The organism is Citrobacter portucalensis, assembly GCF_023374935.1.
Taxonomy (GTDB): Bacteria; Pseudomonadota; Gammaproteobacteria; order Enterobacterales; family Enterobacteriaceae; genus Citrobacter; species Citrobacter portucalensis.
Genome location: NZ_CP092466.1, coordinates 519,044 through 980,416, shown reverse-complemented (window position 1 = coordinate 980,416; position 461,373 = coordinate 519,044). Strand labels below are relative to the sequence as shown.

Here is a 461,373-nt window from a genome sequence, read left to right as displayed (position 1 = left end):
TCAGCGCCGCATGGATCTTCGGCGTAGGTCAGAACATCGTTCAGCCCTTTACACAGGGAGATGGCTTCATCCAGCAGCCAGGCACCGTTGGGATCAACCGTAATACGCGCATCCGGGAAGCATTTTTTCAGCGCACGAGCGGTGTCGATTTCCTGCTCGCCAGGCAGTACACCACCTTTGAGTTTGAAATCTTTAAAGCCGTAGCGATCCTGCGAAGCCTGAGCCAGACGTACCACAGCCTCACTGTTCATCGCTTGCTGATGACGCAGGTGATACCACTCATGGTTTCCCGGCGTACTTTCCAGATACGGTAAATCGGTCTTTGTGCGATCGCCCACGTAGAACAGATAGCCGAGTACGGTGACCGCATCGCGCTGCTTGCCCGGCCCTAACAGTTCACAAACCGGCACGTTCAGCGCCTTACCCAGCAGGTCGAGCAATGCGGCTTCCAGCGCCGCTACCGCATTGACCCGTAGTTCAAAGGTCCAGGCGCCTTTGCCAAAGGTGTCAAAATCAGCGGCCTGATTGCCTTTATGCACCTGCTGCACCACCTTATTCAGGCGCGCCACTTCCTGGCCCAACACCTGCGGAATCGCATCCACCAGCGTCTGATAAATCACTTCGCCACCTGGCGCTTCACCGACACCGGTGTTTCCGGCATTATCGGTGAGCACCACAATATTACGAGTAAAGTATGCGTTATGCGCGCCGCCAATATTGAGCAGCATGCTGTCATGACCGGCCACCGGGATGACCTTCATATCGGTAATAACGGGACTCGATTGTGTTGTCATCATCATTGTCCTGCGACAGGTTTCAGTTCGATACGTTTAATATCGCCCACCAGCACCAGATAGCTCACCACCGCAATCAGCGCATGTACCCCGACGTAAATCAACGCGCCGTTAAACGAGCCGGTAGTCCCGACGATGTAGCCGATAGCAATTGGCGTGACGATGCCGGAGATGTTGCCAAACATGTTGAACAAACCGCCGCTCAGACCGCTGATCTCTTTAGGTGCGGTATCAGCCATCACTGCCCATCCCAGCGCACCGATACCTTTGCCGAAGAAGGCCAGCGCCATAAAGCCGATGATCATCCACTCCACATTGACGTAGTTACAGAACACCATCACCATCGACAGCAGCATACCGAGTACGATTGGCGTTTTACGGGCGATATTCAGCGAACCGGTACGGCGCATCAGCCAGTCGGAAATAATGCCGCCGAGCACGCCGCCGGCGAATCCGCAAATGGCCGGAACCGAAGCAACAAAGCCAGCTTTCAAAATCGACATACCGCGAGCCTGCACCAGATAAACCGGGAACCAGGTGATAAAGAAGTAGGTCAGCGCGTTAATGCAGTATTGGCCGATGTAAATCCCGATCATCATCCGTGAACCCAGCAGCTGTTTGATTTGCCCCCACTTCACGCTAAACGGCACTTTGGTTTTGGCTGCCGCCTGATCCATGTTGATCAGCGCCCCACCTTCGGCAATGTAATCCAGCTCTTTTTGGTTTACGCCCGGGTGCTGGTTCGGTTCATGAATCACCTTCAGCCAGACGAAGCTGATAACAATCCCAAGACCGCCCATAAAGAAGAACACGTGCGACCAACCCACTTCGTGGGTCAGCCAACCCATGATTGGCGCGAAGATAACGGTGGCAAAGTATTGCGCAGAGTTAAAGATAGCGACCGCCGTGCCCCTTTCCTGTGCCGGGAACCACGCCGCCACAATACGACTGTTGCCGGGGAAGGAGGGCGCTTCAGCTAAACCGACGAGGAAACGCAGGGTAAACAGCGCAACGATAATGCCGAAACCACTGAAGATATCGACAAAACCCTGCAGCAGGGTAAACATGGACCAAATAAAGATGGACCAGAAATAAACGCGTTTTGAACCAAAGCGGTCGAGCAACCAGCCGCCGGGGATCTGGCCGATAACATAGGCCCATGAGAAAGCGGAGAATACATACCCCATCCCTACCGCATCCAGACCAATGTCTTTGGCCATCTCCGAACCGGCGATGGATAAGGTGGCGCGATCGCCGTAGTTGAAGGATGTGACGATAAACAGCATCACCACTATCCAGTAGCGAGCGTTAGTGCGTTTTTCCGCGCTGCTCGCCGCCTGACTTAATGAACTCATTGTTGCACTCCTGAATCCTGGCTTTCGCCAGTTCATTCTGTACAGCACCTGTAGGGTGATCAGAATGAGAGGTTAGTGTGTGGCAGTGTTGGTACAGCTCAGGGCCGTTTTATTCTGACTCGCTGCCATTCCGGGAACTGACGGGAAAAGTATATGAAGGAGTGCCACTGACCCTCACCGTGCATGAACACAACATTAGGGAGGCAGTGAGAAGTTGTTTGGGGCATAAGCCCAAAGTAGTGGAAGTTAGTTCACGTAATTGGGGTTTTATTGCCGGGTAGCGGCTTCGCCTGGCCCGGCTTGCGGTTCAAAGGAGGGTTGCATGCCCGTACGAGCGAGGGAGTTATTTAAGCAAGGTTCCCCAGTTTTCTACCCAGGGATTGGATTCGCTTTCCGGTTCAGGATGCTCGCTGGCATCAATCAGCAGCATTTCTCCTACACGGTGGGCGCTTTGTTCCTGCAACAGCGCATCGAACTGCTTGCCGCCATTGCAGAAATTAACGTAGCTACTGTCGCCCAGCCCAATTACCCCGTAATGCAGATTTGGCTGGAAACCGAGATTATCTTTGATCCCCTGAAACAGCGGCACGATGCTATCCGGCAGATCGCCCTGCCCGGTCGTGGAAGTCACCACCAGTACATATTTATCCTGATATGCCTGCCAGTCGCTAAGCTCCGGATCTTCGAACACCGTAGCTTTATGACCCTGCGCCGTCAAAATAGCTTCGGCCTCTTCGGCAACCAGCAGCGCGTTTCCGTACATCGTGCCGACAAAAATTCCAATTTCCGCCATAACCGTAATCTCCTGGGACTTAAGAATCTATCTGCTCATCCTGACCTGACAGCCCGCTGAACTCAACCCTTTCATTCTCAGGGAGAAGTCCACGCCAGCCAAACTGTGATAACGCCTGCATCCAGACGTCATCCAGTCCGGCTCGAATAACCAGCGGTTCGCCGGTGAAAGGATGGGTCAGCGCAAGCTGGCTGGCATGCAGCATCAATCTCTGGCAACCGAAATGCTCTGCGGCGCTGCGGTTTTGCCGCAAATCACCGTGCTTGCTGTCGCCGATAATCGGATGGCGCAAGTGCGCCAGATGGCGTCTGAGCTGGTGCTTGCGACCGGTTTTAGGGTCCAGTTCCACCAGCCCGTAACGGGTAGTCGGATAACGCCCGGTCGCTACCGGCATTTCTACCGTTGCCAGGCCACGATAATGGGTGACAGCAGGCTGCGGGCCTTTATCATCACGGGCAAACTTATCGGCAATCTTATCCAGCTCTTCGACCAGCGGGTAATCCAGCACGGCATCATCCATCAGCCAGCCACGCACAATCGCATGATAGCGTTTCTGAATTTGATGATGTTCAAACTGCTGGGACAGCAAACGCCCGGCTTCGCTGGACAGTCCCATCAGCAGCACGCCGGAGGTTGGTCTGTCGAGACGATGGGCGGTAAATACGTGCTGACCAATTTGGTCGCGCACCGTTTGCATCACCACCACTTTCTCATCCCGGTCAAGCCAACTGCGGTGAACCAACCAGCCCGAAGGTTTATTGACGGCGACCAGCCATTCGTCCTGATAAAGAATTTCCAGCATCAGGCGTTATCACTTGTAAACAGCGCATCCAGCTCCTGCAATGCCGCCAGAAGAATGTCGCGTTGCGGGTGATCGGCTGCCAGCGCCATTTCGTAATACGGTGCGACGGCAAAAGCTTGCGGAAGCGGCTGCGCGTTATCAATCAACGTATGCATGCGGGGAATCAACACCCACTGCAGCCACTCGACCGGCTCCATGGTATCCATACAAAAAGGCTGCGTACTGGTAAACAGATGCTCTGCTGGCTCATCCATCCGCCAGTGATGATGTTCACGCAGTAGCGCTTCAAGTGCGTGTAACTGCTGGCGCACACGGTCATGAGTCGTCATGAAATTAACCTCAATGATGAAAAAATCTGGCGCGAAGAATAGCACTAGTGAAGGGAAATAAAAAAAGGGAGCACTGTAAAAACAGTGCTCCCGGTTCGTTTCGCAGCATTCCAGCTACTTTTAGTGCTCCCTGCTCATCCGTGACAACTTTTCCTGTGGTCTTGCGACCGTGTTCATCCTGAACTTTTGCATCCTGCTCACATCACCCCGATGTGAAAACTTCATCCTGAAGTATCCTGGCCATCCAGACCCGCCGAACATCCTGACCGGCTCTCATTCTCCATCCTGGAGGTGTCCTTTAACGCATCCAGCGTCTTCCTCTTTGCTTCGTCCTGAAGCCTGTCCTTGCAACACCGTCCTGGTGTGTCCTGGCGAAGAGCCATCATCCTGATGTTCTCTTCGTTGTGCGACTCCTTGTCGACAGATATAGAATCGCCTGTTTCGCTTTGTCTTACAAGATGCTTACAGGCTTATCCTTACGATTATTTTCGTATGAAAGTTGACAATAAAACACTAACCAATTGAATAATAATAAATTATTATTTTATCAATTCATTAAGTCTTTACTTATCACCTGGCAATGTCCTACAGGGCTTGTAAGAGATCTCTCACAAGATTCAGGGCAAACTGGATTACAGAACTGGCTTAAGTTGAGTGAGGAATTCCGCAAGTGAGGCCGCCAGCACCGTTCGTTTACGGGTTCCCAGCGTTTCTTTGCACACTTCACCGGACAGATTGCACACCGAAATGACGTCAAGCTCATTATCTTGTGTGGCAATAAAAAGCGTAGGTGATAGCTTGAGGCGCTTTTGCGTAACCAGATGACCAATCAGGTTTTCCTGAACGCGCCTGAAGTCATCTTCACTCCAGGTTTGCAGCAGCGTGAGCTTTTCATCCGCAAACTGCGCGTGCATATCACCAGCAAACTGGGTAGTGTAAAAAGCGTGAACGGCAGGTTGTACCACAATATCAAAGGCCCGTTCAACCGCATTGAGGTTATTTTCGCCGACACAAGGTTGAGGCTGCCAAAATACGGCATCGTCTGTGGAAGAAATGATGCACGGAGAAGGTACGCCATACAGCTCTTCGCTGAGCGGCCAACTGTTGTTTTTTTCATGCCATGCGTCGCAATAACGCGTCGTAAAGGCTATCAACGCCTGCGCTGTCAATTCGTCCACTGATTTCTCTCTTCACAAAAGCCAGGATACACTTGTCGCATAGTGTATCTGGTTTATGACGGTGAAACATGTCCTCTTATGAAAATCATCAGGCGCTTAACGGCCTGACACTCGGTAAATCAACGGATTACCGAGACAATTACGATGCAAGTCTGTTGCAGGGCGTTCCGCGCAGCCTGAATCGCGACCCGCTGGATTTAAAGGCCGATAACTTGCCCTTTCACGGTGCGGATATCTGGACGCTGTATGAACTGTCGTGGCTGAATGCCAACGGCTTACCGCAAGTCGCGGTCGGTCATGTGGAGCTGGATTACACCAGCGTAAATCTGATTGAGTCGAAAAGCTTTAAGCTGTACCTGAACAGTTTTAACCAGACGCGTTTTGATTCCTGGGACGCGGTACGCCAGACGCTGGAAAACGATCTGCGCGCCTGCGCTCAGGGCGATGTCAGCGTGGCGCTGTACCGCCTTGACGAACTGGAAGGGCAGCCGATAGCCCACTTTAATGGGACCTGTATCGACAATCAGGATATCGTCATCGACAACTATCAGTTCAGCACTGCGTATCTGGAAAATGCCGTGAGCGGTGAAAAGGCAGTCGAAGAGACGCTGGTCAGCCACCTGCTGAAATCCAACTGTCTGATCACCCACCAGCCCGACTGGGGCTCCATACAAATTCAGTATCGTGGACGGAAAATCGACAGAGAGAAGCTGCTGCGTTATCTGGTCTCCTTCCGCCACCATAATGAATTTCATGAGCAGTGCGTGGAACGTATTTTCAATGACATTCTGCGCTTCTGCCAGCCAGAGAAACTGAGCGTCTACGCACGCTACACGCGACGTGGTGGTCTGGACATTAACCCATGGCGCACCAACACCGATTTCACTCCGGCAACCGGTCGTCTGGTACGTCAGTAATCTTTTTTCTCAATTTTGCGTGCCGGATTCCGCGCGCAAGGTTGTGAAAGGTCATAAGCCAGGGCTATTGTAATCAATAGGGAATGACGTGTTGCGTCCCATAAGGAGTTTACTTGATTACACATATTAGCCCGCTTGGCTCAATGGATATGTTGTCGCAGCTGGAAGTCGATATGCTTAAACGCACGGCCAGCAGCGACCTGTATCAACTGTTTCGTAACTGTTCGCTTGCCGTTCTGAACTCCGGCAGTTTGACCGACAACAGTAAAGAACTGCTGTCCCGCTTTGAAAGTTTCGATATTAACGTACTGCGCCGCGAACGGGGCGTGAAGCTGGAACTGATCAACCCACCTGAAGATGCGTTTGTTGATGGACGCATTATTCGTGCGCTACAGGCTAACCTGTTTGCCGTACTGCGCGACATTCTGTTCGTCAATGGCCAGATCCATAACGCCGGTCGTTTTCAGCATCTGGATCTCGAAAGCTCGGTGCATATTACCAACCTCGTTTTCTCGATCCTGCGTAATGCCCGGGCGCTGCACGTCGGTGAAGCGCCGAACATGGTCGTCTGCTGGGGCGGTCACTCAATCAACGAAAATGAGTACCTGTATGCCCGTCGCGTCGGCACCCAACTGGGTCTGCGCGAACTGAACATCTGTACCGGCTGCGGTCCGGGGGCGATGGAAGCGCCAATGAAAGGCGCTGCGGTCGGCCACGCCCAGCAGCGATACAAAGACAGCCGCTTTATTGGCATGACCGAACCGTCAATCATCGCCGCTGAACCGCCTAACCCGCTGGTAAACGAACTGATCATCATGCCGGACATTGAAAAACGTCTGGAAGCGTTCGTGCGTATCGCCCACGGTATTATCATCTTCCCGGGTGGCGTAGGGACAGCAGAAGAGCTGCTGTATCTGCTGGGGATCCTGATGAATCCGGCCAACAAAGATCAAGTGCTGCCGCTGATCCTGACCGGACCAAAAGAGAGTGCGGATTACTTCCGCGTGTTGGACGAATTTATCGTGCACACGCTGGGGGAAGATGCGCGTCGCCACTATCGCATTATCATTGACGATGCGGCAGAAGTGGCGCGTCTGATGAAAAAAGCGATGCCGCTGGTGAAAGAAAACCGTCGCGACACAGGAGATGCTTACAGCTTTAACTGGTCGATTCGTATCGCACCTGATTTGCAGATGCCGTTCGAGCCGTCCCATGAAAACATGGCCAACCTGAAGCTGTACCCGGATCAACCCGTTGAAGTATTGGCCGCCGACCTGCGTCGTGCATTCTCGGGTATTGTGGCCGGTAACGTGAAGGAGGTCGGCATTCGCGCCATCGAAGAGTTTGGCCCGTACAAAATCCACGGTGACCGCGAAATGATGCGCCGCATGGACGATCTCCTGCAGGGCTTTGTTGCACAACATCGCATGAAGTTGCCAGGCTCCGCGTACATCCCTTGCTACGAGATCTGCGCCTGACCTTCAACACCCGCTAGCAGCGCTATAGCGGTGACAGTTTTGTCCATATCAAAGCCGGGTTTGGCGCATGCGCCTCCCGGCTTTTTTTAGTGATACCAGTCACATAGCTCAGACGATTATATAAATACCAATGATATGTCGTTAAATATAACGCGATACGCAAACGATTACCTTGAAAAACCAACCGTGATTTATCTTAGAAAATTATTATTAGTCGCCGAAATCATCTAAAAACAACAGTTTTTACAGCGCAACGCTCGTATCTTCGCGCCTTCGCTTTCATGAGATATGTCGTTAATGTTAGCCTTCGCGCCCGTAAATTCGCTTTGACTATTTTTTAACAGATTAATGGCCCAAATTTATCCACATAAAAGGTGGATTATTGCATTTGGGATCCCGATCACTGATACATTCATTACTAAAATGTATCTTTCCGCCCGCAAATTATTACGGCGAAAAATTATATAAAAAATCGCTCAACGAATTTCGATTTACAGTCGGGTACTTTCTCATTGGATTGACCCCAAACCCGACTTTTTAAGCTTCCTCCAGGAGAAATAGATGGAAAACACTCAAACCAGCACTATCGTTACGGGCCAGACCCGCAGCGCATGGCGCAAGACAGATACCATGTGGATGCTGGGCCTTTACGGCACGGCGATTGGCGCGGGTGTATTGTTCCTGCCGATTAACGCAGGCGTAGGCGGTATGATCCCGCTGATCATCATGGCGATCCTTGCCTTCCCAATGACTTTCTTTGCACACCGCGGCCTGACTCGCTTTGTGCTGTCCGGTAAAAATCCGGGTGAAGATATCACCGAAGTTGTAGAAGAACACTTTGGTGTTGGTGCAGGTAAACTGATTACCCTGCTCTACTTCTTCGCTATCTACCCGATTCTGTTGGTTTACAGCGTAGCAATCACCAACACGGTTGAAAGCTTCCTGACCCACCAGCTGGCGATTACGCCGCCGCCGCGCGCAATCCTGTCACTGATCCTGATTGTCGGCATGATGACCATCGTGCGCTTCGGTGAGCAGATGATCGTTAAGGCGATGAGCATCCTGGTATTCCCGTTCGTTGCGGCTCTGATGCTGCTGGCGCTGTACCTGATCCCTCAGTGGAGCGGTGCGATTCTGGAAACCATGTCATTTGACTCTGCGGCAACCACCGGCAACGGCCTGCTGTTGACCCTGTGGCTGGCAATTCCGGTAATGGTTTTCTCCTTCAACCACTCTCCGATCATCTCCTCCTTCGCCGTGGCGAAGCGTGAAGAGTACGGTGATGAAGCAGAGAAAAAATGCTCCAAGATTCTGGCATTCGCTCACATCATGATGGTACTGACCGTTATGTTCTTCGTCTTCAGCTGCGTGTTCAGCCTGACTCCGGCAGACCTGGCAGCAGCGAAAGAGCAGAACATCTCGATTCTGTCTTACCTGGCGAACCACTTTAACGCGCCGATTATTGCCTGGATGGCACCGATCATCGCGATTATCGCTATCACCAAATCCTTCCTGGGCCACTACCTGGGCGCACGTGAAGGCTTCAATGGTATGGTGATTAAGTCTCTGCGTGGCAAAGGCAAATCCATCGAAATCAACAAACTGAACAAAATCACTGCTCTGTTCATGCTGGTAACCACCTGGATTGTGGCGACGCTGAACCCAAGCATCCTCGGCATGATTGAGACCCTGGGTGGCCCAATCATCGCGATGATTCTGTTCCTGATGCCGATGTATGCCATTCAGAAAGTACCGGCAATGCGTAAGTACAGCGGCCATATCAGCAACGTCTTCGTTGTGATTATGGGCCTGATCGCTATCTCCGCTATTTTCTACTCTCTGTTCAGTTAATTCCCCTGCGCCGCTCCTCGGGGCGGCGCACCTCGATACACAATGGACGCCTCATGATTAGCGTATTCGATATTTTCAAAATCGGCATTGGCCCTTCCAGCTCCCACACTGTTGGCCCGATGAAAGCAGGCAAACAATTCACGGATGACCTGATTGCACGCGGAATTCTCACTGACGTAACCCGCGTAGTGGTTGATGTCTATGGCTCTTTATCTCTGACGGGGAAAGGTCACCATACCGACATCGCGATTATTATGGGCCTGGCGGGTAATCTGCCGGATACCGTAGACATTGATGCCATTCCGTCCTTTATCCAGGATGTGAATACTCATGGGCGTTTGCTGCTGGCAGACGGTCAACATGAGGTCGAGTTCCCGGTCGACAAGTGCATGAATTTCCATGCGGACAATCTATCCCTGCACGAAAACGGGATGCGCATTACCGCACTGGCGGGCGAAAAGGCCATTTACAGCCAGACTTACTATTCCATTGGCGGTGGGTTCATCGTTGATGAAGAACATTTTGGTTTACCGAACAACTCTCCGGTAAACGTGCCATATCCGTATAAATCCGCAGCTGATTTGCAACGTCATTGCCAGGAAACCGGCCTGTCGCTTTCCGGTCTGATGATGCAAAATGAACTGGCGCTGCACAGCAAAGAAGAGCTGGAACAGCATTTTGCTAACGTCTGGGAAGTGATGCGTAGCGGGATTGAACGCGGCATCACCACCGAAGGTGTATTGCCGGGCAAACTGCGCGTTCCGCGTCGTGCTGCTGCGCTGCGTCGCATGTTGGTCAGCAGTGACAAAACCACCACTGACCCGATGGCGGTTGTTGACTGGATCAACATGTTCGCGCTGGCCGTGAACGAAGAAAACGCAGCCGGTGGACGCGTGGTGACTGCACCAACCAACGGTGCATGCGGGATTGTTCCTGCCGTACTGGCGTATTACGACAAGTTTATCCGTGAAGTGAACGCTAACTCGCTGGCACGCTACATGCTGGTCGCGAGCGCCATTGGTTCACTGTACAAGATGAACGCCTCTATCTCTGGTGCCGAAGTCGGTTGTCAGGGTGAAGTTGGCGTCGCCTGCTCCATGGCAGCGGCTGGTCTGGCTGAACTGCTGGGTGGTAGCCCAATGCAGGTGTGCATCGCGGCAGAAATCGGTATGGAACACAACCTGGGTCTGACCTGCGACCCGGTTGCCGGCCAGGTTCAGGTACCGTGCATTGAGCGTAATGCCATTGCTTCGGTTAAAGCGGTGAACGCTGCACGTATGGCGCTGCGCCGTACCAGTGAACCACGCGTGTGCCTCGATAAAGTTATCGAGACCATGTACGAAACCGGTAAAGACATGAACGCCAAATACCGCGAAACCTCTCGTGGTGGTCTGGCGATGAAGATTGTCACCTGCGATTAATTCTCAGCACATTTTCGTATCTGTAGGCCGGATAAGGCGCTCGCCGCATCCGGCTTTTATTGCCTGATGGCGCTTCGCTTATCAGGCTTACGGATAGCGCTCTTTCGCAATGCTCGTCTCCACTCGTCGTGAATGTTACCCTACAGACTAATTTGTTAGGGAGAACACCGTGGCCGTCCACCTACTCATTGTTGATGCACTGAATCTCATCCGCCGTATTCACGCCGTACAGGGCTCCCCCTGCGTGGAGGCATGTCAGCACGCGCTCGATCAGCTGATTATGCACAGTCAGCCCACGCACGCCGTGGCGGTATTTGATGATGAAGCGCGTAACAGCGGCTGGCGTCACCAACGGTTACCTGACTACAAAGCCGGTCGCCCGCCGATGCCTGACGATTTACACCAGGAAATGCCCGCCTTACGCGCCGCTTTTGAACAGCGCGGCGTCTGCTGCTGGGTATCCAGCGGGAATGAAGCCGATGATTTAGCCGCCACTCTGGCGGTGAAAGTTAGCCAGGCGGGACACCAGGCGACTATCGTCTCAACCGATAAAGGCTACTGTCAGCTACTCTCCCCGACGCTGCGTATTCGTGATTATTTCCAGAAACGCTGGCTGGATGCGCCGTTTATCGAAAAAGAGTTCGGCGTACTGCCGCAACAGCTGCCTGATTACTGGGGACTGGCCGGGATCAGCAGTTCTAAAATACCGGGGGTTGCCGGTATTGGTCCTAAAAGTGCCACACAACTGCTGGCACAGTTTCCAACGCTGGAAGCGCTGTATGAACATCTGGATGACGTACCGGAGAAATGGCGTAAGAAACTCGAAGAACATCGGGAGATGGCGTTTTTGTGCCGCGATATCGCGCGGCTGCAAACAGACTTACATATCGACGGAAACTTACAACAGCTACGGCTGGCGCGGTAGCCTTATTTCCTGATGGCGCTGCGCTTATCCGGCCTACTTATTGTACAACCCTGTAGGCCAGATAAACGCCAGGTGATTACCAGGCGGTATGGTACAGCTCAACGATATCCCCAAGGCTCGCTTCACGCGGGTTTCCCCCGGTACAAACATCGTCAAATGCGGCTTGCGCCAGCGCAGGAATATCCTCTTTACGGACGCCAACATCGCGTAGATGCAGTGGGATACCTACATCGCGATTAAGGGCGAAGACGGCATCCACCGCCGCTTTGCGTGCCTCTGCCAGCGTCAGTCCTTCAACCTTAACCCCCATTACCCGGGCGATATCGCGGAATTTTTCCCCGGTGAATTCGGCGTTATAGTGCATCACGTGCGGCAGCAAAATGGCATTCGCGACGCCGTGCGGCGTGTTGTAGAACGCGCCTAACGGGTGTGCCATGCCATGCACTAATCCCAGACCTACGTTGGAGAAACCCATCCCGGCAACGTACTGGCCCAGAGCCATCGCTTCCCCCGCCTGGCTGTCGCCCGCAACGGAACCGCGTAATGACCCGGCAATAATTTCGATGGCTTTAATGTGCAGCGCATCGGTAAGCGCCCACGCAGCCCGCGTAATGTAGCCTTCAATGGCATGAGTCAGTGCATCTACGCCAGTAGCCGCTTTTAATGCAGCAGGCATGCCGTCCATCATGTCAGCATCAATGAACGCCACCTGCGGGATGTCATGTGGATCGACACAAACAAACTTACGCCGATTCTCTTCGTCAGTGATCACGTAGTTAATGGTCACTTCCGCCGCCGTTCCCGCTGTGGTTGGGATAGCCATAACTGGCACGCTCGGGAAGCGTGTCGGCGATAACCCTTCAAGGCTGCGTACATCCGCAAACTCCGGGTTATTGTTAATAATGCCAATCGCTTTACAGGTATCCTGCGGGGAGCCTCCACCAATGGCGACCAGATAGTCTGCGCCGCTTTGCTGAAAGACACTCAATCCTTCCTGCACTACCGCAATGGTTGGATTAGGAATAACGCCTGAATAGATTTCCCATGCCAGACCTGCAGCATCCATTCGGGAAGTCACCTTCTCAACAACGCCGCACTGCACCAGATTTTTATCAGTCACAATCAACGCTTTGCGATAACCACGACGAATAACTTCATCGGTTAATGCGCCAACAGCTCCCCGGCCAAACCATGCCGTTTCGTTCAGAATCATTCTGTTCGCCATCGTTTTATCTCCTATTCTTCAATACGCAATCCATATGTTTTGAATTTTTCCAGCACAATAGCGATAGCCTCATCGTCCAGTACCGGAACCGGATCGGTAATCGCCAGCGTGCTGAGATAAAGCTGCGCCAGCACTTCCACTTCATGCGCTAACCACAGGGCTTTTTCCAGATTTTCCTCGCAGGCGATCAGCCCATGATGCTGCAACAGCGTTGCTTTTCGGTTTTTCAGCGCTACCGCAACGTGCTCGGAAAGCTCACGCGTGCCAAATGTCGCATATGGCGCACAGGGAATTGAGTTACCGCCAGCCGCCGCAATCATGTAATGGATTGCCGGGATTGGCCGGTTGAGAATAGAAACAGCAGTACAATGCACAGCATGATTATGGACCACCGCCTGAGCATCGGGACGCGTCTGATAAGCGGCCATATGGAACCGCCACTCGCTGGAAGGTAATTTCCCTTCTTCGTGCTGCCCCTCAGCGTTGATGTACACAATGTGGGATTCGGTGAGTTTGTCATACGGAATACCCGTCGGGGTAATTAACATCCCGTCCTGGTAACGCACACTTACATTACCCGCAGTCCCCTGATTCAACCCCAGACGGGTCATTTCCAGGCAGGTATTGATAATCTGCCGTGCCAGCGTATTTCGTTCCATTACTTACCTCTCTCAGTGAGTCAAAATGCGACAACAGAACATTGCTAATACCTCGACGCTCTGTTGATTTAAGCGGGTATTTGCTAACTATCATCATGCTGAATAAAGAGAAGGGAATTTTTAGCACTGGATTTTGTGATGTTCATCAACTAATAACGCTGAATAAAAACATGCAGGCATAATATTACAATTGCAAAATGTCCGTTCTTAATAAAATCATTGTAAAACGGTCATTTGCGAATTAATTGTTACCATTGCCCGTTTTCCACTTAACTAATTAATTCGGGCATTATCCCTGTGGCTTTTTAATTTATTTTTCTCAAACGGTCATTGTTTTAAAGAAATTAAAGTGATGATAATCACATAAACCCACACCCTGAGCATAAATGTGACCACCATCATATTAATGGCCGGTTTTTATTTGAAAATGAATTCATGAGTTCATTCATGAAGGCCAATTTTATCTGGCAGGTTACCGGAACTCACCTGGATTAGCAGGTTGGTAAAAATCACCAATCGTACTCTTAAGCTGTTGAACATGCTTATGAACTGATGAGGATGCTATGGGAAACACATCAATACAAACACAAAGTTTTCATGCGGTAGAGCGGGGGCAGACAAAAAATTATGTCATTCCCTTCGCGTTACTCTGTTCACTGTTTTTTCTTTGGGCGGTTGCCAATAATCTTAATGACATTTTATTACCACAATTTCAGCAAGCTTTTACATTAACAAACTTTCAGGCTGGTCTGATTCAATCTGCTTTTTATTTTGGTTATTTCGTCATTCCAATCCCGGCCGGGATCTTGATGAAAAAACTAAGTTATAAAGCAGGCATTATTACCGGATTATTCTTATATGCCATCGGTGCAGCATTATTCTGGCCAGCGGCAGAGGTAATGAATTACACCTTATTCCTGATTGGCCTATTTATTATTGCGGCGGGCTTAGGTTGTCTGGAAACGGCTGCCAACCCCTTTGTAACCGTACTGGGCCCGGAAAGCGGCGGTCATTTCCGATTAAATCTCGCGCAAACTTTTAACTCATTTGGTGCCATTATTGCGGTTGTTTTTGGGCAAAGTCTTATTTTGTCTAATGTGCCACATCAATCTCAAGACGTACTCGATAAGATGGCGCCAGAACAGCTAAGCGCCTACAAGCACAGCCTGGTGTTATCGGTTCAAACCCCTTATATGATCATCGTCGCGGTCGTTTTGCTGGTCGCCCTGCTGATCATGTTTACCAAGTTTCCGACCCTGCAAAGTGACGATCACAGTGACAACGCTCAGAGTTCATTCTCCGCGTCTCTTTCCCGCCTGGTGCGCATTCGTCACTGGCGTTGGGCGGTACTGGCGCAGTTCTGCTACGTCGGTGCACAAACTGCCTGCTGGAGCTACCTGATTCGCTACGCAATCGAAGAGATCCCAGGCATGACGCCAGGTTTCGCCGCCAACTACCTGACCGGCACCATGGTGTGCTTCTTTATCGGTCGTTTCTCCGGCACCTGGCTTATCAGTCGCTTTGCGCCGCATAAAGTGCTGGCCGCATATGCCCTGCTTGCCATGATTCTGTGCCTGATTTCCGCTTTCACCGGTGGCCAGATCGGCCTGCTGGCCCTGACGTTGTGCAGCGCATTTATGTCGATTCAGTACCCAACCATTTTTTCTCTGGGGATCAAAAATCTGGGACAAGACACCAAATACGGCTCGTCTTTTATCGTCATGACCATCATTGGCGGCGGCATTGTGACCCCGGTGATGGGCTTTGTCAGCGATGCCGCTGGCAATATCCCGACCGCTGAACTGGTCCCGGCGCTTTGCTTCGCCATCATCTTTATTTTTGCCCGCTTCCGTTCACAAACGGCAGCCAACTGAATATTTATCCGAATAACGTGAGGAATCTGTGATGAAAAAAATCAGCTTACCAAAAATTGGTATTCGCCCGGTTATTGACGGACGTCGTATGGGTGTACGTGAGTCGCTCGAAGAGCAAACCATGAATATGGCTAAAGCTACCGCAGCGCTTATCACTGAAAAACTTCGTCATGCCTGCGGCGCACAAATTGAATGTGTGATTGCCGATACCTGTATCGCCGGCATGGCGGAATCCGCAGCCTGTGAAGAAAAATTCAGCAGCCAGAATGTTGGCGTGACGATTACCGTTACCCCATGTTGGTGCTACGGCAGTGAAACCATCGACATGGATCCGATGCGCCCGAAAGCGATCTGGGGCTTCAACGGCACGGAACGTCCGGGGGCGGTTTACCTGGCCGCCGCACTGGCAGCTCACAGCCAAAAAGGACTTCCGGCCTTCTCCATCTATGGTCATGACGTACAGGATGCAGACGACACATCTATCCCTGCCGATGTTGAAGAAAAACTGCTGCGCTTTGCCCGTGCCGGCTTAGCGGTCGCCAGTATGAAAGGGAAAAGCTACCTGTCTGTCGGTGGTGTATCAATGGGCATCGCCGGTTCTATCGTCGACCATAACTTCTTTGAATCCTGGCTGGGTATGAAGGTGCAGGCGGTTGATATGACCGAGCTGCGTCGTCGCATTGACCAGAAAATCTATGATGAAACCGAGCTGGAAATGGCGCTGGCGTGGGCGGACAAAAACTTCCGCTACGGCGAAGATCAGAACGCGCAGCAATATAAGCGTAACACTGAACAAAGCCGCGCAGTGCTGAAAGAAAGCCTGCTGATGGCTATGTGCATTCGCGACATGATGCAGGGTAACAAAAAGCTGGCAGACAAAGGTCTGGTCGAAGAATCCCTGGGCTATAACGCGATCGCCGCGGGCTTCCAGGGGCAACGTCACTGGACCGATCAATACCCAAATGGCGATACCGCCGAAGCGTTGCTCAACAGTTCCTTTGACTGGAATGGCGTTCGTGAACCGTTCGTTGTCGCAACCGAAAACGACAGCCTGAACGGCGTAGCGATGCTGTTCGGCCATCAACTCACCGGCACGGCCCAGGTCTTTGCCGATGTGCGCACCTACTGGTCGCCAGAGGCGGTTGAACGCGTGACGGGTAAACCGCTGACCGGCCTTGCTGAGCACGGCATCATTCACTTGATTAACTCCGGTTCTGCGGCACTGGACGGTTCCTGCAAACAGCGCGACAGCGAAGGTAAACCGACCATGAAACCACACTGGGAAATCTCGCAGAAAGAGGCGGATGAATGCCTGGCGGCAACCGAATGGTGCCCGGCTATTCACGAATACTTCCGCGGGGGCGGTTACTCATCTCGCTTCCTGACTGAAGGCGGTGTGCCGTTCACCATGAGCCGTATCAACATCATCAAAGGGTTGGGACCGGTGCTGCAAATCGCGGAAGGCTGGAGCGTGGAATTGCCGAAAGATATGCACGACCAGCTTGATGCGCGTACCAACTCCACATGGCCAACCACCTGGTTTGCTCCGCGCTTAACCGGCAAGGGCCCGTTCAGCGATGTCTATTCCGTCATGGCTAACTGGGGCGCTAACCACGGGGTGCTGACGATTGGTCACGTAGGTGCGGACTTTATCACTCTGGCTGCCATGCTGCGTATCCCTGTGTGCATGCACAACGTGGAAGACGAGAAAATTTATCGTCCTTCCTCCTGGGCCGCCCACGGTATGGATACGGAAGGTCAGGATTACCGCGCTTGTCAGAACTACGGTCCGCTGTATAAGCGTTAAACATCGAGCGATTGCCTGATGGCGGCGCGGCCTACGAAGCACACGGTTTTGTAGGCCGGATAAGGCGAAGCCACCATCAGGTAATAGGTAATCTCCCAGGAGCAATTATGAAACAAGAGGTTATTCTGGTTCTCGACTGTGGCGCGACCAACGTACGGGCCATTGCCGTTGACCGACAGGGGAAGATTGTCGCCCGCGCAGCGACCCCGAACGCCAGTGACATCGCCGCAGAAAACAGTGCCTGGCACCAATGGTCGCTGGAGGCCATTCTGCAACGCTTTGCCGACTGCTGTCAGCGGCTTTCCTCACAATTGGCCGCCTGCCAAATTCGCGGGATCGCCGTCACCACCTTCGGCGTGGACGGCGCGCTGGTGGATAAGAACGGCAAACAACTGTATCCGGTGATCAGCTGGAAATGCCCACGTACCGCAGCGGTAATGGAGAATATCCATCGCTACATGTCACCGCAGCAACTGCAGGAAATCTCCGGCGTTGGGGCGTTTAGCTTCAATACGCTGTACAAACTGGTGTGGCTGAAAGAGAACCACCCACAATTACTGGAACAGGCGCACGCCTGGCTGTTTATCTCGTCGCTTATCAACCAACGTTTAACCGGCGAGTTCACAACTGACATCACCATGGCAGGAACCAGCCAGATGCTGGATATCCAGCAACGTGATTTCAGCCAGGATATTTTGCAGGCAACAGGCATACCGCGTCGCCTGTTTCCGCGTCTGGTTGAAGCAGGCGAACAAATTGGGGTACTGCAACGCGAGGCCGCCAGCCAGCTCGGACTTCCAGAGGGTATTCCAGTCATCTCTGCCGGACACGACACACAGTTTGCGCTATTTGGCGCAGGAGCCCAACAGGATGAACCGGTACTCTCTTCCGGCACATGGGAAATTCTGATGGTGCGCAGTGCGCAGGTAAATACCTCCCTGCTCAGCCATTATGCGGGCTCCACCTGTGAGCTGGATAGTCAGCCAGGGCTTAACAATCCCGGTATGCAGTGGCTGGCTTCCGGCGTGCTTGAATGGGTTCGTAAGCTGTTGTGGACCGCCGACACGCCCTGGCAAACGTTGATTGATGAAGCTCGGGATATTCCCGCTGGTGCCGAAGGGGTGAAGATGCACTGCGACCTGCTGGCCTGTCAGAATGCGGGCTGGCAAGGGGTTACCCTCAATACGACTCGTGGGCACTTTTATCGCGCCGCGCTGGAAGGACTGACAGAACAGCTGCAGCGGAATCTGCAAACGCTGGAAAAAATCGGCTATTTCCAGGCCACTGAACTGCTATTAGTTGGCGGGGGCAGCCGCAACATCTTGTGGAACCAAATCAAAGCGAACGTTCTCGGGATCCCTGTCAAAGTGCTGGATGATGCCGAAACCACCGTGGCAGGCGCCGCAATGTTTGCCTGGTCAGGCATCGGGGAATTTACCTCCCCGGAGCAGGCGCGCGAACAGGTGCGCTATCAGTACCGTTACTTCTATCCGCAAACCGAATCCGAACTCACAGGAGTCGAGTAACATGCTTAAAACGATATCTCCCTTAATTTCCCCCGACTTACTGAAAGTGCTGGCCGAAATGGGACACGGCGATGAGATTATCTTTTCCGATGCCCACTTCCCGGCCAACAGCATGGGGCCACAGGTCATCCGCGCTGACGGTCTGCTGGTCAGCGATCTGCTGCGGGCGCTTATTCCGCTATTTGAACTGGACAGCTACGCCCCACCGCTGGTGATGATGGCTGCGGTTGAAGGCGACACTCTCGACCCTGACGTTGAGGCTCGCTATCGTCAGGCACTTTCATTACAGACCCCCTGCCCGGACATCACGCGTATTGACCGCTTTGCCTTTTACGAACGAGCACAAAAGGCGTTTGCGATCGTTATCACAGGAGAGCGGGCAAAGTACGGGAATATTCTTTTAAAAAAAGGGGTAACGCCGTAATCTCTGGTCAGAATGCCCGTCAGGTACGGGCATTCATCATTAGATGAGGATCAGAACATGAAAGCGGCGCGCCAGCAGGCAATCGTAGATCTGCTTACTAACCACAAAAGCCTGACAACCGAAGCCCTGGCTTTGCAGCTTAACGTCAGCAAAGAGACCATTCGCCGCGATCTCAGCGAGTTACAGACCCAGGGAAAAGTGTTACGCAATCACGGTCGGGCCAAAGTTATTCACCGGGAAAATCAGGACAGCGGTGACCCATTTCATATTCGACTCAAAAGCCACTATGCGCACAAAGCGGATATCGCCCGTGAAGCGTTGGCATGGATCGAAGAAGGTATGGTGATTGCCTTAGACGCCAGCTCTACCTGCTGGTATCTGGCGCGACAGTTACCGGACATCAACATTCACGTTTTTACCAACAGCCAGCCCATCTGCCAGGAATTGGCTAAACGTGAACACATTCAGCTTATCAGCTCCGGCGGTCGCCTTGAGCGCAAATACGGTTGCTACGTTAATCCCTCGCTTATCTCGCAGCTAAAACCACTCGAGATTGACCTGTTTATTTTTTCCTGCGAAGGGATCGACAGCGACGGTGCGCTCTGGGACTCAAATGCAACCAACGCAGACTTCAAATCCATTCTGCTTAAGCGTGCATCGCAGTCTTTATTACTGATCGATAAAAGTAAATTTAATCGTTCGGGAGAGGCCAGAATTGGGCATCTGGATGATGTGACGCATATTGTTTCAGATACACAGCTGATTGAAGCAATCCAGGCCGAATAGGGCGATTACGCCGCCATCCGGCCTGGGTTGTAGCCTTATCGCTCGTCGCGACGACCGCCGACAGCAGCCCACAGACGACGTACGTGAACGGTTACTTCTTCACGGTCATGATACAGCTGACGCGCCTGAATCTGGGCATTTACGCCATGTTCATCAAGCTGGGCCTGAATGTAAGCCAGGTTCTGTGATACCTCTTCGTAGCGTTTTTTCATCGGCAGCTTGAGGTTGAAGATCGTCTCACGACACCAGCCGTTGACCAGCCATTGTGCCATCAGCGCGGCAACCTTCGCCGGCTTCTCCACCATGTCACAGACCATCCACGAAATGTTATTGCGATTCGGACGGTACTTAAATCCGTCTTCACGTAGCCAGGTGACCTGCCCGGTATCCATCAGGCTTTGCGCCATCGGGCCGTTATCCACGGAATAAACCCACATGTTGCGTTTAACCAGCTGATAGGTCCATCCGCCCGGGCAGGCGCCTAAATCCACCGCATACATTCCGTTCGCCAGACGCTCATCCCATTCATCGGCAGGGATAAACACGTGCAGCGCTTCTTCCAGCTTGAGCGTTGAACGGCTCGGCGCATCGGCTGGAAACTTCAGACGCGGAATCCCCATGTAAAACGGTGAGTTATTGTCAGGCCAGGAATAGCCGGTATAACAACAGCCAGGGGCGATAAAGAAGACGTGAACCACCGGACGTTTTGGCGTTTCATACTTTGCCAGTACGCCTGCTTCGCGCAGCGCTGCACGCAACGGTACGGTAAATTTACGGCAAAATTTAACCAGCTCTTTGCTTTCATTGGTGTCGGCAACTTCTACTCGCAGATCGCCACCCTTTTCCACCACACCCTGCAACATGCCAACGATCGGTGTAATACGATCTTCCGGCGGTAAGTATTGCAGAAGCTCGCCCACCACAAACATTTGACGAGCAAAAATCAGCGAACTAAACGGCAGCTCTTTCACTAACTTTTCAGCATCGTCCTGCTGATAGCATTCGAAGATGACGTAACCCGCATTGTCTTTCACGCGGGCAAAACCGAAGATTTCCCGGCGTCCTGCTTTATCCGTAATTTCTGCGGCGCACTCTTTTTCAAAACCTGGGCGACACAACAATACAACCTTATTCATGGCTAACGCCCTTACGTTTCAATCGAATAGCGCCCACTAACATCAGCGCCCAGCCTACGAGGAAGCTGAAGCCGCCGACAGGGGTAACAAACGCCCACAGGCGTAAATGAGAGAGCGCGAGACAATACAGGCTGCCGCTAAACAGCACTGTACCTAATGCCAGAAACACGCTACTCCAGTAAAACCAAATACTAATGCGCCGTTGCATGGCGACGGCCAGGCCAAAGATAGCCAGCGTATGAAACGCCTGATACTCAAGGCCGGTCTGAATCCACCCCATTTCAACAACACCGAGGGTTTTGCTCAGAACATGTGCCCCAAAGGCGCCCAACGCCACAAAAATAAAGCCACTTACGGCGGCAAAAATCAGCATAAAACGGCTGGTCATTTGAATACCCTACGTAAATTATTGTTCATAACGAAAGCGGAATTTTTCTTGTTCCGTGGCCGCTTTCGCCAGAATCCACTGACGGAAGGCGGCTATTTTACCCAGTTCTGCCTGACTGTCATGACAAACCAGATAAAATGCGTTTTTGCTGACCAGAACATCGTTAAACGGACAGACCAGACGTCCGGCTTCAATTTCGGACTGCGCCATGACGTTGTTAGCCAGCGCGATCCCCTGTCCATGGATTGCAGCCTGTAGCACCATGGCGCTATGGCTGAAGATAGGTCCCTGCTGTACGTTGATATGATTCAGGCCAAGCTGGCGCGTATAGGCTTGCCAGTCTCGTCGCGACGCATCATGCAATAACGTGTGTTTTGCCAGGTCGTCCGGTGTCTTTAGCGGTTTATCACCGGTAAGCAACAGCGGAGAGCAGACCGGCAATAAATATTCTGCGTACAATTTTTCAACGCGCAGACCCGGCCAGTTGCCGCGTCCGTAGAAAATCGCCACATCAACATCATCAGCCAGTTTGTCTTCCTGACGGTCCACCGCCTGGATCCTGACATCGATTCCCGGATAAGCTGAGTTAAAGCTAGAGAGTCTGGGCACCAGCCATTGGATCGCAAAACTGGGCAATAAACTAACGGTAAGCGCACCTTTTGCACTGCGTGCCTGAAGTTTACGCGTCGCGTCGGTTAATTGCGAAAAAATCTCTTTAATGTCGAGAAAGTAGCTTTGACCTTCTTCCGTTAACAGCAAAGATCGATTGCGTCGACGAAACAGTTTTAGCCCCAAAAAATCCTCAAGTGACTTGATTTGGTGACTTACTGCGGCCTGCGTCACAAAAAGCTCTTCTGCTGCGCGAGTAAAGCTTAAATGACGCGCTGCAGCATCAAAAACACGTAACGCATTTAAGGGTGGTAATCGTTTTGACATGACTTTTAGGCTTTGATGTTAAATGAATTTAACAATTAGCTAACAGGCTGTAACCTATTAGTTTTTTTTATCTGAGCCATTATAAATTGTCCGTTGAGGTTCTACCAGCAAATACCTATAGTGGCGGCACTTCCTGAAGCCGGAACGAAAAGTTTTATCGGAATGCGTGTTCTGGTGGGCTTTTGGCTTACGGTTGTGATGTTGTGTTGTTGTGTTTGCAATTGGTCTGCGATTCAGACCATGGTAGCAAAGCTACCCTTTTTCACTTCCTGTACATTTACCCTGTCTGTCCATAGTGATTAATGTAGCACCGCCAAATTGCGGTGCTTTTTTTTGTCCACATTTCGTCGATGGCCGACCGGCTGTTATTGCTCCAGTTCTACCATCTCTTTCACGTCAGTACGGTTAATCTGCTGTTTGTTGCCGTTAGCGTCTTTATACGAAATCATCCCCGTCTCATTATCGGTCTGTGGTTTACCATCAGCTACGATTGAGCGGCCATCATTGGTGTGCATCACGTAATTCGAACCAGAACAGGCGCTCAGGGCAAAAGTCAGCATACAGGCAGAAATAATGGCGGCAGTCTTTTTCATCTTCTTCTCCTTAAAGCGATTTATGCTAGATAAAATGAATTCCATAACAGGCAAAAGTATTCGCCTAACACTATTTAGCATAAGACACTGAACGGGCTTTGCCAGGATATCCAGAGTATTCCGATGGTTAGCACAACCCTTGTATCAATGCCCTTTTTGCGCCACGATCGGTTTACTGAACTGAGGAATACCATGAACGCTTTTAACCCCGCGCACTTTCGCGCACAATTTCCCGCACTCAACGATGCTGGCGTTTATCTCGACAGCGCTGCTACGGCGCTGAAGCCGCAGGCGGTCATTGAGGCTACCCATCAGTTTTATAGCCTGAGTGCCGGGAACGTCCATCGCAGCCAGTTTGCTGAAGCCCAGCGCCTGACCGCACGCTATGAAGCCGCGCGGGAAAAAGTCGCACACCTGATTAATGCGTCGGATGACAAAACCATCGTCTGGACCCGCGGCACAACGGAAGCGATCAACATGGTTGCCCAAAGCTATGCGCGTCCACGCCTTCAACCGGGTGATGAGATTATCGTTAGCGCAGCGGAACATCACGCCAACCTCGTTCCCTGGCTGATGGTCGCGGAACAAACGGGGGCTAAGGTCGTCAAACTCCCACTCAACCTCCATTTATTGCCAGACGTTGAGCGCCTCACGCAGCTCATTACCCCGCGCAGCCGCATTCTGGCGCTCGGGCAAATGTCGAACGTCACCGGTGGCTGCCCGGATCTGGCCCGCGCCATTACGCTCGCCCATGCGGCTGGCATGGTGGTGATGGTTGATGGTGCCCAGGGGATTGTGCATTACCCTGCCGATGTACAGCAGTTGGATATTGATTTCTATGCGTTTTCAGGCCACAAGCTATATGGCCCCACCGGTATTGGCGTGCTGTACGGTAAGCCGGAACTGTTGGAAGCCATGTCTCCCTGGCTTGGGGGCGGTAAGATGATTAGCGAAGTCAGTTTTGACGGTTTCACCACTCAGCCCGCACCATGGAAGCTGGAAGCCGGTACGCCTAACGTTGCAGGCGTTATCGGGCTAAGCGCGGCGCTCGAATGGCTGGCGGACGTCGACGTTGCGCAGGCCGAAAACTGGAGCCGGGGTCTGGCGACGCTGGCAGAAGATGCCCTGGCGAAACGCCCTGGCTTTCGTTCCTTCCGCTGCCAGGACTCCAGTCTGTTAGCCTTTGATTTCGCGGGTGTTCATCACAGCGATATGGTCACTCTGCTGGCCGAATATGGCATTGCGCTGCGCGCGGGGCAACACTGCGCACAGCCGTTGCTGGCGGAGCTGGGCGTATCCGGAACACTACGCGCCTCATTTGCCCCTTATAATACCCAAAGCGATGTGGATGCGTTGGTCGCAGCCGTCGACCGCGCGCTGGAAATATTGGTGGATTAATGACAAGCCCTCTGTTCGCCGGACACCCGTTTGGCACAACCGTAACCGAAGAGACGTTACGCAATACCTTTATCCCGCTTACTCAGTGGGAAGATAAATATCGCCAGCTGATTCTGCTGGGTAAGCAGTTGCCGGCGCTCCCGGATGCGCTAAAGGCGCAGGTCAAAGAAATTGCGGGCTGCGAAAACCGCGTCTGGCTGGGGCATACTCTTCATGAGAATGGCACTCTGCATTTCTTCGGCGACAGCGAAGGTCGAATAGTACGTGGGCTGTTGGCGGTATTACTCACCGCGGTCGAAGGTAAAACGGCAGCCGAGTTACTGGCGCGTTCGCCGATGGCGTTATTTGACGAACTGGGTTTACGCGCGCAGCTCAGCGCCTCGCGTAGCCAGGGACTACATGCTCTGAACGAAGCGATTCTCGAGGCGGCCCAGAAAGCCGGATGACGACGCAGATACGTCTTATCCGGCCTACAACACTGCACGAACCGTAGGTCGGATAAGCGTAGCGACATCCGACACAATCAGGCCTGACGCGCGGCCTTCGCCATCATCTTCTTCAGCGCATGGGAGACAGCAACAAAGCCAAAGGTGGCTGTCACCATGGTGGCCGCGCCAAACCCGGACGCGCAATCCATACGCTTCGGCCCTTCCGCCGTCGCTTTCATCGCACATACCGAGCCATCCGCCTGCGGGTAAACCAGCGCTTCGGTCGAGAACACGCAGTCCACGCCCAGCTTGCCTTTGCTGTTTTTCACCACGCCAAAATCGCTTTTCAGCCGCTCACGTAGCTTGGCCGCCAGCGGATCCTGGATGGTTTTTGCCAAATCAACGACCTGAATCTGGGTAGGATCGATCTGTCCGCCCGCACCACCGGTGGTCACCAGCGGAATTTTGTTACGCCGACAGTACGCGATCAGTGCCGCTTTTGGGCGCACGCTATCAATCGCATCGATGACGTACGAAAATCCCGCATTAATATATTCAGCAACGTTATCTGGCGTAACAAAATCATCGACCACGTTCACCCGGCACTCCGGGTTAATCTGTCGGATACGCTCCGCCATCACTTCAGCTTTTGCCAGACCGACGTTATCACGCAGCGCATGGATCTGGCGGTTTGTATTGGTGACGCACACATCATCCATATCGATGAGTGTGATAGCGCCAATACCGGTTCGCGCCAGCGCTTCCGCCGCCCATGACCCTACTCCGCCAATCCCAACCACGCAAACGTGCGATTGGGCAAACAGCTGCAACGCATTTTCGCCATACAGACGTGCCGTACCGCCAAAACGTTGGCGCCAGACATCGCTAATAACCACAGACATAGAACCTCAAATTCATTAATACCGAGCAGTCTGACTGCCTGATGTCGGCTACGCCTTATCAGGCCTACTCAATAATGTAGGCTTGATAAGCGAAGCGCCATCCGGCAATTAACCGCTGAACACGTTACCCGCACCCGGCGCTGTTTTTAGTACCCATACGCGACCGTAGTGATTATACCACCCGGCACGGTGTCCGGCGTCAGCGCCAATACCCTGATAGATGTCGAAGTGTTGCCCTTTAATAGCCCCACCCACATCTAACGCCACCATCAGGCGCAGTTCGTACTGGCCGGTAAACTTGCCGTTATTGTCCAGTAACGGGACTTCCGCCAGTAACGTTGTGCCCGCAGGAATGATACTACGGTCAGAAGCTACGGACGCGCGGCCAATCAGCGGCACCGCGCTGGCCCCTTTCACCGGAGCAAAAGATTGCGGTTTAAAGAAGACAAACGATGGGTTCTGCTCCAGCAGCTCACGCACTTCGGCTTCGCTGTGCGTTTCACCCCAGTGGCGAATAGCCTGCATCGACATATCTTCTTTTTTCACTTCGCCACGGTCGATAAGCACTTTACCGATACTGCGATAGGCGTGGCCGTTTTTCCCGGCATAGCTAAAGAAGTTGAGCGGGCTGCCATCGCCAAAATCGATGTAACCACTGCCCTGAACATCCATAATGAAGTTATCCATCAGGGAGTTGCTGTATGCCAGAATATAATTGTCGCTTAGCGCGCCCGCGTAGATCTCGGCACGAGAGGGTAAGCGCCCACGTTTTGGTGGCATGCGATAGATAGGATACTGAAACTCGCCCTGGCGCGTATGGCGCGCCTGGATAACCGGTGTGTAGTAACCGGTAAACTGGACGTTACCGTAGTTGTCCGCCCCTTCCATTTGCCAGGCATCAATACCAAACTGGCGCATACTGCGCGTATCACCGCCCGCACGTAACCATTGCTGGATAGCGTTGTAGACGTCGCTCTGGTTGCCGTACAAACGTGGCGAAGCGCTGCGAATTTGATTAACCTGCTCGGCGAAATCACCGGCATTGATTGGCGCGCCAACCGCATCAGGCTGGTTCACCAGTGAGAAAGGCTGGGTAAATTTCCCGTCTTTATACTGCTGCCCACGATCGGTGGGTTTTGAGGAACACGCGGCGAGCATCGCGACTACAGCTCCCGCCAGAAGATATTTTGCCCAACGTCCTTTCATTGTTCTCGTCTTATGTTGCCTGAATGCGAGACGAAGATAACAAACCCCCGAACCTAATGAAATGCGTATACATACCCGAACGCAAATTTTGAGCAAAAAACAATCCAGAATGCGTTGTTTTTGTTCATTTTCACCCTAAAAACGTGATCAAGGTGAAAAAAGGGTTGCATGAAAATGCGAGCAGAGTATAGTGCGCATCCACGGACGCGGGGTGGAGCAGCCTGGTAGCTCGTCGGGCTCATAACCCGAAGGTCGTCAGTTCAAATCTGGCCCCCGCAACCAATTAAAATTTGATGTAAGATTTTTGCAAAGTAGTTCGAGTCACAGCAAGGCGGCGACGCAGTGAATCCTTACGAGCTTACTCCAGTAAGTGACTGAGGTGAACGAGGAAAGCCAGCGCTGATGTGGTTTGAAATACGAAGCAAAAAGACGGACGCGGGGTGGAGCAGCCTGGTAGCTCGTCGGGCTCATAACCCGAAGGTCGTCGGTTCAAATCCGGCCCCCGCAACCAATCAAATTTGATAAAATATAAGCAGTACGGTGACGCGGGGTGGAGCAGCCTGGTAGCTCGTCGGGCTCATAACCCGAAGGTCGTCGGTTCAAATCCGGCCCCCGCAACCAACACATTAAACACCTTAACGGGTGTTTTTTTGTTTCTGCCGCCCATAAAAAAAGCGCTTTTCAGCGCTTTTTTGTTATCCCCTTCTCGCCAGCGTCGCCCCATCGGCAAAGTAGGCTTTAATCCCTGCCAGAATCGACTCTGCAACTTCCTGCTGGAAGGTCGCCGTTTTGAGTTTGCGCTCTTCCTCAACGTTACTGATAAATGCCGTTTCGACCAGAATAGACGGGATATCCGGCGCTTTTAGTACCGCAAACCCGGCCTGTTCAACCTGGTTCTTGTGCAGATTGTTGATTTTGCCAAGCTTACTCAATACCGCTTTACCAAACTTCAGGCTGTCGGCGATGGTCAGCGACTGCACCATGTCGAACATGGTGTGGTCGACGTAGCGGTCACCGCTCTTACTGACACCACCAATGAGATCCGAGGCGTTCTGGGTCTGCGCCAGATATTTCGCGGCGGTACTTGTCGCACCTTTGGTCGAGAGCGCAAACACCGACGAACCGCTGGGTTGTCGACTGGTAAAGGCATCGGCGTGAATAGAGACAAACAGGTCAGCACGCTGCTTCTGCGCTTTCGCCACGCGGACTTTAAGCGGAATGAAGATATCTTCATTTCGTGTCATAAAGACCTTCATGTTGCCCTCTTTCTCTATGAGGGCTCGCAGGCGGCGGGCAATCTGCAGCACCACATCCTTTTCACGCGTCTTGTATTTCCCCACCGCACCGGAGTCTTCTCCGCCGTGGCCTGGATCCAGCATAATGACAATGGGACGATCGCGCCCCGCTTTACCCGGCTGCGGGCCACTTTGTGCAGGTGGCACCTGTTTATCCAGATCGCCCTTGTTGTAATCTTCCAGCAATGCCAGCAGCGGATCCTGAACGTCCTGGGCATTCGCGGGATAGAGATCCATTACCAGACGTTCTTTAAAGCCTGCCACCGGAGCCAGCGCAAAAAGTTGCGGCTTCACATTCTGTTTCAGCTCGAACACCATCCGCACGGTCTTAGGATCAAACTGGCCAACGCGCGCCGACTTAATATACGGATCGTCAGGACGAATCTGCGTCCCAATGCCCTTGAGCACCGAGTTCAAATTAACGTCTTCAATATCCACAACCACACGCTCAGGATTACTCAGGGCAAACTGTTTGTATTTCAGCAGACGGTTAGATTCTACCGTGACGCGAGTGTAGCTGGACGCAGGCCAGATACGTACGGCAACGACCTGACTCACGGCCGCCAGACCCACCTGGCTGACGCTCAAAAGCCACATAGCACCCGCACCTTTCAATAAACGGCGGCGACTGATTGCTGAATTGGATCCCGACATGCTTCTCCCGAGCAAAGAAATCTTTTTTAGAGGTAATACGTAAAACGTCCGAATTGACCGGAAACTTTAGCGAATGACGCATAATCTGTCATCTATAAAAGGGTAAACATTCTTTTTATATTCACGGCATTACTGAGAAAAATCTTCGGCATGGGTAAAAATTACGCTTGCGCACAGCGCAAAAACAGAATAAAAATACACAAATTACGAATAATCATGCAATGAGGGTGTGCCGTGGTGAAGGAGCGTAGAACCGAACTGGTACAGGGATTCCGCCATTCTGTTCCCTATATCAATACCCATCGGGGAAAAACGTTTGTCATTATGCTGGGCGGCGAAGCCATCGAGCATGAAAACTTTTCCAGTATCGTCAATGACATTGGTCTTCTTCATAGCCTCGGCATCCGCCTGGTCGTGGTCTATGGCGCACGACCGCAGATTGATGCCAATCTTGCGGCGCATCATCATGAGCCGGTGTACCACAAAAATACGCGCGTTACCGACGCTAAAACGCTGGAACTGGTCAAACAGGCTGCGGGTTTACTTCAGCTTGATATTACCGCCCGCCTGTCGATGAGCCTGAATAATACGCCATTGCAGGGTGCTCACATCAATGTGGTCAGCGGTAATTTTATTATCTCTCAGCCGCTGGGTGTTGATGACGGCGTAGATTACTGCCATAGCGGGCGTATTCGTCGTATTGATGAAGAGGCCATTCACCGCCAGTTAGACAGCGGCGCAATTGTGCTGATGGGCCCGGTTGCCGTTTCCGTCACCGGTGAGAGCTTTAACCTGACGTCAGAAGAGGTCGCCACGCAGTTGGCTATCAAACTGAAGGCCGAGAAAATGATCGGCTTTTGCTCCTCTCAGGGTGTCACCAACGATGACGGCGATATTATTTCCGAGCTGTTTCCTAACGAAGCTCAGGCTCGCGTTGAGTTGCAGGAAGAGAAAGGCGATTACAGCTCCGGCACGGTGCGCTTCCTGCGCGGGGCAGTGAAGGCCTGTCGCAGTGGCGTACGTCGCTGCCACCTGATCAGCTATCAGGAAGATGGCGCATTGCTGCAGGAACTGTTCTCCCGCGACGGGATCGGTACGCAGATCGTAATGGAAAGCGCCGAGCAGATCCGTCGCGCTACCATTAACGATATCGGCGGCATTCTGGAGCTTATCCGCCCGCTGGAACAACAAGGCATTCTGGTCCGCCGCTCCCGCGAACAACTGGAAATGGAGATCGACAAATTCACGATTATTCAGCGTGATAACCTGACCATCGCCTGCGCCGCTCTGTACCCTTTCCCGGAAGAGAGAATTGGCGAAATGGCGTGTGTGGCGGTACATCCGGACTACCGTAGCTCGTCACGCGGGGAAGTGTTGCTGGAACGGATCGCCGCGCAGGCCCGGCAAATGGGGTTGAGCAAGCTGTTTGTGTTAACCACACGCAGCATCCACTGGTTCCAGGAGCGCGGCTTCACGCCGGTGGATATCGACCTGCTGCCGGAAAGCAAGAAAGAGATGTACAACTATCAGCGGCGGTCAAAAGTACTGATGGCGGATTTGGCATAGGAGTGGTTGCCGGATGCGGCATAACTGCCTTATCCGACCTACATCGCTGGCACATCTTTTTTAGGCCGGATGGCGCTGACGCTTATCCGGCCTACATCTATATCATGCCGTCATTAAATAATGCTGACAGTCCGCTGCGACGTTCGGTGCGGGTGGCAATGGCGCGGCTTAATATCCGCTCATCGGCGTACAGCGACAGACGACGACGCGCACGGGTAACAGCGGTATAAACCAGCTCGCGGGTAACCACGGGTGAATGCTGGCTGGGTAAAATCAACGCCGCGTGGTCAAACTCAGATCCCTGCGATTTGTGCACCGTCATCGCCCAGGTGGTTTCATGTTCAGGCAAGCGGCTGGGCTGCACCGATTTGATAGAACCATCCGGCAGCGCAAACCACACCCTCAGGCCCTGTCCACGGTCGAGGGCAATGCCGATATCACCGTTAAATAATCCCAGCGAACTGTCATTGCGCGCGATCATCACCGGCCTTCCCTCATACCAGCGGCTATGGGTCAAACGATGAATTTTACGTTTCTGCGCCATCACCTGCTCAATGCGTTCATTCAAACCACTAACGCCAAACGGACCTTCCCGCAGGGCGCATAGCAGTTGATACTCATTGAAGGCCTGAATGACAGCCCCCGGCTCGGCCCCCCCGTGCAGCAAATCCAGGTAGTGCCCATATCCCGCCAGCGCCTCATCCAGCATCGCGGCATAATCCTCGCTGCTGTGTAGCGTGCTTTTTTCGATGTCGCTAAATCCCTGCTGGAACACCGTTTTTATCGCAGTTTTGTCGCCGCGATTAATTGCCGCAGCCAACTGACCGATTCCGGAATCGCTGCCGAAACGGTAGCTCTTTTGCAGCAGGCACAGACTGTCGCGCAACGCTGCTGCCTGAATTCCCGAACCGGCAGGAATAGCGCTCCCGGTCAGGCGACTGAGCTGGCGGGCGCGTTCCGGGGTAAACCCGTCACCAACGAAAGCACAGATATCCCCCAGCACGGCCCCCGCTTCGACGGAAGCGAGCTGGTCGCGATCGCCCAGAAAAATCACCCGTCCGTGTGGCGGCAGCGCATCGATAAGGCGCGACATCATCGGCAAATCAATCATCGAGGCTTCATCCACCACCAGCACATCCAAATGCAGCGGGTTTCCCGCATGATGACGCAGGCGCTGACTGCCAGGCTGAGCGCCTAATAATCGATGCAGCGTACTGGCATCATCGGGGATGCGTTTCTTTTGCTCATCGGTTAGCGGTAGCTCTCGTAACGCCGCGCCTAGTGAGGCGGTCAGGCGCGCAGCCGCTTTTCCCGTTGGCGCCGCCAGTCGAATACGACAGCGCTCACCGTCTGCCATTTGAATCAACGCCGCCAGCAGCCTTGCGACCGTTGTCGTTTTTCCCGTCCCCGGTCCGCCTGAGATCACCGATATCCGGCGGGTGAGCGCAACAGCAGCGGCTACTTTTTGCCAGTTAACCCCCTCCGATGGCGGAAACAGCGCCGCCAGCGTGTGGGTCAACCGTTGTTCATCCACTTCAATGGCGTGGTTCACTTCACTGAAAAAGCGGGCTACCGTACGTTCGTTGTGCCACATCCGGTTCAGATACAAGCGATCGCCGTACAGCACCAGCGGCGTGGGTTGCTCGCCACGGCTTACCGCACTGGAAGCCAGCAGACATTCCGCCCAGTCTTCTGGCTCACCCGTTTCAGCTAGCCAGGCGCTTAACAGAGGATGCGCGTCCTCGCTCAGAGATAACCGTGAAAGCGGTAAGCAGACGTGCCCTTCTCCCGCTTCACGACTGAGCAACGCCGCAGCCAGCGCAACGGCAGGGTTGTCACTTCCGGCAACCGCCAGCGCGAACTGAGCATCCAGAGGCCGGAGCTGTTTTTGCTCAACAGCCTCCAGAAATCGTTTCTGGATTGTCATAACATCGTCTCCTGCACCGCACCGGCAAACATCTCGTCCATCAACGCAATCAACTCTCCGTCAGGTCGGGTCGCGTAAATTCCCTGCTGCGGATTTTCACTGTCAACGCCGCGCAGGAAGAGATAGATAACGCCGCCAAAATGGCGTTCATAATCGTAATCAGCAATGCGATGGCGTAAGTAGCGATGCAGCGCGAGGGTATAAAGTTGGTATTGAAGGTCGTAGCGATGCGCCTGCATGGCAGAGGCCATTGCCTGCTGCGTATAGGCGGAGCTGTCTTCGCCCAACCAGTTCGATTTGTAATCGAGCAGGTAATAACGCCCCTGGTGGCGGAATACCAGGTCAATAAAGCCTTTCAGCATGCCGCGAACCTGCATAAAGTCCAACGCAGGGCACCCCGCCGATAGCGGATCGTATTGGCGAATTAACGCATCAAGCTGGTTGGCCATCAACGGCTGCGAAATCGGCAGATAAAACTCCATCTCCACCTGTTTTTCTCGCGCGGAAAGTTGGCTCAAACTCACGCCCGTCTCGTTGAGAGGCGCCTGCAAAATAGCGTCCAGCCATTCGGTCAAAACCGGCGTCCAGTGTGCGTCATAACCGCCCAACGCCAGTTGCTCCTCGACCCAATGCGGATCCACCGGTTGCGTAAAATCGAGATCTTCAAACAGGCCATGCAAGAACGTACCCGGCGAAGCGCCGCGCGGGAACTGATGCGGTGTAAGTCCTGACTCTTCAATAACCTCACCGACGCCTGCGGCATCGATATCCAGTCGCGGGATCAGATCCTGCGCGATACCCTGTCCACGCTGTTGCAGACCGGAATAACTGGTCACGCGCCAGCTATCGCCGGGCTTACGCTGCAGTATTTTCGCACTCAGTTCGCTGCTAACAGCCTGCGCAACCTGCCAGGGTTCACCGTCAGGCTGCGCGGGAGTCTGGCAAGCAATATCGTTGCTACAAAGCGCTTCAATCGCGCTACGCAGACCCACGGCATCCATCGGCTCACCTTTTTGCAACAGGCGACCAAGGGCGCTCTGATGCACATCGGTATCCCCTTTTTTATCGCTCCGACGTCGTACCAACGGCGCAACGCCAAGGCTGCAGTGCCATACCGAACGGGTTAGCGCGACATACAGCAAACGCAGGTCTTCCGCCAGACGTTCTGCTTCGGCTAGCTCAACGCTCTCCTCAGCATCGCTGAGATCCAGCACGGCTTCAAAAGAGCTACGATCGTGGTAGAAAGCCTGATCCTGAACGCGGAAATTGGTGATAAACGGCAGCCAGACCAGCGGATACTCCAGCCCTTTCGATTTATGGATGGTGACGATTTTGACCAGATGCTTGTCGCTTTCCAGCCTGAGCTGCTGGCTGGACGCGTTGCTGTCGGGTTCAAGAATATGCTGGGACAACCAGCGCACCAGCGCATGCTCGCTTTCCAGCTGCGAGCCCGCTTCCTGCAGCAGTTCGCTGATATGTAAAATGTCGGTCAGTCGACGTTCGCCTCCCGCCGTCGCCAGCAGGTTCTCTGCAATCTGGCGAGCCGTCATCAGCGCACGTAGCATCGGCATCACGCCGCGTTTATGCCAGATCTGACGATAGCCGTCGAATTCTTCAACCACCGTATCCCAGGCATTCTCGTCGGTATTTAACGCTTCAATATCCTGCGCATTCAACCCCATCATTGAGGTCGCCAGCGCGCTACGCAACGTGTTCTCACGTTCCGGCGTCATCACCGCCTGCAGCACCCATAGCAACTCCTGCGCTTCCAGCGTTTCAAATACGCTGTCACGGTTGGAGAGGTAGACAGAGGGAATGGCCAGTTGCGTCAGCGCATCACGGACCAGCGCCGCCTCCTGGCGGCTTCTCACTAGTACGCTGATATCTGACGCGCGTACCGGGCTGGATGCTTTGCCACTGACCAGTTGCGCTGCGCCAGAATGCCCGGCCTTAAGCCAGTCGCGAATTTGTGTGGCGCACACCTGGGCCATGTAGCTCTGATAATCGCCTACGCCGCAACTTTCTCCTTCCATCAGCCACATACTCATAGCTGGCTGCGTTTCGCCGTGCAAAACAAACCGTAACGCCTGGTTTTTTTCTGCGGATTTTACCGGGCTGAAAGGGATTTCGCGGAACATAAAGGCGTCGTCCATCTGGCTGAAAAGCGTATTCACGCTATTGACCATGCCGGGGGCCGAACGCCAGTTGGTATCGAGCGTATAGTGTGCGCTGACTTCGCTGCGCGCCTTCATATAGGTGAAGATATCCGCGCCGCGAAACGCGTAAATTGCCTGTTTCGGATCACCAATTAGCAGCAGTGCGGTATCCGGCTGATGCTGCCAGATCCGACGAAAAATACGGTACTGCTGTGGATCGGTATCCTGGAATTCATCGATCATGGCGACCGGAAAACGAGTACGAATAGCCGTCGCCAGCGCATCGCCGCTTTCACTGCGCAACGCCGCATCCAGACGGCTGAGCATATCGTCAAAACCCAGCTCGCCACGGCGACGTTTTTCCTCGGCAACTGCCGAGCGGATCTCCGCCAGCGCCCGGGTGATCACCAGATCGCGGAGAGTTAACGGTTCGCTAAGCAGTTCATCAATAGCGACAAACAGCGGGTGCTGAGGGGTTATCCCGCCCGCTTTGGTGCGCTCTTCCAGAAAACGCTGTGAGAATTTCTCCAGCGCGTCAGGAAGCTGGTAACTTTGTGTTTCTTCCTGCGCCCATGCGCTAATCTTTTCGATCCACTTGCCCTGATTACCGCGATTAAATTTACGCCGGTCAATTCCGGAGGCTTCCATCAGGCCATCCAGCTCATCAACAGAATCACACCATTGCTGCTTGATCTGATTAATGCGTGCGAGAATTTGTTCATGCCGGGAGGCCAGCGTTTCGTCATCAGACGGTGGCGCCTTGATAACCGGCGCTTCCCCCTGCAGATAGCGATCGATATCTCTCAGCAGCGCTTGCGGTCCTTTCCACGTTTCAAAAACCACCTGCGCAATGTCGCGGGGCAGCGGGTAGCAGTGCCGACGCCAGAAGTCCGCGCAGGCCTGATAGCGCAGCAGCGATTCATCTTCTATCAGCTGCTGTTCGAACAGCATGCCTGACTCAAAGGCATTAAGACTGAGCATACGCTGACAAAAGCCGTGGATGGTAAACACCGCCGCTTCATCCATCTGTCTTTCAGCCAATAGCAGCCACTGCGCGGCCTGTTTTTTATCGGCAATTTCATCTAACAAACGGGCATATAGCGGGTTGTCGGTGGTTTCACGCAGGCAGGCAATTCGCAGTTCATGAATATTGCTACGAATTCGACCGCGCAGCTCTTCGGTAGCCGCCTCGGTGAAGGTGACCACCAGCAGTTCTTCGACGGTCAGAGGACGAGGAAAGGCGGCAGAGCCGCCCAGTCCAAGCAGTAAACGTAAATAGAGGGCGGCGATGGTAAAGGTTTTACCGGTGCCCGCAGAGGCTTCAATCAGGCGCTCGCCCGTCAGGGGCAAGCGCAGTGGATCAAGGGACTCAGCGGCATCATTCATTCTTATCACTCATCAGGGGTAAGGTTTGCTGCAACGCGCTGACGGTCTGCCACACTTTCCAGCCTTCCGGGTGCACATATTCTGCTTTCCCATTCTGACTGCCGGAAACCTGTGACAATATCGCCATGCCTTGCGGCTCAACCACCGCCTGATGGAAGAAGTCGGCAAGTTTTTGCGGCGTCAGCAGTTTAATCTGAGCCACTATTTTATCACGTGAATCGAAGCGCATATTGCCGCGATCAAAATCTTTGCTTAACTGTGAGGCTTCTGCCCCCAACGTTTGCGGCGCCTGCAGCATTTGCGCAATAATCGCCTGCTGAATTTGCGCGAACTCTTCAGGTTTCATCGCCCGTAGCTTCGCTTCCGCCGTCGGGAAGAACGCTTTATAACGCTCCCAGAGGTAAGACGGCTGCTTATCACTGCTTTGCAGCAGGAACCCCATTCCCCACTGACGGCCAACACTCATCGGGAAAGCAAATACGGCGTAGCCTAGCTGTTCTTCAGTACGCAGCTGATTGTAGAACCACGGCTGAACAATCTGACCTAACATAGCGCTGTAGGCTGAACTGGCGTATTCATCGTATCCGGTTGGTACAAATACCGCGGCCAGCGCTGAATCCGTGCTGCTGCCTGCTTTTTCAAAGATGACGGACTGCTTCTTGTCCACAACCACATCTTTGTTGCGACACCACTGTGACCCGTTCGCACCAAGCTGTTTTTGGATATCCCGCGCCATGCTCGTTGTCTGAGCTTCGCTCATATTGCCAATGACCAGGAATTCAGGTCGCGCACCGGTTTTTAAAGCGTCGCGGTAGGTCATCACCTCTTTCAGGGTGATGGAAGGCAGCAGCTTACGGCGCTCGTCGCGGGAGAAGTACGGCACCTGAGAAAGCATCTGCACCGGCATAATAGCCTGATCGTAAGCTTTACCCTTTTCTGCGGAATCCATCATCTGGGCATACCAGGATTTCGCCTGTTCCAGCTGTTCGTCCGTTGAGGTATAGCTGAAATAGCCGCTCAGCAGCGCCTGAAAAAGCTGCGGCAAACGTTGGGTGTAGCCGTTGGCGTTAAGCATCAACCCATTGTTAGCGTTGGTAGAGAAACCAATTCCACCTACCGATGCCTGGTTACTTAACTGATCGAGCGCAATCCCTGCCAGGTAATCGTTCAGGGCGAATAAGACCTGGTTGCGGGCGCTGTCCATGGCTTTCGGGTTACGCAGGATCACGCTGACGTCAGCCTTCGGCTCGCTGGCAAAATACTGGCTCGGGGCATACACCACGCGTAAATCCGGCTCATCAACAATCAGCTCTGGGTGAGCGTATTTTTTATCCGTCTTAATCAGCGTGAAATCATCCGGAATGTAGGGGTTCAACTCCGGTAACGACAGCGCAATGCCCTGCGCTTTTTGCTGCCAGTCGGCAAAGGTTTTGTCGCTGATTTTATCCACCTGGTAAGGCGCATCGACAAAATAAGCGGTTTTATTATGTGGCTCTTTCGCGCTGATATACCAGATACGCGCATTCTGCGGCGTCATCATTGCCAGACGTTGCTCAACGGCTTTCGCATCGTACTGGTCAGCAATATTCACCGCATCCAGCGTATGCTCGACGGGAACGCGGATCATGGTATCAGCCAGCCATTCCACGTAGTCCATATCACGGGTGATGGAGGGATAACGGAAATCGAGATCCAGCACGTGCGCCAGCTCGTCAAAATAGCGTTTATCGACACCTTTCTCGCGTAACAAATTGAGGTAGCTAAAGATTGCCGCGACAACTTCATCGCGGTTCGCCAGCCCCTTGTCGGTTAACGTCGCGGAAATGGCTAATACGCCGCTGTTCCCGTTGACCACCGGATCGGAGTCTGCGCGAATACCTTCAACCAGGCCCTGCTTTTGCAGCCAGTCAGACAACGTGCCCGGGCTACGATTGCCAATCAGGTAGGTCACCAGTTCATCGGTTTTACTGCGGAACTGCGCGCTGTTGTTATCGATACGAAACTCGACGCGCAATACTTTACGCGGCATTGCCGGAACATAGTGGATGATGATGCCCTTTTGCGCATCAGTGACGACCGGGACGGTAATCTCAGGCTTTGCGATATTCCTGTTCGGTACGCGCCCAAAGGTGTCAGCCGCTATCCGCGCCAGCTCTGGCAGCGGTTTATTGCTATAAATCACCGCCTTCATCAGGTTCGCAGAGTAGTACTTTTCATGAAATTTTTGTAATGCTTGCAGCACCGGGTTGCCCGGTTTATCGCTTAATGTCTCAAGATTCCCGCCAGAGAAACGCGAACCAGGGTGCGCCGGGTTGATCGTCTCAGCGCTCACCTGCGCCATACGCATCCCGTCTCGGGTACGCGCCAGTGTCAGCTCGGAGTTAACCGCGTTACGCTCGCGGTCGGCATATTTTTTATCCAGCAATGGATCGGCAATAGCATCCGCCAGGCGATCCACCGCCCCCACCAGCGCGTCGTTTTCGACTTCAAGATAGAAGGCCGTACGATAAGGCGCAGTGCTGGCATTGTGGCTACCGCCGTGCATTTTCAGGAATTCAGCCAGGCTGTCCGGCTGTGGGTATTTTTTCGAGCCCATCAGACACATGTGTTCGAGATAGTGCGCCAGCCCCTGATGATCGTCCGGATCTTCCAACGAGCCCACGGGGACTACCAGTGCAGAAAGGGATTTCACGGCCTGAGGATCGGATACCAGCAGCACAACCATGCCGTTATCAAGGCGCACGGCCTGATACTGACGGGTGTCTTTATCGCTTTTACGGATGGTTTCAGCTAAAGGCTGCCAACCGGTATCTGCCTGACTTACGGGAACCCAAAGGGCGACGAACAACAGTAATGCGCTGAACCAGGTGCTGCGGGGCATTCACAAACCTCATCATTAACGAATTCACCTGTTCACTACAAACCACGCATAAATACATGATCTGAACAGGGCAAGACTATGTGCTGAACGAGCCAGCATCTTCTCTTTGTAAGAATCAGTCCGTGACAGAATGCGCATCATAGTGGAAGCCATCGAATTGCGCAATTTTTATACAATCATCATGACTGATTAAAGCGAAAAATCGGTAACAGGTAGCGCTGAGACTGTAAAACAATAGCCTCCAGCGTATCAGCATCCAGTTGACGCCAAAGACGCTGATACCAGATATCATCACCTTCGCCACGTACCATCATGTTGCCTTCATAGGCTTGCAGAAACTTACTACGCGCTTTTTGCAACGTTGCATCGTCATCTAACATGGCATCATTTGCGGCGTCATAACAGGTTTTTATCCATGCACCGCCGCTTTCGGGTAATACCAGCAATGGTGACGACATGCCTTCCCGATACCCCTCAATGAGTTGCGACAGGTACAGCAACGCCTGTTCTGCATCCAGCGGCGGAAAACGCCATTCTCCGTCTTTACGCAGGAACAATCGGCTCTCTCCCCTACCGCCACTGGCACAATAGACAAGATGTTCCAGCCAAAGTTGCACACCCTGCGCAATGCTTATCAAAGATGGGCGCCAGCGCAACAAACCGTCTTCTTGCACCTGCGGCAGCCAGCCGGTGATTTGCACGCCGTGACAGTTAAGATCGATTTCCATGCTCTGACAGGGCTGACGACAGGCGATAATGCGTTCAGCCAGCGACTGCATTTCCTGACGCTGCGTATCCCACAGAATTTCGCCAAACGGCCCATAGGGTAGCGCGCCCGCCGCACGAAAACGGCGGAACAGTCGTTCAGCATCGTTCTCTTCAACCAGCGTATTAAGCAATTGCTGATTAAGCTGGTAGCGGGTCAACCCTTCAAGAGTGAAAGGTTCCGTATCCGGGATCTCACTCTCTTCAGAGCGGAAGTTGACCCTTAAACGCATCTGGAAAAAGGCGCGTACCGGATGTGCCCAAAATCGCTGCAGCGTTTCCAGCGTTAGCGTTTCTGGCATTTCAAAGGGAAGAGGCTGCACAAAATCCGTGTGCGCTTTTCCTGACAGACTCGCCGCAGGCAGCCATTCCCGGGCATAGCTTTGCTGTTCGCCCGGCAAATAGTTTTGTGCATCAAAGGGCATACGGGTATGCAAACGGGTTATGTGCGCTTTTACCCTTGCCTCGCTTTGATCGCAGGTCAACGATTCATCGCCCGGCAGATAATGGCTTTGTCCAATGTAGTCCATCAGTTCTTGCACCAGCACCGACGGGAAGCGCTCGCTGTTATCCTGAATAGAGCGGCCAATGTAGCTGATGTAGAGCGTCTGCTGTGCCGAAATTAATGCTTCGAGGAACAGATAGTGGTCATCATCTCGACGACTGCGATCGCCCCGCATCGGTTTTTGGCTCATTAAATCAAAGCCCAGCGGCGCAAGTTGACGCGGATAAACCCCATCGTTCATACCCAGCAGGCACACCACTTTGAACGGAATGGAGCGCATCGGCATCAGCGTACAAATGTTAACGGGCCCCGCCAGGAAGCGTTGGCTGATGCGTTCCTGGTCAAGGCGCAGGGCTAGCTCATCACGCAACAGAGAGAGCGGTATAGCATCGCCGTACTCAGCCCCTAAACCTTCGGTAATAATGGCCTGCCACTGCTGTTCAATCAGCGTCATTGCCGCTTCGGTGTCCGCGTCCGGTAGGAAGAAATCATTAAGCATTTCCCGACAAACGGGTAGCCACTCTTCCAGCGGTCGTTCCTGCGCCAACCCTCTACGCCAGAGATTAAGCTGCATCAGCAACGAGGCCAGATGCCCTACCAGCTCGGCAATCAGGCCGCTGGACTCATCGTAAGGCAATACCGATTGCCACTCGCCCTGCGAGCTTTCCATCGCGTAGCCGAGCAGCATACGCGTTAAACCAAATTGCCATGTATGCTGACCTGTAGGTGGAAGTTCCAGTTCACGCACGTTATCGTCGTCAATTCCCCAACGAATCCCGGATTCATTGACCCATAAGCGAAGATAGCGCAACCCTTCTTCATCAATGTTGAAACGCGCCGCCAGCACGGGAACATCCAGTAACGCCAGGACATCCTCTGAGACAAAACGGCTATCCGGCAGCGACAGCAGGCTGATAAAGGCCTGTAAGACGGGATGAGACTGGCGTGCCCGACGGTCAGATATTGCATAAGGTAAGTAACGCTCGGCTGGCGCGCTACCAAAGACCGACTGAATGAATGGGCTGTAGCTGTCGATGTCCGCCACCATCACAATAATATCGCGCGGCGTCAGCGTTGGGTCCGCTTCCAGCATGGCCAACAGCCGGTCATGAAGAATTTCCACCTCGCGCTGTGGGCTATGGCAGACATGGAAAGTCACACTGGTGTCGTTCAGCTCAAGCCGGCGTTTATTGTCGCTACGGGAATATTCTTCCAGCGTAACGCCCGCCACGGCATTACTTTCAAGTTCCAGAATATCCGATTGAATATTATGCAAAAGGTTGTCAGGCGTAATATCGACAAACGCATCCAGTTCCTGACTGTTTTCCAGCTCCGAAAGCAAATAAATGTAATCACGCCCCAGCTTGCCCCACGAGGCCAGCATCGGGTTGCCCACATCCTGTTCGCCATCGCTGTTAAATAATCCTTCGGCTTTCTGGTTATCACGAAACAGCGGCAGATGCCGTTCTTCAAAGCTGTGCCGACGCTGACGAGCCATCAGCTTCGCCAGCCAGGCAGGATCTTTAATGTCGCCCCAATAGTAGCGACAAGGGTTGGTAAATAGCAGATGAATATCAATATGCTTACCCAACGCCTGCAAGGCCTGCAGGTAAACCGGCGGTAGCGCCGAAATTCCGCAAATAAAGACGCGAGAAGGCAGCCCCTGCGGACATTCAGACGCATTTTCCAGGGTCTGAATAAATCGTTGATATAAATTGGCACGATGCCAGCGCGGTTGGCCCAATTCCGCGGTGTATTCCACCAGCGCTTTCCACAACGGTGCCTGCCAGGCCTGAGACTCGCCAAGTCCCTCAACCTGTCGCCCCGCTTCCCACTGGGTCAACCAGTCAGGGCGGTAGACTAAATACTGATCGAAAAGGTCAGCCGCGCGCGAGGAAAGCTGAAAAAGCTTACGTTTATCAGTATCGTCCGTCAGATAGTGGCGTAGCAATGCGAAGTCATCGCTATCCAGCAATTGTGGCAACAGCGTCATCAACTTCCAGCTCATACTCTGTTTGCTGAACGCACTCTCTTTCGGGATATCCGGCAGCACGCGCACAAACATATCCCAGATAAAACTCGCGGGCAGCGGAAAGTCGATATTGGCGGCAATACTAAACTTCTGTGCAAGAGTCATTTGTAGCCACTGCGCCATACCGGTACTTTGAACCAGGATCATCTCAGGTTCAAAGGGGTCGTCCAGCCGCTCGCGCTCAACGATAAATTCCATTAACGCTTCCAGCACATCCAGACGGTTGGAGTGGTAGACCCTTAACATAGCGACTCCTGACTACTGACGATTCGGGCAATGCAGACGCGTCATCTGACCCTGCCTGCCGAGGGGTGAAGAAATTATAACGTTGATGCTGACACATCCAGCTCTCGTTGTCTGCATTCGGTTAACCTGCCAGTTCACAGGCGATGAAAACGGGTACAGCTGGGTTTGCTGCCAGGCGTGGCGCCAGAGTTGCTGATACTGGTTTCTGATGATAAAGCTGTTCATTAGCACCCGCTGGTATCCTGACAACGCGGTCACAATCATTATCATTAGTACCATTGCCAGCATCACTTCCGGCAGACTAAAGCCACGCTGTCTGTTCAGGGGATCTGGCATAACGTCTGCTCCTTTAGCGGACAAAAATCGCTCCAGCCACGCGCCGAGAATTCTATGTTGCCATCAATAACCACCCCCTGACGCCATAACGATATCCCTTCATAGTGGGCAATAAGCAGAACAAAATTATTGGTAAGCAGGCGCAGGCAAACCGCGGCATCCTGCGTGGGATCGCGCCGACACTGTACGGCGGGTTGTAAGCGCCAGGGCTGCGTACGCCCCCATTCCATCGCGGATTGCACTACCGCCTGACGCTGCAGCGCCTGACTTTGTGTGGCCACACGCGCAGCAAAACTGGCCTCCTGTCTGCTAACGCCTTGCAGCAGCAGACTACCGAGCACCAGCAGCAACAGGACCATTGCCAGAGAAGATACGCCTCGCTCACGGTTCACAGGTTGAATCCCGTAACGCTGTAGACCGCTTCAACAACTTTTTGTGGTTGGTCATTGCTCACTCCACGCAAACGCAGCGTAAGAAGCGGGGAATATCCGCTGAAATTCAGCCTTTCAACCTGGAATGCCTCAATCTGCATCGTGGCCGGATCGGTCATTTTCTCCCATCCTTTGCCAGTGCAGCCGGTGGCTCCACGCACGGTTTCCAACACCTTGTCCTGTAAACGAAACCCAATAGAATCAGCCTCTTTCACGGGACTGTTTTCCCAAACGCCATTGCTGTTGGCATCCCATCGGGCAATAACACAGTCTCCCTTAGCCGATATCACCAGTCCCTCTCCGACACAGTTTCCCCGGCAATACCCCGCCCGCTGAAGATGCTTCGCCACGGTGTAGACCCGCTGCCATATTTCATCTTCCAGTACTAACTGGCGCGTGTTACGCAGAATCTCTCGCTGTAGCGCCGGTAAAAATCGTGCTGAGCTAAGCAATAAAATACTGCTAATCGCCATGGCAATGAGCATCTCCAGCAGTGAAAATCCCCGTTCATTTACTGACATAATCTGGCCTCATCGCGCTCGCAAAGCCTGATTCGTCCCCAGCCAGACACCACCACGCGCCATTCCCCTGCCGTATTTTTCAGGCGTATATGTCCGGCCCATGCCGTATTGCGCAGTCCAAAAAAGGCCAGTGAAGGTGTTATCTCTGCCATTTCGACGTCGTCCCAGGGCGATGTAAAAACCAAAGACGAAGCGGGTCGACACGTGGTTTGCGAAGCCGCAGAGCTGACAAAACACCATGATGTGCCATCCCGAATCACGCTTATCACATGATCGCGGTTACGCCAGTTAGCATCTTCACGCAGTTGCAGCAGGTAGTCCCGCACCTGGCAGGCGGTCTGCCACAGCCGCTGTTGCTGCTGCCAGCGCTGCCAACCATACAGTCCAGATGCACCAAGCGCCGCGACAATCAGCATCGCAATCAGGGTTTCGAGAAGCGTGTAACCTTGTTGTTTTTTCATGTCGCCAGTATGGCGTGAGGAAAATGAATAACGAGCGGGAAATTCGGTTTCTACGGCGAGCTATGGGGAATATTTAGCACGTTACAGGCCGTTGCAATATTTCAGGAATCCACGCCGAAGAACGCGATTTGAGACAAAAAAAACCGACGCACATGGGCGTCGGTTGTGACAGCATGAAACAGGTTAGATAGCTACCGGTGCTTTAATACCCGGGTGCGGATCGTAGCCTTCAATTTCGAAGTCTTCGAAGCGATAGTCAAAGATTGATTCAGGCTTACGTTTGATAACCAGTTTCGGCAGCGCGCGCGGTTCACGGCTAAGCTGCAGATGCGTTTGATCCATATGGTTGCTGTACAGGTGCGTGTCGCCGCCGGTCCAGACAAAATCACCCACTTCCAGATCGCACTGCTGCGCCATCATGTGTACCAGCAAAGCGTAGCTGGCAATGTTAAACGGCAGGCCGAGGAACACATCGCACGAACGCTGATACAGCTGGCAGGAGAGCTTGCCATCCGCCACGTAGAACTGGAAGAACGCATGGCACGGTGCCAGCGCCATTTTATCCAGCTCACCGACGTTCCATGCGGAAACGATGATGCGGCGAGAGTCCGGATCATTTTTCAGCTGGTTTAGCACGGTGGTGATCTGGTCGATATGGCGACCATCTGGCGTAGGCCACGCGCGCCATTGTTTGCCGTAAACCGGGCCTAAATTACCGTTTTCATCCGCCCATTCGTCCCAGATTGAGACGTTGTTTTCATGCAGGTAGGCAACGTTAGTATCGCCCTGCAAGAACCACAGCAGCTCATGAATGATCGAGCGTAAATGGCAGCGTTTAGTCGTAACCAGCGGGAACCCTTCCTGCAGATTAAAACGCATCTGATGACCAAAAATGGAAAGCGTTCCGGTTCCGGTACGGTCGTTTTTCTGTGTGCCTTCATCCAGCACTTTTTGCATCAGTTCTAAATACTGTTTCATGGTTCCTCAGGAAACGTGTTGCTGTGGGCTGCGGCGGTACGCCCAAACCATCATAATAATGCCTGCGACAATCATCGGGATAGAGAGGATCTGCCCCATGCTGATGTACTGTACCCAGGTGCCGGTAAACTGCGCATCCGGCTGGCGGAAGAATTCAACAATAATACGAAACGCGCCATAACCAATCAGGAACAGACCGGATACCGAACCCATCGGGCGCGGTTTGCGAATGTACAAGTTCAGAATGATAAACAGCACAACGCCTTCCAACGCCATCTCATAAAGCTGTGAGGCGTGGCGTGGCAGCGAGCCGTAGGTATCAAAAATAGACTGCCATTGCGGGTTAGTTTGCAGCAGTAAAATATCTTCGGTACGGGAGCCCGGGAACAGCATGGCGTACTTGAAGTTCGGGTCAACGCGTCCCCACAGCTCACCGTTGATAAAGTTGCCCAGACGCCCTGCACCCAGGCCAAACGGAATCAGCGGGGCAATGAAATCAGAAACCTGGAAGAACGAACGCTTAGTGCGTTTGGCGAAGATAATCATCACCAGGATCACACCGATAAGTCCACCGTGGAAGGACATACCGCCGTCCCAGACGCGGAACAGATACAGGGGATTATCGAGGAATAACGGGAAGTTATAGAACAGTACGTAACCAATACGCCCACCGAGGAAAACCCCGAGGAAGCCCGCATACAGTAAGTTTTCTACTTCATTTTTGGTCCAGCCACTGCCCGGACGATTCGCGCGGCGCGTCGCCAGCCACATCGCGAAAATAAACCCCACCAAATACATTAAGCCGTACCAGTGAAGCGCGACGGGTCCGATTGAGAAAATGACCGGATCGAAATCCGGAAAATGCAGATAGCTACTGGTCATCTGTCACCACAAGTTCTTGTTATTTCGCTGAAGTCAGACAGCAATTGATAAGCGCGCCTGCATAATGCAGGCGCTCCAAAGGTGCGAATGATAGCACAAGGGGTTAGAAGCGGATGCCGGGAAGATGTAAAAGATCTGTATAGGTAATCTCTATCCCCCGTAATACCTGATAGCGCTACGCTTGTCAGACCTACAATCCCCCGCGAATCAAGCCCCCCATGCCACGACGCTCCATGAAGGCCGCTACCTGATGGCGTACTTCTGTTGCCATCTGTGCCTCCAGGCTGCGCTGCGCCAGCGTTTGCGCCTCATCAAAATCGATATGGCGCAGCAGATATTTTACGCGAGCGACAGAACGACCGTTCATCGACAAATGACGGAAACCGAGACCGATCAGAATAGCCACGCACATCGGGTCGCCCGCCATTTCACCACACAGGCGCAAATCGATACCGCTTCTTTCGGCTTCCTGCGCAATCATCGCCAGCGCACGCAACATCCCCGGATGCAGGCTGTCATAAATGCTGGCTACCCGTGTGTTGTTACGATCGACGGCCAGTATGTACTGGGTAAGGTCGTTGGTTCCAACCGAGATAAAGTCTATCCGGTTTGTCAGATGCGGCAGCATGAACACCATCGACGGAACTTCCAGCATGATGCCAATGCGCGGTTTCGGGATCTCGTAACCGATCATCTCCTCCACTTCGCGTCCGGCGCGTTCAATCAAACGTCGCGCTTCGTCCACTTCATCGATGCTGGTTACCATCGGCAGCAAAATGCTCAGGTTTCCGGTTGCCGCATTCGCACGCAGCATAGCGCGAACCTGGATCAAAAAGATCTCCGGCTGATCGAGCGTTATGCGGATCCCTCGCCAGCCAAGGCAGGGGTTCTCTTCACTGATCGGCATGTAGGGCAGCTGTTTATCGGCGCCGACATCCAGCGTACGCAGGGTCACCGGCTTGTCGTTAAACATTTGCAGCATACCCTGGTACTGCGCAACCTGTTCTTCTTCCGAAGGAAAACCGCTTTGCAGCATGAACGGAATTTCGGTGCGATACAGGCCAATGCCGTCGATTCGGCTACCCAGCTTTTCTTCATGTTCCGGGCTGAGGCCCGCATTGAGCATCACCTTCACGCGCTCGCCGCTTTTCAGCTGTGCTGGCTGGTTGACGTCGTCTTCCGCCAGGCGGCTCAGCTCAATTTCTTCACTGATAAGACGCTGGTATTCCTGGATCAATACCGGTTCCGGATCGACCAGCAGTTCACCGCGATAACCGTCCACCACCAGCGTACGGCGATGCAGCACCGACGGCTGGATATCGGCCCCCATAACGGTAGGGATACCCAGCGCACGCACCATAATTGCCGCATGAGAGTTGGCTGCGCCGTCCCGGACAACCACGCCAACTAACCGGTCCTGAGGAAGCTCCGCCAGCGTGGTCGCCGAAAGTTCGTCCGCCACCAGCACAAAGCGTTCCGGCCAGGCATTCGGCCCCTGGATAGAGTCATCAAGGTGGAACAGCAGGCGCTGGCCCAGCGCGCGTAAATCTCCGGCCCGCTCTTTGAGGTAGTTATCGCTCAGCGCGGCGAACTGTTCGGCAAACTTTTCGATGATCGTTTTAACCGCCCACTCGGCCACCGAACCGTTATCCACTTCCGCAAACAGCTCGCGGCGCAGACGGGTATCGGAAAGTAAGTGCGAGTAAAGATCAAAGATCGCCGCCGTTTCTTTCTGCGCCCCAGCGGTAAAACGCTTACTGTAGCGGCGGAATTCGTTCGCCGCCTCTTCCAGCGCACCGGTCAGTCGCTCGCGTTCAAGCACAGGATCCAGCGTTGAAGCCTGGTAGACCTGTTCCATCAACGGCAGCGTCGCATCCTGCCAACCTTCGGCTATTGCCACACCGGGAGCGGCTGGCAGCGCACGGATGCGCGTTTGACGGTACTGGCCGAACAGCGCGTTTAGCTGCGACTGCGAAAGTATGGCCGCCATTTGCGTGGCGAGCGTGACGAGGAAAGACTCTTCACTTTCATCGTACTGACGCAGTTCACGCTGCTGCACCACCAGCACACCTAAAAGCTGGCGACGCTGAATGATCGGTACGCCTAAGAATGCACGAAAACGCTCTTCTTTTACCGAAGGAATGTATTTAAAGCTGGGATGTTTTTGCGCATCGGCGAGGTTGATAGGTTCCGCCAGCCTGCCAACCAGGCCAACGATACCTTCATCAAACGCGAGTGCGACAGTGCGACCACGTGGTTTTTTTAGTCCCCGGGTCGCCATGAGGTAATAACAACGTCGATCGTGATCGGCCAGATAGACCGAGCAGACCTCTGTATCCATCGCAAGACAGATGTCGGTAACCAGTATATTCAGCGCTTCGTTCAGACGCGGAGCACTGGCCACCTTTTCGACTATTTCGCGCAGGCGGGTGAGCATAATTTGCGTAGCTTAACCTCTTTTACGTCTGTACGCAGGTGCGCTTTGTGGCTTAGGAGTGCTCTCCTGAAGCGCCATGACAACACTTGCGAATTCTTTCATCACCCTGCGATAGACATCGCGTTTAAATGACACCACCTGTCGAACCGGATACCAGTAACTCACCCAGCGCCAGCCGTCGAACTCAGGTGTACTGCTGGTTTGCATATTGATTTCAGCATCACTGCTGACCAATTGCAGAAGAAACCATTTTTGTTTCTGGCCGATACAAACCGGCTTTGTGTCCCAACGCACCAAACGTTTCGGTAACTTGTAACGCAACCAGTTACGAGTAGAAGCAAGGATCCGTACATCTTTACGACTGAGACCCACTTCCTCAAAGAGTTCCCGGTACATCGCCTGCTCTGCTGTCTCTCCTGCATTGATCCCACCTTGTGGGAATTGCCAGGAGTGCTGACCAAATCGCCGGGCCCACATGACCTGCCCCTGGCGGTTACAAATTACTATCCCTACATTCGGGCGGTAGCCATCGTCATCAATCACCGGACTACCTCAACATAAACCTTATATACAAACGATTGTTTCACACTCCTGAGGGGCGGTAAACCACTCTGTTAAGGGTGCGATATTCTAATAACAATTGAATAACTCACAGTTAAAGGCCGAGTTATAAACAGAAGAAGGGCAAGCAAGGCGATTTTATTCACCTTTTCTGTGGATATAGTTGTGAAGAAGTACGGAATTACTATGGGAAAACCCAGAACAGTCCGAATAAGACATTCGTCACGTATCAAAAATACTCTTATACATTCATAAAGTTAAAACCGATCAACGCAGATTAACACACAGAAATGTGATGTGCATCACGCATACGATCTTCACGCTGATGAAAGATCGACCAGCGTTGGTTTTACCCACAGATTATGCCAATAAGTTAGGCACAATTTGTGTGAAAATTCGATTTTCGTCGCACGTCAAGGCTGTAAATTGAAACAGTAGTGGGGGTTTTTCACAGTTATCCCATCTTTCTGTGGATAACATGGTGTAAGATCCTGTTCATTGTCAGTGACCAGAATTGGAAAACCCGCTTCGCTGTTGCGCAACTCCGCGAACGTGAATCTAAAAACCAATATAAATCATAGAATTGAATAAAGCATGTGGAAAAAGATAAACTCTGTCCACACGGTATAAAATCACTGCTCATTTTTTCACCTAAGGGTTAACCCGATGCCAGAACTCCGTCCGTTGCTTTCTCCCCCTGAATCTGAAGCCCAGTTGCTGAGCCAGGCACGGCAGCTTTCGGGCTACGCGTTAGGAGAATTAGCGGCAATGGCGGGAATCGTTACGCCGAAGGATCTTAAGCGCGATAAAGGCTGGATTGGCGTCCTGCTGGAAATCTGGCTCGGTGCCAGCGCGGGCAGTAAACCAGAGCAGGATTTTGCGGCGCTGGGCGTGGAGCTGAAAACGATCCCTGTGGACAGTCTTGGCAGACCGCTGGAAACCACCTTTGTGTGTGTGGCACCGTTAACCGGCAATACCGGCGTCACCTGGGAAACCAGCCATGTACGACACAAACTCAAACGTGTTCTGTGGATCCCGGTAGAAGGCGAACGCAGCATCCCTCTGGCTGAGCGCCGCGTCGGCTCTCCCCTGCTGTGGAGCCCGAATGAAGAAGAAGAGCAGCAATTACGGCTGGACTGGGAAGAACTAATGGACATGATTGTACTAGGCCACGTCGAACGCATCACCGCTCGCCATGGGGAAGTACTGCAACTGCGTCCTAAAGCCGCCAACGCCCGCGCGCTTACCGAGGCCATTGGCGCCAACGGCGAACCCATCCTGACCCTGCCACGCGGCTTTTACCTGAAAAAGAACTTCACCCGCGCATTGCTTGAGCGACATTTCTTGTTCCAGGCGCAATAGGCACCGTCCGGCCTTTCACCCGCCGCGTTACGGGCCTATAATTACCGCTTCTTTTTTTTGGCAGGACTTTGTTCGATGTTATTTGCATGGATAACCGATCCTAACGCCTGGCTTGCGCTCGGTACGCTGACGCTGCTGGAGATCGTTCTTGGGATCGACAATATTATTTTCCTTTCTCTGGTTGTAGCTAAACTCCCGACAGCGCAACGCAATCATGCCCGACGTATTGGGCTGGCGGCGGCGATGATCATGCGTCTGGCACTGCTGGCTTCTATCGCCTGGGTCACGCGGCTGACAAACCCGCTATTCGAGCTGTTTGGCGAGGCGATATCAGCACGCGACCTGATCCTTCTGCTGGGGGGATTGTTCCTGATCTGGAAAGCCAGCAAGGAGATCCACGAATCCATTGAAGGTGAGGAAGAGGGGTTAAAAACCCGCGTATCTTCTTTCCTGGGCGCGATTGTGCAGATCATGTTGTTAGACATTATCTTCAGTCTGGATTCCGTGATTACTGCGGTTGGCTTGTCCGATCATCTGTTTATTATGATGGCGGCGGTGGTGATTGCCGTAGGCGTGATGATGTTTGCCGCGCGCCCAATTGGCGAGTTTGTCGATCGCCACCCTTCGGTGAAAATGCTGGCGCTCTCGTTTCTGATTCTGGTCGGTTTTACGCTGATTCTGGAAAGTTTCGACGTCCACGTTCCGAAAGGATATATCTATTTCGCCATGTTCTTCTCTATCGCGGTAGAGACCCTGAACCTGTGGCGTAATAAAAAAAATCCGCTCTGATGAAATCCATCGCTCCCCGCAAGGGGAGCGAATGCCAGCCACACCTACCCCTTCTCACAGTTTAAGATTTTACTGCTTTCACCCTGCACAACTTCGCGTTATTACTAAACTATTGTCAGACGCAGGCCATGTGAGGATAAGCAGATGAAAAAATGGGCAGTTTTGATTTCCGCCGTAGGACTGGCTTTTGCCGTTTCCGGATGCAGCAGCGATTATGTAATGGCGACAAAAGATGGTCGAATGATCCTGACCGATGGAAAACCAGAAATTGACGATGATACCGGTCTGGTGAGCTATCACGACCAGCAGGGCAATGCGATGCAGATTAACCGCGATGATGTGTCTCAAATCATTGAACGCTGATGGTTGAGGTCAGCAGCGCGCTGGCCTTAACAATTTTACTTCCCTTTTTCTCTTCCCTCAGCCATTTTTATAATCCTTATGTCGTGATTATAAAAAGGAAACGGCTATGCAATATCACCGTATACCCCACAGCTCGCTGGAAGTCAGTACACTGGGGCTGGGCACAATGACGTTTGGTGAACAAAACAGCGAAGCCGACGCACATGCACAGCTCGATTATGCCGTAGCACAGGGCATTAATTTGATCGACGTTGCCGAGATGTATCCGGTACCGCCGCGTCCTGAAACCCAGGGTCTCACCGAAACCTACGTAGGTAACTGGCTCGCCAAACACGGCAGCCGCGAAAAGCTGATCGTTGCGTCTAAGGTCAGCGGACCATCACGTAACAACGACAGCGGCATTCGACCGAATCAGGCGCTGGACCGTAAAAATATCCGTGAAGCGCTGCACGACAGCCTGAAAAGACTGAAAACCGATTATCTGGATCTGTATCAGGTTCACTGGCCGCAGCGCCCGACCAACTGTTTTGGTAAGTTAGGCTACAGTTGGACAGACTCCGCGCCGGTCGTTTCCCTTCTCGATACGCTGGACGCGCTGGCCGAGTTTCAGCGCGCCGGGAAAATTCGCTACATCGGCGTTTCTAATGAAACCGCGTTTGGCGTGATGCGCTATCTGCACCTGGCGGACAAACACGATCTGCCACGCATCGCCACCATCCAGAACCCCTACAGCCTGCTGAACCGCAGCTTTGAGGTTGGACTGGCTGAAGTGAGCCAGTATGAAGGCGTTGAGCTGCTGGCTTACTCTTGCCTGGGCTTCGGTACGTTAACCGGGAAATACCTGAACGGCGCGAAACCTGCCGGTGCACGCAATACGTTGTTTAGCCGTTTCACGCGCTACAGCGGCGAGCAGACGCAGAAAGCCGTTGCGGCCTATGTGGATATCGCGAAACGCCATAATCTGGATCCTGCGCAAATGGCGCTGGCATTCGTGCGTCGTCAGCCGTTTGTCGCCAGCACTTTGCTGGGCGCCACGACGATGGAGCAGCTAAAAACCAACGTTGAAAGCCTGCATCTGGAGTTGAGCGAAGAAGTACTGGCAGAGATTGAAGCGGTGCATCAGGTGTATACCTATCCTGCACCGTAACAGTTAGCGCCTGATGGCGCTACGCTTATCAGGCCTACAAAGTGAGCATCCTGTAGGCCGGATAAGGCAACGCCGCCATCCGGCAACAGCATACAACAGACTATTGGCGGCGCTGCCAAATCCACAGCGCCGCAATCGCCAGCGCAAACAGCGCACCAAATCCAATACCAATCGCAACTGCCGGGATCCCCACTAGCACCGCCAGTGAGTAAACCCCCAGCATCAACAGCATCGCGCTGTTTTCACCCAGGTTTTGCACCGCTATCGCATTACCCGCGCCGACGCTTTTCTTACCCCGTTCCTGCAGCAACGCATTCAACGGCACCACAAAGAAGCCACCCGACACGCCGATAAGCATCAGCAATGCGTAGGCCGGAAGCAGCGAATGTTGAAGAGAGAAAATCAGCACCACGACGCCAATCAGGATCCCCGCAGGCATACAGCGCGACACGGTTTCCAGCGTTACCAGCTTCGCGGCCGCACCCGCACCGACCACAATCCCGATTGCTACCATGGCATTGAGGTAGGTCGGTGTGGCGTTATCGGTGATGCCGAGCGCCACCGGGACCCACAGCACCAGCAGAAAACGCAGCGTAACGCCCGCGCCCCAAAAAAGGCTGGTTCCCACCAGCGAGAAGCGTGTTTCACCGTTGCGCCACAGCGAGGAGGCGGCACAGAAGAAACTGCGCGTCATTTTCCCCAGATGCCAGGACTGGCCAGGACGAGCCGCGGCCAGTTTCGGGATATACAGGTTAGCCACCACGGCGCCAGCATAGGCCAGGGCACAGGCAGAAAGCGCGGCAATCACGTGCCAGTCGGCCAGAACGCCGCCGGCGACAGAACCGAGCAAAATCGCGGCAATGGTGGAGGCTTCCATCAGGCCGTTAGCCTTCACCAGTTTGTCGCCGGTAGTCAGTTCACCGAGAATGCCGTACTTGGCCGGTGAATACGCCGCCGCGCCGATTCCCACCAGCGTATACCCAAGAAACGGATTAATGCCGAAGCAAATACTCGCCGCACCCAGCAGTTTCAGAGCGTTCGCGAACATCATCACTCTGCCTTTGGCAAAGCTATCCGCCACCTGTCCCACAAAGGGGGCAAACAGAATGTAAGCGCCCACAAACACCATTTGCAGGATTGGCTGACTCCAGTCCGGATAGAATTGTTCTTTCAGCAACGCCAGCGTAGCAAACAGCAACGCGTTATCGCCAAACGCCGACAGGAACTGCGCGGCGATAACGGACATCATCCCTTTGGACCAGATTGAAGTGTTAGTGTGCACTGACTCACTCATGTTGTTTTTCCGGCTCATCGACCCAGCTTTTCAGCGTAACAAAATCCGGCTTACCGCTGCCGAGTAAGGGGAGTTGCTTCAGATGGCGAATATCACGCGGTACGGCGAGTTCAGGTACACCGTGCGCCCGCGCATACTGCTGTAGTTTTTCACGTGTCAGCTCGCTGTCGGTAGTGAACAGCACCAGCGCCTCACCTTTGCTGGCATCACTCTTGATCGCCGTGGCGTGCATTTTGTCTGAGGATACCGCCAGCGCCAGTTGCTCAACCATTTCCAGCGAAACCATCTCTCCGGCAATTTTAGCGAATCGCTTAGCGCGCCCCTGAATCTGTACAAAGCCGTTTTCATCAAAGCGCACGATGTCTCCGGTGTCATACCAGCCGCGCTCAATCTCACCTTGCGCATTTTCTGCTGTCGGCACTTCCAGCACGCCAGGTTTTTCGACGCGCAAATAGCCGCTCATAATATTAGGACCTTTCAGCTGTAAACGCCCACCGTCCTCAATTCCCGGAACAGCCAACAGTCGAGCATCCATACCAGGCAAGATGCGCCCTACCGTTCCCGATTTTGCCGCCATTGGTACGTTAATCGACACAACCGGCGCACATTCCGTCACGCCATAGCCTTCAAGAACGCGCAGGCCAAATTTCTCCTGCCACAGCTGCTTTGTGCTGTCCTGAAGTTTTTCCGCTCCCGCCACCACATAGCGCAGGCGGTGGAAATCGTACGGATGCGCAAAACGCGCGTAGTTGCCGAGGAACGTTGAAGTACCAAACAACACGGTGCAGTTCCGGTCGTATACCAGCTCTGGCACAATGCGGTAATGCAGCGGGCTGGGATAAAGAAACACTTCTGCGCCAGTCAGTAGCGGCGTGAATAATCCCACCGTCAGGCCAAAGGAGTGGAACAGCGGCAGCGCCGACATAAAACGGTCATCGGCGGTGAAATCGGCAATCGTTTTGATCTGCTCAACGTTCGCCAGAATGCTTTTATGACTGTGAACCACACCTTTCGGATGGCCTTCTGAACCAGAAGTAAAGAGGATCACCGCAGCGTCTTCCGGCTGCTGCTTCACCTGCGCCAGATGCGGTGCCAGCAGATGTGAGAAAATCCACAGCTTATCGCTAAAGGTCACATCAGCTTTTAAGTCTTCCAGATAAACCCAACGCACCTGGGTGAGCTGTTCCGGTAAATGCCAGAGTTTGCCTTTATCGAGAAACTGTCGGGATGTGAAGATCGTTTTAATTTCAGACGCAGTAATGGCACTGGTTAATCCTTTCACGCCCGCGGTGTAGTTCATCATGGCCGGAATGCGTCGGCGCGCAATGGCGCCAAAAATGACCGCTGCGCTGATCCCCGCGTTTGGCAGCATCAGGCCGATTTTTTCACCTTCGACGCTGTATTTTTCCAGAATACGGGCCACAAAGAGCGTCTTTGTCAGCAGCTTGCGGTAGCTGTCCGGGGTAAAGTTAACATCTTCAATGCAGTTTTTGCCTGCGCCAAAACGGTATTTCGCCGCCAGCAGCGACTCGTATAGCGTTTCACGCGGACGAACCGCCATGCGTGCTTCCATCATAATTTGATGCAGCATCTCTCCGGCAATTTTGCGGCGATCGCGAGCACGCGGAGCTTCCGGCATCGGCAGTTGTGTGGGCGGTAGGATGTGTAAGCGGATGCGCGGGAAGAATCGCTGTTTAACCAAACCTTTCAGGCGGCTAAAGCGGGAAAGCTCCGCGCCTTCAATGCGCACAGGAACCACCGTCGCCCCCGACTTAGCGGCAACAAACCCCGCGCCGTCATAAATTTTCATTAACGAGCCGGAGGTCGAAATACGTCCTTCCGGGAAAATAACCACCGGACGGCCCTGTTCGACCAGACGAACCAGATGTTTAATCGACATCGGTTTGGTTGGATCTAACGGTACGAAATCAATCAGCGGGGTTAGCCAGCGCATATACCATTGCTGGCTGATCGAGGTGTAAACAGCGAAGACGGGACGAATCGGTAAAAAGAGCGCCAACAGGATGCCGTCTATAAATGAGACATGGTTGGGAGTGATTAGAACGCGTTCTCCCTGTAGCGCGCTGACATCGCCCGTGACGCGAACGCGGAAAAGCACGCGAAACAGATTACGAAAAAAGCCAAATAGCATCTCAACTCCCTGTGCCATTAATTATATAAACATCAATGGTGGGAGAGTATACGAGTTGGGGAATTGGCGCGACAGGTAACTGGTAAATACAATCCGAAAAAAAACCTGCGCATCCGCGCAGGTTGGTGCAAGAGACAGGTACGAAGTGCGTACCGAATAATCTCACCAATCAATACCTCTGGGATCTTGATTGTGGTCGTCAGCAGCCAGATACGCCAGTGCGAAAACGCAAAGGAATGAACCCAAATGCAACGAGTTGTGTAAATTATCGGTTACTGTTACAGATAGGCTGAAGGTAAAAAAAAACCTGCGCATCTGCGCAGGCTGGTGTAATTCTAGTGATCAACCCGAAAGTTGATTTCACCTATCAATACCTCTGGGATCTCAACTCTAGCAATCTGCTCAGTTCTCTCACCAGCGAACAATCGCAACAGCACATCGCAAAGTGTAAGCAAAAATTAGCATTTTCTATTTTCTGTCTTACTTCGCTCGTGTGCGCTCACATTTGCGACGTTCTGACGGGCAATCTGCTTGAACAGCCAGCCATTTTCCGTAACACTGACGGAATGTAAGCGTTTACCCACAACAGGTACTATCATGGCGACCATAAAGGATGTAGCCCGACTAGCTGGTGTATCAGTCGCCACCGTTTCTCGAGTGATTAATGATTCTCCTAAAGCCAGCGAAGCATCGCGCCTGGCCGTAACGAGTGCAATGGAATCACTCAGCTACCACCCCAACGCCAATGCACGTGCGCTGGCACAACAATCCACTGAAACCATCGGTCTGGTGGTAGGTGATGTGTCCGATCCATTTTTTGGGGCAATGGTTAAAGCTGTCGAGCAGGTGGCGTATAACACCGGTAATTTTTTACTGATTGGTAACGGCTACCATAATGAACAGAAGGAACGACAGGCGATTGAACAGCTCATTCGCCACCGCTGCGCAGCCCTTGTTGTCCACGCGAAAATTATCCCGGATGCTGAGCTGGCATCACTCATGAAGCAAATCCCCGGCATGGTATTGATTAACCGAATTCTGCCGGGATTCGAACAACGCTGCGTTGCCCTTGATGACCGTTTCGGCGCCTGGCTCGCGACCCGACACCTCATTCAGCAGGGCCATACGCGCATTGGTTATCTGTGCTCCAATCACACGATTTCAGATGCGGAAGATCGTCTGCAAGGCTATTACGACGCGCTGGCAGAGAGCAATATTCCTGTCAGCGATCGACTAGTAACGTTTGGTGAACCAGATGAAAGCGGCGGTGAGCAGGCCATGACCGAGTTACTTGGCCGTGGCAAAAACTTCACTGCGGTAGCCTGCTACAACGACTCAATGGCGGCTGGTGCCATGGGCGTATTGAATGATAACGGCATTGATGTGCCGGGAGAAATCTCGCTGATTGGTTTTGATGATGTGCTGGTTTCCCGCTACGTGCGCCCGCGTCTGACCACGGTGCGCTACCCGATCGTGACGATGGCAACCCAGGCTGCCGAACTGGCGCTCGCGCTGGCGGAGAAGCGTCCCGTGCCTGAAATTACCCACGTTTTTAACCCAACTCTGGTGCGTCGCCATTCCGTTTCGACGCTGACAGAGCCGGGGAATTCATCGTCAAACGATTAACCAGGATAGCGTTATGACTACGATGTTGGACGTTTCACGACACGCAGGCGTCTCAAAAGCGACCGTTTCGCGCGTACTGAATGGCACGGGTCAGGTAAAAGAGAGCACGCGCCAGAAAGTGTTTAAGGCCATGCAGGCACTTGATTATCGGCCTAATTTTTTAGCGCGCTCTTTGGCAAACCGCACCAGCAACAGCATTGGTCTGGTAGTTTCCACATTTGATGGATTCTACTTTGGCCGCCTGCTGCAACAGGCTTCACGCCAGACGGAATCTCACGGCAAGCAGTTGATCGTCACCGACGGCCACGACACACCAGAGCGTGAGCAGGAAGCCGTGCAAATGCTGGCGGACAGGCAGTGCGACGCCATTATTCTCTATACCCGCTATATGAGTGAAAAGGCGATTATGTCGTTGATGAACAGCATTGCTATGCCCTTGCTGGTCATCAACCGTGATGTCAGCCAGGCCCGCGATCGCGCAATTTTCTTTGAACAGGAAGACGCGGCCTATCAGGCGGTCAATTATCTGATCGCCCAGGGCCATAGCGATATTGCTTGTATCACTGTGCCTGGCCATACGCCTACCGGTAAATCACGCCTGATGGGGTATCGTAAAGCGCTGGAAAAAAACGGTATTCCCTGGGATCCCGATAAGGTCAAATACGGCGACTCCACGATGACGCGAGGCTATGAGGCCTGCCGTGAACTGCTGGAGGAAGGGGTGAAATTTAGCGCCCTGTTCGCCTGTAACGATGACATGGCATTAGGCGCATCAAAAGCGTTACATCAGGCTGGGCTGAGGATCCCAACGGACGTCTCACTGTTTGGTTTTGATGATGCGCCCAGCGCCAAATGGCTGGAGCCGGGGCTGTCTACCGTTTATCTACCGATTGATACCATGATAACCACGGCAATCGACCAGGCTATCCGGCTGGCCAACGGCGAGAGCGTCGAGCCAATCCCACCGTTCACCGGCAAACTGGTACTACGTGACTCAGTAACGCTCGGGCCATACTTTAAGTAATCAAATGCCGGATGGCGGCGCAGTTAATCTTGTAGGCCGGATAAGCGTAGCGCCATCCGGCATTTCACAACGCTGTAATCAGATTAATTCCAACGCTAATAGCTCATCAATGGTCTGGCGACGGCGAATCAGTCGCGCCACGCCGTTATCGAACAAAACTTCCGGCAGCAGCGGACGGCTATTGTAGTTTGACGACATTGACGCGCCGTACGCCCCGGTATCATGCAGCACCAGATAATCGCCCGGCACCACCGCAGGCAACAGACGGGTTTCCACATTTCCGCCTTCCTGCTGGGTAAACACGTCACCAGATTCGCACAGCGGCCCGGCTACCACGGTTTCCCGTTGCGGTGTGTGCTCCAGAGAGCGACCATCTCCTGACAGCGCTGAGATATGGTGATAGCTACCGTACATGGCCGGGCGCATTAGATCGTTGAAGCCCGCATCGATCAGCACAAAGTGACGGCTACCCATTTCTTTTACGCTACGTACCTGCGCCACTAACACGCCAGCTTCCGCGACCAGAAAACGACCCGGCTCGATCTCAAGCGCGATCGGGTGACCCAGGTGTTTAGCAATCTGTTCACGCGCAGCGTTCCACAATCCAAAGTAGTGATCGGTATCGATAGCCTCTTCGCCTTCGCGATACGGGATTGATAAACCACCACCTGCGGAGATCGCCTCCAGATCCTGACCAAATTCAACCACCTGGCGCACCATCGCACCGCACACCTGCTCCAGATGCGCATAGTCCACGCCGGAGCCGATATGCATATGAATCCCCACCAGCTTCAGCTTATAGCGCTGAATCACCTCCAGCGCCGCGGGAAGATCGCTATACCAGATCCCGTGCTTGCTGTTTTCGCCGCCGGTATTGGTTTTCTGACTGTGCCCATGCCCAAAGCCAGGGTTTACGCGTAGCCACACGCGATGGCCCGGCGAGACCTGGCCCAGTTGTTCCAGCATATCCACCGACCCGGCATTTACCGGAATGCGCAATTCATGCACCCGCGCGAGCGTCGCTTCATCAATCATATCGGCGGTAAAGACGATTTCATCTTTCCCCGGTACAAAGCCTGCCGCCAGCGCACGTTCAATTTCGCCAAGCGAGACGGAATCAACCTTCACGCCCTGCTCGCGCATCAGGCGCAAAATATGAATATTCGAACATGCCTTTTGGGCGAAACGCACCACGTCAAACTGATTCAATTTGGCAATCTGCCCGCGGATAATCTGAGCATCATAGATCCACACCGGGCAGCCGAATTCGGCAGGCAGGCGCAGCAGGTTGTCGGCGGTCAGGTCAGTGTCAGTACTATTGAGTGGGCGTGGCATGGTGTGCTCCGGTATTGGCTTTTTTATGATTACGCCACAGCCCGAAAAGAATAAAAAATATCGTTTTATCGTGAGTCTATGCAAAAATGATATGGATTGATTCATTCGAGGATTGCCCATGCCCGCCGTTAACCTGCGACACATCGAAATTTTTCACGCCATCATGACGGCAGGTAATCTGACAGAAGCCGCGCGCATGCTACATACCTCGCAGCCCACCGTCAGCCGGGAACTGGCCCGATTCGAGAAAGTGCTGGGATTAACGCTGTTTGAACGTACGCGTGGCCGACTGCACCCAACCGTGCAAGGGTTACGTCTGTTTGAAGAGGTGCAACGTTCGTGGTATGGCCTGGACAGAATTGTGAGCGCCGCCGAAAGCCTGCGCGAGTTTCGCCAGGGCGAATTGTCGATTGTTTGCCTGCCGGTATTCTCACAGTCTTTTTTACCGCCGCTGCTGCAGCCATTCCTCGCACGCTATCCACAGGTCAATATTCAGATAGTGCCGCAGGAGTCACCGCTGCTGGAAGAGTGGCTGTCGGCGCAGCGCCACGATCTGGGGTTAACGGAAACGCTGCATACGCCTGCCGGAACGAAACGCACCGAATTGCTGGCGCTGGATGAAGTGTGCGTGCTGCCGCAGGGCCATCCGCTGACTAAGAAAGCGGTGTTAACGCCGCAGGATTTTCAGGGAGAAAACTACATCAGCCTGTCGCGCACCGACAGCTACCGTCAGCTACTGGATACCCTGTTTAATGAGCACCAGGTGAAGCGCCGCATGGTGATTGAAACCCATAGCGCTGCTTCAATTTGTGCAATGGTGCGGGCAGGCGTGGGGATCTCGGTGGTGAACCCACTGACCGCGCTGGATTACGCCAGCAGCGGAGTCGTTATCCGCCGCTTCAGTATTTCGGTACCCTTTACAGTCAGCCTGATTCACCCGCTTCATCGCCCCGCCTCGGCGCTGGTTGATGCTTTTACGGCGCATCTGCAGGCCCATCTACCGAGGCTTATTGACCCACTGGAGGCTATTTTGCATCCGCAGCCGAAAGCATAAACGCCACCGCATCTTGCGCATGGATTGCCGCAGTGTCGAAAACCGGTAGTGGGCTTAGCTCGGTGGGAACCAGCAGACCAATCTCGGTACAGCCAAAGATAACCCCTTGCGCCCCCTGTTTAGCCTGTTGGTCGATGACGCCCAGGTAATAATCGCGGGAAGCCTCGCTGAATTCACCGAGACACAGCTCATCGAAAATAATCTGGTTTATTTTCTGACGATCATCAGCTTCAGGGATCAGCGTGCTAATGCCGAATTCAGTCTGTAAACGCCCGCGGTAAAAATCCTGCTCCATGGTGTAACGCGTACCCAGTAGCGCCACGTTGTTCATCTGCTGCTTTTGTATCGCCCGCCCCGTCGCGTCGGCAATATGCAGAAACGGCACATCACAGGCGCTTTCAATCGCCTCAGCAACTTTGTGCATGGTGTTGGTACACAGCACAATTCCTTGCGCCCCGGCTTGCTGTAGCCCTGTGGCGGCCTGCGCGAGGATCTCACCGGCTCGCTGCCAGTCACCGCTTGACTGGCAGACTTCAATCTCGTGAAAATCCACGCTGTGCAACAGAATCTGCGCAGAATGCAGGCCGCCCAGACGCTGTTTTACGCCTTCATTAATGAGTCGATAATAAGGAATGGTAGATTCCCAGCTCATACCGCCTAACAGACCGATCGTTTTCATCATTTCCCCTGACTCGTTGTTGTCTCTCCAGTGAACCAAAGATGTGATCAACTTTCCACATCTGTTGGCGTGCATTTCTTTTTTTAATTTTCTGATATAGGTTTAATGAAACATTGTTTTAATTAATTACAGGAAGGTCGGATGTTTATTTTTCATAAAGAGACCACGCTTGACGATCTGGGCAATGGCGTTACCCGGCGTATTCTTGCTCATGACGGTAACATGATGGCGGTTGAGGTGAACTTCGAGCAAGGCGCAATCGGCCCGATGCACAATCATCCGCACGAACAGCTGACTTACGTGTTGTCCGGTGAGTTTGAATTTACCATCGGCGAAGAGAAACATATCGTTAGGGCGGGCGATACCCTGTATAAACAGCCCAACATTATGCATGGCTGCGTCTGCTTAAAACCGGGAACGCTGTTGGATACCTTTACCCCAATTCGCGAAGATTTTCTGCACGGGTAAGGTGCTAAATAAAAAAGCCGGGTCGCGTTAACGCTTTCCCGGCCTGTAAGAGACTCCACTCGCCGGCCGGACAAGGCTGAATCGCTATCCGGCATGCTTGTCTGACTTACACCCCAATATCTCTTAACTTCTCGCCCGCCATCAGCTTACGTTCGATATGCTCCAGCGTGACGTTTTTGGTTTCTGGAATCAGCCAGAACGTAATACCGATAAACACAACGTTCAGCGCGGTATAAAGCCAGAACGTACCGGCGGCGCCAATGCTGTCGAGCAGCGTCAGGAACGTTGCGCCAATGATCATGTTCGACACCCAGTTGGTGGTGGTGGAGCAGGTAATACCAAAATCACGGCATTTCAGCGGCTGAATTTCCGAACACAGGATCCACACCACCGGCGCGGCGCTCATCGCATAGCCTGCAATACACATCATCGTCATGCCAACTGACAGCCAGGATAGTCCACTGGAAGCCGTGCCGTTATCAAACTGCATCAGGCAATATCCGAGCACCAGCGTCCCGATGGCCATTACGCTGAAACCAATTTTCAGCGCCGGTTTACGTCCTGCTTTGTCGACCGTGAAGACGGCAATAAAGGTAGCGAACATAAACGTTAAGCCAACTACCAGCGTGGCAATCATCTGCTGCTCTGTGGTAGTAAAACCCGCCATTTTAAAAATGCGCGGCGCGTAGTACATGATGATGTTCATCCCGGTGAACTGCTGCATCGCCTGCAGTAACATTCCGAGGAAAACCGCGCGACGCACGTTACGGTTAATTTTAAACAGCGCCCACCCCCCCTGCTTTAGCTTCAGGCTTTCACGGATTTCGTTCAGCTCATCGCGGGCTTTCTCTGACGTATCGCGCAACATGCGCAGTACTTCTTCAGCTTCGATGTGGCGACCTTTCTCCGCCAGCCAGCGCGGGCTGTTGGGCAAGAAAACAACCAGAATAATCAGCAATACAGCCGGAAGCGCCAGCACGCCAAGCATAGCGCGCCAGTTACCGCTGTAGCTGAACGCGGTATCGGACAAAAAGGCCAGAACGATGCCCAGCGTCACCATCAGCTGATACATACTGATCATCTTGCCACGCACGTTTTCGCTGGCCATTTCGGAGAGATAGAGCGGTGCGGTGTAAGACGCGATCCCCACCGCAACGCCCAGCACCACGCGGGCAAAAATGAGCATTTCTACGCTGGAGGCAAACGCCGAGCCCAGAGATCCGACGACGAAAAGGATCGCGCCCGCCATCAGGCTGTATTTGCGCCCCAGGCGGAATGACAACCAACCGTTAAACAGCGCACCAATTGCCGCACCCAGCATCATGCTGCTTACCACCCACTCCTGCAGGCGGCTGGTCAACACAAAGTGATCGGTGATAAAAGGCAACGCGCCAGCAATCACGCCAATATCCAGGCCGAATAACAACCCTGCGACAGCCGCAGAGATAGAAACAAACATATTCATACGTCGCGTATCGCGCACTGGGCGCGGCGCTAAAGCAGCATCATTATTTATTGAGACCATTTTTTCCTGCCAGATACAGAGTAACCATGCCATTGAAAGTAAGGGATCCCTTGCAGGAAGCGTCAGGCGGGAAACGGCAAAAACATGGATTAAATAGCTACACCACATGGTTATGTGATGGATATTCCAATTTTAAAATTTACCGACAATCACTCAATTAAATTTAATTCATTGATATTAAAGAATATTAAAACAATAAATTTATACGTATGAAATTTAATATGGAATAATTTATAACCACAATATGGATTTAAATGATCCGAATATAAAAAAACCCTGCCAGAGGGCAGGGTTTAACGGTTCTGGAAAGCGAATTAACGTGCCAGCCAGCCGCCATCTACTGCAACGGTATAGCCGTTGATGTAGTCAGATGCGCTGGACGCCAGGAACACGACAGGCCCCATCAGATCGCTCGGCAGACCCCAACGACCCGCCGGGATACGATCGAGGATCTCTGCGCTACGTTGCTCATCAGCACGCAGCTGTTGAGTGTTATTCGTCGCCATGTAACCCGGTGCAATCGCGTTGACGTTGATGTTATGTTTTGCCCACTCGTTCGCCATCAGACGGGTAACACCCATTACGCCGCTTTTAGACGCGGTGTAAGACGGCACGCGGATCCCGCCCTGGAAGGAAAGCATAGAGGCGATATTGATAATTTTGCCGCCGTTACCCTGAGCGATAAAGTGCTTCGCCGCAGCCTGAGACATAAAGAACACGCTCTTAATGTTCAGGTTCATCACGTCATCCCAGTCTTTTTCGCTGAAGTCGATCGCATCGTCACGACGGATAAGACCCGCGTTGTTGACCAGAATATCGATATGGCCGAATTCTGCCACTGCGCGCTCCAGCAGTGCCGGAATACCATCGATTTGACGCAGATCGGCGGTCAGGCTTAAAAAACGGCGGCCCAGTGCGGTCACGCGTTCGATGGTTTCTGTCGGTTCAACAATATTGATACCGACGATATCGCAGCCCGCTTCAGCCAGGCCCAGCGCCATACCCTGACCCAAACCTGTGTCACAACCGGTCACAACGGCGACTTTACCTTCAAGAGAGAATGCATTCAAAATCATTGTAAATCCTTAATTTTTTATAATGCCCGCCGCAGCAGGCACGGCTGTCGCCCGCAACTAGCGCAGATCTTTTACTGCAACATGGTCCATATCATCAAAGACCTGGTTTTCGCCGACCATGCCCCAAATGAACGTATAAGCTTTTGTGCCGACACCGGAGTGAATAGACCAGCTTGGAGAAATCACCGCCTGCTCGTTGTGCATCACAATATGACGCGTTTCCTGAGGCTGACCCATCATGTGGAAGACGCAGGTGTCTTCTTCCATATTGAAATAGAAATAGACTTCCATACGACGTTCATGGGTATGACACGGCATGGTGTTCCACAGGTTACCCGGAGCCAGCTCAGTCAGACCCATGCTCAACTGGCAGGTTTCCAGAACATCCGGCACAAAGTATTTGTTGATGGTACGACGGTTACTGGTGAGGTCATCACCCAGCGTCACTGGCGCAACGTCTGCAGGCGTGACTTTCTTAGTTGGGTAAGTCGTGTGTGCCGGCGCGCAGTTGTAGTAAAACTTCGCTGGTTTCGCCGTATCAATACTGGCGAATACCACTTCTTTTGCCCCTTTTCCGACGTACAGCGCGTCGCGATGGCCAATTTCATAGCACTGGCCGTCAACGGTAATCGTGCCCGGGCCGCCGATATTGATCACACCCAGCTCACGACGTTCGAGGAAATAGGTTACGCCCAGCTGTTTGCCGACTTCGCCACCCACAGAGACGGTTTTGGCCACTGGCATAATGCCGCCAACAATGATGCGGTCGATGTGGCTGTAGACCATGGTGTATTTATCTGCGACAAACACTTCTTCGACCAAAAACTCATTACGCAGCCCCTGAGTGTCCAGGGTTTTCGCATGCGCACTATGGATGCTTTGTCTTACGTCCACATTTACCTCCAGTGATAAATTGACCGTGAATGCTTAAACGAATAGCAAAACGCTGTTCCGTTTTATCTTATGCGCTCATGATATCCCTCCCTGAATGTGTTTTCAATTATAACTAAAACGATGTTTCACTTTTTCCGCATCTTATTATCAAAAGTGTAAGTGCGATCACGCTAGCGCATATAAATCGCAAAAATGGTTTCAATAAAATCATTTAAAACAATTAGATAGATAAAAACACAAAAGAGTAGATCATTAGTGGCAGGGATAAGATATTGAAAATACAGCCAGGCTCATACGTCATTCACACACCTTTTCTAACAAAGTGCGCTATCAATCACATGAAATGAAACAACGTTTTGATATGTTGGCAGGGTTTAGAGTGTATGTTTCTGTAACTGGCCTTGCCCTCCTGCTGGAGGGCTTTTTTATAGAGGAAGAGATAACACGGCAGAAAACTGTTCGAGAAGAAAAATATATACCCTAAATAATTCGAGTTGCAGGAAGGCGGCGACGCAGCGAATTCCCCGGAGCGTATATAAGTACGTGACTGGGGTGAGCGAGTAAAGCCAACGCACATGCAGCTTGAAGTATGACGGGGATTAGTCTCGTTCGATAGCGAGCGCCACCCCCTGACCACCACCAATACACAGTGTTGCCAGGCCCTTGTGCGCCCGACGTTTCACCATTTCATGTACCAGCGAAACCAGAATACGACAGCCAGAAGCGCCAATCGGATGGCCGAGCGCAATGGCCCCGCCGTTCACATTCACCCGCCGTTCATCCCACTCCAGCATTTTCCCAACGGATAATGCCTGCGCGGCGAAGGCCTCATTAGCTTCGATAAGATCAACATCAACCAGTTGCCAGCCCACACGCTCAAGGCAGCGGCGTGTTGCATACACTGGCGCAATCCCCATGAGCGCAGGGTCGACTCCGACGCTGGCAAAGGCGCGAATACGGGCCAACACAGGTAAGTTAAGTTCCTGCGCCTTGGCCTCGCTCATCATCATCACCGCAGCGGCACCGTCGTTGATGGATGACGCGTTACCCGCCGTTACCGAACCGAGTCTGTCAAAGGTAGGATCCAGACGCGCCAGCCCCTCGGCGCTGGCATCGGTACGCGGTTGTTCGTCGGTATCCACCACGAACGATTGCCCGTTACGCTGTGTTACCACCGGCACGATTTCATCTTTAAAGCGTCCGGCATCAATTGCCATCCGCGCTTTGTGCTGCGAGTGCAGCGCGTAGGCATCCTGCAATTCGCGGCTGATTCCGTATTCTCGCGCCAGGTTTTCCGCGGTAACGCCCATGTGATAGTCGTTGAAGGCATCCCACAGACCGTCATGTACCAGGCTGTCGACCAGTTGGCTGTTCCCCAGCTGTGCGCCAGTGCGGCTATCGGTAAGGACATGCGGTGCACGGCTCATATTCTCTTGCCCGCCCGCAATCACAATGTCGGCTTCGCCACACTGGATAGCCTGGGTCGCCAGATGCAGCGCTTTCAGACCCGAGCCACAGACATCGTTAATGGTGATGGCGGAAACGGTGTTGGGTAGCCCACCATTGATGGCAGACTGACGCGCAGGGTTCTGCCCGGCACCTGCGGTAAGCACCTGTCCGAGGATCACTTCATCCACAGCGTGAACGTCCACGCCCGTGCGTTCCAGTAACGCCTTGACCACCATGCTGCCTAACTCAACGGCAGAGTGGCGTGCCAGCGTCCCCTGGAAGCAGCCAATCGGTGTCCTTAATGCCCCGACGATCACAACCTCTTTCATCACTACCTCAGCGCAAAATAACACCGCAATAGTAGATGATTGTTAAAAATAGTTATCAAGGTTGTTTAAAAACGGTGATTTTTATCACAAAGGAAATTCGTATCACTTATTGGTCATCTGAACGCCACTCTGCTGTAAATGGTCACGCAGCCAACTTCCTGCCACACCAGGCGGTGATTTCTTATTCCACAACAGATCGATAGAGATAGCCTTTGGCCAGCCAGGCATCTTTAATTGCACCAGTGGTTTTTCTGCCGCAAACTCCTCCACCAGCGCACAAGGGAGCGCGCACCAGCCGAATCCCTGCACCGCCATACTTAGCAATAACAGGTAGTTAGGAGCAGACCAGACGGGACCGCGCGCCACGTTGGTGCCGCTTTCCAGATAGGTATTCAAGCGCAGCTCGCGCCAGGTGTGTAGCTGCTCCCACTGCAGTTTTTCTTGGGCCGCGAGCGGATGCGACGCTGCAACGTATAATCCCATCCAGGTTTGCATCGGCAGACGCGTAACGCCCATGTCGGTCGGGTAATCCTCCCGCGCCTCGATCAACCCCACCTGAGCACGTCCTTTTTGCAGCAGATCGATCACGTCTTCATCTTCACCAATCAGGCATTCAAACTCGGTATGGGGAAACTTGCGATCAAACTGCACCATCAACTCTTCCAGCACATCCGGATGCAGCGTGTCAGACAGCACAAAGGTCAGACGCGCCTCAGTTTCACCCGACAGCGAGATCGCCGCCTCATCGAGACGTTCGCTGGCCGTCAGAATAGCCTGCACATAGCCCAACACCCGCTTACCTTCCTCGGTCAGCGTTGGCTGGCGGGATGAACGGTCAAACAGCGCAAAACCAAGATCGGCTTCCAGATGCGCAATGGCCGTACTGATAGTGGACTGGCTTTTACGCAACCGCCGGCCCGCCGCAGAAAATGAACCGCAGGAAACGGTCTCCACAAATGCCGTTAATGCTTCAGGAGAATAACGCATGAACTATCTACTTTATCGATGGATACTATCTTTTAGATATCACATAAAACGATAAAATTGCCACCATTCCGTTATCCGGGCATCAAAGAAGGTTTTAGGTTATGCAACACGATACTGTCCAACGCCGCTCGTTAGTTGAGCGTATTTTTCATGCCGTCTGCTTTGAAGGCATTGCCACCGCGATCCTCGCACCAACCACCGCATGGTTGATGCAGCGCTCGGTACTGGAAATGGGCGGACTGACCATTCTTCTCGCCACCACTGCGATGATCTGGAATATCATTTATAACGCCCTGTTTGACCGTTTGTGGCCGTCGCACCTGGTAAAACGTACGGCGAAAGTGCGAGCATTTCACGCCTTAGGTTTTGAGAGCGGTTTTATTGTGATCGGGCTGAGCATCGTGGCGTATGTGCTAAACGTCAGCCTGGTTCAGGCATTCACGCTGGAAATAGGTTTCTTCCTGTTCTTCCTGCCGTACACCATGTTCTATAACTGGGCTTATGACACGTTACGCGAGCGCGTTATGAAGCGCCGCCAGCAGCGCGTTACTGCCTGATAATTAAAATAATAGTCGGAATCTTCTCGGTTCCGACTATTGTCCCATTCACTCGCCCTCTTGTTCACACCTCCCCCAGCCCCTGCCATTTGTGGTAAATTGCGCTTCTTTTTGTTTATTTTATAGTTGATACGTTCAAATAATGTCGAAATTTTGGTCAAAAGAAGAGACTCTCTGGAGCTTCGCACTATATGGGACTGCCGTCGGCGCAGGAACCCTCTTCCTCCCCATACAGCTGGGTTCTGCAGGCGCGGTGGTATTGTTTATCACCGCACTCGTCGCCTGGCCTTTAACCTACTGGCCGCACAAGGCGCTGTGCCAGTTTATCCTGTCCTCAAAAACGTCGGCTGGTGAAGGGATCACTGGCGCAGTTACTCACTACTACGGCAAGAAGATTGGCAGCCTGATCACCACCCTCTATTTTATTGCCTTCTTTGTGGTGGTGCTGATTTACGCCGTAGCGATAACCAATTCACTCACTGAACAGCTGGCAAAACATATCACTATCGATCTGCGGATCCGCATGCTGGTCAGCTTTGGCGTGGTGCTGGTGCTGAACCTGATTTTTCTGATGGGCCGACAAGCCACTATTCGGGTCATGGGCTTTTTGGTGTTCCCGCTCATCGCGTACTTTTTGTTCCTTTCGCTCTACCTGACCGGAAGCTGGCAGCCAACGCTACTCACCGGCCAGATGTCTTTCGATCAGCACACGCTTCATCAGGTTTGGATATCTATTCCCGTGATGGTTTTCGCTTTTAGCCATACGCCAATTATCTCTACGTTCGCCATCGACAGACGAGAGAAATACGGCGAGCAGGCCATGGGTAAATGCAAAAAAATCATGAAGGTAGCCTACGTTATCATCTGCCTGAGCGTACTGTTTTTCGTCTTCAGCTGCTTGCTTTCGATTCCGACAAACTATATCGAAGACGCGAAAAATGAAGGCGTGACGATTCTTTCCGCGCTGTCGATGATGCCAAACGCACCGGCATGGCTGTCAATTTCCGGGATCATCGTTGCCGTTGTCGCGATGTCAAAATCGTTCCTCGGCACCTACTTTGGCGTGATTGAAGGGGCAACGGAGGTAGTAAAAACATCGTTGCATCAGGTGGGTGTGAAGAAAAGCCGGGCCTTTAACCGCGCTCTGTCCATCATGCTGGTCTCGGCTATCACGTTTATCATCTGCTGCATTAATCCTAATGCCATTTCAATGATTTACGCGATAAGCGGCCCGCTGATTGCCATGATTCTGTTTATCATGCCGACATTGTCTACCTATCTGATCCCGGCGCTGAAGCCGTACCGTTCAGTGGGTAATCTGATCACCCTGATTGTCGGTCTGCTGTGCGTATCTGTGATGTTTTTTGGCTAGAACGTGTTGTTTAACGGCTCATTCTCCTGAAAGTGGGTGCGATGTCGTTCAGTTAACGACTCAATTTCAGAAAGTTTCAACCTGTGTTGGCGGAAGTAATGACCATGCTATCTCAGAGAAGGGTTCCGTTCACCTCATGTTCATCGTTTCTCTGAAGCACCGATTCCTGTGAACGTGCAAGGGAGGCTCACCGCCGTCTCCCTTGCAACCCAGGCTCCCGGCGGGATTGTAAAGGGCGTGGCGAAGAACGCCCTTTACACGTTCACGGGTATCTGTGCTTCAGATAAATGACACTGCTGAGGTGAACGGAACCCTGAGCAAGAAGAACATGTTCACCCTGCATGCTTAACTGGACAGTATTGAACGTGGATGAGCCGTTAAACTGACTTATTTGATGTACGAATCCAGCACTTTCAGGACCACATCCAAATCCTCTTCGCGCTTAATTTCATCGCCCTGATGCACAATGTGCTCGGTCAGATGACCTTTAATCACTTCACGCATTAATCCGTTTACTGCCCCGCGGATCGCCGCTATTTGCTGCAATACTGCCGCGCATTCATGCGGTTCATCCAGCATGGTTTTCAACGCCGCTACCTGCCCCTGAATCTTGCTGGTTCGGGCTTTCAGCTTTTGTTTGTCGCGGATCGTATGTGACATAACTTTACCTTTTTAACGTCTGGCTGTAGGGACAATACCATCGACATTCTACTGGGGGGTAGTATTTGATACTGGGGGGGAGTAGAATCAGGCGAAATTAAACAACTAAGAATCATTCTCATGGGTGAGTTTTCTACGCTTCTTCAGCAAGGTAACGCCTGGTTTTTCATTCCCAGCGCGATTCTATTGGGTGTGTTACACGGCCTGGAGCCGGGGCATTCCAAGACGATGATGGCGGCCTTTATTATTGCCATTAAGGGGACCATCAAACAGGCGGTGATGCTGGGGCTGGCAGCAACGCTGTCGCATACCGCCGTGGTATGGCTGATTGCGCTCGGTGGGATGTATATCAGCAAAGCGTTTACTGCCCAGGCCGTTGAGCCATGGCTGCAGTTTGTCTCGGCGATTATTATTCTCGGGACCGCATTCTGGATGTTCTGGCGAACCTGGCAGGGAGAGCAGAACTGGCTGGCCCAGATGCATCACGACCACAATCACGAGCATCACCACCACCATGATCATGATGACCATCACCGCCATCATCATGACCACGATGACGATCATCATCATCATCACGAACACGAGCATAATCACGACCATGCCGCACTGGCAGGACTCACCGAAGGATCGAAAGAGTATCAGGATGCCCACGAACGGGCGCATGCCACCGATATTCAGCGCCGCTTTGCGGGCAAAGAGGTCACCAACGGCCAAATATTATTGTTCGGTCTGACCGGCGGGCTAATCCCGTGCCCAGCCGCCATTACGGTGCTGCTAATTTGCATCCAGCTCAAAGCCTTCACGCTGGGCGCGACCATGGTACTGTGCTTCAGCCTCGGGCTGGCGCTGACGCTGGTAACGGTGGGCGTGGGAGCGGCAATCAGCGTGCAGCAGGCGGCCAAACGCTGGAGCGGATTTAACACGATGGCCCGCAAAGCACCCTATTTTTCCAGTGTGCTCATTGCGATGGTCGGCTTATATATGGGGATTCACGGCTATATGGGGATCGTCGGTTAACGCTAAGAGAGCGCAGCAGCGCTTGCCGCTGCGCGAAAAACCAGACTAGCTTGCGACATTCCCCCACACCAGTTGCCCTTTATGGAAGGTCGCGGTGCGTGGGGAAATTCGCGCGACCGCTTCTGCCGAACAGGAGGCATCCACCAGCACAAAGCTGGCTTCATCCTGCGCTTTCGGCCAGACGCGCTCACCTTTATCGTTAAGCGGCAACACATCGCCGGTGGCGAGGAACAACGCCCGCGACAGGTTGAGTTCGTTGGGGCGAATATAGAGCTGCGCGTACAGATTTGCCTTTTCCAGCATGTCGCCCAGCCCGTACGGCGACCAGTGATCAATTACGCTGTCGGTTCCGGTAATCACTTCCACGCCTTTATCGCGCAACTGCTTGAGCGGCATGTGCAAGGTGCCGATCGGCACCGTCGAGGCAATGGTAATCTGCTGTGCCGCCATGCGGCTCGCCAGCGCATCCACCTGCTGTTCGTTCAGCGTTGCCAGCGCAAACGCGTGGCTGATGGTCAATTTGCCCTTTAATTGCGGCGTTTTCTCCACCGTTTCCACCATGTAATTCACCGCCGCCATGCCCGCCGGGCTGGTTTCATGCAAATGGATATCCACGCCTTTATCGTAATCCAGCGCAATCTGGAACATGGTGTCGAGAGATTTTTCCATCGCCCCATCGACGCTGGTTGGGTCCAGACCGCCGACGTAATGCGCTCCCGCCTGCATCGCTTCACGCATCAGCGGTTCAGATTTTGATAACAGCAGGCCATGCTGCGGAAATGCCACGATTTCACAGGCAAAACCCGACTGACGACGCGCCAGTACCGCCTGCAGGTTTTCGAGATTTTTCAGCCCGGAAACCGGTTCTATGTTGCAGTGGCTGCGGGCGATCGAGGTGCCTTTTGATTGCAGCAGATCGATCAGCTTTTCTGCGCGCTCCTGCGTATAAGGCTGGAGTTCAGGCAGCAGCTTTTGTTCCAGGCGGATCATATCCTGAATAGTGGTGCCAGCCGGACGGTTCAGCGAACGCCAGGGACCGCCGTAAAAGGTTTTATCCAGATGGATGTGCATGTCGCGCATGGCGGGCAGCATCAGCTTTCCACCCGCATCATAGTGGGGCAGCGTCGCATCCGGATGCTGCTTATTCTCGCGCAGCGCAACGATTTTTCCGTCCTGGATTTCAACGGTTTGCAGCGCGGTACGGGTGTGCACCACCACCGAGTTTTCGTAATCAAAGCCCGCTTCCAGCAGGACGTTATCCAGGTAATAGTGTTTATCGTTAATCGTCATTGTGCTCTTCGACCCGCAGGTGTTCCCGACAGGATTAGCAGCATACGCGACCGGAGCGACCGCGCCAAACAGCGCGGCAGCGGTCACCATTTTTCCGCTCTGGCTTAAAAATTCACGGCGGCTGTTACTTTCCTTCATTCACGTCTCCTCTCAGGAATGGACAATATGGGTGCCCGTTTCGCCGCGCAGTGCGGCAGGCAGGCATTCCGGCGTGGTGATGATCACTCGTTTACCGCCACGCTCCAGAAACGCCAGGCTGGCAACGATCTTGGGTAACATGCTGCCAGGCGGGAAATGTCCCTCCTGCATGTAACGGGTCATCGTTGCGACATCCACCGTATCCAGCGCCTGCTGGTTGGGTTTGCCAAAATGAATACAGACTTGCTCGACGCCGGTGGTGATCACCAAAATGTCGGCGCGGATCTCCTGCGCCAGTAGCGCCGTGGAGAGATCTTTATCAATCACCGCGTCCACGCTCTGGTAATCCCCTTGATCGCTACGCACCACCGGGATCCCGCCGCCGCCCGCGCCAATAACCACAAAGCCTTGCTGGGTCAGCGTTTTGATCGCCTCCGCCTCGACAATGCGCTTCGGTTGTGGAGAGGCGACTACCCGACGGTAGCCGCGCCCCGAATCCTCAACAAAGCGCCAGCCCGGATTGACCCGCTGCAGTTCATCACGCTGCACTTCGCTAAAGAACGCGCCAATGGGCTTGGTCGGATTAGCGAAGCCCGGATCGTTTTTGTCGACCTCCACCTGCGTGACCACCGTAACTGCCCTCTGCTCACCGCGCCGCGCCAGACGGTTATTCAGCGCCTGTTGGATCAGATAACCGATACCGCCCTGCGTATCGGCAACGCAGTTTGCCAGCGGGGTAAGCGGCAGCCCTTCACGCTCGTGCGCGATTTCCGCACGCCGCAGATCCAGCCCTACCTGTGGCCCGTTACCGTGCGTCAGCACAATGTTGTAGTCCGATGCCAGCATCTCCAGCACCGTATCCGCTACCGCTTTCACCGCTTCAGCCTGGTGTTCAATCGACTGGCTGGCGTTATCTTTGATAATGCTGTTGCCGCCAATGGCAACGACCACAAGTTCTTTCATAGTGTTATCTTCCGCTTGCAGGCAATTCAGGTCGTTTTCGTCGGTTCCTGCTCAGGCGCAGTCACCGCTTCACGGCTATCAAGAACATGCTTGAGGACAAACATGCCGCTCATCATCAGGTAGGCCACAACAAACATCATCGAGCTGCCTTCCGCAAAGCCAACCGCCGGAGAGTGGATCACGCCAAACAGCGATAACAGCGCGCCAAAGGCTGCGGCAATCGCGCCGCGCAGCGGCTTGTTCATAATGGCGAAGATAGCGACGCAGCCCCACAGCATGCTGGCCAACGGCGCGCCGCTTCCCAGATGCACCAGTCCGTCGTAATAGACACCTTTGCTGTGCAGCAAGTCGCTACCCAGTTTCCCCGCGGAAGTTCCGGCGGCACCCATCACGCTGTTGACGATGGTCAATGCCCAGTTGGCGATCCACGGGAACAGACAGATGAAGATAACGGGAACCTCGACTTTGGGCGTTTCTCGCACCACCTGGTTGGCGGTCACCACGCCGATAAACACCAGAATTGGCACTATCGCGGTCATCGGAATAATGGCGAGCATAAACGCGCCCAGCCCAAACAGCGGCACCAGGAACATGGTGATGCCTGAAGCGAGGGTATAGCCGATGCTGGCCCCCATCGCTTTCCAGCCCGCATGCCCAACATATACGGTCACCGGGAACGGGTTACCCAGCATGCAGCCGAGCATGGAGGCAAAGCCGTTCGCCATCATGACCTTACGGGTGTTGTACTCATCCCCCGCCGCGTGCGCACTTTCAATGTTCTCAAGGTCAAAAATGTAGTTCGCCAGGCCCAGAGGAACAGCAGAAGCCAGATACGGCAGTGCGTGCGGCAAACCTTGCAGGAAGCTGTCGACATGAATTTCCGGCGGGTTGAAGCCAAAGGAAGACATCGACGCTTTAATGGCTTCCTGGCTTTGTAAACCGGAGATCCACGCCAGGGCCGTACCGGCAATCAGCAGCAGTAAACCGGTAGGAATACGGGCAAAAATCGGCTTCTTACCGAACCAGTTAATGAAGATCAGCAACAGGACGATGAAAGAAACCGTCGGCGCTTCGAATGCCTGCAGCATCGGGTTCATCGCCAGCAGCAACAGCCCCAGGCCGGACAGACAAGAAAGCAGTACCGTACGCGGGATCATCTTGCGGATGGTCTCGCCCAGGAAGGAGCCACCGACCAGGATCAACGCTTCGACAAAGCACCACACCAGGGCTATCTGGATAGCGAAGTTGGCATCTTTGGTTTGCTGATAAACCGGCATCAGCACCAGGAAGGTCACGGTGAAGATTGACGGTGCACTCGGTCCGGACGGCAGCGCCGTTACGTCGTTACGCCCGGTGTGCTTTGCCATCTGCAGGCCAAACCAGGCGTAGCAGACGCTGGCCACCAGCACCGCCAGACCAAAGGCAGGCGCAATGCGACCATAGACAATTTCGGTAGGGATCCCGACGACAAAAATGAGTAGTCCCATCATTGTCAGCAGGTTAGTCAGGTTGTTGGTCATCAGCCCAAAGTAAGCCGCCCAGTCACCACGTTTCCATTCTAGTTTTATGCTGTTCATGGAATATCCTTAACAGGTTAAGCATCGTTTGCGATCGCGGAGATCGCCCAGCCCTGCAGGTAAGCAACGTTTTTCGCTTCGCTACTGTGGGGCTAACCGCGTTAGCCCCGGTTATTGTTATTGGCAGTAGCGGTCGCGCCAGTTGAGGATCGCCTTTTCAAAACAGGCGAACGGCGGGTGAACTATTCCGGCGCCGATCATGCCGATCCCCGCGTCTTTGTGCGCAATAGCGGTGTTGATCACCGGCAGAATGCCGGTGCTGCCTACGCGCGTAATATCAATAGCGGTCGGTACGCCCATAAAACCAAGCAGTGGAATGGTGACGTTGGGGTTTTCGCCGAGAGTGATTTCTCGCATCTGGCGAGAGAAATCAACGGCCTCTTCGACCGTACCGCCCACCAGCGCTACGATGGCCGGTGCCGTCGCCATCGCGAAACCGCCAATGCCGTAGGTTTCTGTTATCGCGCTATCGCCGATATCACGTCCGGAATCTTCCGGCTTGTAGCCCGCAAACATCGGCCCAATCACCTGCTGCGCCGGACCGGTAAACCACTGGCCCGGTAAGCCGCTAATGCGCAGACCGAACTCAACGCCGTTGCGCGCCATCGTCGTCACCACGGTGCTGTATTCAATACCGTGTGCAGCGTCCATTGCGGCTTTACACATCGCCATCCAGGTCGGTCCGGAGAAGTAATCACTACTAAGGACGAACTCGAACACCTCACGTTGCTGCTCAACCGGATAGCCGGTCTGAATAATCCACGGCGTCAGCGCCTGAATCAGCAGCGCCGTCCCGGCGTTGTTGCGGTTATGGCACTCATCACCCATGTGCAATGCCTGCGCCAGCATCAGGCGCAGATCGATTTCGCCCGCCAGCTTCATAGCATCGCGCAGCATCGGTCCCAGCACATCGCGCATCCAGTTCAAACGATCGATAACGCTCTGATCGTTCGCGCCCATACGCAGGATCTTCGCCATCTGCTCGCTCATATTGGTATATGCGCGGTTGCCATAGGTTTTGTTCTCGACGATGTGCATAAACATCGATGCCGACGTCACGCCCGCCATCGAGCCGACACAGTCATGCTCGTGGCACGGAGAGAAGATGATTTCACCCGAGGCGGCCAGTTCGGCGGCTTCATCCAGATCTTTCGCCAGCCCTTCAAAGACCAGCGCCCCGGTTACCGCCCCCTTCATTGCGCCGCACATTTTTTCCCAGCGGATTGGCGGCCCGGCGTGCAGGATGGTGTTACGGGTCATGCCCGGCACGACGTTGATCGCCTGGTCATAGCCAATCAGCACCGGATGCGACTGGATAATGCGTTCCAGCGCCTGCTGGTTAGCGGCCGCGATTTTGTCTGCCAACGGTGAATCGGCAATGTCATCCAGTGCCGCTACCACCTGCATGTTGCCCTGGCCCGGCGGCGTCCAGTCGAGCTGGGTCACCGGTACGTTCTGCTTTTTCAGGTCATCGCTGAACATTGCGATGCCAACGTTAATCACGTTCAGCGGCTGGTTAAACAGTGTCTGGCTCATCAGGCTTCCTCCCCTTTACAGATAAATTCACGCGCCAGCAATCCGGTGTTGGTGCTACTGCTCGCCCAGATAACCCCGGCGTCGGTCAGCATCTGACACTGTTTTTCCAGCGACGGCGTATCAAGATCGGTTCCCAGCACATAGCCGAGGATCTCAAGCGGACGACCGTCTGCGACGGCGATCGCTTTGGCTTCAACGATCGCATCGAGCATCACGCCAACCGGATCTTCATGCGATCCAAATCCAAGGACGAAGTCCATCACGATCACGCCAACTTCAGGATCGCGCGCTTCCTGTAACAGACGACTAATGCGGTTGGTGGGATCGATCATCGGGTGCGGTTTGCCATTGGTAAAATCGTCATCACCGAAATCGAGGAAGGTATGCGCCACGCTGCGGTTGAGATCTTTCAGGCGGAACGCCGGATCCGGATGAATGTTGCTGTAAACTTCGGCATGTTTTTCCATGGCAGCAAACATCGCCTCATCGCACAACGTGCCGCCGCAGAACAAGCCACGGATGTACTTTTGCTGTGGAGTCAGACGGGCGCGAACCTCTTCAATCAGCGGCCAGTTGAGCGGATGTAGATCCAGACTCTCTTTTTTCACGCCGGTCAGCAGTACCGCTTTCAACGCCGCCTCTTTAGTACCGCGGGCAAACTGTAGGCCTTTTTCATCCGCAGGCGCGGCTTCACGTCCGAGGAAACACACCACCACGGGCTTATGACAGGCGCGCGCACGTTCCAGCACCTTGCGCACCACCGCTGGCGCAGGCGGTTTGGAGATAAGTGCGATGATCTCAGTTTGCGGATCGGCCTCCAGCATGCCAATCGCGTCAAGCATCATCAGGCCGCCAATCTTTTCACTCAGATCGCGTCCACCTGTGCCAATCAACTGGGAAATTCCGCCGCCAAACTCGTGAATGCGTACGCTCAGCTCCTGGCTACCGGTACCGGAGGCACCAATAATTCCGATGTTGCCGCGACGCACCGCGTTGCCAAAACACAGCGCCGCGCCGTTAATGATGGCGGTTCCGCAATCTGGCCCCATCATCAACAGTCCTTTTTCATGCGCCAGCTGCTTAAGCGCCAGCTCGTCCTCAAGAGAGACGTTGTCAGAGAACAGCATCACATTGAGGTTATTTTGCAGCGCCTGGCGCGCTTCACGCGCGGCAAACAGGCCATTGACCGAGATCACCGCCAGATTGCTCTCAGGAACATGCTTCTTCGCGCTGGCAAGCGTGGCATAGCGCGATTCATGCTGGCCACCCTGCTCTTTATGCGTAAACAGATCGTCAATCGCCATCAGCGTCTGGTCGTTCGCCGCCTCGCTGGCGCCTTTAATGACAATCATCAGATCGCCACTTTTCGCCTCTTCCAGCTCAGGCGTCAGCAGGCCGAGATTCTTCAGCACACCCTTATTCATCTCTGTCGCCATAGCCACAAACGCCTGCTCAACGCCATCGAGCTTATTTGCGCGCGTGGAGATAGACATCAGTGAGACAGAATCAAAATACGTGTTCTTTTTAACAACTATCCTGATCGACATAATTCCCTCCGGACCTGTGGCTCAGGGCGCAGGCGTCCGCCATGCCATACAGCATGTCGCAGCCAGAACTTGAGCCGATATTTTTAATGTCAGTAATATATTGCGTAGAAACGGGTTGTTGCTCAGTAATAATATGTTGCAGCAGCCGCACGACGCTTTCCCGATAACGCTGATTAAATGCTTCCTCTAGCGTTATTTTGCTAAGTAGCGTTGTATTATTTCCTGCACGTTGCAATGCTGCTAAAAAATCATCTCGATATTTCCTCAGCGGATGTCCGGGAATAAATAAAATAGTGCTTAAGCCTACTAAATAATCATCCGATGAGGGCGTCAGCCCTATCCCCAAACCAATTAAATGGCTGACCGCCGTAGTAATATTTTCTCCTGTACGCAACGCCATCAGTAATGTTTGTCGGCGGTTGAGTAATTGACGGGTGATTTCCTGATAAAACGGATTGTCACCCCGGTACAGAAATAATGTGTCGTCGCTTCTTAGCTGTTGGCGGATAACCTCTTCCCAATACTGCCAGCCGACTGCGGCAAGGCTTGCTGCATCAGATGTCCACCGTGGTATTCGCCACAGCTGGCAACCGGCGGTTTCTATCCATTTATCATTGCCAACAACTATTCCCGACCCGCTAAAATTGACCCGCTCACCGGGGTGAAACAGGTCTTCACAATGCGTCAGCGCCAACCGACAGCTGTTAGGTGCGTTATCACAATCTTCACTCAGTAACGTCAGCAGCCGCTGCTGTTCGGGTATCAACAGGTTTACCGCGTGGGAAAAAACCTGTTCAACCCGTCCCGTTCCCCGGAAAGTGAGAAACGCGCTGTCTGCGGTTAGCGCCCGTACGCATCGCCGTGATGGCGTAGCGATAATGGCGCTCCTGTGTCAGGCTCCGGCCGCAATCAGCAGCTCGGCAATTTCGTGGTACCCTTTCTCTCGCGCCAGTTCCAGCGGGGTTTTACCGTATTTATCCGTCATGTGCGGGTTTGCGCCATGGTCGAGCAGCAGCTTAACGATCTCCTGCTGCTTCGCACCGCCGTCATTCAGCACAATGGCTTCCAGGAGCGGCGTCCAGCCAACAAAATTAGTATGGTTGACATTGATATCGGTACGCAGCAGCAGCTCACGCACGATCTCGACATGGCCTTTTTCGCTGGCTGGCGTAATACCGACGCCGCCAAAACGGCTCAGGCAATTGAGGTCGGGGTTAGCCGGTAATACCGTACGCAACAGCGTTAAATCATCCGTCAGGCAGCTAATCAGGAAGGGGTTAAAACAAGTTTGATCTTGTTTATTAATATCGGCCCCCTCAGCAATCAATAAAGAAACACAGTCATAATGTTTATTCAGGCTGGCAATAATAATGGCAGTACGCCCCTGGCGGTTAGTGGCATTAATATCCACATTTTTTGCCAGACAGGATTTTAATCCATCGGCATTGCCCTGTTCTGCCGCCAGCAGAAATTCAGTAATGAGTTCTTTCTCTGACATAATCGCTCTCCTGCAGTTTTTTAGACTTTTTAAATATTCAATAACCTGAGAATAGCAACAGAGTGCAGAGAATAACATCCGCTTAAATTTCATTCATCGTTAGCGCATCGATTATTGAATCAATTTTAACAATGAGAACAAAACGTGCTGTAGTGCAATCTTTCCCTTATAGCTGGGGCCCTTTTAGCCATTAATCAGTAGTCCGGGAAATCGGGCGGTATGCTGCACGGATAGCGGCCTGCAATTAAAATACAGAAGTGTGATTGCCTTCAAATCAAATGTAAAACTAGTGTTAAATTCTGTTCAAAACTGATTGCTCTGTATAAGGATTACAAATACATTCAACAATCATCGTGTTGCAGATGCGCATTGTCGCCGGAGGGGAGAAAGATGAATTCAATATTTACCGAGGAAAACCTACTGGCATTTACGATGGCTGCCCGCTATAGCAGTTTCAGCAAGGCGGCGGAGGAGCTTGGCTTAACCACATCGGCAATTAGTTACACCATCAAGCGCATGGAAATGGGTCTCGACGTGGTGCTGTTTACCCGCAGTACTCGTAGCATTGAGCTGACCGAGTCCGGGCGCTACCTGTTTCGCAAGGCGACCGACCTGCTCAATGATTTCCACGCCATCAAGCGCAGCATTGATACCATCGCTCAGGGAATTGAAGCCCGGGTACGCATCTGCATTAACCAGCTGTTGTATACCCCTCAACATACGGCGCGGCTGCTGCAAGTACTGAAGAAACAGTTTCCAACCTGCCAGATAACCGTCACCACCGAGGTGTATAACGGCGTCTGGGATTCCATCATCAACAACCTCGCCAATATTGCCATTGGCGCGCCCGATACGTTACTGGACGGCGGCGGAATTGATTACACCGAGATCGGCGCGATCCGTTGGTCGTTTGCGATTGCCCCGGATCATCCGCTGGCGTTTATGCCTGAACCCATTTCTGAGAGCCAGCTGCGTCTGTACCCGAACATCATGGTGGAAGACACCGCACACACCATCAACAAAAAGGTCGGCTGGCTGTTACACGGGCAGGAGTCGATTCTGGTTCCCGATTTTAATACCAAGTGCCAGTGCCAGATCCTGGGGGAGGGCATCGGTTTTCTGCCAGACTATATGGTGCGTGAGGCGATGGAAAAGTCGTTGCTGGTGACGCGGCAGATCCACAATCCGCGTCAGGATTCACGAATGCTGTTGGCAACCCAGCATTCGGCAACTGGTCGTGTCACTCAGTGGATTAAAAAAGAGTTTGGCCCACAAGGGATACTGACGGGGATTTATCAGGATTTGCTGCATCGGGCGTGATGCACCGGATGGCTGTTTACCTTCCGGTGCACATAAGATAATCAGGCGCGGATATCGTCGTACTCGCGAGTTTTATCAAATTCATGTTTAGCAAACGGGCACAGCGGAATAACTTTGCGGTTTTCGGCGCGCATCTTCTCTACCACCTTCGCCACCAGCAGTTTGCCGACACCCTGACCTTTCAGGCTGGGATCGACATCGGTATGTTCAATGATGCTCAGATGCTCGCCCGTCGGCACGAAAACAATCTCGGCAACCTGGTTGCCCTCAGCATCATTGACATAAAACTTGTTATGGCCTGCAAGAATTTCCATGCTTCCCTCACTCATTTTTGGCGATATTTCAGCGCACCGCTCGGACAGGTATCGATGACCTTGATGACCGTGGCAACATCCACCTCATCCGGAATGATCCACGGTTTACGTTTCAGGTTAAACAGCTTCGCGCTTCCCCGCACGCAATTGCCCGAATGCTGACATATCGCCGTGTTGAAGTAGACGTCAATCTTCTCGCCGGTATAGGCCCGGTAACCTGCATCCAATAGTTCCTTATCCACGACATTGCCTCGCTTTTTTTTATTGTCTGGGTCTAATCATAGACCTATGCGAGGCTGAAGGAAGCTGCTGAAAGCAGAAATATCATTCAGGCTTTTTCTGTATCGACGGCTGCGGCTCTGGCGGCAAATACTCCAGCATCGCAGGCGTCGGCGGTGGGAGGCGGTTATCGGCAATATCCCTGTCCACATCGATATGACTGATTTCGCCATTCTCATGATGGTGGACCGTCAACACCCTCGCCTTGTTCAGTTCCGTAACCAGCTCCCGGGTAATACGCAAACTTTCTGCCAGCTCATGATCCTCAAGCCCGGGTCTGCGACTGCGGCGTTCCACCCGAAAACGAAACTGGTTGTACTTCGCCCAGCCAATCAGCACCAGGCCGTTGACCAGGGCAACAAGGATATAAAACGTGACCGTATCCAGCGTGGTGAAAAAGGGCCGCACCCCCATATACGGTGAATGCGCCAGGGCTGTGATCAGCCCTTTATAGATCAAATAGATAAATCCAACCCAGGCGATGGCCGTCAACAACACATCGATGATGCGCGGCAGCAAACGCCGCTCCGTGAAGATCAGTGGCTGGTTCATGATTCGATCCTCCCAATACCGCGGTCAGGACTCACCCAACGCGCTCTGCCACGTTTGCGTTTGAGCATCACTTTCGGGAACGCGACCAGCGTGGTGAACAGGCTTAGCATCCAGTACACCACCGGGAACCAGATAATCCAGAACAACGAGGCGCCAATGCCTTTTTCATAGCGTCGTTCAATCATCAGGCTCACCGCAAACTGCAGCAAGCACACCACGCCGAGGATAAGCCCGGTAAAGGCTGGCGGGAAAAGATGCTGTACATACAGCGAGTCCGGCATCGGGATCATCAGTCCTAACAGGAACAGCACGATACTGATCGCATAGGCAAACGACCAGGCGGTAGAAAAACAGAACTCAAGAAACAGCGGCCACATGCGACGGAACTCCCACGACCACAGACGACGCATGTTAACGATAAACACCTCTGCACCACCCTGCGCCCAGCGCAAACGCTGCTTCCATAGCCCTTTTAATGTTTCAGGCATCAGGATCCAGCACAGCGCGCGCGGCTCAAAGAATACCGACCAGTGGCGCAATTGCAGCTTCCAGCTGATATCGATATCTTCGGTGATCATGTCCGGGCTCCAGTAACCGACCTCGGCCAACGCGCGACGACGAAACGCCGCAACTACGCCGGAAACGGTAAAGATCTGCCCATAGACTCGCTGAGTACGCTTAATTAAGCCGATAATGGAAGAGAACTCACCGACCTGCACACGACCGATTAACGTAGAGCGGGTTCGAATACGCGGGTTCCCCGTCACTGCACCAACGCGCGGGAACTGGATCAGCGGAGCCACAATATAGGCAACGGCATCACGATCCAGTAACGCATCGCCATCAATGCACACCAGGTAATCACTGCGCGCAGCGGCTGCACCGGTCTTGAGCGCCAGCGCTTTACCCTGGTTTTCAGCCAGATGAATCACCCGCAGGCTGGGGTATTCCACTGCCAGTTGTTCCAGCACATCGTGAGTGTCATCCGTCGAACCATCGTTAATGGCGATCACTTCGATATTCTTATATCGCTGTGCCAGTGCTGCCTCAATGGTTTCACGCGCGTTGATCCCTTCGTTAAAACAGGGGATCAGAATGGAAACCAGTGGATTCCCCTGCAGGGTCGGTGGTGGCGTGTCATCTCCCCATTTCCAGTGACGTTCACGGTAAAACCAGAAATAGACCCCGCCGCTTATCCACAAAGCAGACATGAACAATGGCCAGAAGAAGACGAAGTTCAACATCACTTCACCCGTAAAGATGACAGCCACGCCAAACGGCAGGCTGAACATCAGACAAAGTATCAGGAAAGCAATAATGCGATCGGTCATTTTTGCGGATACCAGTATGAGGAGAACGTCGAGCGAATCTCTGACATCTCAGGTTTGTCGCTGATGAAATCATCCGGGTAATAGCCGTAGTTACCTGCACCGCTTAATTTCAGCTGGCGCATCCATTCGGCTATTTGTTTTCCGCTGATTTCAGCCTGATCCCCGGATTTACGCCAGTCTCGTGCCTGCAGTTCAAACACGGTTTTATCCAGCGCCCCAGGGGTTTGTGCAACGGCATTCACCAGTCGGTCAAGCCATGCGTTGGCATCATTGGCCGGGATCTGTTCCATGAATGGCATCGCCATCGGCGCCGTCCAGTCATAGGTATTGAGGAAATCATTCAGGTTTTGTGCAAACCAGGCTTCACTTTCAGGCTCCAGTACCGGCATGGCGTATATATTGCGCGCAGTTTGCACCTGTGGACCGCGAATATTACGCACCGTCCGGGTCAGTTGTTTGGTGAAGTCAATCAGCATCTTACTTTTCAGGCGAGTCCAGCGCTCGAACGCCTGAGGATTATTACGTATTTGCTCGATACTGCCCGGAAGCCCTGCGGCACGGTAGGCGGCTAACGCCTCCGGTGACGCATCTTCAAAATCCGTCAGGAAAGCATCGTCATGGAACAAAATACCTTTGAAGCTGGCGTGCTTCGCCAGGTCTTCATAGATTTCAGTGATGCGTTTGCGCGCTTCGCTGTCCCAGGGCGAGAGACGAACATAGTTCTCATGATTGATAGCAGTGCGTCCCGTTTTCGGATCCCATGCGGTTACGCGTGGAATGGACGCGTCGAGATCGAAAGCCAGAACCGGCATCCAGGCATACACCGTCACACCGGCCCGCGTTTGTAACTGCCAGGAGATATAGTTAAACAGATCGGCACGCATCGGCAGCCAGCGGTTGGGGAAATAGACCTCACGAATATTCCCGTCGCCCTGCGGATCGGCGTACGCCTGCAGGAAGACATGGGAAATACGCATGTCATAAACGCGCTGGATCAGCTTATCGATATTTCGCTTCTGCTGAGCAGGGTCTTTGTCATACACGTAATCCAGATCGACATGCATCACGCGCATCGTCTGTGGTTCACGGACCTGAGCGACCTGACTGGCAAAGCGCTTAAGGGATGGGTTATCAGAGATCAGCACGCGCGGAATATCATCGAGAAACGCGGCATTCGCCAACCCTTCATTAAGCGTAAAGGCCATCTTATAGCCATGCTCTTTGGCCAGGTTTAACGTTGTACCGTTGGCTGCGCCGTAAGGCCATACCCACGCGCGCGGCGATTTGCCGGTCACCGCTTTGATCTTGTTAGTGATCAGAGAGATATCCGTGTTTATACGTCGCGTGTACTGTTCGTCCGTTTCGTAAGTGCCGGTTTTCTTATCATACAGGCGGTTCGCCACAGCGGGCTCTTTACTCCCCTGCGGGTTGGCCTCAGCGCCAAAGTGCGAGTTCCAGGTGTGCGCACCGACTTCCACCAACGGCGACTTGCCCATTTCTTCGACCATTTTCCAGGTGGCGAATTTATCTCGCGCGGTCATTAAGCCGCCAAAATCGACTTTTTTGTTGGCTGGCGCATCAACCCAACTGCCTACTGGCGCCCAGAGCGCAGGCCAGTTGTAGGCTTTTAGTAGCGGCCAGACGCGGGTATAAAAACTGCTATATCCATCGTCAAAGGTGAGCAGTACCGCTTTTTCCGGCAGTACAATTTTACCGTCATGGGCGTCCAGAATTTGCTGCACGCTGATCGGCTGATAGCCATTATCACGCAGCCAGGCCATTTGGTCGCTCAACGCGCTGGTACGCACAGAGAGGTAGCGCTGGTCGGCTGCACCATCCTCCACATCATGGTAGCCGAGCACCAGAAAGCTATTTTTCGGCCACGGATGATCCGCCGTCAGCGGCGTTCTCTCTGCGGGAGGAACATAGCGAGGCGTTGTATTGTGCGCGCTGCTGCACGCGGTAATCATCAACCAGCCAGCGATTAATGCGCTAAGCCACAGGCATCTTTTCAGCATGAACAATCCTTAAAACCTGACATTTAAATCGAAAGCGAGGGAGATATTCCGCTCACGTTTACCGTCATAGGGGCGTTTATCCCAAATCAGCATCACCCCGCCGTCTACGACGTTGTTCCATTTAAGCCGTTGGCCGTATCCCACCTGGACGATAGCGCCTGCATCTTCACCTTGCTGCCAGTAGCCACCTACGCCAGCCAGACCTTGCTGCGTCCAGACGGTATCATAGTGGCGGTAAAGAACCTGCTCTGCGCTCAGGCCTGGGACAACCGAAAAATCACTCTTCGGGTTGTAATACGGAACATTTTCTTTGGTGTTGGTGCTCCCGCCGATACCCGGTGTAAAGTCCAGCGTGAAGCGCGGCGTGGTCCACATGCGCTCTTTTCCGCTGAGTCCGTATTCGATGCGATCGTTACCGTCCGAGAAATGTGATGCGGCAAACGACAGTTGATATTCACGTCGTTCGTTTTGATACCAGCGAACAAACATATCGCCGCCGTTGGCATACACGCCACTACGCAGCGCGCGCAACGGGGTATTGCGAGAGAGGCGCTCGGCCGAACCACCAACGCGCCAGTTGTCATTGAAGTCATGCCAGCCGGATAGACGCCCGCCAATCTTCTGACCATCGCCATAATTTCGGCCAGACACTTCCATTTCCGCCCAGTAATCACGGGAAGTCCATTCTGCCCCCGCCGCCAGATCGCGGCTGATGCCCTTCCCTTCCTCAAATTCACCAGTAGCAAAGTTGAATCCGGTAAACAGTCGCCAGTTGTCATTAATCGGCGGACTGTAAATAGCCGTGTTGATGTTGAAGTCATTCTTACCGCTGACCGGGCTATCGGACGAGATCCCTTGCGTACCGCTAATGCGCACTTCCGACATTTTGTGGACATCACGAATACGCGCGAGGCGCAGCGTCGCTTCATCATCCGGGCTACGGGCAATAACGTCATCCGTCAGTTCATCTGCCTGTTTCCACTCCTGGAGATCCAGCGCAACGTAAGCCTGCTGACGTTCCAGCTCCAGGTTGCTTGGCTCAATGACTTCCGCCAGCTTAAGCTCTTTCTCCGCCGCATGCGGCAATCCACGCGCTTCAAGCACAGAGGCATAGGAAATGCGCAATCCCTGGTTACCAGAGCCTGTTCGTGCCAGATGCTCTGCGAGCTTTTCTGCCTCTGGCAGTTCATTGGCAGCGATATGATATTGCGTCAGTAGCGACTGTCCGAGCAGCCAGTTATCGTTAGGCTGCGGCGTTGGCGAGCCATAGATACGCCGCAGATACGGACTCTCTTTGATCAAATCATCGACTTGTTTTTTGGCAGCATCGAAGTTTTCATTATCAATGTGCGCGTAGAACAGATCTTGTTGATCCTCAGGACTGAGCGGCGTCACCGGGATAGGTCCATTCGGGTAGTAGATGCTCGCCAGCATCGCTTCGGTTTTTTCCGGCTGGCGTTCGCTTAACCATGCTGATGCCACCCAGCGTTTTGCATAGTTTGGTACTTCGCCGCTTGCAGAAAGGGATTCATACTCATCAATCACTTCGGCAGTACGCTTACGCACCAACAGGGCACCCATACGGTCAATTCTCGCCCGACGGACATCATTCTGCGCAGACGGCTCATCTTTCCAGGCCGCCAGCAACTGGTCATAACGGGCCAGCGCTTTATCGGCCACGATAAACCGTTCTTCTTCATTACGTGCGGACGTATAGGAGGAGCGTACCATTTCAGCCGCCGCATCAAGCTCAAGACGGCGCTTCACTGGATCAGCAGTGGGAACGACCTCCGCAATATTTAAAGCGGGTCCGGAAACGCGGTTCGCCGACAGCGCAGATAGCAGCGTGGATTTTGCATTTTTGTTGCCTGGATCAACATCATCCGCCTGGCTGGCAACCAACAGTGCATCCCAGTTTTTCCCCTGAGAATGATATACGTAGGCAAGCAGTGCGTCGGAGTCTGCGCCCGGATGCGCCTGCGCCCATTTATTCGCTTCAGTAAGGGCTTGTTGGTTGTAGCGCGCATCCGCCAACGTCATTATCCAGCCGGTGCGTACATCCACGTTATCAGGCTCTTCCTGTAAAACGCTTTCCCACACCGCCAATGAATCATTCCAGTTTTTCTGGTTACGGTACGCACGTGCAGCGGCGACTTTGCCGCGCGCAGGCACATCCATCTGCCCACGATACCGCTGCCAGATTTGAATGGTTGTTTTATCGTTGTTATCAACCCAACCAGAAACTTGCAGCCAGTCGGCAACCTGATTTGGCGTTAGCGCACTTTTCTTTCCCTGATCCTCAAGGTAGCGCAATAGTGGCGCACTATTCCCCCCCCGCGCTTCAATAACCAAAGCATCATAATCTGATACCGCAGCAGAGATTTGCATAGGGAAAAGAATGCTTGCCGTAAATAAACAGCTTACAGACTTAAAACGTTTAATGAAGTTGGCATGTCGACGCATACTGAACATATCTGCCCTTATATCTTACATCAGAGTAAAAATAAGCGTTTTCAATAATTTACGGTCAATCCCTGACAGTTGCCGACCATGTAAGATGCACTGCCGCTTATTTCGTAATAGGGTTATGAAGCAATTAATTCTTTCGTCTTATTGACTACCCGCACCGCGTCCTCTAATCGTTGGACAGGAGGCATAAACTCGGGAATTTTATCACTCCATGTAGTTCGTGGCTACGCAATAAGAAAAGTCTTAGGCAAAAAAGTATTTTAGACTAAATAATCCTAATACTCTTGGGATTGAATTCTGGATTTAAACAAAGTTTGCCCGGTGACATCATGTGACGATGCTTACTATTGCTGGTTAGCATAGCTACACCGCGCAACTGTTTGCATGGTAACTATTTTGAGAGGTGAATAGAGAAAAATCTGATAATAGGCTCTCTGCTAGCAACAAAATATAACTTAATTTTTAGGGCTCAAACAGGGCCAATGAAATGAAAATAAGGGTACAGGCGCAAGAAGAATTAGATACAGTAACAATGCGTTGAAATCAAACAACTTTATTTATCATTTTTCGAAACCTACCATAATTGGTATTTGGAAACTCAATCAAATACGTGCGTGAATAATTGTGTATTACTCTACCTGTTAATATATTTACCAACCTTGCGTACTATTGACAATATCAACCACAATCAATTATTTCCCCTTACAATATGCAAGCCTATTTGCATTACAAGCAACTGATAGAAGCATAATTTTTTGCACTTACCTTCCCCTCAGACTTTCAGGTAATCTGGGCAAAGACGCCAATGGGAGCCGGTCAATGAAAATCGTTAACGCAGAAGAAAAGCACATCCTCGCCATACGCGATATCTATGCACATCATGTTCTTCACGGTACCGGCAGCTTTGAAACCGACCCGCCGGATGCACACGAGATGCTTGCTCGTCTGGAAAAAATCCGCAGCCTCGGGCTGCCGTGGGTCGTCGCTCTGCAGGAAGATAAGGTCATCGGGTATTGCTACCTCACCCGCTACCGCGAGCGCTATGCCTACCGCTATACCCTTGAGGATTCGATTTATATTGCTCCAACGGCTCAGCGTCAGGGTTTAGGAAAAGCCTTACTGCGTCATGTGATTGGCTGGGCTGAAGCACAGGGTTATCGGCAACTGATTGCCATCGTCGGCGACAGCAATAATCAGGGATCGTTAAAAGTCCATCAGCAGGCCGGATTTACGCAAATCGGCACACTGAAAAACATTGGCTTCAAACATGGGCTATGGCTCGACACGGTATTGCTACAACGTAATCTGGGTGAAGGTAACGGCACGCTACCACCGGATTCCGGTGTCGCTATCTAACGTTTTTAAGGATTAACTACAGGGAGAGAATTTTTGGAGCGGGCGAAGGGAGCCGAGGACAACTAGCTAACCTCTTGTTTCTTAAAGACTGATGAATCCAGTGGTTACAGTGATGGTTACACATCGAGAGGCTGACGGTCAAGACTTGAAGCACGTAATATTCCCACAAAAGGAATAGAACACAGTCACTGACTACCCGGCCCTTTGGTCTGACTGAGGGTCGGGCTATGGGGTAAATCGTCAGGCTTATTATATTAGATGGTCTCTCACATTTTTCAGTCAAAAAACCATCAGTATCAGTCTTTGGGCCAGACCATCAGCACGACTACCAGAGCCAGCTTCAGCAGGAAGACCACGAGATAGACTTTGTATAGGTCCATTTGGCCCTCCTCCTAACAATTGAAATGTAATAACATAACATTAAATAAAGGCCAGACACCTAGTTAGGGTAGTCTGACCAATAGTGGTTATTGTTAGTTAGCTTGTCTTAGTAAAGCTCAGGCACTTGACCACAGGCAGAACAGCGGTAGCAATACCAGTCTTCATCTTAACAGCCGTAGCAGCCTCAGCGACCACGAATACCTTACCGAGAATCTCAAGGTCATGGGACTGGGAGTTGCCATCACGGGAAAGAACCACAGTGATATGTTCGCCATCGTGACGCAGACAGCCAAAGGACAGACAGGTGAAGTGCTTCGCCAACATGAATAGGCCACGGTCAGTCCCGTTATAGTAGGCGATGTCTGTCCCCAGCATGTCCTTTACTGCATCCTCACCGCCAAAGCCGTTCTTCATAGCCAGACGGGAGAGCGCGGACACGTGGGATTCATGGGCAAGGATGCCATAGCTGGACACCTCAGAGCCATAAGCGGACTCGGTGCTCTCAAACAAAGCGTCTACGATAGCCTCAGCCTTAGGCAGGAGACTCCCGGTCAGCTCCGGGTAATCTACCGTCTTCAGCAGCCTGGAGGTCAGTAATACATCGACCATTTTAGCATTGATTGTACGGACCACATTCTCGCAGATGTTCAGGGCGTCTTGCTGGAGCGTACCAACAGTGAAACCAGTAGAGGACTTAGCGTCCCACAGCTTAGCCTGATGGCTTACGAGGATAGCTTTTTCAATTGGTTCAACGGTAATCTCGCTACCAGCGGCAGCAGTGACTACAGCGGGAGCCTTACCGCCACGGACAGGAACGACCACAGAGCGGTCAGCCAGCGTGTGAGCAATGATAGGAGTCGGTAAGCTATTACGGGTCGGCAGCAGCTCTACCGGGAACGGGATGTTCTCCTGAGCGTCTTTAAGTACACCGTTCAGCATCGTTTTCACCAGCTTAGCCAGTTCAAGGGCATAAACCTGTGGGTCAGCGTTAGTCGGCAGACCTTCGTTAATCTGGAGGTTGTCGGTATCGGTGATACGAACAGGCTCAATGCCAAACTGGAAAGCGTCTTGAAGGACACCATTCAGCGAAGGCTTCGCGGCACCTGCACGAGACTGTGTGTAAACCTGCTCATTGTTAACCTGTACGGAAACGCCATTAGTAGTGGTTGTCATAGTCATGATAATTAATCTCCTAAATTAGTTTAAATAATGTGAGTCCTCAAAACTGAGGAGTCCCTAACATCGGGTCAGGGACTGTGTGTCTTATAAGCTGTCCATCCAGTTAGCGCCTGACTCAAGGTCAGCGACAATAGCGGCACGGGAGCGACCAGCGGAATGGGTAGCACTGCGGAGGCTCTCACCATAGGTCCGGCGTTCAGCTTTGACCTGTTCGCGGCGCTGTAGCTCTTTCTGCCACTCTGCATCGGTCATGTTCTCTTCACGCATACGCTCAGCCTGAAGCCGCTGCTCTTTAGCGATACGCTCAGCCTCAGCTCGTTTGTTCATCTGGCGGCGTTGGTAGGCGGTCATCAGGTCATTACTGAAGAAGTTGCCAATAGCTACACCAGCTTCAGCCAGAGCTTCCAGTAACTCCATAGACTCGCGGCTGGTAGACGGCAGGCCTGATAGGTAGCCCGGAATGAGGGTCTTGATAGCGAGGGACAGCGGATAGGACTGACCGTCCAGACTCACAGTATTCTCGTAGAGATTGATGTCGGTGACTGACAGTTTCCAGTCTTGGTTATTGAATAACATAGTAATTACTCCTCTTGAGAGTTGAGACTATCGGTCGACCACAGGCGTGTTTAGTCCTGCGGCGTCTCCCCGCATCGGTCATCTCAAAAGGTTTAAATTAGGGTGGTGAGTAGGCAAGCTACTAACGGTGTGCTGACGACAGCTAGCAAGCTAGCGACAGTTTCATAGCGACCAGTTGCGCTATCAGCTCGTCTCGTGATTGGTGCTGGCGGGTCTCATCTTTCGGGTCTAGACCAAGCTCTCTGAGGAGGACTTCAGTCCGGTAGCCACGGTAACGGAGAGTCATGCGGCCCTCAGGTGTGCGCGGGTCAATCATCTTAGAGTCCCTCCAGCTTGCCGGATTGGGCCTGCTTCAGGAGATGCTCTTGCTTCTGCTGGTCGGTGCCAGTGAAGGCAATAAGGATGCCTCGCAGTTTATCGACTATCGCAGGCTTACCGAAGACCTCCAATCCCTTAGCGTTGAAGCGAAAGTTATAACCACCTGCTGAGAACTTCTGGTCTGACGGCTTAATGATACGGAAGCAGTCGGAATACTTTGGATTTACAGACCACTCGTTACTGATTGGATTCTTACGAAAGAGACCACGATGCTGAAGAAGTGCGGTCATTAGCTTCTGAGCAGGTAGACCATAGGTTTTGCAGTAGTCACCCCAAGTCACGCCTCGACGGTTAGCAGACTGAATGGCTGCTCGCTTCTTCTGGTCTTCCAGTTGAAGGACTCGACGCTCTAACGTCTGAATATGGTCGTAACACTTGGCGCGGAGGTGAACGGAATAGCCAGCGACCAGAATAAAAGTATGCTTACGGTCGAGACGGTACATTACCCGGCTCTCGCCTTTAGCGTCCTTGTATACTTCCTCGCCAACCAGCTCAGTTTTGAGCGCGTTAAGCTCCTCAGCCATATTGCGAATATCGCGCAGGACATTTCGGTGCTCCTTGCCTGTCAGCTCCGCAATTTCAACTGAGGTCATGGACACAAGCTGGTCGAGGTTAATGATGCTGATTTCTTGTTGGGACATTTACGTGTACTCCTTTTGTTTGCACCCTGAAGTCGCACCCCACTGACCTACTCAAGCCCCCACGTAAAGGGAGACCAGCAGGCAACAGGACGCAAACAGAATGACTTGAGGTAATTGTGATGTGGTCTGCGATGACCAGTAGTGATAAAGGTGCAAGACAGCATGTCCGGCGTCCAGATGGTGAGCGGCGATAGACCCAAGTCATAATGAAGACACGAGAACGCTAACGGGCTGGGAGTCTGACACAGGCTGTCTTGCTAGCCTTGGTATGGAGAAAGACTTAATGTCGGGAGAGCTTCCGCATAACTTGACGCATCAAGACCAGAGGCGGAATGTATGGTCCCTATAGTGATAGCTAAGGGTCCATTCCCTATAGCGAGGGTATAAGATTTGCTAACTGATAAGGCCATAATCTGACCTCCAGTTAGACCCGAAGCATGGAGACCACATCATAGCGACCATAGTTTACTTCGGGCTGACAGGACTGGAGGCTGGACTTAAAGTTCTCTTTATTGGAATTGTGATAACACAATCCATAACAAGATAAACTCATGGTCTCCTCCAGCCTGCTGGTCAGGACTCAAAGTCCAACCTCAGACACCACCACTGGTCTAACCTCTTTGAGTTTCCGCCTGTCCACAATGGATGGCAGACCTCAGCAATGATGTCTTGGTTCTTCAATTACCCGCGCAGCGATTATCACAGAGCCAACTTAATGTCGGATGTGGTCTTCTGCTCCCCGCCTGTCAAAAGGGAAGATAACCTACGTTAAAGGAGAATGGTCTCAGGCCAAGGTGATTTAACACTAGGCATCTGCGGATGGTTTCCAATCGGTCCGCTACCGGAAGCCTGAGACTATATGAATGTGTGGGTCGGTGACTATTATTAAGCTGGGGACTTAGGGTCTCTCCCTATAGTGATAACTAAGGGTCCAGTCCCTATAGTGAGGGTATATTCAATCTGACCGACCAGTCTTACTCGTTAGCGGCCTGCTGCTGTTCCCTCGCCTTCTTATCCTGATTCTCAATACCTTGGCGTGGACCCTCAGGCATACTCTTGAACATATCATCAAGCTCTCTCGGTCTCGTGATTTGGTCATCGACAATAATGTTCAGTAGCTTAAATAGGGCATGGGCCAACTTCGGGTCATCATCAAGGTTAATCTCTCCCGGATGGACTGCCTGATTACCCACGATTCGGCAAATGTCTGCGGCCTGCTGGATACGGACAGGGAGTCCTTTCTTAACGAGGGACCGAATATCAGCATTGATGTTGTCACCCGGCTCTTTGAGATGGACCATTAATTTCTGAAGACATAAGCGTAGAAGTGCAGCAGCACCTTTAGGAGACAGATTAATGATGCTTCTGGCTTCCATGTAGTCGGACTTGCAGTCATCCGGCATGTCTGGATTCGGCATTTCGATGTTTGCTGAAGCTGGTATCATCATTGTTTCGTCGTACCAGTAAGCTTTCTTATCACACCGCTCACATTTAGAAAAAGCGAAAGGTGAATCGTAACACCCATTATTACCATATTTTAATCGCACCCAACGCTGCTGGGAATAAGCACCACAATATGGACAGTTAAACGCATTACTGCCGAACACCGCCGGATAATACTCAGCCATTTACTCCAGTCTCCTTATAAACACCCGCCATCACATTAACCAGTCTATCTACCTCGACCTCTTTCGCGTAACGGTCGTAAGTTATAGACCCTGAGCTATGACCCATAATCGCCTGAGCATACGCTAACTCGACCCCATGTTGTTTTAACTGGGTCGCAACTGTATGTCTAAACGAGTGAAACGCCAAGCCGCTACGGTCAGTGAGGACTTTAGGTAGCAACGTTCGGTTAAACCATTTGCTCACCTGCTCACCGTAGCCGTTCTTCATCAGCTTGAGGCCATCGAATACCATAGCATTATCACCCTCAGTCTTTCTACGGTCTTCTACGAGTGACATAAAGTCAGCCAATACAAAACCATAAGCACCATCGACCAGCGGGACACAGCGGTCACTATGGGCGTTCTTGATACTCTTACCCGGCAGGCTGCTATCGTCTTCGTTGATATGGATATACACGGTCCCGGCCTCAGTGGTCCTGACGTCTTTGACCTGAAGTTGGGCCACCTCGTTAAGTCTTGCACCTGTAATCGCAGCCAGAGCGGTGACGTAATAATGGTATGGCTTACCTGAGGTCTTCTGAGAGTACGCTTTAGCGGCGACCAGCAGTTGCCCTACCTGCTCAGGACTAAACGCATCACGAGCGTCGGAAGCTTTACGCTGCGGGACTTTCAGCTCAAGACCTTCAGTCAGGTTCTTAGCTATCAGGTCGTTGCGTACCGCCCACTTAAACACAGCAGCCATCTTGATAAGATATTTATTGTTGATGGTAACGACATCAAGACAGTCAGTCTTAGACTCTCGGTTCAGCAGGTCAGACAGCGGCATATCCTTAAAGCGTTGCTTGCGGTTCTTCGGTATCTGCTGGAGGACCTCACGGACCCTGAGCATATCTGAACGGGTCGCCTTGCTGACATCCTGAATATTCAGATAGTCGAATATCTCGATTAACGTAGAGTGAGACGCTCGGTTCTCGCTTAGGGTCGCTGGCTTCCAGTTCTGGGCGTTCTCCTGCTCGTACTGCTCAATGAGAGACGCGAGGGTCAGTGCTTTAGTTACTCGTTCCAGAGTCACGAGAGGTTCAGGGACTTCAGGTTCTGCCAATACAGATAGGGAGACGGACGGTCTTAGACTGCCAGTCTCAGGCTCAAGGTAAGACAACAGGCCAGAGCTATCGCCCTTGAGTCTATCCTGACACGCTTTAAGCACACCGATAACGTCATTGATATAGCGATGCTGGTCTACAGTCAGGCGCTCAGTCGCTACAGCTTCCCGAAGGTTGGACTTGATGTCATCGTACTGGTCAACGTAGAGCTGGTAGGATTCAGGGTCGTTCAGGTCATCACGGCTGACACTAAGTTCCCACTCGACAATAGTCTTTAGGTGCTCCCGTAGCTCCTCATAAGAGGCGTTAGGGTTGTCTGCATGGATTGCTTTAAGTGCTGACTTGATGTGCCGTGAGTGAGCCATAGCGGTGCGTCTATCCTTAGTCCGTAGTGATACTGACGCTAGTTTATAACGGTTGTGAGAAGGAAGCGAAGCGGTCAGGCGACCAGTGGTCTTCATCCTAAGACGGATGTAAAAGACACCGTTACGCTGATAAAGGTAGGTTCTTGAGTTGAGCATGTACTGAGACCTTAGGTCTGCTCACTACGTCAACAAAGTTAGTCACAGTGTTGGTTACAGTGAGTAAAACTATCGGAAGGCTTTAAGCCGTATCCCTTAGGATTCAGTAAGTTAGCAGACTTTAAGAATGGTCATGGAGCGGGCGAAGGGAATCGAACCCTCGTATAGAGCTTGGGAAGCTCTCGTTCTACCATTGAACTACGCCCGCATTGAAGTGCGTAAGGGATTATAAACCTTACGCTCTTCTTGGCAAGGGACTAACCGACTGACTGGCGATTAATTCACCGTCAGCATTTTGGCTTACTGCCCTGCGGCGGCAAATAACGCAGCGGATCGATAGCTGTCGCCCGGTAGCGGATTTGGAAATGCAGCCGCACCGTAGTCGCATCCGAGCTGCCCATCGTTGCGATTTTCTGCCCGGCCTTCACGTTTTGACCGTTGTTCACCAGCATGGTGTCATTATGCGCATACGCAGTGATGTAGTCCTCACTGTGCTTAATCATGATGAGATTACCATAGCCCCGTAGCTGATTACCGACGTAAACCACCTTCCCAGCGCCGGCGGCATAAATCGGTGTACCGCGCGCAGCCGAGATATCAATGCCCTTGTTGCCGCCGTCCGCGGTTGAATAAGGCAGGATCACCTTACCGCTGGCAGGCCACAGCCAGCAACGTTGCCCTACCGGAGGCCAGGAAGACTGCGGTACGGACGAAGACGGTCTGACCGCTGCCGTTTTGGTTGAGGATTTCTTGGTTGTTTTGCCAGAGTTAGAACTGGTTTTCGCGCCACCGCTGACCTTCAGTTTTTGCCCTACTTCAATGGTATAGGGCGGTGAAATATTATTCAGGCGGGCAATTTCTTTCACGCTGGTCCCGGTAGCGCGCGAAATACGGTATAGCGTATCCCCCCGCTTCACGGTATACACGGAGCCGGAATAACTTCCTGTATCAGACGACTTGCTCCCGGAACACCCTGCTAACAGCAGACCGACGCACAGCAACATCACGATACCCAGGCCATTTTTCTTCAGGCGTCCTGCACTCAAAACAATACCTCGCAACATTTTCAGACGCTTTATCATAGCAGCCAGAAACCGGATGCCAAATCATATCGCGCAACGAACCGTCGGCCCTGGCATTTCACACCCTCTGTTAATCAATCTGACTTAATTAAGCATATAATATGGATGCTTAAGATTGATGGTGGACGCTATGCGACAGGAACATGTCATTTTATTGAATGAGCAGGACCAACCCTGCGGAACGCTGGAAAAATATGCGGCGCATACCGCCACAACCCCCCTGCATTCCGCTTTCTCGTGCTGGATATTTAACGAGCTGGGCCAACTGCTGGTCACCCGCCGCTCGCTGCACAAAAAAGCCTGGCCTGGCGTCTGGACCAACTCTGTCTGTGGTCACCCGCAGTTGGGTGAAACCCACGAAGCCGCTATTGTCCGCCGGGCTCGCTTCGAACTGGGTGCAGACATCGACTCGCTCAGCCCCGTGTATGCTGACTTTCGTTATCGCGCTACAGACCCGAGTGGAATTGTGGAAAACGAAGTGTGCCCGGTTTATGCCGCACATATCGTGAGTCCGCTACAGCTAAACCCAGATGAAGTGATGGATTGCCAGTGGAGCAGTCTTGAGGATATCTTAAGCGGGATTGACGCGACGCCGTGGGCTTTTAGCCCGTGGATGGTAATGCAGGTTGCAGACAAAGAAGCGCGTGCGCTGTTGCGGAATTACTGCCAACAAATTATTGCCTGATGGCGCTACGCTTATCTGGCCTACATAACGAATCGTAGGCCGGATAAGGCGTCAGCCGCCATCCGGCATTTCACATCTTACTTAACCGGGCGCATCGCCGGGAACAGGATCACGTCGCGGATAGTGTGGCTGTTGGTGAACAGCATAACCATACGGTCGATACCAATGCCCAGACCCGCAGTCGGCGGCAGACCGTGTTCCAGAGCGGTAACGTAGTCTTCGTCATAGAACATTGCTTCGTCATCACCCGCATCTTTAGCGTTAACCTGATCCTGGAAACGCTGCGCCTGATCTTCCGCATCGTTCAGCTCGCTGAAACCGTTACCGATTTCACGTCCGCCGATGAAGAATTCGAAGCGGTCAGTGATTTCCGGGTTTTCGTCATTACGACGCGCCAGCGGAGAAACTTCTGCCGGGTACTCGGTAATGAAGGTCGGTTGAATCAGGTGCGCTTCCGCAACTTCTTCAAAGATCTCGGTCACGATACGGCCCAGACCCCAGCTCTTCTCAACTTTGATGCCGATAGATTCAGCAATCGCTTTTGCAGAGTCGAAGTTATCCAGATCGGCCATGTTGGTTTCCGGACGGTATTTCTGAATCGCTTCGCGCATGGTCAGTTTTTCGAACGGTTTACCGAAGTCGAAGACTTCTTCACCGTAAGGCACTTCAGTCGTTCCCAGAACGTTCTGCGCCAGCGTACGGAACAGCGATTCGGTCAGTTCGATCAGATCTTTGTAGTCCGCATAAGCCATGTAGAGTTCCATCATGGTGAACTCTGGGTTATGGCGAACAGAGATGCCTTCGTTACGGAAGTTACGGTTAATTTCGAACACGCGTTCGAAGCCGCCAACCACCAGACGCTTGAGGTACAGTTCCGGCGCAATACGCAGGTACATATCCAGATCCAGCGCGTTATGATGGGTGATGAACGGACGCGCAGCGGCACCGCCAGGGATCACCTGCATCATCGGGGTTTCCACTTCCATAAAGCCGCGACCCACCATGAACTGACGGATGCCAGCCATAATTTGTGAACGCACTTTAAAGGTATTGCGGGATTCATCGTTAGAGATGAGATCCAGGTAACGTTGACGATAGCGCGCTTCCTGATCCTGCAGACCGTGGAATTTGTCCGGCAGCGGGCGCAGCGCTTTGGTCAGCAGACGCAGTTCGGTGCAGTGAATAGACAACTCACCGGTCTTGGTCTTGAACAACTTACCTTTCGCGCCGAGGATATCGCCCAGATCCCATTTTTTGAACTGCTCGTTGTAGACGCCTTCCGGCAGGTCATCGCGAGCAACGTACAGCTGAATACGGCCGCCAACGTCCTGCAGCGTAACGAATGATGCTTTACCCATAATACGACGGGTCATCATACGGCCAGCAACGGATACCTCAATGTTCAGCGCTTCCAGCTCTTCGTTTTCTTTCGCGTCGAAGTCAGCATGCAGTTGGTCTGAGGTATGATCGCGACGGAAATCGTTCGGGAACGGGATCCCCTGCTCACGCAGGCTCGCCAGCTTCTCACGGCGCGTTTTCAGTTCATTGTTAAGGTCGGCTACCGCGTCAGCGCCCTGTACGTGTTGTTCAGACATGTTGGTTCCTCATAACCCTGCTTTCAAACTTGCTTCGATAAATTGATCCAGGCTGCCATCCAGCACCGCCTGCGTGTTACGGGTTTCAACCCCGGTACGCAGATCTTTGATGCGGGAGTCATCAAGGACATAAGAACGAATCTGGCTACCCCAGCCGATATCTGACTTGTTGTCTTCCATCGCCTGTTTCTCGGCATTCTTCTTCTGCATTTCCAGTTCATAAAGCTTCGCTTTCATCTGCTTCATGGCCTGGTCTTTGTTCTTGTGCTGGGAACGGTCGTTCTGACACTGCGTCACAATCCCAGTCGGGATGTGGGTAATACGCACCGCAGATTCCGTACGGTTAACGTGCTGACCACCCGCACCGGAGGCACGGTAAACGTCAATACGCAGATCCGCCGGGTTGATATCGATATCAATATCATCATCAACTTCCGGATAAACAAACGCAGAACTGAACGACGTATGGCGACGTCCGCCGGAGTCGAACGGACTCTTACGAACCAGACGGTGTACGCCGGTTTCAGTACGCAGCCAACCGTACGCATATTCGCCAGCAATTCTGATGGTTACGGATTTAATACCCGCCACTTCACCTTCAGACTCTTCAATAATTTCAGTCTTAAAGCCGCGCGCTTCAGCCCAACGCAGATACATGCGCATCAGCATGCTTGCCCAGTCCTGCGCTTCCGTACCGCCAGAACCTGCCTGAATATCGAGATAGCAATCTGCGCTGTCATATTCACCGGAGAACATACGACGGAATTCCAGCTGGGCCAGTTTATCTTCCAGCGTGTCGAGTTCTGCTACGGCTTCGTTAAAGGTTTCTTCGTCGTCGGCTTCTACAGCCAGTTCCAGCAGGCCGGAGACATCTTCCAGGCCCTGGCTCATCTGATCGAGCGTATCAACGATGGCTTCAAGAGAAGAACGCTCTTTACCCAGCGCCTGCGCGCGTTCGGGTTCGTTCCATACGTCCGGCTGTTCCAGCTCGGCGTTTACTTCTTCCAGACGCTCTTTCTTGGCATCATAGTCAAAGATACCCCCTAAGAACGTCAGAGCGCTCCGTGAGGTCCTGAATGCGGTTATTTACCGGATTAATTTCAAACATTGTCTGATTTCTTTTATTGGACTAGTCAAAATGCGGTGATAAGAGCGGGATTGTAACTAATCCACGCCCTTTTTTATAGCGATTAGTGACGCTAAAGTGGCCAGATATTGTCGATTATAATCTGCAAACTACGGTTGCCGCGAAACTCATTAATATCCAGTTTGTAGGCAAGCTGAACTTCGCGCACGCCGTTGTCCGGCCAGCAGGTGGTATCGATGTTAAACGCAATGCCGTCCAGCAGCGGACCGCCGCCAACTGGCTCCACCATCACCTTCAGATGACGCTCCCCCACCAAACGCTGCTGAAGGAGACGGAAATGTCCATCAAACAGCGGTTCCGGGAACATTTGCCCCCACGGCCCGGCATCACGCAGCATTTGTGCGACCTCCATGGTCATCTCCGCGGCGCTTAGCGGGCCATCTGACACCACTTCGCCCTGCAGCAAGGCGGGATCCAGCCACTCGGTAACCAGTTCGCCAAAACGCTGCTGGAAACGCTCAAACTGCGCCTCTTCAAGCGATAACCCCGCCGCCATGGCGTGACCGCCAAACTTGATGATCATGCCCGGATGAAGGGTGTCCAGGCGCTCCAGCGCATCACGCATGTGCAGCCCCTGAATCGAACGCCCGGAGCCTTTGAGAGTACCATCTCCTGCCGGGGCAAACGCTATCACCGGACGATGGAATCGCTCTTTAATGCGCGATGCCAGAATCCCCACAACGCCCTGATGCCACTCGGGATGATACATTGCCAGGCCGCCCGGAAGCGTATCGCTACTGCGTTCCAGCTTTTCACACAGGGTAAGCGCTTCGGCCTGCATACCCTGCTCAATTTCTTTGCGCGTCTGGTTGAGTGCGTCCAGCTCATTGGCCAGCACGCGCGCTTCACCAATGTTGTCGCACAGCAACAGCGCTACGCCAACGGACATATCGTCCAGACGCCCCGCCGCATTCAGCCGTGGCCCGAGGGCAAAACCTAAATCACTGGCTGCCAGCTTTAGGGGGTCGCGATTGGAAATCTCCAGCAGCGCTTTGATACCAGGGCGGCATTTTCCAGCACGGATACGGCTTAAGCCTTGCCACGTCAGAATGCGGTTATTGGCATCCAGCGGTACCACGTCCGCCACCGTGCCAAGCGCAACCAGATCGAGCAAATCCGCCAGGTTCGGCGGTGCAATGCCTCGCTCATCAAACCAGCCTTTGTCACGCAGGAAAGTGCGCAGCGCCAGCATCAGATAGAAGGCGACACCAACGCCTGCCAGCGATTTCGACGGGAACTCACAGTCGCGCAGGTTAGGATTGATGATCGCCTCTGCGCCCGGCAGCGTATCCCCTGGCAGGTGGTGATCGGTTACAACGACCGGGATCCCCAACGTTCTGGCATGTTCGACACCCGTGTGAGACGAGATGCCGTTGTCTACGGTAACAATCAGCTGAGCACCACGGGCATGGGCCTGATCAACGACTTCCGGGCTTAAACCATAACCGTCCTCAAAACGATTTGGCACCAGGTAGTCAACGTTACTGCAGCCCAACGCGCGCATCGCCAGGATGCTTAGCGCCGTGCTAGTCGCGCCATCGGCATCGAAATCGCCGACAACGATGATACGAGTTCCCGCACGAAAGGCGTTGTAGAGGATCTCAACCGCCTTTTCCACACCGTTTAAATGCTGCCACGGCAGCATTCCTTTGACGCTACGCTCAAGCTCCTGCGCGCTACGTACACCGCGACTGGCGTATAAACGACGCAACAATGGCGGCAAGTCATCAGGCAGCTCGGCTGTCTCGTCGGCTTCACGCCGACAAAGTTGTATCTGTTGTTTCACGCGAATTATTTACCGCTGGTCTGTTTTGCATGTGCGTCGAGGAATTCTTTCATCTCTTTCGGGCCCTGATAACCAGGTACGACATAGCCATTGCTCAGCACAATCGCCGGTGTACCGCTGACGCCAAACTGTACGCCCAGCGCATAGTGGTTAGCGATATCCACATCACAGGTCGCCGCTTTCACGCCCTTGCCTGCCATCGCATCATCAAAGGCTTTGTTTTTGTCCTTAGCACACCAGATAGACTTCATGTCCTGCTCAGCCTGGCTGTCCAGCCCCTGACGTGGGAAGGCCAGATAACGAACGGTGATCCCCAACGCATTGTAATCTTTCATCTCTTCATGCAGCTTGTGGCAGTAACCACAAGTTATGTCGGTGAAAACGGTAATGACGTGTTTTTCCTGCGGCGCTTTGTAGATGATCATCTCTTTTTCCAGCGCGTTCAGATGCTTCATCAGCAGTTGGTTGGTGACATTCACCGGACTTGCGCCGCTCACGTCGTACATCGGTCCCTGAATAATATGTTTACCGTCTTCAGTTACGTACAGCACGCCGCTATTGGTCAGTACGGTTTTCATGCCCGCAACCGGAGCAGGTTGAATCTCGGTGCTCTGCACACCCAGCTTTGCTAATGACTGACGAATTGCCGCGTCGTCTGCATGTACCATGCCGGAAAACGCCGTCGCCAGAAGGGTGAACATCATAAAACGTTTTTTCATAGCCTATCCTATCCTGTCAGCACTCACGCTCGCGGGTGATGCTGTTGATGTAGTTGCCGCAAGCGCTCCGTTGCGACATGAGTATAAATCTGCGTTGTCGAGAGATCGCTATGCCCCAGTAGCATCTGCACCACGCGCAGGTCTGCGCCATGGTTGAGCAAATGCGTGGCAAACGCGTGCCGCAGGACGTGCGGTGACAGCTTTTCGCTGTCGATTCCCGCCAACACAGCATAGTGTTTGATACGATGCCAGAAGGTCTGACGGGTCATCTGTTGCGCCCGCTGACTAGGAAACAGCACATCAATCGATACGCCGTTGAGCAACCATGGACGCCCATGCTCCAGGTAAGTTTCCAGCCAGTACACAGCCTCCTCACCCAACGGGACAAGGCGCTCTTTGTTACCTTTACCGATCACCCGTACCACACCCTGACGCAGGCTGACGTCACTCATCGTCAGTCCTACCAGTTCAGACACGCGCAGGCCTGTTGCATACAGCACTTCCAGCATGGCTTTGTCGCGTAGCTCCAGCGGTTGCTCAATAAGCGGCGCTTGTAGCAGCCGCTCAACCTGCGCTTCGCTGAGATCTTTAGGCAGGCGCTGCGGAAGTTTAGGTGATGCAAGCGAGGCGCTGGGGTCATCTTCGCGATATTTTTCGCGGTACAGATGCTGAAAAAAACGTCGCGTCGCACTGAGCAAACGTGCGGAACTGGTGGCTTTATACCCTCCATCCATCCGCTCAGCCAGCAAGGCTTGCAGATCATCACTTTGCGCGGTCGCAAGCGAAGCGCCGCGGTGATGTAACCACTCCACAAGCATGGTCAGATCGCGACGATACGCACTTAATGTGTTTTCCGCCAGATTTCGTTCCAGCCACAGGGCATCAAGAAACTGCTCGATGCGCGCCAGATCCTGTTCCACTCGCGCCCCTTTTTCCACTCTCATTTTTGATGCATTATGCCTCATTGTGCCGAGAATGCGGCGATTCTGTTACACTACCCGCAACGCTACAGCAGAATTGAGATGTTTACGTCATGAACATGGGTCTTTTTTACGGTTCCAGCACCTGCTACACCGAAATGGCAGCAGAAAAAATCCGCGATATCCTGGGTCCCGAACTGGTGACACTGCACAACCTCAAAGACGATTCTCCGACCCTAATGGAGCAATATGACGTGCTCATTTTGGGCATCCCAACCTGGGATTTCGGTGAAATTCAGGAGGACTGGGAAGCGGTCTGGGAGCAACTGGACGACCTCAACCTGGAGGGCAAGATTGTCGCGCTTTACGGTATGGGCGATCAGTTGGGATACGGCGAATGGTTCCTGGATGCGTTGGGTATGCTGCACGATAAACTGATCACCAAAGGTGTAAAGTTTGTCGGCTACTGGCCCACAGAAGGCTACGAATTCACCAGCGATAAACCCGTCATTGCTGATGGACAGCTGTTTGTTGGCCTGGCGCTGGATGAGACGAACCAGTACGATCTCAGCGATGAACGCATTCAGGCCTGGTGCGAGCAAATTCTTGGGGAAATGGCCGAGCACTGGTCCTGATAACCGATTTGCCGGATGACGGCGTAAATGCCTTATCCGGCCTGCATGACGCACCTAACTGTTGGCTTTCAAGCTGCGCGCCATCAGGCATGTGTCATGCGTTACCCTTGCTTCGCCTTTTGCAGCATCAACCGTCGTAAATCCCGCCACTCTGCATCATCCATACTGTCTGCTGCCAGCCACAAATGTTGACGTTTTCCGGCATCAGATCGCAAGCGTAGCATCATACCTGTTTTAACCATCCAGGGGGCGCTAACGATAGACCACTCTTGCCCTTGCCAGCGCAGACGGCCATCCATCAATAGCCGAATCTCACCCTGACAGGCGTTGATTCGACGCTGACTGCGAACGCTATCAAACACCACCAGAGAGAGCAAAACCAGCCATAATGGGGTGTAGCTCAATGGCCAGGGCATCAATAAAATAAACACCGCGACCAGCCCATGAATTAGCAGTGAAAGCCACTGCGCGCGCCATGATACGCGTAAATCAGATTGCCACTGGACCACGTTCCCGATTCCGTGTCTGGATAAGTCGCACCATCTGTTCCAGCTGCTCATCAGCTGGTTTCCCATGATTCATCAACCAGTTAAATAAATCTGGATCATCACATTCTAGCAGACGGATGAAGATACGTTTTTCTTCGTCACTTAAGCTGTCATATTCATGTTCAAAAAACGGCATGATCGAGATGTCCAGCTCGCGCATACCGCGGCGGCATGCCCAATGAATACGTGCTTTGTTGTTAATATCCATGTTCTTCTCCCTGTCTCGCGAAAACGAAGTATCCCGCTATTGTAACGTGTTTTTCCCGCTCTTTTTACGGGAATATCAGTAAACTGAAGCTCGCTCGCTAAATAAAACCTTATTAAGCCAAAGGATTCACCAATTTTGGATGTCTCCTCGCAAAGCACAATATATGGCACAAATAGCCTGTTTAAACCGCTTGCAATGGGCCATAGCTCTTTTACCATTAGTCATCATCACTGCGTTAAGCAAATCAGGACATTATTATGGCTTTTACATCTTTTCCTCCTCGCCAGCCTTTTGCGTCAACGCGTTTACCTCTGACGCTAATGACGCTCGATGACTGGGCGCTCGCCACCATCACAGGTGTCGACAGTGAGAAGTATATTCAGGGTCAGGTCACGGCGGATGTCAGCCAGATGACCGAGCATCAGCACCTGTTGGCTGCACATTGTGACGCCAAAGGTAAAATGTGGAGCAACCTGCGTCTGTTCCGCCAGGGTGACGGTTTTGCATGGCTTGAGCGCCGTAGCCTGCGTGATGCGCAGCTCACTGAGCTGAAAAAATACGCGGTCTTCTCGAAGGTGGCGATCGCCCCAGACGACGAGCGCGTCTTGCTGGGCGTAGCGGGATTCCAGGCACGTGCAGCGCTGGCCAATCTCTTTAGCGAATTACCGAACAGTGATAAGCAGGTCATTACCGAAGGTGCCTCCACGGTATTGTGGTTCGAACACCCTGCCGAACGTTTTCTGCTGATCGTTGATGCCACCACAGCAGAAACCTTGGTTGAAAAGCTGCGTGGCGAAGCTGAGTTAAATAACAGCCAGCAGTGGCTGGCGCTGGATATCGAAGCGGGTATCCCCGTTATTGATACAGCCAACAGTGCACAGTTTATTCCACAGGCTACCAATCTGCAGGCTCTGGGCGGGATCAGCTTTAAAAAAGGCTGCTACACCGGTCAGGAAATGGTGGCTCGTGCAAAATTTCGCGGAGCCAACAAACGCGCCATGTGGACTTTGGCGGGTGCCGCCGGTCGAGTACCGGAAGCTGGCGAAGACCTTGAATTAAAAATGGGCGAGAACTGGCGTCGTACTGGTACCGTACTTGCCGCAGTACAACTGGCCGATGGTCAGGTACTGGTGCAGGTTGTGATGAATAACGACATGGAGGCCGACAGCGTGTTCCGCGTTCGTGACGACGCAAAAACGCTGCGTATCGTACCGCTGCCATATTCGTTAGACGAAGAGTAATTGGTCGGCCTGATAAGCGCAGCGCCATTAGGCAATTCGGCACAGGCCGCCGGATTGCGGCATTGCCTCGTCCGGCCAACAAAATACAGCCCGGGCGAGGCGTTTACGCCGCCCCCGGGGTTGCACTGAATCTATGCGTGTTGCCCCACGTACAGATAGATCGCCAGGAAGTGGCAAACGCTGCCGCCCAGCACAAAACCGTGCCAGATCGCATGGTTATAAGGAATACGCTTACAGACGTAGAAAATTACGCCCAGCGAATACACCACACCGCCAACAGCCAGCAACGTCACGCCTCCCGCCGCCAACTTCACCGCCAGTTGATACACCACAATCAGCGAAAGCCAGCCCATTGTCAGGTAAGTCACCAGCGACAGAATTTTAAACCGGTGTGCGATGGTCAGTTTGAATAAAATACCGAGCAGCGCCAGGCTCCAGATAACAATCATCAACCCACGAGCCAGCGGCGAATCAAGCCCCACCAGCAGAAATGGCGTATAGGTCCCGGCAATCAGCAGATAAATCGCACAGTGGTCGAATTTTTTCAGCCAGACTTTCGCTCTCTGATGGGGGATCGCGTGATACAAGGTTGAGGCGAGGAACAGCAGGATCATGCTGCCGCCGTACAGGCTATAGCTGGTAATCGCCATAGCGCTGGCATTGGTATCCACTGCCTGAACCAGCAACAACACCAGTCCGACAATCCCAAACACCAGCCCGATACCGTGACTGATGCTGTTGGCTATTTCCTCTGCCAGCGAATATCCCTGCGCGATTAATGGCTTCTGAACCATAACTTACTCCCGAGAAACGAACCCTATCGTGATTGCTCCTCTAGCGTAACTGAGAATGGTTCCAGTGAACACCTGTTAGCTAAAATAATTACCAGATAAATATTTACCATTAAAAATCATGATGTTAGTTTTTAAATTTCAGCTAACATGCGTACCATTAAAATCAAAGGCATTTAAAATCAATCACATAAAATTGCGTCTGATCCGGGTAAATCTCGGCAATGACATGTTTAAGTTCTTCAAGCGTCATATTTTCCTGCTGGGCATGTTTATCCGTCAGCGTATCCAGCGTGACGGTTGAGGTGCCAACAACCTCAATCGTGCAGAAGTAACCGTCATCTTCGAAGCGCCCAACCCGTAAAATGTCCCCGGCTTTGAAGTGTGATTCAGACTCGTCACGGATAGTGATGGTCTTGCGTCCGGCCAGAATGTCATCCTGGAAACGCTGAAAAAAAGTGATGTCATTTGGCTGCATGTTATTATTCCCTGTAGATGAAGTCTGATGAGTGAGTTTTGCCATTGTGAGTATGTTCTCCCACGCTGCCATCGCCAGTCTCAACAATCTTGAGATGCTGGTCTACAACTATGTCATCAAAAACCGTGACAAAGTCATGTACATGACCATTCGCGAACTGGCCGATGCCGTGGGTGTTTCCACTACCACCGTACTGCGCTTTTGCCGCAAGCTTAAGTGTGAAGGTTACTCAGAATTTCGCGTGCGCTTCAAATTATATTTAGAGCAGAATGAACCGCAACAGGCTAATTTCGGTGCCAGCGAAATTATCAGCTTCTTTAAAGGCGTTAATAACGATGAGTTCGATAATCTGCTCGATCAGGCTGTTGATATTATATTATCTTCCGAGCGTATTATATTCGTTGGGGCGGGAACATCCGGAGCCTTAGCCAAATATGGCGCACGTTTTTTCTCAAACGTTGGAAAATTCAGTAATCACATTGATGACCCTTATTTCCCGGTAACGAATGACATGGCCAGAAACGCGCTGGCGATCGTGCTTTCCGTTTCCGGTGAAACAGAAGAGATCCTGCGTTTTGCCAGCCAGTTCAGCCTGCATAACTGTAAGGTCCTGTCTGTCACCAGTCATGAACATTCGCGGCTGGCCAAATTGGCTGACTTTAATCTCTCCTGGCACGTTCCACAGACGCGCATTGCCGGTGTATACGATATAACTACGCAGATCCCTGTTATTTATATTCTGGAATCACTCGGCCGCAAGTTGGCGAAAAGAATAGCGTAAAAAAACAATCTGTTTTTTGGATGTAACAAATCACATTAGCGCTATTTTGTTATATCGTGACATTTATCTTTCCTTTGTTAGACTCAAAATCAGATGGTATTAATTTGAGACTGAGCGCAGATGAAAAAACTTACCTTACCAAAAGATTTTTTATGGGGTGGCGCGGTTGCGGCGCACCAGGTTGAAGGCGGCTGGAACAAAGGTGGCAAAGGCCCCAGCATTTGCGATGTACTGACCGGAGGGGCACACGGCGTTCCGCGAGAAATCACTCAGGAAGTTGAGCCCGGTAAGTACTACCCCAACCACGAAGCCGTCGATTTTTACAGTCATTACAAAGAAGACATCAAGCTGTTTGCCGAGATGGGCTTCAAATGCTTCCGTACCTCAATCGCCTGGACCCGTATCTTCCCCAAAGGGGACGAAAGCCAGCCGAATGAAGAAGGGCTAAAGTTCTACGACGACATGTTCGATGAACTGCTGAAGTACAACATCGAACCGGTCATCACCCTTTCCCACTTTGAAATGCCGCTGCACCTTGTTCAACAGTACGGCAGCTGGACCAATCGTAAAGTCGTCGATTTCTTTGTCCGATTTGCTGAAGTCGTTTTTGAGCGCTACAAGCACAAGGTCAAATACTGGATGACCTTTAACGAGATCAACAACCAGCGCAACTGGCGCGCACCGCTGTTTGGTTATTGCTGCTCCGGCGTGGTGTATACCGAGCATGAAAACCCGGAAGAAACCATGTACCAGGTGCTGCATCACCAGTTCGTGGCCAGCGCTCTGGCAGTGAAAGCCGCACGTCGCATCAACCCGGAAATGAAAGTCGGTTGCATGCTGGCGATGGTGCCACTTTACCCGTTCTCCTGTAAGCCTGAAGATGTGATGTTCGCGCAGGAATCGATGCGTGAGCGCTACGTTTTCACCGACGTTCAACTGCGCGGCTACTATCCATCATATGTACTGAACGAGTGGGAACGCCGCGAATTCAACATCCGAATGGAAGCCGGAGATGAGCAAATCCTGCGTGAAGGCACCTGTGACTATCTCGGATTCAGTTACTACATGACCAACGCGGTAAAAGCGGAAGGCGGCAGCGGCGATGCCATTTCTGGTTTTGAGGGCAGCGTACCGAACCCGCACGTAAAAGCGTCCGACTGGGGCTGGCAGATTGATCCGGTCGGTCTGCGTTACGCCTTATGCGAACTGTATGAGCGCTATCAGAAACCGCTATTTATCGTAGAAAACGGATTTGGTGCCTACGACAAAGTGGAAGAAGACGGCAGCATCAACGACGACTATCGCATCGACTATTTGCGCGCCCACGTTGAAGAGATGATGAAAGCGGTAACGTATGATGGCGTAGACCTGATGGGCTACACTCCGTGGGGCTGCATCGACTGTGTCTCGTTCACCACCGGTCAGTACAGCAAGCGCTACGGCTTTATCTACGTGAACAAACACGACGACGGCACCGGCGATATGTCGCGTTCACGCAAGAAAAGTTTTAACTGGTACAAAGCGGTGATTGCCAGCAACGGCGAGAAACTTTGATTTTTTGCCGGATGGCGGCGTAAACGCCTTATCCAGCCTACAGATTAAATTCCCGTAGGCCGGATAAGCGTAGCGCCAACCGGCGATTAAACCCTACTTCCCGCCAGCCAGTTCCAGAAAACTGCCCGTTACGTACGACGCCTTCTCGCTCAGCAGCCAGGTAATCGCCTGCGCGACCTCCTCCGGTTGTCCGCCGCGCTGCATAGGCAACATCGATTTCACGCGATCGACCCTTCCCGGCTCGCCGCCTGATGCGTGCATTTCAGTGTAGATAAGACCAGGTCGCACGCAGTTTACGCGGATCCCTTGCGCCGCAACCTCCAGCGCAAGGCCGGTGGTGAGCGTGTCCACAGCGCCTTTTGAGGCCGCGTAATCAACATATTCGAATGGCGCACCAAGCCGCGATGCCGCCGAAGACACATTCACAATCGCCCCGCCTTGCCCTTCGTGTTTGAAAGACATGCGCTTTACCGCTTCCCGACAACACAAAAAATAGCCGGTAACATTGGTCGCCAGCACGCGGTTAATTCTTTCGGCGGTTAGGCTTTCCACCGTGCTCTGTTCAAACAAAATCCCGGCATTATTCACTAACGCAGACAGTGGTTCACCTTCGCGGTCAATGGATTCAAACATTGCCACAACCTGGCTTTCATCGCTGATATCAGCCCGTAGAGCAAACGCCTTTCCCCCGGCAGCGGCAATGGTATTCACAACCTCCGTTGCCGCACGGATATTGTGATGAAAGTTAACCGCAACCGTGTAACCCTCTTGCGCTAACTGCAGCGCGGTTGCCCGCCCGATGCCGCGACTGCCGCCAGTAACCAATGCGATTCCCATGGATACCTCCAGATATGAAAAAGCCGGGAGGCGTCTTCGCCTTACCCGGCCTACAAAAGCTTTACTGCGCGGAAAAGTTACTGATATTCGCTCATCGGCACGCAGGAGCAGAACAGGTTACGGTCACCGTAAACATCATCAAGGCGTTTCACGGTCGGCCAGTATTTGTTCGCCACACCAGCCGGGAAGACGGCGATTTCTCGGCTATAACCGTGATTCCACTCCGCGACCAGCTCGTTTTGCGTGTGCGGTGAGTTAACCAGCGGGTTATCTTCCAGTGACCATTCACCGGCTTTCACGCGATCGATTTCAGCGCGGATTGCCAGCATCGCATTGATAAAGCGATCAAGTTCCACTTTGCTTTCAGATTCAGTCGGTTCAACCATCAGGGTACCCGCGACCGGGAATGACATGGTCGGCGCATGGAAACCGTAATCGATCAGACGCTTGGCAATATCCAGTTCGCTGATGCCGGTCTCTTCTTTCAGTGGGCGAATGTCGAGAATACATTCATGCGCCACGCGACCGTCGCGACCGGTATACAGTACCGGATAAGCATCTTTCAGACGGCTGGCAATGTAGTTAGCGTTAAGGATAGCTACCTGGCTTGCCTGCTTCAGACCTTCTGCACCCATCATACGGATGTACATCCAGCTGATTGGCAGAATGGATGCGCTACCGAACGGCGCCGCTGAAACTGCGCCCTGACGGGTGAGCATTCCTTCAATCTGCACTACGCTGTGACCCGGTACAAACGGTGCCAGATGTGATTTGACGCCAATCGGTCCCATACCTGGGCCGCCGCCGCCGTGCGGAATGCAGAATGTTTTATGCAGGTTGAGGTGCGAGACATCTGCGCCGATAAAGCCCGGCGTGGTGATCCCAACCTGAGCGTTCATGTTCGCGCCATCAAGGTAAACCTGGCCGCCAAACTGGTGCACAACGTCGCACACTTCACGGATCGTTTCTTCATACACGCCGTGAGTAGACGGATAGGTCACCATGATGCAGGAGAGATTCGCAGCATGTTGTTCTGCTTTTGCTCGCAGATCGTCCAGGTCGATGTTGCCGTTCTTATCACACGCGACAACCACAACCTGCATCCCCGCCATCTGTGCAGATGCCGGATTGGTGCCGTGGGCAGAAGCCGGGATCAGACAGATATCGCGATGGCCTTCGTTACGGCTTTCGTGATAGTGACGAATCGCCAGCAGACCCGCATACTCGCCCTGCGCGCCGGAGTTCGGCTGCATGCAGACGGCGTCATAACCGGTCAGTTTTACCAGCCACTCGGAAAGCTGGCCGATCATCTGGTGATAACCTTCTGCCTGCTCTGGCGGGCAGAACGGGTGAAGTTCAGCGAATTCCGGCCAGGTGATAGGGATCATCTCGGCGGCAGCGTTCAGCTTCATGGTGCAAGAACCCAGCGGGATCATTGCCTGGTTCAGCGCCAGATCTTTGCGCTCCAGCGAGTGCATATAACGCATCATCTCAGTTTCGCTGTGATAGCGATTAAACACCGGATGGCTGAGGATCGCATCGTCACGCAGCATGCTGTCCTGAATGGAACGGCTGTCGAGCGCCACATCTTTATCCAGCGTATCGATATTCAAACCGTGGCTGTCGCCCAGCAGAACATTGAACAACTGCACCACGTTTTCACGGGTGGTGGTTTCATCGAGCGTAATACCTACCGCGTTATGGATATCGCTACGCAGGTTGATTTCTGCCGCTTCGGCACGCGCCAGAACAGCCGCTTTGTCGGCCACTTCAACACACAGAGTGTCGAAGTAGTGCGCATGGCGCAGCTTCAGCCCTTTCTGTTGCAGACCGGCCGCCAGAATATCAGTCAGGCGGTGGATGCGATTAGCGATACGTTTCAGGCCAACCGGACCATGATAAACGGCATACAGGCTGGCGATGTTGGCCAGCAGAACCTGCGAGGTACAAATGTTGGAGTTCGCTTTCTCACGGCGGATATGCTGCTCGCGAGTCTGCATCGCCATGCGCAGTGCGGTATTGCCCGCCGCATCTTTCGATACGCCGATAATACGGCCTGGCATGGAGCGTTTGAATTCGTCTTTAGCGGCGAAGAATGCCGCGTGTGGGCCGCCGTAACCCATCGGTACGCCGAAGCGTTGCGCAGAGCCGAAAACAATATCCGCGCCCTGTTTGCCCGGCGCAGTCAGCAGTACCAGCGCCATAAAGTCGGCAGCGACACTGACCACAACTTTACGGGATTTCAGCTCGGCAATCAGTTTGCTGTAGTCATGCACTTCACCGGTGGTGCCAACCTGCTGCAACAGCACGCCAAACACATCCTGGTGATCCAGTGCTTTCGCCGCGTCATCAACAATGACGTCAAAGCCAAAGGTTTCTGCACGGGTGCGAACCACGTCCAGCGTTTGCGGGTGAACATCAGCCGCCACAAAGAAACGGTTAGCATTTTTCAGTTTGCTAACACGTTTGGCCATCGCCATGGCTTCAGCAGCCGCAGTGGCTTCATCCAGCAGAGAAGCAGAAGCCATATCCAGGCCCGTCAGGTCCAGCGTGACCTGTTGGAAGTTCAGCAGAGCTTCCAGTCGTCCCTGGGATACTTCCGGCTGATACGGCGTATATGCGGTGTACCAACCTGGGTTTTCCAGCATGTTACGCAGAATAACCGGTGGCAACTGCACGGCGGTGTAGCCCATGCCAATGTAGGACGTGAAGCGCTTGTTACGCCCGGCGATGGCTTTTAATTCAGCCAGCGCAGCGTATTCGGTCGCCGCCTCGCCCACCTGTGGCGGGGTTGCGAGCTGAATGTCTTTCGGCACAATCTGGCCGATCAGCGCGTTTAACGACTCGGCGCCAACCGCATTCAGCATCTCTTGCTGCTGCGCGGCGTCCGGTCCGATGTGGCGTTCAATGAAAGCGCCGCTGTTTTCAAGCTGGCTTAACGTCTGTGTCATGGGCGATGGTTCCTGAAACGTGCAGTGAATCGTGATGGTCTCTAACTCAATTGCCCGGTGGCGCTGACGCTTACCGGGCCTACATAAAACCGTAGGCCGGATAAACGCAGTGCCATCCGGCACAATCTTATTCGTCTTCCAGTAATGCCTCGTACGCAGTGGCATCCAACAGCGATTCAATTTCGCTTTCATCGCTGGCTTTGATTTTGAAAATCCAGCCGCCCGCATACGGTTCGCTGTTGACCAGTTCCGGGGAGTCGCTGAGCGCATCGTTAACCGCAACAATCTCACCGCCTACTGGCGCATAGATATCGGATGCCGCTTTTACGGACTCCGCAACGGCGCAATCATCGCCCGCGCTGACGGTGGCGCCAACTTCTGGCAGGTCAACGAAAACCATGTCACCTAACAGCTCCTGAGCGTGTTCGGTGATACCAACGGTGTAAGAGCCGTCAGCTTCTTTGCGCAGCCATTCGTGTTCTTTGCTGTATTTCAGTTCTGCAGGTACGTTGCTCATCAATCAATCTCCAAAAAAGGATGAATTACGCGACGGCTTTGCCGTTACGCACAAAAACAGGTTTAGTCACTTTTACCGGCATTTCACGGTTACGGATCTGTACGATCGCAGTCTCACCGATACCCGCAGGCACGCGCGCCAACGCGATGCTGTAACCCAGGGTTGGGGAGAATGTGCCACTGGTGATAATGCCTTCATGCTGGTTGCCAGAAGCATCGGTGAAACGCACCGGCAGTTCATTACGCAGCACGCCCTTCTCAGTCATCACCAGCCCGACCAGCTGTTCGTGGCCTTTTTCGCGCTGCATTTCCAGTGCTTCACGACCAATAAAGTCGCGGTCGGCAGGTTCCCACACAATGGTCCAACCCATATTGGCTTCCAGCGGAGAAATCCCTTCGTCCATCTCCTGACCGTACAGGTTCATACCCGCTTCCAGACGCAGGGTGTCGCGCGCGCCGAGACCACAAGGTTTGACGCCTGCTTGTACCAGCGCACGCCAGAAATCAGCCGCTTTTTCATTCGGCATGGCGATTTCATAGCCTGCTTCGCCGGTATAACCGGTGGTTGCGATAAACAAATCACCCGCCTGAATGCCAAAGAACGGCTTCATACCTTCTACCGCATGGCGCTGTTCGTCAGTAAACAACGTGGCTGCTTTTTCCTGCGCGTTTGGCCCCTGCACCGCAATCAGCGACAGGTCGTCACGAACGGTGATGTCGATGGCGTAAGGTTCAGCGTGTTGGGTAATCCAGGATAGGTCTTTTTCGCGGGTGGCGGAGTTTACAACGAGGCGGAAGAAATCTTCAGTGAAGTAGTAGACAATCAGGTCATCTATCACGCCGCCCGAAGCGTTGAGCATCCCGGAGTAGAGGGCTTTACCCGTCTTCGTTAGCTTCGCGACGTCGTTTGCCAGCAGATAACGCAAGAACTCCCGGGTGCGGCTACCGCGCAGGTCGACGATGGTCATATGCGACACATCAAACATTCCGGCGTCGGTGCGAACAGCATGGTGTTCATCGAGCTGAGAACCGTAATGCAGTGGCATCATCCAGCCATGGAAATCGACCATGCGCGCGCCACATAGCGAGTGTTGTTCGTACAAAGGAGTCTGTTGAGCCATCTTTTCCTCGTTGAATAAGCGGGGCTACCAACTCTTTCGCGGTGAAATTTTCGCCACGAAACCCAGCACCGCAGCCGCTCCAGGGGCTACGACGCAAACGTTCTCTTTGTCCTGAACTTACCACCGAAACAGACGCTAAACCATAAGTCAAAATTAACCATCACATTAGCTTATGGCGAAAAACAGCCAGATCACCAACAGAATAAAACTCCATACATATAGCAATTAATCAGAACAACAAACAAATGTAAGCGTAAAATCACAGCACCAATCCACATTAAATGTGGAAAAAATGTCAAAAATGGCGTTATGAAAAAAACGCAATATTAGAAAAACTAATGCGAAAAAAGGCGTGGAATTAGATTATTTCAAATGAGAGAAGCACCCCGGCGCGAAGGCCGGGAGAGGAAAGTGTGACGGGTCTCAAACTCTTAAGATTGTCCTTACGGACACTAACGTAACCACTCGGGAAGATCGTTCAGTCCCATCGCCTGACGGATGAGTTGTGGTTTTACGCCCGGGAGGGTATCGGCCAGTTTCAGCCCAATATCGCGTAGCAGTTTTTTCGCCGGATTCTCGCCTGCAAACAGTTCACGGAAACCCTGCATCCCCGCCAGCATCAGCGCTGCACTGTGCTTACGGCTGCGCTCGTAGCGGCGTAAATAGAGATACTGCCCAATATCTTTACCCTGACGTTGTAGCCGCTTAAGTTCATCGATCAGCTCCGCCGCATCCATAAAGCCAAGGTTAACCCCCTGACCCGCCAGCGGGTGGATGGTATGCGCCGCATCCCCCACCAGCACCAGACGATGGGCCGCGAACTGGCGGGCATAACGTCCCGTCAGCGGAAACGCCTGACGTTCGCTTTCAAGGCTGCACAGCCCCAGACGATTATCAAAGGCGATATTCAGCGCCTGATTAAACTCGTCAACGCTTGCCTGCTGCATACGTTCTGCTTCCTGCGGCGAGAGCGACCAGACAATAGAACACAGGTGTGGATCGCTGAGTGGCAGGAATGCCAGGATCCCCTCGCCATGAAACGCCTGACGCGCAACCGCACCGTGAGCTTCCTGCGTACGGATAGTCGCCACCAGCGCATGATGACGGTAGTCCCAGAAGGTGAGCGGAATGTCCGCTTTATTGCGCAGCCAGGAATTAGCGCCATCGGCACCGACGACCAGACGCGCCGTCAGCATTGCGCCATCTTTGAGGCTTAGAAATGCTTCGTTCTCGCCCCAGGCCACCTGCTGTATTTCAGCTGGCGCCATCAGCGTAATATCCGCTGAACGCTGTGCCTTTTGCCACAGTGCATAATGGATTTCTGAGTTTTCAACGATGTGGCCCAAATGGCTGTAGCCCATGCTCTGGTCATCAAACGCAATACGTCCAAAGCTGTCTTTGTCCCAGACTTCCATGCCGTGGTAGCAGCAAGCGCGACGAGCAACAATGTCGGACCAGACGCCAAGACGGGTAAGCAGTTTTTCGCTGGCTGCATTAATGGCCGAAACGCGAAGCTGAGGAGGTGCATCCGCCGCCAACGGCTGCGGAACATGTTGTTCTAATACAGCAACGCGCAACCCACTGCCCTGCAGGCCGCAGGCAACCGCCAGCCCCACCATGCCGCCACCAACAATTGCTACATCAACACTTTGCACTGTTTATACCTCGAAACCTGTAATCCGTAGGCCTGATAAGCGCAGTGCCATCAGGCATTTTTGCGGGGACCCTTGCCGGATGTCGGCGTTGCCTTATCCGGCCTACAGGTCATATTTATCGTGCAACCCAACCCAGGGTCCGCTCCGCCAGCGCATCGCGCGCAGGGGTGAATAATTCCATCGCCATCAACCCGACATTGCGCCCAACAACCAGCGGGGCCCAGTGATTGGCAAACAAATACACTAAATTGTTGGTCACACCAATCGTCGTCTCGCGATCGCGCTCGCGGCGCTGCTGATAGCGTGCCAGCACCGCATAATCACCCACATCTTCCGCGCCGTTTTGCGCCTGCGTCAACGTCTCAGCAAGGCTCATTACATCGCGCAGGCCAAGGTTGAAACCTTGCCCGGCAATGGGGTGCAGCGTCTGGGCGGCGTTCCCTACCAGCACGGTACGATGGGTAATCGCTTTCAGCGCCGTAGTTAACGAAAGCGGATAAGCGCTGCGTTTACCAGCCTGGGTAATACGTCCCAGTCGCCAGCCAAAAGCGGTTTGCAGTTCACGGCAAAACTGTTCGTCGGACAAGGCCATGATCTCATCACGCTGCTCCAGCGGATGGCACCACACCAGCGAGCAGCGACCGTCAGACATTGGCAGCATTGCCAGCGGGCCATATTGCGTGAAGCGTTCAAACGCTCGCCCATCGTGCGGTACAGAGGTCGTGACGTTGGCAATCACCGCCAGTTGCTCATAAGGCTGTTGCAGCCAGTCAACACCGCAGGCAGTCGCCAGTGCGGAACGCGTGCCGTCAGCAGCCACCAGCAGGCGACCGGTAATCATCTCGCCATTCTCCAGCGTCACTTCAACGCGCTCCTGCGTGCGCGACACGCTGGCTACGCGGTCGGGGCAGTGCAATGTGACACCCGGTGCTTTGCGCAGCAGCGCAAACAGACGCAGCCCGGCGTCGTGCAGTTCTACCACCTGGCCCAGAGCCGGAATACGGTATTCCTGCGCATCCAGCGTCACAAATCCGGCATGGCCGCGATCGCTGACGTGAACCGTTTTAATGGCCGTTGCGCAATCGGCAATCGCCTGCCATACGCCAATTCTCGCCAGCTGTTGGCAGGTTCCTGCCGCCAGCGCGATCGCCCGGGCGTCAAACCCAGGATGGCGGTCAGTTTCAGGTTCGCTCGCTTCTATCAGATGAACCGGCAGAGTCCCATGGCTGAGCTGAGAAATGGCCAGCGCCAGCGTCGCGCCAACCATACCACCACCAACGATAATCACGCTCATTGCAGTCGCGCCGCAGCCATTAAGGCTTCAATATCATCGGCTTTCTTCACTACGCTGGCGGTCAGGTTTTCATTGCCGTCCTCGGTGATGAGGATGTCATCCTCAATACGAATGCCGATACCACGATAGGCCGGCGGTACATCGGCATCCGGCGCGATATACAGTCCCGGTTCGACGGTGAGTACCATTCCCGGCTCAAGAATACGTGAGCGGTCCTGACCATAAACGCCGACGTCGTGCACATCCAGCCCAAGCCAGTGACTTAGACCATGCATAAAGAATGGGCGGTGCGCATTTTCGGTAATCAACTGATCGACATCACCGTGCAGAATGCCAAGCTTCACCAGGCCCGTAATCATGATGCGCACCACTTCGCCAGTGACTTCCTGAATGGACGTTCCGGGACGATACAGACGCAGGCTGGTCTCTAAGGATTCCAGTACGATATCGTAGATTTCACGCTGTGCTGGGGTAAATTTACCGTTTACCGGGAAGGTTCGCGTAATGTCACCCGCATAGCCTTTGTATTCACAGCCAGCGTCAATCAGCACCAGATCGCCATCGCGCATTTCACTTTCATTTTCGGTGTAATGCAGAATACAGCCGTTTTCACCGCTGCCGACAATCGTGTTATAGGACGGATAACGCGCGCCATGACGGGTAAATTCATGGTGAATCTCCCCTTCTAACTGGTATTCAAACATTCCTGGACGGCATTTTTCCATCGCGCGGGTATGCGCCAGTGCGGTGATTTCTCCGGCACGACGCATGACCGCAATTTCTTCCGGTGATTTGAACAGGCGCATTTCATGCACCATCGGACGCCAGTCGATAATCGCGGCAGGCGCGTGCAGATTTTGTCTGGAGCCTTTGCGCAGTTTATCCAGCGCCGTGCACACAATCTCGTCTGCCCAGGCATACTCGCCCTGGGCGTGGTATACCGCGTCCAGACCATTGAGCAGCAAATACAGCTGTTGGTTGATTTCACTGAAGGCCAGCGCCCGGTCAACGCCAAGTTTTGCCGGGGCAGCATCCTGACCCAGACGGCGGCCAAACCAGATCTCCGCCGTCAGATCGCGAACCCGATTGAACAAAACGCTGTGGTTATGAGTGTCATCACTTTTAATCAGCACCAGCACGGCTTCAGGTTCGTTAAAACCGGTGAAGTACCAGAAATCACTGCTTTGGCGGTAAGGGTATTCACTGTCCGCACTACGCGTCGCTTCCGGTGCGGCAAAAATCAGCGCGGCGCTGCCGGGCTGCATTTGTGCCAGTAAAGCCTGGCGACGACGCTGGAATTCTTGCTGAGATATCTCGCTCATCACACTCTCCTTTGCGTTTCGTTCTTAGTGCAGAGTCGGTTTACGGACTTCCGGCGCGGTCGGCTGCTGACGCGTAAACGTGTCATGGCACAGCAAGGCGGCTACGCGCACATATTCGATGATCTCTTCGAGCGACATTTCCAGCTCTTCCTGATCTTCGTCTTCGTCATATCCCAATTGAGCGATATTGCGCAGGTCGTCAATCGCTTCCCCGGTTTCGCCGGTCACTTTGTCGAGCTTCGGCTGCGTGACGCCAAGGCCCAGTAAAAAGTGGTTTACCCACCCCGCCAGCGCATCGGCGCGATCGAAAACGCTGACGTCATCCCCTTCAGGCAGATAAAGCTGAAAAAGGAAGCCGTCGTCTTCGAGGGCATCGCTGGTGGCTGAGTGCATTTTCAGCAGCGCCTGAGCCAGCTCGTGACCAAAAGCCAGACCTTCGTTCGTCAGGTCGTGCAGCAGCGGCTGCCATGAGCTGTCGTTGTTTCCGCCGCAAATCATTCCGCTTATCAAGCCGTGCATTTCGGCCGGGGTTAATCCAGCCCCTTGTTGGTTCAAAAACTGGCTAACTTCGTTGTAACCAGGCATTTCGTTCTGTATAGACATAAGCATTCGTCATCAAAGGGAGGAATATTCATGATATGCTACCACTTTGGACCCTGGTGGACCAGAAAAGGGCTTGTATCTTGATACCAGGGTAGCTATAGTGTCGCCCCTTCGCGGACCCACGGTCTGGAGACGAAGGCAGCGCAGTCAATCAGCAGGAAGGTGGCATGTCTGCACAACCCGTCGATATCCAAATATTTGGCCGTTCACTGCGAGTGAATTGCCCGCCTGAACAAAGGGATGCGTTGAATCAGGCTGCGGACGATCTCAATCAGCGATTGCAAGATCTGAAAGTTCGCACTAGAGTCACAAATACTGAGCAGTTGGTTTTCATCGCCGCGTTGAACATCAGCTATGAATTAACTCAGGAAAAAGCGAAGACGCGTGAGTACGCGGCGAGCATGGAACAACGTATTCGGATGCTACAACAGACCATCGAACAGGCGTTGCTTGATCAGGGTCGCATAACCGAAAAAACGGGCCAAAACTTTGAATAACACTTTTCGGTTTACTGTGGTAGAGTGACCGTGAAGACAAAATTTCTCTGAGATGTTTGCAAGCGGGCCAGTCCCCTGAGCCGATATTTCATACCACAAGAATGTGGCGCTCCACGGTTGGTGAGCATGCTCGGCCCGTCCGAGAAGCCTTAAAACTGTGACGACGCATTCACCTTGAACCAAGGGTTCAAGGGTTACAGCCTGCGGCGGCATCTCGGAGATTCCCTTCTACCTGGCAACAGCCATGACATTACTTTCTGAACTCCCTTTATCTCGGCAAGAAATCCGTCAACTGATTCGGCAGCGTCGTCGCGCGCTTACTTCCGAACAGCAACGACAATACGGTCAGCAAGCCGCGACCCGAATGCTCAGTTATCCCCCTGTTGTACTCGCTCATACCGTGGCGGTATTCCTCTCGTTCGATGGCGAACTCGATACCCAGCCGCTAATAGATCAGCTGTGGCGGGCAGGCAAGCGCGTCTATCTTCCGGTTCTTCATCCCTTCAGCCCTGGCAACCTGCTGTTCCTGCACTATCATCCGCACAGCGACCTGGTAACCAATCGCTTAAAGATCCAGGAACCACGGCTTGATGTACGTGACGTATTGCCGCTCTCACAGCTGGATGTACTGATTACGCCGTTAGTGGCGTTTGATGAGGTCGGGCAACGCCTGGGTATGGGCGGTGGATTTTACGATCGGACGCTTCAAAACTGGCAGCAGCATAAGATCCAGCCCGTAGGCTACGCGCACGATTGTCAGCGAGTGGAAAAGCTGCCTGTCGAAGAATGGGATATCCCGCTGCCTGCGGTGGTGACGCCGTCCAAAATCTGGGAGTGGTAGCTTTTTTGCCAATTGCGGCAAGGCTCGAAAACAGAATGTATGCGTGACAGGAAGAGATTTTGAGGCCGGAAAATCAGAGGAAGGATGGGCAGGTCAACCGCCTGCCCATGTAGAGGAAATCAGTACAGCAGACGAGCGCGAATGGTTCCCGGAAGGGCTTTCATCGCCAGCAGCGCTTTCTCTGCCACATCTTCATCCGCTTCAATATCAATAACCACGTAACCTACCTGTGCGGAAGTCTGCAGATACTGCGCGGCAATGTTGACGCCCTGCTCGGCAAAAATCTGGTTCAGCGCAGTCAGTACGCCCGGACGGTTTTCGTGAATGTGCATCAGACGACGACCGCCGTGCAGCGGCAGCGAAACTTCCGGGAAGTTAACTGCAGACAGCGTAGAGCCGTTGTCGGAATACTTGGTCAGTTTCCCAGCCACTTCCAGACCGATGTTTTCCTGTGCTTCCAGCGTTGAACCACCAATGTGCGGCGTCAGGATCACGTTGTCGAAATCACACAGCGGCGAAGTGAAAGGATCGCTGTTGGTTGCCGGCTCGGTTGGGAATACGTCGATTGCTGCCCCTGCCAGGTGCTTGGTCGCTAACGCGTCGCACAGCGCAGGAATATCAACAACTGTGCCGCGTGCGGCGTTGATCAGCAGTGCGCCTGGTTTCATCAACGCAATCTCACGCGCACCCATCAGATTTTTGGTGGAGGCATTTTCCGGTACGTGCAAACTGACCACGTCGCTCATATTGAGCAGGTCGGAAAGATGCTGCACCTGCGTGGCGTTGCCGAGCGGGAGTTTATTTTCAATATCATAGAAATAGACGTGCATCCCCAGCGATTCCGCCAGAATGCCTAGCTGAGTACCAATGTGGCCATAGCCGATGATCCCCAGTTTTTTGCCACGCGCTTCAAACGAGCCGGTAGCCAGTTTATTCCACACGCCGCGGTGTGCTTTGGCGTTTGCTTCGGGTACGCCGCGTAGCAGGAGCAGCAGTTCGCCAATCACCAGTTCCGCAACGGAACGTGTGTTAGAGAATGGTGCGTTAAACACGGGGATACCGCGCTTTGCCGCAGCGCTGAGATCAACCTGGTTGGTGCCGATACAGAAGCAGCCAATCGCGACCAGTTTCTCTGCGGCGTCAATCACATCTTCAGTCAGATGGGTACGGGATCGCAGGCCAATGAAGTGGGCATCACGGATGGACTCTTTCAGTTGTTCAGTGTCCAGAGCGCCTTTATGAAACTCGATGTTGGTATAACCTGCTGCACGAAGGCTTTCGAGCGCTTTTTGATGCACGCCTTCAACCAGCAGAAATTTAATCTTATCTTTCTCCAGTGATACCTTTGCCATTTCCCCGACCCTGTCTTTTTTTGTTCAAACTGATGTGTTGTGTGTGGGATTTTCATCCGTCTCTTCAACATATCAAAAAATAATATTGCGGCAATATGAACGTTTGCGTCGCCGTGCTGAAGAAATGTCATTCAGAGAGAAATGTCAGAGGAAAATACTGGCGATAACTTTTTCTTTGGAGAGATCGGCAGGACAATATTATAAACGTGACACAAGTCACCAAATTTGCCCTGCCAAAATTTTTTTAACGGGAGAAGACACTCCCGTCAGATCATTTTACGATAGTTTTCACGCCGTCTGGTGTACCGATCAGCGCGACATCCGCACCACGGTTGGCAAACAGACCGACGGTTACCACGCCCGGAATCGCATTGATGGCGTTTTCCATCGCGATGGCATCGAGGATCTCCAGACCGTGTACATCAAGGATCACGTTACCATTGTCCGTCACTACGCCCTGACGGTATTCAGGACGACCGCCCAGCTTCACCAACTGGCGAGCCACAGCGCTGCGCGCCATTGGGATCACTTCAACCGGCAGTGGGAAGTTACCGAGAATATCGACTTCTTTGGACGCGTCGGCAATGCAGATAAATTTCTTCGCCACGGAAGCAATAATTTTTTCACGGGTCAACGCTGCGCCGCCGCCCTTGATCATCTGCATGTGGCCGTTGATTTCATCCGCGCCGTCAACGTATACGCCGAGGCTGTCCACTTCGTTAAGATCGAACACGTGGATACCGAGGCTTTTGAGTTTTTCGGTTGAAGCGTCCGAACTGGATACCGCACCTTCAATCTGACCTTTCATTGTGCCCAGCGCATCAATAAAGTGTGCGGCTGTTGAACCTGTACCTACGCCCACAATGGTACCGGGCTGTACATACTGAAGTGCCGCCCATCCTACTGCTTTTTTCAGTTCATCCTGCGTCATGATCGTTTCGCCTGTGGTGTGAATATGGTGGGAAAATTCACGCGCATTATAGAACATTGTGCAGAAAAATGTCCCCACACCCGCTCGCAAGCGGCGGATTTCGTCTTTACCCAACCTAAATTTGTGTCATAGTGCAGAACAAGCAAAATTTTCAGGAGTGCGTCAAAGCAATGAAACGTCCGGACTACAGAACACTACAAGCACTGGATGCGGTTATTCGTGAACGAGGATTTGAGCGCGCGGCGCAAAAGCTGTGCATCACGCAATCCGCGGTTTCACAGCGCATAAAACAGCTTGAGAATATGTTCGGACAACCGCTGCTGGTGCGTACCGTACCACCACGCCCAACCGAACAGGGGCAGAAACTACTGGCGCTTTTGCGTCAGGTTGAACTGCTGGAAGACGAGTGGCTGGGTGATGAACAAACCGGCTCGACGCCGCTGCTGCTCTCACTGGCGGTGAACGCCGACAGTCTGGCGACCTGGTTACTTCCTGCGCTGGCTCCGGTACTGGCAAATTCGCCGATTCGGCTGAACCTGCAGGTTGAGGATGAAACGCGCACTCAGGAGCGTCTGCGTCGTGGTGAGGTGGTCGGTGCGGTGAGTATTCAGCATCAGGCGCTGCCAAGCTGTCTGGTGGATAAACTCGGCGCGCTGGACTACCTGTTTGTTGGCTCTAAACCTTTCGCCGAGCGCTATTTCCCTAACGGCGTCACCCGCTCGGCCCTGCTGAAAGCCCCAGCGGTAGCGTTTGACCATCTTGATGATATGCACCAGGCGTTCCTGCAACAAAACTTCGACCTGCCACCGGGCAGCGTGCCGTGCCATATCGTTAACTCGTCTGAAGCCTTTGTTCAATTGGCGCGTCAGGGAACGACCTGCTGCATGATCCCCCACTTGCAGATTGAGAAAGAACTAGAAAGCGGCGAACTTATCGACTTAACACCGGGCCTGTTCCAGCGCCGGATGCTGTACTGGCACCGTTTTGCACCGGAAAGCCGCATGATGCGCAACGTCACCGATGCGCTGCTGGCCTATGGTCACAACGTACTGCGTCAGGATTAAACCGCTCATAACCTCTGAGTGCCGGATGGTGGCGTAACGCCCTATCCGGCCGACAAGCCTTTTACCCTCTTTTCATGCTATTCCCGCCACGTCTTTGAAATAAATCACAAAATCAAACACGCCACGCGGCAAAAAACGACGCCCTGTTGGCTATTTTTTGCTGGCGACAAGCCAAATGAAAAAGCTCACCGTATTCGCAAAGATTCAACTTATTGCGTAATACGGAGCAAAAAATGGCAAACGTGCAGGAGTGGCAAACACTCGCCAATAAAGAACTCAGTCGCCGGGAAAAAACCGTCGAGTCGCTGGAAAGACAGACGGCGGAAGGGATTGCCATCAAGCCGCTGTACACCGAAGAAGACCTCGATAATCTGGAAGTAACCGGTACTCTCCCCGGCCTGCCGCCGTATGTGCGCGGCCCGCGCGCCACCATGTATACCGCGCAGCCATGGACCATTCGTCAGTACGCCGGTTTCTCAACCGCCAAAGAGTCCAACGCCTTTTACCGCCGCAACCTCGCCGCCGGACAAAAAGGACTTTCCGTCGCCTTTGACCTTGCCACCCATCGTGGCTATGACTCTGACAACCCACGCGTGGCGGGTGACGTCGGTAAAGCAGGCGTGGCGATCGATACCGTCGAAGATATGAAGATACTGTTCGACCAGATCCCGCTGGATAAGATGTCAGTATCGATGACCATGAACGGCGCGGTTCTACCTGTGCTGGCGTTTTATATCGTCGCTGCAGAAGAACAAGGCGTAGCGCCGGAACAACTCACCGGGACCATTCAGAACGATATTCTGAAAGAGTACCTGTGCCGCAACACCTACATTTATCCCCCAAAACCGTCCATGCGCATTATCGCCGACATCATCGCCTGGTGCTCTGGCAACATGCCGCGCTTTAACACCATCAGCATCAGCGGCTATCACATGGGTGAAGCCGGAGCGAACTGCGTGCAGCAGGTAGCGTTTACGCTGGCAGACGGTATTGAATACATCAAAGCTGCACTCTCCGCCGGACTGAAAATTGATGACTTCGCCCCGCGCCTGTCGTTCTTCTTCGGTATCGGCATGGATCTGTTTATGAACGTCGCCATGCTGCGCGCGGCGCGCTATTTGTGGAGTGAAGCGGTCAGCAGCTTTGGCGCGACCAACCCGAAATCTCTCGCTCTGCGTACCCACTGCCAGACGTCCGGCTGGAGCCTGACCGAGCAGGACCCGTACAACAACGTGGTACGAACCACTATTGAAGCACTCGGCGCTACGCTTGGCGGCACCCAGTCGCTGCATACCAATGCTTTTGATGAAGCGCTCGGTCTGCCCACCGATTTCTCCGCCCGTATTGCGCGTAATACGCAGATCATCATTCAGGAAGAATCAGAGATCTGCCGCACCGTTGATCCGCTGGCCGGATCGTATTACGTCGAGTCACTCACCGATCAAATTGTGAAGCAGGCACGCACGATCATCAAACAGATTGATGAGGCAGGCGGCATGGCGAAAGCGATCGAAGCCGGACTCCCTAAACGGATGATCGAAGAAGCTTCCGCGCGTGAACAATCGCTGATCGACCAGGGTAAGCGCGTTATCGTCGGCGTCAATAAGTACAAACTGGATAAAGAAGACGAGACGTCGGTACTGGAGATCGACAACGTGAAGGTGCGCAACGAGCAGATTGCCTCGCTGCAGCATATCCGCACCACCCGCGACAACGATGCCGTCAAGACCGCGCTATCCGCGCTGACCCACGCCGCGCAGCATAATGAAAACCTGCTGGCCGCCGCCGTCAGCGCCGCTCGCGTTCGCGCCACGCTCGGTGAAATCTCCGACGCGCTGGAGGTCGCCTTTGACCGGTATCTGGTTCCCAGCCAGTGCGTCACCGGGGTGATTGCGCAAAGCTATCACCAGTCAGACAAATCCGCCGACGAGTTCGATGCCATTGTTGCGCAAACCGAACAGTTCCTCGCGGAAAATGGACGCCGCCCGCGTATTCTGATCGCCAAGATGGGTCAGGACGGCCACGATCGCGGCGCGAAGGTGATCGCCAGCGCCTATTCCGATCTCGGTTTTGATGTCGATCTCAGCCCGATGTTCTCCACTCCGGAAGAGATCGCCCGTCTGGCGGTAGAAAACGATGTGCATGTAATAGGCGCATCGTCACTGGCGGCGGGCCATAAAACGCTGATTCCTGAGTTGGTTACCGCACTCAAAAAATGGGGGCGTGAAGATATCTGCGTGGTAGCAGGAGGCGTTATTCCGCCACAGGATTACGCCTTCCTGCACGAACATGGCGTGGCAGCCATTTATGGTCCCGGCACGCCAATGCTCGACAGCGTCCGCGATGTGTTAACCCGTATCAGTCAGCATCATGATTAACGCCGCCACGCTTGAAGATACCGTCCGCCGTTTGCGACTCGGCGAACGGGCTACGCTCGCCCAGGCGATGACGCTGGTCGAAAGCAACCACCCGCGCCACCAGCCGTTGAGTACGCAATTGCTGGACGCGATTATGCCGTTCACCGGTAACGCCCTGCGTTTGGGGATCACCGGTACGCCGGGCGCGGGCAAAAGCACTTTCCTGGAAGCATTCGGCATGCTGCTTATCCGCCACGGATTACGGGTAGCGGTGATCGCCGTCGATCCCAGCAGCCCGGTCAGCGGCGGCAGCATTCTTGGCGATAAAACCCGCATGACGGAGCTGGCCCGCGCCGAATCTGCGTTTATTCGCCCGGTCCCTTCCTGCGGTCATTTAGGCGGTGCCAGCCAGCGTGCCCGCGAATTAATGCTGCTGTGCGAAGCGGCTGGCTTTGACGTGGTGATTGTAGAAACTGTCGGCGTTGGGCAGTCAGAAACCGAAGTCGCAGGCATGGTGGATTGCTTTATCTCACTGCAAATCGCTGGCGGTGGCGACGATTTACAGGGCATCAAAAAAGGCCTGATGGAAATGGCGGATCTGGTCGTCATCAATAAGGACGACGGTGATAACCATACCAGCGTTGCCATTGCCCGCCATATGTACGAGTCCGCCCTGCATATTCTGCGCCGCAAATATGACGAGTGGCAGCCGCGGGTTCTGACCTGTAGCGCCCTGGAAAAACGCGGTATCGAGGAGGTTTGGCAGGCGATAACCGACTTTAAAACGTGCCTGACCGCCAGCGGTCGACTGGAAAAAGTTCGCCAGCAGCAGGCGGTGGACTGGTTACACCAACAGGCTGAAGAAGAAGCCCTGCATCTGTTGTTTGCCCGCACTGATTTCGACCGCTATTTCCAGCAGACGCTTCAGGCCGTCAAAAACAATGATCTTTCGCCGCGCACCGGTCTGCGGCACATCAGCGAATTTATTCAGCATCATTACTTTCAATAAAGAGAACATTATGTCTTATCAATACGTCAACGTGGTCATCATCCAGAAAGTCGCGGTTATTGAGTTCAATTACGCCCGCAAGCTCAATGCCCTGAGTAAAGTGTTTATTGACGATCTGATGCAGGCGCTGAGCGATCTCAATCGTGCAGACATTCGCTGCATCATTCTGCGCGCTCCAAGCGGGGCCAAAGTGTTTTCTGCCGGGCATGATATTCATGAACTCCCGACCGGACGTCGCGATCCGCTCTCTTATGACGATCCGCTGCGTCAGATAACCCGTATGATCCAAAAATACCCGAAGCCGGTGATCTCCATGGTCGAAGGCAGCGTCTGGGGCGGCGCGTTTGAGATGATCATGAGTTCCGATCTGATCATTGCAGCCAGTACCTCCACTTTCTCGATGACCCCGGTCAACCTCGGTGTGCCGTATAACCTGGTGGGCATCCACAACCTGACCCGCGACGCTGGTTTTCACATCGTGAAAGAGCTGATTTTTACCGCTTCGCCCATCACCGCTCAACGCGCCATGGCGGTCGGGATCCTTAACCATGTCGTGCCCGTTGAGGAACTGGAAGATTTCACTCTGCAAATGGCGCACCACATCTCGGAAAAAGCGCCGCTGGCCATCGCCGTCATCAAAGAAGAACTGCGCGTGCTGGGTGAAGCGCACACCATGAATTCCGATGAGTTCGAGCGTATTCAGGGCATGCGCCGCGCGGTGTACGACAGCGAGGATTATCAGGAAGGGATGAACGCGTTTATGGAAAAACGTAAACCAAATTTTGTTGGCCATTAATCACGTCCGAGGAAGGAGACGGCCATGAAACGGATGAGCGCCGAACAGGCGGCAGAAATTATCCAGCACGATGATATGGTGGCGTTTAGCGGCTTTACCCCTGCGGGTTCACCCAAAGCGTTACCCAGCGCAATTGCCCAACGCGCCTGCGAACGGCATCAGAACGGGCAGCCTTTTCAGATCCGCCTGCTGACCGGAGCATCAATTGGCGCCGCCGCTGATGATGTTCTATCCGCGGCGGATGCCGTTTCCTGGCGGGCGCCTTATCAAACGTCATCGGGCCTGCGCGAGAAAATTAATCAGGGCCAGGTGAGGTTTGTCGATCTCCATTTGAGTGAAGTGGCGCAAATGGTTAATTACGGCTTTTTTGGCGAGATCGATGTTGCCGTCATTGAAGCCTCCGCCATTGCGCCAGATGGCCGGATTTGGCTTTCCAGCGGTATTGGTAATGCGCCGACCTGGCTGCTGCGGGCGAAAAAAGTGATCATTGAATTGAATCATTACCATAATCCGCGCGTGGCGGAGTTTGCCGACATCGTGATACCCGGTGCGCCGCCGCGGCGTAACAGCGTACCCATTTTTCATACCATGGATCGCGTAGGCAGTCAGTGCGTACAGATAGACCCCAAAAAGGTGGTTGCGGTGGTGGATACCGAGCTGCCCGATGCCGGAAATGCGGCGGATAAAACCAATCCGGTCAGCCAGCAAATTGCCGATAACGTCGTCACTTTCCTGCTGGCAGAAATGGCTCACAAACGTATTCCAGCTGAGTTTCTACCCTTACAAAGCGGCGTGGGCAATATCAACAACGCGGTAATGGCGCGACTGGGCGAGAACCCGGATATCCCGCCCTTTATGATGTATTCGGAGGTGTTGCAGGAGTCGGTGGTGCATCTGCTGGAAACGGGCAAGATAACAGGTGCCAGCGCCTCCAGCCTGACCATTTCAGCCCCGTCGCTACAAAAGATTTACGACAACATGGACTTCTTCGCCAGCCGGATTGTGCTGCGCCCGCAGGAGATCTCCAATAACCCGGAGATCATCCGTCGGCTGGGGGTTATTGCGCTCAACGTCGGTCTGGAGTTTGATATCTACGGCCATGCCAATTCCACGCACGTTGCGGGGGTGAACCTGATGAATGGCATCGGCGGCAGCGGGGATTTCGAGCGCAATGCCTACCTGTCTATCTTTATGGCGCCGTCGATTGCCAAAGGCGGGAAAATCTCCACCATCGTACCGATGTGCAGCCATGTCGACCACAGCGAACATAGCGTTAAAGTGATCGTGACCGAACAAGGGATTGCCGATCTGCGTGGGCTATCTCCGATGCAGCGGGCGCACACGATTATCGATAACTGTGCGCACCCTCTTTACCGGGATTATCTGCACCGCTATCTGGAGAAAGCACCCGGCGGACATATCCATCACGATCTCAGCCATGCGTTCGATCTGCATCGTAATCTTCTCGAAACAGGATCGATGCTCGGTTAACTTGCACCACCGTCACGATCTTCAGCAATATGCTGAAGCATCGTGGCGGTATAACGATGGTTTTTCAGCGAATAGAGAAACTCCTGCATATACATGGGGCTGCCGGGCGCATCGAAATACTTTAGCGTCGACGGGTTCACCAGCCGCCAGGCGAAGTGAGGAATCACCGTCAAAAACTGCCCGCGCTCTACCGCGCTGATCTTGGCCATAAAGCTGTACGGACGGTAGATAATCGTCGGGTTGATCCCACAGGGCCGCATGTATGCATCCAGCATCGCCTCAAAGTTGGCGCGATTCTGGAAGCGCATTTGCAGCCAGGGCAGCTCGCGCAGCAGATCCTGCGGCTGTTTTTCTTCGTAGCGCCGGGAAACGAGAAACCCCAGACGCAGCGGAGGCAGCTCGCTAATCGCCAGATTCTCCAGTTCCTGGACGCGGGGGGAAACGTGCTGCGGCGAGATAATAAAATCCAGTTTGCGATCGAACAGGTTATCAATCACCCCATTCTCGCTGAATTCAACGGCCTGAGCCGTCACGCCGTCATACTTGTCACCAAGGCTAATCAACTGGTCAAAAATAATCGTTGGGTAGGTATTGTCGATCCCGATGACGATTTCCCGCGAGCGGCGAGAGGCGTTATGGATTTCGTTATCAATGGCAGAAAGGCGCTGATAAACGGGAAACAGCTTCTGATACAGTTCCTGTCCGGCTTTATTCAGACTGATGTTGTTATCTTTGCGGGTAAACAGCGTATAGCCGATTTGATCCTCCAGTGCGGCAATGCTTTTACCGAAAGGCGATGCGGTCATATGTATTTTTTCTGCCGCTCTGGCAATGTTATTGGTTTGCGCCAGCAGAATGAAATTACGCATCTTTTTCGAGATAAAAATATCCATAGCGTCCCCTTAAAAATCGCTATGGCCTATCCTCATTACGGCGAAAAAAAAGACTGGATGTGGGGTCTCATTTTTACAGTTGCTCACAGAAAAAACCCGGCTGGAAAGCCGGGTCTGCAATGATTACTGGGTTTTGGCTGGCGTTGCTGCTGGCTGCCCCGCCGTCGGCTCAATCTGGAAGACCACATCAACCTGATCGTCAAACTGAATAACCGGCTGTTCGTAGGTTTCCTGAGCGGATGTCGCAGGCGCTGCATCTGCTTTCATCATCCGTACCATCGGGCTCGGTTGATAATTGGAAACGTGGTAACGCACGCTGTAAACGGGCCCCAATTTGCTGTTAAAGCCCGCAGCTAACTGCTCAGCCTGATGAATAGCATCATCAATTGCTGCTTTACGCGCTTTATCTTTGTAAGTATCCGGCTGGGCAACGCCAAGCGATACCGAACGGATCTCATTCAGACCGGCCTTCAGCGCACCATCAAGCAGCGCGTTGAGTTTGTCCAACTGACGCAGCGTGACCTCAACGGTACGTACCGCACGATAGCCTTTAAGGACGCTTTTACCATTCTGGTAGTCGTAGTCCGGCTGGGTGCGCAGGTTTGCCGCGCTAATATCTTTCTTCGCTATCTGGTTCTGTTCAAGGAAGGACAGATATTGCGCCACGCGCTCATCTGCCTGCTTCTTCGCTGAAGCCGCATCCTTTGCAGCAACGTTCACTTCAATCGCCAGAGTAGCGATGTCTGGTGTCGCATCCACGCTTGCCGTTCCGGAAGTCACGATGTGCGGTCCATTTGGCAACTCATTTGCCTGTACCGATAGTGCGCTGAATCCGACTAATGCCGCCAGGGCCATTATTTTGAACTTCACGGTCGTTCCTCCATGTTTCATTAATTACCCCGAAACTCAGGGCACATGCAGGCAAGCTTAGCCGATCTCGCTGCGTTGTCCATCAGACAACACTTAGTTGAACAACGCATGAACGTGCGCAACACCTTCTTTTGCCAACTGAAAAGCGATAAACCACATCACCAATCCTACCAGGGTATTGATGATCCGCTGTGCTTTAGCAGTGCGCAAACGCGGAGCGAGCCAGGCCGCCAGCAATGCCAGGCCGAAGAACCACAGGAACGAAGCGCTGACGGTACCCAGCGCAAACCAGCGCTTAGGCTCAACGTCCAGTTGGCCTCCCAGACTCCCCAGCACCACAAAGGTATCCAGGTAAACATGGGGGTTTAGCCATGTCACCGCCAGCATAGTAGCGATAATTTTCCAGCGGCCCTGCTTCATCACCTCGGCGCTGGCCAGTTCCAGGTTACTGCTCATCGCCGTTTTTAACGCCCCGAAACCGTACCAGAGTAAAAATGCCACCCCACCCCAGGTGACAAGCGCCATCAGCCATGGTGACTGCATCAGCAAGGCGCTACCGCCAAAGATCCCCGCGCAAATCAGCACTAAGTCGCTGATAGCGCAGAGTAAAGCAATCATGATGTGATACTGGCGACGAATGCCCTGATTCATCACGAAGGCGTTTTGCGGACCGAGCGGAAGTATCATAGCCGCACCAAGTGCAAGCCCTTGAAAATAATACGATAACACGTTAATCATCCCGAACTGTTTCTCTTAGGAGCAGACTATAGCGCGGGGAAAACATTAGCGGAAATGGATAATTTTAATCAGGGATAAGAAGAATTAATACCACGGGGGGGGGGGAAATGCCGGATGACGGCTGACGCCTTATCCGGCCTACAAAACCTGCGGGCCCGGTAAGCGATAGCGCCACCGGGCACGCGATTACTCTGCCGCGCTCTCTTTCACACGCTTGAAGTTCACATCCATCTGCGGGTACGGGAAGCTGATACCGTTGGCGTCAAACTCGCGTTTAATACGCTCCAGTACGTCCCAGTAGACGCTTTGCAGATCGCTACTGTTGCTCCAGACGCGTACCACAAAATTGATCGAGGAAGCGCCCAGCTCATTCAGGCGCACCGTCATTTCACGATCTTTAAGGATACGCTCGTCAGACTGAATGATATCGGTGAGGATTTTTTTCACCTGATCGATATCGGAATCGTAGGCCACGCCAATAATGAATTCGTTACGGCGAACCGGTTCGCGAGAGAAGTTAATGATGTTCCCGGCAATGATTTTACCGTTTGGGATCACCACAATTTTACCGTCTACGGTACGCATGGTGGTGGAGAAAATCTGCACGTTAAGTACGGTTCCCGCTACGCCGCCGAGGTCTACATACTCACCTGCGCGGAACGGACGGAACATCACCAGCAGCACGCCAGCGGCGAGGTTAGACAGCGAACCTTGCAGCGCCAGACCAACGGCTAAACCTGCGGCACCGAGAACGGCAATCACAGAAGCGGTTTGTACCCCTACGCGACCCAGAGCGGCAATCAGCGTGAACGCGATAATCCCGTAGCGCACCAGTGCGGAGAGGAAGTCAGCAACGGTTGCATCAATTTTACGTGCCACCATGAGGCGGTTAACGGTGTTTGATACGATGCGCGCCACAATCATACCGATAATGACAATGGCGATGGCCGCAACGATGTTGACGGCATAGCTTAACAGCAGCTCCTGATTGCGGACCAGCCAGGTGCCCGCACCATTTATGCTGTCGACAACATTCAAATCTTCCATTCAATATTCCTTTTTTGCTTACCCAAATGGGAAAAATAAAGCCGTCCCAACGGGACTGGCAATCTGACAAGGGTAAACAATAAACCTGGATTTTGCCAAACAGATCACAGAATTCTCTGCCAGCAGCATATTGAAATGGCAATAAAAAAGGCCCGCATTTGCGGGCCTCATGTCACGTAGAACGGCGTAAATTACAGAACGTCAACCGCGTTCAGTTCTTTGAAAGCCTGTTCCAGACGGGTGATCATGGTTGCCTGACCAGCACGCAGCCATACGCGCGGATCGTAGTATTTCTTGTTCGGCTGATCTTCGCCTTTCGGGTTGCCCAACTGGCCCTGCAGGTAAGCTTCATTCGCTTTGTAGTAGTTCAGAACGCCTTCCCAGGTAGCCCATTGGGTATCGGTGTCGATGTTCATTTTCACTACGCCGTAGCTTACGGAGTCTTTGATTTCCTGAGCAGTAGAACCGGAACCGCCGTGGAAGACGAAGTTCAGGCTGTTGTGCGGCAGGTTATGTTTCTTAGAAACATAGTCCTGAGAGTCGCGCAGGATGGTCGGGGTCAGAACAACGTTACCCGGCTTGTAAACGCCGTGTACGTTACCGAAGGAAGCTGCGATGGTGAAACGCGGGCTGATTTTGCTCAGCTCGGTGTATGCGTAATCAACGTCTTCCGGCTGGGTGTACAGTGCAGAAGCGTCCATGTGGCTGTTGTCCACGCCGTCTTCTTCGCCACCGGTGCAACCCAGTTCGATTTCCAGGGTCATGCCCATTTTGGACATGCGCGCCAGGTATTTGGAGCAGATTTCGATGTTCTCTTCCAGAGACTCTTCAGACAGGTCGATCATGTGAGAAGAGAACAGCGGTTTGCCGGTTGCTGCGAAGTGTTTTTCACCCGCGTCCAGCAGACCGTCGATCCACGGCAGCAGTTTCTTCGCGCAGTGGTCAGTGTGCAGGATAACCGGAACACCGTAGTGTTCAGCCATCTGGTGAACGTGATGCGCGCCAGAGATAGCACCCAGGATTGCAGCGCCCTGAGGAACGTCAGACTTCACGCCTTTACCCGCGATGAAAGAAGCACCACCGTTGGAGAACTGTACGATTACCGGCGCTTTAACTTTTGCAGCGGTTTCCAGAACGGCGTTGATGGAGTCGGTACCAACGCAGTTAACAGCTGGCAGAGCAAAGTTGTTTTCTTTTGCTACCTGGAAAACTTTCTGTACGTCATCACCAGTGATTACGCCTGGTTTTACGAAATCAAAAATTTTAGACATATTACGAATCCTGTATCTTCGGCCTTGGAAAGGGCGCGCGCTCTAAAGCGCGCTAATAATTGGGCAGGTTTCCCTGCCCATTAAATGCTTACTTTTTAGCGCGCTCTTCGAGCATCGCTACTGCTGGCAATACTTTACCTTCCACGAATTCGAGGAAAGCGCCGCCGCCAGTGGAGATGTAGGAGATTTTGTCAGCAATGCCGAACAGGTCGATTGCTGCCAGGGTGTCACCGCCGCCTGCGATAGAGAACGCTTCGCTGTCTGCGATAGCGTTAGCAACGATTTCAGTACCTTTGCGGAAGTTCGGGAATTCGAACACGCCAACCGGGCCATTCCACAGAATGGTTTTCGCATTTTTCAGGATGTCAGCCAGCTGCTGTGCAGAAGCGTCGCCGATGTCCAGGATCTGCTCGTCTTCTTTCACATCGCTAACGGACTTCAGAGTAGCCGGTGCAGTTTCAGAGAATTCAGTCGCTACGCGAACGTCAGTCGGGACCGGGATGTCGCAAGTGGTCAGCAGACGTTTTGCTTCGTCAACCAGGTCAGCTTCGTACAGGGATTTACCCACGTTGTGGCCTTGAGCGGCAACGAAGGTGTTCGCGATACCACCGCCAACGATCAGCTGGTCAGCGATTTTTGACAGAGAATCCAGAACGGTCAGTTTGGTGGAAACTTTAGAACCGCCAACGATAGCAACCATCGGACGAGCAGGTTCTTTCAGTGCTTTACCCAGCGCATCCAGCTCAGCAGCCAGCAGCGGGCCTGCGCAAGCTACATCAGCGAATTTACCGATACCGTGAGTAGAAGCCTGTGCACGGTGAGCTGTACCGAAAGCATCCATTACGAATACGTCGCACAGCGCAGCATATTTTTTGGACAGTGCTTCGTCGTCTTTCTTCTCGCCTTTGTTGAAGCGAACGTTTTCCAGAACCACCAGTTCACCGGCAGCGACTTCAACGCCGTCCAGGTAATCTTTTACCAGGCGAACCGGAGCAGACAGTTTGTCTTTCAGGTAGTTAACAACCGGCAGCAGAGAGAATTCTTCGTTGTACTCGCCTTCGGTAGGACGACCCAGGTGGGAAGTTACCATCACTTTCGCACCCTGTTTCAGGGCCAGTTCGATGGTCGGCAAAGAAGCACGGATACGCGCATCGCTGGTTACTTTCCCTTCTTTAACTGGTACGTTCAGGTCCGCACGGATAAAAACGCGTTTACCAGCCAGATCCAGATCGGTCATCTTAATTACAGACATGGTGAATCCTCTCGTTGATTCATAAAGTTTTGTCGACGCTCAAGCGTCGAGCCTGAAACCAATAGCAGCCATCGCTAACGTAGTGTCGAGCATACGGTTAGCAAAGCCCCATTCATTATCACACCAGACCAGCGTTTTGATCAGGTGAGCGCCACTCACACGCGTTTGCGTACCATCAACGATGGCACTGTGCGGGTCGTGGTTAAAATCTACAGAGACCAACGGTAATTCCGTATAGTCAACTATACCATGAAATGCACCTTGTGCTGCTTTTTGCAGCAACTGGTTGACTTCACTGGCTTTTACTGGTTTTTTCACCGTCACGCTTAAGTCGATCGCCGTCACATTTATGGTCGGTACACGCACCGCTATCGCTTCAAAACGATCGTTAAACTGCGGAAAAATTCGCGTGATGCCCGCCGCCAGTTTGGTATCAACCGGAATAATCGACTGGCTGGCCGCTCGCGTGCGACGCAGGTCAGGATGATAAGCATCAATAACCTGCTGATCGTGCATCGCGGAGTGGATCGTGGTGACGGTACCAGACTCAATGCCGTAAGCATCATCCAGCAATTTAATGACGGGTATTATGCAATTCGTGGTGCAGGAAGCGTTGGAAACGATCCGGTGCTCAGCGCGCAGCTGATCCTGATTAACGCCATACACAACGGTTGCGTCGATGTCGTGACTACCAGGATGTGAAAAGAGCACTTTTTTTGCACCAGCGGCAATATGCGCCTCGCCGTGTTCGCGATTGCCGAAGACCCCCGTACAATCCAGCACGATGTCGACACCCAGTTCACGCCATGGCAGCGCGTCGAGCGTTCGCTCATGCAAAATGCGGATCGCGTCATCACCAACGATGAGCTGGTCACGTTCCTGACGAACATCCCAGGCAAAACGCCCATGGCTGGTGTCATATTTCAACAAATGCGCCATGCCTGCAGCATCCGCAAGTTCGTTGATTGCCACCACGGTGATTTCCGCCCGACGCCCGGATTCATACAAAGCACGAACCACGTTGCGTCCGATGCGACCGAAACCATTAATCGCTACGCGTACGGTCATAGGTCTCCTGCAAGGATTTCTCAGAAACGATGTGGCTGACAGAGTAATGCAGCAAATCGCTCAGGGAAACCTTACCTGTCGCAAACTGCGACTAATTGGTTAATTGTCGAACATTTAATCGACTGAAACGCTTCAGCTAGAATAAGCGAAACGCGGAATAAAAGGAATGATTGTCCAGCAACAGAACACAGTTATCTGACTTGCGTCACATTTTAACGCCCTTCAACGCTAAATTTATTCCATATTCCAGAATGACGAATAACCGTAGCAAAATTATTTCATTGTCGTGTTACACACCCTGATTTAAATCAGAAAGCCCCCTGACCTGCATCTAATCACCAGCGCGAGGTCCGAGTCCCGGAGCCCTTCAATGATGCCGCAGACGGTCTGGATAGCAGACTGAGCCGTGCGATTGCGCAACGCGCGGCGCGTTCCGGAAAAGCAAAAAAAAACGGGCCGCCTGAGCGACCCGTTTTCACCTGTAATCGAAATTACAGCAGTTCTTTTGCTTTCGCGACAACGTTGTCTACGGTGAAGCCGAACTCTTCAAACAGCAGCTCTGCCGGAGCAGACTCACCAAAGGTGGTCATACCGACGATTGCGCCGTTCAGGCCCACGTATTTGAACCAGTAGTCAGCGATACCTGCTTCCACTGCAACGCGAGCGGAAACCGCTTTCGGCAGCACAGACTCACGGTAAGCGGCATCCTGCTTGTCGAACGCGTCGGTAGACGGCATGGAAACCACGCGAGCCTTCACGCCTTCGGCAGTCAGTTTGTCCCACGCAGCCACAGCCAGCTCAACTTCAGAACCGGTAGCGATGAAGATCAGTTCCGGCTGACCGTCGCAGTCTTTCAGCACGTAACCACCGCGAGCGATGTTTGCCAGTTGCTCTTCGGTACGCTCCTGCTGTGCCAGGTTCTGGCGGGAGAGGATCAGCGCGGTCGGGCCGTCCTGACGCTCAACACCGTATTTCCACGCAACGGCGGATTCAACCTGGTCACACGGACGCCATGTGCTCATGTTCGGGGTCACTCGCAGAGAAGCAACCTGCTCTACCGGCTGGTGAGTCGGGCCGTCTTCGCCCAGACCGATGGAGTCGTGGGTGTAGACCATGACCTGACGCTGTTTCATCAGCGCAGCCATACGCACCGCGTTACGGGCATATTCCACAAACATCAGGAAGGTGGAGGTGTACGGCAGGAAACCACCGTGCAGGGAGATACCGTTCGCGATAGCGGTCATACCGAATTCACGCACACCGTAATGGATGTAGTTACCGGCAGTATCTTCGTTAATCGCTTTCGAACCAGACCACAGCGTCAGGTTAGACGGTGCCAGGTCAGCGGAGCCGCCGAGGAATTCAGGCAGCAAAGGACCGAAGGCTTCAATCGCGTTCTGAGAAGCTTTACGGCTGGCGATTTTCGCCGGATTAGCCTGCAGCTTAGCAATGAACTCGTTCGCTTTTGCGTCGAAGTCAGACGGCATTTCACCCTTCATACGACGGGTGAATTCAGCCGCTTCCTGCGGGAAGGCTTTCGCATAAGCAGCGAACTTCTCGTTCCATGCAGCTTCTTTTGCCTGACCGGCTTCTTTCGCATCCCACTGCGCGTAGATTTCAGACGGGATTTCGAACGGCGCGTATTTCCAGCCCAGCTGTTCACGGGTCAGTGCGATTTCTGCATCGCCCAGCGGTGCACCGTGAGAGTCGTGAGTACCCGCTTTGTTCGGAGAACCGAAACCGATGATGGTTTTGCACATCAGCAGGGACGGTTTGTCGGTTACTGCGCGTGCTTCTTCAACTGCGCGTTTAATGGCGTCAGCATCGTGGCCATCAACGCCACGGACCACATGCCAGCCGTAAGCTTCAAAACGCTTCGCGGTGTCATCGGTGAACCAGCCTTCAACGTGGCCATCGATAGAGATGCCGTTGTCATCGTAGAACGCAACCAGTTTACCCAGCTTCAGCGTACCGGCCAGGGAACATACCTCGTGAGAGATACCTTCCATCATGCAGCCGTCGCCCATGAAAGCATAGGTGAAGTGGTCAACGATGTCGTGACCTGGACGGTTAAACTGCGCCGCCAGCGTTTTTTCAGCGATAGCCATACCCACTGCATTCGCAATACCCTGACCCAGAGGACCTGTAGTGGTTTCAACACCGGCGGTGTAACCCACTTCCGGGTGACCCGGAGTTTTGGAGTGCAGCTGACGGAAGTTCTGCAGCTCGGACATCGGCAGATCGTAGCCGGTGAGGTGCAGCAGGCTATAAATCAGCATGGAGCCGTGACCGTTGGACAGCACGAAGCGGTCACGGTCAGCCCAGGACGGGTTAGTCGGGTTGTGGTTCAGGAAATCACGCCACAGGACTTCGGCAATGTCAGCCATACCCATCGGGGCACCCGGGTGACCGGATTTGGCTTTCTGTACTGCGTCCATGCTCAGCGCACGAATAGCATTGGCAAGCTCTTTACGTGAGGACATTTTGACTCCAGATCGGATAATGAAGGCTGAGCCCTTAACGACTTGACGACAGCGCGTTTTGGGCTACGCCGGAAAAAAGTGCCAACAATGTAACCCAAGCCGCGTGTCATGTACATGGAGCATCCTTTTGCCGCTTCAGAAATCTCTGGATCATGCGCGCAAGTTGCGCAATCTTCTCGCCCGCGTATTGTTCTTTTCTTTATACTTAGGCCGAGCGTCGGTTCACCTGCAAACGACGTAATTTTTAGAATAATCCTGACTTTGTGCGGAAGAGAAAAAATGAAAATTCGCGCTTTACTGCTTGCTACGAGCATGGCTGCGGCATTGACCGGCTGCCAGAACATGGACTCCAACGGACTGCTTTCTTCTGGCGCGGAGGCTTTTCAGGCCTACAGTCTGAGCGATGCTCAGGTAAAAGCGCTGAGCGATCAGGCCTGTAAAGATATGGACAGCAAGGCTACTATCGCCCCGACCAGCAGCGAGTACGCAACGCGTCTTGGCAAAATCGCCGCCGCGCTTGGCGATAACATTAACGGCCAGCCGGTGAACTACAAAGTCTATATGGCGAAAGATGTGAATGCCTTTGCCATGGCTAACGGCTGTATCCGCGTGTACAGCGGCCTGATGGATATGATGACCGACAACGAAGTCGAAGCGGTGATCGGCCATGAAATGGGCCACGTCGCGCTGGGTCACGTGAAAAAAGGTATGCAGGTTGCGCTGGGTACCAACGCCGTACGTGCAGCGGCGGCATCCGCTGGCGGCATTGTCGGCAGCCTGTCGCAGTCGCAATTGGGCGATCTTGGCGAGAAACTGGTGAACTCGCAGTTCTCCCAGCGTCAGGAATCCGAGGCGGATGATTACTCGTATGATTTGTTGCGCAAACGCGGGATCAATCCGGCAGGTTTAGCCACCAGCTTTGAGAAACTGGCCAAACTGGAAGCTGGACGTCAAAGCTCAATGTTTGACGATCACCCGGCATCCGCAGAACGTGCGCAACATATTCGCGATCGCATGAGCGCAGACGGGATCAAATAACCCTTGAACACTGCCGGATGGCGGCGTGAACGCCTTATCCGGCCTACAGATTTCATCCCATTATCGGACGTAATTGGCGAAGTCAGTTTGGGCCCGGCCAGCGCACAGCCACCGGAGCGTACACGTAGTACGTGAGGATGGCGAGCACTGCCCGGCCCCAAAATGACGAGTAAAATAGTCCGACTATTATTCGCCTTTCTTCGCCGCCTGAATATACAGCATTTCCAGAGCCAGTGTAGCCGCCGCCAGCGCGGTGATCTCAGACTGATCGTAGGCCGGAGCCACTTCAACGACGTCCATCCCGACGATGTTCAGATCTTTCAGACCACGTACCAGCTTGATCGCGCGGTCAGACGTCAGACCGCCGATGACCGGCGTACCGGTACCCGGAGCAAACGCCGGATCCAGGCAGTCGATATCAAAGGTCAGATACACCGGCATATCACCGACAATCTGCTTAACCTGGGCGATGATGTCATCTACGCCGCGATCGTTCACCTGGCAGGCATCCAACACGGTAAAGCCGTTATCTTTGTCGAACTCGGTACGGATACCAATCTGCACTGAGTGATTCGGATCGATCAGACCTTCGTTCGGCGCAGTGTAGAACATGGTGCCGTGGTCGAATTCACAGCCGTTAGCGTAGGTGTCGGTGTGGGCATCAAAGTGCACCAGCGCCATTTTACCAAAATGCTTAGCGTACGCGCGCAGCAGCGGCAGCGTGACGAAGTGGTCGCCGCCGAAGGAGAGCATGCGCTTACCGGCAGAAAGCAGCTTCTCAGCATGCGCCTGCAGTTTTTCACTCATTTCACGCGCATCACCGAAGGCATAAACCAGATCGCCGCAGTCCACCACGTTCAGGCGCTCGCGCATATCGAAGTTCCACGGGAAGCGGTTATGCTCCCACGCCAGGTTAGTGGAAACCTGACGGATCGCCGCCGGACCATGACGCCCGCCCGCGCGGCCAGACGTTGCCATATCAAACGGTACACCGGTGATCACCCAGTCGGCGTCGCTGTCGTACGGCATGAAGTTCATCGGCAGACGTAAAAAACCAAAGGCGTTAGAAACCAGGGAGTTGTCGTATTGATGACCTAAGGTGCTCATGGCAAAAACCTCATATTCGTCGGTATAAAAAAACCCTTCCGCGTCGTTAGGCCCGACGAGGAAGGGTTAGATTTTTTAAAACACATTTTGTGCAATTATCGCCTTAAAACTTCCCCGCTTCAAGCAGCGCGTTATTGACGACATGGCGGCGGGGCGTAACCATTACTGTCCGCCGGGAAGGCTTGCGCGGAGCAAGGCGGGAGTGTTTTGACGGCCGGCCCCTGCAAAGCAAAGGCGGCAAAACCAATCACTCCAATGTTGCGCACGTCTCCCTGTGCAGAGTTAGCGGCGTAGGCGTCAGAAACATCGGAAAACTGAAATGCCGCTTCAGTATGCTTGTCTTTTCTGAACCCTTTGATTGCCAGTGAATCTCCTGCATTAACAATATAGCCGCTATTATTCAGCGAACCAGGTTTACCGTTAAGTACATCAAGCCCATCCACTGTCGCCACGATTTCATAGTTTGTATCTCGGCTATAATTGCGCACATATAATTGATAATTTGCCCCCACTTTGGCAGGAAGCCTATATTGCCATTGGCCAACTGATGAGTTGTAAAAACGGGTAATAGGTACGGAATTAAAATTAGCATCGCGAACGGCATATTCCAAGTCACTAATGCGTATGCTGTATACTCTATCGTAACCCGTCGAATGCTTTGCGGAGTAATTTATTAATATAACTTCAGCAGGATCGCGCTCCGCACGTTCTACCGATATGCCCGTTACCGTTGAGCGAACCTCTTCGCCCCAGGCCGTGCCTACAGCTGGCGAAGATGCTCTGCTATACTGTACTGGCCCAGAACACCCACCAGCAAGTAAAAAAATCACAGCAAAAAAGACGTTCCACTTTAATCCCTTCATCTCGATTCCCTTTCTGTTTCCGATTTATTACAGCGGAAACAGTAGGTGTATTAAAAAATAAAAGAAAGGGTTGTGACTATATTTCAGATTCCATCAATAAAAAAAGAGCCGGATTATATAAATAAGCCGGCCCTCAAGCAGATATGTCTTAATTACTCGTCTTCGAGATAAGTATAACCGTACAGACCGGCCTCAAACTCTTCGAGGAACTGTTGCTGCAGCTCGGTATCCAGATCGGTGTTTTTCACCTGGTCACGGAACTGCGTCAGCAGGGTATTCGGATCCAACTGCACGTACTGCAGCATATCCGCCACAGTATCCCCTTCGTCGGACAATTCCACTTCTACGCTGCCGTCAGGGAAGACGAACACGTCAACCGCTTCGGTATCACCAAACAGGTTGTGCATGTTGCCGAGGATCTCCTGGTACGCCCCCACCATAAAGAAGCCCAGCATCGGCGGGTTCTCCGGGTCATATTCCGGCATCGGCATCGTGGTCGCGATGCCATCACCGTCAACGTAGTGGTCGATAGCACCATCAGAGTCGCAGGTGATATCCAACAGCACCGCACGGCGTTCAGGCACCTGGTTCAACCCTTCCAGCGGCATTACCGGGAACAGCTGATCGATCCCCCACGCATCCGGCATCGACTGGAACAGCGAGAAGTTGACGTAAATCTTATCCGCCATTCGCTCCTGCAGCTCGTCGATAATCGGACGGTGCGCACGGTTGCTCGGGTCGAGTTGTTTCTGCACTTCATGGCACATGTTCAGATAAAGCTGCTCAGCCCACGCGCGCTCTTGCAGGCTAAAGGTACCTGAAGAGTAACCAACGTGAATATCGTGCAGATCCATCTGGCTGTCGTGCAGCCATTCACGCAGTGAACGACGGGTTCCCGGTTCATGCATTTCTTGCCAGGTTTCCCACATGCTTTGCAAAGCACGCGGCGCATCATCAGCCGGAGGCGTTGCTTCTGTGTGTTCGCTACGCTCAACGCCGATAATGTTTGATACCAGCACGGTATGGTGCGCGGTAACCGCGCGGCCAGACTCGGTGATTACCGTCGGATGCGGCAGACCGTGTTCTTCGCAGGCGTCGCCAATAGCCCAGATGATGTTGTTGGCGTATTCGTTCAGGCCGTAGTTTACGGAACAGTCAGACTGCGAACGGGTACCTTCGTAATCCACGCCCAGACCACCGCCCACGTCGAAGCACTGGATATTGACGCCAAGCTTGTGCAGCTCAACGTAGAAACGCGCCGATTCACGTACGCCGGTGGCGATATCACGAATGTTCGCCATCTGCGAGCCAAGGTGGAAGTGCAGCAACTGAATGCTGTCCAGACGACCGCGCTCGCGCAGAATTTCGACCAGCTGCAGCACCTGGTTTGCCGCCAGGCCGAATTTTGATTTTTCCCCGCCGGAAGACTGCCACTTGCCAGAGCCCTGCGACGCCAGACGCGCACGCACGCCCAGACGCGGAACGACATTCAGGCGTTCAGCTTCATCCAGCACGATTGCAATTTCAGACATCTTCTCGATGACCAGATAGACCTTATGGCCCATCTTCTCGCCAATCAGCGCCAGACGGATATATTCGCGGTCTTTATAACCGTTACACACGATCACGCTACGGGTCATTCCGGCATGGGCCAGAACGGCCATCAGTTCAGCTTTGGAACCCGCTTCCAGTCCCAGCGGTTCGCCAGAGTGGATCAGCGATTCAATCACGCGACGGTGCTGGTTGACCTTGATCGGGTAAACGAGGAAATAGTCACCGTTGTAACCGTAAGATTCACGGGCACGTTTAAACGCGGCGTTAATCGAACGCAGACGGTGTTGCAGGATCTGCGGGAAGCAGAACAATGCAGGCAAACGCTGGCCCTGCGCTTCACGGGCTTTCACCAACTCAGCAAGGTCAACGCGCGCTTCGGGTACGTCCGGATCCGGGCACACGCTAATGTGACCCAGTTCATTGACGTCGTAGTAGTTATTACCCCACCAGGCAATATTGTAAGTACGCAGCATCTTGCTGGCTTCCTGGGAACTCATTGCAACCTCCTGCATGGAGCGTAGTACACCGTGTTCGCCTGCTGACGAAGGCGAACCCAAAGAAATGTCGTCAGACATAGCGAACCTCAATTTTATTAACAAGTGTAAAACAGTTGACTACTATCGCAATCCGAAGACGCGATAACAACCCAAATACAGGCAGAATTTGCAGCAGATAGTGCTGACGCTCCGACTGTGCGACCGGTTTCTTTTTCATATCAATGTAAACACGTAACCGAACTTAATGCTGACAGTTCGGCGAAACCACGAGAAAACTCTTGTTTACCAAGAGCGCCCTTGTTCAGTTCTTAGTGACCGTTACCGGCTCTTGAGTCCTGAGATACGCCGAGATGGGTATACACTTCATCCTTCATGCAGCCTCTTTGTTGGCTACGCTCATTCGCCCCAGTCACGTACTACTCGTACGTTCAGGGGACTCATTCACTTGCCGCCTCGACGCAGCATAAATGATTTTGTGTATATAACATCGACAGGTATGCAAAGCAGAGATGCAGATTGCGGGGGACATATGTACACCAGAACGGTGCGACAGATTCTGCAGAATACAACGGTTCATTATCTCGTATCACCTCCACGGTTGCTCCTTACGGAACGAACCCACAAGCCAAAGCTAAAGTTTTAACCCGGCTGGAAGTGGCAACACGATGAAAACGTCGTGTGCTTTTGTATGAGCCGCGCGCCGCGTTTTATACCGATAAGAAAGTCAAAAAGCAAAAGATAAATATGCACATTGCCAGCACCGTCAGGAAAAATTTCCAGTTACATTTTCAGTACAATGCGACCTCAATCAAAAAAAGCTGGAAATCAGGCGAAGAACTGTCCTAAAATAGCCGTCCAGATGTTAATCCATCTATACCGATTAACACTCAGACTGCCAGTGTCCGTCATCTGCAGACTCATGGTAGAATCTTCTACACATGACTATTCCACTCGACAGTTTGAGCTAACCAAATTCTCCTTAGGTGAAATTAAATATGGCAAAACACCTTTTTACGTCCGAGTCCGTATCAGAAGGGCATCCTGACAAAATCGCTGACCAAATCTCTGATGCTGTGCTGGATGCAATCCTGGAACAGGATCCAAAAGCACGCGTTGCCTGCGAAACCTACGTCAAAACCGGTATGGTTTTAGTTGGCGGTGAGATCACCACCAGCGCATGGGTTGATATCGAAGAGATCACCCGTAACACGGTTCGCGAAATTGGCTATGTGCATTCCGACATGGGCTTTGACGCCAACTCTTGCGCGGTACTGAGCGCGATTGGTAAACAGTCTCCGGACATCAACCAGGGTGTTGACCGTGCTGATCCGCTGGAACAGGGCGCAGGCGACCAGGGCCTGATGTTTGGTTATGCAACCAACGAAACCGACGTGCTGATGCCAGCACCTATTACCTATGCTCACCGTCTGGTGCAGCGTCAGGCTGAAGTGCGTAAAAACGGCACCTTATCCTGGCTGCGTCCGGATGCCAAAAGCCAGGTAACCTTCCAGTATGACGACGGCAAAATCGTCGGTATTGATGCGGTTGTTCTGTCTACTCAGCACTCTGAAGATATCGACCAGAAATCGCTGCAAGAAGCCGTTATGGAAGAGATCATCAAGCCGGTACTGCCGACTGAATGGCTGACCGCTTCGACCAAATTCTTCATCAACCCAACTGGTCGTTTCGTTATCGGCGGCCCGATGGGCGACTGCGGTCTGACCGGTCGTAAAATCATCGTTGATACCTACGGCGGCATGGCGCGTCACGGCGGCGGTGCATTCTCTGGTAAAGATCCGTCTAAAGTTGACCGTTCCGCAGCCTATGCAGCCCGTTACGTAGCGAAAAACATCGTTGCCGCAGGCCTGGCTGACCGTTGTGAGATTCAGGTTTCCTACGCAATCGGCGTGGCAGAACCGACATCTATCATGGTGGAAACGTTCGGTACTGAAAAAGTGCCTTCAGAGCAGTTGACCCTGCTGGTACGTGAGTTCTTCGACCTGCGCCCGTATGGCCTGATTCAGATGCTGGATCTGCTGCACCCGATTTACAAAGAAACCGCTGCTTACGGTCACTTTGGTCGCGAACATTTCCCATGGGAAAAAACCGACAAAGCACAGTTGCTGCGCGACGCTGCCGGTCTGAAGTAATTTAAACCACACTTAACGCTTATGAAGACCAGCCTCGCGCTGGTCTTTTTTTATACCTATTTCCTCTCCCACATCCATCACCAAACCGCGATGATTACTATTGCTTTAAATGAAAATGAAAGCGATTACATCACACCATATTTCCCTCTACCTTGAATTAACATCTCTTAGCCAGCACACTTGCATCACTGTTACATTATCTTTCATCATTGTCTTAAATTCAAACGACCAACATTATTTAATCCCAATAAATAATACTAACTTTCAATTAGTTAACTAATAAGCCGCATGAATGACAGTGTAAGCGATTACACTAATGTGATGTGATTCGCATTTTTTTACCCCGTACTCACCTACCCTTAACATCAACAAAACTAGCTACCCAACCGGAGGGCATCATGCCTGACAATAAAAAAACGGGGCGTTCCAACAAAGCCATGACATTTTTTGTCTGCTTTCTGGCTGCCCTGGCTGGATTACTTTTTGGCCTGGATATCGGTGTTATTGCCGGTGCTTTACCGTTCATCACCGACGAGTTTCAAATTACCCCGCACACTCAGGAATGGGTGGTGAGCTCCATGATGTTTGGTGCGGCGGTAGGTGCTGTCGGCAGCGGTTGGCTCTCCTTCAAACTGGGACGCAAAAAAAGCCTGATGATCGGTGCGATCTTGTTTGTTGCGGGTTCACTGTTCTCCGCCGCTGCGCCAAACGTTGAAGTCCTGCTGGTTTCCCGCGTGCTGCTCGGCCTGGCTGTAGGTGTTGCGTCTTATACCGCGCCGCTGTACCTGTCTGAAATTGCCCCGGAAAAGATTCGTGGCAGCATGATCTCTATGTATCAGCTGATGATCACCATCGGTATTTTGGGCGCGTATCTTTCCGATACAGCGTTTAGCTACAGCGGCGCATGGCGCTGGATGCTGGGTGTAATCATCATCCCTGCCCTGCTGCTGCTGGTTGGCGTTATCTTCCTGCCGGACAGCCCACGTTGGTTTGCAGCTAAACGTCGTTTTGTTGATGCCGAACGCGTCCTGTTGCGTCTGCGTGACACCAGCGCAGAAGCCAAACGCGAGCTGGATGAAATCCGTGAAAGTCTGCAGGTAAAGCAGAGTGGCTGGGCGCTGTTTAAAGAAAACAGCAACTTCCGTCGTGCGGTATTCCTTGGCGTTCTGTTGCAGGTGATGCAGCAGTTCACCGGGATGAACGTCATCATGTATTACGCACCGAAAATCTTTGAGCTGGCGGGCTACACCAACACCACTGAGCAGATGTGGGGGACTGTTATCGTCGGTCTGACCAACGTGCTGGCAACCTTTATCGCCATTGGCCTGGTTGACCGTTGGGGCCGCAAGCCTACGCTGATCCTTGGCTTTATCGTGATGGCCGTTGGTATGGGCGTGCTGGGTACAATGATGCACGTGGGGATTCACTCGGCATCCGCACAATACTTCGCAGTACTGATGCTGCTGATGTTTATCGTTGGCTTTGCCATGAGCGCCGGTCCGCTGATTTGGGTACTGTGCTCTGAAATCCAGCCGCTGAAAGGCCGCGATTTCGGCATCACCTGCTCTACTGCAACCAACTGGATTGCCAACATGATCGTCGGCGCAACCTTCCTGACGATGCTGAACTCGCTGGGCAGCGCCAACACCTTCTGGGTATACGGCGGCCTGAACGTACTGTTCATCTTCCTGACTCTGTGGCTGATCCCTGAAACTAAAAACGTCTCTCTGGAACACATTGAGCGTAACCTGATGAAGGGTCGTAAACTGCGCGAAATTGGCGCACACGACTAATCACCAAAGGCTTCCTCCCCTGCGGAGGAAGCCTTCCTCTTGCAGTCCCTTCCCTGTCGCACTATCCTCTGGCGTTATGAAAACCTCCCGTCTCCCTATCGCCATCCAGCAAGCCGTTATGCGTAGCCTGCGGGAAAAACTCGCCCAGGCCAATCTCAAGCTCGAACGCCAATACCCGGAGCCAAAGCTGGTTTACCAACAGCGCGGCACCGCCGCGGGCACTGCGTGGCTACAAACCTATGAAATTCGCCTTAATCCCGTCCTGCTGATGGAAAACGTCGACGCATTCATTAACGAAGTGGTACCCCATGAACTGGCGCATTTACTGGTGTGGAAGCACTTTGGGCGCGTGCCGCCACACGGGAAAGAGTGGAAATGGATGATGGAAAGCGTTCTGGGCGTACCGGCCCGGCGCACGCATCAGTTTGAACTGCAATCGGTGCAGCGCAAGACCTTTACTTACCGCTGTAAGTGTCAGGAGCACCAACTGACCGTCCGCCGCCATAACCGCGTTGTGCGCGGTGAGGCCACCTACCGCTGTGTTCACTGCGGTGAACCACTGGTTGCAGAATAATCTTCAGAATTATCAGGAACTTTTCTGACCTAACTGATTGCATACTGGAATAACTTTCGCTACGTTGCGGGCTCGTTTTGACACGGAGTTTGTGATGTACCGTCATTTTTCTTTTGCTGCGGCCCTGTTAGCCGCTGCGTTTTCTGGCCCGGTTTTAGCCGAAGGCATCAACAGTTTTTCTCAGGCAAAAGCAGCAGGCGTCAAGGTTAACGCCGATGCGCCGGGCGATTTCTACTGCGGTTGTAAAATTAACTGGCAAGGCAAAAAAGGGGTCGTTGACCTCGAATCCTGCGGCTATAAAGTGCGAAAAAATGAAAACCGCGCCAGTCGAATTGAATGGGAGCACGTTGTCCCCGCCTGGCAATTTGGTCATCAGCGTCAGTGCTGGCAGGACGGAGGGCGTAAAAACTGCGCCAAAGATCCGGTCTATCGCAAAATGGAAAGCGACATGCATAACCTGCAACCTGCTGTGGGTGAGGTAAATGGCGATCGCGCTAACTTCATGTACAGCCAGTGGAACGGTGGCGAGGGTCAGTATGGGCAATGCGCCATGAAGGTCGACTTCAAAGAGAAAGTTGCCGAGCCGCCAGCCCGCGCCCGCGGTGCCATTGCTCGTACCTATTTTTACATGCGCGACCAGTACGATCTAACGCTCTCCCGCCAGCAAACTCAGCTTTTTAACGCCTGGAATAAGCAATATCCGGTCACCGACTGGGAGTGTGAGCGCGACGAGCGCATTGCAAAGGTACAGGGGAACCATAACCCATATGTGCAACGCGCTTGCCAGGCGCAAAAGAGCTAACCTACACTAGCGTCAATATTTTTAACCATGCCCTGGCCTTTCGCAGCCCAGGGCCATGACGCGGATGTTTAACTATGCGCATTCCTCGCATTTATCACCCTGAGCCAATCACTTCCGGCAGCCAAATTTCACTGTGTGAAGATGCAGCCAACCATATCGGCCGCGTGCTGCGTATGGGACCGGGCCAGGCGCTACAGCTGTTTGATGGCAGCAATCAGGTATTCGACGCTGAAATCACCCACGCCAGTAAAAAAAGCGTGGATGTGAAGGTACTTAATGCTGAACTCGACGATCGTGAGTCGCCGTTGCACATCCACCTGGGTCAGGTGATGTCGCGCGGTGAAAAAATGGAATTCACTATCCAAAAATCGATCGAACTGGGTGTAAGCCTCATTACGCCACTTTTTTCTGAGCGCTGCGGCGTTAAACTGGACAGTGAACGCCTGAACAAGAAGCTCCAGCAGTGGCAGAAAATCGCCATTGCCGCCTGCGAACAGTGCGGTCGTAACCGGGTGCCCGAAATTCGCCCGGCAATGGATTTGGAAGCATGGTGCGCGGAACAGGACGAAGGTCTGAAACTGAACCTGCATCCGCGCGCCAGCGCCAGCATCAATACGCTGCCGCTGCCGGTGGAACGCATCCGCTTGCTGATTGGCCCGGAAGGCGGGTTGTCGGCAGATGAAATTGCCATGACCGCACGTTATCAGTTTACTGATATTCTGTTAGGACCTCGCGTTCTGCGTACTGAGACAACCGCGCTCACCGCCATTACTGCGCTACAGGTGCGTTTTGGCGATCTGGGCTAAGGCATAAACGGAGAAGAAAATGATCAAGCTCGGCATCGTGATGGATCCCATCGCAAGCATCAACATCAAGAAAGATTCCAGCTTCGCTATGCTGCTGGAAGCGCAACGTCGCGGTTACGAAATTCATTATATGGAGATGGCCGATCTTTATCTGATCAACGGTGAAGCCCGCGCCCATACGCGCACCCTGAGCGTAGAGCAGAACTACGACAAATGGTATGAGTTCAAGAGCGAGCAGGATCTCCCGCTGGCAGACCTGGACGTTATTCTGATGCGTAAGGATCCGCCATTTGATACCGAGTTCATCTACGCAACCTATATTCTGGAACGTGCAGAAGAAAAAGGGACGCTGATCGTCAACAAACCGCAGAGCCTGCGCGACTGCAACGAAAAGCTGTTCACCGCATGGTTTACCGACCTGACGCCGGAAACGCTGGTCACGCGTAACAAAGCGCAGCTGAAAGCCTTCTGGCAAAAACACAGCGACATCATTCTCAAACCGCTGGATGGTATGGGCGGCGCATCTATTTTCCGTGTGAAGGAAGGCGACCCGAACCTTGGCGTCATTGCTGAAACGCTGACCGAGCACGGTACCCGCTACTGCATGGCGCAGAACTATCTGCCAGCAATTAAAGATGGCGATAAACGCGTCCTGGTGGTCGATGGCGAACCCGTTCCTTATTGCCTGGCGCGTATTCCGCAGGGCGGCGAAACCCGTGGCAACCTGGCCGCTGGCGGTCGTGGCGAGCCGCGTCCATTGACCGACAGCGACTGGGAAATTGCACGTCGCATTGGGCCAACGCTGAAAGCGAAAGGTTTGATTTTTGTCGGTCTGGATATCATTGGCGATCGTCTGACGGAAATTAACGTCACCAGCCCAACCTGTATTCGTGAAATTGAAGCGGAGTTCCCGGTTTCGATTACCGGTATGCTGATGGATGCCATTGAAGCGCGTTTGCAGAAATAAATATGTTGCCGGATAGCGACGCCATCGCGTCTTATCCGGCCTGAAATTACACCCCGCAGGCCGGATTAGGCGAAGCCGTCATCCGGCAATGCTATCTTCAGAGGGTGACATCTTCGAGCTTTGCCCACATACTGGGCTCTGTTGCTTTTTTGAACCAGGAAACAGAACCTCTGACAATGAATTTACAGCATCACTTTCTTATTGCCATGCCTGCTCTCCAGGATCCGATTTTCCGCCGTTCCGTGGTGTACATCTGTGAACATAATGAGAACGGAGCAATGGGGATTATCGTTAATAAGCCTCTGGAAAACTTACAAATTGAAGGGATTCTGGAAAAGCTGAAGATTACCCCAGAAGAACGCGATCCGGCCATTCGTCTGGATAAACCAGTGATGCTCGGCGGCCCGCTGGCGGAAGACCGTGGATTTATTCTCCACACTCCACCGTCACGCTTTGCCTCCAGTATTCGCATCTCAGATAACACCATCATCACAACCTCCCGCGATGTACTAGAAACCCTGGGTACGCAGGAGCAACCGTCCGAAGTGCTGGTTGCGCTGGGTTATTCATCATGGGAAAAAGGTCAACTGGAACAAGAGCTACTGGATAACGCCTGGCTCACGGCGCCCGCAGACCTCAACATCTTATTCAAAACGCCGATTGCCGACCGCTGGCGCGATGCGGCGAAGCTTATCGGGATAGATATTCAGACCATGCCTGGCGTGGCGGGACATGCCTGATGAGCGGAACATTACTCTCTTTTGATTTTGGTACGAAAAGTATTGGTGTTGCTGTTGGTCAGCGCATTACCGGTACGGCGAGACCGTTGCCCGCCATTAAAGCGCAGGACGGTACGCCAGACTGGAGTTTGATTGAACGCCTGCTGAAAGAATGGCAGCCGGATGAAATCATTGTCGGCCTACCACTCAACATGGATGGCACAGAACAGCCCCTTACCGCGCGCGCGCGTAAGTTCGCTAACCGTATTCACGGTCGCTTTGGCGTAACCGTAACGCTGCACGATGAACGCTTGAGCACCGTCGAGGCCCGCTCCGGCCTGTTCGAACAAGGCGGATACCGGGCGTTGAATAAAGGCAAAGTGGACTCCGCTTCTGCCGTTATTATTCTCGAAAGCTATTTCGAGCAGGGTTACTAAATCCGTCCTTGCGCCTGACGCTGCTGCTGACTTTGTGCAAATGTCTGCATACCTGTCTGCTGCCCGGTTTGAATTACGCCGGGTAGCTGATGCGTTTTCCCTTCACGAATCAAATTGCCCACGGCTGGCGTGTTGACGAGCAGCTCAAATAGCGCCACGCGCCCTCCCTGTTTATCTTCCTCCAGCTTTTGCGAAAGTACCGCCCTCAGGCTATCTGCCAGTTGGTTACGCACCGGCTCTTTCTCTGTTGCCGAAAAGGTGTCCACCAGCCGCGCGATGGCCTGCGCCGCCCCTCGCGTATGTAACGTTGCCAGCACCAGATGCCCAGTTTCCGCTGCCGTTAACGCCAGACGAATGGTTTCCACGTCGCGTAGCTCGCCCAGCAAAATGACGTCGGGATCTTCACGCAGCGCGCCGCGTAAACCAGCGGCAAAAGAAGCGCAGTGCACGCCCACCTCCCGTTGTTGAATAAGACAACGCTGGCTGGTGTAGCGATATTCAATCGGGTCTTCCAGCGTCAGAATATGCCCAGCAACTTGCTGATTAAGGTACTCAACCATCGCCGCCAGGGTCGTTGATTTACCGCTACCGGTAGCGCCTGTCACCAGAATTAACCCATTTTCACTGCGCAGCAGTTCAGGTATGACGTCAGGGGTCTGGAGATCGTCTAAACGTGGACAATCAAGCGGGAGCAATCTTAGCGCCAGTGAGGTTCCCTGTTGATGAACAAAAGCACTGGCGCGCAGCCGCTGGGAACCTGCCAGCGCAATAGCAAAATCAATCTGCCCCTGTTCCTGCCACTGTACCTGTTGTTGCTCACTGAGCCAGCACATCAGCAGATTCTCCACGTCAGGCGTAGTAAAGGGTGCGATTTCGACTTTTCCACGTATGCGCCAGCGCGCAGGCCATGCATTGCACAGGTGTAGATCCGACACGTTATGCTTTACACTAAGGGCCACTATTTCTTCCATATTCATATGAACATCCTCGGAAAATAAACGATATCGCGCATAACCTGGCACATGTCCGGGACAAAATCTCAGCCGCCGCGACGCGTTGCGGGCGGTCTTCAGAAGAAGTTACGTTGCTTGCAGTCAGTAAAACCAAACCTGCGAGCGCCATCGAAGAAGCCATTACCGCAGGATTATTTTCAATTGGTGAAAACAATAACTAATGGCGAGTAGCCACGCTCTTGATTTTCCATACACCATTTTCTTCTACCATGCAGTCAATGACTTTTTGAGATGACTCACCTGTTCCAAATGTTAAATAGACATTGGTACAAATAGGATCAGTTATAGTTAGATCAATACTAATATGCTTACTCCAGTCTTCATTTGCAAAATCCTGAACCTTTAGAAAATAATCCTCTTCAAGCTCATTGTTCATATAAGCTTGTTTTAATTCATTCAATGTATCAATACTAACAAAAGGCTCTAATGCCGTCGGGTTATCTGCAACTGGAATGATATTATGAGCAATCTGCTTTATATACCAGGCATTGAATTTTAATGCTTGCATATCAGCAGGAACTATTTCTGCCATAGCAAATGATGAGAATAGAAAAGTAAATAATATTAATCGCTTCATCAGTTGTGCCTATATAATTTATACGAAGGCTGACTTTTACGATAACCAGGCCCGGGGTACACGCCATGTTCCTGCTTGAAATCTGACCACCAGTAATGCCCATCAAAAATCGCCATATGACCTGCTGTATTTCCTCCAGTATATGGTTGGATTATAGCAACATCACCTTTTATAGGATTCCCATATACTTCACGAAAACCAGCTAATACTAAATATTTACCCATATTTTTAGCATTATCATGATGTAATGATACGCCGCCATGTTCGATAGCTGCTGTTACTGCCCTGGCACAATAACCCGTAGCGTGTGGATGAGCATTATGTCTAACAAAATTTATAGCGGCTTCCTTATTCCAAATTTACAACACCTCATTTATAAATGAAGAATATTAAATATCACAAAGCGAACCATTAACATGAACATTAAATGCTTCCAACTCCATTTATTGACATCATCACCATGTCCCAAACTTATATTTGCAATGTGTATTATCGTTTAGTTATAAAATAAGCAACAATATTCACCCCACCAATTAAGTAATAGCTTAATTTTATTAGAGATATAATTTCACACCTGTTTTTATTACTTTAAACCTTTAAATTAAAGCGAACTTGAGCTAAATAAAAACGAATTAAAAATTCTATTTGTTAAATCTGTTTACATCTTCCTACAGACTCACATTTTGTACTCAGCACATCCACAGTCCCACCAGGTGTAGTAAATGGTGCGATTTCGACTTTTCCACGTATGCGCCAGCGCGCAGGCCATGCATTGCACAGGTGTAGATCCGACACGTTATGCTTTACACTAAGGGCCACTATTTCTTCCATATTCATATGAACATCCTCGGAAAATGAACGATATCGCGCATAACCTGGCACATGTCCGGGACAAAATCTCAGCCGCCGCGACGCGTTGCGGGCGGTCTTCAGAAGAAGTTACGCTGCTTGCAGTCAGTAAAACCAAACCTGCGAGCGCCATCGAAGAAGCCATTACCGCAGGGCAGCGAGCCTTCGGTGAAAACTATGTGCAGGAAGGGGTGGATAAAATCCGCTACTTCCAGGAAAAAGGCGTCAACGATCTGCAGTGGCACTTTATCGGCCCGCTGCAGTCCAACAAAAGTCGTCTGGTCGCCGAGCACTTTGACTGGTGCCATACGATCGACCGTCTGCGTATCGCTGCCCGTCTGAGCGAGCAGCGCCCGGCGGAACTGCCGCCGCTCAATGTACTGATCCAAATTAATATCAGCGATGAGAACAGTAAGTCAGGAATTTCGCTGGCAGAGCTTGATGCACTAGCCGCTGAAGTCGCTGCACTGCCGCGCATTACCCTGCGTGGTCTGATGGCGATTCCGGCTCCAGAGTCAGATTATGTAAGGCAGTTTGAAGTTGCACAGCAAATGGCGGTAGCATTTGCCGGGTTGAAAACACGCTACCCAGGCATCGACACTCTCTCACTGGGAATGTCTGATGATATGGATGCCGCCATCGCGGCGGGTAGCACGATGGTGCGCATTGGCACTGCCATTTTTGGTGCTCGTGATTACACTAAAAAATAAGGAAAACTAAGGAACACCATGAATACGTTGACCTTCCTGCTCTCAACGGTAATTGAGCTGTATACCATGGCGCTGCTGCTGCGCGTGTGGATGCAATGGTCTCGCTGCGATTTTTACAACCCGTTCTCGCAGTTTATAGTGAAAATCACTCAGCCCATCATTGGGCCGTTACGCCGCATTATTCCCCCGATGGGGCCGATCGACAGCGCATCGGCATTAGTTGCGCTCGTTCTCAGCTTTATCAAAGCAATCGTGCTGTTTAAGGTGGTCACGTTCCAGCCGATCATCTGGATCGCCGCCGTACTGATTGTCCTGAAGACTATCGGGCTGCTGATTTTCTGGGTGCTGCTGGTGATGGCAATTATGAGCTGGGTCAGCCAGGGCCGCAGTCCTGTAGAGTACGTGCTGATTCAACTGGCAGATCCGCTGCTGCGTCCTATCCGTCGCATACTTCCAGGCATGGGCGGGATCGATTTCTCCCCAATGATTCTGGTTCTGCTGCTCTACGTTATTAACATGGGCATCGCGGAAGTGTTGCAGGCGACAGGCAACATGCTGCTGCCGGGGCTGTGGATGGCGCTATGAGTGCCGTTACACCCTGCGACGACGGTCTGGTTTTACGGCTCTACATTCAGCCTAAAGCCAGCCGTGACAGTATTGTGGGTTTACATGGCGACGAAGTTAAAGTCGCCATTACCGCCCCGCCAGTAGATGGCCAGGCCAATAGCCATCTGGTGAAGTTTCTCGGCAAACAGTTCCGTGTGGCAAAAAGCCAGGTCGTCATTGAGAAGGGCGAGCTTGGTCGTCACAAACAGGTTAAAATCATTCATCCGCAACAGATCCCGCCCGAAATTGCGGCGTTAACTGATTAGGTATCCCATGCAAAAAGTTGTCCTCGCGACCGGCAATGCCGGTAAAGTGCGTGAACTCGCCTCTCTTCTGAGTGATTTCGGTCTTGATGTTGTTGCCCAAACGGAACTGGGTGTTGATTCTGCAGACGAGACCGGGCTGACGTTTATTGAGAACGCCATTCTGAAGGCGCGTCATGCCGCGCAAATTACCGGCTTACCGGCCATTGCTGATGACTCAGGTCTGGCAGTAAATGCCCTTGGCGGCGCGCCGGGTATCTATTCAGCCCGCTATTCCGGCGAAGATGCGACCGATCAGCAGAACCTGGAAAAACTGCTTCACACCCTGCAGGATATTCCTGATGACAAGCGCCAGGCGCAGTTCCACTGCGTGCTGGTGTATATGCGCCATGCAGACGATCCAACGCCTGTTGTTTGCCACGGAAGCTGGCCGGGCGTGATTACCCGTGAACCTGCCGGAAACGGTGGTTTTGGCTACGACCCGATCTTCTTTGTGCCGTCTGAAGGGAAAACCGCGGCTGAGCTGACCCGTGAAGAAAAGAGTGCGATTTCTCACCGCGGACAGGCACTGAAGCTGTTGCTGGATGCCCTGCGTAATGGTTAAGCTTCCACCGCTAAGTCTTTATATTCACATCCCGTGGTGCGTGCAGAAATGCCCGTACTGCGACTTCAACTCGCATGCGCTAAAGGGCGAAGTCCCTCATGACGACTATGTGCAGCATCTGCTGAGCGATCTGGATACTGAGGTGGCCCACGCCCAGGGACGTGAAGTAAAGACGATTTTTATCGGTGGTGGCACGCCGAGCCTGCTTTCTGGCCCGGCGATGCAAACGCTGCTCGACGGCGTGCGAGCACGGCTGAATCTGGCCGAAGATGCAGAAATCACGATGGAGGCGAATCCCGGGACGGTGGAGGCCGATCGCTTTGTGGATTATCAACGCGCTGGCGTCAACCGTATCTCGATTGGCGTACAGAGCTTTAGCTCCACCAAACTCGAACGTCTGGGACGTATTCACGGGCCGGAAGAAGCCAAACGAGCAGCACACCTGGCGAGCGGTCTGGGGCTACGCAGCTTTAATCTCGATCTGATGCATGGTTTACCGGATCAGACGCTGGAAGAGGCGCTGGGTGATTTACAGCAGGCAATCGCGCTCTACCCACCGCATCTTTCCTGGTATCAGTTGACCATCGAACCCAACACGCTGTTCGGTTCCCGACCGCCGGTTTTACCGGACGATGACGCGCTGTGGGATATTTTTGAGCAAGGCCACCAGCTACTGACCGCCGCGGGATATCAGCAGTACGAAACCTCAGCCTACGCCAGACCGGGTTATCAGTGTCAGCACAACCTTAACTACTGGCGTTTTGGCGACTATCTTGGCATTGGCTGCGGCGCGCACGGTAAGATCACATTCCCTGACGGACGCATCCTGCGCACCACCAAAACGCGGCATCCCCGTGGATATATGCAAGGGCGTTATCTCGAAAGCCAGCGCGATGTCGCCGAAGCCGATAAGCCGTTCGAGTTCTTCATGAATCGTTTCCGGCTGCTGGAAACCGCGCCTCGCGCGGAATTCACGCAACATACCGGTCTTACCGAAGACGTTATTCGTCGACAGATCGATGAGGCTATTTCCCAGGGCTACCTGAGTGAATGCCATGAGTACTGGCAGATTACCCAACACGGTAAGCTGTTCTTGAATTCGCTGCTGGAGCTGTTTCTGGCGGAGTGATGGCTGGTGAGCGTAGGCCTGATAAGCGTAGCGCCATAAGGCAAATTGCCGGATGGCGGCTGCGTCTTATCCGGCCTACAGGGTTAGGGCGGTAAGCGCAGCCACCTTCATCGATTAATACTGATTAAACATTTCCTGGATCTGCTTAGGATCCTTGGTTTGAGTCAGCGCAAGCTGCAGCAGAACACGTGCTTTTTGCGGGTTCAGGGAACCTGAAGCCACAAATCCGTATTTTGCATCATCAACTTCTGCATCCTGTGTAGTGGCGCCCGTTGGTACACGGGATGAACGCACTACAACGGTACCTTTATGCGCGGCGGTTGCCAGCGTATCGAAAATGGTTTTATACAGGTTACCGTTACCTACACCCGCACTGACAATCCCGGCGTAACCCGCATCTACCAGCGCTTTTGCCGGCAGATCGGAGGCGTTAGCGTAGTTATAAACAATTCCAACTTTCGGCAGCTCGGTCAGCTTAGACACATCGAACGGAGTAGACGTGGTGTGCTTACGCGCAGGCGTACGCTGGTAGTCGATTTTACCGTTATGGATGTAACCCAACGGGCCGTAGTTAACGGATTTGAAGGTAGCGACGTCGGTAGTGTTGGTTTTAGTCACGTCACGACCATCCATAACGGTGTCGTTCATCACCACCAGCACTCCGCGGTTGGCAGAGGCTTTGTCTGCGGCAGTTACTACTGCGTTATACAGGTTAAACGGGCCATCAGCGCTCATACCCGTAGACGGACGCATTGCGCCGACCAGCACCACCGGTTTGTTACACTTGACGGTCAGGTCGAGGAAATAGGCGGTTTCTTCCATGGTATCCGTACCATGTGTTACCACGAAGCCGTCGGTTTTATCACACTCGGTATTAATCTTTTTCGCCAGCGTTAACCAGACTTCGTCATTCATATCCTGGGAGCCGATATTCACCACCTGCTCGCCTTTAACGACAGCGATATCTTTCAATTGAGGTACGGCCTCAACCAGATTTTCTACGCCAACTTTGCCTGCCGTGTAGTTAGATTTTGTCGCGGAATCACCGCCGCCGGCAATCGTCCCACCGGTCGCTAAAATGGTGATGTTTGGCAGTGCAAGCGCCGCGCCGCTGAAACCCATAACCAGTGCGGCAAGTGCCGTTTTCTTGAAAAACTCCATGTTATTTCTCCAGTTACTTGAATTTGCAGCATTATGTCTATCCTACAGATGAATAATGTGACGAGTTCCAATTAACCAGATTTATATCTCCACCAAATTGCCGTTCTTAGAGATGGATATCAAAAAAACAGAAATATACAAAATAAAACGGCACAGAATGTTTCTGTGCCGTTAATAAGAGGTGAAGATTATTTCAGAGTGCTAACCAGCGTTTTACGATCGTTTTCCAGCGTCACAACGCGGGAACAGACATCTTTGCCAAACTGCTGGAAGTCTTGTTCCTGATTCTTCCATTCGTTCTGAATTGAGGTCTGCAAACCACCGAGGCTTCCGAGTACGCCCTGCAGTGGATTACCACCGCCTTTGAGCACGGCTTTCGCCCCCATTTCGTTGATGCTGTCCTGCAAAATGCCGCCCATCGCCTGATTAACCAGCTGTTGTCCGTCCGCGCGGACCTGATCAATCGCCTTATAATGGAAAGTCAGGCCATCAGTTCGATGCTCGATGATGCGGTTCATCTGCTCTTTCAATTGCGCATCCAGCTTGGTTAAGCGGCCACGCATGTTGCTGCTTTCACCGACCTCTTTGGCGATGATTTTGTCCAGCGCCACGCGACCTTTCTCTACGCGCGCTCTGGCACCTTCGTCGATCCACGGCAGGCTGCTACGCAACGCCGCCTGATAATCTTTAGCCTGCTCACGCTGTGCGGCGTTCAGGTTGTACTGTTTACCGTTGAAGGTGACATCGCCAGCCTGGGTAATAACCAGGTCGCCATTCTCGCCCTTCACCTGCACCGTTTGTGGGCTCAAAATCACATCGTCACGCGGGGTGACGCTGCACTGGTAATCTGCATGTGCGGCCATCGCCGTGAACGTTAGGACTGCCGCCAGCAGCGTTTTGCGCATCATATCTTTCCCTCAATACAAATCGGGTCGGCATTTGCCGACCCTGTGCTACTTAGTCCCACCAAATATCGAAAAGTTCGCTGGTACGCACTTCTTCGAGTTTGTGCTCTTCCAGCCACTTACGCACGATTGCCTGGTGTTCTTCGGTGCATTTGCCGATTTCCTGCAGACAGATCAGACCTTCCCAGGCCAGATAGCCGCTGCCGTCAAAAGCCAGTTTGTTCGGTTCGATGACTTCATTGATAAAGTCATCAACGATTTGATCGACCTGCTCTCCAGATGTACCTTCCGGGAAACGCCATGCAACCGAAAATCCTACTTCCTGGAATTCTTCGATGTGCATCTTTTTACGCAGACGACGGCTACGGTTCTTTGCCATTATTTCACCCTCTCGAACATTAAGTCCCATACGCCGTGGCCAAGACGATGACCACGTTGTTCAAATTTGGTTACCGGGCGCGATTCCGGGCGCGGTACATAATCGTTACTCTCTGACTGGTTTTTATACCCGTCAATCGAGGACATCACTTCAAGCATGTGCTCCGCATACGCTTCCCAGTCGGTCGCCATATGGAACACGCCGCCCAGCTTCAGCTTACTTAAGATATGCTCAGCAAACGGTACCTGAACGATACGGCGTTTATTATGACGTGCTTTATGCCACGGGTCAGGGAAAAACAGCTGAACCATAGATAAAGAATTGTCAGGAATCATTTTATGCAGGACTTCAACGGCATCATGGCACATGACGCGCAGGTTCTCGACACCCTCTTCATGGGCTGAAGCCAGACACGCACCAACGCCAGGTGAGTGAACCTCAATGCCGAGGAAATTCTGTTCCGGACGCGCTTTCGCCATTGCAACCAGCGACGCTCCCATACCAAAACCGATTTCCAGCGTGACTGGCGCGTCACGGCCAAACAGTTCTGCGAAATCTACAGGCTCTTCGCTGAACTCAACGCCCATCACCGGCCAGTAGTTTTCCAGCGCGTGTTCCTGCCCTTTCGTCAGTCGCCCCTGGCGACGAACAAAACTACGAATCCGGCGCAGAGGGCGGCCGTTTTCATCAAATTCCGGTGAAATGACGTCGTTCTTCATAAAAGTTTAGTCTGCTGTGTTTGAGTTCTGAAAACGGGCATTATCCAAAGTTAGTTGCCGGATGCAAGTAAAGGAAGAAAGTGAGCAGCGGAAAGTTCCGGTTTACACCCCGTTGCCGCTGTGCTGCAATCTTGCCCCCGGCAATAATGAAACGGTAATCATGCAAGCGTCTCAATTTTCGGCTCAGGTTTTGAGCTGGTACGACAAATACGGGCGGAAAACGCTGCCCTGGCAAATTGACAAGACGCCTTACAAAGTATGGCTCTCTGAGGTAATGCTGCAACAAACTCAGGTTGCGACCGTTATCCCCTATTTTGAGCGCTTTATGGCGCGCTTCCCAACGGTAACGGATTTGGCCCATGCGCCGCTGGATGAAGTGCTGCATTTGTGGACCGGGCTGGGTTATTACGCCCGTGCGCGAAATCTGCATAAAGCCGCGCAGCAGGTTGTGACGCTGCATAGCGGTATATTTCCGCAAACCTTTGATGAAGTAGCCGCCCTACCTGGCGTCGGACGTTCAACCGCAGGCGCGATCCTTTCTCTCTCTCTGGGTCAGCATTTTCCGATTCTCGACGGTAACGTCAAACGCGTGCTGGCTCGCTGTTATGCTGTAAGCGGCTGGCCGGGTAAAAAAGAGGTCGAAAAGAAGCTGTGGGAGCTGAGCGAGCAAGTTACGCCGGCCCAGGGTGTTGAGCGTTTTAATCAGGCGATGATGGATTTAGGCGCAATGGTCTGTACGCGCTCAAAACCTAAATGTTCCCTGTGTCCGTTGGAAAATGGCTGTGTGGCGAGCGCCAATGCAAGTTGGGCGCTGTATCCCGGTAAAAAGCCCAAACAGACGCTACCGGAACGAACGGGCTATTTTTTACTGATGCAGCATGATGACGAAGTGCTGCTCTCACAGCGACCGCCCAGCGGCTTATGGGGTGGTTTATACTGTTTTCCGCAGTTTGACGACGAAGATGGACTGCGCAACTGGCTGGCGCTACGACAAATTAACGCAGATAATCTGAACCAACTTAATGCGTTTCGCCATACCTTTAGCCATTTCCACTTAGATATTGTGCCTATGTGGCTTCCCGTGTCTTCATTCACCTCATGCATGGATGAAGGCAACGCGCTCTGGTATAACTTAGCGCAACCGCCGTCGGTCGGACTGGCGGCTCCCGTGGAGCGTTTGTTACAGCAATTACGTGCCGGTACACACGTTTAACGTACCGGACGATAGAGAGGACTTTTTATGAGCAGAACGATTTTTTGCACTTTCCTGCAACGCGAAGCAGAAGGCCAGGATTTTCAGCTGTACCCGGGCGATCTGGGAAAACGCATTTATAACGAGATTTCTAAAGAAGCATGGGCGCAATGGCAGCATAAACAGACCATGCTGATTAACGAGAAAAAACTCAATATGATGAACGTCGAACACCGTAAGTTACTGGAACAGGAGATGATTAACTTCCTGTTTGAAGGTAAGGATGTGCATATTGAAGGCTATACGCCAGAATCATAAGAACCGTTGCCGGATGGCGCTGCGCTTATCCGGCCTACGTTTTAATCTGGTCCTTGCAAACAACAAACACAACACGCACTCCCGGAATGATGAAAAAATTTCTCGCGCTTGCCGTTATTGCGCCGTTGCTCATCTCCTGTTCCAGTTCGACCAAAAAAGGCGATTCCTATAACGAAGCCTGGGTCAAGGATACCAACGGTTTTGATATTCTGATGGGGCAATTTGCCCATAATATTGAGAATTTGTGGGGATTTAAGGAAGTGCTGATTGCGGGTCCGAAGGACTACGTCAAGTATACCGATCAGTATCAAACCCGCAGCCATATCAACTTTGATGACGGTACGATAACCGTCGAGACCATTGCCGGGACAGATCCCGCCGGACACCTGCGTCGGGCGATTATCAAGACATTGCTGATGGGCGATGATCCGGGTTCTATCGACCTCTATTCCGATGTCGACGACATTAAGATTTCCAAAGAGCCATTCCTGTACGGACAGGTGGTTGATAATACCGGCCAGCCCATTCGTTGGGAGGGGCGTGCCACCAACTTTGCCAACTACCTGCTGCAAACACGACTTAAAAGCCGCAGCAATGGCCTGCGTATCATCTATAGCGTGACGATCAATCTGGTGCCGAACCACCTTGATAAGCGCGCGCATAAATACGTCGGTATGGTGCGTCAGGCTTCACGTAAGTATGGCGTCGACGAGTCGCTGATTCTGGCTATCATGCAAACCGAATCCTCGTTTAACCCGTATGCGGTGAGCCATGCCGATGCGCTGGGACTGATGCAGGTGGTACAGCACAGCGCCGGGAAAGATGTGTTCCGCTCGCAAGGGCGCTCAGGCACACCAAGCCGTAGCTTCTTGTTTGACCCGGCCAGCAACATTGATACCGGCACGGCCTATCTGGCAATGCTCAACAATGTCTATTTAGGTGGTATCGATAATCCGACCTCACGCCGCTATGCGGTAATCACCGCGTACAACGGCGGTGCGGGCAGCGTGCTGCGCGTGTTCTCGAACGATAAAATTCAGGCCGCGAATATCATTAACAGCATGTCTCCAGGTGACGTTTATCAAACGCTGACCACCCGACATCCCTCTGCTGAATCACGCCGATACCTTTACAAGGTCAATTCCGCACAAAAATCCTATCGACGCCGCTAATGTATTCCTCTTCAGCCCCCTAAAACGGGGGCCTGAAGCACCAAAAATGTTAACTCCATCACTCTTTTGCTTTGCAATCAGAAATTGTTTGCAAATATTTGTCACAGGTAACAAAAAAAGAGTGCCTCTCATTGATAGAATCACATCATATAGCCACGGCAAATGTGCCTTTTAAAACATTCATCCGCATTACGGTGTGAGGAAATTAACATGAATCTTAAGCTGCAGCTGAAAGTTCTCTCGTTTCTGCAGTTCTGCTTATGGGGTAGTTGGCTCACTACCCTCGGCTCCTATATGTTTGTCACCCTTAAATTCGATGGTGCATCCATTGGCGCGGTGTATAGCTCGCTGGGGATCGCCGCCGTGTTTATGCCAACGCTGTTAGGGATCGTGGCCGATAAATGGATCAGTGCGAAGTGGGTTTACGCCCTTTGCCACTTGGTCGGCGCAGGAACGCTGTTTGCCGCAGCCGAAGTCACCACGCCAGGGGCAATGTTCTTTGTGATCTTGCTTAACTCCCTGGCCTATATGCCAACACTGGGGCTAATCAACACCATCTCCTACTATCGCCTGCAATCTGCCGGGATGGATATCGTTACCGACTTCCCGCCAATTCGTATCTGGGGCACCATCGGCTTTATTCTGGCGATGTGGGCCGTGAGCTTCTCCGGCTTTGAACTGAGCCATATGCAGCTGTATATCGGTGCGACATTGTCCCTGGTACTGGTACTGTTCACCCTGACGCTGCCGCATATTCCGGTTGCCAATCAGCAGAAAAACCAGAGCTGGACATCAATGCTCGGTCTGGATGCTTTCGCGCTGTTTAAAAACAAGCGTATGGCGATTTTCTTCATCTTCTCAATGATGCTGGGCGCAGAGCTGCAGATTACCAATATGTTTGGTAACACCTTCCTGCACAGCTTCGATAACAACCCACTGTTCTCCGGTAGCTTTATCGTGGAACACGCATCGGTGATGATGTCGATTTCACAGATTTCCGAGACGCTGTTTATCCTGACCATCCCGTTCTTCTTAAGCCGTTACGGTATTAAGAACGTGATGCTTATCAGTATTGTGGCGTGGATGCTGCGCTTCGGCCTGTTTGCCTACGGCGATCCAACTCCGTTCGGTACCGTGCTGCTGGTTCTGTCGATGATTGTTTACGGCTGCGCCTTCGACTTCTTCAACATCTCTGGTTCCGTGTTCGTGGAGAAAGAAGTACGCCCTGAAATCCGCGCCAGCGCACAGGGTATGTTCCTGATGATGACCAACGGTTTCGGTTGTATTCTGGGCGGACTGGTGAGCGGTAAAGTCGTTGAACACTATACGCTGAACGGTATTACCGACTGGCAGACCGTGTGGTTGATCTTCGCAGGTTACTCGCTGGTTCTGGCTTTTGCCTTCGTTGCGCTGTTTAAATACAAACACGTACGCGTTCCAGCAGGCACCCAGACTATCGCGCACTAACGTTTACGCAGAGAAAAGCGGGTTGCCAAAAGGTAACCCGCTTTTTTTGCACTTACTTCACCACATATCCATACAGACGCTTAATACCGTCTGCATCCGTTTCACTGTAAACTCCTTGCAGCTCCGGCGAGAAGCCTGGCAGCAGGTTTACGCCCTCTTCCAGCGCCAGGAAATATTGCTGTACCGCCCCACCCCATACTTCGCCCGGTACCACGCACAGCACGCCCGGAGGATAAGGCAGCGCACCTTCCGCCGCAATGCGGCCAGCTGCTTCACTAATCCGCACCAGTTCAACATCACCACGGATAAAAGCGCTGTTCGCATCCTGTGGGTTCATCGCCACGGCAGGTAAACTTTCCTGACGGAACATCGCTTTTTGCAGATCTTTCACATCAAAGCTGACGTACAGTGAGTGCATCTCCTGGCACAGTTCACGCAGCGTGTAATCCCGATAGCGTACCGGATACTTGTTGAAGATAGTGGGCAGCACATCTGCCAGCGGCGTATCGTCTTCAATATGCTGCTCAAACTGCGCCAGCATCGCCACCAGTTGCGCCAGTTTCTCTGCGCTTTCTGCCGGGGTCAGCAGGAACAGAATCGAGTTAAGGTCGCATTTCTCCGGTACGATGCCGTTTTCACGCAGGTAATGCGCCAGAATCGTCGCCGGAATACCAAACTCGGTATATTGCCCGGTTTGTGCGTCAATGCCCGGAGTGGTTAACAGCAGTTTGCAAGGGTCAACGAAATACTGGTCACGCGCGTAGCCGGAAAAACCATGCCATTTAGCACCCGGTTCAAAGCTAAAGAAGCGGCGCTCGCTGGCAATCACCTGCGTCGGATAGCTTTCCCACGGTTTGCCATCAACTACCGGGGGAATAAACGGCTGAATCATCTTGCAGCGGGTAAGTATCGCTTTACGGGCCTCAATGCCCAGCGTCACACACTCCGCCCATAGCCGACGGCCGCTCTCGCCTTCATGGATTTTGGCGTTAACATCCAGCGCCGCAAACAGCGGGTAAAACGGACTGGTGGAAGCATGCAGCATAAATGCATTATTCAGACGCTTATGCGGGCAGAACCGCGCCTGACCGCGAATATGGTTATCCTTTTTGTGGATCTGCGAAGTTTGCGAGAATCCGGCCTGCTGTTTGTGTACCGACTGGGTGACAAAAATCCCCGGATCGTTAGCATCAAGCTCCAGCAGCAGCGGTGACCCATCGGCCATCATCGGAATAAATTGCTCGTAACCGACCCATGCGGAGTCAAACAGGATGTAATCACACAGATGACCGATCTTGTCGATCACCTGCCGGGCGTTGTAGATCGTACCGTCATAGGTGCCGAGCTGAATGATCGCCAGACGGAACGGGCGCGGTTGATCGGCCTTTTGCGGCGCAACCTCGCGAAGTTGCTGGCGCAGATACTCCTCATCAAAGCAGTGCTCGTCAATACCACCAATAAAGCCAAACGGATTACGCGCCGCTTCCAGATACACCGGCGTCGCACCCGCCTGGATCAGCGCACCGTGGTGGTTCGACTTATGGTTATTACGGTCAAACAGCACCAGATCGCCGCGCGTCAGCAGCGCATTGGTTACTACTTTATTGGCAGCAGAGGTCCCGTTCAGCACAAAGTAGGTTTTATCCGCGTGGAAAACTTTCGCGGCAAATTTCTGCGCATGTTTCGCCGAGCCTTCATGAATCAGCAGATCGCCAAGCTTAACGTCGGCGTTGCACATATCCGCGCGAAACAGATTCTCGCCAAAGAACTCGTAGAAATGGCGCCCCGCGGGATGCTTTTTAAAGAACTCACCGTGTTGATGTCCTGGGCAGGCAAATGTGCTGTTCCCCATCTCGACATACTGAGTCAACGTGTCATAGAACGGCGGCAGCAAATCTTCTTCATACTGACAGGCAGCAGACTCCAGCTCCAGCCAGTCCTGCGCCTGACCGCGAATGACCGCATTCACGCCCGCCGGCAGATCAACATCCGACTCTGCGAACAGAAACACGGGTATATGAAAACCGGTGCGTTTCAGCAAAGCAAGGATCCCGCTGCGGCTATCCGCAACGGTAATGACGACTGCCGCAACGTCAGTAAAATCAGTACTGTCCAGCGACACCACCTGACGATGGCTGGACAGACGAGAAACCAGTTCTCCACTGGCGGCAATTTTCATTGATTTCATAAGCGCAATAACCCGTTTCGGGAAAATCAAAAGTCCCGGACAAAGCCATATTGCTTTGCCCACGAAATGACAGGTCAAACTGGTTACCAGCCCCGACCGCCAGACATCAGTAAAAGCAGATAGCCTCTGATTTTACTGTTATCCTGCAGTGAGCGTGCGCTGCCCTCACCGCATGGTGGGAGCGTAAAGATAAGTCGCAGGAAGGGGCAAACGTCGCGCAAAAAGGCGATGTTGAAGGCGATGTAGGGGGAGTAATATCATCCCAGGCAGCCCCATTCAGACAGGAGAAAATTCGCGCAATCATGGCACCTTTCACTTTCAGGCGCAAGATAAAATCCGGAGCCTGAACCTCACAGATAAACAAGCAATCCGCCTGTCAATCGCGGCATAATAATGCAATCTGAAAACATATTTTACCCAGAGAATTGCCTTTAGCATCAAGACGATAATGGGTATGCAGGAGCAAACGTGGTAATTGGACCCTTTATTAATGCTGGCGCCATTTTATTTGGTGGTGTTCTCGGCGCACTACTCAGCCAGCATTTACCGGAACGCATTCGTGCCTCCATGACCTCCATATTCGGATTGTGCTCTTTGGGAATTGGTATTTTGCTGGTTATCAAATGCGCTAACCTACCGGTGATGGTCCTGGCTACGTTGGTCGGTGCATTAATTGGTGAGTTCTGTTATCTGGAAAAAGGGATCAATACCGCGGTTGCCAAAGCGCAGCAGCTTTTCACCCGGTCGGATGCCAACACCACGCACGAATCCTTCATCCAGAGCTATGTGGCCATCATCGTGCTATTTTGCGCCAGTGGTACCGGGATCTTCGGGGCGATACATGAAGGGATGACCGGCGATCCGAATATTTTAATCGCCAAGTCGTTTCTTGATTTCTTCACGGCCATCATTTTTGCCTGTTCATTAGGTATCGCGGTATCGGCAATTTGTGTACCAATGCTGGCAATCCAGCTAACGCTTGCCACCTGCGCGGCAATGATTTTGCCCCTGACGACGCCAGCCATGATGGCCGATTTCAGCGCCGTAGGTGGGCTACTGTTGTTGGCAACCGGTTTACGTATTTGTGGAATCAAAATGTTTGCGGTTGTGAATATGCTTCCTGCCCTTCTGCTGGCAATGCCGCTTTCCGCCGCGTGGACGGCATTTTTTGCCTGAGGATGCGTGCAATAGCAACAATGTGGTGATAGATTGTGCAGTCTGCGTTGATTTGAAGAAATTTCGTTGACGAAACGAAGCGAATCGGTTTTAATGCGCCTCGTTGCCCGGATAGCTCAGTCGGTAGAGCAGGGGATTGAAAATCCCCGTGTCCTTGGTTCGATTCCGAGTCCGGGCACCACTATTTAGAAGAACCCGCCTATGGCGGGTTTTTTGCTTTTGGCGAAACGGACTCTTCATCGAACTTCGTTCGATTATTCGCCGCCAGCGGCTCACCCCTTCGGGGCCAGCGCGACAAGCGCGCTGTTCAACGCTTACAGCGTTAGTCCGAGTCCAGGCACCACTCACGCCCAAAAGGCGGGTTTTTGCTTTTGGCGAATAATCACTATTCTCTCCTCACCGAACTTTGTTTCAACAGCGCATAACGATTAAGAAGCTGATTAATCCGCATATCGAGTTGCTGATACAAAGCGGGTGATACACTTCCCTGCTTTTTTAACTCCTCATCAATTTGACGCAATAACTCTTCTGTCGGCGGCGATTGGTCAAGCTGGCGGCGGATAGTGAAAATGGCTGATTTCAGCTCCGAACCCGTCAGATATTTACCTTTACGTTCATCAAGCGAATTTAGCTGGGCAGTTAACGCCTCCAGCCCCTGCTGGGCATGATGCCAGTTTTGCAGAGCACTTTCCGGCAACGCTTCCGTGTTTAACTGTTTCTGTAATCCATTGGCGAATACCGTAGTCTGCGATTCTTCCGGCCACAGGGTGACTAACTGCTGTGCTAATGATGCGGCATATTCTCTTGACCACAAAGGTGACAGGCGATGTAAAACGTCCAATTGCCCTTGCGTTGCGGCGATTAATTCCTGTTTCTTCTCCTTCAAATCTGAGGAATGTTTCAATGTGGACAATTGTTCAGGTGTCAGCCCCCGTGGCAATGGCTGAACCAGTTCAAATCTGTCGGCCCACATAGGGCTGATTCCAAGAAAAGCGCCTGTACTCACCACTGCCGTAACCATGACACCGATGGTGAATCCCAACCACATTCGCCGGGGTCGATGAACGGTTTGAGTAGCAAACTCTGCTGCGCTTGATTGATCGGGCGACGATGCCTCATTAACCACAAAGACCAACTGTGGCAAAGACGTCTCAGCGTGATTAGTCGTACCTGAAGCCGGTATCATCACAGCGGTGGATCCCGAATCCGCTTCAGACTTCTCCAGGCGTAAAGCTGCGTTATGCATCCAGGTAACGACTGCGTCTAGTTTACTTAACGTTTTTAACTCAAGGCGTTGCAGCACCTCACAGACATGTTTCAGACTCTGCTCAACCCGATACACCATCGATAAATCCGCATATGACAACGTTAGCGTGCGTAATTCTTGCTGTAAACGAGCTGACAGCCATGCCAATATTTCAACGCGGGCATGGGTTTGCTGCGGCCATATTACGCTCCAGTGATGCGTCAGTAATGCCTCCAGCAGTTCCGCGCTTTCGGCTAGCCCAGCCAGACCTGCGCTACGAATTCTGGCGACGGTATACCAGGCCAGTGTTTGCAGTTCGACTCCGTTATGACGAAACAGCGCCAGGCTTAACTGTTCCACCTTTTGCCAGTCAACGTCCGGGCGTGCGGGGTGAGTCAGCTTGCTGATTTCATCGCGTAACTGACCAAACTCCGTGAAAGCACGCGGATCGTCGCCGGTGCTGATGCGATTCTTTTCCATGTCAGTACACTCCCGTCTCAAGCCACCCCTGCTTCTTAAGATGACGAATAAGAACCCGCCCCTCAGGGGTAAAATCAGTGCCATAGCGCACAATGCCAAGATCATGAAGTTCCGCATCAATGGAATAACGCAAATGCCCCGGCATTTCCTGCTCCTGCATCGTTACCTGAATGTCTTTTAGTCGCGGTTCATACTTCAACAAAACCTGAGAAAGCGTGCTGATAAGCTGATGTGCTGTTCCCGGCATACCCTGGAGGATTTTGGTCATATCCGGCAGACCATAATCGGGTAAATGTTTGAGGCTACCGGCACGAGTATTCAAAATGCGCTGCATATTATCGAGGACGGACAAGATGACCTGCGTATTTTCGCTGACTGCGTGCAAAGGAAAACCACCGGAAAAATTACCCAGCAAGATGTCATAAAGAGAAGGCTGTTTAATCATTACTCATCCTCCTGCATCAGGAGAACCAGAGCCTGAGAATTTAATTCAATCACTCGCGCCTTATCAGGATCGAGATCTTCACGACGTAATACCACACGCCATGAATCTTCAGACTGATCGGGAGAAATAAACATTCCCGCCACGGCAACATATTGCGCTTCGTTCTCGAGTGGGATATCGACAGTTACGCTTTCACCAGGTCGTACCCGAACATCTCTCTGAGCCAATAAATCTGCTTTCACCACCGTACTATCTTGCGCAAATAAGGACTGATAATTAGCCGAGTCAAATGCTTTTCGATCTTTGAGTTGGTAAATACGCACGACCGTCGAAAGCGCTATGCCCTGCGCATTTTTATTTGCGGCTTCTCTGGCGGAAAGATCCAAATGCAGGGTTTTAATTTCCTTATAAAAAATCGACTTCGTTAATGACACGGTACCTTCAGATACTTTTTGTGTCAGACCACACCCAGTAACTAAACTGACCAATCCGGTTATTACGGCAAAATTAATAGCGATAATCGCCAGTCTCATCGGCTTCCCTCCGTTGAACATGTTGAGTAAGGCTCTGCCAAAGCCCAAGCTTAATTGTTATAAATTGATTCTTATCTTCCTGGTTATCCAGACGCATCACAGCCGTGCGGCCAAGCTGAACTGCGTGCTCGCTTTTATTACTGGTAAGATGAGCATCCGGAAGCACCGTTCGAGGAATGCGTAATTGCAGTCTCGCATTCACTCTGGCACCTAAATAAACGTGCATCAGCGCGAGAAAATCATGGTAAAGCTGGCCACCCGGTAACCATTCGCGAGCTTCATCGGGAACGTCCGTTGTAAGCGTAATTAGCACCTGACTGTTAATATCTACGGCGCTACGTCCCATCACCGGACGAGAATGGAGGCTAATGGGTTGCCGCACACTCATTTTTAACGCCTTATCCAGCAGGATTAAGCGTTTATCATGAGGGGTCACGGTGGTATTTGTTGTTGGCGATAATAAAGAAACCAGCGCGGATATACCTTCTGCCGTACGCGTTGGCATTCTCATTATTCCCAGCAGCGCCAAAAAACGTGATATCGGGGTAGCTGTTTGTGTGGCGCACCCCTGAATTCCCAGCCCAGTCAACCCCAGCAAATATTGTGAAGTCTCATCTGTCGCGCCTGAGCGAAAAGTCGCTGGATAGCTGTATTTACGCCAGATTCGATAAAATTGCGTAATTAAGCGATGGTTAAAAATATCCAGAAACTCAGCGGCAACGTCCGCACCTTCCTGACGCTGGGCAATATCATCCTGATAGGTTGTCGGCAGCGGCGATTCCACGCCATACAGCCCCATAAAAGTGACACGAACCGTTGGTGGAAGTGTGGGTTGCTGCGGATCATATTCTGCACTTTTTAGTTCACCCGCCGGGAATCCCATCCCCGGATGAGGGCGAAAACGAATAGTATCGAAACGTGGGCTTTGTTGGCTTCCGGGACAGGGCGCTTGTGGATCCCACTGTTCCAGCAACTGACAGAAACGATAAAAATTAGTACGGGGCAGGTGTTCGCCAAGGCTCGTTAGCAACCGGGTAGTCGCTGATTGTGATTCTCTTTCCATCGCAAGCTTTTCCCTGCCGGCTGTATGATTAAAGTAAGCTGATTAAACAAATGAATATCCGCATACAATGCAAAAAAGCGGTTAAGCATTTCACCAAACAGATGAATATCGCCTTCGCCTGTAAATCCGTTTTCATCAAGCGTTACTTCGATGTCCACACCACGGAGTAGAAATCCTTTTTCAAAGCGCTGTATTTCATGTTGTTGAACATCCATGATCGCATCCAGACGACGATAATTAAGTTCATCATCCTGCCAGTTATAGAGAGACAACGTTCCTTTGAGCACTTCAGCGCTGGCCATCATATTCAGAAAGCTGGATCCCAGGTGACTCAACACTCGCCAGTGAAAACGATCCTCAGCGGGAGGGTAAGCAGGTAGCGTCGGTTTAGACAGATTGCGCACGGCAAGCGGCGTCTGGAGGATCTGCTCACAACGATTGAGCAATGTACTTTGCAAAGCTCGCCGCGGTAGCTGACCGTTTGTTCCGGTCACTTTCAAAGACAAGGTTTCATACTCAGCAAGGCGCTCCCGCTCCCAGGCATCTCCGCCGAGGATCAGCCATGTATCATACAACCCGGATACGCCGCGTCTGACACGCGTATGGTAATAACGCTCGGGTGCGTTTCGGCGCATCATGCCTCCCTTGTGGCGAAAACTGGTGAAAGGGGCATAAACGGCGTTACGCGTTCGCTGTGATCCTGAAACCGCATCGACTGCATAAATTTCCGTGTGGCCATCTTGCAACCTTCGCGGACGCAGCAAATATTCGCTTTCCAGACCATTAACTACCAGCGGATCGGCTTCGATAGTGAAAAGATTAATAACCGGAACACAATGAAGACGAATGTTTTCACTCCCCACAGGAAGCTCAGAATCCCACTGTTGAGTCAGTATCACTTCTATTTCAAAGCAGTCTATACCCTCAGGAAACGATATTTTTTCCAGACCGTTAAGATGGACAAACATAAATTTTTCGCGGAACGTAAAATACTCAAGCAATAATTGCCAGCCGCCAAACGCCGTATCGCCTTTTGGCCACAAACTGTCTTCATCGGCAAATCCACCCGGGGAAAAGAAACCCTCCAGCCGAATACGTTCTACGCTGTTGGGGAGTCTCAAATAAAGAGAAGCCAGACGCTTTGTCAAAGCCAGGTGCAACGCGTGGGTTACCGGCGCGTCACCGCTGAGGTAAAGGCTGAGACGCGTCAGATCAGTTTGCGACCAGTCCATCTGTGGATTGCACTTTATTTGTAGACGGATGACCGAGCGCCCATCAGGTTCGGCATCAATATTCACCGCCGCGACAGACAGCGGATTGAGCGTGACGGGCTGGGTAGTACGATACTGACATACCGTTTTTTTAGGGCCAACGGGCTGTGACAATACGCCAAACCTCGCGTTAATCCGCTCGCTCATTTTCAGCACATCAATATCAGGTAAAAGCTCGACAATACTTAAGGAGGGAATGGTACGTAAATAATGTGGCCACAGCAGACTCATCACCCCTTCGGTAAATTCAGGGAGATGATCGTCTATTTTGGCGCGCAATCGCCCCATCGAAAATGCAAAACCTTCAAATAACCGTTCCACATAGGGATCGGGAATGCCGGCTTTATCCAGATCCAGCATCGCTGCACGATCCGGATGCGCCTGCGCAAACTCTTTTGCCGCTTCCCTTAAATAACGCATTTCCGCGTCATAATAACGCAGAGTTAAATCTTCCATTTCACAGTTCGCTTATTTTGTTTTAACCGCACAAAACGGCGGCTCTGGCGGGATCAATGGCGACCAAACCGGACAACAGTGAGTCCATCTCTGGTGCCAGACGCGCTTTGTCACTTTCACTGCGGTTGGCTTTTAATCGCAAAAGTTTCAGCCGTCGCGCTTTAACTTCAAACAGCAGCTCAGGCTCCCATTGTTTGAGAGTGAGAGAGTGTGCTGTAGTATTCAATTCCCCAAGCAAATGCAGCGCGAGATCGTTGCGCCCACATTGTTCTGTCAGACGGGCCATCAACAGCTGGCGTAACCAACGCTGTCGACGTGAAACAATACCTGGGCGTGCCTGAACCCAGGCGAGCGCGGCTTCAACGCCTTCGCTATCCGCTAACGTCAAAGCTTCGCCTTCAAGTAGCAGAATATCGTCGTCCGCTCCTGCACTAGCCGCAGCGATTTTTTCCATCTGCCAGTCACTTTCCTGTAGCACGTCACGGGCTATCCACTCACGCGTGACATCATCTGCAAAGGGAGTCCCATCGTTAAACGCCAGCGTTTCCAGCCCCGGCATCCGATGCAGCAGCATTTTCAGATCGCTGATAATAATCCCGGCATTTTTATCCCATGGCGATCCCGCTCTTGTTAATGCCTGATGAAGGTACCACTGCACGTCCAGCCAGAAATGATTCACTCCCTCAACAAATAAGCTGTCCGTTAACTCAATCAGTTCAGTCCAACTTTGCTGCAAATAGAGACGTTTGAGCTGCGCGCGATAATCACTCTTGGGCGGTACCAGGCGCGTACGTCCGGCGCCATCTGGCGGTGGAAGCTGGCTGACCGTATCGAGCCGCACGCTTTTCATCAAATGATGCGCCGCCAGCCAGCCATCCGGCTGATCGCTTAAGTATTTCGCCAACACCCGCGCCTGCTCCAGCAGCTCACGGCCAGAGGCAATACTTTTAAGGACAGGAGTTTCTGCGCTGTGCCGACTGGGTTGAGCACTGATATTTTGCGGTACCAATGCCTGAGCCCCGCCAGATTGGGCCAGACGGTTCTCCAGCGCGCTATACAGCGCCCCAAGCCCAGGACGAATACTCTCCTCTCGCAGGCTAAACTGCTGCTCCAGCAGCATCAGCGCACCGGCGATCCGTTGCGCGTCAGGTCGTGAAACTTCGGGAAAACGCGCCAGACTATCCAGCATCCGCCCGCCAGCCAGCCATTCAAGAGCAGCTTTATGACTGTTGGCTCTTAAGGGATGGAGAGAATCGCCATATTGTTGCATCAGCCCAGCCAGCAAAATCAGACCATCCGCCAGGCCGGACTCACCATCCTGATGCAAACGTGCCCATGTGTAGTAAGTGACAACACGGACATCCTTACAGGTGGTGATCAGAAGTTTTTCCGCAAGCTCAATGATGAGATCCGTTTGTGCGCCAGAAAGTTTATTCACCTCCTCTCGCATGCGCTGAAAATCATCGTCATAGCCAGGATCTTCACCACCGGGGTTGGCTGCTGAAATGGGCAATAGCCAGTTTTTCCATAGCGTAGTCTGCGTTTGCGCCTGTTCCATTAGTTGCTGTTGTTCATCTGGCGAAGCCGTACTGGCGGCCAGTAGACGTTTCAGGGCACTCATTCTTCTTCCTCTGAGGAAATATTGCCGCTTACAACAAAAATTGCTTCTGGTAGTTCAAAATCGCGGAGTTTGAGTAATACAAGGGGACCTTCACCGGCTTCCGTTCGCAGGGTATAGTTCAGCGGCAATCCATCCTGCGCAGTCCAGCGCAGGTTAAAACCGCTGCCCACGCCAGCGTTATCGGTTATCTCCGCTTTCTCAAGCAATCTTATCCAGCCCCAGGTACCAGGATTATCGGAGTAGATTCGGGTTCCCGTATTGGTGCTCACCCAGCTTAGGGTTGCCCCTGAAGCCTGAGTATCAGCAGGCCAGACAACATTTTTCCACGCTGGCATCTGATTAACGTAGGTGAGTTTCTGTCCATCCAGCACGAGGTCAGTCTGCATCACGTCGCGCGCCGTTCCAGGACGCAATTCAAAACGCATCCCAGCTTCCCCACGAATAAATGCGACATCCGCAATTTGACTGAGCTGATCCATTGCCTCAATGAACGCCGGATTAAACTCCAGCCCCTGAGCATTCACCGTGTCGGCAACCCAGTGACTTCCCTGTTTATGCAGCACACCGCTTAAATGACTTTCGAGAAAATGCGGGATTCGCCCGTTATCGCTTCGCAGATATTGCGCCAGCAGCGGCAGAGAAGCCTCGCTGCCAACATCGCGAAACGGATAACGTCCGCCGAATGCGCTGTTCCAGTCATTCACAATCAGCGCCTTCCATTGCGCATTCAGGCCCGCCGCGGTTGGTTGCAACACCTGCTGCCATGACTGCTCCAGCGGCTGTACAAACATCGTTTGACCAAATCCACTCCATGCTTGCCCCAGACTGGCAGCCACCAGATTGCCATAGTCACGCGTGGTGGTGAGATCGATGGTTTTACCCTGAAACACCGTTTGCGCCAGCGCCTGGCTCATGCCTTGCGGATCGGCAGCGTTAGTAATCTGCTGGAGTTTCAGCCTGACCTGCGTTACCCGGGTCAGGTAGGTTTGCAGACTCAGATGACTGATATCCTGCCCAGCCGATTGTTCATCCATTAATGCCAGGATTGGCGAGAAGGTACTCGCCATAGGGCCTTCTTCCCGCGCATGTTGGTCAATGGTTTGATTTTCTTTGGTGTTAAATAGATCCTTTGCCGACTTCACCAGTGAGTCCGACAGCGCTTCTCCGGTTAACCCTGTTCGTCCCTGAACGGCGAGCGTATTCATTAACGCAACCAGAGGAGACTGACGGATATCTGCAATCAACGTGAGTTGATCGATAGCATCACTTAGCGTCTGGGTGCGCTTCCAGCGAATACTGTTGAGAAAATCCAGCCAGTTGTCGGCAAAATCCGTGAAGTAACGCTCGCTAAGACGCACCTTTAAGGCCTGTGGAGAGAGAGGGTCACTTGCAGAATGCGTATCATCTCCCAGCACCTGATCCATTTCTTCCCGACGGTTGTTTACAATTTTCTCAATGGCGGGCAAAACCTCCTCTTCCCAGGCTTTGCGGGTATACACGCCAGCAACCGAACTGTGGGTATAAAATACGTGCTCTGCCCGGGTATCGCCGGTCATGTCTTCCAGACGAAGATCGGTGTAATGCGGCGTTACCTGTTCAATGATTTTCTGATACAGGGCGGCTTCGCCATTGCGGATCCCCATCTGACGAATTAACAGCGTTCGCACCTGGCTAATAAGATTTTTATCGGCTGCTATCTTCCATTCAGGATGCGCCTGAAGGTTCTCTCCCCAGAATTGCCAGAGCCCAGGGCCAACGCCCTGCCATGATGCGCGCGAAATACCCGCTCGCTCCGGCCAGTCTTGCATCAGCGCCTGACTAAAAAATGACGCCTCCATCTGTTCAGGCCGGGAAAGCATCAGATACATTTTCAACTGGTTGTAGGCGATCTTTGCCTGGGCGGCAAACTGCGGGCTGTCTGGAGCCAGTCGGGTTAACGCCGTTAATTCCTGGGTAAGATGTTGGGCGGCTTCATCACGCAGGAGCGGAATAGCGATACGCGTATAGCGCGGCCATAGCGCATCCAGCAGAGCATCATTTTGGCTTAAGCCGAAACGGTAGTACCACGGCGTCCCATTCTGCTGACGCCAGCGAAGCATGCCTGGCGTTTGCTGCAGAGCAGACAGCGCCGTAAGACGCTCGGCGAGCGGTTTATCCGCACCGCCTGCCAGGCTCGCCTGGTCCAGACTTTCGCCAATCAGAGTGCGATTCGCCAGGAAAGACACCACCATCCCCGCCCCCCATAGCAGCATCAAACCGGCTGTACCGACTGCCAGCACGCGCATCCCTGAACGGCCTGTACGCTGTGCCTTAAGTTCAGCAGGTAACGCAGGGAGTGAATCAAGCAGCGCACGCCAGCGCTCATCACGCATCCAGGCATGCGCGACGTGCGATGAAGTATTTTCCGCATACTGGCTCAGGATTACCGCCGCCAGCGGCAGAGGCCGATGCGGGCTGAAAAAAGTGGACAACGATTCGCTGATAGCTTCTGCGCCAGGCATCAGCAAATTAGCCATTTTCAGTAAGAAGTTATCGCGGATATTGCGCGTAACCTGCTGCGTACCCTGCTCCGCCATCTGCATTACCAGCGAGGTCAACTGCGAACGACATAAAGCCGTGGTGCATCCTGCAGGGAACAAACATGTCGCAGAGTGCAAGGTTACGTCATCCCGGACGAATTGAGCGCCATACAGCGACCAAAGATATAACGGTACTCGCCAGCGGAGCGTGGTAAAAACAGCCTGAAAATGGCGGGCGGCATTATCTATTTGTTCTGCGGTTAAAGAGACAACAGGTGCCGATTGAACCAGTGTATCCTGGTGCTGAAAAGTGGGGGTTACCCATACAATCCCATCCAGCGGACGCCGATGCAGCTTGCGTATCGCATCAAACAACGATGCATCTGGCGCTTCAGTGAGCGTACCTCCCCAGATTAACACCACGCCATCCCCTTCAACCCAGCGTTGAGAGGTGAGTTTAGGTACTAATTGATCAACCTGGGAGGCATCCCCCATCACCAGTAGGAGACGCGTTTTGGCGCGCCAGCGGCGGCCGTAACTCTCTTTAAGTGCATCACGAATTTCTCCTGTCCGCATATTCCTGGAGAGTGTTTCCTCTATTCGGGATTCATTTTCAGGAAAAACTCCGACGTTTTCCTCTTTTATGCGAAACAGATGCTCCCTTGCATAAATGCTGATATGCGGATACAGGCGAATCAAAATAATTAAAATTGCCGTGGCTACAACTAAGAGAAATTTCTTCGTAGGTGAATCTGCGCCCAGATACTCACCAAAGCGATTCGCCAGCCATGATAATCCCGCCAGGACTACCAAAAACAAAACAGCCTGGCTTCCCCTACTCCATAGATGGCTTGTCGTATTCATTATCACTCCAGGGTAAAACGGTACAGATATATGGCTGTTGTTCCTGAACAGAAACGATCAAATATGATGCTGAGTGATGCATTGACATATCAGCGGTCACACCAGCACATAGCCAACCGGAAAATGGACCGGGGATCCCCATAAATCGTTCAAGAACAATGGTGTTTTCAACCTGCCAATGAACACCATTTTCATGAGCAATTGAATAGAGTTGCGTACTCCACGAAGCAATTGACTGGTAATCAGACACAATGGTCCTGGTTTTTTTCGCACTGACCTGTGTAGTAATAAAAGTGGTTAAATCATGCGGCAAACGCGATTTATCCAAAGGCATTGGACGCAATAAACGACATTTGCCTTCCAAACCGTAATTGCGCGCAACATCATCACTGGTTAAAAGAAAAACAGCCATGCCATCAGAATATTTATCCTGCCCATTAAATTGCAAAATCAGAAAAAGATCGCTTCTGATTTCAGCATTTTTCAGAATCGTATCCAGTCGGTGGCACGGAAACTCAGTGACAATCCGTACAGAGGAAGGCTGCAGGCTGTCAGGTAAACTTGTCTGCCAGATGTGATGAAAGTTGGTTTGCAGTAAGCAAATTTCTTCAGTTGAACCGTCCGTGACGAGAGTTACATGCAACGGAATGCCAGTCGGTAATATGCTCAGAGACTCAGCTATAGTGTTAAGCAACACAGCCGCGGCATGGCATTGATTTTTGACCTGAGGTAAATAATTTATACGATGAACCAAATCATATTGGTTCGCAGTATTTTTTGAATTACCAGCAATAATTGCAACGGTAATTTTCTCTGGTAACAATACGCAGCTATTTATCACGACAATAGAGCGCTGCCCCCAAGACTGCCATTCCCGCTGAGAAAGCAATATTTCTTTTTGCAAAAACTCATAATATTCAAGCGCCCGCCCATATAAACACCCTCTAATACTGGCAATTATTAACCATAGGAACACTGGAAAAAGTGAAACCAGCCAGATATTGACATCATTAATAAAAAACAGATGCTCTGTTGCATGCAATACAAAAAGTAAGATGCTTACTATTACTGATAATATACCGACCAGTATCCATCGCCAGAGAGAAAGAGGTTCAGGAGGTACGGGCGTGATAATTCTATGGCGTTCCCAGCCCATGGTTTCATCCTATTGATGCTTCCGGCGCACTTGAAATAACCTGACATCCACATAGACTATGGCATCCATCGACAACTATCGGTTTACCATCAGAAAACCATTCTGATGAACCTTCAATAATAGGATTTATGCCATGGAAGGGTATCGGACAACTGACCAGATCCCCCAGAAGAACTACTTTTTTCCCTTGAACAAACATGGTAGAAGATGCAGATATCACACTTCCTCCATGAGTCGTTTTATCACCAAGCAAAACAAAGCCTTTTGACATATTTCACTCCAGTAAAAAAAGAAAACAAATCGACAGTTAATAAAAAACATCAAAAAAAAGCCAGCCACTTTTTCTTCAAAGCACAGCCTTCACTTAATAAAGATAAACGATTTTTTCCGATGGGTGATTTTTATATACTCATTATAATCTTTATGCGTGACCTTATATTTGCCAATCATAAAGTCACTCAGCCTGACCTTATGCAGGTATTTATCATCCTGGTTCGAGTTGAAAGGCAATTTTTCCCCAATCAGCGGGACGAAGTCCCCCATTAAAAACTCACCGCCCGTGACCGGGACCGTATTATCCAGCGAGCGCTTCACCAGCGCCTGGGTGAGCTGCTGGCTTTCCGCACTGGTGCCGTTATCACAACCGGTCAGCGCCAGAAAAAATATTCCAGGGGTAAGAAATTTCAGAATATGCGCCGTCATCCGTTATTCACCACGCAGCGAAAGCCATAATTGGGGGGGAATTTATTATCCTCAGCCTTATGCCCGTCCCAAAGCGGAGATGGAAAGTTCGACTTACGAAACATGGTTAGAGCTGCCTGATAATCTCCTCCTAAGTACCCCCTTAACACCTTCCTGTCGCCGGTTTCCGGTCCCTGCGGGTTATCAACCGGCGAGTGCGCATAGTAGTCTGCTGCATACCAGTCATTAGCCCATTCCAGACCACTTAGTCCCATGTCATACAATCCCAGTGGATTGGGGGGATATTTCCCGACCGGGTAAATGGGTACTCCTATATCATTCATTTTTGCTATTTCGTCAAAGGTTGGAATATTTTTACCTTCTTCTATTTTTCCATTACTGGTGGCATAGGGCAAATACTGTCCCCGGGAGCGGGCCGCGTATTCCCACTGCGCTTCAGTGGGCAAATCCACCCGTTTTCCCGACATTTTACCCAGCCACAGGCAGTAGTCTTTGGCCATCTGCCAGGGGACACTGACGGGAACGTCATCCGCCAGTAACTTTCCACCACCAATATAAGTGAGCTTTTTATGATAGGTGATTTTTATATACTCATTATAATCTTTATGAGTGACCTTATATTTGCCAATCATAAAGTCACTCAGCCTGACCTTATGCAGGTATTTATCATCCTGGTTCGAGCTGAAGGGCAGCTTTTCCCAAATCAGCGGGCCGAAGTCCCCCATTAAAAACTCACCGCCCGCGACCGGGACCATATTATCCAGCGAGCGCTTCACCAGCGCCTGGGTGATCTGCTGGCTTTCCACACTGGTGCTGTTATCACAGCCGGTCAGCGCCAGCAAAAATATTCCCGGGGTAAGAAGTTTCAGAATATACGCCGTCATCCGTTATTCACCACGCAGCGAAAAACATATTTAGGAGAAAATCTATAATCTTCTGCCTTACGCCCATTCAAAAGTGGAGAAGGGAAGTCTGACTCACGAAACATGGTCAGGGCATACTGATAATCCCCTCCCGGATAGCCCCTTTGTACCTTCCTGTCGCCGCTCTCCGGTCCCTGCGGGTTATCAACCGGCGAGTGCGCATAGTAGTCCGCCGCATACCAGTCATTAGCCCACTCCAGACCACTTAGTCCCATGTCATACAATCCCAGTGGATTGGGGGGATATTTCCCGACCGGGTAAATCGATATCCCTACATCGTTCATTTTTGCTCTTTCATCAAAGGTGGGAACATTGACTCCGCGCTCTATTTTTCCGTTACTGGTGGCATAGGGCAAATACTGTCCCCGGGAGCGGGCCGCGTATTCCCACTGCGCCTCGGTGGGTAAATCCACCCGTTTACCCGACATTTTACCCAGCCACAGGCAGTAGTCTTTGGCCATCTGCCAGGGGACACTGACGGGAACGTCATCCGCCAGTAATTTTCCACCAAATACATACGTAAGCTTTTTGCTATGGGTGATTTTTATATACTCATTATAATCTTTATGCGTGACCTTATATTTGCCAATCATAAAGTCACTCAGCCTGACCTTATGCAGGTATTTATCATCCTGGTTCGAGCTGAAGGGCAATTTTTCCCAAATCAGCGGACCGAAGTCCCCCATTAAAAACTCACCGCCCGCGACCGGGACCATATTATCCAGCGAACGCTTCACCAGCGCCTGGGTGAGCTGCTGGCTTTCCGCACTGGTGCTGTTATCACAGCCGGTCAGCGCCAGAAAAAATATTCCAGGGGTAAGAAATTTCAGAATATGCGCCGTCATCCGTTATTCACCACGCAGCGAAAGACAAAATTAGGGAGGAATTTATTATCTTCAGCCTTACGCCCGTCCAAAAGCGGAGAAGGGAAATCTGACTCTCGAAACATGGTCAGGGCATACTGATAATCCCCTCCCGCATAGCCCCTTTGCACCTTCCTGTCGCCGCTCTCCGGTCCCTGCGGGTTATCAACCGGCGAGTGCGCATAGTAGTCCGCCGCATACCAGTCATTAACCCACTCCTGACCACTTAGTCCCATGTCATACAACCCCAGTGGATTGGGGGGATATTTCCCAACCGGGTAGTAAGGAAATCCCGTACCAGTCATTTTCAATTTTTCATCAGAGGTTGGGACATTGACTCCGCGCTCTATTTTTCCGTTACTGGTGGCATAGGGCAAATACTGTCCCCTGGAGCGGGCCGCGTATTCCCACTGCGCTTCAGTGGGCAAATCCACCCGTTTCCCCGACATTTTACCCAGCCACAGGCAGTAGTCTTTGGCCATCTGCCAGGGGACGCTGACGGACACATCATCCGCCAGTACCTTTCCCTTCCACAGATAAACGAGTTTTTTCCGATGGGTGATTTTTATATACTCATTATAATCTTTATGAGTGACCTTATATTTGCCAATCATAAAGTCACTCAGCCTGACCTTATGCAGGTATTTATCATCCTGGTTCATGCTGAAGGGCAGTTTTTCCCAAATCAGCGGGCCGAAGTCCCCCATTAAAAACTCACCGCCCGTGACCGGGACCATATTATCCAGCGAACGCTTCACCAGCGCCTGGGTGAGCTGCTGGCTTTCCGCACTGGTGCCGTTATCACAACCGGTCAGCGCCAGCAAAAATATTCCCGGGGTAAGAAGTTTCAGAATATGCGCCGTCATCCGTTATTCACCACGCAACGAAAAACAAAACTAGCTGAAAACAAGTCATCTTCTGTCTTGTACCCATCCCGTAGTGGAGAAGGGAAGTCTGACTCTCGAAACATGGTCAGGGCATACTGATAATCCCCTCCCGCATAGCCCCTCTGTACCTTCCTGTCGCCGCTCTCCGGTCCCTGTGGGTTATCAACCGGCGAGTGCGCATAGTAGTCCGCCGCATACCAGTCATTAGCCCACTCCTGACCACTTAGTCCCATGTCATACAATCCCAGTGGATTAGGGGGATATTTCCCGACCGGGTAGAAAGGAAATCCCATATCATTCATTTTTAATATTTCATCAGAGGTTGGGACATTGACTCCCTCTTCTATTTTTCCGTTACTGGTGGCATAGGGCAAATACTGTCCCCGGGAGCGGGCCGCGTATTCCCACTGCGCTTCAGTGGGCAAATCCACCCGTTTTCCCGACATTTTACCCAGCCACAGGCAGTAGTCTTTGGCCATCTGCCAGGGGACGCTGACGGACACATCATCCGCCAGTAGTTTCCCCCCCCACAGGTAAACGAGTTTTTTCCGATGGGTGATTTTAATATACTCATTATAATCTTTATGCGTGACCTTATATTTGCCAATCATAAAGTCACTCAGCCTGACCTTATGCAGGTATTTATCATCCTGGTTCGAGCTGAAGGGCAATTTTTCCCAAATCAGCGGACCAAAGTCCCCCATTAAAAACTCACCGCCCGAGACCGGGACCATATTATCCAGCGAGCGCTTCACCAGCGCCTGCGTGAGCTGCTGGTTTTCCGCACTGGTGCTGTTATCACAGCCATTACAAAATGCTATTGTTACTAATAGCGCAGCGCAGTAATGTCTATTCATTTTGATATCCTTAATTAAACCGTTCTGGTCTGTCCATCATCACTCATGGGGTCATATGTCTGCTGCTGGTCAATCAACGCTAAATACTGATCCATTAATTTATCGGATATAGGTTTGAACGGTTCTTCCGGTGCAACGCGGTCAGGCAGATTGCTATATAACTCAGGTAGTTTCTTACCGTAATGGGTAAAAAATATAGAATCATTCTCACCATCCGAGAGGAATGTAATTACCGTCTGCTCATTTTTAAGGCGGTCACCTTTTGTCGCCCCTGGACTTTCAGTAATATGCTGCATAACATTGTCGTAATCCGCTTTACTCTGCACCCATTTCAATGCCAGGAAGATGGCCTGCTTACGGCGTTTCATTGGCCCTAACTTCCAGGCGTTAAACGTGAGCGGATTATTGTTTTGATTTCGCGGGTCGAGAGGGTCTGCCCAATTAATATCCATTAGCTGCGCAATCAGCGCGCCTTTGGTTTCCGGTGGCGAGTATTTAAACTGATCCGGGTTATTCAGCACACTCTCCATCAGCTTAACCCGGTTATTTTCCTCGGTTAAATCCTTGCGTAAATTATCAATAATATCTTTTCCCTGATCCACCATAGCAACCGCCGCCTGGACGCTGCGGGCCGCCATAATTAAGGGGATCGCGCATAATGTCTGAAAGGCGTCTAATTTCATCATGTCGGCTAACTTCTGATAATCAACGTTGCGTAGCATGTACATAAAACTTTTCATAAAGGCTAAATAGCAGCCGCCATCAACCTCAAACCCCAGACTCCCCTTTGCACCGGCTCCCCAGCAAAATGCCGCTTTGCAATAAATACGAAAACGCCCCTGGATGTAGGTGACGTAGAAAACCGCGCTTCCCCCGGCACCCGCCTGTAGCGATACCCCCATTTCCAGCTTCGCAATTGCCGCAAATTTCCGTTCTTTACTGACAATGGTCTTATCGTCCGTCTTCTCGATGTTAGCCGGAGGCGTGTCGTCAGGATGCGGGTCGAACCATTCTATGGCGCCGCTGATATTGCCCCCGAACTGGGCACCCACAAAAGCGCCAATTTCTCCTCCGCCCTGTGCTTCAGGTGTTTCCGGAGTATGTAAGTTAATTGTTCGTTTGCCCGGTAGCGGCGGGGGAGGAAGCTCCGCTGGACGGCCTTTAATACCGTAACCTTTGCCCATTTCACCGCTCCAGTCGAGCGTTGCGCCAACCTCAACTGCCACACTGGCTCCGACACTGCCGGACAACACCATTTTCAGGGCAAAACGCAGCGCCCCCATATTACAGATACCGCCTGGCGTTTGCGGGGTATCGGCTTTTGCCGGAAACAGCAGACTGATGCCTAGCCTGTCCGGAACATATAAAGTGCTTTCTGCTTTCGCTTCACCTAACGCAAAACTGGCGTGCCCCTCTAATTTCCCTTCAACCTTACCCTTTAGTGGATTAAATTCCGCGGATATCCCTGCGCCATGGCTAAATCGCATGAGCTGGGCCTGAGCGCTAATATCAACATACTGATGATAGACAGACTCATCAGCATTCCCCCCCTTCGGCCAGGACAGCGATTTATTCATCTCTTTTGCCCAATCGCTGACAATAATGTTGCTATCTTCACAAATATCAAACTTGAACTTAACAGAGGCTTCTTTCAGCTGTTTTTTTAGCTCCTGGGGGTCTATTTTCGCCTGACGTACAGTTTTATTAACAGTTTTACCATTTTCATCTTGCACGGAAATGTTTTTGTCATGGTACTTAATAAAGCTGGCTTCGCCTGTTTTTTTGTCAACATTGCTAAGCTTATATCTACGCCAATCTTCTTTGATTTTTTCAGAACGAATATAAGTTTTTTTGAATCCAGTGACAGAGTTTTTATTAAGGGGAATTAACTCCATAATGCCAATAGCACTCTCCTTCATTTTTTCATCCAAAAGTTCCCCTTCAGGGACATTGGCCGTGAGAGTCATTAATTCCTGGCGAAATGCTTTATTGGCTTTATTGAGTGCGGCGTATGCTTCTGTTACCTTACTCTGAAGCTGTCTTTCTGGTACGGTATCAGCCTGTAAAATTGCCGCATAATTGGCTTCATCAAGATCTTTCTTTGCCTGTAGCTGTTTTTCCAGTAACCCTGATAAAAAGTAATGCTCCTCCTTAATTGTTTTTTCAGCAATTGCGTCAACACAAAGTACTGTCGCGCTACCAGGGTGGAGATAAATTTCCGGTTCGTATTTACCTTTAACAACTTTTCCTGAGCCTTGCGCAGACGTTTTAGTTTTCTCTTCACCTGTTGCCATAAATACCTCCCTGTTTAAAATTAAAAAATCAAAGTAATTCGATATCTAAAGATTCAGGCTGTGCGGTATATACGGTAATGGTTTTACCTTCGGCATCCGTTACCCCCTCATATACGTTTCCCTCTCCTGTTTTAATTCGATAAGGTACGAAAGGCATAATCTCTCCGGAATCCTCATCTTTGGCGATAAAGAAATCATTAAATCCTTTCGGTAACTCTGGTTTTGGCAGGTCATAATCAGCAGCCATTAATTTCTGCACGCTGATAGATTTGAGCAGAATATTTTTCGGACAGCCTATCTCCACATTACCTCCGCTGAGTTTGATATAGGCTCCTCCGCAGTTCAGCACCAGTTCGTCGGCTGCCGTCACTAACATTTTGCCCTCCACGCTTGTGATGGTAATGTCCTTTTTCGCCACGGTATCTATCCCGTCATCCTGGGCCTGGATTTCAACCTTCCCCTTTGCGGCAAATAAACGTATACCCAGCTTCAGGGCCAGCAGACTGATGGCTTCCCCGGCCACGGCAGTAAATTTCTTCATCACGCTGATATCTGTATTACCACCCGCGACCAGCCCCACGCTTTCACTGCCTGAGGACAGACGCACCGACTTCGGACTACTGATGCTTATGTGCTCCGGTGCATTGAGCACAATCCCTGGCTGAGTAAGATTGTTTAACGCTGTATTCAGTGCCTTTGCTGTATCTGAGTCTGCCGGCCACGCCTGTGCGATATCGGCAGCATTCGCCAGGGCATCACTCACAGACAGCGCCTGAACCATTTGCGCGGCAGCATTTTTCATCTCCAGCATCCTGTCCGAAGCTTCACTCTGCCTGTCCGAAGTGATAAAAACCCCTTTACCGCCGCGTACCGCCACCCAGTCGTCTGTGCGCAGCTCGGCCCCCTCTCCCCGCAGCGCACGCCCCGCATCCACGTTATGCCCCAGGTTCAGCTGCGTTTTCCCGCCATACTCGGTACTGAGTTTGACGTGCTCCTCACCCCGTTTGTCTTCCATGCGCAGCTTGTTGTTCGCGGGCGTGCGGATGACGTTGCGGGTATGGTTTGCCTGTGTCACGTGGTCCGGATGCCGGGAGTCATGCAGCGCATGGGCGATATAGGGCCGGTCCGGGTCCCCTTCATGGAACGCCACCGCCACTTCTGTACCCTGTATCAGCGGGAAGTGAATACCGTAAGTGTCGCCGCCGTAGGGTTTGGCAAGGCGCAGCAGCATGCTCTCGTAACCCTGCTGTTTGCTGTCCTGGTCTGCATCGAACTTCACCCGGTACAGCCCCTCCGCCGTCTGATGCGCGTAGATATCCCCGCTCTTCGGGCTGCTGACCCGAGCTGTCAGCGTGCCGCTGACCTTCGGCCTTGCCTTCAGTGCCGGACGCCAGCACTGCGTCTCACTGTACGGGACCGCCGCCAGCGACACTCTCAGCGCATCCTTCCTGCTGCCGCTGAACCCCGCCCGAACCACCACCACCGGCTGCTGCAGCACGCCCGGCAGCGTCGACGGCACGCTGCTGTCCGTTATCGTCAGCACCTGTCCCGGACGCAACCCTGCATCCGTGCTGAAACCCGTTATCAGCGTCTGCTCTGCCAGAAAACGCTCATGGTCCAGTCGCGCCCAGAAGTTCCCGGTTTCCGGCGCAGGATAAGAGGCCTCCCCGGTTTCAAGATGACGCGGTTTGTAGTGATACACCTCGCCATAGCGCATTTCCTCGCCTTCGCCGCCGGTGATATCCGCCCTCGCCGACTGCAGCACCTTCTGCGCTTCTCGGTGGTTATAGTCTTTTGTCGTCACTCCCGCCGGTGCCATCTGGTGCACAATGTTCAGTCCCCAGACGGAGTCCGCCCCGCTGTCGCTCATCCCTGACGGGCTGTCCAGCGCCAGCCGTTTATCAAACTCATAGGCGCTTTGCTGGTCTGCAAAATGCACCACTTCCGTCCGCGTGTCCGGTTGCATCGTGAAGAAGTAAAATATCCCCACTTCCGCCAGCAGACGCTCAATGAACGCCAGGTCGCTCTCCTGATACTGATTTATCTGTTCACGCTTCGGATAACTCTGCGTCAGCGTAAATTCATACTCCCAGCCGTGCAGGGCATGCTCCTGCAGGATTTCACCCACCACTTCCGGCACCGATTTGTTTATGAAGAAGCGGTGCGTACGGAACTGTTTATCCAGCAGAGAGAGATAGGGCTCAATGATGATTTCATGGCTGACCTGGTCGCGCGACCCCGTCAGACGCCGGAAATGGGTCACCACGCCGTGGACGAACTTCACGGGCTGGGCATACAGTAATTCCCCGCCTTTCATGACCAGCAATGCCGGCTGGTTCAGGAACATACCGGCTGTCAGCTCTGAAGCACTGCAGGTAAAAAGGACTGAATAATGGTAACGGACGCTTAACTGCTCCAGTCCCTCAAAACGCTCCACATCCAGTTTATGCGGGCATGAAGGGATCGTTAAACTGTAGCGGTTAAGCGTGGACCCGGATGTTATTTCCATATTCATAGCATTAACTCCGTTTAATAAAGAGAATTCCATCTAACAAACTTAATTAGCACATCAAAACTTATTAATACCTGATGTTAATAAAACATCTCAGCACACTCATTCCCATCCAACCGTTTTCCTGCGCAGTGTGAATTCCTTTGGCGTGTGCCAATAAAAAAGTCATTATTTATACAAATGAATATTATAATTAAATGAGGCCGTAATATTTTGTTCTGGAGCTGGTAATATGTAAGCTACAGCCACTCCTATAAGCCTTAGCTATAAATTTCTCGATACGGTTTACCAAGTTTCTTCACGAATATCCCCACATCAATATTCATCTAATATAACCCTGCCATCACGACCAGCTCTTCAGGTACATGGTTCTCCCACCATGACCCATTGAGTATCTTCTGGGAGGATAATGTCCGGTTCCGCTCTGAAACGCAGCCCGATAACATTACCAGTGGTGCGAAAAAATATGTCCATATCATATGCCAATCCCTCGACAAAGATTTTAATCCATGAACAGCCAGTTAACTTAAATCAGTTGAAATGAATAAAGAGATTTGTATTTGTAATAATATGAGCGATTGCTCTGCCCTTCATCACTTTATAAATTTCTTCAATACATCAATATCAGGAAAGGCTTCAGTTATCGGAATCGTCGTACCATCAGGATAAATCAACGTCCTATAAGCTCCTTTCTCTTTCTTTTTCGGGCCTATGCTCCTTATTAATTTATCTGAATGCAACAGGGGATAAAATGTAATCGAATTTATATTTAACGCAGAGTACCGCTCGTCCATTTTTCCATTATATATCCATATAGCTTTGTCATAACCACCAATAAAATCCTCAGTTAAATATGGAAAATAATCTTTTGAAATCAAGCCATCACTGTTGATCCTTTGATGCCAACCACCTTGATTCGCCGCAAGGTAATCAAATTCCAGCCTGATTCTACTTTTTACCGACTCTGTACCCTGACCAAACTGTAGGGTATTTTTGTATTGCAACAGTATATCTGCCACAGACAGATGCCATTGACAACGCCCTCCGCCTTGCCGGGCAAGTTTCACATCATAGAAATTCTTTATACTATCTTTTTGGGATAATGGAAATTCCATTGAGTTATACCCGGGAACTTCATAAGCTTCCCCGGACGAATTATGCCGGGTGCGTTTACATATTTCTGAACGATAAATTACCGCCAAAGGAAGCACCATAAGTTCTTCAGGGACGTTGACTCCTACTGTGACCCATTGGGTATCCTCTGGAGGAGATAATGTCCGGTTCCGCTCTGAAGCGCAGCCCGATAACATAAGCACTAAAGTTAAAATAAAGCATTTTTCAATCATAGCTCAAACTCCTCAAAGTTAAGTGGCTTTATATATTCCAAGGCTTCATTTCCTCCCTTAACTCCACGCGTCATATCCAGCGTCGATGCGACTACATCATGAATCTCAATGAAAGCACTATTTCTTGTAAACTCTTCCACCGGGGAACTACTCTCATACGTTTTCATTTGCTTTAAAAATTTCTCTCTGTTGATTCTCCTCATCATGGTCAATGTTGGCTGAGTACATTCTTTTAGTTGGTTATTAAGATAACTCAAATATTGATCTGGCATGGAATGCCTGCCAACGTTCGTCGCATGATCTAAATCAGGGTTAGTATAGGGAGGAAACCAGTCTTCTTTATCCATCATTGTTAATAATTGAGTGAATCTTTTTTGTGCTTCATTCGCCTTTTGACTGGCCTCTAAAATAAGTTCAGGAACCAAATACAATCTGGTCTCGATGGGAAGACGTTTACGAATCCTGCGGCATGAAGAAGAGTTGTTGGGTACCTTACACTCCTTCCATTCCGTCGTTTGGGTGGTGTTAAAAAATACGGCAATACTTCCATGATGCCAAAAACATTCCCAAAACTTCAACCCTAGCGCTTGAGGCATGAGTTCTATTACCGACCAGAAAAAACCCAGCGTGCCACCTACTGGTCCCCATAAGTCATAAAACCAGTTATCAAGATTCGCATCAGGCGGAACGCTTGGAATGGTGTCTGCGTCATTAACATGACGAAAATGGGTGAGATTTGTTAAATATTTAACGGCAGAAGCAGTTAATGTCCTTGGCATACCATATGTATACAGCAACGGATTAAGATCTCTTATTTCTGCGCAGTGAATCAGCGCAAGCGAACCTCCCAGACTATGCCCGCAGATGAATAGCTCCAATTGTTTTCCATCATCCTTAATTTGCCTAAATATCTCAGAATAATTTTTCTTTGCGACCTGGTATGCCTGTAAAAAACCACCGTGAATCTTCCCTTCAGGAACAATATCAAAACACTCTACCGGCATAAAACTTGCGTCTGTCCATAAATCACTGAGCTTACTCATCTCTGTACCACGCCAGGCCACAATCCCCTGCGTTTTCGTCGTAACATAAAATAGCTGAGTTTCCCCTTCCTCTTCATCTGCCGTATCTATAAAAATGGGTTTAGAATGCCGTTCACGAAAAGGGACATCGGTGACAATAGCAGGGAATCGATGTTTTCCATCTTCCAAAACGGGAATTGACGACAGATCCAGACATTGAATACAAAAGAATCCATATACCGAATTACGGTCAGTTTCCGAGTCATAACTGTAAGCCAAATCGGCCATAATCCCCAGGTTGTAAGCATTAGTCAGAGAATAACTCGCTGTGTGATGCAAGATTAATGTCCATGCACGGAATGGACAAATTTCGATCATTGTACGTTTATTAAGATCCGCCACATGAACGGTAACGCCTTTATACGTTTTATCCAAAGGGAAATGGAATTCTGGTAGAACAATTCCATCCCATTTATCTAGTGTGGGTCTGACATTGCAGAGTTGTCCGACCCTGACATATTGATATCCATAGTTATTCTCAGAGGAGAGTTTTTTGACCTTTGAATTATCCTCATCTCTTTCAAACCGTAAGGCTCGGTTCTCCATCTCATCAACCAATGGCTGAGACTGGATTTTTAAAGTCAAAGGCAATGGATGTATATCTTTAATCTTTATTATTCCATTGGCATCACTATAGCCAGTATAGCGTGGAATCAAATCGCACCTTGTAGCCTCATTTTCGGCAAACCACTCCATATTGGCTACGGTATCACCTAATTCGTCCACTAACTGGAACTCTACCCAATCGAATGCCTCATTTTCTATAAAAAAATCAGGATATTTGCACTGAGTAGATGTTGTCACTTCTGCCATAATTAGAATTCCTTTTCGTTACTTTAAGTTAAGAACATCTGAGATGGGATAAACATAATCTACCGAATACACAGTCAGATGACATGGATGGATTCCAACTCCTGTCATCTATAATTTAATTATGTAAATTACGAATATGACATCCTAGTCATAACTCTTGAGACGGAGATACTTTTCATATAATTCTTTCGATCGCTGACTATCTTTTTCTACAAAAAAGCCATTATTGTACATATCACTCAAGTATTTTGCTGCATTCGCACAACCCTTCTCCAAGGCACTTTGGAGATAAGGATAGGCTGATTTATAATCCCGATCGAGATAATAAAAATCACCTACATAGCATTGTGCAGACCCTTCTCCTTGATCTGCTGCCTTTTTCAGCCATACTTTAGCTTCCGGTTTATTTACTGGAACGCCTTGTCCATATAAATACATTGTGCCAACCATTCCCTGACAAGCAAGAATAGCCTGTTCCGTTTTTCTTTTTGTACCAGATTGGATATCATGTAAGGCACATTTTTTAAACCAAGGAAGAGCATTTTTATAATCTTGTTTCTCAAAATAAAGCCTGCCTACAGTACCTTCAGCAAGAGGATCACCATCACTTGCCGCAAGTTTATACCACTTTAAAGACTCATTATAATTTGCCCGAACACCATAACCATATTGATACATAAAGCCAAGATTGCCCTGAGCCTTATGATCGCCAGACTCAGACATTGCCTCTAGCATTCTTACATCATAACTCTTACACGATACAATAAAAAAAATAGAAAGGAGTGCAACAAAAGATCTATTAACATTATTACAGTTCATACCCTCACCTCATAAACCACATTTTATGAATTACCTTTTTTTACTTGTTCTATTTTTAGTTTTGTTGGGGCTGCCGTATATATTGGCATTGTTTTGCCATATTGATCTGAAACACCCTCATAAACATTTCCCTCACCAGTGGTAATCCGGTATTGGACAAAAGGTACAGGCTTACCTGTTTCTTTATTTTTAACTGTAAATCCTTCACAAAATCCTCGCGGCAACTCCTCTAGTGGCGTATTTAGACTTGTAGCCCCTAATTTCTGCACATTCATTGACTTCAGCAGAATGTTCTTCGGGCATCCCAGTTCGATATTCCCCCCTTTCAGCCGGATATACGCCCCGCCACAGCTTAGCAAGAGCTCCTCGCTCGCATTCACGGTGATTTTCCCCTCTGTGCTGCTTACCGTAATATCGTTCTTCGCCGTCACCCCCATTTCATCATCTTGGGCCTGAAGATCCACTTTTCCCTTTGCCGCATACAGCTGCATTCCCTGTCCCTGCGCATACAGGCTTACCGTATCGCTCGCCGCCACCGTAAACGACCTGCCGGTGCTGATGTCCGTATTGTGCCCCGACATTATTCCCACGCTGTCCGTGCCCGAGGACACCCGTACGGCCTTCGCACTCATCATCCCTACGCCCGCTGGCGCATGCAGAATAAGACCCGGCTGAGCCAGTTCCTCCAGCGCATCATTCAGCGTCTGCTGGCTCGCAGTGTCTCCCGCCGTTGCCTTTGCCGTCTCCGCTGACCGCTGCAGGCTCCTTGCCAGTGACAACGCCTGCTCAAGCTGACGTATCACACCGTCCATCTCCAGCATCCGATCTACAGCTTCCGCCTGCATCTCTGCAGTTATCAGAACCCCTTTACCTCCGCGTACCGCCACCCAGTCGTCGGTGCGCAGCTCGGCCCCCTCTCCCCGCAGCGCACGCCCCGCATCCACGTTATGCCCCAGATTAAGCTGTGTCTTCCCTCCGTACTCGGTGCTGAGCTTGACGTGTTCCTCACCCCGTTTGTCCTCCATGCGCAGCTTGTTGTTCGCGGGCGTGCGGATGACGTTGCGGGTATGGTTTGCCTGTGTCACGTGGTCCGGATGCCGGGAGTCATGCAGCGCATGGGCGATATAGGGCCGGTCCGGGTCCCCTTCATGGAACGCCACCGCCACTTCTGTACCCTGTATCAGCGGGAAGTGAATACCATAAGTGTCGCCGCCGTAGGGTTTGGCCAGGCGTACTGGCATACTTTCGTAGCCCTGTTGTTTAGCATCGCGGTCCGCATCAAACTTAACCCAATAAAGCCCGCTCTGATTTAAATGAGCATATTCATCATTCTTTTTCGGGCTTGAAACACGTGCCATTAGCGTGCCGCTAATCACTGGCCGCGGTTTGAGTGGAGGTCTCCAACAGCGCGTTTCACTGTAAATGGTCGCCATCAACACCACTTGTAGCGCTTCCTTTCGACTTGCGCTGAATGAAACCGCCGTAACCAGCAAGCTGTTACGCACACTGGCAGGAAGCGTTGGGACAGGTGTCGATTCCGTAATATTCAGGACCTGAGCCGGGCTGAGGCTTACATCGGTTGATAATCCAGTGATTGTCGCTTGTGAGGAGAGATAACGCTCATGTTCCAGACGCGCCCAAAAATTCCCTGTTTCAGGCGCCGGCGAAACCTTATCACCCGTTTCAAGATGGCGTGGGCGATAGTGGTAAACATCCCCGTAAGTCACCCCGTCACCTTCACCGTAAGTCATATCGGTTTGTGCAGAAAATAATATTTTCTGAGCCTGGCGATGGTTATAATCCCCGGCAGTAACCGATGCCTGCACCGCAGACTGTTGGAACTGAATATCCCAGACTGAGTCGATGCCATTGTCATTCATTCCGGAGGGACTATTCAGCGGTAATGTTTTGCCAAACTCCCATGCGCTTTGTTTGTCAGCAAAATAGATCACCTCGGTGCCAGCATCAGGCTGAAGCCTAAAGAAGAAGAAAATCCCAACCTCAGAGAGCAGGCGTTCAATAAAAACCAGATCACTCTCCTGATACTGATTAATTTGCTCTCTTTTGGGATATTCCATTACTAAATCAAAATTATATTCCCAGTCTTTTAAACCATGCTCTTGTAAAATTTTAGTAACAACTTCCGGAACTGACATATTAATAAAAAAACGGTGTGTACGAAATTGGTTTTTCAGCAACGCGACAAAGGGTTCAATGATTATCTGATAAATTGCCTGGTCTTTTGAACCACTGATACGATGGAAAGATGTCACAATACCATGTACCATTTTACGGGCAGTTAACTCACTTAACTTCCCCATTCCCATAGTCAATGTCGTTGATTTTCTAAGTATCGATTCGGCCGCAATATCTTTATCCTGGCTGGAAAAATGTACTACGTATCGATACAGCGAACTCATTTCCTCTGTACCATTAAAGTTAATAACATCCAGTATCGATTTACATGAAGGGATATACAATTGATAACGATTCAGCGTATTTTCAGATATAAATGATATCCCGCCGCCAAGTGATTCACCCATCCCCATATATTCAACCCCTGTAATTTTATAAAGAGCCATTTCCAGAGCAAAAACTTACCCTCAACGCATTGTTTTTATTAAACTGACCAAATCTTTTTTCTTGTTAGTAACAATAGAAAAAGTAAATCGACGATTATCATTTGATATCCAAAGTTCTTCTCTTCCATTATCACTATAATCATAAAGATGAAAACCAAGACCTGTTAGATAATCACGAATAATTCCCACATCACCACCGTAAAAAACAACAAGGTTTGTTTCCCGTGTACTTCCATCAGGAGAAATATATTCAAAGCGATAATTATTTGATATCCTTGGAGTCTGTTTGATATCAACATCAGTATAGAAATAGTAGTCAAAAAGATCGCTTTCCCGATATTCTAATTTATCTGGCCAGGGTATTAACAGCGGTGACAAGAAAATCAAAATAATCATCACCAGTATTATTTTATAGTAGCTCATTACCATTCACCTCGACAAAAATGAATAATAACCGCCATCCCCGGCGATAATTTCTACCCGACCAGAAGTGAAATCACTCCACGGTTGCACCCATGTCATAAATGAAGGCAGCTGCCCTTTATAGGGTTTATGGACAGCACAGTTATCCTTGGGGGCTGGAAACAGTAATGGTAAAAATCCTTTATTTTTATAATTGCCTATCGGCCCATAATAATCCCATCTACTCAGGGCCTGCTCTTTACTGACAAGCCTCAGTCTTGACTGATAGTCTGAAGGAAGGATTGCCCGGTAGAAGCCTAAAAGATCGGAGGTAAGATCCTCACCGCTGAACCCACTGTCGGTATACCAACTAAAACGCCAATTAGATTGCAAACTTTCAAACAAGTGTGCCGTCGTCATCATCATGGCTAACGCAACGCTATTTTTCTCACATGCAGATAAACCTTGTTTGATACGCCACTTAACAAACTTTCCTGTACCAAACTGGCGATGATATACAAACATCTTTTGGCTATAGGTGACGTCATAATAACCATCACGACTTGATTCACCTCGTTTTATATCTGACAGTAGGTTTTTAATATCACTTCCCTGTGCATGGCCTATATCTATCCATCCCAATATTTCGCTGTAAACAAGCCCTGTTTTACGATCCAATGTCCACTCGGAAGGTTCAATAATATCGTTACGTTTACTCATCATTAAACTCCAGAGTCATTCGCTCTTCATAACTCAAACTCAATACTACTGATGAAACGGACTGAATAATGGTAGAGAACGCTTAACTGCTCCAGTCCCTCAAAACGCAACACATCCAGTGCATACAGGCATGAAGGGATCGTTAAGCTGTAGCGGTTAAGCGTAGGCCCTGATGTTGTTAGTTCCATATTCATAGAGTTAACTCTATTTAATAAACTATATTTACGCGCTTATAAAATCATAATAAAAACTGATCGGCGCAGTTCCCCATTAAATAAAAATTACAGATAATCATCCCAATTACTACGCACATGAGGCCAGCCAAATTTCATCACAAAATACCCTAAAACGATCAATAAAAAATTTCCCATGCCCCATAAATATCTAAACCCATCGTCAGAAATGAAGAAAAACCAAATGGAAAAGGCAATACCAAACATGCATAAGATATTACCTAGCAGATATGAAAAATAATACATTAAATATATAGCTACTTCTCTAAACTTCCCAAACCGTCCAGAAAACATTGGCAAACCTCATTAAAAAACACTTCATTTGCATTGTGAAGTTCAATTGCTTTTTCAAAAGGTGAAACAAGATCTTCTATCAGAAAATAAAGCAAATCCAGATCCCCCATATCTTTCAATTTCTGATAATTACCCGGACTCCTTGCAGCCAGATAGCGAGATGTATAGATTGCTCTGGATACTTCCGCTCCCAACGTAAGAAGCGAGCCTATAAGAGCACCTGAAAAAAATGCTGTGACTAACCGATTAGAAATAACAGCCCCAATTTTAACGCCAGTTAGTTCTGAGAAAATTATCCTTCCAGCACTACTCCCAACAATTTTCTCCGTCATTAAAGCAACGTCCAGTCGCGAAGAAAAATCACTAATAAAGATATCAATAACCTGACCTATCAACTCCTTATTTAGCTTTGCTTTATTAAGAAGTCTGGCAAACCTGTATTTATCATCTTCATTCGTTCTGCGATGTTCTGTATCCATAAAATCGTAGGCCAGATATCCCATACTCACAGGAAATGATATAAGCCCTTTAGCCAAAGCAGCTATAAACCCAGAATCATCAACGTTAATAGCTTCGAGCATATCTTTTGCAAGATCTTTAGCACCATCCATATTTAGTCCTTTAGCGCAAAGCATATCCCGATACAAAGTAAAACCCAGCGCTAGTATTATCACTGGGTTTTATTTTTCACTCGCTATCAATTATCAGTTCAATTCCCTCTTCATCATTCCAACTTAAAGTGAGTTGCTGAGGTTTTTGCTGCTGGGAAAGATACGTTAACAACTGCTGGCTAAGCACAGGTAAAATTTGTTGGTTGAGTAGACTATCAATATTCCTTGCCCCCGTATCCGGTAGCAGGCAAGCGGCGGTCAGGGCATCAAAAAGGTTCTCGGATATCGTTGTGGTGATGCCGTAATGACGCAGTAATCGCTGGCTAACCTGATCCAGTTTCATTTGTACAATCGTACGTAACGCAGATTCACTGAGCGGATGGTAGATAATCGTCTGGAAGCGGGCCAGTAGCGCTGGCTGGAAGTGATCGCGCAAAAGTGGGCGCAGCAGTTCGTGCAACTCAGACTCTGTGGTTTCCGGTTGTTCTTCCAGCAGTTGCATCACTGCATCGCCACCAAGATTGGAGGTCATCAAAATAACAGTGTTGCGAAAATCAACTTCACGGCCTTCGCCGTCACGCATGAAACCACGGTCAAATACCTGGTAAAACAGATTCATGACGTCGCGATGCGCTTTCTCTACTTCATCCAACAGTACCACGCTATAGGGGCGTTTTCGCACCGCCTCGGTCAGGATCCCTCCCTGACCATAACCCACATATCCTGGAGGTGAGCCTTTTAGCTGGCTCACGGTGTGCGGCTCCTGATATTCAGACAGATTAATCGTGATCAGCGATTTTTCACCACCAAACAGAATGTCAGCCAGGGCCAGCGCCGTCTCCGTTTTGCCGGTTCCACTCGGCCCGGTAAGCAGGAACACACCCTGTGGGCCGTTTTCCGGCGTAAGTCCTGTTTTTGATGCCCGCAGCCGCTGTGCGATAGTATTCAACGCATAATCCTGCCCGACAACGCGTTCTCCCATCTGGGTTTCAAGCGTCAGCAAGTCTGCCTGGGAGTCCTTCATTAATGATGACAATGGTACACCGGTCCAGTCGGCAATTACCGTAGCAACGGTGCGCGCGTCTACATCCGGAAACAGCAAAGGATGGCCCTGCTGAAGCATACTTAGCTGCAGTTGCAATTCAACCGTTTCCGCCTGACGAGAAATATCACGGCGGCTGGCCAGCAGTTGCTCAGTGAGCGTTAATTCCTGACCATACTGGGTTTCGCGTTCATCCAGTTCGACTAGCAGACGATTTTCCCGCTGTTCAATGGTGGCCAGCCTTTCACCATGCTGACCATTTCCTACCGCGAGGTCTGCAAGCAATGCCTGCTTTTCAATTTCAAGCGCGGTGATCTCAGACTTCAAACGCGTCAGTGGTTCCGGAACGGTATCAAGGCTCATCCGCACTCTTGCACCTGCGGTGTCCAGCAGATCGACGGCTTTGTCGGGTAATTGTCGCCCGGTAAGATAGCGGCGAGAGAGCGTAACAGCAGTTTTAACCGCTTCGTCGGTGATGTGAACGCCATGGTGTTCTGCATAGCGTGATTTCAGACCACGCAGCATTAAGCAAGCAGTGTCATCATCCGGCTCATCCACTTTAACCATCTGAAAACGCCGCTCCAGCGCAGCATCGCGCTCAAAATACTGTTTATATTCACTCCATGTGGTCGCCGCGATGGTTCGTAATTCACCTCTGGCCAGAGCGGGTTTTAGCAGATTAGCTGCGTCAGCGCCTCCCGCCTGATTACCGGCCCCAATAATGGTGTGTGCTTCATCGATAAAGAGCAGAACAGGCGTTGGCGATTGCTGAACGGCATCAATGATATTTTTTAACCGCTGCTCAAACTCACCTTTCACCCCGGCACCTGCTTGTAACAGCCCAAGATCCAGCGTGCGTAATGTTACTGATTTCAGGCTATCCGGCACGTTACCTTCAGCAATACGCAGCGCCAGACCTTCCACCAGAGCGGTTTTGCCGACACCGGGTTCCCCGACCAGAATGGGATTATTTTTTCGCCGACGGGACAGTACATCCACCATTTGCCGAATTTCATTATCGCGACCAAATACCGGGTCGATATCGCCGGCACGCGCTTTCGCGGTCACGTCCAGCGTAAATTTATCGAGCACGCCTTGTAATGCTGGCGATAACGTCGATTCAGCCAGGCCAGGACGCGGTTCATCATCAGGAGAAACCTGCACCAGAGAGGCTTCCTGCTGCCTTTCCGGACGTTCATCCGACTGGGAATTTAATAGCGGCAGGAGTCTTTCCAGTTGAGTATGTCCGGTACTCAGAAGCGGCCACAGGCCATCACACTTCAGTAGCGAAGGCTTTCCCACCAGCGCCATCAGTAGATGCACACCACGTATCTGCGAATTTTCATCCGTTGCGGCACACAACCACGCTTGTTGCATTAAAGAAAGGAGCGCATCAGACAACTGCGGGCGGCTTTTCACGGAACGCGGCTGAACATCCAGATGCTTCAGCAGCGATTGCCAGAGATTATCGATATCCCATTCATAACGACGAGCAATGACAGTAATATCGCCCTCCCCCTGCTCCAACAGCTTCAGTAACCAGTGTTCGGGAGTGATTTCTGCATGCGCGCGCGTCTGACATAACGATGCCGCCGCTTCGAGCGCCTGGGCGCAATAGGGGTTGAGACGTCGTAATAACACTGCTGACTGGTGTTCCATTTGCTTCCTGGCTCCCTGTATTCAGGCACGCTACCGCCCGTGGCCGTAATCCAATGCCCATAAGGTAATAGTGACGTTGATACTCTCTGCTAAACCCCGCCCCGGACGCTTAGCAGAGGGCATAAAAAAAAACGGATGAGGAAATCCTCATCCGTTAGTGCATTACGCGGTGGTACGCTCGTTCCAGGCGTCAGAATGGATAATGTTGCCATCCTTATACGTCCAGACGATCTTCTCGTAGCGCAGTTCAATCTGTTCCAGGTGGTTATGCTTCTCTTTAGCGGGATCTTTGATGTCGTACATCACAGGGTTTACTTTCACCACTTTCACGTTGTGCAGAGTGGTGTTGAAGTATTCCACTTCCTGACCCGCGTCATTGATGCGATACCATTTGAACTCTGCCTGGCGCAGGGTCTGACCGGTGGTTACAGCCTTGTACAGATATGGACTGGAGGCATCGATTTCCTTAGTGAAAAGGAACGGGGTATGGATGCGCGTACCGGTCAACTTACCTGTATTGTTATCGGTAGGGATGTACAGGTTATGTTCCTGTGCCACCACTTCGATACTGCCCACACGATCTTTTACATCAACAGAGCCTTTAATATCCGCGCCGCCGTCATCTTTCAGCCAAAGGTAGACTGGAATTGCCATAACTCTTTCTCCATTTTTACTTCGCTAATGCGTCACCGCTTTGCGGTGACGGTTCCTTCATGCCCGGCACCCGACAGGCATCAGCCTGCGGTACCAGACTGATCTCTACACGGCGGTTGGCAGCCCGACCCTCCGGCGTATCGTTGTTTTTGTAGGGACGTAATTCGCCGTAACCCTGAACGGCAAAACAACTCTCCGCGACGTCACCGGTATCACGCATCCAGTCGCGAACAGATTCCGCGCGTTTGAGAGAGAGCTGCTGATTAGATTTATCGTCACCCACATCATCGGTATGTCCGGCGATGACTATCAGCCAACCGGGCTTGGCTTTGATATTGACCAAAGCCCCAATGAGTACTTTTGTTGAGCCTGCTTTTAACGCCCATTTGCCCGTATCAAACAGCGACATACTGTCCAGGCGTACGGTTTGCGGAGAGGTCACTTTTGGTTTTTCAGGTGGCAGCCAGTCGCTGATGGCAACCTGCAAAGGGGGGAGCAATCTCATTCCTTGATACAGTCCCATTGAAAGAGAAAGTGGTTCGCCACGCTGATACCAGCGCTCAAGGAGTTGCGCATCACGACGAAGTTGATCCTGGGCCAGGATCTTTGGCTCGGCGGGATTACCGCTAAGTTCGCGGTATAGCATCAGGTGATCGTTTGTGATCCTGATGAGATGTTGGTTATTGATAAAGCTGCATGCCATCGCCATTCCGATGAAAATGCCGCATAACAGACCACTTACGCCCACCGTCCGTTGAAATGCTGTCAACGCCCGACGGCGGGATAAGAATGGCAATGCTAAATCTGGAAAAGGTAGCAGTGCGGGCGCTACTGACGCCGCAGGGGAAAGCGTTGTTTGAGCAATGATATGACGTTGCCAGAGGTTATTTTCGCAGACCGCTGATGAGGTGAAACACACAACCCGTAATGCAAAGAAAACAGGCAGAGCATGGTGTTCAGTATCGCCTTGTACCTTCTTCAGCCAGCCCAGTAAATTATCTAACCACACTGCATGTGTAAGATGAAAATGGCGGGCTGGGCTCTCTTGCGAAGAGAAAGGAGCAAAGTCGTCTAATCCCGTAGCCGACTGCACTTCTGCATCCTGAGGGGTTCGAATAAACCAGCGTACAGCCTCATTACATTGAGGAGAATTCAGCCAACAACACAACCAAAACGGCGGTACACCTGATAACCAACGCCGACTCTGGGTCACCACTCGCCGCCAACTGAGCAGTATGTGCTTAAGCGCATCTTCATCAGTATGCCGTTCCGGAGTTAATGCCAGCATTACGGAGACGCGCATAAGAAGCCCAGGACGCTGAGCAGCTATCTGACGAACCAGAGCAATGTAATGCTCAGGGGACTGGACAGATAAATACCAGCCCTGCGAGCTCTCGCAAGAACCGCTGCGTCCGGCAAACAAGGGGGCATTATCGCCACACACGAGCACAACTGGCCCACTGAAACTCTCCGGAGGGAGCGGAACTTCATGCTCGGAATGCGCTGATCTCAACTGGCCATATTGACGCCATCCGTAAACGATCCCTGGAATGGAAAACAATAAAATAAAGACGCTCAGGCCGCCCCGGACACCCGTACTTAACGGACTGAATCCCCAAACCAGCAACAAAGCCAGCACAGCTGTCAGCACATAGTTAACGATCCCTCGCAACTGAGCCATGTTTTAGCCCTGCCCAATAAGCTGAGCAACCAGCCCTTGTAAGACATGAGAAAATGTTAACCACAAAGCCCCCAACGCCACCGCGCCGACAATCCATGCCTGCCACCAGCGACGCTTACTGCCAGAGAAACCGGACGCCTGCATGATTACGGGCGCATCGTGCGTTAACTTAAAAGGCTTCGCCTGAGCCGCCAGCGCCTCAAGAACATCTTCACGACGTTCGTCACCTTGCTCACGATAGCGCCCAACAAAACCGAGCGTGATTGCGCGATAAAAGCAGGTTATTACGGCGGTATCAGGAACGGGCTCACGCAGCACAGACCGGATGCGCTCCCAGAGTTCTTCCCCGGCATTGGTGGTGTTGAAAAAGCGGGCCTGTAAAGGTGTCGCAAGCCAAGTAATATAACCGCTATCCTGCCGGTTGCGGTTCAACACGCTTTCATCCAGTAACGCACATTGCGTGTAGAGCATGTGTTCAACGCTGTGTTCGCTGTACCCCATGTCACGCAATGTCTCACGCGCAGAATCAACCCATTGGCAGGCCCGGCGATAGAAAGCCGCCCCATCGTCGACTTCCGATCCGCCGCGTAACTGGCTGACAGCAAGCCAGGTTGGCCAGAATACCTGATCAATATCCTTATACATTTCAATCCCTTAATACAGCGAATAACTCAAGTTGAATATCTCCCAGTGTTCCCGGCACATAGAAAGCGCAATTACCGGCGTCCAGCATGGCCTGGGCTGCTGGATGATTAATCTCAAGAGCAAAGTATTGATTTTCCAGTCGTAACGGGATGGCTGCAGGTACATGCGTCAGCGGTTTTAATGGAATACCGCTAAGTGCCACATTGACGACATCAGATACATCTGCCCGGCTCCCTGCTTTACAGAGCTGTGGAAATTGCGCCAGGAGGACATGTGCGGGGAGACCCGAGCGAACGGACAGGTAAAAATCAGCACCTTCACGCAGTCGGGCATCCGACAGAGCGCCATACCAGAACTGTCTCTCCTGCGTCAGTTCAATAGCGACAACGCGAGATGGCAGGCTGGCCTCCAGCAGTTCCACCAGGAGTGCAAACAGGGGTGGGAATACCTGCTGCAGATTGGCGTGCTGGTATGGAGGCACAACGCTGACATCATTTTCTAATGAAAAGGTCAGCAGGCTGCCCGCTAACCGCGCCAGCTCACGCCACAAAAGTTCGGGGTGACGGCCTGGGTTTTGCAGCATTTCTTTCAGAACAGGCTCCGAGCTATTAAGCGCATTCAGCAGCCAAAACAACGAAACATCTGCTACTGCAAAATCCGCCATTCGTTCGTTGCTTTCTCGGCGCAAGGCCATCAGGCGGCGACAACGAGCCTGGATACGATGCACCAAATCACTGAGCGAATTGATTAATAAGGGGCTAGCTGAGAGTGAAAGCGATGGGGGTAAAAAATCACGCCCCAGTTCCCACTGCCCCTGAGCATTACGAATAAGGCAAGCTATCGGACAAGTCAGGTAAGCGCTGTTATCGTCATGGGCATACCGGAGGGTGATAGCATGCCGCAGCACTGCCATATCAGTCCGTTCCTGACCGGAGAGATCCTGAACCGGCAGCCATTCCTGCTGCCAACGACACGGACGGCTGACACCATTGCCTGATGAAAGATTACCGCCATTAGCTGAAAGTAGCGGCAATGCCAGCACGATATCAACGCTGCTGTAGCCAGTAAGATGCGATAAATCACACGCTGGAGGCAGGTTATCTGAAATACCTGTGTCCACTAACGTACCGTCAGGAAAGCGCACAACCAGATTAACGGGATTCAAACGGGAAACCGTTAGCGCACTTTCATCAAACTCCGCGCTGATGACGCCCCACGGTGATGAAAGTGACATGTGAGCAACAACGTCAGCAACGTAAGCATCCCAACGTGTCTGTTGCTGAAACTGTTGGGGAGCCAGAAAAGCCCCCTCGCTCCATAACGGACGATAGATCTTCATCGCACCTCCTGTGCATTACGCCGTTAAGATTTCGACTTAGGCATCTGTGAAACTAACGACAAGCTGACATCCATACCTTCAACCTGGAAATGCGGGATGGCGTACAGGCGCACGCGGAAGAAACCCGGGTTATCCTCAATGTCCTCCACCACGACACGCCCATCACGAAGCGGATGTGAAGCCTGCAAATCATCGCCAGGATCGGTCATTTCGGTTACCAGACTGCGTAACCAGTTGTTTAGTTCAAGCTCAAGCAGGCGGCGATCTTTGGTCGTACCAATGTTTTCTCGCTGCAAGATTTTCAGGTAATGAGCAATACGAGAAAGCAGGAAGATATACGGCAAACGTGAGTTAATTCGGCTGTTAGCTGTTGCTTCCGGGGTATCAAACTGTGCAGGTTTTTGAGCCGAGTTAGCAGAGAAGAAGCAGGCGTAATCACGATTCTTATAATAAGAAAGTGGAATAAAACCGAGGTTGGCGAATTCAAATTCACGAGTTTCCGGGATCATCACTTCAGACGGGATTTTCACCTGATTACCCGTCCCCAGATCGTACAAATGGATAGGTAAATCTTTAACCGCGCCACCCGCCTGTGGTCCACGGATCTGGACGCACCAACCATTCTTGATAAAACTTTTCACCATATTCACAGCGAAAGAGAAAGATGCGCTGGTCCACAGATATTTTTCGTGATCCGGGCCCTTAACTTCCTCGACATAGTTAAAGCTGCGCACAGGAATGGTATCAGGGCCGTACGGCAAACGCCCGAGTACACGCGGCATAGTTAATCCGATATAGCGTGAATCATCACTGTCACGAAATGCTTTCCATTTGATGTATTCAGCACGTTCGAAATAATCATTGATATCTTTTATGGCTGCGACCTCTTCCATATTTTCTTTCAGGAAGAATTTCGGCCCAACTGAACCAATAAATGGCATATGGCAGGCTGCCGATACGCCAGAAATGTTGCGCAGCAGCGCGATATCCTGCGGGCTGTTATCAAATTCGTACGCTGAAATCATTGCCGCAATAGGTTCGCCACCTGGCTGGTCATATTCTTCAATATAAACATGACGATATAACCCACTCTGGATAAGTTCCGGCGCGTCATCAAAATCATCACGCAGCGCATCCTTACTGACATCCATCATTTCGACACGGACATTTCGGCGAAAATCGATACCAGAGATCATTGAATGCAAACCACGCCAGAGTGATTCTTGTTTTTGAAATTCAGCATGATGCATAACTTCATTAACCTGATCGCTAATCTGCTTATCCAGACGAGCAATCTGCTCATCGAGTAGCGTTTTATCCAGGCGTTCTAAGGGTTGTGCGGCATCCGCCAGACATGAGACCAGAACCTGAATAGCAGCGGTCACACGCTCCGCCGGAGCGGCATCAGAAAGCGCTTCATCACTCTGCCACGCATCTACATTTTTTAATGACGCGACGGGGGAAAGATTAATTTTGTCAAAGAGGGACTGATAAACACTGCGTTCACTGGTCGTGGTGGTCGCGGCTGAAGAGGTATGTTCCTGAACAGACATCAACATATTCCTTTTATGTTCCTTTACTATTCCTGCCGATTTAGCGGAGGAAACCCTGTAGAGCGTTAAATCTCTTCTGGCATCATAGTTGCCAGCTCATTACGCAATTCCTGACTCAGGGCTGGATCCTTAAGGATTGTTTCCAGCTCGCGACGAAAAGCAGCGTTATCGAGTAAGTTAGATTTCAGGTCACGTAGTAAGTTACGCATAGCCAACAGAACACGTAATTGTGGGATATTTCGTGCGACCTGCTCAGGTTCAAAATCGCGGATATTCTTAAAGGTAAGGTTAATATCGTCCTTTCTGTCATCATCAGCTAACGTATTTTTAACACTTAAATTAACCACTGGTGAAAACTTGGCCAGCACATCGTTAAAGTTATTTTTATTAATATCTATCTTTTCACGCTCAGATAATGGTCGCTGCTCTCTGCCATTACTGAAATCACCGACAGTTAGTAGTTTTAAAGGCAATTCAACTTTCTTTTGAACGCCTCCGGTGTGTAAATCTAACTTAATATTAACGCGTGCCGTCGGCACTTCATTCTGAAAACTGTCACCCATACGTCCCTCTCAGACCGGCGACTCCTGCCGGTATTTTGCGTTTCCTAATGGAGCACGTTCCAATCGCTCAACATGTTTCTTACAACGTCATTTCTGCAGGCAGTTAACAATGGCTGTTGATGACAATTAACTATTATAATTATCACGCTAATGCAATCCGATATATTCCATAGGTAAAAACATGATCAATGTCATTAATTAATCGAATAACACATTATGTTTTTATATTTAAAATGACAATCAAGAAGATATTTATCTAATACAAACAACAATAATTATTTAATGATTAATGCATTCATTTAACGAATGCATTAATCATTAAATATCATTTACCATGAAAATATTTACTGTCATTTATATAAATATAGACACTCATTTAAATATAAGTGCTATCAATCTAATCATAAATAAAAAAACCGGAGATATACTCCGGCTTTTCATATCTCACTCATGAGCGAGCAGAAAGATTAGTCTTCCTTCACCACAATCAGCGGTTCGATATCGCTCTCTTTTTTAATCACCAGCGACTCGTCACCACGCAGGCAGGTACCGCCATAGTTACCACCTACGGTAAAGGTACAAACCTGGATATATTTACCGGCAACTTTTGGCAGACACCAAAGCTGCTGATAAATGTTCTTCTGCTCGGCAAACTTACCGCTGGTTTTATCCAGTAGCTCTTCCTGATGACTCACCAGATCGATGTTGCTGCCACAACGTCCTGCAATAGGTTTCACCGCATAACCGGTTTGCGCCAGCTCTTCATTAACAGTGAAATCCGTATCAAGCAGATAACGGTGGTGCGGGAACAGTTGCCAGAGGATCGGCAGAATCGCTTTGTTGCCAGGGATAACCGTCCACAGAGGTTCGAAGACCAGCACTTCCGGGCGCAGCAACACATCGATTAAGCGCACTTCCTGATTCGTATGCCCGGTACGAATTGGCACCGCGGCGTACTCCGTTTCGCTGACCTCGCGCACCTGTTCAATTGCGGTTTCCCACGCCCAGGTCTTCCAGACGCAGTTCACCAGACGGCCTTCCCCGTCAATCAATTGACCGGCGTCATCCCAGCGCAGTTCATCCAGACCTCGCAGAATTTTGCTGTCAAACCCGGCCTGACGCAGCGCCTGCTGCATAAACTGCGCGTGATAGTTTTCCTCGATATCCTTATCCTGCATGATGTGGACAAACGGACGTGCACGGCTGTGCTTCCAGGCACCTGCCAGTTCGTTGATCAACCCTTCAGCCGGGTTGTGTCCCTGCCCTGTGTAACCACGCTCGGCCCATCTTTCGAGAATCAAACCGGCTTCGGTATGACACGATGCGGAATCGGCGTTGTACTCATACACCTTCAGTCCACGTTCATCCATACAGAAATCCATACGCCCCGTAATCATATGATGCCGACGACGCTGCCAGGAAAGGCGCAGGCGCGGCCAGAGGATTTTCGGGATATCAAACAGCGCCAGCAGGTTGTCGTCTTTCAGCACCTTGTCGGTCGCATGCAGATACATCAGGTGCAGCTCGTTGGTGGCTTTAATCAGCTCCTGCTCGGCGCTCTCGGTAATGGTGAAGTATTGATGCGGGTCCTGATTAATCACATGACCGTTCGCCAGCACGTAGGCTTTTTGCAGCGGGTCCTGCTCATTCAGCCATTTACCATCAAATTGCCCGTTATCTTCCAGTCGCGCGCCGCCAATTTTCAGCGAGTCATTGGCGATCTCCGGCTGCGGTAGGCTGAAACGGGTATCATCGGTCTGGATCATCCAACCAAGAATGGTCGTGTCGTCAAAGGTATCACGCAGGGTGTAACAACCGTTCTCAACCACCATCTCCAGTTCGCGGGTCCACTGCTGTCCGGGAGGCAGCGGCGTATGGAGCACGTTCTGTTCGGCAATACGGATTTTGTTTTCCAGCAACTGGGTGACGACCGCCACATGCCCGGTATCTTTAAATTCGCCGCCTTTTTGCCAGATAAGCAGTGCGCCTGCTACCGGCGCGCGGGGCGAACCATTCGGAAATGCCTGTAACGGTAGGATGTTGTCATTCACTACTTCGCGCAGGAAGCGTAAGGAGAAGATCTCCCAGGCCATACCCACATCGGTGAAGACCATGCCATAGTTAAGGAAGAGAAAGCGGCGTGCGAACTCTACGCACTGCCATTTGTGGCCCATGTATTCATCGTCGATATAGCTGCGAAATGCTGCATCATCGTCGTAGTCCCGTGGGTCGAGGGAGCTGTAATCTGAAGAGTAGATTGCTACGCCACCTGGGGCATAGCCCAATAATGTCCCGAATGGGGCATCCTGACTGGTCGTTCCTTTGCTCATGCACCTTACCTCAAAACAATACAGCCTGAGCAGGTTGGCGTGAATTTTTCGCTCTGATTGCCTGCTCTGCGACACTAACCGGACAGAGGTCGACATCATCATACACCTCAACGCAGCGGCTGGCGCTCAGAGGCGAAAAATTCACAGCAGGAACTACGCTTTGGTCAGGGTGACCGGTATGCTTTTATACGCCGGAGTCAAACTTTGTGTATCTACCGCATCCAGCGAAAGCAGGACATTCGCTTCAGGCAGATAAGCGCCAATTGAGCCAGCCGCCATGTTGTAAATCACCACCGTTAAGCCGTACATGATGCGATCCGCGCAGGGCTGACCGTTGTCATCCAGCGCCTGAACGTTGACCACATCACCTTGGCTCAGACCGCGGCTCGTCGCTTCTTCGGCGCTTAAAAACACCACATCCCGACGGCCAGTAATGCCACGATAGCGATCGTTCATACCATAAATCGTGGTGTTGTACTGATCGTGGCTACGCAGCGTCGCCAGAACCAGTGCATCAGCAGGCTGATGTTCCCGCTCTACCGCCCGCTGATGGCTGACGATAAAGTTGGCTTTGCCATTCTCCGTTCGCCATTCACGGCGCGAAGCAGGCGTATCCATACGAAATCCGCCCGGCTCGGCAATACGTGCGTTGTAATCGTGGAACGCCGGGATCACGGCTTCAATGGCGTCACGGATCAACGCGTAGTCCCCGGTAAATGCTTCCCAGTTGATCGGAGAATGTGGCAGCGTGGCACGCGCCATGCCCGCCACAATCGCGGGCTCCGATTTTAGCCAGCGGGAAGCCGGCTTCAGCGCGCCACAGGAAGCGTGGACCATCGACATAGAATCTTCGACGGTCACCGACTGGATCCCCGTCGCCTGCATGTCGCGCTCCGTTCGGCCTAATGCAGGTAGCAGGTAGTTATGCTTTGCCAGCAGCAGATGCGATCTGTTCAGTTTGGTCGCCACATGGACCTGCAGATCCAGATTTTTCATCGCCGCAAAGGTACGCTGCGGCTGGGGCATCGCTACCGCCAGATTGCCGCCCATGCAGATGAGCGCTTTTGCATCTCCCCGCTCGATGGCCCGAATGCTCTCCACGCTGGAGCGTCCATGTTTGCGCGGAACGCGGATAGAAAAATGCTTCTCAAGTCGTTGCAGGAAGTCTTCGGACGCCGCTTCGTTGATCCCCACAGAACGATCGCCCTGCACATTAGAATGGCCGCGTAACGGGCAGATCCCCGCCCCCGGCTTACCCATATTACCTTTCAGCAACAACAGATTTACCAGTTGCTGGACGTTCTCGGTGCCGTTTTTATGCTGAGTGATGCCCAGACCATAACAAACAATCGTGGCGCTGGATTTACTGTAGCTGTGCGCCAGATCTTCCATCTGACTGCGCGTCAGGCCCGAGTCCTGTTCCAGCTCCGCCCAGTTATGCTGACGTAAGTCGTCATACAGCGCTGCATATCCCGCGGTATGGTGGTCGATAAACGCATGATCGAGCGTCGGCTGCTGATCCAGTAGGATCCGCGCTTCGTCCATTTCGATCAGCGCCTTCATTATGCCTTTGAGCAACGAGGCGTCACCGCCCATTTTTACCTGGTAGTAGTCGTTGCTCAGCTCCGTCGCCTGACCAGTGAACATCTCTTTCGCACTTTGCGGGAAGCTAAAGCGCTCAAGCCCCCTTTCGTTCAGCGGGTTGATGGAGATAATTTTGGCTCCACGTTTGGCAACGTCGCGTAAGGTGGTCAGCATGCGTGGATGGTTAGTACCAGGGTTATGCCCGATACAAATCACCAGATCGCAGTGGTCAAAATCATCAAGTTCAACGGTCCCTTTCCCAAGGCCAATGGCCGGCGTTAGCCCTGCACTGGTCGGTCCGTGGCACATGTTTGAGCAATCAGGAAAGTTGCTGCTACCATATTCGCGGGCAAACAGCTGATACAGGAACGCCGCCTCATTTGACGTTCTGCCGGAGGTATAAAACTCAACCTGTTGTGCTGAGTCATAGCTGCGCAGACGCTCGCCGATTTCCCGAAAGGCGATATCCCAATCCACCGCCTGCCAGGTGTCAGACACTGCATCGTATTTCATTGGATGCGTCAAACGACCAATGTTTTCCAGTTCATAATCGCTGTAGTGCCAGAGTGTGGAAACCGGGTGACGGCTGAAAAATTCCGGTGACGCTTTCTTACTGGTTGTCTCCCAGGAAACCGCCTTAACGCCATTTTCGCACAGCTCCATTGGCGCACGATGCCCGGGGTCCGGCCACGCGCAGCCCGGACAGTCGAACCCTTTCACCTGGTTCATTTTGAACATCGCGATAATGTCGCGCGCGACAGCCTTTTGCGAAAACACCGAAGCAGTGACGGCTTTTACCGCACCCCACCCACCCGCAGGGCCCTGATAACCGCTTACTCCTGGAACACCATTTTTCATTATTACTGCTTATTCACCGCCAATTTTTGATGGTGAATACGGTAGCAATTTCCGTCCAACATTGATTTCCTCTTCATGGAGTACGGGCCAGGTACAATGAACGGGTTAGATTTATCTTCCCCTTTCAGCACAAAGCGACATAAAGTCCCAATCTGTTAAATTGAGTTCTACCTAACTGCTACACTGCATCAACACAACCACTCAGAAGGCAGGTCAATATGTCAGACAATACCTATCAGCCCGCGAAAGTCTGGACGTGGGAAAAATCGAACGGCGGCGCATTCGCCAATATCAACCGCCCGATTTCCGGCGCCACCCACGAAAAAACGCTGCCGGTTGGCAAGCATCCGCTGCAGCTCTATTCGCTGGGTACACCAAACGGGCAGAAAGTGACGATTATGCTGGAGGAGCTGCTGGCGCAGGGCGTGAAGGGCGCGGAATACGATGCCTGGATTATTCGCATTGGCGATGGCGATCAGTTTTCCAGCGGCTTTGTTGAGGTGAATCCGAACTCGAAGATCCCGGCACTGCGCGACCACTCGCAAAACCCACCGGTTCGCGTATTCGAATCTGGCGCAATACTGCTCTATCTGGCGGAAAAATACGGTTATTTCCTGCCGCAGGATTTGGCAAAACGTACTGAAACACTGAACTGGTTGTTCTGGTTACAGGGTGCGGCGCCGTTCCTCGGCGGTGGTTTTGGTCACTTCTATAACTATGCGCCGGTAAAAATCGAGTACGCGATCAACCGCTTCACTATGGAAGCCAAACGCTTGCTCGACGTGCTGGATAAACAGTTAGCACAGCATCAGTTTGTGGCAGGAGATGAATACACCATTGCCGATATGGCGGTTTGGCCGTGGTTTGGCAATGTGGTGCTGGGCAACGTGTACGACGCGGCAGAGTTCCTCGATGCAGGAAGTTACAAGCACGTACAGCGCTGGGCAAAAGAGGTTGCCGCGCGTCCGGCAGTTAAGCGAGGTCGTATTGTAAACCGCACTAACGGGCCGCTAAACGAGCAGCTTCATGAACGTCATGACGCCAGCGACTTCGACACCAATACCGAAGATAAGCGCCAGGGTTAACGCAAGATGCCGGATGGCGGCATAAATGCCTTATCCGGCCTACATAGAAGGCGTAGGCCTGATAAGCGTAACGCCATCAGGCACTAACCGATTGTCACGCGCTGGTGACGTCGTACTCCATGCGGCGAAGTGCGTCTAACGTGGCTTTAGCTTCATCTTCATCAATGATGCTCATGGCGAACCCTACGTGCACCAGCACCCATTGCCCGACCAGCTCAGCGGTATCACCTTCACAAATCAGGGCAATATTGACATCACGTTTGATGCCGCACACTTCAACCTGCGCAAGCTGGTGAATATCTTCACCAACGGCCAGAACCTGACCAGGGACTCCAATACACATATCTGACTCCGCCCCATAGCAACCTATGGGTTATTCGACTTCAATACTTTTCACTTTCAGTGAATCGCCTGCATCAACCCGCAGACGATCGCCCTGACATAGTGGACACTGCGCATCATGCTGGGTGATTTCCACAACCTGACTGCAATCCCAGCACCATGCCTGGGCTGGTTTGTAATCAATATGCAGCTCACACCCTTGCGCCAGCGTGCCCTGACAGACGATGTCGAAACTGAAACGGACGGCGCTCTCTTCAACGCACGAGAGCGCTCCGATTTCCAGCCAAACGCCGGTTACACGTTTGACACCGTGCTGCTCTGCCTGCTGTTGAACAATCTCAACCGCGCTCTGACAAAGGGACAGCTCATGCATTTTCGCAGTTCCGACGACCCAGCAGCAGCGCGCGGCGATTTAGCTGCGGCGCATTCGGATCGCTCACCGGCAGCGATAACAGCATGCGCGCGCAATCGTCAGTCAGACGCACACCTTCTTGCGCCGACATACTGTGCGAAAGCGGCGACATCAGTGAACAGGAAAGGTATTGCGATACGCCCTCCAGTTCACCAACGGTAAAGGTCATCTCGCCATACGGCAGACGCAACCCGATTTTTTCACTGACTTTACGCACCGGCCAGATCTGGTCCGGTCCGGGGAAAATCAGTGCGCTGAGCATCCAGGGTGTGATAACACACCCCGTCCACTGTCCTTCAAACAGCGTAAAATCAGAGACATATACCGGCATATTCGGATGCAAGAACGAGAGGTCGTGCATCGAACGCCGGGCAACCTCTTCAAACGCTGCCTGAATCTGCGTCTTCGGGGCCGTCTGAAAACCGACAAACTCCTCAGACATGAGCCGCCTCCCGAGGGATCGCTTCAACGCCTGATTCGCGAAGCGCGGCAAGAACCTGCTCCAGCGCAGGTTCAATCATCGCTTCAACCGTTGGCGTTAGCCCGATATGCGGTTCCAACGATTCCGGAATAACGCCGACTAAGGTCAGCTTTTTCGGAAACTCGCCGGTAAAACGCAGGGCCGACAATACGTCGGCCAGGCCAAGCTGGTGCGGTGAGATTTTGTTGGTAAACAGCGCCGGGATCTCTTCATCCCGCAGGACCATCATCGTTCCTGGCGTGTTTTTCTTCGACACAATGGCGTCAGCAATGATCAGATGATCTCTGTTCGCCATATCGCCGAGAAGCTCCATCCCAGCCGTACCACCGTCCAGAACATCAACAAAGTCTGGCAGGATGTATCGTTGCTCTAATGCCTCAACGATACGTACCCCGATGGCTTCGTCGGTCAGCAAAATATTGCCGACCCCTAAGACTAATATCCGCATTACAGAACCTTAACTGAGACCACTTCGTTCCCGTCAACGTCCACCACATGCACCGCACATGACATACAAGGGTCGAAGGAGTGAATGGTACGAACCACTTCCAGCGGTTTGTTTGGATCGGCAATCGGCGTACCTACCAGCGAGCGCTCATACGGTCCCACTTCATCATTAAAGTTACGTGGGCCAGAGTTCCAGGTTGACGGTACAACCGCCTGGTAGTTGCTGATAATGCCGTCTTTAATCACCATCCAGTGAGACAGCATACCGCGTGGCGCTTCGAGGAAACCAACACCTTTGAATTCGCCTGTTGCCGGAATATCCGGTTTCACGAAGGTGGTGTGGTCGCCTTTACCGATGTTCACAATCAGCGCGTTGTACTGATCCTGCAGAACGTTCTGCAGTTCACAGCAGTGAACAGTACGGCCAATAATACGGCCCAGCGTAGAGTGCAACTGCGACACTTCGATAGTTTTACCGGTCAGCTTGGTGTAAATCGCGATGATTTCATTCAGCTTGGCATGGGTAGACTCGCGTTTGGCCGCCAGTTTACACAGCATGTTGGCCAGCGGACCCACTTCAACCGTTTTACCGTAGAAGGTCGGTGCTTTAACCCAGGAGTATTTGCCGTCGTCTGACCAACCGGTGTAATCAGGAACCGTTGTGCCTTCCCACGGAGCCTGCGGCGCTTCGTCTTTGTACCACGCGTGTTTCGCACTCTCCTGAATCCCTTTGATCAAGTACTCATCGGAGTGAGAGGTGATCGGACGATAGGTCGACAGATCAGCATCGGTGATGTAACCACCCGGGAACAGGAAACTGCCGTTTTTACCGTCTGTCGGGAATTCCGGCGCACTCAGGTAGTTAACCGCACCCTGACCACGTTCCAGCCACTCAGGATAGAACGCAGCAATAACCGCGGTATCAACCTTGTACACCTGCTCAACGAAGTCGCTCAGCTTATCGATGAAGGACTTGATGTACATCAGGCGTTCAAGGTTCAGCACGCCGAGGCCATCAAGGTTAATTGGGTTAGCAACCCCACCTACCGCCAGGTTCTGGATGTGCGGCGTTTTACCGCCCAACAGTGCCACAACGCGGTTGGCATCACGCTGGCATTCCAGCGCTTGCAGGTAGTGTGCGACCGCAATCAGGTTCACTTCCGGCGGCAGCTGCATTGCCGGGTGACCCCAGCAACCGTTAGCAAAAATGCCTAACTGACCGCTGGCAACAAGATCTTTGATCTTGTTCTGAACCTTGGTGAACTCTTCTGCACTGTTCAGGTGCCAGGAGGACACGCCGTTCAGCATGGCAGACGCTTTCGCTGGGTCAGCTTTCAGTGCAGAAGTGATATCCACCCAGTCCAGCGCAGACAGCTGATAGAAGTGAACAATGTGGTCATGCGTGGTGTGCGCGGCCAGAATGATGTTACGGATATACTGTGCGTTCACCGGAACATCAATATTCAGCGCACTTTCTGCTGCACGAACGGAAGAGATAGCGTGAGTGGTCGTACAAACACCACAGATACGCTGCACAATCATCCAGGCATCGCGCGGATCGCGGTTTTTCACGATCTCTTCCATGCCGCGCCACATGGTACCGGAAGCCCATGCTTTAGATACCACGCCATTTTCGATTTCGCAGTCGATGCGTAAATGACCCTCAATACGGGTTACCGGATCAATAGTAATTCTCTGGCTCATGCTTTGCTCGCCTCATGACGATTTTGATCGTTTTGTTTTAAAGGAGGAAGTATCGGCAGTAGACGAATGAGTACGATGTATGCACAAATCTCAATAGCCACAAAACCAATAGAAATCAACAGCTCTTCCCAGGTTGGGAAGTAGTGGTAGCCACCACCAGGATTGAACGCCACCAGCGAATAGGACAGACGCCATGTTGCACAACCCAGCAATGCGCTCAGCGCAGACAGATACAGCATGCGCGAGTCATTACGCAGCTTAGTGACACGCAGCACCACCAGCGGGAAGACCATCAGCACGACTTCAAGCCAGAACATCAGGGAGTAAAGATCGCCTGAGAACGCATAGGACAGCTTGTCGCGATAGATCAGTTCGCCAAAGCGCAGAACGACGAAAATAGCCAGCAGCACGCTGATGGTATTCGTCAGCTTGATGAACAAACTTTTCTCGTCCGGACCGTTACCTTTCAGACCGGCTTGTACCAACGAGCCTTCAAAGATGACGATCGAGAAGCCCATAATAAAGGCGGTTAATACCGAGAAAAGCGGCAGCATTTCATAAGCTTGCCATAGCGGATGCACCTTATAACCCGCAGAAATCATCAATGAACCCATTGAAGACTGGTGCATGGTTGGCAGCAGCGCGCCGAGGGCAATAATAAAGAACATCACTTTATTCAAACGTTTGAGGGAAACTTTCCACCCCAAGCGTTCAAACAGAGCCGGAGCAAATTCCAGCGCCATGATGCCGATATAGATGGTCATACAGACCGCCGTTTCGAACAGTACCGAGTTCACGTTGAAGTGGCCCGGAATGTAGAAATACGGCAGGTTCCAGTAACGACCGACGTCAATGGTGATCGACAGACCACCCAACGAGTAGCCAAACAGGCTCGCCAGCAGCGCCGGACGAACCAACGGATGGTATTGTCCTCTGTTGAAAACGTACACCGCCCACGCCAGCGCCCAACCGCCGCACGCGAAGCCAGTACCAATCAACAGGTCAAACGCGATCCATACACCCCATGGGAAACCGCCGTTCAGATCGGAGACTGAGCCCAGTCCGAAGACCAGACGTTTCACGATCAGGAGCATACACAGGACGATAAGCGGCCCAAAAATAATGACCGGTTTGCTGATTATTTTTCCGCCCAGCGGTTTAGGATCATGACTCATGATCGTCTCCTCCATCGTGATGGTCGTTTTTCGTGTTACGACGAACCAGCACGGTTAAGCCCGCCAGCGCAGCCAGGGGTAATATCATGCCCTTGTACAGGGAATGTTGAACATGTTCGGAACGCGCACCAGTTGAAAGATCATCCAGCTTCGGCAGATCCAAATCCTCGTAAGGAACACCCGTCAGTACCATAACCTGCGTACCACCACCTTCTTTCTCACCGTACAGGTGCGGGTAGTACTTCGGTACCGTATGCAGATAGGTATCGCCTGCTTTCACCGTCTGACGCGGATAGTGGTATTCGCTACCTGGCTTCAGCGCGAGACGTTTTTTCGCCTCAGCCATCAGCTCTTCACGCGTACCAAAAATCACCGCACCGGCTGGGCACACTTCAACACAACCCGGTAAACCACCTTTGTCCAGACGCTCAACGCCTTTCTGGTTACACAGTTCACATTTGTGAAGCGCACCAAACGGGTTGTTGTAGTCGTACTTAGGCACGTTGTACGGGCAGGCGACCATGCAGTAACGACAGCCCGTGCAGACATCTTTGTCATAATGGACGATGCCGGTTTTCGGATCTTTCTTCAGCGCGGAGACCGGGCAAACGGAAACGCAGTTCGGATCAACACAGTGCATGCACTGTTTCTTGATGTATGCGTAACCATTTTCTTCCTGGTCTTTGTTAACGCCTGTTCCGCTACGCCACACCTGAATGATGTTATTGGTATACGGCGACAGTTTGTCGTTGTTCGACCAGGTTTGCTCGCCTTCCGGGTTACGCGCCGGGAAGTTGATATCCTGACACTTGGTGACACAGGCCTGGCAGCCTACGCACAGCGTCGAGTCATAGAGCATCCCAAGAGAACCAGGGATCGGCGGACGGTTTTCTGCAGCCGCATGGCTGATGGACGGCGCTGCGCCCAACAGCAATGCCCCGCTGGAGGCTGCTTTAATAAAGTTACGTCTGTTCACGGTTATTCTCCCCGTGAGTCAGCGTTATCTTTCTTCTGCTGACGCCCCAGTTCACGAACCGCCATCACGCTGACACCGGCAACCAGTCCTACTACGCCACCCAGCAGTCCAATCGCTCCGGCAGAAACATTGCCGCCTTCTTTCATGTTGACATCAGGTTTCTCGGAACGCGGCGTTTGGTTTTCCACGTGAGCAAGCTGGTGAATACCTTTATGGAAGCCGACGCCTTCTTCGTTACAGCCGTAGCAAGGGTGACCGATAGCCACCGGCCACACGCCACCCACATCGCAGAATTGCAGCGTTGAGCAGTTGCCGTAGGTTTCTGGTCCTTTACAGCCCAGATGGTAGAGGCACCAACCTTCACGGTGGCCTTCATCGCCAAACTCTTTAGCAAAGCGACCAGCATCGAAGTGCGGGCGGCGTTCGCAGTGTTCGTGAATCAAACGGCCATAGGCGAATGTCGGACGGTTTTTGGTATCCAGCTTCGGCGGCTTACCATAAGTGATGATATGCGCGACCGTTGCGAGGAAGTTATGCGGGTTCGGCGGACAGCCGGGGATGTTGATGATGGTTTTGCCTGGCAGAACTTCTTGCAGGCCGACGGCACCCGTTGGGTTAACGCCAGCGGCAGCAACACCACCCCACGCGGCGCAAGAGCCGATGGCAATGATAGCGGCTGCGCCTTCTGCGGCCCGGCGGATGTGATCCACGATCGGCTCACCGGCAACCATGCAGTAAATACCATTATCTTTCAGTGGGATAGAACCATCTACTACCAGAACATATTGCCCTTTGTACTTCTCCAGTGCGTTATGTTTGTTCTCTTCGACCTGATGGCCGAAGGCGGCAGAGAGCACCTCATGGTATTCCAGAGAGATTGTCTCCAGAACGAGGTTTTCCACTGTAGGGTGTGTCGCGCGAAGCAGCGATTCAGTACAACCCGTACACTCCTGAGCACCAATCCAGATAACCGGTGGGCGCTGAGGACGAGAAACTGATTCGGCCATTTCTGCGGCGGCTTTGCTACTGAGCCCCATGGTAGCGGCCAGTGCTGCACAAAGCTTCATGAAATCACGGCGATTAATGCCGCTCGAATTGATGAGAGAGTTATCTCCAGTCATTTTATAGTTATTCCGTTGCGAAGACCTGGCTTTTATTTTGCACCATTCGCATGTTGCATATTGCGATCGGCGCGCCATTACCACACTTTTTATATGGTTATGTGCATTATAATACTTCGGCGGAGCAACAAAACGAAGGCGTAGGTCAATAGTGTAATTAATTAAAGCAAGATAATACCCCTTTCGGATCAAGCTTCGAGTCGATAGCCGGCCATGAAAAACCGAATTGTTGTACTGGACAGGTTCTCTTTAAAGAAATCCATCACCATCTCTTTATCCAGCCCATAACGGCGCGTCAGGATCCCCGCTTCCCACGCGCTGAGCTGTCGATCGCCCGTTTTTTCAAACATTCGATGTGAAAATCCCAGCACAAAACCACGCTTATAATCCGCACAAAAATTCGCCACCGAGCGTGCACTGTCCGCACTTGAGGCGTTTAATCCGGCCATCAGGCCTTTACCAAAATGGTTGTCCATGCATAACCCTCAATCGCTATATAATAAATTATATAGCGATTTTTTAAGCAAAGACCAGAGGTATCACGAACTTTTTATAACGGCTTAAAAGGACACCCACTCATCCGTTTTAGCGGCCGCAGACGTTTTGCTGTCTGCTGAAGAGGAAGCGGTTTGACTGGCTGCGTATTGCACATCATTAGCGGAAAGGCGGAACTGTTGCACCGAGCGTTGCAGCTCCTCTGTTTGTCGTTCCAACGCCACTGCCGCGGCGGAAACTTGTTCTACCAATGCAGCGTTCTGTTGCGTTACGCTGTCCATCTGCGTGATCGCCACGCTCACCTGCGAGATACCCTTATTCTGTTCTTCCGAGGCAGAGGCAATTTGCTTCATGATGACAGTCACTTCGGTGGCGCCGCGCAGAATCGCCTCCATGGTTAATCCTGTTTCTTTAACCAGACGAGCGCCCTGATCAACACGACGCGATGACTCGCCAATCAGCGTCTCAATCTCTTTCGCCGCCCCGGCGCTGCGACTGGCAAGGTTGCGTACTTCACCGGCGACGACGGCAAAACCGCGCCCCTGCTCGCCTGCCCTGGCTGCTTCAACCGCCGCGTTCAGCGCCAGAATGTTGGTCTGGAAAGCAATGCTATTAATAACTGACGTGATTTCCGCGATCTGTTTAGAGCTGGCGGCAATGCCGTCCATCGTCTCAACCACTTCCGAAACCAGCGTGCTCCCTTTGCCTGCCGTTTCTGTGGCCGTATCGGCAAGCTGGCTGGCTTCACGCGCATTTTCTGCGTTCAGTTTTACCGTTGCGGTCAGTTGCTCCATGCTGGCAGCGGTCTCTTCCAGAGCCGCAGCCTGCTCTTCAGTACGTGAGGAGAGATCGTTGTTCCCGGTGGAAATTTCCGTCGCCCCTCGCCAGATGTTGTCACTACCTGAACGGATGGTACTGACGGCTTCACGCAGGCTATCCTGCATCGCGCACAATAACGGCACCAGTTGCCCCACACAGTTACGACCAAAATCTTCGATGGGATGGCTGAGATCGCCCTGCGCAATCTGCTGGAACTGTTGGCGAATACGTCCCAGCGGTTTCACCATCATGGAAACAAGGTAGCGGTCGGTAAAGAAAAGGAGGGCAATCCCAAGAATAACGGCGGTGATAATTAGCGTCCGGATGATAGAGGTTTTGCCATCGACCATCACGCGGGTGGTATCGAGTCGCTCACCTGCCGTGGCGTTAAAACGCTCGGCACTGGCGCCAAATTCACGGCTCAACGCGGGTGTAATAGTGCTGGCATGCTCCGCAAAGGCCGTAAGCGTGCCCTGCTGCGCCAGTTGCATTTGCGGGATCACGCCGTTGTCCAGCAGCGCCTGCCACTTCGTCAGTACTGCGTTAGCGACGTCAGGATCCATTGGTCCCGGAGACAACGTTTTCATCTCCTGGAGTTTTTTGCTCATATTCTCCAGGGACTGTTGCGCTGGCGCAAAATCAGGCATTCCGCCACTCATTTTGACATCCATGGCGCGACTTAAGCGCGTTACGAAGCGAAAGTACTGATCGTTACCCTGACTGAGAACCGTCATCTGATGGACAAGATGACGGTCAATATCATTGCCTTCAGATATTTTTGATAACGAATGAAGACTGAATAAACCCACGCCCGACCAGAGCAGGCAAAAAAGTCCCAGTATTGCCAACATGACAATACGAATAGTGAAGTTTTTCAGCAAACGCATAATAATTTCCTTGCCGTTGATGAGGAATTCGCCATCAGGCGATACTTATCCTTGTTATCGGCAGGCAGTAGAGAAGATATAATGCGTTCTTTATTTTTTTACTTTCTTAAGTACATCCACTATCTCTCCACACTATATCAATATGAATGCTAATGAAATTAGGTAGCATTATTATTCAGGTAATTAGTTATAAGCATTAAATAATCTATTGTTTTCTATCGCAAATATTTGTTAAACCACGCAAGAGTACGTTCCCAGGCTAAATCAGCGGCAGCTTTATCATAACGGGGGGTCGAATCGTTGTGAAAGCCATGATTAACACCGGGATAGATATAGGCTTCATAGACTTTCTTATTGGCCTTAAGCGCCGCTTCATAGGCAGGCCATCCCTCATTAATACGTGTGTCTAATTGCGCATAGTGCAGTAATAAAGGCGCGTTTATTTTAGGGACATCTGATGTAGGAACCTGCCGCCCATAAAAAGGCACCGCGCAGGCCAGTTCAGGGAAAGCCACAGCAGCGGCATTCGACACACCACCACCGTAGCAAAATCCGGTAATACCTACCTTTCCCGTCGCCCCTGAATAATGTTGCATAAATTCAATGGCGGCAAAAAAATCATTCATCAACTTTACGGGATCAACCTGCTGCTGCAATTCCCGACCTTTATCATCATTGCCAGGATATCCCCCTACCGAACTTAATCCATCCGGCGCAAGTGCCATAAAGCCCGCCTTCGCCACCCGTCTCGCCACATCTTCAATATACGGATTCAGCCCACGATTCTCATGCACTACCACCACGGCCGGAACTTTCCCTGTCACCTTCGCAGGTTTAACTAAATACCCCCGCACATCACCATGCCCTTCTGGCGAAGGATAGGTAATATATTCCGCCAGAATATCGGGATCGGTAAATTCTACCTGCGTTGCGAGGGCATAGTTGGGTTTCAATAAATTGAATAAGGCCAACGCCGTCATGCCACCCACTGCATATTTCGCTGCCAGATTGAGAAACTCGCGTTTCGTTATTTTGCCATGCGCGTAATAGTCATAGTAGTCGAGCAGTTCTTGCGGAAAATCTTTGGCAGTCAAACGCGGCATCGTCGCACTCCTGATTGATGTTTTTTTAAGCAAAGCACAGTGACCTGTTTTTGCCCAGTTTTTCATCTCAGTGTGACCTGGTGAACGGGATATTCACCGTGAACCCGCTAGAATAGAAACGTTGTTTCGAAATTCACCTGCACTAAGGAGATCTCATGGCCTGGTTTGCCAATCCTGAACGTTACGAGCAGATGCTCTATCGCTACTGTGGGCGCAGCGGTTTGCGTTTACCCGCGCTATCGCTGGGTTTATGGCACAGTTTTGGGCACGTTCAGGCGCTGGATTCACAGCGCGCCCTGTTGCGTAAAGCATTTGATTTAGGCATCACGCATTTTGATTTAGCCAATAACTATGGGCCGCCACCAGGCAGCGCAGAAGAGAATTTTGGCCGATTACTGCGCGAGGATTTTGCACACTATCGCGATGAACTGATTATCTCCACCAAGGCAGGCTATGACATGTGGCCTGGGCCATACGGTTCTGGCGGTTCGCGCAAATACCTGCTCGCCAGCCTCGACCAGAGTCTGAAACGCATGGGTCTCGACTATGTCGATATCTTCTACTCTCACCGCGTTGACGAAAATACGCCAATGGAAGAGACCGCCTCGGCGCTGGCCCACGCCGTGCAAAGCGGTAAAGCGCTGTATGTCGGCATATCATCCTATTCTCCGGAACGTACGCAGAAAATGGCCGAGTTGATGCGGGAATGGAAAATTCCATTGCTGATCCATCAGCCGTCTTACAACCTGCTTAACCGCTGGGTAGACAGCAGCGGCCTGCTGGATACGCTGGAATCCAACGGCATGGGCTGCATCGCATTTACGCCGCTGGCTCAGGGACTGCTGACGGGGAAATACCTCAACGGTATTCCGGAAGGTTCACGCATGCAGCGTGAAGGGAAAAAGGTTCGTGGGTTAACGGAAAACATGCTGACGGAAGAAAACCTTACCAGCCTGCGTTTGCTTAATGAGATGGCGCAACAGCGTGGACAGTCGATGGCACAAATGGCCTTAAGCTGGCTGCTAAAAGACAACAGGGTAACGTCGGTATTGATTGGCGCCAGTCGACCGGAGCAACTGGAAGAAAACGTTCAGGCGCTGGCGAATCTGACGTTCAGCGCCGAAGAACTGGCGCAGATCGATAAGCACGTCGCGGACGGTAAGCTGAACCTGTGGCAGGCCTCATCTGACAAATAGCCGTAGGTAATACCGTGCCGGGTAGCAACGTTGTTCTTCCCGGCACATAATACGGGCCAGCCAGCTCCTCACACCTCTTCTGCTTTGATTTCTGGGCGCTGATATTCAGGCCACACCAGCGCGACAAGTGCAGGGTAGGCTTCCAGGCTGAACTCCCTGAAGCACTGACGTAAGTTAAGCACGTCCAGATCGGCATGCGGGACTTTCTCGCCACTCAGACAGCGTTTTTTAATATTGTCGTAATATTTATACACTGCAGAGTTGAGATCGCTGCAACGCCGCTGTGCATCAAATAGCCCTGGCGTCTCATTCAGCTCCACCATTGTCATCCGTTTGATCGTCGAGTGGATAAAATCGATATATTCGTGATTGACGCGCCAATACCAAACCGGAGTAATCGAATTCATCAGTACCGAGAAATGATCTTCACCCTCTTCTTTACTCAGTATTTCCGGCTGGTTTTCAGCGTATCCATTTTCTGCATTACGGTTTTTATTTGCACTGCGCATCAACAAAAGTACCCCGCAGGTCAGCAATAGCAGGGTAATAACAGAATAAAATATACTGTTCATATACTGGCTCCATTTTTTTTGATTTTAAAATTACGCCATGCTATTGTCAACGCGGCATGGTTTATTTAAAACAACATATCATTGGCATCAAAGGATATTTCAACATGCTTCCCGAGCATCTTGTTCCCTCGTGTTTTCACTTATCCAGCTCACCTGACAATACCACCTCCACAGATAATAGTGAAAATTTGACTCAGGGGAAGATAACATTAAGCGATTACGAATCCGATATTTTGATTAGCTCAACCGCTACCGGTCAGTCACGAAATATGCTATTTGAAGAGTGCGACCGCCATTTAAAAGAGCGTCTATTTCGTGCAGCAAAAATTGAGTCATTCTCTCGTCTACTCAATTCACTACAGGCAGAAGGCGACATTAATGCACAAGAATTAAGTAAAATTTTGACTCAAAAAACAGCCATCATAAATGAACAGGGCAACAAAATTTGGCTTAATTTAATTACCCGTGAAACCAGCGACCCTATTTTTTATTCTCTGGAAGAGAAATAAAATGAAAGATGTTGAGGATAATAATGTTTATTTGGCTTTAGATAACCATAAAAGCGATGAGTTTGTCTTAAAGCAAAATTTAGCCGTGTTGATTGCCAATAAAAACGCGACACTGGAAAGCGTTGCTCAGGAGATAGTCTCTATTCCCGCTGCACTGGTGCGGATGAAATGGCAAAATCGCCGTGAAATTTACTCGCTACAGGCTAAAGAAGAGATCTACGGTGCCGCGATCGAAGCCATTATGGAGCAGCAACCAGAACTGCGGGACAAAATCATGGCCCGACTGGAAAGCACCTACCAGCATATACTCGCGCGGGAAACGGCCACCTTACGCCTGACGCGAAAGCTGTCTGAAGGGAACTACGAACCCACCAGGATAACCACGGTCGCGTTAGATGAGAACAGATAAGAACAAGAGTGCAAGGGAGTTGAATCAGGAGAGACACGCCGGGTAAGGCGGCAACCATTACCCGGCAATGATGAGGATTACTTCGCTTTCACAGTCTCTTCGCCAACCAGACCAATCTTCAGGAAGCCCGCCTGATGCAGCGTATCCATCACCTTCATCATGGTCTCATAATCAACGGTTTTATCTGCCCGGAAGAAAATCGTGGTGTCTTTCTTCCCGTCAGTTAACGCATTTAGCTCGTTAATCATGGTTTCATCCGTCACCTGATTGTTGCCAATAAACATACTCTTATCGGCTTTAACTGACAGGTAAACCGGTTTTTCCGGACGCGGCTGCGGCGTGCTGGTGGAGGCAGGAAGATTCACCTTCACATCTACGGTTGCCAACGGCGCGGCAACCATAAAGATGATCAATAAAACCAACATAACGTCGATAAACGGCGTCACGTTGATTTCATGCATTTCACCGTTGTCGTCCAGGTTTTCATTAAAGCTCATTGCCATGGAACATTATCCTACACGTAATTTCTGCGCTGCACGTACCGGATGCGCGGATGCGCTTGCATTCAGGTCCAGATCGCGACTTTGCAGCAACAGCACCTGTGCCGCGACGTCACCCAGCATCGCTTTATAGCTGCCAATCTGACGTGCGAAAATGTTGTAGATAACAACCGCTGGAATTGCTGCAACCAGACCAATTGCGGTCGCTAACAGCGCTTCTGCGATACCCGGCGCAACAACGGCCAGGTTGGTGGTTTGAGTTTGTGCAATCCCGATGAAGCTATTCATGATGCCCCATACGGTACCGAACAGACCGACGAATGGTGAGATAGCCCCGATGGTGGCCAGGTATCCGTTACCGCGGCCCATATGACGACCTACCGCCGCCACACGACGCTCCAGACGGAAGCCGGTACGCTCTTTAATGCCTTCGTTATCGTCGCTGCCTTCTGACAGTTCCAGCTCGTTCTGCGCTTCGTTAATCAACTGTGCGCCCAGGCTTTTGCCATCGAATCCTGCGGCAATTTCACTTGCCTGATCTAAAGAGCGGGCATCTGCCAGCAGTTGCTGTTCACGCTTAAGGCGGCGTTTCTGAGTAAAGAACTCAAGGCTCTTACTAAAGAAGATAGCCCAGGTGACCACTGACGCCAAAATCAGCCCAATCATCACGCACTTAACCACGATATCGGCGTGCTGATACATACCCCAGACGGAAAGATCCGTCTGCATCAAATTATTACCCACTCTGTATCTCCAGGACGCAAATCACAAAATCTGAGCGTAATCATATCAAAACGACGTCGAATTGATAGTCGTTCTCATTACTATTTACATATTGCCGCACCTTTGGTTTCTTTTCCTTGCGCTTACGCAGTAAAAAAGTCACCAGAAGCATTTTGAGATTATTTTCTACTGTATGACCGTTCTGCAGGATGCGTCATCTTTGATTCATGGTAGTTTAGACATCCAGACGTATAAAAACAGGTAAGACAACATGGCAGATAAGCAACTTGAAACCAAGCTCGTTCACGCAGGACGCAGTAAAAAGTACACGCTGGGCTCAGTAAATAGCGTGATCCAGCGCGCTTCTTCGCTGGTATTTGACACCGTAGAGGCCAAAAAACAGGCCACGCACAACCGGGCGAACGGTGCGCTTTTCTATGGGCGTCGCGGAACCCTGACGCATTTCTCTCTGCAGGAAGCGATGTGCGAACTGGAAGGCGGCGCGGGTTGCGCGCTGTTCCCCTGTGGTGCGGCGGCCGTTGCCAACACCATCCTTGCCTTTGTGGAGCAAGGGGATCATGTGCTGATGACCAATACCGCCTATGAACCCAGTCAGGATTTCTGTACCAAAATTCTCGGCAAGCTCGGCGTGTCCACCGGCTGGTTCGATCCGCTGGTTGGCGCCGATATCGTTAAGCACATACAGCCGAACACGAAAGTCGTATTTCTGGAATCTCCCGGTTCTGTCACTATGGAAGTGCATGATGTTCCGGCTATTGTTGCCGCCGTCAGAAGCGTCGCGCCGGATGCAATCATCATGATTGATAACACCTGGGCTGCCGGGGTGCTGTTCAAAGCGTTGGATTTTGGCATCGATATCTCTATTCAGGCAGGCACCAAATATCTGATTGGTCATTCTGACGGCATGGTCGGCACGGCGGTATCTAATGCCCGCTGCTGGGATCAACTGCGCGAAAATGCCTATCTGATGGGGCAAATGCTGGACGCCGATACCGCCTATATGACCAGCCGTGGACTGCGTACGCTGAGCGTTCGCCTGCGTCAGCACCATGAAAGCAGCTTAAAGGTCGCCGAGTGGCTGGCCAGCCATCCGCAGGTCGCCCGCGTGAACCACCCGGCACTGCCCGGCAGTAAAGGGCATGAATTCTGGAAGCGTGATTTTACCGGTAGTAGCGGCCTGTTCTCCTTTGTATTGAATAAGAAGCTCAATAATGAGGAGCTTGCTGCGTATCTGGATCACTTCAGCCTGTTCAGCATGGCCTACTCCTGGGGCGGTTTTGAGTCGCTGATTCTCGCCAACCAGCCGGAACACATTGCGGCAATCCGTCCGCAAGGCGAGGTGGATTTCAGCGGAACGCTCATCCGTTTACATATCGGTTTAGAGAATGTTGACGATCTGATTGCCGATTTGGCCGCAGGATTTGCCCGAATCGAGTAAAATTGCCACAGATGGACATATATGCAGACACTTCTGGTGGAAAAGTCTGCAATTGTTGCGTCCGGGATCAAGGCATCCCGGGCAATTCAGGAGTACAATCCACACATAAACGCTGTTCCACAGGAAAGTCCATGGTAGTCATTCAAGATATTGTCTCCGCGCTCTGGCAACACGATTTTGCCGCACTGGCGGATCCGCACGTTGTGAGCGTGGTGTACTTCGTCATGTTCGCCACGCTGTTTTTAGAAAATGGCCTGCTGCCCGCCTCCTTTTTACCCGGAGACAGCCTGTTATTACTGGCAGGAGCGCTGATCGCTCAGGACGTGATGAGTTTTTTACCTACCATAGCTATTCTGACGGCCGCAGCCAGTCTGGGCTGCTGGCTGAGTTATATTCAGGGACGCTGGCTAGGCAACACGCGCACGGTGAAAGGCTGGTTGGCGCAATTACCGGAAAAATACCATCAGCGCGCGACCTGCATGTTTGACCAACACGGTCTGATGGCGCTGCTGGCAGGGCGTTTCCTGGCGTTTGTTCGCACCTTACTGCCAACGATGGCGGGCATTTCAGGGCTTCCTAACCGTCGGTTCCAGTTTTTTAACTGGCTGAGTGGCCTGCTGTGGGTCACCGTCGTCACCAGTTTCGGCTATGCGCTGAGCATGATCCCGTTCGTTAAACGCCATGAAGATCAGGTGATGACCTTTCTAATGATCCTGCCGATTGCCCTGTTAACCGCAGGATTGTTGGGAACATTGTTCGTGGTGATTAAAAAAAAATACTGTAGCGCCTGAGTATTATCCGTAGCCGGGGTAATTCCCGGCATTATGCCTGATGGCGCGCGGCTTTAAGGCCTACGGTATACCTGTCAGGCCTACTACAAGAAATCAACTCCCCTGCATCATACGAATTCTTGCCGCATCTTCCCCCGGCGTTACGCCAAAGAAACGTTTGAACTCCCGACTGAATTGCGATGCGCTCTCATAGCCGACGCGCATGGCTGCCGCACTGGCCTTCATCCCATCGTGAACCATCATCATCCGTGCTTTATGCAGGCGATAGCTCTTAAGATATTGCAGCGGCGACGTGCTGGTCACCGCTTTAAAATTATGATGAAAAGCCGACACGCTCATGTTCGCCTCTGCCGCCAGCTGTTCTACATTGAGGTTTTCGGTGTATTTGGTTTCAATCCGCTTCAGTACCCGGCTTATCAAACTGAAATGCGTCTGGCGACTGACCAGAGCAAGTAACGCGCCGCCGCGCGGTCCGGTCAGCACATGGTAGAGGATCTCGCGAATAATCTGTTTCCCCAGAATACGCGCATCCAGCGGTCGCTCCATCACATCCAGCAGGCGCTCAGCAGCGCAGAGAATTTCGTCAGAGAGCGTTGCAGAGTTAATCCCGCTGGCCGCCATGGCGGGCTGGAACAGCTCGTCTTCCCCAATGTCCATCAGCAGCTCCTGCAATTGCAGGATATCGACATTCAGGTAAATACCGGCCAGAGGAACCTCCGGCGTCGCATAGGTTTCACATTCAAAGGGTAAAGGTACGGTTAGCAGCAGGTATTCATTGGCGTCATAGCGAAAAACGCGCTCATTGATGTAACCAATTTTATGTCCCGAAAAGAGAAATATGATGCCTGGCTGATACATGACCGGTGTACGCGCCGCCGGCTCCGTACCGTGTAGCAGGCGGACATCTGGCAGCAGTTCGTTAAGTCTATTTTCATTGTTTTTCAGCTGCTTAATTTTATCTGTCAGCAGAAGACAGATCTCATCACGGTTCATGGGACACCATTTCATCATCGGTTTTCGACCCTGACATAATGCGCAGATTTATCCGTTTTCTCCAGCAGTCTGTAGAAATGGGCAAGACATCGGCAGAAATGAGCATTGAGAGCAGCGCGGCGGGCGACCACAATGTTCATCATCCGGCAGACACTCACCTGCCCTCTTTTATTACCCACCAAAGGGAACGAGCAATGAACAACTTTAATCTCCATACCCCAACACGTATTTTGTTTGGTAAAGGCGCGATTGCTGAGCTGCGCGATCAAATTCCTCAGGACGCTCGCGTACTGGTTACCTACGGCGGCGGCAGCGTGAAAAAAACTGGCGTCCTGGCGCAGGTTCAGGACGCGCTGAAAGGCCTGGATGTGCTGGAGTTTGGCGGTATCGAGCCAAACCCGTCTTATGAAACGCTGATGAACGCAGTAAAAATCGTGCGTGATGAGAAAGTGACGTTTCTGCTGGCGGTAGGTGGCGGTTCAGTGCTGGACGGCACCAAATTCATCGCGGCAGCGGCACAGTACGCTGATGGCATCGATCCATGGCGCATTCTGGAAACCCACGGCAACGACGTAACAAGCGCCATCCCGATGGGCTCCGTATTAACCCTGCCTGCAACCGGCTCTGAATCTAACTCCGGCGCGGTAATTTCGCGTAAAACCACCGGCGATAAACTGGCCTTTATGACCCCGTTTGTGCAGCCAGTATTTGCCGTTCTGGATCCGGTTTACACCTACACCCTGCCGCCGCGTCAGGTTGCAAACGGCGTTGTGGATGCTTTTGTTCATACCGTGGAACAGTATGTGACTTATCCGGTAGACGGGAAAATTCAGGATCGCTTTGCCGAAGGCATTCTGCTCACGCTGGTAGAAGAAGGTCCGAAAGCCTTGCAGGAGCCGGAAAACTACAACGTGCGTGCGAACGTCATGTGGGCGGCAACCCAGGCGCTGAACGGCCTGATTGGCGCAGGCGTACCGCAGGACTGGGCAACGCATATGCTGGGCCATGAACTGACCGCAATGCACGGTCTGGATCATGCTCAAACGCTGGCCATCGTTCTGCCAGCGCTGTGGAATGAAAAACGTGATACCAAGCGTGCCAAACTGCTGCAATACGCAGAGCGTATCTGGAATATCACCGAAGGTTCCGACGACCAGCGCATCGACGCCGCCATTGCCGCTACCCGCGCTTTCTTCGAACAAATGGGCGTACCCACTCGCCTGTCTGACTATGGCCTGGACGGTAGCTCCATCCCGGCATTGCTGGAAAAACTGGAAGCACACGGTGGTACGCAACTGGGCGAACATCAGGATATTACGCTTGAAGTCAGCCGTCGGATTTACGAAGCTGCCCGCTAAGGTTTTTTAACCTCCGCCTTTCGTTTTTGGGTATTTATACCAGGCTTAAGTCACACCTAACTCACCGGGGGCTGCCCCGGTGAACTCAATTTACACCCAATCATTCATGATGCATCGAGGCGGCAATTAAGTGAATCCCAGGGAGCGTACATAAGTACGTGACCGGGGTAAACGCAAGCAGCCAACAAAGAGGCAGCCTGAAGGATTAAGTGTGGGGGGGGGAATTATGACCAGTCCAACCATTATCAAGCTACAGGATGGTAACGTCATGCCACAACTGGGCCTGGGGGTCTGGAAGGCAAGCAACGAAGAAGTCATCACCGCCATTCATAAAGCGCTGGAAGTGGGCTATCGCTCAATTGATACCGCTGCGGCGTACAAAAACGAAGAAGGTGTCGGCAAAGCAATACGCGATGCTGGCGTACCACGGGACGAGTTATTCATCACCACCAAGCTGTGGAATGATGACCAAAAACGCCCCCGGGAAGCCTTGCTCGAAAGCATGGAAAAACTCCAGCTTGATTACCTCGATCTATACCTGATGCACTGGCCGGTTCCGGCGATCGACCACTACGTTGAAGCGTGGGAAAACATGATCGACCTGCAAAAAGAAGGGCTGATTAAGAGCATCGGCGTGTGCAACTTTCAGATCAATCATCTCCAGCGGTTGATGGATGAAACCGGCGTACCTCCGGTGATTAACCAGATCGAACTTCATCCGCTTATGCAACAGCGCCAACTGCACGCCTGGAACGCAACGCATAAAATCCAGACCGAATCCTGGAGCCCGCTGGCGCAGGGCGGCAAAGACGTCTTTGATCAAAAGATCATCCGTGACCTCGCTGAGAAATATGGCAAATCACCGGCGCAGATTGTCATCCGCTGGCACCTGGATAGCGGGCTGGTGGTGATTCCAAAATCGGTCACCCCTGCGCGTATCGCAGAAAACTTTAACGTCTGGGACTTCCGCCTGGATAAAGACGAATTAGGCGAAATCGCGAAACTCGATCAGGGCAAACGTCTGGGGCCAGACCCGGATCAGTTCGGCGGTTAACCCCTTCCCTCCAGCCCGACACTCTCGTCGGGCCTTTACTGATTTGAAATATCAGGAAACAATTCACACACATATATTGATGTATTTCTTGCAGTCGCTGGAGCAGCATTACGCAACATAACCTGTTAATTATTAAATAAATATATTTATTTGATGAATACATTCACCATATCCATAGGTGCGTAAACGTGACTGAGAAAAAAAGTAGCGGAGTCAAATGGCTCCCATTAATTCTTATAATATTCATTTCTGCCGGACTGTGGCAGCTTACTCCACCTTCCGGGTTAAGTGCGCCAGCCTGGCATTCAGCAATTATTTTCGTCGCGACTATTGCCTCTATCGTGGCAAAAGTTTTACCCATCGGCGCGGTCGGCATTATTGGGATTACGGTTTTTGCACTCGCCTATGCTGCCGGGGATAAAACCGCCAGCGGCGCTATCACCACGGCACTGAGTGAGCTGAACAGTTCACTTATCTGGCTTATTGTCGTGGCTTTTATGATTGCCCGCGGGTTTATCAAAACCGGCCTCGGACGACGCATTGCGCTGCAGATGATCCGTCTGCTCGGCAAGCGCACGCTGGGACTCGCCTATGGTCTGGCTTTTGCCGATCTGATCCTCTCCCCGGCAATGCCGAGTAATACAGCACGCTGCGGCGGCGTCATCTATCCGATTGCTGACTCTCTGGCACGCAGTTTCCATTCGAACCCGGAAGATGAGTCCCGCAGTAAAATCGGTACCTTTCTTATCACCTGTATTGGCAACGTCAACGACGTCACCGCCGCGCTCTTTATGACCGGCTATACCGGCAACCTGTTGGCGGTGAAACTGGCGGCCAATGCGGGCGTCACGCTGACCTGGGGCGGCTGGTTTATGGCGGCTCTGCTGCCATGCCTTGTGTCATTACTGCTGGTTCCACTGCTGGTCTACTGGATCGTGCGCCCGGAAATTAAACACACGCCGGATGCCCCTAACCTGGCGCGCAAAGAGCTGGCGGAAATGGGCAGTATGTCTCGCGGCGAATGGCTGATGCTGGCTACTGTCGGCGTACTGCTGGTGCTGTGGATTTTTGGCGATACGTTAGGCGTCGACGCCACCACAGCCTCGTTCGTGGGACTGTCCATTTTATTGCTAAGCGGCGTTCTGAGCTGGGAAGATGTGAAGAGCGAGAAAGGCGCATGGGACACACTGATTTGGTTTGCCGCGCTGTTGATGATGGCGAACCAGCTGAAAAAACTGGGCTTCACCACCTGGTTTGGCAATCTGATCGGCGATAGCCTGAGCAGTACTATGCACGGTACCAGTTGGGTGATCGTCCTGCTGCTGCTGAACGCTGCCTACTTCTATACCCACTACTTTTTTGCCAGCGGTAATGCACAGATTGCCGCGCTGTACGCCGTTTTCCTTGGTGTCGGCCTGCATCTGAATATTCCCGCAGCCCCCACGGCATTAATGCTGGCCTTCACCAGCAGTTTGTACTGCTCGCTCACCCAGTACACTCATGCTCGCGGTCCAATCCTGTTTGGTGCCGGGTACGTTCCAACGGGCGTCTGGTGGCGTACAGGATTTATCATCAGCTTGTTTAACCAGGCGGTGTTTATCACCGTGGGTCTGATGTGGTGGAAGGTGTTGGGTCTGTACTAAACTGACTGCGTCCTGACGAATCACCTTACCTGCGGAGAAAAGGAATGACCTGTATTTTCTGTCAAATAGTTGAAGGTAAAGCACCCTGCCATAAGGTCTGGGAAGACGAGCATCATCTGGCTTTTCTGTCGATTTTCCCGAACACCGACGGTTTCACCGTGGTGATCCCGAAAAAGCATTATCCCAGCTATGCCTTCGATATGCCGCCGCAGGCACTGGCTGATCTGATGCTGGCGACCCAAAAAGTGGCTAAGAAACTGGATAAAGCTTTCCCGGATGTCAGTCGTACGGGGATGTTCTTCGAAGGTTTCGGCGTAGACCATGTGCACAGCAAATTAAGCCCCATGCACGGTACTGGCGATCTAACCCACTGGAAACCGATTGAAGCGCGGCAGAACAAATTTTTCGAGCAGTATGAAGGATATCTTTCGTCACACGATCATGAACGAGCGGATGATGCAAAACTGGCCGCATTAGCGGCCAGAATTCGTGAAGCATAAATACTGAGTCTCTCTGCCGGATGGCGGTTCAAGCACCTTATCCGGCCTACAAAATCGTGCTATTTGTAGGCCTGATAAGCGTTTCACCACCGGGCAAGGCAGATTAGCGCCCTGCCACTTTCCCGCGTTTTTTGTTTGCGGCAGGCGTCTGGCGCTGATGCGCCACCGGTGTGTGCTTGGTCAATGCCGGGCGAGTATGACGGTTTTGGCGACGCGCTTCGCGCATCTCTTCCAGCGTAGGCGCCGGGACCAGACATTCGCGACGACCGCCGATCAGATGTTTTTTACCCATATCTTCCAGCGCCTGGCGGATTAACGGCCAGTTGGCTGGATCGTGGTAACGCAGCAGGGCTTTATGCAAACGACGCTGCTTATCACCTTTCGGCACCACCACGTCTTCACTCTTATAACCAATTTTACCCAGCGGGTTTTTCCCGGTGTAATACATGGTTGTGGAGTTCGCCAACGGCGATGGATAGAAGTTCTGCACCTGATCCAGACGGAAACGACGTTGCTTCAACCACAACGCCAGATTCACCATATCTTCGTCACGCGTACCCGGATGCGCGGAAATAAAGTACGGGATCAGGTACTGCTCTTTACCCGCTTGCTTAGAGTAGGTATCGAACAATTCCTTAAAGCGATCGTAGCTGCCCATCCCCGGCTTCATCATCTTCGACAGCGGGCCTTCTTCGGTATGCTCTGGCGCAATCTTCAGGTAGCCGCCAACGTGGTGGGTCGCCAGCTCTTTGATATAACGCGGGTCTTCAACCGCGATGTCGTAACGCACGCCCGAAGCGATGAGGATCTTTTTAATGCCTTTCAAATCACGCGCACGACGATAAAGGTTAATCGTCGGTTCGTGGTTGGTGTCCATATGCGGACAGATATCCGGATAGACGCATGACAGACGACGGCAAGTTTGCTCCGCGCGCGGTGACTTACAGCGCAGCATATACATGTTCGCCGTTGGGCCGCCGAGGTCGGAAATCACGCCGGTAAAGCCTGGAACGGTGTCGCGAATGGCTTCGATTTCATTGATGATCGAGTCTTCAGAGCGGCTCTGGATGATGCGACCTTCGTGCTCGGTGATCGAACAGAACGAACAGCCGCCAAAGCAGCCACGCATAATGTTGATCGAGAAACGGATCATCTCATAGGCCGGAATGCGGCTGTCGCCATACGCCGGATGCGGCACGCGTTTGTACGGCAGCGCAAAGACGCTATCCATCTCTTCGGTAGAGAGCGGAATGGCTGGCGGGTTGATCCAGATGTAGCGATCGCCGTGCTTTTGCATCAGCGCACGCGCACAGCCTGGGTTGGTTTCGTGGTGCAGGATACGCGACGCATGCGCATACAGCACTTTATCGCCCTTCACTTTTTCGAAGGACGGCAGCAGCACGTAGGTTTTTTCCCACGGTTTCGGGCGCGGCGGCTGTACGGTTACCGCTTTCGCTTCCTGCTTTTTCGGTGCCACAGGTTTGTTGTCAGCACACGGCAGATCTTCACCATACGGATGCGGGATCGGGTCAATCTTGCCCGGCGTGTCGAGACGCGTGGAATCCACCCCACTCCAGCCCGGCAGCGCTTCTTTAACCATAATCGCAGTGTTACGCACGTCGCGGATCTGATCGATGGTTTCACCCATCGCCAGACGATGCGCCACTTCCACCAGCGGACGTTCGCCGTTGCCGAACATTAGCATGTCAGCTTTGGAATCCACCAGAACAGAGCGACGAACGGTATCAGACCAGTAGTCATAGTGCGCGGTACGGCGCAGGCTGGCCTCAATGCCGCCGAGAATAACCGGCACGTCTTTCCATGCTTCTTTACAGCGCTGGGTATAGACCAGCGTGGCACGGTCCGGGCGTTTACCTGCTACGTTGTCAGGCGTGTAGGCATCGTCATGGCGCAGTCGGCGATCGGCGGTGTAGCGGTTGATCATCGAGTCCATGTTGCCTGCGGTCACCCCAAAGAACAGGTTCGGTTTACCCAAACGCATAAAATCGTCTTTGTTGTTCCACTCCGGCTGGGCGATAATCCCTACGCGAAAGCCTTGTGCTTCCAGCATACGTCCGCAAATTGCCATGCCAAAGCTGGGATGATCGACGTATGCATCGCCGGTAACCAGAATGATGTCGCAGCTATCCCAGCCAAGTTGGTCCATTTCGTCGCGTGACATCGGCAAAAACGGTGCCGGGCCAAAACAGGCAGCCCAGTACTGCGGCCAGGAGAAAAGGTCTCTGTCCGGCTGGATCAGGGATATTGCGCTCATAATGCTTCCAAAAATGGTAAAAAAATAATCAAAGGCCGAGGATTATACGCTGTATGTCGGCAAGAAATGAAGTGGAGTCTGAACCAGACCAGTAGAAAGTTATATAAATTGTTAAATTTTACGACGATCATTTTTATCAATCATAATTAAGACCATGCCGGCCAGCTGAGATAACTCTTTTTCGGCGGGGGATTTTTCATTGCGACTCAATGATTCACTGCATATTTCCCAGTTACGGGTTGTTGTTCACCTGTGCGGATTTCTGGTTCTTCTCTACAGCTTTTCTATGCTGCCACCGATGCTCATCGCTTTGTTAAACAAAGAGCGGAGCTTGTTCGCCTTTTTCAGCACGTTTATGACTTTCTTCACCCTCGGCGGCGGGGCGTGGTTGGCAACCAAACATGCGGGGATTCAACTGCGCACCCGGGATGGTTTCGTCATTATCGTCCTGTTCTGGCTGTTGTTTTCGTTTATCAGCGCGATGCCGATGTGGATGGACGATGGCTTAAACCTCTCTTTTGCGGATGCCCTGTTTGAAGGAGTTTCTGGGATTACCACTACAGGCGCAACGGTGATTGATGACGTCAGCGTCTTGCCGAAGTCGTATCTGTACTATCGGGCTCAGCTCAATTTTATTGGCGGTCTGGGTGTTATCGTCCTCGCCGTGGCGGTATTGCCGCTGCTGGGTATTGGTGGCATGAAGCTGTATCAGTCTGAAATGCCGGGCCCTTTTAAAGAAGAACGCCTCACGCCAAGACTTGCTGATACTGCACGCACGCTGTGGATGACCTATGTCATTCTGGGTCTTATTTGTACTCTGGCCTACTGGGCTGCCGGGATGTCGTTTTTCGACGCCTTATGCCACGGGCTGTCGACGGTCTCTCTCGGCGGATTTTCCACTCGCAGCGAGAGCATCGGCTTTTATAACAGCCATGCCATTGAGCTTGTCGCCGGGATATTTTCACTGCTGTCTGCGTTTAACTTCACCCTCTGGTACGTTGCTATCGTGAAACGTACCTTCAAACCCTTTCGTCGCAATGCCGAATTGCGTTTCTTTTTGCTTATCGCTCTGGTTGTCACTCTGATCGCCACCTGGCAAGTTTGGCGGGCAGGCATGTACGGATTAACGGACAGCCTGGTGCATGCTTTTTTTCTGGCCAGTTCGATGCTGACAGATAATGGCCTGTCGACGGCGGATTACGCGCAGTGGCCTTCGCACACGATCTTCATGCTGCTCAGCGCCAGTTTCTTCGGCGGTTGTGTGGGATCGACCTGCGGGGGAATTAAGGTGCTGCGCTTTTTGATTATGTTCAAGCAGTGCCGTCAGGAGTTACACCAGCTCGCGCATCCCCGTGCCCTGCTTAACATCAAAGTGGGCAATAGCGTGGTAAGCGACCGGGTGGTGCGTTCGGTATGGAGCTTTTTCTTTCTCTACGTTTTGTTCACCAGCTTTTTTATCTGGGCGCTCAATCTGATGGGCTACGATCTCTTCTCCTCTTTCGCCACCGTTGCCGCCTGCATCAACAATATGGGGCTAGGATTTGGCGTCACCGCCACGACATTTGGCACCTTAAACGAGGAAGCAAAGCTACTGATGTGCGCGGCCATGATCATGGGGCGTCTGGAGATTTACCCCATTCTGATCCTGTTCTCGCGCATGTTCTGGCGGGCGTAACGAATACCCCGGCGCATTACGGCGCCGGGTTCACCAACATCTGTCCGATTGAGCCACGATCCGCCATTTCCAGCGTCTGGCTATTAAAGTAGAACGGGAAATGGGCCCAGGAAGGCTGTCCGTAATAAACCAGTAATTCAACCTGGCCATCAACCCAGACAGTATCTTTCCAGCCTCTGTCTTCCGGGAACGGCATCGCGCCATTCACATTACGGATCAGGAACGAAACACCTTCAATATGGAAGGACTGGGGCATATCCGCCCGCACCGTCCAGCGCTCCCAGGAGCCCTGCTGGGCAGTAATATCCATACGATTGACGTCCCACAGCTGACCGTTGATGCCAGGATCGTCGTCCAGGCTGATATCACGGCTGCGAATCGGCGAACCGCTGAGGATTTCCGTTGGCAGCAGGCGCATTGGCAGGCTATCGGTCACCAGCGGCAGAAGGCCCGTTGGACGCAGAGTCAGCACCAGCGTGGAGATGAGAATACTGGAAGGCTCAAAGAACCCGCGGATCCTGTCGACAATACTGGCCGCCTCACCACAGGTGATAGAGACCTCATTACCGTTCGTCATATCCACCAGGATCTCACGACGCTCGCCCGGCGCCAGCGAGAGCTGCTTCACCGAAACAGGCGCAGGTAAAAAACCCTGATCGCCGGAAATCACATGCAGCGCACGGCCATCGCTCATTTGCAGTTGGTAACGACGCGAGTTTGAAGCGTTCAGCAAACGCAAGCGCACCCAGCCGCGGGAGACTTCGACATACGGGCTTTGCGCCCCATTGACCAGCAGCGTATCACCGACAAAGCCACCGCTGCCGGGCTCGCTGTATTCCGGCGTGCCAAAGTTGTCCAGCCGCTTGTCCTGGATAATGACCGGAAAATCATCCACGCCATAGTGGTTGGGAATAGACAGTGATTTACTCACTTCATCTTCAACCAGCCACATCCCGGCAAGGCCGTTATAGACCTGCTGAGCAGTACGATTTGGCGTATTGGCGTGATACCACAGCGTGGCGGCATTCTGGCGAATCGGCAGCACTGGCGCCCAGTCAGCATTCGGGGACATCATGCGCGCCGGGCCGCCCATCAGCGGACCTGGTACCTGTAACCCGGCGACGGTCATCGAGACATTTTCAGTCAGACGGTTGCTGTAGATAAGCTTGACGTCATCCCCTTTCCAGACGCGAATTGTCGGTCCCAGGTAGCGGCCGTTAATTCCCCAGACAGGTGCGCGCGTGCCTTGCGTAAAGGACCAGTGCGCACGTTGCAGCGTCATAAATAGCGGCTGCCCCCGGCGGGATTCCAGCAGCGGAGGCACGGGTAACGGTTGTTGCTGACCGGCAGCATTAGCCTTCAGCGGAACAGCACCTGCACACAGTGCGATCCCCGATGCCTGAATGAACTGACGCCGACTGAATGACATATAAACTCCATAAAAAACTGGCTATTAACACGCAGGAAGTCATTTCCTGTAAAAAACCCGAATTGCGCGGATTAAACCTTACCGGCGGCTTCCCGCTCAGCAACTTCTTTATCGAGTTCTGCGATTTTTTGTTCCATCAGCGTGCGGCAATGCGCTGCCAGTTCACGAACCTGATCTTTCCCAAAGTGGCTAATATCCACCGGTGGCAACATCTCGACAATTGCCAGACCATTATTGAGTCGATTGAGTTTTATCTTGTTCGAGGTTGTGGAAACGCACACCGGAATGACCGGGACACCAGCAGCAATCGCTGCATGGAACGCGCCGGTTTTAAACGGCAGCAGACCGCGACCGCGGCTACGCGTCCCTTCAGGGAACATCCAGATAGAAATGCGACGTTTTTTGAAATGATTCACCACGGCAGCAATGGTGCTGTGCGCTTTAGCGCGGTTGTTTCTGTCAATCAACAGGTTACCGGTTAACCAGTACAGCTGCCCGAAGAAAGGGATCCACAGCAGGCTTTTTTTACCTACCGTCACCGTCGGCGGCTGAACGATATTCGCAGCGGTAACCATGTCATAGTTGTTCTGATGGTTACAAATATAGATAGCATTACCATAGTTCTGCGCGTCTGCCGGCATGCGGCACTCGACCTTCAGGCCATAAAGGGGAGCCAGGCGGCCAAACATATGGCCGAACGTTGCAACGTGTTTTGGATTTCGTGGGCTGAACAGACAGTATATGCAACCGAAAATACAGACCAGAACGCAGTAAATAACAGTAATAATTAAACGAAAAATATATAGCATAACAACCTCTAAGGCCTAAGAGCCTGGCATTTTACGTCACCTGATTCATCACGCGGTATCAGGTTAGGGCTTTGTTAAGGGCGGCTCTCTGGAAAAGCGTATTGTTAATCGCAACGCACGAATAAACAACGGTTTCACGGGAATTTTTAACGTTGGCTCTCCCTGGGCTTTAACAGGGAGAGCCGGACGGTAGCGTTATTCTTCGCTGTCGCCGTGACTGGCGCGTCGAGGCGAGTCAATCTCAATGCTGTCGATACGCTGCAGACCACGCATTAGCGTGCCGCGACGGCCGCGCTCTCCGGTCACTTTCTGCAACTCTTCAGGACGCAGTTTGATTTTGCGCTTACCGACGTGGATGGTCAGCGTGCTCTGCGGCGGCAGCACGTAAAGTTGCGCCAGGCCATCCTCGCCTTTCGCCGCTTCTGCTGAAGGGATATTAATGATCTTGTTCCCTTTGCCTTTCGACAACTGCGGTAAATCGCTCACCGGGAACATCAACATGCGGCCAGCCTGAGTAATAGCCAGTAGCATGTCGGTTTCATCTTCAATCACCACCGGCTGCATCACGCGCGCATTTTCTGGCAGCGTAATCAACGCCTTACCCGCACGGTTACGTGCGACCAGGTCATTGAAGGTACAGACAAAACCGTAGCCCGCATCGGAGGCCATCAGCAGTTTCTGATCGTCGCCTTCCATCAGCATGTGCTCAACCGTCGCGCCTGGCGGCAGCGTGAGCTTCCCGGTCAGCGGTTCACCCTGACCGCGCGCCGACGGCAGCGTAATCGGGTCGATGGCATAGCTGCGTCCGGTCGAGTCCACGAACACCACCGGCTGGTTGCTCTTACCCTTCACTGCCGACTTAAAGCTGTCGCCCGCTTTATAGCTTAATCCTGGCGCATCGATGTCGTGGCCTTTCGCGCTACGCACCCAGCCACTCTGGGACAACACAATGGTCACCGGCTCAGATGGCAGCATGTCGTGCTCGCTCATCGCCTTCGCTTCTTCGCGCTCCTGCAACGGAGAACGACGATCGTCGCCATAGGCGTCTGCATCGGCCTGCAGCTCTTTCTTCAGCAGGTTACTCATTTTACGTTCGGAAGCCAGAATGGCCTGCAACTGATCGCGCTCTTTCGCCAGCTCATCCTGCTCACCGCGGATTTTCATTTCTTCGAGTTTGGCAAGGTGGCGCAATTTCAGCTCAAGGATGGATTCAGCCTGGGTTTCAGAAATGCCAAACCGCGACATCAGCTCAGGCTTAGGTTCATCTTCATGACGAATAATTTCGATGACTTCGTCAATGTTGAGGAACGCCACCAGCAAACCTTCAAGGATGTGCAGGCGCTTGAGCACTTTTTCCAGACGATAATTCAGGCGGCGACGCACGGTATCGCGGCGGAACGCCAGCCATTCGGTGAGGATCTCCAGCAGGTTTTTCACCGCCGGACGACCATCAAGACCGATCATGTTCAGGTTGATACGGTAGCTTTTTTCGAGATCGGTAGTGGCAAACAGGTGGTTCATCACCTGCTCCATATCCACACGATTAGAGCGCGGGACAATCACCAGACGGGTCGGGTTTTCGTGATCCGATTCGTCGCGCAGGTCGTCTACCATCGGCAGCTTTTTATTGCGCATTTGAGCAGCGATCTGCTCCAGCACTTTTGCCCCGGAAACCTGATGCGGCAGCGCGGAAATCACCACCGCGCCGTCTTCTTTCGTCCATACCGCACGCATACGTACGGAGCCGCGTCCGTTTTCGTAAATCTTACGAATTTCCGCGCGCGAAGTAATGATCTCCGCTTCGGTCGGGTAATCCGGCCCTTGCACGATATCCAGCAACTGATCCAGCGTCGTTTTCGGCTGCTCAATCAGGGTAATCGCTGCTTTTGCCACTTCACGCAGGTTATGTGGCGGAATGTCCGTTGCCATACCAACGGCAATACCGGTCGTGCCGTTCAGCAGAATATTTGGTAGACGAGCAGGCAGCATCTTCGGCTCCTGCATGGTGCCGTCGAAGTTTGGCACCCAGTCCGACGTTCCCTGACCGAGTTCGCCCAGCAGGACTTCCGCATATTTAGACAGGCGTGATTCGGTATAACGCATCGCCGCGAAGGATTTCGGATCGTCCGGTGCCCCCCAGTTCCCCTGCCCGTCAACCAGCGGGTAACGGTAAGAGAACGGCTGCGCCATCAGCACCATCGCTTCATAGCAGGCGATGTCGCCGTGCGGATGGTATTTACCCAGCACGTCACCGACGGTACGGGCGGATTTTTTAAATTTGGCGCTGGCATTCAGCCCCAGTTCGGACATCGCGTATACGATGCGACGCTGAACGGGTTTCAAACCATCGCCAATAAACGGCAACGCCCTGTCCATGATGACGTACATGGAATAGTTCAGATAGGCGTTTTCCGTGAATTCATGCAGCGCCAGGCGCTCTGCCATATCGCTCATTAATCGTGGTTCCTCAACTTTGTACCCCTCTATTGAAGGGCAATATTGCCGCAGATACTACCCTATCTGGCGTGTTGAGTCACAAAGAAAAGGGCCGCGAATGCGGCCCTGATGGGGATTACTTAGCAACTTTGGTAATCTGTTTTACGTCGATTTCAACGGAGTTCCAGTCTTTATCCACTTCACCCTGGATTTCAACCACATCCTGCGGTGTGACGGTTACGCCGTTCCAGCGCTTGTGATCGATATCCACATTCACCGTGCCGGTCGCATCTTTAAACACGTACAGGTCGTCGGAAATACGCTCAACGATGTTCCCGCGCAGGGTAACCCAGGTGTCATCACGCAGTGATTTGGCGCTTTCTACCGTCGTGCTGCTACCGTTCGGGCCGACAAATCCGCCGTTTTGGCTCTGCGTGGTGGTTGTCGTTGGCCCAGAGAAGCCGCCCTGCTGAGCTGCCAGAACAGGTGCGGAACACAGTGCCATTACGGCAACCATTGCAGCTAATTTTTTCATCGTCATGTCTCCCTTTCATGTTGGTTTACGACTATTAAATAAGTTAATCCTTAACAAGTTCTTAAGGCAAAAAAAGATACTTTTTTTGCTGTACAGAGGCTGTAGCCACAGGTTTACTAACTGCAAATGAGTTCGCAGGGATGAACATATGCGTATTTTACTGATCGAAGATGACACGTTGATTGGCGATGGTCTGAAAACAGGTCTGAGTAAAATGGGTTTCAGCATCGACTGGTTTACCGAAGGTCGCCAAGGGAAAGAAGCACTCTACAGCGCACCTTATGATGCGGTAATCCTCGACCTGACGCTGCCAGGCATAGACGGACGGGACATTTTGCGCGAATGGCGAGCCAACGGAAAGCAGGAGCCTGTGCTGATTCTGACCGCTCGCGACGCACTGGCAGAACGCGTTGAAGGCCTGCGCCTGGGCGCAGATGACTATCTGTGCAAACCCTTTGCGCTGATCGAAGTTGCCGCCAGACTGGAGGCACTGGTACGTCGTGCCAGCGGCCAGGCCAGCAACACATTGTGTCATGGCCAGGTAACGCTCGATCCCGGCGCGCTGGTCGCCACGGCGGCGGGTGAACCTTTGTCACTCAAACCTAAAGAGTTCGCGCTGCTGGAACTGCTAATGCGCAACAAAGGTCGCGTCCTGCCCCGCAAACTGATTGAAGAAAAACTGTATACCTGGGACGAAAATGTCTCCAGCAATGCGGTTGAGGTCCACGTCCATCACTTACGCCGTAAGCTCGGCAGCGACTTTATCCGTACCGTGCATGGCATTGGCTATACCCTGGGTGGCGCATGAAACTCACACAACGCCTCAGTCTGCGAGTCAGGCTAACGCTTATTTTTCTGATTCTGGCATCAGCAACCTGGGCCGTATCCAGTTTTGTGGCCTGGAGGCAGACTACCGATAATGTCGATGAGCTGTTTGATACGCAGCTGATGCTGTTCGCCAAGCGGCTTAGCACGCTGGATATCAGCGATGTCACCACCTCAAGCAATATGGCCCGCACGCCAAAAAAACTGAAACATGGCCATATTGATGACGACGCACTGGCGTTCGCCATCTACTCCACCGACGGCAAAATGGTGCTACACGATGGCGACAATGGCCAGGATATTCCCTACAGCTACAGCCGGGAGGGGTTTAGCGACGGCCAACTCAGGGGCGACAACGATTCCTGGCGCTTCCTGTGGCTGAATTCCGCTGATGGAAAATATCGCATTGTGGTGGGCCAGGAGTGGGAATACCGGGAGGATATGGCGCTGTCGATCCTTACCGCACAGTTAACCCCGTGGCTGGTTGCGCTGCCGCTGATGTTGCTGATCCTGGTGGTCATGCTGAGTCGCGAACTCAGGCCGCTAAAAAAACTGGCGCAAGCTCTGCGCTGGCGCGCCCCGGAGTCAGAAGAACCGCTCGACCCGAAAGGTGTGCCAAGCGAAGTGCGCCCGCTGGTTGAATCGCTTAATCAGCTGTTTACCCGCATCCACTCTATGATGGTCCGCGAACGGCGCTTTACCTCTGACGCCGCTCACGAGCTGCGCAGTCCGTTGACCGCGCTGAAGGTGCAAACCGAAGTGGTGCAACTGTCAGACGACGACCCGCAAACGCGGGAAAAAGCGCTGGTGCAGCTGCATGCGGGAATTGAACGCGCCACCCGACTGGTCGATCAGCTCCTGACGCTTTCGCGCCTCGACTCCCTCGATAATCTTCAGGATGTGGCAGAAATCTCGCTGGAGGAGCTACTGCAATCCGCGGTGATGGATATCTACCACCCGGCCCAGCAGGCGCACATTGACGTACGTTTGCAGATTAACGCGCACAATATCACGCGTACAGGACAGCCGCTGTTGCTGAGCCTGATGGTACGAAATCTGCTGGATAATGCCATTCGCTACAGTCCGCAGGGGAGCATTGTGGAAGTGACGCTCAACGCCCGTAACTTCAGCGTCAAAGATAACGGTCCTGGCGTTGCGCCAGAGGTACTTACACACATCGGTGAACGCTTTTATCGTCCACCGGGACAAAGCGTGACCGGCAGCGGTCTCGGTCTGTCGATTGTCCGTCGTATCGCAACACTGCATGGAATGTCAGCCTCGTTCGGCAACGCTCCGGAAGGTGGCTTTGAAGCAAAAGTCAGTTGGTAATTGCGTTATTGTTGCTCATATAGCAAAAGACTTTGCACATTTTGCTAATTTCACCGTACCGCTGGTGGGAGTAAAATCGTCCTCAAACGTATTTCCTTGAGGACACAAAATGAGCAACATTCTGATTATCAACGGGGCGAAAAAATTCGGCCATTCTAATGGTCAACTGAATGACACCCTGACCGAGGTCGCGGACGGTATCCTGCGCGACCTCGGGCATGATGTTAAAGTCGTACGCGCAGACAGCGATTATGACGTAAAAGCAGAAGTGCAGAATTTCGTCTGGGCCGATGCGGTTATCTGGCAGATGCCAGGCTGGTGGATGGGCGCACCGTGGACCGTGAAAAAATACATCGATGACGTGTTTACCGAAGGTCACGGTACGCTGTACGCCAGCGACGGCCGCACACGTTCAGATGCCTCAAAAAAATACGGCTCCGGCGGGCTGATTCAGGGCAAAAAATACATGCTGTCCCTGACCTGGAACGCACCGATGGAAGCCTTCACTGAAAAAGACCAGTTCTTCCATGGCGTTGGCGTTGATGGCGTCTATCTCCCGTTCCATAAAGCAAACCAGTTCCTGGGAATGGAAGCGCTGCCGACCTTTATCACCAATGACGTGATTAAAATGCCGGACGTCCCGCGTTATATCGCAGAATATCGCAAGCATCTGACCGAAATTTTTGGTTAACTGGTAACCTGGAATTAGAAGGAGTTAACCATGCTTACCGTTATTGCAGAAATCCGTACACGTCCAGGTCAACATCACCGCCAGGCGGTACTGGATCAGTTTGCCAAAATCGTTCCGACCGTACTGAAAGAAGAAGGCTGCCACGGCTATGCGCCGATGGTGGATCATGCCGCAGGTGTGAGTTTTCAGACCACAGCGCCAGATTCAATCGTGATGGTTGAGCAGTGGGAAAGCATCGCGCATCTTGAAGCGCATTTGCAGACCCCGCATATGAAAGCCTACAGCGAAGCCGTGAAAGGTGACGTGCTGGACATGAATATTCGTATTCTGGAGTCGGGCATTTAAGATTGTCGATTTGCCGGGTGACGCTTAGCTATCCGGCATAAATCGCTTCGTCAGATGAGAGCCGGATAAGGCATTTTACGCCCGTCTCCGGCTTTTCTACATGCAATTACCCTTCGAGATCCGCCAGGTCGCCTTTCTCTTGCAACCAGTTACGACGATCTTCAGAACGCTTCTTGGCCAGCAGCATATCCATCATTGCGTTGGTACGCTGATCGTCTTCATCATCGATAATGAGCTGCACCAGGCGACGGGTGTTCGGATCCAGTGTAGTTTCACGAAGCTGCATCGGGTTCATTTCACCCAGACCTTTAAAGCGCTGCACGTTCGGCTTGCCTTTCTTGCGCTTTAACTGCTCCAGTACGCCCGCTTTCTCTTCTTCCGTCAGCGCGTAATACACCTCTTTACCGAGGTCGATACGGTATAACGGCGGCAGCGCCACGTAGACGTGACCGTGTTTCACCAGCGTGCGGAAGTGCTTCACAAACAGCGCGCACAGCAGCGTAGCGATGTGCAGGCCATCGGAGTCCGCATCCGCCAGGATACAGATCTTGCCGTAGCGCAATTGGCTTAGATCGTCGCTGTCCGGATCGATACCGATCGCCACGGAAATATCGTGAACCTCCTGCGAAGCCAGCACTTCATCGGAAGAGACTTCCCAGGTATTGAGGATCTTACCTTTCAGCGGCATGATCGCCTGATATTCACGATCGCGCGCCTGCTTGGCCGATCCGCCCGCGGAGTCACCTTCGACAAGGAACAGTTCGGTGCGATTAAGATCCTGTGCGGTACAGTCCGCCAGTTTACCCGGCAGCGCCGGACCGCTGGTCAGCTTTTTACGCACTACTTTTTTCGCCGCACGCAGACGACGCTGCGCGCTGGAAATCGCCATCTCAGCCAGCAGTTCGGCTGACTGCACGTTCTGGTTCAACCACAAACTGAATGCATCTTTCACCACGCCAGAGACGAATGCCGCACACTGACGCGAAGAGAGGCGCTCTTTGGTTTGTCCGGCAAACTGCGGATCCTGCATTTTTACCGACAACACATAAGCACAGCGATCCCAGATATCTTCCGCCGACAGCTTCACGCCACGCGGCAGGATGTTACGGTATTCGCAGAACTCGCGCATCGCATCCAGCAGTCCCTGACGCAGACCGTTAACGTGCGTACCGCCCTGCATGGTTGGGATCAGGTTCACATAGCTTTCGGTCAGCAGCTCGCCGCCTTCCGGCAGCCAGAGCAGCGCCCAGTCCACCGTCTCCGTCTCACCGCTGAAATTACCGATAAACGGTTTTTCCGGCAGCGTCGGTAGGCCATTCACCGCTTCGCTCAGATAGTCATTCAGACCGTCCTGGTAGCACCAGCGCTGTTCGCTGTTGTTGACCTCATCCTTAAAAGTGATCTCAACGCCTGGGCACAGTACCGCTTTTGCTTTCAGTACGTGCGTTAAGCGCGAAACAGAAAAACGCGGGCTGTCAAAGAAGCTTTCATCCGGCCAGAAGTGCACGCTGGTCCCGGTATTGCGTTTGCCGCAGGTACCGACAACCTGTAAATCCTGCACTTTATCGCCATTCTCAAACGCGATGTTGTATACCTGCCCGTCGCGGCGCACGTTCACTTCCACACGTTTGGACAGGGCGTTAACAACGGAGATACCCACACCGTGCAGACCACCGGAGAACTGGTAGTTCTTGTTAGAGAACTTGCCGCCCGCGTGCAGACGACAGAGGATCAGCTCAACCGCCGGAACGCCTTCTTCAGGGTGAATATCTACCGGCATGCCGCGTCCGTCATCAATGACTTCCAGAGACTGGTCGGCATGTAAGATCACGTCCACGCGTTTTGCGTGGCCCGCCAGTGCTTCATCCACACTGTTATCAATCACTTCCTGCCCAAGATGGTTCGGACGGGTCGTATCGGTGTACATCCCAGGGCGACGGCGTACCGGCTCAAGCCCAGTGAGTACCTCAATGGCATCAGCGTTATAAGTTTGCGTCATGGTTTAAATAAGCAATTCGAATTGATCGTCAGAAACTGTGCAGTCCAAGGAAATCGACAATCGGGTTGAAATAATCTTCGAAGCCCGTGAATGCGTGGTTTCCGCCCTCAATAACTGTCTGACGGCAGGAGGCGTAATACGCCACCGCCTGGCGGTAGTCCAACACTTCATCGCCCGTTTGTTGGAGCAGCCAGATCAAATCCGGCGCTTCCAGCGGGTCAATCTGCATGACTTTAAGATCGTAAATATGGCGTGACTCTAGCACATATTGCTGCCCCGTGTAGGGGTTCTCGTTTTGACCGAGATAGTCGACCAGCAGTTCATAAGGCCGTACGGCAGGGTTCACCACCACTGCCGGCAGCATAAAACATTGCGACAGCCAGGTGGCGTAATAGCCGCCTAAAGAGGAACCGACAATCCCCAGCGACTCTCCGCCGTGTTCAAGAATGATCGATTCCAGCATCTCTGCGGCTTGCGCAGGATACGGAGGTAGCTGCGGCACGATCATCTCAACGTGCGGGTGGTGTTCCGCAAGCCAGTTTTTCAGTAAACACGCCTTCGCCGAACGAGGAGAGCTATTAAATCCGTGAAGATAGAGAAGCGTAGACATCAGTAGCCTTCTGAAGCGGTATCAGGGTGGAACCGATTACCCTGCAGACGACGTACCTGAGTCTGCAACGTCCCGTCGGCAAAAAGCTCCAGCGTCCGCCAGCCTGGGCTGATGGTATCCAATGTGAAGTTGGAACAGTGCGGTTTAAACTGCACGCAGGTCGACGGCGTCGCCAGCAGACGGCGACCGTTCCAGTCCAGATCCAGTTCCTGATGAATATGCCCGCACAATAGATACCTGGCGCGAGGATAATTCACCAGCACGTTATCCAGCTCAGCGGCATTACGCAGACTGTGCTGATCGAGCCAGCTGCAGCCCGCAGGCAGAGGATGATGATGCAGAAGCAGCAAGGTATTACGCTCTGGCGCATCAGCAAGTTTACGCTCCAGCCATTCGAGCTGGAATTCACTTAACTCACCGTGGGGAACGCCGAACACCTGGCTGTCCAGCAACAATATTTGCCACTGTTCGCCAATGAAAACGCGTTTGGCCGGGGAAATGCCCGCATCCTGCAGCGCGCTGTACATTGCCGGCTGAAAATCGTGATTACCCGGTAGCCAAACGCAGGGCGCACGAAAACTTGCGATGCCCTCAGCAAAATGCTGATAAGCCGCAGCGGATTGATCCTGCGCCAAATCACCTGTCGCGACGATCAGATCGTACTCAGGCGACTCTGCATGTATTGCATCCAGTACGGATTGATAGCTGTCCCAGGTGTTCACACCCAGCAGCGTTTCATGCTTTTCGGCAAACAGGTGAGTATCTGTAATTTGTAAGATCCTGACTCTGGCCTCACCAGCCAAAGGAAGGGTTAACAGGCTTTCCAAATGGTGTCCTTAGGTTTCACGACGCTAATAAACCGGAATCGCCATCGCTCCATGTGCTAAACAGTACCGTAACCAGTCGGCCAGAAACTGATTAATTTGATGCTTTTCGTCGCGTTGATGCAACTTTTTATTTGGATAATCATACCGCGCTTTGAAGCGAAAGATCTGCTGACTTGAACACACTTCAGCCACCCTTGCGTCATGATACAGGCGCACGGTCAATGAAGGCAGGCTCCAGTATGTGACGGCCGGTGCCGTTTGTTCGATCGCAACAAGCGTAGTGTATCGGGTCGATTCCACGATCGTTAACCGATATTGTGCGTTTGCTACCTGATAGCTCACTGTTTCACCGGCTGCATCATTACGTGGCAGCAGGCGGCGTAATTGCGAATAGTTGGTTTCGCACAGACGCATCATTTCAGGGAAGTCAGGTGTGTAACGCTTCATTTTTTCCACTCAGTTTTTAACTCTTGATAGTGCAGCTGTAACCATTGCAAGGCGATGACAGACGCTGCGTTGTCGATTTTCCCCTCTTCTACCCATTGGTAAGCCTGTTCCCGGCTTACCACATGAACACGAATATCTTCGTTTTCATCAGCCAGACCATGGATCCCGCTCGCGGTCGTGGCGTCCACTTCGCCGACTAAAATAGACAGGCGCTCACTGGTGCCACCCGGGCTTGCCAGATAGCTCAGAACGGGCTTCGTCCGTTTAACTTCCAGCCCGGCCTCTTCCATTGCTTCACGACGGGCTACATCTTCAACGGTTTCGCCCTCTTCGATCATCCCGGCCACCATTTCCAGTAACCACGGGCTTTCGCTGGTATCAAATGCCGCGATACGGATCTGCTCGACCAGCACAACTTCATCTCGCTCAGGGTCAAAGGGTAGCAAGACTGCCGCATGTCCGCGCTCAAAAATTTCGCGCGTTACTTCACCGCTCATCCCCCCGTTGAACAGGCGGTGGCGAAACCGATAAAGATCCAGTGAAAAAAAACCGCGGTATAGCGTTTCTCGTGCAATAATTTCTACATCATTTTTAGTGAAAGTCATTGGCAAGTTGTCTGGTTTACGCATTGTGCTGTCCTGAAACCAATGGTGATTAAAATGTGAATTTCAAGGTCGTTTGACTGATGTTTGAACGCCCTTGTGTTAAATTGATGCAAATTAACGCCGTATGGCACGTAACGCCAACTTTTTGAAGTGGCGGATTCTGCTAGAATCAGCAAATATTTTTACAATTTGATCAGCGCTAAATACTGCTTCACAACAAGGAATGCAAATGAAGAAATTGCTCCCCATCCTTATCGGCCTGAGCCTGTCGGGGTTCAGTACTTTGAGCCAGGCAGAAAACCTGATGCAGGTTTATCAGCAAGCACGCCTGAGCAACCCGGAATTGCGTAAATCCGCCGCCGATCGCGATGCTGCATTCGAAAAAATTAACGAAGCGCGTAGCCCATTACTGCCGCAACTGGGTTTAGGTGCCGATTACACCTACAGCAATGGCTATCGTGATTCAAATGGCGTCAACTCCAATGCAACCAGCGCGTCATTACAATTGACTCAAACGCTGTTCGACATGTCGAAATGGCGTGCCCTGACGCTGCAAGAAAAATCAGCGGGCATCCAGGATGTGACGTATCAGACTGATCAGCAAACGCTGATCCTGAATACCGCTACCGCTTATTTTAAAGTATTGAACGCGATTGACGTGCTGTCATACACCCAGGCACAGAAAGACGCAGTTTACCGTCAGTTGGATCAGACCACACAGCGTTTTAACGTCGGCCTGGTCGCCATTACTGACGTACAAAACGCCCGTTCGCAATACGATACCGTGCTGGCAAATGAAGTTACCGCACGTAACGATCTGGACAACGCGGTGGAAGAGCTGCGTCAGGTGACCGGTAACTACTACCCGGAACTGGCCTCGCTGAACGTTGACGGCTTTAAAACCAACAAGCCACAGGCCGTGAATGCACTGTTGAAAGAAGCGGAAAACCGCAACCTGTCTTTATTGCAGGCGCGTTTAAGCCAGGATCTGGCGCGTGAGCAGATTCGTCAGGCGCAGGATGGTCACTTACCAACCCTGGATTTGACTGCCTCAACCGGCATTTCTGATACCTCTTACAGCGGATCTAAAACTCGTGCCAGTGATGCAGGTACACGCTATGACGATAGCAATGAAGGCCAGAACAAAATCGGTCTGAGTTTCTCGCTGCCGCTGTACCAGGGCGGAATGGTTAACTCGCAGGTGAAACAAGCGCAGTACAACTTTGTTGGCGCGAGCGAACAACTGGAAAGCGCGCACCGCAGCGTGGTGCAAACCGTGCGTTCTTCGTTCAACAACATTAATGCTTCCATCAGTAGCATTAACGCGTACAAACAAGCGGTTGTCTCTGCCCAAAGCTCTTTAGATGCAATGGAAGCCGGCTATTCCGTAGGTACCCGTACCATCGTGGATGTATTGGATGCCACCACCACGCTGTACAACGCCAAGCAGCAACTGGCGAATGCGCGTTATACCTATCTTATTAATCAGCTTAACGTCAAATCTGCGCTCGGTACGCTGAACGAGCAGGATCTGGTGGCGCTGAACAATACGCTGGGTAAACCGATCCCAACTTCTCCGGATAGCGTAGCACCGCAAAATCCGCAGCAAGATGCCGCGGTGAATGACTTTAACAGCACTGGCAATATGCCTGCGGCTCAGCCAACGGCCGCACGTTCAACCAGCAGCAACGGCAACAACCCGTTCCGTAACTGATGCTGATGACGGGGCTTCGGCCCCGTCTGAACGTAAGACAACGTAAAGATCTCCCCCTTCTTCCGCATTCTCGCCTCTTAACGCTTCAATTTCGACCAGTCATCCACTATTCTGAGCAAAGTTACCACTGGGTCCTGGAAGACATAAATGAAACGGACAAAATCTATACATCACGCCTCGTTCCGCAAAAGCTGGAGCGCACGCCACCTGACTCCTGTCGCTTTGGCAGTTACCGCTGTGTTTATGCTCGCGGGCTGTGAAAAGAGTGACGAAACTGTTTCGCTTTATCAGAACGCGGACGACTGCTCTGCAGCTAATCCGGGTAAAAGCGCCGAATGTACCACCGCGTTTAACAATGCGCTGAAAGAAGCTGAACGCACCGCGCCAAAATACGCCACTCGCGAAGACTGTATCGCTGAATTTGGCGAAGGCCAGTGCCAGCAGGCACCTGCACAGGCAGGTATGGCGCCGACCGGTGAAGGTCAGGCTCAGGCGCAGAATCAAAGCAGCGGCAGCTTCTGGATGCCGCTGATGGCCGGTTATATGATGGGCCGCATGATGGGTGGCGGTATGGGCGCTCAGCAGCCGCTGTTCAGCTCGAAAAATCCGGCCAGCCCGGCATACGGCAAATATACGGATGCAGGCGGCAAAAACTACGGCGCAGCAACGCCGGGTCGCACCATGACCGTACCGAAAACCGCCATGGCGCCGAAACCGGCCACCACCTCTACCGTAACCCGCGGTGGATTTGGCGAATCTGTGGCTAAACAGAGCACCATGCAGCGTAGCGCAAGCGGTACCACCACACGTTCAATGGGTGGCTGATCGCCATGGAAAGAGTCAGTATTGTTGAGCGCCCGGACTGGCGCGATAAAGCCACCGAATACGGTTTCAACTTTCACACGATGTACGGCGAGCCGTACTGGTGTGAAGACGCGTACTACAAGCTCACGCTTGCTCAGGTCGAAAAGCTGGAAGAGGTCACCGCAGAGCTGCATCAGATGTGCCTCAAAGTGGTGGAACGGGTCATCGCCAGCGATGAGCTGATGACGAAGTTTCGCATTCCGAAGCATACCTGGGGCTTTGTCCGCCAGTCCTGGCAGACACAGCAACCGTCGCTCTACTCGCGCCTCGATCTGGCGTGGGACGGCACGGGTGAACCCAAGCTTTTAGAAAACAACGCCGATACGCCAACCTCACTGTACGAAGCCGCGTTTTTCCAGTGGATCTGGCTGGAAGATCAGCTCAATGCAGGCAATCTGCCGGAAGGCAGCGATCAGTTCAACAGTCTGCAGGAAAAACTGATCGAGCGTTTCACCGAGCTGCGTGAGCAGTATGGTTTTCAACTGCTTCATCTGACCTGCTGTCGTGACACGGTAGAAGATCGCGGTACGATCCAGTATCTGCAGGATTGTGCAGCCGAAGCAGAGATCACTACAGAATTCCTCTATGTAGAAGATATTGGTCTTGGTGAAAAAGGCCAGTTCACCGATATGCAGGATCAGGTGATCGCTAACCTGTTCAAGCTCTATCCGTGGGAATTCATGCTGCGTGAAATGTTCTCCACCAAGCTGGAAGACGCTGGCGTTCGCTGGCTGGAACCGGCCTGGAAGAGCATTATTTCCAACAAAGCACTGTTACCGCTGTTATGGGAAATGTTCCCGGACCATCCGAACCTGCTGCCAGCGTACTTTGCCGAAGACGACCATCCGCAGATGGATAAATTCGTCGTCAAACCGATCTTCTCGCGCGAGGGAGCTAACGTCTCCATTGTTGAGAACGGTAAAACGATCGAATCCGTGGAAGGACCGTACGGTGAAGAAGGCATGATCGTGCAGCAGTTCCATCAGCTACCGAAGTTTGGCGACAGCTATATGCTGATTGGCAGCTGGCTAATCAACGATCAACCAGCCGGGATCGGCATTCGTGAAGACCGCGCGTTGATCACGCAGGATCTGTCACGTTTCTATCCGCATATTTTTGTCGAATGATTGAGAGTGCCGGGAGGCGGCTCCGCCTTTCCCGGCCTACGGCACGAACTTAATGCCCGATAAGCGTAGCGCCATCGGGCATTCATCATCCAACCTGCACCGACAACATACTTAAACTTCCCATCTCGATACCATCAACCGGGATCGTGACAGACTCTTTACCATCCCAAGCCCCGAGAACATACAGTAGCGGCAGATAGTGATCCGGCGTCGGGTTCGACAACGATCCACCTTCATGATCGAGATAGTTCACCAGCGGATGCTGCTCAACCGGTCCCTGCCATGTCAGGTTAGCCTTAACATAATCATTGAATGAGGTTGCCCACGGATATGGCGTGTTCTCACCGTGCCAGCGCGCAGTACGTAGGTTATGCACCACGTTACCACTGGCCACCAGCATAATGCCCTCATCACGCAGTGCCGCCAGCTTACGGCCCATCTCAAAATGCCATGACGCGGGTTTGGTGCTGTCGATACTCAACTGCACCATCGGAATGTCCGCATTCGGATACATCTTGATCAGCACGCCCCAGGAACCGTGGTCAAAACCCCAGGCTTCTTTGTCCAGGGTCACAGGCACTGGAGCAAGTAAGTCAACCAGATGCTGCGCCAGTTCAGGCGAGCCAGGAGCCGGGTAATGGGTGTCATATAATGCTTGCGGAAAACCGCCAAAATCGTGGATCGTTTTGGGGGCTTCCATCGCTGTCACACCCGTTCCACGGGTGAACCAGTGCGCAGAGACAACCACAATGGCTTTCGGACGCGGCAACGTTTCCCCCAGTTGCTGCCAGGCACGGGTATAAACGTTATCTTCCAGAACATTCATCGGGCTACCGTGACCCAAAAACAATGCTGGCATACGAGTTGAAGACATGATGATATCCTTACTGAGGGAGTCATTTTGATACCACCACAATACGCTTATTCGGTTGATGAAGAACTCAGATAACCATGATGAAGATCATCAGTTATTTTGACGATCTAACCCGGACAGCAGATTGATAAGGAGTTTTATTTGTCGATGTCAGTACCTTTACTTCTGACTTTACTGGCAGGTGCCGCCACGTTTATCGGCGCATTTCTCGGCGTGTTAGGGCAAAAACCGTCTAACCGCGTTCTCGCCTTTTCTTTAGGCTTCGCCGCCGGGATTATGTTACTGATCTCCCTTATGGAGATGCTACCTGCTGCGCTGGCCGCTGAAGGTATGTCGCCAGTGCTGGGCTACGGAATGTTTATCGTCGGCTTACTGGGCTACTTTGGCCTGGACCGTCTATTGCCGCACGCGCACCCTCAGGATCTGGTACAAAAAACAACGCAGCCTCTACCCGGCTCTATTAAACGCACCGCGATTTTATTAACGCTCGGCATCAGCCTGCACAACTTTCCTGAAGGGATTGCGACGTTTGTTACCGCCAGTAGCAACCTTGAGCTGGGCTTTGGTATTGCCCTCGCTGTTGCATTGCACAATATTCCTGAAGGATTAGCGGTGGCGGGTCCCGTCTATGCCGCCACAGGCTCCAAACGTACGGCGATATTCTGGGCAGGGATTTCAGGTATGGCAGAAATACTGGGCGGCGTACTGGCGTGGTTAATTCTCGGTAGCCTTATATCACCAGTGGTGATGGCGGCAATAATGGCGGCTGTCGCAGGTATTATGGTGGCGCTGTCCGTCGATGAATTGATGCCGTTGGCAAAAGAGATCGATCCCAATAATAATCCTAGTTATGGGGTGTTATGTGGAATGTCGGTGATGGGATTAAGCCTCGTCATCCTCCAGTCGATGGGAATCGGATAATCCAGAGGGCGGATGCCACCCTGCAAATTTACAGCATCCGCTCATCCATAGCAGAATATGAAGGACTAATCCTGTTCCTTAACCGCGCTGTTATCTTCACCAGAGCGGCGAAAGAGTTTGTTTCGCGCTTCAAGTAAGGCATCTCTGTCCTGGCGGAATGCCCGACAATAACGTTTCATATGGCAATAATACCCCACCGCAACGAGTGCAATTAATACAATCCAATACCAGGCAATAAACATTCTTTTACCCTTAAAATTTAACATCATTAAACATTTAACGTTAAAATTTTACACAAACTTATTCTGACATACTCATATAGTGGCATATTTCAGAAACAAATATATGATTTCGATCATATAAATCAGCGGCTACGCTATTAGCTAAACTCGTTATAAACAATTAAAACAATGTCGACAAGATCACACTACGCAATAATAAATATTGTTCTTAAAATATCTCACTCATACTATCAAAAAAAATAATAAAAATTAGTTCCTGCAGAATAATACATTTCATCAATATTAATTAAGGCATTACAAAAATAGTATTAGCAATGCTGCTTTATTTTATCAAATAGTAAAAACATAATATATTCAGCAATATTATATTTATAGGTAATATAAGGAGATATATCCATGTTTACACAATACCGAAAAACACTTCTGGCAGGGACTCTGGCACTGACATTTGGATTATCAGCAGGAAACTCTCTTGCCGCTGGTTTTCAACCGGCCCAACCTGCAGGAAAATTGGGCGCAATAGTAGTTGACCCTTATGGAAATGCCCCGCTTACTGCGCTGGTTGAATTAGATAGCCACGTTATTTCAGATGTTAAAGTTACCGTCCATGGTAAAGGTGAAAAAGGCGTTCCGGTGACTTATACCGTCGGCAAAGAGTCACTCGCCACGTACGATGGCATTCCTATTTTTGGCCTTTATCAAAAGTTCGCAAATAAGGTAACCGTTGAATATAAAGAAAACGGTAAGGCCATGAAAGATGATTATGTGGTGCAAACTTCCGCCATCGTAAATCACTACATGGATAACCGCTCTATATCTGATTTACAGCAAACAAAAGTGATTAAAGTAGCACCGGGTTTTGAAGATCGTCTTTATCTGGTGAATACCCACACCTTTACCCCGCAGGGTGCAGAATTCCACTGGCATGGTGAAAAAGATAAAAATGCCGGCATCCTGGATGCGGGTCCTGCTGGCGGAGCACTCCCCTTTGATATCGCACCCTTTACCTTTGTCGTCGATACGGAAGGTGAATATCGGTGGTGGCTGGATCAGGACACCTTCTATGACGGCCATGACATGGATATCAACAAACGCGGCTACCTGATGGGTATTCGTGAAACACCGCGAGGCACCTTCACCGCCGTCCAGGGCCAGCACTGGTATGAATTCGATATGCTGGGGCAAGTTCTGGCCGACCATAAGCTGCCACGCGGATTCCTGGATGCTTCACATGAGTCGGTCGAAACAGTGAACGGCACCGTACTGCTACGCGTAGGTAAACGCGATTATCGCAAAGAAGATGGCCTTCACGTACATACCATCCGCGACCAGATTATTGAAGTCGATAAATCTGGACGTGTTGTTGACGTATGGGATCTGACACAAATTCTCGACCCGATGCGTGACGCGCTGCTGGGTGCTCTGGACGCAGGCGCGGTATGTGTCAACGTGGATCTCGCTCATGCAGGCCAACAGGCAAAACTAGAGCCAGATACCCCCTATGGTGACGCCCTCGGCGTTGGTGCGGGCCGTAACTGGGCTCACGTAAACTCCATTGCCTATGACGCTAAAGATGACTCCATCATTCTTTCTTCCCGACATCAGGGTGTCGTCAAAATCGGTCGCGATAAACAGGTGAAATGGATCCTGGCACCGTCTAAAGGCTGGAATAAGGCGCTGGCAAGCAAACTGTTAAAACCGGTTGATGATAAGGGCAGCGCGCTGAAGTGTGATGAAAACGGTAAGTGCGAGAATACTGATTTCGATTTTACCTACACCCAACACACCGCATGGCTCTCCAGCAAAGGAACGCTAACCATCTTTGACAATGGCGATGGCCGTGGACTCGAACAACCAGCGCTACCAACAATGAAATACTCCCGGTTCGTCGAATATAAAATTGACGAGAAAAAAGGAACCGTTCAGCAAGTTTGGGAATACGGGAAAGAGCGCGGTTATGATTTTTACAGTCCTATCACGTCGGTAATTGAATATCAAAAAGACCGCGACACGATGTTTGGATTTGGTGGTTCTATTAATTTATTTGATGTTGGACAGCCTACCATCGGCAAAATCAACGAAATTGACTACAAAACAAAAGAAGTCAAAGTCGAAATTGATGTCCTTTCCGATAAACCAAACCAAACGCACTACCGCGCATTACTGGTTCGCCCACAACAAATGTTTAAATAATTTCGTTAGGTTAAGGATTAATTATGTCATCTAAATGGATTACTTCATTATTTAAAAGCGTGGTATTAACGGCAGCGCTGGTATCACCATTTGCAGCATCGGCTTTTACTGAAGGTACTGACTATATGGTGCTGGAGAAACCGATTCCCAATGCTGATAAAACGTTGATCAAAGTATTCAGCTACGCCTGCCCATTCTGCTACAAATATGATAAAGCCGTGACCGGTCCGGTGTCAGATAAAGTTGCCGATCTCGTCGCCTTCACACCGTTTCATCTCGAGACCAAAGGAGAATACGGCAAACAGGCCAGTGAAGTATTTGCAGTAATGATTGCTAAGGATCAGGCCGCAGGAATTTCATTGTTTGATGCCAAATCACAGTTCAAAAAAGCTAAGTTTGCTTACTACACTGCCTACCACGATAAGAAAGAACGCTGGTCTGACGGTAAAGATCCCGCTTCATTCATCAAAACAGGGTTGGATGCTGCGGGTATGAGTCAAGCAGATTTCGAGGTCGCCTTAAAAGAACCCGTAGTCCAGGAGACACTGGAAAAATGGAAAGCGGCTTATGATGTTGCCAAAATCCAGGGGGTTCCGGCTTACGTCGTCAATGGTAAGTACCTGATCTACACCAAAAGCATCAAATCGATTGATTCCATGGCTGAGCTTGTCAGAGAGCTGGCGACAAAATAAACAGGGAACCGGCTATGGATTTTATCAAAGGATTGTGGCGAGACTTATGTACCACACCGGTTAATACCCTGGTGAGATGGCAGGAACGGCGCTTTCTGTGGTTACTGATGGCTTGTGCCATGGGTGGGTTAATTATTCTGGCGCACTCGTTCTTCCAAATATATCTCTACATGGCCCCTTGCGAGCAATGTGTATACATCCGCTTTGCCATGTTTGTGATGGTTTTCGGTGGGCTGATCGCGGCAATAAACCCTAAAAACCTCATTCTAAAACTGGTCGGCTGCATTGCGGCATTTTATGGCAGCATTATGGGCATTAAGTTCTCCATCAAACTTAATGGCATTCATTATGCGGTACATAACCCGGACCCAGATTCGCTCTTTGGCGTACAGGGATGTTCCACCGATCCGACATTCCCTTTCAATTTGCCGCTGGCAAACTGGGCTCCAGAATGGTTTAAGCCCACTGGAGATTGCGGCTATGACGCACCTGTCGTTCCTGATGGCGTAGCGCTTAGCAGTATGCAAAAGTGGTTTGTCGATCTGTACCAGCAGTCCGAAGGCTGGTATCTGCTCCCGCCATGGCATTTTATGAATATGGCGCAGGCTTGCCTGCTCGCTTTTGGTTTATGTTTAGTGCTGTTGCTGGTAATGAGCGGAGCCTGGGCACTTAAACTGGCCAGAAAAAAATAGCCAGGTTGTAATAACAAAAAACCGAAGTCAGAAAACTGACTTCGGTTTTTTTTATCCCTACCACGGTTGTCGCGGTAGTCAGCAATTAGCTGGCTTTGCGCTCATGCGCCTGACGGTAAGCCACCAGGTCTTCGATAGTCACTACAGCCATATTATGCTTACCGGCAAATTCGATGCACTCTGGCGCACGGGCCATGGTGCCGTCATCATTGGTCAGTTCGCACAGCACACCGGCTGGTTTAAACCCTGCCAGCGTCATCAGGTCGATGGTTGCTTCAGTATGACCACCTCGGGTCAACACGCCGCCTGCCTGAGCACGCAGCGGGAAAACGTGCCCCGGACGGTTAAGATCGGAAGGTTTTGCGCCATCCTTAATTGCCGCACGCACCGTTGTAACACGGTCTGCAGCGGAAACACCGGTGGTCACGCCTTCTGCGGCTTCAATGGTCACGGTAAAACCGGTACCGTAAGCGCTGGTATTATTTTCCACCATCATTGGCAGATCGAGCTGTTTGCGTCGGTCTTCAGTGATGCACAGGCAAACAATACCGCTACCGTGACGGATGGTCAGCGCCATCTGTTCTACGGTCATGGTTTCTGCCGGGAAAATCATATCGCCTTCGTTTTCACGGTCTTCGTCGTCAAGCACCATTACACCGCGTCCTTCACGCAGCGCAGACAGCGCATGTTCAACACGTTCGAAAGGCGTACCAAAAGAGGAAAGTAGCGTCTGATTCATGGTAAAAAAACCTCACTAAAATTATGGTTACCAGAATCAGGGCAGTCTTAGGAGTACCGTCTAAGCGGCAAAAAAATAACGTGAGCGGGTCCATGCCCGACTGGATCGTTACTCTCTCCCATCCGGACTCTAACCGTCGGCCCCGGAATTACACCGGATCTGCTGACCTTTTTGCCGTAACAAAAAGCGCTCGCGGGCTTTCAACATCTGTTGATTTACCGCCGGTGGGGAATTTCGCCCCGCCCTGAGAATAAGCGGGTTAACTATAACGCTATTGATTACCTTCATCAACGCCTTTACTCGTCTTAGCTTCACACAATTCTGGTTTATGCCTGTGCCAGTTCGCACTACAATAGGCAGCAACACGTACCAGTTCAGGGAAACCACAATGATTGACCCGAAAAAAATTGAGCAGATTGCTCGTCAGGTTCACGAGTCGATGCCGAAAGGGATCCGCGAGTTTGGCGAAGACGTAGAGAAGAAAATTCGTCAAACGCTGCAGTCACAGCTGACCCGTCTGGATCTGGTAAGCCGCGAAGAATTCGATGTACAGACTCAGGTTTTATTGCGCACGCGTGAAAAGCTGGCGCTGCTTGAGCAACGTCTGACTGAGCTTGAATCACGTGATAAAACGGCAGAAGTTAAGCCAGCCCCCGCGATCCCGTCAGTTGATCCGCAAGAGTAAAAACGACAACGGGCCGCAAGGCCCGTTTTTCTGTTAGTGTTCCAGTTCTAGCTTCCTGGCTTCCGTCGCCTGCTGGCAGTACAGCGCATAGCGTTTGCAAAACCAGCTACGATGTTCTTCATCCATATTCCCGGTTATCGCCTGGATATCAATGGGATGGCCCTCAGCCTGCATCCTGGCAAAACTACGGGCCAGGAAATCGAAATTGTTCAGTGAATACATATTGCTGTTCATGAGCATACCCTCCAGTTATTGAATATCTGCTAAGGCCATATGCTTTTTCTAATTTCAGTATTTCCCTGGATACGAAGTTATTCTGTACATATTGTGCGCAAATCAACGTTCTGGTTCACAGTTTCCGACAACTCTTCCTTATCGTACACAAGCGCCGCTGATTGACTCGCTGTTAAGTGAAATTGGATTGTCCAGCGGTTCGCTGTCAGCACTGGCCGAGCTGTTAAAATCAGTGGAAAGTAGCGCTGTGGCTCAAGAATAAAACGTAAAAATGCCGGATGGCGACGCGAAAGCGTCTTATCCGGCCTACAAACGTTACGTCACGTAGGCCGGATAAGGTGTTCACACCGCCATCCGGCAAACTTTTCAGGTGTTATTTATCGCTGTCTTTCTGGATCTTCTTAATGATATTTGTCGTGGAGCAGCCATCTTCGAAGTTCAGTACCAGCACTTCACCGCCGTTCGCCCACACCTCTTCACTGCCCGCAATCTGCTCTGGCTTATAGTCGCCGCCTTTGACCAGCAGATCCGGCAGAATGCCAGCAATCAGACGCTGCGGCGTATCTTCTTCAAAAGAGACCACCCAGTCGACGGATTCCAGCGCGCCCAGCACGATCATACGCTGTTCCAGCGGGTTGACTGGACGCGTTTCGCCTTTCAGACGTTTGGTCGAAGCATCGCTGTTTACCGCCACGATCAGACGATCGCCCAGCTTGCGCGCATTCGCCAGATAGGAAACGTGGCCCGCATGCAGGATGTCGAACACGCCGTTGGTCATTACCACTTTCTCGCCGCGCTTGCGGGCGCTGGCAACGGCCTGTTTCAGCTCAGATTCGCTCATCACGCCAAAGCCTGTATCAGCCCGACCGCGCACGGCGTTTTCCAGTTCAATCGGAGAAACGGTAGAGGTCCCCAGCTTACCGACGACAACACCGGCTGCGGCGTTAGCAAAATAGCACGCCTCTTCCAGTGAGTTACCCGCCGCCAGCGTCGCCGCCAGCACGCCGATAACCGTATCGCCCGCACCGGTCACGTCATACACTTCCTGCGCCTGCGTCGGCATATGCAGCGGCGATTTTCCCGGCTGCAGCAGCGTCATCCCCTGTTCGGAGCGCGTGATCAGCAGTGCGGAAAGGTCGAAATCAGCAATCACTTTCATGCCGCGTTCAACCAGTTCATCTTCGCTTTTGCACTTGCCCGCCACCGCTTCAAACTCAGACAGGTTCGGCGTCAGCAGCGTTGCGCCACGGTAGCGTTCAAAATCGGTTCCTTTCGGATCGATAAGCACCGGCACCCCAGCCTTACGCGCCAGAGCAATCATCTGCTGCACGCTTGCCAATGCGCCTTTGGCGTAGTCGGAGAGCACCAGAGCGCCGATAGAACCCAGCGCCTGATTAATACGCTCGTGCAGAGGCTGCGGATCTACGCCTTCAAAACCTTCTTCGAAATCCAGGCGAATCAGCTGCTGGTTGCGGGAAAGCACGCGCAGTTTGGTGATCGTCGGATGGGTCGGCACGGAAACGAAATCGCATTTTACGTTCACATCCGCCAGCGTTTTGCTCAGCGCACGCGCCGCGTCGTCAATACCGGTCAGGCCCACCAGACGCGAATTCGCTCCCAGAGAGGCAATGTTCATCGCCACGTTTGCTGCGCCACCGGGACGTTCTTCGATGGTATCGACCTTCACCACCGGAACCGGCGCTTCAGGTGAAATACGGCTGGTAGGACCGTACCAGTAGCGATCCAGCATCACATCACCGACAACCATGACTCCTGCACGTTCAAACTCTGGCAGCGTTACTTTCATTCCTGTCTCCTGAGAGATTCTCTGAGGGTCTTAAAATTTGCGCGCGATAATAGCACACTTCACTCGGCAACCAGCCACTTCCGCCAGCTGTCACGCACCAGCGTACGTTCAGCGTCAAAGTGCTCCAGCGCCACATGGCCTGGAAGTTCCTGCAACGCAAGATGATGAAGTTCATCACGCAACGTCGTATAAGCACGGGTAAGCGCCAGCGCTTCCTGCTCGTCCATAATGTCGTTTTGCGCCAGTAATTCCAGAATGCGCACGTTATCCGACCAGCGCGTCAGCTTCGGTTTTTCATGCGCATAGAGCAGCACCAGATACTGCGTAATAAACTCAATATCTGTGATGCCGCCTTCATCCGCTTTGATATCAAAACGATCGCGATGCTTATTACCCAAATGGGCACGCATTTTCTCACGCATTTCGCGCACCTCGGTCTGCAAGGTTTTCCCATCACGGACGAGGGTCATGATATCGCGACGAATCGCATCAAACTGAGAGGTCAACTGCGGGTCGCCGTACACTACGCGAGCACGCACCAGAGCCTGATGCTCCCATGTCCAGGCTTCGTTACGCTGATAATCGGCAAAAGCGTCAGCTGATGTCACCAGCATCCCCGCCGCTCCTGACGGACGCAAACGCGCATCCACTTCGTACAAAATACCGGACGAAGTACGGGTACTAAAGAGGTGCATAATGCGCTGCGCCAGACGCAGATAGAACTGTCGCCCGTCAATCTCACGCTCACCGTCCGTCATCACGTCCATCGGACAGTCATGCAGGAAGATCAAATCGAGATCCGAGCTGTAACCCAACTCCCAACCGCCCAGTTTGCCATAGCCGACGACGGCAAAACCACGCCCCTCACGTTCGCTAAGATGAGTGGGTTGACCGTAGCGCGCGACCATCTGCGTCCACGCCTGCTGGACTACCGCATCAATAATAGCTTCCGCCAGCCAGGTTAAATGATCGCTCACCTTCATCACCGGCAGTGTACCGGCGATATCGGCCGCGGCAATACGCAGTAACTGCGTTTGCTTAAACTGGCGCAGAGCCTCAAGTTGCTGCTCTTCGTCATCTTCCGGCACGCGCAGCAAATACTGGCGCAGCTCATCACGGTAAGCATCCGTCGCGGTAGGTTGATACAGGGTGTTCGGATCCAGCAGTTCATCGAGCAACAGCGGATACCGCGCCAGCTGGCTGGCGACCATCGGCGAGGCCGCACAGAGCGAAATCAGATGCTTCAGCGCCCCGGGGAATTCACTCAACAACTCCAGATAGGTCGTACGGGTAACGATCCCCACTAGCAGCGGGGTAATGCGCGATAGCGGGACTGAGGCATCGTCACGCGTACAGACATCGCTCAGCAGATGCGGCATTAAATGATCCAGCACCTGGCGTCCGCGTGGGCCAATGGTGCGTTTATCCAGCTCTTTGCGGAAATCAGCAATCAGAGACAGCACGCGCCGGCGATCGTCATCCGCCAGATGCGTCAGCACCGGCGTGGTGTCATCTTCCTGTAAGGCGTCCTGCCACAGTTCGCACCACTGTTCTGAGAGCGACTCTTCCTGGCTTTCAGCTTCGTCATCGCCAATCAGCTCGTTAAATACCCGGCGTACGTTGTCCATATGATTGGCCAGCACATCAGTTAATTGCTGCCAGTCATCAACGTTCATCCCCCACGCCAGCCGCGCGCGATTCAGTTCATCGCCTGGCAACGTTTGGGTCTGTTCATCATTGATGCTTTGCAGCAGGTTTTCCAGGCGGCGTAAATAGAGATAGGCTGCTCGCAGTTGTTCCGTATCGGTATCAGACAGCAGGTGCAGCGCATTGATGGCGCTAAGCGTCGGTAACAGCGAGCGGGATTGCAGCGACGGTTCACGTCCGCCGCGAATCAGCTGGAATACCTGCACGATAAATTCGATTTCGCGAATACCGCCCGCCCCCAGCTTGATGTTGTCTTTCAGACCACGGCGGCGCACTTCACGCGCAATCATCCCTTTCATGTTACGCAACGACTGGATCACGCTGAAATCAATATAGCGACGGAAAACAAAAGGCCGCAGCATGGCACGAAGCTCGCTGACGTAAGTGCCGTCGGCATCGCCCATAATGCGGGCTTTGACCATCGCATAGCGTTCCCAGTCGCGCCCTTGCTCCTGGTAATAATCCTCCAGCGCAGAGAAGCTCAGTACCAACGGACCGCTGTCACCAAACGGGCGTAAACGCATATCCACCCGATAGACAAACCCATCCATTGTGGGCTGATCTAATACCTTAATGAGCCGCTGGCCCATACGGGTAAAGAACTGGGCGTTATCCAGCTCGCGGCGCCCGCCCTGTGTGCTGCCATGTTCTGGCCAGGCAAAAATCAGGTCGATATCGGAGGAAAAATTCAGCTCGCCGCCGCCCAGTTTCCCCATGCCTAAAATCAGCAGCGGCTGCGCCACACCTTCAGGATTACAGGGCGTACCCCATTCGCGACAGCAGGCAGCGTATAACCAGTCGCGCGCGGCGACGATCAACGTTTCAGCCAGATGGCTTAGCTGCTGCAAAATACTCTCTTCGGTCACCAGCGACAGCGTCTGTGCCCAGGCGATACGCACCATAATGCGACGGCGAAACAGGCGTAACTCACGCATCAGCGTGTTTTCATCACTAACGTCAGCCAATGTTTGCTGTAACCAGTCGGCATAGTGTTGCCATTCATCCGCCAGGGGTGGAGCGCTTTCCAGCTCAGCCAGCCATTCGGGATGGGCAATAATGCTGTCACGGACAAAATCGCTGAATGTAAGTACTGACTTCGCCTGAACGCTAAGCGAGGACTCAGATATTGCTGCTGGCAGCCGCTCAACAACGGTCGGCCAGTACTGCTGTAACGGTGAAGAGAGCTGCTTCATTTACGGGTTATCCTTTGAATGGTGCCGGATGCGTCTTTTCGCCTTATCCGGCCTACATGACAGTTACACACATCGCGTAGGCCTGATAAGCGCAGCGCCATCAGGCATCCCGGCCTCGGCCCTGATTATCGTTTTCCGCTGTGCAGCCAGAACGGTTCCAGTGCAATTGCCTCGTTACGGAAGTGTTCAATTTCAATATATTGGTTGGCCGCAATGGCGTGGCGCAAACCCTGCCAGTTGGCGATCCATTCTGATGCGACATTTTCATCGTAGTATCCCGCCAGCATCAGCATGCTATCAATGTTGCGCGTCAAACGTGGAAGCTGATCGGCGTACTGATCGCCCAGCGGCTGCGCAAAAGCGGTTTTCAGCTCAGCGGCATGGCGTGAAAGATGGGTATCCGAGAAACGCTTAAAGGAGTCGGCAATTTTTCCCTGCGCCTTCGCATCAAGGAACGGCTGCCATCCTTTGGTCACCAGCCATTCGGTCAGCGCCAGCTTGGCCATTGCCGTTTGCGTGCTGTAAACCGCCGAAACAGCAGAAACGTCCGACGAAATGATCGCTTCCGACTGGGTCAACAAATCACGTAAGTGAGCGCTCGCTTTTCGCGGCACATTACCGCCAAACAGCATCAGAATGTGACGCACCAGGCCCATAGCCGCCAGCACCTCGGCTTTCGCCCCTTTAACGCCGCGCACCCACAGCTCTTCATGGTACTGCCACTGTGATAATGCCAGCTCCAGCGCCGCTTCCAGCCCCTGCTCAATACTCGCTTTCGCCGGAACTTTCAAAATGCGTGTCGGTTTGAGTTCGCGCGGCGCATTCCCCTGAGCCAGGTGATAACCGCGCGCTGCTTTGCTCAAGCTACCCTGGCGTAAACCGGTTTGCGAAACCAGCTGGTTTGCCAGCTTCAGTACCGCACGGGTATCGCCGCTTAGCAGTTCAAGTTCAAGCTCACAGATAGGTTCTGCAAACTCGCCCGCTTTCACCTCCCCCAGATCGAGGGCCATTTCAATCCGGCTGCCATCAACATCAACCAACCATTTCTCACGGTAAAAATCGGTGCTGAACAACGGCTGCACTTGAGAAGCAAGTTCAGCAGGCAGCTCGCCGTCAGGCCAGACTTCCGTTGGGAACAAGGTGAGGTCCAGCTCAGGCGCGTTTAGCGCAACGTTATATTCCGGCCGCTGGTGCAGTCCGCCCGTCACGCGTCCGGCAATTTTCATGGTCATTTCGTAATGACCATTTTCACCGCGAATACGCAGCCCTATATCGTGACCACGCAACCACGCATCCGGTGTTTCGTAGTAGATATTCAGCAACTGACTGGGCGCATGATGCTCTCCCCCCAGCGTATTCAGACGTTCACGTAGCGCATCTACAACATCACTATTGACGATAAATTTTAATTCGATTTCCTGGGCCATGGTCTTGTACTTATGGGTTATGTCACAGTTGAGAAAACTGACTGCGAACTAAGTTCGTTCTTTATGGTCAGTAGATAGTATTTTGCGCCAAATTGCCATGCAACGAGCAATTTGACGGGCGTAAAAGTTTCGAGTGGTGGCAAAAAGGACACAGATGATTCCGATTGATGTCGAATGCTTTGCGTAGAGACACTGATGCCACTACTATCGTTCCACTTTCTATGACAATAACGACAGCCTGATGCCAAAATTACGCCTGATTGGATTAACTTTACTCGCACTTAGCGCCACTGCAGTCTCTCATGCCGAAGAAAAGCGCTATGTCTCTGACGAACTGAACACCTGGGTCCGCAGCGGTCCGGGAGATAATTATCGCCTCGTGGGTACGGTTAACGCCGGCGAGGAAGTCACGCTATTACAGACCGATGCCAACACTAACTACGGCCAGGTGAAAGACAGCACCGGTCGTACCGCCTGGATCCCGCTGAAAGAGCTGAACAGTACGCCGAGCCTGCGTACCCGCGTTCCCGACCTGGAAAACCAGGTTAAGACCTTGACCGATAAGCTCAATAATATCGATACCACGTGGAACCAGCGCACCGCCGATATGCAGCAAAAGGTCGCGCAAAGCGACAGCGTGATCGACGGACTGAAACAAGAAAACCAGAAGCTGAAAAACGAGCTTATCGTGGCGCAAAAGAAGGTCAGCGCAGCCAACCTTCAGCTTGATGACAAACAGCGCACCATCATCATGCAGTGGTTTATGTACGGTGGCGGCGTGTTGGGTCTTGGTCTGCTGCTCGGCCTGGTTCTGCCACACATGATCCCAAGCCGTAAACGCAAAGATCGCTGGATGAACTGAATCGCCTTCTCCGCCACACTGACATATGATTAAGGGATCATAGTTTTCAAAAGGAAAGTGGCGTGAAGATTTATCTGGTCGGTGGTGCTGTTCGGGATGCGTTATTAGGGCTACCGATTAAAGATAAAGATTGGGTTGTTGTTGGCGCCACGCCGCAAGAGATGCTCGACGCGGGCTACCAGCAGGTAGGCCGCGATTTTCCCGTGTTTCTGCATCCGCAAACCCGCGAAGAGTATGCGCTGGCGCGTACCGAACGTAAGTCAGGCTCGGGGTATACCGGGTTCACCTGCTATGCCGCCGCAGATGTCACGCTGGAGGCCGATCTTCAGCGTCGTGACCTGACCATCAACGCAATCGCCCGCGATGACGACGGGGAGATTATCGACCCGTATAACGGACGCGACGATCTGGAAAACCGTCTGCTGCGCCATGTTTCATCTGCCTTTAGCGAAGATCCGCTGCGCGTGCTGCGCGTGGCGCGCTTTGCTGCCCGCTATGCGCACCTCGGTTTTCGTATCGCTGACGAAACCATGACGCTGATGCGTGACATGACCACCGCTGGTGAACTGGAGCATCTGACACCAGAGCGGGTGTGGAAAGAAACCGAAGGCGCATTAACCACCCGTAACCCACAGGTATTTTTCCAGGTCCTGCGCGACTGCGACGCACTGCGCGTCCTGTTTCCGGAAGTGGATGCTTTGTTTGGCGTTCCAGCCCCCGCACAGTGGCATCCGGAAATCGACACCGGCATTCACACGCTGATGACGCTGTCGATGGCAGCCATGTTAAGTCCGGAGGTCGACGTGCGTTTTGCTACGCTGTGCCACGATCTTGGCAAGGCATTGACGCCTAAAGCGCTGTGGCCGCGCCATCATGGCCACGGTCCGGCAGGTGTTAAGCTTGTCGAACAACTGTGCCAGCGCCTGCGCGTGCCGAATGACATCCGTGATTTAGCCAAACTGGTTTCCGAGTTCCACGACCTCATTCATACCTTCCCGATCCTGCAGCCGAAAACTATCGTTAAGCTGTTTGATTCCATCGATGCCTGGCGCAAACCGCAGCGCGTGGAGCAAATCGCCCTCACCAGCGAGGCTGATGTGCGTGGGCGAACCGGTTTTGAAGCGGCAGATTATCCGCAAGGCAGACTGTTGCGCGAAGCCTGGCAGGTTGCGCAGGCGGTGCCAACGAAAGACGTGGTTGAAGCTGGATTCAAAGGTCAGGCAATTCGTGAAGAACTGACCCGACGTCGCATCGCGGCGGTAGCCAGTTGGAAGGAGCAGCGTTGCCCGAAAGCGTAGACACTGCGTTGCCGAATGCGCTGTGCTTATCCGGCCTACAGGTTCGAAACGGATATAACCCGTAGGCCGGATAAGGCAGAACGCCGCCATCCGGCACCACGGTAAGTCATCAGAAGAACACGACGTAAACGGCAGCCGCCACAATAAAGCGGTAAATCGCAAACGGAATGAACGAGATGCGTTTAATCAGTTGCAGGAAGGTTTTGATCGCCACCAGCGCCACGATAAACGCCGTCACAAATCCGACTGCAAACATCGGGATATCTGATGCGCTGAGGAAAGACCAGCTCTTGTAGAGATCCAGCACCGTCGCGCCCATCATCATCGGCACGGCCAGCAGGAAGGAGAATTCAGAGGCCGCGTAACGACTCACGCCCATCAGCATGCCGCCAGAAATCGTCGCCCCGGAGCGAGAAAAACCCGGCCACAGCGCCAGACACTGGAAACAGCCAATCATAAACGCCTGGCGATAGGTCATATCATCCAGCCCCGGCGCACGCGGCTCCTTCGGCTTCAGGCATTCCGCGGCAATCAGCAGTACACCCCCCACCACCAGCGCATACATCACGTTGATCGGGTTAAACAGCGATTTGATGGTGTCGTGGAAGATTAGCCCCAGTACCACGGCTGGAATCATCCCCAACAGGATATGTCCCAGCGTCAGTCGACCTTTGCCAGTGCCTTCATGCGGAGCCTTGCCGAAGTGAATGCCGATCAGGCCAAACAGACGTCGCCAGAACATCACCACAACGGCCAGGATAGAACCTAACTGGATAACCACTTCGAATGTTTTTGCAGTGTCACCCTCAAAACCCAACAGGTGGCCAACAATAATCATATGGCCAGTACTGGAAACGGGTAAAAATTCCGTCAATCCTTCGACCACACCCAAAATTGCCGCCACCAGCAGCGAGTGCATATCACTCATTAATAAACCCCTAGATAGAGAAACCACGGCAAAAAAGAGCCGACGAAAGGACCCTTTTATACCCGTTTGTTTTAGAAATTATTAAATTAATTATTTTCTTTCAGATTATTGCCACGCTCAATGATAACCCCGACGTTCGCCGCACGGGCTACCGCGCCAGGTTTACTGAGTTTGATCCGTACCCAGGGAGAATTAAAGCGGCTAAGCAGGAGATCTGCCACCTCTTCCGCAACCCGTTCTACCAGCGCAAAGCGCCCACCTTCCACATGATTAACAACCGTTTGAGCAATATCAGCATAGCTCAGGCAATCAGCCACATCATCGCTTTTAGCCGATTTGCGGTTATCCCATGCCATTTCGATATCGAACACCAACCGTTGTTCGATCGTTTGTTCCCAGTCGTAAACACCAATAGTGGTGATTACAGAAAGTTGCTCTATAAATACAATATCCATCACGACCTGCCTGCTTTTTGGCTAACCCGGATACCACTTCCGGCGAAATATGCGTATTATCCACAGAAGTAGCGTTTTACACGACATTTTCAAAACGGAACAGCTTATGAGTGCAATCGCGCCTGGAATGATTATCTTCGCGTACCTCTGTGGCTCAATTTCCAGTGCTATTCTGGTATGCCGCCTTGCTGGATTGCCGGACCCGCGCGACAGCGGCTCTGGGAATCCGGGCGCGACAAACGTGCTGCGCATCGGTGGCAAGGGAGCCGCCGTCGCGGTACTGATTTTCGACGTCCTGAAAGGTATGTTACCCGTCTGGGGTGCCTATGCGCTAGGCGTCAGCCCCTTCTGGCTGGGATTGATCGCAATCGCCGCCTGTCTGGGCCACATTTGGCCGGTGTTCTTCGGCTTTAAAGGTGGGAAAGGCGTTGCCACAGCCTTTGGCGCGATTGCGCCGATTGGTTGGGACTTAACTGGCGTGATGGCAGGGACCTGGCTGCTGACCGTCCTGTTGAGCGGCTACTCGTCGTTAGGCGCTATCGTCAGCGCGTTGATCGCCCCTTTTTACGTCTGGTGGTTCAATCCCCAGTTCACTTTTCCGGTGTCCATGCTGTCGTGCTTAATTCTGCTACGTCACCATGACAACATTCAGCGTCTGTGGCGTCGTCAGGAGCCGAAGATCTGGACCAAACTGAAGAAAAAACGCGAACGAGACCCCGAGTGAATTTATTGTCGGATAGCGACGCAACGGCGTCTTATCCGGCGTGGGGGATGTGATACCCCTCCACCGGTTTGCCTAATCGGTTCTGACACCACGTCGCCAGAAATTCCACGCACACGCGCAGCTTCACGCTGCGATACAGCGGCTCCTGATAAACCGCCCAGATATTAGCGCTCTGCGCATAGTCCGGCAGCACACGCACCAGTTCACCGCTGGCCAGAAACGGCTGCACATCCCATTCAGAACGCAGCATGATCCCTTTTCCCTGTAGCGCCCACTGCAACACAATCTCACCGCTGTTAGAGGAAAGATGTCCCGCCACCTTGACCGACTTTTTCTCCTGACCATTGTCCAGTTCCCACACCCCGTGAGTCATATCGCGTTCTTTGGTGACCAGACAATCATGACGACTTAATTCCTGTAACGTCATCGGCTCACCGTATTTTTGTAAATACGGTGGGGCCGCACACAATATTCTTTTGTTTTTCGTTAACAAATGCGCAATATAATAATCCGGTATCTCGTCATTAATACGAATATCTAAATCGATATTATCCTGCGCCAAATCAATTTGCCGATCGTAAAGCTCAAAATGCACCTGTAATTCAGGGTAGCTATGCATCAATTCGGTAATTGCCGGTGCAATATAACTGCGCCCAAAGCCAAAACTACAGCCGATACGAATCATCCCTGCCGGGCGCGTTTTGAGTTGCGTGACGTCATCGACCAGATGCTGATAGCCCGCGAGGATCGCCTGCGCATGTTCATAGCAACGTTGACCACTCTCCGTGAGCGCTACACCACGCGCAGAGCGGCTTAGCAGCGTCGTCCCAAGCGTGGACTCTAGGATCTGAATGCGTTTTGTCACAAACGCCGGCGTTTGCCCCAGCGTCGCGGCGGCGGCGCTGAAGCTGCCGCTATGCACAATTTCAACCAACACCTGCAGGTCTTTCGCAAGGGGATACGTGTTCAGCATGATCGGTCTATCCGTAATGTTGTTCACCGCAGTGTAATTCTCTCATGCGTCTTAAACCCTGCCTTTGCGCAATTTTTATTGCCTTATCCGGACATCATTCACGAACTGTTAATTAGATATTCACAGTGGCAAATAATATTAATCCACATTTTTAGTGGTAGTTTGTGGCGGAGAATTTATTTCCAGATAAATAAAAGAACTGGAGTTAACAAGATGAGCAATCAAAATAACCAAAATGCGATAAATACGCTGACGAACATTGTCGCTGATTTTACCGCCATGATTTCTACCCGCATGCCCGATGACGTCGTGGATAAATTAAAACAGCTGCGTGAAGGCGAAACCTCGCCGATGGGTAAAATCATCTACCACACCATGTTTGACAACATGCAGAAAGCTATCGACCTGAACCGCCCAGCCTGTCAGGACACCGGCGAGATTATGTTTTTCGTGAAGGTCGGTTCCCGTTTTCCGCTCCTCGGCGAACTGCAAAGCATTCTGAAGCAGGCCGTTGAAGACGCCACGGTAAAAGCGCCGCTGCGCCATAACGCGGTCGAGATTTTTGACGAAGTGAATACCGGCAAAAATACAGGTACCGGTGTGCCGTGGGTCACCTGGGACATCATCCCTGATAACGATGACGCGGAAATCGAAGTCTACATGGCAGGTGGCGGCTGTACGCTGCCGGGACGCTCGAAAGTGTTAATGCCTTCTGAGGGCTACGAAGGTGTGGTGAAATTTGTTTTTGAAAATATCTCCACGCTGGCAGTCAACGCCTGTCCGCCAGTGCTGGTGGGCGTAGGTATTGCCACCTCCGTAGAAACCGCCGCCGTTCTTTCTCGTAAAGCGGTGCTGCGCCCTATCGGCTCACGTCATCCGAATCCGAAAGCGGCCGAACTGGAACTGCGTCTGGAAGAAGGACTTAACCGTCTGGGCATTGGTCCGCAAGGATTGACCGGTAATAGCTCGGTGATGGGCGTGCATATCGAATCCGCCGCGCGCCACCCGTCGACTATCGGCGTTGCCGTCTCTACTGGCTGCTGGGCCCACCGTCGCGGCACGCTGTTGGTTCATGCTGACCTCTCCTTCGAAAACCTGTCTCACACCCGGAGCGCGTTATGAAAAAGATCCTCACAACCCCGATCAAAGCCGAAGATCTGGCAGACATTCGCGTTGGCGATGTCATTTACCTGACCGGTACGCTGGTGACCTGCCGTGACGTTTGCCACCGCCGCCTGATCGAACTGAAGCGCCCGATTCCTTATGACCTGAACGGCAAAGCCATTTTCCACGCGGGCCCGATCGTACGTAAGAACGGTGAAAAATGGGAAATGGTTTCCGTCGGCCCAACCACCAGCATGCGTATGGAAGCGTTTGAGAAAGACTTTATCGAGCAGACCGGCGTCAAACTGGTGGTCGGCAAGGGCGGCATGGGACCGCTGACGGAAGAAGGCTGCAAGCAGTTTAAAGCGCTGCACGTCATCTTCCCGGCAGGCTGCGCAGTCGTGGCGGCAACCCAGGTTGAGGAGATCGAAGAGGTGCACTGGACGGAACTCGGCATGCCGGAGTCCCTGTGGGTGTGTCGGGTAAAAGAGTTCGGCCCGCTGATCGTTTCCATCGATACCCACGGCAATAACCTGATCGCTGAAAACAAAAAGCTGTTCGCTGAACGTCGCGACCCTATCGTCGATGAAATCTGCGAGCACGTGCATTACATCAAATAACCCTCCCGGAGAGGCGCTACGCCTCTCCCCTTTCGTAGGGATACAACAATGGCACCTTTAGCTGGTTGGTGGCGATACCTGGCTCCGCTGGTGGTCATCGCCATTATTGCTGTTCTACCCGTCCCCACCGGTCTTGAGAGCCACACCTGGCTCTATTTTGCCGTCTTTACCGGTGTGATTGTCGGGCTTATTCTGGAACCTGTACCGGGCGCGGTAGTGGCGATGATTGGCATTTCGATCATCGCCGTCCTTTCTCCGTGGCTGCTGTTCAGCCCGGAGCAACTCGCGCAGGACGGTTTTAAATTTACCGCCAAATCGCTGTCATGGGCGGTATCTGGCTTTTCAAACTCGGTCATCTGGCTGATCTTCGCGGCCTTTATGTTTGGCACGGGCTATGAGAAAACCGGACTCGGTCGGCGAATCGCGCTGATGCTGGTGAAAAAGATGGGGCATAGGACGCTGTTTCTCGGCTATGCGGTGATGTTCTCCGAACTTATCCTCGCTCCCGTCACACCTTCCAACTCCGCGCGTGGGGCCGGAATAATCTACCCGATTATCCGCAACCTGCCGCCGCTGTATAACTCACAGCCCAATAGCGCCAGTTCACGCTCCATTGGCTCATACATCATGTGGATGGGTATTGTCGCTGACTGCGTTACCAGCGCCATTTTCTTAACGGCAATGGCGCCGAACCTGCTGTTGATCGGTCTGATGAAAGGCGCGTCCCACACCGCGCTGAGCTGGGGTGACTGGTTCTTAGGCATGCTGCCGCTGAGCATTTTGCTGGTGCTGATTGTGCCGTGGCTGGCGTACGTGTTGTATCCACCGGTGCTGAAATCCGGCGATCAGGTTCCACGCTGGGCGGATACCGAACTAAAAGCGATGGGACCGCTCTGCGCTCGCGAGAAAAAGATGCTGGTGCTGATGGTCGGCGCGCTGGTGCTGTGGATCTTCGGCGGCGATTATATTGACGCTGCGATGGTCGGATACAGCGTGGTGGCGTTGATGCTGGTGCTGCGCATCATTAGCTGGGATGACATCGTCAGCAATAAAGCCGCATGGAACGTCTTTTTCTGGCTGGCCTCGCTGATCACGCTGGCCACCGGGCTCAATAACACCGGTTTTATTACCTGGTTCGGCAAGCTGCTGGCAAACGGGCTGAGCGGTTATTCGCCGATGATGGTGATGGTAGCGCTGATCGTGGTGTTCTATCTGCTGCGTTACTTCTTTGCCAGCGCCACAGCCTATACCTCCGCCCTCGCACCGATGATGATTGCCGCCGCGCTGGCAATGCCGGAAATCCCGCTACCGGTCTTCTGCCTGATGGTTGGCGCCGCCATTGGTCTGGGCAGCATTCTGACCCCGTACGCCACCGGCCCTAGCCCTATCTACTACGGCAGCGGCTATTTACCAACAGTGGATTACTGGCGACTCGGTGCTATTTTTGGCCTGATTTTCCTCGTGCTGCTGGTGATTACCGGTCTGGTCTGGATGCCCCTCGTTTTACTGTAAAACCCTGGTGGGGCGACGTATTGTCGCCCCTTTATCCATAAGCTTCTCATATGATCGATTTCCCGATGCGCTGAGGCATACTTTTTTGTATGCAAACACCCTCATGCTGATAGGGGAAACGCTCTGGACACGGTTGCGCACGAGACACTCACACGGGGCTGGCAGGCCGAACTGGATCTGCATTTTACCTGCACCGGGCACAAAACGGTGCTCGCCTCGGCGCGTCATCATGGTCCATTGACGGTTCAACGCCCGTTTTACCCGGAAGAGGACGTCTGCCATCTCTATTTACTTCATCCACCGGCGGGGATCGTCGGCGGGGATGAGCTCCATATCGCCGTAACGCTCGACGAAAACAGCCACGCGTTAATCACCCAGCCTGGCGCGGGAAAGTTTTACCGCAGCCGTGGACCGCAGGCATTGCTGCGCCAGCATTTTACCCTCGCACCCCACGCGACGCTGGAGTGGCTGCCGCAGGATACGATCCTCTTTCCCGGCGCCAACGCCGCTATTCAGACCGTCTTTCATCTGACATCCGCAAGCCGCCTGCTGGCCTGGGATCTGCTGTGTCTTGGCCGACCGGTTATGCAGGAGACCTTCAGTTACGGCACGCTGCAAAACCGCCTGGAGGTATGGCGAGATGGGCAGCCACTGCTGATAGAACGCTTGCAGTTGCAGGAGGGGAATCTGAGCGGCGTCGCACATCATCCCTGGGTCGGCACGTTGCTGTGTTATCCGGCCAGCGAACATATGCTCGAGGGCACGCGGGAGCGGCTTACGGCGCTGGGGGATTATGCCGGGGCAACGCTTAACGACTCGCTGCTGACAATTCGTTTTCTTGCTAGCGACAACCTGGTTGTCCAGCGCGTTATGCGCGACATCTGGCAATTTCTGCGCCCGCTGCTGACACACAAAGCGCCCGTACTCCCGCGAATCTGGCAAACCTAAGAGAACCCTAATGGAACTGACTCCCAGAGAAAAAGACAAGCTGTTGCTATTTACCGCCGCGCTGGTGGCGGAACGTCGCCTGGCCCGCGGGCTGAAGCTGAACTACCCGGAATCGGTGGCGCTGATTAGCGCTTTCATCATGGAAGGGGCGCGCGACGGGCAAACCGTGGCCGCGCTGATGGAAGACGGGCGTCACGTCCTGCGCCGAGATCAGGTGATGGAAGGCGTACCGGAGATGATCCCGGATATTCAGGTTGAAGCCACATTTCCGGACGGATCGAAGCTGGTCACCGTCCACAATCCGATCGTCTAAGGAGCAGCAATGATCCCAGGTGAATATCAGATCGCAAAAGGCAATATTGCGCTTAATCAAGGGCGGGAGATCTGCACGATCGTGGTGGAAAATCATGGCGACAGACCCATCCAAGTGGGATCGCACTATCACTTTTACGAAGTGAACCCGGCGCTGCGCTTTGACAGGCTGGCTGCACGCGGTTTTCGTCTGAACATTGCTGCGGGCACAGCGGTGCGTTTTGAGCCGGGACAAAAACGCGAAGTCGAACTGGTGCGCGTTGCTGGTGCACAAAGGATCGTGGGTTTTCGCAGCGAAGTGATGGGCGCACTGGAGGCAGATAATGAGTGACATTTCCCGGCAGGCGTACGCCGACATGTTTGGCCCAACCACCGGCGATAAAGTGCGCCTGGCGGATACCGACCTGTGGATCGAGGTGGAACAAGACTTCACCACCTACGGCGAAGAGGTCAAATTCGGCGGCGGAAAAGTGATCCGCGACGGCATGGGCCAGGGACAAATGCGCGCCGATGCATGCGTGGATCTGGTGATAACCAACGCGCTGATCGTCGATCACTGGGGGATCGTGAAAGCGGATATCGGCATCAAAAACGGCAGGATCTTCGCCATCGGCAAAGCAGGTAATCCCGATATTCAACCCAACGTCACGATCCCGATAGGCGTGGGAACTGAAGTCATCGCTGGAGAAGGTAAGATCGTCACCGCGGGCGGCGTGGATACGCATATTCACTGGATTTGCCCACAGCAGGCGCAGGAGGCGCTGGTTTCTGGCGTGACGACGATGATCGGCGGCGGCACCGGTCCGGCAGCAGGCACTCACGCCACCACCTGCACGCCGGGCCCGTGGTATATCGCGCGCATGCTGCAGGCGGCAGACACGTTACCGGTTAACATCGGTTTGCTGGGCAAAGGCAATGGCTCAAACCCAGACGCCTTGCGCGAGCAAATCAGCGCGGGCGCAATTGGCCTGAAAATCCATGAAGACTGGGGCGCCACGCCTGCCGCTATCGACTGCGCGCTAACCGTGGCCGACGAAATGGACATCCAGGTCGCGCTGCACAGCGACACGCTCAACGAGTCCGGTTTCGTTGAAGATACGCTGGCGGCGATTGGCGATCGCACCATTCATACTTTTCACACTGAAGGCGCGGGCGGCGGCCATGCGCCGGATATCATCACCGCCTGCGCGCATCCGAATATTCTGCCCTCTTCCACGAATCCGACGCTGCCCTATACCGTCAACACTATCGACGAGCATCTCGACATGCTGATGGTTTGCCACCACCTCGATCCGGATATCGCCGAAGACGTGGCCTTTGCCGAATCCCGCATTCGCCGGGAAACAATCGCTGCCGAAGATGTGCTGCATGACATTGGCGCGTTTTCCCTGACCTCGTCCGATTCACAGGCGATGGGGCGCGTTGGCGAAGTGATCCTGCGTACCTGGCAGGTGGCGCACCGCATGAAGGTTCAGCGTGGCCCGTTGGCAGAAGAAACCGGTGACAACGACAACCTGCGCGTTAAACGCTACGTCGCCAAATACACCATCAACCCGGCATTAACCCACGGTATCGCCCATGAAGTCGGCTCCGTTGAGCCTGGCAAACTGGCCGATCTGGTGCTGTGGTCGCCCGCCTTTTTTGGCGTAAAACCGGCGACGATCGTCAAGGGCGGGATGATCGCCTGCGCGCCAATGGGCGATATCAACGCCTCGATCCCCACCCCGCAGCCGGTGCATTACCGCATGATGTTCGGCGCGCTTGGCGCGGCGCGGCACCACATCCGGCTGACCTTTATTTCGCAGGCCGCTGACGCGCAAAACATCCCGCAGCAGCTCAATCTGCAAAGCGCTATCGCCGTCGTCAAAGGCTGTCGGACAGTGAAAAAGGTCGACATGATCCACAACGGCCTGCAACCCAATATCACCGTCGATGCTCAGACTTACGAGGTGCGTATTGATGGCGAACTTATCACCAGCGAACCGGCAGATGTTTTGCCGATGGCGCAACGCTATTTTCTGTTTTGAGGAGTGACGATGATCTATCTGACCCAACGCCTTGACCACGCTCACCGCGTTACTGCAAGCGTCACGCTGCCCATTGATGTCCGGGTAAAAAGTCGCGCCAGGGTAGCACTGAACGACGGTCGCGAAGCCGGGCTAATGCTACCGCGTGGTTTGCTGCTGCGCGGTGGCGATCTGCTAAGTACCGACGATGGCAGCGAAGTGATCGAAGTGATCGCCGCACCGGAGTCGGTTTCCGTGGTGCGCTGCGCCGATCCTTTCCTGCTCGCCAAAGCCTGTTATCACCTCGGTAATCGCCACGTTCCGCTGCAAATCCTGCCGGATGAACTGCGTTACCATCACGATCATGTACTGGACGACATGCTGCGCCAGTTCAACCTTGAGGTGACATTCGCCCAGTTGCCGTTTGAGCCGGAAGCGGGTGCCTATGCGAGCGAGTCACACGGGCATCACCATGGTCATGCGCACTGATGCATAGCACCCAACAGCTGCGCCTGATGCAGCTCGCCAGCAGCAGTCTCCCGGTAGGATCGTTTACCTGGTCTCAGGGGCTGGAGTGGGCGGTAGAAATCGGCTGGGTGAAAAGCGTCGATGACTTCTCTGACTGGCAAATCCAGCAGATGGAGCAAAACTTTTTTACCGTTGACCTACCGCTGCTGGCGAGACTGTATCGCGCCTGCGAGCTGGACGATCTCGACGCAGCACGCCGCTGGAGCGCTTACCTGCTGGCCTGTCGCGAAACCCGCGAACTGCGGGATGAAGAACGCAGTCGGGGTGCGGCGTTTACGCGGCTGGTCACCGACTGGGAGTCGGATTGCTCGCGAGAATGGCGCACCCTCTTTGTCGACAGCCAACTCTGCGGCATGGCCTGGCTGGGCGTGCGCTGGAAAATTCCGCTGACGGAGCTGGCGTTAAGCCTCGGCTACAGCTGGATTGAGAGCGCTGTCATGGCTGGCGTCAAGCTGGTTCCTTTTGGACAACAGGCGGCCCAGCGTTTGATTATTGCGCTCTGCGATCGCTATGCGCAGGGTTTGGCACAGGCGCTGACGTGTCCTGACACCAGCCTCGGCTCCGCAACGCCGTTGGCCGCTATCGCGTCTGCCCGGCATGAAACTCAATATTCCCGATTATTCCGCTCCTGAGGAGAAAAAATGAGTAACTACAAGCATCCCCTGCGTGTGGGCGTTGGCGGCCCGGTTGGCTCGGGCAAAACGGCGCTGCTGGAAGCGTTATGCAAAGCCATGCGCAGCAGCTATCAATTGGCGGTGGTGACCAACGATATCTACACCAAAGAAGATCAGCGCATTCTCACCGAGGCGGGCGCACTGGAGCCAGAGAGGATCGTCGGCGTGGAAACCGGTGGCTGCCCGCATACCGCCATCCGCGAAGATGCGTCGATGAATCTGGCCGCCGTAGAAGCGCTGAGCGAGAAATTCGGCAATCTGGATCTGATTTTTGTGGAAAGCGGCGGCGATAACCTGAGCGCCACCTTTAGCCCGGAACTCGCGGATCTGACGATCTATGTGATCGATGTTGCTGAAGGCGAGAAGATCCCGCGTAAAGGTGGTCCGGGGATCACCAAATCCGATTTTCTGGTGATCAATAAAACCGATCTGGCCCCTTACGTCGGCGCATCGCTGGAGGTGATGGAGCGCGATACCTTGCGCATGCGCGGCGAGCGTCCATGGACGTTTAGTAATTTAAAATCTGGAGAAGGCCTGGAAAAAATTATCGCGTTTCTGGAAGAGAAAGGAATGTTGCGGATGTAGTGAGAGCTATCGCCGGGCGGCGGATTCGCCTGACCCGGCCTACGGTTTTGTAAGCCCGGTAAACGCAGCGCCACCGGGCAAAAAAACTTATGCTGCCGGTAATTCCGCCAGCGGCCAGCGTGGACGCACGGTCACGCCAAGATCCGCCGTTGCACCCGCTTTAAAGCGCACCATGCCCGCGTAGGCGATCATCGCCCCGTTATCGGTACAAAATTCCGGACGCGCGTAAAACACTTCGCCACGACGTTTTTGCATCATCTCAGCCAGCTTTGCGCGCAGCGTACGGTTCGCACTCACGCCCCCCGCCATCACCAGACGTTTAAAACCGGTTTGATCCAGCGCGCGTTTGCACTTGATCATCAGCGTATCAACTACCGCGTCTTCAAACGCACGGGCGATATCAGCGCGGGTCTGATCGTCATTTTCGTTATTACGAATGGTATTCGCAGCGAAGGTTTTCAGGCCGGAGAAGCTGAAATCCAGCCCCGGACGGTCAGTCATCGGACGCGGGAAGACAAAACGTTTTTCAACGCCTTGTGATGCCAGCTTTGACAGCATTGGGCCACCAGGATAATCCAGCCCCAGCAGCTTGGCGGTTTTGTCGAACGCTTCACCGGCAGCATCATCAATCGATTCGCCCAGCAATTCATACTGACCGATACCGGTGACGCTGATCAGCTGCGTGTGACCGCCGGAAACCAGCAGCGCGACGAACGGGAACGCAGGGGGATTATCTTCCAGCATTGGCGCCAGCAGATGCCCTTCCATGTGGTGCACAGGAATTGCCGGTACGCCCCAGGCGAACGCCAGCGAACGTCCTACGGTTGCGCCAACCAGCAGCGCACCAACCAGACCAGGACCTGCGGTGTACGCCACCGCATCGATCTCTTTCGCCGTGAGTCCCGCTTCTTTCAGCGCGGCCTGAATCAACGGTACGGTTTTACGTACGTGATCGCGCGAGGCCAGTTCTGGCACTACGCCGCCGTAGTCAGCGTGTAATTTCACCTGACTATACAATTGGTTGGCTAAAAGACCTTTTTCATCGTCGTAAATGGCGATGCCGGTTTCATCGCAGGATGTTTCAATACCCAGTACACGCATGACTTGTTTTACCTCGCTCTATTACCGCGCAGTGTAGGACCAATGCGGGTTGATGTAAAACTTTGTTCGCCCCAGGCGCATGCCTCGTGTATACTCCTTGTCCTTATAAAAGTCCCTTTCAAAATCGCGTGGGTGCTTTACAAAGCAGCAGCAATTGCAGTAAAATTCCGCACCATTTTGAAATAAGCTGGCGTTGATGCCAGCGGCAAACCGAATTTATTAAAGGTGAGAGTTACATGCCGGTAATTAAAGTACGTGAAAACGAGCCGTTCGACGTAGCACTGCGTCGCTTCAAGCGTTCATGCGAAAAAGCAGGTGTTCTGGCGGAAGTTCGTCGTCGTGAGTTCTATGAAAAACCGACTACCGAACGTAAGCGCGCTAAAGCTTCTGCTGTGAAACGTCACGCGAAGAAACTGGCTCGCGAAAACGCACGCCGTACTCGTCTGTACTAATCCATTGAGAGCTAAAGCTCTCAATTCAGACTGAGTTGTAGTTGTAAGGCCGTGCTTCCGGAAGGAATGCGCGGCTTATTTTCGTTTATACACGTCATCATTCAAGCTGCCTCAGTGTTGGCTGCAGTCGCTCACCCCAGTCACGTACTGCTGTACGCTCCTGAGGATTCGCTTCCTTGCCGCCTTGATGCATCCTGAATGATTTTGTGTATATGAGTCATCAAAAAACAGGGGCTTATGGCTGGACGAATTCCTCGCGTTTTTATCAATGACCTGCTGGCAAGAACCGACATCGTCGATCTCATCGACGCGCGGGTAAAGCTGAAAAAGCAGGGCAAAAATTATCACGCGTGCTGTCCGTTCCATAACGAAAAAACCCCCTCTTTCACCGTAAACGGTGAAAAACAGTTTTATCACTGCTTTGGGTGTGGCGCGCATGGCAACGCCGTCGACTTTCTCATGAACTACGACAAGCTCGAGTTTGTGGAAACCGTCGAAGAACTGGCCGCAATGCACAACCTTGAAGTGCCCTATGAAGCAGGCAGTGGCCCCAGTCAGATAGAGCGCCATCAACGGCAAAGCCTTTATCAATTGATGGACGGCCTGAACACTTTTTATCAACAGTCTTTGATGCAGCCCGCCGCTACCCCTGCGCGCCAGTACCTGGAAAAGCGAGGATTAAGTAGCGACGTTATCACCCGTTTTGCTATTGGTTTTGCGCCCCCCGGCTGGGACAACGTCCTGAAACGGTTTGGCGGCAATGCTGAGAATCGCAAATCGCTGGTCGATGCGGGGATGTTGGTCACCAACGATCAGGGACGCAGTTACGATCGCTTCCGCGAACGGGTGATGTTCCCCATTCGCGACAAACGTGGTCGGGTCATTGGTTTTGGTGGACGCGTGCTGGGCGATGCCCTGCCGAAATATCTGAACTCCCCGGAAACCGATATTTTCCATAAAGGTCGCCAGCTGTATGGCCTTTATGAAGCCCAGCAGGATAACGCCGATCCACAGCGCCTGTTAGTGGTAGAAGGCTATATGGATGTGGTGGCGCTGGCGCAATACGGCATTAACTACGCCGTTGCATCCCTAGGGACGTCAACTACTGCCGATCACATCCAACTGTTGTTCCGCGCGACGAACAACGTAATTTGCTGTTACGACGGCGACCGTGCCGGACGCGACGCAGCATGGCGCGCGCTGGAAACCGCTCTGCCCTATATGACAGACGGACGCCAGCTACGCTTCATGTTTTTACCTGACGGCGAAGACCCCGATACGCTGGTGCGTAAAGAAGGGAAAGAGGCCTTTGAAGCCCGGATGGAGCAGGCGCTGCCGCTCTCCGCGTTTTTATTTAACAGCCTGCTGCCGCAGGTGGATTTGAGTACCCCGGACGGACGCGCACAGCTCAGTACGCTGGCATTACCGCTGATTACTCAGGTACCAGGCGAAACGTTGCGCATTTACCTGCGACAGGAGTTGGGAAACAAGCTCGGCATTCTGGATGACAGCCAGCTTGAACGTTTAATGCCTAAACTGGCAGAAAATGGGGCTTCCCGCCCTGTTCCACAGCTAAAACGTACGACCATGCGTATACTTATAGGGTTGCTGGTACAGAACCCGGGCCTCGCCCCGCTGGTTCCACCGTTAGGCGCACTGGATAGTAATAAGCTGCCTGGACTTGGCTTATTCAGAGAACTGGTCAACACTTGTCTGGCTCAGCCAGGTCTGACCACCGGGCAACTTTTAGAACACTATCGTGGCACAAATGATGCTGCGACCCTTGAAAAACTGTCGATGTGGGACGATATAGCAGATAAAGATATCGCGGAAAAAACCTTCACCGACTCACTCAACCATATGTTTGATTCGATGCTTGAACTGCGCCAGGAAGAGTTGATAGCTCGTGAGCGCACACACGGTTTAAGCAGCGAAGAACGCCGGGAACTCTGGACACTGAACCAGGAACTGGCCAAGAAATAAGAGAAAGACAAAACAAAGACAAAATCATTCGCGTTGTATCAAGGCAGCAAGTGAACGAACGCCTGGGAGTGTACATAAGTACATGACCAGGAAGAGAGAACGCAGCTAACGCAGAGACAACGTGAAAGATGAAGTATTTAACGGCTTAACTGCCGAATATCGATCGGGAAGCCCCCGACAGCCGCACGGAGAGGCAGCGGCAAAATATAAGTATGCCCTCGTTTTGCCGTTGGCGGTTTTACCGCCCAACACCAATCAAACGAATTAAGTGTGGATACCGTCTTATGGAGCAAAACCCGCAGTCACAGCTGAAGCTTCTTGTCCAACGTGGTAAGGAGCAAGGCTATCTGACCTATGCCGAGGTCAATGACCATCTGCCGGAAGATATCGTCGATTCAGATCAAATCGAAGACATCATCCAAATGATCAATGACATGGGTATTCAGGTGATGGAAGAAGCACCTGATGCCGATGATCTGCTGCTTGCTGAAACCTCCAACAGCACCGATGAAGACGCGGAAGAAGCGGCTGCCCAGGTTCTGTCCAGCGTTGAGTCCGAAATCGGTCGTACGACTGACCCGGTCCGCATGTACATGCGTGAAATGGGTACCGTTGAACTGTTAACCCGCGAAGGCGAAATCGACATCGCTAAACGCATCGAAGACGGGATTAACCAGGTTCAATGCTCCGTTGCCGAATACCCGGAAGCTATCACCTACCTGCTTGAGCAGTACGATCGCGTAGAAGCTGAAGAAGCACGTCTTTCCGATCTGATCACCGGCTTTGTCGATCCGAACGCGGAAGAAGACATGGCGCCAACGGCGACCCACGTCGGTTCTGAACTCTCTCAGGAAGAGATGGATGACGATGAAGATGAAGATGAAGAAGATGGCGACGACGACAGCAGCGATGATGACAACAGCATCGACCCTGAGTTAGCGCGTGAAAAATTCGGTGAACTGCGTACTCAGTACGAAATCACTCGCGACACCATCAAAGCGAAAGGCCGCAGCCATGCTGCCGCGCAGGAAGAAATTCAGAAGCTGTCCGAAGTGTTCAAACAGTTCCGCCTGGTGCCGAAGCAGTTCGACTACCTGGTAAACAGCATGCGCGTCATGATGGACCGCGTGCGTACTCAGGAACGTCTGATCATGAAGCTCTGCGTTGAGCAGTGCAAAATGCCGAAGAAAAACTTCATCACCCTGTTTACTGGCAATGAAACCAGTGAAACCTGGTTCAACGCGGCAATCGCGATGAACAAACCGTGGTCTGAAAAACTGCACGACGTGGCAGATGACGTTCACCGCGGCCTGCAGAAACTGCAGCAGATTGAAGAAGAAACCGGCCTGACCATCGAGCAGGTTAAAGATATCAACCGTCGCATGTCCATCGGTGAAGCGAAAGCACGCCGTGCGAAAAAAGAGATGGTTGAAGCGAACTTACGTCTGGTTATCTCTATCGCTAAAAAATACACCAACCGTGGCCTGCAGTTCCTGGATCTGATTCAGGAAGGTAACATCGGTCTGATGAAAGCGGTTGATAAGTTTGAATACCGTCGTGGTTACAAGTTCTCCACCTATGCAACCTGGTGGATCCGTCAGGCGATCACCCGTTCGATCGCGGATCAGGCGCGTACCATCCGTATCCCGGTACATATGATTGAGACTATCAACAAGCTCAACCGTATCTCCCGTCAGATGCTGCAAGAGATGGGCCGCGAGCCGACGCCAGAAGAACTGGCTGAGCGCATGCTGATGCCGGAAGACAAGATCCGTAAAGTGCTGAAAATTGCTAAAGAACCTATCTCCATGGAAACGCCGATCGGCGACGATGAAGATTCGCATCTGGGTGATTTCATCGAGGATACCACCCTCGAGCTGCCGCTGGACTCTGCTACCACCGAGAGCCTGCGTGCCGCAACGCACGACGTTCTGGCTGGCCTGACCGCCCGTGAAGCGAAAGTTCTGCGTATGCGTTTCGGTATCGATATGAACACCGACCACACGCTGGAAGAAGTGGGTAAACAGTTCGACGTTACCCGCGAACGTATCCGTCAGATCGAAGCGAAGGCGCTGCGTAAACTGCGCCACCCGAGCCGCTCTGAAGTACTGCGTAGCTTCCTGGACGATTAATCTCGCCGCATAAGCATAAACGCCACCGCAAGGTGGCGTTTTTCTTTATAGTCCCCGCCTGAGCAAGGCATCATTCACTTCCCGATACGCCTCCACCAGTTTATCCAGCGTTATCCGGCTTAACCCGCTGGGATTCGGCAATACCCATATTTGCGTCGCGCCAATGGTCAGCGTTTGTTTTCCCCACTGCGCCCCTCGCTGGCTAAGACCCTGCTCAAATGCCTGCTTCCCAAGGATAGCGAGCGCGGCTGGCTGATATTCTTCTATTTTCTCAATGAGCAGACGACCACCGTTACGCATCTCCTGTAGTTTCACCTCATTGGCTTGCACCGTTGGTCTGTCGACAAACTTAGTCACGCCGCAGCGGAAGTCCAGTAGGTGCTGTGCCTCTTCAGGTTTAAGCTGGCGATCGGTGAATCCCGCCTGATGGATAACCTTCCAGAAGCGATTAGCGGGGTGCGCAAAGGGGAATCCTGTACCTGCGGAAGAAAGCCCCGGATTGATGCCGCAAAACACCACCCGCAGCTCCGGTGCCAGTATGTCCTTAACCATAATTACTCCGAACAATACATCAGAGGAACCAGTATAACGGACTGAAAATACATTGTTTATAAAAACAGCATCCGTACGCTTATGTCTGGATTGCAACGCGGAGTTACTTTATAATCCACCGCCACGGCCCCTTAGCTCAGTGGTTAGAGCAGGCGACTCATAATCGCTTGGTCGCTGGTTCAAGTCCAGCAGGGGCCACCAAATTTCAAGGACTTACATAAAGCTTCAAGTCCTCTTGCTTTTCCAGGATACTCATAGGATACCTCGGAAAAGTATTAGTAAGTAAGAATTGGCGTATGCCTACAGTACAGTTGGGTCGTAGCAGCCGTTCATCTGCGAACAAGAAAGTGCTACGGGTCTGAACTTTTGCCCCCAACTCTTCATGAGACCGGCAAAGACCCCGACGGAGGTGTCAATGGATACTTTTGGAAAGGGCTCAGACCTGCTGTCAGCACGTGTGATTGCCGTTACCGGTTTAATTACGGTACTCGCCAACATCGGTCTAGGCCCATTTGTCGCAGTACTAGTGTGCGTTGCTTTGATTTTTTTATTGAAGTAACGGCAGCGTAACAAGCCCGGCCCGGCGAAAGCCGGGCCCCCTTCGGGGGTATTGGTAACTAACGAAGCTAAGCAAATTCAAATTTTTCCCTTATTTCGTTAAATAACACCTGAAATTTATCCCAGTTTGCGGCCCCATTTCCTTTCCGAATGTTCAAATTGCCAACCCCTTTGACTCTATCCGTAAGTACACTAGATGCCAATGCCCAGTAGTCTAGTAATTTGTCATCATCGCATTTAGCGGGAACAGGATAACGTCCAGTCCAAACAATCGCGGCTGTATAAAATTTCAGTAACTCTTTTCTCTTTGTATTTACCGGAACTTCAGCTAATTTAGCCAATAAATTCAAGTCATGTACCTCCGGTACTTTTCCTGAACGCTGCACTATTACTGCTTTTAAAATTAACTCTAAAGCTAAACCACAAAGCATGTGATAAACAGGGTTACATGCAACCTCAAGAGAGAATCCCCCCCCATACCCCATTTTTTGTTGAATATCTTTTGATTCCATTGATAGCCATAAAACATGTGCTGAAGCTCTCAAGTCTGATGCCCGGTTAAACCAATGGTTTGGATGCAATCGTTGTTCGGTAATGGTTTTTCTATTTTTCATCCAAACATCATAGTCATCTTCGTACCCACTCATCTCTCTTCCCTTTCCTCAAAGCTCATTGTTTATTGAAGGCTGGTTTACCATAATTTCCATCATCATAAGATCTCTTGTTATGTATAAACAGGTTATAAGTTGATAACCTTGTATATGCTCGTTTAAGGTGGAATATAATATGCTTAAGACTATTAGTAAAAGTTTTAACTAATGGTAATAGTGATTAAAGTTTCCCCAACATCAATTGCAGATGTTTAGTACGACGCATTTCGCTCAAACCCCGTTAAACGTCGCCAACCGTTCCTTGTAGCTGTCACTCATGTCAAAAGTGAAATCCTCATGTTCTGCCTGGAAAGTACCGAACGCCATCAACGCTGCGACCGCAGGATCTATCTTGTTACCGGATTTCTTTTTGTTAGGCTTTATGTTGGCGTTAGCGTCGGACTCCATTACCACGTTCCCCATCGCCCAGGACAGAACCGGATCGCCACGATGGCGTAATACCTTACGGTTAACGAACACCTCAAAAGATTTAGCAACCGGGCTGAACCGCAGATAGGTTTGCTGGAAAGGCTCCACATCGAGCCCCGCCCCCTGTAGCTGGGTACGCAGATGCGTCGCGTTCCACGTATCAAAGCCCACCAGCCGGATACTGAATTTTTCAGCGTCTCGCAGGATATCATCACGGATGCGGTCATAGTCGATACAGTCGCCGGGCGTGGTGCGTATCCAGCCCGCGTTCACCCACTGGCGATAGATGGCGCGGTTTTTGTTGGCGACGTTAAGCAGTTGCGCTTCCGGCAGATAATGACGGGTAAGAAGTCGGATCTCCCTGTCGAACGGGAAAGCGTAACTTACACTGGTGATATCGCTGGTTGAGGACAGATCAAACCCGGCGTAACACTCCATTCCGGCCAGGTCTTCTTCAGCATAATCAAGTGCGCAGGCATCCCATGCCCCGGCCCCCATCCACGGCGTGGATCCCTGACACCAGATATTGAAACGTTTGGTCAGCATTTCCACCCACTGCGACGGAATACCCCGCGCTTTCTGAACGGTGGATTCCAGTTTCGCCGCATCAACGGATATATGCAGATTAGGGTTGGCCTTGATCCACATGTCCGGCTGCTCAACCTCGCTTTCGTCATCCAGCTCATAGATCAGGACAAACAGCGAATCGTTCCTCTCTTCCCCTGCCAGAATCTGACAGCAGTAATCGTAATGCTGTTTACAGGCGGAAACGACGTTACTCCCGGAGGTCGTGATGGCGAACAAAATCGCCTCAGGACGTGCGCCCATACCCAGCTCAAGCGCGGAATAAACGCCGTTATCCGGGTGAAGGTGGTACTCATCGACAATCGCCAGGCTGGGATTAGTCCCCTCAATGGTGGCCGCTTTTGCCGCCAGTGGTTTTAACAGGCTGTTGCTCTTCGGGAAAATGATCTTGTGCGCCTGAATATTGACGCGCTTTTTCAGCGGTTTTGACAGCAGGCACATCTGGCGGGCATCGTCGAACACGATTCGGGCCTGATCCCGGCTCACCGCCGCCGTGTAAATATCCTGCTGGCCTTTCTCCATTATCAGAAACCAGTTAGCCAGCATGGCGGCTACGGTGGATTTGGCATTCTTGCGCGGTACTTCGATAAAAGCGCTGCTGTACTTCCGGCGACCTGACTCCCTGACTTTAAAGCCCAGCAGATTAGCGAAGGCGAACTGCTGCCACGGTTCCAGCGCGATAGGCTGGCCCCGCAGAGGTCCTTTAACGTGTGGACAGAGTCGGGAGAAGGCAATAAACCGTTCTACGGTCTCCGTATCGAACACATAACGCGAGTCATACAGGTCTGAAAAGTACCTGTTTACGGCCTGTTTCAGTCGTTTACAGGCCGGGATCTCCCCCGATTTTACAGCGTTTGCGTACTCATCCCAGACGGTCAAGCTCGTCCTCCTCTTCCGTTTCAACCGGATTACGGCGACGGCTTACCGGATCAAAACCCAACAGCGACGACATTTTAATGATAATTTTCTCAGCATCAGATTTGGCTTTCAGCGCCGGATTACTGGTTGTGGCCCCGCGGGATCCTTCAACTGAAAACCCGCGCAGGGCAATATCTGCAACGGCTTTCCGGTACATGGAATAATTGACGCAATACAGCTCAAGGTTGTTCCAGTCCGCAGGGGTTAAATCCCCGCGCTCAGCCATCTGCTTTGCTTTTGTCTTCCACTGCTGTCCCGCGATTTCATCAAGATAGGCGGGTGGTTTGGGTGGTCTTGCCATAACTTATTCTTTCCTTAATTTACTGCTGTCAAAAAAATTACCGCGCATAAAAATTTGAGGGAGCGGGTGGTTCCTCGCCGGGAGGGGGTTGTCTTTGAAACCTCCCCCACCCCGTTCACGCTGACTCATGTATTCCTGTTCACTCATGAGCAACCTCATAGACCCAGTCGTTGCGGCGCTGCGCTGCTTCTTCCTGTTCCCGGAACATTCCGGCTTTACGCTGCTGCTTAGTTAGCGGGTCCGTTGTGGCTGTCTTGCGACCATGACAGGCAGCACATAACGGCTGGTGGTTACTGGCTGGCCAGAACAACACATCACCTTCGCCCTCAATAGGTATGATGTGATCAACGATAGTTGCCTGCTTATAGACGCCAGCACTATGGCAGTGGGCGCATAGCGGATTAGTCTTCAGAAAGAGGAGCCGGTATTCTCCCCATCGGTTGGAGTAACCGCGTTCTGTGCGTGTGCCTCGTCGGCTATCACTCTGCCGTTGTGCATTCCGTTTGTGTTCATCACATTTGCCGGACTTTACCCGTTTATTACATCCGGGCTCTGTACAGCGTCGCAAGGGTTGCCATGGCATTTAATACACTCCTGGTTCCCGGTAGTAGTTCCACAATGACGAAGTGCTAAAGGGAAGCTCGGACGTTTTTTCCGCCGCTATTTCCCGGTGCTCATACCAGTGACCGACCAGTAGCAGACATCCGACCTTCAGCGCAGGATTAAACTCGAGACCGTCATCAAAACGCCTGCCGATATGTTTCTGGCAAATCTCCAGCGCGGCGACGATATACCCGTTTATCAGGGCGTTCTCATCATCCCCATCGATGCGGCAATGCAGTTTTACTTCTTCCAGAGTTATTAATTCAGCCATTGGACACGCCTCCTTTACAAAGGAGTTCAAGACTTGTGCGGTTGTTATCCGGGAGGGCCGCCTCTATACCGTAAATATCACCACTGACTGCGGGTGACAGATATTTCACCCTGTGTCCCTGCTTAACATCACTGCGATAGCGTATCCATATTCTGACTGTGGCCTCAGAGGACAACGAACCGGTAGCCAGAAGCTCCCGGCCAGAGATACCTTTTACCTCAGCCCAGATCGTGGCGTAGTCCACCCAGCGTTTTATCGGTTCTCCCAATGGCCCCTGACTTTGTTCATAGCGCTGCAGCGTTATACGATGTTTTAATCCTCCGGCTCTCATTCGCTACCCTCCTTACTGTTATTGTTATTTACTTCGATCTGCTGCTTCCATGCCTGGCTGAATTCGTCCCCACCTTCACGCGGTGGCATCCCCTCACGTTCGCGGGCTTCATTCGGATTCATAATCCCGTTTTTAATACCGCGTTCGTAAGTGGCGTAGCGTTCGGTTGGTGTAGCGCGGAGAAGGTCAGCAGAATCGAACTCAACCTGGTAACGGGTACCGGATGCAGGACGGGCCACCAGCAAAGCGGATTTGATTTGTTGTTCGAAATTCGCCAGCCAGGGACGCATGGTCATTGTGAGAAATGCGCGGCTCGCTTCGCTGAAGTTGCTGTAGGTACTGTTGCTGTATTCCTGAAGAAAGATCGGAGAAACATTAAACATACGGGCAATGTCTTCAATGGAAAAACGCCGGGAAGCCAGCCATTCAGCATCCTGATTACTCATGCCCAATTTTTCGTAATCCATTCCTCCTTCAAGAATGGGCGTTTTCCCGGCATTTCGTGCACCCTTGTACCGCTCCAGTGCATCCAGGGCTTTTTTACCGTTCACGCCGTCAAGCCAGTCTTTTGCTTTGACAATGCCCGCCGCCATCATGCCCTCTTTCATGATGTTAGCGCCGTGGCGCTGCTGGGCCAGTCCAAGGCCCAGCGCTTCCCGGCAGATGGTTATCGGTGAGCGCCCCAGAAAACCATCGTCCGTGGCATAACGCAGATGCAGAATCTCTTCCTGAAGATAAGTACGGGTGATTCCGCTAAAGGGTTCAGTAATAGTGTATTTGTAACGGTGTCCGGACAGACGCTCCGGTACTACGGTCCCCGGTGCATATGGATGCAATGATTCAGGCTGTCCGTCACGGCCCCAGCGGATCACTGCATAAGCGTTACCGTTCAGCAGACAGTGCCGCATCATCGTGCGTTTAAACTGGTACGGTGTCTGACAGTCGTTCGGCTGCTCATTCAGCAGATAATCAACCGGGTGATTACTCAGCCACTCCCGCGCCTCACGCCCTTTATCATTCGTAACCCGGTAGAGATAACAGGGCATGGTTGCCACTGCTTCACTGATGACCGATACGGCGTTCATGACAGCCGGCAGAGATTCCGCCGTCCCCGCAGATACATATTCGCCGGATCCGGTATTAGGTATGCCCGCCATCGCCAGCCATTCATCGATGGCCATGCTGCGTTGTTCTGCCTTACGGCTGAAAGGCCAGAGAGTCCACATATCAGATCTCCACCAGTTCGGCCCAGCGTCGGCGGTTATCGCCAGCGCGGCGTAACTCCGGATACTGGGAATAAAGCGAGCGGTGTGCAATTTCCACACCGGACTCCGGGTAAGCAGGCAGAGAAGTGATCGTAATTTCACGCAGTTCAGCAGCGGTGACGGTACGCAGATAAGGCGACTGGCTAATATCCCAGTTCTCTTTCAATGCCCGGAATCCAAACGACATGCCTTCTATATCGCCCCGTTCCACCAGCTCCAGCACATCATTACCTAACTGTGTATTGGGTGGTGTCAGTTCAAATCGCAGACCCGTATCATCTTCCGACAGTATCAGCGTGCCGGATCTGGTACGCCCCAGCAGTTGGGTATAGTCATGTTCAAATAAACAGCGCACATCATTACCGGATGCGAGATAGCCAGCGAATGCCCCCGGCGTAAACTGTTCGCGGAATTCGTCCCAGATGATTTCTGACAGGCTGTTCCAGCGCACCGCATAGCCCACCAGCCTGCGCTCTTTGGCGATGAGTTCTGAGGTGCGGATTTCAAAATTAACGGTATCCATAACGGACTCCATAAAGACCAGAAAGGGGCCGAAGCCCCTGTGAATTATTTGGTGGAGGAAGCAGAGATTTCGAGCAGCTTGATGGCGCCGGAATCAACCACACCACCGCCCAGGTATTTATCCGTATGAATTTTGATAAAGCCCGGTTCGGTGATGTTGTCCGGACGGGTGCGGGTGCCTGTCTCATGGTCAACGATGAAATAGCCACGTTTGAAGTCGCCAATACCGATCAGGTTGTCCGGCATGGTTTCGAGATATTCAACGGGGAGCCCCAGCAGCGTATCCGGATCACCTGCCTGTAAACGGTCACGCCAGATGTAATCCCCGTTACCGTTTTTCAGTTTCTGAACGGAGGCCGCCGTAGTGGAGTTCATCACCCATACAGCATTTTTTCGGTATTTCGCCCGGAGTTTAAATTTCAGATCAATCAGCAAATCGGCATTTAGTGCAGCACCTGTGACGGACTGAAGCGTACCGAACGGGCGGGTTTTGTCTCCGTCCTGGCTGCGGGGATAAGAGAGAAAGCCTTTCGCTTTTTTCACGCCATCGCCGGATGCCAGATCCGTTTCTTCGGTATCAACGAAAACATCGCCAATTTCAGAGGACAGCCAGCCCATGATATCCACACCAGAAAAATCGATGATTTCCTGTGTAGTCTTCGGATAGGTGTAAACCGGGAAGAGTCGGATACTGACTTCTTCAAGTTTCGGCGTTGTTGTCTCACCACGGGCTTTTCCTTCCTCGCCGTGGTTAACCCCCGCTCCGCCCACAGAGACAAGCTGTTTAAATTCGTTGCTGCCGATTTTTTTCACTGTACAGATTTTGCGCATAACGGACTCATCGTTAAGCTGCTGCATGATCTGTTTGTTGAGTTCAGGAATAACGGTATAGCCGCCATCTTCCGGAATGCCGGTAGACAGGCTGCGGGCTTCCCCGGTCAGAATGTAGGTGCGTAGTTCGTCGTTGCTTACGCCGTTTTCGTTCACCGGGTGGCCTGGCTGGTTACGTTCTTCGCTGGCTATGGCTTCGTAGCGGCTGATTTCAGTATCGAGTGTCCCGGCGCGGGTGCGGAGTTCGTCAAACTGCGTGCCCTCCTCGTCGGTGAGACTGCGTTTTTCGCTGTCGGCTTTTTCAAGCAGGTTACGCATCTGCGTTTTGAGTTCAGCTTTCTGCTGGCGTAATTCGAGTAATTTCTTCATGGAGTGGTTTCCGTAACAATGAATGTTAAGACGTGAAACCAGCGCTTTAAGGGATGTCCACCCGGAGAGAAAACCGCGGATCTGCCGGAAGAACCGGGTGGACAGTGGCGGCTCACGTCTGAGTGCCACTCTTCAAGATATACATGAAAAATATAAAGAAAACCCCAGTAAGAGATTGGGGTAGCAGTGGGTAAAAAGAAGTAATAAAAATTTACAAAAAACATCAATTAGGAGTAGTCTGAATACCGCAGGGCCGTACTTAAAAAAGTTTAAAGGAGTTTTTATGCCAACTAGCCGTACTGGAACAGATGGTAAGAAAATAACAATTCCTGATGGTTGGACATCTCGTCAGGGAACAGATGGAAGGGTAGTACCTTTACGCCCAGGTTCAACTTCTCGGCAGGGTACTGATGGCCGAGTAATTGAGATTCGCTCCGGATGGACATCCAGACAAGGCACCGATGGACGAGTTACAGCTATTCCACCAGGTGGAACAAGTCGCCAAGGAACCGATGGTAGAGTTGTGGCTATTCCGCCAGGTGCAACAAGCCGCCAGGGTACTGATGGTAGAGTAGTCGCTATTCCTGCTGGATATACGTCAAGACAAGGTACTGATGGCCGAGTCATAGCAATACCACCAGGAAGATCCGCAATCACTCAGCCAAGTGGTAGATTAAAGCTGGCACCAAAGTGATTAACATGGCCTAGAGTTTACCTAGGCCTTTGTTTACTTCTCGCTCATACACATCGGGGGGTCTGGTAACAGAGCCCTGTATCCTTCCAAATGCTCAAGTAAGGCATCGAGTTGTTCTGTATTTGTGACGATACGTTCCCCAGAAAGAGTATGCATAATGAAACCGTGCGGATCGTCCCAAAAAAAAGCTTCTTGCTCTAATGCCTCCCGGTAATCAGCAGTAGACATGGTGTCCAAACTGGTTAGATTAAACTTTTCCATATGTTCCATACGTTCTTCATTGGTGATTGGCATATCTCGACTCCAGACCTATAAAATTAAATAAATACCCCTTAAACATCTAGCCTTTCTGATTTTGTAAATTAACCAATAAATTCAATGCATTAAAAAAACAAAGAAAACTTTAAAGTATACGATACTGTCTATTACATCAATTGCTGATAACTGTTTGATTATTTAGATAAGTAGAACCGCTAGACAATTTATCGGATAGAAGGATGTTTTGAATACAAAAAACCCGACCGAAGTCGGGTTGATTTCAAAGCAACTAACGCTTAGCAGTTGCACACGGGGATAGCAAATACCTTCGCCCGTTTAGGATAACTCAAGGTCCCGTCAGGGTTGCGTTTGTAGGGTCTGAAGATGACCTCACAAGCGTTACCACATTTTGGACAGATTCCGTTAGCCATAAACATTACCTGTTTTTATGTACAAGCTGTAATCCCATCCAGCCTTGTAACTACGCAGGTTAACCGCTATTCTTAAGTTCTGATACTTAAAGAGACGCAGTTAATCTGCACTCTGGAAGAAAATCCATTTTCTTCCCCCTAAAGCCCTGCTCCCCAGCAGGGCTTTTTTGTTTAGTCGCTTGCTGGCTGTGAAACCGCAAAGGACTCAATAATGGTACTGATCCTTCTCGCCTCGTCTTTGGTCAAATCACGAGGAAGATTACCGATGATTACGGTAAGTTCGTCACGAAGAGGAATCGGCAGTTCAAAGGTTTTTACTAAAGTATTCTGCAAACTGACCGGCGATGATTGGCTGTTTTTCACAGGCGATCTACGCTGCTTCACGGTCACATCTTCGCCTTTCTCATACGCAATAAATTTTGCGACAGCTCCGTTAAAGCGGCTGATGTAGGATTTTTGCGTATCCTCAGCAATACCATTGGCCATAACGTAAGTGTTAATGATACCGGTCGTATCCCACTCATCTGCAGGCACATGGTCAGAAATAAAAGCTTTGACTAAGTAGCAAACGCTACGAACGTTACCAGCAGTGCTTGGTGACGCACCAGTGATGTCAGCATACTGGTCGATAAAACTGTAAAAGTTAGCCTTGGATAAGTCCATAATTCTAACCTCCTTAAGCTTATAGAGCTCAACATGCAAGAATAATGGCACAACATTTCTCATTGCGCAAGATCACAACACACAAGATCTTTAAAAGATCTGTAGGATTAGCATAGTATTGTGAATTGGAGTGGTGAGGAGTGAATAGCGATGCTGTAGTACGAACAAGTTGAATCAAAGTGTACACAGTACCTTTGCTCGCTTAAGTTCTAAAATCCATATCACCCTTGCCGCTCTTTGCGCATTTCACGCCGCATTTTCTTTTGCCGCATATGAGTGCGGCAAGCGAGATTGGTTGAAATGGTATAAACCCAGTATTCATGCGGAGTTGAGAGCATACCAACTTACCGCCGCACTTTTTCCAGGTATATATGAAATAAGTGCGGCAACAGCGCAGATTTAAAACAACTAGCGCACCAACCGCATTTGCTGCCGCAATTATTCACCTGAGAGTATTGTAATCACGCCTTGATAATCGACCTCTATTAGCCCATCGCGGATCAGTTTCTCCAGCCATTTGTGAAAGGATTTTCTAGCTTTCTCTCCCATCATGGCCTCCATATCATCACGCAAAACAGCTTTGTTGCATGTTTCTCCTTTTGCTTTTCTGCTACGAATACTCTGCCAGAGTGCTGCATGATTGCCCGTCAGATTCTTAATCTCCGCCAGTTCAGGGTCCAACTCTCTTGCTTCACGTGGTATATCACGAACAACCAGCGACGAGACTATTTCACCATCGCGGTCGGTGAACAGTTCTACCGTACGCAAATCGAAAGCAGCTTGTTTGGGTTCTTCTGTATCTTTCATCTTGGTGCAGGTAAGAATTATTGCCCCACCTTCCCCCTCACGCCGAATGTTAAACTCTGCATCAAGTGCAGCCCTGAATGCGCTGGAGCCCCGGGCTCCCTTTGTATCATCCTTCCCAGAATGGTGGACCACTAGTAATGTGGCTCCGGTTTCACGCTTTATAACGTCGCAGCCTTCAATAAACGCCCCCATATCCCGGGCATCATTCTCATCATTACCGCCAAAACAACGGGCCAGCGTATCTACGACGATCAGGCGTACCGGCTGTCCCGTTCGGGATTTCACATCCTTTGCAGCTTTTATCATCTCTTCTGTTTCCTCACGACGCACCGGGAAGACGGGACGATTGACCAGAAAAAGATTATTCAGCTTCACATGATGCAATTTCTCCCATGCTTTAATACGGCGTGGAACACCGATCCCCCCTTCTCCAACAACGTACATCACAGCACCTGGTGAGACAGATTTTCCAGCCCATTTAAATCCTCCCGCAACATGGCAGGCCCAGGATACAGCTAGAAAACTTTTGTAAGATCCACTGGGACCGTAAATACTGCTCAGGCTGTTTGCAGGGAGATAACTTTTTAGCGTGTAATCTTGTTCTTGGTCATATCCATCAGATCCAACGCTCAGCGGCAAACTATGACGCATAGAATCCTCTAGTACAGAATCCTCAATCCGTTCGCGCAAACGTGAAAGATACTCTTTCCAGTTCTCCGGCTGGTGGTCGGGAATCCCCTTGTATAGCTTGGCATCTTGCACTCCTGCCCGCGCCAGCTTCTCGCCAATGGCGTTTATCAGTCTCGGTTCAATGTTCCCTGCCAGATATACACGAGCACTATGCCGCCCCTTATCAATAATTTGCAGGTTGTCCAGCTCAGCCAGTTGCTTTGGCCCCAGATAGATAGGAGGCGTGGTATCTTCTGCAATTTGCTTACCCAGGCCCTCTTCCCATCCCTTTGCATGAGCGTAAGCATCAGCCCCGGCAAAAATGATTGCCTCTGTAAATTTTTCCTTTGGCAAAAATTTTAAGTTCGGAGCACGTTTCATTTGCCCGCTCTCTTAGCAGCAATTAAAGCCCGCAAATACTGAATTTTTTCTGCTGTGTTATTCGACTTGCACCATTCGCTGAACGTCTGCCGTTTTACCGGACTGAACTCCCTTTCAAATCGTTCGACCGGGAAAACACACTCTCCGGAATAACCCTCCCTGATATATGTAATACGATTATTAGTGATCATTTTCACCGTTACCCGTTCGCCCCGATTATCCTTGAAAATATCGCCCGGAAGGATTTCAGGCCGAGTCTGACCACCAGCAGTTAAGCTGTTAACTTTCTTCTTCATGGCTTTAGTCCTTTTTGACTGGCGTTACGCGATAACCGGCGCGTTCAAGGATGTGATCAAAGAGTGATGGCGTACCTATAATTTCATCCGGACGTAATACCGTATCTCCTTTAACTAAGCCGTTTTCAACATAAAGCAAAATACGACCGGAAAAATTAGGGGAGACATGCAGTGAGATGTTCAGCATCGGAATTTGACTATCCATGAAACCCTCCCATCACATTCAATTCATAAGCACCGCTGGCGTACTGGTACAGAGAGCATTCAGAGCGAATCTTTGCGGCAAAAGTCAGATCCCAGCGGGAATACCATTCTCTGGCTTCTTTCTCCGTGTCGGCGGCGATGCGGATCACTACGGGTGTGCAAGTCTGGCCCTTCGGTATACCGAGGAATAGCCATGTAAATTTGGGGTGAGTTTGGGTATGCTGTGTTCCAGCCATAGTCGTTACTCCAATTAACGGTTTGTGGTCAGACGCCCTGTATGTGTTCCTAGCACTACGGGGCGTTGTTTTTATAGACTCACACATGTTAGTGTATATGCCTATTTGAGTTAACCATAAACCTATAGGCATATACATGTCAATATCTCGAGATAAACAGCCTAAGGGTGGCGGCAAGTCACCAATGCTACCAATCCGCATTCCTGCTGAATTACGCAAGCAATTTGATGAGCTAGCACAAGCTGAGAACACCAGTACCAGTAACTGGCTGAAGGAGTTAGGTAGAGCGGAATTGCGCCGACAGGGCATCGAACCAAAAGGCTGATTTTGACCATCAGCAGTAAGCCTGGTAATCTGTCCATGATTTATTTTCGTTTGATTACACTGGCGGCCCGGCATGGCCGCCTTTGTTTTATTTGCCATATCCAGCCCCTTAAACCGTCTGCGTTCTGCGGGTGGAATCCAGATAAGCATCCAGATCAGACTTGAAGTAAATGACCTTCCGACCGACCTTATGAAAGGGAATTTTTACCTTGCCAGTATGCGCCCAGTTTGCCAGCGTCTGTGGGTTCACACCAAGATGAGCTGCGGCCTCATTACGAGTGAGTCTTTTAGAATAATTCGATTCAACCAAATGCATAAGTAGCTCCGTGTATTATTGGTTAACAACTAGGCCACTCTAATGTTTTGATTTTTCGCCAATAAGGTGAGAAGCAAATATTCAGGATGGAAAGCTACTTATGGGGAGGGGTATCAGCTATTCCCCCTCCCTATTTTGTAATCTAGCGCTATGCGTAATCCGGTGGAAAAACCAAATCAGAATTAATGTATTTCTTAGGTTTAGGCGGTAATAACTTTTCTTTTTTTATCCAGCTATCTACCGTTCCTTCATCAACTCGTCCCTCATAACGGTTCATCAACTTTGCGATCATTTTCTTTTTAGATAAAGCGGGATTACTCTCCCAGGTAACTTTCATAATCGCCACAATTTCATCATGCAAATGATGCCGGTGCCCTGAAGCTGCATCACTTCTATTTTTTTTAACAGCACCGTCAATAATGTGATTAATATAAATATCCGATAACGCTACGCATCGCCCAAACCTATCAGCCAAAGCGCCTAACTCTTTGGCAAGGTCTGTATATCCAAGTACTGCCAACACATTCACAGCTTTAACCAACACATTTTCATCATCCGATAATGGTCTGGTTTGCTCTTCCATCTGCACTTCGGCAAGGCTACTCGCTATCCACTTTTTTTCTCTGATAGTTTTTCCAGCTAATTCTTTTTCAATAATTTTTACATGCTCATTTGCGTTTTCCGAAGAATAACTTTTTGCCAATTTTTGAAATGCAAGCATACTGGCCACATGCTCGGCATCCACTCGTTTTAAATAACTCATTTCTTAACCTGCATATGATTTTGGCTTAGTATTTCAAAAAGCATCTTACGCTTCTCATCATCAGTCAAATTGCCTAATGCAGACAATAATTGTGCATCAATGGCTTTCTTGCTTTTCACAAGCCCAGCATGTTCCAGGATGGCCCGTTCAATACGGGTAGCTGGCTCGAGTAGTTCATCAGCACCAAAATGAAGATAGCCCTGAGTAACATCTGCACTACGCATCGTTCGGTGGTTCATCAGTCGTTTGAGGATATAACTACCAACGCCCACCAGCTCGGCAACTGTACCGAATGTACGGCGGGCATCGTGCCATTTGAATGGGATTGGCTGGAGCAAATCAGGATTGGGGTCTGGGACGGTGGCGGCACTGATTCGATCAATTACATGGCGATATTCTTTAATGACTCCTTTAACTCCAGGAAACACTAAAGCCTCATTTCCGTTTTTCATTTTCAGTCGGCGCCGGAACAGATTCAGCAGAGTTTCAGTGATTGGAAGCTCGAGCGGATCGCCGTTCTTGGTGATATCTATCCAGAAATAACGACCGCCAATATTCACCCGATTCCAGGTTAGTTCGAATATTTCAGATTTACGCAGCCCGGTGAACATCGACATTTCTACAGCGTCACATATTGCGGCAGCTACATCATCTCGTCCTTCTTCGGCCTTATCACGAACTACAGCGACGGCATTTAACCAACGAGCAAAGTCATGGGTGCGGATGCGCTCTGTCTTTCTGATCGTGCCATGCCACTGACGCTTTGTACTCAGCACCAGTGTTGGCGGGTCAGGTAACAGCGTTCTCCCTTCTTCATCACGATAATGATCATGTGCGAAACGATATACGGCGCGTAGAGCTCTGGCCCACAGGTCAGCCTGAGCTTTGCTACCGCTTCCTACCCCAGCCCTGAGCGTTTCTTTATCAGCGCCAAACCAGACTGAACCATCAGTTACTGCTTTGTGACGATGCTCAACACGATCACGCGAAATAGTAGCGAGGGACTGTTTCATCCAGTCGCCGGAGTAATTTTGCAAGATAGCGCGATATTGCTTTTCGGTTGTGGGTTTAAGGCGGTGGCCACGGTTCTTAATATAGGCATCCAGCGCATCGGCAAGCGTGACAGATGCCTTCTCATTGACACGCTTTTCCACATTAGGATTTTTCCCGGTGGTCGCTACGTCACCCAACATTTCGAGTGCCTTTGCCCTGGCATTATCAATAGTAAGATCCGGAAAACGGCCCAGCGTGGCCCGGATGAATTTTCCATTTCTCTTACGTGAGATACAGAAGCTTTTCACACCACTGGTGCCAATGCGGATGCGCAGGCCATTAACGATGGTATCGCCGTACTCAACCTGGCCACGTTCGGCAGGTGGGAGGTTTTCGAGCTTAGTTTTCGTAAATTTGAATGTTTCCACAAACACTCCACACCAAGCGATCGGGGTATCCTGAAAATCGCTTGTTTTGCTCTAGGATACCTATAGGATACCGCAAAGGAGTATTTTAGAGTATTTATGGTTATTTATACAGTATTTTCATATCAATTAAGTTGCTGAAAATTATAGATAAGTATTTTAATGTAAGAAGTTGCATTCTAACTCATAATCGCTTGGTCGCTGGTTCAAGTCCAGCAGGGGCCACCAAATTTCAAGGACTTGCGAGAAATCGCAGGTCCTTTTTTTATGGGTATTCCGTAGAAATTGGTATGTATCAAAAAAGAGTTTGTCCTGGAAAAATCAATACTTGCTTGCATTAATATGTTGAATGAGTACACGGAAGAAAATGGCTGGCGGGGACTAAAGCTATTTACGCGATACACCTGTTCAGAAAACAGCATGTCACTGGCAACCCCATCTGGACGCCGCCATCCTGGGATGGAAACGTCCGTTAGAGTTTAATTCGATAGTCAGCTCACACTAGCTCTTTGAGCTGCTCCTGCATATAGGTTGAAAAATACTCTGGGTTCTTGATAAGGATACGGTTACCGGAGGCGACTTTTTCTGCCCATCCGGCCACTTTTTTCGTGAACTCGGGATTCCATCCCTCTTGCTCACCCCGTGCCATCACAACTTCCGGACTCGCTGGCACACCTAAGTCATGCAAATACTTTAAGATTCCCTTAGCGGTACTTTCATCCATTGAATGTGGTACTGACGCCGAAGTGTTCATACCACCAATAAAATCCAATGCTTTCTCAATTGCTGTTGGCATGCTCTTATCCTTAAAATTAACCACGTGAGAGACACATTTATACTATGTACCCAACTCCGCCGGGATATCAAAGAGAACATCGCCTTTATTTGACTTACCCCGCAGCTAAACGCTTGCGCGGCTGTTTTCTGCGCTATTTTTTTGCTTGTCCGGCTAAAACCAGTCCGGTAGCCACCGCATTACGCGGCCCTTCGGTACCTCGAATATTGCCCTGCCCGGCGACAACGCCGTAATGCGCCAGCGCATCGGTGATCATCTGCGGGATTTCGAAATCCAGCGAAGAACCGCCTACCAGCACCACAAAAGTCATATCGCGAATAGAGCCACCGGGTGACACCTGGCGTAACGCGCGCAGGCAGTTGGTCACAAAAACCTTCTCTTTAGCCTGTCGGCGCACCAGACGGATTTTTTCCAGCGAGGTCTGGTTATCTACCGGGATCAGCTCACCCTCTTTCAAGTACACCACTTTGGCGAATACTGACGGACTGAGCGGTTCGCGGAAAAACTCCACCGCGCCGTTCTCATGGCGAATGCTGAACAGGCTCTCCACTTTTGCCAGCGGGTATTTTTTTATTTCCTCCGCCAGAAATGCATCGCTTAAGCCCAGCTCAGTTTGAATCAACAGGCTGACCATATTCCCCGCGCCGGCCAGATGTACCGCTTTCACTACGCCGTCGCTATTGATGACGGCGGCATCGGTAGATCCTGCGCCTAAGTCGAGGATCGCCAGCGGTGCGGCGCATCCGGGCGTAGTTAACGCCCCCGCCACGGCCATGTTGGCCTCCACGCCGCCCACCTCAACCAGAGTGTTTAACCGGACGCTCAGCTCACTGGCGATGGCCTGCATCTGTAAACGATCGGCTTTCACCATCGCCGCAATGCCCACGGCGTTCTCCATTGAACACTCTCCGGCGATGCCGCCCTGCACCTTGCGCGGAATAAATGTATCGACCGCCAATAGATCCTGAATATGCACCGTGTTCATGTCATGACCGGTCAGCGAGGCCATCACCTTACGCACCCGCTCCAGCATGCCGCCTGCGTGCGTACCAGCTTCCCCACGAATATCGCACACGGGCGCACAGGCGCTCATCGCCTGCATAATGGCCTGAGCGCCCTGCGCTACGTCGGCTTCACCGCCACGCTTTTCACCACGGATAAAGATCTTACCCGCCGGGATCACTCTTGATCGCACATCGCCCTGCGGGGTTTTCAGCACCACGGCGGAACGGTTGCCAATCAGCGCTCTGGCGATGGGGACGATAGTTTGCGTTTCCTCAGGGGTCAGGGCAAAGAAGGTCGCGATGCCGTAAGGATTCGACAGCACCCGCACTACCTGTCCCGGGGCCGCCACTTCCACCGCCGCCAGCACGCCTTCCGGCACCTTCTCCAGCAGAGTGACTTCATCAACCACCGGTATTGGCCGATGCAGGCGATTATTCACCAGCACGCCATCATCTTTTTTCAGGATGGCCGCCACCACGTTGACGCCGCGATCCAGCGCTTCATTGATAAACCAAACCGCCTCAAGGAAATCCATCTCCTCACCCACCAACGGTATCCAGCCCTGGGCAAATCGATCCTCGCTCAACGCCGCCAACTTCTCCACGGCGATGGTGGTTCCCATGCCCACGCCAACGCCGCCGGGCGTTTGCGGGTTATGGCCAATCATTGTTGATTCGGTAATGATGGTTTCAGTGATGGTTTCCATCGCCACATCGCCAATCACCGGCGCGGCCTCGTTGATGCAGATTTTTGCCACATCCTGCAGCGACCACGGCGTTTTATCCAGCGCCTGCTGCAGGGACGCGACTACCCCGGCGATATTTTCCCGCGTGCCTTTCATCCCGGTCGTGGCGACAATCCCGCTGGCGATAAACCGGCCATCCTGCGCCAACGCCACTTCGGTGGTGGCGTTGCCGATATCGATCCCTGCAATTAACGGCATGCTGCCTCCGTCACTGACTGCCTTTACGCAGTTTATTTCTCTGCTGGTATACCTCTGCCGATTCGCGGACAAACCCGGCGTTCACCCTGGCGTGCCAGGTGTGCTCCAGTTCATCGGCAATGGCCTGCAACTCGGCGAACGAAGAACGAAACGGCCGTAGCGCGTTGTAGATCTCCAGAATGCGGGCATCCGGGATCGCAATCAGTTCTGCCGCACGACGAAAATTGCGCGCCACGGCATGACGCTGCATCTGCTCGGCAATCTGCGCCTGGTACTCCAGCGTTTGCTGAGAAATGCGCACATCCTGCGGTCCTACGTGGCCCGTCAGCACATTCTCAAGGGTAATGTCGGTTAGCGGCTTGCCGCCAGGCGTCTGGATTTTCTCCGGGCAGCGGGTGGCTAATGGGTAATCCTGCGCGGTCATGGTGTTGTCGTTCATGGTCATTCCCTTACCAGTGCAATATGCAACGTGACAGGCGCAGCATCCTGCACCACGTGTTTGGTTTCTTTGATATGAAACAGCGCGGCCTTGGCCATAAATTTAGGGCGCACCATCTGGTCATTGACCACTGGCACCGGCGAAGGCGACTCTTTGCGTGCATATCGCGCGGCGTTTTTACCAATCTGACGATAGGTTTCCAGCGTCAGCAGCGGAGCCTGAGAAAACAGTTCCAGGTTACTTAGCGGCAGCAGATCGCGCTGATGAATCACCGTGGTTCCTTTCGACTGGATACCAATCCCAATGCCTGAGCCGCTGAGATTTGCCGCATCCCATGCCATAAAAGAAACATCCGAGGTACGCAGGATCCTCACTACTCGCGCATGCAGTCCCTCTTCTTCGATGCCAGCAACCAGCTCTTTCAAAATCGCGTTGTGCGGCATATCAATCAAGGTTTTATGCTGATACTTATCAAATGCCGGGCCGACGCCAATCACCACCTCATCCACGCGTTCATCCGCGTTAGCCGCCTCGCCTTCGCTCACCTGTAAGGTGAAAACCGGCTTACGTTCAGTTGTGCATTCCACTGTGTACCGCCTTATTCGATCGAGCCGGGCTGAACCACGCCCGCAATATTTTTAATTTCCGCCCAGCGTTCGGCACTGATGCGATAGCCGGTACCAGGTCCCTGATAATCATTGATGTCGTTGACGGCGCTGACGACGTCGAACTGGCGATCCAGAATGGCCGACGTTTGCAGGTAATCACCGGTAACACGCTGTCTCAGCATGTTGAGGATATTGCTGGCGATATCTTCGAAGCCGCTGCAACTCAACGCGCCGACGATATCCAGCCCGGTGATATTGCGCTTCATCATCTCTTCCACGGCAGCCAGATCTTCCACCACATTGCGCGCGGGCATATCTTTGCTGCCGTGAGCATATGTAGCAGCTTCGACTTCTTCATCGCTAATCAGCGGCAGGCCAAGTTCGCGGAACACCGCCTGAATGGCGCGTGCAGCCTTATTGCGAATGGCGATGGTTTCCTCTTCAGTCACCGGACGCAGACCGCCGTCAACCATCAGATCGCGTTGCAGAATGTTGTAATCATCGAAATCTTCAGCGTCGAAGTTCGACCCGGCAAACATGTTGTCGTAGTTGGGTACCGCGCTGTAACCGGAGAAAATAAAGTCGGTACCCGGTAGCATCTGCATCAGGGTACGGGCAGTACGGCGAATATCGGAGTGGGAAAAGGTCTGGTCATTGGCGGAGGCCACTTCAAGGTCGAGCATTGAGGCAATCAGGTTTTCCGCCAGCACCGCGCGGATCCCTGACGGCACAGCGCCGGTCATGCCGATACAGCTGACCGCACCGTTTTGCAGCCCCTGTACGCCCGCGCCTTTAGTGATAAAAATGCAGCGCGACTCCAGATAAAGCATCGATTTACTTTCGGAATAGCCCATCAGCGCCTCCGAGCCGGTGCCGGAGGTGTAGCGCATCTTCAGGCCACGCGACGCATAGGCCGAGGCGAGAAACGCTTTGGACCACGGCGTATCATCGCCGTCGGTAAACACCGACTCTGTACCGTATACCGATACCGTTTCGGCGTAGCTGGTTAACCCGCGCATCCCCAGCTCCAGCTCCGTGGCCTCTTCAACGGAACATTGCGTCAGCACACCGGGGCGACCGCACTGGGAACCCACCAGCAGCGCCAGGGCGTTAAACGGCGCGTAGCGGGCGATCCCGACCGTCGTTTCCTGCTCGGAAAAGCCGCGGATCCCCGCTTCAGCAGCGTCGGCGGCTATCTGTACCGGGTTATCTTTCAGGTTAGTCACGTGGCACTGGTTGGAGGGAGTGCGTCTGGCGCGCATTTTTTGTAGCGCCATCATCATCTCCACCACGTTCATTTGCGCCATCACTTCCACCGCTTTCGCCGGGGTGATAGCGGTGGTAATGGCAATAATCTCTTCCCGACTGACGTGGATATCCACCAGCATTCTGGCGATCTCCAGCGCGTCGAGCTGCATGGCGCGCTCCGCCTCGGCCACGTTAATCGCATAGTCGGCAATGAAACGGTCGATCATGTCGAACTCGGCGCGGCTCTTACCGTCCAGCTCAACAATACGACCATTTTCCACCTTCACCGACGACGTCGGATCGTAAGGGCTTTCCATGGCGATCAGCCCCTCTTCAGGCCATTCGCCAATCAGCCCATCCTGATTTACAGGCCGCTTCGCAAGCACTTCGAATCGTTTTGATCTTCTCATGATTTATTGACTCAAAAGGTAAAAAATAGGGACGCCGGGCCGCATTACCGGGGACACCACACCCGGCATTCGCCTTTCATCAGCAATGGCCGAACTCTAAATGAGCCAAGCAATAAAAAAATAAAATTAATTTCGTTCCAATTTGGCACCTAATAAAAACGCATCGTTTCATATTGAAACGCAACTCAGGAATATCCATCGTGAATTGTGACGAGGTTAAATGATCATTATCAATAAACGCAAAATCAGGGAAATTAATTTAATTTTTATGCCCCCCCACCCTATTGACTTAATAACGTGCGGCGAGAAAATAAGGTAAAGCCAATGATAAAAATAGCTGTTGCGCGATATGTTTCGTGACCTCAGCCCTACAACATTTTCAGGAGAGACTGTGAATAAGAGCCAACAAATTGCCACCATTACTCTGGCGGCTGCAAAAAAAATGGCGCAGGCCGTTGAGGCTAAAGCGCTTGAGATCAATGTTCCGGTGGTCTTTTCCGTGGTGGATCACGGCGGGAATACGCTGCTAATGCAACGCATGGACGATGCGTTTGTCACCAGCTGTGATATCTCTCTTAATAAAGCGTATACCGCCTGCTGCCTGCGTCAGGGTACCCATGAAATTACCGACGCGGTACAACCTGGCGCTTCGCTATATGGTTTGCAGCTTACTAACCAACAGCGCATTGTTATTTTCGGCGGCGGCTTACCTGTCATATTAAACGGTAAATTAATTGGTGCCGTTGGCGTTAGCGGCGGCACTGTCGAACAAGACATATTATTAGCAGAAACCGCACTGAATTGTTTCTCTGAATTATAATTTAAATCTAAGAAGGTATATTATGAGCTATCGTATGTTTGATTACCTGGTGCCAAATGTGAACTTCTTTGGCCCCAATGCTATTTCCGTTGTCGGCGAACGCTGCAAACTGTTAGGCGGTAAAAAAGCGCTGCTGGTTACTGATAAAGGTCTGCGGGCTATTAAAGACGGTGCGGTAGATAAAACCCTCGCCCATTTACGTGAAGCGGGCATTGACGTGGTGGTTTTTGACGGCGTTGAGCCAAATCCCAAAGACACCAACGTGCGCGATGGTCTGGAGGTCTTTCGCAAAGAGCATTGCGATATCATCGTTACCGTTGGCGGCGGTAGCCCGCATGACTGCGGTAAAGGCATCGGTATCGCGGCAACTCACGAAGGCGATCTCTACAGCTATGCCGGGATTGAAACCCTGACCAACCCGCTGCCGCCTATCGTTGCGGTGAATACCACTGCCGGTACCGCCAGCGAAGTCACCCGCCACTGCGTGCTGACCAATACCAAAACCAAAGTGAAGTTTGTGATTGTCAGCTGGCGTAACCTGCCGTCGGTCTCAATTAACGATCCGCTGCTGATGCTCGGCAAACCCGCTCCGCTGACCGCCGCGACTGGTATGGACGCCCTGACCCACGCCATAGAAGCCTATATTTCCAAAGATGCCAACCCGGTCACCGACGCCGCCGCTATTCAGGCTATTCGCCTGATCGCACGCAACTTGCGTCAGGCCGTAGCGCTGGGCAGCAACCTGAAAGCTCGCGAGAACATGGCCTACGCCTCTCTGTTGGCGGGTATGGCTTTCAACAACGCCAACCTCGGCTACGTTCACGCAATGGCGCATCAGCTTGGCGGTCTGTACGACATGCCACACGGCGTGGCGAATGCCGTTCTGCTCCCGCACGTGGCGCGCTATAACCTGATCGCTAACCCGGAGAAATTTGCCGATATCGCAGAATTTATGGGCGAAAACACTGACGGACTTTCCACCATGGATGCCGCCGAACTGGCCATTCACGCCATTGCCCGTCTCTCCGCTGACATCGGCATTCCGCAGCATTTGCGCGAGCTGGGCGTCAAAGAAGCCGATTTCCCGTATATGGCTGAAATGGCGCTGAAAGACGGCAATGCCTTCTCCAACCCGCGTAAAGGGAACGAGAAAGAGATTGCCGAGATCTTCCGTCAGGCATTCTGATCAATAAGGGGGCGCAATGTCACTTTCATCACCGGGCGTACATCTGTTTTATCACTCACGCTGGCAGGATACGCGCGTGCTTGATGAGCTGTGCTGGGGGCTGGAAGAGCAAGGCGTCCCTTGCCGGGCAATCTGTTGCGACGAGCATGACTGCGCGCTGGCATTGAGCAAACTTGCGGCCAAAAGCTCAACGCTACGTGTCGGTCTGGGTCTTAACGCCACGGGTGATATTGCTTTAACCCACGCCCAGTTGCCCGAAGATCGGGCGCTGATCCGTGGGCATATCCGCGCCGGAGCAGCCCAGCTTCGCGTCCTCGGCGCCAATGCCGGTCAACTGGTTAAAGTACTTCCCTTCAGCGAGATAAAATAAATGTACCGCATCTACACCCGAACTGGCGATAAAGGCACGACCGCGCTGTTTGGCGGCAGCCGTATCGACAAAGACGACATCCGCGTTGAGGCCTATGGCACGGTGGATGAACTGATTTCCCAGCTTGGCGTCTGCTATGCCAGCACGCACCAGGCTGAACTACGCCAGGATCTGCACGCCATGCAGAAGATGCTGTTTGTACTGGGTGCGGAACTCGCCAGCGATGAGAAAGGACTCGCGCGCTTACAACAGCGTATTGGCGATGAGGATATTCAGGCGCTGGAGCAGCTTATTGACCGCAATATGGCGCAAAGCGGTCCGCTCAAAGAGTTTGTTATTCCGGGGAAAAATCTGCCATCGGCACAGCTACACGTTGCGCGAACCCTAACCCGCCGACTGGAGCGGATCCTTATCGCGATGAGCAGAACGCTGACGTTACGCGATGAACCCAGACGCTATATCAACCGACTGTCAGACGCGCTGTTCTCGATGGCGAGAATTGAAGAAACTAGTCCAGATGCTTGCGCTTAAACTGGCTGGCATCAATGTCGTATTGCTTCATCTTGCGCCACAAGGTAGTGCGACCAATGTTCAGCAGTTGCGACATCTCCTGTACGCGTCCGCTGGTGACGCGAGCAGCATGGATAATCGCCTCTTTTTCGATAGCGGTAAAGGTCAGACTGGCTGGAAGCAGTGAAGACGCCGTCTCCAGACCAGGACGTTCGGCAAACAGATAATCCGGTAGATTGCTCAGCCGAATATGGCCGTTATCACTGCTGATGGCGATGTTTTCGATAATGCTGTTCAGCTCAAAGTCATTGCCCGGCCACGAATAGGCCACCAGCTGTGCCAGCGCGTCGTCGTCGATCTTCAAACTGGATGAAAAGCGTTTTTTCAGGCTATTCAGCCGCGTATAAATCAGCGAGGGAATACTGTTACGCCGCGCCCGCAGCGGGGGGATCACTATCTCAAAAGAGTGCAGCGCGTAATACAGCTGACGGCTAAAGCGGTTTTGCTCCACCAGATTGGCGAGATCAACCGTGGTGGTGGCGATCACTTTGACATCCACCGGAATCAACCGACGGGCATCCAGGCGGGTTAATACCCCCTGCTTGATCACCTGTAACAGCGCGGATTGCAGCTCCGGCGCCAGATATTCAATTTTTTCCAGAAACAGCGTGCCGCCGTTCGCCAGTTCAAGACGGCTCAGCCGACCGTTTTCATCGTCGGTGGGCGCACTGCCCATAAAATCCTGCCCCAGCACGCTGTTGGCATACAGCTGACAGTTCACGGCGATATACGGCCCGCTGGCGCGCTCGCTTTCGTTGTGAATGGCCTGGCTCAGCAGTTCCTTACCAACGCCCTCTTCTCCGCACAGCAGGATCGGGAAACTCCCCCTCGCTGCCTGGCGACCAAAATGGATCAAGCGGCGGGTTTCCGGATCGTCAGTCGACATCTGCTCAAAGGTGTGGCTCACCTTGCCAAGCTGGCTGGTCATCAGCTGGCGCATTTGCTCCACCGGATGCAGCAGCAGGATAAAGCTGTTGCCCTGCTCCTCAACAATCGGTTTCAGGGTGATGACCGCATCAACAAACTGATGCTGGCTTTCAAAGGTAACTTCGACGTGATTCAGGCCGCGGGCATGTTTGATCGCCCGGCGCAGCAGCATGGGGAGATTGAGCAGATCGTGAATATTTTTTCCCTGGCTGGCCTGCGCATCGAGATGCAAAAGCAGTGCCGCACGCGCATTGAGAAACTGCAATACGCCCTGTTCGTTCCAGGCCATCACACCATCATCCATACTCTCCAGCAGCCCGTACATCTGGTTCAGATGGCGGTTGGATTCAGCCAGCAGGCTGTCGGTCAGCAAAGAGTTGCCGACTTCTCTGGCAATCGCCAGCGTCAGGGATAAATCAGAAACGCACTCATGCTCCACCAGACAACACAGCGAGATGGAGCCGAACAGTCGACCATGGTTATCGAAGACCGGCGTCGAGCAGAACGACCACGGATGCAGCGCCTGTTTAAAATGCTGTTCACCAGAAGTTTTTGTCGGCTGGCCCGGCATCGTCGCCAGCGACAGCGCACAACTGCCAATGATGCTTTCCGCACAGTAGCTGCCGTCGCGAAACCCAAGCTCCGCCAGCTGTTCCACCGTCTGTGGATCACCGCAACGGCTGAGAATACAGGCTGATTCATCCAGAATCAGCAGCGCGCACGGACGGCCGTCCATAAACTCCCAGGCATCTTCCAGCGCAGCCTGAGCAATCGTCAGCAACGCCGTCTTGCGACGACAAATCGACTCAAAGGTCAGCCCCTGCGCCTGATGCGGCGCCTGCCAGGTTTCCCGCTGCATAAACTTGCTGCAACGATGCCATGACTGGGCAATGACTGAAGAGACTTCCTTCCCGATGCTATGCGTGTGCGCCGTCATATCCCTTTCCGCTGTTTAACCATAGACAACCCCTCCGGCAGAGACTGTCAGAGGGGGAGAAGATGCCGGATAAAAACCTACCGACGACTGATTAACGCGCCAGCCACTGCTGTCCCAGCAGGTCTGCCGTCAAAATAGCGGCATGTACGCTTTCAGGCGTTACCGGGAACGGCATATTGTGGATGGTTTCACCTTCTGCACAGGTCGCTTTTGCCACCGCCATGATCTTGCCGTCAACGTCTTCTTTCACGCCCATTTCCGCTAACGTTACCGGCAGGCCTACTTTCTGACAGAAATTCAGCACGGTTTCGATCTCTTCCATCGGGCTGTTTTGCAGCACCAGTTGCGCCAGCGTACCAAAGGCGACTTTTTCACCGTGGTACAAATGGTGGCACTCTTCCAGAATCGTAAAGCCGTTGTGGATCGCATGCGCCCCTGCCAGACCGCTGCTTTCAAAACCGATGCCGCTGAGGTAAGTATTAGCTTCGACAATACGCTCCAGCGCATCGGTCACCACGCCGGCCTGCGCGGCAAAGCGTGCCTTCTCGCCTTCCGCCAGCAGGGTATCATAGCACAAGCGCGCCAGGCTCAGCGCCGCCACGGTGGACTGTCCGCCCGCCATGCTGGTCGCTCTGGCGTCATAACAGGCTTTCGCTTCAAACCAGGTCGAGAGCGCATCGCCCATCCCGGCCACCAGCAGACGTACCGGCGCTTTGGCAATGATTGCAGTGTCCATTACCACCATATCCGGGTTTTTCGGGTAGATAAGATACTCTTCAAACTCACCGGCTTCGGTATAGATAACGGACAGCGCGCTGGTTGGCGCATCGGTAGACGCGATAGTCGGGATCACCACCACCGGCAACTTCTGGTAGTAGCCAATCGCTTTGGCGGTATCCAGCGTTTTCCCACCACCAATCCCAACCACGCCGCGGCAACCGTGCTGTTTCAAAATGGCAATCAGGCGATTAATTTCAACATGGCTACATTCACCGTTAAAGCGTTCCGCATGGCAGCTAATGTCATGACTGTGCAGGCCGTTTAGTACCCTCTCTCCCGCCAGCTTCATCACGAAGTCATCCGCAATCACGAAAAAGCTGTCCGCCAGATTTTTAGCGTATTGACCAAACAAGGTGGAAGCGTCAGGACCCTGGAGATATTTGGCTGGAGATTGAATAACTTTTAGCATTCCTTTCATCCTCAAATAAGTACATGTTTTTACATGGTGAGCCCTGGCGTTAACCTGTTTAGCCTGATGCTGACGGCGAAAACGGGAGGTACCGGAGCGATGCAATAACTGTATGGCGAGGCGTGCACAAAAAGATCTTTCGTCTTTTTGTTCTGATATGAAACAGATAAAAACAACACATGTTTCATATTGGAACGCTTAACCATAAAAAATATAAGGTTTGCGATCCCGATCCGTTCATTTACCACCAAATCTCCGGCACAGACGAATCTCACTTTCTCTTTTACCCACTCACTTGCCAAAATACCGGTAAAAAAAAGCTGACAGTGCAGTGTGACCTGCATTCATCGCGAGAGGAAAAAGTCGAGCAAGCTCGCATTGTGGTCGTTCCCCGTTCTTTTCTGTTTCATTTCGGAACAAAAAACAATAACAACGTTCCGTAATGAAACTCATTTTAACGTTGTTTTTTTCCACGCTGACTTCGCCAGAATCTCTCTATCGCCTCCGCACCATGACCATACTTCCGGGGGTTTGTCTTACACTCAACCTCAAGGAGCCGTTATGTCTCAATTCTTTTTTAATCAACGCACCCATCTCGTGAGCGACGTCATCGACGGTACGATTATCGCCAGCCCGTGGAATAACCTGGCGCGTCTGGAAAGCGATCCGGCTATTCGCATCGTGGTCCGCCGTGACCTTAACAAAAATAACGTGGCGGTCATTTCCGGCGGCGGTTCAGGGCACGAACCCGCGCACGTTGGGTTTATCGGTAAAGGTATGCTAACGGCCGCGGTCTGTGGCGACGTGTTCGCTTCCCCGAGCGTAGATGCGGTACTGACCGCCATTCAGGCGGTAACCGGTGAGGCGGGCTGTTTGTTGATCGTGAAAAATTACACCGGTGACCGTCTTAATTTCGGTCTTGCCGCCGAGAAAGCCCGTCGCCTTGGTTACAACGTTGAAATGCTGATTGTCGGCGATGACATCTCCCTGCCGGATAACAAACACCCGCGCGGCATTGCGGGAACCATCCTGGTGCATAAAATCGCGGGCTATTTTGCCGAACGCGACTACAATCTCGCCACCGTCCTGCGTGAAGCGCAATACGCGGCCAATAACACCTTCAGTCTGGGTGTTGCGCTTTCCAGCTGTCATTTGCCGCAAGAAACCGACGCCGCCCCGCGTCATCATCCGGGCCACGCGGAGCTGGGTATGGGCATTCACGGCGAACCAGGCGCCTCGGTCATCGACACCCAGAACAGTGCGCAGGTGGTGAACCTGATGGTGGATAAACTGCTGGCCGCCCTGCCTGAAACCGGCCGTCTGGCGGTGATGATTAACAATCTTGGCGGCGTTTCTGTTGCCGAAATGGCCATCATTACCCGCGAACTGGCCAGCAGCCCGCTGCATCCGCGTATCGACTGGCTGATTGGCCCGGCCTCGTTGGTTACCGCGCTGGATATGAAAGGCTTTTCACTGACGGCCATCGTGCTGGAAGAGAGCATCGAAAAAGCGCTGCTCACAGAGGTGGAAACCAGTAACTGGCCGACGCCGGTCCCACCGCGTGAAATCAGCTGTGTACCGTCATCTCAGCGTAGCGCACGCGTGGAATTCCAGCCTTCGGCGAACGCCCTGGTGGCCGGGATTGTGGAACTTGTCACCACAACCCTTTCCGATCTGGAGACCCATCTTAATGCGCTTGATGCCAAAGTCGGCGATGGCGATACCGGTTCAACCTTTGCCGCAGGCGCGCGCGAAATTGCCGGTCTGTTGCATCGTCAGCAGTTGCCGCTGGATAATCTTGCCACGCTGTTTGCGCTGATTGGCGAACGTCTGACCGTGGTAATGGGCGGTTCCAGCGGTGTGCTGATGTCTATTTTCTTTACTGCCGCAGGGCAGAAACTGGAACAGGGAGCTAACGTTGCCGAAGCCCTGAATACGGGACTGGCGCAGATGAAGTTTTACGGCGGCGCAGACGAAGGCGATCGCACCATGATTGATGCGCTGCAACCGGCTCTGACTTCGCTGCTCACGCAGCCGCAAAATCTGCAGGCCGCCTTCGACGCCGCGCAAGCGGGAGCCGAACGAACCTGTTTGTCGAGCAAAGCCAATGCGGGTCGCGCATCGTATCTGAGCAGCGAAAGCCTGCTCGGAAATATGGACCCCGGCGCGCACGCCGTCGCGATGGTATTTAAAGCGCTGGCAGAGAGTGAATTGAGCTAAGCCATAAATGCCTGATGCGCTTCGCTTATCAGGCCTACGAGTACAAACCTTTGTAGGCCGGATAAGACGTTTACGCCGCCATCCGGCGAAGATATGCCTGATGCGCTGCGCTTATCAGACCTACGAGTACAAACCTATGTAGGCCGGATAAGGCGCTTGCGCCGCCATCCGGCAAAGATACGCCTGATGCGCTTCGCTTATCAGGCCTACGAGTACAAACCTATGTAGGCCGGATAAGGCGTTTACGCCGCCATCCGGCGAAGATATGCCTGATGCGCTGCGCTTATCAGGCCTACGAGTGCAAACTTTTGTAGGCCGGATAAGGCGCTTGCGCCGCCATCCGGCGAAGATACGCCTGATGCGCTGCGCTTATCAGGCCTACGAGTGCAAACTTTTGTAGGCCGGATAAGGCGCTTGCGCCGCCATCCAGCGAAGAAGTGCCTGATGCGCTGCGCTTATCAAGCCTACGAGTACAAAACCTATGTAGGCCGGATAAGGCGTTTACGCCGCCATCCGGCAGTGCGTTAACGATAAACGCGGATCCCGCCCTCTACACCGCGGCTAAACAGCACCTGCCAAAGCTCAATATCTCTGGCGCGGAAAGCCCCGGCGCAGGCGCATAAATAGTAATTAAACATTCTTCTGAAGGTGGCGGAATAACGTGATGACAGCTCCGGCCAGGCCTGATTAAAGCGCTCATGCCAGGCCATCAGCGTTTTATCGTAATCGCTGCCAAAGTTATGCCAGTCCTCCATCACAAACCGTGATTCGCTGGCCTCGGCAATATGGGAAATCGACGGTAAGCAACCGTTCGGGAAAATGTATTTATTGATCCACGGATCGACGCTCATCCCTTTTTTATTGCTGCCAATGGTATGCAGCAGGAACAGTCCGTCCGGTTTTAAACAACGGTCAGCGATGCTGAAATAGGTGTCGTAGTTTTTCGGCCCGACGTGTTCAAACATCCCCACGGACACAATGCGATCGTAGTGTTTATCAAGATCGCGATAATCCTGCAGCAGAATGTTAACGTCCAGCCCTTCACAGCGCTGCTGCGCCATTTTCTGCTGCTCTTTGGAAATGGTAACGCCTTCTACCGCCACGCCATAATGACGCGCCGCATATTCTGCCAACCCGCCCCATCCACAACCGATATCGAGTAAACGCATACCCGGCTTAAGCTGCAGCTTCTCGCAGATCATTTTTAATTTGGCATTTTGCGCTTCGTCTAATGTGGTCGCGTCTTTCCAGTAACCGCAGGAATATTGCATATGCGGATCAAGCATCAGCGCAAAGAGATCGTTACCAATATCATAATGTTCTTTACCGACGATCCATGCACGGCTACGTGACTGCAAATTAAACAGGCGTGCGCTGGCAATGCGTAAAATATCTTTCAGATTACCTGGCATCTGCTGGTCGAGTTTTGCTTTCAGGATTTTGCAGAACAGAATATCGAGCCGTTCGCAGTCCCACCAGCCTTCCATATAGCTTTCGCCAAGCCCTAACGAGCCTTGTTGCAATACCCGTTTAAAGAAACCGGTATGATGAAGTTGAATGTCCCAGGCGCGCGAGCCATTAATTCTGATATCCGCTTGCGAAAGCAGCTCTTTTCCCATTCGGGTCCAGTTATCATTTGTTTCATTGACGATGACAGCATCTGAACAAAGCGAGTTCATGGTATTTACCAAAAGTGGACTAAAAATTATTACGCAAGATTATTATGGAAAAAAGAGTGTATGTATTATGATCCGCGGACAAGATCTATCGAACAGCGGACACACCATCGGGAGCATTGACGATTCATTTATGGAAACTCTCGCGCAAAAACAGTGGAACTCCTTCCCGGATAACTCCATGACCGAACTGCCGCAGGACGTATTCTTTCGCTCTTATGTCCTGGAAGCCAACCACCATGTACCGCAGCATTCACACTCTTTTATGCAGTTTCATTTCGCCCGCAAAGGCAGCATGCGCATTGATGTTGCCGGTAAGTGCTGGATAATCCCGGCGCATTATGGCATCTGGATCCCAAATAATACGGAGCATGCGGTTTGGGCATTAGATGATGTATATTTAGAAAATCTGGATATTAAACCGGGTTTTCTTGAAGAGAGCATCAATGAATGCAAAGTAGTGGCTATCAGTGATTTCGCCAGAGAGTTTATTCATTACGCCACGAATTCAATTTCAGGCCATTATGATAGTCAGTCAAAAGAGGGCAAGCTGGTTAGTGTGCTGGTCGATATTATTCTGCAACTCCCGGAAGTCGCTTTTGTATTACCCTGGCCGCAGGATCGCGAATTAACCAAAGTCTGCCGAACAATACAAGAATCCCCCGCACTGGAGCATTCGGTTGAATACTGGGCGCAGCATTTGGGTATGTCTGCCCGTACCTTTTCACGTCATTTCAAAAAAGAAACCGGATTGCCCTTCAGCGTCTGGAAGCAAAAAATGCGAATACTTGAATCGGTATTAATGCTGAAGAAAAATAAAAGCGTAACCGCCGTGGCACTCGACGTTGGGTATTCAAGTACCGCGGCATTTAGCTACGCATTCCGCCAGGCGTTTGGCGTTCCGCCCTCTAATTACTGATTAACGGCGTTGATGCCAGTAAGCCGCTGCACGAACCCGTTGCTGATCGAACGCCTCGGTTTCAAAACGAGCACTCAGGTTTTTGACCACCTTTCCTTCGCCAGTGATCCAGATGAAATAATCGTCTGTGGGCATGCTTAGCCGCGATAAGTGTTCATTCACCGCCTGCTCGTTATGGCCGATAAACCACTGAAGAGTAAATCCGTCGAGATGGGCAAAATAGTCCTGGTAGGCTGCATCCTGCACGCTAACCAGCGCCGTGACGTTCGGACGTACCACCAAACGGCTGAGCGACTCCAGGCGTCGGCGCAACGCGGGCATTCCCGACTCATCACACACGTAAACCTGATACGCATAATCCTCTGGCACCACCAAAGAACCGCGCGGCCCGCCGATCGTCAGCTTGTCACCCTCACGGGCATTCATCGCCCACGTACTTGCCACGCCGCCGTCATGAATATAGAAATCCAGTGCCAGCTCATGGCGCGCTTCGTCATACAACGGCGTGTAGTCACGGGAGAGCGGACGTACACCATCCGCCCAGACAATGCCTTCATCGGTGACGACAGGGGGTACAAAGTTACTGCCCGGTTCAGGGAAAAAGACCTTGGTATGGTCGTCAAAGCCGCGTGAGCTAAAACCGTCCAGCGCGTCACCGCCAAGTACAATACGCTGAAAGCCCGCGCTAATACGCTCTACGCGCAGGACAGTAAGTTCTCGAAAACGCAGTTCATTGCGAACGCGCTGTGGGTAGCGTGAGATGTTTTTTGTCATTTTTTCGCCTTGTGAAGATAATACGATATATCTAAATTGATTTTTTAAATGATAATGATTGCTAATCAAAAATATTGCAAGCACTTTTTGATATAGTTAAATTATGATTACCCGGCTATCGCACTCATATAAAAACAGTTAATAATCATCACGTTATACAGAATATAATTTGTAGACTTGCAAACTGATAATTTTTAGATATAAATTAGATATATCTAAATAACATCAGGAGACGATGATGCAAAACCATCATGAAGGTTGCTGTAAGCACACAGAGCACCAACACGAAGGCTGCTGCAAGGGTGAAGGACATCACCATGAAGGCCGTCACAACGAGCACCATGCAGGTTGCTGCAAAGGTGAAGAACATCGCCATGAAGGTTGTAACAAAGAACATCACCACGAGCAGGGTTGCGGACATCGCCACGGTCGTGGTGGCGGCGGTGGTCGTCGTCAGCGGTTCTTTGGCCACGGCGAATTACGCCTGGTGATTCTGGATATCTTGACCCGCGACGCCAGCCACGGCTACGAACTGATTAAAGCGATTGAAACCCTGACTCAGGGTAACTACACCCCAAGCCCGGGCGTTATCTATCCAACGCTGGATTTCTTGCAGGATCAGGCACTGATCACCGTCAGCGACGAGGAAGGTGGGCGTAAACAGATTGCGATCACGACCCAGGGCCAGCAGTGGCTGGATGAGAACCGTGAACATCTGGAACATATCCACGAACGTATTAAAGCCCGCTGCGTGGGTTTTGAATTACGCAAAAATCCACAGATGAAACGCGCGCTGGAAAACTTCAAAGCCGTGCTGGATCTACGGGTCAATCATGGTGATACCAGCGATGCGCAGATCAAAAAAATCATCGGTATTATCGATCGCGCTGCGCTGGATATTACTCAGCTGGATTAATCTGCACAGCAGGCGGAACCCGTATGCCCGACGTTCCGCCTGTATTTTTAGTATTAATGCAGCACCGTAACCGCATCTTCCAGACGACCCGCGCGATGCTTCACCATCGCGGAAATCTGCGCACTCTCTTCAACCAGTTCGGCGTTTTTCTGTGTAATGTTGCTCAGCTCATTCACCGCGCGGGTCAGGCTGGAAAGACCGTCTGATTGTTCCAGCGTGGAGTGGCTGATTTGGGCGATCAGTTGAGTGACGTTTTGCACCTGCGCCACAATATCGTCCATCGTGCGTCCTGCGGCGTGAACCTGGTCAGATCCGGACTGCACCTTGTCAGCGCTGGCATCAATCAGCTTGCGAATATCATTGGCTGCACTGGCGCTACGGCTAGCAAGATGACGTACTTCTCCCGCCACCACGGCGAACCCTTTCCCCTGCTCGCCCGCCCGCGCGGCTTCAACAGCAGCATTCAAAGCCAGAATGTTGGTCTGGAAGGCAATATCGTTAATCAGCGTCGTAATGGTGCCGATCCGCTGGGTGCTGTTGGCGATATCGTCCATGGTTTTGATGACGGTATCCATCGCCTCACCGCCGTGCGTTGCCGCGCTGCTGGCGGCAATAGAGAGCTTATCGGCCGCGGCGGCGGTCTCTGAGTTTTGTTTCACCGATGCCGCCATCTGATTCATGGTGGTCACCGTTTCCTGCACGTTCTCGACAGTCTGCTGCGTATGCTTGTTTAAATCGTCGCTGCCTTTCGCCAGCGTTTCGCTGTCGCTGCGCACGCAACTCACCTGGCTGGAGACGTCATGAATGAGCCAGCGACACATTAACCCAAGCTGGCCCACTGCTCGTAGCATCAGGCCCAGTTCATCACTACGGTTAAGATGCGACACGCTGTTCCGCTCACCGGTCGCCACTTTCAGCGCCTGACGGGTGACATTCTCAATAGGACGCACAATTTGCCATTCGAAAATAGCCGTTCCCAGCACCATCACCAACGCGCTCATCAGCAGTAACGGCCATTCGGCGCCCATTTGCTGCAATGCGACCGCTAGCAGGACAAACATGAATGCCATCACGCTGCGCACCCGCCAGCGAATCGGCATCGCCGGCAGTTTACCCAGCCAGCCTTTGCGTACCACCAGCCCTTTATGAATACGCCGGTTGCAACGTCCTTCGTTCAGCGCTTTATATAAAGGCTCTACCGCCGCAATTTCCCCGTCAGTTGCCCGGGTACGAATCGACATATACCCGGTCACGCGTCCTTCCCGCACCATCGGCACCGCATTGGCCCTCACCCAGTAGTGATCGCCATTCTTACGCCGGTTTTTCACAATCCCGCTCCATGGCTCGCCCTGCTTCAGGGTGTACCACATATCCGCAAACGCCGCTTTTGGCATGTCCGGATGACGAACCTGATTGTGCGGCTTATCGAGCAATTCATTCAGCTGATAGCCACTGACCTGGACAAATGTATCGTTCGCATGGGTGATATAGCTTTGTAAATCGGTGGTAGACATGAGGGTGATATCATCATCCAGCGGTGTATTTTGCTGACTAACGTAGGGATGAGAAGACATGATTGCGTCCTGTGCAGGTTATCTGGTTGTTAACTCTTTCGGCTTATGTTATTTCGGCGATAATTTTTTTATCTTTAGTTGTTAAATTTGATTTAGATCGCAATTTGCGATTAAACCTCAAAATCTGTACGCATTCTAATCCATTGATTTAAAATACTTTCATCTAGTAACTATTCAACGTCACTTCTACCAGCGCACCGTCACAGTGCAAATATTGCCCATTTTTAGCGCAAATTTGCGTTTATTCGATCTGTTTTCAGGCTTCTGACCTGGGCAAAATGCCAGCAAATGTTAAAGCATGGCATTAAATGTTGCGCAAATAAGATATTTCCTGGTGTTTATCCCGATTTTTGCTAAGCGCGCCGGAATGGCGCAATCCCTGCAATACTTAAATCAGTATCATGTGATACGCGAGCTCCGGGAGCATATTTTGAACAGGTTACCTTCCAGCGCATCGGCCCTGGCCTGCAGCGCACACGCACTGAATCTCATTGAAAAGCGCACGCTTGATCATGAGGAAATGAAATCATTGAACAAAGAGGTGATTGAGTACTTCAAGGAGCATGTCAATCCGGGGTTCTTAGAGTATCGAAAATCTGTAACTGCAGGCGGGGATTACGGAGCCGTAGAGTGGCAAGCGGGAAGCCTGAATACGCTTGTCGACACCCAGGGGCAGGAGTTCGTCGATTGCCTGGGCGGTTTTGGAATTTTCAACGTGGGGCACCGTAATCCAGTCGTGGTTTCCGCCGTACAGAATCAACTCGCGAAACAACCTCTGCACAGCCAGGAGTTACTTGACCCTCTGCGGGCCATGCTGGCAAAAACCCTCGCCGCACTGGCGCCCGGTAAACTGAAATACAGTTTTTTCTGTAACAGCGGGACCGAGTCGGTTGAAGCCGCCTTGAAGCTGGCGAAAGCATATCAATCGCCGCGCGGTAAATTTACGTTTATTGCCACCAGCGGCGCATTCCACGGTAAATCACTGGGCGCGCTGTCCGCTACGGCTAAATCCACCTTCCGTAAACCTTTTATGCCGCTGCTGCCGGGCTTCCGTCATGTGCCGTTTGGCGATATTAACGCAATGCGCACCATGCTCAGCGAGTGTAAAAAGACCGGTGACGATGTCGCAGCTGTGATCCTCGAGCCGATCCAGGGTGAAGGAGGGGTGATCCTGCCGCAGCAAGGTTATTTGACTGCCGTTCGTAAACTTTGCGATGAGTTTGGCGCGCTGATGATCCTTGACGAAGTGCAAACCGGCATGGGGCGTACCGGCAAGATGTTCGCCTGCGAACACGAAAACGTGCAACCCGACATTATGTGTCTGGCCAAAGCGTTGGGCGGCGGTGTGATGCCCATTGGCGCGACCATTGCCACCGAAGAGGTGTTCTCCGTCCTGTTCGACAATCCTTTCCTGCATACCACCACGTTTGGCGGTAACCCGCTCGCTTGTGCGGCGGCGCTGGCCACCATTAACGTCCTGCTGGAGCAAAATTTACCGGCTCAGGCGGAGCAGAAAGGCGATATGTTGCTGGATGGTTTCCGTCAGCTTGCGCGGGAATACCCGGACCTGGTACATGATGTTCGCGGCAAGGGCATGCTGATGGCGATTGAGTTTGTCGATAATGAAATCGGCTACAACTTTGCCAGTGAGATGTTCCGCCAGCGGGTGTTGGTTGCCGGCACGCTTAACAATGCAAAGACGATCCGCATCGAACCGCCATTGACGTTAACGATCGAGCAATGCGATCTGGTATTGCGATCGACACGCAAAGCCCTGGCAGCATTACGGGTGAGCGTGGAGCAAATGTAACAACCTTACCCGGCCTATAAAAGACACTCTTTTGTAGGCCGGATAAGGCGCAGCCGCCATCCGGCAATTAGCCTAACTTAAACAATCCGCACACCAGCAGGCATAGGGCGTTCTGGCGTCAACAGTACGCTTTCGCTGCCATCGTCGGTTTCCGCACACAGCAGCATGCACTCTGATGTCTCACCGCGCATTTTGGCCTTTTGCAGATTACACAGCACCACCACCGTTTTGCCCATCAACTCCTCTTCACTGTAGTAAGGCACCAGGCTGGTTACGGTTTGCAGCGTACGCTCTCCCACATCTACCTGTACGATATACAGCTTATCGGCATTGTCATGGCGCTTTACCTGTGCGATTTTTCCAACACGTATTTCCATTCGGGCAAAATCAGCAAATGCGACGGTATCCATTGTTTTCTCCTTTGGTAAAATTTTACTAAATACTAGCAAAATATTTTCCGGGCATTGTTCTCAAAAGCGGGAAAATGACGTACTCATCACACTCTGAAAGCCCAGTTTTACCCCGAGCATGTCAATTAATCATGCTTTTTTTACTGAAAACAGATGAATAGATAAGCACTTCATTTACAATGCGCAGGTAACTCAGGGAAAAGGCAAACATGGCAACACTTAAAGACATCGCAATCGAAGCTGGCGTGTCCCTGGCGACAGTGTCCCGGGTTTTAAACGATGACCCCACGCTGAATGTAAAAGAAGAGACTAAGCATCGCATTCTGGAGATCGCGGAAAAGCTGGAGTACAAAACCAGCAGCGCCCGAAAGAACCAGACCAGCGCGCTCGGCCCCCAGCATATTCTGGCGCTCTACAGCTATCAGCAAGATTTGGAAATCAACGATCCTTACTACCTCGCGATCCGCCATGGGATTGAAACCCAGTGTGAGAAACTCGGGATCGAACTGACCAACTGCTATGAGCACAGTGGGCTGCCGGAGAGCAAACACATTACCGGCATTCTTATTGTCGGCAAGCCTTCTCCCGCTCTGCGCGAGGCGGCAACAGCGCTTACCGACAACATCTGCTTTATCGATTTCCATGAATCCGGCAGCGAATATGACGCCGTCGATATCGATCTGGCCCGCATCAGCAAAGAGAGCATCGACTTCTTCATTGCCCAGGGCGTCACCCGCATTGGTTTCATTGGCGGCGAAGACCAGCCAGGCAAGGCCGATATCCGCGAAGCCGCGTTTGTCGAATACGGTCGCCTGCAGCAGGTCGTTTCTGAACAGGACATCTATCGCGGCGGTTTTTCCAGTTCATCAGGCTATGAACTGGCTAAAGAAATGCTGGCGAAACCCGACTATCCCAGCGCCCTGTTTGTGGCTTCAGACTCGATTGCCATTGGCGTTCTGCGCGCCATCCACGAGCGTGGTCTGAATATTCCGCAGGATATTTCGCTGATTAGCGTTAATGATATCCCAACGGCGCGTTTCACCTTTCCTCCGCTTTCCACCGTTCGCATTCATTCGGAAATGATGGGCAGTCAGGGCGTCAACCTGCTGTTCGAAAAAGCCCGTGACGGGCGTGCGCTTCCCCTGCTGGTTTTTGTTCCCAGCAAGCTGAAACTGCGCGGCACCACCCGCTAAAATCCCCCGCTAACCCGCCCGGTTTCTTCTGATGCCGGGCGCGCATTGTCATGCATTCTTTTCCGCGTCCGAATTATTTTCGTGATCCAGTTAAAGTAAATCACCTCACTCGCTATATTTTAGTAAAACTTTTACTAAAATCACCATCAATCACACTTACTCACCATTAAAATGAATGGTTCCGATTTTTCTCCACCGGGAGGCCTTATGAATCGCTGGGAAAACATTCAGCTCACCCACGAAAATCGACTGGCGCCACGCGCATATTTTTTCTCTTATGACTCCGTTGCGCAGGCTCGCTCGTTTGCCCGCGAAACCAGCAGCCTCTTTCAGTTGCTAAGCGGTCAGTGGAATTTTCAGTTCTTTGAGCATCCGCTACAGGTGCCGGAAGCCTTTACGTCGCAATTTATGAACGACTGGGGCAGCATCACCGTCCCCGGCATGTGGCAGATGGAAGGACACGGTAAGCTGCAGTATACCGACGAAGGTTTTCCTTTCCCGATTGATGTTCCCTACGTTCCGACCAATAACCCCACCGGGGCCTATCAGCGCATTTTCACCCTCAGCGAAGGCTGGCAGGGCAAACAGACGCTGATTAAGTTTGATGGCGTAGAAACCTACTTCGAAATTTACGTGAATGGTCAGTACGTTGGCTTCAGTAAAGGCAGCCGCCTGACGGCCGAATTTGATATCAGCGCGGTGGTGAAGACCGGTGATAACCTGCTGTGCGTTCGCGTAATGCAATGGGCTGATTCCACCTACGTTGAAGACCAGGATATGTGGTGGTCGGCGGGAATTTTCCGCGACGTCTATCTGGTCGGCAAACAGGCGACCCACATTCAGGATTTTACCGTTCGCACCGAGTTCGATGATGACTATCGCGACGCCACCCTCTCCTGCGACATTGCGCTGGAAAACCTGGCCTCTACGCCAGCGATAGCGTCGCTCGAATACACCTTGTTTGACGGTGAGAAGGCGCTGCATAGCGATGTGATTAACGCCCTAAAAGTGGATAAACAAACGCAGACCGCTTTTCATTTCAAGGTTAGCGCGCCGCAGCAGTGGTCGGCGGAATCGCCGTATCTCTACCATCTGGTGATGACGCTGAAAGATGCCAGCGGCAACATCCTTGAGGTCGTGCCACAGCGCGTTGGATTCCGCGATATTAAAGTTCGCGACGGTCTGTTTTACATCAATAACCGCTACGTGATGCTGCATGGCGTTAACCGCCACGATAACGATCATCTTAAGGGCCGCGCGGTCGGTATGGATCGCGTTGAAAAAGATCTGCTGTTAATGAAGCAGCACAACATTAACTCCGTACGCACCGCCCATTACCCGAACGATCCGCGCTTCTATGAATTGTGCGATATCTACGGCCTGTTCGTGATGGCCGAAACAGACGTTGAATCTCACGGCTTCGCCAATATCGGCGATATCAGTCGGATCACCGACGATCCACTGTGGGAAAATGTCTACGTTGAGCGCATCGTGCGCCACGTCCATGCGCAGAAAAACCACCCTTCGATCATCATCTGGTCGCTCGGTAACGAATCCGGATACGGCTGTAACATCCGCGCCATGTATCACGCTGCGAAAGCGCTGGATGACACGCGTCTGATCCATTACGAAGAAGATCGTGACGCTGAAGTGGTGGATATCATCTCCACCATGTACACCCGCGTGCCGCTGATGAATGAGTTTGGTGAGTATCCGCATCCTAAACCGCGCATCATCTGTGAATATGCTCACGCCATGGGCAACGGTCCCGGCGGGCTAACGGAATATCAGAACGTCTTCTATCAGCATGATTGCATTCAGGGGCACTATGTCTGGGAGTGGTGCGATCACGGGATTCAGGCTAAAGATGACGACGGCAACGTCTGGTACAACTATGGCGGCGACTACGGCGACTATCCGAACAACTACAACTTCTGCCTTGATGGCCTGATTTATTCCGATCAAACCCCAGGACCGGGACTGAAAGAGTACAAGCAGGTAATTGCGCCGGTGAAAGTGCGCGCACAGGATCTGGCCCGCGGCGAGCTACGGGTAGAAAACAAACTCTGGTTCACCACGCTTGACGACTACACCTTGCATATTGAGGTTCGCGCCGAAGGAGATACGCTCTCTGTTCAGCAGATAAAACTGCGCGACGTTCCTCCCAACAGCGACGCGCTGCTGCAATGCGCACTGCCGGAGCTGGATGCGCGCGAAGCGTTCCTTAACGTCACCGTGACGAAAGATTCCCGCACGTCATACAGCGAAGCCGGGCATCACATCGCGACTTATCAGTTCCCGCTGAAGGCCAGAACGGCGGCTGCCGTACCGTTTAGCCTGCAAAACGCCAACCCTCTGACACTGGAAGACAGCCGGCAGAGCTGCACCGTTCGCGGTTATAACTTCCATCTGACCTTCTCAAAGCTGACCGGTAAACCGATCGCCTGGAACGTCAATGGCGAAGAGCTGATTACCCGCGAGCCGAAGATTAATTTCTTCAAACCGACCATTGATAACCACAAGCAAGAGTTCGAAGGCCTCTGGCAGCCGAATCATTTACAGATTATGCAGGAGCATCTGCGCGAGTTTACCCTTGAGCAAACCGATGATGCGCTGCTGATAACCAGCCAGACCATTATCGCCCCGCCGGTATTCGATTTCGGTATGCGCTGCACCTATCGCTGGCGTATTGCCGCGGACGGTCAGCTGAATGTGGAACTTTCTGGCCAGCCTTACGGCGAGTACCGGGACATTATTCCGTGCATCGGTTTCACGATGGGTATCAACGGTGATTTGGGCCAGGTGGCGTATTACGGACGTGGTCCAGGTGAAAACTATGCCGATAGCCAGCAGGCCAACATCATCGACATCTGGCGCAGCAGCGTGGATGATATGTTCGAAAATTATCCTTTCCCGCAAAACAACGGCAATCGTCAGGACGTGCGCTGGGCAACGCTAACCAACCGCCACGGCAACGGTCTGCTGGTGGTTCCGCAGCGCCCTGTCAACCTGAGCGCCTGGCGCTATACGCCAGAAAATATCTTTGCCGCACAACACTGCAACGCGCTACAGCGTAGCGATGACATCACCCTGAATCTGGACCACCAGTTGCTGGGCTTAGGTTCCAACTCGTGGGGAAGTGAAGTACTCGATTCCTGGCGCGTCTGGTTTACGTCATTCAGCTACGGCTTCACGTTGTTGCCGGTTTCCGGCAGCGAATCTGGCGCTCAAACCACCGCAAACCGCGCCTTTGGCACCGGGTTCTTTTCCACGAATATGCACAGCGAGAATACAAAATGAGGATCATCGACAACTTAGAGCAGTTCCAGCAACGCTATGCTTCAGGTCGGAAATGGCAACGCTGCGTCGAGGCTATTGAAAATATTGACAATATTCAGCCAAGCGTCGCCCACTCTATCGGTGATTCCCTGAGCTACCGCGTGGAGACAGACTCCGCGACCGATGCGCTGTTTACCGGTCATCGTCGTTATTTTGAGATCCATTACTACCTGCAAGGGCAGCAAAAAATAGAGTATGCCGCCAAAGAGGATCTCCAGGTGGTTGAATATTATCGCGATGAAACCGATCGCGAATATCTGAAAGGTTGTGGAAAAACCGTCGAAGTGCACGAAGGACAAATGGTTATTTGTGACAACCATGAAGCCTATCGTTTTATTTGTAATAACGCAGTGAAAAAAGTCGTACTCAAAGTCACCATCGAAGATGGTTATTTTCATAATAAATAAAAACACAGGCGGCGCCGACGTTGCGCCGCCAGTACCCTATAATAATCAGGAATCGGAGATGTGCTATGTCTGATACCAAACGTAATACCATCGGCAAGTTCGGCTTACTTTCACTCACCTTTGCCGCGGTTTATAGTTTTAATAACGTAATCAACAATAATATTGAGCTTGGTCTGGCATCCGCACCGATGTTTTTCCTCGCGACGATTTTCTACTTTATTCCGTTTTGCTTAATCATCGCCGAATTTGTTTCGCTGAATAAAAACTCCGAAGCCGGTGTCTACGCATGGGTAAAAAGTTCGCTGGGTGGACGTTGGGCATTTATTACTGCCTACACCTACTGGTTCGTTAACCTGTTCTTTTTTACCTCGCTTTTGCCCCGCGTTATTGCCTACGCCTCATATGCTTTTTTAGGCTACGAATACATTCTGACGCCGTTCGCAACCACCGTGTTAAGTATGGTGCTGTTTGCCTTCTCCACCTGGGTTTCGACCAATGGTGCAAAAATGTTAGGGCCGATTACCTCGGTCACCTCCACGTTGATGCTGCTGCTGACGCTGTCCTATATTTTACTGGCAGGTACGGCGCTGGTTGGCGGCGTACAGCCTGCTGACCCTATCACCGTAGACGCAATGATCCCGAATTTTAACTGGGCCTTCCTCGGTATCACCACCTGGATTTTTATGGCGGCAGGCGGCGCGGAGTCGGTGGCGGTGTACGTCAACGACGTCAAGGGCGGCTCCAAATCGTTCGTGAAGGTCATTATCATTGCCGGAATTTTTATCGGCGTGCTCTATTCCATCTCCTCGGTGTTGATTAACGTCTTCGTCAGCAGCAAAGAGCTGAAGTTTACCGGTGGATCGGTGCAGGTATTCCACGGCCTGGCGGCATATTTCGGCCTGCCGGAGCTGGTCGTTAACCGCTTTGTCGGCCTGGTCTCCTTTACCGCGATGTTCGGCTCCCTGCTGATGTGGACCGCAACGCCGGTGAAGATCTTCTTCTCTGAAATTCCGGCGGGTATTTTCGGTAAAAAAACCGTCGAACTGAATGAAAACGGCGTCCCGGCCCGTGCAGCATGGATCCAGTTCCTGATCGTTATCCCGCTGATGATTATCCCGACGCTCGGCTCCAATACCGTGCAGGATTTAATGAACACTATCATCAACATGACCGCCGCCGCCTCGATGCTGCCGCCGCTGTTTATTATGCTGGCTTACCTGAATCTGCGTGCAAAACTGGACCACTTACCGCGCGACTTCCGTATGGGTTCGCAAAAAACCGGCATTGTTGTAGTGTCGATGCTGATCGTTCTTTTCACCATCGGATTTATTGCCTCTACCTTCCCGACCGGCGGTAACATCATGACCATTATTTTCTATAACGTCGGTGGGATTGTTATTTTCCTCGGTTTTGCCTGGTGGAAATACAGTAAATATATCAAAGGGCTAACCAAAGAAGAAAAAGCTATTGAGGCAGCCCCTGCTTCAGACATCAATTAATGACTAAAACATAATAACAATAAACAATATTCGCCAAGGCTATAACAATAAAAATTAAATTTTATTTGCTTAGGATCGAAGCATGAAAAATATTAGCCATTGTTGCAGGGCAATTATTGCCCTGCCCTTTTTCTGCGTCTCCTCTCTGGGTGCAGAAGAAGTTCGCCCTGCAGAACACGACGACACGAAAACGCCAGAAATATCTTCCCCCTCATTTCGCTTTTATGGCGAATTGGGCATGGGGGGATATATGGATTTAGAAGGACAAGACAAACATAAATACAGTGATGGTACCTATATAGAAGGTGGCCTGGAGATAAAACACGGCTCTTGGTTTGGTCTGATCTACGGCGAGGGCTGGACCGTGCAGGCCGACCATCAGGGCAATGCCTGGGTTCCTGACCATAGCTGGGGCGGATTCGAGGGCGGGATCAACCGCTTTTACGGCGGTTATCGTACCAATGACGGAACGGAGCTGATGCTCAGCCTGCGCCAGGACTCTTCGCTGGATGACCTGCAATGGTGGGGGGATTTCACTCCAGACCTGGGCTACGTTATTCCCAACACCCGTGACATCATGACTGCCATTAAGGTGCAAAACCTGACCGGTCCTTTGCGCTACAGCGTGACAGCAACGCCCGCCGGACACCACGACGAGAGCAAAGCCTGGCTGCACTTTGGTAAATACGATCGCTACGACGATAAATATACCTATCCGGCCATGATGAACGGCTATATCCAGTACGACCTGACTGAAGGCGTAACCTGGATGAACGGCCTGGAGATCACAGATGGTACCGGACAGCTGTTCCTGACCGGCATCCTTTCGCCCAACTTCGCCGCCCGCGCCTGGCACCACACGGGCCGCGCCGACGGGCTGGATGTGTCTGGCACCGAAACCGGCTATATGGTCAGCGCAATGTATGAAGCGCTAAAAGGCGTTTACCTCTCCACTGCTTATAGCTACGCCAAACACCGACCGGATCGCGCCGAGGACGAAACCACTTCCTTTATGCAGTTCGGTATCTGGTATGAATACGGCGGCGGCCGTTTCGCTACCGCCTTCGACAGTCGGTTCTATATGCAGAATGCATCCGGCGACCCGAGCGACCAAATCTTCCTGATGCAATATTTCTATTGGTAACAAGGACCGGAATACCATGAACATGAAACCTATTCTCACGCCGCTGGCCTGTATTCTGCTGATGAACTTTTCCGCACATGCCGCCAGTGCTAACGACTTTAAAAACATCATTAATCGCACCGGTGCGCCGGGCTACATGCATGACTACGATCACGACGACCACCAGCGCTTTAATCCATTTTTCGATCTCGGCGCCTGGCACGGTCATTTGCTCCCGGACGGCCCTGCAACGATGGGCGGCTTTCCAGGCGTGGCTTTGCTGACCGAAGAATACATCAATTTTATGGCCAATAATTTTGACCGTCTGACGGTGTACCAGCACGGTAAAAAGGTCGATTTCGCGCTTGAGGCCTACAGCATTCCCGGCGCGCTGGTGCAAAAGCTGTCATCTAAGCATGTGCAAATAGAGATGACGCTGCGTTTTGCCAGCCCGCGCACCTCGCTGCTGGAAACCAAAATCACCAGCAACACGCCGCTGGATCTGGTGTGGGACGGCGAGCTGCTGGAGAAACTGGAAGCCAAAGAGGGAAAAGCGCTGTCGGATAAAACCATTGATAGCGAATTCCCTGGCTATCAGCGCAAAATCACCGCCACGCACGACGGTCTGAAAGTCACCTTCGGCAAAGTGCGCTCAACCTGGGATCTGCTCACCTCCGGTGAGTCGGAGTATCAGGTGCATAAATCCGTCTCCATGAAAACCACGGTTAACGGTCATCGCTTTACGGGGAAGGCCCATATCAGTGGTTCGACAACCATTTACACCACCTGGTCTCATCTGCTTACCGCCGAGGATGTGGCGAAAGAGCAGCCGCAGATCCGCGATATTCTGGCGCGCCCGGCCTGGTATCTTGCTGCATCACAAAAGCGCTGGGCAGATTATCTGCAAAAAGGCTTAACCAACCCGGATGCCACAACGGAACAAACCCGGGTCGCGGTAAAAGCTATTGAAACGCTGAACGGCAACTGGCGCTCGCCAGGCGGTGCGGTAAAACACAATACCGTGACGCCATCGGTCACCGGCCGCTGGTTCTCCGGCAACCAAACCTGGCCGTGGGACACCTGGAAGCAGGCCTTCGCCTTGGCGCACTTTAACCCGGATATCGCCAAAGAGAACATTCGCGCCGTCTTTTCATGGCAGGTTAAACCTGGCGATCCGGTTCGTGCGCAGGATGCCGGATTCCTTCCCGACCTGATTGCCTGGAATCTCAGCCCGGAACGCGGCGGCGACGGCGGTAACTGGAACGAGCGCAACACCAAACCCAGCCTGGCGGCCTGGTCGGTGATGGAGGTTTACAACGTCACCAAAGACAAGGCCTGGCTCGAAGAGATGTATCCAAAGCTGGTTGCGTATCACGACTGGTGGCTGCGTAACCGCGATCATAACGGCAACGGCGTGCCGGAATACGGCGCTACCCGCGATAAAGCCCACAATACTGACCGCGGCGAAATGTTGTTTACGGTGAAAAAAGGCGACAAGGAAGAAACGCTCTCCGGGCTTAACAACTACGCCACTGTGATCGATAAGGGTCAGTATGACAGCCTGGAGATCCCAGCGCAGGTTGCCGCCTCGTGGGAGTCCGGTCGTGACGATGCGGCTGTATTCGGTTTTATCGATAAAGATCAACTGGATAAATACGTCGCGGGTGGTGGAAAACGCAGCGACTGGGTGGTGAAATTTGCCGAAAATCGCAGTAAAGACGGTAATTTGCTGGGTTACTCGCTGTTGCAGGAGTCAGTCGATCAGGCCAGCTACATGTACAGCGACAACCATTATCTGGCGCAGATGGCAACCCTGCTCGGCAAACACCAAGAGGCGCAACGCTATCGCCAGTTGGCGCAAAAACTCGCAGATTACATCAACACCTGCATGTTCGACCCGACAACAAAATTCTATTATGACGTTCGTATTGAGGACCAACCGCTGGCAAACGGCTGTGCGGGTAAACCGATCGTCGAACGTGGCAAAGGGCCGGAAGGCTGGTCGCCGCTGTTTAACGGCGCAGCAACGCAGCCCCATGCGGACGCGGTGGTTAAGGTGATGCTCGACCCCAAAGAGTTCAACACCTTTGTCCCGCTTGGCACAGCAGCGCTGACCAACCCGGCTTTCGGCGCGGATATCTACTGGCGCGGGCGCGTCTGGGTGGATCAGTTCTGGTTCGGGCTAAAAGGGATGGAGCGTTACGGCTATCGCGATGACGCGTTAAAACTGGCGGATACCTTCTTCAGCCACGCCAAAGGCCTCACCGCTGACGGTCCGATTCAGGAAAACTATAACCCATTGACCGGCGCACAGCAGGGCGCACCGAACTTCTCCTGGAGCGCGGCGCATCTCTATATGCTGTATAACGATTTTCTTAAAAAACAGTAATCTGTGACATAACGCCGGATGGCGCTTCGCTTATCCGGCCTACAAAGACACATTTTCACCGGCCGGATTAGGTGCTTGCACCGATATCCGGCATATTCGTCCTCTGGCTCCACTCCTTTTTTGAATCCCATCACAATCACGGCATTCCCCTTTTCCCTTTTACGCGGCGACGGCTAAATTATTAACTCATCCGACCACATAACAATAATTTTACATACTGGACACCTTTATGAGCTATCCGTCGCTGTTCGCCCCGCTCGATTTAGGCTTCACCACGCTTAAAAACCGCGTGCTGATGGGTTCAATGCATACCGGGCTGGAAGAGTATCCCGATGGTGCAGAACGGCTGGCCGCGTTCTACGCCGAGCGCGCCCGTCACGGCGTAGCGTTAATTGTGAGTGGAGGCATTGCGCCTGCGCTTTCCGGCGTGGGAATGGAAGGCGGTGCGATGCTGAACGACACCAGCCAGCTTGCTCACCATCGAGTCATTACTGATGCTGTGCATGATGAAGGCGGTAAAATCGCCCTGCAGATCCTGCACACCGGACGTTACAGCTACCAGCCGCATCTGGTGGCACCTTCTGCTATTCAGGCACCCATTAACCGCTTTACGCCACATGAATTAACGCACGATGAAGTGCTGCAGTTGATTGAAGATTTTGCCCACTGCGCACAGCTGGCGCGGGAAGCGGGCTACGATGGCGTGGAAGTGATGGGGTCGGAAGGGTATCTCATCAACGAATTCCTGACCCTGCGTACCAACCAGCGCGATGACCAATGGGGTGGTGAGTATGCCAACCGAATGCGGTTTGCCGTTGAGGTGGTGCGAGCGGTACGTCAGCGTGCCGGGAATGACTTTATTATTATCTTCCGCCTGTCGATGCTCGATCTGGTGGAAAACGGCGGAACCTTCGACGAAACCGTTCAGCTGGCGCAGGCTATAGAAGCCGCGGGGGCCACCATTATTAACACCGGTATTGGCTGGCATGAGGCGCGTATTCCCACTATCGCTACCCCGGTACCGCGCGGCGCGTTTAGTTGGGTGACGCGTAAGCTAAAAGGGCATGTGACAATCCCACTGGTCACCACCAACCGCATTAACGATCCCCAGGTCGCCGATGACATTCTGGCCCAAGGTGATGCTGATATGGTGTCGATGGCCCGTCCGTTCCTCGCCGATGCCGAGCTGCTGTCAAAAGCGCAAACCGGACGAGCGGATGAGATCAACACCTGTATCGGCTGTAACCAGGCCTGTCTGGATCAGATCTTCGTCGGCAAAGTCACCTCTTGCCTGGTCAATCCGCGCGCCTGCCATGAAACCAAAATGCCGATCGTTGCGGCAGCTGTGCCAAAGAATCTGGCGGTTGTCGGTGCGGGTCCTGCGGGCCTCGCCTTTGCCATTAATGCCGCCGCACGCGGGCATCACGTGACGCTGTTTGACGCACATGGCGAGATTGGCGGGCAGTTTAATATCGCCAAACAGATCCCCGGCAAAGAAGAATTCTATGAAACCCTGCGCTACTACCGTCGGATGATCGACGTGACTGGCGTGACCCTGAAGCTGAATCACTTTGTCAGCGCACACGATCTGCACACCTTCGACGAAGTGATCCTTGCCAGTGGGATCGAGCCTCGTATGCCGCCGATCGAGGGGATCGATCATCCTAAGGTACTGAGCTATCTCGACGTTCTGCGCGATAAAACGCCAGTGGGAAAACGCGTGGCGATCGTGGGCTGCGGCGGGATCGGTTTTGATACCGCAATGTATCTGAGTCAACCCGGTGAACCCACCAGCCAGAACATTGCGGAGTTCTGCGTGGAATGGGGGATCGACACCAGTCTGCAACAGCCTGGCGGCTTACGCCCGGAAGGCCCGCACTTATCCCGCAGCCCGCGCCAGATAGTGATGTTACAGCGCAAAGCCAGCAAACCGGGACAAGGTTTAGGTAAAACGACGGGCTGGATCCATCGCGCCACCCTGCTCTCACGCGGCGTGAAAATGATCCCGGCAGTCAGCTATCAGAAGATTGATGATGATGGGTTACACGTTGTGTTGAACGGTGAACAGGTGATCTTTAACGTGGATAACGTGGTGATTTGTGCCGGACAAGAGCCGCGCCGTGAGCTGGTCGATCCGCTGCACGCGGCTGGTAAAACGGTGCATCTGATCGGCGGCTGCGATGTGGCGATGGAACTGGATGCCCGACGCGCTATTGCGCAAGGCACCCGACTGGCACTGGAAATTTAACAGGATGTATTTCGTAGGCCGGATAAGGCGTTAGCCGCATCCGGCACCCGCTATTACCGACGGCGACCGGTTTTGACCGCTTTCAGCACCACGAATTTATTATTGGTGGCGATGGTCACGCAGTTGCCGAATATCTTCTTCAGCTTGTGGAAGTAGTCGAGGTGACGGTTAGCTACGATGTACAGCTCACCGTTGATTTTCAGGCAGCGGCGGGCGTGGTGGAACATTTCCCAGGCAATGTTATCCGTCAGCGCGTGCTTCTGGTGGAACGGTGGGTTGCACAGCACAGCGTTAAAGCGGAACGGTTCAACACCAGACAGCGCGTTGTTAATCATAAACTCGCAGCGATCCAGCGCTTCAGGCATGTTACTTTCCACGTTCAGGCGGCTTGAAGCCACCGCCATTGGCGATTCATCAACAAATACCACACTGGCTTCTGGGTTTTTCGCCAGCAGCGTCATACCGATGACGCCGTTGCCGCAACCGAGATCCACAATCTCCCCTTCGAGGTTTTCCGGCAGATGCTCGATAAAAAAGCGCGCGCCGATATCCAGCCCGGTACGGGAGAAGACGTTGGCGTGGTTATGGATAGTCCAGTCGGTGCCTTCCAGCTTCCAGCTTAGCGTTTGCGAGGCAGCGGCCAGCTCCGGTTTGCTGAACGTACAGTTGATCAATCGGGCTTTTTTCCACGCCAGCGTAGTAGTGGTTGGACCCAGCACTTTTTCAAACAGTTCCAGCGTCGAGGTATGTACATCACGCGCTTTTGCCCCGGCGATGATGCGCGTTTCTGGCGTTACCACTTCGCGCAGCGCACGCAGTTGCTGCTCCAGCAGCGCCATGGTTTTTGGCAGCTTAATCAGCACCACGCCCGGCGCCTGCGGATAGTCAGCGGTACTGTCGAGGAACTTGACGCTCGACTCGGCAATATCGTTGTGACGCAGGTTCTCGCGCGTGGCAAGCTCGCTGAGATAGGAATCGCCGATGCTGTACGGCGTATGTTCCGCCAGCGCACAGCCTAGCGCGCCGAAGGTATCATTCAGGATCAGCACCGGGCCGCTAATCTCGGTATCGTCCAGCTGTTGCAGCAGATATTCATCTGCAGCTTCCCACGCCAGCAGCGGGTTAACGTCATCCGTTTCCGGGAAACGTTTAAGTGACAGCGAACGGAAACCGTTGTCTATGTGGCTCATCGGCCCTCCTGAATGGTAAAATTTCGGCGTATCCCTGAAAAGGGTGCGTGAGTATACACTTTTATGATTTGCGTGGACATGAATGAACCAACTAACTTACCTCCAGGGCTACCCGGAACATTTGCTTTCTCAAGTGAGAACGCTGATTGCTGAGCAGCGCCTGGGCGCAGTGCTGGAGAAGCGCTATCCGGGTACACATGACTTCGCGACCGACAAAGCGCTCTGGCAATATACCCAGGATCTGAAAAATCAGTTTCTGCGTAACGCCCCGCCGCTGAATAAAGTCATGTATGACAGCAAGATCCACGTTCTGAAGAATGCACTTGGGCTGCATACCGCCGTCTCTCGCGTGCAGGGCGGTAAGCTCAAAGCCAAAGCGGAGATCCGCGTCGCCACCGTGTTTCGCAGCGCCCCAGAACCCTTTTTACGCATGATCGTCGTTCATGAACTGGCGCATCTGAAAGAAAAAGAACATGACAAAGCGTTTTACCAGCTTTGCTGTCATATGGAGCCTCAGTATCATCAACTGGAGTTCGATACCCGCCTGTGGTTAACGCAACAATCGTTAAAGCAAACTGCGTAGTCACGCACTGGCTTTGTCTTCAGGGCATGCTAAATTGACAAAAGAATCCCTTTTCGCAGCCTGAAGGCCTTTATGATACGTTTCGCAGTAATTGGCACAAACTGGATCACCCGCCAGTTTGTCGATGCCGCCCATGAAACCGGCAAGTATAAGTTAACCGCAGTCTATTCCCGTAGCCTTGAGCAGGCACAGACCTTCGCCAACGATTACCCTGTCGAACATCTGTTTACCTCACTGGAAGCGATGGCGCAAAGCGAGGCAATCGACGCTGTCTATATCGCCAGCCCTAACTCCCTGCACTTTCCACAGACCGAGCTGTTTTTGCGGCACAAAAAGCATGTTATTTGCGAAAAGCCGCTGGCCTCCAATCTGGCGCAAGCCGAAGCCGCTATCGCCTGCGCGCGTGAGAATCAGGTCGTGCTGTTTGAAGCGTTTAAAACCGCCTACCTGCCTAATTTCCTGCAGTTACAGCAATCACTACCCAGAGTAGGAAAAATCAGGAAAGCGTTTATCAATTACTGCCAGTACTCCTCGCGTTACCAGCGCTATCTGGACGGTGAAAATCCGAACACGTTTAATCCGGCATTCTCCAATGGCTCGATTATGGATATCGGTTTTTACTGCCTGGCCTCAGCGGTTGCGCTGTGGGGCGAACCGCTGAGCGTTCAGGCCAGCGCCAGCCTGCTGGAAAGTGGCGTGGATGCCCACGGCGTGGTGGTGCTGAATTACGGTGATTTCAGCGTTACTCTCCAGCACTCAAAAGTAAGCGACTCGGTATTAGCCAGTGAAATTCAGGGCGAGTCGGGATCGCTGGTCATCGAGCATATCTCCGAATGCCAAAAGGTGTGCTTCGTGCCACGCGGTGGGAAAACGCAGGATCTGACGACGCCTCAACACATCAATACTATGCTGTATGAGGCAGAGGCTTTTGCCCATTTGGTTGAATCCGGCGAAGTGGATCACCCGGCACTGGCCGTCAGCCGTATCACCGCCAAACTGCAAACGGAGATTCGCCGCCAGACCGGCGTGGTTTTCCCGGCAGACGAAGCGGAAACATCGCTGACTGCGTAAAGGTGTGTAAAACGAATGTTGCAGGCCATTGACTGAAAGCATGGCCTGTAATATTTTGTAACCCGCAAAGGGGAGTAACTTCGTTGTCGGTTGATCGTCATTACGATGTGTGAAAAACCACATCCGGTCACCGGGCGATAACAAAGGAATACGCCACCGTATTCCTTTGTTGTTGTAAGTGAGACCTTGCCGAATGGCAAGGTCTATGCATAAAAAGCAGCGGCTAACGTCATTCGGCGTTGGCCGTTTTTTTATGCATGGGGAAATACAATGAATACTGTCGGCACACCGTTGTTATGGGGTGGCTTCGCTGTCGTGGTGGTAATTATGCTGGCCATCGACCTGCTGTTACAGGGTCGTCGTGGCGCGCATACGATGTCAATGAAGCAGGCTGCGGCCTGGTCAATCGTCTGGGTTACGCTGTCGTTACTGTTTAACGCCGCCTTCTGGTGGTACCTGGCGGAAACCCAGGGGCGCGCCGTTGCCGACCCACAGGCGCTGGCGTTCCTGACCGGCTATTTGATCGAAAAATCGCTGGCGGTAGATAACGTCTTTGTCTGGTTGATGCTGTTCAGTTACTTCTCCGTACCGCCTGCGTTGCAGCGTCGGGTACTGGTGTATGGCGTGCTGGGTGCGATTGTGCTGCGTACGATCATGATCTTCGCCGGCAGCTGGCTTATCACCCAGTTTGAGTGGCTGTTGTACGTGTTCGGCGCGTTCCTGTTGTTTACCGGCGTGAAGATGGCGCTGGCGAAAGAAGATGCCTCCGGTATTGGCGACAGACCGTTAGTACGCTGGCTGCGCGGTCATTTGCGCATGACCGATACCATCGAAGATGAAAAATTCTTCGTGCGTAAAAACGGCCTGCTGTTTGTTACGCCGCTGATGCTGGTGTTGATTCTGGTTGAGCTGAGCGATGTGATTTTTGCCGTCGACAGTATTCCGGCTATCTTTGCCGTGACCACCGACCCGTTCATCGTGCTGACCTCGAACCTGTTTGCTATTTTGGGTCTGCGCGCGATGTACTTCCTGCTGGCGGGCGTGGCGGAGCGTTTCTCCATGCTGAAGTACGGCTTGTCGGTCATTCTGGTGTTTATCGGTATTAAGATGCTGATCGTCGATTTTTACCATATCCCGATCGCTATCTCGTTAGGCGTGGTATTTGGCATTCTGTTTGTGACGCTGGTTGTTAACGCGTGGGTCAACCACCAGCACGATAAAAAGCAGCAAATACAGTAAGTTTCATCTGCTAGCTGAAAAGCCCGACAGCACACTTCGTGCGTCGGGCTTTTTGTTTATCATGTCAAAATAATGTTAAGTTAAAGTTATAAAATATGATCTCAACGCGGAATCCAGGATATTTCGCTTCCCGAACCGCGTTCTTTCCTTATACTCAGCCATGCAAACATTTGCCGATCCTGAAAGATGCGTCAACAGAACGCACAAAGGTAAGGCAACAACACAATGAAAGGATTACTACATGACTACGCAACGTTCATCGGGGATACTCTCGCGTTTGGCGCAAGGGAGCCTGGTTAAACAAATTTTGATCGGTTTGGTACTGGGGATTTTACTGGCACTGGTGTCAAAACCTGCGGCTGAAGCCGTTGGTTTGCTGGGTACGCTGTTCGTCGGCGCATTAAAAGCCGTGGCGCCAATTCTGGTTCTGATGCTGGTGATGGCTTCTATCGCCAACCACCAGCACGGGCAAAAAACCAATATCCGCCCCATTCTGTTTCTCTACCTGCTCGGAACATTTTCAGCGGCATTAACCGCCGTTGTCTTCAGCTTTGCTTTCCCATCAACACTGCATCTTTCCAGCAGCGCGGGGGATATCGTACCGCCATCCGGGATTGTTGAAGTGATGCGTAGCCTGCTGATGAGCATGGTTTCTAACCCAATTGATGCTCTGCTGAACGCCAACTATATTGGTATTCTGGTATGGGCTGTCGGCCTGGGCTTTGCGCTGCGCCACGGCAATGAAACGACCAAAAATCTGGTCAATGATATGTCCAACGCCGTCACCTTTATGGTGAAGCTGGTGATTCGTTTCGCGCCAATCGGTATCTTTGGTCTGGTCTCCTCCACGCTGGCAACCACCGGTTTCGCCACGCTTTGGGGCTACGCCCAACTGCTGACCGTACTGGTAGGCTGTATGCTGCTGGTGGCATTTGTGGTTAACCCACTGCTGGTCTTCTGGAAAATTCGCCGTAACCCGTACCCTCTGGTGCTGGCCTGTCTGCGTGAAAGCGGCGTGTATGCCTTCTTTACCCGCAGTTCGGCAGCAAATATTCCGGTGAACATGGCACTGTGTGAGAAACTGAATCTGGATCGTGATACCTATTCGGTGTCTATTCCGCTGGGAGCCACCATCAATATGGCGGGCGCGGCGATCACCATTACCGTACTGACGCTGGCGGCGGTGAATACGCTGGGTGTTCCGGTTGATTTACCGACGGCGCTGTTACTGAGCGTGGTGGCTTCGCTGTGTGCCTGTGGTGCATCGGGCGTGGCGGGCGGTTCTCTGCTGCTGATCCCGCTGGCGTGCAACATGTTCGGTATCCCGAATGACATCGCCATGCAGGTTGTTGCCGTTGGCTTTATCATCGGCGTATTGCAGGACTCATGTGAAACGGCGTTGAACTCTTCTACAGACGTCCTGTTTACCGCTGCAGCCTGCCAGGCAGAAGACGAGCGTCTGGCAAATAACGCCCTGCGCGGATAATCTCTACGCCCCTCCGTCATCGGGCGGAGGGGTTCTTTTCTTGTACGCTTTTTTCAATTTTGAACGGATCAATTCCGCGTTTTTGCATTCGCCGGAAACGAATAATGTTCAGACCGTTCATTACCAGAAAACTCCCTTCGATCATCGTCCCACCAATCGATCCCAGCCAGAAATTATGGGTAACCCAACAGGCGGTTGCGCACCACATGACGCATCGCACGGTTAACCCTTTGCAGCGAAACAGCGCCCAGGTGCTGGCCAGCGTGCCAATTATCGGCAACAGCTCCATCGCATGCTGTAATTTCGCCAGCCCGAGAACCAGGGTGAGGACAATAAAAACGGTCATTACCCACAGTTTGCGGGTATGCATTGAGACAAGTGTGCGGATGGTGTTGAGTTCTGCGCTCATTCCCGCAGGCCAGGCCCCCATCAGGAAAAAATGCACGCCGATGGTGGCGCTATAGACGGCGAGTTGCAGCCGGAACCGGCGCTCATCGCGATTGAAAAAGGTGGTAATACCGATCAGAAAGGCGATGACACCTACGCCCTGGGCCAGCCAATACGCGGTCATGCAAGCAACCCCAATTCTATCTCGTAGGCCGGATTAGGCGAGTTCGCCGCCATCCGGCAACGGTTTGTGCCTGATGGCGCTGCGCTTATCAGGCCTACGGTTTGCGCAGACCTGCATGCAGGTACCATCAGGTATTTACTACAACGTTACGCCGCTTTTAAATATCGCTAACTCTCTAAAATCATTCCGCTCGTTGCAGGTTTGCTTGCCGTTGGCGAACTCGACGATGGTATCGACAAATTCTTCCAGTAACTGCGGCATCGCTTTGCCGTGGATCAACTGTCCAGCGTCAAAGTCGATCCAGTGCTTTTTCTTCGCCGCCAGCTCGCTGTTGGTAGCAATTTTCACCGTCGGCACAAAACCACCGTACGGCGTACCGCGACCGGTACTGAACAGCACCATATGACAGCCCGCGCCCGCCAGGGCACTGGTCGCCACCGCATCGTTACCCGGTGCGCTCAGCAGGTTCAGACCATGCGTCTTCAGACGTTCGCCGTAGCGCAGTACGTCCACCACCTGGCTGGAGCCTGCTTTTTGCGTGCAGCCGAGAGATTTATCTTCCAGCGTGGTGATACCGCCCGCTTTGTTGCCCGGCGATGGGTTCTCGTAGATCGGCTGGTCGTGAGCAATGAAGTACTGCTTGAAGTCATTGACCATGGTGACCAGCTTGCCGAACGTTTCTTCATCGCGGCAGTGGTCCATCAGCAGTTGCTCGGCGCCGAACATTTCCGGTACTTCGGTCAGTACGGTGGTGCCGCCGTTGGCAATCACGTAGTCAGAAAAACGCCCCAGCATCGGGTTGGCGGTAATACCGGACAGGCCGTCAGAGCCGCCGCATTCCAGACCAAACTTCAGCTCACCCAGTTTACCCGGCTCACGCTTATCGTTACGTATCACGTTGTACAACTGGTGAAGATGTTCAATCCCCGCTTCCACTTCGTCTTCCTGATGTTGGCAGACCATGAAGTGAACGCGCTCAGGATCGTACTCGCCTAAGGTTTCGCGGAAGGCATCAACCTGGTTGTTTTCACAACCAAGGCCAACCACCAGCACCGCACCCGCATTCGGGTGACGCACCATGTTTTGCAGCATGGTGCGGGTGTTAATGTGGTCGTCGCCGAGCTGTGAACAGCCGTAGGTGTGGCTGAAGAGATGTACGCCGTCGATTCCTTCGGCATCGTTAGTCTCTTTCAGAAAACGGTTCTGCATCTGGCGCGCCATGGCGTTAACACAGCCAACCGTCGGTAGGATCCACAGTTCGTTGCGCACGCCAACATCGCCGTTGGCACGACGGTAGATCTGCACATCGCGATCCGCCGGTTGTGCAACTTCCGCCTGAAAATCAGGGTGGTAGCTATACGTGTCCAGGTCGCTCAGATTAGTGCGCGTGTTGTGAGCATGAATATGCTCGCCCGCCGCAACGTCCACCAGCGTATGACCAATTGGCAAACCGTATTTAATGACGTTTTCGCCTTTCGCAATATCACGTAAAGCGAATTTGTGGCCACGAGAGACCGCCTGACGCAGGGTTACCGCCTGCCCATCAACGGTGACTTCGGTTCCTTCAGCCAAATCAGCGAGCGCTACCGCGACGTTATCCAGCGCATGGATCTTGATGTATTGCATACCTTCACCCGGGCCTTAGTTCAGTTCAATGGCGAAGTAATCACGCGCATTGTTAAAGCAAATATTTCTGACCATTTCACCCAGCAACTGGATATCTGCCGGTGCTTCACCTGCAGCAACCCAACGGCCAATCATCTGGCACAGAATGCGACGGAAGTATTCATGGCGCGTGTATGACAGGAAGCTACGGCTATCGGTCAGCATGCCGACGAAACGGCTCAGCAGGCCGAGCTGGGCCAGCTGCGTCATCTGACGTTCCATCCCGTCTTTCTGATCGTTGAACCACCAGCCGGAACCGAACTGCATCTTGCCCGGCATACCTTCGCCCTGGAAGTTGCCGATCATGGTGCCCAGCACTTCGTTATCACGCGGGTTCAGGCAGTAGAGAATGGTTTTCGGCAGCAGGTTCTGTTCATTCTGCTTGCTCAGCAGTTTGGACAGTTCTTCAGCCATCGGACGGTCATTGATGGAGTCGAAGCCAACATCCGCGCCCAACAGTTTGAACTGGCGCAGGTTGTTATTACGCAGCGCGCCGATGTGGTACTGCTGTACCCATTCGCGACGAGCATATTCCGCACCAAGGAACACCAGCACGGCGGTTTTAAACTGGGCAATTTCATGCTCACTCAGGGTTTCACCCGCCAGGCGACGCGCCAGAATGCTATCCAGTTCAGATTCGTTAGATTCGGCAAACAGCACCACGTCCAGCGCGTGGTCAGAAACTTTACAGCCGTGAGCCGCAAAGTGATCCAGACGTTTGGTCAGTGCAGCTTGCAGATCGCTGAAGCGGCGGATATCCGTGTCAGACACTTCACCGAGCTTCGCCATGTAGTCATTAAAGGTCGCCAGCTCAATGTTAAAGGCTTTATCCGGACGCCAGCTCGGCAGCACTTTCACATCAAAGCTTCCGTCTTTAGCAACGGCCGCATGATGCTCCAGAGAGTCGATCGGGTCATCGGTAGTGCCGACCATTTTCACATTCATCTGCTGCATGATGCCGCGCGCGGAGAATTTATCCTGCGCCAGCAGCTCGTTGCACTGGTTCCAGATTTCATCAGCAGTCGCAGGAGAAAGCAGCTTACCTGTAATACCAAACGGACGACGTAATTCGAGGTGGGTCCAGTGATACAGCGGGTTACCGATAGTGTGCGGAACCGTGGCGGCCCATGCGTCAAACTTCTCGCGATCGGACGCATCGCCGGTACACAAGCGCTCAGCGACGCCATTGGTACGCATCGCACGCCATTTGTAGTGATCACCCTTCAGCCAGATGTCATACAGGTTATTAAAACGGTAGTTTTCAGCGATTTGTTGCGGTGGTAAATGGCAGTGGTAATCGAAGATCGGCTGGTCTTTGGCGTAATCATGGTACAGACGGCGGGCAAATTCGGTGTCCAGCAGGAAATCTTCAGTCATAAACGGGGTCATTATCGTCTTCCTCTCAACGAGTGCGTCAGATTGCTTATGTTTTGATGTTGACAAAGTTATCACACCAATTTCCATACACTGAAGATATTTTCGTGAGTTAGATCAACAAATGGTGACAAAAAAATTACTCTCAAAGAGGTAAATCACGCGTCAAGCCGCGCCAGCGCTGGCTTTGCTGAATCGAAATAATGACCACACGAAGATTCACACTTTTGTGATGGCACTCACCTTTTAAAGCTGTATGACAAGTTATCTTTTGGCCGTCGCGATACATAAGCCGACGGAATGCAAATTACCGATGTATAACCATCGGATTGACCGGTACGGAAACCGAATTAGCACAATTATTGACATGGCAAAGTTCGGGGAGTACCGGATTTTTTTCGGTCCCCCCTCGTAAAAGAACATCCTCCGCCCTGAACTGGAAGATGACCGCTCGTTCGCGGACATAACAAAACGATGAGGTTTTACATGCGTAAAATTAAAGGGTTACGTTGGTACATGATTGCACTGGTGACGCTTGGCACCGTGCTGGGTTACCTGACACGTAACACTGTGGCGGCAGCTGCGCCAACTCTGATGGAAGAGTTACACATCTCCACTCAACAGTATTCCTATATCATCGCAGCGTATTCTGCTGCTTACACCGTAATGCAACCCGTTGCCGGCTACGTGCTCGATGTGCTCGGCACAAAAGTTGGTTACGCGATGTTCGCCGTTCTGTGGGCCGTCTTCTGTGGCGCGACCGCACTGGCTGGCAGTTGGGGTGGACTGGCGCTGGCGCGTGGCGCGGTAGGTGCCGCTGAAGCCGCAATGATCCCTGCGGGTTTGAAAGCCAGTTCTGAGTGGTTCCCGGCAAAAGAACGTTCAATTGCCGTGGGGTACTTTAACGTCGGCTCTTCTATCGGTGCGATGATTGCTCCGCCGCTGGTCGTCTGGGCAATCGTCATGCACAGCTGGCAGATGGCATTCATTATTTCCGGTGCGCTGAGCTTCATCTGGGCGATGTGCTGGCTTGTGTTCTACAAACACCCGCGCGACCAGAAAAAGCTGTCTGATGAAGAACGTGATTACATTCTGAATGGTCAGGAATCACAGCATAAAAACAACACCTCGAAAAAAATGTCGCTCGGTCAGATCCTGCGTAACCGCCAGTTCTGGGGCATCGCACTGCCGCGTTTCCTGGCAGAGCCAGCCTGGGGTACCTTCAACGCCTGGATCCCGCTGTTCATGTTTAAAGTCTACGGCTTTAACCTGAAAGAGATTGCGATGTTTGCCTGGATGCCGATGCTGTTTGCTGACCTGGGCTGTATCGTTGGGGGCTACTTACCGCCGCTGTTCCAGCGCTGGTTCGGCGTTAACCTGATCGTTTCACGTAAAATGGTCGTCACCATGGGCGCATTGCTGATGATTGGCCCAGGGATGATTGGTCTGTTCACCAGCCCGTACATTGCTATCGCCCTGCTGTGCGTCGGCGGCTTTGCTCACCAGGCGCTGTCCGGTGCGCTGATTACGCTTTCTTCTGACGTATTTGGTCGTAATGAAGTGGCAACAGCAAACGGCCTGACCGGTATGTCCGCCTGGCTTGCAAGTACGCTGTTTGCACTGGTTGTTGGCGCACTGGCTGACACCATCGGCTTTAGCCCGCTGTTCGCCGTACTGGCGGTATTCGACCTGCTCGGCGCACTCGTTATCTGGACGGTATTGCAGAACAAATCGGCCAGCGAGGTCGACTCGGGATCACAGACTGGCGATCCTGCTCCGCAAAATTAACCCGCTGTTTTTCATCAAGGGTATATAATGCGAAGCCGCCAGTTATCTGGCGGCTTTTTTATCGCCGCGAGTGGAGCAGTAATCGCAAAAGTGGTATAACAAATATAGTCTGCCGTATCATGCCTGGAGCGCATATGGAAATCACCGAACCACGACGTTTGTACCAACAACTTGCAGCTGATCTGAAAGAACGCATTGAGCAAGGCGTCTATCTGGTGGGTGACAAACTCCCTGCCGAGCGCTTTATCGCCGATGAAAAAAATGTCAGCCGTACCGTGGTTCGTGAAGCAATTATCATGCTCGAGGTGGAGGGTTACGTTGAGGTGCGCAAAGGATCGGGGATCCACGTCATTTCCAACCAACCCAGACACTATGTCGCGCCAGATGAAAACCTGGAATTCGCCAGCTACGGTCCTTTCGAACTGCTCCAGGCGCGTCAGCTCATTGAGAGTAACATTGCCGAGTTTGCCGCCACGCAGGTGACCAAACAGGACATCATGAAGCTGATGGAGATTCAGGAGAAATCACGTAACGAAAAAAGCTTTCGTGACTCCGAGTGGGATCTCCAGTTCCATGTGCAGGTAGCCCTGGCAACGCAGAACTCGGCTCTGGCCGCGATTGTTGAAAAAATGTGGACTCAGCGCATTCATAACCCCTACTGGAAGAAACTGCACGACCACATCGACCTGCGCACGGTTGATAACTGGTGTGATGACCATGACCAGATCCTTCGGGCGCTGATTCGCAAAGATCCTCATGCCGCCAAACTGGCGATGTGGCAGCATCTTGAGAACACGAAGCAGATGCTGTTTAACGAAACCAGCGATGATTTTGAGTTCAATGCGGACCGTTATCTATTTACCGAAAATCCGGTCGTTCATCTCGATACAGCGGCTAACAGCGCAAAATAAACAATCTTATCAATGCAGGCGCGACCACACGCCTGTTTCTGACACTTGGTAAGCATTAGGTATAAAATGTCAGCCTGTGTAAATCCTCTCGCCACCCTCCATTGCGATAAGCAAAATCACAGTTCAACAACCGTAATTTCTATAACGGACTACGTTGACCTTTGTTACAATTAGATGCTGTTTGAATTTTTGTGTTTAAGAGCTTGCTAACTTCACAACTTTACAGGGAATAGTTCAGGCCGTGAATTTGTATCAAACCGCGAGTCATGTAAAAAATATTAATAAAATCGTGGTGTTACAAAACCCAGAAAACCGGCATGACGACAACCGATTCTCCAGGAATATTGAATGGAACTACTGACTCAATTACTAAATGCTTTATGGGCTCAGGATTTTGAAACGCTGGCCAATCCTTCCATGATTGGCATGCTCTATTTTGTACTCTTTACCATTTTGTTTCTGGAAAACGGACTGCTGCCAGCAGCCTTTTTACCTGGCGACAGTTTGCTGGTACTGGTCGGCGTACTTATTGCCAAAGGCGCAATGGGTTTTCCGCAAACGGTGCTATTACTCACCACCGCAGCCAGCCTCGGTTGCTGGCTCAGCTATATACAAGGTCGATGGTTGGGCAATACCCGCACAGTGCAAAACTGGTTATCTCATCTTCCTGCACATTACCATCAGCGTGCGCATCATCTGTTCCATAAGCATGGCTTGTCTGCGCTGCTGGTCGGTCGCTTTATCGCGTTTGTCAGAACATTACTGCCGACCATCGCAGGATTGTCCGGCCTGAACAATGCGCGCTTTCAGTTCTTCAACTGGATGAGCGGACTGCTTTGGGTCCTTATTCTCACATCGTTGGGCTATCTGCTTGGCAAAACACCGGTGTTTCTCAAATATGAAGATCAACTGATGTCTTGCCTGATGCTGCTTCCTGTGGTGTTACTGGTGTTTGGTCTGGCAGGTTCACTGGTTGTTCTTTGGAAAAAGAAATACGGGAACCGAGGGTAAATTATGCTGAAATCATGCATAACGCTCCGACGACTTGCCTGGTCCACCACTTTTATGTTGTTCATCGGCGCGTTGCTCCTGACCTGGTCGGTCATTCGCCAGCAGGAGTCAACGCTTGCCATTCGTGCCGTAAACCAGGGAGCCAGCATGCCTGATGGCTTCTCTATCTGGCATCACCTGGATGCCAACGGCATTCGTTTTAAAAGCATCACTCCGCAAAATGACGCCCTGCTGATTACCTTTGATTCCAGTGCGCAGAGCGCAGCGGCAAAGGTCGTACTGGATCGAACGTTACCGCACGGTTTCGTTATCGCTCAGCAGGATGATAATAATCAGGCGGTTCAGTGGTTATCCCGCTTACGTGAGACCCCACACCGTTTTGGTTAATTTCCAGGAATCTGAATTAGATCACTCACTTTGGTGATTTCACCGTTTAGCGCCTATGATTAATAAACTGGGTTTATGACCCAACGCTTTATTATTCTGGAGCATCGACCCTAAACGAAGAGGTCGAATCACAATGGAAGGTTCAAGAATGAAATACCGCATCGCTTTGGCAATTAGCCTTTTCGCTCTCAGTGCCGGCAGCTACGCCACCACCCTCTGTCAGGAAAAAGAACAAGACATTCAGCGGGAGATTAGCTATGCCGAAAAACACAACAATCAGAGCCGTATCAATGGGCTGAACAAAGCGCTGAGCGAAGTCAGAGCAAACTGTACTGACAGCAAACTGCGCGCTAACCATCAGAAAAAGATCGCCGAGCAGAAAAATGAGATTGCCGAGCGTCAACGTGACTTAGCCGAAGCTAAGCAAAAAGGCGATGCGGATAAGGTAGCAAAGCGTGAACACAAGCTTGCTGAAGCTCAGCAAGAGCTAAAAGAACTCGAGACCCGCGATTACTAAGTACGGTAACTAGCCACTCAACTGGAGAAAACTATGTCGAAAGATAATGCTACGGAAAACCTGCGCGCTGAGCTGAAATCTCTTGCGGATACGCTTGAAGAAGTACTTAGCTCCTCTGGCGATAAGTCGAAGGAAGAGATGAGTAAAATTCGCAGCAAAGCCGAACATGCGCTGCGCGAGAGCCGCCATCGTCTGAGTGAAACCAGCGATGTAATTGCCAAACAGACCCGTGAAGCCGCGGCTAAAGCCGATAACTACGTGCGCGAAAACCCATGGACAGGCGTCGGCATTGGCGCTGCAGTCGGTGTGGTGCTTGGTGTACTGCTGTCGCGCCGTTAACAATGGCTGATTCTCAACACGCACAAGGTCCAGGCAAAGGCGTACTGGGTATTGGACAGCGGATCCTGACGATTCTCGTTGAGATCGTAGAAACACGGCTGCGGCTGGCCGTCGTTGAGCTGGAAGAGGAAAAAGCCAATCTCATCCAGATCCTGCTGATGCTTGGGCTGACTATGCTGTTCGCGGCGTTTGGCCTGATGAGCCTGATGGTGCTTATCATCTGGGCCATTGACCCTCAATACCGCCTGAACGCCATGATTGCCACCACCGTTGTGCTGTTGCTGTTAGCGCTGATTGGCGGGATATGGACGCTGCGTAAAGCACGTAAAACAACGCTGCTACGCCATACACGCCAGGAACTCGCTAATGACAGGCAAGCCCTGGAGGATGATGCATAATGAGCAGCAAAGTCGAACGTCAAAAGCGTAAGGCGCAACTGCTTGGACAGATCCAGCAGCAACGGCTGGATCTGTCTGCTACTCGCCGCGACTGGCTGGAAGCCACCGAGGTCTACGATCGTGGCTGGAAGACGCTACTGAACCTGCGTGGCTGGGTGTTGGTCGGGAGCAGTATTATGGCGGTTCGCACCATCCGCAACCCGAATCTGCTGGTACGCTGGGCTAAGCGCGGCTTTAGCGTCTGGAGTATCTGGCGTCTGGTGAAATCGACCATCAGACAGCAGCAACTGCGCGGCTAATCCTTTCCTTACCCCCAACCTCAAAATTTTTGAAAAATACTGACAGTTTTCCTTGCTAACAATTCTCATTAAGCACGTTTATGATTCTCTCCATCGACAGCAACGACGCGCTCTGCAGCGTCGATGCACAAAAAAACACAATAAGCCGCCTGAGTGGTTTCCTGGAGAGTATGATGAAGAAATTAGAAGATGTTGGTGTACTGGTAGCGCGCATTCTGATGCCAATCCTGTTTATTACCGCAGGTTGGGGAAAAATCACCGGATATGCGGGTACCCAACAGTACATGGAAGCCATGGGCGTCCCAGGATTTATGCTGCCGCTGGTGATTCTGCTTGAGTTTGGCGGCGGTCTGGCAATTCTGTTCGGTTTCCTGACCCGTACAACCGCGCTGTTCACCGCAGGCTTCACATTGCTGACGGCGTTCCTCTTCCACAGCAACTTTGCGGAAGGTGTGAACTCTCTGATGTTCATGAAAAACCTGACCATCGCAGGCGGTTTCCTGCTGCTGGCTATCACCGGTCCAGGCGCATTTAGTATTGACCGCGTGCTGAATAAAAAGTGGTAATCAAACTATACTGAACACATCAAAAAGCGAGGAGATATCTCCTCGTTTTTGCTATCTGAGGAGGCGAAAATCATGGGACAACTGATTGACGGCGTCTGGCATGACACCTGGTACGATACCAAATCAACCGGTGGAAAATTTCAACGTTCTGCATCGGCTTTCCGTAACTGGCTCACCGCGGATGGCGCGCCTGGCCCGACCGGTGAAGGTGGCTTTGCTGCCGAAAAAGACCGCTATCATCTGTACGTTTCTCTGGCCTGTCCGTGGGCGCATCGCACGCTGATTTTGCGCAAACTCAAAGGGCTGGAACCGTTTATTTCCGTTTCTGTTGTGCATCCGCTGATGCTGGAAAACGGCTGGACCTTTGACGATAACTTCCCGGCGGCAACTGGCGATACCCTGTATCAGCACGAATTTCTTTATCAGCTCTATTTACACGCCGATCCGCACTACAGCGGTCGGGTCACCGTTCCGGTGCTGTGGGATAAAAAGAACCACACTATTGTCAGCAACGAATCTGCAGAAATCATCCGCATGTTTAACACCGCGTTTGATGCGCTGGGCGCGAAAGCCGGAGATTACTATCCCCCTGCCCTGCAAAGTAAAATCGACGAGCTGAACGGCTGGATTTATGACAACGTTAATAATGGCGTGTATAAAGCCGGATTTGCCACCAGTCAGGAAGCCTACGACGACGCCGTGGATAACGTCTTTCAATCTCTGGCACGACTGGAGCAGATCCTTGGGCAACATCGCTACCTGACCGGCAACCAGTTAACAGAAGCAGATATTCGCCTGTGGACCACACTGGTACGCTTTGATCCCGTGTATGTCACCCACTTCAAGTGCGACAAACACCGGATTAGCGACTATCTGAACCTGTACGGTTTCCTGCGTGATATCTACCAGATGCCGGGTATTGCGGAAACCGTCAATTTCGATCATATCCGCAATCACTACTTCCGTAGCCACAAAACCATTAACCCGACCGGCATTATTTCTGTTGGGCCGTGGCAGGACCTCAACGAACCTCATGGGCGTGACGAGCGTTTCGCATGATATACACGGGTCCACTTTGGGGTTAGGCCGATTAGTTAAGCATGTATGGCGAACATGTGATTTTTGCTCAGGGTTCCGTTCACCTCAGCTGTGTCATTTCTCTGAAACGCCGTTACCCGTGAACGTGTAAAGGGCGTGGCGGAGAACGCCCTTTACACGTTCACATGAACCAATGCTTAAGAGAAGCGATGAACATAAGGTGAACGGAACCCTTTCTCTGAGAGCGCATATTCATTACTCCCGCCAACACAGGTTGATACTTTCTGAAACTGAGGCGTTCACTGATAAGTATTACCCATCAGAGGACCAAATAATTAACACCGCAAATATTTACCATCATTCCATTCACAGCTATTCTTAATTTGATTACTTTAAAAACAAGTAATTGAATGCAGAACGAGGCAAAAATGGATTGGTATTTAAACGTATTAAAGAATTACTTTGGTTTTGGTGGCCGCGCGCGTCGTAAAGAATACTGGATGTTTGTGCTGGTCAACATCATCTTCACATTCGTGCTGGGTATTCTGGACAGAATGTTTGGCTGGGAGCGCGCCGGTGGAGAAGGCATATTAACGACGATTTACGGGGTTCTGGTCTTTATTCCGTGGTGGGCGGTACAGTTCCGGCGTTTACATGACACCGATCGTTCAGCCTGGTGGCTACTGGTGCTGCTGATCCCGATCGTTGGCTGGCTGGTGATCATCATTTTCAACTGTCAAAACGGTACTCAGGGGAGTAACCGCTTCGGGCCCGATCCCAAACAGTTATCCTGACGTAGCATATGTAGATGCCTGATGGCGCTGCGCTTATCAGGCCTACAACATACTCCGTCTTCCATGCCGGATAAGGTGCTTCGCACCGCATCCGGCGTAACAGTCAGGCTATTTACCCGCAAACAGCTTGGGGATTTCCCGCAGACACCAGGATTTCGCCTCGCCCATGCTGTCACGACGCCAGGCCATAATAATATCTATCTCGCTTGTCGATTCCGGACTAACGACCCGCAGCCGACCAGCCGCAATATCCTCTTCCACCAGCGGGTACGGCATCGTCGCCACGCCAAGTCCTGCCAACAGCGCCTGACGTTTATCTTCTATCGTACTCACCGTCAGACGCGGCTGCTTATCCAGCAGTTGAACCGTCAGCACCGGACGTTCACGGGCGGTATCCGCCACCGCGATCCCACGGTATTTAACGCGGGTGACTTCCGATAACGGTTCCGGCTCCTGATGGATGGGATGATCCGGGGCCGCTACATAGACGTTCATCAGCGAGTACAGCTTGCGCGAGTTGATTTCTGAGGATGAGCGAAAATGCATATCCGGCGCAATCACGATATCCGCCCGCCCCTGCTCAAGACGCTCCCACGCCCCGGCCAGAACTTCGGTAATAACGGAAAGCTGGGTATTGGCCTTCCCGGCAAGCCTGTCGATCAGCGGGAAAAACGCCGCCGTCGGCACCAGCGCTTCGGTAACGATAGTCAGATGCGTTTCCCAACCGCGAGCCAATGCTTCGGCATCGGTAGTCAGTTTATCCGCAGCTTCCAGCAGTACGCGCCCGCGCTCCAGCAACATACGCCCAACGTTAGTAAATTTTGTGCGGTGGCCTGAACGGTCAAACAGCACCACGTCCAGCTCTTCCTCCAGCTTCTGCATGGTATAGCTAAGTGCGGAAGGAACGCGTCCCAGTTCGTCTGCCGCAGCAGCAAAACTACCGCGTCTGTCTATTGCGTCCATGACGCGTAACGCTTCAAGCGTTAAAGCCCTTTCTTTGGCCATTTCGTTCTCATTCAGGAAATTTGAACATACCGGGCAGAATATCTGGCTAACAATGCAGCGTCTAGCCATTTAACATAAAAGGAAGTAAAGAGAGGTCAAGAACTATGATTACTACCCGTACAGCCAAACAATGCGGGCAAGCAGACTACGGCTGGCTGCAGGCCCGTTATACCTTCTCCTTTGGACACTATTTTGATCCTAAACTGCTGGGTTATGCCTCGCTGCGTGTTCTGAACCAGGAAGTCCTGGCACCGGGGGCCTCTTTCCAGCCACGGACCTATCCGAAAGTGGATATCGTTAATCTGATCCTCGAAGGGGAAGCAGAATACCGCGACAGCGAAGGCAACCATGTTAAGGCCAAAGCAGGTGAAGTTTTACTGCTCGCGACACAGCCCGGGATTAGCTATAGCGAACACAATATCAGCAAAGACAAACCGTTAACCCGGATGCAGCTCTGGCTGGACGCCTGCCCGCAGCGTGAAAATGCCTGCGTACAGAAGGCCACGCTGGGTACCGGTAAGCATCAACTGCTGGCCTCGCCGGACGGTGAACAAGGCAGCCTGCATCTGCGCCAACAGGTATGGGTGCACCACGTTGAGCTGCAGCAAGGTGAATCGCTGAGTTTTCAGTTACATGGGCCACGTGCTTATTTACAGTCGATTCACGGCAGGTTCCATGCGGTGACGTCTGGCGCAGAAAAAGAAGCGCTCACCTGTGGCGATGGGGCATTTATTCGTGACGAAACTAACATAACGTTAGTCGCCGATACCCCGCTGCGCGCTTTGCTGATAGATTTGCCCGTATAGTCAGGAAAAACAATGGAGTACGACTATTGAGCAAGAAATCATCAAAAAAACGCCAGCCTCAGGTTGAGCCGAAAAAACAGGAAACAGTTACCTTCGGCTATGAAGAAATGCTGACAGAGCTGGAAGCGATTGTGGCCGATGCCGAACTACGGCTGGAAGACGAAGAAGCCGCCTGAACAGGCGGCTTAGACTTATGCCGGGTGGCAGCAACGCCTTACCCGGCCTACAGATTAATGTGCCTTACTGGCCATGATCTCAATAATCTGCTTGTCGGTTTCCTGCATTGAACGACACGCCAGCGCACACAGGTTAGCGATAGATTGTTCCACGTTATGCGCCACAATCCCTTCGTTGCCGGTTACAGCAGTATCATCCAGCGCCATCAGTACCGCTTTCCACGCCGCGGAAGCACTGGTTGAGACTTTCATCGCGCAGCTGTTTGAAGCGCCATCGCAAATCATTCCGCTCACGTCGCCAATCATGCTACTGATCGCCATCGCGATGGTGTTGTAGCGACCATCTACGATCCATGCCATCCCCGCAGCTGCCCCCATCGCCGCCGTGGTTGCTGCACACAGTGCAGACAAACGCGGAAGCTGATGATGGATGTAGATAGCGCTCAGATGAGACAACATTAGCGCACGTGCCAGTTTCTCCTCATCCGCGCCAAAGTGCTCGGCCACCACCATCACCGGAACAGTCGCGGTAATGCCCTGATTACCGGAGCCGGAGTTGCTCATGGCCGGCAGCGTCGCCCCGCCCATTCGCGCATCCGACGCCGCACTGGTACGGATCAGAATAGAGGTGGAGAGATCGTTCGCCAGCAGGCCACGCGCACACTGCTTCTTAAGCGTGGTTCCGATGTGCAAACCCCAGTTACCGCGCAGCCCTTCCTGAGACAGCGCACCGTTCAGTTTTGCCGCATCTAGAATGAAGCGGATTGACTCAAACGGTACCGCATTCACGAACGCCAGAATCTCTTCCAGCGAGGTGTGAGACAGTACCGCCAGCGGCGACTCCTGTTCCTCTTCCTGAGCATTCTGTTCTGTGGTGAACACTACGCCCTTATTGGTCTCGATGTGCACAATGTTGGTATGACCGCCCACAATCGTCACGCACGCCCATCCTTCAGCGCTGTAAACCTTCGCGCGGGAAAAGAGGATGTCCTCGCAAGGCTCCTGCAGCATCACCGCAACCTTGCCAGCGCTCAGCATCGCTTTCGCATCGGCGATCGCTTGTGGCGACGCATCTTTCAGTACCTCTAAACCGGCACGGGCATTTCCCCCCAGCGCACCCAGCGCCGCCGCGACAGGTAACCCGACCATTCCGGTACCCGGCACGGTAACGCCCATGCCGTTTTTCATCAGGTTCGGTGAGACCCACGCATCAATGCGTTCAACCGCGCCGTCCAGCTCAGAGGAGGCGACCGCTGCCGCCAGAGCCAGAGAGATAGGTTCCGTACAGCCCAACGCAGGCTTAACTTCTTCCTGCACTGCGCAGATAAAACTATCCCATAATGGATTCAATGTAGTCTCAAACATAACAACAACCTTTGCTCAGATATCTCAGGAAAATGCCAGGAACGGAGAAACGCACAGCAGCAGGCCCGTGAAAATAATCAGATACAGGGAAGCGCCTTTGTATTTGTGCAGTGCAGGAACTTTGTAGACCAGCCAGGCCGGGATCAGACAACCCACCATGCCGAAGATAGGGCTACAAATAGAGGTGAAGCTCAGTACCGGCGCGTTGAGCACAATTGCGCTCCAGGCCAGCAGGATGGCAAAAATCATAATGCCGCGCTGAACAAAGGTTTCGTTGATTTTCTCAGCCGGCATATAGCGGCGCAGAATGTTCATCACGATCCCTTGAGTCGCTTCACGGAAACCTAAGTAGACACCGAAGAAAGCGGTCATAACGGCGAAAATGTTCAGAATAACGCTGACGATTTTCACCCAGCCAGCACCCGCACCATTGATAAATTGCGCGGCAATAGCCAGAGCGGAAATGTTCTGCTCATAAGCTTTAACCGCTTCGTCGTGGCCCATCGCCAACGTGAAGGAAACAGCGTAGAAAAAGACGGTAACAAACAGAATACCGAACGCGATGTTCATGGCACGCAGGGCTTTATGGCGCGCCACTTCGATGGATTTGTTGCGTGAACGGTATGAGATAACCATCGGGCTTAAGGTCTGAATAAACAGAATCGAGGTCAGCGTAAACGGCAGAGTGATGATCGCATTTTTGATCAGCAGCGCCATCGGCGGCAGTGAACCTGCGTTATGCAGATGCCACATCCCTACCATCGACACGCCAAGCGCTGCCACAACCAGCAGCTTGGTCATTACCATGCCGGTGGAGATTTTAAACAGCATTTGTTCCCCGCGTGACGAGATAGCCACCAGGATGCAAATCAGTACCAGGCCATAGAACGGGCTGTCGGACAGTAAACCTTCCGTCACACCAAACGTGTGCAGATAGGAGGCGCTGTCATTGGTGATGGCGGTGGAATAAACGAACATCCAGATAACCAGCATCACAAAATACAACGCACCTAACAGGATGCCCCAGTTCTTACCCAGATAGCCGCTGATCACGCTCGGGTAGTCTTTACACTCTGGGGACTCAGCCAGCGTGTTGATAAACAGGCGCTGGAACAGGTACATGGCTGGGTAGCCGATGATAGAGGAGAGCAAGAACACCCACAGCCCCATCAATCCTACCTGGACAGGAAGAAAAACAATCCCCGCGCCAATTGCCATACCGATACTCATAATGACCCAGCCGGTGTCCGTGCTGTCGAATTTAATGGCTTCACGCCATTCGCTTTCGGTCATTCCCGCCCGACGTGCCGGAGCAGATGCGTCGAGTATTACGCTACTATTCGTTGCCGTTTCCATAATTTCCCGCTCAATGTGTAGGTAGAGGTTTTTATATTTTTTTCGTACTGCATCAATGCGATACGCAGTACTTAGGTGCAGGTGAGCTATTGGAGTAATGAAGAAATCATACGCGCAGGATCAGAGAAAAACTTCACAAACAAACCCCTTTAATTTCTAAAAGTTAAGAAATATTTTCTCTTTTATATGAACATATGGGATTTAAATTCTATTTTTGAAGCAGATCACAACAAATAATGTGCACAAAAGTGCTAATGCTGATCAGTTAACACCTCACCTTCTGCGTTTTTTGTTAAAACAGCAAACCAGATTTAACTGGAAGTCAGAGCGTTGAAGCGATGACCCAGGTCCGGCTGAAAATCGATGAGGCGTTGACGGCTGACCGGGACTGCCCGCAGGGATGCGGGCAGAGGGGACGGCCTACATGGATGCAGGCTCGGCCCCGACCCGACAGGCAGACGGAATAAGAAGAATAGCTCGCGCAGCGACGATTTTCCCGCCGGGAGCCTGGGATGCAAGGGAGCGGCGGCGCTTACGCCTTATCCGGCCTACAAACCCAGGCATGGCTTTTAACTTCAGGTACAGACCACTTTAATCGCCAGACCACCGCGTGACGTTTCGCGGTATTTGTCGTTCATATCTTTGCCCGTTTCATACATGGTCTCGATCACTTTATCGAGCGAAACGCGTGGCTCAGATGTGCGACGTAGCGCCATGCGTGCGGAGTTGACGGCTTTTACCGCGTTGATCGCATTACGTTCAATACACGGTATTTGCACCTGTCCAGCAACCGGATCGCAGGTCAGCCCCAGGTTATGCTCCATGGCGATTTCAGCCGCAATACAAACCTGCGACGGGCTACCGCCGAGCAACTCGGTCAGCCCGGCTGCCGCCATTGAACAGGCTACGCCAATTTCACCCTGGCAGCCGACTTCGGCACCAGAAATAGAGGCGTTCATTTTATACAGCGCCCCTATCGCCCCCGCGGCCAGCAAGTAGCGGGCAATGGAGTTTGCATTCACCGGACGGCGGAACTTGTCGTAATAGGCCAATACGGCAGGGATAATTCCACATGCGCCGTTGGTCGGTGCCGTCACAACCCGGCATCCGGCGGCGTTTTCTTCGCTCACGGCCAGCGCGAACATGTTGATCCAGTCGATAACGTTCATCGGGTCGCTGGACAGATTATCGCTGGAAACCAGTAACCGACGTAATGCTACGGCGCGACGCGGTACGTTAAGCGGGCCAGGCAGGACGCCTTCGGTGTTCATGCCGCGCTCAATCCCGGCGTGCATGACATCCCAGATGGCGGCAAAGCCAGCATCGATTTCTTCTTTGCTGCGCATCGCCAGTTCGTTCTGCATCATCAGACCGGAAACGGACAGCCCGTTACGCTCACACAGTTTCAGTAGTTCGCTGGCGGAATGAAAATTGTAGGGCACGTGTGCTTCAACATCATGCGCCTGACCAAATTGCTCCTCTTCAACGATAAAACCACCGCCGACGGAGTAATAGGTTTTGCTTAATAGCGTCTCGGTGCCGTTCCATGCGGTGATACGCATGCCATTTTCATGGCGCGGCAGCGTTTCGCTATGAAAAAGAATATTTTTATCTGGAGTGAAATCGACAATATGCGTGCCCTCTGCAACCGGTAAACGTCCGGTACGGGCCACTTCCTGAATAAAGCCAGCGATTGAATCTATATTAACGTTTTGCGGACTGTTACCGGCCAGTCCCATTATGATGGCGACGTCTGTCGCATGACCTTTTCCGGTCAGGGAGAGCGATCCGTAAAGATCGACCACAATATGCGTAGCCTTGGGGAGTTCCCCACAGCTGACCAACAGATCGATAAAGCTTTTACCTGCGTTCATTGGCCCCACGGTATGGGAGCTGGAAGGTCCAATGCCAATCTTAAAAATATCGAATGCGCTAATCATATCCACACCCTCGGATTGCCGTTCAGTGAAGACCAGGTTTCACACTCATTAAGGATCGGGGCGATCCTGAGATCGCCCCGCAAGGGATTACAGCGTGTCGCCACGTACGGCGATGGCTTCAATCTCCAGCTTCACATCCTTTGGTAAGCGGGCGACCTGTACGCAGCTGCGCGTAGGGTAAATTGCCTTATGCTCATCAAAGAACTGCTGGTACACCTGATTAATGGTGGCGAAGTCGTTCAGGTCAGAAACGAAAACGGTCGTCTTCACGATATCGCTCACTTTCAAACCTGCGGACTCGACGATCGCTTTCACGTTTTCCAGGCTTTGACGCGCCTGATCGGACACGTTTTCAGCCACTTCACCGGTCTGTGGACACACCGGGATTTGACCTGACGTCAACACCATGCTGCCCAGATCCACACCCTGTACGTAAGGCCCAATCGCCCCTGGCGCACATTCGGTTGCAATTACTTTTCTCATAGTCCCTCCGGCGTCAGAGCGCCTGGGTGAAAGTACGTGAAATAACATCCTGCTGCTGTTCGCGGGTCAGCGCGTTGAAGCGCACCGCATAACCAGACACGCGGATCGTCAGGTTCGGATAGTTTTCCGGGTGCTCAATGGCATCCATCAACATTTCACGGTTCATAACGTTAACGTTCAGATGCTGACCACCTTCCACATGTGCTTCATGGTGGAAGTAACCGTCCAGCAGACCGACCAGGTTGGTTTTACGCACTCCATCCTCTTTGCCCAGCGCTGCCGGCACAATGGAGAAGGTGTACGAGATACCGTCTTTGGCATAGGTGAACGGCAGTTTGGCAACCGAGGTTAACGACGCCACCGCACCTTTACGATCGCGGCCGTGCATCGGGTTCGCTCCTGGCGCAAACGGCGTACCTGCGCGACGTCCGTCCGGCGTATTACCGGTTTTCTGGCCGTACACCACGTTGGAGGTGATGGTCAGAATAGACTGCGTTGGCACCGCGTTACGGTAGGTTGGCAACACCTTAATTTTCTTCATAAAGCGTTCGACCAGGTCGCAGGCAATGCTGTCTACGCGCTCGTCGTTGTTACCGTATTGCGGATAGTCGCCTTCGATTTCGAAATCAACTGCCAGACCATTTTCATCACGAATCGGTTTCACGCGAGCATATTTGATAGCCGACAGAGAATCCGCCGCCACGGACAGACCCGCCATACCACAGGCCATCGTGCGATAGACATCACGATCGTGCAGCGCCATCAGCGAAGCTTCGTAGCTGTACTTGTCGTGCATGTAGTGGATGATGTTCAGCGCGCTGATGTACTGCACGGCCAGCCAGTCCATAAAGTGGTCCAGGCTCTCCATCACCGTGTCGTAGTCCAGCACGTCATCCATCAGCGGTGCCGTTTTCGGCCCGACCTGGATTTTCAGCTTCTCATCCACGCCGCCGTTGATTGCATACAGCAACGTTTTGGCGAGGTTGGCACGTGCCCCGAAGAACTGCATTTGCTTGCCAATAACCATCGGGCTGACGCAGCAGGCAATGGCATAGTCATCGCTGTCAAAGTCGGCACGCATCAGATCGTCGTTTTCATACTGCAAAGACGAGGTGATGATAGACACCTGGGCGGCGTACTTTTTGAAGGCTATCGGTAGCTGCTCAGACCACAGCACCGTCAGGTTCGGCTCAGGTGCCGGGCCCATGGTGTGCAGCGTATGCAGATAGCGGAACGAGTTTTTGGTCACCAGCGTGCGGCCATCCAGTCCCATACCGCCGATAACTTCGGTCGCCCAGATTGGGTCGCCTGAGAACAGGGTGTCGAATTCCGGCGTACGCAGGAAGCGCACCATACGGATCTTCATAATGAAGTGGTCGATCAGCTCCTGCGCCTGCTGCTCGTTTAAAATTCCCGCTTTGAAATCGCGCTCAATGTAGATGTCGAGGAACGATGCGGTACGGCCCAGCGACATAGCGCCACCGTTCTGAGATTTCACCGCAGCCAGGTAAGCAAAGTACACCCACTGCACCGCTTCCTGCGCATTACGCGCCGGACGGGAGATATCGCAGCCGTATTTCGCCGCCATTTCCTGCATTTGCAGCAGGGCGCGACGGTGTTCAGACAGCTCTTCGCGAAGACGAATCGTGGCTTCAAGATTCTGGCCCCACTCCAGGTTCGACTGGAGATCGGCAAACTGCAGTTCACGCTCACGCACCAGATAGCGGATACCGTACAGCGCGACGCGGCGATAATCACCGATGATACGACCACGACCGTAACCATCCGGCAGGCCGGTCAGCACGCCGGATTTACGGCAGCGCAGCATATCCGGAGAGTAGGCGTCGAATACGCCCTGGTTATGGGTTTTACGCAGTTCAGTAAACTGGTATTCAAAATCAGCATCCATCTCACGACCATAAGCATCAAAAGAGCTTTTGATCATGTTGATGCCGCCAAACGGATGCAGAGCACGCTTGAGCGGCTTATCCGTTTGTAGACCGACGATTTTTTCCAGTTCTTGTTCAATATAACCGGCGTCATGCGCGGTTATCGTGGTCGCAATATTGGTATCGAAATCAACCGGCGCGTGCGTCGAGTTTTCAATACGGATGCCCGCCATAACTTTTTCCCACAATGCAGTGGTCGCAGGCGTTGCTTCGGCGAGGAAAGATTCATCCCCTTCATAAGGCGTATAGTTGTGCTGAATAAAATCACGGACATTAATTTCTTCTTTCCAGTCCGTACCTTTAAAGCCATTCCAGGCTTCGGCATACAGCATATCGCTGGTATCGATATTTACCTTCATGAAAAATAATCTCTCTGCTGAAATTTAATTATGCAAATTCTACTGGTGTATTAATTTTGCCTAAGGCAATGGCATCACGCGCAATCATTTTCTCTTCATTTGTGGGAATAACCGCACAAATAACACGAGCATCTTTATTAGAGATAATTCTTTCGCCATGGGAATTTGGCAGGCTATTCATTTCGCTGTCGATATTCACCCCTAAAACGGCGAGATGTTCAATAACCAGACGACGAATTAATACCGAGTTCTCACCAATTCCGCCGGTGAAAATAATCCCATCAAGACGATGCAGCGATGCGGCATGTCCGGCGATATGGCGTGCAATACGATGCACAAACGTTTTAATCGCCAGCTGCGCACGCTCATGTCCTTCGTGCCAGGCTTTTTCTAACGTACGTAAGTCAGAGGACAAACCGGAAATACCCAGTAAACCGGACTCTTTATTCACTACGCGCTCAAGGTCGCCGAGCGTCTGGTTGGTTTCGCTGGCAATCCACGCCATGGCGCCGAAATCGACGTCTCCACTGCGTGTGCCCATCATCAGCCCTTCCAGCGGCGTCATGCCCATTGAGGTATCAACGCTCTGTCCATTACGTACCGCACAGATTGACGCGCCGTTGCCCAGGTGCGCTACAACCAGACCGGAGTCATCACTCTGCAGTTCGAGAAGCTCATGCGCCCGTTGAGAAACATAGCGGTGCGACGTGCCGTGGAAGCCATAACGACGAACGCCCAACTCCTCATAATATTTCCACGGTAAACCGTACAGATAGGCCTCAGGGGCCATCGTCTGGTGGAAGCTGGTATCAAATACCGCAACCTGCTGCACGCCTGGGAAAAGGTGCTGAGCAGATTCAATCCCGCTCAGGTTCGCATAATTATGTAGCGGTGCTAATGGCGATACCCGGCGAATATTGTCGATAACTTCGTCAGTAATAATTGCTGATTCGGTAAAGATATTTCCGCCGTGGGCAATGCGGTGGCCAATTAAGGCCACGCTGTCCATTAAATTACGTTTCTCCAGTTCAACGGCAATTGCTTTTAATGCGTCTTCGTAGCTGTGGTGAGCCAGCTTAGCTGGCTCTCCTCCATTAATTGCTATGAACGCATTTTCAGAGTTAATACCGTCTGCAATTCCCGCCATTAAAACTTCACAGTTTGCTGCATCCAGCACTGAGAATTTAATGGAAGACGAACCACAGTTAATAACCAGTACTACCGGAAACTCATTCATTTCACTACTCCGCTCATCCTGAGCTTAAGGATTAAAACAGTTTGTAGACGATGTTCAGGATGGTCAGCAGACCAATCACGGTAACAAACACGTTATCCAGACGGCCACGGTATTTCGCCAGTGATGGCGCTTTACGGATGGCATACATCGGCAGCAGGCAGAGCAGAGAGGCAATAATCGGCGCGCCCATTGCTTCAATCAGGTCCAGGATGTTCGGGTTGGCGTAAGCCACAACCCAGGTGGAGCCCATGATGAAGATCATGCTGATGGTATTAAGTTTGCCGGCAGAAACTTTCGTTTTATCGCCTTTATAACCAAACTTCAGCACCAGACCGTTCAGACCTTCCAGCGTGCCCAGATAGTGGCCGAAGAAAGATTTGAAGATAGCAACCAGTGCGATGATTGAAGCACCGTACTCCAGAACAGTTGCGAAGGTGGACTTCGTACCGGACAGTGAAGCGAAGTGGTTCGCCAGGTAAGACAGCACAGGAATGTTTTGCGCTTTCGCATCCGCCATGTTTGCCGGAGACAGCGTGAACAGGCAGCTAAAGGCGAAGAACATTACCACCGCAACCATCAGCATACTGGCGCGGGAGATGATTTTGGAACACTTCTGCTCGGTAAATTCACGACCGTAATCTTTCTCATACTCTTCACGTTTAGAGACGACGAAGGAAGAAACGATTGGCGAGAAGTTGAAAGAGAACACCATGATGGAAATACCCAGCCATACGGTAACCAGGATGCCGTCATGGCCAGTCAGGGCGATATTGCTGATATCAACCTGATCGATAACCGCAGAGTTCCAGTAAGGAATCAGTGACAGAGAGATAAGCACCAGGCTGGCAATGAACGGCCATACCAGGTAGCTCATCACTTTAACCATCAGATCTTTACCAAACCAGATGACGAATGCCATCAGCAGCAACAGGAACAACGCCACGAAGCCACGGTTCAGCGCGGGCATCTGCAGCTGGTTTTCCCAGAAGGTCATAAAGGTGTTGGTAATAGTGACGCCATAAATCCACAGCAGCGGACAAATCGCAAAGAAGTAGAGGAACGTGATAACCACGCCGCCCGTTTTACCAAAGTGCTCTTCAACCGTTTCTGTGATGTTGCCGGAAGGGTTAGAACCGGAAAGACACAGGCGTGCCAGCGCACGGTGGCAATAGAAAGCGATGGGGTATGCTAACACCAGCATGATCAGAATGGGGATCAGTCCGCCAAAACCTGCGCGGATAGGGAAGAACAGCACCCCAGCGCCGATGGCTGTACCAAATAAACCCAGTGTCCAGGTGGTGTCCGATTTGCGCCAGGACGACTGTTTTGTCTGGCTGGATACAATGCTATCAGTAGTACTCATATCCTATCCTCAACGAAGTATATTAAGCGTCAACTAAACCAGTAATTTGAGATACACGAGAAAGGTCGATATTACCGCCAGAAATAATGCTGACTGTTTTTCTGTTCTGGATATAGCTATCTAATTTCCCGCTTAATAATGCTGCGCATGCCAGCGCGCCGGCACCTTCAGTCACAACTTTATTTCGCTGAATTAATGCCACCATGCTGTTGCGAATTTCATCTTCGCTGACCAGGACAATGTCATCCACCAACTCACGAACAATTTCATACGTTAAAGTACCCGGGCGGGAAACGTCACAACCATCCGCCAGGGTGCCGGTCGTTCGGTGCGTGGTTATTTCTCCAGCGTGGAAAGAAGCCGCCATGCCGTGAACGTTTTCAGACTGTACGCCAATAATTTTAATGGTCGGGTTAATAGATTTAATTGCCACCGCAATACCAGCAATCAGTCCACCACCGCCAATTGGCACAATCACGTTATCGACATCGTACAAGTCTTCTAGAATTTCCAGACCAATAGTGCCCTGACCAGCAATAACTTTTGGGTCATCATAGGGTGGAATAAAGATGCGGCCTTCAGTTTCCACAATCTCGCTAACCTTAGCGATGGTGTCGTTGAAGTTGTCGCCGTGCAGTACAACTTCTGCGGAATAATCGCAGGTTGCCGCTACTTTAGACTTCGGTGCGCCTTTCGGCATCACCACTTTGCCGTCGATTCCGAGCATAGCGCAGGAGAGAGAAACACCTTGCGCGTGGTTACCTGCAGAGCAAGCCACCACGCCCTTACATCTTTCAGCTTCGGTTAATGAACTGAGCTTGTTAAAAGCACCACGAATTTTAAATGAACCGGTACGCTGCATGTTTTCAAACTTGAGGAAAATTTCCCCTTTGCAACGTTCACTAAAATAGTTAGAGCGAGGCATTCCCGTTTTATAAATTTTCCCCGCAAGTCTTTTTTTCGCTTCGAGGATATCTTCAATTGCAACTGGGAGATCGTATGTAATGTGCATTAGAACCTCTTACCTGGGTATTAAAGTAAATAGATAGCCGTGACCATTGTCAGATATAGACAAATGGCGTTTATTTCGTGTTAAAACAAATTCAATCTTTAATCAATTTCAATTAATTGCCTTCGTCTCCGACAATTATATGATGAATACTCTTTGGCTAATTCCACCAAAATAGATGCTGCTTTTTTAATTCGATAATTTTTCGACCACACGGCGGCATAACGCGCGACGGGTAAGGTTTCTTCTACCGGAATAGTAATAAACTGGTTTGAGCCAAACGGTGTGGTCATATCGCAGGGAATTACTGTTAAGAAATCAGCATTGAGAACAAGATTATAAATCGTAACGACAGAGTCTGTTTTAACGATGTTTTCACTGCTGATGCCATTATTCTGTAACGTGGTAAGAAGTTCGCTGTAGTACCCCATATTCGTTTGTGGCAACACCCACTGTTCGTTTTTCAACGCGCTCAGCGAGGTGATGCCGGTGCATGTTCGGGACTTGCTGGCAACCAGGATAAAGTCTGACTCAAAGAGCGGCTCAACATGCAGATCGTGCAGTTTCATCTCATCACTCAGCGTACCGATGGCGAAATCCAGACGTCCGTCACGGATTGCCGGCAAGAAGGAGGAGAGCTGAGCTTCATACATAGAAACCTGCGCCTTTGGGAACACTTCTTTGAATTTTTTAATCATGCCGGACATGATGGTGAAGGCAATCAGTGAAGGAAAGCCAAACGACACATCAACGACCGCATTGCTCGTCATGCTGTTCATCTCATCAACCATGTTTTTCATTTCACGGGTAATAGATTCAGACCATGAGAGCATCACCTGACCTGCCTGAGTCAATGTCACACCAGTATTTTTACGTACAACTAACTCAATACCGAAATAGGCCTCAACATCATTGATGATTTTACTGACAGCGGGTTGAGTTAAACCTAATTCTTTTGCAGCTGAGCCGATAGAACCGCTTCTAATGACTTCCTGAAAGACCACTAAGTGCTGTGTTTTAGGGAGTGTAATAGTATTCATATCGACCTGCGTTAATTACTTTGTTGACGGCAGGAAGTGTACCAAATTAAGCGAACAAGGATATGTGCTACCCCTCACAAATCCCCTTGACTTACATTTTGTAAGACTATCGTTGAAATTTAAATCACTTAATAATCATATAGATATGAATTATCGATCTCACTTTATCCTGATTTTAGTCAAAAAAAAGATGGGGGGATAACGATTTTTTATGGCTATAACACCCCCATTTTTTCCACTATTTTTTAAAACCATGAAAGGCTATATTTCAATCAATTACAGAACAATTATCAGGCAAGATGGCGCTTAAATTTAATAAACAACTTATCAAATTTAATTATATTTTAATGATTATGGTGATTAAATAACGTTATGCATCACATTTTTTCGCCATATTTGTTTGTAAAGAAACATTGCATTTATTAAAATTCAATCTAAAAAATACAAACAATTATCATATGCAACATTATATTAACACTGATTTTGTGCGATTTATTAGCAAGTAATTTTGTGATGGCGATCGATTGCGTTCGATTATTCTCGATAAAAACGTATCGCACAGCGTTTTGTGTTGGTCGTCACAAAATTAGAAATATCCACCGACACATTCCCCTCAGATAAAAGAAACTCGGTGCATAAATAATAGGGATATAAAAATTAGATAAGAAGGAAATAAGCGCCTGCATCCTCGAAAACCAATCTCAATGCTCGCTGTAAAACCTCTGCCGGATGGCGGTGTAAACACCTTATCCGGGCCTACAAAACCAGTCTCTCCCCCAGTAGGCCTGATAAGCGCAGCGCCATCAGGCATGGCAACCTGCCCAGAAAGCAAAAAACCCACCGAAGCGGAGTTTTATTAAAGAGTGAAGCTGACCGATAAGGCGCGTTCTTTTGAGCATAACGTCGTGGACAGTCATTCATCTGTCTTACCCAGAAAGCAAAAACCCCCGCCGAAGCGGGGTTTTATAACGAGTGAAGCTGACCGATAAGCCGCATTCTTTTGAGCATAGCGTCGTGGACAGTCATTCATCTGTCTTACCCAGAAAGCAAAAACCCCGCCGAAGCGGGGTTTTATTAAAGAGTGAAGCTGACCGATAAGCCGGGTTCTGTCGTGGACAGTCATTCATCTAGGCCAGCAATCGCTCACTGGCTCAAGCAGCCTACCCGGGTTCAGTACGGGCCGTACCTTGTGAACCCCTATTTGGCCTTGCTCCGGGTGGAGTTTACCGTGCCACGGACTGTTACCAGCCGCGCGGTGCGCTCTTACCGCACCCTTTCACCCTTACCTGATCCCACTTGCGTGGGCCATCGGCGGTTTGCTCTCTGTTGCACTGGTCGTGGGTTTCCCCCCCAGGCGTTACCTGGCACCCTGCCCTATGGAGCCCGGACTTTCCTCCCCTCCGCCCGTCTCCCCCGAAGAGGACGACGACGAAGCGGCGACTGTCTGGTCAGCTTCGGCGCGCAGTATAGAGGGTTTGCGGGGCAATGTCACCCCGCACTGCGCATTCCTATCGCTAACGTGGCAGCGATGTTTCTTGAGGCGCGATAAATATTATCAAATGCCCCACGGAAGGCCTCTTCCAGCGTGCTGATGCTGGTCAATACGCTAAACACCGCATCGATACCATATTGATGCACTACCTCCACATCGCGCGTCAGGCTGCCGCCAATACCAATAACCGGCTTGTGGTACTTCTTCGCGACATTCGCCACGCCTACCGGCACTTTGCCGTGAATGCTCTGGCTGTCGATCCGCCCTTCGCCGGTCACCACCAGCGTACAGTCGTGAATATGCTCTTCCAGATTGAGCGCCTGGGTCACAATCTCGATACCGCTACGTAGCTCGGCGCCTAAAAAAGCCATTAATGCCGCGCCCATTCCGCCTGCCGCACCGGAGCCTGGCACATCTTTCACATCGACCCGCAGAGACTTTTTAATAATGTCGGCATAATGAGACAGATTACGGTCCAGTTCGAGAATGCGTTCTTCCGTCGCCCCTTTCTGCGGGCCAAAAATGCGCGAAGCGCCAGAATCGCCGATGAGTGGATTAGTCACATCACAGGCCACGCGAATGGAACAGGTTTTTAAGCGCGGATCCAGACCCGAGATATCGATGGAGTTCAGACTCATCAGGCTTCCACCACCATAGCCAATTTCTGTCCCGTTGGCGTCGCAAAGTTTTGCCCCCAGCGCCTGCACCATACCCGCGCCACCGTCGTTGGTGGCACTGCCGCCGATGCCAATAATGATGCTCTGCGCACCGCTATCCAGCGCCTGCAAAATCAGCTCTCCGGTACCGCGTGACGTAGTGACTAAAGGGTTGCGCTTTTCAGGAGGCACCAACGCCAGACCGCTGGCTGCCGCCATTTCGATAAACGCAGTTTTACCATCTCCAGACATGCCCCAGCAGGCATTCACTTTTTCGCCCAGCGGCCCCGTTACTTGCGCTGAATGTTCACTCCCTTGCGTCGCGGCAATCATGGCTTCAACCGTTCCTTCGCCGCCATCGGCAACCGGAACAGAAACATATTGCGCATCGGGGAAAATTTCCCGAAATCCTTTTTCTATTGCCTGAGCTACCTCGGTGGCAGAAAGGCTTTCTTTATAAGAGTCTGGGGCAATTACGATTTTCATAGTTATGTAGCCTGACTGTGCCGCGCAAGGCAAGAAATACAGGGCGCACATCCGCGCCCTTCTTGTTAGCGAGTGACTTCCACTTTCGCCAGTTTTTCGTAGTAGCATGCGAGCGCACTGTGATCGGCAGTACCCAATCCATCTGCGCGTAGCGCCTGCATCATCTCCATGACTGCTGCAGTCAGCGGCAACTGAGCGCCAACGCCATGAGAGGTATCCAGCGCGTTCGCCAGGTCTTTGATATGCAGGTCAATACGGAAACCTGGTTTAAAGTTGCGATCCATCACCATCGGCGCTTTCGCATCCAGCACGGTGCTGCCTGCCAGCCCGCCACGGATCGCCTGATACACCAGATCCGGATTCACACCCGCTTTGGTCGCTAGCGTCAGCGCTTCAGACATCGCGGCAATGTTCAGCGCCACAATCACCTGATTCGCCAGCTTGGTGACGTTACCCGCGCCAATTTCACCGGTATGTACCACGGAGCCTGCCATCGCTTTCAGCAGATCGTAGTACTTGTCGAAAATCGCTTTATCGCCGCCGACCATCACCGACAACGTGCCGTCAATCGCTTTTGGCTCGCCGCCGCTGACCGGCGCATCCAACATATCCACGCCTTTCGCTTTCAGCGCGTCGCTAATTTCACGGCTGGCCAACGGTGCAATGGAGCTCATGTCGATAAGCACTGTGCCCGGTTTCGCCCCTTCAATAATGCCGCCTTCACCCAGTGCCACTTCCTTAACATGCGGAGAGTTCGGCAGCATGGTGATGATCACATCACACTGCTCAGCGATATCTTTCGCCGTGGCGGCAGTTTCAGCGCCTGCGGCAATCACTTCCGCAATAGATTCCGGGTTACGGTCAGCAACCACCAGCGAGTAACCTGCCTTGAGGAGGTTTTTACTCATTGGTTTACCCATAATACCGAGGCCAATAAAACCAACTTTCATTGTCATGTCTTTATCTCTCTCTACTGTCGATGGTGGTTATTTCTTAAAAGAATCAGCCAGTTTCTGCGTGGCTGAACGGAACACGCCAAGGTCGCTGCCAACGGCAACAAACGTCGCGCCCCACTCCAGATAACGACGCGCATCCGCCTCTACCGGGGCCAGAATGCCGCTTGGTTTGCCGTGTGCTTTCGCGCGGGCAAAAATGTGCTGGATAGCTTTCTGCACATCAGGATGTGACGCATTGCCGAGGTGACCTAGCGCCGCAGCCAGATCGCTTGGTCCAACGAAGACACCGTCAACGCCTTCTGTCGCCGCGATTGCGTCAACGTTATCAACGCCCTGCTGACTTTCGATCTGCACGATGATGGTGATGTTCTTATTCGACTGCGCAAAGTAGTCCGGTACGGTGCCAAACATATTGGCGCGATGGGATACGGACACGCCGCGAATACCTTCCGGCGGATAGCGGGTCGACGCCACAGCGTTAACCGCTTCTTCTTCCGTCTCAACGAACGGGATCAGGAAGTTGTAAAACCCGATATCCAGCAGGCGCTTGATAATCACCGGTTCGTTGGTTGGTACACGCACTACCGCCGCGCTGTCGCTGCCTTTCAGCGCCATCAATTGCGGAATAAACGTCGAGATATCATTCGGCGCATGTTCGCCATCCAGTACCAGCCAGTCAAACCCTGCCAGACCTAAAACTTCGGTACTGATTGGGCTGGCCAATGCAGACCAGCAGCCAATCTGAATTTGTTGCGCCGCGAGGGCCGCTTTAAACTTATTCGGGAAAATCGTGTTATTCATCGCCTATACCTTTGTTTATTTCTGCAATTCCATACGTTTAATGTCACCGACAATAAACAGGTAGCAAACCATTGCCATCAGCGCCGAGCACCCTACAAACATCAGCGCAGCATTAAATGAGTGCAGCTCGCTCACCAGATACCCAATCACCAGCGGGGTGACGATGGAAGCCACGTTGCCAAATACGTTAAATACCCCACCGCACAGACCGACAATCTCTTTCGGCGCGGTATCGGAAATCACCGGCCAACCCAGCGCGCCGAAACCTTTACCGAAGAACGCCAGCGCCATCAGCGCCACCACAAGAGCGGTATTATCGGTGTAGTTACACAGAATAATGGTCGATGCGAGCAACATGCCGAGCACTATCGGCAGCTTACGCGCCAGGGTAATGCTGAAACCACGTTTAATCAGATAATCAGAGAACACGCCGCCGAGCACGCCACCGAAAAACCCGCACAGTGCCGGAATCGAAGCCACCAGGCCCACTTTCAGAATCGACATACCTTTTTCCTGAACCAGGTAAATCGGGAACCAGGTGAGAAAAAACCAGGTAATTGTGTTGATAAAATACTGGCCAAAGAACACACCAAGCATCATACGGTTCGTGAGCAACTGCTTGATATAATGCAGTTTAGGACCACCTGACTTCACATCGCCCGGCTTTTTATGGTCCATATCCACGACCGCGCCGTTTTCAGAGATAAACTTCAACTCTTCTTGCGACATGCGCGGGTGATCGGTTGGGTTATGAATAAACTTTACCCACAGTCCGGTAAGCACAAAACCAATCACGCCCATCACGGTAAAGACGTGCTCCCAGCCCCAGGCGAAGGTCAGCCAGCCGAGCAGCGGGGAAAACAGCGCCAGGGAGAAATACTGTGCGGAGTTAAAAATCGCGGATGCCGTGCCACGCTCCTTCGTTGGGAACCAGGCCGCCACGATACGGGCATTAGCCGGGAAGGATGGCGCTTCCGAGAAGCCCAGCATAAAGCGCATGATGAACATTGAAATCCCCGCCCAGGCCAGCGGGAACATGTCCACAAAGCCCTGCAGGAAGGTAAACAGTGACCAGAAGAACAAACTGTAGGTGTAGACTTTCTTCGAGCCGAATTTATCCAGCAGCCAGCCGCCGGGGATTTGCATCAACAGGTAAGCCCAGCCGAAGGCGGAGAAAATGTAACCCATTGAGATGGCGCTGAGATGTAACTCTTTCGCCACTTCAGTTCCGGCAATAGACAGCGTCGCACGGTCCGCATAGTTAACGGCTGTAACAATAAATATTATCAGCAATATTAAATAACGGGTGTGCGTACCTTTCTTTTTCTCGACAACTGTATCCAATATCATTCTATTTACCTCGGGCACATAAAAGGTTTTTATTATTATTTTGTGGGTATTTCTCGTGATAAATTACCGATAATAAAAATAGATAATAATTTATCAGGCGTTATGAAACCGTGATTTAGTATAATCATCAGCACAACGTTAATCATTGTGCAAACGCTCATTAAATTAGCGTTGTTCAATTAATGTTTTGGGCATATGCACACATGCTTGGGCGCTAATGCACACATTTACGTATTGCTACCCCTGGTGACCCGGCCTTGCTGAGTTTAAGTGATCATCGTCACATTCTTCACGTCAAACTCCTGACATTCTTATTTCACGATACCGAATCTTTATTACTTAAAATTAGATTCAAAATATAAATATCCACACTATTATCACCACCTTGTTGGAGAATACTGGACAATGGCCGACATCGAAATCAGACAAGAATCGCCAACGGCGTTTTATATTAAAGTTCACGAAACAGATAATGTGGCGATAATTGTCAATGACAATGGTCTGAAAGCCGGAACGCGTTTTCCGGACGGACTGGAACTCATTGAACATATTCCCCAGGGTCATAAAGTGGCGCTATTGGATATTCCTGTTCATGGCGAAATCGTGCGTTATGGCGAAGTGATAGGCTATGCCGTTCGCGATATCCCACGCGGCAGCTGGATTGATGAATCAATGGTTGAGCTGCCCAAAGCCCCGCCGCTGGAGACGCTGCCGCTGGCAACTAAAGTGCCAGAGCCGCTGCCACCGCTAGAGGGCTATACCTTCGAAGGTTACCGCAATGCTGACGGTAGCGTAGGTACCAAAAATCTACTCGGTATCTCCACCAGCGTGCACTGCGTAGCGGGCGTAGTGGACTATGTGGTGAAAATCATTGAGCGCGATCTGCTGCCTAAATACCCGAACGTTGACGGTGTGGTGGGGCTCAATCACCTGTACGGCTGCGGCGTGGCGATCAATGCTCCAGCCGCCATCGTGCCGATTCGCACCATTCACAATATTGCGCTTAACCCGAATTTTGGCGGTGAAGTGATGGTCATCGGCCTCGGTTGCGAAAAACTGCAGCCGGAGCGGCTGCTGGAAGGCACGCACGATGTGAAAAGTATTCCGGTCGACAGCGCCAGTATCGTCAGCCTCCAGGATGAAAAGCACGTCGGCTTTCAATCGATGGTCACCGATATTCTGCAGGTGGCCGAACATCATCTGGCAAAGCTCAATCAGCGCCAGCGTGAAACTTGCCCGGCTTCAGAACTGGTGGTCGGCATGCAGTGCGGCGGTAGCGATGCGTTTTCCGGCGTGACGGCCAACCCGGCGGTGGGTTATGCCTCCGACCTGTTAGTACGCTGCGGCGCGACCGTAATGTTCTCTGAAGTAACCGAAGTGCGCGATGCCATCCACCTTCTGACCCCACGTGCGATTAACGAAGAAGTAGGTAAACGCCTGCTCGAAGAGATGGCCTGGTACGATAACTACCTTGATATGGGCAAAACGGATCGCAGTGCCAACCCTTCTCCGGGCAACAAGAAAGGCGGTCTGGCAAACGTGGTGGAAAAGGCGCTGGGTTCGATTGCCAAGTCTGGCAAGAGCGCGATTGTCGAAGTATTGTCGCCGGGCCAGCGTCCAACCAAACGTGGCCTGATTTACGCTGCAACCCCCGCCAGTGATTTTGTTTGCGGTACACAGCAGGTCGCTTCCGGGATCACCGTGCAGGTGTTCACCACCGGTCGCGGTACGCCGTATGGTCTGATGGCCGTGCCGGTGATTAAAATGGCGACACGCACCGAGCTGGCCAACCGTTGGTTTGACCTGATGGACATTAACGCGGGCACCATCGCCACCGGAGAAGAAACCATTGAAGATGTGGGTCTGAAACTGTTCGAATTTATTCTCGACGTCGCCAGCGGGCGTAAGAAAACCTTCTCGGATCAGTGGGGACTGCATAACCAGCTGGCGGTGTTTAACCCGGCGCCAGTGACCTGATTATCGAAACGAAAGCCAACGAAAAAACGGGGATTTATCCCCGTTTTTTATGTCTATGTAACAACAAATAAAGTGATAACGTTCGCATTTTAAGAGGTTTTTTTAAACATCTGTTTTTTTCGATTCAAACCCACAAAATAAACCTAACAACATGAAATTAAACGAAATAACATCACCATTGTTTTATGTTATATTTTCGTTTTGATAAAAGAGAAACCTACCGAAAGACGACCTTGTTTTAATGCGATAATCCCCTATTTTTTACCGCTTTGACTTTCTCCGATGTAAAACAGATTATTCATAGGCTCCTGTAATTTACCTCATAAGCATTCTGACCTGAATAAAGAGGGAAGTTATGTATACCCTGAATAAAAATAATGTCGCTTTGGCCTGTCTTATTTCCTGTTTACTGGCAACTCCTGTCGTAGCGAGTGCTGAAGGCCAATCGGACGCAAAGCCTGTTAAATTACGCTACACGTTATGGGACCGTAATCAACTCCCTGGCGAACAACAGCTCGTTAATGAATTCGAAAAAAACAACCCTGGCATCAAAGTCGAAATTGAATTAACACCTTATGACCAATATTTTATCAAGCTAAGTTCAGCAGTCGGTGGAAATGTAGCACCGGATGTATTCTGGATGAATATGCCTAATTTCCAGCAATATGTTAAAAATGGCATGCTGGAACCACTGAGCAATTATCTGAAAGAGAAATCAGCGCCGAAACTGGATGATTTTGTTAAAAGTTCAGTCGATGCCTATCAATACCAGTCGCAGCAATATGCCATCCCAAGGGATATTGATGCAATTGCCGTCTGGTACAACAAAAAAATGTTCGATCAGGCTGGCGTGAGCTATCCCGATAAAAACTGGACATGGGACGATTTAAAACAAAAATCAGTGCAGTTGCGTAAAGGGCTGGATAAACAGTCTTATCCACTGGCAATGGAATTCAGCAGCGGACAGGACAGTTATTTTAACCTGCTATTACAGGCTGGCGATAAGATTGTCCTGCCTGAGGGCAAAACGGATGTTGCCAATGACAAAGCCATCGCCGTCTATCGCGATGTTCAAGGCATGCTGAACGCGGGACTAATCCAACCGCCAGGCGAGATGGAAGCCTCGGATGTCTTCCAGTCAAACCGGGCTGCCATGGTCTACGCAGGCTCATGGTGGGCATTACCCTTCTCTCAAAATGAGCTGATTAAGGATCACATCGGCGTGGTACCAATGCCTAAAATGGCAGAGCAGGCAGGTGTATCCCATAGCCTGGCATTTGCCATGTCAGCAAAAAGTCAGCATAAAGATGCGGCGTGGAAGTTCATTGAGTTCATGAGTTCTGAGCATGCGCAGCAGACGCTGGCTACGGGAAAAGTCGTGATCCCCGCTAACCAAAAAGTGGCCAAAGAGTGGGCTGAAGGCTTTAAGGGTATTGATGTTTCAGCCTATATCGATTCATTGGCTTTCTCACATAAATATCCAACCGCAGGCTCCAATACCGCCAAGTGGAATAGCATCCTGAATGATGGCTTGAAAAAAGTCTGGACGGGTACTGACCCAGAAAAAGTCATGCCTGGTGTTGCAAAACGCGTTGAACGAGAAATGCAGAAATAATCCTGAGGGAGCCATGCTCCCTCTCGCTTTCGCCCACGCAATATATTTTGGTTGCACAGTGAGCATCCCGGAGTCTGTATGAGCTATTCAGATGAAGCTGCATCCCCACAATTACCAGCCAGGGAAGTGCATAAAAAATCCCTGACCAAGCTGGAAAAAGAAGAACGCTTCTGGGGATGGATAATGATTATGCCGTTACTGGCGGGGTTAATTGTTTTTTACTTTACTCCATTCTTCCAGAACGTTTTTTATAGTTTCACCGACCTGGGCGAGTTTCAGATCTGGACGACGATCAGCTTAGATAACTATATTAATTTATTCAGCGATGATGAGTTTCGTTCAGCAATATATAACACCCTGGCCTATGTTTTTATTTGCGTACCGATAATCACCATTTTGTCATTACTGCTCGCAATTGGCCTGAATCAGGCGATTCGCGGTCAGTGGTTGTTTCGCACACTGTTATTTCTACCCGCTGTCACTATGCCTGCGGCCATTGCTATGGTCTGGCAGTGGTTGATGAACCGAAACTTCGGCTTAATTAATCAGATCCTGGCTTTTTTCGATCTTCCGGCCATCGGTTGGTTATCCGATCCCGATGTCGTCCGTCTGAGCGCCTCGTTGGTTATCATCTGGTCGGCTATTGCGCTGAAGATGATCATTCTGCTCGCTGGATTGCAGGGGATCCCCAAACAAATTTATGAAGCGATGTCGCTGGATGGCATCAGCAAATTGCGTGGATTCTGGTCTATTACCTTACCGCTAATGATCCCAACGCTGTTTTTCGTACTGGTGATCTCTTTTATCGAAACGCTGCAAATTTTCGATGTGGTTTATCTGCTGTTTGGCAGTTCATCCATGGTGGACGATCAGACGATGACCATCGCCTATCTCTTCTATAAATACGCCTTTATCTACCATGAAAAAGGGTATGCCTCAGCAATCGCCGTGGTGATTTTCGTTATCACGATGGTCCTGACGCTGCTGCAAATATGGATTGGTAAACGACTTAAAGCACAGTGAGGCACCACGATGTTCATGACAAAACGTGAAAAATGGCTAATTTACGGCTTGATGATCCTCGCGACGCTGGTAACGGTGGTTCCGTTTATCTGGATGATCATCACCTCTTTTAAAACCCAGGCAGAAAGCATCGCCTTTCCGCCGATACTGCTACCCGCCAACCCAGGGTTTCAGGCTTACGGTAAAATCTTGCATGAAATGCCTTTTGGCAGCTTTTACTTTAACTCGATCGTCTCCACGCTGGTCATCGTCATTTTGCAGACGCTGATTGCGGCAATGGCAGCGTACGGTTTCTCCCGACTGCGTTTCAAAGGACGAGATGTCCTGTTTATGCTGTGTATTTCAATTCTGATGGTGCCCGGTCAGATCTTTTTAATCCCACAGTTTTTAACCGTTGAAAAAATCGGTTTGCTGAACTCAATTCCTGGACTGGTGCTACCGGGCTTATTCAGCATATATAGCGCCTTTTTATTACGTCAGTTTTTTCTGTCAGTACCTAAAGAACTGGAAGAGGCAGCCATTATGGATGGGTATAACCATCTGACTATTTTCTTCAAAATTATGCTGCCATTAATTAAACCGGGACTGATTGCCTGCGTCATTATTAACGGATTGTGGAGCTGGAATAATTTAATGTGGCCGCTGATCGTCAACACCTCCATGGATAAAATGACATTACCAGTAGGATTAGCCTCACTTTCTGGCCGCTCAGGCGTGGAATATCCGATGTTAATGGCGGGCGCATTGCTGGCGATTATCCCGATGTTGTTACTTTATATCTTCTTCCAGCGCTATTTTATTCGCGGCATCGCTGGTGCCGGAATTAAAGGATAAGGGGCAGTGTTATGTCAGGTATTCAATTACAGGCAGTAAGCAAAGTCTATCCCAATGGCTTTCAGGCGATCCATGGCGTTGATCTTGAAATCCACGACGGCGAATTCATGGTGTTTGTCGGGCCATCAGGCTGCGCCAAATCAACGCTGCTACGCATGATTGCAGGTCTGGAAGATATCACTCATGGCCATATCGCAATCGGAGAGAAGTGCGTCAACGACCTGCTACCAAAGGAGCGAGGCGTTGCCATGGTCTTCCAGAATTATGCCCTCTATCCCCACATGACGATTTATAAAAATATGGCATTCAGTCTGTTAGGGAAAATGAGCAAAGAAGAGATTGATATCCGCGTCCGGGAAGCTGCACACAAGCTGGAAATCGAAACATTGCTCGACAAAAAGCCCGGTCAGCTTTCAGGCGGTCAATGCCAGCGCGTAGCCGTTGGCAGGGCCATCGTGCGTAAGCCAGACGTTTTTTTGTTTGATGAGCCGCTGTCCAACCTGGATGCAAAACTGCGTGTTTCAATGCGCGTGCGGCTGACAGAACTGCATCGACAACTGCGTCACGAAGGCGTGAGCGCAACCATGGTGTACGTCACGCACGATCAGATTGAAGCGATGACGATGGGAGACAGGATTTGCGTTCTAAATGGCGGTCGTATTATGCAGGTGGATACCCCAGGGAATATTTACCATCACCCCAGGAATAAATTTGTTGCTGGTTTTATTGGTAATCCGGCAATGAATATTATGCTGCTTGATATTGACCCCAGCACTCGTGGCCTGCGCCTGGCTGATAATTTAATCCTGCCATTAAATACGCGCTTGAGTAACCTACTGGAGCAATATCCGCACTCCAGCGTCTGGTTTGGCATCCGCTCAGAGGCCATTCAGTTAGCCTCGCAGCATGATGCCTCGGCGTTCGATGCGCACATTACCAACGTAGAAAGGATGGGCAACGAAGACCTTCTGCATTTTGATATTGGTGAGCAACATATGATCTTACGTATTAACTCCTCACCCGACTGGACCCCACTTCCCGGTGAATCTATCAAAGTGAAATTTAATCTGGAAGCCGCCTTTTTGTTTGATAAAAAACATGAAGAAAATTTGGTCTGACCGTTATTCAGGCTAAGTGAAAAATGAGAGGTTTATATGTGTGCGAATAAAGTGACCGTATTAGTGGTAGGGGCTGGTGCGCGCGGAGAAATATATTCTCGCTATGCGCTTGAACATCCAGACAGAATGCAGGTGGTAGGCGTTGCCGAGCCCAGAGAGGCATACCGCCAGCAGTTTGTCGCACAGCATAAGATTGACCCAAATAACGTGTTTTGCGACTGGCAAGAAGCTGCGGCCCAACCCAAAATGGCCGATGTGGTACTTATTTGCACGCAGGATAATATGCACAAAGATCCTGCCGTGGCGTTTGCTAATCTCGGCTATCACATTCTGCTGGAAAAACCGCTCGCCCCTACGCCAGAAGATTGCCGGATCATTATTGATGCGGTCAAACGCAACAACGTATTACTGGCCGTCGCGCACGTCCTGCGTTACACCCGCTATACGCAAAAGCTGAAATCACTGCTTGATGATGGCGTAATTGGCGATATTGTCAGCATGCAGCATCTCGAACCCGTAGGTTACTGGCATCAGGCGCACTCGTTTGTACGTGGTAACTGGCGCAATGAAGCAGAATCGTCATTTATGTTGTTACAGAAATCCTGTCATGATTTGGACTGGATCCGCTACATCATGAGCGACAACTGCCAGGACGTAGGATCATTTGGTAGCCTGAGTCACTTTGTGAAAGAGAATAAGCCTGCTGGTGCCGCCGACCGCTGCCTTGATTGTCGGGTTGAAGCAACCTGTCCCTGGTCTGCCTGCAAAATTTATCTGGGTGAAAACCACAAATGCACTCCACACTTCCGTCGGGTGCTGACTGCAGATCCTAGCGAAGAGAATGTTCGCCAGGCGCTGCGCGATGGGCCTTATGGTCGTTGCGTTTATCGTTGTGATAATGATGTGGTGGATCATCAGGTTGTTAACTTACGTTTTGCCCACCAACAGACAGTGACCTTTACCATGACCGCGTTTACCAAAATGGAAGATCGAAAAACGCGCCTGTTTGGCACCAGAGGTTATCTGGAAGGTGATGGCGAGCAAATCCGGGTGTTTGATTTCCTGACAGACAAAGAAACAGTGCATCAGATCGAGGAGATCGCCGCTGGCACACAAACCCAGATGGGGGGGCATGGTGGTGGCGATTACTATCTGATGGATCGCTTTATCCACGCAGTGATGGCCAACGATCAAAATATGATTCTTTCTGGCCCAGATGAATCACTGGAAAGTCACTTAATGGTCTTTGCCGCAGAGCGCGCTCGCAAGGAAAACTGTCTGGTTACGCTGTGAAGCCGGAGGAGATGAGGCATGTTTTACGGTGTTGATATTGGTGGAACCAAAACTGAAATTGTCGCTTTTGATAAGGAAATGCAAGTTTGCTGGCGTAAGCGCGTTGCCACGCCAGTGCAGGATTATGAACTCTTTCTTTCGACCTTTACTTCACTTATTGATACCGCCGACTGGGCGACTGGAACGCAAGGAAAAATTGGCATCGGCATGCCCGGTCTTATGGACAGACATACCGGAAAATTACTGTCATCTAACGTGCCATGCCTCACAGGACGCCAGGTGATGAACGATCTGGCCCACCGCCTCAATCGTTCGGTTGAACTGGACAATGACTGCTGCTGTTTTGCACTCTCGGAAGCCCATACCCAGCAGGCTCGCCAGTTCTCCCGAATTTTTGGTGCCATTATTGGCACCGGCATGGGTGGAGGGTTAGTCATTGACGGTCAGTTGTATCGGGGTCGCAACCGAATGGCCAGTGAGTTCGGCCATTTACCGCTTCCGGCAACGTTTATGCGTCGTTATCACTTGCCGGAGTTGAAGTGCGGCTGTGGCTTACAAGGGTGTCTGGAACGCTATCAATCCGGTCCTGGTTTACTGTGGCTCCACAAACACTTCAGTGGAGAACAACTCAAAATGGAGACCCTGCTGGAGCATTATCGTCATGGCAATGCCAGCGCCGTTACAACCATAGAAGCATGGATTGATATGTTGGGTTGTACGCTGGCGCAATTGCAGTTGATTCTGGATGTCGATGCTTTTGTTCTCGGCGGTGGAGTTTCCAACATCGAGGAAATTTATACGTTGCTGCCGCAGGCCATGTCACGTTACTTGTTCCCGGGATTAGAGCCTGCCCGCGTATTCCCGGCCATCCATGGTGCATCCAGCGGGGTTCGCGGTGCCGCATTGCTGCTGGTTGAACAGGGTACGCTGACCCACTAAAACACTGCTGGCGAGAAAATCTCGCCAGCAATTTCAGTTATTCATCCGCAATCACCACATCCACCCCAAGCTGGATTAACGTCCGGTGATAATTTTCAGGGATACCGCTGTCGGTAATCACCCGGTCAATCCCGCTGATTTCGCTAATCATACAGAAACTTTTGCGGCCAAACTTGCTGGAGTCAGCGACTACCGTGACCTCCTGTGCAACCTCACACATTACCTGATTCAGATGTGCTTCTCCCGGATGTGGCGTGGTAATCCCCGCTTCCAGGCAGAATCCATCAACGCCCAAAAAAAGCTTATCAAACCGGTATTGTCTGAGCTGGTGTTCTGCTGAAGGGCCATACAATGAATAGACGCTTTGCCTGACGTTCCCTCCCAGGATCATGACGTCTACGCGCTCAAAATTCGCCAGTTCCCACGCAATGTTGAGCGCATTGGTCATCACCACCAGATCGCGGCGATTCTTTAACATTGGAGGAATGAGCGTGGTGGTCGAACCGGAATCGAGGATTAACGTGTCACCATCTTTCACAAAGCTGGCTGCTTTTTCGGCAATACGCGTTTTCACATCGCGATTCAGCCGGTCCTTATCCTGCAAAGGCCGGTCAAGGGCGAAGTGCTGATTGAGAACCGCACCGCCGTAGGAGCGCATGACGCATCCTTTCTGCTCCAGATAACGTAAGTCGTTGCGGATCGTGACCGATGACACACCAAAATGGACGCTCAGTGGCTCGACACGAACGCTACCCTGATCGCACAGCAGATCAATTATTTGCTCGCGACGTCTTAAGTTATCCAGCATTTCTATTGCTCCATCAAATATTCATGTTGTTTTGTTTTAGCGCTTTAGCACTTTCGTTTTCTTTTGAATATATTACATCAGAAGCAATAAGGTGAATTTGTGCGCACAGACTCAGCGTTTAATTTAACCAAAACTGACTATTTTCTTTCGTTTTAGCAAACCGAAACGAAGAAAACCGAAAAAATGAAAAGACTCAAAACGGGTAAGATGCGAGAAAGAGACGGGAAGCATGCAAAAAAACGAAAGCGAGCTACTAAAAAAGCTCGCTTATGGTTTGTTTTTGTTTAATTGAATGGGATCACATTTTTGAATTTTAGAGCGGGACTACTCAACAATGATCACTTCAACACCGCTGCGGCGTAGTTCCTGCAAGCTCTCCTCTGGGATATCTTCATCAACAATGATGGTATGGATCCTCTGGGTATCAATGATCTTATGCAGGCTGGAGCGGTTAAACTTCGTCGAGTCGGTAACAACAATAATACGTTCAGCCACTTCACACATCCGACGGTTGAGACGCGCTTCATCTTCGTTGTGCGTACTAACACCACGCTCTAAATCAATAGCATCAACGCCAAGAAACAGCATGTCGAAGTGATAATTTTGTAGCGACTGCTCAGCCTGATCGCCATAAAACGATTGTGACTGACGACGTAAATGACCGCCGGTCATCAGCAGCTCAACCCCTTCGGCTTCCAGTAGCGCATTGGCGACATTCATACCGTTGGTCATAGCAATGACATTAGTATGCTGGCGCATCAGGCGGGCAATTTCATAGGTCGTGGTACCGGAGTCAAGGATCACGCGGTGTCCCGGTTGAATCAGCTCTGCGGCTGCTCTGGCAATACTGCGTTTTACTGCCGTATTAAGTGAACTCTTATCTTCAACAGAAGGCTCCACAACAGGCGCATTGCTTTCGCAAATCAGCGCTCCGCCATAGGCACGTACCGCAATCCCCTGCTTTTCCAGAAAAGCGAGGTCGTTGCGAATAGTGACCGTGGAGACGCCAAAAAATAAGGAGAGATCGTTAACCTGAACGCTTCCCTGCTGCCGTAACCGCTGGATGATCTGCTCACGTCTTTCGCTGGTGCCAATAACGCGCTTATCTGCAGAGGACTCGGTGTTACTCATAAGAAATCCTTTAGTTGAACCTTTCGTTTTATTTCGTTTTATCTATTAACGCCTTTCTTTTACGCGAATGCAAGCCCCGCAAGCAGGGAAGAGCCGGACGAACTTACGCTGAAACCTTTCATTGCGTTTCTTTTGTGAAACAGATCGGAAAACTATTATCTTTCGTTTTATTTTTATAACACCATGATGCAGTATTAAATGAAACAAAACGAAAGATTGATGTCGCAGTAATCTGACCTGGAGAGGAAAGTGAAACATCTAACTAAAATGGTCGAGCAGCATAAACGGGGGAAGGCAAACGGGATTTATGCCGTTTGTTCCGCGCATCCAATCGTACTGGAAGCCGCAATACGCTACGCCCATGCCAATCATACACCGCTGTTGATCGAAGCAACCTCTAATCAGGTTGACCAGTTTGGCGGCTATACAGGTATGACGCCAGCCGATTTTCGCAGTTTTGTCTGCCGATTAGCCGACTCGCTTGATTTTTCTCAGGATATGCTGATTCTCGGCGGAGACCATCTCGGGCCAAACCGTTGGCAAAATCTGCCTGCGGAACAGGCAATGGCCAATGCTGACGATCTGATTAAGAGCTATGTCGCCGCAGGCTTTAAAAAAATCCACCTCGATTGCAGCATGTCTTGTGCCAACGACCCGGTTCCACTGACGGATGAAATCGTCGCTGAGCGCGCCTCACGCCTGGCCAAAGTCGCCGAAGAAACCTGTATGGCACATTTTGGCGAGTCTGACCTGGTCTATGTGATTGGCACAGAAGTTCCGGTTCCTGGTGGCGCACACGAAGCGTTAACCGAACTGGCGGTAACAACGCCGGATGCCGCACGTGCAACGCTGCAGGCCCACTATCACGCCTTTGAAAAGCGCGGGCTGGAAGGTATATGGGCACGTATTATCGCCCTGGTCGTGCAACCTGGCGTTGAATTCGACCACACGCACATCATTGATTATCAACCGCAGAAAGCCGTGGCACTCAGCAAAATGGTGGAAGACTACGACACGCTGGTTTTTGAAGCGCATTCTACCGATTACCAAACGCCACAGTCCTTGCGCCATCTGGTGATAGACCACTTCGCTATTCTGAAAGTGGGACCCGCGCTTACCTTCGCCCTGCGCGAAGCGCTGTTTTCGTTAGCTGCCATTGAAGAAGAATTGCTGCCTGCAAAAGCCAGCTCGGGCCTGCGACATGTGCTGGAAAGCGTAATGCTTGATAGACCAGAGTACTGGCAGAGCCATTATCACGGTGATGGCAACGCACGCCGTCTGGCCCGTGGATACAGCTACTCTGATCGGGTTCGTTACTACTGGCCGGACAGCCAGATTGATGAAGCATTTGAACGTCTGGTACGTAACCTGGCGGACGACCCTATTCCACTACCGCTGATTAGCCAGTATTTACCCTTGCAGTACGTAAAAGTGCGCGAGGGAGATCTCAGCGCCACGCCGCGAGAACTCATCATTAACCATATTCAGGACATACTGCAGCAATATCACTGCGCCTGCCTGGGTGCTCCAGATCGTAACGCATAACAAAAAAGAGAAAAATACCATGCCAAACATTGTATTAAGTCGCATTGATGAACGTCTGATTCACGGTCAGGTTGGTGTGCAATGGGTCGGGTTTGCGGGGGCAAACCTGGTGCTGGTCGCTAATGATGAGGTGGCTGAAGATCCAGTGCAGCAAAACCTGATGGAAATGGTACTGGCAGAAGGGATCGCCGTACGTTTCTGGTCACTACAAAAAGTGATCGACAATATTCACCGTGCCGCCGATCGCCAGAAAATCCTGTTGGTCTGCAAATCGCCTGCGGATTTCTTCCGTCTGGTCGAAGGCGGTGTTCCTGTTAACCGAATCAACGTTGGCAATATGCACTACGCCAACGGCAAGCAACAAATCGCCAAAACGGTTTCTGTAGACGCTGCCGATATTACGGCGTTCAACGGGCTCAAAGCCGCTGGAGTGGAATGCTTCGTTCAGGGCGTTCCAACAGAACCCGCCCAGGACCTCTATAAACTTCTCTGAGGGATTCACAATGGAAATCAGTCTGTTGCAGGCTTTTGCGTTGGGTATTCTCGCCTTTATTGCAGGCCTGGATATGTTCAACGGGTTAACGCACATGCACCGCCCGGTTGTTCTCGGGCCGCTGGTCGGCCTGATTCTGGGCGATCTGCATACCGGTATTTTAACAGGTGGTACGCTGGAACTGGTGTGGATGGGTCTGGCCCCACTGGCGGGAGCTCAGCCACCAAACGTGATTATCGGCACTATCGTGGGAACCACGTTTGCCATAACGACCGGGGTGAAACCTGAAGTTGCCGTAGGTGTGGCGGTACCGTTTGCCGTAGCAGTACAGATGGGGATTACCTTCCTGTTCTCTGTGATGTCCGGGGTGATGGCTCGCTGCGATCGCATGGCAGCGAATGCCGATACCGCCGGGATTGAGCGAGTCAACTATCTGGCGTTGCTCGCGCTGGGGACCTTCTACTTTTTATGCGCGTTCCTGCCGATTTACTTTGGCGCGGAACATGCCAAAACCGCGATAGATGTTCTGCCGACGCGTCTGATTGACGGCCTGGGTGTGGCAGGCGGCATCATGCCAGCTATCGGCTTCGCCGTACTGCTGAAAATCATGATGAAAAACGTCTATATCCCCTATTTCATCCTGGGTTTTGTCGCCGCAGCCTGGCTCAAACTCCCTGTGCTGGCGATCGCCGCCGCAGCACTGGCAATGGCGCTGATCGATTTTCTGCGTAAATCACCTGAACCTACAGCTCCCGCAGCACAAAAAGAGGAATTCGAAGATGGCATCTAATCAAACGGCTCTGCCGAACGTTTCCGAAACCGAAGAAACGCTGCTGTCAGGCACCAATGAAAACGTCTACGAAGACCAGAATATCGGTGCCGAACTGACGAAAAAAGATATCAACCGTGTTGCCTGGCGTTCAATGCTGTTGCAGGCCTCTTTTAACTACGAACGTATGCAGGCATCAGGATGGCTGTACGGCCTGTTACCTGCTCTGAAAAAGATCCATACCAATAAGCGCGATCTGGCGCGTTCGATGAAAGGCCATATGGGCTTCTTCAACACGCACCCGTTCCTGGTCACGTTTGTTATCGGGATTATCCTGGCGATGGAACGCTCCAAGCAGGATGTGAACAGTATTCAAAGTACCAAGATTGCCGTGGGTGCGCCGCTGGGCGGCATCGGTGATGCCATGTTCTGGTTAACGTTACTGCCTATTTGCGGCGGTATCGGTGCCAGCCTGGCGCTGCAAGGCTCTATTCTTGGCGCAGTTGTCTTTATTGTTATGTTCAACGTGGTTCATCTTGGTCTGCGCTTTGGGCTGGCACACTATGCTTATCGAATGGGTGTTGCTGCCATTCCGCTGATTAAAGCTAACACCAAAAAAGTTGGACATGCGGCATCCATCGTAGGGATGACGGTGATCGGTGCGCTGGTAGCGACCTATGTTCGCCTGAGCACTACGCTGGAAATCACAGCTGGCGATGCGGTAGTGAAACTGCAAACAGACGTGATAGACAAGCTGATGCCTGCATTTTTGCCGTTGGTCTACACATTGACCATGTTCTGGCTGGTCCGCCGTGGCTGGAGTCCTCTGCGCCTTATCGCCATTACCGTGGTGCTCGGCGTCGTAGGTAAGTTCTGTCATTTCCTGTAAATATAAGGGGTTGTAGATGTTAGGTATTATTTTGACGGGTCATGGCGGGTTTGCCAGCGGAATGGAAAAAGCGATGAAACAGATTCTGGGTGAACAGACTCAGTTCATTGCCATCGACTTTCCAGAAACCTCTACCACTGCCTTACTCACTTCGCAACTTGAACAGGCGGTGAGTGAACTGGATGCGCAGCAAGATATCGTGTTTCTGACAGACCTGTTGGGCGGGACGCCATTTCGCGTCGCTTCCACGCTGGCGATGCAAAGGCAAGGCACTGAAGTGATCACCGGTACCAATCTGCAACTGCTCCTGGAGATGGTGCTGGAGCGTGACGGCCTGAGCAGCGAAGCGTTTCGTTTGCAAGCGCTGGAGTGCGGGCACCGGGGTTTAACCAGCCTGGTGGACGAACTGGGACGCTGCCGTGAGGAAAAGCCCGTTGAGGAAGGGATATGACACAGCTACTGCGCGCCAGACGTCTACTGACAGAACAGGGCTGGCTGGACGATCATCAATTGCATGTTGAAGACGGTATCATTGCGGCAATAGAGCCAATTCCTTCCGGCGTTATGGTCCGCGATGCTGAACTGCTCTGTCCGGCATACATTGATACCCACGTGCACGGGGGCGCGGGTGCCGATGTGATGGATGAAGCACCGGATACGCTCGACAAACTGGCGATGCACAAAGCACGTGAAGGGGTAGCCAACTGGCTACCCACTACCGTCACCGCTCCACTACCGGATATTCACAAGGCGCTTGAGCGTATCGCCCATCGCTACCATTTCGGAGGGCCCGGCGCACAGGTGCTGGGCAGTTATCTTGAAGGCCCGTACTTTACGCCGCAGAACAAAGGGGCGCACCCGCCTGAGCTTTTCAGGGAACTGGAACTCAGTGAACTGGATGAACTGATTGCGATTTCCCAGCAAACATTGCGCGTCGTTGCGCTGGCACCAGAAAAACCCGGTGCATTGCAGGCCATCGAACATCTGAAGCAGCGCAACGTACGGGTGATGCTGGGACACAGCGCAGCTACCTGGGAACAAACCCGCGCAGCCTTTGACGCCGGCGCTGACGGACTGGTTCACTGCTATAACGGTATGACCGGTTTACATCATCGGGAGCCAGGAATGGTTGGCGCAGGCTTAACCGACCCTCGCGCCTGGCTGGAACTTATCGCTGACGGACACCATGTCCACCCGGCGGCCATGAAGCTTTGCTGCTGTTGCGCCAAAGACAGACTGGTGCTGATCACCGATGCCATGCAGGCTGCAGGAATGCCAGACGGATGCTATACGCTCTGCGGTGAGGAGGTTGAAATGCACAGTGGTATTGTGCGTACCGCTTCCGGTGGCCTGGCTGGTAGCACGCTCTCGGTTGATGCAGCCGTACGTAATATGGTCGAGCTCACCGGGATAACGGCAGAAGAGGCAATTCATATGGCCTCACTCCACCCCGCACGTTTGTTAGGTATCGATCGCCTACTGGGATCGTTAGCAGTGGGAAAACGAGCCGACGCGATCGCGCTTAATAGCGGGCTATATTTACAACAGATTTGGATTCAGGGTCAGGCTCTCCCCCTTTAGACCTTTCATTTTGCATCCCGTTGGCCTGCGGTCTTCGATCGCAAGGCCTTTCTTTTCCTTTCGCTTATGGAAATACCGATCCACATCGCAATCAACCTCTTCTTTATAGATCAATAAGATAACCATATCCTTCGTTCTCACGATCACAAATTTCGTTTTATTTCCTTTTGGATTATTGCTCTTTCGATTTCTTTCCTATAGATTTTAATCAATCGACAAGATGAACAAGTGAAACGAAACGAAAGATAGCGACATTCTCGCCAGCGTCTTATGTGGAATTTACAAGACTAAGGACTTAAGTTATGCCAGAAACCTATACCCCTGTTACCGCGGTAACGGGCACCTGGACCGAAGAAGAGATCCGTCAACAACCAGCCAGTTGGATCCGTTCCCTTACGAATATCGACAACATTCGATCTGCCATTGACAGCTTTCTCGCACCATTACTGCGCAAAAACGATCTGCGGATCATACTGACCGGGGCCGGAACATCAGCATTCATTGGCGACATCATCGCCCCCTGGCTGGCAAGCTATACCGGTAAAAACATCAGCGCTGTACCGACCACCGATCTGGTCACCAATCCGATGGATTACCTGAATCCCGCACATCCGCTGCTGCTCATTTCTTTCGCTCGCTCAGGTAACAGCCCTGAAAGTGTTGCTGCGGTAGAGCTGGCTAATCAGTTTGTGCCTGAGTGTTATCACCTGCCAATCACCTGTAACGAAGCAGGTAGCCTGTATCAAAACGCAGTTGCAAGCGACAATGCTTTTGCTCTGCTAATGCCCGCAGAGACACATGATCGTGGTTTCGCGATGACCAGCAGCATTACCACCATGATGGCCAGCTGCCTGGCAGTATTCGCCCCGGAGAAAATCAACAGTCAGACCTTCCGCGACGTGGCCGATCGGTGCCAGGCGATCCTGACTTCACTGGGCGATTTCAGCGACGGCGTATTTGGCAATGAGCCCTGGAAACGGATCGTCTACCTCGGTAGCGGTGGATTACAGGGCGTCGCGCGTGAATCGGCCCTGAAAGTCCTGGAGCTGACGGCAGGCAAACTGGCTGCATTCTATGACTCCCCGACAGGTTTTCGTCACGGTCCGAAGTCACTGGTTGATAACGAAACTCTGGTAGTAGTCTTTGTTTCCAACCATCCCTATACACGTCAATACGATCTCGATCTGCTGGCAGAGTTACGCCGCGATCGGCAGGCATTGCGGGTTGTCGCGATTGCCGCACAAACCCATGAGGTGATTGAAGCTGGCCCACATATTCTGCTGCCACCAGCACGCACTTTCATCGATATGGAATTGGCGTTCTGCTTCCTGATCTACGCCCAGGTCTTTGCTTTAACGCAATCCATCAATATCGGCAATACACCGGATACGCCTTCTGCCAGCGGCACTGTGAACCGCGTTGTACAGGGCGTTGTTATTCATCCCTGGAACGCCTAAAAGGATCGTTTTATGAGCATTATTTCCACGAAATACCTCCTGCTGGATGCACAAAAAAAGGGCTATGCCGTACCCGCCTTCAACATTCATAACGCCGAGACGATCCAGGCGATCCTTGAAGTGTGCTCTGAAATGCAATCGCCGGTGATCCTTGCCGGGACGCCAGGCACCTTTAAACATATCGCGCTGGAAGAGATCTACGCGCTGTGCAGCGCTTATTCCATCAGCTACGGAATACCGCTTGCGCTGCACCTCGATCACCATGAGTCGCTGGACGATATCCGTCGTAAAGTGAATGCAGGAGTGCGCAGCGCAATGATTGACGGCAGCCACTTTCCGTTTGAAGAAAACGTGAAGCTGGTGAAATCCGTTGTGGATTTTTGCCATGCCAAAGATTGCAGCGTGGAAGCTGAGCTGGGCCGCCTCGGTGGCGTAGAAGATGATATGAGCGTGGATGCAGAAAGCGCCTTCCTAACCGATCCACAAGAAGCTAAACGGTTTGTTGAGCGTACTGGCGTAGATAGCCTTGCTGTTGCCATCGGCACAGCACACGGCTTGTACACCAAAACGCCCAAAATCGATTTCCAGCGGCTGGGTGAAATTCGTGAGGTGGTGGATATTCCGCTGGTGCTGCATGGCGCAAGCGATGTCCCTGACGAATACGTCCGCCGCACGATCGAGCTTGGCGTTTGCAAAGTTAATGTGGCTACCGAACTGAAAATCGCTTTTGCCGATGCGGTCAAAGCATGGTTTGCGGAAAATCCGCAGGGCAACGATCCTCGCTATTACATGCGGGTCGGTATGGATGCTATGAAAGAGGTGGTACGTAGCAAAATCACTGTATGCGGGTCAGCAAACAAATTGATGGCTGCCTGCGAATCATCATAACCATCGTTATATTTCTTTTTTATTCACGAGTGCTATCTGCGTAATGTCAGGTAGCACTCATTATTCGAATAATAGAGGAGATGTATTTTTTAATTATGCTGAATGAATTTTCAAATGTGATACTGCAATAATAATATATTTCAATAATCTATATTATTCAATCTTTTTATGGTGAGGATTTAAGTATGAGTGGTCCAAATATTCTATTAACCCGCATTGATAACCGATTAGTACATGGGCAAGTTGGTGTCACATGGACATCCACAATTGGTGCGAACCTGTTGGTCGTTGTTGATGATGACGTTGCTCAAGATGAGATTCAGCAGAAATTAATGGGCATTACTGCTGAAACTTACGGTTTTGGCATCCGTTTTTTTTCCATAGATAAAACCATAAACGTTATCGGTAAGGCCGCGCCACATCAGAAAATCTTTCTGATTTGCCGAACACCACAAACGGTAAGACGATTGCTTGAAGGCGGTATTCAACTTAATGACGTCAACGTAGGCAATATGCATTTTTCTGAAGGTAAAAAACAGATTAGCAGCAAAGTTTACGTCAACGGACAAGATCTTGACGACCTTCAGTTTATAAAAAAACAGGGTGTTAATATCTTTATTCAGGATGTCCCTGGTGATCAAAAAGAACAGATCCCTGATTAAAAGGCTCGGCAACTTTTTCAAAATAAAAGGATTTATTTACTTGAGGTGATCTATATGCATGAAATAACCCTTATTCAGGGTATATCCCTGGCTGCATTAGTTTTCTTGTTGGGAATTGATTTTTGGCTGGAAGCCTTATTTTTATTCAGACCGATTATTGTATGTACTTTAACTGGCGCAATTCTGGGTGATATTCACATTGGCTTGATAACGGGTGGTTTAACCGAGTTGGCTTTTGCCGGCCTGACCCCCGCAGGAGGTGTACAGCCACCTAATCCAATCATGGCCGGTTTAATGACCACGGTTATCGCATGGTCTACCGGCGTGGATGCCAAAACGGCCATCGGCCTTGGTTTGCCCTTCAGCCTTCTAATGCAATACGTAATATTATTCTTTTACTCAGCATTCTCTCTGTTCATGGCAAAAGCCGATAACTGCGCGAAAGAAGCAAACACAAGCGCATTTACGCGTCTGAATTGGCTGACAACACTGATTGTTGCTTCTTCTTACGCCATCATCGCCTTCCTGTGTACATATCTGGCGCAGGGCGCTATGCAGTCACTGGTAAAAGCCATGCCCGCCTGGTTAACACATGGATTTGAAGTGGCCGGAGGCATTTTACCCGCAGTCGGTTTTGGTTTGTTACTCCGCGTGATGTTCAAAGCACAGTACATACCTTATCTGATTGCTGGCTTCCTCTTCGTTTGCTACATCCAGGTCAACAACCTTCTGCCCGTCGCCGTATTGGGCGCAGGCTTCGCCGTATATGAGTTTTTCAATGCAAAAGCCAAACAGCAGGCTCAACCTCAGCCTGTAGCCAATAAAAACAATGAAGAAGAGGACTATAGCAATGGGATCTGAAATCAGTAAAAAAGACATTACTCGCCTTGGCTTTCGCTCGTCACTTCTTCAGGCCAGCTTTAACTATGAAAGGATGCAGGCAGGTGGTTTTACCTGGGCTATGCTCCCGGTACTAAAAAAAATCTATAAGGACGATAAAGCCGGTCTCAGTGCGGCGATGAAAGATCATTTAGAATTTATTAATACCCACCCTAACCTGGTCGGTTTTCTGATGGGATTGCTGATCTCAATGGAAGAAAAGGGAGAAAACCGCGACACCATTAAAGGCTTGAAAGTCGCGTTGTTCGGGCCTATCGCGGGGATCGGTGATGCTATTTTCTGGTTCACCTTACTGCCTATTATGGCTGGTATCTGCTCCTCTTTCGCCAGCCAGGGAAACATACTGGGCCCTATTTTGTTCTTCGCCGTTTATTTGATGATCTTTTTCCTGCGTGTCGGCTGGACGCATGTCGGTTATTCAGTAGGGATTAAGGCTATCGATAAAGTCCGGGAAAATTCGCAGATGATTGCCCGCTCAGCGACGATTCTTGGGATCACCGTTATTGGCGGACTTATCGCGTCCTATGTGCACATTAACGTTGTAACGTCTTTTGCAATCGATAGCACCCACAGCGTGGCATTGCAGCAGGATTTTTTCGATAAAGTATTCCCGAATATTTTACCGATGGGATACACATTACTGATGTACTACCTGTTGCGGGTGAAAAAAGCACATCCAGTACTGTTAATCGGCGTGACGTTTGTACTGTCTATTATCTCGTCAGCACTTGGCATTCTTTAAACGAAAAGAGGATGAAGCGGCCTGCAACATCCTCCTTCAAAGGACTCAAAAAATGCAATATACCCAGTACTGCGACAATTATGACGTATTAAGCGATCGCGCCAGCGAACAGCTAATTACGCTGATACAGAACAAACCTGATGCAACCATCTGTCTGGCAACAGGAGGCACACCGCTTCTCACCTATCGCTACTTTGTCGAAAAAATTAACCAACGTAAGATCGCTCTTGAGCAGGTAGTCTTTGTGAAACTGGACGAGTGGGTCGGTATTCCGCTGAACTCACCAGCAACGTGTGAATCTTTCCTGCAACAACACATCGCTCAACCGTTGGGTTTACGAGCAGAACAACTGGTCGGTTTTCAATCTGAAAATGTTAACGAGCAGGAATGTAAACGCATCACAGAGATTATTGCCAGCCGGGGCGGCCTCGATTTATGTGTGCTGGGAATCGGAAAAAACGGCCATTTGGGGTTGAATGAACCCGCAGAGCTCCTGGAACCGTTTTGCCATATCAGTGTACTTGATGAAAAAACGCGCCATCATGACATGTTAAAAACGGCTGCCAATCGCGTAACTCGCGGCATTACGTTGGGGTTGAAGGACATCCTGAATGCGAAAGAGATCTTGCTGCTGATAGCCGGTGAGGGGAAGTGCGACGCGGTAGAAAAATATCTGTCCGCCACCATTACTACTACTATTCCTGCTTCATTTTTATGGCTACACCGCAATGTGAGTTGCCTGATTGACGGCTCGCAATATCCTGATAAGTAAAGTTTACAGCACTTACCACATCCCCCTTTGTTGCCCCAACGCGTTGCAGTTTGCCTTTTAGCTGCAACGCTTTCAGTAAGTTCTTCCGACATTTCTTCCGACAAGCCGGTGTTTACTCCAGGACCTGTTACTCTCCCTGCTGTTCCAGAGCGTGCTTATACAACGCATTCTTTTTCACGCCATGGATTTCAGCAGCCAGCGCGGCGGCCTTTTTCAGCGGCAGTTCTGCCTGCAATAAGGCCAATGTACGCAGCGCATCGGCAGGAAGATCGTCTTCCTGCGCTTTATGCCCTTCGACAATCAGCACCATTTCGCCTTTGCGACGGTTTTCATCTTCCTTGACCCACGCCAGCAGTTCGCCAACCGGTGCGCCGTGAATAGTTTCCCAGGTTTTAGTCAGCTCACGCGCCAGCACCACGTAGCGGGATTCGCCCCAGACGGCAACCATGTCTTCCAGGCTATCCAGCAAACGGTGGGTGGATTCATAAAAAATAAGCGTACGCGGTTCAGCCTCAATGGCTTTCATCGCATCGCGGCGGCCTTTCGATTTGGCAGGCAGAAAACCTTCATAGCAGAAGCGGTCGGAAGGCAGGCCAGCAGCGCTCAGGGCAGCAATCGCCGCGCAAGGGCCTGGCAGAGGAACAACGCGGATCCCCGCTTCGCGACAGGTACGCACCAGATGGTAGCCCGGATCGTTAATCAGCGGCGTTCCGGCATCAGAAACCAGCGCAATGTTTTGCCCCTCTTTGAGCTTTGCCACCAGCGTCTCGGCTTTTTGTTGCTCATTGTGATCGTGTAAGGCAAACAAACGGGCGTTAATCGCGAAGTGTTGTAACAATAATCCGGTATGACGGGTGTCTTCAGCGGCAATCAAATCAACGGCTTGTAAAACTTCGAGCGCTCGTTGGGTAATATCAGCCAAATTTCCTATAGGAGTAGGTACAATAAAGAGTTGGCCTTGAGAATTATCCGCCGATTCGTGTTGTTTCATTGTGTCGTCCGTATTGCCGATTTAATATTGAGCATTGAGTAAAAAAATATCACTGGATACAGTATGGTACCCTCAACATTTTCTCGTTTGAAAGCCGCACGCGCGCTACCAGTCATTCTGGCAGCACTGATTTTCGCAGGCTGTGGCACCCAGGCGCCAGACCAGAGTGCAGCCCATATGCAGGGCACTGCGCAGGCTGATTCCGGCTTTTATCTGCAACAAATGCAGCAAAGCTCAGATGATAGCAAGACCAACTGGCAATTACTCGCCATTCGTGCACTGCTGAAAGAAGGCAAGAGCCAGCAGGCTATCGAACTGTTTAACCAGCTACCGCAGAAGCTAAGCGATACCCAGCAGCGTGAGCAGTCACTGCTAGCCGTCGAGATTAAGCTCGCGCAGAAAGATGTCGCTGGCGCACAGGCCCTGCTGGATAAGTTAACTCCCGCCGATTTTGATCAAAACCAACAGGCACGCTACTGGCAGGCGCAAATCGACGTCAACCAGGGTCGTCCATCTCTGACGCTGCTGCGCGCCCTGATCGCCCAGGAACCGCTGCTGGCCGCGAATGCTAAGCAGAAAAATATGGACGCCACCTGGCAGGCGCTGTCGTCCATGACCCAGGAGCAAGCGCAGGCGCTGGTCATCAATGCTGATGAAAACGTGCTGCAAGGCTGGCTGGATCTCCAGCGCGTCTGGTTCGATAACCGTAACGATCCGGACATGATGAAAGCCGGTATTGCGGACTGGCAGAAACGTTATCCGCAAAACCCAGGGGCAAAACTGTTACCAACACAGTTGGTTAACGTGCAGAGCTTTAAGCCCGCCTCCACCAGCAAAATCGCCCTGCTGTTACCACTGAACGGTCAGGCCGCTGTATTTGGCCGGACTATTCAGCAAGGCTTTGAAGCTGCGAAAAACATGGGCACTCAACCTGTCGCAGCCCCTGTTGCTGTCGCACCTGCCGCAGTTCCAGCTGCCGCGACCACCACAGAACAGCCGCAAACGACTGACGGCGTTGCCAGCCCGTCTCAGGCGTCAGTAAGCGATCTGACCAACGAGACGCCGGCTCAACCAGAAACACCTGCTGTGCAGCCCACAACACCCGCTCAGCCAACAACAGCCAGTGCACCGGCGAATCCATCCGCTGAGCTGAAAATCTACGACACTTCATCACAGCCGCTGAACCAGATCCTGACTCAGGTTCAGCAGGATGGCGCCAGCATCGTGGTTGGCCCACTGTTGAAGAACAATGTTGAAGAGCTGATGAAAAGCAACACGCCATTGAACGTCCTGGCGCTTAACCAGCCGGAGTCGGTGAAAAATCTGCCGAATGTCTGCTACTTCGCCCTGTCGCCAGAAGATGAAGCGCGCGACGCCGCGCGCCACATCCGCGATCAAGGAAAACAGACGCCGCTGTTGTTGATTCCACGGAGTTCATTAGGCGATCGCGTTGCCAACGCCTTTGCACAGGAATGGCAAAAACTGGGTGGCGGCGTGGTATTGCAGCAGAAGTTCGGCTCCACCGCTGAACTTAAAATGGGCGTCAACGGCGGCTCAGGGATTTCCCTGACAGGCAGCCCCGTGGCCTCCTCTGTGCCAGCCCAACCCGGCGTAACGATTGGCGGTCTGACCATCCCGGCAGCACCTACCGATGCACAAATCACCGGCGGCAGCGGTCGTGTTGATGCCGTGTATATTCTGGCGACGCCGGAAGAAATTGCATTTATTAAGCCGATGATCGCCATGCGCAACGGCAGCCAGAGCGGAGCAACGCTGTACGCCAGCTCTCGTAGTGCGCAGGGCACTGCCGGCCCGGATTTCCGTCTGGAGATGGAAGGCTTGCAGTACAGCGAAATTCCGATGCTGGCAGGCGCTAACGCACCTCTCATGCAGCAGGCGCTTGGCGCGGTTCGTAACGACTACTCGCTGGCGCGTATGTATGCCATGGGTGTCGATGCCTGGTCGCTTGCCAACCACTTCTCGCAAATGCGTCAGGTGCAGGGTTTCGAAATTAACGGTAATACCGGGGCCTTAACCGCAACGCAGGATTGTGTGATTAACAGGAAGTTATCATGGCTCAAATACCAGCAAGGACAAGTCGTCCCCGCCAGTTAACGAGTAAACAGACCGGTGACGCGTGGGAATCCACCGCGCGTGACTGGCTTCTGAGCAAGGGACTGCATTTTATCGCCGCCAATGTGCGTGAACGTGGCGGCGAAATCGACCTGATAATGCGTGAAGGCAACACCACCGTATTTGTTGAGGTTCGCTACCGACGCTCAGCACAGTTCGGCGGTGCGGCGGCGAGTGTGACCCGGAGCAAACAACACAAATTATTACAGACCGCCCGCTTGTGGCTTGCGCGCCACAATGGGAGTTTTGATACTGTGGATTGCCGGTTCGATGTGTTAGCCTTCACCGGAAATGATGTTGAGTGGTTTAAGGACGCGTTCAACGACCGCTCATAGTTGAAGATTCAGAGCCTGGTTCTTAAGGATTAGCGTGTTAGATAGAATTAAAGTCTGCTTTACAGAAAGCATTCAAACTCAGATAGCTGCGGCTGAAGCACTTCCGGATGCAATCTCCCGTGCCGCCATGACGCTGGTTCAGTCCCTGCTCAATGGCAACAAAATTCTCTGTTGTGGTAATGGGACGTCCGCTGCCAACGCACAGCATTTTGCTGCCAGCATGATCAATCGTTTTGAAACAGAACGCCCAAGTTTACCTGCGATTGCACTAAACACTGATAATGTGGTCTTAACTGCGATTGCCAACGATCGCCTGCACGACGAAGTTTATGCAAAACAAGTCCGTGCGCTGGGACATGCAGGTGATGTTCTGCTGGCAATCTCTACGCGTGGTAATAGCCGCGATATCGTAAAAGCCGTTGAAGCCGCCGTGACACGCGACATGACAATCGTCGCGCTGACCGGGTATGACGGAGGGGAACTGGCCGGATTACTGGGGCCACAGGATGTTGAAATCCGTATACCCTCACACCACAGCGCCCGCGTTCAGGAAATGCACATGCTGACGGTCAACTGCCTTTGCGATCTTATCGATAACACGCTTTTCCCTCACCAGGATGATTAAGGAGTACACATGAAGGCATTTTCGCCGCTTGCTGTGATTATCGCTGCACTGCTGCTGCAAGGCTGTGTCGCTGCCGCCGTTGTTGGAACTGCAGCTGTCGGGACTAAAGCCGCGACGGATCCTCGTAGTGTCGGCACCCAGGTTGATGACAGTACCCTGGAATTACGCGTCAATACGGCATTGTCGAAAGATGCCCAGATCAAGAAAGAAGCGCGAATCAACGTGAGCGCATATCAGGGTAAAGTGCTGCTGGTCGGCCAGTCGCCGAATAGCGAACTGTCTGCGCGAGCAAAACAGATTGCGATGGGCGTAGAAGGTACGACTGAGGTCTTTAATGAGATCCGTCAGGGCCAGCCAATCGGTCTGGGCGATGCGTCCAACGATACCTGGATAACCACCAAAGTACGTTCCCAGTTGCTGACCAGCGATCAGGTGAAATCCTCTAACGTGAAAGTAACGACTGAGAACGGAGAAGTGTTCCTGTTAGGTCTGGTGACCGAGCGTGAAGCGAAGGCGGCGGCGGATATCGCCAGCCGGGTAAGCGGCGTGAAACGCGTCACGACAGCCTTTACGTTTATTAAGTAACACGCCTGTAGATGGTGGCATCTTATCCGGCCTACAGAACGTAATCGTTTGTAGGCCGGATAAGCGTCAGCGCCATCCGGCATTTTTTTATTTAGCCCTTTCGCGTAGCTCGGAAGAGGTCAGGATCGAAACCCCTTCATGCCCAGGCGCCAGCGCTTCTGCCAGCATTGCCCGCGCAACATCGCGCGCTTCAATCGACTTCCAGTTACCCGGTAGCAGCCTGAACAACGGCGCTAAAAACATCTCATTCGTCCGCTGTTTGTCCCTATCACCCAGTAGCATTGAAGGCCGGACAATCGTCAGCCGTGGCCAATTCTGCGCGATCAGCGCCTGCTCCATTTCACCTTTCACCCGATTATAAAAAAACGGTGAATTCGCATTGGCGCCCATCGAACTCACTACCAGCATATGCTGGGCGCCTAACCTACGTCCCGTCAGGGCCGTATCTACCACCAGCGTGTAGTCAGCATGGATAAACGCCTCTTTGCTGCCCGCTTCACGCCGGGTAGTCCCCAAACAACAAAAGACAATATCGACCGGATCGGTGACCTGTGCCAAAGCATCGGTTAGCTGCGGATCATGGGGGTTATAGATACCAACCGTATCTGCCAGCGGTCGACGCGTTGGTGCCGTAATGGCATTGACCCGGGGTTCATTGAGCAGCATACGCAGCAAATGTCCGCCCACCAACCCCGTGGCTCCCGTTATTAACACCTGACTCATCGCTTATCTTCCCCAAGTCTTCAATCACTCTTCTAACTATAGATCACGCAGCCAGTGCATCTTTTTACCGAAGCCCAGCGTGTTGTCCGTAAATTTGACTTCATCCAGTCGAATCTCCCATACGGGCGCTGGCAGCATTCTGGCAACGGGGAAACGGCGGTTGTAGGCTTTACGCGCGTCTTCGCTCTCCTGCCCCTCAAGACGCCGGATTTCCCCTTTGAACTGTACGCCACGAATCAGAGCGACGGTTTTAGGCTGACCGTTTACTGTACCGGCAATCGGCGCGCGTGGTCCGGACATCTGCGCATGCCGCGTTTTCTCTTCGGTCAGCACATAGAACACCATCTTCTGCGCATCAAACAGGTAAAACGCATTGGCGCACCATAATTCACCTTCATGATGTACGCACCAGGTCACGACGTGCTGCTTTGCCAGCCAGCGGGTCACCGCAGTCAGTGTTTCCATTTCTGTTCTCTTTTATACTGTAGGCCTGAAAATTATCACGTCGATGGTGACAATGACACCCTGGTATCTGTACCTGATCCGTACCGCGGACAACGCCTTATACACCGGAATAACCACCGATGTGCAACGCCGCTATAAGCAGCATCAAAGTGGGAAAGGCGCGAAGGCGCTACGCGGAAAGGGGGAACTCACGTTGGCATTTGCGGCGCAGGTTGGCGGCCGTTCGCTAGCCCTGCGCATAGAGTATCGCGTCAAACAGCTCACCAAGCGGCAGAAAGAGCGCCTTGTCGAAGGCGAAGGGTTTGAGGCGCTACTGAGCAGCCTGCAAACCCCGGAGCTTAAAAACGATTGAAGTGGTCGTGGTATTCCACAAGGCCCGTCACGCCTTCCAGCGCATCGTCCGCCAGGCGATGAACCTGGAACGCGCTTTCGGTGCCCGGCCAGCGGCAGCGCAGGTCATGATGGGCTGCCAGCTCAAAGCCAAAGCGGCTGTACAGTGCTGGATCCCCCAGTGTGACCACCGCGGCGTAGCCAAACTCGTTCAGTGAATCGAGTCCTTCATAGACCAGCTGACGCGCCAGCCCCTGCCCCCGGTAGTTTTCATCCACCGCGAGCGGCGCCATGCCGACCCATTGCAGATCTTCGCCCTGAACATCGACAGGACTAAACGCGACGTAACCCACTACCTGACCTTCGTCATCAGTCGCAACCAGACCCAGCGTTAAGAAGCCATCTTCACGCAGGTCGTGCACTAATTTCGCTTCCGCATCGCTCTCAAATGAACGGCGCAGCAGCGCATCAATACCAGGGGCATCAATGGGAATTTCAACTCGAATCAGCATGGCTCACCTACCGAAGTCTGTTTGGTTTCTGGCGGCGTTTTCATCCCCGCCTCAACAAAATCCGCCAACTGCATCAGCATGACGCGCAACGCTTTAGGCATCTGATCCAGTTCGATGGCGTCCATCAGATTTTTTACATACAGCCCTAATTCTGTATCACCTTCAATCACCAGGCGACGCTGGAAGAAAAGCGTATCCGGATCCTGCTTGCGCGCCGCGATCATCAGCAGATCGCTGGCATCGGCGCTAAAACTTACATCCGCATCTGCATTCTGGCTGACAATAAGTTTATCGTTCTCAACAGAGGTATACCATTTGAGGCCAATGTCACGCACATGAATGCTCAGCCAGCGGCCGTCGAGAAACTCCAGCTCCCCATCGGCCAGCGCCTGACTAAACTGCCAGCTCAGGACCTGTTCCAGAACCTGGCGCTTTAGCGCAAAGGGCGTCAGTTTAACCGGTACACTCATCAGAGAAGGACCAAAATGTACTAAGCGTGAACGCAGTTTATCCAACACGAGCTTTACTCCCTGTTTCAATAGTCCTGCTATTTTGCCATATCAAATAAACGACATAGCGGCATAAATCAACAATTCGCTACGAAATTGTTACCTCTTTATTGGTGTCACCAATACGACTTTAACTGCCTCAAATCAAAAATTGTCTCAGCAAGGTTAACTAAAATCCCTCTTCGTTAACATTTCTGCGCCCTTCACGGCGCAACGTTCAGGATAAATTATGGAGCTGCTCTGCCCTGCCGGAAACCTCCCGGCGCTTAAGGCGGCCATCGAGAACGGCGCTGATGCTGTCTACATCGGGCTGAAAGATGATACCAACGCCCGTCATTTCGCCGGCCTTAATTTTACCGAGAAAAAATTGCAGGAAGCGGTGAGTTTTGTTCATCAGCACCGCCGTAAGCTGCACATCGCGATTAACACCTTTGCGCATCCGGATGGTTACGCGCGCTGGCAACGTGCCGTGGATATGGCGGCGCAACTGGGTGCAGATGCGCTAATCCTCGCCGACCTCGCCATGCTTGAGTATGCCGCAGAGCGCTACCCGCATATTGAGCGCCATGTCTCTGTTCAGGCATCTGCAACCAATGAAGAGGCGATTAATTTCTATCATCGCAACTTTGACGTCGCCCGCGTGGTGTTGCCGCGCGTGCTGTCTATTCATCAGGTGAAGCAGCTCGCTCGCGTCACGCCAGTTCCCCTGGAAGTGTTCGCCTTTGGCAGCCTGTGCATTATGGCGGAAGGCCGTTGCTATCTTTCGTCCTATCTGACGGGCGAGTCGCCTAACACGGTTGGCGCCTGTTCTCCAGCCCGTTTTGTACGCTGGCAGCAAACCCAGCAAGGGCTGGAATCCCGCCTTAATGAAGTGCTGATCGACCGCTATCAGGACGGAGAAAACGCGGGTTATCCCACACTGTGTAAAGGCCGTTATCTGGTTGACGGCGAGCGCTATCATGCGCTGGAAGAACCCACCAGCCTGAACACGCTGGAGCTGCTGCCGGAACTGCTGGCAGCCAATATTGCCTCGGTGAAAATCGAAGGTCGTCAGCGTAGTCCGGCCTATGTCAGCCAGGTGGCGAAAGTGTGGCGTCAGGCGATCGACCGCTGTATGGCCGACCCGCAAAACTACGTCCCGCAGGCCGCGTGGATGGAAACGCTCGGTTCTATGTCCGAAGGCACGCAGACCACGCTTGGTGCGTATCACCGTAAATGGCAGTGAGAGAAGCAATGAAATATTCCTTAGGGCCGGTGCTGTGGTACTGGCCGAAAGAAACGCTGGAAGATTTTTATCAGCAGGCTGCCGTAAGCCAGGCCGACGTTATCTATCTTGGTGAAGCGGTATGCAGTAAACGCCGTGCCACCAAAGTGGGCGACTGGCTCGATATGGCGAAATCGCTCGCTGGCAGCGGTAAACAGGTTGTGCTGTCAACACTGGCGCTGGTGCAGGCCTCTTCTGAACTGGGAGAGCTGAAGCGCTATGTCGAAAACGGTGACTTCCTGCTGGAAGCCAGCGATCTCGGCGTAGTAAACATGTGCGCCGAGCGTAAGCTGCCGTTTGTCGCCGGGCATGCGCTCAACTGCTACAACGCGGTTACCCTGCGTATTCTGCTCAAACAAGGCATGGTGCGCTGGTGTATGCCGGTAGAGCTTTCCCGCGACTGGCTGGCAAACCTGCTCAACCAGTGTGATGAGCTGGGTATTCGCAATCAGTTTGAAGTTGAGGTGCTGAGCTACGGGCATCTGCCGCTGGCGTACTCTGCCCGCTGCTTTACCGCACGCTCTGAAGACCGTCCAAAAGACGAGTGTGAAACCTGCTGCATAAAATACCCGAACGGGCGCGATGTGCTGTCGCAGGAGAATCAGCAGGTCTTTGTCCTCAACGGGATCCAGACCATGAGCGGCTATGTTTACAACCTCGGCAACGAACTGACATCGATGCAGGGGCTGGTTGATATTGTGCGTCTGTCCCCTTCAGGCACTGAAACATTCGCCATGCTCGACGCCTTCCGCGCCAATGAAAATGGCAGTGCCCCATTACCGCTTGCCGCCCACAGTGACTGCAACGGCTACTGGAAGCGACTGGCTGGACTGGAGCTGCAGGCCTAGCCGGATGCGGCATAAATGCCTTATCGGGCCTACAAATAGCGATCCCGTAGGCCCGATAAGCGCAGCGCCATCGGACATGTTATATTCGGTGCCCGCCGTATAAAGCTCACTTTGTTAACAACATTCGCTAATCTTTAATGCAGTATTAAAAGATTAACCGGTAACAAAGTGAGCCGTTATGACTGACAAAACTATTCCGTTCTCGGTGCTGGATCTGGCGCCGATCCCTGAAGGATCCTCGGCAAAAGAGGCCTTCACACACTCGCTTGATCTCGCTCAAATGGCTGAAAAGCGCGGCTACCACCGCTATTGGCTGGCGGAACATCACAACATGACCGGCATCGCCAGCGCAGCAACCTCAGTGCTGATTGGTTTTCTGGCTGCCAATACCACTACGCTGCATCTCGGGTCTGGCGGCGTGATGCTGCCTAACCATTCGCCGCTGGTGATCGCCGAGCAGTTCGGTACCCTGAACACGCTATATCCGGGACGAATCGATCTCGGGCTTGGTCGCGCACCGGGTAGCGATCAACCAACCATGCGCGCACTGCGCCGCCATATGAGCGGTGATATCGATAACTTCCCACGCGACGTCGCTGAACTGGTGGACTGGTTCGACGCCCGCGATCCTAATCCCCATGTACGCCCGGTTCCCGGCTACGGCGAGCAGATCCCGGTCTGGTTATTAGGCTCCAGCCTGTACAGCGCACAACTGGCGGCCCAGCTTGGTCTGCCGTTTGCCTTCGCCTCGCACTTTGCCCCGGATATGCTGCATCAGGCGCTGCATCTGTATCGCACCCAATTCAAACCCTCAGCGCGGCTGGCAAAACCGTATGCGATGGTGTGCATCAACATTATTGCCGCCGACAGCAATCGCGACGCCGAGTTTCTTTTCACCTCCATGCAGCAGGCATTTGTGAAGCTGCGTCGTGGCGAAACCGGCCAGCTACCGCCGCCGGTAGAGAATATGCAGCAGCTGTGGTCCGCTTCTGAGCAGTACGGCGTACAACAGGCGCTGAGCATGTCGCTGGTCGGTGATAAGGCAAAAGTGCGGCATGGTCTCGACGCCATTTTGCGTGAAACCCAGGCTGATGAGATTATGGTTAACGGTCAGATTTTTGATCATCAGGCACGCCTACATTCGTTTGATTTGGCGATGGATGTGAAGCAGGAATTATTGGGGTAGTACTATTTGTGCCGGATGGCGGCTGCGCCTTATCCGGCCTACTCAATATCTGTGGGCCCGGTAAGCGTAGCGCCACCGGGCAATTGTTCTACTGGTATACAGGCAACAGATTCACGCTCGACAGAATATGGATAACCGCGTTGCCGATACCGAATACCAGGATCAGCGCAATCATCGGCTTGCCGCCCCAGACACGGAATTTCGGGCTACCGAAACGCTCGCGGGATTTACGTGCCAGCAGCGCCGGAACAATGGCGGCCCAGATGGTTGCCGCGAGTCCTGCATAGCCAATGGCGTACAGGAAACCGTTCGGCCATAGCAAGCCACCGATAATTGGCGGGACAAATGTCAGCAATGCCGTTTTGAAACGTCCCATTGCCGAGTCATCAAAGCCAAACAGATCCGCCAGATAGTCAAACAGACCGAGCGTAACGCCGAGGAATGAACTCGCCACCGCAAAGTTGGAGAACACCACCAGCAGCAGATCCAGACTGCGGCTGTTTAGTACACCGCTCAGCGCCTGTACCAGCACATCAATGTTACCACCCTGCTGCGCAATACCGATAAACTCCGGACGCGGAATATTACCCATCGTCCCCAGCAACCATACGGTATACAGCACCAGCGCCAGCAGCGTGCCGTACACCAGACACTTAACGATGGTCTTCGGATCTTTACCGTAGTACTTCATCAGGCTCGGGACGTTGCCGTGATAGCCGAATGAGGCCAGACAGAACGGCAGCGTCATCAGCAGGTACGGCGTATACGAAGCATTGCTTTCCGCCACGTTAAACAACGTTGTGGGCTGAACGTGTCCCAATAAGCTGCCGAAGGTCAGGAAAAAGGTAATCACCTTCGCGCCCAGCACAATTGCCGTCATGCGGCTCACCGCTTTGGTACTTAACCACACCACAAACGCCACCAGTAACGCAAAGCCAAGACCTGCCGCACGCGCCGGAACGTTCAACGACATCTCGGAGAAGGTGTGATGCAGGATCGACCCGCTCGCCGAGATATACGCGTAGGTCAGAATATAGAGAACGAAAGCAATCGAGATGCCGTTCACCACGTTCCAGCCTTTGCCCAGCAGATCTTTGGTAATGGTGTCGAAGCTGGAGCCAATGCGGTAATTGAGGTTAGCTTCAAGGATCATCAGCCCGGAGTGCAGCATGCAGAACCAGGTAAAGATCAGCGCCGCCATTGACCAGAAGAACCACGCCCCGGACATGACCACTGGCAGAGAAAACATCCCCGCGCCAATAATGGTGCCGCCGATGATCACCACGCCGCCGAGCAGCGAAGGTGACGTTTGGGTGGTGGTTAGTGTTGCCATTTAGCCATCTCTCCAGTCATTTATATTGTGACTACATCTCAATGTGCTGCACTGTACCAGTACACGAGTACAATTGAAATAAAAAAAGCCCCGATTGTTGAGATCGGGGCCGTATATTTTACTTTACAGCTATAAAGCTAAAAGGCTTATGCATCACCGCCGAAACGACGACGACCAGCAGAGTCATCACGACGCGGAGCAGAAGAATCGTCACGACGCGGACCACGGTTGCCTTCACGACGTTCGCCGCTGAAACGACGACCATCGCCACGACCGCCTTCACGACGTTCGCCGCTAAAGTTACGACCTTCACCGCGACCGCCTTCACGACGCTCACCGCTGAAACGGCCACCGCCACGACGCTCACCACCGGTGTGCGGAACTGCATCGCCAACCAGCTGCATGTTCATCGGCTTGTTCAGGATGCGAGTACGGGTAAAGTGCTGCAGCACGTCGCCCGGCATACCTTTCGGCAGTTCGATGGTGGAGTGGGAAGCAAACAGCTTGATGTTACCGATGTAACGGCTGCTGATATCACCTTCGTTAGCAATCGCACCAACGATATGACGAACTTCAACACCGTCATCACGGCCCACTTCAATGCGGTACAGCTGCATGTCACCAACGTCACGACGTTCACGACGCGGACGGTCTTCACCACCACGGTCATTACGGTCACGAGGGCCACGATCGTTACGGTCACGCGGACCACGGTCATCACGGTCGCGGAATTCGCGTTTCGGACGCATCGGCGCATCTGGCGGCAGGATCAGAGGACGTTCGCCCTGAGCCATTTTCAGCAGTGCAGCTGCCAGCGTTTCGATATCCAGCTCTTCTTCCGGCTGCATTTTCGCCAGCAGAGCACGGTACTGATCCAGATCGCTGCTTTCCAGCTGCTGCTGTACTTTAGCGGCGAATTTTTCCAGACGGCGTTTGCCCAGCAGATCTGCGTTCGGCAGTTCTACTTCCGGAATAGTCAGCTTCATGGTGCGTTCGATGTTACGCAGCAGACGACGCTCGCGGTTCTCAACGAACAGCAGCGCACGACCCGCACGACCCGCACGACCGGTACGGCCGATACGGTGAACGTAAGACTCGGAATCCATCGGGATGTCGTAGTTGACAACCAGGCTGATACGCTCAACGTCCAGGCCACGGGCCGCAACGTCGGTTGCAATCAGAATATCCAGACGGCCATCTTTCAGACGCTCCAGAGTCTGCTCACGCAGGGACTGGTTCATGTCGCCGTTCAGTGCAGCGCTGCTATAACCGCTACGCTCCAGCGCTTCTGCTACTTCCAGGGTCGCATTTTTGGTACGTACGAAAATAATCGCCGCATCAAAGTCTTCTGCTTCCAGGAAACGCACCAGCGCTTCATTTTTACGCATGCCCCACACAGTCCAGTAGCTCTGGCTGATGTCAGGACGGGTAGTAACGCTGGACTGAATACGTACTTCCTGCGGCTCTTTCATAAAGCGGCGGGTAATACGACGAATCGCTTCCGGCATGGTTGCAGAGAACAGAGCGGTCTGATGACCTTCCGGGATCTGCGCCATGATGGTTTCAACGTCTTCGATGAAGCCCATACGCAGCATTTCGTCAGCTTCGTCCAGTACCAGACCGCTCAGTTTGGAGAGGTCCAGAGTACCGCGCTTCAGGTGATCCAGCAGACGACCCGGCGTACCGACGACGATCTGTGGCCCCTGACGCAGGGCACGTAATTGCACGTCATAACGCTGGCCGCCGTACAGGGCAACCACGTTCACGCCGCGCATGTGTTTAGAGAAATCCGTCATGGCTTCTGCAACCTGAACCGCCAGTTCGCGGGTCGGTGCCAGCACCAGAATCTGAGGTGCCTTCAGCTCAGGATCAAGATTGTTGAGCAGCGGTAAAGAGAACGCTGCAGTTTTGCCGCTACCTGTCTGGGCCATACCCAGAACATCGCGGCCGCCCAGCAGATGCGGAATGCACTCTGCCTGGATTGGAGATGGTTTTTCGTAACCCAGATCGTTAAGGGCTTCAAGGATAGGAGCCTTCAGGCCCAGATCTGCAAAAGTGGTTTCGAATTCAGCCATGTAGTACGTGTGCCTCAAAATTAATGGCGGCCAGTCTACATAACTCATCATGAAATTGATCTGCAATTTTCATTGAAAAGTGTGAACCGGCTCAAAGTAGGTGTATTAACGAACAACAACGCCCTCACCCGTGAAGGTGATGGCAATCAAAAAAGATTACGGGCTGATGTGTACGTCAGCTATTGCTGGTCCGATTCTGCCAGGTCATCTTGGTCCTGGCCCAGGAGCGATAATTCCAACAATGCGTATCGGTGCTCAACAAAGTTATGAACGTTGTTAGCCGCCGCCAGTTTGAACAATGCCGTAGCGTTGTCCAAATCCCCCAGACTTAGGTAGTACTTACCTAAATAGAAGTTGGTTTCACTGAGATGCTCAGCGAGCGAGGTGTTATCCGTTGCGTCCGCCTTCAGGCGTTCCATCAGCGTTGCTTCGCTAATGTTGCCCAGGTAGAACTCGACAATGTTCCATCCCCATTGCTCTTTATCCGATTTCTCAAAGCGTTGCTTCAACGCTTCTTTAGCCTGCTTCTCATCGAGCTTCTGCTCGGCAAGATAAAGCCACAGACTACGGAAAGGATCATTGGGATCGTCTTGATAAAACGCTAGCAGATCATCTTGCGCTAACTTGTCGCGACCGCCGTAATACAATGCGATACCGCGATTTAAGTGCGCGTAGTTGTAAGTTGGATCAAGCTCAAGTACAGAATCAAACGCTTCATAGGCAGCATCAAAATTGCCTGCCTGCGTTAAATATATACCTAAGTAATTGAATACTTCAGGCATATCTGGTCGGATTGCCAGCGCTTGTGAAAAATCATTTCGCGCCAATGCCCTCAGACCGAGACTATCATACAACACTCCGCGCTCATATAAAAGCTGTGCGCGTTCGTCATCGGTTAAAGCCCGACTGGCAAGAATTTGTTCCATACGTGCCAGAATCACTTCCTGCTGCAAAGTCGGTTGCAATGGTACTGCGAGGACTTCACTCTTTCGCCAGGCGGAATTACTGCATCCAGCCAGCGTGAGTGCTGTCGCAACGAAACACCAGCGCAAAAAAGGCTTCATTTCCCACTCCCGAAGACAACGATTGAATGAACGTCCAGGTTCCCCGGTTGCTAACAAGGCATCCTGCCGGGTTAAAGGCCCTCCGCTTTCACGGAGGGCAATGGCAACCTTACTCGCCCTGGCTTGCCGGAGCTTCCGGTTCGCCTGCAGGCTGAGACTGCTCAGTTGCTTCTTTAATGCTCAGACGTACACGGCCCTGGCGATCAACTTCCAGAACTTTGACCGGTACTTCCTGGCCCATCTGCAGGTAGTCGGTCACTTTCTCAACGCGCTTATCAGCGATCTGAGAGATGTGTACCAGACCTTCTTTACCGCCACCGATGGCAACGAATGCGCCAAAGTCAACGATACGGGTCACTTTACCATTGTAGATACGGCCTACTTCGATCTCTGCGGTGATCTCTTCGATACGACGGATAGCATATTTCGCTTTCTCACCGTCGGTCGCAGCAATCTTCACGGTACCATCATCTTCGATTTCAATGGTGGTGCCGGTTTCTTCGGTCAGAGCACGGATAACAGAACCGCCTTTACCGATAACGTCTTTGATCTTGTCCGGGCTGATCTTGATAGTGTGGATACGCGGAGCGAACTGAGAAATATCGCCACGCGGAGCGTTGATCGCTTGTTCCATCACACCCAGGATGTGCAGACGCGCACCTTTAGCCTGGTTCAGAGCAACCTGCATGATTTCTTTGGTGATACCTTCAATTTTGATATCCATCTGCAGTGCAGAGATACCGTCGCGGGAACCCGCCACTTTGAAGTCCATATCGCCCAGGTGGTCTTCGTCGCCCAGGATGTCAGACAGAACAACAAAGTTGTCACCTTCTTTCACCAGACCCATCGCGATACCCGCAACGGCTGCTTTGATCGGCACGCCTGCGTCCATCAGCGCCAGGGAAGCGCCACATACGGAAGCCATGGAAGAAGAACCGTTAGATTCGGTGATTTCAGAAACCACACGTACGGTGTACGGGAATTTATCCAGTTCCGGCATTACTGCCAGTACGCCACGCTTCGCCAGACGGCCGTGACCAATCTCACGACGCTTCGGAGAACCGACCATACCGGTTTCACCTACGCAGTACGGAGGGAAGTTGTAGTGGAACAGGAAGTTGTCAGTACGCTCGCCCATCAGTTCGTCGAGGTTCTGCGCATCACGAGTGGTGCCCAGGGTCGCAGTAACCAGCGCCTGAGTTTCGCCACGGGTGAACAGTGCGGAACCGTGGGTACGCGGCAGAACGCCAGTACGCACGTCCAGGCCACGGATCATGTCTTTTTCACGGCCATCGATGCGCGGCTCGCCTGCCAGTACGCGGCTACGAACAACGTTTTTCTCGATAGCGTGCAGGATTTCACCCAGTTCGTTAGCGTCCAGGGTTTCGTCTTCAGCCACCAGAGTCGCGATGGTTTCAGACTTGATCACGTCAACCTGAGCATAACGCTCTTGTTTGTCAGTGATACGGTAAGCATCGCTCAAGCGAGCTTCTGCCAGTGCGGCAACGCGTGCGTTCAGCGCTTCGTTGACGGCTTCTGGCTGCCAGTCCCAACGCGGTTTGCCAGCTTCTTTCGCCAGCTCGTTGATCGCCTGAATCACAACCTGCTGCTGTTCGTGACCGAACACAACAGCGCCCAGCATCTGGTCTTCGCTCAGCAGTTCAGCTTCGGATTCAACCATCAGTACGGCTGCTTCAGTACCTGCAACAACCAGGTCCAGCTTGCTTTCTTTCAGTTCGTCCTGAGTCGGGTTCAGTACGTACTGGTCATTGATGTAACCAACACGTGCAGCACCGATCGGGCCGTTGAATGGGATACCAGACAGAGTCAGCGCAGCAGATGCACCAATCATTGCCACGATGTCCGGGTTAACCTGCGGGTTAACGGAAACAACGGTCGCGATAACCTGAACTTCGTTAACGAAGCCTTCCGGGAACAGCGGGCGAACCGGGCGGTCAATCAGACGCGCGATCAGGGTTTCGCCTTCGCTCGGACGGCCTTCACGACGGAAGAAGCTACCCGGGATACGGCCAGCAGCGTAGGTACGCTCCTGATAGTTAACGGTCAGCGGGAAAAAGTCCTGGCCTGGTTTCGCTTTTTTCTGACCAACAACGGTAACGAATACCGCGGTGTCATCCATGCTAACCATAACAGCGGCAGTCGCCTGACGCGCCATCATGCCGGTTTCCAGCGTAACGGTATGCTGACCGTACTGGAATTTACGAACGATCGGATTAAGCAAAATAATATCCTTTCTCTATTTTTTGACGGCACATTTTTGCGCCATCGTTAATACCCGATCTTCTGCGCATCCTCGCGACTAATGACAACCCTAACCCATAAGCATGAGTAAAGCCTCTCATTAGCCGCGCGAACCTCTGCAACGGAAGATCATTCATAGCAACAATACATTAGTTTCCAGCGAATTGCTGCCATCTGCTGGAAAAAAGGGGCCATGAAGGCCCCCTCTTTCTGAAACTCGAAAGAATTAGCGACGCAGGCCCAGACGCTCGATCAGCGCGGTGTAACGTGCAACATCTTTACGTTTCAGGTAGTCGAGCAGTTTACGACGCTGAGAAACCATGCGCAGCAGACCACGACGGCTGTGGTGATCTTTTTTGTGCTCTGCAAAGTGGCCCTGCAGGTGGTTAATCTGTGCAGTCAACAGAGCAACCTGAACATCGGTAGAACCGGTGTCATTTGCATCACGACCAAACTCAGAAACGATTTTAGCGGTAGCTTCAGTACTTAGAGACATTTTAAAACTCCAAAGTGATAAGAATGAAAGGATGCCGATCTCTAATTCAGCTATCCCAGTGTATACACTTTATCCTTCAAACTGACTCTGCGTTGGCTGCGTCCGCTCACCTCAGTCACTTACCTAAGTAAGCTCCTGAGGATCCTCAGACTTGCCGCCTTGATGCAGCTCGAATGATTTTGTGTATACGCCACGCAGATTGTTAAACAATTCACGCGACGTTAAGCGGCAGTATTCTACTCGCAGCGCCCTTTTATCGCAAGACAGAGAGCGCTATGCAGGATACTCAACCACCAGGCGGCGGGGGGCGACACGACCTTCATCGTCCATCTCCCCCATGCCAATAAACTTGTCGTCATCACCTTCCGTCACGCGTACCAGCCCTTCCAGCGGGGCGCCTGTCGTCCGTACCGGATTACCATTTTTAAAGTAAACCGACGATGTTAAAGGCAAATTAACAACAGGATAGTCCGATGCCGGACTGTCCATTGGCATCAGCAAAGGATCAAGCAGTTGAGCCGCCGGAATGTTCTGCTGTTCTGCCTGTTCGACCAGCTCACGCAGGTGTTCCAGCGTGACCATACGATCCACCGGATACTTGCTGACCGTCAGACGACGCAGATACGTTACGTGCGCGCCGCAGCCCAGCTTCTCACCGAGATCGTCAACGATGGTACGAATATAGGTGCCTTTGGAGCAGTGAACTTCCAGCTCCAGTTCGTTACCTTCATGACGGATAAACAGCAGCTCATAGACAGTAATCGGGCGCGCTTCACGCGGCACTTCAATGCCCTGACGCGCATATTCGTACAGCTTCTTACCCTGATACTTCAGCGCCGAATACATCGACGGAATCTGCTCGATATCGCCGCGGAAAGTCTCCAGCGCACTCGCCAGTTGTTCTGCGGTGAAGGTTACCGGACGCTCCTGCACGATCTGCCCGTCGGCATCGGAAGTGTCAGTACGCTGGCCCAGACGGGCAACCACGCGATAGCGTTTGTCAGAATCCAGCAAATACTGTGAAAACTTTGTCGCTTCACCAAGGCAGATAGGCAGCATACCTGTCGCCAGCGGATCCAACGCGCCGGTATGTCCCGCGCGGTTGGCATTGTAGATGCGCTTTACTTTTTGCAGCACGTCATTGCTGGACATGCCCTGCGGCTTATCCAGCAGCAGGACACCGTGAATATCGCGACCACGACGACGAGGACGACTCATCAGTCCTCCTTGCTGTCGTCCGCTGGGTTCACACGACGCTCATCGTCATGTTTCACCACGCTGGTCACCAGGTTGGACATGCGCATCCCTTCAACCAACGAGTTGTCGTAGAAGAAGGTCAGCTCAGGCACGATACGCAGACGCATTGCTTTACCCAGCAGAGAGCGGATAAAACCAGAGGCTTCCTGCAGTGCCTTAATGCCGTTTTTCACGGCAGCTTCGTCCTGATCGTTGAGGAAAGTCACGAATACTTTGGCATATGCCAGATCACGGGACATCTCAACACCCGATACGGTGGTCATCATACCAACACGCGGGTCTTTGATTTCGCGTTGCAGGATGAGTGCGATTTCTTTCTGCATCTCCTGCGCGACACGCTGCGGGCGACCAAATTCTTTCGCCATAATAAATTCTCCAGACAAAAAAGGGGCATTCAGCCCCTTTTGAAAATAATTCGGTGATTAGGCTGTAGGCCTGATAAGCGTAGCGCCATCAGGCATTACATTGCCGGATGTCGGCGTAAACGCCTTATCCGGCCTACACCCGAACAACCTTAAGCAATTGTACGTTTGATCTCGATGATCTCGAACACTTCGATCATATCGCCAACGCGAACGTCGTTGTAGTTCTTAACGCCGATACCACATTCCATACCGTTACGGACTTCGTTAACGTCATCTTTGAAGCGGCGCAGGGATTCCAGCTCGCCTTCATAGATAACCACGTTGTCGCGCAGTACGCGGATTGGGTTGTGACGTTTAATCGTGCCTTCGGTAACCATACAGCCTGCGATAGCGCCGAATTTCGGTGATTTGAACACATCACGAACCTCAGCCAGACCAATGATCTGCTGTTTCAGTTCCGGAGACAGCATGCCGCTCATCGCTGCTTTCACTTCGTCGATCAGATGATAGATGACGGAGTAGTAACGCAGATCCAGACTTTCTGATTCGATAACTTTACGTGCAGAGGCATCAGCACGTACGTTGAAGCCAACCAGAATCGCGTTGGATGCCGCAGCCAGGGTCGCGTCGGTTTCGGTGATACCACCTACGCCAGAACCGATGATCTTCACTTTTACTTCGTCGGTAGACAGTTTCAGTAAAGAGTCGGAAATCGCTTCTACAGAACCCTGTACGTCAGCCTTCAGCACGATGTTCACTTCGTGAACTTCGCCTTCGGTCATGTTGGCGAACATGTTCTCAAGTTTAGATTTCTGCTGACGAGCCAGTTTAACTTCACGGAATTTGCCCTGACGGTACAGTGCAACTTCACGCGCTTTCTTCTCGTCACGAACAACAGTAACTTCGTCACCCGCAGCCGGAACACCGGACAGACCGAGGATTTCCACCGGAATGGACGGACCCGCTTCCAGTACTTCCTGACCCAGTTCGTTACGCATCGCACGAACGCGGCCGTATTCGAAACCACACAGAACGATATCGCCCTTGTTCAGGGTACCTTCGCGAACCAGGACGGTAGCAACCGGGCCACGACCTTTATCCAGGAAGGATTCGATAACCGCACCGCTCGCCATACCTTTACGCACAGCTTTCAGTTCCAGTACTTCGGCTTGCAGCAGGATAGCATCCAGCAGTTCGTCGATACCGGTACCCGCTTTCGCAGAAACGTGAACGAACTGGCTCTCGCCGCCCCACTCTTCCGGCATGATGCCGTACTGGGACAGTTCGTTTTTAACGCGATCTGGATCCGCTTCCGGTTTATCGATTTTGTTGACTGCAACAACTACCGGCACACCTGCCGCTTTCGCGTGCTGGATAGCTTCGATAGTCTGCGGCATCACGCCGTCGTCTGCTGCAACAACCAGAACAACGATATCCGTTGCCTGAGCACCACGAGCACGCATGGAGGTAAACGCGGCGTGACCCGGGGTGTCCAGGAAGGTGATCATACCGTTGTCAGTTTCAACGTGGTACGCACCGATGTGCTGAGTAATGCCGCCCGCTTCGCCAGAGGCCACTTTCGTTGAACGAATGTAGTCCAGCAGAGACGTTTTACCGTGGTCAACGTGACCCATGATGGTCACTACCGGTGCGCGCGGTTCAGCCGCAGCGCCGGTGTCACGGTCGCTCATTACTGCTTCTTCCAGCTCGTTTTCACGACGCAGGATAACTTTGTGGCCCATCTCTTCGGCAACCAGCTGTGCGGTTTCCTGGTCGATGACCTGGTTGATGGTCGCCATTGCGCCCAGTTTCATCATTGCTTTGATGACCTGAGAGCCTTTGACCGCCATCTTGTTCGCCAGATCGCCAACGGTGATGGTTTCGCCGATCACAACGTCACGGTTAACGGCCTGAGCTGGCTTCTGGAAGCCCTGCTGCAGAGCGGAACCTTTACGCTGCTTACCGCCTTTACCGCCGCGAACCGCTGCACGTGCTTCTTCACGGTCAGCTTTAGATTCAGCGTGTTTGTTACCTTTCTTCGCCGGACGCGCAGCTTTAGTGCTGCGAGTACGACCACGACCGCCTTCAACTTCACGATCGTTCTCGTCTTCAGCCTGGCGAGCATGCTGAGAGGTGGTGACGTGATAATCACTGGTGTCTTCGACAGGTTCAGCGTTATTCACACCATTTTTCTCGTTTTCTTCCGCCATACGGCGAGCTTCTTCCGCTACGCGGCGCGCTTCTTCTTCAAGCTTGCGACGTGCTTCTTCTTCCGCTTTACGCTTCAGTTCTGCGGCTTCATTTTCACGGCGGGCTTTTTCGGCCTGGGCGGTTTTAGTCATATCGTCGGTCTGTTGATTGCTCACTTTGTCTTTTTCCGCAGCTTCACGTTTCGCTTTATCAGCGGCTTCACGCTTAGCTTGTTCTGCGGCCTCACGTTCGGCTTTTTGTTGCGCCTCGCGTTTGGCAGCTTCTTCTGCCTCACGACGGGCTTGCTCTTCCGCTTCACGCTGCGCCTGCTCTTCCGCGGCAAGGCGTTCAGCCTCTTGCGGATCGCGTTTCACAAAGGTGCGTGTCTTGCGGACTTCGATTTGTACCGATTTGCTTTTTCCACCGGTACCTGGAATATTGAGAGTACTGCGCGTTTTACGCTGCAATGTCAACTTATCCGGCGCTGAGCCGTTTTCACGGTTCAAATGCGCCAGTAAGGTTTGTTTCTCTTGTGCGGACACAGAGTCGTCAGCAGACTTCGGGATACCGGCATCAGCAAATTGCTGTACCAGGCGATCTACGGAAGTCTGTATCTCTGCAGCCAGCGTTTTTACGGTTACATCTGTCATACTGTTCCTTCCTGCTACAGTTTATTACGCTTCGTCGCCGAACCAGCAAATATTACGGGCAGCCATAATCAGCTCACCGGCTTTTTCGTCGGTCAACCCTTCGATATCAGCCAGATCATCAATGCCCTGTTCAGCGAGATCTTCCAGCGTACAAACACCACGGGCCGCCAGTTTGAAGGCCATCTCACGATCCAATCCTTCCAGATTCAGCAGATCGTCAGCCGGTTTGTTATCACCGAGGCTTTCTTCCTGGGCCAGTGCCAGAGTGGTCAGTGCGTTTTTAGCACGCTCGCGCAGCGCTTCAACGGTCTGTTCATCCAGGCCGTCAATTTCCAGCAGTTCTTTCATTGGCACGTAGGCCAGTTCTTCCAGCGTCGCAAAACCTTCTTCCACCAGAACGGTCGCGAAATCTTCATCGATATCGAGATATTTGGTGAAGGTATCGATGGCTGCATGTGCTTCAGCCTGATGCTTCGCTTGCAGGTCATCAACGGTCATCACGTTGAGTTCCCAACCGCTCAGTTGTGAAGCCAGGCGGACGTTCTGACCATTACGTCCAATCGCCTGAGCCAGGTTACCGGCTTCAACCGCGATATCCATGGTGTGTTTGTCTTCATCCACCACGATAGAAGCGACGTCTGCTGGCGCCATTGCGTTAATCACGAACTGCGCCGGGTTATCATCCCACAGGACGATATCGATACGCTCGCCGCCCAGTTCGGTAGAAACCGCCTGAACGCGCGCACCGCGCATACCAACACAGGCGCCGACCGGATCAATACGCTTGTCGTTGGTCTTAACGGCGATTTTCGCACGCGATCCCGGATCGCGAGCAGCCGCTTTAATTTCGATAACTTCTTCGCCGATTTCCGGCACTTCAATGCGGAACAGCTCAATCAGCATTTCCGGCTTGGAACGGGTTACGAACAGCTGTGCACCGCGCGCTTCCGGGCGAACTGAGTACAGAACACCACGAATACGGTCACCAGGGCGGAAGTTTTCACGCGGCAGCATGTCTTCACGCAGGATCACAGCTTCAGCATTGCTGCCCAGATCCAGTGAAATGTTGTCGCGGTTTACTTTCTTCACCACACCGGTGACGATTTCGCCTTCATGTTCGCGGAACTGATCAACAACCATTGCGCGTTCAGCTTCACGTACTTTCTGTACGATAACCTGCTTCGCGGTCTGGGTAGTGATACGGTCAAAGGTGACAGATTCAATCTGATCTTCAACATATTCGCCCACGTTCAGACTTTCGTCTTCGAAGCGTGCCGCTTCCAGCGTAATTTCTTTGGTCGGCTGAGTAACTTCTTCTACGATTACCCAACGACGGAAGGTATCGAAATCACCGCTTTTACGATCGATTTCTACGCGAACGTCGATCTCTTGCTCATATTTTTTCTTTGTTGCTGTAGCCAGCGCACTTTCCAGCGCTTCAAAAATTTTCTCGCGTGGCAGCGCTTTTTCGTTGGATACGGCTTCAACAACAGCCAAAATTTCTTTGTTCATCGCGGGCTTTTCACCTCAATCCAGACTGTTAAAAGTGGGGAACCAGGTTCGCCTTCTGGATATTACTCAGCGCGAACACTTCATCTTTGCCTTCGACTGTGACCGTGATCATCTCACCGTCCACCGCTTTGATAACGCCCTGCCATTTACGACGGTTTTGTACCGCCATACGAAGAACCAGCGTGACTTCTTCCCCCAGGAAACGCACGTAGTGTTCAGCAGTGAACAGAGGACGGTCGAGACCCGGAGAGGAGACTTCCAGGTTATAGGCAACGGTGATTGGGTCTTCGACATCCATCACGGCGCTTACCTGATGGCTCACATCAGCACAATCATCAACATTGATGCCATCTTCACTATCAATATAGATGCGCAGTGTGGATGTGCGACCACGAATAAATTCGATGCCGACCAGTTCGTAGCCCAGGGCTTCAACTGGCGCTGTAATCATCTCTGTTAATTTTTGCTCTAATGTGGACAAGCCCACCCCCAAGACATAAAAAAAGGGCCTAAAGCCCAGTTATTCTGTAGTCAGATAACAAAAAACCCCGATAAATCGGGGCTTTAGATAACTGAACCCTATAACCGCACCTGCGGTTCGGAGAACCTTCCGAAAGAATTTTTTTCAAATCCAGCTACGAAGGCCTAAGTCTTCACAGTATATTTGAAAAAGAACTCTAAGGGAAAGTGGTTGCGGGGGCCGGATTTGAACCGACGACCTTCGGGTTATGAGCCCGACGAGCTACCAGGCTGCTCCACCCCGCGCCTGAAACGTGGCAAATTTTACTCGTTTTGGGTAAAAAATGCAAATACTGCTGGGATTTGGTACCGAGACGGGACGTAAAATCTGCGCACAGTATATTGATTCACTATGCGTTATGTCAACCTTGTTACGACTATGCAAATCAATGAATGCTGCCCAGCGCTAGCCCAGCAAGATAAATATGCCGCCCACGCCGTTATTTAACGAAATTATCACTAAACTCTTCCTGTCATCCAGAAAAGATGATTAAATGAAAACTCATTTATTTTGCATAAAAATGCAATTAGTATAATAAGCCGACCTCTTCACCAGTCTATCAAGCAGGGTTTTATTTTATGACGACGATTCTCAAGCATCTCCCGGTAGGTCAACGTATTGGTATCGCTTTTTCCGGCGGCCTGGACACCAGCGCAGCACTGCTGTGGATGCGACAAAAAGGGGCTGTCCCATATGCATATACTGCGAATTTGGGCCAGCCGGATGAGGATGACTATGACGCCATTCCTCGCCGTGCAATGGAATATGGTGCTGAGAATGCTCGCCTGGTAGATTGCCGTAAGCAGCTGGTTGCCGAAGGGATCGCTGCCATTCAGTGCGGTGCATTCCACAACACCACCGGCGGACTGACCTATTTCAATACCACCCCGCTGGGCCGTGCCGTGACCGGCACCATGCTGGTTGCCGCCATGAAAGAAGATGGCGTAAATATCTGGGGTGACGGTAGCACCTATAAAGGTAACGATATTGAACGTTTCTATCGTTACGGTCTGCTGACCAACGCCGAACTGCAGATTTACAAACCATGGCTGGATACCGATTTTATCGATGAACTCGGCGGTCGCCATGAGATGTCCGAATTTATGATTGCCTGTGGTTTCGACTACAAAATGTCCGTTGAGAAAGCGTACTCAACAGACTCCAATATGCTCGGTGCGACTCACGAAGCAAAAGATCTGGAATTCCTGAACTCCAGCGTCAAAATCGTTAACCCGATTATGGGCGTGAAGTTCTGGGATGAGAGCGTAAAGATCCCGGCAGAAGAAGTGACCGTACGTTTTGAACAGGGTCATCCGGTTGCTCTGAACGGTAAAACCTTCAGCGACGACGTTGAGATGATGCTGGAAGCCAACCGTATCGGCGGCCGTCACGGTCTGGGTATGAGCGATCAGATTGAAAACCGTATCATTGAAGCGAAGAGCCGTGGCATCTACGAAGCCCCGGGGATGGCATTGCTGCATATCGCCTACGAGCGTCTGCTGACCGGTATTCACAACGAGGATACCATCGAGCAGTATCACGCGCACGGTCGCCAGCTGGGTCGTCTGCTGTATCAGGGCCGCTGGTTCGACTCTCAGGCGCTGATGCTGCGTGACGGTCTGCAGCGTTGGGTTGCCAGCCAGATTACCGGTGAAGTGACGCTGGAACTGCGTCGCGGTAATGACTACTCAATCCTCAACACCGTGTCTGACAATCTGACGTACAAACCAGAACGTCTGACGATGGAAAAAGGCGACTCCGTATTCTCTCCGGACGACCGTATCGGTCAGTTGACCATGCGTAATCTGGATATCACCGATACCCGCGAGAAGCTGTTCGGCTATGCGCAGTCTGGCCTGCTGACCGCCTCTTCCGCAACCGGCCTGCCGCAGGTTGAGAATCTGGAAAATAAGGCGAAGTAAAGATTCACTATCTTAAGGCCGCGAAAGCGGCCTTTTTTATGCGCGGAATATAGGATGTCTGTAGGCCTGATAAGCGTAGCGCCATCAGGCGTTGTAATAATGTCGGATGGCGGCGTTAACGCCTTATCCGACCTACAGGATAGCCACAAATAACAGACGAAAAAAAAGACGCTTTGCAGCGTCTTTTTTTTGGAATTTGGTACCGAGGATGGGACTCGAACCCACAAGCCCGTTAGGGCACTACCACCTCAAGGTAGCGTGTCTACCAATTCCACCACCTCGGTACAGAATACTTAGCGTGGGATATCGCTGGTCGGCTGAGCCGGAGCAGCTGGCTGAGTTTGCTCGGTTTTCGCCGGTGCGCTCAGATTTTCCCACTCACTTCCTTTATTGGTCTTATTGCTGTTCATGTTACCCAGCACCAGACTGATGATGAAGAACAAGGTTCCCAATACAGCTGTCATACGGGTCATGAAGTTACCAGAACCACTTGAACCAAACAGAGTACCAGAAGCGCCTGCGCCAAAAGAGGCTCCCATATCAGCGCCTTTGCCTTGCTGCAGCATGATCAAGCCTACCAGGCCAATTGCCACAATAAGGAAAACTACTAAAAGAGCTTCGTGCATAATCAACCTGTTCCTTGCGGAGTTGCCGCGTACAATGCTTCGACCATTAAAGCGGGATTATTTACTGTTTCCCACTGAAGCGGGTGTGAATACTAACCAAAGCGAATAACCTTCGCAAGGGCAATTTGTTAGCATTGTATCAACTGCGGAAAAAATCGCCATATCAATCAAAAACGAAGCAACTTCTCCCAGCATCTCTGCATAACGGCACGTTGATCTTCAAGATTCGCCCAAACCACAACGGGGATTTCACAAATCAGATCTGTATTTTCTGGCCAGCAGTGAATAATTTGCTGATTAACCAACTCTTCCGCCACCATCGATTCAGGTAACCAGGCCATTCCCATATGGCGCAGCACCATTTCTCGTATCGTTTCGCTTAAACCACTCTCAAATACTTTTTTTAGCCGTGGGCGGACGCGTTGTTCTGCCGACTCAATAATACGTCTGACAAAGGTGTAGTCGCTGTAGCATAGCCACGGAATCGGAGCATGCGGATCATTAAGCGCATCAGTCAACTGGGCTGAAATAACCGGTATAAACCGCTCATACCGCCATAGGGAACGTTTTAACCCTCCTGCGATCTCCAGCCCTGGCTGGGCAGACGGTAAATCGTATGTCACCAGCAGATCAATTTGCCGGTTCATCAGGGCATTGAAGTGGTTGTCTATCCCCTGGATACTGGCGTTTACCGTAAAGTTTAACTGCGGCTCACTCTGTCGCAGGTAGTTGATCATATCCGGCAGGATATTCACCGACAGCGTATGCAGGCTGACCATCACCAGCGTGTTATCCGTTGCAGGCGTCATCGCCGATAGCTCATGGCTTGCTTCCCTTAACGTGCTGAGAACGTGCCGGGCATAAGGTTCAAAGCGTTCACCATAGCGCGTCAACGTGACGGGGGTCGTTGTCCGGTCAAACAAAGGTACGCCCAGCACCTCTTCCAGAGACTTTATACGCCGACTCAACGCAGGTTGAGTAATATGCCGCTGCGCCGCGGCCTGAGAGTAGTTTCCATGCTGGCTCAAGGCCAAAAAATCTTCCAGCCACTTACAATCCACGTTGTGCTCTCCGCCATGCCATAACCGCATCCTCCAATAACAAATCGGTAATAGTCATAGTTATAGTAATGGCTTTATGGTGGGCATCATAACAACAATATTCCGTTTCACCTGCCGACTCTCACCCTCGACGTTTGACAGGACCGCTATGTTTACTTTATTGACCAATGCCCGTGTTTTTTCTCCTGAGGATTTAGGCCTCTGCTCCCTGCTCATTCATGCCGACCGAATTGTGGCGGTAGAAAAAGATATTTCATTGTTTGATGGCATCAACGAGGTCATCGATTGTCGGGGTAAATGGGTTATCCCTGGTATCATCGATCAGCATGTTCATCTTACCGGTGGCGGTGGTGAAGCCGGATTTGCCAGTCGGACGCCCGCCGTCAAGCTGCGCGATCTGATTCAGGCGGGTATTACCACGGTGGTTGGCGTGTTAGGCACCGATGCCATTTCCCGTTCGCCCAAAGATCTCTACGCTAAAATGCAGTCTCTCAACCTTGAGGGATTACGCGCGTTTATGCACACGGGAGCCTACGCCGTTCCCAGCCCAACTATTACGCGATCCATCCGCGATGATATGGCCTTCATTCCGGCAATTCTTGGTGTAAAAATCGCCCTCGCCGATCACCGCGGTTCTTACCCCTCTTTCCAGGAGTTGCTGAGGATAGTGAGCGATATTCGCGTCGCTTCCCTGCTGGCAGGAAAAAAAGGATTGCTGCATGTGCACCTGGGGAATCTGCCGGAAGGGATGTCGCAACTTATTGAGTTGTGTGATGCGGGTATTCCGATTCACCATATTTCACCGACGCATGTTGCAAGAACTGAGCCCTTGTTCGAACAGGCGATTGCCTTCGCCCATCGCGGCGGCCATATCGATGTTACGTCCGGTGGCAGTCGCTTTATGCCTCAGGAGCAAGCCATTCTCCACGCACTCGAAGCCCAGGTTCCGGCGGAACGCATCACGATCAGTTCGGATGGCAATGGCAGCGTGCCGCGCTTTAACGCTCAGGGTATCGTTGAAGGTTTAAGCGCGGCACCGGTCGCAGGCAACCTTAACCTGCTTCCTCGCCTGATTGATGTGGGGATCCCAGTGTCACAGGCGGTCGCGATGTTGACGGCAAACGTGGCGCGCTCGCTGGGTATTTCCGGGGGCGTGCTATGCGCCGGAGAACGTGCCGATATCTGTGTACTCAATGATGACCTCTCGCTGGCCCATCTGTTTGCCGCGGGTAAACCGTTGCTGCGGGATGGCGAGTGCCTGGTTACCGGTAACTTCGAGTAAGGGGGCAAGAATGTCATTACTACTGGCGCTAATCGCCATCATTTTTGCCGGACGTCTGATCCTCAAAAAATATCACCCCCAGTCGGTACTGTTATTGACCGGGATTGTGCTGTTGCTTATCGCGCATTTTAGCGGAATGACCTCACTCAGTGGCCTGGTGAAAAAGAGCACCGGATTTGGCCCCTTTGATGCCTTTGAGTTTATTCGCGATACCCTGAGCGTACGACTCGGCGGCCTCGGTCTGCAAATTATGCTGATTGGTGGTTTTGCCACCTATATGTCGGCCATTGGCGCAAGCCAGGTACTGGTTCGGGTGACATCTCGTCCTTTGCAACGCCTGAACTCGCCTTATCTGCTGCTGGGGCTGGCACTGCTACTGGGTCAATTCCTGTCGCTGTTTATCAGCAGCGCCACCGGATTGGGTCTGCTGTTGATGGCGACACTTTACCCGCTGCTTACCCGTCTTGGCTGTAGCCGCGCCGCAGTTGCCGCCGTTATCGCCAGCACCTGTGCTGTTGAGTTTGGCCCCGGCTCCGGCAACTCAGTTCTCGCCGCCAAAACCGCAGGCATTGAGGTGGTGAACTATTTTGTGCAGGATCAGTTGCCGATCGTTGTACCCGTCATTCTTTTTATCGCCCTGCTGCATATTGTTGTGCAACGCTTTTTTGACCGTCGGGAAAGTGGCGACAATGCAGCTCAGCAGATGCAGACATTAACGGCGACTGGTGAAGCCGACGCACCCATCGCCTGGCTGTTTCTGCCCATGCTGCCGCTGGTATTGATGTTGGTGTGCAGCGATTTAGTATTCAGCTCACTCAAGATCACGCTGGATACCGCCGTACTAATAAGCCTCGCTATTACGCTGGTTTGTGAGTACTGCCGTCATCGCAAGGCGCGCGAAGTGATGGCTGGCGTACAAAAGGTTTTCGACAGCATGGGCAGCGTTTTTGCCACCGTCGTGACGCTGATTATCGCTGGTGAAGTCTTTTCCACCGGGCTGAAAGCCATTGGCGCCGTCGACGCACTGTTGTCGCTTTCCGGTGAATTTGGCCTCAGCGCCGCCTCTATTATCTTGCTGATGACCCTGATCACCTTCGCGATTTCAGCGCTGATGGGCTCCGGGAATGCGGCATTTTTCTCCTTCGCCCCCATGGTGCCGGACATCAGCCGTCATATCGGTAGCGATATCGCGGTCATGATGTTGCCTATCCAGATCTCTGCGGGTATTGGTCGTACGCTATCGCCCATTGCCGGCGTCATCATTGCTATCGCAGGGATTGCAGGCGTCTCGCCCGTGGATATTGTTAAGCGCACCGCGATTCCGATGCTGGGCGGTTGGTTACTGATGATTGCGCTGACCTTTGCCCGGTCAGGGCATTTAATGGCAGTTCTGCCGTGGCTGGCAGTCCTTGTACTACTGATGGTCGGTGGTTACTTCTGGCAGCGCCGACGTAAACAGCCGCTTGCCGTACAGTAAAAAAAAGCCGGAGTCTCAGACTCCGGCTTTCACTTTCTTCGGAATTACGCCGCTTTCACAGCATCGGCAATACGGTGGGCGAATTCAGTCACCTGCGCTTCGTCTTCACCTTCAACCATCACACGAATTAACGGTTCGGTACCAGACTTACGCAGCAGGACGCGTCCACGGTTACCCAGCGCCGCTTCCACTTCCGCCATCACCGCTTTCACGTTTTCATGTTCCAGTGGATCGCCGCTACCTGCTGTGTATCGTACGTTAACCAGCAGCTGTGGGAACATTTTCATGCCGCTGCACAGGTCGTGCAGGCTCATATGGTTGCGTACCATCGCCGCCAGCACCTGCAGACCCGCCACGATACCGTCACCAGTAGTGGTTTTGTCCAGCAGGATCACATGACCAGAGTTTTCGGCACCGATACGCCAGCCTTTTTCCTGCATTTTTTCCAGCACATAACGGTCGCCAACTTTTGCACGGGCAAACGGAATACCCAGCTGTTTTAGCGCCAGCTCGAGGCCCATGTTGCTCATCAGCGTACCTACCGCGCCACCGCGCAGCTGACCCTGACGCAGGGCTTCACGGGCGATGATGTACATGATCTGATCGCCATCGACCTTATTACCTTCGTGATCAACCATAATGACGCGGTCGCCATCGCCATCCAGCGCAATACCCAGATCGGCTTTTTCCGCAATCACGCGCGCCTGCAGGGCACGGACGTCGGTGGCGCCGACTTCTTCATTGATATTCACACCGTTTGGCTCACAGCCAATGGCAATCACGTTTGCACCCAGTTCACGCAGTACATTTGGCGCAATGTGGTACGTCGCACCGTTAGCGCAATCCACCACAATTTTAAGCTCATTCAGACTCAGTTCGTTCGGGAAGGTGCCTTTGCAAAACTCGATATAGCGACCGGCAGCATCAACGATACGCGTGGCTTTACCCAGTTCAGCGGAATCCACGCAGGTGATCGCTTTTTCCATCTCGGCTTCAATGGCTTCTTCCACTGCATCCGGCAGTTTAGTCCCGTCGGTAGAGAAGAATTTAATCCCGTTGTCATAGTACGGGTTGTGCGAAGCGGAAATAACAATCCCGGCCTCAGCACGGAAGGCGCGCGTCAGATACGCAACGGCGGGTGTTGGCATTGGCCCTGTGAATGAGGCTGAGAGTCCGGCGGCAGCCAGGCCCGCTTCCAGCGCAGACTCCAGCATATAGCCGGAAATACGCGTATCTTTACCGATAATAATTTTACGTGAACCATGACGAGCAAGCACTTTCCCTGCTGCCCAGCCCAGCTTGAGCACAAAGTCAGGAGTAATTGGGGCATCGCCTACGCGACCGCGGATCCCATCAGTGCCAAAATATTTACGATTACTCATAGCGTTTTTTTTCCTTTGCAGACAATGTGGCTTCCACCACACGCATCGCTTCTACGGTTTCTTTGACGTCATGGACACGAACGATCTGCGCCCCCTGCATTGCGGCAATCACCGCGCACGCAAGACTACCGCTCAGGCGTTCAGATGGCCCCACATTCAGTAACTGGCCAACCATTGATTTTCGTGACATCCCAACCAGCAATGGCAGATTAAAATGATGAAACTCAGACAAACGTGCCAGTAATGTGTAGTTGTGAGTGAGATTTTTACCGAATCCGAATCCGGGGTCGAGCAACAATTTATCTTTTGTGATTCCAGCCCGCTCGCAACGTGCTATTTGCTCAACAAAGTAACGGTTTACCTCAGCAAAAACATCCTCATACTTTGGTGCTTCCTGCATGGTTTTCGGCTGCCCCTGCATATGCATCAGGCAAACCGGCAATCCGGTTTCCGCTGCGGCTTCCAGCGCTCCAGGCTCCGAGAGCGAGCGAATATCATTGATGATATGCGCGCCAACTCTGGCGCATTCGCGAATCACTTCGGGTTTTGAGGTATCGACCGAAATCCACACTTCAAAACGCTGAGCAATCGCCTCGACCACTGGGATCACTCGCTGCAACTCTTCTTCCACACTCACATCAGCCGCGCCCGGACGCGTGGACTCACCGCCCACATCAATGATAGTCGCCCCGGCGTTAATCATCAGGTTTGCGTGTTTTACCGCCTCAACCAGAGAGTTGTGCGCTCCACCATCGGAAAATGAGTCTGGCGTGACGTTCAAAATCCCCATGACGTGCGGATGGCTGAGATCCAGTGAAGAACCCTGAGCAAAGAGTTTCATAGTTTTATCCCTGGTAAAATCTTGAATATGCAGATAAGAAAAACCCCGGAGCAAGCCCCAGGGTTTTCAATTAAAACACGGTCATCATCAACGATAACTTATTTGTCGCCCAGTTGCTCTGACATAGTGCCAGAGTCCGGCGCACGCGGTTCATCAACCGGACGCGGTGCACTCGGCTTGCCGGTGCTGCCAGAGTTGTTGTTAGAAGAACCCGGTTCTTCCCAACCCGCTGGCGGACGCACGTCGCGGCGAGCCATCAGATCGTCAATCTGCGGCGCATCGATGGTCTCATATTTCATGAGTGCATCTTTCATCGAGTGCAGAATGTCCATGTTTTCGTTCAGCAAACGACGAGCACGGTCATAGTTACGCTCAATCAGCAGCTTAACTTCCTGATCGATAATGCGAGCGGTTTCATCGGACATGTGTTTCGCTTTCGCCACAGAACGTCCCAGGAACACTTCGCCTTCTTCTTCAGCGTACAGCAACGGACCGAGTTTATCGGAGAAGCCCCACTGAGTAACCATGTTACGCGCCAGGTTAGTCGCGACTTTAATGTCGTTCGACGCACCGGTAGAAACATGTTCAGCACCGTAGATGATCTCTTCCGCCAGACGGCCACCGTACAGTGTGGAGATCTGACTTTCCAGTTTCTGACGGCTGGCGCTGATTGCGTCGCCTTCAGGCAGGAAGAAGGTCACACCCAGCGCACGACCGCGCGGGATAATCGTTACTTTGTGCACCGGATCGTGTTCCGGTACCAGGCGACCGATAATCGCGTGGCCAGCTTCGTGATACGCGGTAGATTCTTTCTGCGCTTCCGTCATCACCATGGAGCGACGTTCCGCACCCATCATGATTTTGTCTTTCGCTTTTTCGAACTCAACCATCGACACTACGCGCTTGTTGCCACGAGCAGCAAACAGCGCCGCTTCGTTCACCAGGTTCGCGAGGTCCGCACCGGAGAAGCCAGGCGTGCCACGTGCAATGATTGCCGCATCGATATCCGGAGACAGCGGTACGCGACGCATATGCACTTTCAGGATCTGTTCACGACCGCGAACGTCTGGCAGACCAACCACAACCTGACGGTCGAAACGGCCTGGACGCAGCAGCGCAGGGTCAAGAACGTCCGGACGGTTAGTTGCTGCGATAACGATAATACCTTCGTTACCTTCGAAGCCGTCCATCTCAACCAGCATCTGGTTCAGCGTCTGTTCACGTTCATCGTGACCACCGCCCAGACCTGCGCCACGCTGGCGACCTACGGCGTCGATTTCATCGATGAAGATGATGCACGGTGCCGCTTTCTTGGCTTGTTCGAACATGTCACGCACACGAGATGCACCGACACCCACGAACATTTCCACGAAATCAGAACCGGAAATTGTGAAGAATGGAACCTTCGCTTCACCTGCGATAGCTTTCGCCAGCAGGGTTTTACCCGTACCCGGAGGACCAACCATCAGGACGCCTTTCGGGATTTTACCGCCCAGTTTCTGGAAACGGCTCGGTTCGCGCAGATACTCAACCAGCTCAGCGACTTCTTCTTTTGCTTCGTCACAACCCGCAACGTCAGCAAAAGTCGTTTTGATCTGATCTTCCGTCAGCATGCGCGCTTTGCTCTTGCCGAACGACATGGCACCTTTGCCACCACCGCCCTGCATCTGACGCATGAAGAAGATCCAGACACCAATCAGCAGCAGCATTGGGAACCAGGAAATGAAGATAGAAGCCAGCAGGCTCGGCTCTTCAGGTGGTTCGCCAACAACCTTGACGTTTTTGGTCAGCAGGTTATCAAGCAGCTTCGGATCGTTAACCGGGATGTAGGTCGTGTAACGGTTACTATCTTTCTTGGTAACGTTAATCTCACGTCCGTTGATCTTCGCTTCACGAACCTGGTCCTGATTGACCTCTTGCAGGAAGGTAGAGTAATCAACCTTACGGCCATTAGACTCGCTGGGCCCAAAGCTCTGGAATACTGACATCAGCACAACGGCAATGACCAGCCAGAGAATTAGGTTTTTCGCCATGTCACTCAAGGGATTAACCTCATATTACAACTGTGTTAAAAACAGCGTCAGGATACTCTATATCCAGTTTCTTTCAAACTTTCGTTTGAAATCTGCCGGTTATGGTTTACGCCCGGTCGCTACAATATACACTTCACGCGAACGGGCGCGAGAAGAGTCCGGCTTACGAACTTTGACCTTCGTAAACAGGGAGCGAATCTCTCTTAGATACTCATCGAAGCCTTCGCCCTGGAACACCTTCACTACAAAACTACCACCTGGCGCTAATACATCACGAGCCATTCCAAGCGCCAGCTCTACCAGATACATGGCCCGGGGAATATCCACCGCCGGTGTTCCACACATATTTGGCGCCATATCAGACATGACAACTTGTACTTTACTGTCACCTACGCGTTCAAGTAACGCTTTCAGGACTAATTCATCACGAAAGTCGCCCTGAAGGAAGTCCACACCAACGATTGGATCCATAGGTAAAAGATCGCAAGCGATAATGCGGCCGGTGTTGCCGATCTGCGTAACTGCATATTGCGACCAGCCACCGGGTGCAGCACCGAGATCAACTATCGTCATCCCCGGTTTAAAAATTTTGTCACTTTGCTGTATTTCATCAAGTTTAAACCAGGCACGGGAACGTAACCCCTTTTTCTGCGCCTGTTGAACATATTTATCGCTAAAGTGTTCCTGAAGCCAGCGACTCGAGCTGGCAGAACGCTTTTTACCTGTCATTTCACATTCCCAAAGGGCAGTTCATCGTAACCAATGGTGTAAATTTCTACACAGCTATTTGGTGATATATGGGAGATGGCGGTAGAATGACCCGTTTTCAATCCCAACGTAAGCAAAAATATACGATGAATCTGAGTACTAAACAAAAACAGCACCTGAAAGGTCTGGCACATCCGCTCAAGCCTGTAGTTATGCTTGGCAATAATGGTTTGACCGAAGGGGTACTGGCCGAGATTGAACAAGCGTTAGAGCACCATGAACTTATCAAGGTGAAAATCGCCTCGGAAGATCGCGATACTAAAACCTTGATCGTGGAAGCTATCGTACGCGAAACCGGCGCCTGCAATGTACAGGTCATCGGCAAAACGCTGGTACTGTATCGCCCGACTAAAGAACGTAAAATCTCGCTGCCACGCTAAGAATATCCCAAAGTTGCACACGAAGTTTGTGTAAAACGCGGGGTTTTCCGCTAGCAGGAGAGCAAAATGCCACGCTCTCTTCGTTGATAAAAGGCCGCTATGCGGCCTTTTTCCTTTCTTTACAATGTATCAACATCTTAACCAAGATGCGAATTACAGGTATTCTACCTTCGTCACTTCATATTCCACTTCGCCGCCCGGCGTTTTGATAACTACGACGTCATCCTGCTCTTTACCGATCAGGCCACGAGCGATAGGCGAGTTCACTGAAATCAGGTTCTGTTTAAAATCGGCTTCATCATCGCCGACAATACGCCAGGTCTGCTCTTCATCGTTATCGAGATTCAGAACGGTAACCGTCGCACCGAAAACAACGCGGCCATTGTTCGGCATTTTAGTAACGTCGATTACCTGCGCGTTGGACAGTTTAGCTTCGATATCTTTAATACGTCCTTCGCAGAAACCCTGCTGTTCGCGTGCCGCGTGATACTCCGCGTTCTCTTTCAGGTCACCGTGCTCACGCGCTTCAGCGATAGCGGCAATAATTTCAGGACGGCGCACAGATTTCAGAAAATCCAGCTCTTCGCGCAGTTTTTCAGCACCACGTAAGGTCATCGGGATAGCTTGCATTTGTTATACCTCTTGAACATTCCTGTAGGGGGTAGTTGCTCTCACCCCGGCTGCTAAGCCCACCCTGGCGTGTGTCATGCCAGAGTCAGAAGCAAAAAAATACCGACCCGGGGCTCAAGGTCCCAGGTCAGCTACAATTCTCTATTTGATGATCATTTTACCCTGGAGTTCCTTATGGGTCATCGTTTACTTTTTGGGGCGTTGCGCCGTAGTATGACGGCCTGTTTCCAGGTTGTTAGCGCGAGATTATGCGATTTTCCAGATTTACCATCGGATTGACTGCCAGTATAGCGTTCAGCGTTCAGGCTGCGAACGTCGACGAGTATATCAATCAGCTCCCTGCCGGGGCCAACCTCGCCCTTATGGTACAGAAGGTTGGCGCACCTGCACCCGCTATTGATTTTCATAGCCAGCAGATGGCGCTGCCCGCCAGTACCCAGAAAGTAATCACCGCGCTGGCGGCATTGATTCAGCTCGGGCCTGACTTTCGTTTTACCACCACGCTCGAGACCAAAGGCAGCGTGGAAGGCGGCGTATTGAAAGGTGACTTAGTGGCACGATTTGGTGCCGATCCGACGTTAAAACGCCAGGATATTCGCAATATGGTGGCAACCCTGAAAAAGTCAGGTGTGACGCAAATTGCCGGGAATGTCCTGATCGACACCTCTATTTTTGCCAGTCATGATAAAGCGCCCGGCTGGCCCTGGAACGACATGACGCAGTGTTTTAGCGCACCGCCCGCAGCGGCTATTGTCGATAGAAACTGTTTCTCGGTTTCACTCTACAGCGCGCAAAAACCCAACGATCTCGCCTTTATTCGCGTGGCATCTTATTACCCGGTCACCATGTTCAGTCAGGTGCGAACTCTCGCCCGAGGCTCTGCGGAAGCGCAATATTGTGAACTGGATGTGGTTCCCGGTGATCTCAACCGCTATACGCTGACCGGATGCCTGCCACAACGTGCCGATCCGCTGCCGCTGGCGTTCGCCATTCAGGACGGTGCCAGCTATGCCGGGGCAATTATCAAAGATGAGCTAAAACAAGCAGGTATCACCTACAGCGGTACACTGCTGCGCCAGACGTTGGTCAACGAACCAGGAACGGTGGTCGCCAGTAAGCAGTCGGCACCGCTGCACGACCTGCTTAAGATTATGCTGAAAAAATCGGACAACATGATTGCCGATACCGTTTTCCGTATGATTGGTCATGCCCGATTTAACGTGCCGGGCACCTGGCGGGCGGGTTCTGACGCCGTGCGCCAGATTTTGCGTCAGCAGGCAGGCGTCGATATCGGCAACACTATTATTGCCGACGGTTCTGGCCTCTCCCGCCATAACCTGATTGCCCCAGCGACCATGATGCAGGTGCTGCAATATATCGCTCAACACGATAACGAGCTGAACTTTATCACTATGCTGCCGCTGGCGGGCCACGACGGCTCTCTGCAATACCGTGCGGGTCTGCATCAGGCTGGTGTGGATGGCAAAGTATCGGCGAAGACAGGCTCGCTGCAGGGGGTTTATAACCTCGCAGGTTTCATCACCACGGCAAGCGGCCAACGCATGGCATTCGTGCAGTATTTATCTGGTTATGCGGTAGAGCCAGCTGACCAGCGTAATCGCCGTATTCCGTTGGTGCGCTTCGAGAGCCGGTTGTACAAGGATATTTATCAGAACAACTAAATGGTGCCGGATGGCGGCATTAACGTGCCTTATCCGGCCTACAGTGAGACCTGGAAACAAAAACCCCGGCAACATGGCCGGGGTTTTTAATGCGATTAACGCTTGTAGATGAACTCAACGCCTTCTTCGTCGTCTTCGTCCCAATCGTCATCCCAGTCATCTTCCGCTTCGTCTTCGACTTCAGCGAGCTGCTGGCGGTGATAATCATCCCACATGAACTCAACTTTCTCTGGCTGTTTCGCTTCTTCAGCCTGAACAATCGGGTTCTCGATGATAAAGGTCATCACATCCCAGCAGAGATCTTTCACGCCCTGTTGGCTGGCGGCAGAGATCAGGTAATATTTACCTTCCCAACCCAACGCTTCGGCGATAGCTTTCGCTTTCTCTTCCGCTTCAGCCTTGTCCATCAAATCAATTTTGTTGAACACTAACCAGCGCGGTTTAGATGCCAGATCCTGACTGTATTTTTCCAGTTCGCCAATAATGATACGTGCGTTTTCAACTGGATCAGAGCCATCAATCGGATCGATATCGATGAGGTGAAGCAGTACACGGCAACGTTCCAGGTGTTTCAGGAAGCGGATGCCCAGGCCTGCGCCTTCAGCCGCGCCTTCAATCAGTCCCGGAATGTCGGCAACCACGAAGCTCTTTTCGTTGTCCATACGCACCACGCCCAGGCTCGGCACCAGGGTGGTAAACGGATAATCAGCGACTTTCGGCTTCGCCGCGGACACCGCACGGATAAACGTCGATTTCCCAGCGTTTGGCATGCCCAGCATACCCACGTCCGCCAGCAGCATCAGCTCCAGCATCAGATCGCGCTTATCACCCGGCGTACCCATTGTTTTCTGACGCGGAGTACGGTTAACCGAGGATTTGAAACGGGTGTTGCCCAGACCGTGCCAGCCACCTTTAGCGACCATCAGACGCTGACCGTGTTTGGTCATGTCGCCCATGGTTTCGCCCGTGCCCTGATCGATAACACGCGTACCAACAGGTACTTTAATGGTAACATCTTTGCCACGCTTACCGGTGCAATCACGGCTCGCGCCATTCTGACCACGTTCCGCACGGAATGATTTTTCAAAACGGTAATCGATCAGTGTGTTCAGGTTTTCGTCGGCTTCCAGCCAAACGTCACCACCGTCACCACCATCACCACCGTCCGGACCGCCTTTTGGGATGTACTTTTCGCGGCGGAAGCTGACGCAACCATTACCGCCATCACCTGCAACGACCAGAATCGATGCTTCATCAACAAACTTCATTTTACTCTCCGTAAATCATTCGCCTGAGCGGGGTTGCGAAACCACCGTTTCATGCTTACGTAAACCGCCCCAAATTCGATGACCAATGGCGGAATACATCGCGCCCGCAACCACGATAAACGCACCGAGATAACCTAATAGGTTTAGCATCGGTCTGGCGAAGAAATCGGGCCAGGCCAGTGATAATAAATCTGAAAATAACAACGTAAACAGCGGTGTGAGCGTGATAAGAGCGCTCACCTGCGCCGCCTGCCAACGCGCCATCGCTTCCGCGAGAGCGCCATATCCTACCAGCGTATTCAGGCCGCAGAATATCAGGCATGCCAGCTGCCAGTCGCTGAGCTGCGTGATGACACCGGGTTTAGCCAGCGGCAACAACGCGATCGTACATAAAGTGTACAGTAAAAACAGGATCTGCGGTGATGCCAGGCGGCGCAATAACACCTTTTGCGCGACCCCATAGCTCACCCAGACCATCGCCGCACCGACACCAAAGATAACGCCCCAGGTGTAATCGGTGAGTCGGGTAAAAATTTCGATCAGACTGGTATTAAAAAACAGGACCAGGCCGCTCAGAAGCATAATGGCGCCAATCACCTGCGTGCCGCGCATCTTTTCTTTCAGGATAAAGACGCTGGCGATCATCATACCAACCGGTGACAGCTGACCGATAACCTGCGAAGCCGTTGGGCTCAAATACTGCAAGGATGAACTAAACAGAATGAAGTTACCGAACAGCCCACCGGTTGCGATAGCCAGCAACACCAGCCAACGCGCTTTGCGAAAAATACGCAACGGAGGGAGCTTTTTTTTAACCGCAAGAATAGCGCCAAGGCCAACGCTTGCCATTAAAAAACGGTAGAACACCACGGTAGGAGGCTCCATCACCTCCAGCACTTGCTTCATTGCTATTGGCAAAGCGCCCCAACATACCGCCGTTGTGAGTGCTAACAGAATACCAATGCCTGCCTGCTGCTTCATGCCGTATTCCCTGCAAGGGCTCGTTTCCGGGTTGTCACGGCGCGACGAGCGTATTTACCGGCCGTCGAATGTAAAAAGCCCCGCAACGTGTTGCGGGGCTTTTATCCGTTACCGGGACGCGAAAAACTTATTCAGCAACGATGCTGATGAATTTACGGTTTTTCGGGCCTTTCACTTCAAATTTCACTTTACCGTCTGCTTTAGCAAACAGAGTGTGGTCTTTGCCGCAACCAACGTTGGAGCCAGCGTGGAATTTAGTACCACGTTGACGAACGATGATGCTACCAGCCAGAACTGTTTCACCGCCGAAGCGTTTTACGCCCAGACGTTTAGCTTCTGAATCGCGACCGTTACGAGTCGAGCCGCCAGCCTTTTTATGTGCCATTTAATCTGCTCCCCTTAACTTAAGCGCTGATGCCAGTGATTTTCACATCAGTGAACCACTGACGATGGCCCTGCTGCTTACGGTAGTGTTTACGACGACGAAACTTAACAATTTTAACTTTCTCGCCACGACCGTGAGCAACGACTTCAGCTTTGATAACGCCGCCATCAACGAAAGGAACGCCGATTTTGACTTCTTCACCGTTTGCGATCATCAGAACTTCTGCGAATTCAACAGATTCGCCAGTTGCGATGTCCAGCTTTTCCAGGCGAACGGTCTGACCTTCGCTTACTCGGTGTTGTTTACCACCACTTTGGAAAACCGCGTACATAAAAAACTCCGCTTCCGCGCACACCTTTTTGATGATTCAGAGTGCGCTATAAATATTCACAATAGGGCGCGAATATTACGCAAAACGCGAGCCTTTGACAAGTGCTACCGTCAATACATGAAGAAAAAAAACACAACACGTACGGTAACGTTTATCTACGGCGTTTTTTCAGTACAATCAGCATATATTTATAACCCTAAACCCGACGTTACCTTCCCACACAGTAAGGTAATCGGGGCGAGAAGCCCGGCTTTTGCGATGAATTTAGAAAAAATCAATGAGTTAACCGCGCAAGATATGGCGGGGGTCAATGCGACAATCCTTGAACAGCTCAATTCCGACGTTCAGTTGATCAATCAACTGGGGTACTACATCGTTAGCGGCGGCGGAAAACGCATTCGCCCAATGATCGCCGTCCTCGCCGCGCGGGCCGTTGGTTACCAGGAAAATGCGCACGTTACGATTGCAGCCCTCATCGAGTTTATCCACACAGCGACCCTGCTGCACGACGATGTTGTGGATGAGTCAGACATGCGCCGTGGGAAAGCTACGGCAAATGCGGCGTTTGGTAATGCGGCCAGCGTGCTGGTTGGCGATTTTATCTATACCCGTGCATTTCAGATGATGACCAGCCTTGGCTCGTTGAAAGTGCTGGAAGTCATGTCGAAAGCAGTCAACGTCATTGCCGAAGGTGAAGTCTTGCAGTTGATGAACGTCAACGACCCGGACATCACCGAAGAAAACTATATGCGCGTCATCTACAGTAAGACCGCGCGTTTGTTTGAAGCGGCAGCCCAATGTTCAGGTATTCTGGCTGGCTGTAGCGAAGAACAAGAAAAAGGGTTGCAGGATTATGGCCGTTATCTCGGTACCGCTTTCCAGTTAATTGACGATTTGCTGGATTACAGCGCAGATGGCGAGCAGCTGGGTAAAAACGTCGGTGATGACCTCAACGAGGGTAAACCAACGCTGCCACTGTTGCATGCCATGCGCCATGGCACCCCAGAACAAGCGCTAATGATTCGCCAGGCCATTGAGCAAGGTAATGGTCGTCACCTTCTGGAGCCGGTTCTGGAAGCGATGAACGCCTGTGGTTCTCTGGAATGGACCCGTCAGCGGGCAGAAGAAGAGGCTGATAAAGCCATCGCTGCGCTTCAGGTGCTGCCCGATACGCCGTGGAGAGAAGCGCTGATTGGTCTGGCACATATCGCCGTGCAGCGCGACCGTTAATTCCCTACAGCATCTTCCCTCATCCCGTGCCCTGCACGGGATTTTCTTATAAGCTCCAGTAATCATTTCCCCCTTCCAGATAATCACGCGGAACCTTGGCATATTCTGAATATACGCACACTTTACATGAACATTTTAGAACATTCGTTCTTCGGGCGTTATAGTGTCGGCACAACCGATCGTGAAACCGTAAGCCGTTAACCAAAGGAGAGATGAATTGATGGAAAGCAAGCTGATTGACTGGCATCCGGCCGACATCATCGCCGGACTGCGCAAGAAAGGGACCTCAATGGCCGCTGAATCACGTAAAAATGGATTGAGTTCATCAACGCTGGCCAATGCGTTAACGAGACCATGGCCAAAAGGTGAGTTGATTATCGCCCGGGCACTGGGAACTGACCCCTGGGTGATTTGGCCGTCACGCTATCACGATGCCAAAACGCATGAGTTCATCGACAGAACGCGGATGATGAGGAGTCGCAGAGAGAAAAAGAATCCGGAATGAACATTGAGCTGTAACCCCCGGCCAACTGAACTGGGGGTTACAAGAGACGTTGACGATTACTCGCCTTTCACGCGCTCAATGTTTGCGCCCAGCGCACGCAGTTTATCTTCGATGCGCTCATAGCCGCGATCGATGTGATAAATACGGTCGACTACCGTCGTACCTTCAGCAATACACCCTGCCAGCACCAGGCTTGCAGATGCGCGCAGATCGGTCGCCATAACCTGTGCGCCAGAGAGCGTTTCCACGCCGTGGCAAATCACGGTATTGCTTTCGATTTCTGCGTGAGCGCCCATACGGCTCAGCTCAGGCACGTGCATAAAGCGGTTCTCAAACACGGTTTCCGTGATGAAGCCGGTCCCTTCTGCCACCAGGTTCAGCAATGTAAACTGGGCCTGCATGTCGGTAGGGAACGCCGGATGCGGTGCAGTACGCACATTGACCGCTTTCGGACGTTTACCGTGCATATCAAGGCTGATCCAATCATCACCCACTTCAATATCCGCACCCGCATCACGCAGCTTCGCCAGAACGGCATCCAGCGTGTCCGGCTGTGCATTACGGCAGATAATCTTGCCGCGAGAAATTGCCGCCGCCACCAGGAAGGTACCGGTTTCGATACGATCTGGCAGAACGCGATAAACACCACCGCCAAGACGCTCAACGCCTTCGATGGTAATACGATCGGTGCCCTGACCCGTGATCTTCGCGCCCAGCGCAATCAGGAAGTTCGCGGTATCCACAATCTCCGGCTCGCGCGCAGCGTTTTCGATGATGGTGGTGCCTTCGGCAAGCGTTGCTGCGCACATGATGGTGACCGTCGCGCCGACGCTCACTTTGTCCATGACGATATGCGCGCCTTTCAGACGGCCATCAACGGACGCCTTCACATAGCCTTCTTCCAGCTTAATTGTCGCGCCTAACTGCTCCAGACCGGTAATGTGCAGGTCAACCGGACGCGCGCCAATGGTACAGCCACCCGGCAGTGAAACCTGGCCCTGACCAAAGCGGGCAACCAGCGGCCCGAGCGCCCAAATGGATGCACGCATGGTTTTCACCAAATCGTACGGCGCACAGAAGACGTTCACATCACGCGCATCGATGTGCACAGAACCATTACGCTCAACTTTCGCACCCAGCTGGCTCAGCAGCTTCATTGATGTGTCAACGTCCTTCAGTTTCGGGACGTTTTGGATCTCTACAGGTTCTTCAGCCAGCAGCGCCGCAAACAGGATCGGCAGTGCGGCGTTTTTAGCGCCTGAAATTGTGACTTCGCCCTGGAGCTTAGTTGGCCCCTGAACACGAAATTTATCCATTATTCTGTTCTCTGTTAAGAATTTATCTTCGCTACCGGCACATCACCCGTAGCTCAAAAACCGTTAAGTTTGCGATCGCGCGCCCATTCCGCTGGGGTAAACGCCTTAATCGACACGGCATGAATGCGGTTGTCCGCAATGTACTCCATCAACGGGCCATAGACCGATTGCTGCTTCTTGACCCGGCTCATGCCTTCAAACATCTCACCCACGGCAATAACCTGAAAGTGACTGCCGTCGCCAGAAACGTGGACTTCCTGGAGGGAGAGTGCATTCATCAGCACGCTCTGAATTTCATTATTTTCCATGGGCTCTTCATTCGTCAGATAGTGAAAACAGCCCAACATCTTAGAGCAAAGTGGCGCTGTCATAAATAAGCAAAAAGCCTCGCTGATAAATCAGACAAGGCTTTAGTGGCAGATCCCCCTCAGGGGTTTTGCCGGATAGCGGCACAAGACCTTATCCGGCCTGGAAAAATTAACGCGGAAGGACGTCGTCAGGCAGATTGTAAAGCTGCGCCAGCGTGTACACTTTATCGTTAACACCAGTGAGTGAAACGCTGTTTCCCTGCTGCTTGCCCTGATTAATCAGATGCAACAGTAACGCCAGACCGCCGGTATCTACCCGGGATACCTGGTTCAGGTCGATGCAGGATACTCCTTTCATCGCCTCAATTCGCGCATCCCATAATGGGTTTAACACGTCCTGATCCAGCTCCCCCACCAGCACCAGCTTGTCGCCTTCACGCGTCCAGGTGAGTGACTGCGTCATTATTTTTTCTCTTCCAGCGTGATTTTCTGCTGAGCAATAGATTTCAGCTGCGCCGTCAGGCCATCAATACCTTTGGTACGCAGCAGGTCGCTCCACTCATTTTGTTTGGTGGTGATCATACTTACGCCTTCAGCAATCATGTCATAAGCCTGCCAGTTACCGGTCTGGGAGTTTTTACGCCACTGGAAATCCAAACGTACCGGAGGACGACCGTTTGGATCGATGATGGTTACGCGGATAGGCACGATGGTCGCATCACCCAGCGGTTGCTCTGGTGCAATTTCATAAGTCTGGCCATGGTACATCGCCAGAGCCTGGCCGTAGGCCTGCTTCAGATATTCACGAAATGCGGCAAAATAGGCTTCACGCTGAGCAGGGGTCGCATCTTTGTAGTAGCGACCCAGTACCAGCGCACCCGCATATTTAACCTGCACGTATGGCAACAGTTCCTGATCGACAACCTGGCGCAGGTAATCCGGGTTTGCGCGGATTTTAGGTTGTTCATTCTTCAGACGGTCAAATGTCTTCTGCGCCGCCTCATTCATCTGTTTGTACGGGTTCGTTTGGTCGGCTGCAGTTGCTGCGCTAAGCGGGGCAATCACCAGCATAGCCACCATCATCAATCGTTTAAACATACGTTGATTCTCCTGAGATTATTTCGTTGCGCCCGCAGGCGTAGTGGCTTCATTATTGCCGTCAGTTGCGGCTGGCGCATCGCCAGAATTCTTATTGTCATCACCTTTACTGTTGCTGTTGTAAAGGAACTGACCAATCATATCTTCCAGCACCATCGCGGATTTCGTGTCCTGAATCGTACCGCCATCTTTGAGGATAGACGTTCCCAGCTCAGGATCTTCAAAACCCACATTCAATGCCAGATACTGTTCGCCCAGCAGACCGGAAGTACGGATGCTCAGAGAACTGGTGTCAGGAATATGGTTAAAACGCGATTCGATTTCCAGCGTCACGCGCGGCAGGTACGTTTTCGGATCTAACGAGATGTCCGATACGCGTCCAACTACCACCCCGCCAATCCGCACCGGAGAACGCTCTCTCAGGCCGCCGATATTATCAAAGGTCGCATAAATCGTGTAAGTCGGCTCAGTACGCATTGAGGTAACGTTCGCCGCCTTCAGGCAAACAAACAGCGCTGCCAGCAGCGCAACCAGCAGGAATAACCCGACCCAAATTTCATTTTTTTTCGTTTGCATGAACTCAATTCCCAAACATCAGTGCGGTCAGCACAAAATCCAGCCCCAGAACGGCAAGAGAGGCGTGCACAACGGTGCGTGTCGTTGCCCGGCTAATCCCGGCAGAGGTCGGGATCGCATCATAACCATTGAACAATGCAATCCAGGTGACCGTAATGGCGAACACCACGCTCTTAATCAGACAGTTAACCAGGTCCAGACGCCAGTCGACGGCATTTTGCATAGCCGACCAGAAGAAGCCTGCATCAATACCCTTCCAGCTTACGCCAACCAGTGAACCACCCCAGATACCCACTGCGACAAAAATAATCGTCAGCAGCGGCAATGAAATGACGCCAGCCCAAAAACGTGGGGAAATCACCCGGCGCAGTGGATCGACGGCCATCATCTCCAGACTGGAAAGCTGTTCGGTCGCCCGCATCAGGCCAATTTCTGCGGTTAAGGCCGACCCGGCCCGCCCGGCAAACAGCAGCGCCGCAACAACCGGTCCCAACTCACGTAACAATGACAGTGCCACCAGCATACCGAGGCTGGTTTCCGCGCTGTAGGTGGTCAGCACCAGGTATCCCTGCAACCCCAGCACCATACCGATGAACACGCCAGAAACAATAATGATCAGCATCGATAAGACACCGACATTATAGAGCTGGCGTATCAGCAGCGGCGCATGTTTGCGAAACTCCGGCTTGCCGACAACCGCATTGAACAACATTAATCCGGCTCGCCCGAACGTCCTGAGGGTTTTTATTCCCCGATGTCCGAGTGATGCCAGCGCATTTAACAACATGGGTGGCTTAACTCCCTGTTTTGAGTAAATCGATGTGGTAGTCGCCCGCCGGGTAACGGAACGGAACCGGTCCATCGGCAATGCCGTCAAGGAACTGGCGTACGCGCGGATCGGCATTTTCTTGTAGTGCCTGAGCACTACCGTAGGCCACTATTTTTTTGTCCGCCATTATATAGGCGTAATCCGCAATACTCAGTACCTCAGGCACATCATGGGATACCACCACACAGGTGACGCCCAGCGCGCTGTTCAGTTCTGAAATCAGCTTCACCAGAACGCCCATGGTGATGGGATCCTGGCCGACGAACGGCTCATCAAACATGATGAGGTCTGGCTCCAGCGCGATAGCACGTGCTAACGCGGCGCGACGCGCCATCCCACCGGATAATTCAGAAGGCATTAATTTGGCCGCACCCCGCAGGCCGACGGCCTCGAGCTTCATCATCACCGTGCTCTTCAGCAACGGCGCTGGCAACGTCGTATGCTCGCGCAGAGGGTACGCGACGTTGTCAAACACATTCATGTCGGTAAATAGCGCACCAGACTGAAACAGCATACTCATGCGCTTACGCACGGTAAATAAACGCGAACGGGACATGGCCGGGACGTTCTCACCGTCAAACAGGATCTCGCCCTTATCCGGGGGGATCTGTCCGCCAATCAGACGCAACAGCGTCGTTTTGCCGATGCCTGATGGCCCCATGATCGCCGTCACCTTACCGCGCGGTACCGTCAGGGAAATATTATCAAAGATGCAGCGGTCACCCCGGGAAAAGCTGACATCGCGCATATCGACTAGATTCGCCACAGACTGCCCCATTGATTCATCCTTTACTATTGCCTCGTTGATCGAAGAGTTTGGCGCTCAATTTAGCCATGAACTCAACATATTTACAGATTATTGCCTGTCCTGGTTAGCGAAAGCTGGCATTTGTTTTACTTTTTAGCCGCATAAAGTCAAAATTAAGACTTCGTTACGGCTTCCAGAAGATCCTTCAAGTGGACCGGCGAGTATACCTGAAGAAAGGACTTTAGATGCTTTTAGCGACGGCGCTGTTAATAATTGGTTTACTTCTGGTGGTCTACGGTGCCGACCGTCTGGTATTTGCCGCATCCATTTTATGTCGAAATTTCGGTATTCCTCCCATTATCATCGGAATGACCGTGGTCAGCATGGGTACGTCGTTACCCGAGATCATTGTCTCCGTTGCCGCATCGATGAATGGGCAACTCGATCTGGCTGTCGGGACCGCCATAGGTTCTAACATCACCAACATTCTGCTTATTTTAGGCCTGTCGGCGCTGATTCATCCTTTTACCGTGCATTCTGATGTTCTGCGTCGTGAATTACCGCTAATGTTGCTGGTAAGTATTTTAGCTGCATCCGTCCTGTATGACGGGCAGTTAAGCCGCAGCGACGGTTTCTTTCTTCTGCTTCTGGCCGTGCTATGGCTGCTATTCATTGTTAAAATCGCCCGTCTGGCCGAGCGACAAGGCAATGACAGCCTGACGCGTGAGCAGATAGCTGAGCTGCCGCGCGAAGGCGGATTACCGGTCGCATTTTTGTGGTTGGGCATTGCGCTGATAATCATGCCAATGGCAACACGTATGGTGGTGGATAACGCTACCGTACTGGCGAACTATTTCGCCATGAGCGAACTTACTATCGGGCTGACAGTGGTCGCCATTGGTACCAGCCTGCCTGAGCTGGCAACAGCGATTGCGGGTCTGCGTAAAGGTGAAAACGATATTGCCGTCGGTAACATTATCGGCGCAAACATTTTTAATATCGCTATCGTCCTCGGGCTACCGGCGTTGATTACGCCAGGTGAAGTCAATCCAATGGCCTTCACCCGTGACTATAGCGTCATGCTGCTGGTGAGCGTGATTTTTGCACTACTCTGCTGGCGACGTCCGCGCCAGATTGGTCGCGGCGCAGGTGCGCTGCTGACCGGCGGTTTTATCATATGGCTGGCGATGCTGTATTGGTTATCGCCACTTCTCGTTGGATAACTGGAAACGCATTATGTCGCACTTAGAGTTGCAACCGGGTTTTGACTTTCAGCAAGCAGGCAAGGAAGTCCTGGCAATTGAACGTGAAGGCCTGGCGGAGCTTGATCAGTACATCAACCAAAATTTTACCCTCGCATGCGAGAAAATATTCAGCTGCCCGGGCAAAGTGGTGGTGATGGGAATGGGGAAATCCGGCCATATCGGGCGGAAAATGGCAGCCACATTTGCCAGCACCGGCACCCCCTCATTTTTTGTACACCCAGGCGAAGCCGCACATGGCGATCTGGGTATGGTCTCGCCGCAGGATGTGGTCATTGCCATCTCTAACTCCGGTGAATCCAATGAGATAGCGGCGCTGATCCCGGTATTAAAACGTCTTCATGTACCGCTTATCTGCATGACCGGTCGTCCTGAAAGCAGTATGGCGCGTGCGGCAGATGTGCATCTGTGTGTTAAAGTGCCCAAGGAAGCTTGTCCGTTAGGCCTGGCGCCGACCAGCAGTACGACAGCAACACTGGTGATGGGCGATGCCCTAGCGGTGGCATTATTAAAAGCGCGCGGCTTTACCGCGGAAGATTTTGCGTTGTCTCATCCCGGTGGCGCACTGGGCCGTAAGCTTTTACTGCGCGTTAACGATATTATGCATACGGGCGACGAGATCCCGCATGTGACCAAAAACGCCAGCCTGCGTGACGCCTTAATTGAGATCACGCGTAAAAATCTCGGCATGACCGTCATTTGCGATGATGCCATGAAGATTGACGGTATTTTCACCGATGGCGATTTACGTCGTGTCTTCGATATGGGCGTTGATGTACGCCAGTTAGGCATTGCCGATGTGATGACCCCTGGAGGCATTCGCGTGCGTCCGGGTATTCTTGCCGTCGATGCCCTGAACTTAATGCAGTCCCGCCATATCACCTCGGTAATGGTTGCTGATGGCGACCAGTTACTCGGTGTGTTACATATGCATGATCTGCTGCGTGCAGGTGTAGTGTAAGAAACTCAAGGATAACGAAAATGAGTAAAGCAGGTGCGTCGCTTGCGACCTGTTATGGACCCGTCAGCGCAGACGTTATCACCCGGGCAGAAAACATCCGTTTGCTGATCCTGGATGTGGATGGCGTACTGTCTGATGGTCTGATTTATATGGGCAACAACGGTGAAGAGCTGAAGGCTTTTAACGTCCGTGATGGTTACGGAATTCGCTGTGCGCTCACTTCCGGTATTGAGGTTGCCATTATTACCGGACGAAAGGCTAAACTTGTAGAAGATCGCTGTGCCACTTTGGGGATCACCCACCTGTATCAGGGGCAGTCAGACAAACTGGTTGCCTTTGGCGATCTCCTTAGCAAACTGTCGATCGCGCCGGAGAATATCGCCTACGTTGGCGATGACCTGATCGACTGGCCGGTGATGGCTAAAGTAGGATTGAGCGTCGCGGTGGCAGATGCCCACCCTCTGCTGATCCCGCGAGCCGATTATGTCACCCGCATTGATGGTGGACGTGGCGCTGTGCGTGAAGTCTGCGATTTATTACTCCTGGCGCAGGGCAAACTGGACGAGGCCAAAGGGCAATCGATATGAGCAAAACCAGACGTTGGGTTATCATTCTACTGTCGCTGGCTGTCCTTGTGATGATTGGTATTAATCTGGCAGACAAAGATGACACCGCTCAGGTCGTCGTCAATAACAACGAGCCAACCTATAAGAGCGAACATACTGATACCGTCGTGTATAGTCCGGAAGGCGCGCTGAGCTATCACTTGATCGCACAACACGTTGAATATTATTCGGAACAAGCGGTTTCGTGGTTTACTCAACCGGTATTAACCACGTTTGATAAGGATAAAGTACCGACCTGGACGATCAAGGCCGATAAAGCCAAATTGACCAACGATCGGATGCTGTATCTGTACGGCCATGTTGAGGTTAACGCCCTGGTGCCTGACTCTCAACTACGCAGAATTACGACCGATAACGCGCAGATTAACCTGGTGACACAAGACGTCACTTCCGATGATCTGGTGACGTTGTATGGCACAACATTTAACTCCAGCGGACTGAAGATGCGCGGCAACTTACGCAGCAAGAACGCCGAGCTGATTGAAAAGGTTAGAACCTCATATGAAATCCAAAACAAACAAACTCAGCCTTAATCTTGTACTTGCCAGCTCACTTCTGGCCGCCAGCATTCCGGCATTTGCCGTCACCGGCGATACCGAGCAGCCGATTCACATTGAATCGGACCAGCAGTCCCTGGATATGCAGGGCAACGTGGTGACGTTTACTGGCAACGTGATTGTGACTCAGGGCACCATCAAAATTAACGCCGATAAAGTCGTCGTGACCCGTCCTGGCGGTGAAGACGGCAAAGAAGTGATTGATGGCTATGGAAATCCAGCGACGTTTTACCAGATGCAGGACAACGGTAAACCGGTTAAAGGCCACGCCTCTCAGATGCACTATGAACTGGCGAAAGACTTTGTCGTTCTCACCGGCAAGGCGTATCTGGAACAGCTCGATAGCAACATCACAGGCGATAAGATCACCTATCTGGTAAAAGAGCAGAAAATGCAGGCCTTCAGCGATAAAGGCAAACGCGTCACCACCGTTCTGGTTCCGTCGCAGTTGCAGGACAAAAACAAGGCTCCGGCAGAGAAAAAAGGTAACTGATTCGTTATGGCAACATTAACTGCAAAGAACCTTGCAAAAGCCTATAAAGGCCGTCGTGTGGTTGAAGATGTCAGTCTGACCGTCAACTCAGGGGAGATCGTCGGTCTGCTCGGTCCTAACGGTGCAGGCAAGACAACAACCTTTTACATGGTAGTCGGCATTGTCCCGCGCGATGCGGGTAACATTATCATTGATGACGAAGACATCAGTCTGCTGCCTCTGCATGCGCGCGCGCGTCGCGGCATCGGCTACTTACCGCAGGAAGCATCGATTTTCCGTCGCCTGAGCGTGTTTGATAACCTGATGGCGGTACTGCAAATTCGTGACGATCTGACCAGCGAGCAGCGGGAAGATCGGGCCAACGAGCTGATGGAAGAATTCCACATCGAGCACCTGCGCGACAGCTTAGGTCAGTCGCTCTCCGGTGGTGAACGACGCCGCGTGGAAATCGCTCGCGCACTGGCCGCTAATCCAAAATTTATCCTGCTGGATGAACCGTTTGCCGGTGTTGACCCGATTTCTGTTATTGATATTAAACGGATCATCGAACACCTTCGCGACAGCGGCCTTGGCGTGCTGATTACCGACCACAACGTCCGCGAAACGCTGGCAGTGTGTGAGCGTGCCTATATCGTAAGTCAGGGACACCTGATCGCGCACGGCACGCCAACAGAAATACTGCAGGATGAGCACGTTAAGCGCGTATACCTTGGGGAAGACTTCAGACTCTGATAGGGTAGAAGACTTCACGTCACTGCAGGAGAAAACAACTCTGAACATGAAGCAAGGTTTGCAACTCAGGCTTAGCCAACAACTGGCGATGACGCCTCAGCTACAACAGGCTATCCGTCTGTTGCAGCTGTCCACGCTGGAACTTCAGCAAGAACTTCAGCAAGCGCTGGAAAGTAACCCACTGCTCGAGCAAACCGATCTTCACGACGAAATTGATACCCAGGAAAAACAGGACAGCGAAACCCTCGACACCGCAGATGCACTCGAACAAAAAGAGATGCCTGAGGAGTTACCGCTTGACGCCAGTTGGGATGAAATATACACCGCCGGGACGCCTTCGGGCACCAGCGGGGATTACATCGACGACGAACTGCCTGTGTATCAGGGTGAGACCACGCAATCACTACAGGATTACCTGATGTGGCAAGTGGAACTGACCCCGTTCTCGGATACCGATCGCGCCATTGCGACATCCATTGTGGATGCGGTAGACGAAACCGGTTATCTCACCGTGACCCTGGACGATATTCTCGAAAGCATGGGCGATGACGACGTCGGTATGGACGAAATCGAAGCCGTGCTTAAACGCGTTCAGCGCTTTGATCCCGTTGGCGTGGCCGCCAAAGATCTCCGTGACTGCTTACTGATCCAACTTTCGCAGTTTGATAAAGCCACGCCGTGGCTGGAAGAAGCGCGTCTGATCATCAGCGATCACCTCGATCTGTTAGCCAACCATGACTTCCGCACCCTGATGCGCGTGACCCGGCTGAAAGAAGACGTGCTGAAAGAAGCCGTCAACCTCATCCAGTCGCTTGATCCCCGCCCAGGGCAATCGATCCAGACCGGCGAGCCGGAGTACGTCATTCCGGATGTGCTGGTGCGTAAGCATAACGATCGCTGGGTGGTCGAACTCAACGGCGACAGCATTCCGCGCTTACAGATTAACCAGCACTACGCCGCCATGTGCAATAGCGCGCGCAACGATGCCGACAGCCAGTTTATTCGTAGCAATCTGCAAGATGCGAAGTGGCTGATTAAAAGCCTGGAAAGCCGCAATGATACGTTGCTGCGCGTCAGCCGCTGCATCGTTGAGCAGCAGCAAGCTTTCTTTGAGCAAGGCGAAGAGTTTATGAAACCGATGGTACTGGCGGATATCGCCCAGGCCGTCGAGATGCACGAATCGACCATTTCCCGTGTGACCACGCAAAAGTATCTGCACAGTCCGCGCGGCATTTTTGAATTGAAGTATTTCTTTTCCAGTCACGTTAACACTGAAGGCGGAGGTGAAGCCTCATCCACAGCTATCCGTGCGCTGGTGAAGAAATTAATTGCTGCGGAAAACCCCGCGAAACCGCTGAGTGACAGCAAGTTAACCTCTATGCTGTCAGAACAGGGTATCATGGTGGCACGCCGCACCGTTGCGAAGTACCGAGAGTCTTTATCCATTCCGCCGTCTAACCAGCGCAAACAGCTGGTGTGACCCAACCGATAAGGAAGACACTATGCAGCTCAACATCACTGGAAACAACGTCGAAATCACCGAAGCCCTGCGCGATTTTGTGAATACAAAATTTGCCAAGCTCGAACAATATTTCGACCGGATTAATCAGGTCTATATTGTGTTGAAAGTGGAGAAGGTTACACATATCTCGGATGCAACACTGCATGTGAACGGTGGCGAAATTCATGCCAGCGCGGAAGGTCAGGATATGTACGCCGCCATTGACGGTTTAATTGATAAACTGGCTCGGCAGTTAACAAAACATAAAGATAAACTGAAACAGCACTAACTTGTCCGGGCAGTTAGCGGGTGCAGGACGGCCTGTTGTGTAGCACAACGGGCCATTTGTACAGTTAGCGCTTAGGTGAAATTATGACAAATAACGATACGACTCTACAACTGAGCACTGTTCTTAACCAGGAATGTACACGCGCAGGCGTTCACTGCCAAAGCAAGAAGCGCGCACTGGAAATCATCAGCGAACTTGCGGCAAAACAGCTTAGCTTGCCTGCTCAGGTGGTATTTGAAGCCATTCTGACGCGTGAAAAAATGGGCAGTACCGGCATCGGTAATGGTATTGCTATCCCGCACGGAAAGCTGGAAGAAGACACGATGCGCGCGGTTGGTGTGTTTGTTCAACTCGAAACACCCATCGCCTTCGACGCCATTGATAATCAACCTGTCGATCTGCTTTTCGCCCTGCTGGTCCCGGCAGACCAAACCAAGACGCATTTGCATACGTTGTCACTGGTCGCAAAACGTCTGGCAGATAAAACCATCTGTCGTCGTCTGCGCGCCGCGCAGAGTGACCAGGAGTTGTATCAAATCATCACGGACACCGAAGGTGGACAGGATGAAGCATAACAACCCAATGGCATCCTTTTTTGTCGTTGTGAGGAGAAACAGTACATGGTACTGATGATCGTCAGCGGCCGTTCAGGGTCAGGTAAATCTGTCGCCCTGCGTGCGCTGGAAGATATGGGTTTTTACTGCGTGGATAACCTTCCCGTAGTGCTGTTGCCCGATCTGGCTCGTACACTGGCCGATCGCCAGATTTCTGCGGCCGTCAGCATTGATGTGCGCAACATGCCTGAGTCCCCGGAAATTTTCGAGCAGGCAATGAATAATCTGCCCGAGGGTTTCTCACCACAGCTGCTGTTCCTTGATGCAGACCGTAACACGTTGATTCGTCGCTACAGCGACACGCGCCGTTTACACCCGCTCTCCAGCAAGAACTTGTCTCTGGAAAGCGCTATCGATAAGGAAAGCGATTTGCTGGAGCCTCTACGCTCTCGCGCTGACCTGATCGTTGATACCTCCGAAATGTCCGTACACGAACTGGCAGAAATGTTACGTACCCGACTGCTGGGTAAACGTGAACGTGAATTGACGATGGTATTCGAATCCTTTGGTTTCAAACACGGTATCCCGATTGATGCGGATTACGTCTTTGACGTGCGCTTCCTGCCTAACCCACACTGGGATCCGAAGCTGCGCCCAATGACCGGTCTTGACCGCCCTGTCGCCGCATTCCTCGACAGGCACACAGAAGTACACAATTTTATCTACCAGACTCGCAGCTATCTTGAGCTATGGTTACCCATGCTGGAGACCAACAACCGTAGCTACCTTACCGTAGCCATCGGCTGTACCGGCGGGAAACACCGTTCGGTGTATATTGCAGAGCAGCTGGCAGACTACTTCCGCTCACGCGGTAAAAACGTGCAGTCACGCCATCGTACGCTGGAAAAACGTAAATCATGACCGTGAAGCAAACCGTTGAAATCACCAATAAGCTGGGCATGCATGCCCGCCCAGCGATGAAACTGTTTGAATTGATGCAGGGTTTCGAAGCAGAAGTTTTGCTGCGTAATGATGAAGGAACGGAAGCCGAGGCCAACAGCGTTATCGCTCTGCTGATGCTGGATTCAGCCAAAGGGCGTCAGATAGAAGTCGAAGCCACGGGACCACAGGAAGTAGAAGCCCTGGCCGCAGTGATTGCCCTGTTTAATTCAGGGTTTGATGAAGATTAATCGAGTACACAGAACGTAGCCAGTAGGCCGGATAAGGCGTTTACGCCGCATCCGGCAATAACTACGCTAATACAGATTATTTTCCCGCATAAACGACTCACCACCTAACTGGCGCATTTGGCGCATAATCCAGGCCTGGCGGTTACGCACATAACCAGAAGGCGCATTCGCCTTAAAACGCAAAGGATTGGGCAATACTGCCGCCAGCAAGGCCGCTTCAGACAGGCTCAACCGACTGGCCGGTTTATGAAAATACCGTTGCGCCGCCGCCTCCACGCCAAATATCCCATCGCCAAACTCGGCGATATTCAAATAGACGGTCAGAATACGTTTCTTACTCCAGACGGTTTCCATACCCAGCGTTAGCCCGGCTTCGAGACCTTTACGCACCCAGCTACGTCCATCCCACAAAAAGAGGTTTTTCGCCGTCTGTTGCGATAACGTTGACGCCCCGCGAATGCGGTTTTCATTGCGTTCATTGTGCGCCAGCGCTTTCTCTATGGCGGTGACGTCAAACCCCCAGTGGTCTGGAAACTTCTGGTCCTCTGCAGCAATCACCGCCAGTCCCATCCACGGTGAGATCTCATCCATGCTCACCCAGTCCGAGTGCGCCACATAGCCGAAATCACCGGACAGCCATGCGCCCAGCTGTCGCTCGACCATTACCGCCGAGAAAGGCACAGGCATCACGCTGAAAAGTGCGATGCCCCCGCCCCAGAATACGGCGAGGACAACCACCACCCGCAGAAAAATACGTCGCAGAAAGGCGGTTACTCCTTTTCTCATTCAGTCAGCACCAGCACACGCGATACCAGTTTATCGATGCCACTCGCAGCCTGAGCGATGTCCTGCGCCAGCATATAGGCAGGCGTGGTGACGATTTTGTTGTCTTCATCGACGACAATGTCATCAACCGGACAAGGCACATGCTCAGCGCCCATCTCTTCCAGCACCTCTGCCGTGTCGATATCAGTGCCGATGGTCAGACGCAGCGGGAAGTCAAAAATTTTTGGTAACATGGCAGGCGCAATGCACATAAACCCCAACGGCTTACCCGCCTGATGCATGGCCACCGCCAGCGCGGCTAAATCGCTGTCAACCCGGCATTCGCTGCCCTGACTGGCAAAATTGCTCAGATTTTTGGCCGCACCAAACCCACCCGGCACGATCAACGCATCCAGTTCCGATGAGACTGCCTGCGCAAGTGGGCGAATATCGCCACGTGTGATACGCGCGGCTTCAATTAGCACATTGCGAGTTTCCAGCATCGGCTCGCCGGTCAGATGATTAATCACATCCGCTTGTTGTTTATCTGGTGCGAAACAGACAGCCTGAGCGCCGTTGCGGGCAATGGCCAGAAGCGTGAGAACAGTTTCATGGATCTCTGCACCGTCATACACGCCGCATCCGCTGAGCACTACACCCACTTTTTTCATCGCAATACTCCTTTCTCAACTGGCTGAAACATATTAGTTATTATGATTTAAATGCTACGCTTCACACATTTAACTGATTCATGTAACAAATTATTTAAGATTTGCTATCTTAACTGCGTGCGGCCTGAAAATTAGGGCTGCGCCCTTGTAAACAATGATAATAATTTACGGCGCAGCCACGATTTCCCTGGTGTTGGCGCAGTATTCGCGCACCCCGGTCAAGCCGGGGTCATTTTTTTTCCACGCTCGCCACCCAGGCTTTTAATACTGCCACGTCGTGCTGCCACTCCTGCTTCATCTCTTCAATCCATTCAGCAACGTTATCTTCCCAAGCAGGAAGATCCGGCGACTGGATTTGCTGACCTAGCTGTTGCAGGTGACGCAGCCCCACTGAACCTGCTGCGCCTTTAATTTTATGGCCTTCCTCAACAACACCTTTTTTATCCCGTGCCGTCAGGTTGGACTCCAGCACGCTCAAATATCCCGGCATCATCTTCTCAAACACCGCCAGCCCGTCGGTAATTAACTTCGGTCCCACCAGCTCGAGGTATTGTTCCAACATAGGAATATCTAACAGCGCTTGCGATTTACTGCTTTCTTCAGATGTCACAGTGCTCTCCTCTTCGTTTCGGGTATCCCAGTATTTTTTGATCATGGCGGTTAGCGCCGGAACCGACAGCGGCTTACTCAGCACGTCGTCCATGCCTGCGTCCAGATACTCTTTTTTATCTTTCAGTACGTTGGCGGTGAGTGCAACCAGCGGTGGCAGATCTTCACGGGCGTATTTTTGCGTGAGCTCCCGCGAGATATCCAGACCGGTCATATCCGGTAGCTGAATATCCAGCAGCACCAGGTCATATTCACCCGGCGTAAACATTTCCAGCGCGGCTTTCCCGGTCATCGCGACATCCACGCTGTTGCCTAATTTTTCCAGCACGGAGCGCGCAACAATAACGTTCAGCTCAATGTCTTCTACCAGCAGCACATTCAGGGCTGGCAGCGGCATTTCATCGTCTTCAAAAGCATCTTCAATCTCTTCCGCTACCGCAGGGGCATGCACGGTTAGCGTAAAGATGGACCCTTTTCCTGCCTGGCTGGAAACCGTAATATCACCGCCCATGTTTTTCGCCAGACGCTTCGACACGGCCAAACCAATCCCTGTCCCCGTTGCCGGTTTACCGCCGTTGCTGTCCTTCACCTGATAATACATAGCGAAGATTTTATCCTGCTCATCCTGCGGAATGCCGATGCCGGAATCTTCAACTTCGAAATGCAGCATATTCCCCTGGTCATAGCGCGCCCGCACGGTCACCTGCCCCTGCTGGGTAAACTTCACGGCGTTGCTGATCAGATTCCACAGGATCTGACGCAGACGCGTTCCGTCGGTAATGACCTTATGCGGCAGCGGTAACGTCGGCTCAAGCACAAAACGCAGCCCCTTTTGCTGCGCCTGTAGGCCAGAGAGGTTTTCCAGATCCGCCATAAAACTGGTGAAATCGATCGGCTGGTTATCGAGCTGGACTTTACGTCGCTCCATCTTATCCATATCGATAATATCGTTGAAAATATTCCCCAGCGTCACAGCAGAGACGTGGATTGTTTTAAGGTATTTTTCCTGCTCCGCGGTCAGATCCGTATCCAGCAGGATCCGGCTTAAGCCGACAATGCCGTTAAGCGGGGTGCGCAGCTCGTGGCTGATAGTAGAAATAAAGGTGGTCTTATCGCGGCTGGCGCGCTCAAGCGCATCCTGATAACGCTTACGCTCGGTAATATCGCGCCCAAAGCCCATCAGACCATGTCGCTTACCTACGCGGTCATAGTAAGGCACTTTGCGAATTTCAAAGCAGGCTTTGCGCCCGTCCGGGTAGTCCAGCCACTGTTCGTAGGTGAGCGAAACATTATGGCGGAACACCTTCTCGTCGGTCTCAATCACCTTTTCAGCCGCTTCAGGAGAGTAAACGTCAGCCGGTTTTAAGTTCACCAGCTGCTTTTCGCTTTTGCCGGTCAGCAGCTCCATGGCACGGTTACAGCCGGAAAACTCCTTATCTTCATTGCGATAAAAAACCAGATCCGGCGAGGCATCAAGGAAAGAGCGTAAAAAGGAAGACTGTTGCTCAAGCTGGATCTGCGCCTCTTCGCGCTCTTTGATTTCAACCTTCAGTTGCTCGAATGTTTCCTGGCGCTCTGCTTCGGCTTTTTCACGCTCAACAATTTCCTGATTGAGCTGGGCAATATTATCTTTCAACTGCACATTGAGCTTGAGATCTCGCTCGCGCATCTCTTCCAGCTTTTGTACCAGTCGTGACAGGCGTTGCCGGGACTCCTCAAGTTGCTCCACCACCACAGACAAGAAATAGACGGCCCAGGGGGTAATTAACAGACCAAAAAAGATAGAACGGATGACATCAATGCTTTCTACCTGGCCATGCAGCACCATGGTGACAGCCATCTGCACCACAATTGCCAACACGACCAGAGCCAGCGCCAACAGCAGCGAAAAGCGCACCAGACCTAACTTCATCATCAGGTCGACGTAATATTGCGCCAGCATACGGATTTGCTTCATAGAGGGTTCCTTCACGACAACTTGGCACAATAATACTCAATTCTCAGCGTGACGTTGAAGATTGTGCAAGAAATGCGGAGGTTATCGGTGAAATGACCGCGGAGAGGCCATCGTAGGCCTGATAAGCAAAGCGCCATCAGGCAAGCAGGCGCAGATTTCCGGATGTCGGCTTTGCCTTATCCGGCCTACGGAGAGTTAGTTCTCAGGCTGCACCCATGGCGTACCGAGCGCCGAGCCTTGCACACCGTACTTGTTAAGGTACTTATCCAGTTCGACCATGCCGGTCCAGCGGTTTTCACACCATAGCGGTGCCAGCAGCGTTGGGCGACGCGCGCTGGCGGAAATTCGATGATAAATCACCTCTGGCGGCGTATGACGGATCATCTCCCCGGCGGTAACCGTATAGTCGTCCAGTTCAATTCCGTTCAGCCGCCCGGCTTTCCAGGCTTTCGCCATCGTACTGCCTTTCACAATATGCAGCGGGTGCAGCTTAATACCGTCAACACCCGTCTCCACTACACGTTCCATGGTTTGCAGGCATTCTGCCTGCCCTTCTCCCGGCAGACCGACAATCAGGTGTGAGCACACTTTCAGCCCGCGCTCGCGTGCCAGTCGCGTAGTGCGTTGGTAGCAGGCAAAATCATGGCCGCGGTTAATACGATGCAGGGTTTTGTCATGCGCGGTTTGCAAACCGAGTTCCAGCCATACCTCATAGCCGAGGTCTTTATACTCGCAAAGCAGATCGAGTACCGCATCCGGCACGCAGTCGGGGCGCGTCCCAACGCATAACCCGACGATACTGGCCTGGCTAACCGCCTGCTGATACATCGAACGCAGCACCTGCACTTCAGCAAAGGTGCTGGTATAGGCCTGGAAATAGGCCAGATAGCGTTTCGCGCGATTGACCAGATGCGCCTGATGCTCAAGCTGCTCGGCAATAGAATGGTGCTGCTGTGCTTCATCGGCAAACGAGGCGACATTGCAGAAAGTACATCCACCACGTCCGATGGTGCCATCACGATTTGGACAGCTAAAGCCGCCGTGAAGCGTGAGTTTATGAACCTTTTGCCCGTAACGGCGAGAAAGATCCCCACCAAACATATTGACTAATTTCTGTAACTGCATAATCTGGTAGACCGCGCCTTGAAAAGAGGCCAAAGCCTGCCATTTTTTGCCCCAGTCGGCGATGACCTGGATCAATCGCCCTGGCGTGCTTTTATTCATTGCATAACAAATCAAAATAATCGAAATTTCATTCATTCAAAATGAAATTACTTTTCCTTATATCCGACTGTTTTTTTTATCTTCTTATACTCTCAGCATAAAAACAGTATCTTTAAGACGCCAAAACTCCAAAAACCAGCATAAAATGCCAAGCATAGCGATAAACAAAGGGAGGACGGGGGATATACAGCCTTTCTGACAGTGAGACAGATCACACTTCGCTCCCCATCCCCCTTGCGTTAAATCAATGTAAAAAAGCCTTAAATTTCAACATATTCATAAAGTTAATCGCCCTATAGCACATTTTTGCATAAATAAGATTGCCATTTGACCTGTGTGTGGATTCCCGATAACGTGGAAATCCGCTGGAAGCTTTCTGGATGAGCAGTCTGCTCATCATATTTATGCAGTAATTGAGATTCCCTCTGAAGCAAGTCCTCAAACTTGTTTGACCTATGCGAAAAGGATAAAGAGGGCGAATGCGAGGTAAGCGTATGACACGCAAACCCCGTCGCCATGCTCTTGGTGTGCCCGTGCGCAACGGTCCAGATGGGAATCCCGCAGAGCCTGGGGAGGTTCACTGATATGTTGTACGATAAATCCCTTGAGAGGGATAACTGTGGTTTCGGCCTGATCGCCCACATAGAAGGCGAACCTAGCCACAAGGTAGTGCGTACCGCCATACACGCACTGGCCCGCATGCAGCACCGTGGCGCAATTCTAGCCGATGGTAAAACCGGCGATGGTTGCGGTTTGCTGTTACAAAAACCTGACCGCTTTTTCCGCATCGTGGCGCAAGAGCGCGGCTGGCGTTTAGCTAAAAACTACGCCGTCGGCATGATCTTTTTAAATAAAGACGCTGAACTGGCTGCGGCTTCTCGTCGCATTGTCGAAGAAGAATTACAGCAGGAGACCCTGTCGATTGTCGGCTGGCGCGACGTGCCGACCAACGAAGGTGTTCTCGGTGAAATCGCCCTCTCCTCCCTGCCTCGTATCGAGCAAATTTTTGTCAACGCCCCTGCGGGCTGGCGTCCGCGTGATATGGAGCGCCGCCTGTTCATCGCGCGCCGTCGCATCGAAAAACGCCTCCAGGACGATAAAGACTTCTACGTGTGTAGCTTGTCGAACCTGGTCAATATCTATAAAGGTCTGTGTATGCCGGCGGATCTGCCGCGCTTTTACCTGGACCTGGCGGACCTGCGTCTGGAATCGGCCATCTGCCTGTTCCACCAGCGCTTCTCCACCAATACCGTACCGCGCTGGCCGCTGGCGCAACCGTTCCGCTACCTGGCGCATAACGGTGAAATCAACACCATCACCGGCAACCGCCAATGGGCACGCGCACGTACCTATAAATTCCAGACACCGCTGATCCCTGACCTGCACGACGCCGCACCGTTCGTTAACGAAACCGGCTCCGACTCCAGCTCAATGGATAACATGCTGGAACTGCTGCTGGCTGGCGGGATGGACATTATCCGTGCCATGCGTTTACTGGTGCCGCCGGCCTGGCAGAACAACCCGGATATGGACCCGGAGCT

The 461,373-nt window shown here is 52.1% G+C and carries 425 protein-coding genes, 8 tRNA genes, 2 other RNA genes, 6 pseudogenes and 1 riboswitch (2 of these 442 only partly in view); of the genes and pseudogenes, 184 read left to right on the top strand and 257 right to left on the bottom strand.

The window, feature by feature from the left end; genetic code table 11:
* From LY264_RS04710 to syd, 6 genes are all read right to left on the bottom strand, one after another.
* Positions 1-794, bottom strand: the 5' portion of a protein-coding gene (locus tag LY264_RS04710) for an enolase C-terminal domain-like protein (RefSeq protein ID WP_048225342.1). Its footprint begins 547 nt before the window's first position; the window shows 794 of its 1,341 coding nt (coding positions 1-794); it begins with the start codon at positions 792-794; its stop codon lies off the left edge, out of view.
* A gap of 2 nt (positions 795-796) precedes the next feature.
* Positions 797-2,149, bottom strand: coding sequence for a galactarate/glucarate/glycerate transporter GudP (gene gudP, locus LY264_RS04705; RefSeq protein WP_048225345.1), 1,353 nt, complete (start codon positions 2,147-2,149; stop codon positions 797-799).
* A 343-nt stretch (positions 2,150-2,492) separates the two neighbouring features.
* Positions 2,493-2,942 (bottom strand): flavodoxin, encoded by a 450-nt coding sequence (locus tag LY264_RS04700; RefSeq protein ID WP_003825676.1) that lies wholly within the window; start codon positions 2,940-2,942, stop codon positions 2,493-2,495.
* Positions 2,943-2,961: 19 nt separating this feature from the next.
* On the bottom strand, positions 2,962-3,744 hold the full coding sequence (gene truC, locus LY264_RS04695; protein WP_003825671.1) for a tRNA pseudouridine(65) synthase TruC: 783 nt from the start codon (positions 3,742-3,744) through the stop codon (positions 2,962-2,964).
* Complete coding sequence (locus LY264_RS04690) at positions 3,744-4,073, bottom strand: YqcC family protein (protein WP_003825670.1); 330 nt, start codon at positions 4,071-4,073, stop codon at positions 3,744-3,746. The genes truC and LY264_RS04690 overlap by 1 nt, the downstream gene beginning before the upstream one ends.
* A gap of 632 nt (positions 4,074-4,705) precedes the next feature.
* On the bottom strand, positions 4,706-5,251 hold the full coding sequence (syd, locus tag LY264_RS04685; RefSeq protein ID WP_048225351.1) for a SecY-interacting protein: 546 nt from the start codon (positions 5,249-5,251) through the stop codon (positions 4,706-4,708).
* A 68-nt stretch (positions 5,252-5,319) separates the two neighbouring features.
* On the opposite strand from syd, the gene queF reads away from it, so the two are divergent.
* The 5 genes from queF (at position 5,320) to xni (ending at position 11,843) form a co-directional block, all read left to right on the top strand.
* The gene (queF, locus tag LY264_RS04680) at positions 5,320-6,168 is read left to right on the top strand and encodes an NADPH-dependent 7-cyano-7-deazaguanine reductase QueF (RefSeq protein WP_003825665.1); all 849 of its coding nucleotides are present in this window, start codon (positions 5,320-5,322) and stop codon (positions 6,166-6,168) included.
* 113 nt (positions 6,169-6,281) lie between these two features.
* Entirely contained in the window at positions 6,282-7,646 is a 1,365-nt protein-coding gene (gene ppnN, locus LY264_RS04675; protein ID WP_003840366.1) for a nucleotide 5'-monophosphate nucleosidase PpnN, read from the top strand.
* Positions 7,647-8,207: 561 nt separating this feature from the next.
* On the top strand, positions 8,208-9,497 hold the full coding sequence (locus LY264_RS04670) for an HAAAP family serine/threonine permease (protein WP_003034073.1): 1,290 nt from the start codon (positions 8,208-8,210) through the stop codon (positions 9,495-9,497).
* A gap of 53 nt (positions 9,498-9,550) precedes the next feature.
* A complete protein-coding gene (locus LY264_RS04665; RefSeq protein ID WP_003034070.1) occupies positions 9,551-10,918 on the top strand; it encodes an L-serine ammonia-lyase in 1,368 nt (455 codons plus the stop codon).
* Between the two features lie 169 nt (positions 10,919-11,087).
* On the top strand, positions 11,088-11,843 hold the full coding sequence (gene xni / locus LY264_RS04660) for a flap endonuclease Xni (RefSeq protein ID WP_048225352.1): 756 nt from the start codon (positions 11,088-11,090) through the stop codon (positions 11,841-11,843).
* A gap of 76 nt (positions 11,844-11,919) precedes the next feature.
* Here the strand turns inward: xni and fucO are convergent, their stop codons facing one another.
* Both fucO and fucA read right to left on the bottom strand, forming a co-directional pair.
* Positions 11,920-13,068 (bottom strand): lactaldehyde reductase, encoded by a 1,149-nt coding sequence (fucO, locus tag LY264_RS04655; protein ID WP_003825658.1) that lies wholly within the window; start codon positions 13,066-13,068, stop codon positions 11,920-11,922.
* Between the two features lie 11 nt (positions 13,069-13,079).
* Positions 13,080-13,727, bottom strand: coding sequence for an L-fuculose-phosphate aldolase (gene fucA, locus LY264_RS04650; RefSeq protein ID WP_003825656.1), 648 nt, complete (start codon positions 13,725-13,727; stop codon positions 13,080-13,082).
* Between the two features lie 563 nt (positions 13,728-14,290).
* On the opposite strand from fucA, the gene fucP reads away from it, so the two are divergent.
* The 5 genes from fucP (at position 14,291) to fucR (ending at position 20,144) form a co-directional block, all read left to right on the top strand.
* Positions 14,291-15,601 carry an L-fucose:H+ symporter permease gene (fucP, locus tag LY264_RS04645; RefSeq protein ID WP_008785696.1) on the top strand — a complete coding sequence of 437 codons (1,311 nt, stop codon included), beginning with the start codon at positions 14,291-14,293 and terminating at the stop codon, positions 15,599-15,601.
* A gap of 31 nt (positions 15,602-15,632) precedes the next feature.
* On the top strand, positions 15,633-17,408 hold the full coding sequence (fucI, locus tag LY264_RS04640) for an L-fucose isomerase (protein WP_048225359.1): 1,776 nt from the start codon (positions 15,633-15,635) through the stop codon (positions 17,406-17,408).
* A 107-nt stretch (positions 17,409-17,515) separates the two neighbouring features.
* Positions 17,516-18,934: an L-fuculokinase gene (gene fucK / locus LY264_RS04635; protein WP_048225361.1), complete on the top strand. Its 1,419-nt coding sequence runs from the start codon at positions 17,516-17,518 to the stop codon at positions 18,932-18,934.
* A 1-nt stretch (position 18,935) separates the two neighbouring features.
* On the top strand, positions 18,936-19,358 hold the full coding sequence (gene fucU / locus LY264_RS04630) for an L-fucose mutarotase (protein WP_048225364.1): 423 nt from the start codon (positions 18,936-18,938) through the stop codon (positions 19,356-19,358).
* Positions 19,359-19,415: 57 nt separating this feature from the next.
* The gene (fucR, locus tag LY264_RS04625; protein ID WP_003825642.1) at positions 19,416-20,144 is read left to right on the top strand and encodes an L-fucose operon activator; all 729 of its coding nucleotides are present in this window, start codon (positions 19,416-19,418) and stop codon (positions 20,142-20,144) included.
* A gap of 35 nt (positions 20,145-20,179) precedes the next feature.
* On the opposite strand, the gene rlmM is transcribed toward fucR, so the two are convergent.
* From rlmM to LY264_RS04605, 4 genes are all read right to left on the bottom strand, one after another.
* Positions 20,180-21,280 (bottom strand): 23S rRNA (cytidine(2498)-2'-O)-methyltransferase RlmM, encoded by a 1,101-nt coding sequence (gene rlmM / locus LY264_RS04620; protein ID WP_003034040.1) that lies wholly within the window; start codon positions 21,278-21,280, stop codon positions 20,180-20,182.
* Complete coding sequence (locus LY264_RS04615; protein WP_003034037.1) at positions 21,273-21,668, bottom strand: DUF423 domain-containing protein; 396 nt, start codon at positions 21,666-21,668, stop codon at positions 21,273-21,275. The genes rlmM and LY264_RS04615 overlap by 8 nt, the downstream gene beginning before the upstream one ends.
* A gap of 18 nt (positions 21,669-21,686) precedes the next feature.
* Positions 21,687-22,604: a glycine cleavage system transcriptional regulator GcvA gene (gcvA, locus tag LY264_RS04610; protein ID WP_003034035.1), complete on the bottom strand. Its 918-nt coding sequence runs from the start codon at positions 22,602-22,604 to the stop codon at positions 21,687-21,689.
* A 365-nt stretch (positions 22,605-22,969) separates the two neighbouring features.
* A complete protein-coding gene (locus LY264_RS04605; RefSeq protein WP_003825635.1) occupies positions 22,970-23,197 on the bottom strand; it encodes a YgdI/YgdR family lipoprotein in 228 nt (75 codons plus the stop codon).
* Between the two features lie 192 nt (positions 23,198-23,389).
* Here LY264_RS04605 and csdA point away from each other — a divergent pair, with 192 nt between their 5' ends.
* Both csdA and csdE read left to right on the top strand, forming a co-directional pair.
* The gene (gene csdA / locus LY264_RS04600) at positions 23,390-24,595 is read left to right on the top strand and encodes a cysteine desulfurase CsdA (protein ID WP_071692230.1); all 1,206 of its coding nucleotides are present in this window, start codon (positions 23,390-23,392) and stop codon (positions 24,593-24,595) included.
* A complete protein-coding gene (gene csdE, locus LY264_RS04595) occupies positions 24,595-25,041 on the top strand; it encodes a cysteine desulfurase sulfur acceptor subunit CsdE (RefSeq protein WP_048225371.1) in 447 nt (148 codons plus the stop codon). The genes csdA and csdE overlap by 1 nt, the downstream gene beginning before the upstream one ends.
* 77 nt (positions 25,042-25,118) lie before the next feature.
* Here csdE and tcdA read toward each other — a convergent pair whose 3' ends face one another.
* Positions 25,119-25,925, bottom strand: coding sequence for a tRNA cyclic N6-threonylcarbamoyladenosine(37) synthase TcdA (gene tcdA, locus LY264_RS04590; RefSeq protein WP_048225374.1), 807 nt, complete (start codon positions 25,923-25,925; stop codon positions 25,119-25,121).
* A 108-nt stretch (positions 25,926-26,033) separates the two neighbouring features.
* Positions 26,034-27,131, bottom strand: coding sequence for a murein transglycosylase A (gene mltA / locus LY264_RS04585; RefSeq protein WP_008785702.1), 1,098 nt, complete (start codon positions 27,129-27,131; stop codon positions 26,034-26,036).
* Positions 27,132-27,336: 205 nt separating this feature from the next.
* Between mltA and LY264_RS04580 the strand changes: the two genes are divergently transcribed.
* The 3 genes from LY264_RS04580 to LY264_RS04570 all read left to right on the top strand — a co-directional run bounded on the left by LY264_RS04580 (position 27,337) and on the right by LY264_RS04570 (position 27,752).
* Positions 27,337-27,413: transfer RNA gene (locus LY264_RS04580), tRNA-Met, on the top strand.
* 152 nt (positions 27,414-27,565) lie between these two features.
* Positions 27,566-27,642, top strand: a tRNA-Met gene (locus LY264_RS04575).
* Positions 27,643-27,675: 33 nt separating this feature from the next.
* Positions 27,676-27,752, top strand: a tRNA-Met gene (locus LY264_RS04570).
* Between the two features lie 74 nt (positions 27,753-27,826).
* On the opposite strand, the gene amiC is transcribed toward LY264_RS04570, so the two are convergent.
* Positions 27,827-29,080, bottom strand: a complete 1,254-nt coding sequence (amiC, locus tag LY264_RS04565) for an N-acetylmuramoyl-L-alanine amidase AmiC (RefSeq protein ID WP_048215635.1) — start codon at positions 29,078-29,080, stop codon at positions 27,827-27,829.
* A 234-nt stretch (positions 29,081-29,314) separates the two neighbouring features.
* Here amiC and argA point away from each other — a divergent pair, with 234 nt between their 5' ends.
* Complete coding sequence (gene argA / locus LY264_RS04560; RefSeq protein ID WP_048215634.1) at positions 29,315-30,646, top strand: amino-acid N-acetyltransferase; 1,332 nt, start codon at positions 29,315-29,317, stop codon at positions 30,644-30,646.
* Positions 30,647-30,743: 97 nt separating this feature from the next.
* Here argA and recD read toward each other — a convergent pair whose 3' ends face one another.
* The 12 genes from recD to rppH form a co-directional block, all read right to left on the bottom strand.
* Entirely contained in the window at positions 30,744-32,573 is a 1,830-nt protein-coding gene (gene recD / locus LY264_RS04555) for an exodeoxyribonuclease V subunit alpha (protein ID WP_048225377.1), read from the bottom strand.
* Complete coding sequence (recB, locus tag LY264_RS04550) at positions 32,570-36,115, bottom strand: exodeoxyribonuclease V subunit beta (RefSeq protein WP_048225380.1); 3,546 nt, start codon at positions 36,113-36,115, stop codon at positions 32,570-32,572. The genes recD and recB overlap by 4 nt, the downstream gene beginning before the upstream one ends.
* The gene (gene ptrA / locus LY264_RS04545; RefSeq protein ID WP_032944851.1) at positions 36,108-38,996 is read right to left on the bottom strand and encodes a pitrilysin; all 2,889 of its coding nucleotides are present in this window, start codon (positions 38,994-38,996) and stop codon (positions 36,108-36,110) included. Before ptrA ends, recB begins: the two co-directional genes overlap by 8 nt.
* Positions 38,997-39,175: 179 nt before the next feature.
* Complete coding sequence (recC, locus tag LY264_RS04540; protein ID WP_071692629.1) at positions 39,176-42,544, bottom strand: exodeoxyribonuclease V subunit gamma; 3,369 nt, start codon at positions 42,542-42,544, stop codon at positions 39,176-39,178.
* Between the two features lie 12 nt (positions 42,545-42,556).
* Entirely contained in the window at positions 42,557-42,880 is a 324-nt protein-coding gene (locus tag LY264_RS04535; RefSeq protein ID WP_008785708.1) for a prepilin-type N-terminal cleavage/methylation domain-containing protein, read from the bottom strand.
* Positions 42,865-43,272 (bottom strand): DUF2509 family protein, encoded by a 408-nt coding sequence (locus LY264_RS04530; protein WP_048225386.1) that lies wholly within the window; start codon positions 43,270-43,272, stop codon positions 42,865-42,867. Before LY264_RS04530 ends, LY264_RS04535 begins: the two co-directional genes overlap by 16 nt.
* Positions 43,269-43,832 carry a prepilin peptidase-dependent protein gene (locus LY264_RS04525; RefSeq protein ID WP_008785710.1) on the bottom strand — a complete coding sequence of 188 codons (564 nt, stop codon included), beginning with the start codon at positions 43,830-43,832 and terminating at the stop codon, positions 43,269-43,271. Before LY264_RS04525 ends, LY264_RS04530 begins: the two co-directional genes overlap by 4 nt.
* On the bottom strand, positions 43,823-44,293 hold the full coding sequence (locus LY264_RS04520) for a prepilin peptidase-dependent protein (protein ID WP_048215628.1): 471 nt from the start codon (positions 44,291-44,293) through the stop codon (positions 43,823-43,825). Before LY264_RS04520 ends, LY264_RS04525 begins: the two co-directional genes overlap by 10 nt.
* 183 nt (positions 44,294-44,476) lie before the next feature.
* Positions 44,477-45,271, bottom strand: coding sequence for a thymidylate synthase (thyA, locus tag LY264_RS04515; protein WP_003033990.1), 795 nt, complete (start codon positions 45,269-45,271; stop codon positions 44,477-44,479).
* A gap of 6 nt (positions 45,272-45,277) precedes the next feature.
* On the bottom strand, positions 45,278-46,153 hold the full coding sequence (gene lgt, locus LY264_RS04510; RefSeq protein ID WP_003825606.1) for a prolipoprotein diacylglyceryl transferase: 876 nt from the start codon (positions 46,151-46,153) through the stop codon (positions 45,278-45,280).
* Positions 46,154-46,343: 190 nt separating this feature from the next.
* The gene (gene ptsP / locus LY264_RS04505) at positions 46,344-48,590 is read right to left on the bottom strand and encodes a phosphoenolpyruvate--protein phosphotransferase (protein WP_003825604.1); all 2,247 of its coding nucleotides are present in this window, start codon (positions 48,588-48,590) and stop codon (positions 46,344-46,346) included.
* 12 nt (positions 48,591-48,602) lie between these two features.
* Positions 48,603-49,133, bottom strand: coding sequence for an RNA pyrophosphohydrolase (gene rppH, locus LY264_RS04500; protein WP_003825602.1), 531 nt, complete (start codon positions 49,131-49,133; stop codon positions 48,603-48,605).
* Positions 49,134-49,817: 684 nt separating this feature from the next.
* Here rppH and mutH point away from each other — a divergent pair.
* From mutH to LY264_RS04480, 4 genes are all read left to right on the top strand, one after another.
* Entirely contained in the window at positions 49,818-50,513 is a 696-nt protein-coding gene (gene mutH / locus LY264_RS04495) for a DNA mismatch repair endonuclease MutH (protein WP_048225389.1), read from the top strand.
* A gap of 75 nt (positions 50,514-50,588) precedes the next feature.
* On the top strand, positions 50,589-51,302 hold the full coding sequence (locus LY264_RS04490) for a TerC family protein (protein WP_003033961.1): 714 nt from the start codon (positions 50,589-50,591) through the stop codon (positions 51,300-51,302).
* Positions 51,303-51,446: 144 nt separating this feature from the next.
* Positions 51,447-51,665: a lipoprotein YgdR gene (ygdR, locus tag LY264_RS04485; protein WP_000758660.1), complete on the top strand. Its 219-nt coding sequence runs from the start codon at positions 51,447-51,449 to the stop codon at positions 51,663-51,665.
* A 106-nt stretch (positions 51,666-51,771) separates the two neighbouring features.
* Positions 51,772-52,812: an NADP(H)-dependent aldo-keto reductase gene (locus LY264_RS04480; protein ID WP_003825597.1), complete on the top strand. Its 1,041-nt coding sequence runs from the start codon at positions 51,772-51,774 to the stop codon at positions 52,810-52,812.
* A 100-nt stretch (positions 52,813-52,912) separates the two neighbouring features.
* Here LY264_RS04480 and lplT read toward each other — a convergent pair whose 3' ends face one another.
* Together lplT and aas are read right to left on the bottom strand one after the other, a co-directional pair.
* Complete coding sequence (gene lplT, locus LY264_RS04475) at positions 52,913-54,106, bottom strand: lysophospholipid transporter LplT (protein WP_048225392.1); 1,194 nt, start codon at positions 54,104-54,106, stop codon at positions 52,913-52,915.
* Positions 54,099-56,258: a bifunctional acyl-ACP--phospholipid O-acyltransferase/long-chain-fatty-acid--ACP ligase gene (gene aas / locus LY264_RS04470; protein WP_048225394.1), complete on the bottom strand. Its 2,160-nt coding sequence runs from the start codon at positions 56,256-56,258 to the stop codon at positions 54,099-54,101. Before aas ends, lplT begins: the two co-directional genes overlap by 8 nt.
* A 597-nt stretch (positions 56,259-56,855) precedes the next feature.
* On the opposite strand from aas, the gene galR reads away from it, so the two are divergent.
* Together galR and LY264_RS04460 are read left to right on the top strand one after the other, a co-directional pair.
* Entirely contained in the window at positions 56,856-57,884 is a 1,029-nt protein-coding gene (galR, locus tag LY264_RS04465) for an HTH-type transcriptional regulator GalR (RefSeq protein ID WP_003033945.1), read from the top strand.
* A gap of 13 nt (positions 57,885-57,897) precedes the next feature.
* Positions 57,898-58,908 carry a LacI family DNA-binding transcriptional regulator gene (locus LY264_RS04460; RefSeq protein WP_048225397.1) on the top strand — a complete coding sequence of 337 codons (1,011 nt, stop codon included), beginning with the start codon at positions 57,898-57,900 and terminating at the stop codon, positions 58,906-58,908.
* 78 nt (positions 58,909-58,986) lie between these two features.
* On the opposite strand, the gene lysA is transcribed toward LY264_RS04460, so the two are convergent.
* Positions 58,987-60,243, bottom strand: coding sequence for a diaminopimelate decarboxylase (gene lysA, locus LY264_RS04455; RefSeq protein ID WP_048225400.1), 1,257 nt, complete (start codon positions 60,241-60,243; stop codon positions 58,987-58,989).
* A gap of 118 nt (positions 60,244-60,361) precedes the next feature.
* On the opposite strand from lysA, the gene LY264_RS04450 reads away from it, so the two are divergent.
* Complete coding sequence (locus LY264_RS04450; RefSeq protein ID WP_008785717.1) at positions 60,362-61,297, top strand: LysR family transcriptional regulator; 936 nt, start codon at positions 60,362-60,364, stop codon at positions 61,295-61,297.
* Here the strand turns inward: LY264_RS04450 and LY264_RS04445 are convergent.
* A complete protein-coding gene (locus tag LY264_RS04445; RefSeq protein WP_048225404.1) occupies positions 61,269-61,976 on the bottom strand; it encodes an aspartate/glutamate racemase in 708 nt (235 codons plus the stop codon). The two genes, LY264_RS04450 and LY264_RS04445, sit on opposite strands and share 29 nt — an antisense overlap.
* 141 nt (positions 61,977-62,117) lie before the next feature.
* Between LY264_RS04445 and LY264_RS04440 the strand changes: the two genes are divergently transcribed.
* A complete protein-coding gene (locus LY264_RS04440; RefSeq protein WP_048225407.1) occupies positions 62,118-62,444 on the top strand; it encodes a cupin domain-containing protein in 327 nt (108 codons plus the stop codon).
* Between the two features lie 106 nt (positions 62,445-62,550).
* On the opposite strand, the gene araE is transcribed toward LY264_RS04440, so the two are convergent.
* The 5 genes from araE to LY264_RS04415 all read right to left on the bottom strand — a co-directional run bounded on the left by araE (position 62,551) and on the right by LY264_RS04415 (position 68,704).
* Entirely contained in the window at positions 62,551-63,969 is a 1,419-nt protein-coding gene (gene araE, locus LY264_RS04435) for an arabinose-proton symporter AraE (RefSeq protein ID WP_003033926.1), read from the bottom strand.
* Between the two features lie 314 nt (positions 63,970-64,283).
* Complete coding sequence (kduD, locus tag LY264_RS04430) at positions 64,284-65,045, bottom strand: 2-dehydro-3-deoxy-D-gluconate 5-dehydrogenase KduD (protein WP_003033923.1); 762 nt, start codon at positions 65,043-65,045, stop codon at positions 64,284-64,286.
* A 57-nt stretch (positions 65,046-65,102) separates the two neighbouring features.
* Complete coding sequence (gene kduI / locus LY264_RS04425; RefSeq protein ID WP_048225410.1) at positions 65,103-65,939, bottom strand: 5-dehydro-4-deoxy-D-glucuronate isomerase; 837 nt, start codon at positions 65,937-65,939, stop codon at positions 65,103-65,105.
* A 599-nt stretch (positions 65,940-66,538) separates the two neighbouring features.
* Positions 66,539-67,717, bottom strand: coding sequence for an acetyl-CoA C-acetyltransferase (locus LY264_RS04420; protein ID WP_249457490.1), 1,179 nt, complete (start codon positions 67,715-67,717; stop codon positions 66,539-66,541).
* A 102-nt stretch (positions 67,718-67,819) separates the two neighbouring features.
* The gene (locus LY264_RS04415) at positions 67,820-68,704 is read right to left on the bottom strand and encodes a LysR family transcriptional regulator (RefSeq protein ID WP_048225412.1); all 885 of its coding nucleotides are present in this window, start codon (positions 68,702-68,704) and stop codon (positions 67,820-67,822) included.
* A gap of 101 nt (positions 68,705-68,805) precedes the next feature.
* Here LY264_RS04415 and LY264_RS04410 point away from each other — a divergent pair, with 101 nt between their 5' ends.
* Positions 68,806-69,261, top strand: coding sequence for a multidrug/biocide efflux PACE transporter (locus LY264_RS04410; protein WP_048225415.1), 456 nt, complete (start codon positions 68,806-68,808; stop codon positions 69,259-69,261).
* A 142-nt stretch (positions 69,262-69,403) separates the two neighbouring features.
* Positions 69,404-70,633: an amino acid permease gene (locus LY264_RS04405; RefSeq protein ID WP_003825569.1), complete on the top strand. Its 1,230-nt coding sequence runs from the start codon at positions 69,404-69,406 to the stop codon at positions 70,631-70,633.
* 387 nt (positions 70,634-71,020) lie between these two features.
* Here the strand turns inward: LY264_RS04405 and rcnR are convergent, their stop codons facing one another.
* Positions 71,021-71,293, bottom strand: coding sequence for a Ni(II)/Co(II)-binding transcriptional repressor RcnR (gene rcnR, locus LY264_RS04400; RefSeq protein ID WP_003825567.1), 273 nt, complete (start codon positions 71,291-71,293; stop codon positions 71,021-71,023).
* Between the two features lie 120 nt (positions 71,294-71,413).
* Here rcnR and LY264_RS04395 point away from each other — a divergent pair, with 120 nt between their 5' ends.
* The gene (locus LY264_RS04395; protein ID WP_048225418.1) at positions 71,414-72,310 is read left to right on the top strand and encodes a nickel/cobalt efflux protein RcnA; all 897 of its coding nucleotides are present in this window, start codon (positions 71,414-71,416) and stop codon (positions 72,308-72,310) included.
* 45 nt (positions 72,311-72,355) lie between these two features.
* Here LY264_RS04395 and LY264_RS04390 read toward each other — a convergent pair whose 3' ends face one another.
* The 7 genes from LY264_RS04390 to LY264_RS04360 all read right to left on the bottom strand — a co-directional run bounded on the left by LY264_RS04390 (position 72,356) and on the right by LY264_RS04360 (position 80,859).
* On the bottom strand, positions 72,356-73,738 hold the full coding sequence (locus LY264_RS04390; RefSeq protein ID WP_048225421.1) for an amidohydrolase family protein: 1,383 nt from the start codon (positions 73,736-73,738) through the stop codon (positions 72,356-72,358).
* Positions 73,739-73,750: 12 nt separating this feature from the next.
* Entirely contained in the window at positions 73,751-74,701 is a 951-nt protein-coding gene (locus LY264_RS04385; protein WP_008785727.1) for a carbamate kinase family protein, read from the bottom strand.
* Positions 74,702-74,727: 26 nt separating this feature from the next.
* Positions 74,728-76,278 (bottom strand): xanthine permease, encoded by a 1,551-nt coding sequence (locus LY264_RS04380; RefSeq protein ID WP_071692626.1) that lies wholly within the window; start codon positions 76,276-76,278, stop codon positions 74,728-74,730.
* A 117-nt stretch (positions 76,279-76,395) separates the two neighbouring features.
* Positions 76,396-77,814: a YlbE family protein gene (locus LY264_RS04375; RefSeq protein WP_008785728.1), complete on the bottom strand. Its 1,419-nt coding sequence runs from the start codon at positions 77,812-77,814 to the stop codon at positions 76,396-76,398.
* Positions 77,814-79,361 carry an acyl-CoA synthetase FdrA gene (gene fdrA, locus LY264_RS04370; protein WP_048225424.1) on the bottom strand — a complete coding sequence of 516 codons (1,548 nt, stop codon included), beginning with the start codon at positions 79,359-79,361 and terminating at the stop codon, positions 77,814-77,816. Before fdrA ends, LY264_RS04375 begins: the two co-directional genes overlap by 1 nt.
* Positions 79,339-80,127 carry an oxamate carbamoyltransferase subunit AllH family protein gene (locus LY264_RS04365; RefSeq protein WP_048225427.1) on the bottom strand — a complete coding sequence of 263 codons (789 nt, stop codon included), beginning with the start codon at positions 80,125-80,127 and terminating at the stop codon, positions 79,339-79,341. Before LY264_RS04365 ends, fdrA begins: the two co-directional genes overlap by 23 nt.
* A gap of 126 nt (positions 80,128-80,253) precedes the next feature.
* Entirely contained in the window at positions 80,254-80,859 is a 606-nt protein-coding gene (locus LY264_RS04360; protein WP_048225430.1) for an ankyrin repeat domain-containing protein, read from the bottom strand.
* A 390-nt stretch (positions 80,860-81,249) separates the two neighbouring features.
* On the opposite strand from LY264_RS04360, the gene LY264_RS04355 reads away from it, so the two are divergent.
* A complete protein-coding gene (locus LY264_RS04355) occupies positions 81,250-82,179 on the top strand; it encodes a LysR substrate-binding domain-containing protein (protein WP_003825551.1) in 930 nt (309 codons plus the stop codon).
* Positions 82,180-82,220: 41 nt separating this feature from the next.
* Here the strand turns inward: LY264_RS04355 and LY264_RS04350 are convergent, their stop codons facing one another.
* The 6 genes from LY264_RS04350 to pgaA form a co-directional block, all read right to left on the bottom strand.
* Positions 82,221-82,493 (bottom strand): GNAT family N-acetyltransferase, encoded by a 273-nt coding sequence (locus LY264_RS04350; RefSeq protein WP_016157396.1) that lies wholly within the window; start codon positions 82,491-82,493, stop codon positions 82,221-82,223.
* Between the two features lie 11 nt (positions 82,494-82,504).
* Positions 82,505-82,735, bottom strand: coding sequence for a 4Fe-4S mono-cluster protein YjdI (gene yjdI, locus LY264_RS04345; protein ID WP_047413384.1), 231 nt, complete (start codon positions 82,733-82,735; stop codon positions 82,505-82,507).
* Between the two features lie 82 nt (positions 82,736-82,817).
* On the bottom strand, positions 82,818-83,324 hold the full coding sequence (gene pgaD, locus LY264_RS04340; protein ID WP_003825542.1) for a poly-beta-1,6-N-acetyl-D-glucosamine biosynthesis protein PgaD: 507 nt from the start codon (positions 83,322-83,324) through the stop codon (positions 82,818-82,820).
* Positions 83,321-84,655, bottom strand: a complete 1,335-nt coding sequence (gene pgaC, locus LY264_RS04335) for a poly-beta-1,6-N-acetyl-D-glucosamine synthase (RefSeq protein WP_032937441.1) — start codon at positions 84,653-84,655, stop codon at positions 83,321-83,323. The genes pgaD and pgaC overlap by 4 nt, the downstream gene beginning before the upstream one ends.
* On the bottom strand, positions 84,652-86,673 hold the full coding sequence (gene pgaB, locus LY264_RS04330) for a poly-beta-1,6-N-acetyl-D-glucosamine N-deacetylase PgaB (protein ID WP_032944882.1): 2,022 nt from the start codon (positions 86,671-86,673) through the stop codon (positions 84,652-84,654). The genes pgaC and pgaB overlap by 4 nt, the downstream gene beginning before the upstream one ends.
* Before the next feature lie 9 nt (positions 86,674-86,682).
* Positions 86,683-89,145 (bottom strand): poly-beta-1,6 N-acetyl-D-glucosamine export porin PgaA, encoded by a 2,463-nt coding sequence (pgaA, locus tag LY264_RS04325; protein ID WP_048225437.1) that lies wholly within the window; start codon positions 89,143-89,145, stop codon positions 86,683-86,685.
* An 816-nt stretch (positions 89,146-89,961) separates the two neighbouring features.
* Here pgaA and LY264_RS04320 point away from each other — a divergent pair.
* Entirely contained in the window at positions 89,962-90,498 is a 537-nt protein-coding gene (locus tag LY264_RS04320; RefSeq protein WP_048225440.1) for a GNAT family N-acetyltransferase, read from the top strand.
* A gap of 477 nt (positions 90,499-90,975) precedes the next feature.
* Here the strand turns inward: LY264_RS04320 and LY264_RS04315 are convergent, their stop codons facing one another.
* From LY264_RS04315 to actS, 7 genes are all read right to left on the bottom strand, one after another.
* On the bottom strand, positions 90,976-92,058 hold the full coding sequence (locus LY264_RS04315; RefSeq protein WP_240498935.1) for a hypothetical protein: 1,083 nt from the start codon (positions 92,056-92,058) through the stop codon (positions 90,976-90,978).
* 84 nt (positions 92,059-92,142) lie between these two features.
* Positions 92,143-92,634, bottom strand: a complete 492-nt coding sequence (locus LY264_RS04310; RefSeq protein WP_071692624.1) for a hypothetical protein — start codon at positions 92,632-92,634, stop codon at positions 92,143-92,145.
* Between the two features lie 317 nt (positions 92,635-92,951).
* Positions 92,952-93,653, bottom strand: coding sequence for a Rha family transcriptional regulator (locus LY264_RS04305; RefSeq protein ID WP_060682233.1), 702 nt, complete (start codon positions 93,651-93,653; stop codon positions 92,952-92,954).
* Between the two features lie 974 nt (positions 93,654-94,627).
* Positions 94,628-95,281, bottom strand: coding sequence for a DUF4145 domain-containing protein (locus tag LY264_RS04300; protein WP_071692623.1), 654 nt, complete (start codon positions 95,279-95,281; stop codon positions 94,628-94,630).
* Positions 95,274-96,905 (bottom strand): site-specific integrase, encoded by a 1,632-nt coding sequence (locus LY264_RS04295; RefSeq protein WP_071692622.1) that lies wholly within the window; start codon positions 96,903-96,905, stop codon positions 95,274-95,276. Before LY264_RS04295 ends, LY264_RS04300 begins: the two co-directional genes overlap by 8 nt.
* A 134-nt stretch (positions 96,906-97,039) precedes the next feature.
* Positions 97,040-97,113: transfer RNA gene (locus LY264_RS04290), tRNA-Gly, on the bottom strand.
* 79 nt (positions 97,114-97,192) lie between these two features.
* Positions 97,193-97,951 (bottom strand): amidase activator ActS, encoded by a 759-nt coding sequence (gene actS / locus LY264_RS04285; protein ID WP_020996306.1) that lies wholly within the window; start codon positions 97,949-97,951, stop codon positions 97,193-97,195.
* Positions 97,952-98,117: 166 nt separating this feature from the next.
* On the opposite strand from actS, the gene idi reads away from it, so the two are divergent.
* Entirely contained in the window at positions 98,118-98,672 is a 555-nt protein-coding gene (idi, locus tag LY264_RS04280; RefSeq protein ID WP_048225457.1) for an isopentenyl-diphosphate Delta-isomerase, read from the top strand.
* A 77-nt stretch (positions 98,673-98,749) separates the two neighbouring features.
* On the opposite strand, the gene lysS is transcribed toward idi, so the two are convergent.
* From lysS to xerD, 5 genes are all read right to left on the bottom strand, one after another.
* On the bottom strand, positions 98,750-100,267 hold the full coding sequence (lysS, locus tag LY264_RS04275) for a lysine--tRNA ligase (RefSeq protein WP_005123357.1): 1,518 nt from the start codon (positions 100,265-100,267) through the stop codon (positions 98,750-98,752).
* A gap of 9 nt (positions 100,268-100,276) precedes the next feature.
* Positions 100,277-101,375 (bottom strand): peptide chain release factor 2 gene (prfB, locus tag LY264_RS04270; RefSeq protein WP_100194817.1). Its coding sequence is split into 2 segments (ribosomal slippage): positions 100,277-101,299 and positions 101,301-101,375, totalling 1,098 coding nucleotides; the frame shifts between segments, so codons are not numbered across the junction.
* Positions 101,376-101,466: 91 nt separating this feature from the next.
* Positions 101,467-103,200: a single-stranded-DNA-specific exonuclease RecJ gene (recJ, locus tag LY264_RS04265; protein ID WP_048225460.1), complete on the bottom strand. Its 1,734-nt coding sequence runs from the start codon at positions 103,198-103,200 to the stop codon at positions 101,467-101,469.
* 5 nt (positions 103,201-103,205) lie between these two features.
* Positions 103,206-103,919 carry a bifunctional protein-disulfide isomerase/oxidoreductase DsbC gene (gene dsbC, locus LY264_RS04260; protein WP_048225463.1) on the bottom strand — a complete coding sequence of 238 codons (714 nt, stop codon included), beginning with the start codon at positions 103,917-103,919 and terminating at the stop codon, positions 103,206-103,208.
* 23 nt (positions 103,920-103,942) lie between these two features.
* The gene (xerD, locus tag LY264_RS04255) at positions 103,943-104,839 is read right to left on the bottom strand and encodes a site-specific tyrosine recombinase XerD (protein ID WP_003825519.1); all 897 of its coding nucleotides are present in this window, start codon (positions 104,837-104,839) and stop codon (positions 103,943-103,945) included.
* A gap of 113 nt (positions 104,840-104,952) precedes the next feature.
* Between xerD and fldB the strand changes: the two genes are divergently transcribed.
* The gene (fldB, locus tag LY264_RS04250; protein WP_003026933.1) at positions 104,953-105,474 is read left to right on the top strand and encodes a flavodoxin FldB; all 522 of its coding nucleotides are present in this window, start codon (positions 104,953-104,955) and stop codon (positions 105,472-105,474) included.
* 101 nt (positions 105,475-105,575) lie between these two features.
* Here fldB and LY264_RS04245 read toward each other — a convergent pair whose 3' ends face one another.
* Positions 105,576-105,983: a protein YgfX gene (locus tag LY264_RS04245; protein ID WP_003825515.1), complete on the bottom strand. Its 408-nt coding sequence runs from the start codon at positions 105,981-105,983 to the stop codon at positions 105,576-105,578.
* Positions 105,964-106,230 carry an FAD assembly factor SdhE gene (gene sdhE / locus LY264_RS04240; protein WP_003825514.1) on the bottom strand — a complete coding sequence of 89 codons (267 nt, stop codon included), beginning with the start codon at positions 106,228-106,230 and terminating at the stop codon, positions 105,964-105,966. Before sdhE ends, LY264_RS04245 begins: the two co-directional genes overlap by 20 nt.
* Before the next feature lie 257 nt (positions 106,231-106,487).
* Here sdhE and ygfZ point away from each other — a divergent pair, with 257 nt between their 5' ends.
* The gene (ygfZ, locus tag LY264_RS04235) at positions 106,488-107,471 is read left to right on the top strand and encodes a tRNA-modifying protein YgfZ (RefSeq protein ID WP_008785741.1); all 984 of its coding nucleotides are present in this window, start codon (positions 106,488-106,490) and stop codon (positions 107,469-107,471) included.
* Positions 107,472-107,602: 131 nt separating this feature from the next.
* Here ygfZ and trhA read toward each other — a convergent pair whose 3' ends face one another.
* Both trhA and yqfB read right to left on the bottom strand, forming a co-directional pair.
* Positions 107,603-108,265, bottom strand: a complete 663-nt coding sequence (gene trhA / locus LY264_RS04230) for a PAQR family membrane homeostasis protein TrhA (RefSeq protein WP_006686898.1) — start codon at positions 108,263-108,265, stop codon at positions 107,603-107,605.
* Between the two features lie 163 nt (positions 108,266-108,428).
* A complete protein-coding gene (gene yqfB, locus LY264_RS04225) occupies positions 108,429-108,740 on the bottom strand; it encodes a N(4)-acetylcytidine aminohydrolase (protein WP_048225466.1) in 312 nt (103 codons plus the stop codon).
* 52 nt (positions 108,741-108,792) lie between these two features.
* On the opposite strand from yqfB, the gene LY264_RS04220 reads away from it, so the two are divergent.
* Positions 108,793-109,521 carry a MurR/RpiR family transcriptional regulator gene (locus LY264_RS04220; RefSeq protein ID WP_008785744.1) on the top strand — a complete coding sequence of 243 codons (729 nt, stop codon included), beginning with the start codon at positions 108,793-108,795 and terminating at the stop codon, positions 109,519-109,521.
* Between the two features lie 120 nt (positions 109,522-109,641).
* Positions 109,642-111,075 carry a 6-phospho-beta-glucosidase BglA gene (bglA, locus tag LY264_RS04215; protein WP_008785745.1) on the top strand — a complete coding sequence of 478 codons (1,434 nt, stop codon included), beginning with the start codon at positions 109,642-109,644 and terminating at the stop codon, positions 111,073-111,075.
* Between the two features lie 93 nt (positions 111,076-111,168).
* On the opposite strand, the gene LY264_RS04210 is transcribed toward bglA, so the two are convergent.
* From LY264_RS04210 to LY264_RS04175, 8 genes are all read right to left on the bottom strand, one after another.
* Positions 111,169-111,912, bottom strand: a complete 744-nt coding sequence (locus tag LY264_RS04210; RefSeq protein ID WP_048225469.1) for an SDR family oxidoreductase — start codon at positions 111,910-111,912, stop codon at positions 111,169-111,171.
* A 77-nt stretch (positions 111,913-111,989) separates the two neighbouring features.
* Complete coding sequence (gene gcvP / locus LY264_RS04205; RefSeq protein ID WP_003825499.1) at positions 111,990-114,863, bottom strand: aminomethyl-transferring glycine dehydrogenase; 2,874 nt, start codon at positions 114,861-114,863, stop codon at positions 111,990-111,992.
* A gap of 127 nt (positions 114,864-114,990) precedes the next feature.
* Complete coding sequence (gcvH, locus tag LY264_RS04200) at positions 114,991-115,380, bottom strand: glycine cleavage system protein GcvH (protein WP_003026965.1); 390 nt, start codon at positions 115,378-115,380, stop codon at positions 114,991-114,993.
* A 25-nt stretch (positions 115,381-115,405) separates the two neighbouring features.
* On the bottom strand, positions 115,406-116,500 hold the full coding sequence (gene gcvT, locus LY264_RS04195; RefSeq protein WP_048225472.1) for a glycine cleavage system aminomethyltransferase GcvT: 1,095 nt from the start codon (positions 116,498-116,500) through the stop codon (positions 115,406-115,408).
* Positions 116,501-116,952: 452 nt separating this feature from the next.
* The gene (gene ubiI / locus LY264_RS04190; RefSeq protein ID WP_071692621.1) at positions 116,953-118,155 is read right to left on the bottom strand and encodes an FAD-dependent 2-octaprenylphenol hydroxylase; all 1,203 of its coding nucleotides are present in this window, start codon (positions 118,153-118,155) and stop codon (positions 116,953-116,955) included.
* Between the two features lie 115 nt (positions 118,156-118,270).
* Positions 118,271-119,449 carry a 2-octaprenyl-6-methoxyphenyl hydroxylase gene (gene ubiH, locus LY264_RS04185; protein WP_048225476.1) on the bottom strand — a complete coding sequence of 393 codons (1,179 nt, stop codon included), beginning with the start codon at positions 119,447-119,449 and terminating at the stop codon, positions 118,271-118,273.
* Complete coding sequence (gene pepP, locus LY264_RS04180; protein ID WP_048215582.1) at positions 119,446-120,771, bottom strand: Xaa-Pro aminopeptidase; 1,326 nt, start codon at positions 120,769-120,771, stop codon at positions 119,446-119,448. Before pepP ends, ubiH begins: the two co-directional genes overlap by 4 nt.
* Positions 120,772-120,795: 24 nt before the next feature.
* Positions 120,796-121,374 (bottom strand): YecA/YgfB family protein, encoded by a 579-nt coding sequence (locus LY264_RS04175; RefSeq protein WP_003026978.1) that lies wholly within the window; start codon positions 121,372-121,374, stop codon positions 120,796-120,798.
* A 167-nt stretch (positions 121,375-121,541) separates the two neighbouring features.
* On the opposite strand from LY264_RS04175, the gene zapA reads away from it, so the two are divergent.
* From zapA to LY264_RS04160, 3 genes are all read left to right on the top strand, one after another.
* Positions 121,542-121,871 carry a cell division protein ZapA gene (gene zapA, locus LY264_RS04170; protein ID WP_003026980.1) on the top strand — a complete coding sequence of 110 codons (330 nt, stop codon included), beginning with the start codon at positions 121,542-121,544 and terminating at the stop codon, positions 121,869-121,871.
* Between the two features lie 41 nt (positions 121,872-121,912).
* Positions 121,913-122,096: non-coding RNA, 6S RNA (gene ssrS / locus LY264_RS04165), on the top strand.
* Positions 122,097-122,115: 19 nt separating this feature from the next.
* Positions 122,116-122,712, top strand: a complete 597-nt coding sequence (locus LY264_RS04160) for a 5-formyltetrahydrofolate cyclo-ligase (protein WP_003825482.1) — start codon at positions 122,116-122,118, stop codon at positions 122,710-122,712.
* A 119-nt stretch (positions 122,713-122,831) separates the two neighbouring features.
* Here LY264_RS04160 and serA read toward each other — a convergent pair whose 3' ends face one another.
* Together serA and rpiA are read right to left on the bottom strand one after the other, a co-directional pair.
* Positions 122,832-124,064 carry a phosphoglycerate dehydrogenase gene (gene serA, locus LY264_RS04155; protein ID WP_003825480.1) on the bottom strand — a complete coding sequence of 411 codons (1,233 nt, stop codon included), beginning with the start codon at positions 124,062-124,064 and terminating at the stop codon, positions 122,832-122,834.
* A gap of 271 nt (positions 124,065-124,335) precedes the next feature.
* A complete protein-coding gene (gene rpiA / locus LY264_RS04150) occupies positions 124,336-124,995 on the bottom strand; it encodes a ribose-5-phosphate isomerase RpiA (protein WP_003825479.1) in 660 nt (219 codons plus the stop codon).
* A 170-nt stretch (positions 124,996-125,165) separates the two neighbouring features.
* Between rpiA and argP the strand changes: the two genes are divergently transcribed.
* The 5 genes from argP (at position 125,166) to LY264_RS04125 (ending at position 131,712) form a co-directional block, all read left to right on the top strand.
* Positions 125,166-126,059 (top strand): DNA-binding transcriptional regulator ArgP, encoded by an 894-nt coding sequence (argP, locus tag LY264_RS04145; RefSeq protein WP_003825477.1) that lies wholly within the window; start codon positions 125,166-125,168, stop codon positions 126,057-126,059.
* A 233-nt stretch (positions 126,060-126,292) separates the two neighbouring features.
* Positions 126,293-128,437, top strand: a complete 2,145-nt coding sequence (gene scpA / locus LY264_RS04140) for a methylmalonyl-CoA mutase (RefSeq protein WP_048215581.1) — start codon at positions 126,293-126,295, stop codon at positions 128,435-128,437.
* Positions 128,430-129,425: a methylmalonyl Co-A mutase-associated GTPase MeaB gene (meaB, locus tag LY264_RS04135; RefSeq protein WP_048225479.1), complete on the top strand. Its 996-nt coding sequence runs from the start codon at positions 128,430-128,432 to the stop codon at positions 129,423-129,425. The genes scpA and meaB overlap by 8 nt, the downstream gene beginning before the upstream one ends.
* Before the next feature lie 10 nt (positions 129,426-129,435).
* Positions 129,436-130,221 (top strand): methylmalonyl-CoA decarboxylase, encoded by a 786-nt coding sequence (gene scpB / locus LY264_RS04130; RefSeq protein ID WP_008785757.1) that lies wholly within the window; start codon positions 129,436-129,438, stop codon positions 130,219-130,221.
* A 24-nt stretch (positions 130,222-130,245) separates the two neighbouring features.
* A complete protein-coding gene (locus tag LY264_RS04125) occupies positions 130,246-131,712 on the top strand; it encodes an acetyl-CoA hydrolase/transferase family protein (RefSeq protein ID WP_048225482.1) in 1,467 nt (488 codons plus the stop codon).
* On the opposite strand, the gene srsR is transcribed toward LY264_RS04125, so the two are convergent.
* The 8 genes from srsR to tkt all read right to left on the bottom strand — a co-directional run bounded on the left by srsR (position 131,709) and on the right by tkt (position 141,334).
* Entirely contained in the window at positions 131,709-132,605 is an 897-nt protein-coding gene (gene srsR / locus LY264_RS04120) for a LysR family transcriptional regulator SrsR (protein WP_003825467.1), read from the bottom strand. The two genes, LY264_RS04125 and srsR, sit on opposite strands and share 4 nt — an antisense overlap.
* A 123-nt stretch (positions 132,606-132,728) precedes the next feature.
* Positions 132,729-133,475, bottom strand: a complete 747-nt coding sequence (locus LY264_RS04115; protein ID WP_003825465.1) for an oxidative stress defense protein — start codon at positions 133,473-133,475, stop codon at positions 132,729-132,731.
* A 93-nt stretch (positions 133,476-133,568) separates the two neighbouring features.
* Complete coding sequence (gene argO, locus LY264_RS04110) at positions 133,569-134,204, bottom strand: arginine exporter ArgO (RefSeq protein ID WP_003027005.1); 636 nt, start codon at positions 134,202-134,204, stop codon at positions 133,569-133,571.
* 195 nt (positions 134,205-134,399) lie between these two features.
* Positions 134,400-135,260, bottom strand: coding sequence for a small-conductance mechanosensitive channel MscS (locus LY264_RS04105; RefSeq protein ID WP_003825461.1), 861 nt, complete (start codon positions 135,258-135,260; stop codon positions 134,400-134,402).
* 191 nt (positions 135,261-135,451) lie between these two features.
* Positions 135,452-136,531 carry a class II fructose-bisphosphate aldolase gene (gene fbaA, locus LY264_RS04100; protein ID WP_003027029.1) on the bottom strand — a complete coding sequence of 360 codons (1,080 nt, stop codon included), beginning with the start codon at positions 136,529-136,531 and terminating at the stop codon, positions 135,452-135,454.
* A gap of 88 nt (positions 136,532-136,619) precedes the next feature.
* On the bottom strand, positions 136,620-137,783 hold the full coding sequence (gene pgk, locus LY264_RS04095) for a phosphoglycerate kinase (protein ID WP_003027032.1): 1,164 nt from the start codon (positions 137,781-137,783) through the stop codon (positions 136,620-136,622).
* Positions 137,784-137,822: 39 nt separating this feature from the next.
* Positions 137,823-138,851 (bottom strand): erythrose-4-phosphate dehydrogenase, encoded by a 1,029-nt coding sequence (gene epd, locus LY264_RS04090; RefSeq protein ID WP_008785759.1) that lies wholly within the window; start codon positions 138,849-138,851, stop codon positions 137,823-137,825.
* Positions 138,852-139,342: 491 nt separating this feature from the next.
* A complete protein-coding gene (tkt, locus tag LY264_RS04085) occupies positions 139,343-141,334 on the bottom strand; it encodes a transketolase (protein WP_048215577.1) in 1,992 nt (663 codons plus the stop codon).
* A gap of 279 nt (positions 141,335-141,613) precedes the next feature.
* On the opposite strand from tkt, the gene loiP reads away from it, so the two are divergent.
* The gene (loiP, locus tag LY264_RS04080) at positions 141,614-142,372 is read left to right on the top strand and encodes a metalloprotease LoiP (RefSeq protein ID WP_048225486.1); all 759 of its coding nucleotides are present in this window, start codon (positions 141,614-141,616) and stop codon (positions 142,370-142,372) included.
* A gap of 186 nt (positions 142,373-142,558) precedes the next feature.
* On the opposite strand, the gene speB is transcribed toward loiP, so the two are convergent.
* The 5 genes and pseudogenes from speB to LY264_RS25915 all read right to left on the bottom strand — a co-directional run.
* Positions 142,559-143,479: an agmatinase gene (gene speB / locus LY264_RS04075; RefSeq protein ID WP_071692620.1), complete on the bottom strand. Its 921-nt coding sequence runs from the start codon at positions 143,477-143,479 to the stop codon at positions 142,559-142,561.
* Between the two features lie 131 nt (positions 143,480-143,610).
* Positions 143,611-144,342, bottom strand: coding sequence for a hypothetical protein (locus tag LY264_RS04070; protein WP_048225489.1), 732 nt, complete (start codon positions 144,340-144,342; stop codon positions 143,611-143,613).
* Between the two features lie 152 nt (positions 144,343-144,494).
* Entirely contained in the window at positions 144,495-146,471 is a 1,977-nt protein-coding gene (gene speA, locus LY264_RS04065) for a biosynthetic arginine decarboxylase (RefSeq protein WP_071692619.1), read from the bottom strand.
* A complete protein-coding gene (gene yqgB, locus LY264_RS04060; protein ID WP_071692618.1) occupies positions 146,464-146,610 on the bottom strand; it encodes an acid stress response protein YqgB in 147 nt (48 codons plus the stop codon). Before yqgB ends, speA begins: the two co-directional genes overlap by 8 nt.
* A gap of 258 nt (positions 146,611-146,868) precedes the next feature.
* Positions 146,869-146,970 (bottom strand): annotated as a pseudogene (locus LY264_RS25915) (hypothetical protein); the annotation flags it as partial.
* Positions 146,971-147,388: 418 nt separating this feature from the next.
* Here LY264_RS25915 and metK point away from each other — a divergent pair.
* The 8 genes from metK to ruvX all read left to right on the top strand — a co-directional run bounded on the left by metK (position 147,389) and on the right by ruvX (position 154,641).
* On the top strand, positions 147,389-148,543 hold the full coding sequence (metK, locus tag LY264_RS04055; protein WP_020996311.1) for a methionine adenosyltransferase: 1,155 nt from the start codon (positions 147,389-147,391) through the stop codon (positions 148,541-148,543).
* A gap of 398 nt (positions 148,544-148,941) precedes the next feature.
* Positions 148,942-150,336 carry a galactose/proton symporter gene (gene galP, locus LY264_RS04050; RefSeq protein WP_008785766.1) on the top strand — a complete coding sequence of 465 codons (1,395 nt, stop codon included), beginning with the start codon at positions 148,942-148,944 and terminating at the stop codon, positions 150,334-150,336.
* Positions 150,337-150,412: 76 nt separating this feature from the next.
* Positions 150,413-150,910, top strand: coding sequence for a SprT family zinc-dependent metalloprotease (locus LY264_RS04045; protein ID WP_003825440.1), 498 nt, complete (start codon positions 150,413-150,415; stop codon positions 150,908-150,910).
* A gap of 94 nt (positions 150,911-151,004) precedes the next feature.
* Positions 151,005-151,712 (top strand): deoxyribonuclease I, encoded by a 708-nt coding sequence (gene endA / locus LY264_RS04040; protein WP_008785767.1) that lies wholly within the window; start codon positions 151,005-151,007, stop codon positions 151,710-151,712.
* Between the two features lie 74 nt (positions 151,713-151,786).
* Complete coding sequence (rsmE, locus tag LY264_RS04035; RefSeq protein ID WP_008785768.1) at positions 151,787-152,518, top strand: 16S rRNA (uracil(1498)-N(3))-methyltransferase; 732 nt, start codon at positions 151,787-151,789, stop codon at positions 152,516-152,518.
* A 19-nt stretch (positions 152,519-152,537) separates the two neighbouring features.
* The gene (gshB, locus tag LY264_RS04030; RefSeq protein WP_071692617.1) at positions 152,538-153,485 is read left to right on the top strand and encodes a glutathione synthase; all 948 of its coding nucleotides are present in this window, start codon (positions 152,538-152,540) and stop codon (positions 153,483-153,485) included.
* 176 nt (positions 153,486-153,661) lie between these two features.
* Positions 153,662-154,225, top strand: coding sequence for a YqgE/AlgH family protein (locus tag LY264_RS04025; RefSeq protein WP_003027086.1), 564 nt, complete (start codon positions 153,662-153,664; stop codon positions 154,223-154,225).
* Complete coding sequence (gene ruvX / locus LY264_RS04020; protein ID WP_003825428.1) at positions 154,225-154,641, top strand: Holliday junction resolvase RuvX; 417 nt, start codon at positions 154,225-154,227, stop codon at positions 154,639-154,641. Before LY264_RS04025 ends, ruvX begins: the two co-directional genes overlap by 1 nt.
* On the opposite strand, the gene LY264_RS04015 is transcribed toward ruvX, so the two are convergent.
* On the bottom strand, positions 154,638-155,618 hold the full coding sequence (locus tag LY264_RS04015; protein WP_048225499.1) for a type IV pilus twitching motility protein PilT: 981 nt from the start codon (positions 155,616-155,618) through the stop codon (positions 154,638-154,640). The two genes, ruvX and LY264_RS04015, sit on opposite strands and share 4 nt — an antisense overlap.
* A 17-nt stretch (positions 155,619-155,635) precedes the next feature.
* Here LY264_RS04015 and LY264_RS04010 point away from each other — a divergent pair.
* Positions 155,636-155,806, top strand: a pseudogene (locus LY264_RS04010) (YggS family pyridoxal phosphate enzyme); the annotation flags it as partial.
* Positions 155,807-155,811: 5 nt separating this feature from the next.
* Here the strand turns inward: LY264_RS04010 and LY264_RS04005 are convergent.
* Positions 155,812-156,231 (bottom strand): DUF3828 domain-containing protein, encoded by a 420-nt coding sequence (locus LY264_RS04005; protein WP_048225501.1) that lies wholly within the window; start codon positions 156,229-156,231, stop codon positions 155,812-155,814.
* Positions 156,232-156,942: 711 nt separating this feature from the next.
* Positions 156,943-157,068: pseudogene (locus LY264_RS03995) on the bottom strand (type IV pili twitching motility protein PilT); the annotation flags it as partial.
* A 17-nt stretch (positions 157,069-157,085) separates the two neighbouring features.
* On the opposite strand from LY264_RS03995, the gene LY264_RS03990 reads away from it, so the two are divergent.
* From LY264_RS03990 to hemW, 5 genes are read left to right on the top strand one after another with little or no spacing between them, the layout of a single operon-like run.
* Positions 157,086-157,790 (top strand): YggS family pyridoxal phosphate-dependent enzyme, encoded by a 705-nt coding sequence (locus tag LY264_RS03990; RefSeq protein ID WP_048215572.1) that lies wholly within the window; start codon positions 157,086-157,088, stop codon positions 157,788-157,790.
* Positions 157,791-157,808: 18 nt separating this feature from the next.
* On the top strand, positions 157,809-158,375 hold the full coding sequence (locus LY264_RS03985; RefSeq protein ID WP_003825417.1) for a YggT family protein: 567 nt from the start codon (positions 157,809-157,811) through the stop codon (positions 158,373-158,375).
* Complete coding sequence (gene yggU / locus LY264_RS03980; RefSeq protein ID WP_003027101.1) at positions 158,372-158,662, top strand: DUF167 family protein YggU; 291 nt, start codon at positions 158,372-158,374, stop codon at positions 158,660-158,662. Before LY264_RS03985 ends, yggU begins: the two co-directional genes overlap by 4 nt.
* A 7-nt stretch (positions 158,663-158,669) precedes the next feature.
* Complete coding sequence (locus tag LY264_RS03975; RefSeq protein WP_003825414.1) at positions 158,670-159,263, top strand: XTP/dITP diphosphatase; 594 nt, start codon at positions 158,670-158,672, stop codon at positions 159,261-159,263.
* Complete coding sequence (gene hemW / locus LY264_RS03970) at positions 159,256-160,392, top strand: radical SAM family heme chaperone HemW (RefSeq protein ID WP_171845911.1); 1,137 nt, start codon at positions 159,256-159,258, stop codon at positions 160,390-160,392. Before LY264_RS03975 ends, hemW begins: the two co-directional genes overlap by 8 nt.
* A gap of 114 nt (positions 160,393-160,506) precedes the next feature.
* Here hemW and ansB read toward each other — a convergent pair whose 3' ends face one another.
* From ansB to trmB, 4 genes are all read right to left on the bottom strand, one after another.
* Positions 160,507-161,553: an L-asparaginase 2 gene (gene ansB, locus LY264_RS03965; RefSeq protein ID WP_003027108.1), complete on the bottom strand. Its 1,047-nt coding sequence runs from the start codon at positions 161,551-161,553 to the stop codon at positions 160,507-160,509.
* Positions 161,554-161,741: 188 nt separating this feature from the next.
* Positions 161,742-162,461, bottom strand: coding sequence for a YggN family protein (locus LY264_RS03960; protein WP_003825409.1), 720 nt, complete (start codon positions 162,459-162,461; stop codon positions 161,742-161,744).
* Between the two features lie 49 nt (positions 162,462-162,510).
* A complete protein-coding gene (locus LY264_RS03955) occupies positions 162,511-162,837 on the bottom strand; it encodes a YggL family protein (RefSeq protein WP_003027115.1) in 327 nt (108 codons plus the stop codon).
* Positions 162,837-163,556: a tRNA (guanosine(46)-N7)-methyltransferase TrmB gene (gene trmB, locus LY264_RS03950; RefSeq protein WP_003825406.1), complete on the bottom strand. Its 720-nt coding sequence runs from the start codon at positions 163,554-163,556 to the stop codon at positions 162,837-162,839. The genes LY264_RS03955 and trmB overlap by 1 nt, the downstream gene beginning before the upstream one ends.
* A 160-nt stretch (positions 163,557-163,716) precedes the next feature.
* Here trmB and mutY point away from each other — a divergent pair, with 160 nt between their 5' ends.
* The 4 genes from mutY to LY264_RS03930 all read left to right on the top strand — a co-directional run bounded on the left by mutY (position 163,717) and on the right by LY264_RS03930 (position 167,705).
* Entirely contained in the window at positions 163,717-164,769 is a 1,053-nt protein-coding gene (mutY, locus tag LY264_RS03945) for an A/G-specific adenine glycosylase (protein ID WP_048225861.1), read from the top strand.
* Positions 164,770-164,796: 27 nt separating this feature from the next.
* Positions 164,797-165,066, top strand: coding sequence for an oxidative damage protection protein (locus tag LY264_RS03940; RefSeq protein WP_003027126.1), 270 nt, complete (start codon positions 164,797-164,799; stop codon positions 165,064-165,066).
* An 86-nt stretch (positions 165,067-165,152) separates the two neighbouring features.
* Positions 165,153-166,238, top strand: coding sequence for a membrane-bound lytic murein transglycosylase MltC (mltC, locus tag LY264_RS03935; RefSeq protein ID WP_008785777.1), 1,086 nt, complete (start codon positions 165,153-165,155; stop codon positions 166,236-166,238).
* Positions 166,239-166,448: 210 nt separating this feature from the next.
* Entirely contained in the window at positions 166,449-167,705 is a 1,257-nt protein-coding gene (locus LY264_RS03930; protein ID WP_008785778.1) for a nucleoside permease, read from the top strand.
* Positions 167,706-167,757: 52 nt separating this feature from the next.
* On the opposite strand, the gene LY264_RS03925 is transcribed toward LY264_RS03930, so the two are convergent.
* Complete coding sequence (locus LY264_RS03925; RefSeq protein WP_048225505.1) at positions 167,758-169,893, bottom strand: ornithine decarboxylase; 2,136 nt, start codon at positions 169,891-169,893, stop codon at positions 167,758-167,760.
* Positions 169,894-170,361: 468 nt separating this feature from the next.
* On the opposite strand from LY264_RS03925, the gene LY264_RS03920 reads away from it, so the two are divergent.
* Together LY264_RS03920 and LY264_RS03915 are read left to right on the top strand one after the other, a co-directional pair.
* The gene (locus LY264_RS03920; protein WP_048215570.1) at positions 170,362-171,069 is read left to right on the top strand and encodes a DUF554 domain-containing protein; all 708 of its coding nucleotides are present in this window, start codon (positions 170,362-170,364) and stop codon (positions 171,067-171,069) included.
* A gap of 105 nt (positions 171,070-171,174) precedes the next feature.
* Positions 171,175-171,250 (top strand) — tRNA-Phe (locus tag LY264_RS03915).
* 204 nt (positions 171,251-171,454) lie between these two features.
* On the opposite strand, the gene LY264_RS03910 is transcribed toward LY264_RS03915, so the two are convergent.
* The 32 genes and pseudogenes from LY264_RS03910 to LY264_RS03755 all read right to left on the bottom strand — a co-directional run bounded on the left by LY264_RS03910 (position 171,455) and on the right by LY264_RS03755 (position 214,571).
* The gene (locus LY264_RS03910) at positions 171,455-172,795 is read right to left on the bottom strand and encodes an ImpA domain-containing protein (protein ID WP_071692262.1); all 1,341 of its coding nucleotides are present in this window, start codon (positions 172,793-172,795) and stop codon (positions 171,455-171,457) included.
* A 1-nt stretch (position 172,796) separates the two neighbouring features.
* On the bottom strand, positions 172,797-173,240 hold the full coding sequence (tssE, locus tag LY264_RS03905; RefSeq protein WP_003825386.1) for a type VI secretion system baseplate subunit TssE: 444 nt from the start codon (positions 173,238-173,240) through the stop codon (positions 172,797-172,799).
* Positions 173,240-173,773 carry a type VI secretion system lipoprotein TssJ gene (tssJ, locus tag LY264_RS03900; protein ID WP_071692261.1) on the bottom strand — a complete coding sequence of 178 codons (534 nt, stop codon included), beginning with the start codon at positions 173,771-173,773 and terminating at the stop codon, positions 173,240-173,242. Before tssJ ends, tssE begins: the two co-directional genes overlap by 1 nt.
* Positions 173,748-174,836, bottom strand: coding sequence for a type VI secretion system baseplate subunit TssG (gene tssG, locus LY264_RS03895; protein ID WP_071692260.1), 1,089 nt, complete (start codon positions 174,834-174,836; stop codon positions 173,748-173,750). The genes tssJ and tssG overlap by 26 nt, the downstream gene beginning before the upstream one ends.
* Positions 174,797-176,563 carry a type VI secretion system baseplate subunit TssF gene (tssF, locus tag LY264_RS03890; RefSeq protein ID WP_071692259.1) on the bottom strand — a complete coding sequence of 589 codons (1,767 nt, stop codon included), beginning with the start codon at positions 176,561-176,563 and terminating at the stop codon, positions 174,797-174,799. The genes tssG and tssF overlap by 40 nt, the downstream gene beginning before the upstream one ends.
* Before the next feature lie 22 nt (positions 176,564-176,585).
* Positions 176,586-178,184, bottom strand: a complete 1,599-nt coding sequence (tssA, locus tag LY264_RS03885; protein ID WP_071692258.1) for a type VI secretion system protein TssA — start codon at positions 178,182-178,184, stop codon at positions 176,586-176,588.
* The gene (locus LY264_RS03880) at positions 178,181-181,567 is read right to left on the bottom strand and encodes an ImcF-related family protein (protein ID WP_071692257.1); all 3,387 of its coding nucleotides are present in this window, start codon (positions 181,565-181,567) and stop codon (positions 178,181-178,183) included. Before LY264_RS03880 ends, tssA begins: the two co-directional genes overlap by 4 nt.
* Complete coding sequence (locus tag LY264_RS03875; protein ID WP_131820861.1) at positions 181,539-182,723, bottom strand: hypothetical protein; 1,185 nt, start codon at positions 182,721-182,723, stop codon at positions 181,539-181,541. The genes LY264_RS03880 and LY264_RS03875 overlap by 29 nt, the downstream gene beginning before the upstream one ends.
* 4 nt (positions 182,724-182,727) lie before the next feature.
* On the bottom strand, positions 182,728-182,994 hold the full coding sequence (locus LY264_RS03870; protein WP_071692255.1) for a PAAR domain-containing protein: 267 nt from the start codon (positions 182,992-182,994) through the stop codon (positions 182,728-182,730).
* Positions 182,995-183,104: 110 nt separating this feature from the next.
* Positions 183,105-183,425 (bottom strand): annotated as a pseudogene (locus LY264_RS03865) (SUMF1/EgtB/PvdO family nonheme iron enzyme); the annotation flags it as partial.
* Positions 183,422-184,309 carry a formylglycine-generating enzyme family protein gene (locus LY264_RS03860; protein ID WP_171845913.1) on the bottom strand — a complete coding sequence of 296 codons (888 nt, stop codon included), beginning with the start codon at positions 184,307-184,309 and terminating at the stop codon, positions 183,422-183,424. The gene LY264_RS03860 and the pseudogene LY264_RS03865, both read right to left, overlap by 4 nt.
* Positions 184,306-185,193, bottom strand: a complete 888-nt coding sequence (locus LY264_RS03855) for a formylglycine-generating enzyme family protein (RefSeq protein WP_220709279.1) — start codon at positions 185,191-185,193, stop codon at positions 184,306-184,308. The genes LY264_RS03860 and LY264_RS03855 overlap by 4 nt, the downstream gene beginning before the upstream one ends.
* Positions 185,190-186,077 (bottom strand): formylglycine-generating enzyme family protein, encoded by an 888-nt coding sequence (locus LY264_RS03850; protein ID WP_191225901.1) that lies wholly within the window; start codon positions 186,075-186,077, stop codon positions 185,190-185,192. Before LY264_RS03850 ends, LY264_RS03855 begins: the two co-directional genes overlap by 4 nt.
* Complete coding sequence (locus tag LY264_RS03845; RefSeq protein ID WP_171845915.1) at positions 186,074-186,955, bottom strand: formylglycine-generating enzyme family protein; 882 nt, start codon at positions 186,953-186,955, stop codon at positions 186,074-186,076. Before LY264_RS03845 ends, LY264_RS03850 begins: the two co-directional genes overlap by 4 nt.
* A gap of 14 nt (positions 186,956-186,969) precedes the next feature.
* Positions 186,970-189,249: a hypothetical protein gene (locus LY264_RS03840; RefSeq protein ID WP_240498916.1), complete on the bottom strand. Its 2,280-nt coding sequence runs from the start codon at positions 189,247-189,249 to the stop codon at positions 186,970-186,972.
* 28 nt (positions 189,250-189,277) lie between these two features.
* Positions 189,278-191,764: a type VI secretion system Vgr family protein gene (locus tag LY264_RS03835; protein ID WP_171845916.1), complete on the bottom strand. Its 2,487-nt coding sequence runs from the start codon at positions 191,762-191,764 to the stop codon at positions 189,278-189,280.
* 590 nt (positions 191,765-192,354) lie between these two features.
* A complete protein-coding gene (locus LY264_RS03830; RefSeq protein WP_071692507.1) occupies positions 192,355-193,107 on the bottom strand; it encodes a hypothetical protein in 753 nt (250 codons plus the stop codon).
* Positions 193,104-195,002 (bottom strand): lipase family protein, encoded by a 1,899-nt coding sequence (locus LY264_RS03825; RefSeq protein WP_081365296.1) that lies wholly within the window; start codon positions 195,000-195,002, stop codon positions 193,104-193,106. The genes LY264_RS03830 and LY264_RS03825 overlap by 4 nt, the downstream gene beginning before the upstream one ends.
* Before the next feature lie 144 nt (positions 195,003-195,146).
* Positions 195,147-195,821 carry a tetratricopeptide repeat protein gene (locus tag LY264_RS03820; RefSeq protein ID WP_071692506.1) on the bottom strand — a complete coding sequence of 225 codons (675 nt, stop codon included), beginning with the start codon at positions 195,819-195,821 and terminating at the stop codon, positions 195,147-195,149.
* 23 nt (positions 195,822-195,844) lie between these two features.
* Positions 195,845-198,370: a type VI secretion system Vgr family protein gene (locus LY264_RS03815; protein WP_128316987.1), complete on the bottom strand. Its 2,526-nt coding sequence runs from the start codon at positions 198,368-198,370 to the stop codon at positions 195,845-195,847.
* 54 nt (positions 198,371-198,424) lie between these two features.
* Positions 198,425-198,826 carry a hypothetical protein gene (locus LY264_RS03810; protein ID WP_053069287.1) on the bottom strand — a complete coding sequence of 134 codons (402 nt, stop codon included), beginning with the start codon at positions 198,824-198,826 and terminating at the stop codon, positions 198,425-198,427.
* Between the two features lie 6 nt (positions 198,827-198,832).
* Positions 198,833-199,525, bottom strand: a complete 693-nt coding sequence (locus LY264_RS03805; RefSeq protein ID WP_048225507.1) for a hypothetical protein — start codon at positions 199,523-199,525, stop codon at positions 198,833-198,835.
* A 490-nt stretch (positions 199,526-200,015) separates the two neighbouring features.
* Positions 200,016-200,663 carry a hypothetical protein gene (locus tag LY264_RS03800; RefSeq protein WP_048225511.1) on the bottom strand — a complete coding sequence of 216 codons (648 nt, stop codon included), beginning with the start codon at positions 200,661-200,663 and terminating at the stop codon, positions 200,016-200,018.
* Positions 200,664-200,739: 76 nt separating this feature from the next.
* Entirely contained in the window at positions 200,740-203,364 is a 2,625-nt protein-coding gene (tssH, locus tag LY264_RS03795; RefSeq protein ID WP_048225513.1) for a type VI secretion system ATPase TssH, read from the bottom strand.
* 162 nt (positions 203,365-203,526) lie between these two features.
* Positions 203,527-204,018 carry a type VI secretion system tube protein TssD gene (gene tssD / locus LY264_RS03790; protein WP_003024437.1) on the bottom strand — a complete coding sequence of 164 codons (492 nt, stop codon included), beginning with the start codon at positions 204,016-204,018 and terminating at the stop codon, positions 203,527-203,529.
* 16 nt (positions 204,019-204,034) lie between these two features.
* Positions 204,035-205,699, bottom strand: a complete 1,665-nt coding sequence (locus LY264_RS03785; protein WP_048225515.1) for an OmpA family protein — start codon at positions 205,697-205,699, stop codon at positions 204,035-204,037.
* 3 nt (positions 205,700-205,702) lie between these two features.
* Complete coding sequence (gene tssL / locus LY264_RS03780; protein ID WP_048225517.1) at positions 205,703-206,344, bottom strand: type VI secretion system protein TssL, short form; 642 nt, start codon at positions 206,342-206,344, stop codon at positions 205,703-205,705.
* Position 206,345: 1 nt separating this feature from the next.
* Positions 206,346-207,683, bottom strand: coding sequence for a type VI secretion system baseplate subunit TssK (tssK, locus tag LY264_RS03775; RefSeq protein WP_048225519.1), 1,338 nt, complete (start codon positions 207,681-207,683; stop codon positions 206,346-206,348).
* A 23-nt stretch (positions 207,684-207,706) separates the two neighbouring features.
* The gene (gene tssC, locus LY264_RS03770; RefSeq protein WP_048225521.1) at positions 207,707-209,236 is read right to left on the bottom strand and encodes a type VI secretion system contractile sheath large subunit; all 1,530 of its coding nucleotides are present in this window, start codon (positions 209,234-209,236) and stop codon (positions 207,707-207,709) included.
* A gap of 65 nt (positions 209,237-209,301) precedes the next feature.
* Positions 209,302-209,799: a type VI secretion system contractile sheath small subunit gene (tssB, locus tag LY264_RS03765; RefSeq protein ID WP_048225523.1), complete on the bottom strand. Its 498-nt coding sequence runs from the start codon at positions 209,797-209,799 to the stop codon at positions 209,302-209,304.
* 467 nt (positions 209,800-210,266) lie between these two features.
* Complete coding sequence (gene gss, locus LY264_RS03760) at positions 210,267-212,129, bottom strand: bifunctional glutathionylspermidine amidase/synthase (RefSeq protein ID WP_048225525.1); 1,863 nt, start codon at positions 212,127-212,129, stop codon at positions 210,267-210,269.
* Positions 212,130-212,282: 153 nt separating this feature from the next.
* Positions 212,283-214,571: an FdhF/YdeP family oxidoreductase gene (locus LY264_RS03755; protein ID WP_048225527.1), complete on the bottom strand. Its 2,289-nt coding sequence runs from the start codon at positions 214,569-214,571 to the stop codon at positions 212,283-212,285.
* A 218-nt stretch (positions 214,572-214,789) separates the two neighbouring features.
* On the opposite strand from LY264_RS03755, the gene yghU reads away from it, so the two are divergent.
* Positions 214,790-215,656, top strand: coding sequence for a glutathione-dependent disulfide-bond oxidoreductase (gene yghU, locus LY264_RS03750; RefSeq protein WP_048225529.1), 867 nt, complete (start codon positions 214,790-214,792; stop codon positions 215,654-215,656).
* Positions 215,657-215,750: 94 nt separating this feature from the next.
* Here the strand turns inward: yghU and hybG are convergent, their stop codons facing one another.
* The 11 genes from hybG to yghX form a co-directional block, all read right to left on the bottom strand.
* Positions 215,751-215,999 carry a hydrogenase maturation factor HybG gene (gene hybG / locus LY264_RS03745; protein WP_003024459.1) on the bottom strand — a complete coding sequence of 83 codons (249 nt, stop codon included), beginning with the start codon at positions 215,997-215,999 and terminating at the stop codon, positions 215,751-215,753.
* A gap of 30 nt (positions 216,000-216,029) precedes the next feature.
* Positions 216,030-216,371 (bottom strand): hydrogenase maturation nickel metallochaperone HypA, encoded by a 342-nt coding sequence (gene hypA / locus LY264_RS03740; protein ID WP_003828349.1) that lies wholly within the window; start codon positions 216,369-216,371, stop codon positions 216,030-216,032.
* The gene (gene hybE, locus LY264_RS03735) at positions 216,364-216,852 is read right to left on the bottom strand and encodes a hydrogenase-2 assembly chaperone (RefSeq protein ID WP_008785804.1); all 489 of its coding nucleotides are present in this window, start codon (positions 216,850-216,852) and stop codon (positions 216,364-216,366) included. The genes hypA and hybE overlap by 8 nt, the downstream gene beginning before the upstream one ends.
* Positions 216,845-217,339, bottom strand: a complete 495-nt coding sequence (locus tag LY264_RS03730) for a HyaD/HybD family hydrogenase maturation endopeptidase (protein WP_032944999.1) — start codon at positions 217,337-217,339, stop codon at positions 216,845-216,847. The genes hybE and LY264_RS03730 overlap by 8 nt, the downstream gene beginning before the upstream one ends.
* Entirely contained in the window at positions 217,339-219,042 is a 1,704-nt protein-coding gene (gene hybC, locus LY264_RS03725) for a hydrogenase 2 large subunit (RefSeq protein WP_003828353.1), read from the bottom strand. The genes LY264_RS03730 and hybC overlap by 1 nt, the downstream gene beginning before the upstream one ends.
* On the bottom strand, positions 219,039-220,217 hold the full coding sequence (hybB, locus tag LY264_RS03720) for a Ni/Fe-hydrogenase cytochrome b subunit (RefSeq protein WP_003828354.1): 1,179 nt from the start codon (positions 220,215-220,217) through the stop codon (positions 219,039-219,041). Before hybB ends, hybC begins: the two co-directional genes overlap by 4 nt.
* Entirely contained in the window at positions 220,207-221,193 is a 987-nt protein-coding gene (hybA, locus tag LY264_RS03715) for a hydrogenase 2 operon protein HybA (RefSeq protein WP_003828357.1), read from the bottom strand. Before hybA ends, hybB begins: the two co-directional genes overlap by 11 nt.
* Positions 221,194-221,195: 2 nt before the next feature.
* On the bottom strand, positions 221,196-222,314 hold the full coding sequence (gene hybO / locus LY264_RS03710) for a hydrogenase 2 small subunit (RefSeq protein WP_003024486.1): 1,119 nt from the start codon (positions 222,312-222,314) through the stop codon (positions 221,196-221,198).
* Between the two features lie 188 nt (positions 222,315-222,502).
* A complete protein-coding gene (locus LY264_RS03705; protein WP_048225532.1) occupies positions 222,503-222,790 on the bottom strand; it encodes a DUF2623 family protein in 288 nt (95 codons plus the stop codon).
* 84 nt (positions 222,791-222,874) lie between these two features.
* Positions 222,875-224,515 carry a methyl-accepting chemotaxis protein gene (locus LY264_RS03700; RefSeq protein ID WP_048225534.1) on the bottom strand — a complete coding sequence of 547 codons (1,641 nt, stop codon included), beginning with the start codon at positions 224,513-224,515 and terminating at the stop codon, positions 222,875-222,877.
* Between the two features lie 215 nt (positions 224,516-224,730).
* Positions 224,731-225,618 (bottom strand): YghX family hydrolase, encoded by an 888-nt coding sequence (gene yghX, locus LY264_RS03695; protein ID WP_048225536.1) that lies wholly within the window; start codon positions 225,616-225,618, stop codon positions 224,731-224,733.
* 155 nt (positions 225,619-225,773) lie between these two features.
* Between yghX and LY264_RS03690 the strand changes: the two genes are divergently transcribed.
* The gene (locus tag LY264_RS03690; protein WP_032945003.1) at positions 225,774-226,814 is read left to right on the top strand and encodes an aldo/keto reductase; all 1,041 of its coding nucleotides are present in this window, start codon (positions 225,774-225,776) and stop codon (positions 226,812-226,814) included.
* Between the two features lie 68 nt (positions 226,815-226,882).
* On the opposite strand, the gene LY264_RS03685 is transcribed toward LY264_RS03690, so the two are convergent.
* Positions 226,883-227,386, bottom strand: coding sequence for an ESA_00282 family adhesion-associated protein (locus tag LY264_RS03685; protein WP_008785809.1), 504 nt, complete (start codon positions 227,384-227,386; stop codon positions 226,883-226,885).
* Between the two features lie 104 nt (positions 227,387-227,490).
* Between LY264_RS03685 and LY264_RS03680 the strand changes: the two genes are divergently transcribed.
* The gene (locus tag LY264_RS03680; RefSeq protein ID WP_048225538.1) at positions 227,491-227,895 is read left to right on the top strand and encodes a hypothetical protein; all 405 of its coding nucleotides are present in this window, start codon (positions 227,491-227,493) and stop codon (positions 227,893-227,895) included.
* A 1-nt stretch (position 227,896) separates the two neighbouring features.
* On the top strand, positions 227,897-228,304 hold the full coding sequence (locus tag LY264_RS03675) for a hypothetical protein (protein ID WP_008785811.1): 408 nt from the start codon (positions 227,897-227,899) through the stop codon (positions 228,302-228,304).
* Between the two features lie 77 nt (positions 228,305-228,381).
* On the opposite strand, the gene exbD is transcribed toward LY264_RS03675, so the two are convergent.
* Complete coding sequence (exbD, locus tag LY264_RS03670) at positions 228,382-228,807, bottom strand: TonB system transport protein ExbD (RefSeq protein WP_008785812.1); 426 nt, start codon at positions 228,805-228,807, stop codon at positions 228,382-228,384.
* Positions 228,808-228,813: 6 nt separating this feature from the next.
* Positions 228,814-229,548 carry a tol-pal system-associated acyl-CoA thioesterase gene (gene exbB / locus LY264_RS03665; RefSeq protein WP_048225540.1) on the bottom strand — a complete coding sequence of 245 codons (735 nt, stop codon included), beginning with the start codon at positions 229,546-229,548 and terminating at the stop codon, positions 228,814-228,816.
* A 250-nt stretch (positions 229,549-229,798) separates the two neighbouring features.
* Here exbB and metC point away from each other — a divergent pair, with 250 nt between their 5' ends.
* Both metC and yghB read left to right on the top strand, forming a co-directional pair.
* Positions 229,799-230,986, top strand: coding sequence for a cystathionine beta-lyase (gene metC, locus LY264_RS03660; protein ID WP_032945009.1), 1,188 nt, complete (start codon positions 229,799-229,801; stop codon positions 230,984-230,986).
* Between the two features lie 131 nt (positions 230,987-231,117).
* Positions 231,118-231,777 (top strand): DedA family general envelope maintenance protein YghB, encoded by a 660-nt coding sequence (gene yghB / locus LY264_RS03655; RefSeq protein ID WP_003024510.1) that lies wholly within the window; start codon positions 231,118-231,120, stop codon positions 231,775-231,777.
* A 93-nt stretch (positions 231,778-231,870) separates the two neighbouring features.
* Here the strand turns inward: yghB and LY264_RS03650 are convergent, their stop codons facing one another.
* A complete protein-coding gene (locus LY264_RS03650; protein WP_048215538.1) occupies positions 231,871-232,770 on the bottom strand; it encodes an AraC family transcriptional regulator in 900 nt (299 codons plus the stop codon).
* A gap of 194 nt (positions 232,771-232,964) precedes the next feature.
* On the opposite strand from LY264_RS03650, the gene yqhD reads away from it, so the two are divergent.
* The 4 genes from yqhD (at position 232,965) to LY264_RS03630 (ending at position 237,325) form a co-directional block, all read left to right on the top strand.
* Positions 232,965-234,128 carry an alcohol dehydrogenase gene (yqhD, locus tag LY264_RS03645; protein WP_048215537.1) on the top strand — a complete coding sequence of 388 codons (1,164 nt, stop codon included), beginning with the start codon at positions 232,965-232,967 and terminating at the stop codon, positions 234,126-234,128.
* Positions 234,129-234,354: 226 nt separating this feature from the next.
* Positions 234,355-235,182, top strand: coding sequence for a 2,5-didehydrogluconate reductase DkgA (gene dkgA, locus LY264_RS03640; protein ID WP_032945014.1), 828 nt, complete (start codon positions 234,355-234,357; stop codon positions 235,180-235,182).
* Positions 235,183-235,370: 188 nt separating this feature from the next.
* Positions 235,371-236,825: a DASS family sodium-coupled anion symporter gene (locus LY264_RS03635; protein WP_003828381.1), complete on the top strand. Its 1,455-nt coding sequence runs from the start codon at positions 235,371-235,373 to the stop codon at positions 236,823-236,825.
* Positions 236,826-236,869: 44 nt separating this feature from the next.
* Positions 236,870-237,325 (top strand): HIT family protein, encoded by a 456-nt coding sequence (locus LY264_RS03630; RefSeq protein ID WP_008785817.1) that lies wholly within the window; start codon positions 236,870-236,872, stop codon positions 237,323-237,325.
* A 103-nt stretch (positions 237,326-237,428) separates the two neighbouring features.
* Here LY264_RS03630 and LY264_RS03625 read toward each other — a convergent pair whose 3' ends face one another.
* On the bottom strand, positions 237,429-239,600 hold the full coding sequence (locus LY264_RS03625) for a YgiQ family radical SAM protein (RefSeq protein ID WP_003024532.1): 2,172 nt from the start codon (positions 239,598-239,600) through the stop codon (positions 237,429-237,431).
* A gap of 199 nt (positions 239,601-239,799) precedes the next feature.
* On the opposite strand from LY264_RS03625, the gene LY264_RS03620 reads away from it, so the two are divergent.
* The gene (locus LY264_RS03620; RefSeq protein WP_048225542.1) at positions 239,800-241,275 is read left to right on the top strand and encodes a TrkH family potassium uptake protein; all 1,476 of its coding nucleotides are present in this window, start codon (positions 239,800-239,802) and stop codon (positions 241,273-241,275) included.
* A 16-nt stretch (positions 241,276-241,291) separates the two neighbouring features.
* Here the strand turns inward: LY264_RS03620 and ftsP are convergent, their stop codons facing one another.
* The 4 genes from ftsP to LY264_RS03600 all read right to left on the bottom strand — a co-directional run bounded on the left by ftsP (position 241,292) and on the right by LY264_RS03600 (position 246,484).
* A complete protein-coding gene (gene ftsP, locus LY264_RS03615; protein WP_008785819.1) occupies positions 241,292-242,704 on the bottom strand; it encodes a cell division protein FtsP in 1,413 nt (470 codons plus the stop codon).
* Positions 242,705-242,775: 71 nt separating this feature from the next.
* The gene (gene plsC, locus LY264_RS03610) at positions 242,776-243,513 is read right to left on the bottom strand and encodes a 1-acylglycerol-3-phosphate O-acyltransferase (protein WP_003024540.1); all 738 of its coding nucleotides are present in this window, start codon (positions 243,511-243,513) and stop codon (positions 242,776-242,778) included.
* Between the two features lie 195 nt (positions 243,514-243,708).
* The gene (parC, locus tag LY264_RS03605; protein ID WP_048225544.1) at positions 243,709-245,967 is read right to left on the bottom strand and encodes a DNA topoisomerase IV subunit A; all 2,259 of its coding nucleotides are present in this window, start codon (positions 245,965-245,967) and stop codon (positions 243,709-243,711) included.
* A 118-nt stretch (positions 245,968-246,085) separates the two neighbouring features.
* Entirely contained in the window at positions 246,086-246,484 is a 399-nt protein-coding gene (locus tag LY264_RS03600; RefSeq protein ID WP_003024544.1) for a YgiW/YdeI family stress tolerance OB fold protein, read from the bottom strand.
* A 148-nt stretch (positions 246,485-246,632) separates the two neighbouring features.
* Here LY264_RS03600 and qseB point away from each other — a divergent pair, with 148 nt between their 5' ends.
* The 4 genes from qseB (at position 246,633) to LY264_RS03580 (ending at position 249,674) form a co-directional block, all read left to right on the top strand.
* Positions 246,633-247,292 carry a quorum sensing response regulator transcription factor QseB gene (gene qseB, locus LY264_RS03595; protein WP_048225546.1) on the top strand — a complete coding sequence of 220 codons (660 nt, stop codon included), beginning with the start codon at positions 246,633-246,635 and terminating at the stop codon, positions 247,290-247,292.
* Positions 247,289-248,638: a quorum sensing histidine kinase QseC gene (gene qseC / locus LY264_RS03590; RefSeq protein WP_048225549.1), complete on the top strand. Its 1,350-nt coding sequence runs from the start codon at positions 247,289-247,291 to the stop codon at positions 248,636-248,638. Before qseB ends, qseC begins: the two co-directional genes overlap by 4 nt.
* Before the next feature lie 109 nt (positions 248,639-248,747).
* Positions 248,748-249,329 (top strand): NAD(P)H-dependent oxidoreductase, encoded by a 582-nt coding sequence (locus LY264_RS03585; RefSeq protein WP_003828397.1) that lies wholly within the window; start codon positions 248,748-248,750, stop codon positions 249,327-249,329.
* A 30-nt stretch (positions 249,330-249,359) separates the two neighbouring features.
* Positions 249,360-249,674: a putative quinol monooxygenase gene (locus LY264_RS03580; protein WP_003024557.1), complete on the top strand. Its 315-nt coding sequence runs from the start codon at positions 249,360-249,362 to the stop codon at positions 249,672-249,674.
* A gap of 106 nt (positions 249,675-249,780) precedes the next feature.
* Here LY264_RS03580 and parE read toward each other — a convergent pair whose 3' ends face one another.
* The 5 genes from parE to nudF are packed head-to-tail and all read right to left on the bottom strand — an operon-like array spanning position 249,781 to position 254,186.
* Positions 249,781-251,673 carry a DNA topoisomerase IV subunit B gene (gene parE / locus LY264_RS03575; RefSeq protein WP_003024571.1) on the bottom strand — a complete coding sequence of 631 codons (1,893 nt, stop codon included), beginning with the start codon at positions 251,671-251,673 and terminating at the stop codon, positions 249,781-249,783.
* A gap of 28 nt (positions 251,674-251,701) precedes the next feature.
* A complete protein-coding gene (yqiA, locus tag LY264_RS03570; RefSeq protein ID WP_003024575.1) occupies positions 251,702-252,283 on the bottom strand; it encodes an esterase YqiA in 582 nt (193 codons plus the stop codon).
* Complete coding sequence (gene cpdA / locus LY264_RS03565) at positions 252,283-253,110, bottom strand: 3',5'-cyclic-AMP phosphodiesterase (RefSeq protein ID WP_008785825.1); 828 nt, start codon at positions 253,108-253,110, stop codon at positions 252,283-252,285. Before cpdA ends, yqiA begins: the two co-directional genes overlap by 1 nt.
* Positions 253,111-253,134: 24 nt before the next feature.
* Positions 253,135-253,557 (bottom strand): DUF1249 family protein, encoded by a 423-nt coding sequence (locus LY264_RS03560; RefSeq protein WP_003024582.1) that lies wholly within the window; start codon positions 253,555-253,557, stop codon positions 253,135-253,137.
* A complete protein-coding gene (gene nudF, locus LY264_RS03555; RefSeq protein ID WP_048225550.1) occupies positions 253,554-254,186 on the bottom strand; it encodes an ADP-ribose diphosphatase in 633 nt (210 codons plus the stop codon). Before nudF ends, LY264_RS03560 begins: the two co-directional genes overlap by 4 nt.
* A gap of 199 nt (positions 254,187-254,385) precedes the next feature.
* Here nudF and tolC point away from each other — a divergent pair, with 199 nt between their 5' ends.
* From tolC to LY264_RS03540, 3 genes are all read left to right on the top strand, one after another.
* Complete coding sequence (gene tolC, locus LY264_RS03550) at positions 254,386-255,876, top strand: outer membrane channel protein TolC (RefSeq protein WP_171846113.1); 1,491 nt, start codon at positions 254,386-254,388, stop codon at positions 255,874-255,876.
* A gap of 147 nt (positions 255,877-256,023) precedes the next feature.
* Entirely contained in the window at positions 256,024-256,701 is a 678-nt protein-coding gene (locus tag LY264_RS03545; protein WP_016154521.1) for a DUF1190 family protein, read from the top strand.
* Between the two features lie 5 nt (positions 256,702-256,706).
* Positions 256,707-257,867: a glutathionylspermidine synthase family protein gene (locus LY264_RS03540; protein ID WP_048225554.1), complete on the top strand. Its 1,161-nt coding sequence runs from the start codon at positions 256,707-256,709 to the stop codon at positions 257,865-257,867.
* Positions 257,868-257,952: 85 nt separating this feature from the next.
* Here LY264_RS03540 and ygiD read toward each other — a convergent pair whose 3' ends face one another.
* Positions 257,953-258,741, bottom strand: a complete 789-nt coding sequence (gene ygiD / locus LY264_RS03535; RefSeq protein WP_032945034.1) for a 4,5-DOPA-extradiol-dioxygenase — start codon at positions 258,739-258,741, stop codon at positions 257,953-257,955.
* Between the two features lie 147 nt (positions 258,742-258,888).
* Between ygiD and zupT the strand changes: the two genes are divergently transcribed.
* On the top strand, positions 258,889-259,662 hold the full coding sequence (gene zupT, locus LY264_RS03530) for a zinc transporter ZupT (protein ID WP_003024600.1): 774 nt from the start codon (positions 258,889-258,891) through the stop codon (positions 259,660-259,662).
* Positions 259,663-259,727: 65 nt separating this feature from the next.
* Here zupT and LY264_RS03525 read toward each other — a convergent pair whose 3' ends face one another.
* On the bottom strand, positions 259,728-259,904 hold the full coding sequence (locus tag LY264_RS03525; protein ID WP_071446370.1) for a hypothetical protein: 177 nt from the start codon (positions 259,902-259,904) through the stop codon (positions 259,728-259,730).
* 396 nt (positions 259,905-260,300) lie between these two features.
* On the opposite strand from LY264_RS03525, the gene LY264_RS03520 reads away from it, so the two are divergent.
* Genes LY264_RS03520 through dsbI form a run of 3 tightly spaced genes read left to right on the top strand, consistent with a single transcriptional unit; the run spans position 260,301 to position 263,481 of the window.
* On the top strand, positions 260,301-262,097 hold the full coding sequence (locus LY264_RS03520; RefSeq protein WP_048225556.1) for an aryl-sulfate sulfotransferase: 1,797 nt from the start codon (positions 260,301-260,303) through the stop codon (positions 262,095-262,097).
* Positions 262,098-262,120: 23 nt separating this feature from the next.
* The gene (locus LY264_RS03515; RefSeq protein WP_048225557.1) at positions 262,121-262,789 is read left to right on the top strand and encodes a thiol:disulfide interchange protein DsbA/DsbL; all 669 of its coding nucleotides are present in this window, start codon (positions 262,121-262,123) and stop codon (positions 262,787-262,789) included.
* A gap of 14 nt (positions 262,790-262,803) precedes the next feature.
* Positions 262,804-263,481, top strand: coding sequence for a protein-disulfide oxidoreductase DsbI (gene dsbI / locus LY264_RS03510; protein WP_048225559.1), 678 nt, complete (start codon positions 262,804-262,806; stop codon positions 263,479-263,481).
* A gap of 85 nt (positions 263,482-263,566) precedes the next feature.
* On the opposite strand, the gene ribB is transcribed toward dsbI, so the two are convergent.
* Complete coding sequence (gene ribB, locus LY264_RS03505) at positions 263,567-264,220, bottom strand: 3,4-dihydroxy-2-butanone-4-phosphate synthase (protein ID WP_003828424.1); 654 nt, start codon at positions 264,218-264,220, stop codon at positions 263,567-263,569.
* 106 nt (positions 264,221-264,326) lie between these two features.
* A riboswitch (FMN riboswitch) is annotated at positions 264,327-264,476 on the bottom strand.
* A 132-nt stretch (positions 264,477-264,608) separates the two neighbouring features.
* Here ribB and ubiK point away from each other — a divergent pair.
* Positions 264,609-264,905, top strand: a complete 297-nt coding sequence (ubiK, locus tag LY264_RS03500; RefSeq protein WP_048215526.1) for a ubiquinone biosynthesis accessory factor UbiK — start codon at positions 264,609-264,611, stop codon at positions 264,903-264,905.
* 33 nt (positions 264,906-264,938) lie between these two features.
* Here the strand turns inward: ubiK and glgS are convergent, their stop codons facing one another.
* Positions 264,939-265,145, bottom strand: coding sequence for a cell surface composition regulator GlgS (gene glgS / locus LY264_RS03495; protein ID WP_008785836.1), 207 nt, complete (start codon positions 265,143-265,145; stop codon positions 264,939-264,941).
* A gap of 127 nt (positions 265,146-265,272) precedes the next feature.
* Between glgS and LY264_RS03490 the strand changes: the two are divergent.
* Positions 265,273-265,401, top strand: a pseudogene (locus LY264_RS03490) (hypothetical protein); the annotation flags it as partial.
* A 111-nt stretch (positions 265,402-265,512) separates the two neighbouring features.
* Here LY264_RS03490 and hldE read toward each other — a convergent pair.
* From hldE to LY264_RS03475, 3 genes are all read right to left on the bottom strand, one after another.
* The gene (hldE, locus tag LY264_RS03485) at positions 265,513-266,946 is read right to left on the bottom strand and encodes a bifunctional D-glycero-beta-D-manno-heptose-7-phosphate kinase/D-glycero-beta-D-manno-heptose 1-phosphate adenylyltransferase HldE (protein WP_048215525.1); all 1,434 of its coding nucleotides are present in this window, start codon (positions 266,944-266,946) and stop codon (positions 265,513-265,515) included.
* 59 nt (positions 266,947-267,005) lie between these two features.
* Positions 267,006-269,846 carry a bifunctional [glutamate--ammonia ligase]-adenylyl-L-tyrosine phosphorylase/[glutamate--ammonia-ligase] adenylyltransferase gene (gene glnE / locus LY264_RS03480; protein WP_071692250.1) on the bottom strand — a complete coding sequence of 947 codons (2,841 nt, stop codon included), beginning with the start codon at positions 269,844-269,846 and terminating at the stop codon, positions 267,006-267,008.
* A gap of 125 nt (positions 269,847-269,971) precedes the next feature.
* Complete coding sequence (locus LY264_RS03475; protein WP_048225562.1) at positions 269,972-271,273, bottom strand: CYTH domain-containing protein; 1,302 nt, start codon at positions 271,271-271,273, stop codon at positions 269,972-269,974.
* Between the two features lie 241 nt (positions 271,274-271,514).
* Here LY264_RS03475 and LY264_RS03470 point away from each other — a divergent pair, with 241 nt between their 5' ends.
* Together LY264_RS03470 and LY264_RS03465 are read left to right on the top strand one after the other, a co-directional pair.
* The gene (locus LY264_RS03470; RefSeq protein WP_003828434.1) at positions 271,515-272,135 is read left to right on the top strand and encodes a TIGR04211 family SH3 domain-containing protein; all 621 of its coding nucleotides are present in this window, start codon (positions 271,515-271,517) and stop codon (positions 272,133-272,135) included.
* Positions 272,136-272,197: 62 nt separating this feature from the next.
* Positions 272,198-273,433, top strand: a complete 1,236-nt coding sequence (locus LY264_RS03465) for a multifunctional CCA addition/repair protein (protein ID WP_048215522.1) — start codon at positions 272,198-272,200, stop codon at positions 273,431-273,433.
* A 109-nt stretch (positions 273,434-273,542) separates the two neighbouring features.
* Here the strand turns inward: LY264_RS03465 and bacA are convergent, their stop codons facing one another.
* Both bacA and folB read right to left on the bottom strand, forming a co-directional pair.
* Positions 273,543-274,361: an undecaprenyl-diphosphate phosphatase gene (bacA, locus tag LY264_RS03460; protein WP_048225564.1), complete on the bottom strand. Its 819-nt coding sequence runs from the start codon at positions 274,359-274,361 to the stop codon at positions 273,543-273,545.
* Positions 274,362-274,447: 86 nt separating this feature from the next.
* Positions 274,448-274,816: a bifunctional dihydroneopterin aldolase/7,8-dihydroneopterin epimerase gene (folB, locus tag LY264_RS03455; RefSeq protein ID WP_003024659.1), complete on the bottom strand. Its 369-nt coding sequence runs from the start codon at positions 274,814-274,816 to the stop codon at positions 274,448-274,450.
* Positions 274,817-274,922: 106 nt separating this feature from the next.
* Here folB and plsY point away from each other — a divergent pair, with 106 nt between their 5' ends.
* Positions 274,923-275,540, top strand: coding sequence for a glycerol-3-phosphate 1-O-acyltransferase PlsY (plsY, locus tag LY264_RS03450; RefSeq protein WP_003828443.1), 618 nt, complete (start codon positions 274,923-274,925; stop codon positions 275,538-275,540).
* A gap of 31 nt (positions 275,541-275,571) precedes the next feature.
* Here plsY and ttdR read toward each other — a convergent pair whose 3' ends face one another.
* Positions 275,572-276,513, bottom strand: a complete 942-nt coding sequence (ttdR, locus tag LY264_RS03445; protein WP_032945042.1) for an L-tartrate utilization transcriptional activator TtdR — start codon at positions 276,511-276,513, stop codon at positions 275,572-275,574.
* A 213-nt stretch (positions 276,514-276,726) separates the two neighbouring features.
* Here ttdR and ttdA point away from each other — a divergent pair, with 213 nt between their 5' ends.
* The 10 genes from ttdA (at position 276,727) to ureG (ending at position 284,802) form a co-directional block, all read left to right on the top strand.
* The gene (gene ttdA, locus LY264_RS03440; RefSeq protein WP_003828445.1) at positions 276,727-277,635 is read left to right on the top strand and encodes a L(+)-tartrate dehydratase subunit alpha; all 909 of its coding nucleotides are present in this window, start codon (positions 276,727-276,729) and stop codon (positions 277,633-277,635) included.
* Entirely contained in the window at positions 277,632-278,237 is a 606-nt protein-coding gene (gene ttdB, locus LY264_RS03435) for a L(+)-tartrate dehydratase subunit beta (RefSeq protein WP_003828447.1), read from the top strand. Before ttdA ends, ttdB begins: the two co-directional genes overlap by 4 nt.
* Positions 278,238-278,285: 48 nt before the next feature.
* The gene (locus LY264_RS03430; RefSeq protein ID WP_048225566.1) at positions 278,286-279,749 is read left to right on the top strand and encodes an anion permease; all 1,464 of its coding nucleotides are present in this window, start codon (positions 278,286-278,288) and stop codon (positions 279,747-279,749) included.
* 123 nt (positions 279,750-279,872) lie between these two features.
* The gene (locus tag LY264_RS03425) at positions 279,873-280,697 is read left to right on the top strand and encodes an urease accessory protein UreD (protein ID WP_197086625.1); all 825 of its coding nucleotides are present in this window, start codon (positions 279,873-279,875) and stop codon (positions 280,695-280,697) included.
* Between the two features lie 10 nt (positions 280,698-280,707).
* Positions 280,708-281,010: an urease subunit gamma gene (locus LY264_RS03420; RefSeq protein ID WP_003024678.1), complete on the top strand. Its 303-nt coding sequence runs from the start codon at positions 280,708-280,710 to the stop codon at positions 281,008-281,010.
* Positions 281,011-281,019: 9 nt separating this feature from the next.
* The gene (locus LY264_RS03415) at positions 281,020-281,340 is read left to right on the top strand and encodes an urease subunit beta (RefSeq protein WP_003828455.1); all 321 of its coding nucleotides are present in this window, start codon (positions 281,020-281,022) and stop codon (positions 281,338-281,340) included.
* Entirely contained in the window at positions 281,333-283,036 is a 1,704-nt protein-coding gene (gene ureC / locus LY264_RS03410; protein WP_048225569.1) for an urease subunit alpha, read from the top strand. The genes LY264_RS03415 and ureC overlap by 8 nt, the downstream gene beginning before the upstream one ends.
* Positions 283,037-283,045: 9 nt before the next feature.
* Positions 283,046-283,504: an urease accessory protein UreE gene (gene ureE, locus LY264_RS03405; protein WP_048225570.1), complete on the top strand. Its 459-nt coding sequence runs from the start codon at positions 283,046-283,048 to the stop codon at positions 283,502-283,504.
* On the top strand, positions 283,504-284,175 hold the full coding sequence (locus LY264_RS03400) for an urease accessory protein UreF (protein ID WP_048225572.1): 672 nt from the start codon (positions 283,504-283,506) through the stop codon (positions 284,173-284,175). The genes ureE and LY264_RS03400 overlap by 1 nt, the downstream gene beginning before the upstream one ends.
* Positions 284,176-284,184: 9 nt before the next feature.
* On the top strand, positions 284,185-284,802 hold the full coding sequence (gene ureG, locus LY264_RS03395) for an urease accessory protein UreG (RefSeq protein ID WP_003828463.1): 618 nt from the start codon (positions 284,185-284,187) through the stop codon (positions 284,800-284,802).
* 87 nt (positions 284,803-284,889) lie between these two features.
* On the opposite strand, the gene tsaD is transcribed toward ureG, so the two are convergent.
* On the bottom strand, positions 284,890-285,903 hold the full coding sequence (gene tsaD / locus LY264_RS03390; protein ID WP_003024694.1) for a tRNA (adenosine(37)-N6)-threonylcarbamoyltransferase complex transferase subunit TsaD: 1,014 nt from the start codon (positions 285,901-285,903) through the stop codon (positions 284,890-284,892).
* A 236-nt stretch (positions 285,904-286,139) separates the two neighbouring features.
* Here tsaD and rpsU point away from each other — a divergent pair, with 236 nt between their 5' ends.
* From rpsU to rpoD, 3 genes are all read left to right on the top strand, one after another.
* Positions 286,140-286,355: a 30S ribosomal protein S21 gene (gene rpsU / locus LY264_RS03385; protein ID WP_001144069.1), complete on the top strand. Its 216-nt coding sequence runs from the start codon at positions 286,140-286,142 to the stop codon at positions 286,353-286,355.
* A gap of 237 nt (positions 286,356-286,592) precedes the next feature.
* Positions 286,593-288,338 (top strand): DNA primase, encoded by a 1,746-nt coding sequence (gene dnaG / locus LY264_RS03380; protein WP_003828467.1) that lies wholly within the window; start codon positions 286,593-286,595, stop codon positions 288,336-288,338.
* Positions 288,339-288,622: 284 nt separating this feature from the next.
* Positions 288,623-290,470, top strand: coding sequence for an RNA polymerase sigma factor RpoD (gene rpoD, locus LY264_RS03375; protein WP_003024699.1), 1,848 nt, complete (start codon positions 288,623-288,625; stop codon positions 290,468-290,470).
* A 45-nt stretch (positions 290,471-290,515) separates the two neighbouring features.
* Here rpoD and mug read toward each other — a convergent pair whose 3' ends face one another.
* Positions 290,516-291,022, bottom strand: coding sequence for a G/U mismatch-specific DNA glycosylase (gene mug, locus LY264_RS03370; protein WP_048225574.1), 507 nt, complete (start codon positions 291,020-291,022; stop codon positions 290,516-290,518).
* Between the two features lie 125 nt (positions 291,023-291,147).
* Here mug and LY264_RS03365 point away from each other — a divergent pair.
* A tRNA-Ile gene (locus tag LY264_RS03365) sits at positions 291,148-291,223 on the top strand.
* Between the two features lie 214 nt (positions 291,224-291,437).
* Positions 291,438-291,581 carry a hypothetical protein gene (locus LY264_RS03360; RefSeq protein WP_165612484.1) on the top strand — a complete coding sequence of 48 codons (144 nt, stop codon included), beginning with the start codon at positions 291,438-291,440 and terminating at the stop codon, positions 291,579-291,581.
* A gap of 67 nt (positions 291,582-291,648) precedes the next feature.
* On the opposite strand, the gene LY264_RS03355 is transcribed toward LY264_RS03360, so the two are convergent.
* The 9 genes from LY264_RS03355 to LY264_RS03315 all read right to left on the bottom strand — a co-directional run bounded on the left by LY264_RS03355 (position 291,649) and on the right by LY264_RS03315 (position 298,655).
* Entirely contained in the window at positions 291,649-292,227 is a 579-nt protein-coding gene (locus LY264_RS03355) for a HEPN domain-containing protein (protein WP_071692249.1), read from the bottom strand.
* Positions 292,228-292,461: 234 nt separating this feature from the next.
* A complete protein-coding gene (locus LY264_RS03350; RefSeq protein WP_071692248.1) occupies positions 292,462-294,123 on the bottom strand; it encodes a terminase large subunit in 1,662 nt (553 codons plus the stop codon).
* Positions 294,107-294,463 carry a phage terminase small subunit P27 family gene (locus LY264_RS03345; protein ID WP_071692247.1) on the bottom strand — a complete coding sequence of 119 codons (357 nt, stop codon included), beginning with the start codon at positions 294,461-294,463 and terminating at the stop codon, positions 294,107-294,109. Before LY264_RS03345 ends, LY264_RS03350 begins: the two co-directional genes overlap by 17 nt.
* A gap of 139 nt (positions 294,464-294,602) precedes the next feature.
* Positions 294,603-295,046, bottom strand: coding sequence for an HNH endonuclease signature motif containing protein (locus LY264_RS03340; RefSeq protein ID WP_071692246.1), 444 nt, complete (start codon positions 295,044-295,046; stop codon positions 294,603-294,605).
* Positions 295,047-295,337, bottom strand: a complete 291-nt coding sequence (locus LY264_RS03335) for a head-tail connector protein (protein WP_001650759.1) — start codon at positions 295,335-295,337, stop codon at positions 295,047-295,049. It lies immediately after the preceding gene.
* Entirely contained in the window at positions 295,330-295,668 is a 339-nt protein-coding gene (locus tag LY264_RS03330) for a phage head closure protein (RefSeq protein ID WP_071692245.1), read from the bottom strand. The genes LY264_RS03335 and LY264_RS03330 overlap by 8 nt, the downstream gene beginning before the upstream one ends.
* Entirely contained in the window at positions 295,665-296,894 is a 1,230-nt protein-coding gene (locus LY264_RS03325) for a phage portal protein (RefSeq protein WP_071692244.1), read from the bottom strand. Before LY264_RS03325 ends, LY264_RS03330 begins: the two co-directional genes overlap by 4 nt.
* 1 nt (position 296,895) lies before the next feature.
* A complete protein-coding gene (locus LY264_RS03320; RefSeq protein ID WP_071692243.1) occupies positions 296,896-297,456 on the bottom strand; it encodes an HK97 family phage prohead protease in 561 nt (186 codons plus the stop codon).
* Positions 297,457-297,500: 44 nt separating this feature from the next.
* A complete protein-coding gene (locus LY264_RS03315; RefSeq protein WP_071692242.1) occupies positions 297,501-298,655 on the bottom strand; it encodes a phage major capsid protein in 1,155 nt (384 codons plus the stop codon).
* Between the two features lie 422 nt (positions 298,656-299,077).
* Here LY264_RS03315 and LY264_RS03310 point away from each other — a divergent pair, with 422 nt between their 5' ends.
* On the top strand, positions 299,078-299,230 hold the full coding sequence (locus LY264_RS03310) for a hypothetical protein (protein WP_165612483.1): 153 nt from the start codon (positions 299,078-299,080) through the stop codon (positions 299,228-299,230).
* A gap of 152 nt (positions 299,231-299,382) precedes the next feature.
* On the opposite strand, the gene LY264_RS03305 is transcribed toward LY264_RS03310, so the two are convergent.
* The 14 genes from LY264_RS03305 to LY264_RS03235 all read right to left on the bottom strand — a co-directional run bounded on the left by LY264_RS03305 (position 299,383) and on the right by LY264_RS03235 (position 311,564).
* Positions 299,383-299,643, bottom strand: a complete 261-nt coding sequence (locus LY264_RS03305; protein ID WP_071692241.1) for a hypothetical protein — start codon at positions 299,641-299,643, stop codon at positions 299,383-299,385.
* Between the two features lie 566 nt (positions 299,644-300,209).
* Positions 300,210-300,701: a hypothetical protein gene (locus LY264_RS03300; protein ID WP_071692240.1), complete on the bottom strand. Its 492-nt coding sequence runs from the start codon at positions 300,699-300,701 to the stop codon at positions 300,210-300,212.
* Between the two features lie 438 nt (positions 300,702-301,139).
* Positions 301,140-302,558 carry a helicase RepA family protein gene (locus LY264_RS03295; RefSeq protein ID WP_071692239.1) on the bottom strand — a complete coding sequence of 473 codons (1,419 nt, stop codon included), beginning with the start codon at positions 302,556-302,558 and terminating at the stop codon, positions 301,140-301,142.
* A complete protein-coding gene (locus tag LY264_RS03290) occupies positions 302,555-302,854 on the bottom strand; it encodes a DUF4222 domain-containing protein (RefSeq protein WP_071692238.1) in 300 nt (99 codons plus the stop codon). Before LY264_RS03290 ends, LY264_RS03295 begins: the two co-directional genes overlap by 4 nt.
* Positions 302,855-302,858: 4 nt before the next feature.
* The gene (locus tag LY264_RS03285) at positions 302,859-303,059 is read right to left on the bottom strand and encodes a hypothetical protein (RefSeq protein WP_071692237.1); all 201 of its coding nucleotides are present in this window, start codon (positions 303,057-303,059) and stop codon (positions 302,859-302,861) included.
* Positions 303,052-303,717, bottom strand: a complete 666-nt coding sequence (locus LY264_RS25960) for a host cell division inhibitor Icd-like protein (protein WP_375293803.1) — start codon at positions 303,715-303,717, stop codon at positions 303,052-303,054. The genes LY264_RS03285 and LY264_RS25960 overlap by 8 nt, the downstream gene beginning before the upstream one ends.
* A 10-nt stretch (positions 303,718-303,727) precedes the next feature.
* Positions 303,728-303,934, bottom strand: a complete 207-nt coding sequence (locus LY264_RS03270) for a helix-turn-helix domain-containing protein (RefSeq protein WP_064542224.1) — start codon at positions 303,932-303,934, stop codon at positions 303,728-303,730.
* Between the two features lie 148 nt (positions 303,935-304,082).
* Complete coding sequence (locus tag LY264_RS03265) at positions 304,083-304,697, bottom strand: hypothetical protein (RefSeq protein ID WP_071692236.1); 615 nt, start codon at positions 304,695-304,697, stop codon at positions 304,083-304,085.
* On the bottom strand, positions 304,694-306,118 hold the full coding sequence (locus tag LY264_RS03260) for an integrase family protein (RefSeq protein WP_071692235.1): 1,425 nt from the start codon (positions 306,116-306,118) through the stop codon (positions 304,694-304,696). Before LY264_RS03260 ends, LY264_RS03265 begins: the two co-directional genes overlap by 4 nt.
* Positions 306,119-306,611: 493 nt before the next feature.
* The gene (locus LY264_RS03255) at positions 306,612-306,935 is read right to left on the bottom strand and encodes a DUF1889 family protein (RefSeq protein ID WP_001573898.1); all 324 of its coding nucleotides are present in this window, start codon (positions 306,933-306,935) and stop codon (positions 306,612-306,614) included.
* Between the two features lie 109 nt (positions 306,936-307,044).
* On the bottom strand, positions 307,045-308,859 hold the full coding sequence (locus LY264_RS03250; RefSeq protein WP_048225631.1) for a diol dehydratase reactivase subunit alpha: 1,815 nt from the start codon (positions 308,857-308,859) through the stop codon (positions 307,045-307,047).
* Between the two features lie 10 nt (positions 308,860-308,869).
* Positions 308,870-309,298 (bottom strand): diol dehydratase small subunit, encoded by a 429-nt coding sequence (locus LY264_RS03245; protein WP_048225633.1) that lies wholly within the window; start codon positions 309,296-309,298, stop codon positions 308,870-308,872.
* 2 nt (positions 309,299-309,300) lie between these two features.
* Positions 309,301-309,885: a propanediol/glycerol family dehydratase medium subunit gene (locus LY264_RS03240; RefSeq protein ID WP_008785852.1), complete on the bottom strand. Its 585-nt coding sequence runs from the start codon at positions 309,883-309,885 to the stop codon at positions 309,301-309,303.
* 11 nt (positions 309,886-309,896) lie between these two features.
* The gene (locus tag LY264_RS03235; RefSeq protein ID WP_048215504.1) at positions 309,897-311,564 is read right to left on the bottom strand and encodes a propanediol/glycerol family dehydratase large subunit; all 1,668 of its coding nucleotides are present in this window, start codon (positions 311,562-311,564) and stop codon (positions 309,897-309,899) included.
* Positions 311,565-311,955: 391 nt separating this feature from the next.
* Between LY264_RS03235 and LY264_RS03230 the strand changes: the two genes are divergently transcribed.
* The 4 genes from LY264_RS03230 to LY264_RS03215 are packed head-to-tail and all read left to right on the top strand — an operon-like array spanning position 311,956 to position 314,471.
* A complete protein-coding gene (locus tag LY264_RS03230) occupies positions 311,956-312,384 on the top strand; it encodes a GlcG/HbpS family heme-binding protein (RefSeq protein WP_020996341.1) in 429 nt (142 codons plus the stop codon).
* Between the two features lie 22 nt (positions 312,385-312,406).
* A complete protein-coding gene (dhaT, locus tag LY264_RS03225; protein WP_048225635.1) occupies positions 312,407-313,570 on the top strand; it encodes a 1,3-propanediol dehydrogenase in 1,164 nt (387 codons plus the stop codon).
* 16 nt (positions 313,571-313,586) lie between these two features.
* The gene (locus LY264_RS03220; RefSeq protein WP_048225637.1) at positions 313,587-313,940 is read left to right on the top strand and encodes a glycerol dehydratase reactivase beta/small subunit family protein; all 354 of its coding nucleotides are present in this window, start codon (positions 313,587-313,589) and stop codon (positions 313,938-313,940) included.
* Positions 313,941-314,471 carry a cob(I)yrinic acid a,c-diamide adenosyltransferase gene (locus tag LY264_RS03215; RefSeq protein WP_008785856.1) on the top strand — a complete coding sequence of 177 codons (531 nt, stop codon included), beginning with the start codon at positions 313,941-313,943 and terminating at the stop codon, positions 314,469-314,471. It abuts the gene before it with no gap.
* Here LY264_RS03215 and dhaR read toward each other — a convergent pair.
* Both dhaR and LY264_RS03205 read right to left on the bottom strand, forming a co-directional pair.
* A complete protein-coding gene (dhaR, locus tag LY264_RS03210; RefSeq protein ID WP_048225640.1) occupies positions 314,449-316,374 on the bottom strand; it encodes a dihydroxyacetone kinase operon transcriptional regulator DhaR in 1,926 nt (641 codons plus the stop codon). The two genes, LY264_RS03215 and dhaR, sit on opposite strands and share 23 nt — an antisense overlap.
* A gap of 91 nt (positions 316,375-316,465) precedes the next feature.
* Positions 316,466-317,563 (bottom strand): glycerol dehydrogenase, encoded by a 1,098-nt coding sequence (locus tag LY264_RS03205; protein ID WP_048225641.1) that lies wholly within the window; start codon positions 317,561-317,563, stop codon positions 316,466-316,468.
* Between the two features lie 561 nt (positions 317,564-318,124).
* Between LY264_RS03205 and LY264_RS03200 the strand changes: the two genes are divergently transcribed.
* Positions 318,125-319,783: a glycerone kinase gene (locus LY264_RS03200; protein ID WP_048225645.1), complete on the top strand. Its 1,659-nt coding sequence runs from the start codon at positions 318,125-318,127 to the stop codon at positions 319,781-319,783.
* A gap of 524 nt (positions 319,784-320,307) precedes the next feature.
* Here the strand turns inward: LY264_RS03200 and cfa are convergent.
* The gene (cfa, locus tag LY264_RS03195; protein WP_048225647.1) at positions 320,308-321,462 is read right to left on the bottom strand and encodes a cyclopropane fatty acyl phospholipid synthase; all 1,155 of its coding nucleotides are present in this window, start codon (positions 321,460-321,462) and stop codon (positions 320,308-320,310) included.
* Between the two features lie 67 nt (positions 321,463-321,529).
* Between cfa and LY264_RS03190 the strand changes: the two genes are divergently transcribed.
* Positions 321,530-322,378: a helix-turn-helix domain-containing protein gene (locus tag LY264_RS03190; RefSeq protein WP_020996343.1), complete on the top strand. Its 849-nt coding sequence runs from the start codon at positions 321,530-321,532 to the stop codon at positions 322,376-322,378.
* Here LY264_RS03190 and LY264_RS03185 read toward each other — a convergent pair whose 3' ends face one another.
* The gene (locus LY264_RS03185; protein WP_048225649.1) at positions 322,379-323,152 is read right to left on the bottom strand and encodes a siderophore-interacting protein; all 774 of its coding nucleotides are present in this window, start codon (positions 323,150-323,152) and stop codon (positions 322,379-322,381) included.
* 235 nt (positions 323,153-323,387) lie between these two features.
* Here LY264_RS03185 and LY264_RS03180 point away from each other — a divergent pair, with 235 nt between their 5' ends.
* Complete coding sequence (locus LY264_RS03180) at positions 323,388-324,068, top strand: PadR family transcriptional regulator (RefSeq protein ID WP_165612482.1); 681 nt, start codon at positions 323,388-323,390, stop codon at positions 324,066-324,068.
* 53 nt (positions 324,069-324,121) lie between these two features.
* On the opposite strand, the gene LY264_RS03175 is transcribed toward LY264_RS03180, so the two are convergent.
* Positions 324,122-325,642, bottom strand: coding sequence for a methyl-accepting chemotaxis protein (locus LY264_RS03175; RefSeq protein WP_071692234.1), 1,521 nt, complete (start codon positions 325,640-325,642; stop codon positions 324,122-324,124).
* A gap of 430 nt (positions 325,643-326,072) precedes the next feature.
* Between LY264_RS03175 and ygjG the strand changes: the two genes are divergently transcribed.
* On the top strand, positions 326,073-327,452 hold the full coding sequence (gene ygjG / locus LY264_RS03170) for a putrescine aminotransferase (protein WP_168978909.1): 1,380 nt from the start codon (positions 326,073-326,075) through the stop codon (positions 327,450-327,452).
* Positions 327,453-327,529: 77 nt separating this feature from the next.
* Here the strand turns inward: ygjG and LY264_RS03165 are convergent, their stop codons facing one another.
* Positions 327,530-327,862 carry a tRNA-binding protein gene (locus LY264_RS03165; protein ID WP_048225654.1) on the bottom strand — a complete coding sequence of 111 codons (333 nt, stop codon included), beginning with the start codon at positions 327,860-327,862 and terminating at the stop codon, positions 327,530-327,532.
* Between the two features lie 209 nt (positions 327,863-328,071).
* Here LY264_RS03165 and ebgR point away from each other — a divergent pair, with 209 nt between their 5' ends.
* The 7 genes from ebgR to LY264_RS03130 all read left to right on the top strand — a co-directional run bounded on the left by ebgR (position 328,072) and on the right by LY264_RS03130 (position 340,060).
* The gene (ebgR, locus tag LY264_RS03160; protein ID WP_032945068.1) at positions 328,072-329,055 is read left to right on the top strand and encodes a transcriptional regulator EbgR; all 984 of its coding nucleotides are present in this window, start codon (positions 328,072-328,074) and stop codon (positions 329,053-329,055) included.
* 207 nt (positions 329,056-329,262) lie between these two features.
* Positions 329,263-332,355: a beta-galactosidase subunit alpha gene (gene ebgA / locus LY264_RS03155; RefSeq protein ID WP_048225656.1), complete on the top strand. Its 3,093-nt coding sequence runs from the start codon at positions 329,263-329,265 to the stop codon at positions 332,353-332,355.
* Positions 332,352-332,801, top strand: coding sequence for a beta-galactosidase subunit beta (locus LY264_RS03150; protein WP_048225658.1), 450 nt, complete (start codon positions 332,352-332,354; stop codon positions 332,799-332,801). Before ebgA ends, LY264_RS03150 begins: the two co-directional genes overlap by 4 nt.
* 65 nt (positions 332,802-332,866) lie before the next feature.
* Positions 332,867-334,300, top strand: a complete 1,434-nt coding sequence (locus LY264_RS03145) for an amino acid permease (RefSeq protein WP_003828538.1) — start codon at positions 332,867-332,869, stop codon at positions 334,298-334,300.
* A gap of 82 nt (positions 334,301-334,382) precedes the next feature.
* Positions 334,383-335,444 (top strand): protein YgjJ, encoded by a 1,062-nt coding sequence (gene ygjJ, locus LY264_RS03140; RefSeq protein ID WP_032945071.1) that lies wholly within the window; start codon positions 334,383-334,385, stop codon positions 335,442-335,444.
* Positions 335,445-335,460: 16 nt separating this feature from the next.
* Positions 335,461-337,812 carry an alpha-glucosidase gene (gene ygjK / locus LY264_RS03135; RefSeq protein WP_048225659.1) on the top strand — a complete coding sequence of 784 codons (2,352 nt, stop codon included), beginning with the start codon at positions 335,461-335,463 and terminating at the stop codon, positions 337,810-337,812.
* Positions 337,813-338,041: 229 nt separating this feature from the next.
* On the top strand, positions 338,042-340,060 hold the full coding sequence (locus tag LY264_RS03130; protein ID WP_048225661.1) for an oxidoreductase: 2,019 nt from the start codon (positions 338,042-338,044) through the stop codon (positions 340,058-340,060).
* A 53-nt stretch (positions 340,061-340,113) separates the two neighbouring features.
* Here the strand turns inward: LY264_RS03130 and rlmG are convergent, their stop codons facing one another.
* Positions 340,114-341,250 (bottom strand): 23S rRNA (guanine(1835)-N(2))-methyltransferase RlmG, encoded by a 1,137-nt coding sequence (gene rlmG / locus LY264_RS03125; protein WP_008785866.1) that lies wholly within the window; start codon positions 341,248-341,250, stop codon positions 340,114-340,116.
* 82 nt (positions 341,251-341,332) lie between these two features.
* On the opposite strand from rlmG, the gene LY264_RS03120 reads away from it, so the two are divergent.
* The 4 genes from LY264_RS03120 (at position 341,333) to sstT (ending at position 345,629) form a co-directional block, all read left to right on the top strand.
* The gene (locus tag LY264_RS03120; protein ID WP_008785867.1) at positions 341,333-341,833 is read left to right on the top strand and encodes a M48 metallopeptidase family protein; all 501 of its coding nucleotides are present in this window, start codon (positions 341,333-341,335) and stop codon (positions 341,831-341,833) included.
* A gap of 72 nt (positions 341,834-341,905) precedes the next feature.
* The gene (locus LY264_RS03115; protein WP_048225663.1) at positions 341,906-342,904 is read left to right on the top strand and encodes a Gfo/Idh/MocA family protein; all 999 of its coding nucleotides are present in this window, start codon (positions 341,906-341,908) and stop codon (positions 342,902-342,904) included.
* 270 nt (positions 342,905-343,174) lie between these two features.
* A complete protein-coding gene (locus tag LY264_RS03110) occupies positions 343,175-344,143 on the top strand; it encodes a TerC family protein (RefSeq protein ID WP_048216385.1) in 969 nt (322 codons plus the stop codon).
* A gap of 241 nt (positions 344,144-344,384) precedes the next feature.
* Positions 344,385-345,629 carry a serine/threonine transporter SstT gene (gene sstT / locus LY264_RS03105; RefSeq protein ID WP_048225664.1) on the top strand — a complete coding sequence of 415 codons (1,245 nt, stop codon included), beginning with the start codon at positions 344,385-344,387 and terminating at the stop codon, positions 345,627-345,629.
* 16 nt (positions 345,630-345,645) lie between these two features.
* Here the strand turns inward: sstT and LY264_RS03100 are convergent, their stop codons facing one another.
* From LY264_RS03100 to uxaC, 3 genes are all read right to left on the bottom strand, one after another.
* Entirely contained in the window at positions 345,646-346,200 is a 555-nt protein-coding gene (locus LY264_RS03100; protein WP_048225667.1) for a YgjV family protein, read from the bottom strand.
* 138 nt (positions 346,201-346,338) lie between these two features.
* Complete coding sequence (locus tag LY264_RS03095) at positions 346,339-347,826, bottom strand: UxaA family hydrolase (protein ID WP_048225669.1); 1,488 nt, start codon at positions 347,824-347,826, stop codon at positions 346,339-346,341.
* Between the two features lie 15 nt (positions 347,827-347,841).
* Entirely contained in the window at positions 347,842-349,254 is a 1,413-nt protein-coding gene (gene uxaC, locus LY264_RS03090) for a glucuronate isomerase (protein WP_032945079.1), read from the bottom strand.
* A gap of 471 nt (positions 349,255-349,725) precedes the next feature.
* Here uxaC and LY264_RS03085 point away from each other — a divergent pair, with 471 nt between their 5' ends.
* From LY264_RS03085 to LY264_RS03035, 11 genes are all read left to right on the top strand, one after another.
* Complete coding sequence (locus LY264_RS03085; RefSeq protein ID WP_048215487.1) at positions 349,726-351,027, top strand: MFS transporter; 1,302 nt, start codon at positions 349,726-349,728, stop codon at positions 351,025-351,027.
* 134 nt (positions 351,028-351,161) lie between these two features.
* Positions 351,162-351,938: a transcriptional regulator ExuR gene (exuR, locus tag LY264_RS03080; protein ID WP_003828559.1), complete on the top strand. Its 777-nt coding sequence runs from the start codon at positions 351,162-351,164 to the stop codon at positions 351,936-351,938.
* Positions 351,939-352,286: 348 nt separating this feature from the next.
* Positions 352,287-352,949 carry a DedA family general envelope maintenance protein YqjA gene (gene yqjA, locus LY264_RS03075; RefSeq protein ID WP_003828561.1) on the top strand — a complete coding sequence of 221 codons (663 nt, stop codon included), beginning with the start codon at positions 352,287-352,289 and terminating at the stop codon, positions 352,947-352,949.
* Positions 352,950-352,967: 18 nt separating this feature from the next.
* A complete protein-coding gene (mzrA, locus tag LY264_RS03070; protein WP_162623447.1) occupies positions 352,968-353,336 on the top strand; it encodes an EnvZ/OmpR regulon moderator MzrA in 369 nt (122 codons plus the stop codon).
* Between the two features lie 148 nt (positions 353,337-353,484).
* Entirely contained in the window at positions 353,485-353,853 is a 369-nt protein-coding gene (locus LY264_RS03065; protein WP_032941739.1) for a DUF1090 domain-containing protein, read from the top strand.
* A 33-nt stretch (positions 353,854-353,886) separates the two neighbouring features.
* Complete coding sequence (locus tag LY264_RS03060) at positions 353,887-354,192, top strand: ElaB/YgaM/YqjD family protein (protein WP_003024832.1); 306 nt, start codon at positions 353,887-353,889, stop codon at positions 354,190-354,192.
* Between the two features lie 2 nt (positions 354,193-354,194).
* The gene (locus LY264_RS03055; protein WP_003828567.1) at positions 354,195-354,590 is read left to right on the top strand and encodes a phage holin family protein; all 396 of its coding nucleotides are present in this window, start codon (positions 354,195-354,197) and stop codon (positions 354,588-354,590) included.
* A complete protein-coding gene (locus LY264_RS03050; RefSeq protein WP_003828569.1) occupies positions 354,590-354,889 on the top strand; it encodes a YqjK-like family protein in 300 nt (99 codons plus the stop codon). The genes LY264_RS03055 and LY264_RS03050 overlap by 1 nt, the downstream gene beginning before the upstream one ends.
* 173 nt (positions 354,890-355,062) lie before the next feature.
* A complete protein-coding gene (locus LY264_RS03045) occupies positions 355,063-355,455 on the top strand; it encodes a DoxX family protein (protein WP_003024847.1) in 393 nt (130 codons plus the stop codon).
* A gap of 72 nt (positions 355,456-355,527) precedes the next feature.
* Positions 355,528-356,514 carry a glutathionyl-hydroquinone reductase YqjG gene (yqjG, locus tag LY264_RS03040; protein WP_048215485.1) on the top strand — a complete coding sequence of 329 codons (987 nt, stop codon included), beginning with the start codon at positions 355,528-355,530 and terminating at the stop codon, positions 356,512-356,514.
* Positions 356,515-356,921: 407 nt separating this feature from the next.
* Positions 356,922-357,287: a DUF805 domain-containing protein gene (locus tag LY264_RS03035; protein ID WP_008785879.1), complete on the top strand. Its 366-nt coding sequence runs from the start codon at positions 356,922-356,924 to the stop codon at positions 357,285-357,287.
* A gap of 108 nt (positions 357,288-357,395) precedes the next feature.
* Here the strand turns inward: LY264_RS03035 and yhaJ are convergent, their stop codons facing one another.
* Positions 357,396-358,292: a DNA-binding transcriptional regulator YhaJ gene (gene yhaJ / locus LY264_RS03030; RefSeq protein WP_003024855.1), complete on the bottom strand. Its 897-nt coding sequence runs from the start codon at positions 358,290-358,292 to the stop codon at positions 357,396-357,398.
* A 104-nt stretch (positions 358,293-358,396) separates the two neighbouring features.
* Here yhaJ and LY264_RS03025 point away from each other — a divergent pair, with 104 nt between their 5' ends.
* Both LY264_RS03025 and LY264_RS03020 read left to right on the top strand, forming a co-directional pair.
* Positions 358,397-359,098, top strand: a complete 702-nt coding sequence (locus LY264_RS03025) for a pirin family protein (protein ID WP_048225671.1) — start codon at positions 358,397-358,399, stop codon at positions 359,096-359,098.
* A gap of 26 nt (positions 359,099-359,124) precedes the next feature.
* Entirely contained in the window at positions 359,125-359,274 is a 150-nt protein-coding gene (locus tag LY264_RS03020; RefSeq protein WP_003828578.1) for a hypothetical protein, read from the top strand.
* Between the two features lie 54 nt (positions 359,275-359,328).
* Here the strand turns inward: LY264_RS03020 and LY264_RS03015 are convergent, their stop codons facing one another.
* The 15 genes and pseudogenes from LY264_RS03015 to garP all read right to left on the bottom strand — a co-directional run bounded on the left by LY264_RS03015 (position 359,329) and on the right by garP (position 377,116).
* Complete coding sequence (locus tag LY264_RS03015) at positions 359,329-360,639, bottom strand: L-cysteine desulfidase family protein (RefSeq protein ID WP_048225673.1); 1,311 nt, start codon at positions 360,637-360,639, stop codon at positions 359,329-359,331.
* Positions 360,640-360,663: 24 nt separating this feature from the next.
* A complete protein-coding gene (locus LY264_RS03010) occupies positions 360,664-361,995 on the bottom strand; it encodes an SLC5/6 family protein (protein ID WP_020996346.1) in 1,332 nt (443 codons plus the stop codon).
* Positions 361,996-362,570: 575 nt separating this feature from the next.
* The gene (gene tdcG, locus LY264_RS03005; RefSeq protein ID WP_048225675.1) at positions 362,571-363,935 is read right to left on the bottom strand and encodes an L-serine ammonia-lyase; all 1,365 of its coding nucleotides are present in this window, start codon (positions 363,933-363,935) and stop codon (positions 362,571-362,573) included.
* A gap of 87 nt (positions 363,936-364,022) precedes the next feature.
* Positions 364,023-364,418: an enamine/imine deaminase gene (locus LY264_RS03000; protein ID WP_003024870.1), complete on the bottom strand. Its 396-nt coding sequence runs from the start codon at positions 364,416-364,418 to the stop codon at positions 364,023-364,025.
* Between the two features lie 13 nt (positions 364,419-364,431).
* Positions 364,432-366,726, bottom strand: a complete 2,295-nt coding sequence (gene pflB / locus LY264_RS02995; RefSeq protein WP_043017750.1) for a formate C-acetyltransferase — start codon at positions 366,724-366,726, stop codon at positions 364,432-364,434.
* A gap of 28 nt (positions 366,727-366,754) precedes the next feature.
* The gene (tdcD, locus tag LY264_RS02990) at positions 366,755-367,963 is read right to left on the bottom strand and encodes a propionate kinase (RefSeq protein WP_048225677.1); all 1,209 of its coding nucleotides are present in this window, start codon (positions 367,961-367,963) and stop codon (positions 366,755-366,757) included.
* Positions 367,964-367,994: 31 nt separating this feature from the next.
* Complete coding sequence (tdcC, locus tag LY264_RS02985; RefSeq protein WP_008785886.1) at positions 367,995-369,326, bottom strand: threonine/serine transporter TdcC; 1,332 nt, start codon at positions 369,324-369,326, stop codon at positions 367,995-367,997.
* A 22-nt stretch (positions 369,327-369,348) separates the two neighbouring features.
* Positions 369,349-370,338, bottom strand: a complete 990-nt coding sequence (gene tdcB / locus LY264_RS02980; protein ID WP_003828594.1) for a bifunctional threonine ammonia-lyase/L-serine ammonia-lyase TdcB — start codon at positions 370,336-370,338, stop codon at positions 369,349-369,351.
* Between the two features lie 98 nt (positions 370,339-370,436).
* Positions 370,437-371,375: a transcriptional regulator TdcA gene (gene tdcA / locus LY264_RS02975; RefSeq protein WP_003828596.1), complete on the bottom strand. Its 939-nt coding sequence runs from the start codon at positions 371,373-371,375 to the stop codon at positions 370,437-370,439.
* Between the two features lie 613 nt (positions 371,376-371,988).
* A pseudogene (locus tag LY264_RS25955) lies at positions 371,989-372,186 on the bottom strand (hypothetical protein); the annotation flags it as partial.
* 268 nt (positions 372,187-372,454) lie between these two features.
* Positions 372,455-372,831: RNase P RNA component class A (rnpB, locus tag LY264_RS02970), an RNA gene on the bottom strand.
* 32 nt (positions 372,832-372,863) lie between these two features.
* Positions 372,864-374,009 (bottom strand): glycerate 2-kinase, encoded by a 1,146-nt coding sequence (gene garK, locus LY264_RS02965; RefSeq protein WP_032934186.1) that lies wholly within the window; start codon positions 374,007-374,009, stop codon positions 372,864-372,866.
* Positions 374,010-374,074: 65 nt separating this feature from the next.
* Positions 374,075-374,965: a 2-hydroxy-3-oxopropionate reductase gene (garR, locus tag LY264_RS02960; protein ID WP_003828600.1), complete on the bottom strand. Its 891-nt coding sequence runs from the start codon at positions 374,963-374,965 to the stop codon at positions 374,075-374,077.
* Positions 374,966-374,995: 30 nt separating this feature from the next.
* A complete protein-coding gene (garL, locus tag LY264_RS02955; RefSeq protein ID WP_008785889.1) occupies positions 374,996-375,766 on the bottom strand; it encodes a 2-dehydro-3-deoxyglucarate aldolase in 771 nt (256 codons plus the stop codon).
* Positions 375,767-375,781: 15 nt separating this feature from the next.
* Positions 375,782-377,116 (bottom strand): galactarate/glucarate/glycerate transporter GarP, encoded by a 1,335-nt coding sequence (gene garP / locus LY264_RS02950; protein WP_008785890.1) that lies wholly within the window; start codon positions 377,114-377,116, stop codon positions 375,782-375,784.
* Positions 377,117-377,521: 405 nt separating this feature from the next.
* Here garP and garD point away from each other — a divergent pair, with 405 nt between their 5' ends.
* From garD to LY264_RS02915, 7 genes are all read left to right on the top strand, one after another.
* Positions 377,522-379,093, top strand: a complete 1,572-nt coding sequence (gene garD, locus LY264_RS02945) for a galactarate dehydratase (RefSeq protein WP_048215479.1) — start codon at positions 377,522-377,524, stop codon at positions 379,091-379,093.
* A 355-nt stretch (positions 379,094-379,448) separates the two neighbouring features.
* Positions 379,449-380,708, top strand: coding sequence for an ABC transporter substrate-binding protein (locus tag LY264_RS02940; protein ID WP_048225679.1), 1,260 nt, complete (start codon positions 379,449-379,451; stop codon positions 380,706-380,708).
* A gap of 78 nt (positions 380,709-380,786) precedes the next feature.
* Positions 380,787-381,731 (top strand): carbohydrate ABC transporter permease, encoded by a 945-nt coding sequence (locus LY264_RS02935; protein WP_048215478.1) that lies wholly within the window; start codon positions 380,787-380,789, stop codon positions 381,729-381,731.
* 9 nt (positions 381,732-381,740) lie between these two features.
* Complete coding sequence (locus LY264_RS02930) at positions 381,741-382,565, top strand: carbohydrate ABC transporter permease (protein ID WP_003024907.1); 825 nt, start codon at positions 381,741-381,743, stop codon at positions 382,563-382,565.
* 11 nt (positions 382,566-382,576) lie between these two features.
* Positions 382,577-383,683 (top strand): ABC transporter ATP-binding protein, encoded by a 1,107-nt coding sequence (locus LY264_RS02925; RefSeq protein WP_042311210.1) that lies wholly within the window; start codon positions 382,577-382,579, stop codon positions 383,681-383,683.
* A gap of 36 nt (positions 383,684-383,719) precedes the next feature.
* Positions 383,720-384,976 carry a Gfo/Idh/MocA family protein gene (locus LY264_RS02920; protein ID WP_048225681.1) on the top strand — a complete coding sequence of 419 codons (1,257 nt, stop codon included), beginning with the start codon at positions 383,720-383,722 and terminating at the stop codon, positions 384,974-384,976.
* Positions 384,977-384,994: 18 nt separating this feature from the next.
* Positions 384,995-385,915: an ROK family protein gene (locus LY264_RS02915; protein WP_008785896.1), complete on the top strand. Its 921-nt coding sequence runs from the start codon at positions 384,995-384,997 to the stop codon at positions 385,913-385,915.
* A 37-nt stretch (positions 385,916-385,952) separates the two neighbouring features.
* Here the strand turns inward: LY264_RS02915 and agaR are convergent, their stop codons facing one another.
* On the bottom strand, positions 385,953-386,723 hold the full coding sequence (gene agaR, locus LY264_RS02910) for a transcriptional repressor AgaR (RefSeq protein ID WP_003024920.1): 771 nt from the start codon (positions 386,721-386,723) through the stop codon (positions 385,953-385,955).
* A gap of 324 nt (positions 386,724-387,047) precedes the next feature.
* A complete protein-coding gene (locus tag LY264_RS02905; RefSeq protein WP_048225683.1) occupies positions 387,048-387,854 on the bottom strand; it encodes a DeoR family transcriptional regulator in 807 nt (268 codons plus the stop codon).
* A 267-nt stretch (positions 387,855-388,121) separates the two neighbouring features.
* Between LY264_RS02905 and kbaZ the strand changes: the two genes are divergently transcribed.
* The 12 genes from kbaZ to LY264_RS02845 all read left to right on the top strand — a co-directional run bounded on the left by kbaZ (position 388,122) and on the right by LY264_RS02845 (position 398,552).
* The gene (gene kbaZ / locus LY264_RS02900) at positions 388,122-389,399 is read left to right on the top strand and encodes a tagatose-bisphosphate aldolase subunit KbaZ (RefSeq protein ID WP_048225685.1); all 1,278 of its coding nucleotides are present in this window, start codon (positions 388,122-388,124) and stop codon (positions 389,397-389,399) included.
* 19 nt (positions 389,400-389,418) lie between these two features.
* Positions 389,419-389,892, top strand: coding sequence for a PTS N-acetylgalactosamine transporter subunit IIB (gene agaV, locus LY264_RS02895; RefSeq protein ID WP_003024925.1), 474 nt, complete (start codon positions 389,419-389,421; stop codon positions 389,890-389,892).
* Positions 389,893-389,902: 10 nt separating this feature from the next.
* Positions 389,903-390,682, top strand: a complete 780-nt coding sequence (gene agaW, locus LY264_RS02890; RefSeq protein WP_003839998.1) for a PTS N-acetylgalactosamine transporter subunit IIC — start codon at positions 389,903-389,905, stop codon at positions 390,680-390,682.
* Positions 390,672-391,550 (top strand): PTS N-acetylgalactosamine transporter subunit IID, encoded by an 879-nt coding sequence (gene agaE, locus LY264_RS02885; RefSeq protein WP_003024929.1) that lies wholly within the window; start codon positions 390,672-390,674, stop codon positions 391,548-391,550. Before agaW ends, agaE begins: the two co-directional genes overlap by 11 nt.
* A gap of 16 nt (positions 391,551-391,566) precedes the next feature.
* Positions 391,567-392,001, top strand: coding sequence for a PTS galactosamine/N-acetylgalactosamine transporter subunit IIA (agaF, locus tag LY264_RS02880; protein ID WP_038634146.1), 435 nt, complete (start codon positions 391,567-391,569; stop codon positions 391,999-392,001).
* Complete coding sequence (gene nagA / locus LY264_RS02875; protein WP_048225687.1) at positions 391,998-393,131, top strand: N-acetylglucosamine-6-phosphate deacetylase; 1,134 nt, start codon at positions 391,998-392,000, stop codon at positions 393,129-393,131. Before agaF ends, nagA begins: the two co-directional genes overlap by 4 nt.
* A 302-nt stretch (positions 393,132-393,433) precedes the next feature.
* Positions 393,434-394,588 (top strand): AgaS family sugar isomerase, encoded by a 1,155-nt coding sequence (locus LY264_RS02870; protein ID WP_048225688.1) that lies wholly within the window; start codon positions 393,434-393,436, stop codon positions 394,586-394,588.
* Positions 394,589-394,600: 12 nt separating this feature from the next.
* Complete coding sequence (gene kbaY / locus LY264_RS02865; protein ID WP_048225690.1) at positions 394,601-395,476, top strand: tagatose-bisphosphate aldolase subunit KbaY; 876 nt, start codon at positions 394,601-394,603, stop codon at positions 395,474-395,476.
* A 185-nt stretch (positions 395,477-395,661) separates the two neighbouring features.
* Entirely contained in the window at positions 395,662-396,138 is a 477-nt protein-coding gene (gene agaB, locus LY264_RS02860) for a PTS galactosamine transporter subunit IIB (RefSeq protein ID WP_048225693.1), read from the top strand.
* Between the two features lie 54 nt (positions 396,139-396,192).
* A complete protein-coding gene (gene agaC, locus LY264_RS02855; RefSeq protein WP_048225694.1) occupies positions 396,193-396,999 on the top strand; it encodes a PTS galactosamine transporter subunit IIC in 807 nt (268 codons plus the stop codon).
* Entirely contained in the window at positions 396,989-397,780 is a 792-nt protein-coding gene (agaD, locus tag LY264_RS02850; protein WP_048225696.1) for a PTS galactosamine transporter subunit IID, read from the top strand. Before agaC ends, agaD begins: the two co-directional genes overlap by 11 nt.
* Positions 397,781-397,832: 52 nt before the next feature.
* A complete protein-coding gene (locus LY264_RS02845) occupies positions 397,833-398,552 on the top strand; it encodes a galactosamine-6-phosphate isomerase (protein WP_048225698.1) in 720 nt (239 codons plus the stop codon).
* 127 nt (positions 398,553-398,679) lie between these two features.
* On the opposite strand, the gene rsmI is transcribed toward LY264_RS02845, so the two are convergent.
* Positions 398,680-399,543 (bottom strand): 16S rRNA (cytidine(1402)-2'-O)-methyltransferase, encoded by an 864-nt coding sequence (gene rsmI / locus LY264_RS02840; RefSeq protein ID WP_003024942.1) that lies wholly within the window; start codon positions 399,541-399,543, stop codon positions 398,680-398,682.
* A gap of 63 nt (positions 399,544-399,606) precedes the next feature.
* On the opposite strand from rsmI, the gene LY264_RS02835 reads away from it, so the two are divergent.
* The 4 genes from LY264_RS02835 to dolP are packed head-to-tail and all read left to right on the top strand — an operon-like array spanning position 399,607 to position 403,221.
* A complete protein-coding gene (locus tag LY264_RS02835; protein WP_048225700.1) occupies positions 399,607-401,658 on the top strand; it encodes a penicillin-binding protein activator in 2,052 nt (683 codons plus the stop codon).
* The gene (locus LY264_RS02830; protein WP_003828625.1) at positions 401,616-402,011 is read left to right on the top strand and encodes a YraN family protein; all 396 of its coding nucleotides are present in this window, start codon (positions 401,616-401,618) and stop codon (positions 402,009-402,011) included. Before LY264_RS02835 ends, LY264_RS02830 begins: the two co-directional genes overlap by 43 nt.
* Positions 402,012-402,045: 34 nt before the next feature.
* A complete protein-coding gene (gene diaA / locus LY264_RS02825) occupies positions 402,046-402,636 on the top strand; it encodes a DnaA initiator-associating protein DiaA (RefSeq protein ID WP_003024948.1) in 591 nt (196 codons plus the stop codon).
* Between the two features lie 9 nt (positions 402,637-402,645).
* Positions 402,646-403,221 carry a division/outer membrane stress-associated lipid-binding lipoprotein gene (gene dolP / locus LY264_RS02820; RefSeq protein WP_008785904.1) on the top strand — a complete coding sequence of 192 codons (576 nt, stop codon included), beginning with the start codon at positions 402,646-402,648 and terminating at the stop codon, positions 403,219-403,221.
* A gap of 87 nt (positions 403,222-403,308) precedes the next feature.
* Here dolP and LY264_RS02815 read toward each other — a convergent pair whose 3' ends face one another.
* Both LY264_RS02815 and LY264_RS02810 read right to left on the bottom strand, forming a co-directional pair.
* A complete protein-coding gene (locus LY264_RS02815) occupies positions 403,309-403,944 on the bottom strand; it encodes an NAD(P)H-binding protein (protein ID WP_003828632.1) in 636 nt (211 codons plus the stop codon).
* Between the two features lie 36 nt (positions 403,945-403,980).
* The gene (locus tag LY264_RS02810) at positions 403,981-404,409 is read right to left on the bottom strand and encodes a YhbP family protein (RefSeq protein WP_048225701.1); all 429 of its coding nucleotides are present in this window, start codon (positions 404,407-404,409) and stop codon (positions 403,981-403,983) included.
* A 52-nt stretch (positions 404,410-404,461) separates the two neighbouring features.
* On the opposite strand from LY264_RS02810, the gene LY264_RS02805 reads away from it, so the two are divergent.
* Complete coding sequence (locus tag LY264_RS02805) at positions 404,462-404,761, top strand: GIY-YIG nuclease family protein (protein WP_048225702.1); 300 nt, start codon at positions 404,462-404,464, stop codon at positions 404,759-404,761.
* Here the strand turns inward: LY264_RS02805 and LY264_RS02800 are convergent.
* Complete coding sequence (locus LY264_RS02800; protein WP_003024966.1) at positions 404,748-405,251, bottom strand: GNAT family N-acetyltransferase; 504 nt, start codon at positions 405,249-405,251, stop codon at positions 404,748-404,750. The genes LY264_RS02805 and LY264_RS02800 overlap by 14 nt on opposite strands.
* Entirely contained in the window at positions 405,245-405,769 is a 525-nt protein-coding gene (gene ubiT / locus LY264_RS02795; protein ID WP_043017774.1) for a ubiquinone anaerobic biosynthesis accessory factor UbiT, read from the bottom strand. The genes LY264_RS02800 and ubiT overlap by 7 nt, the downstream gene beginning before the upstream one ends.
* A 220-nt stretch (positions 405,770-405,989) precedes the next feature.
* Between ubiT and ubiU the strand changes: the two genes are divergently transcribed.
* The 3 genes from ubiU (at position 405,990) to LY264_RS02780 (ending at position 409,058) form a co-directional block, all read left to right on the top strand.
* Positions 405,990-406,985, top strand: coding sequence for a ubiquinone anaerobic biosynthesis protein UbiU (gene ubiU / locus LY264_RS02790; RefSeq protein ID WP_003024971.1), 996 nt, complete (start codon positions 405,990-405,992; stop codon positions 406,983-406,985).
* A gap of 8 nt (positions 406,986-406,993) precedes the next feature.
* Entirely contained in the window at positions 406,994-407,872 is an 879-nt protein-coding gene (locus LY264_RS02785; protein ID WP_020996351.1) for a U32 family peptidase, read from the top strand.
* Positions 407,873-408,050: 178 nt separating this feature from the next.
* Entirely contained in the window at positions 408,051-409,058 is a 1,008-nt protein-coding gene (locus LY264_RS02780) for a luciferase-like monooxygenase (RefSeq protein WP_048225705.1), read from the top strand.
* Between the two features lie 88 nt (positions 409,059-409,146).
* On the opposite strand, the gene mtr is transcribed toward LY264_RS02780, so the two are convergent.
* The 12 genes from mtr to LY264_RS02720 all read right to left on the bottom strand — a co-directional run bounded on the left by mtr (position 409,147) and on the right by LY264_RS02720 (position 423,027).
* Positions 409,147-410,391, bottom strand: a complete 1,245-nt coding sequence (gene mtr / locus LY264_RS02775) for a tryptophan permease (RefSeq protein ID WP_003828642.1) — start codon at positions 410,389-410,391, stop codon at positions 409,147-409,149.
* Between the two features lie 146 nt (positions 410,392-410,537).
* Positions 410,538-412,466: a DEAD/DEAH family ATP-dependent RNA helicase gene (locus LY264_RS02770; RefSeq protein WP_003828643.1), complete on the bottom strand. Its 1,929-nt coding sequence runs from the start codon at positions 412,464-412,466 to the stop codon at positions 410,538-410,540.
* Entirely contained in the window at positions 412,459-412,539 is an 81-nt protein-coding gene (gene yrbN / locus LY264_RS02765) for a protein YrbN (protein WP_010723222.1), read from the bottom strand. Before yrbN ends, LY264_RS02770 begins: the two co-directional genes overlap by 8 nt.
* Before the next feature lie 106 nt (positions 412,540-412,645).
* Positions 412,646-413,530, bottom strand: coding sequence for a lipoprotein NlpI (nlpI, locus tag LY264_RS02760; RefSeq protein WP_071692231.1), 885 nt, complete (start codon positions 413,528-413,530; stop codon positions 412,646-412,648).
* 109 nt (positions 413,531-413,639) lie between these two features.
* Entirely contained in the window at positions 413,640-415,772 is a 2,133-nt protein-coding gene (pnp, locus tag LY264_RS02755) for a polyribonucleotide nucleotidyltransferase (protein WP_008785911.1), read from the bottom strand.
* A 246-nt stretch (positions 415,773-416,018) separates the two neighbouring features.
* Positions 416,019-416,288, bottom strand: a complete 270-nt coding sequence (rpsO, locus tag LY264_RS02750; RefSeq protein WP_000059465.1) for a 30S ribosomal protein S15 — start codon at positions 416,286-416,288, stop codon at positions 416,019-416,021.
* Between the two features lie 273 nt (positions 416,289-416,561).
* Positions 416,562-417,506 carry a tRNA pseudouridine(55) synthase TruB gene (truB, locus tag LY264_RS02745; RefSeq protein WP_048225707.1) on the bottom strand — a complete coding sequence of 315 codons (945 nt, stop codon included), beginning with the start codon at positions 417,504-417,506 and terminating at the stop codon, positions 416,562-416,564.
* Entirely contained in the window at positions 417,506-417,910 is a 405-nt protein-coding gene (gene rbfA, locus LY264_RS02740) for a 30S ribosome-binding factor RbfA (protein ID WP_003024988.1), read from the bottom strand. The genes truB and rbfA overlap by 1 nt, the downstream gene beginning before the upstream one ends.
* A gap of 149 nt (positions 417,911-418,059) precedes the next feature.
* Entirely contained in the window at positions 418,060-420,750 is a 2,691-nt protein-coding gene (gene infB / locus LY264_RS02735) for a translation initiation factor IF-2 (RefSeq protein WP_003828710.1), read from the bottom strand.
* Between the two features lie 24 nt (positions 420,751-420,774).
* The gene (gene nusA, locus LY264_RS02730) at positions 420,775-422,262 is read right to left on the bottom strand and encodes a transcription termination factor NusA (protein ID WP_003024992.1); all 1,488 of its coding nucleotides are present in this window, start codon (positions 422,260-422,262) and stop codon (positions 420,775-420,777) included.
* A gap of 28 nt (positions 422,263-422,290) precedes the next feature.
* Positions 422,291-422,743, bottom strand: coding sequence for a ribosome maturation factor RimP (gene rimP / locus LY264_RS02725; protein WP_003024996.1), 453 nt, complete (start codon positions 422,741-422,743; stop codon positions 422,291-422,293).
* Between the two features lie 207 nt (positions 422,744-422,950).
* Positions 422,951-423,027: transfer RNA gene (locus tag LY264_RS02720), tRNA-Met, on the bottom strand.
* Positions 423,028-423,360: 333 nt separating this feature from the next.
* Between LY264_RS02720 and argG the strand changes: the two genes are divergently transcribed.
* A complete protein-coding gene (gene argG, locus LY264_RS02715) occupies positions 423,361-424,704 on the top strand; it encodes an argininosuccinate synthase (protein ID WP_005131837.1) in 1,344 nt (447 codons plus the stop codon).
* Between the two features lie 197 nt (positions 424,705-424,901).
* Here argG and LY264_RS02710 read toward each other — a convergent pair.
* The 3 genes from LY264_RS02710 to LY264_RS02700 all read right to left on the bottom strand — a co-directional run bounded on the left by LY264_RS02710 (position 424,902) and on the right by LY264_RS02700 (position 426,391).
* Positions 424,902-424,988 (bottom strand) — tRNA-Leu (locus tag LY264_RS02710).
* 9 nt (positions 424,989-424,997) lie between these two features.
* A complete protein-coding gene (gene secG, locus LY264_RS02705) occupies positions 424,998-425,330 on the bottom strand; it encodes a preprotein translocase subunit SecG (protein ID WP_003025000.1) in 333 nt (110 codons plus the stop codon).
* A 167-nt stretch (positions 425,331-425,497) separates the two neighbouring features.
* A complete protein-coding gene (locus LY264_RS02700) occupies positions 425,498-426,391 on the bottom strand; it encodes a LysR family transcriptional regulator (RefSeq protein WP_048225710.1) in 894 nt (297 codons plus the stop codon).
* Between the two features lie 148 nt (positions 426,392-426,539).
* Here LY264_RS02700 and iadA point away from each other — a divergent pair, with 148 nt between their 5' ends.
* Positions 426,540-427,673 carry a beta-aspartyl-peptidase gene (gene iadA / locus LY264_RS02695; RefSeq protein WP_048225712.1) on the top strand — a complete coding sequence of 378 codons (1,134 nt, stop codon included), beginning with the start codon at positions 426,540-426,542 and terminating at the stop codon, positions 427,671-427,673.
* A gap of 10 nt (positions 427,674-427,683) precedes the next feature.
* Complete coding sequence (gene dcuC, locus LY264_RS02690) at positions 427,684-429,150, top strand: C4-dicarboxylate transporter DcuC (RefSeq protein WP_048225715.1); 1,467 nt, start codon at positions 427,684-427,686, stop codon at positions 429,148-429,150.
* A 44-nt stretch (positions 429,151-429,194) separates the two neighbouring features.
* Here the strand turns inward: dcuC and glmM are convergent, their stop codons facing one another.
* The 4 genes from glmM to rlmE form a co-directional block, all read right to left on the bottom strand.
* The gene (gene glmM, locus LY264_RS02685) at positions 429,195-430,532 is read right to left on the bottom strand and encodes a phosphoglucosamine mutase (RefSeq protein WP_008785919.1); all 1,338 of its coding nucleotides are present in this window, start codon (positions 430,530-430,532) and stop codon (positions 429,195-429,197) included.
* Positions 430,525-431,373 (bottom strand): dihydropteroate synthase, encoded by an 849-nt coding sequence (folP, locus tag LY264_RS02680; RefSeq protein ID WP_048225717.1) that lies wholly within the window; start codon positions 431,371-431,373, stop codon positions 430,525-430,527. The genes glmM and folP overlap by 8 nt, the downstream gene beginning before the upstream one ends.
* Before the next feature lie 98 nt (positions 431,374-431,471).
* Positions 431,472-433,406: an ATP-dependent zinc metalloprotease FtsH gene (gene ftsH / locus LY264_RS02675; protein ID WP_003025013.1), complete on the bottom strand. Its 1,935-nt coding sequence runs from the start codon at positions 433,404-433,406 to the stop codon at positions 431,472-431,474.
* 99 nt (positions 433,407-433,505) lie between these two features.
* Positions 433,506-434,135 (bottom strand): 23S rRNA (uridine(2552)-2'-O)-methyltransferase RlmE, encoded by a 630-nt coding sequence (gene rlmE / locus LY264_RS02670; protein ID WP_003025015.1) that lies wholly within the window; start codon positions 434,133-434,135, stop codon positions 433,506-433,508.
* Positions 434,136-434,260: 125 nt separating this feature from the next.
* Here rlmE and yhbY point away from each other — a divergent pair, with 125 nt between their 5' ends.
* On the top strand, positions 434,261-434,554 hold the full coding sequence (gene yhbY / locus LY264_RS02665) for a ribosome assembly RNA-binding protein YhbY (RefSeq protein ID WP_003025016.1): 294 nt from the start codon (positions 434,261-434,263) through the stop codon (positions 434,552-434,554).
* Between the two features lie 153 nt (positions 434,555-434,707).
* Here yhbY and greA read toward each other — a convergent pair whose 3' ends face one another.
* On the bottom strand, positions 434,708-435,184 hold the full coding sequence (gene greA / locus LY264_RS02660; RefSeq protein WP_003025019.1) for a transcription elongation factor GreA: 477 nt from the start codon (positions 435,182-435,184) through the stop codon (positions 434,708-434,710).
* Positions 435,185-435,432: 248 nt separating this feature from the next.
* Here greA and dacB point away from each other — a divergent pair, with 248 nt between their 5' ends.
* The gene (gene dacB, locus LY264_RS02655) at positions 435,433-436,866 is read left to right on the top strand and encodes a serine-type D-Ala-D-Ala carboxypeptidase (RefSeq protein WP_032945109.1); all 1,434 of its coding nucleotides are present in this window, start codon (positions 435,433-435,435) and stop codon (positions 436,864-436,866) included.
* 95 nt (positions 436,867-436,961) lie between these two features.
* Here the strand turns inward: dacB and cgtA are convergent, their stop codons facing one another.
* From cgtA to rplU, 4 genes are all read right to left on the bottom strand, one after another.
* Complete coding sequence (gene cgtA / locus LY264_RS02650; protein WP_048225719.1) at positions 436,962-438,134, bottom strand: Obg family GTPase CgtA; 1,173 nt, start codon at positions 438,132-438,134, stop codon at positions 436,962-436,964.
* A gap of 15 nt (positions 438,135-438,149) precedes the next feature.
* Positions 438,150-439,115, bottom strand: a complete 966-nt coding sequence (locus LY264_RS02645) for a DMT family transporter (RefSeq protein ID WP_008785922.1) — start codon at positions 439,113-439,115, stop codon at positions 438,150-438,152.
* Between the two features lie 127 nt (positions 439,116-439,242).
* On the bottom strand, positions 439,243-439,500 hold the full coding sequence (gene rpmA, locus LY264_RS02640; protein ID WP_003025030.1) for a 50S ribosomal protein L27: 258 nt from the start codon (positions 439,498-439,500) through the stop codon (positions 439,243-439,245).
* 19 nt (positions 439,501-439,519) lie between these two features.
* The gene (gene rplU, locus LY264_RS02635) at positions 439,520-439,831 is read right to left on the bottom strand and encodes a 50S ribosomal protein L21 (RefSeq protein ID WP_003025032.1); all 312 of its coding nucleotides are present in this window, start codon (positions 439,829-439,831) and stop codon (positions 439,520-439,522) included.
* 258 nt (positions 439,832-440,089) lie between these two features.
* Between rplU and ispB the strand changes: the two genes are divergently transcribed.
* Positions 440,090-441,061 carry an octaprenyl diphosphate synthase gene (gene ispB / locus LY264_RS02630; RefSeq protein ID WP_003839953.1) on the top strand — a complete coding sequence of 324 codons (972 nt, stop codon included), beginning with the start codon at positions 440,090-440,092 and terminating at the stop codon, positions 441,059-441,061.
* A 220-nt stretch (positions 441,062-441,281) separates the two neighbouring features.
* Complete coding sequence (gene sfsB, locus LY264_RS02625) at positions 441,282-441,566, top strand: DNA-binding transcriptional regulator SfsB (RefSeq protein ID WP_003025035.1); 285 nt, start codon at positions 441,282-441,284, stop codon at positions 441,564-441,566.
* Positions 441,567-441,622: 56 nt separating this feature from the next.
* Here sfsB and murA read toward each other — a convergent pair whose 3' ends face one another.
* The 7 genes from murA to mlaF all read right to left on the bottom strand — a co-directional run bounded on the left by murA (position 441,623) and on the right by mlaF (position 446,471).
* The gene (gene murA / locus LY264_RS02620) at positions 441,623-442,882 is read right to left on the bottom strand and encodes a UDP-N-acetylglucosamine 1-carboxyvinyltransferase (protein WP_003839949.1); all 1,260 of its coding nucleotides are present in this window, start codon (positions 442,880-442,882) and stop codon (positions 441,623-441,625) included.
* A gap of 53 nt (positions 442,883-442,935) precedes the next feature.
* On the bottom strand, positions 442,936-443,190 hold the full coding sequence (ibaG, locus tag LY264_RS02615; protein WP_003025040.1) for a BolA family iron metabolism protein IbaG: 255 nt from the start codon (positions 443,188-443,190) through the stop codon (positions 442,936-442,938).
* Positions 443,191-443,359: 169 nt separating this feature from the next.
* Entirely contained in the window at positions 443,360-443,653 is a 294-nt protein-coding gene (gene mlaB, locus LY264_RS02610) for a lipid asymmetry maintenance protein MlaB (protein ID WP_003025045.1), read from the bottom strand.
* The gene (gene mlaC / locus LY264_RS02605; RefSeq protein WP_008785928.1) at positions 443,653-444,288 is read right to left on the bottom strand and encodes a phospholipid-binding protein MlaC; all 636 of its coding nucleotides are present in this window, start codon (positions 444,286-444,288) and stop codon (positions 443,653-443,655) included. Before mlaC ends, mlaB begins: the two co-directional genes overlap by 1 nt.
* 18 nt (positions 444,289-444,306) lie before the next feature.
* Entirely contained in the window at positions 444,307-444,864 is a 558-nt protein-coding gene (gene mlaD, locus LY264_RS02600; RefSeq protein ID WP_003828747.1) for an outer membrane lipid asymmetry maintenance protein MlaD, read from the bottom strand.
* Positions 444,865-444,868: 4 nt separating this feature from the next.
* A complete protein-coding gene (gene mlaE, locus LY264_RS02595) occupies positions 444,869-445,651 on the bottom strand; it encodes a lipid asymmetry maintenance ABC transporter permease subunit MlaE (protein ID WP_003025053.1) in 783 nt (260 codons plus the stop codon).
* Positions 445,652-445,658: 7 nt separating this feature from the next.
* Complete coding sequence (gene mlaF / locus LY264_RS02590) at positions 445,659-446,471, bottom strand: phospholipid ABC transporter ATP-binding protein MlaF (protein WP_003828749.1); 813 nt, start codon at positions 446,469-446,471, stop codon at positions 445,659-445,661.
* Between the two features lie 215 nt (positions 446,472-446,686).
* On the opposite strand from mlaF, the gene LY264_RS02585 reads away from it, so the two are divergent.
* The 11 genes from LY264_RS02585 to npr all read left to right on the top strand — a co-directional run bounded on the left by LY264_RS02585 (position 446,687) and on the right by npr (position 454,606).
* Positions 446,687-447,664, top strand: coding sequence for a calcium/sodium antiporter (locus LY264_RS02585; protein WP_048215460.1), 978 nt, complete (start codon positions 446,687-446,689; stop codon positions 447,662-447,664).
* A 13-nt stretch (positions 447,665-447,677) separates the two neighbouring features.
* On the top strand, positions 447,678-448,664 hold the full coding sequence (gene kdsD, locus LY264_RS02580; protein WP_003025063.1) for an arabinose-5-phosphate isomerase KdsD: 987 nt from the start codon (positions 447,678-447,680) through the stop codon (positions 448,662-448,664).
* Between the two features lie 20 nt (positions 448,665-448,684).
* Positions 448,685-449,251 (top strand): 3-deoxy-manno-octulosonate-8-phosphatase KdsC, encoded by a 567-nt coding sequence (kdsC, locus tag LY264_RS02575; RefSeq protein WP_048225721.1) that lies wholly within the window; start codon positions 448,685-448,687, stop codon positions 449,249-449,251.
* Positions 449,248-449,823 carry an LPS export ABC transporter periplasmic protein LptC gene (lptC, locus tag LY264_RS02570; protein ID WP_003828757.1) on the top strand — a complete coding sequence of 192 codons (576 nt, stop codon included), beginning with the start codon at positions 449,248-449,250 and terminating at the stop codon, positions 449,821-449,823. The genes kdsC and lptC overlap by 4 nt, the downstream gene beginning before the upstream one ends.
* Complete coding sequence (lptA, locus tag LY264_RS02565; protein WP_003828759.1) at positions 449,792-450,340, top strand: lipopolysaccharide ABC transporter substrate-binding protein LptA; 549 nt, start codon at positions 449,792-449,794, stop codon at positions 450,338-450,340. Before lptC ends, lptA begins: the two co-directional genes overlap by 32 nt.
* Before the next feature lie 6 nt (positions 450,341-450,346).
* Complete coding sequence (lptB, locus tag LY264_RS02560; RefSeq protein WP_003828761.1) at positions 450,347-451,072, top strand: LPS export ABC transporter ATP-binding protein; 726 nt, start codon at positions 450,347-450,349, stop codon at positions 451,070-451,072.
* A gap of 46 nt (positions 451,073-451,118) precedes the next feature.
* Positions 451,119-452,552, top strand: a complete 1,434-nt coding sequence (gene rpoN / locus LY264_RS02555) for an RNA polymerase factor sigma-54 (protein ID WP_032945120.1) — start codon at positions 451,119-451,121, stop codon at positions 452,550-452,552.
* 22 nt (positions 452,553-452,574) lie between these two features.
* Positions 452,575-452,862 (top strand): ribosome hibernation promoting factor, encoded by a 288-nt coding sequence (hpf, locus tag LY264_RS02550; protein WP_003025078.1) that lies wholly within the window; start codon positions 452,575-452,577, stop codon positions 452,860-452,862.
* Positions 452,863-452,945: 83 nt separating this feature from the next.
* The gene (gene ptsN / locus LY264_RS02545; protein ID WP_032945121.1) at positions 452,946-453,437 is read left to right on the top strand and encodes a PTS IIA-like nitrogen regulatory protein PtsN; all 492 of its coding nucleotides are present in this window, start codon (positions 452,946-452,948) and stop codon (positions 453,435-453,437) included.
* A 45-nt stretch (positions 453,438-453,482) separates the two neighbouring features.
* A complete protein-coding gene (rapZ, locus tag LY264_RS02540; RefSeq protein ID WP_003025085.1) occupies positions 453,483-454,337 on the top strand; it encodes an RNase adapter RapZ in 855 nt (284 codons plus the stop codon).
* Entirely contained in the window at positions 454,334-454,606 is a 273-nt protein-coding gene (gene npr / locus LY264_RS02535; RefSeq protein WP_003828770.1) for a PTS phosphocarrier protein NPr, read from the top strand. Before rapZ ends, npr begins: the two co-directional genes overlap by 4 nt.
* A 66-nt stretch (positions 454,607-454,672) precedes the next feature.
* Here the strand turns inward: npr and mtgA are convergent, their stop codons facing one another.
* The 4 genes from mtgA to mnmL all read right to left on the bottom strand — a co-directional run bounded on the left by mtgA (position 454,673) and on the right by mnmL (position 459,733).
* A complete protein-coding gene (gene mtgA, locus LY264_RS02530) occupies positions 454,673-455,392 on the bottom strand; it encodes a monofunctional biosynthetic peptidoglycan transglycosylase (protein WP_048215457.1) in 720 nt (239 codons plus the stop codon).
* Positions 455,389-456,042, bottom strand: a complete 654-nt coding sequence (gene elbB, locus LY264_RS02525; protein WP_003828774.1) for an isoprenoid biosynthesis glyoxalase ElbB — start codon at positions 456,040-456,042, stop codon at positions 455,389-455,391. The genes mtgA and elbB overlap by 4 nt, the downstream gene beginning before the upstream one ends.
* Before the next feature lie 229 nt (positions 456,043-456,271).
* The gene (gene arcB / locus LY264_RS02520; RefSeq protein ID WP_020996355.1) at positions 456,272-458,608 is read right to left on the bottom strand and encodes an aerobic respiration two-component sensor histidine kinase ArcB; all 2,337 of its coding nucleotides are present in this window, start codon (positions 458,606-458,608) and stop codon (positions 456,272-456,274) included.
* Between the two features lie 195 nt (positions 458,609-458,803).
* Positions 458,804-459,733 carry a tRNA modification radical SAM protein MnmL/YtqA gene (gene mnmL / locus LY264_RS02515; protein WP_122983988.1) on the bottom strand — a complete coding sequence of 310 codons (930 nt, stop codon included), beginning with the start codon at positions 459,731-459,733 and terminating at the stop codon, positions 458,804-458,806.
* A 684-nt stretch (positions 459,734-460,417) separates the two neighbouring features.
* On the opposite strand from mnmL, the gene gltB reads away from it, so the two are divergent.
* Positions 460,418-461,373, top strand: partial view of a glutamate synthase large subunit gene (gltB, locus tag LY264_RS02510; RefSeq protein WP_122983986.1) — the 5' portion only. 3,505 nt of this gene lie beyond the right edge of the window; 956 of the gene's 4,461 nt are visible here — the first part of the coding sequence; its start codon is at positions 460,418-460,420; its stop codon lies beyond the right edge, outside the window.

Bases quoted from the DNA above. Each gene is read 5' to 3' on its own strand.
- LY264_RS03985 (WP_003825417.1), top strand. From the start codon at position 157,809: ATGAATACGTTGACCTTCCTGCTCTCAACGGTAATTGAGCTGTATACC.
- LY264_RS04605 (WP_003825635.1), bottom strand. From the start codon at position 23,197: ATGAAAAAGACTGCCGCCATTATTTCTGCCTGTATGCTGACTTTTGCC.
- rpiA (WP_003825479.1), bottom strand. From the start codon at position 124,995: ATGACGCAGGATGAACTGAAAAAAGCAGTAGGATGGGCGGCACTTCAG.
- LY264_RS03285 (WP_071692237.1), bottom strand. From the start codon at position 303,059: ATGGATAGTCAAATTCCGATGCTGAACATCTCACTGCATGTCTCCCCT.
- LY264_RS02925 (WP_042311210.1), top strand. From the start codon at position 382,577: ATGTCAGGTATTCAATTACAGGCAGTAAGCAAAGTCTATCCCAATGGC.
- LY264_RS04125 (WP_048225482.1), top strand. From the start codon at position 130,246: ATGAAACGGATGAGCGCCGAACAGGCGGCAGAAATTATCCAGCACGAT.
- LY264_RS03880 (WP_071692257.1), bottom strand. From the start codon at position 181,567: ATGAATACGACAAGCCATCTATGGAGTAGGGGAAGCCAGGCTGTTTTG.
- LY264_RS04005 (WP_048225501.1), bottom strand. From the start codon at position 156,231: ATGAAGCGATTAATATTATTTACTTTTCTATTCTCATCATTTGCTATG.
- tdcA (WP_003828596.1), bottom strand. From the start codon at position 371,375: ATGAATACTATTACACTCCCTAAAACACAGCACTTAGTGGTCTTTCAG.
- LY264_RS03300 (WP_071692240.1), bottom strand. From the start codon at position 300,701: ATGGACTTATCCAAGGCTAACTTTTACAGTTTTATCGACCAGTATGCT.
- LY264_RS04310 (WP_071692624.1), bottom strand. From the start codon at position 92,634: ATGTTATTCAATAACCAAGACTGGAAACTGTCAGTCACCGACATCAAT.
- LY264_RS04305 (WP_060682233.1), bottom strand. From the start codon at position 93,653: ATGTCCCAACAAGAAATCAGCATCATTAACCTCGACCAGCTTGTGTCC.
- qseC (WP_048225549.1), top strand. From the start codon at position 247,289: ATGAAACTCACACAACGCCTCAGTCTGCGAGTCAGGCTAACGCTTATT.
- rapZ (WP_003025085.1), top strand. From the start codon at position 453,483: ATGGTACTGATGATCGTCAGCGGCCGTTCAGGGTCAGGTAAATCTGTC.
- zapA (WP_003026980.1), top strand. From the start codon at position 121,542: ATGTCTGCACAACCCGTCGATATCCAAATATTTGGCCGTTCACTGCGA.
- LY264_RS03115 (WP_048225663.1), top strand. From the start codon at position 341,906: ATGATACGTTTCGCAGTAATTGGCACAAACTGGATCACCCGCCAGTTT.
- LY264_RS03305 (WP_071692241.1), bottom strand. From the start codon at position 299,643: ATGCCAATCACCAATGAAGAACGTATGGAACATATGGAAAAGTTTAAT.
- lptB (WP_003828761.1), top strand. From the start codon at position 450,347: ATGGCAACATTAACTGCAAAGAACCTTGCAAAAGCCTATAAAGGCCGT.
- agaC (WP_048225694.1), top strand. From the start codon at position 396,193: ATGCATGAAATAACCCTTATTCAGGGTATATCCCTGGCTGCATTAGTT.
- ttdB (WP_003828447.1), top strand. From the start codon at position 277,632: ATGAAAAAGATCCTCACAACCCCGATCAAAGCCGAAGATCTGGCAGAC.
- hybO (WP_003024486.1), bottom strand. From the start codon at position 222,314: ATGACTGGAGATAACTCTCTCATCAATTCGAGCGGCATTAATCGCCGT.
- uxaC (WP_032945079.1), bottom strand. From the start codon at position 349,254: ATGACCCCGTTTATGACTGAAGATTTCCTGCTGGACACCGAATTTGCC.
- LY264_RS03355 (WP_071692249.1), bottom strand. From the start codon at position 292,227: ATGAGTGGGTACGAAGATGACTATGATGTTTGGATGAAAAATAGAAAA.
- LY264_RS03705 (WP_048225532.1), bottom strand. From the start codon at position 222,790: ATGGACAACCATTTTGGTAAAGGCCTGATGGCCGGATTAAACGCCTCA.
- LY264_RS03345 (WP_071692247.1), bottom strand. From the start codon at position 294,463: ATGGCAAGACCACCCAAACCACCCGCCTATCTTGATGAAATCGCGGGA.
- lptA (WP_003828759.1), top strand. From the start codon at position 449,792: ATGAAATCCAAAACAAACAAACTCAGCCTTAATCTTGTACTTGCCAGC.
- tssJ (WP_071692261.1), bottom strand. From the start codon at position 173,773: ATGAGACTGGCGATTATCGCTATTAATTTTGCCGTAATAACCGGATTG.
- dhaT (WP_048225635.1), top strand. From the start codon at position 312,407: ATGAGCTATCGTATGTTTGATTACCTGGTGCCAAATGTGAACTTCTTT.
- dacB (WP_032945109.1), top strand. From the start codon at position 435,433: ATGCGATTTTCCAGATTTACCATCGGATTGACTGCCAGTATAGCGTTC.
- LY264_RS03035 (WP_008785879.1), top strand. From the start codon at position 356,922: ATGGATTGGTATTTAAACGTATTAAAGAATTACTTTGGTTTTGGTGGC.
- LY264_RS03580 (WP_003024557.1), top strand. From the start codon at position 249,360: ATGCTTACCGTTATTGCAGAAATCCGTACACGTCCAGGTCAACATCAC.
- LY264_RS02935 (WP_048215478.1), top strand. From the start codon at position 380,787: ATGAGCTATTCAGATGAAGCTGCATCCCCACAATTACCAGCCAGGGAA.
- LY264_RS03085 (WP_048215487.1), top strand. From the start codon at position 349,726: ATGCGTAAAATTAAAGGGTTACGTTGGTACATGATTGCACTGGTGACG.
- LY264_RS03320 (WP_071692243.1), bottom strand. From the start codon at position 297,456: ATGGATACCGTTAATTTTGAAATCCGCACCTCAGAACTCATCGCCAAA.
- fucK (WP_048225361.1), top strand. From the start codon at position 17,516: ATGAAACAAGAGGTTATTCTGGTTCTCGACTGTGGCGCGACCAACGTA.
- LY264_RS04320 (WP_048225440.1), top strand. From the start codon at position 89,962: ATGAAAATCGTTAACGCAGAAGAAAAGCACATCCTCGCCATACGCGAT.
- LY264_RS03120 (WP_008785867.1), top strand. From the start codon at position 341,333: ATGAACCAACTAACTTACCTCCAGGGCTACCCGGAACATTTGCTTTCT.
- LY264_RS04015 (WP_048225499.1), bottom strand. From the start codon at position 155,618: ATGAATATGGAAGAAATAGTGGCCCTTAGTGTAAAGCATAACGTGTCG.
- LY264_RS04670 (WP_003034073.1), top strand. From the start codon at position 8,208: ATGGAAAACACTCAAACCAGCACTATCGTTACGGGCCAGACCCGCAGC.
- iadA (WP_048225712.1), top strand. From the start codon at position 426,540: ATGTTTACTTTATTGACCAATGCCCGTGTTTTTTCTCCTGAGGATTTA.
- LY264_RS02800 (WP_003024966.1), bottom strand. From the start codon at position 405,251: ATGCTGATTCGAGTTGAAATTCCCATTGATGCCCCTGGTATTGATGCG.
- garK (WP_032934186.1), bottom strand. From the start codon at position 374,009: ATGAAAATCGTAATTGCCCCAGACTCTTATAAAGAAAGCCTTTCTGCC.
- scpA (WP_048215581.1), top strand. From the start codon at position 126,293: ATGGCAAACGTGCAGGAGTGGCAAACACTCGCCAATAAAGAACTCAGT.
- yqjG (WP_048215485.1), top strand. From the start codon at position 355,528: ATGGGACAACTGATTGACGGCGTCTGGCATGACACCTGGTACGATACC.
- ygjK (WP_048225659.1), top strand. From the start codon at position 335,461: ATGAACATGAAACCTATTCTCACGCCGCTGGCCTGTATTCTGCTGATG.
- folP (WP_048225717.1), bottom strand. From the start codon at position 431,373: ATGAAACTCTTTGCTCAGGGTTCTTCACTGGATCTCAGCCATCCGCAC.
- yqiA (WP_003024575.1), bottom strand. From the start codon at position 252,283: ATGTCTACGCTTCTCTATCTTCACGGATTTAATAGCTCTCCTCGTTCG.
- LY264_RS03690 (WP_032945003.1), top strand. From the start codon at position 225,774: ATGGCCTGGTTTGCCAATCCTGAACGTTACGAGCAGATGCTCTATCGC.
- LY264_RS04105 (WP_003825461.1), bottom strand. From the start codon at position 135,260: ATGGAAGATTTGAATGTTGTCGACAGCATAAATGGTGCGGGCACCTGG.
- ubiK (WP_048215526.1), top strand. From the start codon at position 264,609: ATGATTGACCCGAAAAAAATTGAGCAGATTGCTCGTCAGGTTCACGAG.
- LY264_RS03130 (WP_048225661.1), top strand. From the start codon at position 338,042: ATGAGCTATCCGTCGCTGTTCGCCCCGCTCGATTTAGGCTTCACCACG.
- hemW (WP_171845911.1), top strand. From the start codon at position 159,256: ATGGTTAAGCTTCCACCGCTAAGTCTTTATATTCACATCCCGTGGTGC.
- LY264_RS04350 (WP_016157396.1), bottom strand. From the start codon at position 82,493: ATGGAAATTCTTGCAGGCCATAACAAGTTTTATGTCAATGATGCTGAG.
- metC (WP_032945009.1), top strand. From the start codon at position 229,799: ATGGCAGATAAGCAACTTGAAACCAAGCTCGTTCACGCAGGACGCAGT.
- LY264_RS03825 (WP_081365296.1), bottom strand. From the start codon at position 195,002: ATGGCAGAAGTGACAACATCTACTCAGTGCAAATATCCTGATTTTTTT.
- LY264_RS03805 (WP_048225507.1), bottom strand. From the start codon at position 199,525: ATGAGTAAACGTAACGATATTATTGAACCTTCCGAGTGGACATTGGAT.
- LY264_RS03650 (WP_048215538.1), bottom strand. From the start codon at position 232,770: ATGAACCGTGATGAGATCTGTCTTCTGCTGACAGATAAAATTAAGCAG.
- LY264_RS02770 (WP_003828643.1), bottom strand. From the start codon at position 412,466: ATGGCTGAATTCGAAACCACTTTTGCAGATCTGGGCCTGAAGGCTCCT.
- LY264_RS03860 (WP_171845913.1), bottom strand. From the start codon at position 184,309: ATGACGGCGTATATTCTGAAACTTCTTACCCCGGGAATATTTTTGCTG.
- LY264_RS03800 (WP_048225511.1), bottom strand. From the start codon at position 200,663: ATGGATGGTGCTAAAGATCTTGCAAAAGATATGCTCGAAGCTATTAAC.
- thyA (WP_003033990.1), bottom strand. From the start codon at position 45,271: ATGAAACAGTATTTAGAACTGATGCAAAAAGTGCTGGATGAAGGCACA.
- mnmL (WP_122983988.1), bottom strand. From the start codon at position 459,733: ATGCAGTTACAGAAATTAGTCAATATGTTTGGTGGGGATCTTTCTCGC.
- agaB (WP_048225693.1), top strand. From the start codon at position 395,662: ATGAGTGGTCCAAATATTCTATTAACCCGCATTGATAACCGATTAGTA.
- parE (WP_003024571.1), bottom strand. From the start codon at position 251,673: ATGACGCAAACTTATAACGCTGATGCCATTGAGGTACTCACTGGGCTT.
- LY264_RS03835 (WP_171845916.1), bottom strand. From the start codon at position 191,764: ATGAATATGGAAATAACATCCGGGTCCACGCTTAACCGCTACAGTTTA.
- ftsH (WP_003025013.1), bottom strand. From the start codon at position 433,406: ATGGCGAAAAACCTAATTCTCTGGCTGGTCATTGCCGTTGTGCTGATG.
- LY264_RS02920 (WP_048225681.1), top strand. From the start codon at position 383,720: ATGTGTGCGAATAAAGTGACCGTATTAGTGGTAGGGGCTGGTGCGCGC.
- rsmE (WP_008785768.1), top strand. From the start codon at position 151,787: ATGCGCATTCCTCGCATTTATCACCCTGAGCCAATCACTTCCGGCAGC.
- LY264_RS04520 (WP_048215628.1), bottom strand. From the start codon at position 44,293: ATGAAAAAACAACAAGGTTACACGCTTCTCGAAACCCTGATTGCGATG.
- garD (WP_048215479.1), top strand. From the start codon at position 377,522: ATGGCCGACATCGAAATCAGACAAGAATCGCCAACGGCGTTTTATATT.
- LY264_RS03600 (WP_003024544.1), bottom strand. From the start codon at position 246,484: ATGAAAAAATTAGCTGCAATGGTTGCCGTAATGGCACTGTGTTCCGCA.
- fldB (WP_003026933.1), top strand. From the start codon at position 104,953: ATGAACATGGGTCTTTTTTACGGTTCCAGCACCTGCTACACCGAAATG.
- tssF (WP_071692259.1), bottom strand. From the start codon at position 176,563: ATGGAAGATTTAACTCTGCGTTATTATGACGCGGAAATGCGTTATTTA.
- LY264_RS03870 (WP_071692255.1), bottom strand. From the start codon at position 182,994: ATGTCAAAAGGCTTTGTTTTGCTTGGTGATAAAACGACTCATGGAGGA.
- rpoD (WP_003024699.1), top strand. From the start codon at position 288,623: ATGGAGCAAAACCCGCAGTCACAGCTGAAGCTTCTTGTCCAACGTGGT.
- greA (WP_003025019.1), bottom strand. From the start codon at position 435,184: ATGCAAGCTATCCCGATGACCTTACGTGGTGCTGAAAAACTGCGCGAA.
- LY264_RS03910 (WP_071692262.1), bottom strand. From the start codon at position 172,795: ATGGAAAAGAATCGCATCAGCACCGGCGACGATCCGCGTGCTTTCACG.
- rlmG (WP_008785866.1), bottom strand. From the start codon at position 341,250: ATGAGCCACATAGACAACGGTTTCCGTTCGCTGTCACTTAAACGTTTC.
- LY264_RS03340 (WP_071692246.1), bottom strand. From the start codon at position 295,046: ATGCCATGGCAACCCTTGCGACGCTGTACAGAGCCCGGATGTAATAAA.
- LY264_RS03335 (WP_001650759.1), bottom strand. From the start codon at position 295,337: ATGGCTGAATTAATAACTCTGGAAGAAGTAAAACTGCATTGCCGCATC.
- argG (WP_005131837.1), top strand. From the start codon at position 423,361: ATGACGACGATTCTCAAGCATCTCCCGGTAGGTCAACGTATTGGTATC.
- ygiD (WP_032945034.1), bottom strand. From the start codon at position 258,741: ATGTCTTCAACTCGTATGCCAGCATTGTTTTTGGGTCACGGTAGCCCG.
- yggU (WP_003027101.1), top strand. From the start codon at position 158,372: ATGAGTGCCGTTACACCCTGCGACGACGGTCTGGTTTTACGGCTCTAC.
- rbfA (WP_003024988.1), bottom strand. From the start codon at position 417,910: ATGGCGAAAGAATTTGGTCGCCCGCAGCGTGTCGCGCAGGAGATGCAG.
- infB (WP_003828710.1), bottom strand. From the start codon at position 420,750: ATGACAGATGTAACCGTAAAAACGCTGGCTGCAGAGATACAGACTTCC.
- LY264_RS03855 (WP_220709279.1), bottom strand. From the start codon at position 185,193: ATGACGGCGCATATTCTGAAATTTCTTACCCCTGGAATATTTTTTCTG.
- rplU (WP_003025032.1), bottom strand. From the start codon at position 439,831: ATGTACGCGGTTTTCCAAAGTGGTGGTAAACAACACCGAGTAAGCGAA.
- LY264_RS04025 (WP_003027086.1), top strand. From the start codon at position 153,662: ATGAATTTACAGCATCACTTTCTTATTGCCATGCCTGCTCTCCAGGAT.
- mlaF (WP_003828749.1), bottom strand. From the start codon at position 446,471: ATGGGGCAGTCTGTGGCGAATCTAGTCGATATGCGCGATGTCAGCTTT.
- zupT (WP_003024600.1), top strand. From the start codon at position 258,889: ATGTCAGTACCTTTACTTCTGACTTTACTGGCAGGTGCCGCCACGTTT.
- LY264_RS04490 (WP_003033961.1), top strand. From the start codon at position 50,589: ATGTTATTTGCATGGATAACCGATCCTAACGCCTGGCTTGCGCTCGGT.
- yghX (WP_048225536.1), bottom strand. From the start codon at position 225,618: ATGCCGCGTTTGACTGCCAAAGATTTTCCGCAAGAACTGCTCGACTAC.
- ygdR (WP_000758660.1), top strand. From the start codon at position 51,447: ATGAAAAAATGGGCAGTTTTGATTTCCGCCGTAGGACTGGCTTTTGCC.
- LY264_RS04690 (WP_003825670.1), bottom strand. From the start codon at position 4,073: ATGACGACTCATGACCGTGTGCGCCAGCAGTTACACGCACTTGAAGCG.
- ibaG (WP_003025040.1), bottom strand. From the start codon at position 443,190: ATGGAAAATAATGAAATTCAGAGCGTGCTGATGAATGCACTCTCCCTC.
- LY264_RS03185 (WP_048225649.1), bottom strand. From the start codon at position 323,152: ATGACAAAAAACATCTCACGCTACCCACAGCGCGTTCGCAATGAACTG.
- LY264_RS03925 (WP_048225505.1), bottom strand. From the start codon at position 169,893: ATGAAATCAATGAAAATTGCCGCCAGTGGAGAACTGGTTTCTCGTCTG.
- LY264_RS02845 (WP_048225698.1), top strand. From the start codon at position 397,833: ATGCAATATACCCAGTACTGCGACAATTATGACGTATTAAGCGATCGC.
- LY264_RS03000 (WP_003024870.1), bottom strand. From the start codon at position 364,418: ATGAGAAAAGTAATTGCAACCGAATGTGCGCCAGGGGCGATTGGGCCT.
- elbB (WP_003828774.1), bottom strand. From the start codon at position 456,042: ATGAAAAAAGTGGGTGTAGTGCTCAGCGGATGCGGCGTGTATGACGGT.
- fucU (WP_048225364.1), top strand. From the start codon at position 18,936: ATGCTTAAAACGATATCTCCCTTAATTTCCCCCGACTTACTGAAAGTG.
- LY264_RS03250 (WP_048225631.1), bottom strand. From the start codon at position 308,859: ATGCCGTTAATTGCAGGGATCGATATCGGCAACGCCACCACCGAAGTG.
- LY264_RS04045 (WP_003825440.1), top strand. From the start codon at position 150,413: ATGAAAACCTCCCGTCTCCCTATCGCCATCCAGCAAGCCGTTATGCGT.
- glmM (WP_008785919.1), bottom strand. From the start codon at position 430,532: ATGAGTAATCGTAAATATTTTGGCACTGATGGGATCCGCGGTCGCGTA.
- dhaR (WP_048225640.1), bottom strand. From the start codon at position 316,374: ATGACGGCGCACACGCATAGCATCGGGAAGGAAGTCTCTTCAGTCATT.
- LY264_RS03990 (WP_048215572.1), top strand. From the start codon at position 157,086: ATGAACGATATCGCGCATAACCTGGCACATGTCCGGGACAAAATCTCA.
- LY264_RS03215 (WP_008785856.1), top strand. From the start codon at position 313,941: ATGTACCGCATCTACACCCGAACTGGCGATAAAGGCACGACCGCGCTG.
- galP (WP_008785766.1), top strand. From the start codon at position 148,942: ATGCCTGACAATAAAAAAACGGGGCGTTCCAACAAAGCCATGACATTT.
- LY264_RS03630 (WP_008785817.1), top strand. From the start codon at position 236,870: ATGACCTGTATTTTCTGTCAAATAGTTGAAGGTAAAGCACCCTGCCAT.
- yhbY (WP_003025016.1), top strand. From the start codon at position 434,261: ATGAATCTGAGTACTAAACAAAAACAGCACCTGAAAGGTCTGGCACAT.
- fucO (WP_003825658.1), bottom strand. From the start codon at position 13,068: ATGGCGAACAGAATGATTCTGAACGAAACGGCATGGTTTGGCCGGGGA.
- LY264_RS03220 (WP_048225637.1), top strand. From the start codon at position 313,587: ATGTCACTTTCATCACCGGGCGTACATCTGTTTTATCACTCACGCTGG.
- loiP (WP_048225486.1), top strand. From the start codon at position 141,614: ATGAAAATTCGCGCTTTACTGCTTGCTACGAGCATGGCTGCGGCATTG.
- LY264_RS02905 (WP_048225683.1), bottom strand. From the start codon at position 387,854: ATGAGTAACACCGAGTCCTCTGCAGATAAGCGCGTTATTGGCACCAGC.
- LY264_RS03810 (WP_053069287.1), bottom strand. From the start codon at position 198,826: ATGAGCTACTATAAAATAATACTGGTGATGATTATTTTGATTTTCTTG.
- truB (WP_048225707.1), bottom strand. From the start codon at position 417,506: ATGAGTCGTCCTCGTCGTCGTGGTCGCGATATTCACGGTGTCCTGCTG.
- tssE (WP_003825386.1), bottom strand. From the start codon at position 173,240: ATGATTAAACAGCCTTCTCTTTATGACATCTTGCTGGGTAATTTTTCC.
- glgS (WP_008785836.1), bottom strand. From the start codon at position 265,145: ATGCTCATGAACAGCAATATGTATTCACTGAACAATTTCGATTTCCTG.
- LY264_RS03325 (WP_071692244.1), bottom strand. From the start codon at position 296,894: ATGTGGACTCTCTGGCCTTTCAGCCGTAAGGCAGAACAACGCAGCATG.
- ruvX (WP_003825428.1), top strand. From the start codon at position 154,225: ATGAGCGGAACATTACTCTCTTTTGATTTTGGTACGAAAAGTATTGGT.
- nlpI (WP_071692231.1), bottom strand. From the start codon at position 413,530: ATGAAGCCTTTTTTGCGCTGGTGTTTCGTTGCGACAGCACTCACGCTG.
- ptsN (WP_032945121.1), top strand. From the start codon at position 452,946: ATGACAAATAACGATACGACTCTACAACTGAGCACTGTTCTTAACCAG.
- exbD (WP_008785812.1), bottom strand. From the start codon at position 228,807: ATGGCAATGAGCTTTAATGAAAACCTGGACGACAACGGTGAAATGCAT.
- LY264_RS03150 (WP_048225658.1), top strand. From the start codon at position 332,352: ATGAGGATCATCGACAACTTAGAGCAGTTCCAGCAACGCTATGCTTCA.
- yhaJ (WP_003024855.1), bottom strand. From the start codon at position 358,292: ATGGCCAAAGAAAGGGCTTTAACGCTTGAAGCGTTACGCGTCATGGAC.
- yghU (WP_048225529.1), top strand. From the start codon at position 214,790: ATGTCAGACAATACCTATCAGCCCGCGAAAGTCTGGACGTGGGAAAAA.
- LY264_RS03685 (WP_008785809.1), bottom strand. From the start codon at position 227,386: ATGAACAGTATATTTTATTCTGTTATTACCCTGCTATTGCTGACCTGC.
- nagA (WP_048225687.1), top strand. From the start codon at position 391,998: ATGACACAGCTACTGCGCGCCAGACGTCTACTGACAGAACAGGGCTGG.
- kdsC (WP_048225721.1), top strand. From the start codon at position 448,685: ATGAGTAAAGCAGGTGCGTCGCTTGCGACCTGTTATGGACCCGTCAGC.
- plsC (WP_003024540.1), bottom strand. From the start codon at position 243,513: ATGCTATATATTTTTCGTTTAATTATTACTGTTATTTACTGCGTTCTG.
- npr (WP_003828770.1), top strand. From the start codon at position 454,334: ATGACCGTGAAGCAAACCGTTGAAATCACCAATAAGCTGGGCATGCAT.
- LY264_RS03045 (WP_003024847.1), top strand. From the start codon at position 355,063: ATGAAGAAATTAGAAGATGTTGGTGTACTGGTAGCGCGCATTCTGATG.
- LY264_RS02815 (WP_003828632.1), bottom strand. From the start codon at position 403,944: ATGAGTCAGGTGTTAATAACGGGAGCCACGGGGTTGGTGGGCGGACAT.
- tdcC (WP_008785886.1), bottom strand. From the start codon at position 369,326: ATGAGTACTACTGATAGCATTGTATCCAGCCAGACAAAACAGTCGTCC.
- LY264_RS03175 (WP_071692234.1), bottom strand. From the start codon at position 325,642: ATGTCTTCTCATCCCTACGTTAGTCAGCAAAATACACCGCTGGATGAT.
- LY264_RS03680 (WP_048225538.1), top strand. From the start codon at position 227,491: ATGCTTCCCGAGCATCTTGTTCCCTCGTGTTTTCACTTATCCAGCTCA.
- LY264_RS03025 (WP_048225671.1), top strand. From the start codon at position 358,397: ATGATTACTACCCGTACAGCCAAACAATGCGGGCAAGCAGACTACGGC.
- LY264_RS03205 (WP_048225641.1), bottom strand. From the start codon at position 317,563: ATGCTAAAAGTTATTCAATCTCCAGCCAAATATCTCCAGGGTCCTGAC.
- LY264_RS03545 (WP_016154521.1), top strand. From the start codon at position 256,024: ATGAAACGGACAAAATCTATACATCACGCCTCGTTCCGCAAAAGCTGG.
- fucI (WP_048225359.1), top strand. From the start codon at position 15,633: ATGAAAAAAATCAGCTTACCAAAAATTGGTATTCGCCCGGTTATTGAC.
- LY264_RS02785 (WP_020996351.1), top strand. From the start codon at position 406,994: ATGAAATATTCCTTAGGGCCGGTGCTGTGGTACTGGCCGAAAGAAACG.
- rpmA (WP_003025030.1), bottom strand. From the start codon at position 439,500: ATGGCACATAAAAAGGCTGGCGGCTCGACTCGTAACGGTCGCGATTCA.
- yqfB (WP_048225466.1), bottom strand. From the start codon at position 108,740: ATGCAGCCAAATGACATCACTTTTTTTCAGCGTTTCCAGGATGACATT.
- serA (WP_003825480.1), bottom strand. From the start codon at position 124,064: ATGGCAAAGGTATCACTGGAGAAAGATAAGATTAAATTTCTGCTGGTT.
- tolC (WP_171846113.1), top strand. From the start codon at position 254,386: ATGCAAATGAAGAAATTGCTCCCCATCCTTATCGGCCTGAGCCTGTCG.
- mutH (WP_048225389.1), top strand. From the start codon at position 49,818: ATGCCAGAACTCCGTCCGTTGCTTTCTCCCCCTGAATCTGAAGCCCAG.
- rlmM (WP_003034040.1), bottom strand. From the start codon at position 21,280: ATGAATAAGGTTGTATTGTTGTGTCGCCCAGGTTTTGAAAAAGAGTGC.
- LY264_RS04360 (WP_048225430.1), bottom strand. From the start codon at position 80,859: ATGTCAGAGAAAGAACTCATTACTGAATTTCTGCTGGCGGCAGAACAG.
- LY264_RS04535 (WP_008785708.1), bottom strand. From the start codon at position 42,880: ATGCCAGATCCCCTGAACAGACAGCGTGGCTTTAGTCTGCCGGAAGTG.
- rcnR (WP_003825567.1), bottom strand. From the start codon at position 71,293: ATGTCACATACGATCCGCGACAAACAAAAGCTGAAAGCCCGAACCAGC.
- lptC (WP_003828757.1), top strand. From the start codon at position 449,248: ATGAGCAAAACCAGACGTTGGGTTATCATTCTACTGTCGCTGGCTGTC.
- ubiU (WP_003024971.1), top strand. From the start codon at position 405,990: ATGGAGCTGCTCTGCCCTGCCGGAAACCTCCCGGCGCTTAAGGCGGCC.
- LY264_RS04295 (WP_071692622.1), bottom strand. From the start codon at position 96,905: ATGCTCAACTCAAGAACCTACCTTTATCAGCGTAACGGTGTCTTTTAC.
- LY264_RS04460 (WP_048225397.1), top strand. From the start codon at position 57,898: ATGACTACGATGTTGGACGTTTCACGACACGCAGGCGTCTCAAAAGCG.
- dkgA (WP_032945014.1), top strand. From the start codon at position 234,355: ATGACCAGTCCAACCATTATCAAGCTACAGGATGGTAACGTCATGCCA.
- LY264_RS02805 (WP_048225702.1), top strand. From the start codon at position 404,462: ATGACACCCTGGTATCTGTACCTGATCCGTACCGCGGACAACGCCTTA.
- secG (WP_003025000.1), bottom strand. From the start codon at position 425,330: ATGCACGAAGCTCTTTTAGTAGTTTTCCTTATTGTGGCAATTGGCCTG.
- hpf (WP_003025078.1), top strand. From the start codon at position 452,575: ATGCAGCTCAACATCACTGGAAACAACGTCGAAATCACCGAAGCCCTG.
- sstT (WP_048225664.1), top strand. From the start codon at position 344,385: ATGACTACGCAACGTTCATCGGGGATACTCTCGCGTTTGGCGCAAGGG.
- trmB (WP_003825406.1), bottom strand. From the start codon at position 163,556: ATGAAGAACGACGTCATTTCACCGGAATTTGATGAAAACGGCCGCCCT.
- nusA (WP_003024992.1), bottom strand. From the start codon at position 422,262: ATGAACAAAGAAATTTTGGCTGTTGTTGAAGCCGTATCCAACGAAAAA.
- LY264_RS03785 (WP_048225515.1), bottom strand. From the start codon at position 205,699: ATGGCTCAGTTGCGAGGGATCGTTAACTATGTGCTGACAGCTGTGCTG.
- kduD (WP_003033923.1), bottom strand. From the start codon at position 65,045: ATGATTTTGAATGCATTCTCTCTTGAAGGTAAAGTCGCCGTTGTGACC.
- hybB (WP_003828354.1), bottom strand. From the start codon at position 220,217: ATGAGTCATGATCCTAAACCGCTGGGCGGAAAAATAATCAGCAAACCG.
- tdcB (WP_003828594.1), bottom strand. From the start codon at position 370,338: ATGCACATTACATACGATCTCCCAGTTGCAATTGAAGATATCCTCGAA.
- kbaY (WP_048225690.1), top strand. From the start codon at position 394,601: ATGAGCATTATTTCCACGAAATACCTCCTGCTGGATGCACAAAAAAAG.
- arcB (WP_020996355.1), bottom strand. From the start codon at position 458,608: ATGAAGCAAATCCGTATGCTGGCGCAATATTACGTCGACCTGATGATG.
- LY264_RS03975 (WP_003825414.1), top strand. From the start codon at position 158,670: ATGCAAAAAGTTGTCCTCGCGACCGGCAATGCCGGTAAAGTGCGTGAA.
- tssK (WP_048225519.1), bottom strand. From the start codon at position 207,683: ATGAAGATCTATCGTCCGTTATGGAGCGAGGGGGCTTTTCTGGCTCCC.
- LY264_RS03515 (WP_048225557.1), top strand. From the start codon at position 262,121: ATGTCATCTAAATGGATTACTTCATTATTTAAAAGCGTGGTATTAACG.
- gcvH (WP_003026965.1), bottom strand. From the start codon at position 115,380: ATGAGCAACGTACCTGCAGAACTGAAATACAGCAAAGAACACGAATGG.
- LY264_RS02930 (WP_003024907.1), top strand. From the start codon at position 381,741: ATGTTCATGACAAAACGTGAAAAATGGCTAATTTACGGCTTGATGATC.
- pgaD (WP_003825542.1), bottom strand. From the start codon at position 83,324: ATGAACCAGCCACTGATCTTCACGGAGCGGCGTTTGCTGCCGCGCATC.
- LY264_RS03200 (WP_048225645.1), top strand. From the start codon at position 318,125: ATGTCTCAATTCTTTTTTAATCAACGCACCCATCTCGTGAGCGACGTC.
- tssH (WP_048225513.1), bottom strand. From the start codon at position 203,364: ATGGAACACCAGTCAGCAGTGTTATTACGACGTCTCAACCCCTATTGC.
- gcvP (WP_003825499.1), bottom strand. From the start codon at position 114,863: ATGACACAGACGTTAAGCCAGCTTGAAAACAGCGGCGCTTTCATTGAA.
- LY264_RS03815 (WP_128316987.1), bottom strand. From the start codon at position 198,370: ATGGGGATGGGTGAATCACTTGGCGGCGGGATATCATTTATATCTGAA.
- LY264_RS02835 (WP_048225700.1), top strand. From the start codon at position 399,607: ATGGTACCCTCAACATTTTCTCGTTTGAAAGCCGCACGCGCGCTACCA.
- dcuC (WP_048225715.1), top strand. From the start codon at position 427,684: ATGTCATTACTACTGGCGCTAATCGCCATCATTTTTGCCGGACGTCTG.
- LY264_RS04385 (WP_008785727.1), bottom strand. From the start codon at position 74,701: ATGAAAGAACTTGTGGTCGTTGCCATTGGCGGCAACAGCATTATCAAA.
- LY264_RS03475 (WP_048225562.1), bottom strand. From the start codon at position 271,273: ATGGCCCAGGAAATCGAATTAAAATTTATCGTCAATAGTGATGTTGTA.
- LY264_RS04300 (WP_071692623.1), bottom strand. From the start codon at position 95,281: ATGGCTGAGTATTATCCGGCGGTGTTCGGCAGTAATGCGTTTAACTGT.
- tssB (WP_048225523.1), bottom strand. From the start codon at position 209,799: ATGGGTGACAGTTTTCAGAATGAAGTGCCGACGGCACGCGTTAATATT.
- LY264_RS04415 (WP_048225412.1), bottom strand. From the start codon at position 68,704: ATGCGTTATTCTCCTGAAGCATTAACGGCATTTGTGGAGACCGTTTCC.
- glnE (WP_071692250.1), bottom strand. From the start codon at position 269,846: ATGAAGCAGCTCTCTTCACCGTTACAGCAGTACTGGCCGACCGTTGTT.
- lplT (WP_048225392.1), bottom strand. From the start codon at position 54,106: ATGAGTGAGTCAGTGCACACTAACACTTCAATCTGGTCCAAAGGGATG.
- qseB (WP_048225546.1), top strand. From the start codon at position 246,633: ATGCGTATTTTACTGATCGAAGATGACACGTTGATTGGCGATGGTCTG.
- endA (WP_008785767.1), top strand. From the start codon at position 151,005: ATGTACCGTCATTTTTCTTTTGCTGCGGCCCTGTTAGCCGCTGCGTTT.
- ttdA (WP_003828445.1), top strand. From the start codon at position 276,727: ATGAGCAATCAAAATAACCAAAATGCGATAAATACGCTGACGAACATT.
- mltC (WP_008785777.1), top strand. From the start codon at position 165,153: ATGATGAAAAAATTTCTCGCGCTTGCCGTTATTGCGCCGTTGCTCATC.
- LY264_RS04480 (WP_003825597.1), top strand. From the start codon at position 51,772: ATGCAATATCACCGTATACCCCACAGCTCGCTGGAAGTCAGTACACTG.
- LY264_RS02780 (WP_048225705.1), top strand. From the start codon at position 408,051: ATGACTGACAAAACTATTCCGTTCTCGGTGCTGGATCTGGCGCCGATC.
- pflB (WP_043017750.1), bottom strand. From the start codon at position 366,726: ATGAAGGTAAATATCGATACCAGCGATATGCTGTATGCCGAAGCCTGG.
- dsbI (WP_048225559.1), top strand. From the start codon at position 262,804: ATGGATTTTATCAAAGGATTGTGGCGAGACTTATGTACCACACCGGTT.
- gss (WP_048225525.1), bottom strand. From the start codon at position 212,129: ATGAGCAAAGGAACGACCAGTCAGGATGCCCCATTCGGGACATTATTG.
- LY264_RS04210 (WP_048225469.1), bottom strand. From the start codon at position 111,912: ATGGGAATCGCATTGGTTACTGGCGGCAGTCGCGGCATCGGGCGGGCA.
- lysA (WP_048225400.1), bottom strand. From the start codon at position 60,243: ATGCCACGCCCACTCAATAGTACTGACACTGACCTGACCGCCGACAAC.
- fbaA (WP_003027029.1), bottom strand. From the start codon at position 136,531: ATGTCTAAAATTTTTGATTTCGTAAAACCAGGCGTAATCACTGGTGAT.
- truC (WP_003825671.1), bottom strand. From the start codon at position 3,744: ATGCTGGAAATTCTTTATCAGGACGAATGGCTGGTCGCCGTCAATAAA.
- murA (WP_003839949.1), bottom strand. From the start codon at position 442,882: ATGGATAAATTTCGTGTTCAGGGGCCAACTAAGCTCCAGGGCGAAGTC.
- LY264_RS03960 (WP_003825409.1), bottom strand. From the start codon at position 162,461: ATGATGCGCAAAACGCTGCTGGCGGCAGTCCTAACGTTCACGGCGATG.
- LY264_RS03165 (WP_048225654.1), bottom strand. From the start codon at position 327,862: ATGGATACCGTCGCATTTGCTGATTTTGCCCGAATGGAAATACGTGTT.
- LY264_RS04405 (WP_003825569.1), top strand. From the start codon at position 69,404: ATGTCGAAATTTTGGTCAAAAGAAGAGACTCTCTGGAGCTTCGCACTA.
- LY264_RS03360 (WP_165612484.1), top strand. From the start codon at position 291,438: ATGGATACTTTTGGAAAGGGCTCAGACCTGCTGTCAGCACGTGTGATT.
- fucR (WP_003825642.1), top strand. From the start codon at position 19,416: ATGAAAGCGGCGCGCCAGCAGGCAATCGTAGATCTGCTTACTAACCAC.
- LY264_RS04315 (WP_240498935.1), bottom strand. From the start codon at position 92,058: ATGACTATGACAACCACTACTAATGGCGTTTCCGTACAGGTTAACAAT.
- bacA (WP_048225564.1), bottom strand. From the start codon at position 274,361: ATGAGTGATATGCACTCGCTGCTGGTGGCGGCAATTTTGGGTGTGGTC.
- speA (WP_071692619.1), bottom strand. From the start codon at position 146,471: ATGTCTGACGACATTTCTTTGGGTTCGCCTTCGTCAGCAGGCGAACAC.
- dnaG (WP_003828467.1), top strand. From the start codon at position 286,593: ATGGCTGGACGAATTCCTCGCGTTTTTATCAATGACCTGCTGGCAAGA.
- LY264_RS03055 (WP_003828567.1), top strand. From the start codon at position 354,195: ATGGCTGATTCTCAACACGCACAAGGTCCAGGCAAAGGCGTACTGGGT.
- nudF (WP_048225550.1), bottom strand. From the start codon at position 254,186: ATGCGTAAACCAGACAACTTGCCAATGACTTTCACTAAAAATGATGTA.
- dsbC (WP_048225463.1), bottom strand. From the start codon at position 103,919: ATGAAAAAACGTTTTATGATGTTCACCCTTCTGGCGACGGCGTTTTCC.
- LY264_RS03430 (WP_048225566.1), top strand. From the start codon at position 278,286: ATGGCACCTTTAGCTGGTTGGTGGCGATACCTGGCTCCGCTGGTGGTC.
- sdhE (WP_003825514.1), bottom strand. From the start codon at position 106,230: ATGGATATTAACAACAAAGCACGTATTCATTGGGCATGCCGCCGCGGT.
- LY264_RS03585 (WP_003828397.1), top strand. From the start codon at position 248,748: ATGAGCAACATTCTGATTATCAACGGGGCGAAAAAATTCGGCCATTCT.
- LY264_RS03755 (WP_048225527.1), bottom strand. From the start codon at position 214,571: ATGAAAAATGGTGTTCCAGGAGTAAGCGGTTATCAGGGCCCTGCGGGT.
- LY264_RS04525 (WP_008785710.1), bottom strand. From the start codon at position 43,832: ATGTCAGTAAATGAACGGGGATTTTCACTGCTGGAGATGCTCATTGCC.
- LY264_RS04175 (WP_003026978.1), bottom strand. From the start codon at position 121,374: ATGTCTATACAGAACGAAATGCCTGGTTACAACGAAGTTAGCCAGTTT.
- tssG (WP_071692260.1), bottom strand. From the start codon at position 174,836: ATGGAAAGAGAATCACAATCAGCGACTACCCGGTTGCTAACGAGCCTT.
- gcvA (WP_003034035.1), bottom strand. From the start codon at position 22,604: ATGTCAAAACGATTACCACCCTTAAATGCGTTACGTGTTTTTGATGCT.
- recB (WP_048225380.1), bottom strand. From the start codon at position 36,115: ATGAATGATGCCGCTGAGTCCCTTGATCCACTGCGCTTGCCCCTGACG.
- LY264_RS03330 (WP_071692245.1), bottom strand. From the start codon at position 295,668: ATGAGAGCCGGAGGATTAAAACATCGTATAACGCTGCAGCGCTATGAA.
- LY264_RS03700 (WP_048225534.1), bottom strand. From the start codon at position 224,515: ATGCGTTTGCTGAAAAACTTCACTATTCGTATTGTCATGTTGGCAATA.
- speB (WP_071692620.1), bottom strand. From the start codon at position 143,479: ATGAGCACCTTAGGTCATCAATACGACAACTCCCTGGTTTCTAACGCC.
- LY264_RS02915 (WP_008785896.1), top strand. From the start codon at position 384,995: ATGTTTTACGGTGTTGATATTGGTGGAACCAAAACTGAAATTGTCGCT.
- lysS (WP_005123357.1), bottom strand. From the start codon at position 100,267: ATGTCTGAACAACACGTACAGGGCGCTGACGCGGTAGCCGACCTTAAC.
- LY264_RS04395 (WP_048225418.1), top strand. From the start codon at position 71,414: ATGGGTGAGTTTTCTACGCTTCTTCAGCAAGGTAACGCCTGGTTTTTC.
- tsaD (WP_003024694.1), bottom strand. From the start codon at position 285,903: ATGCGTGTACTGGGTATTGAAACATCCTGCGATGAAACCGGCATCGCC.
- ygfZ (WP_008785741.1), top strand. From the start codon at position 106,488: ATGGCTTTTACATCTTTTCCTCCTCGCCAGCCTTTTGCGTCAACGCGT.
- agaD (WP_048225696.1), top strand. From the start codon at position 396,989: ATGGGATCTGAAATCAGTAAAAAAGACATTACTCGCCTTGGCTTTCGC.
- mtgA (WP_048215457.1), bottom strand. From the start codon at position 455,392: ATGAGAAAAGGAGTAACCGCCTTTCTGCGACGTATTTTTCTGCGGGTG.
- hldE (WP_048215525.1), bottom strand. From the start codon at position 266,946: ATGAAAGTAACGCTGCCAGAGTTTGAACGTGCAGGAGTCATGGTTGTC.
- rpsO (WP_000059465.1), bottom strand. From the start codon at position 416,288: ATGTCTCTAAGTACTGAAGCTACCGCTAAAATCGTTTCTGAGTTTGGT.
- idi (WP_048225457.1), top strand. From the start codon at position 98,118: ATGCGACAGGAACATGTCATTTTATTGAATGAGCAGGACCAACCCTGC.
- queF (WP_003825665.1), top strand. From the start codon at position 5,320: ATGTCCTCTTATGAAAATCATCAGGCGCTTAACGGCCTGACACTCGGT.
- LY264_RS04380 (WP_071692626.1), bottom strand. From the start codon at position 76,278: ATGAACAGCATAAAACTAGAATGGAAACGTGGTGACTGGGCGGCTTAC.
- garL (WP_008785889.1), bottom strand. From the start codon at position 375,766: ATGAATAACACGATTTTCCCGAATAAGTTTAAAGCGGCCCTCGCGGCG.
- LY264_RS04355 (WP_003825551.1), top strand. From the start codon at position 81,250: ATGAATTCAATATTTACCGAGGAAAACCTACTGGCATTTACGATGGCT.
- LY264_RS03100 (WP_048225667.1), bottom strand. From the start codon at position 346,200: ATGACCGCGTATTGGCTGGCCCAGGGCGTAGGTGTCATCGCCTTTCTG.
- ureE (WP_048225570.1), top strand. From the start codon at position 283,046: ATGATCTATCTGACCCAACGCCTTGACCACGCTCACCGCGTTACTGCA.
- LY264_RS03930 (WP_008785778.1), top strand. From the start codon at position 166,449: ATGAATCTTAAGCTGCAGCTGAAAGTTCTCTCGTTTCTGCAGTTCTGC.
- LY264_RS04410 (WP_048225415.1), top strand. From the start codon at position 68,806: ATGCAACACGATACTGTCCAACGCCGCTCGTTAGTTGAGCGTATTTTT.
- garP (WP_008785890.1), bottom strand. From the start codon at position 377,116: ATGATATTGGATACAGTTGTCGAGAAAAAGAAAGGTACGCACACCCGT.
- LY264_RS03830 (WP_071692507.1), bottom strand. From the start codon at position 193,107: ATGATTGAAAAATGCTTTATTTTAACTTTAGTGCTTATGTTATCGGGC.
- LY264_RS04700 (WP_003825676.1), bottom strand. From the start codon at position 2,942: ATGGCGGAAATTGGAATTTTTGTCGGCACGATGTACGGAAACGCGCTG.
- LY264_RS04420 (WP_249457490.1), bottom strand. From the start codon at position 67,717: ATGAAAGAGGTTGTGATCGTCGGGGCATTAAGGACACCGATTGGCTGC.
- gshB (WP_071692617.1), top strand. From the start codon at position 152,538: ATGATCAAGCTCGGCATCGTGATGGATCCCATCGCAAGCATCAACATC.
- hybC (WP_003828353.1), bottom strand. From the start codon at position 219,042: ATGAGCCAGAGAATTACTATTGATCCGGTAACCCGTATTGAGGGTCAT.
- tkt (WP_048215577.1), bottom strand. From the start codon at position 141,334: ATGTCCTCACGTAAAGAGCTTGCCAATGCTATTCGTGCGCTGAGCATG.
- kbaZ (WP_048225685.1), top strand. From the start codon at position 388,122: ATGGTCGAGCAGCATAAACGGGGGAAGGCAAACGGGATTTATGCCGTT.
- LY264_RS03470 (WP_003828434.1), top strand. From the start codon at position 271,515: ATGCCAAAATTACGCCTGATTGGATTAACTTTACTCGCACTTAGCGCC.
- tssA (WP_071692258.1), bottom strand. From the start codon at position 178,184: ATGAGTGCCCTGAAACGTCTACTGGCCGCCAGTACGGCTTCGCCAGAT.
- meaB (WP_048225479.1), top strand. From the start codon at position 128,430: ATGATTAACGCCGCCACGCTTGAAGATACCGTCCGCCGTTTGCGACTC.
- LY264_RS03190 (WP_020996343.1), top strand. From the start codon at position 321,530: ATGATCCGCGGACAAGATCTATCGAACAGCGGACACACCATCGGGAGC.
- epd (WP_008785759.1), bottom strand. From the start codon at position 138,851: ATGACCGTACGCGTAGCGATTAATGGTTTCGGTCGCATCGGACGCAAC.
- mlaC (WP_008785928.1), bottom strand. From the start codon at position 444,288: ATGTTTAAACGATTGATGATGGTGGCTATGCTGGTGATTGCCCCGCTT.
- lgt (WP_003825606.1), bottom strand. From the start codon at position 46,153: ATGACCAGTAGCTATCTGCATTTTCCGGATTTCGATCCGGTCATTTTC.
- recC (WP_071692629.1), bottom strand. From the start codon at position 42,544: ATGTTAAGGGTCTACCACTCCAACCGTCTGGATGTGCTGGAAGCGTTA.
- gcvT (WP_048225472.1), bottom strand. From the start codon at position 116,500: ATGGCTCAACAGACTCCTTTGTACGAACAACACTCGCTATGTGGCGCG.
- LY264_RS03245 (WP_048225633.1), bottom strand. From the start codon at position 309,298: ATGAACGACAACACCATGACCGCGCAGGATTACCCATTAGCCACCCGC.
- metK (WP_020996311.1), top strand. From the start codon at position 147,389: ATGGCAAAACACCTTTTTACGTCCGAGTCCGTATCAGAAGGGCATCCT.
- mlaD (WP_003828747.1), bottom strand. From the start codon at position 444,864: ATGCAAACGAAAAAAAATGAAATTTGGGTCGGGTTATTCCTGCTGGTT.
- LY264_RS03265 (WP_071692236.1), bottom strand. From the start codon at position 304,697: ATGAGTTATTTAAAACGAGTGGATGCCGAGCATGTGGCCAGTATGCTT.
- ygjJ (WP_032945071.1), top strand. From the start codon at position 334,383: ATGAAAAATATTAGCCATTGTTGCAGGGCAATTATTGCCCTGCCCTTT.
- garR (WP_003828600.1), bottom strand. From the start codon at position 374,965: ATGACAATGAAAGTTGGTTTTATTGGCCTCGGTATTATGGGTAAACCA.
- trhA (WP_006686898.1), bottom strand. From the start codon at position 108,265: ATGGTTCAGAAGCCATTAATCGCGCAGGGATATTCGCTGGCAGAGGAA.
- LY264_RS25960 (WP_375293803.1), bottom strand. From the start codon at position 303,717: ATGGCAAATAAAACAAAGGCGGCCATGCCGGGCCGCCAGTGTAATCAA.
- LY264_RS03290 (WP_071692238.1), bottom strand. From the start codon at position 302,854: ATGAAGAAGAAAGTTAACAGCTTAACTGCTGGTGGTCAGACTCGGCCT.
- parC (WP_048225544.1), bottom strand. From the start codon at position 245,967: ATGAGCGATATGGCAGAGCGCCTGGCGCTGCATGAATTCACGGAAAAC.
- pepP (WP_048215582.1), bottom strand. From the start codon at position 120,771: ATGAGCGAGATATCTCAGCAAGAATTCCAGCGTCGTCGCCAGGCTTTA.
- bglA (WP_008785745.1), top strand. From the start codon at position 109,642: ATGAAAAAACTTACCTTACCAAAAGATTTTTTATGGGGTGGCGCGGTT.
- LY264_RS04615 (WP_003034037.1), bottom strand. From the start codon at position 21,668: ATGACCAGCCGTTTTATGCTGATTTTTGCCGCCGTAAGTGGCTTTATT.
- LY264_RS03525 (WP_071446370.1), bottom strand. From the start codon at position 259,904: ATGTTTATTGCCTGGTATTGGATTGTATTAATTGCACTCGTTGCGGTG.
- LY264_RS03955 (WP_003027115.1), bottom strand. From the start codon at position 162,837: ATGGCAAAGAACCGTAGCCGTCGTCTGCGTAAAAAGATGCACATCGAA.
- mutY (WP_048225861.1), top strand. From the start codon at position 163,717: ATGCAAGCGTCTCAATTTTCGGCTCAGGTTTTGAGCTGGTACGACAAA.
- pgaA (WP_048225437.1), bottom strand. From the start codon at position 89,145: ATGTTCAGTATGCGTCGACATGCCAACTTCATTAAACGTTTTAAGTCT.
- gudP (WP_048225345.1), bottom strand. From the start codon at position 2,149: ATGAGTTCATTAAGTCAGGCGGCGAGCAGCGCGGAAAAACGCACTAAC.
- LY264_RS03940 (WP_003027126.1), top strand. From the start codon at position 164,797: ATGAGCAGAACGATTTTTTGCACTTTCCTGCAACGCGAAGCAGAAGGC.
- LY264_RS04390 (WP_048225421.1), bottom strand. From the start codon at position 73,738: ATGAAGGAAAGTAACAGCCGCCGTGAATTTTTAAGCCAGAGCGGAAAA.
- galR (WP_003033945.1), top strand. From the start codon at position 56,856: ATGGCGACCATAAAGGATGTAGCCCGACTAGCTGGTGTATCAGTCGCC.
- LY264_RS03060 (WP_003024832.1), top strand. From the start codon at position 353,887: ATGTCGAAAGATAATGCTACGGAAAACCTGCGCGCTGAGCTGAAATCT.
- LY264_RS02810 (WP_048225701.1), bottom strand. From the start codon at position 404,409: ATGGAAACACTGACTGCGGTGACCCGCTGGCTGGCAAAGCAGCACGTC.
- LY264_RS03065 (WP_032941739.1), top strand. From the start codon at position 353,485: ATGAAATACCGCATCGCTTTGGCAATTAGCCTTTTCGCTCTCAGTGCC.
- tssC (WP_048225521.1), bottom strand. From the start codon at position 209,236: ATGTCTGTTCAGGAACATACCTCTTCAGCCGCGACCACCACGACCAGT.
- LY264_RS02585 (WP_048215460.1), top strand. From the start codon at position 446,687: ATGCTTTTAGCGACGGCGCTGTTAATAATTGGTTTACTTCTGGTGGTC.
- LY264_RS03315 (WP_071692242.1), bottom strand. From the start codon at position 298,655: ATGAAGAAATTACTCGAATTACGCCAGCAGAAAGCTGAACTCAAAACG.
- rlmE (WP_003025015.1), bottom strand. From the start codon at position 434,135: ATGACAGGTAAAAAGCGTTCTGCCAGCTCGAGTCGCTGGCTTCAGGAA.
- plsY (WP_003828443.1), top strand. From the start codon at position 274,923: ATGAGTGCAATCGCGCCTGGAATGATTATCTTCGCGTACCTCTGTGGC.
- LY264_RS03235 (WP_048215504.1), bottom strand. From the start codon at position 311,564: ATGAGAAGATCAAAACGATTCGAAGTGCTTGCGAAGCGGCCTGTAAAT.
- LY264_RS04440 (WP_048225407.1), top strand. From the start codon at position 62,118: ATGTTTATTTTTCATAAAGAGACCACGCTTGACGATCTGGGCAATGGC.
- tcdA (WP_048225374.1), bottom strand. From the start codon at position 25,925: ATGTCTGTGGTTATTAGCGATGTCTGGCGCCAACGTTTTGGCGGTACG.
- yqhD (WP_048215537.1), top strand. From the start codon at position 232,965: ATGAACAACTTTAATCTCCATACCCCAACACGTATTTTGTTTGGTAAA.
- ispB (WP_003839953.1), top strand. From the start codon at position 440,090: ATGAATTTAGAAAAAATCAATGAGTTAACCGCGCAAGATATGGCGGGG.
- agaV (WP_003024925.1), top strand. From the start codon at position 389,419: ATGCCAAACATTGTATTAAGTCGCATTGATGAACGTCTGATTCACGGT.
- recD (WP_048225377.1), bottom strand. From the start codon at position 32,573: ATGACAATCCAGAAACGATTTCTGGAGGCTGTTGAGCAAAAACAGCTC.
- csdE (WP_048225371.1), top strand. From the start codon at position 24,595: ATGACAAGCCCTCTGTTCGCCGGACACCCGTTTGGCACAACCGTAACC.
- ebgA (WP_048225656.1), top strand. From the start codon at position 329,263: ATGAATCGCTGGGAAAACATTCAGCTCACCCACGAAAATCGACTGGCG.
- LY264_RS03820 (WP_071692506.1), bottom strand. From the start codon at position 195,821: ATGAACTGTAATAATGTTAATAGATCTTTTGTTGCACTCCTTTCTATT.
- LY264_RS03840 (WP_240498916.1), bottom strand. From the start codon at position 189,249: ATGGCAACAGGTGAAGAGAAAACTAAAACGTCTGCGCAAGGCTCAGGA.
- ureG (WP_003828463.1), top strand. From the start codon at position 284,185: ATGAGTAACTACAAGCATCCCCTGCGTGTGGGCGTTGGCGGCCCGGTT.
- rpoN (WP_032945120.1), top strand. From the start codon at position 451,119: ATGAAGCAAGGTTTGCAACTCAGGCTTAGCCAACAACTGGCGATGACG.
- LY264_RS03010 (WP_020996346.1), bottom strand. From the start codon at position 361,995: ATGGAAACGGCAACGAATAGTAGCGTAATACTCGACGCATCTGCTCCG.
- LY264_RS03875 (WP_131820861.1), bottom strand. From the start codon at position 182,723: ATGGGCTGGGAACGCCATAGAATTATCACGCCCGTACCTCCTGAACCT.
- LY264_RS03520 (WP_048225556.1), top strand. From the start codon at position 260,301: ATGTTTACACAATACCGAAAAACACTTCTGGCAGGGACTCTGGCACTG.
- mltA (WP_008785702.1), bottom strand. From the start codon at position 27,131: ATGAAAGGACGTTGGGCAAAATATCTTCTGGCGGGAGCTGTAGTCGCG.
- LY264_RS02940 (WP_048225679.1), top strand. From the start codon at position 379,449: ATGTATACCCTGAATAAAAATAATGTCGCTTTGGCCTGTCTTATTTCC.
- mug (WP_048225574.1), bottom strand. From the start codon at position 291,022: ATGGTTAAGGACATACTGGCACCGGAGCTGCGGGTGGTGTTTTGCGGC.
- agaW (WP_003839998.1), top strand. From the start codon at position 389,903: ATGGAAATCAGTCTGTTGCAGGCTTTTGCGTTGGGTATTCTCGCCTTT.
- mlaB (WP_003025045.1), bottom strand. From the start codon at position 443,653: ATGACGCAGTCACTCACCTGGACGCGTGAAGGCGACAAGCTGGTGCTG.
- LY264_RS02645 (WP_008785922.1), bottom strand. From the start codon at position 439,115: ATGAAGCAGCAGGCAGGCATTGGTATTCTGTTAGCACTCACAACGGCG.
- aas (WP_048225394.1), bottom strand. From the start codon at position 56,258: ATGCTATTTGGCTTTTTTCGTAATCTGTTTCGCGTGCTTTTCCGCGTT.
- LY264_RS04450 (WP_008785717.1), top strand. From the start codon at position 60,362: ATGCCCGCCGTTAACCTGCGACACATCGAAATTTTTCACGCCATCATG.
- agaF (WP_038634146.1), top strand. From the start codon at position 391,567: ATGTTAGGTATTATTTTGACGGGTCATGGCGGGTTTGCCAGCGGAATG.
- LY264_RS03145 (WP_003828538.1), top strand. From the start codon at position 332,867: ATGTCTGATACCAAACGTAATACCATCGGCAAGTTCGGCTTACTTTCA.
- hybE (WP_008785804.1), bottom strand. From the start codon at position 216,852: ATGTCTGAGGAGTTTGTCGGTTTTCAGACGGCCCCGAAGACGCAGATT.
- mlaE (WP_003025053.1), bottom strand. From the start codon at position 445,651: ATGTTGTTAAATGCGCTGGCATCACTCGGACATCGGGGAATAAAAACC.
- agaR (WP_003024920.1), bottom strand. From the start codon at position 386,723: ATGCTGGATAACTTAAGACGTCGCGAGCAAATAATTGATCTGCTGTGC.
- pgk (WP_003027032.1), bottom strand. From the start codon at position 137,783: ATGTCTGTAATTAAGATGACCGATCTGGATCTGGCTGGTAAACGCGTT.
- kdsD (WP_003025063.1), top strand. From the start codon at position 447,678: ATGTCGCACTTAGAGTTGCAACCGGGTTTTGACTTTCAGCAAGCAGGC.
- LY264_RS03295 (WP_071692239.1), bottom strand. From the start codon at position 302,558: ATGAAACGTGCTCCGAACTTAAAATTTTTGCCAAAGGAAAAATTTACA.
- fdrA (WP_048225424.1), bottom strand. From the start codon at position 79,361: ATGTCGATCAGGATAGTTGTTAAAAAGAACACGTATTTTGATTCTGTC.
- ptsP (WP_003825604.1), bottom strand. From the start codon at position 48,590: ATGCTCACCCGCCTGCGCGAAATAGTCGAAAAGGTGGCCAGTGCTCCG.
- folB (WP_003024659.1), bottom strand. From the start codon at position 274,816: ATGGATATTGTATTTATAGAGCAACTTTCTGTAATCACCACTATTGGT.
- tssL (WP_048225517.1), bottom strand. From the start codon at position 206,344: ATGTATAAGGATATTGATCAGGTATTCTGGCCAACCTGGCTTGCTGTC.
- tdcD (WP_048225677.1), bottom strand. From the start codon at position 367,963: ATGAATGAGTTTCCGGTAGTACTGGTTATTAACTGTGGTTCGTCTTCC.
- hypA (WP_003828349.1), bottom strand. From the start codon at position 216,371: ATGCATGAGCTGTCCCTTTGTCAGAGCGCGGTTGAGATTGTTCAACAG.
- ttdR (WP_032945042.1), bottom strand. From the start codon at position 276,513: ATGCTGAACACGTATCCCCTTGCGAAAGACCTGCAGGTGTTGGTTGAA.
- mtr (WP_003828642.1), bottom strand. From the start codon at position 410,391: ATGGCAACACTAACCACCACCCAAACGTCACCTTCGCTGCTCGGCGGC.
- LY264_RS03845 (WP_171845915.1), bottom strand. From the start codon at position 186,955: ATGAATAGACATTACTGCGCTGCGCTATTAGTAACAATAGCATTTTGT.
- LY264_RS04375 (WP_008785728.1), bottom strand. From the start codon at position 77,814: ATGAGCCAGACACTGTTTAACCAGCCGCTGAACGTGATTAACGTTGGC.
- rpsU (WP_001144069.1), top strand. From the start codon at position 286,140: ATGCCGGTAATTAAAGTACGTGAAAACGAGCCGTTCGACGTAGCACTG.
- ebgR (WP_032945068.1), top strand. From the start codon at position 328,072: ATGGCAACACTTAAAGACATCGCAATCGAAGCTGGCGTGTCCCTGGCG.
- hybG (WP_003024459.1), bottom strand. From the start codon at position 215,999: ATGTGTATTGGAGTCCCTGGTCAGGTTCTGGCCGTTGGTGAAGATATT.
- LY264_RS03015 (WP_048225673.1), bottom strand. From the start codon at position 360,639: ATGTTTGAGACTACATTGAATCCATTATGGGATAGTTTTATCTGCGCA.
- ansB (WP_003027108.1), bottom strand. From the start codon at position 161,553: ATGGAGTTTTTCAAGAAAACGGCACTTGCCGCACTGGTTATGGGTTTC.
- LY264_RS03560 (WP_003024582.1), bottom strand. From the start codon at position 253,557: ATGAAGCGTTACACACCTGACTTCCCTGAAATGATGCGTCTGTGCGAA.
- ptrA (WP_032944851.1), bottom strand. From the start codon at position 38,996: ATGCCCCGCAGCACCTGGTTCAGCGCATTACTGTTGTTCGTCGCCCTT.
- fucA (WP_003825656.1), bottom strand. From the start codon at position 13,727: ATGGAACGAAATACGCTGGCACGGCAGATTATCAATACCTGCCTGGAA.
- tdcG (WP_048225675.1), bottom strand. From the start codon at position 363,935: ATGATTAGCGCATTCGATATTTTTAAGATTGGCATTGGACCTTCCAGC.
- dolP (WP_008785904.1), top strand. From the start codon at position 402,646: ATGAAGGCATTTTCGCCGCTTGCTGTGATTATCGCTGCACTGCTGCTG.
- yghB (WP_003024510.1), top strand. From the start codon at position 231,118: ATGGTAGTCATTCAAGATATTGTCTCCGCGCTCTGGCAACACGATTTT.
- LY264_RS02830 (WP_003828625.1), top strand. From the start codon at position 401,616: ATGGCTCAAATACCAGCAAGGACAAGTCGTCCCCGCCAGTTAACGAGT.
- ureC (WP_048225569.1), top strand. From the start codon at position 281,333: ATGAGTGACATTTCCCGGCAGGCGTACGCCGACATGTTTGGCCCAACC.
- argP (WP_003825477.1), top strand. From the start codon at position 125,166: ATGAAACGTCCGGACTACAGAACACTACAAGCACTGGATGCGGTTATT.
- exuR (WP_003828559.1), top strand. From the start codon at position 351,162: ATGGAAATCACCGAACCACGACGTTTGTACCAACAACTTGCAGCTGAT.
- ubiH (WP_048225476.1), bottom strand. From the start codon at position 119,449: ATGAGCGTGATTATCGTTGGTGGTGGTATGGTTGGCGCGACGCTGGCG.
- LY264_RS03730 (WP_032944999.1), bottom strand. From the start codon at position 217,339: ATGCGGATATTAGTCTTAGGGGTCGGCAATATTTTGCTGACCGACGAA.
- tssD (WP_003024437.1), bottom strand. From the start codon at position 204,018: ATGGCAATTCCAGTCTACCTTTGGCTGAAAGATGACGGCGGCGCGGAT.
- csdA (WP_071692230.1), top strand. From the start codon at position 23,390: ATGAACGCTTTTAACCCCGCGCACTTTCGCGCACAATTTCCCGCACTC.
- yrbN (WP_010723222.1), bottom strand. From the start codon at position 412,539: ATGAAAATTGCAGATCAATTTCATGATGAGTTATGTAGACTGGCCGCC.
- LY264_RS03625 (WP_003024532.1), bottom strand. From the start codon at position 239,600: ATGAGCGCAATATCCCTGATCCAGCCGGACAGAGACCTTTTCTCCTGG.
- LY264_RS04445 (WP_048225404.1), bottom strand. From the start codon at position 61,976: ATGAAAACGATCGGTCTGTTAGGCGGTATGAGCTGGGAATCTACCATT.
- LY264_RS03110 (WP_048216385.1), top strand. From the start codon at position 343,175: ATGAATACTGTCGGCACACCGTTGTTATGGGGTGGCTTCGCTGTCGTG.
- LY264_RS03850 (WP_191225901.1), bottom strand. From the start codon at position 186,077: ATGACGGCGCATATTCTGAAACTTCTTACCCCGGGAATATTTTTGCTG.
- LY264_RS04070 (WP_048225489.1), bottom strand. From the start codon at position 144,342: ATGAAGGGATTAAAGTGGAACGTCTTTTTTGCTGTGATTTTTTTACTT.
- LY264_RS03420 (WP_003024678.1), top strand. From the start codon at position 280,708: ATGGAACTGACTCCCAGAGAAAAAGACAAGCTGTTGCTATTTACCGCC.
- yqjA (WP_003828561.1), top strand. From the start codon at position 352,287: ATGGAACTACTGACTCAATTACTAAATGCTTTATGGGCTCAGGATTTT.
- cfa (WP_048225647.1), bottom strand. From the start codon at position 321,462: ATGAACTCGCTTTGTTCAGATGCTGTCATCGTCAATGAAACAAATGAT.
- LY264_RS03270 (WP_064542224.1), bottom strand. From the start codon at position 303,934: ATGCATTTGGTTGAATCGAATTATTCTAAAAGACTCACTCGTAATGAG.
- LY264_RS03050 (WP_003828569.1), top strand. From the start codon at position 354,590: ATGAGCAGCAAAGTCGAACGTCAAAAGCGTAAGGCGCAACTGCTTGGA.
- araE (WP_003033926.1), bottom strand. From the start codon at position 63,969: ATGGTCTCAATAAATAATGATGCTGCTTTAGCGCCGCGCCCAGTGCGC.
- yqgB (WP_071692618.1), bottom strand. From the start codon at position 146,610: ATGAAAAAGAAACCGGTCGCACAGTCGGAGCGTCAGCACTATCTGCTG.
- LY264_RS03415 (WP_003828455.1), top strand. From the start codon at position 281,020: ATGATCCCAGGTGAATATCAGATCGCAAAAGGCAATATTGCGCTTAAT.
- LY264_RS04220 (WP_008785744.1), top strand. From the start codon at position 108,793: ATGTTCTCCCACGCTGCCATCGCCAGTCTCAACAATCTTGAGATGCTG.
- sfsB (WP_003025035.1), top strand. From the start codon at position 441,282: ATGGAAAGCAAGCTGATTGACTGGCATCCGGCCGACATCATCGCCGGA.
- scpB (WP_008785757.1), top strand. From the start codon at position 129,436: ATGTCTTATCAATACGTCAACGTGGTCATCATCCAGAAAGTCGCGGTT.
- LY264_RS03540 (WP_048225554.1), top strand. From the start codon at position 256,707: ATGGAAAGAGTCAGTATTGTTGAGCGCCCGGACTGGCGCGATAAAGCC.
- pgaC (WP_032937441.1), bottom strand. From the start codon at position 84,655: ATGACCGATCGCATTATTGCTTTCCTGATACTTTGTCTGATGTTCAGC.
- fucP (WP_008785696.1), top strand. From the start codon at position 14,291: ATGGGAAACACATCAATACAAACACAAAGTTTTCATGCGGTAGAGCGG.
- ftsP (WP_008785819.1), bottom strand. From the start codon at position 242,704: ATGTCATTCAGTCGGCGTCAGTTCATTCAGGCATCGGGGATCGCACTG.
- agaE (WP_003024929.1), top strand. From the start codon at position 390,672: ATGGCATCTAATCAAACGGCTCTGCCGAACGTTTCCGAAACCGAAGAA.
- amiC (WP_048215635.1), bottom strand. From the start codon at position 29,080: ATGTCGGGATCCAATTCAGCAATCAGTCGCCGCCGTTTATTGAAAGGT.
- pgaB (WP_032944882.1), bottom strand. From the start codon at position 86,673: ATGCTGAAAAGATGCCTGTGGCTTAGCGCATTAATCGCTGGCTGGTTG.
- LY264_RS04160 (WP_003825482.1), top strand. From the start codon at position 122,116: ATGACATTACTTTCTGAACTCCCTTTATCTCGGCAAGAAATCCGTCAA.
- LY264_RS03095 (WP_048225669.1), bottom strand. From the start codon at position 347,826: ATGCAATACATCAAGATCCATGCGCTGGATAACGTCGCGGTAGCGCTC.
- LY264_RS03675 (WP_008785811.1), top strand. From the start codon at position 227,897: ATGAAAGATGTTGAGGATAATAATGTTTATTTGGCTTTAGATAACCAT.
- ribB (WP_003828424.1), bottom strand. From the start codon at position 264,220: ATGAATCAGACGCTACTTTCCTCTTTTGGTACGCCTTTCGAACGTGTT.
- cgtA (WP_048225719.1), bottom strand. From the start codon at position 438,134: ATGAAGTTTGTTGATGAAGCATCGATTCTGGTCGTTGCAGGTGATGGC.
- LY264_RS03400 (WP_048225572.1), top strand. From the start codon at position 283,504: ATGCATAGCACCCAACAGCTGCGCCTGATGCAGCTCGCCAGCAGCAGT.
- LY264_RS02870 (WP_048225688.1), top strand. From the start codon at position 393,434: ATGCCAGAAACCTATACCCCTGTTACCGCGGTAACGGGCACCTGGACC.
- LY264_RS03180 (WP_165612482.1), top strand. From the start codon at position 323,388: ATGATGCAAAACCATCATGAAGGTTGCTGTAAGCACACAGAGCACCAA.
- srsR (WP_003825467.1), bottom strand. From the start codon at position 132,605: ATGGATATTTTTATCTCGAAAAAGATGCGTAATTTCATTCTGCTGGCG.
- rsmI (WP_003024942.1), bottom strand. From the start codon at position 399,543: ATGAAACAACACGAATCGGCGGATAATTCTCAAGGCCAACTCTTTATT.
- LY264_RS04665 (WP_003034070.1), top strand. From the start codon at position 9,551: ATGATTAGCGTATTCGATATTTTCAAAATCGGCATTGGCCCTTCCAGC.